This is a genomic window from Holophagales bacterium, assembly GCA_016699405.1.
GTDB lineage: Bacteria > Acidobacteriota > Thermoanaerobaculia > Multivoradales > JAGPDF01 > JAAYLR01.
The window spans coordinates 4,501,375-4,961,615 of the sequence record CP064972.1 but is presented as its reverse complement, the minus strand read 5'-3'; the positions used below and the strand labels follow the sequence as shown (position 1 = coordinate 4,961,615).

Annotated in this window: 387 protein-coding genes, 8 tRNA genes, 1 other RNA gene and 3 pseudogenes (3 of these 399 cut by a window edge); 220 read left to right on the top strand and 179 right to left on the bottom strand. The window is 69.9% G+C overall.

Annotation, left to right across the window (positions count from 1 at the left end):
- A protein-coding gene (locus IPJ17_20555; GenBank protein ID QQR73828.1) for an oligopeptide transporter, OPT family crosses the window boundary here: on the top strand, window positions 1-3 show its final stretch. The gene continues 2,070 nt to the left of window position 1, outside the view; only the last 3 of its 2,073 coding nucleotides appear in the window; its start codon lies off the left edge, out of view; the stop codon is at window positions 1-3.
- Here IPJ17_20555 and IPJ17_20550 read toward each other — a convergent pair.
- The 5 genes and pseudogenes from IPJ17_20550 to IPJ17_20530 all read right to left on the bottom strand — a co-directional run.
- Window positions 1-218 carry the 5' portion of a hypothetical protein gene (locus tag IPJ17_20550; protein QQR73827.1) on the bottom strand. The gene continues 37 nt to the left of window position 1, outside the view, so only the first 218 of its 255 coding nucleotides appear in the window; the start codon lies at window positions 216-218; its stop codon lies off the left edge, out of view. The two genes, IPJ17_20555 and IPJ17_20550, sit on opposite strands and share 40 nt — an antisense overlap.
- A 67-nt stretch (window positions 219-285) precedes the next feature.
- Window positions 286-645 (bottom strand): annotated as a pseudogene (locus IPJ17_20545) (hypothetical protein).
- Between the two features lie 3 nt (window positions 646-648).
- On the bottom strand, window positions 649-1,215 hold the full coding sequence (locus tag IPJ17_20540) for a PAS domain S-box protein (GenBank protein ID QQR73826.1): 567 nt from the start codon (window positions 1,213-1,215) through the stop codon (window positions 649-651).
- 255 nt (window positions 1,216-1,470) lie between these two features.
- Complete coding sequence (locus IPJ17_20535; GenBank protein ID QQR73825.1) at window positions 1,471-2,298, bottom strand: hypothetical protein; 828 nt, start codon at window positions 2,296-2,298, stop codon at window positions 1,471-1,473.
- Window positions 2,299-2,338: 40 nt separating this feature from the next.
- Window positions 2,339-2,938 carry a TetR/AcrR family transcriptional regulator gene (locus IPJ17_20530; GenBank protein ID QQR73824.1) on the bottom strand — a complete coding sequence of 200 codons (600 nt, stop codon included), beginning with the start codon at window positions 2,936-2,938 and terminating at the stop codon, window positions 2,339-2,341.
- A gap of 104 nt (window positions 2,939-3,042) precedes the next feature.
- Here IPJ17_20530 and IPJ17_20525 point away from each other — a divergent pair, with 104 nt between their 5' ends.
- The gene (locus tag IPJ17_20525; protein ID QQR73823.1) at window positions 3,043-5,010 is read left to right on the top strand and encodes a tetratricopeptide repeat protein; all 1,968 of its coding nucleotides are present in this window, start codon (window positions 3,043-3,045) and stop codon (window positions 5,008-5,010) included.
- A gap of 95 nt (window positions 5,011-5,105) precedes the next feature.
- Window positions 5,106-7,319 carry a S46 family peptidase gene (locus IPJ17_20520; protein QQR73822.1) on the top strand — a complete coding sequence of 738 codons (2,214 nt, stop codon included), beginning with the start codon at window positions 5,106-5,108 and terminating at the stop codon, window positions 7,317-7,319.
- Window positions 7,320-7,349: 30 nt separating this feature from the next.
- Here the strand turns inward: IPJ17_20520 and IPJ17_20515 are convergent, their stop codons facing one another.
- From IPJ17_20515 to IPJ17_20500, 4 genes and pseudogenes are all read right to left on the bottom strand, one after another.
- Complete coding sequence (locus IPJ17_20515; protein ID QQR73821.1) at window positions 7,350-8,213, bottom strand: patatin-like phospholipase family protein; 864 nt, start codon at window positions 8,211-8,213, stop codon at window positions 7,350-7,352.
- Entirely contained in the window at window positions 8,210-9,247 is a 1,038-nt protein-coding gene (locus IPJ17_20510) for a hypothetical protein (protein ID QQR73820.1), read from the bottom strand. The genes IPJ17_20515 and IPJ17_20510 overlap by 4 nt, the downstream gene beginning before the upstream one ends.
- A gap of 79 nt (window positions 9,248-9,326) precedes the next feature.
- Window positions 9,327-12,840, bottom strand: a pseudogene (gene metH, locus IPJ17_20505) (methionine synthase).
- 540 nt (window positions 12,841-13,380) lie between these two features.
- A complete protein-coding gene (locus tag IPJ17_20500) occupies window positions 13,381-14,343 on the bottom strand; it encodes a methylenetetrahydrofolate reductase (protein QQR73819.1) in 963 nt (320 codons plus the stop codon).
- 167 nt (window positions 14,344-14,510) lie between these two features.
- Here IPJ17_20500 and IPJ17_20495 point away from each other — a divergent pair, with 167 nt between their 5' ends.
- A complete protein-coding gene (locus IPJ17_20495; protein ID QQR73818.1) occupies window positions 14,511-15,920 on the top strand; it encodes a sugar transferase in 1,410 nt (469 codons plus the stop codon).
- Between the two features lie 6 nt (window positions 15,921-15,926).
- Here IPJ17_20495 and IPJ17_20490 read toward each other — a convergent pair whose 3' ends face one another.
- Window positions 15,927-17,600, bottom strand: a complete 1,674-nt coding sequence (locus IPJ17_20490; GenBank protein ID QQR73817.1) for an O-antigen ligase family protein — start codon at window positions 17,598-17,600, stop codon at window positions 15,927-15,929.
- A 339-nt stretch (window positions 17,601-17,939) separates the two neighbouring features.
- Here IPJ17_20490 and IPJ17_20485 point away from each other — a divergent pair, with 339 nt between their 5' ends.
- Complete coding sequence (locus IPJ17_20485) at window positions 17,940-22,601, top strand: hypothetical protein (protein QQR73816.1); 4,662 nt, start codon at window positions 17,940-17,942, stop codon at window positions 22,599-22,601.
- Window positions 22,602-22,832: 231 nt separating this feature from the next.
- On the opposite strand, the gene IPJ17_20480 is transcribed toward IPJ17_20485, so the two are convergent.
- Genes IPJ17_20480 through IPJ17_20465 form a run of 4 tightly spaced genes read right to left on the bottom strand, consistent with a single transcriptional unit; the run spans window position 22,833 to window position 25,601 of the window.
- Window positions 22,833-23,915, bottom strand: a complete 1,083-nt coding sequence (locus IPJ17_20480) for a radical SAM protein (protein ID QQR73815.1) — start codon at window positions 23,913-23,915, stop codon at window positions 22,833-22,835.
- Complete coding sequence (locus IPJ17_20475; GenBank protein ID QQR73814.1) at window positions 23,912-24,244, bottom strand: PqqD family protein; 333 nt, start codon at window positions 24,242-24,244, stop codon at window positions 23,912-23,914. The genes IPJ17_20480 and IPJ17_20475 overlap by 4 nt, the downstream gene beginning before the upstream one ends.
- Window positions 24,241-25,146: a hypothetical protein gene (locus tag IPJ17_20470; protein QQR73813.1), complete on the bottom strand. Its 906-nt coding sequence runs from the start codon at window positions 25,144-25,146 to the stop codon at window positions 24,241-24,243. The genes IPJ17_20475 and IPJ17_20470 overlap by 4 nt, the downstream gene beginning before the upstream one ends.
- Window positions 25,143-25,601 carry a S24/S26 family peptidase gene (locus IPJ17_20465; protein QQR73812.1) on the bottom strand — a complete coding sequence of 153 codons (459 nt, stop codon included), beginning with the start codon at window positions 25,599-25,601 and terminating at the stop codon, window positions 25,143-25,145. The genes IPJ17_20470 and IPJ17_20465 overlap by 4 nt, the downstream gene beginning before the upstream one ends.
- A 105-nt stretch (window positions 25,602-25,706) precedes the next feature.
- On the opposite strand from IPJ17_20465, the gene IPJ17_20460 reads away from it, so the two are divergent.
- Entirely contained in the window at window positions 25,707-26,483 is a 777-nt protein-coding gene (locus IPJ17_20460; protein ID QQR73811.1) for an ABC transporter permease, read from the top strand.
- Between the two features lie 4 nt (window positions 26,484-26,487).
- Window positions 26,488-27,261, top strand: a complete 774-nt coding sequence (locus IPJ17_20455) for an ABC transporter ATP-binding protein (GenBank protein ID QQR73810.1) — start codon at window positions 26,488-26,490, stop codon at window positions 27,259-27,261.
- A 9-nt stretch (window positions 27,262-27,270) separates the two neighbouring features.
- On the opposite strand, the gene IPJ17_20450 is transcribed toward IPJ17_20455, so the two are convergent.
- From IPJ17_20450 to IPJ17_20395, 12 genes are all read right to left on the bottom strand, one after another.
- Window positions 27,271-27,768: a hydrogenase maturation protease gene (locus IPJ17_20450; protein QQR73809.1), complete on the bottom strand. Its 498-nt coding sequence runs from the start codon at window positions 27,766-27,768 to the stop codon at window positions 27,271-27,273.
- Window positions 27,765-29,198 (bottom strand): Ni/Fe hydrogenase subunit alpha, encoded by a 1,434-nt coding sequence (locus tag IPJ17_20445; GenBank protein QQR73808.1) that lies wholly within the window; start codon window positions 29,196-29,198, stop codon window positions 27,765-27,767. Before IPJ17_20445 ends, IPJ17_20450 begins: the two co-directional genes overlap by 4 nt.
- Complete coding sequence (locus tag IPJ17_20440; GenBank protein QQR73807.1) at window positions 29,182-29,967, bottom strand: oxidoreductase; 786 nt, start codon at window positions 29,965-29,967, stop codon at window positions 29,182-29,184. The genes IPJ17_20445 and IPJ17_20440 overlap by 17 nt, the downstream gene beginning before the upstream one ends.
- Window positions 29,967-30,830, bottom strand: coding sequence for an FAD/NAD(P)-binding protein (locus IPJ17_20435; GenBank protein ID QQR73806.1), 864 nt, complete (start codon window positions 30,828-30,830; stop codon window positions 29,967-29,969). Before IPJ17_20435 ends, IPJ17_20440 begins: the two co-directional genes overlap by 1 nt.
- Window positions 30,805-31,281, bottom strand: coding sequence for a cyclic nucleotide-binding domain-containing protein (locus IPJ17_20430; GenBank protein ID QQR73805.1), 477 nt, complete (start codon window positions 31,279-31,281; stop codon window positions 30,805-30,807). The genes IPJ17_20435 and IPJ17_20430 overlap by 26 nt, the downstream gene beginning before the upstream one ends.
- Window positions 31,278-32,429: a 4Fe-4S dicluster domain-containing protein gene (locus tag IPJ17_20425; protein QQR73804.1), complete on the bottom strand. Its 1,152-nt coding sequence runs from the start codon at window positions 32,427-32,429 to the stop codon at window positions 31,278-31,280. Before IPJ17_20425 ends, IPJ17_20430 begins: the two co-directional genes overlap by 4 nt.
- Window positions 32,430-32,575: 146 nt before the next feature.
- A complete protein-coding gene (locus IPJ17_20420) occupies window positions 32,576-37,942 on the bottom strand; it encodes an ExeM/NucH family extracellular endonuclease (GenBank protein ID QQR73803.1) in 5,367 nt (1,788 codons plus the stop codon).
- Window positions 37,943-38,109: 167 nt separating this feature from the next.
- The gene (locus IPJ17_20415) at window positions 38,110-42,714 is read right to left on the bottom strand and encodes an IPTL-CTERM sorting domain-containing protein (protein ID QQR73802.1); all 4,605 of its coding nucleotides are present in this window, start codon (window positions 42,712-42,714) and stop codon (window positions 38,110-38,112) included.
- Window positions 42,715-42,874: 160 nt separating this feature from the next.
- Window positions 42,875-44,380, bottom strand: coding sequence for an SLC13 family permease (locus IPJ17_20410; GenBank protein ID QQR73801.1), 1,506 nt, complete (start codon window positions 44,378-44,380; stop codon window positions 42,875-42,877).
- Between the two features lie 41 nt (window positions 44,381-44,421).
- Window positions 44,422-44,931: a hypothetical protein gene (locus IPJ17_20405; protein ID QQR73800.1), complete on the bottom strand. Its 510-nt coding sequence runs from the start codon at window positions 44,929-44,931 to the stop codon at window positions 44,422-44,424.
- Window positions 44,928-45,461: a zinc ribbon domain-containing protein gene (locus IPJ17_20400; protein ID QQR73799.1), complete on the bottom strand. Its 534-nt coding sequence runs from the start codon at window positions 45,459-45,461 to the stop codon at window positions 44,928-44,930. The genes IPJ17_20405 and IPJ17_20400 overlap by 4 nt, the downstream gene beginning before the upstream one ends.
- Window positions 45,462-45,569: 108 nt before the next feature.
- Window positions 45,570-47,138, bottom strand: coding sequence for a thiol oxidoreductase (locus IPJ17_20395; GenBank protein QQR73798.1), 1,569 nt, complete (start codon window positions 47,136-47,138; stop codon window positions 45,570-45,572).
- Between the two features lie 134 nt (window positions 47,139-47,272).
- Here IPJ17_20395 and IPJ17_20390 point away from each other — a divergent pair, with 134 nt between their 5' ends.
- The 5 genes from IPJ17_20390 to IPJ17_20370 all read left to right on the top strand — a co-directional run bounded on the left by IPJ17_20390 (window position 47,273) and on the right by IPJ17_20370 (window position 52,983).
- A complete protein-coding gene (locus IPJ17_20390; protein QQR73797.1) occupies window positions 47,273-48,382 on the top strand; it encodes a ribulose 1,5-bisphosphate carboxylase in 1,110 nt (369 codons plus the stop codon).
- Window positions 48,379-48,789: a cupin domain-containing protein gene (locus IPJ17_20385; GenBank protein ID QQR73796.1), complete on the top strand. Its 411-nt coding sequence runs from the start codon at window positions 48,379-48,381 to the stop codon at window positions 48,787-48,789. The genes IPJ17_20390 and IPJ17_20385 overlap by 4 nt, the downstream gene beginning before the upstream one ends.
- Window positions 48,790-49,064: 275 nt before the next feature.
- Window positions 49,065-50,393 carry an O-acetylhomoserine aminocarboxypropyltransferase/cysteine synthase gene (locus IPJ17_20380; GenBank protein ID QQR73795.1) on the top strand — a complete coding sequence of 443 codons (1,329 nt, stop codon included), beginning with the start codon at window positions 49,065-49,067 and terminating at the stop codon, window positions 50,391-50,393.
- A gap of 38 nt (window positions 50,394-50,431) precedes the next feature.
- On the top strand, window positions 50,432-51,631 hold the full coding sequence (gene metX / locus IPJ17_20375; protein ID QQR76239.1) for a homoserine O-acetyltransferase: 1,200 nt from the start codon (window positions 50,432-50,434) through the stop codon (window positions 51,629-51,631).
- Window positions 51,628-52,983: an aspartate kinase gene (locus IPJ17_20370; protein ID QQR73794.1), complete on the top strand. Its 1,356-nt coding sequence runs from the start codon at window positions 51,628-51,630 to the stop codon at window positions 52,981-52,983. Before metX ends, IPJ17_20370 begins: the two co-directional genes overlap by 4 nt.
- Window positions 52,984-53,041: 58 nt before the next feature.
- Here the strand turns inward: IPJ17_20370 and IPJ17_20365 are convergent, their stop codons facing one another.
- Both IPJ17_20365 and IPJ17_20360 read right to left on the bottom strand, forming a co-directional pair.
- Window positions 53,042-54,388, bottom strand: a complete 1,347-nt coding sequence (locus IPJ17_20365; GenBank protein ID QQR73793.1) for a DUF1501 domain-containing protein — start codon at window positions 54,386-54,388, stop codon at window positions 53,042-53,044.
- A gap of 39 nt (window positions 54,389-54,427) precedes the next feature.
- The gene (locus IPJ17_20360; protein QQR73792.1) at window positions 54,428-56,095 is read right to left on the bottom strand and encodes a DUF1800 domain-containing protein; all 1,668 of its coding nucleotides are present in this window, start codon (window positions 56,093-56,095) and stop codon (window positions 54,428-54,430) included.
- Window positions 56,096-56,341: 246 nt separating this feature from the next.
- On the opposite strand from IPJ17_20360, the gene IPJ17_20355 reads away from it, so the two are divergent.
- Window positions 56,342-58,438: a GGDEF and EAL domain-containing protein gene (locus IPJ17_20355; protein QQR73791.1), complete on the top strand. Its 2,097-nt coding sequence runs from the start codon at window positions 56,342-56,344 to the stop codon at window positions 58,436-58,438.
- Window positions 58,439-58,516: 78 nt separating this feature from the next.
- Here the strand turns inward: IPJ17_20355 and IPJ17_20350 are convergent, their stop codons facing one another.
- From IPJ17_20350 to trxA, 3 genes are read right to left on the bottom strand one after another with little or no spacing between them, the layout of a single operon-like run.
- A complete protein-coding gene (locus IPJ17_20350) occupies window positions 58,517-59,419 on the bottom strand; it encodes an AEC family transporter (protein ID QQR73790.1) in 903 nt (300 codons plus the stop codon).
- A gap of 15 nt (window positions 59,420-59,434) precedes the next feature.
- Entirely contained in the window at window positions 59,435-60,259 is an 825-nt protein-coding gene (locus tag IPJ17_20345; GenBank protein ID QQR73789.1) for a sigma-70 family RNA polymerase sigma factor, read from the bottom strand.
- Between the two features lie 45 nt (window positions 60,260-60,304).
- On the bottom strand, window positions 60,305-60,640 hold the full coding sequence (trxA, locus tag IPJ17_20340; GenBank protein ID QQR73788.1) for a thioredoxin: 336 nt from the start codon (window positions 60,638-60,640) through the stop codon (window positions 60,305-60,307).
- Window positions 60,641-60,794: 154 nt separating this feature from the next.
- On the opposite strand from trxA, the gene IPJ17_20335 reads away from it, so the two are divergent.
- Together IPJ17_20335 and IPJ17_20330 are read left to right on the top strand one after the other, a co-directional pair.
- A complete protein-coding gene (locus IPJ17_20335; GenBank protein QQR73787.1) occupies window positions 60,795-62,951 on the top strand; it encodes an amidohydrolase family protein in 2,157 nt (718 codons plus the stop codon).
- Window positions 62,952-62,974: 23 nt separating this feature from the next.
- Window positions 62,975-63,463 carry a hypothetical protein gene (locus IPJ17_20330; protein QQR73786.1) on the top strand — a complete coding sequence of 163 codons (489 nt, stop codon included), beginning with the start codon at window positions 62,975-62,977 and terminating at the stop codon, window positions 63,461-63,463.
- A 16-nt stretch (window positions 63,464-63,479) separates the two neighbouring features.
- Here IPJ17_20330 and IPJ17_20325 read toward each other — a convergent pair whose 3' ends face one another.
- From IPJ17_20325 to IPJ17_20315, 3 genes are all read right to left on the bottom strand, one after another.
- A complete protein-coding gene (locus tag IPJ17_20325; protein ID QQR73785.1) occupies window positions 63,480-63,854 on the bottom strand; it encodes a VOC family protein in 375 nt (124 codons plus the stop codon).
- A gap of 36 nt (window positions 63,855-63,890) precedes the next feature.
- Window positions 63,891-65,828: an ABC-F family ATP-binding cassette domain-containing protein gene (locus IPJ17_20320; protein ID QQR73784.1), complete on the bottom strand. Its 1,938-nt coding sequence runs from the start codon at window positions 65,826-65,828 to the stop codon at window positions 63,891-63,893.
- Window positions 65,829-65,929: 101 nt separating this feature from the next.
- Entirely contained in the window at window positions 65,930-66,253 is a 324-nt protein-coding gene (locus tag IPJ17_20315) for a hypothetical protein (protein QQR73783.1), read from the bottom strand.
- Between the two features lie 104 nt (window positions 66,254-66,357).
- Between IPJ17_20315 and IPJ17_20310 the strand changes: the two genes are divergently transcribed.
- The 8 genes from IPJ17_20310 to IPJ17_20275 all read left to right on the top strand — a co-directional run bounded on the left by IPJ17_20310 (window position 66,358) and on the right by IPJ17_20275 (window position 77,218).
- A complete protein-coding gene (locus IPJ17_20310) occupies window positions 66,358-67,323 on the top strand; it encodes a tRNA glutamyl-Q(34) synthetase GluQRS (protein ID QQR73782.1) in 966 nt (321 codons plus the stop codon).
- A gap of 9 nt (window positions 67,324-67,332) precedes the next feature.
- Window positions 67,333-69,744 (top strand): PBP1A family penicillin-binding protein, encoded by a 2,412-nt coding sequence (locus IPJ17_20305; protein ID QQR73781.1) that lies wholly within the window; start codon window positions 67,333-67,335, stop codon window positions 69,742-69,744.
- A 100-nt stretch (window positions 69,745-69,844) separates the two neighbouring features.
- Window positions 69,845-72,757, top strand: coding sequence for an excinuclease ABC subunit UvrA (uvrA, locus tag IPJ17_20300; protein QQR73780.1), 2,913 nt, complete (start codon window positions 69,845-69,847; stop codon window positions 72,755-72,757).
- Window positions 72,754-73,983: an RDD family protein gene (locus tag IPJ17_20295; GenBank protein ID QQR73779.1), complete on the top strand. Its 1,230-nt coding sequence runs from the start codon at window positions 72,754-72,756 to the stop codon at window positions 73,981-73,983. The genes uvrA and IPJ17_20295 overlap by 4 nt, the downstream gene beginning before the upstream one ends.
- A 16-nt stretch (window positions 73,984-73,999) precedes the next feature.
- On the top strand, window positions 74,000-75,007 hold the full coding sequence (locus tag IPJ17_20290) for a hypothetical protein (GenBank protein QQR73778.1): 1,008 nt from the start codon (window positions 74,000-74,002) through the stop codon (window positions 75,005-75,007).
- Window positions 75,004-75,825, top strand: coding sequence for a thioredoxin family protein (locus tag IPJ17_20285; GenBank protein QQR73777.1), 822 nt, complete (start codon window positions 75,004-75,006; stop codon window positions 75,823-75,825). Before IPJ17_20290 ends, IPJ17_20285 begins: the two co-directional genes overlap by 4 nt.
- A gap of 11 nt (window positions 75,826-75,836) precedes the next feature.
- Window positions 75,837-76,856 carry a hypothetical protein gene (locus IPJ17_20280; protein ID QQR73776.1) on the top strand — a complete coding sequence of 340 codons (1,020 nt, stop codon included), beginning with the start codon at window positions 75,837-75,839 and terminating at the stop codon, window positions 76,854-76,856.
- A complete protein-coding gene (locus IPJ17_20275) occupies window positions 76,844-77,218 on the top strand; it encodes a hypothetical protein (GenBank protein ID QQR73775.1) in 375 nt (124 codons plus the stop codon). Before IPJ17_20280 ends, IPJ17_20275 begins: the two co-directional genes overlap by 13 nt.
- A gap of 17 nt (window positions 77,219-77,235) precedes the next feature.
- On the opposite strand, the gene IPJ17_20270 is transcribed toward IPJ17_20275, so the two are convergent.
- Window positions 77,236-78,543 carry a hypothetical protein gene (locus IPJ17_20270; GenBank protein QQR73774.1) on the bottom strand — a complete coding sequence of 436 codons (1,308 nt, stop codon included), beginning with the start codon at window positions 78,541-78,543 and terminating at the stop codon, window positions 77,236-77,238.
- Here IPJ17_20270 and IPJ17_20265 point away from each other — a divergent pair.
- Window positions 78,523-78,939, top strand: a complete 417-nt coding sequence (locus IPJ17_20265; GenBank protein ID QQR73773.1) for a VOC family protein — start codon at window positions 78,523-78,525, stop codon at window positions 78,937-78,939. The two genes, IPJ17_20270 and IPJ17_20265, sit on opposite strands and share 21 nt — an antisense overlap.
- Here the strand turns inward: IPJ17_20265 and IPJ17_20260 are convergent.
- Window positions 78,929-80,293, bottom strand: a complete 1,365-nt coding sequence (locus IPJ17_20260; GenBank protein ID QQR73772.1) for an FHA domain-containing protein — start codon at window positions 80,291-80,293, stop codon at window positions 78,929-78,931. The genes IPJ17_20265 and IPJ17_20260 overlap by 11 nt on opposite strands.
- A 21-nt stretch (window positions 80,294-80,314) precedes the next feature.
- A complete protein-coding gene (locus IPJ17_20255; protein ID QQR73771.1) occupies window positions 80,315-81,460 on the bottom strand; it encodes a hypothetical protein in 1,146 nt (381 codons plus the stop codon).
- A 156-nt stretch (window positions 81,461-81,616) separates the two neighbouring features.
- Here IPJ17_20255 and IPJ17_20250 point away from each other — a divergent pair, with 156 nt between their 5' ends.
- The 7 genes from IPJ17_20250 to corA all read left to right on the top strand — a co-directional run bounded on the left by IPJ17_20250 (window position 81,617) and on the right by corA (window position 88,045).
- Window positions 81,617-81,928, top strand: coding sequence for a hypothetical protein (locus tag IPJ17_20250; GenBank protein ID QQR76238.1), 312 nt, complete (start codon window positions 81,617-81,619; stop codon window positions 81,926-81,928).
- A gap of 21 nt (window positions 81,929-81,949) precedes the next feature.
- Window positions 81,950-82,633 carry a methylamine utilization protein gene (locus IPJ17_20245; GenBank protein ID QQR73770.1) on the top strand — a complete coding sequence of 228 codons (684 nt, stop codon included), beginning with the start codon at window positions 81,950-81,952 and terminating at the stop codon, window positions 82,631-82,633.
- Window positions 82,626-85,283 (top strand): protein kinase, encoded by a 2,658-nt coding sequence (locus IPJ17_20240; GenBank protein QQR73769.1) that lies wholly within the window; start codon window positions 82,626-82,628, stop codon window positions 85,281-85,283. Before IPJ17_20245 ends, IPJ17_20240 begins: the two co-directional genes overlap by 8 nt.
- A 51-nt stretch (window positions 85,284-85,334) precedes the next feature.
- Window positions 85,335-85,949 carry a sigma-70 family RNA polymerase sigma factor gene (locus IPJ17_20235; protein ID QQR73768.1) on the top strand — a complete coding sequence of 205 codons (615 nt, stop codon included), beginning with the start codon at window positions 85,335-85,337 and terminating at the stop codon, window positions 85,947-85,949.
- Window positions 85,946-86,440, top strand: a complete 495-nt coding sequence (locus IPJ17_20230; GenBank protein QQR73767.1) for a hypothetical protein — start codon at window positions 85,946-85,948, stop codon at window positions 86,438-86,440. Before IPJ17_20235 ends, IPJ17_20230 begins: the two co-directional genes overlap by 4 nt.
- Window positions 86,437-87,018 carry a periplasmic heavy metal sensor gene (locus IPJ17_20225; GenBank protein QQR73766.1) on the top strand — a complete coding sequence of 194 codons (582 nt, stop codon included), beginning with the start codon at window positions 86,437-86,439 and terminating at the stop codon, window positions 87,016-87,018. The genes IPJ17_20230 and IPJ17_20225 overlap by 4 nt, the downstream gene beginning before the upstream one ends.
- Window positions 87,019-87,085: 67 nt before the next feature.
- Window positions 87,086-88,045, top strand: coding sequence for a magnesium/cobalt transporter CorA (gene corA / locus IPJ17_20220; GenBank protein ID QQR73765.1), 960 nt, complete (start codon window positions 87,086-87,088; stop codon window positions 88,043-88,045).
- 154 nt (window positions 88,046-88,199) lie between these two features.
- Here the strand turns inward: corA and IPJ17_20215 are convergent, their stop codons facing one another.
- The 10 genes from IPJ17_20215 to IPJ17_20170 all read right to left on the bottom strand — a co-directional run bounded on the left by IPJ17_20215 (window position 88,200) and on the right by IPJ17_20170 (window position 100,072).
- Window positions 88,200-89,954 carry a PAS domain S-box protein gene (locus IPJ17_20215; protein QQR73764.1) on the bottom strand — a complete coding sequence of 585 codons (1,755 nt, stop codon included), beginning with the start codon at window positions 89,952-89,954 and terminating at the stop codon, window positions 88,200-88,202.
- 43 nt (window positions 89,955-89,997) lie between these two features.
- A complete protein-coding gene (locus IPJ17_20210) occupies window positions 89,998-90,747 on the bottom strand; it encodes a PhnD/SsuA/transferrin family substrate-binding protein (GenBank protein ID QQR73763.1) in 750 nt (249 codons plus the stop codon).
- Between the two features lie 16 nt (window positions 90,748-90,763).
- The gene (locus IPJ17_20205) at window positions 90,764-91,243 is read right to left on the bottom strand and encodes a PAS domain-containing protein (GenBank protein QQR73762.1); all 480 of its coding nucleotides are present in this window, start codon (window positions 91,241-91,243) and stop codon (window positions 90,764-90,766) included.
- A gap of 16 nt (window positions 91,244-91,259) precedes the next feature.
- Window positions 91,260-91,529: a hypothetical protein gene (locus IPJ17_20200; GenBank protein ID QQR73761.1), complete on the bottom strand. Its 270-nt coding sequence runs from the start codon at window positions 91,527-91,529 to the stop codon at window positions 91,260-91,262.
- Window positions 91,526-91,894, bottom strand: a complete 369-nt coding sequence (locus tag IPJ17_20195; protein ID QQR73760.1) for a roadblock/LC7 domain-containing protein — start codon at window positions 91,892-91,894, stop codon at window positions 91,526-91,528. Before IPJ17_20195 ends, IPJ17_20200 begins: the two co-directional genes overlap by 4 nt.
- Window positions 91,895-91,928: 34 nt before the next feature.
- Complete coding sequence (locus IPJ17_20190; GenBank protein QQR73759.1) at window positions 91,929-92,402, bottom strand: hypothetical protein; 474 nt, start codon at window positions 92,400-92,402, stop codon at window positions 91,929-91,931.
- Window positions 92,399-93,535 carry a DUF4388 domain-containing protein gene (locus IPJ17_20185; protein QQR73758.1) on the bottom strand — a complete coding sequence of 379 codons (1,137 nt, stop codon included), beginning with the start codon at window positions 93,533-93,535 and terminating at the stop codon, window positions 92,399-92,401. The genes IPJ17_20190 and IPJ17_20185 overlap by 4 nt, the downstream gene beginning before the upstream one ends.
- A gap of 159 nt (window positions 93,536-93,694) precedes the next feature.
- Entirely contained in the window at window positions 93,695-94,345 is a 651-nt protein-coding gene (locus IPJ17_20180) for a response regulator transcription factor (protein QQR73757.1), read from the bottom strand.
- Window positions 94,342-97,518, bottom strand: coding sequence for a hypothetical protein (locus IPJ17_20175; GenBank protein ID QQR73756.1), 3,177 nt, complete (start codon window positions 97,516-97,518; stop codon window positions 94,342-94,344). Before IPJ17_20175 ends, IPJ17_20180 begins: the two co-directional genes overlap by 4 nt.
- A gap of 94 nt (window positions 97,519-97,612) precedes the next feature.
- Complete coding sequence (locus IPJ17_20170; protein ID QQR73755.1) at window positions 97,613-100,072, bottom strand: DEAD/DEAH box helicase; 2,460 nt, start codon at window positions 100,070-100,072, stop codon at window positions 97,613-97,615.
- Window positions 100,073-100,172: 100 nt separating this feature from the next.
- On the opposite strand from IPJ17_20170, the gene IPJ17_20165 reads away from it, so the two are divergent.
- Window positions 100,173-100,457: an XdhC family protein gene (locus IPJ17_20165; GenBank protein ID QQR73754.1), complete on the top strand. Its 285-nt coding sequence runs from the start codon at window positions 100,173-100,175 to the stop codon at window positions 100,455-100,457.
- Between the two features lie 32 nt (window positions 100,458-100,489).
- Window positions 100,490-102,673, top strand: coding sequence for a S46 family peptidase (locus IPJ17_20160; GenBank protein ID QQR73753.1), 2,184 nt, complete (start codon window positions 100,490-100,492; stop codon window positions 102,671-102,673).
- 64 nt (window positions 102,674-102,737) lie between these two features.
- Here IPJ17_20160 and IPJ17_20155 read toward each other — a convergent pair whose 3' ends face one another.
- From IPJ17_20155 to IPJ17_20145, 3 genes are read right to left on the bottom strand one after another with little or no spacing between them, the layout of a single operon-like run.
- Window positions 102,738-104,792: a hypothetical protein gene (locus IPJ17_20155; protein QQR73752.1), complete on the bottom strand. Its 2,055-nt coding sequence runs from the start codon at window positions 104,790-104,792 to the stop codon at window positions 102,738-102,740.
- Between the two features lie 25 nt (window positions 104,793-104,817).
- On the bottom strand, window positions 104,818-106,986 hold the full coding sequence (locus IPJ17_20150; protein ID QQR73751.1) for a S9 family peptidase: 2,169 nt from the start codon (window positions 106,984-106,986) through the stop codon (window positions 104,818-104,820).
- Window positions 106,987-107,016: 30 nt separating this feature from the next.
- Complete coding sequence (locus tag IPJ17_20145) at window positions 107,017-107,559, bottom strand: DUF4442 domain-containing protein (GenBank protein ID QQR73750.1); 543 nt, start codon at window positions 107,557-107,559, stop codon at window positions 107,017-107,019.
- 111 nt (window positions 107,560-107,670) lie between these two features.
- Here IPJ17_20145 and IPJ17_20140 point away from each other — a divergent pair, with 111 nt between their 5' ends.
- From IPJ17_20140 to IPJ17_20130, 3 genes are all read left to right on the top strand, one after another.
- Window positions 107,671-109,803 carry a DUF1800 family protein gene (locus tag IPJ17_20140; protein ID QQR73749.1) on the top strand — a complete coding sequence of 711 codons (2,133 nt, stop codon included), beginning with the start codon at window positions 107,671-107,673 and terminating at the stop codon, window positions 109,801-109,803.
- A 71-nt stretch (window positions 109,804-109,874) separates the two neighbouring features.
- Window positions 109,875-111,095, top strand: a complete 1,221-nt coding sequence (locus IPJ17_20135) for a DUF1501 domain-containing protein (GenBank protein ID QQR76237.1) — start codon at window positions 109,875-109,877, stop codon at window positions 111,093-111,095.
- Window positions 111,096-111,190: 95 nt separating this feature from the next.
- Entirely contained in the window at window positions 111,191-111,727 is a 537-nt protein-coding gene (locus IPJ17_20130) for a tetratricopeptide repeat protein (GenBank protein QQR73748.1), read from the top strand.
- Between the two features lie 64 nt (window positions 111,728-111,791).
- On the opposite strand, the gene IPJ17_20125 is transcribed toward IPJ17_20130, so the two are convergent.
- On the bottom strand, window positions 111,792-112,709 hold the full coding sequence (locus IPJ17_20125; protein ID QQR73747.1) for an MBL fold metallo-hydrolase: 918 nt from the start codon (window positions 112,707-112,709) through the stop codon (window positions 111,792-111,794).
- An 82-nt stretch (window positions 112,710-112,791) separates the two neighbouring features.
- Window positions 112,792-113,433 carry a hypothetical protein gene (locus IPJ17_20120; GenBank protein QQR73746.1) on the bottom strand — a complete coding sequence of 214 codons (642 nt, stop codon included), beginning with the start codon at window positions 113,431-113,433 and terminating at the stop codon, window positions 112,792-112,794.
- A 66-nt stretch (window positions 113,434-113,499) separates the two neighbouring features.
- Here IPJ17_20120 and IPJ17_20115 point away from each other — a divergent pair, with 66 nt between their 5' ends.
- A complete protein-coding gene (locus IPJ17_20115) occupies window positions 113,500-114,213 on the top strand; it encodes a YdcF family protein (protein ID QQR73745.1) in 714 nt (237 codons plus the stop codon).
- Window positions 114,214-114,290: 77 nt separating this feature from the next.
- Window positions 114,291-114,390 (top strand) — tRNA-Sec (locus IPJ17_20110).
- 317 nt (window positions 114,391-114,707) lie between these two features.
- Here the strand turns inward: IPJ17_20110 and IPJ17_20105 are convergent.
- The 4 genes from IPJ17_20105 to IPJ17_20090 all read right to left on the bottom strand — a co-directional run bounded on the left by IPJ17_20105 (window position 114,708) and on the right by IPJ17_20090 (window position 123,477).
- Entirely contained in the window at window positions 114,708-116,123 is a 1,416-nt protein-coding gene (locus IPJ17_20105) for an IS1380 family transposase (protein ID QQR73744.1), read from the bottom strand.
- 85 nt (window positions 116,124-116,208) lie between these two features.
- The gene (locus IPJ17_20100) at window positions 116,209-117,438 is read right to left on the bottom strand and encodes an IS256 family transposase (GenBank protein ID QQR73743.1); all 1,230 of its coding nucleotides are present in this window, start codon (window positions 117,436-117,438) and stop codon (window positions 116,209-116,211) included.
- A gap of 1,364 nt (window positions 117,439-118,802) precedes the next feature.
- Entirely contained in the window at window positions 118,803-122,201 is a 3,399-nt protein-coding gene (locus tag IPJ17_20095; protein QQR73742.1) for a TonB-dependent receptor, read from the bottom strand.
- A gap of 58 nt (window positions 122,202-122,259) precedes the next feature.
- On the bottom strand, window positions 122,260-123,477 hold the full coding sequence (locus IPJ17_20090) for a molybdopterin molybdotransferase MoeA (GenBank protein QQR73741.1): 1,218 nt from the start codon (window positions 123,475-123,477) through the stop codon (window positions 122,260-122,262).
- 85 nt (window positions 123,478-123,562) lie between these two features.
- Between IPJ17_20090 and IPJ17_20085 the strand changes: the two genes are divergently transcribed.
- Both IPJ17_20085 and IPJ17_20080 read left to right on the top strand, forming a co-directional pair.
- Window positions 123,563-124,330 (top strand): DUF4388 domain-containing protein, encoded by a 768-nt coding sequence (locus IPJ17_20085; GenBank protein ID QQR73740.1) that lies wholly within the window; start codon window positions 123,563-123,565, stop codon window positions 124,328-124,330.
- Window positions 124,331-124,337: 7 nt separating this feature from the next.
- Complete coding sequence (locus IPJ17_20080) at window positions 124,338-124,667, top strand: zinc ribbon domain-containing protein (GenBank protein QQR73739.1); 330 nt, start codon at window positions 124,338-124,340, stop codon at window positions 124,665-124,667.
- Window positions 124,668-124,674: 7 nt separating this feature from the next.
- Here the strand turns inward: IPJ17_20080 and IPJ17_20075 are convergent, their stop codons facing one another.
- The 6 genes from IPJ17_20075 to IPJ17_20050 all read right to left on the bottom strand — a co-directional run bounded on the left by IPJ17_20075 (window position 124,675) and on the right by IPJ17_20050 (window position 132,661).
- Window positions 124,675-125,976, bottom strand: coding sequence for a class I SAM-dependent methyltransferase (locus tag IPJ17_20075; protein ID QQR73738.1), 1,302 nt, complete (start codon window positions 125,974-125,976; stop codon window positions 124,675-124,677).
- Complete coding sequence (locus IPJ17_20070; protein ID QQR73737.1) at window positions 125,973-127,277, bottom strand: hypothetical protein; 1,305 nt, start codon at window positions 127,275-127,277, stop codon at window positions 125,973-125,975. The genes IPJ17_20075 and IPJ17_20070 overlap by 4 nt, the downstream gene beginning before the upstream one ends.
- The gene (locus IPJ17_20065) at window positions 127,274-127,726 is read right to left on the bottom strand and encodes a hypothetical protein (GenBank protein QQR73736.1); all 453 of its coding nucleotides are present in this window, start codon (window positions 127,724-127,726) and stop codon (window positions 127,274-127,276) included. The genes IPJ17_20070 and IPJ17_20065 overlap by 4 nt, the downstream gene beginning before the upstream one ends.
- Window positions 127,710-130,058: a YfhO family protein gene (locus tag IPJ17_20060; GenBank protein QQR73735.1), complete on the bottom strand. Its 2,349-nt coding sequence runs from the start codon at window positions 130,056-130,058 to the stop codon at window positions 127,710-127,712. The genes IPJ17_20065 and IPJ17_20060 overlap by 17 nt, the downstream gene beginning before the upstream one ends.
- 1,937 nt (window positions 130,059-131,995) lie before the next feature.
- Window positions 131,996-132,304: a hypothetical protein gene (locus tag IPJ17_20055; GenBank protein ID QQR73734.1), complete on the bottom strand. Its 309-nt coding sequence runs from the start codon at window positions 132,302-132,304 to the stop codon at window positions 131,996-131,998.
- Window positions 132,305-132,433: 129 nt separating this feature from the next.
- Window positions 132,434-132,661, bottom strand: a complete 228-nt coding sequence (locus IPJ17_20050; protein ID QQR73733.1) for a hypothetical protein — start codon at window positions 132,659-132,661, stop codon at window positions 132,434-132,436.
- 657 nt (window positions 132,662-133,318) lie between these two features.
- Between IPJ17_20050 and IPJ17_20045 the strand changes: the two genes are divergently transcribed.
- The gene (locus tag IPJ17_20045; protein ID QQR73732.1) at window positions 133,319-135,610 is read left to right on the top strand and encodes a hypothetical protein; all 2,292 of its coding nucleotides are present in this window, start codon (window positions 133,319-133,321) and stop codon (window positions 135,608-135,610) included.
- 6 nt (window positions 135,611-135,616) lie between these two features.
- Here the strand turns inward: IPJ17_20045 and IPJ17_20040 are convergent, their stop codons facing one another.
- The 9 genes from IPJ17_20040 to IPJ17_20000 all read right to left on the bottom strand — a co-directional run bounded on the left by IPJ17_20040 (window position 135,617) and on the right by IPJ17_20000 (window position 150,807).
- Window positions 135,617-137,161, bottom strand: a complete 1,545-nt coding sequence (locus IPJ17_20040) for a trypsin-like serine protease (GenBank protein ID QQR73731.1) — start codon at window positions 137,159-137,161, stop codon at window positions 135,617-135,619.
- Window positions 137,152-138,987: a trypsin-like peptidase domain-containing protein gene (locus tag IPJ17_20035; protein ID QQR73730.1), complete on the bottom strand. Its 1,836-nt coding sequence runs from the start codon at window positions 138,985-138,987 to the stop codon at window positions 137,152-137,154. Before IPJ17_20035 ends, IPJ17_20040 begins: the two co-directional genes overlap by 10 nt.
- 84 nt (window positions 138,988-139,071) lie before the next feature.
- A complete protein-coding gene (locus IPJ17_20030) occupies window positions 139,072-140,868 on the bottom strand; it encodes a S8 family serine peptidase (protein QQR73729.1) in 1,797 nt (598 codons plus the stop codon).
- A 93-nt stretch (window positions 140,869-140,961) separates the two neighbouring features.
- Window positions 140,962-144,150, bottom strand: coding sequence for a diguanylate cyclase (locus tag IPJ17_20025; GenBank protein QQR73728.1), 3,189 nt, complete (start codon window positions 144,148-144,150; stop codon window positions 140,962-140,964).
- A 58-nt stretch (window positions 144,151-144,208) separates the two neighbouring features.
- Window positions 144,209-145,297, bottom strand: coding sequence for a ribosome small subunit-dependent GTPase A (rsgA, locus tag IPJ17_20020; protein ID QQR73727.1), 1,089 nt, complete (start codon window positions 145,295-145,297; stop codon window positions 144,209-144,211).
- Between the two features lie 32 nt (window positions 145,298-145,329).
- On the bottom strand, window positions 145,330-146,739 hold the full coding sequence (locus IPJ17_20015) for a sigma-54-dependent Fis family transcriptional regulator (protein QQR73726.1): 1,410 nt from the start codon (window positions 146,737-146,739) through the stop codon (window positions 145,330-145,332).
- The gene (locus IPJ17_20010) at window positions 146,736-148,427 is read right to left on the bottom strand and encodes a PAS domain S-box protein (GenBank protein QQR73725.1); all 1,692 of its coding nucleotides are present in this window, start codon (window positions 148,425-148,427) and stop codon (window positions 146,736-146,738) included. Before IPJ17_20010 ends, IPJ17_20015 begins: the two co-directional genes overlap by 4 nt.
- A gap of 43 nt (window positions 148,428-148,470) precedes the next feature.
- Window positions 148,471-149,676 (bottom strand): type II secretion system F family protein, encoded by a 1,206-nt coding sequence (locus tag IPJ17_20005; GenBank protein QQR73724.1) that lies wholly within the window; start codon window positions 149,674-149,676, stop codon window positions 148,471-148,473.
- A 3-nt stretch (window positions 149,677-149,679) separates the two neighbouring features.
- Complete coding sequence (locus IPJ17_20000) at window positions 149,680-150,807, bottom strand: type IV pilus twitching motility protein PilT (GenBank protein QQR73723.1); 1,128 nt, start codon at window positions 150,805-150,807, stop codon at window positions 149,680-149,682.
- A 188-nt stretch (window positions 150,808-150,995) separates the two neighbouring features.
- Here IPJ17_20000 and IPJ17_19995 point away from each other — a divergent pair, with 188 nt between their 5' ends.
- Complete coding sequence (locus IPJ17_19995) at window positions 150,996-152,789, top strand: ABC transporter ATP-binding protein (GenBank protein ID QQR76236.1); 1,794 nt, start codon at window positions 150,996-150,998, stop codon at window positions 152,787-152,789.
- A gap of 410 nt (window positions 152,790-153,199) precedes the next feature.
- Window positions 153,200-153,790: a hypothetical protein gene (locus IPJ17_19990; protein QQR73722.1), complete on the top strand. Its 591-nt coding sequence runs from the start codon at window positions 153,200-153,202 to the stop codon at window positions 153,788-153,790.
- A 685-nt stretch (window positions 153,791-154,475) separates the two neighbouring features.
- Here IPJ17_19990 and IPJ17_19985 read toward each other — a convergent pair.
- From IPJ17_19985 to rfbB, 9 genes are all read right to left on the bottom strand, one after another.
- Window positions 154,476-154,817, bottom strand: coding sequence for a DUF86 domain-containing protein (locus IPJ17_19985; GenBank protein QQR73721.1), 342 nt, complete (start codon window positions 154,815-154,817; stop codon window positions 154,476-154,478).
- Complete coding sequence (locus IPJ17_19980) at window positions 154,807-155,091, bottom strand: nucleotidyltransferase domain-containing protein (protein QQR73720.1); 285 nt, start codon at window positions 155,089-155,091, stop codon at window positions 154,807-154,809. Before IPJ17_19980 ends, IPJ17_19985 begins: the two co-directional genes overlap by 11 nt.
- A gap of 737 nt (window positions 155,092-155,828) precedes the next feature.
- Window positions 155,829-157,604, bottom strand: a complete 1,776-nt coding sequence (gene ggt / locus IPJ17_19975; GenBank protein ID QQR73719.1) for a gamma-glutamyltransferase — start codon at window positions 157,602-157,604, stop codon at window positions 155,829-155,831.
- A gap of 150 nt (window positions 157,605-157,754) precedes the next feature.
- Window positions 157,755-159,662 (bottom strand): CBS domain-containing protein, encoded by a 1,908-nt coding sequence (locus IPJ17_19970; protein ID QQR73718.1) that lies wholly within the window; start codon window positions 159,660-159,662, stop codon window positions 157,755-157,757.
- A 63-nt stretch (window positions 159,663-159,725) separates the two neighbouring features.
- Window positions 159,726-160,877 carry a Re/Si-specific NAD(P)(+) transhydrogenase subunit alpha gene (locus IPJ17_19965; protein QQR73717.1) on the bottom strand — a complete coding sequence of 384 codons (1,152 nt, stop codon included), beginning with the start codon at window positions 160,875-160,877 and terminating at the stop codon, window positions 159,726-159,728.
- 22 nt (window positions 160,878-160,899) lie between these two features.
- Window positions 160,900-162,480 carry a DUF4301 family protein gene (locus IPJ17_19960; GenBank protein ID QQR73716.1) on the bottom strand — a complete coding sequence of 527 codons (1,581 nt, stop codon included), beginning with the start codon at window positions 162,478-162,480 and terminating at the stop codon, window positions 160,900-160,902.
- Window positions 162,477-163,058, bottom strand: coding sequence for a dTDP-4-dehydrorhamnose 3,5-epimerase (rfbC, locus tag IPJ17_19955; GenBank protein ID QQR73715.1), 582 nt, complete (start codon window positions 163,056-163,058; stop codon window positions 162,477-162,479). The genes IPJ17_19960 and rfbC overlap by 4 nt, the downstream gene beginning before the upstream one ends.
- A complete protein-coding gene (gene rfbA, locus IPJ17_19950; GenBank protein QQR73714.1) occupies window positions 163,055-163,933 on the bottom strand; it encodes a glucose-1-phosphate thymidylyltransferase RfbA in 879 nt (292 codons plus the stop codon). Before rfbA ends, rfbC begins: the two co-directional genes overlap by 4 nt.
- Entirely contained in the window at window positions 163,930-165,063 is a 1,134-nt protein-coding gene (gene rfbB, locus IPJ17_19945; GenBank protein ID QQR73713.1) for a dTDP-glucose 4,6-dehydratase, read from the bottom strand. Before rfbB ends, rfbA begins: the two co-directional genes overlap by 4 nt.
- Window positions 165,064-165,271: 208 nt before the next feature.
- On the opposite strand from rfbB, the gene IPJ17_19940 reads away from it, so the two are divergent.
- A complete protein-coding gene (locus tag IPJ17_19940) occupies window positions 165,272-166,084 on the top strand; it encodes an undecaprenyl-diphosphate phosphatase (GenBank protein ID QQR73712.1) in 813 nt (270 codons plus the stop codon).
- Between the two features lie 11 nt (window positions 166,085-166,095).
- Here IPJ17_19940 and IPJ17_19935 read toward each other — a convergent pair whose 3' ends face one another.
- Window positions 166,096-167,022 carry a TerC family protein gene (locus tag IPJ17_19935; protein ID QQR73711.1) on the bottom strand — a complete coding sequence of 309 codons (927 nt, stop codon included), beginning with the start codon at window positions 167,020-167,022 and terminating at the stop codon, window positions 166,096-166,098.
- Between the two features lie 102 nt (window positions 167,023-167,124).
- Here IPJ17_19935 and IPJ17_19930 point away from each other — a divergent pair, with 102 nt between their 5' ends.
- The 4 genes from IPJ17_19930 to IPJ17_19915 all read left to right on the top strand — a co-directional run bounded on the left by IPJ17_19930 (window position 167,125) and on the right by IPJ17_19915 (window position 174,022).
- Window positions 167,125-169,257: a S9 family peptidase gene (locus tag IPJ17_19930; GenBank protein QQR73710.1), complete on the top strand. Its 2,133-nt coding sequence runs from the start codon at window positions 167,125-167,127 to the stop codon at window positions 169,255-169,257.
- Between the two features lie 39 nt (window positions 169,258-169,296).
- Entirely contained in the window at window positions 169,297-170,205 is a 909-nt protein-coding gene (locus IPJ17_19925; protein ID QQR73709.1) for a polyphosphate kinase 2 family protein, read from the top strand.
- Between the two features lie 10 nt (window positions 170,206-170,215).
- Window positions 170,216-171,373: an AI-2E family transporter gene (locus tag IPJ17_19920; protein QQR73708.1), complete on the top strand. Its 1,158-nt coding sequence runs from the start codon at window positions 170,216-170,218 to the stop codon at window positions 171,371-171,373.
- 174 nt (window positions 171,374-171,547) lie between these two features.
- Entirely contained in the window at window positions 171,548-174,022 is a 2,475-nt protein-coding gene (locus IPJ17_19915; GenBank protein ID QQR73707.1) for a GGDEF domain-containing protein, read from the top strand.
- 84 nt (window positions 174,023-174,106) lie between these two features.
- Here the strand turns inward: IPJ17_19915 and IPJ17_19910 are convergent, their stop codons facing one another.
- From IPJ17_19910 to IPJ17_19900, 3 genes are all read right to left on the bottom strand, one after another.
- On the bottom strand, window positions 174,107-174,682 hold the full coding sequence (locus IPJ17_19910) for a diheme cytochrome c-553 (GenBank protein QQR73706.1): 576 nt from the start codon (window positions 174,680-174,682) through the stop codon (window positions 174,107-174,109).
- A gap of 176 nt (window positions 174,683-174,858) precedes the next feature.
- Window positions 174,859-176,094, bottom strand: coding sequence for a pyridoxal phosphate-dependent aminotransferase family protein (locus IPJ17_19905; protein ID QQR73705.1), 1,236 nt, complete (start codon window positions 176,092-176,094; stop codon window positions 174,859-174,861).
- 13 nt (window positions 176,095-176,107) lie between these two features.
- Window positions 176,108-177,064, bottom strand: a complete 957-nt coding sequence (locus IPJ17_19900; GenBank protein QQR73704.1) for an L-threonine 3-dehydrogenase — start codon at window positions 177,062-177,064, stop codon at window positions 176,108-176,110.
- A gap of 209 nt (window positions 177,065-177,273) precedes the next feature.
- Between IPJ17_19900 and IPJ17_19895 the strand changes: the two genes are divergently transcribed.
- A complete protein-coding gene (locus IPJ17_19895; GenBank protein ID QQR73703.1) occupies window positions 177,274-178,176 on the top strand; it encodes a sensor domain-containing diguanylate cyclase in 903 nt (300 codons plus the stop codon).
- On the top strand, window positions 178,173-179,441 hold the full coding sequence (locus IPJ17_19890) for a S1 RNA-binding domain-containing protein (GenBank protein ID QQR73702.1): 1,269 nt from the start codon (window positions 178,173-178,175) through the stop codon (window positions 179,439-179,441). The genes IPJ17_19895 and IPJ17_19890 overlap by 4 nt, the downstream gene beginning before the upstream one ends.
- Window positions 179,442-179,469: 28 nt before the next feature.
- Here the strand turns inward: IPJ17_19890 and IPJ17_19885 are convergent, their stop codons facing one another.
- The 3 genes from IPJ17_19885 to sufT form a co-directional block, all read right to left on the bottom strand.
- Window positions 179,470-181,275: a DUF1570 domain-containing protein gene (locus tag IPJ17_19885; protein ID QQR73701.1), complete on the bottom strand. Its 1,806-nt coding sequence runs from the start codon at window positions 181,273-181,275 to the stop codon at window positions 179,470-179,472.
- Window positions 181,276-181,333: 58 nt separating this feature from the next.
- Window positions 181,334-181,966 carry a zinc ribbon domain-containing protein gene (locus IPJ17_19880; protein ID QQR73700.1) on the bottom strand — a complete coding sequence of 211 codons (633 nt, stop codon included), beginning with the start codon at window positions 181,964-181,966 and terminating at the stop codon, window positions 181,334-181,336.
- A 75-nt stretch (window positions 181,967-182,041) separates the two neighbouring features.
- Window positions 182,042-182,584 (bottom strand): putative Fe-S cluster assembly protein SufT, encoded by a 543-nt coding sequence (gene sufT, locus IPJ17_19875; protein ID QQR73699.1) that lies wholly within the window; start codon window positions 182,582-182,584, stop codon window positions 182,042-182,044.
- A gap of 147 nt (window positions 182,585-182,731) precedes the next feature.
- On the opposite strand from sufT, the gene IPJ17_19870 reads away from it, so the two are divergent.
- The gene (locus IPJ17_19870; protein ID QQR73698.1) at window positions 182,732-184,936 is read left to right on the top strand and encodes a S9 family peptidase; all 2,205 of its coding nucleotides are present in this window, start codon (window positions 182,732-182,734) and stop codon (window positions 184,934-184,936) included.
- Between the two features lie 114 nt (window positions 184,937-185,050).
- On the opposite strand, the gene IPJ17_19865 is transcribed toward IPJ17_19870, so the two are convergent.
- From IPJ17_19865 to IPJ17_19855, 3 genes are all read right to left on the bottom strand, one after another.
- A complete protein-coding gene (locus IPJ17_19865) occupies window positions 185,051-187,024 on the bottom strand; it encodes a glycosyltransferase family 39 protein (GenBank protein QQR73697.1) in 1,974 nt (657 codons plus the stop codon).
- Window positions 187,025-187,032: 8 nt separating this feature from the next.
- Window positions 187,033-188,730, bottom strand: coding sequence for a sulfatase (locus tag IPJ17_19860; protein QQR73696.1), 1,698 nt, complete (start codon window positions 188,728-188,730; stop codon window positions 187,033-187,035).
- A 79-nt stretch (window positions 188,731-188,809) separates the two neighbouring features.
- Window positions 188,810-190,966: a hypothetical protein gene (locus IPJ17_19855; GenBank protein ID QQR73695.1), complete on the bottom strand. Its 2,157-nt coding sequence runs from the start codon at window positions 190,964-190,966 to the stop codon at window positions 188,810-188,812.
- Window positions 190,967-191,152: 186 nt separating this feature from the next.
- Here IPJ17_19855 and IPJ17_19850 point away from each other — a divergent pair, with 186 nt between their 5' ends.
- The 6 genes from IPJ17_19850 (at window position 191,153) to IPJ17_19825 (ending at window position 197,576) form a co-directional block, all read left to right on the top strand.
- Entirely contained in the window at window positions 191,153-191,617 is a 465-nt protein-coding gene (locus tag IPJ17_19850) for a MerR family transcriptional regulator (GenBank protein ID QQR73694.1), read from the top strand.
- A gap of 78 nt (window positions 191,618-191,695) precedes the next feature.
- A complete protein-coding gene (locus IPJ17_19845; GenBank protein QQR73693.1) occupies window positions 191,696-192,163 on the top strand; it encodes a hypothetical protein in 468 nt (155 codons plus the stop codon).
- 112 nt (window positions 192,164-192,275) lie between these two features.
- On the top strand, window positions 192,276-193,379 hold the full coding sequence (locus IPJ17_19840) for a hypothetical protein (GenBank protein QQR73692.1): 1,104 nt from the start codon (window positions 192,276-192,278) through the stop codon (window positions 193,377-193,379).
- 104 nt (window positions 193,380-193,483) lie between these two features.
- On the top strand, window positions 193,484-195,670 hold the full coding sequence (locus tag IPJ17_19835) for a hypothetical protein (protein ID QQR73691.1): 2,187 nt from the start codon (window positions 193,484-193,486) through the stop codon (window positions 195,668-195,670).
- A gap of 71 nt (window positions 195,671-195,741) precedes the next feature.
- Complete coding sequence (locus IPJ17_19830) at window positions 195,742-196,785, top strand: SDR family oxidoreductase (GenBank protein ID QQR73690.1); 1,044 nt, start codon at window positions 195,742-195,744, stop codon at window positions 196,783-196,785.
- Window positions 196,782-197,576, top strand: a complete 795-nt coding sequence (locus IPJ17_19825; GenBank protein ID QQR73689.1) for an MBL fold metallo-hydrolase — start codon at window positions 196,782-196,784, stop codon at window positions 197,574-197,576. Before IPJ17_19830 ends, IPJ17_19825 begins: the two co-directional genes overlap by 4 nt.
- On the opposite strand, the gene IPJ17_19820 is transcribed toward IPJ17_19825, so the two are convergent.
- Window positions 197,558-198,367: a hypothetical protein gene (locus tag IPJ17_19820; GenBank protein ID QQR73688.1), complete on the bottom strand. Its 810-nt coding sequence runs from the start codon at window positions 198,365-198,367 to the stop codon at window positions 197,558-197,560. The two genes, IPJ17_19825 and IPJ17_19820, sit on opposite strands and share 19 nt — an antisense overlap.
- Before the next feature lie 124 nt (window positions 198,368-198,491).
- On the opposite strand from IPJ17_19820, the gene IPJ17_19815 reads away from it, so the two are divergent.
- Window positions 198,492-199,124: a DUF47 domain-containing protein gene (locus tag IPJ17_19815; protein ID QQR73687.1), complete on the top strand. Its 633-nt coding sequence runs from the start codon at window positions 198,492-198,494 to the stop codon at window positions 199,122-199,124.
- 65 nt (window positions 199,125-199,189) lie between these two features.
- A complete protein-coding gene (locus IPJ17_19810; protein ID QQR76235.1) occupies window positions 199,190-200,188 on the top strand; it encodes an inorganic phosphate transporter in 999 nt (332 codons plus the stop codon).
- Between the two features lie 210 nt (window positions 200,189-200,398).
- On the opposite strand, the gene IPJ17_19805 is transcribed toward IPJ17_19810, so the two are convergent.
- The 6 genes from IPJ17_19805 to IPJ17_19780 form a co-directional block, all read right to left on the bottom strand.
- Entirely contained in the window at window positions 200,399-201,175 is a 777-nt protein-coding gene (locus tag IPJ17_19805) for an enoyl-CoA hydratase/isomerase family protein (protein ID QQR73686.1), read from the bottom strand.
- A complete protein-coding gene (locus tag IPJ17_19800) occupies window positions 201,172-202,116 on the bottom strand; it encodes a hypothetical protein (protein QQR73685.1) in 945 nt (314 codons plus the stop codon). The genes IPJ17_19805 and IPJ17_19800 overlap by 4 nt, the downstream gene beginning before the upstream one ends.
- A gap of 12 nt (window positions 202,117-202,128) precedes the next feature.
- Window positions 202,129-202,896: an enoyl-CoA hydratase/isomerase family protein gene (locus IPJ17_19795; GenBank protein ID QQR73684.1), complete on the bottom strand. Its 768-nt coding sequence runs from the start codon at window positions 202,894-202,896 to the stop codon at window positions 202,129-202,131.
- Window positions 202,893-203,651, bottom strand: coding sequence for a gamma-glutamyl-gamma-aminobutyrate hydrolase family protein (locus tag IPJ17_19790; GenBank protein ID QQR73683.1), 759 nt, complete (start codon window positions 203,649-203,651; stop codon window positions 202,893-202,895). The genes IPJ17_19795 and IPJ17_19790 overlap by 4 nt, the downstream gene beginning before the upstream one ends.
- A 28-nt stretch (window positions 203,652-203,679) precedes the next feature.
- Window positions 203,680-204,861: a thiolase family protein gene (locus IPJ17_19785; GenBank protein QQR73682.1), complete on the bottom strand. Its 1,182-nt coding sequence runs from the start codon at window positions 204,859-204,861 to the stop codon at window positions 203,680-203,682.
- A gap of 72 nt (window positions 204,862-204,933) precedes the next feature.
- A complete protein-coding gene (locus IPJ17_19780; protein ID QQR73681.1) occupies window positions 204,934-205,746 on the bottom strand; it encodes an enoyl-CoA hydratase/isomerase family protein in 813 nt (270 codons plus the stop codon).
- Between the two features lie 181 nt (window positions 205,747-205,927).
- On the opposite strand from IPJ17_19780, the gene IPJ17_19775 reads away from it, so the two are divergent.
- The 10 genes from IPJ17_19775 to IPJ17_19730 all read left to right on the top strand — a co-directional run bounded on the left by IPJ17_19775 (window position 205,928) and on the right by IPJ17_19730 (window position 215,767).
- Complete coding sequence (locus tag IPJ17_19775) at window positions 205,928-206,608, top strand: hypothetical protein (protein ID QQR73680.1); 681 nt, start codon at window positions 205,928-205,930, stop codon at window positions 206,606-206,608.
- A gap of 83 nt (window positions 206,609-206,691) precedes the next feature.
- Window positions 206,692-206,767: transfer RNA gene (locus IPJ17_19770), tRNA-Lys, on the top strand.
- Between the two features lie 50 nt (window positions 206,768-206,817).
- Window positions 206,818-206,906 (top strand) — tRNA-Leu (locus tag IPJ17_19765).
- Window positions 206,907-206,963: 57 nt separating this feature from the next.
- A complete protein-coding gene (gene tig, locus IPJ17_19760) occupies window positions 206,964-208,262 on the top strand; it encodes a trigger factor (protein QQR73679.1) in 1,299 nt (432 codons plus the stop codon).
- Between the two features lie 13 nt (window positions 208,263-208,275).
- Complete coding sequence (locus IPJ17_19755; protein ID QQR73678.1) at window positions 208,276-208,863, top strand: ATP-dependent Clp protease proteolytic subunit; 588 nt, start codon at window positions 208,276-208,278, stop codon at window positions 208,861-208,863.
- A 165-nt stretch (window positions 208,864-209,028) separates the two neighbouring features.
- Complete coding sequence (gene clpX / locus IPJ17_19750; GenBank protein ID QQR73677.1) at window positions 209,029-210,267, top strand: ATP-dependent Clp protease ATP-binding subunit ClpX; 1,239 nt, start codon at window positions 209,029-209,031, stop codon at window positions 210,265-210,267.
- Between the two features lie 36 nt (window positions 210,268-210,303).
- On the top strand, window positions 210,304-212,721 hold the full coding sequence (gene lon, locus IPJ17_19745; GenBank protein ID QQR73676.1) for an endopeptidase La: 2,418 nt from the start codon (window positions 210,304-210,306) through the stop codon (window positions 212,719-212,721).
- A 137-nt stretch (window positions 212,722-212,858) separates the two neighbouring features.
- A complete protein-coding gene (locus tag IPJ17_19740) occupies window positions 212,859-213,485 on the top strand; it encodes a YihA family ribosome biogenesis GTP-binding protein (protein ID QQR73675.1) in 627 nt (208 codons plus the stop codon).
- A 58-nt stretch (window positions 213,486-213,543) separates the two neighbouring features.
- Window positions 213,544-214,818, top strand: coding sequence for a transcription termination factor Rho (gene rho, locus IPJ17_19735; GenBank protein ID QQR76234.1), 1,275 nt, complete (start codon window positions 213,544-213,546; stop codon window positions 214,816-214,818).
- A 109-nt stretch (window positions 214,819-214,927) separates the two neighbouring features.
- On the top strand, window positions 214,928-215,767 hold the full coding sequence (locus IPJ17_19730; GenBank protein ID QQR73674.1) for a menaquinone biosynthesis protein: 840 nt from the start codon (window positions 214,928-214,930) through the stop codon (window positions 215,765-215,767).
- 29 nt (window positions 215,768-215,796) lie between these two features.
- Here the strand turns inward: IPJ17_19730 and IPJ17_19725 are convergent, their stop codons facing one another.
- Entirely contained in the window at window positions 215,797-217,371 is a 1,575-nt protein-coding gene (locus IPJ17_19725) for a hypothetical protein (GenBank protein ID QQR73673.1), read from the bottom strand.
- 90 nt (window positions 217,372-217,461) lie between these two features.
- Between IPJ17_19725 and IPJ17_19720 the strand changes: the two genes are divergently transcribed.
- The 7 genes from IPJ17_19720 to IPJ17_19690 all read left to right on the top strand — a co-directional run bounded on the left by IPJ17_19720 (window position 217,462) and on the right by IPJ17_19690 (window position 227,112).
- Entirely contained in the window at window positions 217,462-219,000 is a 1,539-nt protein-coding gene (locus tag IPJ17_19720; GenBank protein QQR73672.1) for a zinc carboxypeptidase, read from the top strand.
- Between the two features lie 74 nt (window positions 219,001-219,074).
- Window positions 219,075-220,226 (top strand): HD domain-containing protein, encoded by a 1,152-nt coding sequence (locus tag IPJ17_19715; protein QQR73671.1) that lies wholly within the window; start codon window positions 219,075-219,077, stop codon window positions 220,224-220,226.
- A gap of 92 nt (window positions 220,227-220,318) precedes the next feature.
- Window positions 220,319-221,506, top strand: coding sequence for a dehypoxanthine futalosine cyclase (mqnC, locus tag IPJ17_19710; protein QQR73670.1), 1,188 nt, complete (start codon window positions 220,319-220,321; stop codon window positions 221,504-221,506).
- Window positions 221,507-221,555: 49 nt separating this feature from the next.
- A complete protein-coding gene (locus IPJ17_19705; protein ID QQR73669.1) occupies window positions 221,556-222,884 on the top strand; it encodes an AarF/ABC1/UbiB kinase family protein in 1,329 nt (442 codons plus the stop codon).
- A 101-nt stretch (window positions 222,885-222,985) separates the two neighbouring features.
- Entirely contained in the window at window positions 222,986-223,219 is a 234-nt protein-coding gene (locus IPJ17_19700; GenBank protein QQR73668.1) for a hypothetical protein, read from the top strand.
- A 112-nt stretch (window positions 223,220-223,331) separates the two neighbouring features.
- Window positions 223,332-226,631 (top strand): hypothetical protein, encoded by a 3,300-nt coding sequence (locus IPJ17_19695; protein ID QQR73667.1) that lies wholly within the window; start codon window positions 223,332-223,334, stop codon window positions 226,629-226,631.
- Window positions 226,632-226,902: 271 nt separating this feature from the next.
- Window positions 226,903-227,112 carry a cold-shock protein gene (locus IPJ17_19690; GenBank protein ID QQR73666.1) on the top strand — a complete coding sequence of 70 codons (210 nt, stop codon included), beginning with the start codon at window positions 226,903-226,905 and terminating at the stop codon, window positions 227,110-227,112.
- A 99-nt stretch (window positions 227,113-227,211) separates the two neighbouring features.
- On the opposite strand, the gene IPJ17_19685 is transcribed toward IPJ17_19690, so the two are convergent.
- Window positions 227,212-228,063 (bottom strand): M23 family metallopeptidase, encoded by an 852-nt coding sequence (locus tag IPJ17_19685; GenBank protein ID QQR73665.1) that lies wholly within the window; start codon window positions 228,061-228,063, stop codon window positions 227,212-227,214.
- Between the two features lie 76 nt (window positions 228,064-228,139).
- Between IPJ17_19685 and IPJ17_19680 the strand changes: the two genes are divergently transcribed.
- The 5 genes from IPJ17_19680 (at window position 228,140) to IPJ17_19660 (ending at window position 235,879) form a co-directional block, all read left to right on the top strand.
- A complete protein-coding gene (locus IPJ17_19680; protein QQR73664.1) occupies window positions 228,140-229,420 on the top strand; it encodes a DUF362 domain-containing protein in 1,281 nt (426 codons plus the stop codon).
- Window positions 229,421-229,514: 94 nt separating this feature from the next.
- Entirely contained in the window at window positions 229,515-231,284 is a 1,770-nt protein-coding gene (locus tag IPJ17_19675) for a carboxypeptidase regulatory-like domain-containing protein (GenBank protein QQR73663.1), read from the top strand.
- A 56-nt stretch (window positions 231,285-231,340) separates the two neighbouring features.
- On the top strand, window positions 231,341-233,092 hold the full coding sequence (locus IPJ17_19670) for a 4Fe-4S binding protein (GenBank protein QQR73662.1): 1,752 nt from the start codon (window positions 231,341-231,343) through the stop codon (window positions 233,090-233,092).
- A gap of 66 nt (window positions 233,093-233,158) precedes the next feature.
- Window positions 233,159-234,457, top strand: a complete 1,299-nt coding sequence (locus IPJ17_19665) for a hypothetical protein (protein ID QQR73661.1) — start codon at window positions 233,159-233,161, stop codon at window positions 234,455-234,457.
- A 72-nt stretch (window positions 234,458-234,529) separates the two neighbouring features.
- Window positions 234,530-235,879, top strand: coding sequence for an MATE family efflux transporter (locus tag IPJ17_19660; protein QQR73660.1), 1,350 nt, complete (start codon window positions 234,530-234,532; stop codon window positions 235,877-235,879).
- A gap of 16 nt (window positions 235,880-235,895) precedes the next feature.
- Here the strand turns inward: IPJ17_19660 and IPJ17_19655 are convergent, their stop codons facing one another.
- Together IPJ17_19655 and IPJ17_19650 are read right to left on the bottom strand one after the other, a co-directional pair.
- Window positions 235,896-236,561, bottom strand: a complete 666-nt coding sequence (locus IPJ17_19655; protein QQR73659.1) for a carbohydrate-binding family 9-like protein — start codon at window positions 236,559-236,561, stop codon at window positions 235,896-235,898.
- Window positions 236,558-236,881 (bottom strand): (2Fe-2S) ferredoxin domain-containing protein, encoded by a 324-nt coding sequence (locus IPJ17_19650; GenBank protein ID QQR73658.1) that lies wholly within the window; start codon window positions 236,879-236,881, stop codon window positions 236,558-236,560. Before IPJ17_19650 ends, IPJ17_19655 begins: the two co-directional genes overlap by 4 nt.
- A gap of 141 nt (window positions 236,882-237,022) precedes the next feature.
- Here IPJ17_19650 and IPJ17_19645 point away from each other — a divergent pair, with 141 nt between their 5' ends.
- From IPJ17_19645 to IPJ17_19635, 3 genes are all read left to right on the top strand, one after another.
- Entirely contained in the window at window positions 237,023-237,394 is a 372-nt protein-coding gene (locus IPJ17_19645; protein QQR73657.1) for a hypothetical protein, read from the top strand.
- The gene (locus tag IPJ17_19640) at window positions 237,381-238,895 is read left to right on the top strand and encodes a hypothetical protein (GenBank protein QQR73656.1); all 1,515 of its coding nucleotides are present in this window, start codon (window positions 237,381-237,383) and stop codon (window positions 238,893-238,895) included. Before IPJ17_19645 ends, IPJ17_19640 begins: the two co-directional genes overlap by 14 nt.
- A gap of 126 nt (window positions 238,896-239,021) precedes the next feature.
- Window positions 239,022-242,138 (top strand): TonB-dependent receptor, encoded by a 3,117-nt coding sequence (locus IPJ17_19635; GenBank protein QQR73655.1) that lies wholly within the window; start codon window positions 239,022-239,024, stop codon window positions 242,136-242,138.
- Window positions 242,139-242,198: 60 nt separating this feature from the next.
- Here the strand turns inward: IPJ17_19635 and IPJ17_19630 are convergent, their stop codons facing one another.
- The 3 genes from IPJ17_19630 to IPJ17_19620 are packed head-to-tail and all read right to left on the bottom strand — an operon-like array spanning window position 242,199 to window position 243,878.
- Window positions 242,199-242,570 carry a hypothetical protein gene (locus tag IPJ17_19630; GenBank protein QQR73654.1) on the bottom strand — a complete coding sequence of 124 codons (372 nt, stop codon included), beginning with the start codon at window positions 242,568-242,570 and terminating at the stop codon, window positions 242,199-242,201.
- Entirely contained in the window at window positions 242,567-243,076 is a 510-nt protein-coding gene (locus IPJ17_19625) for a GNAT family N-acetyltransferase (protein QQR76233.1), read from the bottom strand. Before IPJ17_19625 ends, IPJ17_19630 begins: the two co-directional genes overlap by 4 nt.
- Before the next feature lie 34 nt (window positions 243,077-243,110).
- The gene (locus IPJ17_19620; GenBank protein ID QQR73653.1) at window positions 243,111-243,878 is read right to left on the bottom strand and encodes a hypothetical protein; all 768 of its coding nucleotides are present in this window, start codon (window positions 243,876-243,878) and stop codon (window positions 243,111-243,113) included.
- Window positions 243,879-244,004: 126 nt separating this feature from the next.
- Between IPJ17_19620 and IPJ17_19615 the strand changes: the two genes are divergently transcribed.
- Window positions 244,005-244,307, top strand: a complete 303-nt coding sequence (locus IPJ17_19615; GenBank protein QQR73652.1) for a hypothetical protein — start codon at window positions 244,005-244,007, stop codon at window positions 244,305-244,307.
- A 57-nt stretch (window positions 244,308-244,364) separates the two neighbouring features.
- Here the strand turns inward: IPJ17_19615 and IPJ17_19610 are convergent, their stop codons facing one another.
- From IPJ17_19610 to IPJ17_19565, 10 genes are all read right to left on the bottom strand, one after another.
- Entirely contained in the window at window positions 244,365-244,886 is a 522-nt protein-coding gene (locus IPJ17_19610) for a phage tail protein (protein ID QQR73651.1), read from the bottom strand.
- 8 nt (window positions 244,887-244,894) lie between these two features.
- Window positions 244,895-245,398, bottom strand: a complete 504-nt coding sequence (locus IPJ17_19605; protein QQR73650.1) for a phage tail protein — start codon at window positions 245,396-245,398, stop codon at window positions 244,895-244,897.
- 10 nt (window positions 245,399-245,408) lie between these two features.
- Window positions 245,409-245,906 (bottom strand): phage tail protein, encoded by a 498-nt coding sequence (locus IPJ17_19600; GenBank protein QQR73649.1) that lies wholly within the window; start codon window positions 245,904-245,906, stop codon window positions 245,409-245,411.
- 42 nt (window positions 245,907-245,948) lie between these two features.
- A complete protein-coding gene (locus tag IPJ17_19595; protein QQR73648.1) occupies window positions 245,949-253,220 on the bottom strand; it encodes a tandem-95 repeat protein in 7,272 nt (2,423 codons plus the stop codon).
- 13 nt (window positions 253,221-253,233) lie between these two features.
- Window positions 253,234-256,167, bottom strand: coding sequence for a DUF11 domain-containing protein (locus IPJ17_19590; GenBank protein ID QQR73647.1), 2,934 nt, complete (start codon window positions 256,165-256,167; stop codon window positions 253,234-253,236).
- A 181-nt stretch (window positions 256,168-256,348) separates the two neighbouring features.
- Window positions 256,349-256,942 (bottom strand): HDIG domain-containing protein, encoded by a 594-nt coding sequence (locus IPJ17_19585; GenBank protein QQR73646.1) that lies wholly within the window; start codon window positions 256,940-256,942, stop codon window positions 256,349-256,351.
- 57 nt (window positions 256,943-256,999) lie between these two features.
- Entirely contained in the window at window positions 257,000-257,728 is a 729-nt protein-coding gene (locus IPJ17_19580) for a hypothetical protein (protein ID QQR73645.1), read from the bottom strand.
- A 19-nt stretch (window positions 257,729-257,747) separates the two neighbouring features.
- The gene (locus IPJ17_19575; GenBank protein ID QQR73644.1) at window positions 257,748-258,728 is read right to left on the bottom strand and encodes a GTPase-activating protein; all 981 of its coding nucleotides are present in this window, start codon (window positions 258,726-258,728) and stop codon (window positions 257,748-257,750) included.
- A 187-nt stretch (window positions 258,729-258,915) separates the two neighbouring features.
- A complete protein-coding gene (locus IPJ17_19570; protein ID QQR73643.1) occupies window positions 258,916-259,998 on the bottom strand; it encodes a hypothetical protein in 1,083 nt (360 codons plus the stop codon).
- 56 nt (window positions 259,999-260,054) lie between these two features.
- Window positions 260,055-261,590 carry an aldehyde dehydrogenase family protein gene (locus IPJ17_19565; GenBank protein ID QQR73642.1) on the bottom strand — a complete coding sequence of 512 codons (1,536 nt, stop codon included), beginning with the start codon at window positions 261,588-261,590 and terminating at the stop codon, window positions 260,055-260,057.
- 116 nt (window positions 261,591-261,706) lie between these two features.
- Here IPJ17_19565 and IPJ17_19560 point away from each other — a divergent pair, with 116 nt between their 5' ends.
- On the top strand, window positions 261,707-263,644 hold the full coding sequence (locus IPJ17_19560) for an O-antigen ligase family protein (protein ID QQR73641.1): 1,938 nt from the start codon (window positions 261,707-261,709) through the stop codon (window positions 263,642-263,644).
- A 13-nt stretch (window positions 263,645-263,657) separates the two neighbouring features.
- Here the strand turns inward: IPJ17_19560 and IPJ17_19555 are convergent, their stop codons facing one another.
- From IPJ17_19555 to IPJ17_19495, 13 genes are all read right to left on the bottom strand, one after another.
- Entirely contained in the window at window positions 263,658-264,395 is a 738-nt protein-coding gene (locus IPJ17_19555) for a response regulator transcription factor (protein ID QQR73640.1), read from the bottom strand.
- Window positions 264,396-264,404: 9 nt separating this feature from the next.
- Window positions 264,405-265,472 (bottom strand): histidine kinase, encoded by a 1,068-nt coding sequence (locus IPJ17_19550; GenBank protein QQR73639.1) that lies wholly within the window; start codon window positions 265,470-265,472, stop codon window positions 264,405-264,407.
- Entirely contained in the window at window positions 265,472-266,170 is a 699-nt protein-coding gene (locus tag IPJ17_19545; protein ID QQR73638.1) for a hypothetical protein, read from the bottom strand. Before IPJ17_19545 ends, IPJ17_19550 begins: the two co-directional genes overlap by 1 nt.
- Window positions 266,160-266,648: a hypothetical protein gene (locus IPJ17_19540; GenBank protein ID QQR73637.1), complete on the bottom strand. Its 489-nt coding sequence runs from the start codon at window positions 266,646-266,648 to the stop codon at window positions 266,160-266,162. The genes IPJ17_19545 and IPJ17_19540 overlap by 11 nt, the downstream gene beginning before the upstream one ends.
- Before the next feature lie 111 nt (window positions 266,649-266,759).
- Window positions 266,760-268,103, bottom strand: a complete 1,344-nt coding sequence (locus tag IPJ17_19535; GenBank protein ID QQR73636.1) for an L-lysine 6-transaminase — start codon at window positions 268,101-268,103, stop codon at window positions 266,760-266,762.
- A 115-nt stretch (window positions 268,104-268,218) separates the two neighbouring features.
- Complete coding sequence (locus IPJ17_19530; protein QQR73635.1) at window positions 268,219-269,367, bottom strand: sensor domain-containing diguanylate cyclase; 1,149 nt, start codon at window positions 269,365-269,367, stop codon at window positions 268,219-268,221.
- Between the two features lie 68 nt (window positions 269,368-269,435).
- Window positions 269,436-271,244: a protein BatD gene (locus tag IPJ17_19525; GenBank protein QQR73634.1), complete on the bottom strand. Its 1,809-nt coding sequence runs from the start codon at window positions 271,242-271,244 to the stop codon at window positions 269,436-269,438.
- Window positions 271,241-272,035: a hypothetical protein gene (locus IPJ17_19520; GenBank protein QQR73633.1), complete on the bottom strand. Its 795-nt coding sequence runs from the start codon at window positions 272,033-272,035 to the stop codon at window positions 271,241-271,243. The genes IPJ17_19525 and IPJ17_19520 overlap by 4 nt, the downstream gene beginning before the upstream one ends.
- Window positions 272,032-273,048 carry a VWA domain-containing protein gene (locus IPJ17_19515; protein ID QQR73632.1) on the bottom strand — a complete coding sequence of 339 codons (1,017 nt, stop codon included), beginning with the start codon at window positions 273,046-273,048 and terminating at the stop codon, window positions 272,032-272,034. The genes IPJ17_19520 and IPJ17_19515 overlap by 4 nt, the downstream gene beginning before the upstream one ends.
- Entirely contained in the window at window positions 273,045-274,043 is a 999-nt protein-coding gene (locus IPJ17_19510) for a VWA domain-containing protein (protein QQR73631.1), read from the bottom strand. The genes IPJ17_19515 and IPJ17_19510 overlap by 4 nt, the downstream gene beginning before the upstream one ends.
- Entirely contained in the window at window positions 274,043-274,996 is a 954-nt protein-coding gene (locus tag IPJ17_19505) for a hypothetical protein (GenBank protein ID QQR73630.1), read from the bottom strand. The genes IPJ17_19510 and IPJ17_19505 overlap by 1 nt, the downstream gene beginning before the upstream one ends.
- Complete coding sequence (locus tag IPJ17_19500) at window positions 274,993-275,922, bottom strand: DUF58 domain-containing protein (protein ID QQR73629.1); 930 nt, start codon at window positions 275,920-275,922, stop codon at window positions 274,993-274,995. Before IPJ17_19500 ends, IPJ17_19505 begins: the two co-directional genes overlap by 4 nt.
- Window positions 275,923-275,932: 10 nt before the next feature.
- Window positions 275,933-276,922, bottom strand: coding sequence for an AAA family ATPase (locus IPJ17_19495; protein QQR73628.1), 990 nt, complete (start codon window positions 276,920-276,922; stop codon window positions 275,933-275,935).
- Between the two features lie 185 nt (window positions 276,923-277,107).
- Here IPJ17_19495 and rsmA point away from each other — a divergent pair, with 185 nt between their 5' ends.
- From rsmA to IPJ17_19470, 5 genes are all read left to right on the top strand, one after another.
- Entirely contained in the window at window positions 277,108-277,914 is an 807-nt protein-coding gene (rsmA, locus tag IPJ17_19490) for a ribosomal RNA small subunit methyltransferase A (protein ID QQR73627.1), read from the top strand.
- A 394-nt stretch (window positions 277,915-278,308) separates the two neighbouring features.
- Window positions 278,309-279,253 (top strand): hypothetical protein, encoded by a 945-nt coding sequence (locus IPJ17_19485; protein QQR73626.1) that lies wholly within the window; start codon window positions 278,309-278,311, stop codon window positions 279,251-279,253.
- 82 nt (window positions 279,254-279,335) lie between these two features.
- Complete coding sequence (locus IPJ17_19480) at window positions 279,336-279,854, top strand: hypothetical protein (protein QQR73625.1); 519 nt, start codon at window positions 279,336-279,338, stop codon at window positions 279,852-279,854.
- Between the two features lie 167 nt (window positions 279,855-280,021).
- A complete protein-coding gene (locus tag IPJ17_19475; protein QQR73624.1) occupies window positions 280,022-280,387 on the top strand; it encodes a transposase in 366 nt (121 codons plus the stop codon).
- A 127-nt stretch (window positions 280,388-280,514) separates the two neighbouring features.
- Window positions 280,515-280,871, top strand: coding sequence for a hypothetical protein (locus tag IPJ17_19470; GenBank protein QQR73623.1), 357 nt, complete (start codon window positions 280,515-280,517; stop codon window positions 280,869-280,871).
- A 188-nt stretch (window positions 280,872-281,059) separates the two neighbouring features.
- On the opposite strand, the pseudogene IPJ17_19465 reads toward IPJ17_19470, so the two are convergent.
- Window positions 281,060-281,359 (bottom strand): annotated as a pseudogene (locus IPJ17_19465) (SEC-C domain-containing protein).
- Between the two features lie 223 nt (window positions 281,360-281,582).
- Between IPJ17_19465 and IPJ17_19460 the strand changes: the two are divergent.
- Window positions 281,583-282,437 carry a hypothetical protein gene (locus tag IPJ17_19460; GenBank protein QQR73622.1) on the top strand — a complete coding sequence of 285 codons (855 nt, stop codon included), beginning with the start codon at window positions 281,583-281,585 and terminating at the stop codon, window positions 282,435-282,437.
- Between the two features lie 1,460 nt (window positions 282,438-283,897).
- Here the strand turns inward: IPJ17_19460 and IPJ17_19455 are convergent.
- Window positions 283,898-284,353, bottom strand: coding sequence for a transposase (locus IPJ17_19455; protein ID QQR73621.1), 456 nt, complete (start codon window positions 284,351-284,353; stop codon window positions 283,898-283,900).
- Window positions 284,354-284,659: 306 nt separating this feature from the next.
- Here IPJ17_19455 and IPJ17_19450 point away from each other — a divergent pair, with 306 nt between their 5' ends.
- Window positions 284,660-285,073 (top strand): PH domain-containing protein, encoded by a 414-nt coding sequence (locus IPJ17_19450; GenBank protein QQR73620.1) that lies wholly within the window; start codon window positions 284,660-284,662, stop codon window positions 285,071-285,073.
- A gap of 654 nt (window positions 285,074-285,727) precedes the next feature.
- Entirely contained in the window at window positions 285,728-286,849 is a 1,122-nt protein-coding gene (locus IPJ17_19445; protein ID QQR76232.1) for a beta-lactamase family protein, read from the top strand.
- Window positions 286,850-287,162: 313 nt separating this feature from the next.
- Here IPJ17_19445 and IPJ17_19440 read toward each other — a convergent pair whose 3' ends face one another.
- On the bottom strand, window positions 287,163-288,095 hold the full coding sequence (locus tag IPJ17_19440) for a transposase (GenBank protein ID QQR73619.1): 933 nt from the start codon (window positions 288,093-288,095) through the stop codon (window positions 287,163-287,165).
- A gap of 210 nt (window positions 288,096-288,305) precedes the next feature.
- On the opposite strand from IPJ17_19440, the gene IPJ17_19435 reads away from it, so the two are divergent.
- The 6 genes from IPJ17_19435 to IPJ17_19410 all read left to right on the top strand — a co-directional run bounded on the left by IPJ17_19435 (window position 288,306) and on the right by IPJ17_19410 (window position 294,182).
- The gene (locus IPJ17_19435) at window positions 288,306-288,521 is read left to right on the top strand and encodes a type II toxin-antitoxin system HicB family antitoxin (GenBank protein QQR76231.1); all 216 of its coding nucleotides are present in this window, start codon (window positions 288,306-288,308) and stop codon (window positions 288,519-288,521) included.
- Complete coding sequence (locus IPJ17_19430) at window positions 288,446-288,745, top strand: type II toxin-antitoxin system HicA family toxin (GenBank protein QQR76230.1); 300 nt, start codon at window positions 288,446-288,448, stop codon at window positions 288,743-288,745. Before IPJ17_19435 ends, IPJ17_19430 begins: the two co-directional genes overlap by 76 nt.
- Window positions 288,746-288,969: 224 nt before the next feature.
- Window positions 288,970-291,417, top strand: a complete 2,448-nt coding sequence (locus IPJ17_19425) for a DNA translocase FtsK (GenBank protein ID QQR73618.1) — start codon at window positions 288,970-288,972, stop codon at window positions 291,415-291,417.
- 32 nt (window positions 291,418-291,449) lie between these two features.
- On the top strand, window positions 291,450-292,400 hold the full coding sequence (locus IPJ17_19420; GenBank protein QQR73617.1) for a methionyl-tRNA formyltransferase: 951 nt from the start codon (window positions 291,450-291,452) through the stop codon (window positions 292,398-292,400).
- Window positions 292,397-293,797 carry a 16S rRNA (cytosine(967)-C(5))-methyltransferase RsmB gene (locus tag IPJ17_19415; protein ID QQR73616.1) on the top strand — a complete coding sequence of 467 codons (1,401 nt, stop codon included), beginning with the start codon at window positions 292,397-292,399 and terminating at the stop codon, window positions 293,795-293,797. The genes IPJ17_19420 and IPJ17_19415 overlap by 4 nt, the downstream gene beginning before the upstream one ends.
- Window positions 293,798-293,891: 94 nt before the next feature.
- Window positions 293,892-294,182: an HU family DNA-binding protein gene (locus IPJ17_19410; GenBank protein ID QQR73615.1), complete on the top strand. Its 291-nt coding sequence runs from the start codon at window positions 293,892-293,894 to the stop codon at window positions 294,180-294,182.
- Window positions 294,183-294,271: 89 nt separating this feature from the next.
- Here the strand turns inward: IPJ17_19410 and IPJ17_19405 are convergent, their stop codons facing one another.
- Window positions 294,272-294,949 (bottom strand): TIGR04283 family arsenosugar biosynthesis glycosyltransferase, encoded by a 678-nt coding sequence (locus IPJ17_19405; protein ID QQR73614.1) that lies wholly within the window; start codon window positions 294,947-294,949, stop codon window positions 294,272-294,274.
- A gap of 88 nt (window positions 294,950-295,037) precedes the next feature.
- On the opposite strand from IPJ17_19405, the gene IPJ17_19400 reads away from it, so the two are divergent.
- Together IPJ17_19400 and IPJ17_19395 are read left to right on the top strand one after the other, a co-directional pair.
- On the top strand, window positions 295,038-296,225 hold the full coding sequence (locus IPJ17_19400; protein QQR73613.1) for a DUF1343 domain-containing protein: 1,188 nt from the start codon (window positions 295,038-295,040) through the stop codon (window positions 296,223-296,225).
- A complete protein-coding gene (locus IPJ17_19395) occupies window positions 296,222-296,635 on the top strand; it encodes a hypothetical protein (GenBank protein ID QQR73612.1) in 414 nt (137 codons plus the stop codon). Before IPJ17_19400 ends, IPJ17_19395 begins: the two co-directional genes overlap by 4 nt.
- 105 nt (window positions 296,636-296,740) lie before the next feature.
- On the opposite strand, the gene IPJ17_19390 is transcribed toward IPJ17_19395, so the two are convergent.
- Both IPJ17_19390 and IPJ17_19385 read right to left on the bottom strand, forming a co-directional pair.
- The gene (locus IPJ17_19390; protein ID QQR73611.1) at window positions 296,741-297,391 is read right to left on the bottom strand and encodes a septal ring lytic transglycosylase RlpA family protein; all 651 of its coding nucleotides are present in this window, start codon (window positions 297,389-297,391) and stop codon (window positions 296,741-296,743) included.
- 76 nt (window positions 297,392-297,467) lie between these two features.
- Entirely contained in the window at window positions 297,468-298,892 is a 1,425-nt protein-coding gene (locus IPJ17_19385) for an adenylosuccinate lyase (GenBank protein ID QQR73610.1), read from the bottom strand.
- 262 nt (window positions 298,893-299,154) lie between these two features.
- Here IPJ17_19385 and IPJ17_19380 point away from each other — a divergent pair, with 262 nt between their 5' ends.
- Window positions 299,155-300,810: an FHA domain-containing protein gene (locus IPJ17_19380; GenBank protein QQR73609.1), complete on the top strand. Its 1,656-nt coding sequence runs from the start codon at window positions 299,155-299,157 to the stop codon at window positions 300,808-300,810.
- A 7-nt stretch (window positions 300,811-300,817) separates the two neighbouring features.
- The gene (locus IPJ17_19375) at window positions 300,818-301,390 is read left to right on the top strand and encodes a non-canonical purine NTP pyrophosphatase (GenBank protein QQR73608.1); all 573 of its coding nucleotides are present in this window, start codon (window positions 300,818-300,820) and stop codon (window positions 301,388-301,390) included.
- Window positions 301,391-301,406: 16 nt separating this feature from the next.
- Here the strand turns inward: IPJ17_19375 and IPJ17_19370 are convergent, their stop codons facing one another.
- The 3 genes from IPJ17_19370 to IPJ17_19360 are packed head-to-tail and all read right to left on the bottom strand — an operon-like array spanning window position 301,407 to window position 303,638.
- Window positions 301,407-302,021 (bottom strand): dephospho-CoA kinase, encoded by a 615-nt coding sequence (locus tag IPJ17_19370; GenBank protein ID QQR73607.1) that lies wholly within the window; start codon window positions 302,019-302,021, stop codon window positions 301,407-301,409.
- A 15-nt stretch (window positions 302,022-302,036) separates the two neighbouring features.
- Window positions 302,037-302,972: a bifunctional 5,10-methylenetetrahydrofolate dehydrogenase/5,10-methenyltetrahydrofolate cyclohydrolase gene (locus IPJ17_19365; GenBank protein QQR73606.1), complete on the bottom strand. Its 936-nt coding sequence runs from the start codon at window positions 302,970-302,972 to the stop codon at window positions 302,037-302,039.
- A gap of 3 nt (window positions 302,973-302,975) precedes the next feature.
- Complete coding sequence (locus tag IPJ17_19360; GenBank protein QQR73605.1) at window positions 302,976-303,638, bottom strand: ubiquinone/menaquinone biosynthesis methyltransferase; 663 nt, start codon at window positions 303,636-303,638, stop codon at window positions 302,976-302,978.
- 207 nt (window positions 303,639-303,845) lie between these two features.
- Here IPJ17_19360 and rplM point away from each other — a divergent pair, with 207 nt between their 5' ends.
- The 58 genes from rplM to rplQ all read left to right on the top strand — a co-directional run bounded on the left by rplM (window position 303,846) and on the right by rplQ (window position 343,126).
- A complete protein-coding gene (gene rplM, locus IPJ17_19355) occupies window positions 303,846-304,289 on the top strand; it encodes a 50S ribosomal protein L13 (protein QQR76229.1) in 444 nt (147 codons plus the stop codon).
- A 14-nt stretch (window positions 304,290-304,303) separates the two neighbouring features.
- Complete coding sequence (rpsI, locus tag IPJ17_19350; GenBank protein QQR73604.1) at window positions 304,304-304,696, top strand: 30S ribosomal protein S9; 393 nt, start codon at window positions 304,304-304,306, stop codon at window positions 304,694-304,696.
- 12 nt (window positions 304,697-304,708) lie between these two features.
- Window positions 304,709-305,485 (top strand): 30S ribosomal protein S2, encoded by a 777-nt coding sequence (gene rpsB / locus IPJ17_19345; protein QQR73603.1) that lies wholly within the window; start codon window positions 304,709-304,711, stop codon window positions 305,483-305,485.
- Between the two features lie 89 nt (window positions 305,486-305,574).
- Window positions 305,575-306,228, top strand: a complete 654-nt coding sequence (gene tsf, locus IPJ17_19340; protein ID QQR73602.1) for a translation elongation factor Ts — start codon at window positions 305,575-305,577, stop codon at window positions 306,226-306,228.
- Between the two features lie 49 nt (window positions 306,229-306,277).
- The gene (locus tag IPJ17_19335) at window positions 306,278-307,012 is read left to right on the top strand and encodes a UMP kinase (protein ID QQR73601.1); all 735 of its coding nucleotides are present in this window, start codon (window positions 306,278-306,280) and stop codon (window positions 307,010-307,012) included.
- Between the two features lie 35 nt (window positions 307,013-307,047).
- On the top strand, window positions 307,048-307,602 hold the full coding sequence (gene frr / locus IPJ17_19330) for a ribosome recycling factor (protein ID QQR73600.1): 555 nt from the start codon (window positions 307,048-307,050) through the stop codon (window positions 307,600-307,602).
- Between the two features lie 22 nt (window positions 307,603-307,624).
- The gene (gene ispD, locus IPJ17_19325; protein QQR73599.1) at window positions 307,625-308,305 is read left to right on the top strand and encodes a 2-C-methyl-D-erythritol 4-phosphate cytidylyltransferase; all 681 of its coding nucleotides are present in this window, start codon (window positions 307,625-307,627) and stop codon (window positions 308,303-308,305) included.
- Between the two features lie 64 nt (window positions 308,306-308,369).
- Window positions 308,370-308,858, top strand: coding sequence for a 2-C-methyl-D-erythritol 2,4-cyclodiphosphate synthase (locus tag IPJ17_19320; protein QQR76228.1), 489 nt, complete (start codon window positions 308,370-308,372; stop codon window positions 308,856-308,858).
- A complete protein-coding gene (locus tag IPJ17_19315) occupies window positions 308,855-309,631 on the top strand; it encodes an RNA methyltransferase (protein QQR73598.1) in 777 nt (258 codons plus the stop codon). Before IPJ17_19320 ends, IPJ17_19315 begins: the two co-directional genes overlap by 4 nt.
- Before the next feature lie 51 nt (window positions 309,632-309,682).
- A tRNA-Thr gene (locus tag IPJ17_19310) sits at window positions 309,683-309,757 on the top strand.
- Between the two features lie 15 nt (window positions 309,758-309,772).
- A tRNA-Tyr gene (locus tag IPJ17_19305) sits at window positions 309,773-309,860 on the top strand.
- 10 nt (window positions 309,861-309,870) lie between these two features.
- Window positions 309,871-309,945, top strand: a tRNA-Gly gene (locus IPJ17_19300).
- A gap of 124 nt (window positions 309,946-310,069) precedes the next feature.
- Window positions 310,070-310,144, top strand: a tRNA-Thr gene (locus IPJ17_19295).
- Window positions 310,145-310,221: 77 nt separating this feature from the next.
- Complete coding sequence (gene tuf, locus IPJ17_19290; protein QQR73597.1) at window positions 310,222-311,427, top strand: elongation factor Tu; 1,206 nt, start codon at window positions 310,222-310,224, stop codon at window positions 311,425-311,427.
- A 24-nt stretch (window positions 311,428-311,451) separates the two neighbouring features.
- A tRNA-Trp gene (locus IPJ17_19285) sits at window positions 311,452-311,528 on the top strand.
- Between the two features lie 22 nt (window positions 311,529-311,550).
- Window positions 311,551-311,763 carry a preprotein translocase subunit SecE gene (gene secE, locus IPJ17_19280; protein ID QQR73596.1) on the top strand — a complete coding sequence of 71 codons (213 nt, stop codon included), beginning with the start codon at window positions 311,551-311,553 and terminating at the stop codon, window positions 311,761-311,763.
- Entirely contained in the window at window positions 311,760-312,323 is a 564-nt protein-coding gene (gene nusG, locus IPJ17_19275; GenBank protein QQR73595.1) for a transcription termination/antitermination protein NusG, read from the top strand. The genes secE and nusG overlap by 4 nt, the downstream gene beginning before the upstream one ends.
- Window positions 312,324-312,344: 21 nt before the next feature.
- Window positions 312,345-312,770 carry a 50S ribosomal protein L11 gene (gene rplK, locus IPJ17_19270; protein QQR73594.1) on the top strand — a complete coding sequence of 142 codons (426 nt, stop codon included), beginning with the start codon at window positions 312,345-312,347 and terminating at the stop codon, window positions 312,768-312,770.
- 21 nt (window positions 312,771-312,791) lie between these two features.
- Window positions 312,792-313,493, top strand: a complete 702-nt coding sequence (locus IPJ17_19265; protein QQR73593.1) for a 50S ribosomal protein L1 — start codon at window positions 312,792-312,794, stop codon at window positions 313,491-313,493.
- Between the two features lie 11 nt (window positions 313,494-313,504).
- The gene (locus tag IPJ17_19260; GenBank protein QQR73592.1) at window positions 313,505-314,035 is read left to right on the top strand and encodes a 50S ribosomal protein L10; all 531 of its coding nucleotides are present in this window, start codon (window positions 313,505-313,507) and stop codon (window positions 314,033-314,035) included.
- A 71-nt stretch (window positions 314,036-314,106) separates the two neighbouring features.
- Entirely contained in the window at window positions 314,107-314,481 is a 375-nt protein-coding gene (gene rplL, locus IPJ17_19255) for a 50S ribosomal protein L7/L12 (protein QQR76227.1), read from the top strand.
- A 217-nt stretch (window positions 314,482-314,698) separates the two neighbouring features.
- Window positions 314,699-318,952: a DNA-directed RNA polymerase subunit beta gene (gene rpoB / locus IPJ17_19250; protein ID QQR73591.1), complete on the top strand. Its 4,254-nt coding sequence runs from the start codon at window positions 314,699-314,701 to the stop codon at window positions 318,950-318,952.
- A 39-nt stretch (window positions 318,953-318,991) separates the two neighbouring features.
- Entirely contained in the window at window positions 318,992-323,194 is a 4,203-nt protein-coding gene (gene rpoC / locus IPJ17_19245; protein QQR73590.1) for a DNA-directed RNA polymerase subunit beta', read from the top strand.
- 194 nt (window positions 323,195-323,388) lie between these two features.
- Entirely contained in the window at window positions 323,389-323,763 is a 375-nt protein-coding gene (locus IPJ17_19240) for a 30S ribosomal protein S12 (GenBank protein ID QQR73589.1), read from the top strand.
- Between the two features lie 14 nt (window positions 323,764-323,777).
- Window positions 323,778-324,248 (top strand): 30S ribosomal protein S7, encoded by a 471-nt coding sequence (rpsG, locus tag IPJ17_19235; protein QQR73588.1) that lies wholly within the window; start codon window positions 323,778-323,780, stop codon window positions 324,246-324,248.
- 93 nt (window positions 324,249-324,341) lie between these two features.
- Complete coding sequence (gene fusA / locus IPJ17_19230; protein ID QQR73587.1) at window positions 324,342-326,417, top strand: elongation factor G; 2,076 nt, start codon at window positions 324,342-324,344, stop codon at window positions 326,415-326,417.
- 45 nt (window positions 326,418-326,462) lie between these two features.
- Window positions 326,463-327,668, top strand: a complete 1,206-nt coding sequence (gene tuf / locus IPJ17_19225; protein ID QQR73586.1) for an elongation factor Tu — start codon at window positions 326,463-326,465, stop codon at window positions 327,666-327,668.
- A 35-nt stretch (window positions 327,669-327,703) separates the two neighbouring features.
- Complete coding sequence (gene rpsJ / locus IPJ17_19220) at window positions 327,704-328,021, top strand: 30S ribosomal protein S10 (protein QQR73585.1); 318 nt, start codon at window positions 327,704-327,706, stop codon at window positions 328,019-328,021.
- A gap of 9 nt (window positions 328,022-328,030) precedes the next feature.
- Entirely contained in the window at window positions 328,031-328,663 is a 633-nt protein-coding gene (gene rplC / locus IPJ17_19215) for a 50S ribosomal protein L3 (GenBank protein QQR76226.1), read from the top strand.
- Between the two features lie 16 nt (window positions 328,664-328,679).
- Window positions 328,680-329,303: a 50S ribosomal protein L4 gene (gene rplD / locus IPJ17_19210; GenBank protein QQR73584.1), complete on the top strand. Its 624-nt coding sequence runs from the start codon at window positions 328,680-328,682 to the stop codon at window positions 329,301-329,303.
- Complete coding sequence (locus IPJ17_19205) at window positions 329,300-329,590, top strand: 50S ribosomal protein L23 (GenBank protein ID QQR73583.1); 291 nt, start codon at window positions 329,300-329,302, stop codon at window positions 329,588-329,590. The genes rplD and IPJ17_19205 overlap by 4 nt, the downstream gene beginning before the upstream one ends.
- A gap of 20 nt (window positions 329,591-329,610) precedes the next feature.
- Window positions 329,611-330,438, top strand: coding sequence for a 50S ribosomal protein L2 (gene rplB, locus IPJ17_19200; GenBank protein QQR73582.1), 828 nt, complete (start codon window positions 329,611-329,613; stop codon window positions 330,436-330,438).
- Between the two features lie 15 nt (window positions 330,439-330,453).
- Window positions 330,454-330,747: a 30S ribosomal protein S19 gene (gene rpsS, locus IPJ17_19195; protein ID QQR73581.1), complete on the top strand. Its 294-nt coding sequence runs from the start codon at window positions 330,454-330,456 to the stop codon at window positions 330,745-330,747.
- Window positions 330,748-330,760: 13 nt separating this feature from the next.
- Window positions 330,761-331,102 (top strand): 50S ribosomal protein L22, encoded by a 342-nt coding sequence (gene rplV, locus IPJ17_19190; protein ID QQR73580.1) that lies wholly within the window; start codon window positions 330,761-330,763, stop codon window positions 331,100-331,102.
- Window positions 331,103-331,128: 26 nt separating this feature from the next.
- A complete protein-coding gene (gene rpsC / locus IPJ17_19185; protein ID QQR73579.1) occupies window positions 331,129-331,782 on the top strand; it encodes a 30S ribosomal protein S3 in 654 nt (217 codons plus the stop codon).
- Window positions 331,783-331,800: 18 nt separating this feature from the next.
- Window positions 331,801-332,220 carry a 50S ribosomal protein L16 gene (gene rplP / locus IPJ17_19180; GenBank protein ID QQR73578.1) on the top strand — a complete coding sequence of 140 codons (420 nt, stop codon included), beginning with the start codon at window positions 331,801-331,803 and terminating at the stop codon, window positions 332,218-332,220.
- A 10-nt stretch (window positions 332,221-332,230) separates the two neighbouring features.
- The gene (gene rpmC / locus IPJ17_19175) at window positions 332,231-332,416 is read left to right on the top strand and encodes a 50S ribosomal protein L29 (protein QQR73577.1); all 186 of its coding nucleotides are present in this window, start codon (window positions 332,231-332,233) and stop codon (window positions 332,414-332,416) included.
- 26 nt (window positions 332,417-332,442) lie between these two features.
- On the top strand, window positions 332,443-332,721 hold the full coding sequence (gene rpsQ / locus IPJ17_19170; protein QQR76225.1) for a 30S ribosomal protein S17: 279 nt from the start codon (window positions 332,443-332,445) through the stop codon (window positions 332,719-332,721).
- 3 nt (window positions 332,722-332,724) lie between these two features.
- Window positions 332,725-333,093, top strand: a complete 369-nt coding sequence (gene rplN / locus IPJ17_19165; protein QQR73576.1) for a 50S ribosomal protein L14 — start codon at window positions 332,725-332,727, stop codon at window positions 333,091-333,093.
- A 34-nt stretch (window positions 333,094-333,127) separates the two neighbouring features.
- Entirely contained in the window at window positions 333,128-333,451 is a 324-nt protein-coding gene (locus tag IPJ17_19160) for a 50S ribosomal protein L24 (protein QQR73575.1), read from the top strand.
- Between the two features lie 10 nt (window positions 333,452-333,461).
- Window positions 333,462-334,058, top strand: coding sequence for a 50S ribosomal protein L5 (gene rplE / locus IPJ17_19155; GenBank protein QQR73574.1), 597 nt, complete (start codon window positions 333,462-333,464; stop codon window positions 334,056-334,058).
- A 27-nt stretch (window positions 334,059-334,085) separates the two neighbouring features.
- Complete coding sequence (locus tag IPJ17_19150; protein ID QQR73573.1) at window positions 334,086-334,271, top strand: type Z 30S ribosomal protein S14; 186 nt, start codon at window positions 334,086-334,088, stop codon at window positions 334,269-334,271.
- Window positions 334,272-334,299: 28 nt separating this feature from the next.
- Window positions 334,300-334,698, top strand: coding sequence for a 30S ribosomal protein S8 (rpsH, locus tag IPJ17_19145; GenBank protein QQR73572.1), 399 nt, complete (start codon window positions 334,300-334,302; stop codon window positions 334,696-334,698).
- Between the two features lie 18 nt (window positions 334,699-334,716).
- Window positions 334,717-335,256 (top strand): 50S ribosomal protein L6, encoded by a 540-nt coding sequence (gene rplF, locus IPJ17_19140; protein ID QQR73571.1) that lies wholly within the window; start codon window positions 334,717-334,719, stop codon window positions 335,254-335,256.
- Between the two features lie 18 nt (window positions 335,257-335,274).
- Window positions 335,275-335,664 carry a 50S ribosomal protein L18 gene (locus tag IPJ17_19135; protein ID QQR73570.1) on the top strand — a complete coding sequence of 130 codons (390 nt, stop codon included), beginning with the start codon at window positions 335,275-335,277 and terminating at the stop codon, window positions 335,662-335,664.
- Window positions 335,665-335,679: 15 nt separating this feature from the next.
- On the top strand, window positions 335,680-336,189 hold the full coding sequence (gene rpsE / locus IPJ17_19130; GenBank protein QQR73569.1) for a 30S ribosomal protein S5: 510 nt from the start codon (window positions 335,680-335,682) through the stop codon (window positions 336,187-336,189).
- 22 nt (window positions 336,190-336,211) lie between these two features.
- The gene (rpmD, locus tag IPJ17_19125) at window positions 336,212-336,409 is read left to right on the top strand and encodes a 50S ribosomal protein L30 (protein QQR73568.1); all 198 of its coding nucleotides are present in this window, start codon (window positions 336,212-336,214) and stop codon (window positions 336,407-336,409) included.
- Window positions 336,406-336,843, top strand: coding sequence for a 50S ribosomal protein L15 (gene rplO, locus IPJ17_19120; GenBank protein QQR73567.1), 438 nt, complete (start codon window positions 336,406-336,408; stop codon window positions 336,841-336,843). The genes rpmD and rplO overlap by 4 nt, the downstream gene beginning before the upstream one ends.
- Window positions 336,840-338,225 (top strand): preprotein translocase subunit SecY, encoded by a 1,386-nt coding sequence (gene secY, locus IPJ17_19115; GenBank protein ID QQR73566.1) that lies wholly within the window; start codon window positions 336,840-336,842, stop codon window positions 338,223-338,225. The genes rplO and secY overlap by 4 nt, the downstream gene beginning before the upstream one ends.
- Window positions 338,209-338,799 carry an adenylate kinase gene (locus tag IPJ17_19110; GenBank protein QQR73565.1) on the top strand — a complete coding sequence of 197 codons (591 nt, stop codon included), beginning with the start codon at window positions 338,209-338,211 and terminating at the stop codon, window positions 338,797-338,799. The genes secY and IPJ17_19110 overlap by 17 nt, the downstream gene beginning before the upstream one ends.
- A complete protein-coding gene (gene map / locus IPJ17_19105) occupies window positions 338,796-339,551 on the top strand; it encodes a type I methionyl aminopeptidase (protein ID QQR73564.1) in 756 nt (251 codons plus the stop codon). The genes IPJ17_19110 and map overlap by 4 nt, the downstream gene beginning before the upstream one ends.
- Before the next feature lie 26 nt (window positions 339,552-339,577).
- Window positions 339,578-339,796, top strand: coding sequence for a translation initiation factor IF-1 (infA, locus tag IPJ17_19100; GenBank protein QQR73563.1), 219 nt, complete (start codon window positions 339,578-339,580; stop codon window positions 339,794-339,796).
- Window positions 339,797-339,815: 19 nt separating this feature from the next.
- On the top strand, window positions 339,816-339,929 hold the full coding sequence (gene rpmJ, locus IPJ17_19095) for a 50S ribosomal protein L36 (GenBank protein QQR73562.1): 114 nt from the start codon (window positions 339,816-339,818) through the stop codon (window positions 339,927-339,929).
- 10 nt (window positions 339,930-339,939) lie between these two features.
- Window positions 339,940-340,323 carry a 30S ribosomal protein S13 gene (rpsM, locus tag IPJ17_19090; protein QQR73561.1) on the top strand — a complete coding sequence of 128 codons (384 nt, stop codon included), beginning with the start codon at window positions 339,940-339,942 and terminating at the stop codon, window positions 340,321-340,323.
- Window positions 340,324-340,337: 14 nt separating this feature from the next.
- Window positions 340,338-340,754, top strand: a complete 417-nt coding sequence (gene rpsK, locus IPJ17_19085) for a 30S ribosomal protein S11 (GenBank protein ID QQR73560.1) — start codon at window positions 340,338-340,340, stop codon at window positions 340,752-340,754.
- A 154-nt stretch (window positions 340,755-340,908) separates the two neighbouring features.
- On the top strand, window positions 340,909-341,541 hold the full coding sequence (gene rpsD, locus IPJ17_19080) for a 30S ribosomal protein S4 (protein QQR73559.1): 633 nt from the start codon (window positions 340,909-340,911) through the stop codon (window positions 341,539-341,541).
- Window positions 341,542-341,575: 34 nt separating this feature from the next.
- Window positions 341,576-342,532, top strand: a complete 957-nt coding sequence (locus IPJ17_19075; protein ID QQR73558.1) for a DNA-directed RNA polymerase subunit alpha — start codon at window positions 341,576-341,578, stop codon at window positions 342,530-342,532.
- A 24-nt stretch (window positions 342,533-342,556) separates the two neighbouring features.
- Entirely contained in the window at window positions 342,557-343,126 is a 570-nt protein-coding gene (gene rplQ, locus IPJ17_19070; GenBank protein QQR73557.1) for a 50S ribosomal protein L17, read from the top strand.
- A gap of 168 nt (window positions 343,127-343,294) precedes the next feature.
- Here the strand turns inward: rplQ and efp are convergent, their stop codons facing one another.
- On the bottom strand, window positions 343,295-343,852 hold the full coding sequence (efp, locus tag IPJ17_19065; GenBank protein QQR73556.1) for an elongation factor P: 558 nt from the start codon (window positions 343,850-343,852) through the stop codon (window positions 343,295-343,297).
- A gap of 31 nt (window positions 343,853-343,883) precedes the next feature.
- Complete coding sequence (locus IPJ17_19060) at window positions 343,884-346,148, bottom strand: elongation factor G (GenBank protein ID QQR73555.1); 2,265 nt, start codon at window positions 346,146-346,148, stop codon at window positions 343,884-343,886.
- On the opposite strand from IPJ17_19060, the gene IPJ17_19055 reads away from it, so the two are divergent.
- The 3 genes from IPJ17_19055 to IPJ17_19045 all read left to right on the top strand — a co-directional run bounded on the left by IPJ17_19055 (window position 346,147) and on the right by IPJ17_19045 (window position 350,211).
- The gene (locus IPJ17_19055; protein ID QQR73554.1) at window positions 346,147-347,967 is read left to right on the top strand and encodes a serine/threonine protein kinase; all 1,821 of its coding nucleotides are present in this window, start codon (window positions 346,147-346,149) and stop codon (window positions 347,965-347,967) included. The genes IPJ17_19060 and IPJ17_19055 overlap by 2 nt on opposite strands.
- A 111-nt stretch (window positions 347,968-348,078) precedes the next feature.
- Window positions 348,079-348,699, top strand: coding sequence for a transcriptional repressor LexA (gene lexA / locus IPJ17_19050; GenBank protein ID QQR73553.1), 621 nt, complete (start codon window positions 348,079-348,081; stop codon window positions 348,697-348,699).
- 66 nt (window positions 348,700-348,765) lie between these two features.
- The gene (locus tag IPJ17_19045) at window positions 348,766-350,211 is read left to right on the top strand and encodes a PilT/PilU family type 4a pilus ATPase (protein QQR73552.1); all 1,446 of its coding nucleotides are present in this window, start codon (window positions 348,766-348,768) and stop codon (window positions 350,209-350,211) included.
- Window positions 350,212-350,228: 17 nt separating this feature from the next.
- Here the strand turns inward: IPJ17_19045 and IPJ17_19040 are convergent, their stop codons facing one another.
- On the bottom strand, window positions 350,229-351,545 hold the full coding sequence (locus IPJ17_19040) for a hypothetical protein (GenBank protein ID QQR73551.1): 1,317 nt from the start codon (window positions 351,543-351,545) through the stop codon (window positions 350,229-350,231).
- Window positions 351,546-351,769: 224 nt separating this feature from the next.
- On the opposite strand from IPJ17_19040, the gene IPJ17_19035 reads away from it, so the two are divergent.
- Entirely contained in the window at window positions 351,770-353,704 is a 1,935-nt protein-coding gene (locus tag IPJ17_19035; GenBank protein QQR73550.1) for an N-acetylmuramoyl-L-alanine amidase, read from the top strand.
- Window positions 353,705-353,737: 33 nt separating this feature from the next.
- Here IPJ17_19035 and IPJ17_19030 read toward each other — a convergent pair whose 3' ends face one another.
- Window positions 353,738-355,816 carry a GreA/GreB family elongation factor gene (locus IPJ17_19030; GenBank protein ID QQR73549.1) on the bottom strand — a complete coding sequence of 693 codons (2,079 nt, stop codon included), beginning with the start codon at window positions 355,814-355,816 and terminating at the stop codon, window positions 353,738-353,740.
- Window positions 355,817-355,861: 45 nt separating this feature from the next.
- Between IPJ17_19030 and IPJ17_19025 the strand changes: the two genes are divergently transcribed.
- The 5 genes from IPJ17_19025 to IPJ17_19005 all read left to right on the top strand — a co-directional run bounded on the left by IPJ17_19025 (window position 355,862) and on the right by IPJ17_19005 (window position 360,084).
- Complete coding sequence (locus IPJ17_19025; GenBank protein QQR73548.1) at window positions 355,862-356,629, top strand: hypothetical protein; 768 nt, start codon at window positions 355,862-355,864, stop codon at window positions 356,627-356,629.
- A gap of 70 nt (window positions 356,630-356,699) precedes the next feature.
- Window positions 356,700-357,635, top strand: coding sequence for a helix-turn-helix domain-containing protein (locus IPJ17_19020; GenBank protein QQR73547.1), 936 nt, complete (start codon window positions 356,700-356,702; stop codon window positions 357,633-357,635).
- Window positions 357,636-357,700: 65 nt separating this feature from the next.
- On the top strand, window positions 357,701-358,651 hold the full coding sequence (locus IPJ17_19015; GenBank protein ID QQR73546.1) for a hypothetical protein: 951 nt from the start codon (window positions 357,701-357,703) through the stop codon (window positions 358,649-358,651).
- Window positions 358,652-358,660: 9 nt separating this feature from the next.
- Window positions 358,661-359,308 carry a DnaJ domain-containing protein gene (locus IPJ17_19010; GenBank protein ID QQR73545.1) on the top strand — a complete coding sequence of 216 codons (648 nt, stop codon included), beginning with the start codon at window positions 358,661-358,663 and terminating at the stop codon, window positions 359,306-359,308.
- Complete coding sequence (locus IPJ17_19005) at window positions 359,308-360,084, top strand: Stp1/IreP family PP2C-type Ser/Thr phosphatase (GenBank protein ID QQR73544.1); 777 nt, start codon at window positions 359,308-359,310, stop codon at window positions 360,082-360,084. The genes IPJ17_19010 and IPJ17_19005 overlap by 1 nt, the downstream gene beginning before the upstream one ends.
- Window positions 360,085-360,111: 27 nt before the next feature.
- On the opposite strand, the gene IPJ17_19000 is transcribed toward IPJ17_19005, so the two are convergent.
- The 3 genes from IPJ17_19000 to IPJ17_18990 form a co-directional block, all read right to left on the bottom strand.
- Window positions 360,112-361,203, bottom strand: coding sequence for a VWA domain-containing protein (locus tag IPJ17_19000; protein QQR73543.1), 1,092 nt, complete (start codon window positions 361,201-361,203; stop codon window positions 360,112-360,114).
- A gap of 71 nt (window positions 361,204-361,274) precedes the next feature.
- Window positions 361,275-363,407 carry an enoyl-CoA hydratase/isomerase family protein gene (locus IPJ17_18995; GenBank protein QQR73542.1) on the bottom strand — a complete coding sequence of 711 codons (2,133 nt, stop codon included), beginning with the start codon at window positions 363,405-363,407 and terminating at the stop codon, window positions 361,275-361,277.
- Between the two features lie 22 nt (window positions 363,408-363,429).
- The gene (locus IPJ17_18990; protein QQR73541.1) at window positions 363,430-365,211 is read right to left on the bottom strand and encodes a long-chain fatty acid--CoA ligase; all 1,782 of its coding nucleotides are present in this window, start codon (window positions 365,209-365,211) and stop codon (window positions 363,430-363,432) included.
- Between the two features lie 169 nt (window positions 365,212-365,380).
- Between IPJ17_18990 and IPJ17_18985 the strand changes: the two genes are divergently transcribed.
- The 5 genes from IPJ17_18985 (at window position 365,381) to IPJ17_18965 (ending at window position 369,276) form a co-directional block, all read left to right on the top strand.
- Window positions 365,381-365,671, top strand: a complete 291-nt coding sequence (locus IPJ17_18985; GenBank protein QQR73540.1) for a cell division protein ZapA — start codon at window positions 365,381-365,383, stop codon at window positions 365,669-365,671.
- A 59-nt stretch (window positions 365,672-365,730) separates the two neighbouring features.
- A non-coding RNA gene (ssrS, locus tag IPJ17_18980) (6S RNA) lies at window positions 365,731-365,917 on the top strand.
- Window positions 365,918-365,980: 63 nt separating this feature from the next.
- Complete coding sequence (gene rny / locus IPJ17_18975; GenBank protein ID QQR73539.1) at window positions 365,981-367,537, top strand: ribonuclease Y; 1,557 nt, start codon at window positions 365,981-365,983, stop codon at window positions 367,535-367,537.
- A gap of 88 nt (window positions 367,538-367,625) precedes the next feature.
- Window positions 367,626-368,414, top strand: coding sequence for a TIGR00282 family metallophosphoesterase (locus IPJ17_18970; GenBank protein QQR73538.1), 789 nt, complete (start codon window positions 367,626-367,628; stop codon window positions 368,412-368,414).
- Window positions 368,401-369,276, top strand: a complete 876-nt coding sequence (locus IPJ17_18965; protein ID QQR73537.1) for a glycosyltransferase family 2 protein — start codon at window positions 368,401-368,403, stop codon at window positions 369,274-369,276. The genes IPJ17_18970 and IPJ17_18965 overlap by 14 nt, the downstream gene beginning before the upstream one ends.
- Window positions 369,277-369,349: 73 nt before the next feature.
- Here IPJ17_18965 and IPJ17_18960 read toward each other — a convergent pair whose 3' ends face one another.
- From IPJ17_18960 to IPJ17_18930, 7 genes are all read right to left on the bottom strand, one after another.
- Window positions 369,350-370,501, bottom strand: coding sequence for a saccharopine dehydrogenase NADP-binding domain-containing protein (locus IPJ17_18960; GenBank protein ID QQR73536.1), 1,152 nt, complete (start codon window positions 370,499-370,501; stop codon window positions 369,350-369,352).
- Complete coding sequence (locus IPJ17_18955) at window positions 370,498-372,177, bottom strand: glycosyltransferase family 39 protein (GenBank protein QQR73535.1); 1,680 nt, start codon at window positions 372,175-372,177, stop codon at window positions 370,498-370,500. The genes IPJ17_18960 and IPJ17_18955 overlap by 4 nt, the downstream gene beginning before the upstream one ends.
- Window positions 372,174-372,929: a glycosyltransferase family 2 protein gene (locus IPJ17_18950; protein ID QQR76224.1), complete on the bottom strand. Its 756-nt coding sequence runs from the start codon at window positions 372,927-372,929 to the stop codon at window positions 372,174-372,176. The genes IPJ17_18955 and IPJ17_18950 overlap by 4 nt, the downstream gene beginning before the upstream one ends.
- Window positions 372,930-373,040: 111 nt before the next feature.
- Window positions 373,041-373,823 carry a glucose-1-phosphate cytidylyltransferase gene (gene rfbF / locus IPJ17_18945; GenBank protein QQR76223.1) on the bottom strand — a complete coding sequence of 261 codons (783 nt, stop codon included), beginning with the start codon at window positions 373,821-373,823 and terminating at the stop codon, window positions 373,041-373,043.
- A gap of 26 nt (window positions 373,824-373,849) precedes the next feature.
- On the bottom strand, window positions 373,850-374,788 hold the full coding sequence (locus IPJ17_18940) for an NAD-dependent epimerase/dehydratase family protein (protein ID QQR73534.1): 939 nt from the start codon (window positions 374,786-374,788) through the stop codon (window positions 373,850-373,852).
- Window positions 374,785-375,555, bottom strand: a complete 771-nt coding sequence (locus IPJ17_18935; GenBank protein QQR73533.1) for a PIG-L family deacetylase — start codon at window positions 375,553-375,555, stop codon at window positions 374,785-374,787. The genes IPJ17_18940 and IPJ17_18935 overlap by 4 nt, the downstream gene beginning before the upstream one ends.
- Complete coding sequence (locus IPJ17_18930; GenBank protein QQR73532.1) at window positions 375,552-376,760, bottom strand: glycosyltransferase; 1,209 nt, start codon at window positions 376,758-376,760, stop codon at window positions 375,552-375,554. The genes IPJ17_18935 and IPJ17_18930 overlap by 4 nt, the downstream gene beginning before the upstream one ends.
- A gap of 59 nt (window positions 376,761-376,819) precedes the next feature.
- Between IPJ17_18930 and IPJ17_18925 the strand changes: the two genes are divergently transcribed.
- Complete coding sequence (locus IPJ17_18925) at window positions 376,820-377,767, top strand: NAD(P)-dependent oxidoreductase (GenBank protein ID QQR73531.1); 948 nt, start codon at window positions 376,820-376,822, stop codon at window positions 377,765-377,767.
- An 8-nt stretch (window positions 377,768-377,775) separates the two neighbouring features.
- Window positions 377,776-378,717, top strand: coding sequence for a class I SAM-dependent methyltransferase (locus IPJ17_18920; protein QQR73530.1), 942 nt, complete (start codon window positions 377,776-377,778; stop codon window positions 378,715-378,717).
- Here the strand turns inward: IPJ17_18920 and IPJ17_18915 are convergent.
- Window positions 378,711-380,144, bottom strand: a complete 1,434-nt coding sequence (locus IPJ17_18915) for an oligosaccharide flippase family protein (protein QQR73529.1) — start codon at window positions 380,142-380,144, stop codon at window positions 378,711-378,713. The genes IPJ17_18920 and IPJ17_18915 overlap by 7 nt on opposite strands.
- 98 nt (window positions 380,145-380,242) lie before the next feature.
- Between IPJ17_18915 and IPJ17_18910 the strand changes: the two genes are divergently transcribed.
- From IPJ17_18910 to IPJ17_18895, 4 genes are read left to right on the top strand one after another with little or no spacing between them, the layout of a single operon-like run.
- Window positions 380,243-382,375 carry a hypothetical protein gene (locus tag IPJ17_18910; GenBank protein QQR73528.1) on the top strand — a complete coding sequence of 711 codons (2,133 nt, stop codon included), beginning with the start codon at window positions 380,243-380,245 and terminating at the stop codon, window positions 382,373-382,375.
- Between the two features lie 9 nt (window positions 382,376-382,384).
- Window positions 382,385-383,842, top strand: coding sequence for an MBOAT family protein (locus tag IPJ17_18905; GenBank protein QQR73527.1), 1,458 nt, complete (start codon window positions 382,385-382,387; stop codon window positions 383,840-383,842).
- Window positions 383,843-383,895: 53 nt separating this feature from the next.
- Complete coding sequence (locus tag IPJ17_18900; GenBank protein ID QQR73526.1) at window positions 383,896-385,434, top strand: hypothetical protein; 1,539 nt, start codon at window positions 383,896-383,898, stop codon at window positions 385,432-385,434.
- A complete protein-coding gene (locus IPJ17_18895; GenBank protein QQR73525.1) occupies window positions 385,431-386,489 on the top strand; it encodes a hypothetical protein in 1,059 nt (352 codons plus the stop codon). Before IPJ17_18900 ends, IPJ17_18895 begins: the two co-directional genes overlap by 4 nt.
- A 3-nt stretch (window positions 386,490-386,492) precedes the next feature.
- Here the strand turns inward: IPJ17_18895 and IPJ17_18890 are convergent, their stop codons facing one another.
- From IPJ17_18890 to IPJ17_18870, 5 genes are all read right to left on the bottom strand, one after another.
- Window positions 386,493-388,154: a tetratricopeptide repeat protein gene (locus IPJ17_18890; protein ID QQR73524.1), complete on the bottom strand. Its 1,662-nt coding sequence runs from the start codon at window positions 388,152-388,154 to the stop codon at window positions 386,493-386,495.
- Between the two features lie 10 nt (window positions 388,155-388,164).
- Window positions 388,165-388,929, bottom strand: a complete 765-nt coding sequence (locus IPJ17_18885; GenBank protein QQR73523.1) for an outer membrane lipoprotein-sorting protein — start codon at window positions 388,927-388,929, stop codon at window positions 388,165-388,167.
- Window positions 388,930-389,173: 244 nt separating this feature from the next.
- Window positions 389,174-390,418, bottom strand: coding sequence for an ABC transporter permease (locus IPJ17_18880; GenBank protein QQR73522.1), 1,245 nt, complete (start codon window positions 390,416-390,418; stop codon window positions 389,174-389,176).
- Complete coding sequence (locus IPJ17_18875) at window positions 390,418-391,116, bottom strand: ABC transporter ATP-binding protein (protein ID QQR73521.1); 699 nt, start codon at window positions 391,114-391,116, stop codon at window positions 390,418-390,420. The genes IPJ17_18880 and IPJ17_18875 overlap by 1 nt, the downstream gene beginning before the upstream one ends.
- Window positions 391,113-391,643, bottom strand: coding sequence for a hypothetical protein (locus IPJ17_18870; protein ID QQR73520.1), 531 nt, complete (start codon window positions 391,641-391,643; stop codon window positions 391,113-391,115). The genes IPJ17_18875 and IPJ17_18870 overlap by 4 nt, the downstream gene beginning before the upstream one ends.
- A 79-nt stretch (window positions 391,644-391,722) precedes the next feature.
- Here IPJ17_18870 and IPJ17_18865 point away from each other — a divergent pair, with 79 nt between their 5' ends.
- The 5 genes from IPJ17_18865 (at window position 391,723) to IPJ17_18845 (ending at window position 396,477) form a co-directional block, all read left to right on the top strand.
- A complete protein-coding gene (locus IPJ17_18865) occupies window positions 391,723-392,880 on the top strand; it encodes an AAA family ATPase (GenBank protein ID QQR73519.1) in 1,158 nt (385 codons plus the stop codon).
- Between the two features lie 73 nt (window positions 392,881-392,953).
- Window positions 392,954-394,654 (top strand): DUF3592 domain-containing protein, encoded by a 1,701-nt coding sequence (locus tag IPJ17_18860; GenBank protein QQR73518.1) that lies wholly within the window; start codon window positions 392,954-392,956, stop codon window positions 394,652-394,654.
- Window positions 394,651-395,037 carry a hypothetical protein gene (locus IPJ17_18855; protein ID QQR73517.1) on the top strand — a complete coding sequence of 129 codons (387 nt, stop codon included), beginning with the start codon at window positions 394,651-394,653 and terminating at the stop codon, window positions 395,035-395,037. The genes IPJ17_18860 and IPJ17_18855 overlap by 4 nt, the downstream gene beginning before the upstream one ends.
- Before the next feature lie 68 nt (window positions 395,038-395,105).
- The gene (locus IPJ17_18850; protein ID QQR73516.1) at window positions 395,106-395,870 is read left to right on the top strand and encodes an energy transducer TonB; all 765 of its coding nucleotides are present in this window, start codon (window positions 395,106-395,108) and stop codon (window positions 395,868-395,870) included.
- Between the two features lie 13 nt (window positions 395,871-395,883).
- On the top strand, window positions 395,884-396,477 hold the full coding sequence (locus IPJ17_18845; GenBank protein ID QQR73515.1) for a hypothetical protein: 594 nt from the start codon (window positions 395,884-395,886) through the stop codon (window positions 396,475-396,477).
- On the opposite strand, the gene IPJ17_18840 is transcribed toward IPJ17_18845, so the two are convergent.
- The 3 genes from IPJ17_18840 to IPJ17_18830 all read right to left on the bottom strand — a co-directional run bounded on the left by IPJ17_18840 (window position 396,474) and on the right by IPJ17_18830 (window position 399,211).
- A complete protein-coding gene (locus tag IPJ17_18840) occupies window positions 396,474-397,271 on the bottom strand; it encodes a hypothetical protein (protein ID QQR73514.1) in 798 nt (265 codons plus the stop codon). The genes IPJ17_18845 and IPJ17_18840 overlap by 4 nt on opposite strands.
- Complete coding sequence (locus IPJ17_18835) at window positions 397,268-398,080, bottom strand: AAA family ATPase (protein QQR73513.1); 813 nt, start codon at window positions 398,078-398,080, stop codon at window positions 397,268-397,270. The genes IPJ17_18840 and IPJ17_18835 overlap by 4 nt, the downstream gene beginning before the upstream one ends.
- A gap of 675 nt (window positions 398,081-398,755) precedes the next feature.
- Window positions 398,756-399,211: a hypothetical protein gene (locus tag IPJ17_18830; GenBank protein QQR73512.1), complete on the bottom strand. Its 456-nt coding sequence runs from the start codon at window positions 399,209-399,211 to the stop codon at window positions 398,756-398,758.
- Between IPJ17_18830 and pepE the strand changes: the two genes are divergently transcribed.
- The 6 genes from pepE (at window position 399,186) to IPJ17_18800 (ending at window position 404,416) form a co-directional block, all read left to right on the top strand.
- Window positions 399,186-399,890 (top strand): dipeptidase PepE, encoded by a 705-nt coding sequence (gene pepE / locus IPJ17_18825; GenBank protein ID QQR73511.1) that lies wholly within the window; start codon window positions 399,186-399,188, stop codon window positions 399,888-399,890. The two genes, IPJ17_18830 and pepE, sit on opposite strands and share 26 nt — an antisense overlap.
- A 17-nt stretch (window positions 399,891-399,907) precedes the next feature.
- Window positions 399,908-400,300 (top strand): OsmC family protein, encoded by a 393-nt coding sequence (locus IPJ17_18820; protein QQR73510.1) that lies wholly within the window; start codon window positions 399,908-399,910, stop codon window positions 400,298-400,300.
- A gap of 13 nt (window positions 400,301-400,313) precedes the next feature.
- Window positions 400,314-400,823, top strand: coding sequence for a hypothetical protein (locus tag IPJ17_18815; protein ID QQR73509.1), 510 nt, complete (start codon window positions 400,314-400,316; stop codon window positions 400,821-400,823).
- A 110-nt stretch (window positions 400,824-400,933) separates the two neighbouring features.
- Window positions 400,934-401,854, top strand: a complete 921-nt coding sequence (locus IPJ17_18810; GenBank protein QQR73508.1) for a sulfide/dihydroorotate dehydrogenase-like FAD/NAD-binding protein — start codon at window positions 400,934-400,936, stop codon at window positions 401,852-401,854.
- The gene (gltA, locus tag IPJ17_18805) at window positions 401,851-403,293 is read left to right on the top strand and encodes an NADPH-dependent glutamate synthase (GenBank protein QQR73507.1); all 1,443 of its coding nucleotides are present in this window, start codon (window positions 401,851-401,853) and stop codon (window positions 403,291-403,293) included. Before IPJ17_18810 ends, gltA begins: the two co-directional genes overlap by 4 nt.
- 523 nt (window positions 403,294-403,816) lie before the next feature.
- Entirely contained in the window at window positions 403,817-404,416 is a 600-nt protein-coding gene (locus tag IPJ17_18800; GenBank protein QQR73506.1) for a hypothetical protein, read from the top strand.
- A gap of 16 nt (window positions 404,417-404,432) precedes the next feature.
- Here the strand turns inward: IPJ17_18800 and IPJ17_18795 are convergent, their stop codons facing one another.
- Window positions 404,433-406,724 carry a patatin-like phospholipase family protein gene (locus tag IPJ17_18795; GenBank protein ID QQR73505.1) on the bottom strand — a complete coding sequence of 764 codons (2,292 nt, stop codon included), beginning with the start codon at window positions 406,722-406,724 and terminating at the stop codon, window positions 404,433-404,435.
- 138 nt (window positions 406,725-406,862) lie between these two features.
- Here IPJ17_18795 and IPJ17_18790 point away from each other — a divergent pair, with 138 nt between their 5' ends.
- From IPJ17_18790 to IPJ17_18750, 9 genes are all read left to right on the top strand, one after another.
- On the top strand, window positions 406,863-407,159 hold the full coding sequence (locus IPJ17_18790; protein QQR73504.1) for a hypothetical protein: 297 nt from the start codon (window positions 406,863-406,865) through the stop codon (window positions 407,157-407,159).
- A gap of 165 nt (window positions 407,160-407,324) precedes the next feature.
- Entirely contained in the window at window positions 407,325-407,621 is a 297-nt protein-coding gene (locus tag IPJ17_18785; GenBank protein QQR73503.1) for a hypothetical protein, read from the top strand.
- Window positions 407,622-407,635: 14 nt separating this feature from the next.
- Window positions 407,636-407,980, top strand: coding sequence for a hypothetical protein (locus IPJ17_18780; GenBank protein QQR73502.1), 345 nt, complete (start codon window positions 407,636-407,638; stop codon window positions 407,978-407,980).
- A 421-nt stretch (window positions 407,981-408,401) separates the two neighbouring features.
- Entirely contained in the window at window positions 408,402-409,001 is a 600-nt protein-coding gene (locus tag IPJ17_18775) for a hypothetical protein (GenBank protein QQR73501.1), read from the top strand.
- A gap of 473 nt (window positions 409,002-409,474) precedes the next feature.
- Window positions 409,475-411,358: a malate synthase gene (locus IPJ17_18770; protein ID QQR73500.1), complete on the top strand. Its 1,884-nt coding sequence runs from the start codon at window positions 409,475-409,477 to the stop codon at window positions 411,356-411,358.
- Between the two features lie 16 nt (window positions 411,359-411,374).
- Window positions 411,375-413,645, top strand: coding sequence for an isocitrate lyase family protein (locus tag IPJ17_18765; protein QQR73499.1), 2,271 nt, complete (start codon window positions 411,375-411,377; stop codon window positions 413,643-413,645).
- 1 nt (window position 413,646) lies between these two features.
- Complete coding sequence (locus tag IPJ17_18760) at window positions 413,647-414,558, top strand: PD40 domain-containing protein (GenBank protein ID QQR73498.1); 912 nt, start codon at window positions 413,647-413,649, stop codon at window positions 414,556-414,558.
- A 124-nt stretch (window positions 414,559-414,682) separates the two neighbouring features.
- Complete coding sequence (locus IPJ17_18755; protein QQR73497.1) at window positions 414,683-415,054, top strand: hypothetical protein; 372 nt, start codon at window positions 414,683-414,685, stop codon at window positions 415,052-415,054.
- A 99-nt stretch (window positions 415,055-415,153) separates the two neighbouring features.
- Window positions 415,154-415,879, top strand: coding sequence for a glycosyltransferase (locus IPJ17_18750; protein ID QQR73496.1), 726 nt, complete (start codon window positions 415,154-415,156; stop codon window positions 415,877-415,879).
- Window positions 415,880-416,740: 861 nt separating this feature from the next.
- Here IPJ17_18750 and IPJ17_18745 read toward each other — a convergent pair.
- A complete protein-coding gene (locus tag IPJ17_18745) occupies window positions 416,741-417,700 on the bottom strand; it encodes a transporter (GenBank protein QQR73495.1) in 960 nt (319 codons plus the stop codon).
- Window positions 417,701-418,189: 489 nt separating this feature from the next.
- Here IPJ17_18745 and ccoN point away from each other — a divergent pair, with 489 nt between their 5' ends.
- From ccoN to IPJ17_18670, 15 genes are read left to right on the top strand one after another with little or no spacing between them, the layout of a single operon-like run.
- On the top strand, window positions 418,190-420,442 hold the full coding sequence (ccoN, locus tag IPJ17_18740) for a cytochrome-c oxidase, cbb3-type subunit I (GenBank protein QQR73494.1): 2,253 nt from the start codon (window positions 418,190-418,192) through the stop codon (window positions 420,440-420,442).
- A 2-nt stretch (window positions 420,443-420,444) separates the two neighbouring features.
- The gene (locus IPJ17_18735) at window positions 420,445-420,648 is read left to right on the top strand and encodes a hypothetical protein (protein QQR73493.1); all 204 of its coding nucleotides are present in this window, start codon (window positions 420,445-420,447) and stop codon (window positions 420,646-420,648) included.
- A 12-nt stretch (window positions 420,649-420,660) separates the two neighbouring features.
- Window positions 420,661-421,248: a c-type cytochrome gene (locus IPJ17_18730; protein QQR73492.1), complete on the top strand. Its 588-nt coding sequence runs from the start codon at window positions 420,661-420,663 to the stop codon at window positions 421,246-421,248.
- A 10-nt stretch (window positions 421,249-421,258) separates the two neighbouring features.
- Window positions 421,259-422,758, top strand: a complete 1,500-nt coding sequence (gene ccoG, locus IPJ17_18725; GenBank protein ID QQR73491.1) for a cytochrome c oxidase accessory protein CcoG — start codon at window positions 421,259-421,261, stop codon at window positions 422,756-422,758.
- The gene (locus tag IPJ17_18720) at window positions 422,755-423,291 is read left to right on the top strand and encodes a FixH family protein (GenBank protein ID QQR73490.1); all 537 of its coding nucleotides are present in this window, start codon (window positions 422,755-422,757) and stop codon (window positions 423,289-423,291) included. Before ccoG ends, IPJ17_18720 begins: the two co-directional genes overlap by 4 nt.
- Entirely contained in the window at window positions 423,288-425,813 is a 2,526-nt protein-coding gene (locus IPJ17_18715) for a heavy metal translocating P-type ATPase metal-binding domain-containing protein (protein ID QQR73489.1), read from the top strand. The genes IPJ17_18720 and IPJ17_18715 overlap by 4 nt, the downstream gene beginning before the upstream one ends.
- Window position 425,814: 1 nt before the next feature.
- Entirely contained in the window at window positions 425,815-426,075 is a 261-nt protein-coding gene (gene ccoS, locus IPJ17_18710) for a cbb3-type cytochrome oxidase assembly protein CcoS (GenBank protein ID QQR73488.1), read from the top strand.
- Window positions 426,072-426,695: a cytochrome c3 family protein gene (locus IPJ17_18705; protein QQR73487.1), complete on the top strand. Its 624-nt coding sequence runs from the start codon at window positions 426,072-426,074 to the stop codon at window positions 426,693-426,695. The genes ccoS and IPJ17_18705 overlap by 4 nt, the downstream gene beginning before the upstream one ends.
- 11 nt (window positions 426,696-426,706) lie before the next feature.
- Window positions 426,707-429,838: a 4Fe-4S dicluster domain-containing protein gene (locus tag IPJ17_18700; protein QQR73486.1), complete on the top strand. Its 3,132-nt coding sequence runs from the start codon at window positions 426,707-426,709 to the stop codon at window positions 429,836-429,838.
- A 22-nt stretch (window positions 429,839-429,860) separates the two neighbouring features.
- Window positions 429,861-431,318 (top strand): polysulfide reductase NrfD, encoded by a 1,458-nt coding sequence (nrfD, locus tag IPJ17_18695; protein QQR76222.1) that lies wholly within the window; start codon window positions 429,861-429,863, stop codon window positions 431,316-431,318.
- A gap of 3 nt (window positions 431,319-431,321) precedes the next feature.
- Window positions 431,322-431,873, top strand: coding sequence for a DUF3341 domain-containing protein (locus IPJ17_18690; protein QQR73485.1), 552 nt, complete (start codon window positions 431,322-431,324; stop codon window positions 431,871-431,873).
- Window positions 431,866-432,489: a cytochrome c gene (locus tag IPJ17_18685; GenBank protein QQR73484.1), complete on the top strand. Its 624-nt coding sequence runs from the start codon at window positions 431,866-431,868 to the stop codon at window positions 432,487-432,489. Before IPJ17_18690 ends, IPJ17_18685 begins: the two co-directional genes overlap by 8 nt.
- Entirely contained in the window at window positions 432,486-433,700 is a 1,215-nt protein-coding gene (locus IPJ17_18680) for a hypothetical protein (GenBank protein ID QQR73483.1), read from the top strand. Before IPJ17_18685 ends, IPJ17_18680 begins: the two co-directional genes overlap by 4 nt.
- Before the next feature lie 7 nt (window positions 433,701-433,707).
- A complete protein-coding gene (locus tag IPJ17_18675; protein QQR73482.1) occupies window positions 433,708-434,202 on the top strand; it encodes a hypothetical protein in 495 nt (164 codons plus the stop codon).
- Complete coding sequence (locus IPJ17_18670; protein ID QQR73481.1) at window positions 434,199-434,858, top strand: sulfite exporter TauE/SafE family protein; 660 nt, start codon at window positions 434,199-434,201, stop codon at window positions 434,856-434,858. The genes IPJ17_18675 and IPJ17_18670 overlap by 4 nt, the downstream gene beginning before the upstream one ends.
- A gap of 25 nt (window positions 434,859-434,883) precedes the next feature.
- Here IPJ17_18670 and IPJ17_18665 read toward each other — a convergent pair whose 3' ends face one another.
- From IPJ17_18665 to IPJ17_18590, 16 genes are all read right to left on the bottom strand, one after another.
- Window positions 434,884-435,696 carry a hypothetical protein gene (locus tag IPJ17_18665; GenBank protein ID QQR76221.1) on the bottom strand — a complete coding sequence of 271 codons (813 nt, stop codon included), beginning with the start codon at window positions 435,694-435,696 and terminating at the stop codon, window positions 434,884-434,886.
- A gap of 214 nt (window positions 435,697-435,910) precedes the next feature.
- The gene (locus tag IPJ17_18660) at window positions 435,911-436,762 is read right to left on the bottom strand and encodes a PIG-L family deacetylase (GenBank protein QQR73480.1); all 852 of its coding nucleotides are present in this window, start codon (window positions 436,760-436,762) and stop codon (window positions 435,911-435,913) included.
- A gap of 18 nt (window positions 436,763-436,780) precedes the next feature.
- Window positions 436,781-438,793: a 9-O-acetylesterase gene (locus tag IPJ17_18655; GenBank protein ID QQR73479.1), complete on the bottom strand. Its 2,013-nt coding sequence runs from the start codon at window positions 438,791-438,793 to the stop codon at window positions 436,781-436,783.
- Window positions 438,794-438,827: 34 nt separating this feature from the next.
- The gene (locus IPJ17_18650) at window positions 438,828-441,989 is read right to left on the bottom strand and encodes a hypothetical protein (protein QQR73478.1); all 3,162 of its coding nucleotides are present in this window, start codon (window positions 441,987-441,989) and stop codon (window positions 438,828-438,830) included.
- Window positions 441,990-442,155: 166 nt separating this feature from the next.
- Window positions 442,156-444,759 carry a DegV family EDD domain-containing protein gene (locus IPJ17_18645; GenBank protein ID QQR73477.1) on the bottom strand — a complete coding sequence of 868 codons (2,604 nt, stop codon included), beginning with the start codon at window positions 444,757-444,759 and terminating at the stop codon, window positions 442,156-442,158.
- A gap of 145 nt (window positions 444,760-444,904) precedes the next feature.
- Window positions 444,905-446,410, bottom strand: a complete 1,506-nt coding sequence (locus tag IPJ17_18640) for an MFS transporter (GenBank protein QQR73476.1) — start codon at window positions 446,408-446,410, stop codon at window positions 444,905-444,907.
- 88 nt (window positions 446,411-446,498) lie between these two features.
- The gene (locus IPJ17_18635) at window positions 446,499-446,894 is read right to left on the bottom strand and encodes a hypothetical protein (protein QQR73475.1); all 396 of its coding nucleotides are present in this window, start codon (window positions 446,892-446,894) and stop codon (window positions 446,499-446,501) included.
- Between the two features lie 41 nt (window positions 446,895-446,935).
- Entirely contained in the window at window positions 446,936-447,487 is a 552-nt protein-coding gene (locus IPJ17_18630) for a CPBP family intramembrane metalloprotease (GenBank protein ID QQR73474.1), read from the bottom strand.
- A 56-nt stretch (window positions 447,488-447,543) separates the two neighbouring features.
- Window positions 447,544-448,827: an MFS transporter gene (locus IPJ17_18625; GenBank protein QQR73473.1), complete on the bottom strand. Its 1,284-nt coding sequence runs from the start codon at window positions 448,825-448,827 to the stop codon at window positions 447,544-447,546.
- An 85-nt stretch (window positions 448,828-448,912) separates the two neighbouring features.
- Window positions 448,913-449,125 carry a PspC domain-containing protein gene (locus IPJ17_18620; protein QQR73472.1) on the bottom strand — a complete coding sequence of 71 codons (213 nt, stop codon included), beginning with the start codon at window positions 449,123-449,125 and terminating at the stop codon, window positions 448,913-448,915.
- 104 nt (window positions 449,126-449,229) lie between these two features.
- On the bottom strand, window positions 449,230-450,678 hold the full coding sequence (locus tag IPJ17_18615) for a sigma-54-dependent Fis family transcriptional regulator (GenBank protein QQR73471.1): 1,449 nt from the start codon (window positions 450,676-450,678) through the stop codon (window positions 449,230-449,232).
- A 319-nt stretch (window positions 450,679-450,997) separates the two neighbouring features.
- Window positions 450,998-451,921, bottom strand: a complete 924-nt coding sequence (locus IPJ17_18610; protein QQR73470.1) for a transposase — start codon at window positions 451,919-451,921, stop codon at window positions 450,998-451,000.
- Between the two features lie 54 nt (window positions 451,922-451,975).
- Window positions 451,976-453,814, bottom strand: a complete 1,839-nt coding sequence (locus tag IPJ17_18605; protein ID QQR73469.1) for a GAF domain-containing protein — start codon at window positions 453,812-453,814, stop codon at window positions 451,976-451,978.
- Window positions 453,815-453,824: 10 nt separating this feature from the next.
- On the bottom strand, window positions 453,825-454,229 hold the full coding sequence (locus tag IPJ17_18600) for a hypothetical protein (GenBank protein ID QQR73468.1): 405 nt from the start codon (window positions 454,227-454,229) through the stop codon (window positions 453,825-453,827).
- Window positions 454,226-454,774: a prepilin-type N-terminal cleavage/methylation domain-containing protein gene (locus tag IPJ17_18595; GenBank protein ID QQR73467.1), complete on the bottom strand. Its 549-nt coding sequence runs from the start codon at window positions 454,772-454,774 to the stop codon at window positions 454,226-454,228. The genes IPJ17_18600 and IPJ17_18595 overlap by 4 nt, the downstream gene beginning before the upstream one ends.
- Window positions 454,771-455,178: a prepilin-type N-terminal cleavage/methylation domain-containing protein gene (locus tag IPJ17_18590; protein QQR73466.1), complete on the bottom strand. Its 408-nt coding sequence runs from the start codon at window positions 455,176-455,178 to the stop codon at window positions 454,771-454,773. Before IPJ17_18590 ends, IPJ17_18595 begins: the two co-directional genes overlap by 4 nt.
- An 81-nt stretch (window positions 455,179-455,259) precedes the next feature.
- Here IPJ17_18590 and IPJ17_18585 point away from each other — a divergent pair, with 81 nt between their 5' ends.
- Complete coding sequence (locus IPJ17_18585) at window positions 455,260-456,768, top strand: hypothetical protein (protein ID QQR73465.1); 1,509 nt, start codon at window positions 455,260-455,262, stop codon at window positions 456,766-456,768.
- A 96-nt stretch (window positions 456,769-456,864) separates the two neighbouring features.
- On the opposite strand, the gene IPJ17_18580 is transcribed toward IPJ17_18585, so the two are convergent.
- Complete coding sequence (locus IPJ17_18580) at window positions 456,865-457,809, bottom strand: hypothetical protein (protein QQR73464.1); 945 nt, start codon at window positions 457,807-457,809, stop codon at window positions 456,865-456,867.
- Between the two features lie 51 nt (window positions 457,810-457,860).
- Here IPJ17_18580 and IPJ17_18575 point away from each other — a divergent pair, with 51 nt between their 5' ends.
- The gene (locus tag IPJ17_18575) at window positions 457,861-458,853 is read left to right on the top strand and encodes a hypothetical protein (GenBank protein QQR73463.1); all 993 of its coding nucleotides are present in this window, start codon (window positions 457,861-457,863) and stop codon (window positions 458,851-458,853) included.
- 22 nt (window positions 458,854-458,875) lie between these two features.
- Here the strand turns inward: IPJ17_18575 and IPJ17_18570 are convergent, their stop codons facing one another.
- Window positions 458,876-459,994: a N(4)-(beta-N-acetylglucosaminyl)-L-asparaginase gene (locus tag IPJ17_18570; GenBank protein QQR73462.1), complete on the bottom strand. Its 1,119-nt coding sequence runs from the start codon at window positions 459,992-459,994 to the stop codon at window positions 458,876-458,878.
- A 159-nt stretch (window positions 459,995-460,153) separates the two neighbouring features.
- On the opposite strand from IPJ17_18570, the gene IPJ17_18565 reads away from it, so the two are divergent.
- On the top strand, window positions 460,154-460,241 hold the 5' end (the start) of the coding sequence (locus tag IPJ17_18565) for a C69 family dipeptidase (protein QQR73461.1). 1,550 nt of this gene lie beyond the right edge of the window; 88 of the gene's 1,638 nt are visible here — the first part of the coding sequence; it begins with the start codon at window positions 460,154-460,156; its stop codon lies off the right edge, out of view.

The window sequence follows — 460,241 nt, the reverse complement described above, 5'->3', positions numbered from 1 at the left end:
TGATCCGCCGTCGGCGACGCGGTCCCGCGCCGCCCGGGCGCGCGTGCGAGCGCCGCGGAGCCGAAGCGGATCGCCGCCTCCGGCTTGTGTCCGTTGTACTTCCGGGCATTGTCGAGCCGGTTGGCGACGACGACCTCGAGCATTCGTTCGTCGCCGATCGCCAGCAGGCCCGGCTCGATGTCGCAACGAACGCTCCGCCTGGGTTCGGCGCGACGCAACTCGGCAAGGCGCCGCTCGGCGATGGCCGAGAGGTCGACGAGCGCCTGGCGTGAACACGCTGCGGGTGTTCCGCGAAAGCGCCAGCAGACCGTCGATCAGCTCGCCCATGTGGCGACTGGCGACGCGAATCCGCTCCAGGTGGCCCCGAGCGTTCGCACCGACGGCCGGCCCCAGGTCCTCCTCGAGGGCCTGGGCGAATCCGCTCATCGCTCGCAGCGTCGCGCGCAGGTCGTGCGAGACGGCGTAGGCGAAGGTGTCGAGCTCCTCGTTTGCGGCGGTCAGCTCGGCGGTCCGACGTTCGACCCGGTGCTCGAGGTCGGTATTGAGCCGGCGAATCTCCTCTTCGGCCTGCCGCTGCACGGTGATGTCCTCGGAGAAGATAACGATCCCTCCCACCGTTCCGTCGGCAGCCTGCCAGGGGCGCACTTCTCAGCGAATCCACTGGATCGTGGCGTCGGTGCGCTCGAAGCGGTCGGCGTCGCCACGAGAGACCTCCCCGACAAGGCCTCGTCGGTGAATCTCGCGCAGCCCGTCGGAGATCTCGGGAAAGACGTCGTCGTGCGACCGGCCGGTGAGCGGGGCCTCGCCGAGCGAGTCGTCGATGCGCCAGGGTCGACTCGCGGCGAGAGCGCGCATCTCCCGGTCGAAGATGGCGAGGGCTGCCGGCGCGTGCTCGATGAAGAGCGCGAGCCGCTCCTCGCTCTCGCGCCGGGCGGCGAGGGCCGCCTCGGCCCGGGCCCGCGCCGCATCGGCGACCCGCATCTCGTCGAGGGCGGCCGCATGGGCTCGACGTTGCTCGGCGATCACGGCGGCCTGTGCTTCGCACAACTCACGCTCGACGCGCTGGCGCTCGGTCAGGTCGAGCACGAAGGCGCTGCGGCCGGTGGTACGGCCGGAGCTGTCGCGAATCGCGGTGAGGTCGAACAGCACCGGGAAGCGGCGGCCGTCGCGGGTGACCTGTGCGGATTCGAAGGTGCCGTGACCGGTCTCGTTCACCTCGACGATGTGGCGGCGGAGCTCGTCGAAGAGTCGTCGGAAGAGGGCCTCGCTCGAGACGAGCCGGAAGGTGGCGCGCCTCGATTGGCGTGTTCAGAAGGTAGGCGACGCGGCCATCGCGGAGAACCGGCACGGTGATCGCGACCATCGGCGCCTTCGCCACCGGTCCGACGAAGCGGTCGCCGACCGCCGGTTGCCCGGTCGCTGCGGCGAGCCGTGCGGAGACACGCCCGCATCGAACGCCGGGACGGGCGATCAGTGCGGGTGGGTGCGCAAGCTGCGAAAGGCATCTCCCGCCAGATCGATGCCGAGCGACAGATAGCTTGCGCGGGTGCCGAAGTCGTTGAGGCTCCAGCGGAGCGAGACGCCCCGCCAGGCGAGGCCGAGCTCGGCGGTGGCGGCGGCCCGAGCGACGCGGTCCCCCAGCAGCTCTCCGTCCGTCTGATCGAGGCGAGCACCGACGCCGGCTCGCATGGCGAGCCCACCGGCGAGCTCGCGCTCGGCGACGACCGCGAGCTTCTGCCAACTGCGGAAGGCTGGTGCGAGGTGAACCTCGCCTTCGACCTCGAGAGACCACGGGGCGGCGACCGGCAGGGCCCGCCCTCCGCGCAGGGTGGCACTCCCGACCCAGCGGTCGGAGTCGAGGTAGGGCAACGAGACTCGTTCGGCGCCGACGACGCGGTGGACCTCGTTCTGCACGCCCTCTCCGAGCAGGCCGCGCCCGAGGTGGATCACGCCGCCCGAGATCTCGCCGAACCATCCTCCCGCGGTCGCCGAGGGCGGGCCGAGCGACCTTGCCAACTCGAGGTAGGTCTCGTCGAAACGGAAGGCCCGCCGGCGGTCGGTGAACATGCGTTCGCCGAAGCGCCATCGCAGGTCGTTGCCCTGTACCTCGAGAGCGAGAGCGGCGGTGTAGAGGTCGTCTCCCTGCGCCTCGCCGGCGATCAGGTCGTTCGAAGTGGTGAAGAGGATCCGCGGCGCGTCGGCGCGGGCGGTCGTCGTGGTCGGCCCCGTCAGGAGCAGGGCGGAGAAAACGAAGAGTGCGAGTGTCTTAATATGACCAGTCGTCTTAATTCGAGTCATGGGGTCGGGTCGATCGAGGTTCTTCATGCCACTCTACGGATCAGCGAGCGGCGGGGATGGGTGGGGCGAGGAGCCTGGCGAAGGTGATGGCGTGGAACTCTTCGAGCGGTCGGGCACTGCCGGCGGCTTTGGCACGAAGCATGGCTCCTTGCCAGGCCGAGAGCAGGAAGCCGGCGAGGGTCTCGACATCGGAGACCGCTGCGATCTCTCCTGCGGCTGCCGCCTGCGCCAGGAGGTCGGCGACGAGTCGGCGCTGCTCGCGGAAGATCTTTTCGAGCGGAGCGCGGAAGACCGGCTGTTCGCCGGCGAGCTCCTGGGCCAGTCTCCCGGCGAGGCAGCCGCCGGCAAACCCCGAAGCGACGAGCGTGTCGTCGTGTCGGCGGAAGGCCGCTTTCAGGCGTTCGATCGGCGAGCCCGAGCCGGAGAGCGCCGCCGCCATCTCCTGGCAGGAGCAGGCGCCGTAGCGTTCCACCACCGCCACGCCGAACTCGTCTTTCGAGGCGAAGTAGTTGTAGAACGAGCCTTTCGGGATGCCGCCGGCATCGGCGATCTCTTGGACGCCGGTCCCGGCGAACCCCCGCTGGGCGAAGAGGCGCAGGCCCTCGTCGAGCAGTCGGTCGCGATGTCGTCCGCGGGCCATGACGAAAAGAACGTGACCGGTCGTCTTGGTATTCCCGGCGCGAGGCCGATCCCTTGGCCACCGCTCGGCTTCGGTCCACACAGTAGGATCGTCCTCGTCCCGAAGTGAGCCTGCTCGTGCGCCGACCGTCGCTTGCCGTGCGTCTCCTCTCCGTCCTCGCCGGGTCGGTGGGCGTCGTCCTGCTGGCGGAGCCGCTGCGCGCGGCGGACGACGGACCGACCGGGTTCGTCGCCGACCGCGAATGCACGCCGTGCCACGTCGGCCTCGCGGCGAGCTTCCGTGAGGTCGCGATGTCGCAGGCGCTCGCGGCTCCGCGACCGGACAACGTCGGTGGGCCGCTGGGTGAGGTGTTCGTCCACGAGCCGTCGGGGCAGCGCTATTCGCTCTTCTGGCGGGACGGGAGCCTCGTCTTCCGCAGCTTCGTGCAGGCCGGTGACGCTGCACCGATGCACGAGTTGGAGATCCCGGTCGACTGGGTTCTCGGCTCGGGCCGGCACGCGAAGAGCTACCTCTACCGCACTCCGGGGGGCGAGCTCTATCAGCTGCCGATCGCCTGGTATGCCGAGAGCGGGCGTTGGGGGATGGCGCCCGGGTTCGACCGGCCCGACCACGATGGCGTCACCCGCCGGGTGCGCCGCGAGTGCCTGGCCTGCCACGCGGCGCTGCCGGCCTACGAGAGCGGCGGGGACGCGCGGTGGGCACCGCAACGCTTCCCCGAGGCGCTCGGCGAGGGGATCGGCTGCCAGCGTTGTCACGGGCCCGGCGCCGAGCACGTACGCCGGGCCTGGGCGGGAGGGCGACCGCCGGCGGAGATCCGCGAAGCGATCGTCAATCCGGCACGGCTCCCCAGGGAGCGGCGCGAAGAGGTCTGCTACCAGTGTCACCTCCAGCCCTCGGTGACCCTTCCCGGCATCGCGCGGGAAGGGCAGGGGGACTTTGCGTTCCGCCCCGGCGACCGTCTGGCTGACCGGCGGATCCTGGTCGAGGTGGAGGAAGAAGGCCTCCCAGCGGCCGATCGATTCGAGATCAACCATCACGCCTATCGCCTGCGGCGAAGCCGCTGCTTCACGGCGAGCGGGGGAAGGATCTCCTGTCTCGACTGTCACGACCCGCACCGGCGACCGCCGCCCGCCGAGCTTGCCGCCCGGGTTCGCAGCGTCTGCCTCGGCTGCCATCGAACGCTGTCGACCGCGTCGCCGGCACACGCCGACGTCGCCGCGGACTGTGCCGCCTGCCACCTCCCGAAGCGGCGGGCGCAAGACGTCGTGCACGCGGTCATGACCGATCACGGCATCGTGCGACACCCGCCGGGACGCGATGCGTTGGCGCCTCGCAGCGAACGGGAGCCGGCACTCGTCGGGGTCGAGCTCTACGACCCACCCTCCGGCAGCGATCGAGGTCAGGGCGAGCTCGACCGTGCGCTTGCCGTGGTGCGCCTCGCCGGGGGGGCAAGCCCTGCTGGCGTCGAACGGCTCGAGCGTCTGCTCGCCGCCCGGGCGCCGGCGTCGGCAGAGCCCTGGCTCGATCTCGCCTACGGCGAGCTCGGGAGCCGGCGCTTCGCGGCGGCAGAGCGAGCCGTCGCCGCGGCCCTGCGCCGGGCGCCGGACGAGCCCCAGGCGCGCGAATGGGCCGCGCTCGCCCGCGCCGGACAGGGCGACCGCGAGGGAGCGATCGCGCAGCTTCGCGCTCTTCTGGTCGGCGGACGGGAGCCGCGCCCCGAGGCGGAGTTCAACCTCGGCCGGTTGCTGCTCGACCGGGGTTCGGTCGACGAGGCGATCCTCCACCTCCAGCGCGCGCTCGACGCGCGCCCGAACCTCGCGGCCGCGTCCTTCCATCTCGGGCGCGCCCTGCTCGGACGAGGAGAGACCGAGGCGGGAGTCGCGGCGCTCCGCCGCGCCCTGGCCTGGGATCCGCGGCACGCGGACGCGACCGTTGCGCTCGCCGATTTCCTGGCCGCGCGTGGAGCGCGCACCGAAGCGCTGAGCCTGCTTCGCTACGGGACTTCCCACGCCCGATCCCCGGAGCGCCTGAGGCGGCGTCTCGCCGAGCTCGAAGGAAGCGGAAACCGCTAGACAGCCGGCGGGTCCCGAGAAAACGGGTGGTGCGAATCGCCGCTCAAAGGGGGATGATCGCCGGACATGCCGCTGCCCGACAGGCGGCGGTTCCGATGCGGACGCACCGTCCCGAAGGAGGACTTGCTTTGCGAATCACCTCGTTCGTCGCCGCTCTTGCGGCCCTGTTCCTCTGCGCCATGCCCGTCGTCGCCGACGAAGGGATGTGGATGCCGCAGCAGATCCCCGACCTCGCGCCACGACTCCAGGAGCTGGGCTTCGCTGCCGACCCGAAGATCTGGGCCGACCTGACCGGCTTCCCGATGGGAGCGATCGTCTCGCTCGGCGGCTGCAGCGCCTCGTTCGTCTCTCCGGACGGGCTCATCGCCACCAACCATCACTGTGTCCAGGGGTCGCTGCAGTACAACGCGACGCCCGAGCACAACCTCATCGTCGACGGGTTCCTCGCCGCGACGCGCGCCGACGAGCTCTGGAACGGTCCAGGGTCGCGCGTCTTCGTCACGGTGAAGGTGACCGAAGTCACCGAGGCGATCACCGGCAAGCTCGACCCGAAGGCGACCGATCGCCAGCGTTTCGACATCGTCGAGAAGCGGATCAAAGAGCGCACGGCGGCCTGTGAAAAGGACGGCCTGCGCTGCCGGATCGCCTCGTTCTTCGAAGGGTTGCGCTACTTCGAGATCGCACAGCTCGAGCTCAACGACATCCGCCTCGTCTACGCTCCACCTGCCGGAATCGGCAACTTCGGCGGAGAGACGGACAACTGGCAGTGGCCCCGCCACACCGGCGACTTCTCCTTCTACCGGGCCTACGTCGCGCCGGACGGCAAGCCGGCCGCCTACGCCAAGGAGAACGTTCCCTATCATCCGCAGCACTACCTCAAGGTGTCGCCGGCGGGTGCGAGCCCGGGCGAGCTGATCTTCGTCGCCGGCTATCCAGGCCGCACGCAGCGCCACGAGACCTACGGCGAGGTCAAGGACCGCACCGAATGGACCCTGCCGCGTTCGATCCGCCGCGCCAAGGAGCAGCTCGCGCTGCTCGAGCAGGCGGTGGCGGGGATTCCCGAGCTGGCGATCAAGGCCGAGCCGCGCAAGCGCGGCCTCAACAACGGCCTGACGAAGAACGTCGGCGTGCTCGCCGGGCTCGAGCGCGGCGGCATCCTCGCCCGGAAGGAGGCGCAGCAGAAGGCGTTGGAAGCCTGGATCGCCGCCGATCCGCAGCGGCAGAAGGAGTTCGGCTCGATCCTCCCGGCGCTCGAAGCGATGCGCGTCGAGAGCCTGACGACTCGGGAGCGCGACGCCGTCTTCGGCGGCCTGTACGGCGGCTCGGTGCTGCTCGGTACGGCGAACCAGATCTACCGCCAGTCGCTCGAGCGGGTGAAGCCCGATCTCGACCGGGACCCGGCATTCCAGGAGCGCAACTGGGGTCGGATGCGCGAGGGGCTCGACCGGATGCAGCGCTCCTACGACGCGCGGCTCGATCGGCCGTTCTTCCGCTACACCTTGCTCGAGGCGGCCGCGCTCCCGGCGGGTCAGCGGATCGAGGCGCTCGACCAGGTGATCGGCCTCGCCGCCGGCATGGCGCGCGAAGCGTCGGAGAAGGCGATCGACCTCTACCTCGACCGCTACTACGCGGGAACGAAGCTCGGCGAGAAGGAGGTCCGACTGGCCCTCTTCGACAAGTCGACCTCCGAGCTGCTCGCCGCCAAGGACCCGGCCATCGAGCTCGCCGTGGCCCTCCACTCGCTCGACCAGGCGATTCGCGACAAGGAAAAGGCTGACGACGGCAAACGCACCCGCCTGCGCCCGGTCTACATGCGCGCGCTCCTCGCCCAGCGCGGCGGTCTGGTGGCACCGGATGCCAACTCGACTCTCCGCGTCACCTTCGGACGCGTCCAGGGTGTCTCGCCGCGGGACGGCCTCGCCTATCTGCCGCAGACGACGCTCCAGGGCGTCGTCGAGAAGCACACCGGCAAGGGCGAGTTCAACGCGCCGGAGCGCCTCCTCGCGGCGATTCGCGCTCTGCGCGCCGGCAAGAGCACGCCTTACCTCGACGCCAAGCTCGGGGACGTGCCGATCGACTTCCTCTCCGACGTCGACACCACGGGCGGCAACTCCGGCTCGGCGGTGCTCAACGGCAAGGGCGAGCTCGTCGGGCTGCTCTTCGACGGCACCTTCGACACCGTGGCGTCGGACTTCCTCTTCGACACGGAGAAGACGCGCTCGATCCAGGTCGACACCCGCTACCTGCTCTGGACCTGGAGCGAGGTGGAAGGTGCCAAGCACCTGCTGCACGAGGTCGGGATCGAGTAGAGGTTCCTCGGCTCGCGCCGGCTGCTCGCGTCAACGAGCGGCCGGCGCCCGCGCGGCGAGCTCGACGAGGAGCGGCAGCGCGGCCTCGGCGGCGACTCGTCCCGCGGTGACGATCTCCGTCGTGCGTTGGCGCCCGAACAGGAGCGTGACGTCGGGCGGCACCGCGGGTCGCAGCACCAGGTCGGGCGGGTCGAGCGCCAGGCGCAGAGCGCCCATCTCGGCGATCATCATCATCGACCGGTGGAGCGCGTCGCGCAGGCCCTGTGGGGAGCGTGCGGCGCGCAGCGGCGTGACGCTCGGCTCCTCCCCGGGTCGATTCGCGCGGAAGAAGGGCAGCACATCGATGGCGACGACCGGGCGATCGCTGAGCGAGCGGGCGACGCCGACCGGCAGGTTGTCCAGCAGTCCGCCGTCGACGAGGCGCATCCTCCCGCGCTCGACCGGCTCGAACACCCCGGGGACCGAGATCGTCGCCCGCACCGCGTCGGCGACCGGGCCGTCGCGCAGGACGACCTCGCGGCCGCTGCTCAGGTCCGAAGCGACCAGAGCCAGAGGGAAAGCGAGCGACGAGAACGGACGGTCGCCGCCGAGCAGCCGGCGCAGGAGGGCATGCACCCGGCGACCGCGCAGGGCGACGCCCCAGCGGCTCACTCGCAGGTCGAGCAGCCCGAGCAAGCGGCGCGTCGCGAGGGTGCCGGCGAGCTCGGCCTGGATCGTGGCGAGCGGCACGCCGGCGGCGAGGAGCGCGCCGACGAATCCGCCCATGCTGGTTCCGGCGATGGCCCGCACCGCCAACCCCTCGCGTTCGAGGACTTCGAGAACGCCGAGATGCGCGAGCCCGCGCAGGCCGCCGCCGGAGAGGGCCAGCGCGAGCCCGTCGGACACGGCGCTCAACCGCCTCGCCGGCGCTGGAGGTCGGCGAGCAGTCGTCCCACGACGACCGCCTGTGGGTTGAGCCGCGCCAGCTCGACGAGCGCAGCGTGGCAGTCGTCGAGCGCGCCGAGCTCGGCATAGAGCACGGCACTGACGAGCGACGAGTCGCGCGCGGCGCGGATCTCGCGATCGAGCCAGGCGAGGTCCTCGGCCGACACGAGGGCGAAGCGCCCTTCGACGACCGAGGGCTCGGTCTCGCCGCGCCGCACCCGCGTGACGAGGCGCCAGGCGAGCGGCCGGCCGCGCGGCAGCGGCCGAGGAGGCTCCCAGGCGAGCGCTCGCAGGCGCGGGCTGGTGAAGAGCGGATTGCCGAGCCGGTCGACGATCGTTACCTCGTAGTCGACCGCCGCGGGGTGCTCGCTCCACGAGAAGCGGGGCTGATCGGTGAGCAGCCGCACGCCGACCGGAGCGATCGGCCGGGCGACGCCGACCTCGGTGGGCGCGGGCGAGCGCAGCTTGGCCAGCGCCGCGGCGAGCTCGGGATTGTCGGGGAGCCGCCCGTCGCGCAGCGTCTCGACGACGGCACGACGGACGTTCGGTGCGACGGCGTCGAGGCCCTCGAGGCGACCGTCGGCGTAGAGGGTGATCACGCCATCGCGATCGCGCAGTCGCTCGGTCGCCGCCGCCGGGGTCGCTCGCGGTCCGGCGGCGGGAGCGGCGGGCACGGGCGAATCCCCGGGTGAGCCGACGACAGCGACCAGCAACCAGACGAGGGCGGCGAGGGCAGCTCCCGCGGCCGCGCCCCCGAGGAGCCAGGGCGACAGGTGAGTGCGCCCCCGACTCCCGGCGGCGCCGGGCGGGGGCTCGACGGCGGTCGGCGAAGCACTCGCCGAACGCGCGCCTCCGGGGCTGCGAATCGGTGGCGGCGTGCCGGGACCGACACTCGCCGTCGGCACGGTGCCGGCCGGGCTGCCGACGAGCGCTTCCGGGGGAAGCTGCTGCGTGTCGTCGAGGTCCTGGGCGACCGGATGGGTGGGCTCGTCGCGCTCGTCCATTCCGCTGGCTCCCTCTCGCAGAGCACGAGGTTATCGCCAAGCGGGCGATCGTGCAGCGACGAGCTTCACCCGGCAGCGCTCATGCCCCGAAGTACCGGGCCTCGGCGTGGTGGATCACCAGAGCCGACACGCTCGCCTCGGGCTCCATCATGTCGCCCTCGGTCAGCCGGACGCCGATCTCCTCCGGGGCGAGCGCGGCGAAGAGCTGGCGCTGGCCGGCGAGGTCGGGGCAGGCGGGGTAGCCGAAGCTGTAGCGCTTGCCGCGATAGCGCGCCTGGAGCCGGTCCTGGGTGCTGAGCTCGGGCGGGTCGGGGAATCCCCAGAGCGTGCGCAGGCGGCGATGCAGATGCTCCGCCGCGGCCTCGGCGGTTTCGAGCGCCAGGGCGGCGTAGGCGTGGCTGCGCAGGTACTCGCCGGAGCGTTTCCAGTCTTCGACCACGTCGCGCACACCGCCGCCCGCGGTCGTGACGAAGAGGGCGACATGGTCGTCGTCGAGCACGTAGTCGGCAAGACAGAGGCCGTCGGGTCCGGACTGCCGTGGGAACTCCCACGTCGCGGCGACGGTGCCGCTCGCCGGGTCGAAGAGCGTCAGCGTCTCGCCGGCAGCCCGCGCCGGGAAGAAGCGCCACACGGCTCGGGCCTGCATCGCGCCCGGTTTCGCGCCGCCGCGAGCGAACGCCTTGAGCTCGTCGACGAGTGCGGTCAGGCGCGAGAGCTTCTCGTCCCCCGCTTCGGCGAGTCGGCTCACCGCGCCGCGCAGGCCGAGGTGCTTGCCGTAGAGCATCTGCGGGTTGAGCTCGGCCCAGACCGCGTCGAGGTCGAGCGTCTCGACATGGCGCTCGAGATCCGGCGGAGCCGCCACGGCGAGATCGCGACGCACCGCAGACCGTCGCGGGCTCGTGGTGGGGAAGGCCGCCTCGGCGCGCTCCGGGGTCACCGCACGGTCCTCCTCGGAGAGCCTTGCCACCTCGCCTTCGAGCGCCTCGCGCCGCGACGGGTCGAGCAGCCGCTCGACCAGGGAAAGACCGTGCATCGCGTCCTTGGCGTAGGTGCAGAGGGCCCCGTACGCCGGCGCGATCTTCTGGTGGGTGAAGCGGCGGGTCAGGGCAGCGCCGCCGACGAGCAGCGGCACGTCGATGCCCTCGGCGCGCAGGTCGCCGGCGGTGACCACCATCTGCTGGGCGCTCTTGACCAGCAGGCCGGAGAGCCCGATCACGTCCGGAGCATGCTGGCGCGCTGCCTGGATGAGCTTTTCGGAAGGCACCTTGATGCCGAGGTTGATCACCTCGAAGCCGTTGTTCGACAGGACGATGTCGACGAGGTTCTTGCCGATGTCGTGGACGTCGCCCTTCACCGTGGCGAGGAGCACCTTGCCGCGCGTGGCGGAGCTCCCGGCGGTGCGTTCCATGTGCGGTTCGAGGAAGGAGACCGCGGCCTTCATCACCTCGGCCGACTGCAGCACCTCGGCGACGATCAACTGGTTGGCGTTGAACAGCCGGCCGACCTCGGCCATGCCGCTCATCAGCGGACCGTTGATGATGGCGAGCGGCGTCGGCCACGCCGGATCGGCGAGTGCGGCGGCGAGGTCCTGCTCCAGGCCGACCTTGCTCCCTTCGACGATCGCGCGCGCCAGGCGTTCGGCGAGCGGCAGCTCGGCGCGCGGCGCCGTCGCCGCCGCTTGGCGCCCGCGGAAGTGGGCGGTGAACTCGGCCACCGCCCCTTCGCCAGCGGCCTTGTCGCCGAGCCGGAGGAAGAGGAGTCGTTCGGCGAGCCGGCGCTCCTCGGCGGGGATCTCGGCGTAGCGCGCCAGGCGCTCGGTGTTGACGATCGCCGCGTCGAGCCCTGCCTGCGTGGCGTGGTACAGGAAGACGGAGTTCAGCACTTCGCGACCGGCGAGCGGCAGACCGAAGGAGACGTTCGAGACGCCGAGCACCGTGCGGACGAAGGGGAGCTCCGCCTTGATCGCGCGCACCGCCTCGATCGTCTCGGCCGCCGAGCCGAGGTACGCCTCGTCGCCGGTGCCGCAGGGGAAGACCAGGGCATCGAACCAGAGGTCTTCCGGAGCGAGCCCCATCTCTTCGACGAGGATCCGATAGCTGCGCCGAGCGACCTCGAGCTTGCGCTCGACGCTGACCGCCATCCCCTGCTCGTCGATCAGCCCGACGACGAGCGCCGCGCCGAAGCGCCGGGCGAGGGGCACGACGCGGTCGAAGCGTTCGCGGCCGTCTTCGAGGTTGACCGAGTTGAGCACCGACTTGCCCTGGCACCAGGCGAGCGCGCGCTCCATCACCCGGGCGTCGGTCGAGTCGATCATCAGCGGCGCCTTGACGACGCGCACCAGTCGCTCGAGGAAGCCGTCCATGTCGGCGAGCTCGTCGCGGTCCGGGTCCTGGAGGCAGAGGTCGAGCACCTGGGCGCCGGCCCGGACCTGGGCGCGTCCGACCTCGGCGGCGCCCTCGAAGTCGCGCGCGGCGACGAGCTCCTTGAAGCGCTTGCTGCCGAGCACGTTGGTGCGCTCGCCGACGAGCAGCGGCCGGACCTCCGGCGTGAGCTCGACCGCCTCGAGGCCGGAGACGAGAGCGCGCTGATGGTGCGGCACGGCGCGCGGCCGGCGTCCCGTCACCAGGGCGGCGAGCGCGGCGACGTGGCCGTCGTGCGTGCCGCAGCATCCGCCGACGAGATTGAGCCATCCCTCGTCGAGGAAGCGCGAGAAGACGGTGCGGAAGTGCTCGGGCCCTTCGCGGTACTTGCCCTCTTCGTCGGGCAGTCCGGCGTTCGGCACGCAGGCGACGCGCGTCCGGCAGAGCTCGGAGAGGGTGCGCAGCGGGTCGGCCATCAACTCGGGGCCGGTGGCACAGTTCAGCCCGACATAGAGCAGGTCGGCGTGGAGCAACGAAACGGCAAGGGCCTCGGCGTCCTGGCCGGCGAGCATCGTGCCGGTGGGCTCGATCGTCACCGAGACGGCGACCGGCAGGCGCCAGCCGGCCTCGTCGAAGGCCCGTTCGAGACCGAGGAGACCGGCCTTGATGTTGCGCGTGTCCTGGCAGGTCTCGAGCAACAGGTAGTCGGCTCCACCCTCCATCAGGCCCAGTGCCTGGATCCGGTAGTGCGTCGCGAGCTCCTCGAAGGTGACGCCGCCGGTCACCGAGATCGCCTTGGTCGTCGGCCCGAGGTCGCCACAGACGAAGCGCAACCGCCCCGGGGTGTCGTGGCGTGCGCAGGCCTCGCGGGCGAGGGCGGCGGCGCGTCGGTTGAGGGAAAAGGCGCGGTGGGCGAGACCGTACTCGGCGAGCACCAGAGGCGTCGAGCCGAAGGAGTTTGTCTCGACGATGTCGGCGCCGGCGCGCAGGTAGTGGGTGTGCAGGCCGAGCACGACGTCGGGGCGCACGGCGCAGAGGTTCTCGTTGCAGCCCTCGAGCTCCGGGGCCGCCGAAATCGGCTGCGGTCAGGTTGGCACCCTGGAGCGCCGTGCCCGTGCCGCCGTCGAGCACCAGGATCCGCTCCTCGAGCGTCGCGAGCAGCGCCTGGGTGCGCGCCTCGCGGTCGTCGGGGCAGCGGGGGATGGCGAAACCGTCCTGCTCGGGAATGCTCATGCCGGTCGTTCCTCTCGGGGCGGCCGTGAAGACACGAAGACCCGCCTCCAGTCGTGCATCGGAAGCGGGTCGTCGGGCACCCCGGACACTGGGTTGCCGCGCCGTTGCCGGTCGCGACCGCATCCTCCCTCGCGTCGTGTCGCTGCGAAGGAGAGGGCACCTTGGGGGTCCGTCCCAGGTTGCCGAGCCCGGCGCCGCCGCCGAGCCGCTCCGAATGCGTGCGAGAGCCTACGAGAGGGTCGAAGGGCTGTCAACGCTTCGGGTCCCCGTCGCGGTCGTGTCTTGCTCCTCGCCCGGGAGTCTGGGATGGATAGGTTCCGCATCTTCCCCCTCGTCACCCCGAGCGAGAGCGAGGGGCCCGGGTGGGCGGGCGGTGCGGCAGCGGGTCGACCACGGTGGAGGCTCCCTGCCCAGGTCCCTTCCGTAGGTCGGGACGACGAGGGGAGGAGGCGCGGATCGCCGCTTGTCGGAGTATCGAGGTGTTGCGGCGCCAACGCCGCCGGCTGCATCGGACGGAGGGAGCCGTGGGGACGGAGAGGCTCAGCCGCGCGGGCCGAGCGGGAGGCGGGCCATCACCTTCTTGATCGCCGCGCTGCTCTGCATGATGTAGAAGTGCACCGAGGGGACACCGCGCGCCAGCAGCTCCTCGGCCTGCCGCACCGTCCACTCGGCGCCGATGTCGAGCACGCGCTCGGGCGACGCGGCGTGGACCTCGTCGGCGAGGTCGCTCGGGATCTCGACGAAGAAGTTGCGCGGGATGTTCGAGAGCTGCGCCTTGTTGGTCAACACCTTGAGACCGGGGATGATCGGCACCGAGACACCGGCGGCGCGGCACTCGTCGACGAAGCGGAAATAGTGCCGGTTGTCGAAGAACATCTGGGTGACGATGTACTCGGCGCCGGCATCGACCTTGGCCTTGGTGAAGCGCACGTCGGCCTTGAGATTCGGGGCCTCGAAGTGCTTCTCGGGGTAGCCGCCGACGCCGACGCAGAAGCTCGTCGGGTGCGCGTCGAGCAGGTCTTCGGCGAGGTACTTGCCGCGGTTCATCCCGGCGATCTGCGAGACCAGGTCGACGGCGTAGCGGTTCACGCTGCGGCCGTGCTGGAGCGGTTTCTGGTAGCCGCTCTCGTCGCCGCGCACGGCGAGCACGTTGTCGATGCCGAGATAGTGCAGCTCGATGAGGAAGTCCTCGGTCTCTTCGCGCGTGAACCCCTGGCAGAGCACGTGCGGCACCGCGTCGATGCCGTACTTGTTCTGAATCAGTGCGCAGACACCGAGCGTGCCCGGCCGCTTGCGCTTGACGCGCCGCTGCAGCCCGGCCGGCGTCTCCTCGTAGAAGACCTCCGCCGCATGGCTGGTGATGTCGATGAACGGCGGCCGGTACGGCTGCAGGTCGTCGATCAGCGCGAGCAGACTCTGCACATTGCCGCCGCGCAGCGGCGGAATGATCTCGAAGCTGAGCAGCGGCTCGGTGGCGCGGGCGAGGTGGTCGGTGACCTTCACGATGAGGCTCGGGCGGGCGAGCGGAGGGGGTCGTTCCCGTGGCTGCCGCGCCGCGCGGAGCGTAACAAACGCGGCGAAGGCCTCCAAGCGCGAACGCCGCGGTGGCTCCGTCCACGCGCCCCGCGCGAGGCGGACGCCGGGGCACTCCGATAGAGTGAGCCTCATCCATGGGCAAGCCGCACGGTCATCGCTCCTGGCGCCCACTCGTGCTCGCCGGAGACCTGACGCTCGGCGCCGTCGCGCTGGTGGCGGCGTTCTGGCTCCGGATCCGCTTCCCCTTGCCCGGATCGGGATTGACGCTGCCGCCCGAACGCCTCGCGCTCCTCGCGATGATCTGGCCCCTGGCGCTCGCGGCGCAGACGCTGGCGCTCTATCTGGTCGGCTTCTACGATCCGCCGCGCCCGCTGCCGCGTCTCGAGCTCGCCCGCCGTCTCGGATTGGCGGCGCTCCTGCAGGCGCTCGGGCTGTCGACCCTGTTCTTCCTCGGCGGGGCAGTGTTCCCGCGCTCGGTCCTCCTGCTCGAGCTCGGCCTCGCCGGGGTGGCGCTCTACGGTTGGCGTTGGTTGATGCAGCGCACGCCGCATCTCGAGCTGCGTCGTGTGGCCATCGTCGGCTGCGGTCGCGCGGCGCGAGAGCTCGCCGAGGCGATCGATCGCCACCACTGGCATGGGCTGCGGGTGGTCGGGCACGTCGCCGCTCCGGGGGAGGCGGTCGACCGGGGGCCGTCGCGGGATGAACGGGCCGTCGAGCTCGGACCCGACCTCGGGTCGATCGAGGCGCTCGGCGCGATGCTCTCGCGCGGTGAGCTCGACGACCTGATCTTCGCCGCCGACCCGCTCGAGTGGCGAACCGAGTGGTTCGGCCGGTTGGCCTCGTTGCGCCCACCGCAAACCTCGATTCTCCTCCTGCCCGGACCGTTCGAGAGCCTGATCGGACGGATGCGCTACCGCTGGGTCCACGACCTGCCGCTGATCGAGGTGGTGCGCGACCGCGAATGGCCGGCACGCCAGCCGGTCAAGCGGGCGTTCGACCTGCTCGCGGGGGGCGTGCTGCTGCTGCTCGCCAGCCCGCTGCTCGGCCTCTGCATGCTGGCGGTGCGCTGGACCTCTCCGGGGCCTGTGCTCTATCGACAGCGCCGCGTCGGACAGGCGATGCGCCCGTTCGAGCTCTTCAAGCTGCGGACGATGCGCGAAGACGCCGAGCGCGAGAGCGGCGAGGTGCTGGCGCAGCCGGACGACCCGCGTCTCACGCCGGTCGGCGGGCTGCTGCGACGGATGCGGCTCGACGAGATCCCACAGCTCGTCAACGTCCTGCGCGGCGAGATGAGCCTGGTCGGTCCGCGTCCCGAGCGCCCGGGATTCGTCGAGCGCTACCTCGCGGAAGTCCCCGGCTACGTCGAGCGCTTCACCGTGCTGCCCGGGTTGACGGGCCTCGCGCAGGTCAACGGCGACTACCACTCGAGCGCCGGCAACAAGCTGCGCTACGACCTCGCCTACATCGCCAACTGGAGTCTCTGGCTCGACCTGTCGGTTCTCTTCCGCACCGCCAAGACCGTGCTGACCTCGCGCGGCGTCTGAGCGGCGTCAGTTCCCCGAGCCGACTTCGGCGGCGAGGTGCGGGGAGAGGCGCAACGCGACGGCGAGCTCGCGCCCCGCCTCGCTCTCGTGCCCGGCCATCTTGAGGGCGCGCGCCAGGTTGAGGTAGGTCTCGGGTCTCGGCTCGAGCGCCAGAGCCTCTCGATAGGCCGCCGCCGCCGACTCCGCGCGGCCGAGCAGGAGAAACTGGCTGCCGCGCGCGACGAGCACCCCGACCTCCGCCGGATCGCGTCGGCGCGCCTCGTCGAGCAGGACGAGATTCCCTTCGAGCACGGCCTTCCCGCGCGGCGATGTGGCGATGGAGAAGGCCTGCATCGTGCGCGCTTCGGCGGCGCGCAGGAGGCGATTGGCGAGGAAGCGATCGCGCGCCACGCCGAGCTGCAGGACGAGGGCGACGGTGAGGGCCGCCGCGACGGCCAGCCGGGCCGAGCGGGTCGGCTGCTCGTCGCCGGCGTCGCTCGAGGCCTGGTGCAGGAGCCAGGCAAGGAAGACGAGGATCGGGTAGCCAACGATCGCCACGCGGAAGGGGAAGTAGGCGAGGGAGAGCACCGCGATCGCCGCGACTCCGGCGACGGCGAGGGCGCGGTCGGGGCCCTGGCGCTTCTCCTTGACCGCACCGAAGACCTGCCCGAGGGCCCAGACGAGCGCCAGCAGCCCGGCAATGCCGGTCTCGGCGCCGACCTCGAGCAGCTCGTTGTGGGCGTTGGCGAAGACGACCTGTTGCTGCTCGGCGAAGAAGGTTACGCCCGCGTCGAGCAGCTCGAGCTTGACGGGGACGAAGGCGGCCGCGAAGGCGCCCTGGCCGACACCGAGAGCCGGATGCCTGCCGAGCATGCGAAGCGCCGCTCGCCAGCCGTCGAGCCGTCCGGTGAGGACGCGGTTGACGTCGCCGGCGGCAAGCGCTTGCGCCTTCTCGACGACACGCGAGCGCAGCGGCGCGACGAGGCCGACGGCGAGGATCGCCGCGACGACGAGACCCCCAAGCCCCAGCAGCAGGCGGCGCCGGGGCAACCGCATCGCCCAGATGGCGAAGCTGCCGGCACAGAGGGCGAGCAGCGCGGCGATCGTCTGACTGGCACCGATCGCATAGGCGAGGAGCGCGAGCTGGACGCCTCGCCGCCAGCGCTCGCGGTGGGAGGTGGTGGTGGCGAGTGCCGCCTGGGCCACCAGGGCCGGAAGGACCAGGGCGGCGCCGAGATCTCCCACGTTGCCGGCGAGCGACGTGGTCTCGAAGCGCGCGAGCATCGGTCCGGAGAAGCCGAAAGGACGAAAGATCCCGTGAAACTGCAGGATGCCGATCGTCGCGAGAAGCGAAGCGGGCAGGAGCGTCGCGTCGAGCAGCCGTCGCAGTCGCGCCGAGGTGAATCCGTTGCCCCAGCCGACGAGGGTCAGGAGAGCGACGGCGAGCCCCGGAGCGGCACGCAGGACGTGGGCGCGATGCGGCGAGGCGAGCGAGGCGAGAGTCGCCGCGAAGGCGAGCGGCAAGGCGGCGCGCAGAGCGGGCGAGTCGACGAGGCGCCGCGAGACGACGATCCGTCCGGCGAGGGCGAGCGCGACGAGCGAGGCGAGCGCGAGCGAAGCGGCGGCGATCGACTTCGGCAAGCGGAACGACTCGCGTCCTGCCGGATCGAGCACCAGGGCCACGGCCCAGAGACAACTCACCGCGAGGCCATACGCGATGGCCTCCCAGCGCTCGCTGGCCGAGCGTTGTGGAGCGATCACGGTCCTACGGTTGTGGGGACGAGGCATCGTGTCGATGAGGTGCTTCGCGGGCGATTCTACGAAAGGACGCGACTTCGTGCCGAGCGGCAACGCGATGGGGGTGAGTGGGATTGCCCCAAGGGGAGCCCCGGAACCCGAATTTCGCCGCGGGTTCTCGTCGACAGAAGCTTGAAGATCCAATAAGATAGCGGATCAAGTGATCTGCCTGTCGCGCTTGAACGGTCTCCCCGCATCGGGGTCGCGCTGCGCGGCACGTGTCAGCGAGTAGGAGCACTCACGATGGGCGTGCAATCGAAGCAACGACTCCTTGCCGGCCTGGGATGCCTCGGGTTGGCTCTGCTCGCGGCGATTCCGATCTCGGGCGCGACGACCGGGACGACGCAACTCCATATGCAGCAGGGCGCCGACGCGGGAACCCGCGTCGGGGACTACGTCTCCAATACCGCCGGACTGAATACCTACTACTCGCTCTTCATCGAAGTTCCACCGAGCCTTCCGCGGCTGGTTGTGGATATCTTCGACGCCGATTGGGGATTGGGCGGCACCGGTGAAGCGGCTTCGGGCCGCGATCGGGCGCGAACCACGACCTTCAATTCCTCGGCGACCTTCAGTCTTCTCAACCCGAGCGGCACCGCGCAGACCCTCAACTTCACGACCTCCGACAACGCCAACCCGGTGGGTGGCGACAACGCTTGGCTGAACCTCTTCGACACGAACAATATCTTCCCGACCTTCGTGGCCTCGACGGTCGCGACGGCCAACGAGCTCGCGACGTTGACCTTGACGATTCCGGCGGGCACCGCGGTCGGCGACGTGCTCGTCGCGGCGATTGCCCGTGACCTCGACGGGACGACGGGCACGGTCACGCAGCCCGGTGGCTGGACATTGCTCAACGAAGGGGACTGCCCGACGGCAACCTGCACCTTGGCGGTCTACTACCGGGTCCTGGCGGCTGTGCCCGGGTCGCAGACGTTCACCTGGACCGGCAACCAGAAGGCCGCGGGGGCGATGTTCACCTTCCGCGGCATCGACAACACCAACCCGATCGACGTCGCGGCCGCGACCTCCACCGGCACGACGGCGAACCCGGCCTCTCCCGCTGTGACGACGACGACATACGGCACGATGGTGCTGCGCCTCTTCGGCGCGGGACCGAGCCTGGCCTTCACGCCGCCCGCCGGTCCGACCGAGCAATGGGATGCCGGAGTTGCCGGTGGCGCTAACGACACGCAGGTGCGTGGCTACCTGGCCTACCAGACGCAGGGCGCGGCGGGATCGACCGGCACCCCGACCTTCACGGTGGCGACGACGCGCTGGCGCGCCCTGACCGTCGCCTTGCGCCGCGCCTCACCCGTCGTGGCCGGCCACTGGGAGTTGCGCATCGACTCGGGTGCTGGCGACGACATCAACGCGCTGGGAATTCGCGCCCACGACGGCGACTCGACCTCCGGCGGCACCGAGATCCCGGTCTATGCCGACTCGTTTTTCTCTTACGGCGTCAACGCGGAAGAGGGAGCATCCTCGAGTCGTGCGTACACGCAGTACCCCTGGTTTACCGAGGGATGCCGGATCGAGATCAACACGTTCGACTGGGACAGTGGATCGAGCGTTCCCGCGCCACTGACCAACACGGGTTCGGTCAGCTTGGTGAGTCGGACCGGAGCATTCAGCCAGACCGACCAGCCGCTCTCGGTCGACAACAGCTGGGACAACGTCCAGCTCAATGCCTTCACCACCAACGCCAACTCCACCGAGTACGGGATCTGGACCCAGACGACGACGATCAACGAGTACCTTCCCGACGGCAACTCGAACTACGGCGTGACCTACCTGGGCGACGACGGCTTGCCGAACCCGCCGCCGACCGCCCAGCCGGAAGCGGACGCCTTCCGTCTCTACCTGCCGACGGATGCCGGCTCGGCGCCGGTCAAGCCGTATCTCGAGCAGCAGTTGCGTTGGAGCTGCTTCGGCGTCACTCCGCCGTGGGGGCCGAATCCGCCCCAGATCGGGCAGACGAGCTGCTTCACTATCACGGTGCGACTGGTCAATCCGACGAGCCGGGCGATCACCTTCTCGACGCCGACGAACATCGTCACGGCGAACGTGCCGGGTAGCGGGGTCACCTATCGCGGCAATGCCCAGGTCAGCCAGGGAAGCGTGGTCAGCCAGCCAGCCGTCGGCGGCACCGGCAACGTGACCTGGAACCCCGGCTCGGTTGCCGCCGGGGCGACCGCCCTGCTGTCCTATGCGGTCAACGTCGCGCCTGTCGCCGCCGGGACCATCGTCACGACGGCGACCCACGCGTCGGGCACCGGCACGCGGGCGCGTTACGTCGACGAGACCGGCAACACGACGCAGGCGCGCGCCACCTACGAGCTCGGTCCGCTCTGTGAGCTCGCCGCGTCGACCACGGCGGCGACGCCGGCGGTCGTCTTCGGATTCCGCGCGGTGCCGACGAGCGAGGGCGTGTTGGCGAGTTGGGAGACCGCCTCCGAGGTGGGAACGGCCCGCTTCGAGCTGCAGCGTCTGGTCGCCGGCGGCAAGTCGTGGGTGCGTGTCGACGACGGCCGACTCGTCGCCGCCCCGCAGGTCTTCCAGGGAAGCGTCTATCGCACGGTGGATCGCGGCGCCGACCCGCGGTCGGTTCAGTCCTACCGGGTCGTCGAGCGCGACCTCTGGGGTGGCGAGCGGATTCACGGACCGTTCGTCGTCGATCCGAGTCGCGAAGCGTTCGAGCGGGAGAGTGACTTTGCCGCGGTGACACCGCGGCCGCTCGCCGGTCTCGCCGCCAAGGATTCGGTCGTGCCGAGCTCGACGCAACGGAGGCCGAAGGTCGATGCCGCGTCGGGGCTGAAGCTCGGCGTCGGCAAGGCCGGGATCACCCGGGTCGGTGCGACGGAGATCGCGAGCGGTCTCGGCCTCTCGCCGAGCGAGGTCGCCTCTCGCCTGCTCTCCAAGGGCTTCGCCCTGTCGCGCGGCGGTGCGCCGGTGGCCTGGCTGCCGGCGTCCGCAGGCGACGGACTCTTCTTCTACGGCGAACCGGCCGATAGCCCCTACACCGCCGAAGGTGTCTACCTGCTGCGACCCGGGACGGGCGTGAGCATGACGCTCGCCTCGGGCAAACCGCCGGCGATCCAGGCGATGCGATCGTTCACCGCGCATGCGCTCGCGGAGCAGGACCGGATTCCGGCCATGGTGCTCGCGACCGATCCCGAATCGGACTATTGGTTCTGGCAAGGGCTCTTCGCCAGCGACCCGGCCAATGACCACGGCTCGTTCGCCGTGTCGGCACCCGGCGCACTGCCGAGCTCTCCAGCCAATCTTCACCTCGCGCTGTTCGGTGCATCGACTCAAGGGAAGAACGATCACCGGGTGGCGGTGAGCCTCAATGGCGTGCCGCTCGGCGAGGTCGTCTTCTCCGGTCTCAGCCGCTACGAGACCGATCTTGCGGTGCCGGCTGGCGTCGTTCGTGCGGGGGACAACACCGTCGAGCTGTTGGCGACGCTCTCCCCGGGAGCGACGCAAAACGACCTGTTCGTCGATCGCTTCGAGCTCTTCTACACGCGCGACACGACGGCGAGCAACGGGACGCTCGAGGTGGCGACCACCGGTCGCCGCGCGGTCACCGTCGGCGGCTTCCCCGACTCGCGCCTCTGGGTCTTCGACCTCGCCGATCCGCTCGCACCTCGGCTCCTCAAGGAGGCCCAGATCTCCTTCTCCGGCGCCGACTACCTGGTGTCGTTCGGCTCGGGCAGCGAACCCGGACGGTACCTCGTCGCGTCGCAATCGGCCTGGCTGTCGCCGACCTGGATCCGTCCCGATGCGCCGTCGAGCCTCGCGACGTCGGACCGCGGCGCGGAGTACCTCGTCGTCACGGCGCACGATCTCGTGGCCTCGGCTGGGGCGCTTGCCGATCTGCGCGCGGCGGACGGCCTTTCGACGGCCGTCGTCGACATCGAGGACGTCTACGACGAGTTCAACGCCGGCTCGCCGTCGCCGCACGCGCTGCACGATTTCCTCGACTTCGCGCGTACCCACTGGAGCCCGGCTCCACGCTATGTCGTCCTGGCCGGCAACGGCGACTTCGACTACCGCGGCCTGCTCGGCTACGGCGGGAACCTCGTGCCGCCACTCCTCGTGGCGACGAGCTACGGCCTCTTCGCTTCGGATGCCGTGCTCGCCGATCTCGTCGGGAACGACGGGATCCCGGACGTGGCGATCGGACGGCTGCCGGTGCGCAACGCCAGCGAGCTCGATGCCGTCGTGGCGAAGCTCGCGGCGCAGCAGGCGTCACTCGCTCACCCGACCGGCAAGGCGCTCTTGGTCGCCGACGACTCCGAGGGCGGCTTCGACTTCAGCTCCGACCTGGCGCTGTTCCAGGGCTGGTTGCCGCGAGGATTCGCGCCGCAGCAGGTGACGCTGGCTCCCGGCGGGGTCGCCGCGGCGCGCACGCAGCTGTTCTCGGCGCTCGGTTCGGGTGCCGACCTGCTCGTCTACAGTGGGCATGGCGGCTTGGATCGCCTGGCCTCGGAAGGCCTGCTCACCACGAGTGACGTGACCACGCTCCCGGCGACCGGAGAGACGCCGCTGATGGTTGCCCTGACCTGCGTGCTGAACCGCTTCGAGCTGCCGATGCTCACGCCGCTCGGGGCCGCCCTGGTCGTTCGACCCGGGGCCGGCGCGGTCGCCGTCTGGTCGGCGACCGGGATCTCGACTCACCCGGCCGCGCCGCAGCTCGGCCGCTACTTCCTCGACGAGATGGGGCGCTCTCCAGGAGCCCGTCTCGGAGATTCGATGCTGGCCGCACAGGCCCGCTTTGCCGCAGCAGAGGGCGCCGAGCTGCTGACGCTCTACAACCTACTCGGGGATCCGGCGACTCGGCTGGCGGCCCCTCCACCCGCTCCACCTGCTGGAACGGAGCCCGTGGGAGATCGCGAGTGAAAGAGCTTCGAATGACGCGAGAAGGAAATCCTGGCGACACGGCGGCGCGGTCTTCCGACGGCACGGCGCGGCGCAGCTACGATTCGCCGCGGATCCTCTTCCGTGAGCCGCTCGAGACCTTGGCTGCGGTCTGTCAGCCGGCGCCGCCCTCCAAGGGTAGTCCTGGGGCCTGTCCGATCGGGCCAGTCTCGTCCTGAGGACTCTGGATCGGTGCCGGTGGTCGCCGGCACCTCAAGGCAGAATGCGCAGCGCCTTCGAGCGTCGTGCTGCGTGCAACTCGCCGAGCAGGGCCCGACGCTCTTCCATCGCCGGGTAGACCGCCAGCGGATCGCCGGTCACCGATTCGGCGGTTCCCGGGCAGAATCCGCCGAGGGCGAAGCCGGGGCCGCCCTGGGCGAGCCGCGTCGCCACCGCTGTCGACAGCTCGCGCACCTCGGCGAGGGCCTTCGAACCGGTCCAGATCTCCTGCAACGTCGACTCGTGCAGGTTGCCCGCCGGGCGTCGCCACTGGACGCAGGGGTACACGTTGCCGTAGGGGTCGATCGTCAGTCCCGACGAGCCGGCCCCGCAGTGCTTGCCTCCGCCGACGGCCGGAACGACACCGTCACCTTGCGGAGCAATCTCCACCGCCTCTCCCCCGACCGGATCGCCGGCCATCTGGAGCTCGTAGAGACGCCGCATCCCGGCGCGCGACGGGGCGATCGACAGCGGCTCCCGGCTGCCGTCGTCGCGCGGCGTCACCTCGGGATCGAAGGCGAGCGGCAGCCCGAGATCGCTGGCGAGTGCGTACATCTCGGCGATCTCGCCCTCGTTCCAGGCGGTGAGCGTCGCGTTCAGCTTGACCCGCAGGCCGAGGTGACGCATCTCGGCAAGGTTGGCGAGCAGGCGCTCGAAGCTGCCCGGGACACGCGTCTGGCGGTCGTGGGTGGCCGCACAGGCGCCGTGCAGCGAGGTCTCGACGAGGAATGGGTCGACTTCGTCGCGCAGTCGCCGGGCGAGCTCGCCACGCAGGGCGTGCCCGTTCGACTTGACCCGCACGACGAAGCCGAGCTCGCGGGCGGCGCGGCCGAGGCGCAGGAAGTCGGGATGCGCTAGCGGTTCACCGCCGGTGAGCACCAGGTTGAGAACCTGCAGCTCGGCGAGCTCTTCGAAGAGCTGCAGGTAGCGTTCGGTCGAGAGCGGGCGGCCGCGCAGCGCGACGTCGTTGTAACAGAAAAAGCAATCGAGATTGCAGCGGTAGGTCAGCTCCAGCATCACGGAGAGCAGATGATTGCCGCGCCAGGCGGCAAGGACCCGCTCGCTGAAACCGCTCACGGCGTGACGGCGACCGGCGCCGCCTCGGAGGCCAGGGGCTCGCTCGGCTCGACGATGCCGGCGGCGGCCAACTCGGCACCGAAGGCGAGCACTTCGTCGGTCAGGCGGGCAGGCTCGACTTCGTACTCGCTGACGAGCTGTTCGACGGCGCTCCGCAGCGAGGTGCGGCCGTCGAGCAGCGTCAGCACGCGGCTGCCGACGCCGTTCAAGCCGAGCACCTCGGCGCTGCCCTGGATGACGACGACGGCTTCGCCGTCGAGCAGGCGATAGCGGACATCGCGGCGCAGGCGCAGCACGCTGTCGAGGTCGAGCCGGGGCGGTGCGCTCACGAAATCAGCATATCCCAGGGGGCGCGCCCGAGCTCGAAGGCCAATGCCTCCGGACGAGCCGCTCGGGCGAGACGCTCGAGGTTGTCCCAGAGGGCCGTCGTGCGGAACGGGTCGACGTTCACCACCGGAGAACAGGCGGCGAGGGCGGCGACGCTGCGGGCGAAGGAGAGCGGCCGCCTGGCCGCCGGGCCCTTCTCGAGCGCGAAGATCCCGCCGAGCGGGAAGCGCGAGCGCGGCCGACAGTGCTGGCCGAAGTCGCCGGCGAAGGGGAGCGATTCGACGATCACGCCCTCGGGCGTGGGCCAGAGGAGATTGAGCTCGTCGGAGAGGACGTCGTGACCCTCGACGGCCGAGAGGGCGGAGAAGGTCGTCTTGCCCGCGCCGGAATGGCCGAAGAACACGTAGGCCTTTCCGCCCGCGAGGATACCGGCACTGTGCAGCAGGACGCCGCCCGCCGCGAGCAGACGATAGGCGGTCAACACGCGTAGCAGATTCTCGAAGGCGCCGAGGAAGTGCGGGGCGTCACCGGAAGAGGTCCAGAGCGCCGCGCCGCCGAGCGGCAGAGGCGAGAGGCGTCCCATCAGGTCGAGCCCGGCGAGTCGCAAGCCGTCCGCGGAGAAATCGAAGTCGAGCTGGTACTCCCAGCCGGCCGTCTCGATCTTCCGGAAGTCGGACGCGGCGACGCGGAAGACGTCGATGTCGGTCGCCTGGGACCCGACCGGGTCGCCGACGAGCGGTGCGAAACGCGCGGTCACCGCTGCGGCGAGCTCGGCCGAGAGGCCGGCGACGACGTAGGGCCCGCCGGCAATGTCGAGCGACAACCGCTGATCGCCCCAACGCTCGCCGCTGGCGCGCAGCGGGAAGAGATCGGGGTACTGGAGGAACCGCTCGCCGAAGCTCACCGATCGCCTCCGGCGAGCAGGCGGGAAGCGCACCACTTCACCCACAAGGCGCTGGCGCGCAACCGGTCGGCGAGCGGGACCGCGATGGCGCGCGGTGGCGCCTCGCCACCGCAGACCCGGCCGAGGACCCGATCGGCGTCGATCACGGCGTCCCGCCGCGAAGCGTTGTCGGCCTGGCTCAGCAACAGCAGCCGCCCCTTCCAGGCGTAGCCGAGGAAGCGGTGCACGAAGAGTCCGTCGCCGGCGGCGAAGGCGATCAGGTCGCCGGGGAAGTAGACGCGGCGGGCGCGAACCTCGATTCGCATTCCGTCGGTCAGCAGCGGCGCCATGCAACTGCCGACGACGCGCGCCGAGAGCGGCGCCTCGAAGGCGAGCGCGCGCAGCGGTTCGAGCCGCCGGAGCGCCGCATGGCGGCCTGGCGGCGAGGGTGGGCGCGGTGTCGTTGGTGGGTTCATGGGCGAGGCATGCGGAGCTCTCACAGTCTATTCGCTGGCCGCGGGGACGGCGAGAGGCGCGACACTGCGGAGCAGGCCGGCGGCGGGATACAATGCCGGCGCCTTATGCGACCGCGACTGCTGGGAGTGCTCGACTATCGCGACCTGGTCGTCGAGCTGGTCAAACGCGAGCTCAAGGTGCGCTATCGCCGTTCGGCGATGGGTTTCGTCTGGACGATGCTGCAGCCGCTGATGATGATGGCGGTGCTGCACATCGCCTTCTCCACCGCCTTTCGCTTCAACGTCGCCAACTATCCGGTCTACGTCCTCTCCGGGGTGCTCTTCTGGAACTTCTTCTCCCAGGGGATCGTCACCTCGATGAACAGCCTGCGTGGCAACGCGGGGCTGATCCAGAAGCTCCCGGTGCCGATCGCCGTCTTCCCCCTCGCCACCGTGATCGCCGGACTGGTGAATCTGGTGTTCGCCCTCGTCCCCTTGCTCGGTGTGCTCGTGGTGACCGGGCACCCGCTGCACGCCTCGCTCCTTTTCCTGCCGGTCGCCATCCTCATCGCGGGAGTCTTCACCCTCGGAGCGGGGTTGCTCCTCGCGCCGCTCTCGGTGTTCTTCTACGACGTCGTCGAGATGGTCGGCGTGGTGATGACCGCGCTCATGTTCCTCACGCCGGTCATGTACCCGATGCAGATCGTGCCCGAGAAGTGGCGCTGGGTGGTGCGCTACAACCCCGTGCGGTCGATCCTCGAGATCTTCCGCGACCCGCTCTTCTACGGCAAGGTCCCGCCGATCGAGCACATCACCGTCGCGGTTGGCGTCTCGCTGATCGCCTTCGTCGTCGGCGTGCTCGCCTTCCGTCGCGCCCGTCACCGGATCAACTACTTCGTTTGACCCGATGAGCTCCCCCGCAATTCGTCTGGACGGCGTTTCGGTCTGCTACCGCCTGGCGCGGCAGCGGATCCCCTCGCTCAAGGAGTATGCGATCCACTGGATGCGCGGTGCGCTCAAGTACGAGCCGCTGTGGGCACTGCGCGACGTCTCCTTCGAGGTGGAGGCCGGCGATGCCGTGGGGGTGGTCGGGAGGAACGGCGCGGGGAAGAGCACGCTGCTCAAGGTCATCTCGCGAGTTCTCGAGCCGACCTCCGGACATGCCGAGACGCGCGGCGCGGTGTCTCCGATCCTCGAGCTCGGCAGCGGCTTCGACCGCGAGCTGACCGGCTTCGAGAACATCTTCCTCAACGCCCTGCTGCTCGGCCGGCGGCGCCGGGAGATCGTCGAGCGACTGGATGCGATCGTCGATTTCGCCGAGATCGGCGACTTCATCCATTCGCCGCTGCGCAACTTCTCGAGCGGCATGATGGCGCGGCTGGGGTTCGCCATCGCCACCGCCTGGCGTCCCGACGTGCTGGTGCTCGACGAGGTCTTCGCCGTGGGCGACGCCGGCTTTGCCAAGAAATGCGAGGCTCGCATGGCCGAGCTGCGGGCCTCCGGCACCACCTTCCTGCTGGTCTCCCACGCCCCCGAGTTCGTGGCCCGCAACTGCACGCGTGCCATCTGGATCGACAAGGGCATGGTGCGGGGCGACGGGGCGACCGACGAGGTACTCGCCGCCTACACCGCCGCCGCGATCCAGGGCACGGCACCGGCTCCGCCGGTCGTTCCCGCCTGAACGAAACCGCTACTCGTCGAGCACCGCGAGCGTGAGCTCGGCGGCGCGATGGCATGCTCGTTCGACCGCCGGGCTGAGTCCTGACCCTTGCCCGAAGACCGCGCCCTCGACGGCGACGACCGTGATCCGCGGCAAGGTCTGCCGGAGACGGGCCGCGAGCGCCAGAGCCTCGGCAAGGCCGAGCCCGTGACTCGACAGGCCGGCGAGCTCGGCGGGGAGCGGTCCGTCGGCAAGATCGTGGCGGTGCAGGGTGCCGGCAGGTGCGCCGGAGCTCGCCGCGTCGATCGCCACCAGCCGCGGAGCGACGGCGAGAGCGTCGAGCACCTCGGCGAGCTCCCCTCGTGCCCGGCGGAGGACGACGCCGGCGGGCAGGCGGCCGGCAGGCGAGCGATCGAGCAGGTCGGCGACGAAAAGTCCGGCGCCGTCGTCCTGGCGCCACTCGTTGCCGAGGGCCAGGACGACGGCGCGCGGTGCAGCGGTGGGGGAGCGAGAGGAGGAGGCAGTCACTCCCGCGCGATCCGCAGCTTCAGGAAGTGCGTGGCGCACGAGATGCAGGGATCGTAGTTGCGGATCGCCTGCTCGAGCACCCAGGTGAGCTTCTCGTCGGAGAGGTCGAGGTGGGCCTCGGCGAAAGCGACGAGGTCGGCCTCGATCTGCTTCTGGTTCTGCGAGGTCGGCGGCACGATCTTGGCTTCGAGGATGTCGCCCTTCGCGTCGATCTTGTAGCGGTGGAAGCAGATGCCACGCGGCGCCTCGGTGCAGCCGTAGCCGACGCCCTCTCGCGGTTCGACGGGGACGAACGAGGTCTCCGGTTCCTCGTAGGCGGCGATGATGCGCAGCGCCTCCTCGCAGGCGAAGGCCAGCTCGACGGCGCGCACCGCGATGCTCTTGAACGGATTGCGTTCGACCTGGCCGAGTCCGGCGAGCGCGGCGGCTTCGCGGGCCGCCGGGCCGAGCCGGTCGAAGTTCAGGTTGTATCGGGCGAGTGGGCCGACGTGGTAGGGCCCCTTGCCGGAGTGCACTCCCTGCAGGGCGTTGGAGTGCGCGACGTGCTCCTCGGCGAAGTGCTTTTCGTAGTCCTCGAGCGGAATGTCGAGACCGCGGCTGGTGGCGAGACGCCCCTCGTTGAGCGGGTATTCGTCAGGATGGCGGAGCGCCATGAACTCGTAGTCCATGGTGAACTCCGGGAACGGCAGGGTCGAGGTGAGCTTCGCCGTGGCGAGCGAGAGCTCGAGCGCCCGCTCGAGCCGCGGCACCATGGCGGTGAGCTCCGTACGGGACGGCGCACGGTAGAAGCCGCCCACCCGGACGTTGACCGGGTGCACGGAGCGACCGCCGACGACGTCCATCAGGTCGTTGCCGACCTTCTTGAGCTCGAGCCCCTGCTGCACCAGTTCGACATGATCGGCGGCCATGTGGATGGCGCTCTGGTAGCCGAGGAAGTCGGGTGCGTGCAGCAGGTAGACGTGGAGCGCGTGGCTTTCGATCCATTCGCCGCAGTAGATGAGCCGGCGCAGGGCGCGCAACTGACCGCCGACGGTCACGCCGCAGATCTGCTCCATCGCATGGCAGGAGCTCATCTGGTAGGCGATCGGGCAGATGCCGCAGATGCGAGCGGTGATGTCCGGCGCTTCGGTGAACTTGCGACCGCGCAGGAACGCCTCGAAGAAGCGGGGCGGCTCGTAGATGCGTAGCCTCGCCTCGGTGACCTTGTCACCGCGCACGCGGAGGTCGAGGGCTCCCTCGCCCTCCACCCGCGCCAGGGCTTCGACAGTGATCTTCCGCGACTTCTTGGGTGGCGCCGCCTTCGGGCTCGCCTTGGCCTGCTGCTTGACCGGAGCCTTGGCGACGGTCGCGGGCTTGGCCGCCACGGCGGGTTTGGCGGTGCGACCGCTGCCCTTGCGGGCTTCGGGGGTGGACTTACGGGTGGCGCTCATGAGCTTCGCTTTCCTGGCGGAACGGTTCGGAGAAGGCGTTGAAGCCGCGGAAGACCCGCACGATGTCGCGCTCCTCGGTCCCCATCGCCAGCCAGCGTTCGGCGATCGAGCCGGTGTTTGGGGTTTCCTTGGGCCCGAAGCAGCCGTAGCAGCCGCGGTGGAAGGAGGGGCAGAGGGCGCCGCAGCCGGCCTGGGTTACCGGTCCGAGGCAGGGTGTGTCGTGGCCGACCATGACGCAAACGGTGCCGCGCCGCTTGCATTCCATGCAGACGCTGTGCGGCGGCGTGTTGGGTTTGCGGCCGTGCAGGTAGGCGCTCACCACCTCGAGCAACTGCGACTTGCTGATCGGGCAGCCGCGCAACTCGTAGTCGACCCGGACGTGGTCGGCGATCGGCGTCGACTTGCCGAGCGTGTCGATGTACGAAGGGTTGGCGTAGACCGCGGTGATGAACTGCTTGACGTTCTTGAAATTGCGCAGGGCCTGGATGCCGCCGGCGGTGGCGCAGGCGCCGATGGTGACGAGGAACTTCGACATCCGGCGCACCTTGTGGATGCGTTCGGCGTCGTGGGGCGTGGTGATCGAGCCTTCGACGAGGGAGAGGTCGTAGGGTCCTTCGACGACTTCGCGGGAGGCCTCGAGGAAGTTGGCGACGTGGACGGCGCCGACGACGTCGAGCAGCTCCTCCTCGCAGTTGAGCAGCGAGAGCTGGCAGCCGTCGCAAGAAGCGAACTTCCAGACGGCGAGCTTGGGACGCTTGTCCTTGGCCATCAGACCTCCCAGAGCCCGAACAGCGTCTCGACGCGTGGATAGGCGAAGACCGGTCCGTCCTTGCAGACGAAGTCGGACCCGAACTGACAGTGGCCGCAGAAGCCGACGGCGCACTTCATGTTGCGTTCGAGCGAGACGAAGACCTGTTCGTCGGGCACGCCGCGGCCGAGCAGCTCGCGGACGGCGAAGCGGATCATGATCTCCGGGCCGCAGGTCATCGCGATCGTGTCGGGCGGATAGAAACCGGCGCGCCGGACGAGCTGGGTGACGACGCCGACCTGTCCCTGCCAGTCGGTCGACGCGCGGTCGAGCGTCACCTGGACTTCGATGTCGAGCCGGCTGCGCCAGCGCTCGAGCTCCTTCTTGAAGAGCATGTCCTGGGTGCTGCGGGCGCCGTAGAGGATGGTGATGCGACCGTACTGGGCGCGGTTGGCGAGCAGGTGGTAGATCGCCGGCCGCAGCGGCGCGAGGCCGATGCCTCCGGCTACCAGGACCACGTCGCGCCCGCGGGCCTCGGCCATCGGCCAGGCGGTGCCGAACGGGCCGCGGATTCCCACCGTGGCGCCGGTGCGGAGAGCGCAGAGACCGCGGGTCACCGTGCCGACGGCGCGCAGCGTATGGACCAGGCTGGTCGGTCGGGCGGGATCGCCGCTGATCGAGATCGGCACCTCGCCGCTGCCGAAGAGGTAGAGCATGTTGAACTGGCCCGGTTGGAAAACCAGCGGCGGGCTGGCGAGCGGCCGCATCTCGAGCGTGGCGGTGTCGTAGGTCTCCGAGCGCACCCCCTCGACCCGGTAGGGCACCGGGAGCATCGGGTCAGCGGCCGGAGCGAGTCGTTCAGCGACTGGCGGGTTGGTCTGCATAGAGGTCGAGCAGTTGCAGTTGGGTGGCCTCGAGCCGGTCGACGATGAGGCGAGCGAACCGCTTCATCAACTCGTGGCCGAGTGCCGGGTTGTCCTCGGTCTTGCGTCGGAGGCAAGCGCCGTCGAAGGAGACGGCGCGGACGAGGTCGGTGGCCTTGGCGTCGAAGTGCCAGCGGTACGGCGGGAAGAGCCAGGACCAGCCGACGATGTCGCCCTGACTGAACGTGGCGACGGTCAGGGACCCCTTGCCCGGGGCGTAGACCTGGATCGCCACCTGGCCGTAGCGCAGCAGGAAGAAGTGGTTGGCTTCGCCGCCGTCGTGGAAGAGGTACTCGCCGGCGTCGAACTTCACGTTCTCGGCGCAGCCGGCGATGAACTTGATGTCGGCGTCCGGCAGCCCGGCGAAGACGGCGTGCTCGGCGAGCAGGGTGTCGATGCCCTTCTGGCTCATGCGCTTTCTCCTCCCAGCGCCCGCGGCCGCCGCTTGGCGTCGGCCGTCTGGAGCGCGCGCGCTTCCTCGGTGATGTCGATCGCTGCCGGACACCAGGTGATGCACCGTCCGCACCCGACGCAGCCGGAGGTGCCGAACTGGTCGAACCAGGTTCCGAGCTTGTGGACGAGCCACTGGCGGTAGCGCGACTCCGGGCTGAAGCGGACCGCGCCGCCGTGGAGATAGGAGAAATCGGTGGTGAAGCAGGAATCCCAGCGCCGCCAGCGTTCAGCGGTGGCGCCGGCCAGATCGGTCGTGTCCTCGACGTTGGCGCAGAAGCAGGTCGGGCAGACCATCGTGCAGTTGGCGCAGGAGAGGCAGCGCTTGGCCACCTCCGCCCAGCGCGGGCTCTCGTAGCTGCGTTCGAGAACCTCCTTGAGTCCGTCGGTGGCGAGCGACCGGCCCATCCGCTCGGACGCCCGCGACACCTCGTCTTCGGCACGCGCGCAGAGCTCGGCGCTCGCTTCGGCGGGCGAGAGCTCGGCGAGCAGCTCGGCGCCGCGGTCGCTGCCGGGCTCGGCGAGATAGGTCGGCTCCCGGCCGTCGGAAAGCAGTTCGGTCAGCGCGATGTCGAAACCGCCGCCGGCTCGGGGACCGGTGCCCATCGAGGCGCAGAAGCAGGAGCCCTTCGGCTCCGTGCAGTGGACCGCGACGACGAAGAGGCCTTCCCGGTTGCCGCGGTAGGTGGGTTCGACGAACGGGCCGCCGAGGAAGACGCGGTCCTGCCGCGCGATCGCCGCGATCTCACAAGGGCGGACGCCGAAGAAGGCGAAACGCCGCGGCGTGCGCTCCTCGCCCTCGAAGACCGTTCCGCGGTCGCCGCGGTCACTGCGCTTGGCGCGCCAGAGCCGCAGTGCCGGCGGATGCAGGAAGCGCTTCCAGGAGTGCGGCCCGACGACGTAGCCGAAGAGCGCGCGGTTGGAGCCGTGAGCGAGTCGATACCGGCCGGCGCTCTGCTCGTCGGTCCAGCCTTCGGGCAGGTCGCGAGTCGACTCGATCTCGTCATAGACGACGGCGCGATCGCGGACCGTGGGTCCCACCACGGCGTATCCGCGCTGGCGCAAGAGAGTCAGAAGGGTGTCGAGGTCGGAGCGGGAGAGCTGGAACATGGCTCTCCAAGGGTACGCTCCCAGCGAAATGACAGGCCCACCCTCGAGGGTGGCAGCCGCATGCCCGGGTGGGGAGGGGGTGGTGTCGAAAAAAACAACGGCCCGGGACTTCCGGGCCGTTGTCGTTGTCGGGTGGTACGACCGTCTCAGGCGGGCCGGCGGCGGAGTCTCCAGGCACCGAGCGCCGCGAGCAGCAGGGCGAGCAGCCCGAGCCCACGCAGGTCGAGGGTTGGAATCTCGAGGATGCCGGGGACCGCGAAGATGGTCACATCTGCGGATCCGGGGAGCCCTGGATCGTCCGTGGTGGCCGTTGCTTCGTTGCTGCCGTTGCCGTCGCCGTCGTAGGCGATGGCAGCCTGGTTGGCAACCGTCTGCCCGATCGCCGTCGGGAGAATCGTGGCGGTGATTGTGATGGTCACCGTTCCCCCGGCCGCCAGGCCGCCGTTCCAGGTCACCGTGTTGGTGCCCAGATCCGCCACCGCCGTTCCGCTCGTTGCACTGGCGGCGACGAGCGCCAGCGTCGCAGGGAGCGCGTCGGTCAGCTCGTTGCCCGGATTGTCGGTCTGGGTACCCGGTCCGGCGTTGGTCAGGTCGACAGTGTAGGTGACCGTGCCGCCGACCGCGTAGGTGCCGGTCACGGTCTTGGTGCCCGCGATGGAGATTGTCGGCGGCGGCAGCAGAGTGTCGCTGTCGGTGGCGCTGTTGTTGCCGGGGGTCGGATCGGTCACGCCGGCCGGCGCGGCGACGGTGGCGGTGTTGGACAGCGTGCCGGTGGCCGCGGCCGAGATGGTGCAGCTCGCGGTGTAGGTAACGCTGCCACCGCTCGGGAGATTTACGGTGTCGTTGATGTTGCCCGAGCCGGAGGCGGTGCAGGTGCCGCCGCCCGCGCCGACGCAGGTCCAGGTGCAGGTGAGCGAGGCCGGGAAGGTGTCGGCCACCGTCGCGCCCGAGGCGTTGCTCGGGCCGGTGTTGCTCGCGGTGATCGTGTAGGTGACGCTGCCGCCGGCGGTTGCGGTCGTCACGCCGTCGGTCTTGGTGATCGACAGATCCGCCGACGCGGCGAGCGTGTCGCTGTCGGTGGCGCTGTTGTTGCCGGGCGTCGGATCGGTGACGCCGGCCGGCGCGGCGACGGTGGCGGTGTTGGACAGCGTGCCGGTGGCCGCGGCCGAGATGGTGCAGCTCGCGGTGTAGGTGACGCTGCCACCGCTCGGGAGATTTACGGTGTCGTTGATGTTGCCCGAGCCGGAAGCGGTGCAGGTGCCGCCGCCCGCGCCGACGCAGGTCCAGGTGCAGGTGAGCGAGGCCGGGAAGGTGTCGGCCACCGTCGCGCCGGAGGCGTTGCTCGGGCCGGCGTTGCTCGCGGTGATCGTGTAGGTGACGCTGCCGCCGGCGGTTGCGGTCGTCACGCCGTCGGTCTTGGTGATCGCGAGGTCGGCCGACGCGGCGAGCGTGTCGCTGTCGGTGGCGCTGTTGTTGCCGGGGGTCGGGTCGGTGACGCCGGCCGGTGCGGCGACGGTGGCGGTGTTCGACAGCGTGCCGGTGGCCGCGGCCGAGATCGTGCAGCTCGCGGTGTAGGTGACGCTGCCACCGCTCGGGAGATTCACCGTGTTGTTGATGTTGCCCGAGCCGGAGGCGGTGCAGGTGCCGCCGCCCGCGCCGACGCAGGTCCAGGTGCAGGTCAGCGAGGCCGGGAAGGTGTCGGCCACCGTCGCGCCCGAGGCATTGCTCGGACCGGCGTTGCTCGCCGTGATCGTGTAGGTCGTCGACCCACCCGCCGTCGCGCTGGTCACGCCGTCGGTCTTGGTGATCGCGAGGTTGGCCTGTGGCGTCAACGTGTCGGTGTCAGTGGCGCTGTTGTTGGCCGCGTTCGGGTCGGAGGTCGAGCCACCGGAGACGGTCGCGGTGTTCGAGAGCGTGCCGGTGGCGCCGGCGGAGATCGAGCAGCTCGCCGTGAAGGTGACGCTGCCGCCCGCGGGCAGGCCGACGGTGTTGTTGAGGTTGCCCGAGCCGGCGGCGGAACAGGTGCCGCCGCCCGCGCCGACGCAGGTCCAGGTGCAGGTCAACGTCGCCGGGAAGGTGTCGGCGACCGTGGCGCCCGCGTCGGCATCGGGGCCGGCGTTCGAGGCGGTGATCGTGTAGGTCACCGAGCCGCCCGGCGTCGCCGTCGCGACCCCGTCCGTCTTGGTAATCGAGAGATCCGCGATCGGGAACAGGCCGACGACCACCGGGTCGTGGTCCGAAGCGCGATACGGCGAGGCCGGCTGGAAGACGACACGCGGTGGCACCAGGGCCGAGCCGTCGGGCTTCTCCTCGAAAGTCGACTCGCCGGGGGAGTCGCGGATCTCGTCGTTGTAGTCGAAGAGGTCGACCTCGTCGGCGTTGATGTGCCAGGCGTCGGCGCCGGTCACCTGCGACAGGAGCGACGCGTTCGCCAGGGCGTAGTCGAGATGCCCCAACTGGCCGTCGAAGAGATAGGAGTAGGCGTTGGCACCGTGGAAGACGGTCTCGAGGTCGCTGAATCCGCCGCTCGCCAAGGCGGTGATCGGATCTTCCTTGGCGTAGGCGTTGAAATCGCCGAGCAGGAGAACGTCGGGATCGCCCGCGGCAGGAACCACCGTCGAGCTGATCCAGGTGAGAAGGCGATTGGCCTGCGCCACCCGCGTCGCGTTCGAGAAGCCCTGTCCGTCGCCGATGTCGGCATCGCCCGGCAGGCCGGCGCTCGAGCCCTTGGACTTGAAGTGATTGATGATCACCGTGAAGCGCTTGCCGAACGCCGGGTTCGTGGCGTCGACGACGTCGAAGGTCTGGGCGGTCGGCGGCCGATTGTGGATCGGGTCGAGATCGACGAGTGGCGAGCCGACCGGCGAGACGATGCCGGTGCGGTAGATCTGCTGCACGCGGATGGCGTCGGTGCCGAGCGTCCCGCCGGTGTTGACGAAGGCGTACGGGTGGGCGCCGCCGCAGCGGGCGTTGACCGCCCCGAGCAGGTCGGTGATCGAGGCGCTCGCCGTGGTGTTCTCGAGCTCGGCGAAGCCGAAGACGTCGGCATTGAGCGTGCAGATGACGATCGACGCCCGTTCGCGTTGGCGATTGAGCTCGGCGACGCTGTCGGCGCCGCGGCAGTCGACCGTTCCGCTCGGGCCGCAGGGGCCGGTGCTGTTGCTGGCGGTGGTGTCGATGGTGGTGAAGTAGTTGAGCAGGTTCATCCCCACCGCGCGAATCGCGCCGCCCACCGCCGGGGGTGTCGCCGGGCGCGGATTGGCGACGGTGAAGGTGGCCGGGTTGGCGCTGGTGGGGCGAATGCGCCACGCGTCGGTCCCGGTCTGGCCGGCGAACGACCAGTGCAGGACGCCGGTCAACCCGTTGACCAGGTCGCCGCCGCGGAAGAAGTCGGTTCCCTGGGTGCCGACCGAGAAGCCGCCGTTGGCACGCGGGTAGTAGACGAACTGCAGGCCGTCGGCCGGGCCGGCCGGGCTCGAGGTGGTCAGGTACCACTCCTGCGCGTTGTTGTCGTCGTCGAGGATGACGCGGTGGCGCAGAAGGGTGTCGGCCCAGGCCGTGTTGCCCGCCACGCTCGGAAGGTTGGCTTCCGTGAACTGGCGTGGACGCCCACCTTCGTAGAGGATGATCTGGCCGTAGCGCCCCAGCTCGAAGTACTCCGAGACTGTCAGCGTATCGACGAAGGTCACCTTCATCCCCTCGCGGGCCTCGTAGTAGTCGTCGACGACGCCGGCGATCGGCAGATCGATCGGCGACGGTGTCACCTCGGCGAGATGGTTCCCGGCATCGGCGACGACGACCGAGCCGGCCGTGCTGGCAGTGATCTCGGTCAGGTTGCTGAACTCGGAGACGACGCCGGTGGCCCTCACCCGCTGCCCTTCGGCGACAGGGGTCGGGCAGGTGTTGCAGAAGATGAAGACCCCCTCCGAGGTCGCCGGATCGGCGTCGGCGTCGGCATCCTCCTCCTGCAGGAAGAAGCCGGAGAGCTTCCCGGTGCCCTGGAAGTTGGCAACGACGACGCCCTGGACGGTCACGGTGCTGCCCGGAATCGGCGTCGCGGCGCCGTTGCCCTGCACGTCGTGGATGAGCGTGATGTCGTCGTTGACGATCGTCCCCTGGCCCTGGCCGTCGGTGACGATCGCGTTGGTGGCGTTGGTGACGTTGACGAAGAAGCTCTCGTCGGTCTCCGGCGTCGTGTCGCCGTTGACCAGCACGTCGAAGGTGTAGGTCGAGCTGCCGGCGGGGATCGTCTGGCTGGTGAGCGTCTTCTGCGTGTAGTCGCCCGGCTGGACGGCGGTGTTGTCGGCCGTGGCGATGTCGAACGTCGTGCCACCTGTCGGAGCGGGCGCCGAGAGGCTCACCGTGAAGGTGAACGTCGTCGTGCCGGCGTTCCCCTCGTTGAGTGAGACGTCATTGATCGTGAGGTTGGGCGCGACGTCGTCGTTGACGATCGTCCCCTGGCCCTGGCCGTCGGTGACGGTGGCTCCGGTGACGTTGGTGACGTTGACGAAGAAGGTCTCGTTGGTCTCCGGCGTGGTATCGCCGTTGACCAGGACGGTGAAGCTGTAGGTCGAGCTGCCGGCGGGAATCGTCTGGCTGGTAAGTGTCTTCTGCGTGTAGTCGACCGGCTGGGTCGCCGTGCCGTTGGCGGTTGCGATGTCGAAGGTCACGCCGCCAGCGCCCGCCGGTGCCGAAAGGCTCACCGTGAAGGTGAAGCTGGTGGTGCCGGCATTGCCTTCGTTGAGCGAGACGTCGTTGATCGTCAGATTGGGCACCACGACCGCTTGCGGCGTCAGCGAGAAGTCGTCGACCGCCAGACCGTCGTCGGCGCCGCTGGCGTCGGTGTCGTTCCAGCGGATCCAGAACGTCGCGCCGTTGGGGATGGTGAGCGAGGAGATGGTCGAGGAGAGCGCCGTGCGATCCGCGGCCGCGTTGCCGTTCTTGGCACCGGTGGTCGCGGTGTCCGGAGTGACGAAGTTGAGCGCTGCGACATTGGTCCAAGTCCCCGTCACCAGGTCCGTGGCGTTCAAGCTGTATTCGAAGTTGACTTGGTCGGTGCGCGCCGCGGTCCCCAGACGCCATTCCTCGCCGTTGTAGGCGATCGCGAGGCTGGTGATCGTCGCGCCGGTGTTGTTGGTGAAGCAGGCGCCGAAGAGCGGGATCAGGGTGCCGCTGCGCAGTTGGCCGAGCGCGCGCTCGGTGCTCGCCGCCGCGCCGTAGCTGTAGGTGTCGCCGGTGGTGCTGGCCCCGGTGTCGACGGCGTACTGCTCGTTGTCGCGCGCACCGCCGCCGGACTCGGTCATGAACCAGCCGGTGATCGTCAGGTTGTTCGTCGTGCTGCCCGCCGTGTTGGAGAGGGTGTCGAAGTTCTGGGTGGCGGCGGAGCCCAACGTCGTCAGGCTGACGCACTGCCCGGCGGCCGGTGCGGCGGCGACCGCGGCGAAGAGCGCAGCGATGGCGAGGCGAGTCGCGACGGCACACGGGGCCAGGGTGCGGAATCGGCAGAGCTTCATCGGGTGGGTCCTCTCGCGGGCTGATCGGGAAGTGCGCATGATACCGCCCCCGGGGGCGGTTGTGGGCGGGCGGAAGCCGAGTGGAGACGCCCCGAAATGCGTGCGGCCCGGGTTCCCCCGGGCCGCATCACTCAACGAGACCTCTCCCGTCTCAACTCATCGGCGGCTCACGCGGGCCGGCGCCGCAGAGCCACGGCGCCAGCCAGAGCCAGCAGCAGAGCCAGCAGGGCGAGCCCGGCCGCGTCGAGGGTCGGGATCTCGATCACCGACTGGGCCGTCGCGACGGTGAAGGACGTCGGGTCGCCGCCCGCCGCCGTCCCCGGGTCGTCGCTGACGCCGGTCGCTTCGTTCGAGGCCCCGTCCCCGTCGCCGTCCCAGGCGATCGTCGCCTGGTTGGAGATGCTGGTGCCGGTGCTGGCGAGGATCCGCGCGGTGATGGTCACCGTCACCGTGCCGCCCGCCGGGATCGTTCCGTTCCAGGTCACGAGGTTGCTGGCGGTCACGGCCACCGCGGTCCCTGCATCGGCGGAGGCCGAGACGAGGTCGAGCGAGGCCGGCAGGGTGTCGCTGAGCTCGTCGCCGGGCAGGTCGAGGAGCGCGCCCGGTCCGGCGTTGGTGACGACGAGGGTGTAGGTGATGAAGCCGCCGGCGGTGAAGTCACCGGCGACGCTCTTCGTGGCGGCAAGGCTCGCCGGCGCCCGCACGCCGGTGGCCTCGTCGTCCGTGGCCACGACCGGGCGACCGCTGTCGTCGACGGCAAGCGACGCGGTGGCGTTGATCGTGGCGCCGGCGGCCCACGAGGTGGCGACTTGGGTCGTCGCCTGGAAGGTCGTCAGCCCGACGCTGAGGCTGGCTGCCGAGCAGGAGATCGTGCCGCCTGCTCCGACCGCCGGCGTGGTGCAGCTCCACCCTCCGGGGGCGACCAGCGAGGTGAATCCGAGCCCGGCCGGGAGCGGGAAGGTGAGGGTCGGCGTGGTGGCCGAGGGCAGGGCGTTGGTGACGTCGATCGTGTAGGTCAGGCTCTGACCGATGGTCACCGGATCGGTGGTGTCGGCGAGGACGAGCGCGAGCTCGGGGGCGCCGACGCCGACGGTCGTTACCGAGGTGTCGCTTTCGCTGCCGACATGGGGATCCGGCGTCGCCGAGGTGACGGTGGCGACGTTGGTCAGCAGCGACCCGGAGACGGCGCCGGCGCTCACCTGCACGGTGAGCGTGAAGACGGCGCTGCCGGCCGGGAAGCTGCCGATCGAGCAGCTCACCGTCCCGGCGGCACCGACCGCGGGGGTCGTGCAACTCCAACCCCCGGGTACGCCGAGCGAGACGAACGTGGTGTTGGCAGGCAGCGGGTCGGTCATCGCGACCGTCGCCGCGCTGCTCGGTCCCTCGTTGCTCACCGTGATCGTGTAGACCAGGTTCTGGCCAGCATTGACCGGGTCGGGAGCGTCGGTCTTGGTCAGCGAGAGGTCGGCGAAGCCGGCGACGGTCGTCGTCGCCGTGGCGCTGTTGTTGGCCGCCTGCGGGTCCGCGGTGGCCGACGTGGCCGCCGCCGTATTCGAGAGGACGGTGCCGGCAGCGACGCCTGGATCGACCGCCGCGACGAGCGTGAAGACGTCGGAAGCCAGGCCGAAGGAGGCGCGCGTGCAGGTCACCGTGCCACCGCTGCCGACGGCCGGCGTGGTGCAGCTCCAGCCCGCCGCCGACGCCAGGGAGACGAAGGTGGTGCCGGCGGGGAGCGTGTCGCTCCAGGCAGCGCTCGTGGCCGTGTCCGGGCCGAGGTTCTGCACCGTCACGGTGTAGGTGAGATTGGCTCCGGCGGTGACCGGGTCCGGAGAATCGGTCTTGGTCACCCCGAGGTCGGCGGACGCAAATCCGGCGACCTGGAAGTAGGCGACGACCGGGTCGTGATCCGAGAGGCGGGTCGCGCTCGCCGCGTTGTTGCGGTCGGTCTCCGGGAAGTCGGCGTCGAGGCGCGGATGCTCTTCGCGGTAGGCGACGACGCTCGACGCCACCTGGCCGTTGATCAGGATGTGGTCGATCGTCTGCGCGTTGCCGTCGAAGCTGTAGGAGTAGCGCTCCGCGGCGGGCGGAGTCGAGAAGAGGTTGATGAGATCGGGGTTGACCAGGTCGACGCCGTCGCCCGGCACCGCCGTCTGGTTGTCGGGCACCGGCGTGCCGGCGATCACGTCCATCGTGTCGGCGAGGCCGTCGTTGACTTCGAAGGCGTTGAAGTCGCCGATGACGACGATGCGCTCGGTCGGCGTGGCGACCTGGCGGGCCTGGATCAGCCCGGCGAGGTCGACCGCCTGCGCCAGCCGCTTGGCGCGCACGCGGGCGCCGACCGTCGACCAGCCGTTCGTGCCGGCGGACTCGTCGTTGACGCCGTTGAGCGAGCGCAAGTGATTGACCAGGACCGTGACGGCGAAGCTCGCGCCGTTGGCGTGGTCGACCGTCCCGGTCAGGCGCAGGGTCGGCCGGTCGTTCAGCAGCTCAGTCGAGCTGTCGGGATTGACGAACAGGGTGCTCGCGAGCTCCTGTACGACGGCGCCCACGGTCACGTGACGATTGAGGCTGCTCGCGGGAGCGTTCTTGACCAGGAAGCCGACGTCGATGCCGCCGACGTCGTTGCCCTCGACGAGGTAGGCGACGTACTGCGGGTCCGGCTGCGACGCGGCGAGAGCGTCGACGCTGATGCGATTCGCCAACGCCTGCAGCGTCGTCAGGTTCTCGACCTCGATGACGCCGAGGATGTCCGGCATGCGCAGATAGTTGCGGATCGCCAGCGAGGCCTTGGTCAACCGATTGTTGAACGCCGTCGCGGTCAGCACCGGGTCGCCGACCCCCGGGTCGTCAACGGTGTCGAAGAAGCGCTCGAGGTTGAACGAGGCGACGGTGAATTCGAGGCTGATCGGGTTGGTCACCGCCGTGGCCGTCGGACCGCCGGTGACGACCGGATTCGCGCTCGGGTCGGGCAGGATGGTGTAGGTGCGGAAGGTGTAGTCGAGCGGCCCGACGAGGCCGGTGATCACCGCGCCGGTGCCGACGTTGAGCGCCGTCGTGCCGGTGAGCGCGTCGCTGTCGACGCGGATCCGTTCGGGGTTGGAGTCGAAGCGCGGGATCGGCGGGATGCTGCCGCCGGCCGGCGCCGGATCGGGAGCCTGGATTCCTGCCTCGCGGAACGGACGGGCGACGCCGGTGACGACACCGTAGAAGACGCCGTTGCTCGTCGAAGTCGCATTGGCTTCGTTGACCGTGCCCTGAGTCGGTGCGACGACGGTAAGCGAGGCGACGGAGGTGCGCATCCCCTCGAGCCGCTCGAGCTGGTCGTGCACGCCGGTCGGGTCGGGGAAGGTCGAGGTCAGCGGGATCGCGGCCGGCAACGGGTTGCCGGTGCTGAGCTGGGAGACGGTGGGCGAGCTCAGCTCCGTCAGCGGCGGCTGGAGCGCGTCGGCGGACGGGACGAACTCCACGACCGTGGCGCTCACCTGGACCAGGGCACCGACGACCGCGGCTGCCGGGGGTGCGCTCGAGGTGAAGACGAAGACGCCTTCGGAGGTCGCCGGGTCGGCATCGACGCTGGCGTCGGGCTCCTGAAGGAAGAAGCCGTTGCTCTTCACGCCGGTGACGATGCCGCGCGTGGTCACCGAGGCGCCGACGATCGGCGAGCTCGCGCCCGGGCCCTGGATATTGTGGATCGGCGTCAGCGTCACGTCGTCGTTGTTGATCGTGCCGGTGCCCTGGCCGTCGGTGACGGTGGCGCCCGTCACGTTGGTCACGTTGACGAAGAAGGTCTCGTTCGGTTCCGGCGTCAGGTCGCCGTTGACGGTGACGTTGAAGCTGTAGGTGGAGTTGCCGGCCGCGATGGTCTGGCCGGTCAGGGAGCTCGTGACGTAATCGTTGTTGGCAGTCGTCGCCGTGTTGTCGGCGGTGCCGATGTCGAAAGCGACGCCGCCGGCGCCGGCCGGGGAGGAGAGGCTCACCGTGAAGGTGAACGTCGTGGTGCCGGCGTTGCCTTCGGCGAGGGTGACGTCGTTGATCGAGAGGTTGGGTGTGCCCGGGCCGCCACCTGGGTTCGGGGTCAGCGAGAAGTCGTCGACGGCGAGCCCGTCGTCCGCACCGGAGGCATTGGTGTCCGTCCAGCGGATCCAGAAGGTCGCGCCGTTGGCGATGGAAAGAGCCGGGATCGTCGACGAGAGAGCCGTGCGGTTCGCAGCCAGGTTGCCGTCTTTGGCACCGGCGGTCGCGGTGACGGGGGTGACGAAGTTGAGCGCCGCCACGCCGGTCCACGTGCCGGTCACCAAGTCGGTGGCGGTGGTGCTGTATTCGAAGTTGATCTGATCGGTGCGGGCAGCCGTGCCCAGCCGCCATTCTTCGCCGGTGTAGTCGATCTGCAGGCTGGTGATCGTGCTGCCCGAGTTGTTGGTGAAGCATGCGCCGACGATCGGGATGAGCGTGCCACTCTGCAAGCCGCCAAGGGCGCGGTCGGTCGCCGCGGCAGCGCCGTAGCTGTAAGTGTCGCCGGTGTTGCTGGCGCCGGTGTCGACGCCGTACTGCTCGTTGTCGCGGGCTCCGCCGCCGCTCTCGGTCAGGAACCAGCCGGTGATCGTGAGGTTATTGGTCGTGCTGCCGGCGGTGTTGGAGAGGGTGTCGAAGTTCTGGGACGATGCCGAGCCGAGGGTGGTGAGGCTGACGCACTGAGCGTGCAGCGGTGCGGACACGGCGGCGAGCAAGAGGACGAGGCGGAATGTCCGAGTGGCGAAGTGGCGAAGCGTCATCGAAGGGCCCCTCTCGAAGGGATGTCAAGCGGACGAGGGCGCGGCTCGGTGTCGGCGGGCCGGCGGCGGTTCGGTCCAGCAATTCTACGCCTGCGGTGCGGTCGGCCGGGTCACGGCCGCGTGTCGGAGAGCTCCCCACTCTTTCGGGTGGGGAGGTGCGTCAGAAGCCGAGCACGGCGGGGACAGCGAAGTAGCACCACACCGCCGCGAGCAGCGCGGCGACGAGGTCGAGCAGGACGCCGGTGCGGGCCATCACCGGGATCCGCACGTAGCCGCTGCCGAAGACGATGGCGTTGGGCGGCGTGCCGGCGGGCAAGGCGAAGTCGCAGGAGGCGGCGATCGTCGAGGCGAAGAGGACGCTCGGCAGGATCGCCGGCGCCGCGGCGTCACGCAGCACGACGAGCATCACGGCGACCGTTGCCGTGTTCGAGGCCACGGCCGAAAGCGCCACGGTCATCAGGCTGGCGAGCAGCACTTGCGAGAACGGCGGCATCGTCGAGACGATGCGCAACTGTCCGCCGAGCCAGCCGGAGAGGCCGCTCTGCTGCACGCCGGCGGCGAGCGCGAAGCCGCCGCCGAGCAGGAGCAGGCTCTCCCACGGGACGGTAGCGAGGGCGCGCCGCGAGAGCACCGGCTCACTCCGGTGGCGAAGGAGCACCAGGGCCAACGCGGCGAGCATGGCGATCCCGCCTTCGAGGTGCGCCGAGCCGATCTTGGCGCCGCCGAAGAGGGCCGAGAGGCGTGGTGCGAAGATCTCGGTCAACTGTTTGCTGGCGATCCATCCGGCGGCGGCGAGGGCGAAGACGACGAGCACGAGCCTCTCGGGGCGCGCCATCGGCCCGAGCTCGGCGAGCTCGCGGGCGATGACCTCGCGCGCGCCGACCTGCCCGAGCTCGTCGCGGCGGCCGATGCGCCAGAGCATCCACCACGCGATCGGCAGCAGCATCACGACGAACGGCAATCCGATGGCGAGGAACTGGAGAAAGCCGACCTCGGTGCCCATGCGCCCCAGGAAACCGGCGAGCTGGAGATTCGGTGCGGTGCCGATCTTCGTGCCGATGCCGCCGATGTTCGAGCCGTAGGCGACGGCGAGCATCAACGCCATGCCGAAGGAGGCGAGTCGCCGTCCGCCGACCTGGCTCTCGAGCTGGACGACGAGGGCGAGGGCGATCGGCAGCATCATCGCCGCCGTCGCCGTGTTGCTGATCCAGAGCGAGACGAACGCCGTCGCGCAGAGCGTGCCGGCGAGCAGATGGCGCGGGTCGGTGCCGATCGCCCGCATCACCGTCAGGGCGATTCGTCGATGGAGATCCCAGCGCTGCATCGCCGCGGCGATCCCCATGCCGCCGGCGAAGAGGAAGAGGTACGGATCGAGATAGGCCATCGCCGTGCCACGCAGATTGACCGCCAGGCTGGGGCCGAGGATCGAGAGCGCGGGGAAAGCGAGCAGCGGCACACAGGCCGTCCAGTGGATCGGCAACGCCTCGGTGAGCCACCAGAAGGCCATCGTCGCCGCGACCCCCGCCGCCAGCGCCGGCCGCAGCCCCGTCGCCGCCCGCAGCTCGGCATCGCCGAGCGCCAGCGCCAATCCGGCGGCCAGGCCCGCCAGCAGACCGAGGGCGAGCGGCCACGGCCGGATGGGGTTGCGCCAGCTCTCCGAGGACATGCCGGGAGTCTAGGCGATCCACGCCCGCCGCGAGCCGCCGGTCAGGGCCTTTCGGGAGGTGGCGGAACGGCGAGCAGGCGCAGTGCGTGCTCGAGCTCCCGGGGGCGCTGCGAGCCGACGAGGACGGTCGCGTCGCGGCCGTCGCGAAGGTAGGCGATCTGCACGCCCTCGTTGCCGCGCATGTTGAGGGCGCGGCGGGTGCCGAAGCCGCGGATGCCCCAGCCGCCGAATTCGCCGAGCGGGCGGTAGCGGCGGGCGAGCGCCGAGCGGAGGTTCTCTTTCGGGAAGTCGAAGCGGATCCAGCCGAAGAGGCCGAAGCTCACGTGGAGGCCTCGCGCGTCGACGCGGGTCTGCATCGTGCCGAGCAGGAGCAGGACGCCGAGGTCGATGCCGACGACGGCGAGGGCGATGGCGAACGTGACGGTCGCCGGGGCGACGAAGAGAGTCGGCAGGAGTGCCGGCAGGGGTGCCCCGAGCATCAGGCCGAGCGCCCATGCCGCCAGCCACTGGCGTTCGTCGAACAGCAGCGGTCCCGCGCCGATCTCGCTCACAGGAAGTGAAGGGTGTCGTCGATCCGCGGCTTGCCGCCGCGCTTGCCGCCCGCGGCGCGCTTCGTCTTGAACATCTCGGCGAAGGCCGCCGCGTCGTCGCCTTCGTCGCCGCCGAGCTCGTCGTCGAACGAATCCGGGTCGGCGCCGTTCTCGAGCTGGTGCAGCATCTCCTCGAGCTTCGGTCCCGGCTCGAGGCCCGAGACTTCGCCGAAGCGCCGCATGAAGCGGGCGAGCTGGCGCGGGTCGGGGCTCTCGTCGCCCTCCATGCCGCCCAGCCCTTCCATCTCGCCGGCGAGCTGCTCCATCGCCTGCTCCATCCGCGACTCGTCGAGGCCGGGGATCGGCGACTCACCCTCGGTCTCCTCGCTGCCCGAGCCGAGACGCGACACCGTGGCAAAGCGCGACGGGCGCCGCCCGAGCTCGGGTCGCCCGCACTGCGGACAGGCCGGGCGCGCCGCGATGTCGATGCGGGCCGAGAAAAAGCTGAAGACGGTGTGGCAGTCGGGGCAGTAGAACTCGTAGATCGGCATGGCAGTTCGGCGGATCCTCGCTCGACGAGTCTAATTCAGGCGAGGCGCCGGGCGAGGAGCGGAGAGGCCGCGGCGCCGCGCCGGCGGCCTCTCTCCCGGGTGCGCGGGCTAGTTCGCCGCCCACTCCGGGGGCCATTCACGGGCCAGGCCCTTCTCGTCGAGCACCAGGCCCGAAGCGTTCTCGGGCAGCACGCGGAGCGTCTTGAGGAATTCGATGACGGCGTCCTGCTCGGCTGCGGCGAGCGCCCGGAACCCTGCCGCGGAGGACGCGGCCTCGCCGGCGTGAGCCAGGATCGCCTCGCGCATCGTCGTGTACTTGCCGTGGTGGAAGTACGGCGGCTCGTTGGCGGCGCCCCAGAGCTTCTTGGTGAGGAACTTGCCGTTGCCGGCGAAGAACGGGTCCGAGCCGGCCGCCTGATGCATGTCGAGCGGCTCGCGGTTCGGGTCGTCCGGACCGCTCGTGATGTCGTGCAGCTTGAAGTCGGTGAAGGCGGCGACCTGGGTGACGCCGTGGTCGGCGTGCAGCCGCGGTCCGGGCAAGAACTCGCTGTTGAGGTTCACCTTGAGCTCGGGCGCATCGCCCGGACGGAGGTTCCCCGGCGGGTTGTACGGGTTCGGTTCGACGAAGAACCAGCCCCAGTCGTCGAGCGGCAGCGACGGGACGTGGCAACCCGCGCAGCCGATCGCCGCGAACTTCCGCTCGCCGAGCAGCACCGCCTCTTCGAGTGGGCGATAGCGCGCGATCACCCGTCCGGGCGGCGGCAGGGTCGCCTGCCAGAGCGTCACGGCGGTGACGTCCGCCCGCGTCATCTCGTCGACGAAGCCGTCGCCGTCGGCGTCGACGCCGCGACCGAAGCGCTCCTCGGTCTGGATGCCGTGGTGGTGATTGAAGGCGTTGTTGGTGAACTCGCGCAGCGAGACCACGGCGCCGGCCTGGTGGAACGGACGAACGACGAGGCTGGGCGGATTCGCCGGACCGCTGGTGGCCAGGCTCGCTGCACCGAGCCCCTCGACGCCCGAGACCTCCCATCTCCCGTCGACGCGCCGGGCGAGGGTGCCGAACGAAATCCCCTTGGCGATGAGCGGCGTGGCGCCGCCGGCGGGCGTCGCGTCACGCAGGCGCTGCAGATCGCGGGTGATCTGGCGCGCCAGCATTTCGATGTAGCCGGAGCCGAACATGCCAAGGGTCAAGCGGCTGTTGGCGATCTCGTCGAGCCGGGCGAACTGCCCACGCTCGTCGTGCGAGGCGCCGGTCGGCGTGGCGTCGTTCGGATCGAAGGTGACGTGGTCGAAGCGCTGACCGAGCACGAAGACGTTGGCGACGATGTCGCCGCCGCCGCCCGAGCGGGGCAGGTTGTGGCAGCCAACACAGGAGTTCGCGTCGGGTGCCGAGATGCGATTGAAGTTGCGCGGGAAGGTCAGCGGATCGCCCGGTGCGGTGAGCGGCTTGCCGGTGCCCTTGGTCAGCGGCCGCCCGGCGCCCTCCTGGTTGGTCCACATTGCCTCGAAGAGCAGTTGCCCGTGGTTGAGCAACTGCGTGCGGTCCATCGTCAGCTCTTCGCCGTCGGCGAGGTGGCGCGGGACCGCCACCTCCTTGCCGAATTCGCCGCCGCCGGCCAGCGCGGCGACGCCGAGCGCCAGACCCAGCCCGAACGCTGCGACCATGTTCGTCCGCATGACACACCTCCCCATCGGTCGATCGGTTTCTATCGCGGACTGCGGGAAAGGACAAGGAATTCGCGGGTCCGATTCGGGGCCGATCCGGCATCGTCGACGGCGCTCGCGGCAGCGCGGATAGGATCGCGCTCGCCATGAGCGCCGCCCGCCTCCGGATCGACTATGCGCTGCGCCCCGCCGCGGGAGAGGACGCCACCGCCAAGGCCGAGGGGATCGCACGGGAGCAGACCGTCGAGCTCGACCTCGCCCTGGTTTCGCGATCGGTGCGCGAAGCCGTGGTCGGGCGGGTCGAGGCCGTCGAGATCACGGGCCCGCGTCGCGCGCGAGCGACCCTGTCGTTCCCGCTGGCCGCGGTCGGCGACGACCTGCCGCAACTGCTCAACCTGCTCTTCGGCAACATTTCGATGCAGCAGGGCGTGCGGATCGAAGCGGTCGGCTGGCCGGAGGAGCTCCTCGCCGGTTTCGTCGGCCCGCGCTTCGGGATCGCCGGCTTGCGCGCGCTCTCGGGCGTGCCGGCGCGTCCTCTTCTCTGCGCGGCGCTCAAGCCGCTCGGGCTCTCGGCGCAAGAGCTTGCGGCGCTTGCCGGCCGGCTCGCCCGCGGCGGGATCGACCTGATCAAGGACGACCACTCCCTCGTCGACCAGCCGTGGGCGCCGTTTGCCGAGCGACTCGAGCGCTGCCAGGAGGCGGTCGAGCGGGCCAACGCGGCGAGCGGCGGTCGGACGCTCTACCTGCCGAACCTGACCGGCAACGTCGAGCGACTGGACGAACGGGCGGCGCGCGCTCGCGCCGCCGGCTGTCGCGCCGCGCTCGTCGCCCCGCTGCTCGTCGGGTTCGACGCGGTGCGGGGGCTCGCGGCCTCGAGTGGCCTCGCGCTGCTCGGCCATCCGAGCTTCACCGGGGGGTTGCTCGGGCGAGCCCACGGGATCGCGCCGGCGCTGCTCTGGGGCGACCTGTTCCGTCTCGCCGGATGCGACGGGACGATCTACCCGAATGCCGGCGGGCGCTTCCCCTACTCGCTCGGCGAGTGCGTGGCGGTGGCGGAGCATCTGCGGCGTCCGTGGGGAGCGCTGGCCCCTGCCTTCCCGGTGCTCGGCGGCGGCATGGACGCGGCGAAGATCCGCCGCTGGCGCCGCGTCTACGGCGAGGACACGATCTTCCTCCTCGGCGGAAGTCTTCTCGGACAGGCCGATCTCGAGGCGGGAGCGCGCACGCTGCGTGCGCAGATGGAGGAGGCGAGATGAGCGAGTCGGGCTCGCGCGTCGTGCACTGGGCGCCGGAGCTCTGGCCGGAGCTCGCGGTGCGCGAATACAAGTCCAGCGGCGAGGGGCACTGCGGTGTCACCCGGCGCCTGCTGGTCGGCGAAGGGGACGCGGGGCTGGCGAGCGAGCTGCGCTTCTTCGAGGTCGAGGCCGGCGGCCGCACGAGCTTCGAGCGGCACGAGCATGCCCACGCCGTCGTCGTCCTCGCCGGTCGAGGGCACGTGCGCCTCGGCGAGCGGCGCGAAGCGATCGCGCCGTTCGATCTCGTCTACGTCGCGCCGCGCACGCCGCATCGCTTCCTCGCCGACGCGGGCGAGCGACTCGGTTTCCTCTGCCTCGTCGATCGCCGGCGCGATCGCCCCGAGCCGGTCCCCGAAGACGGCGCTTGACAACACCGGACGATTCGTTCTAGAAATCCGCCCCAATGAAGCGCGCCACCTGCTCCGCTCCCGCCCCGACTTCCATGTCGACCTCGATGTGCATGTGCAACATGCACGTCTGCGGGAGAGGAGCGCACGTGCCGAGACCCTAGGTTCCAACCAGGTCCGGCGTCCTCCGAGGCCCGCGGCGAAGAGCCGGCGGGCCTCGTCGTTTTCTGGCGCCCTCGTCCTCCTCGCTGCGCGTTCTCCGGGGCCCCGGCCACCGACGCGAAACGAGGACGACGATGAGCACCGAGACGAATCGCCCCTACCGCTACGAGACGCTGCAGGTCCACGCCGGACAGGAGCCCGCGCCGGGGACGCACGCCCGCGCGGTGCCGATCTACCAGACGACCTCCTACACCTTCGACGACGCGGCGCACGGAGCGCGTCTCTTCGCACTGCAGCAGTTCGGCAACATCTACACGCGGATCATGAACCCGACGACCGACGTCTTCGAGAAGCGCATCGCCGCGCTCGAGGGCGGCGTCGCGGCGGTGGCCACGGCGTCGGGACAGGCGGCACAGTTCCTCGCGCTGGCGACGTTGGCCCAGGCGGGCGACAACCTCGTCTCGACGTCGTTCCTCTACGGCGGGACGTTCAACCAGTTCAAGGTGACGCTGCCGCGGCTCGGCATCGACGTGCGCTTCGTCGACGGCGACTCGCCCGAGGCGTTCGCGTCGGCGATCGACGAGCGCACCAAGGCGATCTATGTCGAGACGATCGGCAACCCGCGCTTCAACGTGCCGGATCTCGCGGCGCTCGCCGCGCTGGCGCACGCCCACGGGATTCCGCTGGTGGTCGACAACACCTTCGGGGCGGCGGGCTATCTCGCGCGTCCGATCGACCACGGCGCCGATGTCGTCGTGGCGTCGGCCACGAAGTGGATCGGCGGGCACGGAACCTCGGTCGGCGGTGTCATCGTCGATTCCGGTCGTTTCGACTGGGGCAACGGCAGGTTCCCCCTCTTCACCGAGCCCGCGGCCGGCTATCACGGGCTCTCGTTCTGGGAGGTTTTCGGGCCGAGCGGGCCGTTCGGCAACATCGCCTTCGCCATTCGCGCCCGCGTCGAAGGGCTGCGCGACCTCGGCCCGTGTCTGTCGCCGTTCAACTCGTTCCTCCTGCTGCAGGGGCTCGAAACGCTCTCGCTGCGCGTGCAGCGGCACGTCGACAACGCCCTGGCGCTTGCCGAGTGGCTCGAACGGCATCCGGCAGTCGCCTGGGTCTCCTACCCGGGTCTGCCCTCCCATCCGTACCACGAGCGCGCCAAGCGCGTGCTGCGCCACGGTTTCGGCGGCGTGCTCTCCTTCGGGATCCGCGGGGGAGCGGAGGCCGGAAGCCGCTTCATCGAATCGGTCGAGCTGGCGAGCCATCTCGCCAACGTCGGCGACGCCAAGACCCTGGTCATCCATCCGGCGTCGACGACGCATCAGCAGCTCTCCGAGGAGGAGCAGCGGGCGAGCGGGGTGACGCCCGACCTGGTGCGCGTCTCCGTCGGGATCGAGCACCTCGAGGACATTCGCGAGGACTTCGAACAGGCGTTCGCCAAGGCGGCGGTCGAGGTTGCGGCGTGAGCGCGCGGAGCGTTGCCGCGTCGAGTGGCATAGCGGCGGTGGGGCTTGCCGCCGCCGGTGCTCTCGGCCCGCTCGAGGCCGCGGGCCCGGTTGCCAGTCGGCGGCCAGGAGAGCGGGGTCGGCGCCCGGGTCCTTCGCCGGAGACGCGCCACTTCGCCCTGTCGGCATTCACGCTCGAAAGCGGGGTGGTGCTCGAACAGGTGGCGATCGCCTACCGGACCTGGGGGGAGCTCGCCCCGTCGCGCGACAACGCGGTGGTCGTCTGCCACGCGCTCACCGGCTCGGCAGACGTCGACTCGTGGTGGGGCGATCTGCTCGGCGCCGGCCGCGCGCTCGACCCGTCACGCGACTTCGTCGTGGCGAGCAACGTGCTCGGCTCCTGCTACGGCACGACCGGACCGGCCTCGCTGCGGCGGGAGGGCGGCGAGCGCTGGGGGGCGGACTTCCCGGCGGTGACGATCCGCGACCTCGTGCGCCTGCAGGGCGAGCTGCTCGCCGCGCTGGGGGTCGAGCGGATCCGCCTGGTCGTCGGCGGCTCGCTCGGTGGAATGCAGGCGCTCGAGTGGGCGCTGCTCTTTCCCGAGCGGGTCGAGACGGTGGCGGCCCTCGCCACGAACGCCGCCCATTCGGCCTGGCAGGTGGCGTGGAGCGAAGCGCAGCGGCTGGCGATCGCCGCCGACCCGAGGTTCCGCGGCGGCGCCTATCCCGTGGACGATCCGCCGACCGGCGGCCTGGCCGCGGCGCGGGCGATGGCGATGGTCTCCTACCGCGCGCGGGCGGGCTTCGAGGAGCGGTTCGCGCGCCGGCGCGAGGCCGACGGGCGGTTCGCCGTCGCGCGCTGGCTCGCCCGGCATGGCGAACGGCTGGTCGATCGCTTCGACGCGAACTGCTACCTGACGCTGACTCGGGCGATGGACACGCACGACCTCGCCCGCGGGCGCGGCGCGCTCGCCAGCGTGCTCGGGTCGGTGCGGACACCGGTGCTCGTCGGCACGATTCCGAGCGACGTGCTCTATCCGCCGGACGAGCAACTGGCCCTGGCGCGGCTCCTGCGCCACGGCGAGCTGGCGACGATCGCCTCGCCGCACGGGCACGATGCCTTCCTCATCGAGTCGGCGCAGGTCGACACGGCGCTGCGCCGCTTCCGCGTGCGCACCGGAACCGCCGGCGAACGGCCGGCCGTGTCGCGCCGCCGCGCTTCGTCGGCTCTCCGGCCGCTCGCGGGAGGTCGGCCATGAGACCGTGTGTGCTGAAGTTCGGCGGCACCTCGCTCGCCACGCCGGAGCGCATCCGCGCGGTCGTCGCGATCCTGCGGGAAGCGGCGGCCGAGCGTCCGGTGGTGGCGGTGGCGTCGGCGCTCGCCGGCGTCACCGACGGTCTGCTGGTGATCGCCGAGCGCGCCCGGCGCTGTGACAAGGCAGCGAGGCGAGACCTCGCCAGCCTGGCCGAGCGACATCGCGCGGCGCTCGTGGCGTTGGCCCCGGGCGACCGAGCGGCCTCCCGAGCCGTGGAGCGGGAGCTCGGCGAGCTGGCGGCGGCGCTCGAGGGTGTCACCTTGCTGCGTGAGCTTCCCGCCGGGGTGCGCGATCGTCTGGCGAGCGCCGGCGAGCGGCTCTCCGTCGCGCTGCTTGCGGCGGCCCTGCGTGCCGCCGGACTCTCCGCCTCGGCGTTCGACGCGGCGGATCTGGTGGCGACCGATGCGACGTTCGGCGAAGCGGAGGTCGACCTCGAGCGGACACGACGGTCGGTCGACGGGCGACTCGTGCCTCGGCTCGGCCGCGAGATCCCGGTGGTCCCGGGCTTCTACGGCGCGGCTGCGGACGGGCGGGTCCGGCTGCTCGGCCGCGGCGCCTCGGATCTCACCGCGACGATCCTCGGCGCCTGCCTGCAGGCGGAGCGGGTCGAGATCTGGACCGACGTCGACGGCGTGCTTTCGGCGGACCCGCGCCTGGTCCCGGAGGCGTTCACGCTCGCACGCCTCACCCCCGCGCTGGCCGGCGAGCTCGCCCACTTCGGCGCCAAGGTGCTCCATCCGCGCGCGGTCTGGCCGGCCGCGTTGGCGGGCGTGCCGATCGTCGTCGCCAACACCGGTCACCCGGGTCGGGGGCGCAGCGAGATCGTCTCCGCGGCGGACGACCGGGCGGTTCGCGCCATCGCGACGCGAGCGGGGGTCGCGCTGTTGCGGATCGCCGCCGGCGCACGATCGCTCGGCGAGCTGGCGACGTCGGCGCTCTCCGTCCTCGTGGCGGCGCGGCTGCCGGTGCTGTTGGTGCAGCAGGCCGGCTCGGGCGCGGAGCTCCTCGTCGCGGTCGACGGGACGGCGGGCGAGCCGGGGCGCGCGGTGCTGGCCGGGATGGGCCTGTCGTCCGAGGTCGAAGAGCGGCTCGCACTGGTGGCGATCGTCGGGCGGGAGCTCGCGGCGCCGGCACGCCAGCTGCTCTCGTCGGCCGGAGTGTCGCCGCGGCTGTGGAGCGAGCATGGAACGCGCGGTGCGGTCGCCGCCGTCGCTGCGGAAGCGCTCGCGGCGACGGCGCGCCGGTTGCACGCCGAGCTGGTGGTGCCGGGTGCGCCCGACCGCAAGGCCGCCTGAGCGAGCGCGGTCTCGGCGGCAATCGCTCGGGGCGAACCTTACGGGCTGACGCGCCGGACTAGCCGAGGCGAGCCGGCCACCGGCTCATCGAGCCGTCCTCGAAGCCGTCCTTGAAGAGCGGCGCCGAGTAGTCCGGGGGCAGGTCGGTCCCCGAGACGATGCCGAGCGGTCCGGGGTAGACGTAGCCCGGGAACACCGACCCGAGGAAGGGGTTGCCGAGCCGCCGGATGAGGATCTCGGAGAGGACTCGACGGTAGTCGGTGGTCACCGCCAGATCGGCGCCCTCGAAGAGCTGGTCGTCCCGCAGTCCCGGCCAGGTGCCGTGGAATCCGGGCGTGGCGTGACCCGAGAGGACCAGCATCAGGTTGCCGTGGCCGTGGTCGGTGCCGTCGTCGTCGTTCTGTCGCACCCGTCGCCCGAACTCGCTCTGCACCAGGACGGTGAGTCGCTGCGTGTACCCGCTGTCGAGATCGAGGTAGAGGGCGTGCAGGCCGTCGGCGAGGTCGCCGGCCATGTCGCCGAAGTAGCCGGTGCCGCCGTTGCCCTGGTAGGTGTGAGTGTCCCAGCCGCCGAGGTCGAGCGTGGCGACGCGCAGGCCGAGGCCGAGCTTGATCATCTGCGCCACCACCTTCAGCTGGTCGCCGAACGATCCGCTCGGATAGACCGCGCCGTTGGCGGGCGTGTAGGTGCCGCTGGCGTTGAGCTCGATGATGTCGACCGCGTCGAGCGTCTGCCGCCCGGTGCGGTGGACGATCGACTCGCCCTGGTAGAGCTCGCGCAGCGCCTGGCGCTGCATCGAGCGCCAGTTCCACGGCCCGGTGTCGAGGCTGAAGTCGCCGACGCTCTCCATGTTGATCGTCTCGCGACTGCCGAGCAGCGAGGTGGTCTGCGTGCCGCCGATGGCGATCGACGGCATCGTCACCGCGGGCGGCAGGTCGGCGGTGGCGAGGTGGCGGGTGAGCCAGCCGGTGGTCGTTCCGTCGTTGCCCGGTGTGCCGAGCTCGAGGTAGTCCATCGCCTCGAAGTGGCTGCGTGTCGCCCCCTCCGGCCCGGTGATGCCGGCGGCGTGGACGATCGCCAGGTGCCCCGCCTGGTAGAGGTCGCGCAGGCGCGCCGCACCGGGGTGGACGCCGAATCCGGAGGCGAGGGCGAGGGCGGCGCTGGTGCCGCTCGTCGGGACCTGGATGTCGGGCCGGGCGGCTTCGTAGTAGCCGCGGTCGGGATGGCCGGCGATCGGCATGACGAGGCTCAGCCCGTCCATGCCGCCGCGCAGGAAGATCACCACCATGACCTCGTCGGTCGAGCTGGGGGAGCCGAAGGCGAGGGAGTTGAAGCGTGCGCCGGCGAGGCTGGCGATCGCCGAGGAGCAGCCCACGAGGAATCCGCGTCGGGTGGTCTGGCACATGGTGGTGTCTCCGGGCCGGAGGGCGGGTCGACTGCCCGCTCAGCGCCAGACGAAGTCCGGCATGTTGAAGATCAGGGCGACGAGCGAGCGGAGGCGATCCTGCGTGTCTTCGTCGGCGTCGAGCGGCAGGTTGAAGGTCGGGTTGTAGCCGGCGGCCATGAACTCGACGAGCACCTCGCGGTCGCCTGGATCGAGGGAGCGGCCGAAGACGCGCCCGATCCAGTGGTCGACGATGCGCTCGGCGGAGCGCTGTCCCACCGGGATGGCGGCGAGCGTCTTGCCGATCGCGTCAAGCCGGAAGTGGCCGAGGTCGTCGGTGACCTCGACCAGCCAGTTGGCCATGCGCCAGCAGTGGAGGCGGGGCTCGGTCGAGAGCCAATCGGCCATCAGGTCCGAGTAGCCGTCCGGCGGCCGCCAGGCGAACGGCGTGTGCCCGGTCTGGCCGTAGCGCCAGAGGAACGTGTCCGTGTCGCCGTCGCCGACTTTGAAGGGGAACTCCATCTCGCTCGCCCGCATCGCGGCGACGACGAGGTCGAACGGCCGCCGGACCTTCTGCCCCCAGCTCGCGGCGAACTCCGGCGACAGCAGGATGGTGCGCACCACCTGGCGCAACTGATCGGGCGCCTGCCAGAGCGCGGTGAACTGCGCCGCGACCTGATCGACCAGAGCGGTCGGCGGCTGATCGGAGACCAGATGCCGGCAGAGCTTGCGGGCCAGGTAGCGCCCGGTCCCTGGATGGGACGCGAGGGCATCGAGCACGTCGAGGCCGTCCTTCTGTGCCGGCTGATAGGCGTTCAGGTCGAGCCCGAGCACCCGCTTGGGGTACGGGTCGTGCCAGGCCTCGTGGTACCAGAACTCGCCGGTATCGGGAATCTGTTGCCAGCTGTCGTCGTAGCCGTAGGTCCAGCCGGTGAAGCAGCGCGTCGCCTCGTAGATGTCGGCGTCGACGTAGCCGAGTGGGCGTCCCTGGTCGTCGCGCGGCACCTGCGACTGCGGGATCACGCCCCAGTAGTTCTCCGCGCCGAGCGTGTGCAGCTCGAAGAGCTCGCGCGAGAAGTTCTCGTTCGGTCCGCCGCGGCTGCTCGTGTAGTTGTCGAGGTAGTAGAGCATCGGCGTGCTCTTCGCCACCGCTTCGAGCATCTGGCGGAAGTTGCCGAAGGCGTGCTGGCGCAGGACGTTGTCGAGCGCCGGGAAGAGGCTCTCCGAGGTGTACTCGTAGGCGTAGACGTTGAAGTGATCGTGCCAGAAGCCACTCATCACTTCCCAGAGTTGCCACTTGCTGTGGACGGCGCGCAGGAAGGTGACGAGCAGCACCTCGCGCGACGGCCGGATCCGCTCCTCCCAGGTGGCGGCGTTGAAGTTGGTCTGCCAGAGCTGAGACGAGGTGCGCCACAGGGTGTTGTAGCCGGCGGCGACCAGGCGCGGCAAGTAGAGCGGGTCGTCGTTGACGTTGGGGAAGAGCTGCAGGTCGACCCATGCGGCGAGACGCTGCGCGTCGGTGGCGCCGAGCGCCTGGAAGGCAGCGATGTCGCCCGGCCGCGCACCGAACCCGGCGCGTCCGAGCGCCAGGACGGCGAGCGACGGCACGGGCGCCGTGCGCGTCCGCACGGTGCGGGCGCCCGGGCGCCGCATCTGCGGCGAGGGCTGAGTGGCCAGCAGGTCCCGCCGAGTTCTGGCGCGGGGCGGAGCGGGAAGCGGTTCCGTCATCTCGTCCTCCTGGAGCGGAGCTGAGGGAGAACCCTAGGTGATTCGGTTCCCTTCCTCAGCGGTCCGTAGCACCGCGCGGTCAGGGCTTCGTGCACAACGTTCGAGCGGCTCGGATGGCTGCGCCGGTGTGGGACACGCCGTGGCGCGGTCGCCGATTGCGTGCTATCAGTGCGAGGCCGTCTTCGCGGTACGAACGATCGGTTGGCTGCGGGGCGGATCGACGGCGCTGGAGTGACTCGGGCGGTGGTGGAGCGAAGCGCGGAACCGACAGTGTTGTGGGTCGAGGGCGGGCTCGCCGGAGAGCGTCGTCTCTTCGCCGAGCTGGCGAGCGTACGGCCGACCGAGGACCGGGTGGAGCGATGCGCGGACCTCGACGGCGCGCTGGCGCGACTGGCGAGAGGTGGCTTCGACGCCGTCGTGCTGGCCTGGCCGGGCGACGCCGAGGGCGGCGCCGCGGCGGTCCGGCGCCTGCGGCACGAGCACCCGCAACTGACCGTTCTCGGCCTGATGTTCCCCGGGGCGCCGGTGCTCGGGCGCGACCTCCTGGCCGCCGGTGCCGACGATTGCCTGATCGCCGCGGAGGTCGACGCCCGGATGCTCTCGGCGGCGCTGCGCCATGCGTGCGAGCGCCGACGGCTCGCCGTCGAGCTGGCGTCGAGCGAGGCGCGCCTGGCCCTGGTCCGCCGCGGGTCGAACGACGGGCTCTGGCATTGGGACCTGGCGACGGGCCGCGTGCACCTCTCGCTGCGCTGGAAGCAGATCGTCGGCTGCGGCGGCGACGAGATCGGCGACCGCCTGGTCGATTGGCTCGACTGGGTCGTCGACGACGATCGCGGCTTCGTCCGGGAGGCGCTCTCGTCGCACGTGGCGCAAGGCGACGGGGTGCTGGCGCTCGAACATCGCATGCGCCACCGCGACGGCGGGGAGCGCTGGGTGCTGCTGCGCGGGGCCCTGTCGCGCGATCCGTCGGGTCGGGCGGCGTGCATGGCAGGCTCGCTCACCGATCTCTCGGCACGGAAGCGGGCCGAGCAACAGAGCCTGCACGACGCGCTGCACGATCCGCTGACCGGCCTGCCGAACCGGGCACTCTTCCTCGATCGGCTGACGCTGGCGCTCTCGGCGGCTCGCGGGGCGCCGGAGGCCGCCGTCGCGCTGCTCTTCCTCGACGTCGACCGCCTGCAGGCGATCAACGACAGTCTGGGTCACGCCTGCGGCGACCGCCTGCTGGTCGAGGTCGCCGCGCGCTTGCGCCGTGTGGTACGGCCGAGCGACACGGTCGCACGCCTGGGTGGCGACGAGTTCGCGTTGCTGGCGACCGGGCTCCGGGACGTCGCCGCGGCCGTTCATCTCGCCGAGAAGGTCCAGCAGGAGATCGCCCTCCCGTTCTTCGAAAAGGGGGAGGAGATCCAGGTCGAGGCCAGTCTGGGCATCGCCCTGCCGGGCAGCGCCGAGACCTCCGCCGAGGGCCTCCTGCGCGACGCCGATCTGGCGATGGTGCGCGCCAAGGCCGGGGGGCGGGGGCGCATCGAGGTCTACGACCACGAGCGGCACGCCGCCGCGGTCGAGCTGCTGCGCATGGAGCGTGAGCTGCGCCGCGCGGTGGCGATGGGCGATTTCGTGATGCACTACCAGCCGATCGTCTCGCTCGACAGTGGGGCCATCGTCGGCTTCGAAGCGTTGACCCGCTGGCGGCATCCCGAACGCGGCCTGGTGGCGCCCGCCCAGTTCATCGCCGTCGCCGAGGAGACCGGGTTGATCGTGCCGCTCGGTTGGCGCGTGCTCGAGTGGGCCTGTGCCCAGGCCGAGGAGTGGCAACGGCGGTTCCCCGCCGACCCGCCCTACTTCATGAGCGTCAACGTCTCCGGGAAGCTCTTCACGCAGGAGTCGGCCGTCGCTCAGGTGCTGCGCATTCTGGAGGTTTCCCGGCTGGCGCCGGAGAGCCTGCGGCTCGAGGTCACGGAGAGCGTGGCGCTCGACCACGGCGAGCCGGTGATGGCCCGGCTGCGGGCACTGCAGACGCTCGGCGTGCAACTGTCGATCGACGACTTCGGTACCGGCTACTCGTCGCTCAGCTACCTGCAGCGGTTCCGCTACGACTCGCTGAAGATCGACCGCTCCTTCGTGCGCGACCTCGAGGTTCAGGACTCGCGAGTGATCGTCGAGACGATCCTGGCACTGGCGAGCCATCTCGGCATCGGCGTCGTCGCCGAAGGGGTCGAGACCGGCGAGCAGCTCGCCCGCTTGCGCACGCTCGGCTGTCCGTTGGCGCAGGGATACTGGTTCGCCCGGCCGCTCGACGTGCCCGACGCCGAGGCGCTGCTGGCGACGCAAGCCGTCTGGTGACCCGGCCGGTTGCGCCGGGGAGAGGTCGTGCGGCGGTTCGCGCGGTGATCTCGCTGGAGCGGGATGGCTCCGGCCGGCTCAGAACAGCAGCCGCCAGAGTGGCACGCTGAGCAGGGCGAGCACGACGCCGTAGCCGGCGAGCGCCGCGGCCAGGCCGGGCGCCAGCCGGTGCGAGATGGCGAGCGCGCTCGCGGTGATCATCGGCGGCATCGCGCTTTCGAGCACGGCGGCCTGTGCCGGAAGCCCGTCCATCTGCAGCAGGTGGACGAGCCCCCAGGCGGCGGCGGGCATCGCGACGAGCTTGAGCCCGAGGCCGCCGGCGAGCGGCGCGAGCTCGCGCCGCGGCAGCCGCAGCTTGATCTCGAGTCCGACCGCGAAGGCGACGATCGGCAACAGCGCGTCGGCGAGGCGGCGCAGGACCGCGTCGACCGCGACGGGCGGCGTCGCGGGCACCAGGGTCAGCGCCGCGACGAGGGCGAGAAAGGGTGGAAAACGGATCATGCGCGCAGCGACCGCGCCGAGGGTCGGCGGGCGGTCGCCGCCGTAGCGCGCCAGCACCCAGAGCCCCCAGGTCGAGAGGATGACGAACGAGCCGAACTGGTCGTAGATGACCGCGAACGGCAGCGCCCGCTCGCCGCAGAGCGCCTCGATCAGCGGGTAGCCGAGGAACGAGGTGTTGCCGAGCGGCACGCAGAGCAACAGGACCGCCCGCTCTTCGTCGCTCAGCCGGAGGAGCCGCGACAGGCCGAGGACGGCGACGGCGCTGGCGAGGAGCAGGATCCAGGGGACGGCGGCGAGCGCCAGCAGCCGCGGCTCGAAATGGAGTCGCGACGCGTGACGGAGCACCGCGGCGGGCAGGCAGACCGTGAGCACGAAGCGGTTCAGCGTCTCGGCGGCGCCGGGCGGGAAGAGCCCGAGCCGGGCGCTCAGCTTGCCGCAGGCGAGCAGCGCCAGCACGAGGAAGAAGGCGTCGAAAGCCATGGACGTCGCGGCCGATCAGCTCGCTCGGGTGCCGGATGCGAGCTCAGCGTCGAGGAGCGTGCGCAAGCGGTCCGGAAGGGTCGCCCGGCCGAGCAGCCGGCAGGAGTCGCGCCCGAGGTCGAGCGACGCGAACAGCGACTGGCAGCGATCGCAGAGGGCCTGCTCGGAGTAGGGGAACGGCGCGCCGCGATCGAGCGCCTCCTGCTTGGCCCGCAGCAGATCGAGGCAGACGGTGCGGGGGTGATCGGCGGCGAGAGGTCGACCTCGCGCCCCCGCGACGAGCGCCTGGCGCAACCGCAGCCGGGCGCGGTGAACGCGCGTCTTGACCGTCGCCTCCTTGAGACCGAGCACCGCGGCGGTCTCGGCAATCGACAGCTCGGCGATGTCGAGCAGGACCAGCGGCAGGCGGTAGGCGAAGGGCAGCTCGGCGAGACCGCGTTCGACCCGAGCGGCCGCCTCGGCGCGCTCCGCCGTGCGCGAGGGGTCGGCGAGCTCGCTGAGGTCGGGCATCGGCTCGTGGGCCGCCGGCAGCAGCGAGGATTCGTCGCCGAGCCCCTCGAAGCTCGCCGGCTCACCGGCGCGACGCCGGCGTCGGCGGAAGCACGCGTGCTTGGCGATGGTGAAGAGCCAGGTGGTCGCTTCGGCGCGGGCGGCGAAGCCGTCCCAACCGCGCAAGGCGGCAAGCAGGGTCTCCTGCATCAGCTCCTCGGCCTCGTCGGGCCGACCGCAGAGCCGGAGCGCCGTCGCGTAGAGGCGCTCGCCGTGCGTCGCGAAGATCTCGGCGACGGCGGCGCGGGCGGCGTCGGAGGGCGGGCGTGGAGAAGCGGAGCGTCGGGCCACGGCGGCATGCTATCGCCGCGGCCCGACGCGCGCGGAGCGCCCGGTTCAGCTGGCCTGGGTGGCGCCCTGGATCCAGCGGGCGAGCTGGGCCTTCGGCGCCGCGCCGACCATGCGATCGACCTCGCGTCCGTTCTTGAAGAGGATCATCGTCGGGATCCCCTGGACGCGGAACTTGGCGGCGTGCTGCTGGTGGTCGTCGACGTTGACCTTGGCGACCGCCACCTGACCGGCGAGCTCACCGGCCAGCTCTTCGAGCGCCGGGGCGATCATCTTGCAGGGACCGCACCACGGGGCCCAGAAGTCGACGAGAACCGGCGTCGGCGACTCGAGGACGTCCTTCTGGAACGAGGCATCGGTGACGTGGATGGGAGAGCTGCTCATGGGGACCGGCCTCCTCGGGAAAGGCTGCCGGGGCTTCGACCCGGTCAGCGAGGTTCAATGGATGAGAGTCACGGCGACCCCGTCCGGTTTCAGCGGCACCTTGATAGCCTCCCGAGAAACGAATCCGGCGACCGGTCGACCCGGGAGGGACGCGATGCCTGAGCGGAGAATCTGGATCAGCGGGGTGGCGCTTGCGCTCGCCGGCACGCTTGCGGCCTGTGCGGCGGGAGTCCCCGGAAGCAGCGCGACGCCACCCGCCACCCCCGCGACAACGGACGCGACCCCGGCGACTGCCGACCTGGTGTTGCGTGGCGGGCGGGTCGTGACGATGGACGCCGGTCGGCCCGAAGCCCGGGCGGTGGCGGTGCGGGGCGACCGGATCGCCGCCGTCGGCAGCGAAGAGGAGGTCGCCCGCTGGATCGGCCCGCGCACCGAAGTCGTCGACCTCGGAGGCCGTCTGCTGATTCCGGCCTTCATCGAAGGGCACGGGCACTTCCTCGGGCTCGGCCAGTCGCGCACGCGCCTCGATCTGACGAAGGCCAGGAGCTTCGACGAGATCGTCGCCCAGGTCGCGGCGGCGGCCCGCCAGGCGCGACCCGGGCAGTGGATCCTCGGCCGTGGCTGGCACCAGGACAAGTGGAACCGCGTGCCGCAGCCGAACGTCGAAGGGGTGCCGTTGCATGCCGCGCTTTCGCGGGTGAGCCCGGAGAATCCCGTCGTGCTCGAGCACGCGAGCGGGCACGCCGCACTGGTCAACGCGCGGGCGTTGGCGGCGGCGGGGATCGGTCGCGCGACTCCCGATCCCGAGGGCGGTGAGATCGTCCACGACGCCCAGGGCGAGCCGAGCGGGCTGCTGCGCGAGTCGGCGCAGGATCTGGTCGATCGCGCGATGGCGGCCGATCTCGCCCGTCGCGACGCGCGCGCGGTCGAGGCCGAGCGACGCACCTGGGTCCGACTGGCGGCCGAGGAGGCGCTCGCCCACGGCATCGCCACCTTCCACGACGCCGGCGTCCCGTTTTCGACGGTCGACTTCTATCGCCAGCTCGCTCACGGCGGCGAGCTCCCGTTGCGGCTCTACGTGATGGTCGCCGGAACCCCTGCGGAGCTCGACGAGAAACTGGCGCGCTACCGCAGCGTCGGCGGCGAGGGCGGGTTCGTCACCGTGCGAGCGATCAAGGCGGTGATGGACGGAGCACTCGGTTCCCACGGCGCCTGGCTGCTCGAGCCGTACGCCGACCTGCCGGAGAGCCGCGGGCTGGCGCTGATGTCGATTCCGGACCTGCGTCGCACCGCCGAGCTCGCCCTGCGCGACGGCTATCAACTCGGCGTGCACGCGATCGGCGACCGCGCCAACCGCGAAGTCCTCGACGTCTATGCCGCGGCCTTCGCGGCGCACCCGGAGGCGCGCGATCTGCGCTGGCGGATCGAGCACGCACAGCACCTCGATCCGGCCGACCTGCCGCGCTTCGCCAAGCTCGGGGTGATCGCCTCGATGCAGTCGGTCCACTGCACCTCCGACGGTCCGTGGGTGCCGCGTCGCCTCGGCGAGGAGCGAGCCCGTCGCACCTCCTACCGCTGGCGCGAATTGCTCGATTCGGGAGCGGTCGTCGCCAACGGGACGGACGTCCCGGTCGAGTCGCTCGACCCGATCGCCAATTTCTACGCCGCGGTGACGCGGAAGATGGCCAATGGCGAGCGCTTCGTCGCCGAGCAGCGGATGACGCGGGAGGAGGCGCTGCGGTCCTACACGACGGCCAACGCCTTCATGGGCTTCGAGGAAGCGGACAAGGGATCGATTGCACCGGGAAAGCTCGCCGACCTGACGGTGCTCTCGCGCGACCTCCTCGCCGTGCCGGAGGAGGAGATCCTCGAGGCGCGGGTCGACCTGACGATGGTGGGCGGTCGCGTCGCCTACCGCCGGTCGTCGGCGACGCCGCCGCGGCTCCCGGAGTCGGGAGCGGCGGCACTGCCGCCGGGCGAGTGGATGCTGGCCGCGTTCGCCGCCGGTGAGCCGGTGCCTGCCGGAGTGGCGATCACCGCACGCCTCGACGGCACCCGGCTCGCCGGCTCCGCCGGCTGCAACCGCTACTTCGCCGAGGTCGTGTCGCGCGACGGCAGGTTGAGCGTCTCGCCGGTCGGCGCGACGCGGATGGCTTGTCCCGGTCCGGGCACGGAAGCCGAAGCGAAGTTCCTCGCGCGGCTCGGCGCGGTGGTTCGCGCCGAAGCGTCCGGCGACGAGCTACGACTCGACTACGAGCTGGCGGGAACGCGCGGCACGCTGCGCTTCGTGCGGGCGCCGGTGCGCGACTGAGCGAGACGAAGGAGGAGAGGACGATGAGCGAGCCCGGGACGACCGACGTCGAGTTCCTGCGCCACACGGTGGCGGTGGTGGCCTACCGCGGCGGCAAGGCGCTGCGCGGTGCGCCGGAGACCTTCGCGTCGTTTCGTGTCGCCGCCGACAGCCGCAGCGCCGGCGAGATCCTCGCCCACGTCGGCGATCTGTTCGACTGGGCGCTCTCGATCGCCGACGGGAGGCAGAGCTGGAACGACTCGCCGGTCCTGCCCTGGGCCGAGGGCAGCGCGCGATTCTTCGCCGTGCTCGCCGCATTCGACGCGCGGCTCGCCGAGCCGCGACCGCTCTCCGCCTCGGCGGAGAAGCTCTTCCAGGGGCCGATCGCCGACGCGCTGACCCACATCGGCCAGATCGCCTTGCTGCGCCGCCTGGCGAGCGCGCCGGTCCGCGGGGAGAACTACTACAAGGCCGAGATCACCGCCGGTCGTGTCGGCCCCGAGCAGGCCGCGCCGCGGCGCGAGTTCGACTGAGCCGCCGAGCCGCCGCTCAGTCGACGAGGTGCCCGACGCGGATCATGTTGCCGTCGGGGTCGACGAGGGCGAACTCGCGCATCCCCCACGGGCGGTCGTCGATCGGTCCGAGTCGCGGCAGGCCCTCGTCGGGGACGCCGGCGGCCCGCCAGTGGGCGTGCAGCGCGTCGGCATCAGGGACGCGCAGGTAGCAGGCGCCGTGCAGGCCGGCCCGCGCCGGGTCGGCGATGCCGGCGAAGTGGAGCTCGGCGCCGCCGAGAGTCAGGATCGCGTAGGGCGCCGGCTCGTTCTCTTCGAACTCCAGGGTGAACCCGAGCAGACCGTAGAACGCCAGCGTTGCGTCGAGCTGCCGGCAGGGGAGGATCGGAATGGCGCGGGCGTCGTCGCTCATCCGGCGATGCTAGCGCGAGGGCCGGCGTGGCGTCGCTCAGCCGACCGGCGTGCCGGCGTTGAGCTCTTCGAGCTCGCTCTCGGCGGTCTCCCATTCGGGCAGGAGCTCTTCGAGCCGCGTGTTGAGCTGCTTCTGCTCGCCCTCGAGCTTCTTGATCTCGGCCGGCGGGGTCTTGTCGAAGAAGCCGGGGTTGCAGAAGAGGTCGTTGATCGCGTGGATGCGCGCCTCGGCCTTCTCGATCGCGGCGGCGGCCTTGTCGCGTTTGGCGGTGAGCTCCTTGACGCGCTGGCGGCGCTTCGCGTCGCTCTCTGCCGGGCGTGACTTCGCCTCCTTGGCCTGGCGCTTCTCCTGCCGCGCCTTGAGCGCCACGGTGTCGGCGTCGAGGTGGTCGTCGCCGCAGCGGGCGATGTACTCGTCGTAGCTGCCCTCGAAGTCGCGGATGCCGGTCGGGTTGATCTCGAGGATGCGCGACGCCAGGCGGCTGACGAACCAGCGGTCGTGCGAGACGAAGAGCAGCGTGCCGTCGTAGGCGCGCAGGCCTTCGACGAGCGCCTCGATCGCCTCGAGGTCGAGATGGTTGGTCGGCTCGTCGAGCACCAGGACGTTCGGCTTCTCGACCGAGAGGCGACAGAAGACGAGGCGTGCCGCCTCGCCGCCGGAGAGCGCGCGGATCGGCTTGTGGACGTCGTCGCCGGAGAAGAGCACCTCGGCGAGCTTGCCGCGCACGAAGCCGATCGGCTCGCCCGGGCAGCACTCCCAGAGCCACGCCTCGACCGTCTGGTCGGAGGCGCCCAGCAGCTCCTTGTGGTCCTGGGCGAAGTAGCCGGGCCAGGTCTCGTATCCCCACTCGCACCGGCCGGCATCGGCCGCGAGCGCGCCGACGGCGATCTTGAGCAGCGTCGACTTGCCGATGCCGTTCGGGCCGATCACCGCCAGCCGGTCACCTCGCCGCAGCGTCAGGTCGACGCCGGCGAGCACCTTCTTCTCGCCGTAGGACTTGGCCAGCCCTTCGATCTCCAGCACCTGTCGCCCGCTCGGCCGCCGCTGGGCGAGCTTGAAGGTCGGGTAGCGGCGCGACGAGGTCGGCAGCTTGTCGATGACGATCTTCTCGATCAGCTTGATCTTCGACTGCGCCTGGCGCGCCTTGGTGGCCTTGGCGCGGAAGCGGTCGACGAACTCCCGGTGTCGCGCGATCTCCGACTCGCGCTTCTCGATCTCCGACTCCTTGCGGTCGCGCTCGGCGACCTTCTGCTCTTCGAAGGCCGTGTAGTTGCCGTGGTAGAGCAGGATCGTCTCGTAGTCGACGTCGAGGATGTGGGTGGAGATGTTGTCGAGGAAGCGGTGATCGTGCGAGATCACCACGGCACAACCCTTGTACGAGGTGAGGAACTTCTCCAGCCAGCGGATCGACAGGATGTCGAGGTGGTTGGTCGGCTCGTCGAGCAACAGGGCGTCGGGATCGCCGGAGAGCACCTGGGCGAGCAGCACCCGCAACTTGAAGCCGCCGGAAAGCGTGCCCAGCCCCTGCTGGTGGACCGCGGCAGGAATGCCGAGCCCTTCGAGCACCTCGGCGGCGCGCGACTCGAGCGCATAGCCGTCCTGGTGGAGGATGTAGTCCTCGAGCTCGGCGTAGCGCTCGTGGTCGAAGTCGCCGTCGGGCTGGGCGAGCAGCCGTTCGCGCTCGGTGAGCGCTTCGTAGAGCTCGCGGTGGCCCATCATCGCCACGTCGAGGATGCGCTCCTCTTCGAAACGGAAGTGATCCTGGCGCAGGACGCCGACACGCGCCCGCTTGGGAATGGCGATCGTCCCGTCGCTCGCCGGCTCGTCGCCGGCGAGGATCTTCATGAAGGTGGACTTGCCCGAACCGTTCGCGCCGACCAGTCCGTAGCGCGACCCGGGGTTGAGCTGGAACGAGACCCGCTCGAAGAGCGTGTCCCCGCCATAGGCCTTGGCGAGGTTGGAGACCGAGATCATAGGCGGCGGAGGATATCAACTCGCTCCGGCGAGGGAGGGGACGAGCGGAAGCCTGTCGCCGGCGGACGAGGCTGGAGGCAGGCTTGCGCCGGTCCCTGTGCTCACTCGGGCGGCGGTGGCGGAGCCGGCTCGCCCTGGCCTTCGCGGTTGAGCTGCTGCTGTTTCTCGAGAAGCTCCTGGACGGCGCGTTCCTTGTCGGCGTCGCTTCCCTCCATCTGTTGCGTCTCGCTCCAGCGCTGGTTGATGTCGCGCGCCTGATCCTCCATCCGGCGGGTGCGGTCGGCCTCGCTGCTGGGCTGCTCCCAGGCGGTGGTGGGCTCGGCCGGAGGCTGGCGGGTCGTGCGCTTGGCCCGGGGCGAGGGACAGGCGAGGGTGAGCGAGGCGACGGCGAGCAGGGCGAGCCCGCGGAGGGTCGACGGGGTCATGGCGGTTCCTCTCGGATCGGTGGGATCGTAGCGCGGTTCGCCTCGCGACGAGAGCGGAGCGACCCGTGGAGTCGGCGGGCGGAACTCGTCTAGGCTCGTCGACGATGCCGGAGCCGACGAGAGAGCCGGAGCGCCCGGTCGGCAGCCCGTCCTGGCCGACAGCGCCCTGGCGCACGCGGTTCGCGCCGGCGCCGACCGGTCGACTGCATCTCGGGCACGCCGTCAACGCGATCTTCGTCTGGGGGTTGGCTCGAGCGCTCGGCGGCGAGGTGCTGCTACGCGTCGAAGACCACGACCGCGTGCGCAGCCGTGTCGAGCACGAGCGGGCGCTGCTCGACGACCTCGATTGGCTCGGCTTCGCTCCCGACCCCGACCCGCAGAGCGGCGCGACGTACGTCCGCCAGAGCGAGCGCGGGGCGCTCTACGAAGCGGCGCTCAGTCGTCTCGCGGCGCGCGATCTCGTCTTTCCGTGCGACTGTTCGCGGCGCGCCGTGGCGCAGGCGGTGGGCCCCGACGGCGTCGGCGCGGAGGGCGAGCGGCGTTACCCGGGAACCTGTCGCGGTCGTCGCGTCGAGCCCGGCCGCACGGCGATGCGCCGCGTACGACTCGAACCCGAGTCGATCGCCTTCGACGACCTGCGGCTCGGCCGGCAGATTCAATGCCCCGCCGAGCAGTGCGGCGACGTCCTGGCGCGGGATCGCAGCGGCAACTGGACCTACCAGTTCGCCGTCGTCGTCGACGACCTGGCGCAGGGCGTGGACGTGGTCATCCGCGGCGAGGATCTGCTCGCCTCGACCGGGCGGCAGATCCAGCTCGGGGGGCTCCTCGGGCGCGCCAGGCCGGCGCGCTTCTTCCACCATGCGCTGCTCCTCCATCCCGACGGCAGCAAGCTCAGCAAGTCGCGCGGCGACACCGGGCTTGCCGAGCTGCGGGCGGCAGGGTGGAGCCCGGGTCGACTCCTGGCGGAGGCGGCCAGGCTCGCCGGCCTCGAGCCTCCGGGCACGAGCCTCGCGGCGGCGGATCTCCCGGCGCTCCTTGGCGAGCGCCTGCTCGCACGCCGGGCGCCGTAGAATCGTCGCGTGGCGAAGATCCCCGTCGGCTCCACGACCCTCGTGCGCCGGCGGCGCGATCGCCGCACGCTGCGCTATCTGCTGCTCGCCTTCCTGCTGCTGGCGCTCGCCGGACTCTGGCTGATCTGGCCCTACTGGGAGCTCTCGGGCGGTCTCGACAGGCCGCCGGAGAAGCACCCGAGTCGACTTTACGCGCGAGTCGTGCGGCTCGAGACGGGGCAGGCGATCGCCGCCGAGGAGATCGTTCGGCGGCTCGAAGCGTGCGGGTATCGCGCCGCTCCGCCCGAGGGGCTCTATCCGGGCACCTACCGCGCCGTTCCGGGTCAGGTGGCCGTGCTACAGCGACGGTTCGCCACGGCGCACGGCATGGCGGGGGGCGGTCTGCTCGCCATCGACCTCGACGGCGCGTCGCGCATCGTGCGGCTGCGCGCTGGAGAGCAGAACGTCCGCGCCGCGCTGCTCGAGCCGCGGCTGCTCGCTTCGTTCTACGGACCCGAGCTGCTCGATCTCGACCCGGTTCCGCTCGCCGAGGTGCCGCGCGAGATGGTGCAGTCGCTGCTGGCGGCCGAAGACTCGGGCTTCTTCGAGCATCCGGGGATCTCGGCGACCGGCATCGCGCGCGCGCTGCTCTCGAACCTGCGCGGCGGGGAAGTCCGCCAGGGTGGCTCGACGCTGACCCAGCAACTGGTGAAGAACCGCTTCCTCACGCCGGAGCGGACGGTCAAGCGCAAGCTCCGCGAGGCGCTGCTCGCCCTCTTCGTCGAGGTGCGATACGAGAAGACGCAGATCCTCGAGGCCTACTTCAACGAGATCTTCTGGGGCAAACCCGGCTCGGTGAACCTGATCGGCCTCGGGGCGGCGTCGCGGGCCTACTTCGACAAGCTGCCGATCGAGCTCTCGCTGCCGGAGGCGGCGCTGCTGGCCGGGATCATCCGCTCGCCGGCGGAGCTCTCGCCGTATCGTCACCCCGAGGCGGCGCTCGCCCGGCGCAATCAGGTCCTCGAGCGCCTGGCCGAGCTCAAGTGGGCGACGAGTGAGCGGGTCGCCGCGGCCAAAGCCGCGCCGCTCGGTGTCGTCGCCTCCGGCTACGGCAAGAACCGCGCACCCTACTTCGCCGAGCTGGCGGCGCAGGAGGCCAAGCGGCGATTCGGGGTGACGAACCTCGCCGACGCCGGGTTGACGTTGATCTCGACGCTCGACTCGGAGGATCAGCTCGCCGCCGAGACGGCGGTCGAGTCGGGCCTCGCGGCGCTCGAGGAGCGCATGCGGCAGAAGCGGGGTGGACCGCTCGAGGCGGCGCTGGTCTCGCTCGACCCGAAGAGCGGGGCGATCCGCGCCTACGTCGGTGGACGCGACTTCCGTGTCAGCCAGTTCGACCACGCCGGCCAGGCGCGCCGGCAGGCCGGGAGCGCGTTCAAGCCGGTGGTCTACGCCGCCGCCTTCGCCGCCGGGCACGCCAGTCCGGCGACTTTCCTCGAAGACGCACCGCTCACCCTGAACCTCGCCGGCAAGGAGTGGAGCCCGGACAACGACGACGACTCGTTCCGTGGATGGGTCACCGCCCGCCAGGCAGTGGAGGAGAGCCTGAACCTGCCGACCGTTCGACTGGCGCTCGATCTCGGCCTGCCGCCGATCGTCGAGCTCGCCGGTCGCATGGGGGTCAGCTCGCGGCTCGCCCCGGTGCCGGCGCTGGCGCTCGGAGCCTTCGAGCTCTCGCCTCTGGAGCTGGCGACGGTCTACTCGACGCTCGCCGGCGGGGGCGTGCGCCCGCCGGTCCACGCGCTCGACGCGGTGCTCGACGGCCACGGGCAGGCGCTTGCCGGCGAAGTGTTGCCGGCCCCCGAGCGGGTCCTCTCGCCGGCGGCGACCTACCTCGTGACCTCGATCCTCCAGGGCGTCGTTGCGCACGGTACGGCGGGGCGGACCCGAGAGCTGGGTCTCGACGACCCGCTGGCCGGCAAGACGGGCACCACGAACAGTCGCCGCGACGCCTGGTTCGCCGGCTTCGCTCCGACTCGCGTGGGGCTCGTCTGGGTGGGCTACGACGACAACCGCCCGACGACCTTCTCCGGTTCACGCGCGGCGCTGCCGATCTGGGTCGACTTCATGAAGCGCGTTCGTCCGCCCGACGGCTACCCTGGATTCGTCATGCCCGAAGGGGTGGTGCGCGCCACGATCGACCCGCAGAGCGGCGGATTGGCCCTCGCCTCGTGCCCGACGCAGATGGACGAGGTCTTCCTGGCGGAGCGGGCGCCGACGGTGGCCTGTCCGCTGCACGGTGGCCCCGCGCTCCCCGGCTCGCGCCTCGATCGCGTCGGCGACGATCCCGCTCGGGCGCCGGACGGCAACGCCTTCGTCCGCTGGCTGCGTCGCGTCTTCGGCAAGGACGAGCCGCCTCCCGCACCCACGCCGCGGCACTGACTCCCGTCTCGCACAGTCCGGTTTCACTCCGCGTCGGCCCGGTCCGGCGTTGATAGAGTGAACGCTTATCTCGCGAGCAGGGGTCGCGCGACAGTCGCCCATGGAAGTGCACGAGACGATCGACGCCATCGAGGTGGTCAACGCCCGGACCCACAATCTCCGCGGCGTCGACTGCCGGATCCCGCACGGCCGGGTGACGGTGGTGACCGGCCCGTCCGGCGCCGGAAAGTCGTCGCTCGCCTTCGACACGGTCTACGCCGAGGGGCAGCGTCGCTTCGTCGAGTCGATGTCGACCTACGCGCGCAACTTTCTCGAGCAGCGCGAGCGACCGCCGGTCGACGACGTGCGCCATGTCCTGCCGGCCGTGGCGCTCGAAGCGCGCAACGTGGTGCGCAATGCGCGCTCGACCGTCGGCACCCTGACCGAGCTGCACGACGTCCTGCGGCTACTCTTCGCCAACCTGGGCGACGTCGGCTGCCCGCTGGGCCACGGGCCGGCGCGGCGCACCGAGCCCGCGGTGGCGGCCGACGAGCTGGCCCGTGGAATCGTCGGCGATCCGTTCCTGCTCGTCGTGCGCAAGGAGCGACCGCGCCACGGCGCCGACGCGGCGCTCGCCGAGTTGGTGCGTTTCGGCTTCGCCCGCCGACTGGGCGGCGAGTCGGGAGAGGAGATCGTTCGGCTGGAGCCGGGGGCGACCTGGCCGCCGGAGCTCGATCCGCTGCCGCTGGTGCTCGGCCGCTTCCGCGCCGACGCGGACGGGGCGGCGCGAATCGCCGCGACGCTCGAGGACGGGCTGAAGCTCGCACCGCGCGTCGAGGCGATCGGGCCGCGCGGCCGCCGCTTCGTCGCCGCCGAGCTCGCCTGTGCGAGCTGCGGCACCGCCGTGGCGCCGCCCTCGCCGGCGCTCTTCTCCTTCAACTCGCCGCTCGGCGCCTGTCCCACGTGCCAGGGATTCGGTCGAGTGATCGGCATCGACCCGGAGCGCGTGGTGCCGGATCCCCGCCGTTCGCTCGCCGAGCGGCCGTTTGCGCCATGGAACAGCCCGGCGTACGAGGAGCTCTACGACGGACTCTTCGCCGCCTGCCGGCGGCGCAAGGTGTCGCTGGAAGTTCCCTGGGAGCGCTTGCCGGCGGAGGTGCGCGACTGGATCTGGCACGGCCCCGGGAAGTTCTGCACGCTCGACGGGTTCTTTGCCTGGCTCGAGCAGCGGACCTACAAGGTGCACGTCCGGGTGCTGCTCGCCCGCTATCGCTCCTACACCTCCTGTGCGACGTGCGGTGGCGCCCGGCTCCGCCCCGAGGCGCTGGCGGTGACGCTGCACGGCGAGTCCCTGCCGCAGCTGACCGGCCGCGACGTCGCGGGTCTCGGCCGCTGGCTCGCCGCCCGGACGTTCACGCCACAGGAAAGGGCGCGCGCCGGCCACCTGCTCGACGAGCTCGGCGAACGACTCGCCGTGCTGTCGCGGGTCGGTCTCGACTACCTGGCGCTCGACCGGCAGGCGCGCACCCTCTCGGGCGGCGAGGCCCAGCGGATCCACCTGGCGACCGCTCTCGGCTCGGGCCTGACGCGAACCCTCTACGTGCTCGACGAGCCGACGATCGGCCTCCACCCGAGCGACAGCGCACGGCTGCTCGAGCTGCTGCGCGATCTCGCCGCCCGGGGCAATACCGTGCTGGTCGTCGAGCACGACGCGACGATCATCCGCGGCGCCGACCACATCATCGACCTCGGGCCCGAAGCGGGGGAACGGGGTGGGCAGGTGGTGGCCGAAGGGACGCTCGCCGAGATCCTCGCCGACGCGGCGTCGCCGACCGGCCGGTGCCTGCGCCGGCGCGTCTCGCGCGCGGCGCGCGAGCACCTCGACCGCTTCCATCGCGAGCGCGGCCCGGCGTCGCCGGCGACGCCGGGTGCCGGCGGGCGCGCGGCGCCCGCGCCGCCGTGGGTCGAGATCCTGGGGGCGCGGGCCAACAACCTGCGCGGGATCGACGTGCGATTCCCGCTGCGCAGCCTGGTCGCGGTGACCGGTCTCTCCGGCTCGGGGAAGTCGACGCTGGTCGACAACGTGCTCTATGCGAACTACCAGCGCCGGCGCGGGGCGGTCGAGGTCGAGCCCGGCGCCTGCGACGCTCTGCGCGGGCTCGAGGCGGTGGCCGACCTCACCCTCGTGGACCAGACGCCGGTCGGGCGCTCGACCCGCTCGAATCCGGCGACCTTCACCAAGGCCTACGACGACATCCGGCGACTCTTCGCGTCGACCGAGGAGGCGCGCCGGCGCAAGGTGTCGCCCTCGCACTTCTCCTTCAACGTGGAGGGCGGGCGCTGCCCGGAGTGCCTCGGCACCGGCGTGCAAGAGGTCGACATGCAGTTCATGGCCCCGGTGACCGTGGTCTGCGACGTCTGCCAGGGGCGGCGGTTCCGGCGCGATGTCCTGGCGATCCGCCTCGCCGGTCGCGACATCGCCGAGACGCTGGAGCTGACGATCGACGAGACGCTGACCGCCTTCGCTTCGGAGAAGGGGTTGGTGCGCAAGCTCCGTCCGCTGGTGGACGTCGGCCTCGGCTACCTGCGACTCGGCCAGCCGACGTCGACGCTCTCGGGAGGGGAGGCGCAGCGGCTCAAGCTCGCCAGCTTCCTCGGTCGGCCGGCCAAGGAAGGGCCGCGACTCTTCCTCTTCGACGAGCCGACGACCGGGCTCCACCTCTCGGACGTCGAGGTGCTGGTGCGGACCCTGCGTCGCTTGGTCAAGCGCGGCGACAGCGTGCTCGTCGTCGAGCACCATCTCGATCTCATCGCCCGGGCGGACTGGATCGTCGACCTCGGCCCGGGCGGCGGTCCGCAGGGAGGCGAGCTGCTCTTCTCCGGTCCGGTCGCCGACTTCCTCGAACAGGGCGAAGGGCCGACGGCGATCGAGCTGCGGCGACACCTCGGCTGGCGGCGCCGCGGCGAGCCTTCGGTTACAATCCGCCGACAGTCGACCATGCCCCGGCGAGAGGCGACGCGGAGGTCTTCGTGACGACCCCAAAGATCCGTTACTACATCGACGTCGAAGGCCGTTCGATCGAGCTGCCCGACGGCGAGGCCACGATCGGTCGCAGCCGCAACTGCACGGTTGCGGTCAAGGACGTGACGGTCAGCCGCCACCACGCCACGATCTGGTTCGAGGCCGGCAAGGCGAAGGTCCGTGACATCGGATCGAGCAACGGCACCTACGTGAACGGCCGGCGGGTGCAGGGCGAGTCGGCCCTGGCGAGCGGCGACAAGGTCTCGGTCGGCGAGACCGAGATGCTGGTGCGGATCGTCGCTCCGGCCGAGTCGCCGGAAGCGACGGTGCGCATCGAGTTCGGCGATCTCTTCTGTCCGCGCTGCGGCGCGCCAGTTCCCCGTGGGGCCTCCGCCTGTGTGGCGTGCAGTCAGCTGATCGCCGCCCCGGCGAGCGGGGAGACCGCGCCCGTCGCGCCGGTGCCTTCGGTGCCGCTGCCGCCGCTGACCGCGCCGCCGACCAATCTGCCGCCGAACGCTCCGCCGGTCGCCGCCATCGCCGCACCCGTGGCGACACCGCCGCCGCCTCCGCTGGCGCCGCCACCCCCGCCGATGCCGCCACCGAGCCCGGCGTTCGGACCCCTTCCGTCGGCTCCGGCGTCGCGCCCCTCCGCGCCGCCCCGGGCTCCCGCTCCGCCAGCGATGGCCGGAGGCTCGCCGGGCGTCGCCACGTCGCGTCCCGCGGCTCCCGAGCCGCCGCGCGAGATGCTCTCGTCGATCCGCGAGATCGAGCTCGCCCCGCCACCGGCGATGCCCGCCGCCCCGGCGCGCGCCACCACGCCAGCCGCCTTCGCTCCGGCCGGGTTCTGGGTGCGTTTCGGCGCCTATCTGATCGACGCGGTGGCGATGTCGGTGGTCTACCTGATCGTCGCCGGACCGCTCTTCCTGATGGGGAGCTACACCCTCGGCGCGAACCTCGGCGGGCTGACGATGCTGGCCGCCGGGCTTGCCCTCGCGTTGGTCGGTTGGGGGCGCTACGGGACGACGCCAGGCAAGCACCTCCTCGGCCTCCGTGTCGTGACGATCGACGCGAAGCCGGGGCAGGTCGGGATCGGCACGACGAAGGCCCTGATCCGCTGGCTCGGCTACATGGTGAGCGGCATGGTGCTCGGCATCGGCTTTCTGCTGATCGCTTTCCGCGCCGACAAGCGCGGCCTGCACGACCTGCTCGCCGGCACCGCCGTCGGTCGCCGGCGCTGACGCTGCGCTGCCAGTCATGCAGCAGGAGACGCCGCAGGTTCCTTCCCCTGCCACCCGACCCGGCCCCTGGCGGGCTCGCCTGGGGTGGGCGGGCGGAGCGCTGCTGGGCCTCGTCCTGCTCGTCGCGGTCTTCTTCAAGGCGATCGATCCGGGGGCCTTCGCCGAGCAGGTCCGGGCGGAAGGCCTCGACTTCCTGCTCTCGGCCCAGGTGATCGTGTGGGTCGCGTTGGCGATCGAAGCGGGTCTCGGCGCGGCGCTCCTGCTCGGGCTGCGGCACCGTTCGGTGCTCTGGGCCTCCGCTGCGCTCGTGGCGTTCTTTCTGTTCCTCACCGGCCGAGCGGCCTGGCGAGCCCATGCGGGGATCGCCGACCCGGCGGCGGGCTGCGGTTGTTTCGGCAACCTCGTCGATCGCAGCCCGACCGAGGCGTTTCTCCAGGATCTGCTGATGATGGTCCCGGCGCTCGCGCTCGCCTGGTGGGGAGCTGCGGTGCCGCGGCGGGCTCGAGCGGTCGCCGTCGCGGCGGTCGCCACCGCCGGTCTCGCCGTCGCGACCGCGATCGCCGCGCCACAGCTTCCGCTCGACGACCTGGCGACGCGCCTCTCGCCAGGAGCCGAGCTGACGCGGCTCTGCGTCGGCCGCGGGGTGGAACGCGTCTGTCTCTCGGACCTTGCGCCAGAGCTCACGCAAGGGCGTCATCTGGCCGTGATCGGCGAAGTCGACGACCCGCGGCTCGCCGCGCGCATTCCGGAGCTCAACGCTTACATGGCGCGTCGTGAGGCGACGAACGACGCTCCCCCGGTGACGCTGCTCGCCGATTTCGACCTCGACCGCTCGCGCCGGCTCTTCTTCGAGTGGGCGCCCAGCTTCGCCTTGCAGGCGGCGCCGAAGGCGCTGCTGCGGCCGCTTTACCGCACGCTGCCCCGTTCGTTCCTGGTCGAGGACGGGCGGGTGGTTGCGACCTATTCCGGACTGCCACCGCAGCTGGCGGCGGCGGGTGCGGTTCCCTCAGGAGAACCTCGATGATCTGTCCCCTTCGTTCGCGTCGCCTCTTCGTTGCGGCGCTCGTCCTCGCTTCAGCTCTCGCTCCGGCAGCGTCACGAGCCCAGGGGCCGTCGCGCGGCGGCCGTTTCGAGTTGAGCGGCGACTTTCTCGTCGAGGTCGCCGGCAAGCCCTCGCCGAAGGCGACGCTGTATCAATCGCCGACCCTGCGCTCCTACCTCGTCATCGCCCCGGAGCTCACCTCGCCGGTGCTCATCTCGGCTGCGTCGGGTCAGATCGAACGGCTCGATCTGATGAAGGTGGCGCGCCAGGAGGGATTCGTCGATCTGTTGCCGGAGGCGACGCTCGCCCTCGAGGGGCCGTGGAAGATGGAGGGCGAGAATCTCGTCTTCCAGGTTGGCGGCAAGTCGGTGCGCCTCACCCCGCGCGCCTGGCTGCTCGGTCTCCACACCGGCGCCGATCTGCTCGAGCACGACCCGGGGTACGGCCGCAAGGCCGCGCTGTTCACGCCGATCAGCGATGTCGTGGCGCGGGTCCGCTCGACCAAGGCCGATGTGCGGGTGCTGGCGTTCTTCGGCTCGTGGTGCCCGCACTGCAAGGAGCACCTCCCGGCGCTGCTGAAGGTCGAGCAGGCGCTCAAGGGCTCGACACTGCGCTTCGACTACTACGGGGTGCCCTCGCCGTTCAACAAGGAACCGGAGGCGACGAAATGGGAAGTCAAGGGCGTTCCGACGGCCATCGTCATCATCGGCGGCAAGGAGGCGGGACGGATCGTCGGCACGCAGTGGGGAAGCCCGGAGACGGCGATCTACGATCTGCTCAAGAAGGCCAACGCGCTCTGAGGGGCGGGGCGATGCGGCGTTGGGTCGGATCCTTCCTGCTCGGCCTGACGGCCGTCACCGGGCCGGTCCTGGCGGTCGAGGAGACCCCCGATTCGGCCGCTGCGGCCGCTGCCGACGAGGCGGCGCCGCCGGCGGCCGAGCGCGGGCTGCACTTCCGGCTCGAAGGGAAGGCCGGCTACCGCGACAGCGAGGACCTGCGCGTCGCCAGCCCGTTTCCGTTCACCGCCGATCAGCTGCCGGTCGGCGCCCGGCAGGCGTTTCTCTCCACCGTCGACCCCGGCGAGCACGTCGAGCTTCCGGTGATGACCCTGTTCATCGATGGGTCGTGGGGCGAGTCGATCGCCGTGCGCGCCAAGATCGACGCGATCGACCTGCACGATCGCAACCCGACCTCGAGCGACAAGAAGCTCGACGTCGACGAGCTGTGGATCCGCTTCGGGCGCGATGGCCGCCTGGCCGACTCGACCTCGATCTACGCGAAGGTCGGGAAGTTCGGCAAGTTCGAACGGCAGGAAGACCGCCATCTCGAGAGCTACGGCCTCGCCGCGACCGCCTTCAACCGCTTCGAGGATCAGGGAATCGAGGTCGGGGCCCAGCTCGGCCGTCATCTCTACCTGCGCGGCTCGTACACGCAAGGCAATCCGCTCTTCTTCCGCGATCCGAATGCGTTGGCCGGGGACAACGGGACGCCGGAGATCGAACCGGGGCGGACGAATCCGCAGCCCCGGCTGGGCACCGGTTTCCCGATTCTCTACGACGCCGAAGTCGAAGAGCTCGACTCGAGCGGTGAGCCGGAGCTCGGGGCGGGCCTCGGTCTGCGCTTCGGAGCGGGATCGAGGCGGGATGGCACCTCGACATGCTGGCATGGGGCTATCGCCGCGATCTGGCCGACCGGGTCGACCTCGAGGGGACCTTCTACGGGGGCGACCTCGACCTGCTCAACGGCCCGGCGGATGCCTACTCGCTGCCGATCCACGGGCGCGAGAAGCGCGAGGTCGGCGGCAACCTCGAGCTCGTCGTGGGCGGGCTGAGCTTCTTCGGTCAGGTGGTCGATCAACGACTCGCCGGGATGAAGCGGTTCGGCTACGAGGGCGAGCTCGCCTGGCGGATCGAGCTGCCGCTCGCCTTCGCCGTTGCCGAGCGGCAGCTCTTCCCCTACCTGGCGCCGGCGGTTCGCTATTCCAAGCTCGAGCCGGAGTTCGCCGGAGGCTCGGCGCAGTTTCCTGCGCCGAGCGTGCGCTGGGACTGGGAGAAGCTCGACTACGGCCTGCGCCTGGGCATCGTCGACGGCGTCGACCTGACGGTCGAGTTCTCGGACAACACGCTGACGCTGCTCAACGGCCGCGAGCTCTCCGAGGACGAGTTGCTCGCCACCCTGCGCTGGCGGATGTAGCGCGCCGCGACGCCCACTCAGCCGAGGGCGACGAGTGGGTCGATGCCGCCGTTGGCCCAGGCGGCGTCGACCGACTGCAATTCGCCGGGTTCGGCGAAGCGCGAACATCCCAGCCGTTCGAGCTCCGCCCGGAGCGCCCAGGCGGAAACCCCGGCGAGCGCGACGCCCTGGAGGCGGCCGTTCCAGCACTCCAGCGCCCCGAGGCTGGACGCGAGCTCTCCGACCGGATGGATGCGCACCGTCCGCAGCCCGGGAGACGGGCGGAACGCAAGCCGCGGCTCGACGAGCACGGTGCCAAGGGAGAAGTCGAGCGGCGGAGTTTCCAATCCCCGCAGCGCGGCCTCGTCCCGCGCCTGGCGCACGGCGGCGCGAGCGGTGAGGGATCCCTCCCCTGGCGGCAGCTCCCCGGCGATCCGAGCCAGCTCGCCGGCCAACCGTTCAGCCAGCTCCGACGCCCCGCCGGCGCAGTAGACGGCGTGGACCGACAGGCAGCCGCGCTGGTCGAAGAGCGCGATGTCGCGCGCCAGGCCGCGGGCGCACGTGCGGAGATCGGCCTCCGCGCCGACGAGCGCCAGGCTGGCCTTCGGGCCGTAGCCGAGGACGCGTCCGGGCGCTCGCCGCGTGAGGTCGGCGAGTGCCGGAGCGTCGCCGTAGGCGAGCACCCGATCGACGCCGGCGAGGATCGGCGCTTCGAGCCGCGGATCGCCCCCCCGCCAGCAGAGCGCGGCGATCGCCTCGCCGGCGGCGGGCAAGCGCGTGGCGAGGGCACGGACGAAGGCCGGCAGAAAGAGCGGTTCCGCCGAGGGGCTCTTGAGCAGCAGCGGGCGCCGCAAGGCGAGGGCGGGAAGGAGCGGCTGCAGTCCGAGGGCGGGGAGATTCCCGGCCAGCACCACCAGGGCCGGCGCTGCCTGCTCGAGCGGCACGGCACGGGCGAAGAGCCGGCGGGCGGGCTCTCGGGAGACCCCGGTGAGCACGACCTCGAGCGCCGCGGCAAGGCTGCGCGGGGCGAGACCGGTGCGCCGGACGAGCCCCGGCTCGAGCAGGGTTCGCTCGCTGCCGTGCGGGTCGCGGAAGCGCTCGACGGTGTCGCTCCAGGCGTCGAGGAGCGCGTCGCGGGTCAGGGCGCTCAGCGCGGAGACGCCGGCGGTCGCCAGGTGGGCGACGAGCGCGGCAAGCTGCGGTGGAGTCCAGTCGTCCGCCGCAGCGGCAGGTCCGGGAGGGCGCGTCCAGCCGAAGGGCAGCGCAACGTCCGCACCCGGCGCGAGGGCACCGATGGCCGCATCCTGCGATAGGTTCGGCTCGCGATGCGGGTCACGGTGGGACATTTCGAGGTTCCGGCAAGCGATCTCGGGCGCGCCGAGCGCTTCTTCTGCGAGGCGTTCGGCTGGCAGGCGGTGAGCGCCCCCTGGTCCGGAGGAGACTATCGTCGTCTGCGTCCGCCCGCCGCCTCCGAACCGGGAATCGCCGGCGGTCTGCTCGCCGCTGGCGAGCTGGTGGACGGTCAGCCGTTGCTCGTGCTGCACGTCGAGGACGCGACGCTCGAGGTCTGCCTCGCCCGCATCCGCGAGTGCGGTGGCGTCGTCGAGCTCGCCCCGGTGGCGGTCGGAACGGCCGGTCGATTCGCCCGCTTCCGCGATCCCGAGGGGAACCGCTTCGGGCTCTGGGAGCGTCGAGCCAGCGGCGCCGAAGCCGAAGCGACGCAGGCGCCGGTCATTCCCTGAACGGCCTCAGCCGGGAAACCTCCGCCGAGGCTCTCTCCTGGCGGACCTGCAGCTCGAGCTCGAGCATGCCGGCGCGCAGCCGGTCGCCCGGGCGGATCCGCGCGGCGCGCACCCGCGTCTCGTTGAGGAAGACGCCGTTGGTCGAGTCGAGATCGATCAGGTAGGCGACGCCCTCGTCGAGCGCGATCCGGAAGTGCTGGCCGGAGAGCGTCGGGTCGGGAAACGCCAGGGTGTTGCGCTGGGAATCGCGTCCGATCGAGATCGCGCGATCGGGTGGCAGACGATAGGAGCGCGGCTCGCGGCCCGGCTCGCGGACGGTGAGCACCATCTCCTCGGTGAGGACGAGCGTCTTCTCCGCCGACTCCGAGAACGGCAGCCGCTGGAACGAGGCGGTGTCGTCGAGCGACAGTTGGAGGATCTGCCCCGGCGGTGCCGCGACCCGCGACCGCAACAGGGCGAGCAGCCCGGGATCGATCGGTGCGGACTCCACCGCCGGCACCGCCGGAGGCGGCATTGCCACCCCGGGAGAGGTGCCGAGCTCGGGGTATTCGCCGCGCCCCGTGGCCTGGGAAGCGGCCCGACGGCGGGCCAGCAGATAGCCGACGGTGGCCGCTGCCGCGGCGAGCAGGAGGGCCAAGCCGAGGAAAACGGCGCCCGGTCCGCTCGACGAGGGCTCGGGAGGGGGCGTGGCGATCGGCACTGGCGTCGGAGGCGACGGCGGTGGGGCCAGGCGTGCCTCCTCGGCTCGCCTTTCGGCGACCCGGGCGTCGTGCAGCCGGGTGACCTCGGTGAGGATCCGGTCGGCGTCGGTGGCGCTCCGCATCCCCGCGTAGGTTCCGCCGGTCAGCAGAGCGAGGCGGCGCAACGTGCGCTCGTCGGGTCGGCCGCAACCGACGGCGACGACCCGGACGCCGTGCTCACCGGCCAGTCGCGCCGCGTCCTCGAGCGTGGTGGCCGAGTTCTCGTCGCGGCCGTCGGAGAGGAGCACGACGACGCCGCCGCTCGACAGCGTGCGGACCCCTTCGACCAGGGCATCGTTGAGCACGGTGTAGCGGCCCTTGACCTGCACCTGGCCGGGCGCGCGAGCCGCCGTCGGATCGCCCGGGAAGGCGAGCCAGTGCACCTCGTCGTCGAAGGAGAGCACGGCGGCAGGGACACCCGCCGGCAGCTTGCCGATCAGCTCCTGCGCGATGGCGACGGTGGCTGCGTTCTCGGCGGGGGAGAGCGACCGGCTGGAGTCGATCGCGATCAGCACCGGAATCGCGGCGGAGGAATCGCTCGCAGCCGCGCCGGCGAACGGCACGAGCAGGAGCGAGAGAACGAAAGTGAAGCGAAGGAATGGGGTCGGACGCATCGGTTGACCCTCCTGGTTCGGTCAGTGTAGCGCGTCGCCGCGGGGTGGCGCGGTCTCCCCGGGTCGGGGGCCGGAAAGCTCCTCGGCCAGCAGGGAGCAGCCGCGCAGCTCGGCACCGGCGGCCCGCCCGACGAGGCGGAAGCCACCTTCCTCGGCGATCGCCAGATCCTCCGTCAGGAGGTGGACGGCGGTTCCGAGATTCGCCAGGTCGAACAGGGCGAGCAGACCGGGCTCCCCGCTCGGCGTCGGTTCGAGGCTCTCGGGCGACAGCACGCGGAAGCGCATCCAGGGCGGCACGACGAACAGGTCGCTCCGTCCGCCGAGCTGCGTCGCCGTGTAGGCCTGGCTGGTCAGCTCGGTCATGCCGTATTCGCCGACGATCCCCTCCGGGGCGATGCCGAGCCCGGCGACCAGGGCGGTGGCCAGCTCCCGCGGATCGACCTCGGCACGCCGGCCTTTGAATCCGCCGGTGACGAAGACGGTGCTTCCCGGAGCGAGCCGGAAGCGCAGCCCCATCCGCTCGAGCGCCTCGAGCAGATCCGCCAGCGCGAAGACGGTGGCGAGGAGCAGGACCGGCGTGCCGCTGCGCTGGCGGGCGCCGAGCCAGGAGCGGGCGACTCCCGCCTCGACGCCCCGCGCTCCGAAGGCGTAGGCCGAGGCCGGGCCGCCGAAACGCTCGAGCACGTGGGCGACCATGAAGCCCAGGCTCGAATCGGCGACCAGTTCGCGCGGTGGCACGAGGGCGAGCATCGGCGGCCGGTCTCCCCGCGGCAGGCAGTAGCGCGGGAAGGCGGCGTCGATCGTCGCGCGGTAGAGCTCGGGAAACGGGTGCCGGTGCACGCTGCGATCCGGCCCGTGGGTCCCGCTCGAGCGGAAGATCTCGACCGGTGGGGCCACCGCAAGATCGAGGCTGCGGTAGGCGGAGACCGGGACCATCGGAACCTCGCTCCAGGTCGCCACGGCCTCGGCGCGAACGCCGTGCCGCGAACAGAGCTGGCGCAGCGGGGCCTGGCGCTCGAGCTGGAAGCGGAAGGCGGCGAGTGCGAGCTCGTCGAAACGTGCCGGATCGGGCGCGAGCAGGAAGTCGGCGATCCGGCGGCGGAGCGCCGCCGACGCGACGGCTTCCGCGTCGGGCGCGAGCGGTGCGGGGGACTCGGGCGGCAGCACGGCGCGATTCTGCCACGCGACCGCAGGGTGGGCGAGCGCACTGCCGCGGCGGCGTGGCGCTGCTATCATCCGCCCGTGCCCGCCACCGAGCTCGAACGCTGGCGCCGCCCGGGCGGAACCCCGGGAGGGTGCGGCCGCTTTCTCGTCGGCTTCCTGATGGCCGTGGCCGGCGCCTACCTGTTGACGCAGCAGGTCACCGTGACGAGCGGGGGCTGGATGCTCTGGGGGTTCAACGCCTTCGGACTCTCGCTCCTGCCGCTGCTCGTCGGCATCGCCCTCCTCTTCTTCGACGCTCGCTCGTGGGTGGGCTGGTTGCTCCTGGCTGCCGGCGCGGTGATCGTCCTCGCCGGGATCCTGGTTCACCTCGACATCTACTTCCGGCCGACCAGTCTCTACAACACGCTGGTCATGCTCGGTCTGCTCGCCGGTGGGCTCGGTCTGCTCGCCTCTTCGCTCAAGGAACGTTGATCGTCCGGGCCAGGTGATCGCGTGCGTCCCTTCGCTCGAGCCCTCCGTGTCGCCGGTGCGTGGCTGCTCGTCGCCACGCCCGGCGTGGCCGCCGACCTGCAGGGGACGGTCGAGGTGCGCGCGCCCGGTCGCCAGGAGCGCGACCGCAGCGTCGACGTTCGCCAGGCGGTCGTGACCTTCACTCCGGATCGCCCGCTCGCCGGCGCGCGACCCGCACCGGGTCGCTTCGAGATGGTGACGGTGAAGAAGGAGTTCGAGCCGCGCATTCTCGTCGTGCCGACCGGATCGACGGTGACCTTCCCCAACCAGGACCCGATCCTGCACAACGTCTTCTCGGTCTCCGGCCGCAATGCCTTCGACCTCGGGCTCGTCGGTCGCGGTCCCGGCAAGGCATGGCGGTTCGACTCGCCGGGGTTGGTGCGGGTCTTCTGCAACGTCCATCATTCGATGGTCGCCTACGTCATGGTGGTGGACACGCCGTTTCACGCGCGACCCGCGGCCGACGGGAGCTTCCTCCTGCGAGGGGTTCCCGAGGGTCCGGGCAAGCTTCTCGTCTGGCACGAGCGGGCCGAGGCGCTGACCCTGGCGCTCGCCTCGCCGGCCGCCGCGCCGCCCCGCATCCTGCTCGAGGTGAGCAAGCCGCGGATCCCGCCGCACAGCGACAAGCATGGAAAGGCTTACGGGTCGACTCGTTCCTATGACTAGGCCGCTCTCCCCTTCGCTCGGCACGCGCATCTTCCTGGTCAACGCCGGACTGCTGCTGCTGGCGGTCGGCAGCTCGGTGGCGCTGACCTGGACGCTCGGCAACCGCATCGCCACCAAGGCGGCGCGCGACCGGATCCTGGCGACCAACTCGGTGCAGAGCGCCTTCCAGCAGCAGCGCTACGAGTTGCTGCTCGGCCCGGTCCGCCTGCTCGCCCAGCTCCCGACCTTCAAGGCCTACATCGTCGAGGCGATCGACACCAACAACCCGGCGGCGGTCTTCGACCAGCTCACCGAACGGCAGCGCGATCTCGGTTACGACCTCGCCCTGTTGCTCAATGCCAGTGGCGTGCTCTTCGCGCGCACCGACGACCCGGAAGCACACGGCACCGACCTGTCGCGCAACCCGTTCGTCGCCCAGGCCCGCAAGGGGACGGCGTCGGGCGTCTGGCAAGAGGGCTCGAAGCTCTACTACGCGGTGGCCGAGCCCTTGACCGTCGCGCAGGACCCGGCTCCGCTGCTCTTCGGCTACCTGGTCGCGGGTTTCGCCCTCGACGACCGACTCGCGCTCGACGTGCAACGCATCACCGGCTCGGAGGTGGCCTACCTTGCCGGCGGCCCCGGCGGACCGACGGTGGTGGCGACGACGCTCGAGCCGGCCCTCGAGGAGAAGCTGCTCGCCGCGCTGCGCCTCAAGGGCGACCTGCTCGGACGCGTCATCCAGCGTGGCGACGCCGTCGACCAGCTCGAGCTGGAAGTCGACGGGCGCAACTGGGTGGCGCTGCTCACCCCGCTGCGCGACGCGGCCGGCGCGCCGGTGGGTGCGAGCGTTGCGCTCGCCTCGCTCGATCGTGAGCTGGCGACCTACCGCCGGATCCAGGGGCTGCTGCTCGGCGTCGGTGCGTTCGCGCTGCTCGCCGCGGTCGCCCTGTCCTACGCGCTCTCCCGGCGCACGTTCGCCCCGGTGCGGCGCCTCGCCGAGGCGGCCGAAGCGGCGCGGCAGGGGAGCTACGACGTGCGCCTCGAGGCGGGAGGTTCGCGCGAGGTCGCCCAGCTCGCCCGCTCGTTCAACGATCTGCTCGCCGACCTGCGCGAACGCCGCGACATGCAGGACTACGTCATGGAGCTGTCGCGATCGATGCCGGAAGCGCCGCGACACGCGCCGCCGGCGGCGCCGGAGACCCGCCCGCGGACCTTGATGGCGGTGGAGATGCGGCGCTATGCGCGTCCGCGTGGGGTCCTCGAGCCGCTCGACACGCTCGCCCGGATGGGGCGCGATCTGCGGCGCGTCGCTGCCGCGGTCGGTGCGCGGGGCGGACGTCTCGAGATCGCCGCGGGGCACCGGATCCTCGCCTCCTTCGACGGCGACGGACGCAGTCTGCGCGCGTTGCAGTCGGCCGCGGAGGTTCTCGCGGTGCTGTCGAGCCGCGATCTCGAGCTCGAGCAGGCCGAGCCGCCGTTGCTGGCGCTCGCCGCGGGCGACGCTTTGTCGGGGTCGGTGACCTACGCCGACGAGCCCGAGCGCGTGCTGTTGGGCCCGGCGGTGCAGCAGCTCGAGGTGTTGATGCGCGAGGCGACGCCGGGAGATCTCGTGCTCTCGCCCGCGGTGTACGGCGAGCTGGCGACGGTGTTCTCGCAGGCCGGCGTCGAAGTCCCGGCGCAGCGCAGCCTGCTCTCGCCGCAGCCGATCCACGTGCTCTCGGCCGAGCTTGCGGGGCGCGTCTGCGGCACGCCGCCGTCGGTCACCCAGGCGACGGTAGTGATGGGGGGGGCGCCCGCGCTCGGCGGTGCGGCCGCGCCGGGCGGCCGCTCGACGCTCGCCGACATCGCTCCCGGTTCGCTGCTCGGCGGGCGCTTCGAGATCCTCTCGGTGCTCGGTGCCGGCGGCATGGGTGTGGTCTTCAAGGCGCGCGACCAGGAGCTCGACGACCTCGTCGCGTTGAAGATGCTCAAGCGCGAGGTAGCGGGGGACCGTGACCTGCTCGACCGGTTGAAGAGCGAGCTGAAGCTGGCGCGCCGGATCACCCACCCGAATGTCCTTCGCACCTTCGACTTCGGCGAGCTCGACGGCGTCCCGTTCATCTCGATGGAGTACGTCCGCGGAGTGACGCTGCGCTACCTGCTGGAGGCGAGTGGCCGTCCGCCGTTCTCCGCGGCGCTCCACGTCGGCAAGCAGCTCTGCAACGGCCTCGCGGCGGCGCATGCCCTGGCCATCCTCCACCGCGACATCAAGCCGGAGAACATCATCATCGACCAGAGCGGCAACGCCAAGCTGATGGACTTCGGTCTGGCGCGGCCGGCACAGCGCATGGCGGGTGCTGGGGTGACCGAGGCCGGATTCCTCGTCGGCACGCCGCACTATCTCGCCCCGGAACAGATCCAGGGTCGCGAGCCGAGCTTCGCCACCGACCTCTACGCCGTCGGCGTGGTGCTCTACGAGCTCTTCACCGGCACGCTGCCGTTCGGCGGCGGCACGCCGATGGAGGTCCTGCTCAAGCATCTGTCGGATCCGCCGGTGCCGCCGCGAGAGCGCTGGACCGACATCCCCGAGCGGCTCGAGCGACTTCTCGTGCGCTGCCTCGAGAAAGACCCCGAGCAACGGTTCGCGCGGATCGACGAGCTGCAGCGCGAGCTCGACCAGCTCTCGACCTGAGCTGAAGGCGAGGGCGCAGGGGTTCGCGATCTCGAGGGTTTCACCGGGCAGGTGAGCGAGCCACGCCGCACCGGCGCCGATCCGGATTGGGAGTTGCTCCAGCGCGTCGCCCAGGGCGATGTGGAGGCGTTCGCTCCGCTGGTCGAGCGCCATCAGGCGCGGTTGCTCCGCCTCTGCGAGCGCCTGCTGGGCGATCCGGAGGAGGCGCGCGACGCGGCGCAGGAGGTTTTTCTCCGGGTCTATCGGCGAGCCGGGAGCTTTCGGCCGGACGGGCAGGTCTTCACCTGGATCTACCGGATCGCGGTCAATTTCTGCCTCAATCGCCTGCGCCGCAAGCGGATTCTGCGATTCTTCTCGCTTTCGCCAGACGAGAACGGGGAGAACGAGGGACCCCAGCTCGACCCGATCGACGGGGCCCCCGGCCCGCTGGATCGCCTCGCGGCGCGGGAGCGCTGGGAGGCCACGCGGCAGGCGATCGACGCCCTGCCGGCCAACCAGCGAGCCGTCCTGATCCTGGCGCGTTTCGAGGGACTGGCCTACCGCGAGATCGCCCGCACGCTCGGCATCAGCGAAGGGGCGGTGGAGAGCCGGCTGGTGCGGGCGATGAGACGATTGACCGCGGCGCAGGAATCGGGCCTGCCGCGGGTTTCTCGGAGCGAGGGATGACGATGGACGAACGGAATCGCGAACTGGTGCGGTCGCTCGCCGGCGAGCTTTCGGAGGAAGCCGGTCGAGACCTCGACGCTCGCCTGTCGACCGACCCGAGCGCGGCGCTGCGACGGGAGGCCCTGCGCTCCGTCTGGGAGGGGCTGGAGGAGCCGCCGGAGCGTGGGGTGCCGCCAGGGTTCACCACCGCGGTGATGGCGAAGGTGCGTGCCGAGGCCGCGACGGTGCCGTCGTTCTCCGCTCTGCCGGGGTGGGCCCGGCTCCTCGGTGCGGGGGCCCTCGCCTCGGGGATCGCCATCGGCGCTGTCGTCGGCACCTTGTCGGCTCCGGGAACCTCGCCCGCTCCCGCCTCGAACCCGGTTGCCAGCGAGGAATCGACCGATCTGTGGAGCGATCCGGGGCCGGGCGAGAGCTACTGGTTGGTGGCCGAGCGAGGCACGAGCCTCGACTCCGCCGAGCTGTCGAGCGACCTGGAAGGGACGAGCCGATGAGACGCTGGTGGGTGCTGGCCGCCCTGCTGCTCTCCGTCGGCCTCAATTGTGGACTGCTCGGCGCGTGGTTGGCGCGCCGCGGGCTTCCCGCGGGTCCGGACAAGCCTCCGCTCGGTGGGCCGCCGCGCGGGGCCGTGCTCGAGCTGATCGATCGCCTCGAGCTCACGGCCGAGCAGCGTGAGCGCTTTCTCGAGCGCCATCGCCGGTTCTTCGAGAGCACCCAGGCGGACCGTCAGGCGATGGAAGCGGCGCGGCGCGAACTGCGCCGCGAAGTGGCGCGTCCGCAGCCGGACCGGGCCCGGCTGGAGGCCCTGCTCGACGAGGCGGGGCGACGCAACGCGGCTCTCGAAAGGGCCTTCGTCGACCACGTGCTGGCGACGCGCGAGCTGCTGACGCCGGAGCAGCAGGCACGGTATCTCGCGCTTCTCGCTCGCTTGCGGCCGCCGCGCGAAGTGGGCGCCACCGGCCAGGCGGGACGCGGCTCGCTGCGCGATCGCTGGCTGCGACGTCAGTCGTCGAGGCCTCCGGGCGAGCGACCCGCGCCGACGGCCGACCCGGCCGCTGCGCCGCGGCCCTAGGCTCCGCGGGCCGGGCGCTTCCTGATAGCGTTCGCCGCGGCGGGTGCCGCCCGCCGCCGATCGCGCCATGATCCAGTGCGTTCTCTACTGTCCCGGTCAGCTGCCCCGCTGGGGCGGTCGCGAGCTGCTCGACGCGCCGCTCCCGCCCGGTGCCTGGCTGTGGGCCGACCTCGAAGGGTTCGAGCCCGAGTACGAGCGGTTGCTGCTCGACCTCGGCTATCACCCGCTGGCGGTCGAGGACACCTTCACCCTGCAGCACCAGCCGAAGATGCAGGAGTTCGACGACTGCCTCTTCGCCATCGTGCGCGGGCTCGACTTCAACAAGACCGGGCACCGCCTCGACACCCTGAAGCTCGCCGCCTTTCTCGGCACCGACCGTCTGCTGACCTGCCATCGCGCCCCGATGCGCAGTGTGCGCAAGGTCCAGGAGCGACTGCGCGACGGCGTCGCGGCCCCACCGGGCGGCCCGGCGCGTCTCCTCTACTCGCTCTGCGACGAGGTCATCGACCACTACTTCCCGGTGCTCGACGAGATCGCTCGCGAGATCGAGGAGATCGAAGAGGCGATCTTCCGGCAGGTCGAGAGGGGGCAGCTCGAAGGGATCCTCGAGCTGCGGCGCAGCCTCGGGACGCTCCGGCGCGTGATGCTCCCGCATCGCCAGGTCTTCTCGCACCTCGGCAATCCGACGGCGCGCTTCGTCGACGAGGGGCAGGCGCTCTACTTCCGCGACGTCTACGACAACGTCATGCGACTCGGCGATGCGATCGACCAGCAGCGCGATCAGCTCGGCAGCGTGAAGGACACCTATCTTTCGGCCGTCGGGCAGAAGACCAACGAGATTATGAAGGTGCTCACCCTCTTCTCGGCGATCCTGCTGCCGCTGACCTTTCTCGCCGGGCTCTACGGGATGAACTTCGAGTACATGCCCGAGCTCAAGCAGCCCTGGGCCTATCCGGCGCTGCTCGGGACGATGGTCGCCACCGCGGTGGCGATGGTGGTCTGGTTCCGCCGCCGCGGCTGGTGGTGATCGCGAAAAAAAAGAGCCCCACCGGTCAGGGTGGGGCTGAAGGAGGGTGGAGGTCTGGAGGAGTCTCGTTCTCTCGGTTCGTCTCCTGTCTCCAAACCGGTCTACGGGCCAGCCGCCGGGCGTGTCTAGCGACCCGGCGAGGTGAGCTCACGCCTCAGGGAGCCCCCCGCCGCGCCGGGGCGCTGGCGAGGAGGCTCGAGAGCTCGGTGAGGAGGGCGGCCGGGCCCTCTCCCGAGGCGACGGACGGAGCCGGGTCCGCTCCCGAGGTCGTGAGATAGACGATCGACGGCGCCGGGCCGACCTGGCCCGACGAGGCGCTGAGCCTCGAGGCCGCGTGGGCGACGTCTCCGAGCACCAGGTTGGGGAGCTCGACCCGGCAGACCTCGGCGAGCTCGCTCTGCGAGTGGACGAGGAACGCGGGGATCTGGCTCGCGGCGAGTCGTTCGGCGAGCCAGGGCCAGAGACGCTCGGCGGGGTCGAAGACCGCGACGGCCCAGATCCGGTCGTGAAAATGCTCGAGGCCGAGCGGGATCCGGAAGCGCAAGCTCCGGCCGCCGTCGGCGAGCGGCTCCTCGGCGAACGAGCCGCCATGACAGGCGGCGACTTGATGGGCCAGGTCGAGCGACGCGAGGCTCGGGGCTCCAGTCCAGGAGCGTGCGGGCCGGACGATCGCGTTCGTCTCCGCGCCCTCACTCGTCGTGTCGCCCTGCGGGATCGGCGCGGTGATCTCGACGGCGACCTCCTGGCTGCCATCCTCGAAGGTCGAGTGGCGGACGGTGACCGGCGTGCCGCGGGCCGCGGTGCGCGCCGCGTAGGACACGAGCTCGCGGAGCGCCCGCGCGAGCCCCTTCTCGTCGCCGAAGCAGGGGAGCGAGAGTCCCTCCTCGACCAGATCGAGCCGAACCGCGCGGTGGCGGGCCAGCGAGGCCTGCAGGGCGACCTCGGTGCGGAGGAGCGACCGCAGGCGCATTCTCGCGTCCTCGGCCTTCGCCTCGCCGACCCTGGAGAGGGCCGGAGCCTGCAGCGCGGCGATGAGCTCGTCGAGCCGCCGCGCGGCACGGCGGATCCCCTCGAGGTGGGGCGCGGCCGAATGCCCGTCTTCGGCGGGCAGGCTGCGCTCGGCGAGGTCGAGGTAGCCGACGATCGCCAGCAGCGGCGAGCGGAGCTCGCGCGTCGTCGCGGCAAGCTGCTGCCGCTCCTGCTGCTCGCCGCGGTCGGCGCTTTCGAGCCGCTGGCTCAGCCGTTCCAGCGTCTCGGCCTGGCGCGTCATGTCGCGGGTCAGACCGAGGTAGCCGGCCACGCCGCCGCTGGCGTCGCGGAAGGTCGTGATGGTCTGCCAGACGCGGACGAGGTCGCCGTCCCGCCGCCGATTGACGAGCTCGCCCGACCAGCTGTCGCTCTGGCGATCGCGCAGATCGTGCCAGAGCTGGCGGAAGGTCGACCGCGGGTGCTGGCGCGAGCTGACGAGGCGCGGGTTGCGTGCCAGTACGTCGCCCGATTCGTACCCGTACAGGTCGCGCCAGCGGCGACTGGCGGCGAGGATGGTCCCGGAGACATCGCAGAAGAGCGCGGCGTCGCGACTGCGCGCCAGAGAGGAGTAGACGAAGGCCAGGCGACCGAGGCCGCTCGAATGGGTGCGGGGCTGGGCGATCAGCACGTAGGTTCGCGGCGGGTCGGCGACGACGACCACGTCGAGGGCCGAGCGGTCCGGTCCGACGGTGCGGAAGGCGTCGGCCTCGTCGGGTCCGAGCCGGGCCCGTACCATCGCGGCGCGCAGCAGCCCGTCGCCGCCCAGGTGTTCGCAGAGGAAACGCTCGGCGGAACCGTCCGGTTGCCCGTCGGTATCCTGCCGCGTCGCCCAGCGCAGGTCGTTGTCGGCCTCGCTTCGATAGAGAGTCCAGCTCTTCACGCGGCGCCTCTCGGGGAACGCAAGGAGGGTGGCGATCGGTTCCTCAGCTCTCGAGTGTGTCCATCAGGTCCACCATGAACTCGGCGTCCTCGAGCGTCAGGCGCTCCCAGCCTCGCGGCGCACCGAGACCGAGCAGCAGGTCGGCGACGGTCGGGTCGTCGGCCATCGACTCGAGGGCGCCCAGGATCTGCGGCACGAACCCGGCCAGGCGCTCGCTGGCCAGCAGGCAGTGGCTGACGACGTAGATCTGGCTCGAAATGAGCGGGCGGAGCATGCCACGGGTCAGGTCCGAGAGCTCGTCGAAGGCCTGGCGAAGGAAGAACCCGACCTCGCTCTCTCCGATCGCCACCGACTTGGCGACCAGCACGTAGTTGCGCTTGGCGATCACGTCGATGTCGGCGGCGCCGAGATCGGCGGGCTCGAGAAGGATGCGACAGATCCGCTCCACGTCCGGCGCGTCGGTGGCGGCAGCGCGGATCCGCGAGGGGAGGGCCTCGAGGGCGTGGATCGGCGACGTCGCGGCGACGGCCACCAGCGCCTCGTCGGCGACCTGGCGGGCGCGGGCGAGCGGCGAGAAGCCGTGGCGACGCAGCAGGAGCGCCGTGTCGGCGGCATTGGCATAGACGATGTCGACGTTGCCGCCGGCGATCGCCTCGTGCAGGTCGGCGAAGTCGTCGAAGACGACGGGGTGGATGGCGGTCCCGAGCGCCCGTTGGAGGCGCGTGTTGAGAACGAACCAGTTGGACAGGTCGCGCGCGTGAACGTCCGGGCTCAGGGCGAAGCGGTAGCTCATGGTCTCTCCCGGCCCGTCAGGCGCTGCGCATCGTGGCGTAGAGCAGGCGCGCCTGCTCGACCTTGGTTCGTGACGGCTGGCGGCGGACCGAGGTGAAGCCGACGACCTCGCCGCGACGGACCTTCGGGATGACCGTGGCGTAGACCCAGTAGAAGCCGCCGTCGCGCCGCAGGTTCTTGACGTAGCCGTGCCATCTCCCGCCGCCGCGCACGGTGGTCCAGAGATCGGCGAAGGCCGCGGCCGGCATGTCGGGATGACGCAGGATGTGGTGCGGGGCGCCGACGAGGTCCTCGTGACGGTATCCCGACATGTGCACGAAGGCCTCGTTGCACATGGTGATCGTGCCGGCGAGGTCGGTCTGGGAGACGATCAGCTCGCCGGTGGGGAACGGCGTCTCGATCTCGGTGACGAAGACCTTGCGCGACGTGCCATCGTGATAGGTGAGATCCACCGCGCGGCGGTCGCCGACGATCTCCTCGGGTCGCATGTCTTGCATGGCGGGCTTCCCTGGTTCAGGCGGCGCTGGACGCCGCGAGCGCGGCGAGCGGCGTCGAGTCGAGCGCGAGGTGCAGGTCGCGCGCAGCGTCGAGACGGTGGCGTTCGAAGCCGGGACGGTCGGCGTCGGTCGTCGTGCCGACGCGTTCCCGCAAGGCGGCGGAGGGGGAGGTGGGCGGGAGGCCGTCCTCGTCCCCACGCATCGGGCCGCGCCGAGGGCTCCAGCGCGCCGAGATCTCCGGGAGCTGCCGCTCGAGCAGCAACCCCTGGCGGGGGGGGAGGATCACAGCAGACGCGCCAGCTCTTGGGAGGCGCGCTTCATGTCGAGCAGGACCATGCCCAACTTGGCCGCCGGACCGGCGATCACCTCGAGCACCGCCTCGCTGCCGGCCTGCATGAGGATCACGTAGCCCGAGCTGCCCTTCACGTAGACCTGCTCGAGCGAGCCGCGCTGCAGCTCGTGGGCGGTGCGATCGCCGAGCGACAGAACCGCGGCGGCCATCGCCGCGACGCGGTCTTCGTCGGTTCCCGCCGGCAGCGCCGAGGCGAGCGCCAGGCCGTCGGCGGTGACCATCGCCGCGCCTTCGACGTCGGGGGTATTGAGGACAAGGGTCTTGAGGACCTGTTGGATCAGTTCGGCACGATTGGCCATGGGGATCTCCGAGTTTCCTTCCGACGAGAGGCGTTCAACTGGCGACGAGGCGCCACATCGCGTTCCGCAGCCGTTCGCGGGCCGAAGGATCGCCGAGCAGGTTGCCGACGACGACGTCTCTCGGCGGATCGACCGGGGCCGGGGCGGGGGCGAGGTCGCCGGGACCCCGTCCGCCGTCGCGTTGATTGACGAAGACCAGGTAGGGCAGCGGGCGCGCGATCGATGCCAGCAACTCCGCGGTCAAGGGGTCGGCCTCGCCCGAGGGCGGCCGGACCCACACGGCAGCGCGGCTCATGCCGGTGAGGATCTCGCGGACGGCGGAGAAGCGCTCCTGGCCCGGGACGCCGAGCAGCATCGCTTCGCGGTCGCCGTCGCGGAACATGGCGTGGTCCATGCCCACCGTCCGTCCGCGGTGCTCGAGGTTGACCGCGCCGTCGCCGAGCAGGCGGATGAGGGTGCTCTTCCCGGCCTCGGCAGGGCCGAGGATGACGATGGTCGGACGGCTCACGGGAGCGTCGCCCGCTGGCGCAGCTCGTGGAGGTGACCGAGAAGTCGGCCGGCTCCCTCTTGCGGATCGGTCGCGTGAAGCGCCGTGACGCCGGGCGGGATCAGGCTCATCCACTCCTGGAGCTCCGGTTCGCTCTCGGCGCGCGAGACGAAGAGCGCCACACGCAGGTTGTCGAGCAGCGTCTCGAAGACGAACCGGTTGCGGCGTGCGAGCGGGAGGGTGGTGAGCGAAAGAGAACAGTCGGCCGAGATCTTCATGCGACTGAAGGACGGGCCGGCCGGGTCGAAGAAGTGCGCCGCCATGTCGATCCCAGCCTGCAGGCGCAGGGCGGTGACCAGCTCGAGGCCGAGCTTGGCGTCGTGGGTCGGGAAGGCGATCGCCAACCGGACGATGCGTGTCGGCGCCGCGCCGATCTCGCTGGTGGGGCGGGGTGTCGAGACGACGAGGTCGTGCGCTTCGGGAGCGCCCCGGCCTTCCGCCACCGCGCCCTCTTCGCAGAGCCGGGCGACGGCGTGGGCGATGGTCACCGGGGCGTAGGGGACGAGGTTCTCGAGGGCCAGCCGGTTGAGCGCGGCCGAGCTGCGCAGATGATCGACGATCTCGGGGACGCCGCGTACCGCGAGCACCGGGGCCGCGAGCTCGGCGGCGACCAAGGTGAGCGGAGTGACGCGATCGGGGAGGAGGTCGTCCCGCTCCTCGACCTCGTCGGCGAGTCGGACGCCTTCGAGCAGCAGATCCTGAAGCGAGAGCGTGGCCCCTTCGGCGACGATGGGTCCGGGGCGAAAGCGGAAACGGCCGCGCGACCACCAGAGCGCGGCGAGCACCGCCTCGCGCTCTTCGAGCGAGCCGCAGCGAGCGCCGGCCAGTCCTTCGGTCGACAGCAGGAACGTGGCCGACTCGCTCAGCCGGCGGGCATCGTCGATCGTCAGTTCGAGCGTGCCCGACTTGCGCAGGTAGTGGAGCGACTGCAGCAGCTCGAAGACCGAGAGGCTGGCGAGATCGCCGGCGAACCCCGGGTCCTGCCCGTCGTGGTCGTCGGCTGGGCCACCCTCGCCGCGAATGCGGAGTCCGTCGTGCATGCGCGAGGTGTTCGTTCCCATGGCCATGGTCGAGATTTCGATCCGGCGTCGCATCCTGCAATCGGTTCCAGGTGGTGCCGGAGCGCAATTTAGAGGCGAAAACCGATTCGGCCAATCGCCCTTTGGTGCAATGAGAGCGTGGCTCGGGCGCGGCGGGCGGTGGCCGTGCCGTCGCGCCTCGCGGTCCGGCGAAGCGGAAGTGAAGAATTCTGTCTAGGGTGTGGGTGTGCCGCCGGCGTCGAGGGCACCGAAGCGCTCGACCAACCGGGCGACTTCGGCGACGGACGCCGCTTCCAGCTTGGCCATCGCATTGGCCCGATGGTGCTTGACGGTCCGCTCGGCGAGGCCGAGCCGCGAGGCGACCTGCTTGTTCAGGCGCCCGTCGAGGACCTCGCGCAGCACCGTCCGCTCGCGTTCGGTCAGCCGCGCGACGCGGGAGGTCCAGGCCTCGCGCTCGCGACTCTCGGCGAGGCTCTCGCGGATCGTCTCGAGCCCTTGCCGGACGGCGGCGAGCAGGACGTCGGGCCGGGCGGGCTTCTCGAGGAAGTCGACGGCGCCCTTCTTCATCGCGTTGACGCCGAGCGCGATGTCGCCGAAGGCGGTGAGAAAGACGATGGCGAGTCGGATGCCGCGGCGGGCGGCGAGGTCCTGGAGCTCGGCGCCGCTCAACCCGGGCATGTTCATGTCGAGCACCATGCAAGCTGGATGGTGCGAGTAGGCGCTGGCCAGGAACGCTTCGGCCGACGGGAATCCGACCGCGTGATACCCACTGGCGCGCAGCAGGATTTCGAGGATGCGGCGCGCGTCGTCGTCGTCGTCGACGACGAGAACCGTCTCGCGACCTGCCTCGCTCGTCTCGGTCATTCCGGTCCCCCAGGATTGGCGGCTGGCAGTGTCAGCAGGAAGGACGCGCCGGTCGCCGTGGGCTCGAGTTCGATTTTGCCACCGTGGCGAGCGAGGAGCGTGCGACAGATGGCGAGTCCGATCCCCATGCTCCCCGGCTTGGAGGTGACGAACGAATGAAACAGGCGGCTGGCCACCGAGGGAGGAACGCCGGGGCCGCTGTCGCGAACCCGCAGGTGGACGCCGGCCGGATCGGCGAAACTGGCGATCTCGACCTCGCGTAGGCCGGGGCGCCCGGCAAGGGCGTCGCAGGCGTTGAGGATCAGGTTGACGAGCACCTGCTGGAGGTCGACCGGGTCGGCGACGACCGGCGGGAGATGGCGTGCGAGATCGAGGCGGGACTCGATGCCGCGAGCCACCAGCTCGCGCTTGAGCATCGGGAAGAGCGTCGAGGCGAGCTCGCTCAGATCGAGAGCGGCGCGCTGCGGCTCGTCTCGCGTGAGGAACTCGCGGATGCCCTTGAGCACCGCCGACGCCCGCAGGCTCTGGTTGATCACCTCGCCGAGCAGGGAGTCGACCTCCGCCGCGTGGGAGGGGCCGCTTTTGAGGTAGAGCTGGGCGGCGCCGGCGGCGCTGGTGATCGCCGAGAGCGGCTGCCGGACCTCGTGGGCCAGGGCGGCGGCGAGCTCTCCCGCCACCGAGATGCGCTCGACGTGCTCGATGCGATGGCGCAGGTCGTCGGTCTCGGCTTCCGCGGCCCGTCGCGCCTCGACCTCGGCGATCAGTCGGTTCGCGCGGCGCTCGCCGGCGCGCACCCGCAGGCGGTGGGCGAGGAGCAGCAGGACCACCGCCGCGATCGCGGCGAAGACCCTCAGCGCCGTGCGTCGGGTCCAGGACGGAACGACCTCGACCGGGACGACCAGGGGTTCCGTCGACCAGACGCCGTCCTCGTTGCGGGCGAGCACCTCGAGCCGGTGTCGTCCCGGCGGCAGGTTGGTGTAGTGAGCGCGAGGCGCGAGTGGCTCGACCCAGCCGACGTCGACGTCGCGCATCCGGTAGCGCAGCCGAAGTCGCTCGGGGGCGGTGAAGCTCGGCAGGCGGAAGCGAACCTCGAGTCGCGAGACGGACGGCGGCACGACGATCGAGTCGCCGAGCGCGAGGGGCTCGCCGTCGCCGAGCGCCGTGCGCACCGCTGCCGGGAAGACCCTCTGCCGGAACGGGAACCCTGCGGCGTCGATTCGCACCGGCCCGTCGATGGTGCCGAACCAGAGCCGGTCGGTGGCCGGGTCGGCGAATCCGGCGGGGCTTCCGAAGTTCCCCTCCGGCATTCCGTCCTCGGCGCCGAAGACGACGAAGTCGCCGTGGTTGGCCTCGCCGCGTGCGGTGGTGAGCAGGCGCGAGCGATCGGCGACCGCCAGCCCGGAGTTGGTCAGCGTCCAGATCCATCGCTCCCGGTCGACCAGGACGCGCGAGATCGAATTGTCCGGAAGCCCTTCGGCCGTGGTGATCCAGTGGGCCTGCGAGCCGTTCCAGTAGCCGAGGCCGCGCCCGTAAGTGCCGATCCAGAGGCGATCGGGTCCCTCGAAGAGCAGGTCGCGGACGTCCGCCTGGCGGAGGTCGAGGTCGCCCGGGAGAGGCTCCGCCCGGCCCTGGCGCAGTCGATAGATGGCCCCGCGCGATCCCACCCACAGGTCGCCGTCGGGGGCCAGGCGGAGACAGTAGACCTTGGCCGAGAGCCGGATCTCGTCGCGCACCTCGCCGCGATCGTTCAGGTGGAGGAGCACTCCGTTCTCGCTGCTCGCCCAGATCCCCTGGGCATCCTCCGCCATCGGTCCGGCGCGACCGCCGACGAGCTCGATTCCCGTGCGTTCGATGCGTCGCTGATCGACGTCCATGCGCCAGAGGGAGCGCCCGGCGCCGATCCACGTGCGGCCGAGGCGGTCGCGCAACAGCGAGGTCACACAGCTCTCGGCTGGGCTTTCGATCGGCAAGGGCGGCAGATCGGCGGCGCGCTCCCCGCCGGCGGTGAGCCGCACGAGACCGTCGCAGGCGATGGCCACCAGGGCACCACCGCGTCCGTCGGGCGCCATGGCGACGACGGAGCGCCGGAGATTGCTCGACTGCGGCCGCTCCAGCCGGCTGTGCGAGAACCGGATCAGACCGCCGCCGTCCGTCCCGATCCAGAGATTGCCTTCGTCGTCGAGGGCGAGGTCACGAAGGGCATGACGGTCCTCCAGCGGCACCGACCAGGCGACGCGAAGGCGGAGCGGGGCGGCGGCCGACTCCGGCTCCAGGGCCATCAACTGGGCGTCGACGACGACGAGCAACGGCTGCCCGGCGGCGGCGAGGATCGCTCTCACCGGGCCGCCCAGCGGGGAGGTGACGTCGACCCGCTCGATGCGGCCGTGCGAGACCCTGGCGAGGCCGTCGAAGAGGCCGACCCAGAGCTGACCGTCCAAGGCCGGGGAGATCCAGGAGATCGGCGACGGGCTGGCCAGGCTGGCGAGGAGCGCCCCGGTCCTGCTGTAGCGAGCGAGTCCCCCGGGGAACCGGGCCCAGACCTCGCCGTCGCCGGCGAGCGCCAGGTCGCGCACGATGGCGCCTCCCCATTCCCAGCTCCGCCGGTCGCGCTCCAGGTCGTCGCTCGGGGCGAGACGCTCCCAGCGGCCAGCGACCCAGCGCAGCAGCCCGCCCCGCCGCTCGCGCAGCCAGAAGGCGCCCTCCTGGTCGCGGATCATGCCGACGAGCTCGAGGTTGGCCGCGGGTGGGGCGATCGTCTCGAGAACCGTTCCCTGGTGAAAGTGCATCAGGTGGCCAGCCTGGGTGGCGAGCCAGAGGCCGTCACCACCATCGCCGGAGAGAGCGATGATCCGATTCGAGACCAGCCCGGGCAGCGACGCGATGTCGTAGGTCTGGAAGCTGGTGCCGTCGAAGCTGGTGAGCCCACCGAAGGTCCCCATCCACAGCTGCCGGTCTTGCCCCTGGAGGATCGCGGTTACGCTCATCTGCGGCAGACCCTGGCTGACGGTCCAGTGGCGAACCAACGGTTCGGCGGCCATCCCCGGCGGCTCGGCCGCCGGGCCGCCGAGCGGCCCGCCCTGGGCGTCGGCGGTCAGCGCGAGGGCGAGCGCCCCGCCGATCCGACGCAGCGCGGCCGAGAGGCGCGGGCGGCGGAGGTCGGCGAGCGGGTTCAAGGGGATTCGCGGCAGAGCGAGAGGCTCATCGTACAACCTGGCGCTGGGCGTCGGCGCCGTGTCCAGCGGCGGCTCGGACCCCCAGGCGCTGAGCTCAGCGCGAGGACGTGCCGCCCGTCCGGCCGACGCCGAGACGAAAGAACTCGACGGCTGCCCGTGCCGGGTCGCCGACGAGCGAGGACAGTCCCTCCTCGGGCATCCAATCCGCAGGGAGGCGGTCGCGGTAAGGCCGCTGCAGGAATCGTCGATCGAAGAGAGCGATCACCCCGCGGTCTTCCGGTGAGCGGATCAGACGGCCGGCCGCCTGGACGACCCGCGTCATCCCCGGGACGACGAAGGCGTACTCGAAGCCGCGTTCGAAGCGCTCTTCGTAGTAGCTCTGCAGGAGCCGCGTCTCGACCGTCGGCACGGGCAGGCAGGGGCCGATCACCGCCACCGCGCGCAGCATGTCGCCAGGATAGTCGACCCCTTCGGCGAAGACGCCGCCGGCGACGGCGAGCAGCAGCACGTCGCCGAGCAGGGCGGTGCGCAAGGCGTCGAGCAGGGCCTCGCGCTGCCGCTCGCCGTCTCCACGCTGTTGCAGCAGCACGCGTTTGTGCGCCGGACGAAGGAAGCCGGCGATGTCTTGCAAGTACTGGAAACTCGGAAAGAGGGCGAGGCAGTTGCCGTCCACCGCATCGGCGAACGCGGCGAGCCGTTCGGCGAGCGTGCGCGCCTGGGCGGCGCGATCGCGATAGGCGGTCGAAACCGAGGCGTCGAGCACCACACGGCGGTGCTCGGTGGGGAACGGGCTCGGCAGCGACAAGGTCGCGGTGCGTGCCGCCTCGAAGCCGAGCAGGTCGCGGTAGAACTCCGGCGGCGAGATCGTCGCCGAAAGGCCGATCACCGCGTGAGCGCGCCGCAGCACGCCCCCGAGGTGGCGGCTCGGGTCCTTGCAGAGAACGCGCAGCACGCCGCTGCCCTCTCGCCGCTCGACCAGGTGGGCGAACGCCGGACCGCGCTCGAGCAGGCCGGCGAGGAAGCGCAGCAGCTTGAAGTACAACGCCACGAAGGGGTCTTCGGCGCGGAAGCTGCGCGTCTCGCGCTGGTACTCGAGGTAGTCGACGAACGCGGCGTCGAACTCGGGGCGCCAGGCCCACAGATCGTCCTCGGGCAGCTGTGCCTCGACTGCCGTCATCTCGCCGCCGCCGGCGAGAGCGAGCGCTCCTTCGACCGTGCGGTCGATCAGGTCGGCGAGCTCGGAGCAGAGCCCGGCGAGCCTTCGCGGCAGCTCGCCGCCGGCGAGCGAGAGCGCCTCGGCGGCGGCGCGCGCTTCGACGGAGGCGAGCTCGGGGCTGAGATACCCGCGGCCGCGGTCGACGAGGTTGTGAATCTCGTCGATCACCAGGATCGTGTCGGCAAGACTCGCGTCCTCGGCGAACGACGAGAGCGCGACCCACGGGTCGAAGGCGTAGTTGTAGTCGCAGACCACGACCTCGCAGAGCTGCGCGAGCTCGAGGCTGATCTCGAACGGGCAGACCTCGGTCTCACGCGCGGCGGCGAAGACCTCGTCGGGCAGCAACTCGCCCCAGTCGCCGAGCAGACGCTGGAGGATGCCCGAGCTGATCGCCTTGGCGTAGTAGTCGCGGGCGAACGGACAGTACTCCTCGTGGCAGATCACCTCGCCGTTGGCGCACATGCGGGCCTTGGCGCGGAGTTGCAGCGCATGGAAGGCGCGCTGGCCGTTGAGCAGGCCGAGGACGGTCAGCGCCATCTGCTGTTGCAACGTCTTGGCGGTGAGCACGAAGACCCGGCGGTCGTGGGCGAGCGCGTGCTTGAGGACGGGAAAGAGCGCGGCGACCGTCTTGCCGATGCCGGTGGGTGCCTCGAGCAGCAGCTGCTCGCCGTGTTCGACGGCATGTTCGACAGCGGCGACGATCTCCTCCTGGCCGCGGCGCGCCAGCGGGTAGGGGAAGGCGAGCGAGGTCGCGGCGACCCGCCGGTCGGCGCGCTCGCGCTCCTGACGCTCGAAGCCGTGAAGCAGCGAGGCCAGCCGGCGGTGGATGGCGATCTCGAGGGTCGGCAGGTCGGCGTCGAGACGCTCGCGCTCGACGCCTTCGCCGCCGATCTCGATCAAGACGAGCTCGGGATGGACGGCCGCCGGGCTCCCGTCCGCGACAGGCTCGAGCCGCGAGAGCATCCAGGCGTAGAGCCGCGCCTGTCGCTCGTAGAGGTCGCGGGCCGCCTGCGAGAGCTGCCCGCCGCGGCGGACGGACTTGATCTCCTCGACCACGCGCACGCCGTCGGCCTCGCGGCGCAGGCCGTCGGCACGACCGGTGAGCGTCACCTCCCAGCCGCGGTGGACGAAGCTGAGGCGCAGCGGCACTTCGCGGCGATAGGTCGGGTCGGTGGCGAGCGCCTCTTCCTGATAGCGCGAGTGGATCGCCTGGCCGAGCCACATCCGCTCGAATCCGCCGCGGTTGGCGAACCCGAGGCTGCGCAGCAGGGCAGGCTCGAGCAGGTCGGCGACGGCGAGCTCGACGGTGCGACGCTCGGCGTCGAAGCGCGGCGGCATGGGCGGAGTATAAGCGGCGTGCGGTGAGCGCTCTCCGGTGCCGCGAGCCGGCTCCTCACGGCAGTTGCCGTCCCCGGACGGCGGCGGTACGCTGCGGCCGATGGCCGACCTCGATCGGGTGCTCGCCGACTCGCTCGCCCACGGCGAGGCCGTGGCGCGGGCCACCGTCGTCTCCGGCGTGAACACCGGCCGTCGACTGCTCGTCTGGTCGGCGGGCCAGGTCTTCGGCGATCTCGGCTGGCCGCGCCTCAATCAGAGAGTGGCACTCTTTGCCGAACAGCTCCTGGCGAGCTCGCATCGCGAGGTGGTCAAGCCGTTCGACCTGCCGGACGGCGAAGTGACCGTTCGCGTCGAGCTCCTGCGCCCGCCGGCGCGGCAAGGCTGAACCCTCGGCACGGAGTCGCTAGACTCCGGCCCATGGGAACCCAGACCCGACCCTTCCTCCCCTCGGCGCTCGCCGTCGTCATCGCGCTCGTCTCGTTCGTCTCGTCCACCCCGCCGGCCGTGGCGATCGAAGGCAAGTGGACCCCCGACCAGATGCTTGCCCTCGATCCGGCCTGGCTGCGTGGGCTCGGTCTCGAGATCGCTCCCGCGGCGCTCTGGGGGAGCGACGGCGCCGGGCTGCTCGACGCCACCGTCGAGATCGACGGCTGCTCGGCCGGGTTCGTGTCGAGCGCCGGGCTGATCGTCACCAACCACCACTGCGCGATGAGCGCGATCCAGGAGCACTCGACGCCGCAGCGCGATCTGCTCACCCACGGCTTCCTCGCCGCCACGCGCGCCGAGGAGCTGCCGGCGAAGGGGATGCGGGCGACGGTGCCGTCACGCACCCGCGACGTGACCGCCGAGATCGAGGCGTCCGCGGCCGGGCTCGCCGACGACCTGGCGCGGTTCCGGGCGATCGAGCGCAAGCAGAAGGAGCTCACGGCCGAGTGCGAGCGCCAGCCCGACCGGCGCTGCCAGGTGGCGGCCTTCGACGGCGGCGTGCGCTACGTGCTCTTCGAGAACGTCGAGTACGCCGACGTGCGCCTCGTCTGGGCACCGCCGGGCGCCGTCGGCGACTACGGCGGCGAGGTCGACAACTGGAGCTGGCCGCGTCACACCGGCGACTTCTCGTTGCTGCGCGTCTACGCGGCGCCGGACGGGAGCCCGGCGCGCCCCTCCGAGAAGAACGTCCCGTTGGTGCCGCGGCACTACTACCCCCTCGCCCGGCGCGGTGTCGTCGACGGCGACTTCGTCATGGTCGCCGGCTATCCCGGGACGACCTTCCGGTCTTATCTCGCCGAGGAGATGGCCGAGCGCGCCGAGCTCTTCTATCCGCGGCGGGTCGATCTCTTCGGCGGCTGGCTGCGCACCCTCGAGTCGTTCGCGGCGCGCGACGACGCCTCGCGCATCGCGCTCGCCGAGCGGATCCGCGGGCTCGGCAACAGCGAGAAGAACTCGCGAGGTCAGCTCGCCGGGATCGCCCGGGGCCACCTCGTCGAGAAGAAGCGGACGGCCGATCGCGAAGTCCTCGAGTGGATCGCGTCTCCGCACGGCGCCGCCCATCGCGCGGCCGTCGCGGCTCGCGCCGAGCTCGCCGCGCTGCTCGCCGAGCGGGCCGAGCGGTTCGACCGCGACTTCCTGCTCTCGACGGCGCGTCAGGCGGGACAGCCGCTCGGTCTGGCGCTGACGCTCGCCCGCTGGGCCGAGGAGAAGGCCAAGCCCGACCTCGAACGCGAGCCCGCCTACATGGAGCGCAACCGCCAGCGGATCGCCGACCGACTCGAACAAGCCCAGAGCGAGCTGCACGCCGGTGCCGACGCGGCGTTGCTCGGCGACTGGCTGCGGCGCGCCGCGACGCTGCCGGCGGGCCAACGGATCGCGCCGGTCGACGCGCTGCTCGCCGGCAGCGGCGACCCGGCCGGTCGCGCCACCGCACTGCTCGCCGGGAGCCGCGTGGCCGACGCCGCCGAGCGGAGCAAGATGTTCGACGAAAGCGCCGCGCAGCTCCGGGCGCGCCGGGATCCCCTGCTCGATCTGGCGTTCGCGCTCGACGTCGAGCTCCGGGCGCAGAAGGACCGGGACGACCGCTTCCGCGGCGCCGTGGCGCGACTGCGCCCGGTCTGGATGCGAGCCGTGGCGGCGCACGCCGGCAAGCCGATCGCGCCGGACGCCAACAGCACCCTGCGCGTCAGCTTCGCGCACGTCCAGGGCTACTCGCCGCGCGACGCGGTCTGGATGCGACCGCGCACGACGGTGGCCGGCATGGTGGCGAAGTCGACCGGCGTCGAGCCGTTCGCCGCACCGCAACCGCTGCTCGCGGCGGCGCCGAACGCGCCGGCGAGCCGCTGGGCCGACACGGCGCTCGGCGACGTCCCGGTGGCCTTCCTCGCCGACGCCGACACGACCGGCGGCAACTCCGGAAGTCCGGTGCTCAACGGCAGAGGAGAGCTCGTCGGCGTGAACTTCGACCGTGTCTGGGAGAACGTCGCCAACGACTTCGGGTTCAATCCCGACGTGGCGCGCAACGTGAGCGCCGACGCGCGCTACCTGCTCTGGGTGATGGAGACGGTCCACGGCGAAGCGGCCAAGCCGCTGCTCGCCGAGCTCGGGCAGTAGGCCGGAGACGGCGGCGCCGATCGCCGGCCGGGCGATCGGCGCGCCACCGCCTTGCCGGGTGCCGCTACTTCTTCCCGACCCCCGTCGACTCGGTCTTCAGTGCCGCGCGCGCCGCCGCGAGGAGCGGCTCGGCGGAGAGCGGAGCACCGACCGCGCCGCGCATCCAGGCCTCCGGGGTCAGCCGCCCCTGACGAGCGACCCGCTCGAACTCGCGACCGAAATCCCGTCCGTGGAAATGCTCGGCCACCTGGAAGGCGATCAGGTGGCCGAGAGCGTAGTCGGGCAGGTAGAGGGCGTAGGCGACCATGTGGGAGTAGACGCCGAGCAGCAACGAGTCGCGGGTGCCGATCACCGGGGCGAAGTAGCGGTTCCAGACATCGCGCGCGATCGCCACCGTCGCCTCGCGCAGCTCGGCCGGTGTCGCCTGCGGATGGGCGTAGAGCCAGCGCCAGACCTGCATGTCGACCAGCGAGACGCCAGCGATCTCGTAGGTGGCCCAGACGCCGGCGAGCGCCTCGGCGCGGCGCGAGGCTTCGTCGGGCCGGGCGAGCCCGAGCAGCTCGAGGTCACGCTGCTGGAAGACGAAGGCCAGGGCCTCGGTGAAGGCGTTGTTCGGCACGCCGGAGAGCAGGTTGCGATCGATCGCGTTGAGCGAGAAGACCTGCTCGACGTTGTGACCCAGCTCGTGGATGGCGATGTTGTAGCCCTTGTAGTCCATCCCCGTGGCGGCGATGCGGGTCCGCAGGTGGGCCTTGTCCTCGTGCCGCACCGCTCCCATCGCGTGGCCGGCGCCGCGAGACGGATCGACGACGATGTGTTCGGCGAGCCAGGCGGACCGCTCCGGGGAGAATCCGAGTCCGGTGAGGATGCGCGGCAGGTCGGCCTGGAACGCCGCCACGTTCGGGTAGCGCTGCCGCGTCACGGCGTCGAGCTCGGCCTCGGAGTAGGCGCCGCGCGGCTTGAAACCGGTGTACCAGATATCGAACGGCTCGAGCGGACGTCCGAGCCGGCGGGTGATCTCCGCGGCCACCTGCTTGACCTCGGGGCTCGCCAGCACCGAGACGAGGAGCTTCTCGACTTCGGCCTCGGGGACCTGCCGGTCCCGCTCGAACCGTCGCCGCACGAAAGTCGGTGTCACCGGGTCGTGGGCGTCCTCGGCGGCGACGGCGTGGAAGACCTCGAGGATCTTCGCGTAGCGCGTGTCGGGCTCGCGTGCCGCGAGATCGACGCCGGGAGCCGGTGTGCCGGAGAGTGGCTTGACGACGTTCTCTCCCGGACGCCAGGTCACCTCGGCGTTGTCGATCGCCGCCTGGGGGATCGTCTGGGTGACGATGCGCTCCATCACCTGGGCGATCAGGCGCTGCCGGGCGAGTCCCTGCGGATCGCCGTAGCGTGAGCCGAGCTCGTCGCGCAGCCCCCAGTGGGTGATCAGGCGCAGCCCTTCCGGAAAGAGCCGCTCGCCGCGGGCGTCGAGCAGTCGGTCCATCCGGATGTTGTAGCCGGCGATGTAGTTGTCGGCGGACGCATAGGCACGCGTCATCGCCGACAGGACCTGCGGCGGCGTTCGCCGGGCGAAGCCCTCGGCAAGGCGCGCCCGGGCCCAGGTGTCACGATCCCACGCGGTACCTCCGGCGAGCATCTCGTCGAGCGAACGGATGGGGAAGTTGAGCAGCACCAGGAAGGCGGCCTTGCTGGCGAAGAGGTCGTCCGGCACGTGGGCCGAGAGGTCGATCTCCGAGAGCAGGCGATCCCAGGCCGTGACCGGTCCCGTGTCGAGGTCGAGCGGCGTCGTCAGCTCGCGTCGGACTTCGTGCAGGTGGCCCTGCATCTCTTCGAGGACGAGCTCGAAGCGATCGAGGGCGGCGCGGACCTCCTCCGGCTTGGCGAGGAAGTTCGCCTCGCAGAAGGCGGCGAAGGCCGCCTCGTCGCCGTCCTCCGGCCACCAGCGCTCGGCGACCTGGCGGACGCCGAGACGAATGCGGTCGGCCTGGGAAGGACCGTGGAGTGCCGTCAGGCGGCTCACCGTCGCGTCGACGGTTGCGGGAGCGATCGTCGCCGCGCTCGGCGCCGAGGCGGCGAGCAGGGCGATCAGAGTGGCGATCGGCAGGGTGGCACGCATCGCAGGTTCTCCTGGAAAGAGGGCTTCAGCGTTTCGCCGCCGGAGAGGCGAACGACGGTGGCAGCGTGATCCCGAGGTTGGCGGCGAGGAAGGACCACTCGTCGGCGGATTCCTCGATCTGCTTGGCGACCGGCTTGCCTCCGCCGTGGCCGGCGCGGGTTTCGATGCGGATCAGCACCGGTGCCGGCCCGGCCTGCGCCTCCTGGAGCGCGGCGGCGAACTTGAAGCTGTGACCGGGGACGACCCGGTCGTCGGTATCGGCGGTGGTCACCAGGGTGGCAGGGTACGCCGTCCCCCGGCGCAGGTTGTGGTAGGGCGAATAGGCGTAGAGCGCCTTGAACTCCGCGGGGTCCTCGGCCGAGCCATAGTCGTCGACCCAGAAGCGGCCGGCGGTGAAACGGTGGAAGCGCAACATGTCCATCACGCCGACGGCCGGCAGCGCGGCGCCGAAGAGCTCCGGGCGCTGGGTCATCGCCGCACCGACGAGAAGACCGCCGTTGCTGGCCCCGGAGATGGCGAGCTTGTCGCGCCGGGTAACCCGGTTGGCGACGAGCCACTCGGCGGCCGCGATGAAGTCGTCGAAGACGTTCTGCTTCTGCAGCTTGGTGCCGGCGCGATGCCAGGGCTCGCCGTACTCGCCGCCGCCGCGCAGGTTGGCCTGGGCGTACACTCCGCCCATCTCCAGCCAGACCGCTGTCGGCACCGAGAAGTACGGAGTGAGCGACACGTTGAAGCCGCCGTATCCGTAAAGGAGCGTCGGGTTGCTGCCGTCGAGCTTGAGTCCCTTGCGGTGGACGAGGAACACCGGCACGCGGGTCCCGTCCTTCGAGGGGACGAAGACCTGCCGGACGACGAAGGCCGTCGGGTCGAAGGCCACCTTCGGGGCGAAGAAGACGCGCTTCTCGCCGGTTGCGAGATCGAGCCGATAGACCGTGGCCGGGGTGGTGAAGCTGGTGAAGGTGAAGAACGTCTCGGTGTCGTCGCTGCGCCCGGAAAAGCCGCCGACCGATCCGATGCCGTCGAGGGTGAGCTCGCGCAGCAGCTTGCCGTCACGCGCGTAGCAGCGCACGCGGCTCGCCGCGTCCTCGAGGAAGGTGGCGACGAACATCCGGCCGAGATCGTCGACCGAAGCGAGGGTCGCCGTCTGTTGCGGCAGGATCTCGCGCCAGAGCTCGCGCGCCGGGTGGCGCAGGTCGATGGCGATCAGCCGCCCCCGCGGGGCGTCGAGATCGGTCTTGAAGTAGAGCGTTGGACCGTCGCTCCCGACGAGGGTGTACTCGTGCTCGAAGCCGGAGACGAGCTCGACGGCGCCGGAGAGGGGCTCGGCGAGGTCGCGCACGAAGATGGCGTGACGGGCGTCGGTGCCGATCCAGGTGGTGATCACCAGGTAGCGACCGTCTTCGGTGACGGTGTTGCCGAAGCCCCAGTCCGGGTGATCCGGTCGCTCGAAGACCACGACGTCTTCGCTCTGCGACGAGCCGAGCCGGTGGAAGCAGACCGTCATCTGGGTGTTCAGGCTCTGGAAAGCGGCGCCGGGCTTCGGCTCGGGGTAGCGGCTGTAGAAAAAGCCGCTGCCGTCGCCGGCCCAGGCGGCGTCGGAGAACTTGGTCCAGCGGACCTCGTCGGCGAGCGGCGCGCCGCTGTCGACGTCGAGGACGCGAAACGTGGTCCAGTCCGATCCGGCCTCGGCGACGCCGTAGGCGAGAAAGCGTCCGTCGCGGCTCGGCGCGAAGCCGACGAGCGCCACCGTGCCGTCCTTCGACCAGCTGTTGGGGTCGAGCAGGAGGCGCGGCGGCTCGGCGAGCGACTCCTGCACGAAGAGGACCGACTGGTTCTGCAGCCCGTCGTTTCGCGAGAAGAAGTAGCGGCCCCCGCGCTTGACCGGCGTGGAGACGCGCGCGAAGTCCCAGAGCTCGGCGAGCCGGCGGCGGATCGCCGTTCGTTGCGGCAGCTTCTCGAGGTATCCGAACGTCACGCGGTTCTGGGCCTCGACCCAGCTCGCCACCTCGGGAGCTTCGCGGACGTCCTGTTCGAGCCAGCGGTAGGGATCGGCGACCTCCACGCCGTGCAGGTTGTCCTTCTGGTCGACCTTCCGCGTGGTCGGCGGAACCGGATGGTCGCCGGCGGCGAGAGCGCCGGGCAGGAGAACCGCGGCGAGCAGGAAGAGGGTGAACGGCGAGTCGAGAAGGCGCATGGGAATCCTCGAAGGATGGAAAGGTCGACCTCAGGATGGATCGGCAACCGTCGGTGCCGAGTCGGCGGTGGCGTCGGTGGCGGCGAACCGGCGCCGGTGGCGAACGTGGAGGAGCTTGTCGACCTCGGCGACGACGCGGTCCTGCTCGTCGAGCACCTGGACGGTGAACTGCGGCTCCACCTTCTCGGCAGCGAGCGCCGCGGTGCGGATCTCCTCGATCCGTTCGCGCGGGATGGCGAAGCGGGCACGGACGGTGCCGGTGCCGGGTCGACGGAAACGCACGGCTGCCGCCTTGTCCCAGACGATGAACTCGTGCGGCCCGAGCGCTTCGACGAGGATCAACGCGAAGAACGGGTCGCACAGGCTGTAGAGCGACCCACCGAAGTGCGTGGCGAAGTAGTTGCGGTTCCACCACCGCAACCTCATCGTCGACTCGAAGACCAGCGGGTCGTCGGCAAGGCGGCGGACGCGCACTCCGGCGCCGAGATAGGGAGGAAAGACATTCAGGAGGCTGAGCTTCCAGCGCTGCGTTCGCTGGGGTCCGGGCCTCGGGGGGCGGAGGTCGGCAGACATCGCCCCAAGTATCCCACCGCTGACGAGCGGATTCCCGGTCCCGCAGGCGCAGGAAGGGCGGCGAGCGTGGGTTTCACCTGGGGACCACCTGCGAGCCGCGAGGATCCCGTCATGCGCCGATTCTTCTTCACCCTCCCCGGTCTGATGCTCCTCTTCAGCACTCCGGCGCGAACCGGCGACGGCTCGGTGCCGCTCCGCCTGCCGTGGCGCGAAGCCGGCCTCTCCGAACGCGCCGCCGCAGCCCATCTGCTCGACCGGTTGGCCTATGGGGCGCGGCCCGGCGAGGTCGATCGCGTGGTGTCGATGGGCCTCGAGGCCTGGGTCGAGCGGCAACTCGCAGCGGATCTCCCGGAAGTTGCCCTGGCGGCCGACCTCGCCCGCTACGACACCCTCCGGATGCCGGCACGGCAGATCGCCGAGACCTTCCCGAGCCCGGGGCGCCTGCTCGCGCGGGCACGAGCCGCCGGCGTGGTTTCGGGAGAGCGAGCGCGCCCGAGCGCTCCCTCGGCCGGCGAGTCCGCGGGCGTTGCCGCGCCGGCTTCCGGCACGCCGGCCCCCGACTCGGCGGAGCGCGAGCAGCGGCGGAAGGTCCTCGAGTGGGCGCGAGCGCAGGGCTACCGCTCGCAGCGCGAGCTCGCCGCGCAGTTGCTCGGGCAGCGGGTCTTTCGTGCGGTCGCGGCGGAGAACCAGCTCGCCGAGCGGCTCACCGACTTCTGGTTCAACCATCTGACGGTCTCGATGAGCGACAACGAAGCGAGATCCTGGATTCTCGCCTACGAGCGCGACGCGATCCGGCCGCATGTCTTCGGGAGCTTCCGGGAGCTGCTCGAGGCTTCGGCGAAGCACCCGGCGATGCTGGTCTACCTCGACAACGACCGTTCGGTCGCGGCGGAAGGTCAGCCGACGACGCTCGGACAGGAGCTCGGCGGACGCTTCGTCGCGGGGCGCCTCGGTGGCGACGTCGCACCGCGTGGCGGGAGGAGCGGCGGGGCGTTCGGCGGACGTGGTGGACCGATGGGCCTGCGGGGCGGTGAGTCGAGGAGCGGGCGTATCGGGTTCGGCGCTCCGACTCACGCGGCGAGCCGGGGGCAAGCGGCGGACCGGCCGGGACGGCCGCGGGGGCTCAACGAGAACTACGCTCGCGAGCTGCTCGAGCTGCATACGCTCGGCGTGGATGGTGGCTACGCTCAAGAAGACGTCGTCGAGGTCGCCAGGGCCTTGACCGGTTGGTCGATCGTTCCGCTCGAGCGTGGCGCCGGGGCCGAGCCTCGCCGGTTCGGGGCTCGGACCGGTCAGGCGAACGGACGTGAAGCGCTGGGGCGTGGCCGGTTCGTGGTGGACGGCGACTTCCTCTTCCGCGCCGACTCCCACGACGCGGCCGCCAAGCGCGTTCTCGGTCACACCCTGCCGGCCGGGCGCGGGATCGAAGACGGGGAAGCGGTCCTCGACCTCGTCGCCTTCCACCCGGCGACGGCTCGTCACCTCGCCGCGAAGCTCGCCGTGCGATTCGTCGCCGACGATCCTCCCGCCTCGTTGGTCGACCGGCTGGCGGCGACGTTCACGGCAAGCGGCGGCGATCTGCGGGCGACGGTGCGCGCGCTGGTCGAATCGCCGGAGTTCTGGAGCGCCGCGGCGCGACGGCAGAAGATCAAGTCGCCGCTCGAGGTCGTGGCCTCGGCATTGCGCGCCAGTGGGGCCCGCGTCGAGGATCCGCGCGGTGCCATCGAGTGGATCGCTCGCATGGGGCAGCCGCTCTATGCCAGCCCGGCGCCGACCGGTTTCGGCGACCGCGCCGAGACCTGGGTGGCCAGCGGCTCGCTGCTCGCGCGGATGAACTTCGGCCTGGCGCTCGCTGCCGGACGCGTCGGAGGTGTGCGGCTCGACCTCGCTTCTCTCGCGGGAGGATCCGCCCCGACGTCGGCCGACGGGGCGCTGGCGGCCTATGCGCCGCTCTTCCTGCCGGAACGCGACGTCGCCGAAACGATCGCGCGTCTCACGCCGCTGCTCGAGGATCCGGATCTGCCCGGGAAGCTCGCCGAACGCGCCGCGACCGACGGCGAGTCGGGAGCGGCGAGCGATGGCGAGGTCGCCGCGCTCTTCGGCTTCGCGTCGCGACCCGGACGCCGCTCCGCCGGGGGCGAGTGGCTCGACGCGCCGTCGCGTTCCGCGCCGGTCGCGCCGCCTTCGATCGCCGCGAGCGTCGCGGGGCTGATCCTCGGGTCGCCCGAATTTCAACGTCGTTGAACCCTGACGGCTCACGGAGGAATCCGCTCGTGCTCGATCGACGCGTTCTGCTCAAGTCCGGCGCGCTGGCGATGCTCAGCTTCGGCGCGGGTCCATCGTTCCTGCGGCGGGCGGCGCTGGCGACCGGCACGTCGCCCCGCCGTCGCACGCTGGTGACCCTCTTCCAGCGTGGCGCCATGGATGCGCTGGCCGCCGTGCCGCCGACCGGCGGCGGCGAGCTCGCGGCGCTGCGGCCGTCGCTGGCGATGAGCGCGGCCCGCAGTGCCGGTGCGGGTGCGGTGCTCGATCTCGGCGTGGGCTTCGGCTTCCACCCTGCTCTTGCTCCCTGGTTGCCGTTCTGGCGTGAAGGTCGCCTGGCGGTGGTGCACTGCGTCGGCTCACCCGACCCGACGCGCTCGCACTTCGACGCCCAGGACTACATGGAGAGTGGTACGCCCGGGCGCAAGGGGACCGCCTCGGGCTGGCTCAATCGTGTCTGCGGCACGCTGGGGCACGACGCGACGCCGTTTCGCGCCGTCGCCACGACCTCGGCCCTGCCGCGATCGCTCTCCGGTCCCGAGCCGGCGCTCGCGATCCCCGATCTGAAGGCCTTCGGCGTGCGTCTCCGTGGAGCGGGAGGCGCCGCGGCGGTCGCCGGAGCCGGCTTCGAGTCGCTCTACGACGAGGCGTCGCAGCAGCTTCTGCGCGATGCCGGACGCGAGAGCTTCGACGCGCTCCGCCTCCTTGCCGAGCGTGGCGTCGCGAATTCCCGCCCGGCCTCCGGTGCGAGCTATCCGGCGAGTCCGCTCGGCAGCTCGCTGCGCGAGGTCGCGCAACTCGTCAAGGCGGACGTCGGGCTCGAGGTGGCGTTCGTCGAATCCGGAGGGTGGGATACCCACGTGCAACAGGGCACCGCGCAAGGGACGTTCTCCCGCCGGGCCGACGACCTTGCGCGAGCGGTGGCGGCGTTCTGGACCGACCTCGGGGCGCGACAGGCCGACGTCGTCCTGATGACGATGACCGAGTTCGGACGAACGGTGCGCGAGAACGGTTCCGGTGGTACCGACCACGGTCACGGCTCCTGTCTCTTCGTGCTCGGCGACCGGGTCGACGGCGGCAAGGTCCATGGGCGCTTTCCGGGGCTCGATCTCGATCGGCTCCACGAGGGGCGGGACCTGCCGGTGACGACCGATTTTCGCGCTGTCTTCGCCGGGGTGGCTGCGGCTCACCTCGGCTCGTGCGAGGCGAGCGTGATCTTCCCCGGCTGGTCGGGAGAGCCGCTGCCGCTGCTGCGGCCGGAGCCTGCTGTCTAGCGAGAGGTCTTGCGTTCGGTCTGGCGCTCCGGCGCTTCGACCGACCTGTGAAGGAGATCCTGGACGCGCGGGCCGGGGAGCGCTACCCTCGGGCCGTGAAGTCGCCCGAAGACACGGCCGAGTGGCTGCGCCGAGGAATTCTCGCCTGCCGACGCGAGCGCTGGCACGAAGGCTACGACCTGCTGGCTCGCGCGGCGAGTGCGGTGCCGAAGCAGAGCGATCTGCCGGCGCGGGTCTTCTCGTTTCTCGGCGTGGCGATGGCGCGCTGCGAGGGGCGCCGGAGCGAGGGGCTCGAGCTCTGCCGCTATGCGGTCAAGCGCGAGCCGCGCGAAGCGGAGAACTGGGGGAATCTGGCGGTTCTCTATCTGATGGTCGGCGAGCGTCGCAAGGCGGTTCGCGCGCTCGACAAGGGGCTGTGGCTGGCTGCCGACAACGAGTCGCTGCTGCGGTTGCGCACCGAAGTCGGCTGCCGCCGCCGGCCGCCACTGCCGTTCCTTTCGCGCGAGAACCCGCTCAACGTGGCGGCCGGCCGACTGCGGCACCGCCTGATGACGAACGTCGAACGCCGCCGAGCCGAACGGGCGGCCGACGCCGCGGATCGCTCCGAGCCGGGCGATCGCGTCGAGACCTGACCGCCGCACACCAGGAAGACGCGGAGCGCACCGTGGCACCACGGGTGCGCCGGCGGTTCCCTGGCTAACCTCCGGCGAGCTCGGCGCAGGCGACGCGCAGGCAGTTTCCCAGCGAGAGGAACGGGATCGGGCTCACGTGCTCGGGGAAACCGGCGAGCGACGTCGCCCCGGCGATCTCCTCGACGCTCCTGCCGGCCTTGAGCTCCCTGCCCGCGTGGTCCAGCAGCGCGGTGAAGAAGTCGCGCTGCAGTAGGAGGTCGGCCTTCCCTCCGGTCACCCCGGATTCGCGCTTGCCGTGTCCGTAGATGAAGCGCGTCGACTCGCCGTGCGCGGCGGCGATCTTCTCCAGCACCGTGATCCAGCTCCGGATGCTGGCTCCGGCGCCGCGGTCGATGAAGGGGTAGATGCGGTTGAAGACGAGGTCCCCGAGATGGACGACGTCGGCCTTCTCGAAATGGACGGCGATGTCGCCACCGGTGTGCGCCGGGCCGTAATGCCGTGCGGCAACGGCCTCGCTCCCCAGATCCATCCGCCAGGCGTCGGTGAACGTGGTGTCGGCCACGACCGGGGGCGGCGCCTTCTCCTGCTCGGCCGAGCGACGTTGCAGCGCCGGGACGTTGGCGTGCGCCACGATCGAGCCGACGAAGGGACGGAGGACGCCGTTGCCGCCGGTGTGATCGTCGTGGTGGTGGGTGTTGATCAGCACCGCGGCATGTCGCGCCGTACGGGAGCGGAAACCCTCGAGAAAGACCGGCGCGGTCTCCGGCGACTGGCTGTCGACCACCAGCGCGGCGTCGGGCGTCACCAGCCAACCGATCGTTCCGCCCTGGGCGGTGAAGATGCCGACGCCGCCGCGCAGCTCGGTGAAGGTGCCCTTGGGCGGCGCGGCGACCGGCTGGCCGGCAAGGCGTCGCGGGAGCAACTGCGAGCCGAGGACGGCGACGGAGCCGGTCACCAGGAGCTGACGGCGGGAGAGGGTCATGGCCTGTCTCCGGGAAGAGGGACGGGACAGCAGTGCGGGTGCCGACCGAGGACCGGGAGCGCGCCGATCGGAATCCGCGGCATCAACTGGCAGCGCGGCAGGAGCGCAGCATGGCGAGGAAGTCGGCCTTGGCGGCCTCCATCGTCGCCTCGGGCCCGGTGGCCTTGAAGAACCACGGTCCGTTCGGCCCCTCGATCACTGCCCCGAAGAGGCGGGAGCCGGGCTGTTCGGTGCTCGGTCCGGTGCCCATCGTGCTCGGCAGCAGCGAGCCCTTGACGTCGATCCAGGTCACGGCGAGTCCGTTGACCTCGAAGCGCTCGCGTGCCGGCTGAGTCCCCTGGGCCACCCCGACCTGACCGATCCAACGCTGGAGGTTCGACTCGACGTCGCCGCCGCCGCCCGGTCCGAAGTAGAAGACGGCCAGTGCGCCTGCACCGGCTTTGCCGGGGATCGTCGCCTGGGCGATCCGCATGTTCGAGCTCGGCGCCGACGTGGGCCACGACGCCGGGATGGCGAACGAGAGACCGGCGCTGGCGGAGCCGGTTCCTGCGGCAGGGGCCGGAGCGGCCGCCGGGGTCTCGAGCGACAGGACGGCGGCCGGCCGACTGGCGGCGTTGCCGGAACCGGCGGGAACGGTCGGGGGAGCCGATGCCTTCTCGGCTCCTCCACAGGCGGTTGCTGCCGCGAGCAGGAGCAGGGAGAGGGCGGGAAGGGCTCGGCGCATGCAGGACCTCGTCTCGGGTCTCCGGCACCGCCATCGGCGCGCGGAAAGCCCTATACTCTCCCGCCCATGTCGGGAGCTGTCAACGAGGTGCCGCACAGCGCGCCACCCCGCGCCACGTTCCGCCAGAAGATCGGCGGACCCGGGGGCATTTCGTCCCTGGTGATCGCGCTGGCGGTGGGAGCTCTCGGGTTGGGTCTGCCGGTGCTCTGGAGGATGCGCCGCGTGCTCGCGGCGGCCGCCGGTGAGCCCTCCCGGCCGGCCGAGGCGATCCTCGTCCTCGGTCGACTGCTCGAGAGCGACCGGCCGTCGGCGGTCTTCGTCGCGCGCCTCGAGCACGCCGCGGCACTCTGGCGCGAGGGCCTCGCGCCACGCATCGTGGTGGCTGGAGGTCTCACCGGCAAGGCGAGTCGCACCGAGGCCGAAGCCGGCCGCGAGCACCTGATCGCCACCGGCGTCCCGCCCGAGGCGATCTGGACCGAAGAGCACAGCCAGCACACCTTGGAGAATCTCTTCTACGTCCGGGCGACGCTGCGCGAACGCGGGATGAGCTCGCTGCTTCTCGTCTCCGATCCGCTCCACCTGGCTCGGGCGGCGACGATGGCGCGTGGTCTCGGACTGGCCGTCGCCTGTTCGCCGGCGCCCGGCTGCCCACCACGTCGACGCAGCGCCGGTTGGTGGGTCCGGGCGGGGAAGGAGGCGTTCCTGCTCCACTGGTACCACTGCGGGATCGCCTACAGCCGCCTGATCGGCTCCGAGCGGCAACTGGCCCGCGTGACCTGACGTCGATTGCCGGTTGCCCTCGCCGAGAGCGAGAGCGTCGCGAGACGGGGAAGCCCGTGAGCGGCTAAGATCGCGCCGGAAGCGCTCGGGGGCTGGTGCTCTCTGCGGTCTTCAAAACCGTTGTCCGGCGTCGATTCCGACGGCGGGGGTGGGTTCGATTCCCATGCGCTTCCGCCAACTCGACCAAGCCAGTCCATGCCGCAGCGGTTCATGCTGCGGCACCGGCGGCGAAGAACGGCGAGACGCCGAAGTCCGCCGCCACTCGCTCAGAGTCTGAGACCTAGCCCGGATTTCTCACCCCATTTGGGCGAGGGCCTTGTCGAGGCTCAGTGGGGTCGGATCGTTGGTCGAATCGGGGAGTTCAGGTGGCGAGAGATTGGGTGTGAGCGGTTGAGAGGCCGATTCGGTGCGTTGTGATCGCGCTGGCGGGGCGATCTGCGGACACCTCGACTGCGTTGACTCGTTTGTTGCCGATCGGGGTTCGGATCCGAAGCTCAGGCAGGAGAGGCGCGGAGTCGCCCGAGGGCTTCGAGGAAGACCGACTTCCACGGATAGGCCGAGGAGAGTGCGATCCAGATCCGCCGCACGCTCAGTCGTATCTGGGCGCCGATCTTGAGCAGCTTGAGGCGAATCGTCCCGCACTGGGCTCGTGCCCAGGTCGTCCCCGAGAGCCCGAGGCGACGCAGCTCGGCCAAGAGTGTGTAGGCGAAGGTGGAAAACCACAGCCGCAGCTGGTTGATCTTCAAGTAGTGGGCCGATGTCCGGCCGGCGAAGAGATCGAGCTGCTGCTCCTTGATGCGGTTCTCCATCTCTCCCCGTTGGCAGTAGAGGTCGTAAAGCGGCTCGGCCTCGAGGTCCGCTTTCGCGAGCGAGGTGACGAGGAAGCGCGGATTGGCGCCCTTGGCGAGGACCTCGGCCTTGCCGATGACGCGACGTCGACGACTCCAGGTGCTACGCGTCTGGTAGCGAGAGTCGCGAAAGCACCGCTCCGGCCGGCCCGAGCGGGCGTGTTGCGCGGCCGCCCGCTGGAGGTGCCCGCGAAGCGCTCGCTCCAGGCGTGTGTTGCGGGCCAGGCCGAGCACGTACTCGATGCCATGCTCTTCACACCAGCGCATCAGCTTCTCGCGCGCGAAGCCCGAGTCGGCGCGCACCAGGATCTCGACCTGTGGAAAGCGATCCCGGATCTTCGACACGATCCGCGACAGCGCCGCCACCGATCCCTTCGATGCATCGATATTGGAGGGGCGCAGCTCCGCCCACAGCACGCTGTCTCCGCAGACGATGTAGAGCGGCAGGTAGCAGTAGTGGCCGTAGTAGCCGTGGAAGAAGCGTCCTTCCTGCTCGCCGTGCACCGGGTCGTCGGTGGCATCAAGATCCAGGATGATCCGCTCCGGCGACGTGCCCTGGGTCTCCAGAAACAGGTCGATGAGCAGGTCCTGGACGCCTCTCGGCTGCACCGCGATGCGCTTGTAGCGGTCCGCCGCCGCATCGCTCACCGCACCCCACTCGAAGCGATTCAGCGTGCTCTTGCCTGCCAGCGGTTTGCCTTGATCCCGATCCCGACGCTGCCTGTCGCCCGACGGGTCCGACACGCCGATCAGCGAAGCCAGCAAGGCGTCCGCGCGAAGCTCCTCGTGGTCGACCAGGTCCTCGTAGCCCAGCGCCAGACCCAGCACCCGCTGCGACACCAGCGTCCCGACCCCGTGCTCCACCCACGCCGGCTCGCGATGGTCCTCGAAGCACGCCGACAGGCGACGCAAGATCCCGCGCCGACGCTCCGTCTCCGCCAGCAACACCGCGCCGCCATCCGAGCTCAGCCGGCCGCCCGCGAAGTCCAACCGCACCTCCCGGCGCCGACCCGCTCCCCAGCCTTGAAAGCTCAGCTGCTCCGCCTTACAGTCTGTCGACAAGGGCTGTCTCCTCCGCTGTGGTCGAAAAGCGGCCACGTCCGGTCAAGTGGTGTACGAGGGCGACGGCGCGGACACATGGTGGGCTTCAGGCCGCGGGTAGGAGCTGAGCCTGTTGGCCGTCCGGCGCAGGCTTCAGCTCGGGGTTGAGGTGGGCGACGGATTCGAGCGAGAAATAGCGCCGTCCGATCGCCCACTCGTCGTGTTGCTCGGCGAGGAGAGCGCCGACGAGTCGCACGATGGCGGCGCGGTTGGGGAAGATGCCGACGACGTCGGTGCGTCGCCGGATCTCTTTGTTGAGTCGCTCCTGCGGGTTGTTCGACCAGATCTGGCGCCAGTGCTCCCGCGGGAAGCCGGTGAAGGCCAGGACGTCCTCGAAGGCGCCGGCGAAGACCTTCGCCGCGTCGGGCCAGCGCTGCTCGAGCGCCGTGAGAGTGTGCTCGGCCTGTTGGCGCACCGCGTCGGCATCCTGCTGCAGGAAGATCATGCGGAAGAGCGCGGCGACACCCGGCTGCGCGGCCTTTGGCACCTTGGTCAGCACGTTGGTCGTCAGGTGCGTGCGGCAGCGTTGCCAGCGCGATCCGGTGAAGACCGAGGCAATGGCGGCCTTGAGCCCGGGATGCGCGTCGGATACCACCAGGCGCACACCGGACAGACCTCGGGCCTTCAGACCACGCAGGAATGCCAGCCAAGAGGCCCCATCCTCGCTGGTGAAGACCTCGACGCCGAGGATTTCGCGATGACCTTCGGCGGACACTCCGGTGGCGATGACGACGCTCACACCAACGCCTCCACCCTCCTCGCGGCACTTCATGTCGAGCGCGTCGAGCCAGATGTAGGGGTACGCCAGCGTCAGCGGCCGTTGCCGAAACGCCTCGACCGCGGGATCGAGCTCCGAGCAGATCTCCGAGACCCGGGACTTCGAGATACTCGACAGGCCCAAAGTCTCCAGCAGGCGCTCGACGCGGCGGGTGGAAACGCCGAGCACATAGGCCTCGGCGATGGCGGCCAGGAGGGCCTTCTCCGAGCGCCGGCGCGGCTCGAGGAGCCACTCGGGGAAGTAGCTGCCCTTGCGCAGCTTGGGGATCTGCAGGTCCATGTCGCCGAGGCGCGTCTCCCAGGGGCGGGAGCGGTAGCCGTTGCGGGCATTGATCCGCTCGGCACTGCGCTCGCCGTAGCTGGCGCCGCAGCGGGCGTCGGCCTCAGCACTCATGAGCTGCTCGAGGAAGGACTGCAGCAGGGAGCGCAGCAGATCGGGGCTGGACTGCTCGAGGGCCTTGTGAAAAGCGACGGGAAGGGGCAGGCTCACATCGGTCACGGTAGGGCCTCCTTGGGGCTTCTGGTCCGCAAACCGAAACCTACCAAGTGCCGTGCCGTGACCCTCGACGCTCTCCCCACCCAGCGCCAAAGCGCGGGCTCGAAATGGCCTGTGGACCCTGTGGAAAACGCTGACGCGTTTCCCACAGCGCCCACAGGCCCGACGACGAGGGGGAGAGAGGACTCATACACCACTTACGCGGACGCTACTCGAAAAGCCTCCTAGACAAAGGCACTTCTACCACTGGAGACAGCTCTTCTTCACTTCAGGCGTGAGAGATCCGGGCTAGGCATCTACGATGACGCCATTCGGCATCGCGTCCGCTGGCGAACTTCCGAAGAACGAGGGGTAGCCGCTGAAGTGAGCTACCCGTTGCACGGGCCCCAGCCGCAGTTACCACCGCAGGCTTGGTTGCAATAGCACCATTCCTCCCAAGCCCCATCGAGACAATATTGGCGAAGCGGGTCGTTGTGATAGGTAGCCCAACACCAGTAGTAGGTCACAAGGTACTCCTCGTAGCACCAGTCACAGCAGGTGCGGCCTGGCCCGGGACCGGAGTCGACCGGACGAATCATCTTCGCCGCGTTCGAAATAGCAGATTGTGGGGCCCAAGCATGGCCTGGCGACGAGCCTCGAAGCCCAAGTCCCAGAGCCTGAGTCGTCGGATCGTCGGCGCTACAGACAGGAGGGGCCACCAGCAGCGCTCGAACCAAGGCGAGTTCGTACTTCTCCTTGCAGGTCAGGGCTGAGGCAGTCGAAGCGGTTCCCAGCAACACTGTCACGAGAAGAGCAATGTGCGAGGCCTTCATGGTGCATCCTCCCTTAGAGGCGGCAACCCCCTTGTGACCGAGGTGTGGGCAGAAGGTGCCGCGCGGGTTGTGAAGCTAAGTTGAGCCTCTTCAGTCTATCTTTGAAGGTAGGGCACCACCTCGGACTTGTCAATAACGCACGTCACGCGACTGGTAACTCAGTACTGCGAGTACACGGGGCAGACCAGGGAGGAATCGGTCGAGTGGCCCGTCAGGCTAGGTCTCGATCTTCTGCAAAGGTCGGACGCAATGGCCAGTGTGGCGGGTCGTCTGAGTGAGTCGAAGCTGTTGGTGCTTGCTCAGGTTGACCAATCGAAGTCCGGGGCTGATGCTGAGGACGACGCCCAATGGGCAGGTGCCCAAGATGGGCCTCCACAAGCGGATAGGGCTGGCAAGAGAGGCTCCCTTCGCAACGGCGCTGGCGGAGCTGGGACATCGTTCTCGGGCCGAGCGGGCGTCACCGCGGACATGAGCTCTTGAGGGACCTGCTAAGAAGAAAAAAGCGGGAGCGCCGAAGCGCTCCCGCCAGCCGACACCTTCAGCTGTCGCGCAGGTCTAGAAGGTGAACTTCAGACCGGCGCGGATGGTGCGGCGGGTCTGGAAGACATCGGCCGTAGTCGCTGAGCCCGCAACGCCCGGCTTCAGGTAGTACGGGTTGTTCTGCGTCGGATTCAGGCCGCCGGTCGAAAGCGGCGTGTGGCCGAAGAACCAGTCCTGGCTCCGATCGCAACCGGCGCTCGCATAGGCCGTGCAGAGGTCGCCGTTCGTCAGGTTCGGGTCGATGAGAACGGCCGTGTCCTCGTCGAACAGGTTGAGGACGTTCAGGCTGAGCTCGACCGTGTAGTCCCCGAACTTGAACGGATGGGAGACCATCAGGTCGGTCTGCGTGAGGGCGTCGGTGCGGCCCTTGTCGCCGCGGCCGAAGGCGAAGAACGGCACGCCCGCGTAGTTGACCTGCGTCGAGATCGGCGTGCCCGAGCCGTAGTACTGGTTCAGTCCAACCGACGTGCCCCAGCCGAACTGGTAGATGAACTGCGCGTCGACCTGGTGCGGGCGGTCGGTGTTGAGCTTGCCGTACACGGCCTTGCCGAACCGGTCGTACGAGTTGTGGACGTAGTCGAACAGCCGGTTGGTGTTCGGGCTGGTACGACCGAATTCGTCCGAGGAGGCGAGACCGGGGTAGTTGCCCTTGAGCTCGCTGTAGGTGTAGGCAACGTGCGCCGACCAGTTGTTGGCGAAGCGGCGGTTCCAGGAGAGCTCGATCGCCTGGTACTCGCGCTTGGCTTTCGGCTGGGCCGGGACGACACCCTCCGGATCCTGACCACCGACGCCTTCGCCCGGGTTACCGATGTTGTAACCCTCGATGCAGTTCGTCGGCGAGAAGCAGTAGAAGAAGCCCATGTCCTCGATGGCGTGGAGGACGTTCTTGTTGACGTAGCGGAAGCCGACGACCGAGGTCTTGGTGAGCTGGTAGTCGGCGCCGATCTGGTACTCCTCCTGCTGGAACGGCTTGAGGTCCGGGTCCACGCCGAAGAGCGGATCGTTCGGGTCGGCCGGGTAGCGGAGGTCGAGGGTGGCCGCCGGCGCGCCGAGGCCCGGGCAGGGGTTCACGTTCGCGTCGTTGATCGAGTTGGTGCAGTTGCCAGAGGCGAGGAGTCCCTGCCAATCGAGCGTGTTGACTGGCCAGAGGTACTCGATCCACTGGTCACCGCCAAACGAGCCGCGGATGTTCAGCTTGCTGATATCGTAGTAGTAACCCCAGCTGCCGTAGACCTTCAGCTTCTGGTCCGAGAAGACGTCCCACGCGAAACCGAGCCGCGGGGCGATCTTGTCGCCGAAGCCGAACTCCCAAGCGTTCTTGGCGCCATTCACGGCGGCGCTGTAGTTCGGGACCTCTTCCTTCTCGGATCGGATGCCGATGTTGAGAGTCAGGTTCGGCATGACCGACCAGCTGTCCTGCAGGTAGATGCCGAGGTTCTTGCTGGCTGCGGCGCCGAGGCTGTAGAACCGGCGGACTCCCAGTGATCCCTGGGTGCCTTGGACGCCGGCGCCGAAGCGATCCGGCAGGCCCCAGCGGAACGTGTAGAGGTTCACCTGCTCACCAGTGTCGGCGGTGTTCTTCAGCTTCTCGTACTGCACGCCGCCCTTGATGGCGTGGCTACCGGCCGCCTCGAAGAAGAAGTTGCTGTCGAGCGAAGCCGCCTCGCGCTTGTATTCGTCCGTGATCGCGCCGGTGACCGACGGCACGTTGAGCCAGCCAGCCGGGAAGTTCGTCGGATCCGCCGGATACGCCCGGTTGCGGAAGAGGATCTGGCCGCTGGGGAAGGTCCCCGATGTCTTCTGATCCGTGTCGTAGCTGCCGATGCGGCCCGAGAGATAGAAGCTGTTGCTCGGAATCCAGTCGGCGTAGAACGAATAGCTCGAAGTCGGGAACTTGTCGTCGATGTTGAAGGCGCTCTTGTCTCTCGCAAACGTCGAGCCGTCGCGCGCAGGAAGGATGTTGTCGAGCTTGCGCGGTGCGAAGTTGCCGGACAACTTGTAGAGGAACTGCGAGCCGACGTTGCCCTTGAGGTTGATCAGGTAGTACTCGCGGGTGTCGGACTGGGTGTACGACCTGGACCAGCCGAGCGGGGTGCGAGTCGTCTCGGTCTCGAGGTGGTCGTAGCCGACGTAGAACCAGGCTTTGTCCTTGACGATCGGGCCACCGATACCGAAGTTCGGCTCGGTGCGGGTGATGTCCTCCTCGGGGTAGCTGACATAGAGCTGACTGTCCGAGCAGTTCGGCGGGGAGCCAGCTGGGGCCGCCGGGCAGGTGTTGCGAACCGTCTTGCGTTCCTTGCCGTCCCAGCCGCGGTCGCCGTAGTAGAGACCGACGAAGCCCTTGAAGTCGTTCGAGCCGCTCTTGGTCACGGCGTTGATGACGCCGCCGACCGAACCGCCGAACTCGGCCGCGTAACCGGCCGACTTGACCTGAACCTCTTCGACGAAGTCGGTGATCAGGTTCTGGCCCGAGGTGCCGTCGAAGCCGTCGGTGGTGTCGACGCCGTCGATGACGAAGCGGTTCTCGGAGCCCGAAGCGCCGTCGATCGAGAGACCGCCGGCGAAGCCTTCCTGGCTCACGCCTGCCGCCAGGGTGGCGACCGAGGTGAAGTCACGCCCCTTGGGCAGCATCTCGATGTCTTCGGAGGTGATCGAGGCCGACGTCGAGGAGCCCTTGACGTCGATCTGTCCCGCCTCGCCGACCACGCTGATCGTCTCCGAGACCACGCCGACGCCGAGCGTGAAGCTCAGGGTGGCGGCCTGTCCGAGGGTGACGACCACGTTCTGCGGCTCGGCCGGGCTCAGGCCCTCGAGCTTGGCGCTGACGGTGTAGCGGCCCGGAGGCACGCGGGGGAAGCGGAACTCGCCGTTCGGCCCGGTGATCGCGGTCAGCTTGGCACCGCCGGCCTGCGTGGCCTCGACGGTCGCGCCAGGAAGCGCCTCGTTCGCCGAGTCGAGGACCTTGCCGGCGATCGAGCCGACCTGCTCCTGCGCGCTCGCCGGAGCCGCCAACGCAAACGCCACCAGGGCGATCGCGAAGACGGAGAGTCCGACTCTCCACAACGCTCTCTTGTCCATCAGTACTCCTCCCTTCGGTTGGATGGAACGCGCCTCCGAAACGACTTCGGTGGGCGCAACGACAAACCAGAACGACAGGCCCGCGATGCTATGACCGTTTCGATTCGACTGCCACTGTTGCCTCCGGTCGGACACCACGGCCATCGGGCGGGACCGGAATACGAGAGAACGGAATGGCGAGCGCTGCGAGATCCATGCCAGAGAAGGCGTTTGGGATGCTCCGGGAGCGGCGATCGAAGTAGCTGACGTGACTAGGTTTAATGCTGCGGCTTTGGGCTCGGTAAGTGGCGAGGAGCGACGGGAGGCGGCGGGATCCGGGCTGTTGATTCTCCACATCCAGGGGAATGAATCGCCGACTGCCCGAGTCGCCAATTCGGGCGGCGCTCCGGTGCTCTCACCGGTCCCGGCCGGACTCGGCGCCCGGGAGCGGCAGGATGTCGCAGATCCCGCCGACCGGGGTGGCGTCGACGCCCGGAGCGATCCGCAGCAGCGCTTCGGCGGCCGCGTAGGAGGGGAGGTCGTGCGAGCCACGGGACGGGACGAGGGTGGCAACCAGACCCCCGTCGGTTCGCCGCAGCCGGGCGGGCAAGAACCGGTCGCGGTTCTTGCCCCGGGGGATCGGTTCGCCGGCTATGGCGGCGAGTGACCCGGACCAGAAGCGGTCCGCGTGGCCGAGCAGGCGGCGAAGCGCCGGGCGGACGAAGAGCCACCAGGCGACCATCGCCGAGCCGGGATTGCCGGGCAGTCCAAAAGCCAGGCCCCGGGCGTGGCGCGCCACGACGAGGGGCTTGCCGGGCTGCATCGCCAAGCCGTCGAAGATCGTCTCGCAACCGGCACGCTCGAGCGCCTGTCCGACGAGGTCCAGCTCGCCGGCCGAGACGCCGCCGCAGAGCAGCAGCAGATCGTGCTCGAGACCGTTGGCGACCCGTGCCGCGAGCTCCTCGGGGTCGTCGCGCGAGATGCCGAGCGAAACCGCCGGGACGCCGAGGGCGTCGAGCACCGCCAGCAGGAAGTCACTGTGCGAGTCGCGCAGCTGGCCCGGGGCGGGAACGGCTTCGGGAGCGACGACCTCGTCGCCCGTGGCGAGGATCGCGACCGAGGGTCGCCGAGGAGCGGGCACCCGTTCGTATCCCTGGGACGCGAGGAGCGAGAGCACGCCGGGGGTCAGCACCTGACCGGCGGCGAGGAGCGGCTCGCCGGCCCGACAGACCTCGGCCTGACGCCGGATCGATTCGCCTCGCGGCACCGCGCGAGCGAAGCGCACCGTCTCGCGTCCGCGGTCGGTCCACTCGAACGGGGCGATGCGGTCGGCGTCGAGCGGTACCGGGGCGCCGGTCATGATGCGCAGCGCTCCGCCCTCGGCGAGGAGCTGCCCCGGCCGGTCCCCCGCCGCGACGCGCCCGTCGACGCGGCGTTCGTCGCCGGCGACGACCTCGCCGGCGAAGGCGTAGCCGTCCATCGCCGAGACGTCGGTGGGCGGCAGGTCGGTGAGCGTGGCGAGCGGCGCGGCGAGCACCAGGCCGCGTGCCGCTCGGCGCGGGACCCATTCGGCCGGGAGCGGTGCGAGATGCGACTCGAGCCGTCGCCAGCCTTCCTCGGGAGTCAGCAGCATGCCGCGATCCTCCGTCCTATAATCCAGCAGCCTACCCGACGCGCGAGCCCAGCTCGCCTGACGACGAACGCGACCCCGGCCTCCGATGGAACGCACCTACCAATACCGTGGCGACCTGAAGGAGACGGCGCTGCCGGAGATGCTCCACACGATCTACCGGACGCGCATCGCCGGCGTGATCGAAGCGAGTCGGGGCGAGATCGTCAAGCGGGTCTGGATCAAGGACGGCGACGTCGTTCACGCCGCGTCGTCCGATCGCGAGGATTCGCTCGGCTCGTTCCTGCGGCGCTCCGGACGCGTCCCGCCGGAGGACCTCGAGGCCGCCTCGCGCCAGCGCGGCGCCACCGCCCGGCGACTCGGCGAGCTGCTGGTCGAGCGCGGCGTCCTTTCCCCCGCGGCGGTCTACCGGGCGATCCGCGAGCAGGCCGAGGCGATCGTCTGGAGCCTCTTCTCCTGGGAGGAGGGGGTGGTGGCGTTCAGCATCGGCGAGGCAGCACCGCACGAGGCCGTGCGGATCCTCGTGCCGATGCGCCAGGTGATCGTCCAGGGGATCCGCCGCGCGCCGAACGCCAAGACGCTGATCGCCAAGCTCGGGCGCAAGGAGACGCTGTTCTCGCCCTGCTATCGCGTCGAGGACCTGGTGGAGATCGCGCTCGACGAGCGCGAGTTCCAGTTGCTGTCGATGGTCAACGGCCGGCGCAGCGTCTTCGAGCTCTGCACGCAGGGACCGCTTTCGCCGGCGGAAAACGGCAAGCTGCTCTACGCCTACTCGGTCCTCAACCTCGTCCGGCGCAGCGAGGGGGAGGAGGGGGGCGTCATCAAGATCCGAATGCGAATGGAAAGGGAAGGTTGAATCCGCCATGCCGATCTACGAGTACCAGTGCGAGTCCTGCGGCGAACGCAGCGAGCTGATCCAGCGGTTCGACGACCCGCCGGCGACGCTCTGCCCGCGGTGCGGCGGATCGCTCCGCAAGCTCCTGTCGGCGCCTTCCTTCCAGTTCAAGGGCTCGGGTTGGTACGTCACCGACTACGCGGGCAAGAATGCCGGGAACCGTCCGTCGGGCGAGGGTGCGGAGAAGAAGGAGTCGGCAGCCGCCGAGTCGAAGGGTGAGAGCTCCGCCGCGACGCCGGCGAGCGAATCGAAGTCCGAGAGCTCCGCGCCGAAGAGCGACACGAAGCCCGCGAGCTGAAGGTCGGTCAGGGCTCGTCGCTGAGCCCGGTGGCCCGTTTCATCGCGAACCAGGCGTCTCGCAGCTTCCAGAAACGGCTGGCATGAGCCGCTGCCAGGCGGTTCTGCGCCACCTCGAGCTCCCAGCCGAGGCGTCCGACTTCGAAGCCGGTGGCCGCGAGGCAGTCGGAGAGATGCTGTGCACGCAGGCGCTCGAAGCGCAGCGCGGCGCTGCCGAGCGAACCGGCGTGCAGCACGGTCGCCGCTCCGCCGCGATTGCAGGCGACGAGCAGCAGCGGCTCGCGGGCGGGGTCGTCCACGCCGGCCAGCGGAAGCTCGACCTCCCATCCGTGAACCTCCGGCGTGTCGACGCGGCGCAGGAAGCGCCGGTGCACGAGCGGCTCGCGGTCGCCGAGGCGGATCTCCAGCCTCTCCGGGGCCTCGCCGTCGCGACCGTCGACGCACCAGCCGCCGAGCCGGAGTTGCGGCCCTTTCTCGACGACGCAGCGATCGAGTTGGGCGCGCGGCCCCGGGTCGAAGGCCAGCGAGGTGAAGTCGACCTGACGATCGCGCACGACGAGGTAGAGGTCCTGGTAGTGCCCGTGGGCACGCGGCAGTCGATGACAGGAGAGTCCCTGGCCGGCCCCTTCGACGGCGCGCCGGACGAACGCCTCGCTCACCCAGCTCGTGCCGTAGAGCTCCCCTTCGAGCGAACGACTCTCGCTTTCGGGGGCGAAGGCGATCCCCATCGGATCGAGAGCGGCCCCGGTGGGCAGCAGCGAGGCATCGTGCACGGTGAAGGCGAGGAGACCGCCGGGCTCGAGCCGCGCGGCGAGCCGCTCCAGCCACGACTCGAAGCTGCCGGCCGGCAGATGAGAGAAGAGCGAGCTGACGAGAATGAAGTCGAAGCGCTCGTCGCAGCGGAAGTCCGCCGGCGCTGCTCCCGAGGCGATGGCGTGGACGCCGAGTCGTTCCGCCTGGAAGCGCACGGCGTCGGCGTAGATGTCGGAGGCCCAGATTCGTTCCGGCGGGAGGTCGTGCAGCAGCAGGCGCGTCACCCGGCCGAACCCACAGGCGAAGTCGAGGAAGCGCCCGACGTTGGCCAGGGAGCCGAAACGCCAGGCGGCGAGTTGACGGACCTCGTCGAGCACCGCGAGGCCGGTGGCGAAGTACTCGCCGTGCGCCGCCAGCGCGTCGCCGGCGTGGAGCTCGAGGGCGAAGAGCAGCATCTCGTCCTCGCCGTGGATCGAGCGACTGACCCGCCCAGGGGATGTGAGCCGGTCACCGAGAAGACGATCGATCAGCCGATCGCGAGCTGATGTCGACGTCATGGCTCGTGCCGAATGGCAGTTGTCCGCGCTTCGAGCCGCTCGCTAAGGAAAGCCACGAGGCCGATCAGGGCGAGCGGGATCAGGTTGACGAGGAGCCGTGGCAAGGTCGAGAGGATGTAGTAGGTCGGGTCGGTCTTCGCTGCGAAGTAGACGAGAGCATAGAACGCAAGCTGGGCGACGAGAACCCAGCCGAGGCGGCGGCTCCGGCGCGACAGCAGAATCCACGGCAGACCGAGAAGAACGAGCGGCATCCCCTGCCAGGAGCCCAGGCTGGCCACGAACAGTGAGGTCCGGAGGATCGCCGGCCCCCGGGCGAGCTCTGGCGCGCCGAAGGTCGTCATGCCGCGGAGCGCGAAGTGGTGGTTGAGGAGTAGCCAGGCGAGCGTCGAGAACGCCGCCGGCACGGCGGCGAGGGACCAACCTCGGAGGCGGTCATTCCAGGGGCGACGAACGTCGCCGGCAAGGTAGACGACCACCAAAAGCGCCGCCACGACGACTCCCTCGACTTTCGCCGCAGCGGCGAGTGCGGCTCCGGCCCCTAGACGCAGGTCGTTCGATCGATCCGGCGCACTGGCCAGCAGTGCGGGCGCCGCGATGAGCGACCCGAGCACGACGAACCAATCGGCAGCACCCGCCATCTGCTGACGGATGGCGAAGCCCGCGAGGCTGGCACCGAGGAGCGCCACAAGCGCCTGAAATCGCGCCCCGCGGGCCCCGGCAGCGGTAAGAGCGACCCTGCCGGCGACGACGGTGAGCGCGAGAAGCGTCGGCCCCCACAGCAAGAGCGGACCCTCCTCGAGGCTCTGCTGCAGGCGCATCGTGAGGGCCAGCACTTCGTTCCAAAGAGTCGGATAGTCCACGTGGATGCGCCAGTTGTCCGGCTGGGACAGGAACGCCCAGTCCACTCCGTCGGTCAGCGCGAACCGCCTGGCCTTCAGCCCCCAGTGGTAGATGAAGTCGGACGTCGTGCTCCAGCCGGCGAGCGCCGTGACGGCGAAGGCACCGATGGCTGCCGCGGCTAGAAGATCGCCGAAGCCGAGACTCCTGGTGAGGGACCTCGGCGCGAGGAGGCGCCGGCGGGCGAGAAGCGGAATCAGCGCGAGGCCGGCCGGCAGAACCGGGGCGAGAGCGCTCCACCCGATGCCGAGCAGCGAGGTCCCGACCATTCCGACATGCAGCAACAGGAGCCCGATGGCGAACGAAAGCGCAGGCTCGTCGGGGAGGTCTGCAATCCCCTGGTGGACGGACCGACCGATCAGAACGAGCAAGAGGGCGAGGCCCGGCGCGACGAGAAGGCTCACGGGCGTCTCCTGTAGAGCCCGCCCGAATCAGTGATCAATACCGGTTCGAATCTGGGGTCGTCGAAAGGGCGGCGCCAGGCGACGAGGAGGTCTCCCGAGCCGGGTTCCAGCGTCGACTCCGTCGTCAGCGTCCAGGAGAAGGTTGGGTAGAGATAGAGCGCCCAAAGCAGGAGGTGTTCCCGGGCTCCACCGAGATCGGATGGCGGCGCCAGCAGCAGTCGTGCGGACGGCGCGCTGCGACGGGTCGCTTCTCCCAGGAGCGCTTCGAAGGCGACGGCGTCGACTCCTCCGAGAATCCACTGGTCGGGCGGCATGGCGTGGGTTCGCGCGTACCGACCGGCATCGCGGACGACGAGGACCTGCCAGCAGACCGCCATCCCTTGAGCCAAGGCGAGCGTCCATAGCAAGGCGGTCGCCGCGGTGCTTGCCCGACTAGCCCGCGTGGACACGGCGACCTCCGCGTCGTCCGAAAGCGATCGCCAGGAGGCAGGCTGCGGCGACCGTCGCGAGCGCAGCTCCCCAGCGGAACCCCGGAGGTTCGAATCGAACCTCGACGCGATCCACGTCGCGGGGCACGACGACTCCGAGGAAGGCGCCGTTGACCGTGACCGTGGCGAGTCGCTGCTCGTTCGCAAAGGCTCGCCAGCCTGCCGCAGCTGGAATGGAGCTGGCGAGCAGGCTCGCCTCTGGCGCGGGCGCGAAGGCGAGCCGGGCGTAGCCCGGCCGTGTCGTCTCGATGTGGACAGGATCTCGGCGCGGATTGAGCTCGATGGGTACCGAGGCGTCGGGTTCCATCGCCACGGTCCACGGATCTCGCATGGCAGTGATCCAACCGAGGATCCTCTGCCGCTCGACACGCTCGACCGCGGCCGGGAAGAACCAGCGGGGGAGCGCGCATGCGTTCCGAAGAAGCACGAAAGGCGGGGACTCGTCGTGGTCGATACGCTCCATGCCGGGGATGGCGGGCAGATAGCGGTTGGTCAGGATCGATCTGACTCCGAGAAAGCAGGCCAGAGGGTGCTCGAGGTGGCGGACCGCACTGAAATAGGCGTTGGAGGTCGGTCGATAGCCGAAGGCCGCGCCCAGGACGTCGAGCTGGTTCTGAGGGGCCAGAGGATTGTGCGGACGAATGTCCTCGACACGATAGACCGAGAGCACCCCCGGGTAGGCGAGGAAGTCGTGACCGACCGCACGCCAGGGGCCGCCGGGCACGGTTTGCTCGGCCTGCAGGCGATCCATGAGAGGGGATCCTGAATAGAACTCTCCTGGACGACCGCGCGGCTGGTTGAACCAGGCGAAACCGACGAGGTCGACGACGGCGACCACAGCGATCCACCCGCGGCTTCCTCGGCCCGGCCGGGTGGTCGCGGCCGCGAGGCCAGCCCAACCCGCCAGGACGAATCCAGGAGGCCCCGCGAGCGTCGACGCCGTCGCGGTAGCTCCGAGCGCGAGAGCGTGTCGCCGGCGGCTCTCCAAGCGAACGACCTGTTGCAGGCCGAAGGCGGAGCAGACCGAGAGGGCCAGCAAGCCGACCGGCACGAATCGACTGTCTTCGACGAGACGCAGCCCGGGGGTCGAGCGAAGCATCGTCTCGAGCGGCGCGAAATCTGCAAGACCCAGCAGGGTGAGCCCACCGAAAGCAAGGAGCGGCCAGAACCGCCGGGGAGGGCGCCGCGTCGCGAGCAGTGAGAGTCCGAAGAGGCCGCTGATGCCGAGGTAGACGGTGGCCGGGTACGACCAGCCGGGGCGAGCTCCAGACAGCGGGTTCGGCGAAACGGCTCCGTCGAGATCCGGGTGGGGATGAAGAAGTCCGGAGAGATACCGTTGATGGTCCCCTTCGAACCATCCCGTCGCCTGCACGGTTTCCTGCCGCTGGTCGTTGGCGCGCTGCGAGCCTTGCGCCGTGGCGACGAGCGGGATCCACTGCACGGAGGCCAGCAGACAGCCGAGAATTCCAGCCAGCGCCGGAGCGGCAAGCGAGCGGAGTAGGCCGCGCCGACGCCGCTGCAGCGAGACGCCGAGAATCGCCGCGAGAGCGACCCCGGAGACCGCGACCTCGGGGTGTCCCCCGAGCATCAGGGCGGCTGTCGCCAGCGCGGTGGCGACGATGGCCGAACGATGCGCTCGGCGCGTCAGGACGACGATTCCTGCGGAGACCCAAGGGGCCCAGACGACTGCGCTCGAGTGAGGGAAGACGACCCACGGCGATACCGCGCCTCCCAACGCGAAGGAGGCCGCGCCGAACAGGCTCCAGGGTCGGCGGATTCCGAGCACCGTCGCCAGGACGATCGCCCCGAGGAAGCCGAGAGTGACCTTCGCCATCTCCTCGGCCAGGAGAAAGTGCTGGATGGGCAAGGGACGTGCGAGCCAGGCGATCGGCGACAGCGTCTGCGCCTGCAGATTCGACCAGAGATCGGACCCTCCTCCGAGCGCGTCCGACCACAACGGCAGGTGCCCTTGTCGAAACGCCCGACGGACCTCGAGCTCCCAGGGGAGGAACTGCAAGACAGCGTCGTTGCGTTGGTGGTCGTGCTGGTCCGCCGCCGTCGATGGCGGAATTCCCGGGAGGATGCTCCCCAAGGAGACCGTCGGGGCGAATAGTCGAAACGAAAGCAAGCAGGGCAACGCAACGAGAAGCGCCAGAAGTATTGCAGGCACCACCTCGCGGGCTCGCAATGTTCGATGGAGAAGCCTGGACAGTGCTCCGGCGATGCTGACCGAGGCCAACAAGACGCACGCGGCGCTGGCGAGAAGACTCATCTCGACGTGAAGAGTTTGCATTCGAAGCAAGAGTATAAGTTGCGGTTTCTGGCATCACTAGCCACGGGCCCCTCGGCAGCTCTCGAGCGCCCGACCTGGCTTCGGGGACTCCCCCGCCGAGAGCTAGACCACAGGCAGGTTGGCTTTTCAGCACGGCGACCTTGACTCCGAAAAGTCGCAGACCTAGTGGCTCGAGATTGGGGAGGAGAGCCCCTTGAATCCAGTTTGCTGGGCTCGTGGCCGAAGAGCGGGAGGTGTCGTTCCAGAGAGCGCGGTTGAGAATCTCGGAGCCGATCGGCGTTCCGGTCTCGTGGGTTCCCGGTCGCCTGAGTGGCCAAGAGGTCTGTCCCTGGTAGCGCCGTTCACTCCTGCCCCCACGTTTGACTGCCTGGCCGCCTATCGGCATGATGAGCGAGTTCGCCCCCTGGTCGACTATCTGAAGCAAGTGCCAGTTTTCGGGCGATCAAGTGAAGCGGTTGGCCGACAAAGGAGATCAAGTAATGAAAAAGGGAACCGTATTGGTTCTTGCCGGACTGGTAGCTATCGCTCAGTCCAGCGTTTCACTCGGGATCGCTGCGGCACAGTGCCCATTCGGGCCGTCGGGATACGAGACCGAGACCGCGGGCGGCCAAGCCATAGTTCGAGGTTCTGGCACTTGTTCGAACGGGCGACCGAAGACTTCCTACTACTCTCCATCTGGTACAAGCAGTCTCAACGGGAGCCAGTACCTTCTTTTCGTGCAGGGGGACGACGACATCTGCCTGCCACAACCGCCGTGGGATCGGATCTTCCTTCTACAACATCCAAATACCTGGGCTGGTCTGACGACGGCATTCGACCTCTCGGCCAAGACCGAGGTACTTCCTGCGGGTACGTCACAAGATCCGAACTACTTCTATGGCGGCCCCAACGTCTTCACAGACGCTGGCACCTACTATATGACCGCGAGCAAGAGCTGTGGCGCCGCCAACTTCAACGAAATCCTAATGGGTTGTTCGACAAACGGGACGACCTGGACTTGGCGCACTCTCTTCAAGACGCTCGCCGGCGTGAATGTCTCGGCTGCGAGCCTTCGCTACTCGATGATCGGTGGCGAGCACTACTGGTGGGGTTTCATCGAACTCTCGCCGGGGCAACATGTTCCGGCTGGCTTCCCTTCTTGCTCGGATTGCCTGAACCTGGGGAACTGCAGAACTGGCTATTCTGGACTCGGCGCCATCCGCGTTCATCTCACGAGCCACGCTACATCAAGCTGCTCGAGTCCCACTTGGGATAGGGTGGACATCTGGAGTTCCGGCCAGTGGAAGTCCGTGTCTGCGAATGGACAGTTCAACTTCGTACCGGACTATGTCAGCTTCCAGGAAGTAAATCCCAAGCTGACAAGTGTTGGAACCGGATGGGAGCTTTGGAGCACCTCGGTGTGCGAGAACAACCCGGGGGCCGGCTGTGGATCATGCAACTCAGGGAATCCGACCAATCCTGGCGCTGGCTTCCGCTATCGATCGGTGACGGCCAGCGCTACGGGCCCCCTCGCTGGCAATCCCCCTGAGCTCTTCTCTACCATTCGGTGCCTTCCTGGGAACTACCCGTCGAGCAGGTGGATGCCATTTCGAGTCGAGTGGACGAATTTGCTCTACTCTGCAACCAAGGACGCCGTCTGTTCGTCAGGAGGAGATGGTCAGTACATCATCGTGACCGGCCTGACGCCCTAGGATGCTGCTGAGAAACCCTGGCGGGACGACAAGCGGATGCCGAAAGAGCAGTTGTGACGGCTGAGATAGCCCAGCCACATCTCGTCCCGCAGAGCAATGCCGCTGGTCTCTCATGTCGTGGGTGGGCACGTGGTAGCCGCCAGATCGCGCTCTCGATCGAGGTCCAGGGCCCCAAGCGCGAACGATAACGCCCATTTGATGCGAGCCTGCCCTCGAACTCTCATCTTTCATTGCCTAGCGACACGCTCAAGCGAGGCCGGCACTCTTCCAAATCTTCGGCCGCGGCACTTCGCTGATTTTGGACCAGACATGCCAAGCCCTTCGCGGGCCGATGGCATTGCGCGCTACGGTGCCAGTCTGCGACCCGTGCGGGTTGACTCTGATCTGCTGCAACGCGGTGACCAGGATCGCCGAGTACTCGCCTTCGTAGGCTCCGAGGATGGAGAATTCGCCACGTTGAATAGGTTCGATCAAAGCGACGGCTGGGGCCCTCTCCGCGTAGCCGAAAGACACTGTCAGGCTCCGGACCACGGCGAGGTCCTTTCGATTCTTCATGACGACGTGCCCGAGGAGGCAGAGCGTCAACTCACGAGGGAAAGTCCGTCGGTAGCGCCGCGAGTCCGGGCCCGCGGTCGTGGTATGCGTCGAGTTCGAGCGCTTCTCGCCGCGGGAGTCGCCATTCGGTCACTCCAGCGGCTTGCCGTGCTTGGGTCGGAAGCACTTGCCCTCAGCGCACGCCTCGATCATCGTGTTGCCGACCGTGAAGCGCTTGTCAGACAGAGGTCTACTTCTCCACGACAGCCCGAGGATTTCGCCCAGGAGTCGCGATGCGATGTCGCCGCTGAGCAGTCGGGCGTAGCCCTTGGCGAGGCCGATCGGTGCCCAGACATTCTGGTCAAGGCCCTTGCCCACGAATCAGCGAATCTGCAGGTCGTGGCTGAACTCCTCAACCAGACGGCGTTCACTGCAAGTTCTGGGGAGCTCCATCAGTGGTGGCGAGCTAGGAATTCGAATCGAAGGAAACACGAACGGTCGATCCAAGAGCAGAACTCTCTGAAGCTCGACCTCAGCTGCTTGAGGCTTTCGTCCACCATGCGGAGAATCGCCCACACCATAGGGCCGGTGGAAATGTGCTGCTTCGACGAAGCGGTACCGAACGTTGCACCCTGACTACTCTCGTCTCCTAACATGTTGCCACAGGGTGCCTTCCTCTCGACCCGGAAAGAAGCCTGCACCGTGTTGCGGGTCTTCAGTGGCCGCCTCGCGACCTTGGCTGCAGGCGGTTCAGGTTATTTCTTGATGCGAAGTTCGTCTATCTGGTGTGCGTTGAACCCGGAGTCCGCAAGGGAGAGTCCAGAACCAGTTCAGGTTGCTTTCGCCGAAACCGAGCCCGGGTATCGCAAGAATGAAAAGCTCGGCGGCGATATTGGGCCGCTCATGGACTAGCTCCTTCTTGAGGTATCTGTGCAGTCACTGCCGCCGTATCTGCTGCTTGCGTTCGCGCTCTTGATGGGTGTGCATCGTGGAGTCACGAGACTGCCGCGAAAGTCGCGCTGCGTCCTACTCCTCTTGCCCCTCCTCTTCACCGGCGGCGCCATGCTGCGGGACACGGCCTACGCGCCGGCCGACATCGGCTGGAACGTCGAGCCGCTCCAGGCGGCGCGCGGCGAGTTCGGCGTGGCGTCCACCGCGCCCGGGATCTTCACCGACATCACCTCGCAGATCGCCCCGTGGCGACACGCCGTGCACCGGGCCTGGCGCGCTGGCGAGTGGCCGTTGTGGAACCCGTCGATGCTCTGTGGCGATCTGCTCGCCGGCACGGCCCAGGCGGCGCCCTTCTACCCGCTCGTGCCGCTGACGGTGTGGCTGCCGTTCCCGGTCTTCCTGACGCTGCAGACGGCGTTCGCCTTCTTCGTCGCGGCGCTCGGGGCCTGGCTCTTCTTCGCCGACCTCGGCCTCGGGGAGAGACCCGCGCTCCTCGGCGCCGCCGGTTGGGCCTTCTCGAGCTTCGTCGCCTTCTGGATCCACTGGCCAATGGGGGTGGCGGTCGGCTGGCTGCCGCTCGTGCTGCTCGGCGGCCGCCGGGTGGTGCGCGCCCCCGGAACGAAGTCGGCCCTGCTGCTCGCGGTTTCGCTCGCCTGTCCGCTGCTCGCCGGCCATCCGGAGACCGGTGTCCATCTCGTGCTCTTCGGCGCGGTGTGGGCGGCGATCGAGTGGCTGGTCGCGCGTCCGGTCCGACCCGGTGCCGTCGCCGTCTCCGGAGTGGCCGGGGGAGCGCTGGCGCTGGCGCTCTCGGCGGTCGCGCTCCTGCCGATCCTCGAAGCGTTGCCGCAGACCTTCGAGCACGCTTGGCGCAAGGCTGCGGCGGGCGTGGTGGCGCGGAGCGTGCCTTGGCCCGATGCGCTCCAGCATCTCGCGGCGAGCGCCGTGCCATTCGCCTTCGGTGTTCCGGGGGAGGTCGAGCCGCCGGTCCCTCCCTCCTGGCGGATGCCGGGGACCTCGTATGTCGGGAGTGTCCTGCTGCCGCTCGCTCTTCTCGGTCTGGCGCGGCGTCGCGAGCCGCGTCGTTTCGCTTTCGCGGCCTTCGCCGTCGTCGGCCTGGCCGCCGGCGTCCAAGCTCCCGGGATCTCCGAGGCGATCGCCAAGGTGCCGCTCTTCGACATCTCGCTCAACGAACGCCTCTTCTTCGTCGGCGGCTTCGGTCTCGTCGGCCTGGCGGCGCTCGGGCTCGCCGAGTGGCTCGAGCGTCCGGACCGGCGGCTCGGTCTGCTCGCCGGTGGATCGGCTCTAGCGCTCGCGCTCGTCGTCGCCACGGTGGGCCCCGCGCTCGTCGCCTCGGGCTTCTCCGCGCGCGGTGCCGCCCTTCGTGGAGCGGTTCTCGTTCTCGCACCGCTCCTGCTCGGTGTCGCCGCCTGGACGAACCGTCGCGGGTCCCGGGCGGGGCACGTCGCTGGACTTGCGTTGGTGCTCCTCGTCAGTCAGCGCCGGATCGAGATCGGGGGTCTCTTCCCGATCCACTCGGCCGACGCCTTCTACCCGCGAGTGGCCCCGCTCGATCGACTCGGCGCCGAGTCCACACCGTACCGGGTGGTCGGGCACGGCTACGGCCTGTTGCCGGCCACGGCCACGCACTACGGCCTCGAGGATCCGCGTGGCTATCAAGCGCTCACGCTGCGCCGGCTGCTCGAGCTCCACCCGCTGTGGAGCGTACCGATCCCCGTCTGGTTCAACCGCGTCGACGACCTCGAGGCGCCGCTGCTCGATCTGCTCAACGTGCGCTACGCGGTGACCTCCGAGAGCTTCGGTGGCGCCGCCGGATGGGAGCTCGTCGCCACCGGCCATGCCTCGCGCCTCTGGCGGAATCGCGAGGCGCTCGAGCGCGCCTTCCTGCCGGCGCGCGTGCGCTACACCCACGATGGTGCGGTGACCGTGCGCGAGATGCGGGAGACGCGGGATTTTTCGGCACTCGCCTGGATCGACGATCCGCGGCGCAGTGTTACACCGGCTTCGGCACTGACTTCGGCACCGGCCGAGGAGCCGAACGGGACCGGCCGGCTGACCCTCCGGGCGGATGGGGCCGGCTACCGGCTCTCGGCGAGCCTGGACCAACCCGCCTGGGCGATCGTCACGCTCGCGGCGTGGAAAGGTTGGCATGCGCGCTCGGCGGGGCGCGACTTGCCGCTCGCCTTCGGCGATCACGCCTTCCTGGCGGTGGAGTTGCCGGCCGGGGCGAGCGAAGTCGAGCTGTTCTACCGGCCGACCGGATTCGTCGTCGGCGGGGCGATCACGGCGACCGCCCTGCTCGGTCTGGCGACGGCCTGGGCGATCGGACGGCGGCGGAAGCGTTCTCCCGCCGCCTGACTCGGCCTACGAACAGGGCAGCGCGTCGACGTCCTGCACCGGCAGCGCCGGGCTGCCGTCGGTGTTGCGGTAGACGCGCGAGATCCCCGTCCTGGTGTCGGTGACGATCACCGCGTACCCCACGTCGGTTCCCGCCGTCATGTAGATCCAGAAGCGGTTGTTCAGCCCGCAGCCGTTGAGCACCTTGACGAGGAGCTCCGGGTTTTCGGCACCGAAGAACCAGAAGAGACCGCCGCGCGTCACGCCGAGGCTGGAGAGGGCGATCGCGTGTCCCTGGCCGGCGAAGCCGCCGTTGCGCGTCGAGAAGTAGTCGACCTGCACCTTGAAGCGCTGGTCGGCCGCGGTGTCGTCGACGCAGAGGGTCTTGTCGCCCGGGGTGCAGGTCGTGGTGACCTTGTTGAAGGTCGTGGCGGTGACCTGATAGTTGCCGGCGCCGGCGTCCCGCGTGAGCAGGAGATTCCACGTGCCGGCGGCCGGCGCGAGGACGTCGCAGGTCTCGAAGACGCTGCCGGCGTTGCTGCGGCAGGCGAAGCTCGAGGTCGTCGGCTGTGTCCCGACCTGGAGGTAGAGGTCGAAGTCGGTCGAGGTCGCCGTGCGCCCGACCTCGTCGCCGTTGACCGCCACGCGCAAACGGGCTGCGCCGGCCGGCACGACGACGCTCGAGCGAACCTCCGGCGTCGTGCCGGAGAGGTCGCCGCTGGCGCTTGCCACGGTCGCGCCGACGGTGCCGACCGGGGCGAGACCGCCGCAGCCGCTCGCACCGAGATCGCTGCCGGCCTGGGCCGCGAGCCATGCCGCGTCCGTCGCGACATCGCTCGCCCAACCTTCGTCCGGCGGCAGGCAACCGGCCGAGGTGCCGCCGGAGACGATTCCGGCGACGGTCGTCGTCCCGGCGGCGTCGACGAGCAGCGGCCCGCCGCCGTCGCCATCGCAGGCGTTCGAGGCGAGGCCCGCAGCGGGCAGCGGGTCGGCGAAGCGCCAGCAGAAGTTCGTGCTGCCGGAGACCGCCGAGCAGGTGGCGAGCGTCGCCCGCCCGGTGCGCTTGAGGCCCCGGTCGTCGACGGCACCGCCGGCGCGGCCGAAGCCGACGAGCGTCGCGGTCGTCCCGGCCGCTGGCGCGGTGCCCGAGCGCAGCGGCAGCGGGGCCACTCCTTCGACCGGTCCGCCGAGGTGGAGGAGGGCGAGGTCGCTGCGGCTGCCGAAGGCGAAGTCCGGTGCGATGTCGATCTTGACGATCGGCAGCTCACCGCCATGCTGGAACCAGAGCGTGCGACCGGTGGGTGAGGTGAGGGCCGGCTGGGCGGCGCACTCGCTCGCCGTCAGCGGCACCCCGGTGCCGGGGTCCTTGCAGAAGCAGTGCGCGGCGGTGAGTGCCGTGCGGCAGCCGACGAGCACGGCGCTGCAGAGCGTGCCGGAGGTGCCGCGCACCGCGCCGACCGCCGGGTGGGCGAAATCGAGCGTGCCGTTGGCGATGCGTCCGTCGACCGCCTCCTCGGCGGCGGCGGGTGCGGTCGCCAGGGCGAGCAGGAGGAGCGTGCGGCTCAGCTGCATGGGAGACCCACGGTCGTGTCCTGCACCGGCACGTGCGGCGTCAGGTCGTTGTTCGTGTAGACCCGGATCGCCCCGGTGACCGTGTCGGTGACCTGGACGGTGAAGCCGACGTTCGTCCCGGCCGTGAGGTAGACCCAGAAGCGGCTGTTGAGGGTGCAGCCGTCGAGGACCTTGATGAGCAGCTCGGGGTTGTCGGCGCCGAAGAACCAGAAGAGACCGCCCTTGGTGACGCCGAGCGAGGTGAGGGCGATCGCCCTGGCGCTGCCGGAGAGGCCGCCGCTCTGCACGGTCGAGAAGGTCACGGTCACCTTGAAACGCTTGTCGCCGCTGGTGCGGTCGATGCAGAGCGTCGTCGCGTCGGGGACGCACGGTCCACTCGCCGAAGGGCTCAGGTACGGCTGCAGCACCGAGTAGGACTGGGCAAAGGCGCCGTCGGCCTCGGCATTGGCGTAATCGCACCCGTTGCTACCGTCGTGACCCTCGGCCGGACACCCTCCGTGGAGCTGGCCGACGATCTTGCCGTCGGACTGCAGCAGCGCCGAGCCGGAGCTGCCGCCGAAGGTGCCGCCGAGATTCGTCATCGAGTAGATGTGGGTCGGTCGCAGTGCGTCGGAGCAGGCCGGGAAGCTCGTCGACACGGTGGTGCGCGAGTACGACTGCGGATAGAGACTGCTGTTGACGTAGGGGTGCGAGATCCGGTGCAGCGTCGTGCCGTCGGCCGGCGCGAGCGTCGTCCAGCCGAGCAGCGTGCGCGTTCCCGGGAAGCTCGCCAGCTGCAGGAGGGTCACGTCGGAGCTCGCCCCCGACACCAGAAGCGTCGCCCCGTTGCTCATCGGGAAGCTCCCCGGGGTGGCTCCGCCGCAGCTCGCCGGACGCACGTCCCACCGGGCCTGGAGGCTCGCCGCCTCGGACGAGGTGTTGATGCAGTGCCGAGCGGTCAGCAGGTAGGGGACGACGGTCGAGGTCACCGTGTCGTTGATCAGCTGGCCGCTGCACACGTACGTGCTGGCCCCCGAGACGAACTGGAGTTGCGCGATGGCGCTGCGCACGCTCTCGATGGCGGGGAAGGTCGCGGCGGTGGTGCAGGTGGCGTCGACGATGCACTCGCCGAGGCGCGGCGTCAGGCTGCCGGCGACCGATCCGTCGGCGTTCAGGGCGAAGCTCTCGGCCACGTCGCGCACGACGAACCCGGGCCTCGCCTCCCGGGCCAGGGACCCGGCAGGAAGGGCGACCTCGAGGAAGAGCTCGGAGCCGGAGACGCTCGGCGTCCACAGATCCCCGTGCTCGTCGCGCAGCTCGAGGCCGAACGCCCGCGCCTCGCCGTCGCTGCCCCACACCCAGAGACGGCTGCCTTCCGGCAGGTTCACCTCGGCAAGGTGCAGGCGGAGCTCCTCGGCCTCGTCGACGCGCACCCAGGTGCCCCAGGCGAGGTCGCCGCGCGGCGTCGGTCCAGCCCAACCGCCGGCGCGTTCGACGGGCTCCTGGCGTGCCAGCAGCGCCGCGTCGAGCGTCACCCGCTCGCTCGCCGGCAGCGGTCGGACGAAGCCGGTGCGCACCGGCAGATGCCCGGCGGCGTTCCACGCACGCAGCGCGGCAAGCTGGTCGATCGCCGCCGATCGCGCCGCCGTCAAGGTGGTGGTCGGGGCGGTGAGCAGGGCATCGGCCAGGCGCATCGGCGGGGCCTCGGCGGCGCGCTGATCGAGCGCCATCGCCGCCGTCTCGCTCGCCACCTCGACGAGCGGCTGGGCGGCGAGGGGCGCGAGCGCCGCCAGGCCGCAGACGGTGACGAAAGCGACAGTCGTCCGGCGGAAGGGGTAGAACGTCATGGTCGAGCCTCCTCGGGTCGGCGCAGGGCGCGGCAGGGCCGCGCCCTCGTCGGATCTTACGTTCGGTGAGCGCGCAGCGCTGGCTCAGGGACAGGGTAGCGCGGCGGTGTCGCCTACCGTCTGCGGGTAGGTGCCGAGCGGGTTGGAGTAGGTCTTGATGGTCCCGGTCTGGGTGTCCCGCACGGTGATGGTGTAGGCCTGGTTCGTCAGCCCGGAGGCGAAGACCCAGTGCTTGCCGAAGGCCGAGCAGGCATCGACCATCTTCACGCCCATCTCGAAGTTCTCGGCGTTGAAGAAGTAGTAGAAAACCGACTGGTCCGACTCGGTGCGCTGGCCGCCGAAGCTCATCACCGTGGCGTCGCCGGTGGCGCTCGCCGTGCGCCAGGTCACCTTGACCTCGTAGCGACCGGCAAGCAGGCAGGCGGTATGGCTGTCGCGCACGCAGGCCGTCGTGTTGCTGAGTTGAACGACGGCGAGCGCACGCTGGCAGTCGAGCAGCGGGAACGAGAGGCCGTTCGTCGAATCGGTCGACTGCGAGGGGCTCGAACGCAAGGCGGCCTCGATCACCGCGGCGGGCGTGCCCGGGTAGGCCTCGCGCAGCAGGGCAGCACAGCCGGCGGCCATCGGCGCCGCCATCGAGGTGCCGTAGTAGGTGATCACTCCGCCGCCGCGCTGGGTCGAGTCGATCGGGGCGCCCGGCGCGACGAGGTCGAGGCTCGCGTCGGTGTTGCTGAAGCAGGCGATCTTGCCGGCCGACGTGGTGGTGTCCGGTCCCGGTCCGTCGGGTGGAGGCAGGCACATCGTCCCCTGGTAGCCGACATTGGCGTCCCAGGTGGCGCCGACGGACAGGACGTCGTGGACGCAAGCCGGTGCCGTCATCAGACTGCCCGAGCCCTGGTTGCCACTGGCGGCGACGACGGCGATCCCCTGGGCTCGCAACTGGGCGACCGCGGCGGAGAAGAGCAGCGTGTAGGCGGTCGCCGAGTCGCAGTCGCCCGGGAACAGGGCGTTGGTGCCGAGGCTCAGGTTCACCGCGTCGACGTCCGGACGGTTGGCCGCGATCCAGTCGAGCGCGGCGACGACGTCGGAGCTGCAGCAGAAGGAGCCGGTGGCGTCGAGCACCTTGACCGCCACCACGCGGGCGCCGGGGGCGACGCCGCGCGGCGCCACGCCGCCGTTGCCGGTGACGATGCCGGCCACGTGGGTGCCGTGGCCGTTGTCGTCGACCGCGCTCCCCGGTCCGCTGCGGGTCTCGCCACCGCCCGGGCAGCAGCCGACGTTGTCGGCGGTGGAGCAGAAGCAGGCTTCGCCGTCGAGCGCGCCGGTCAGGTCGACGTGCGTGGCGTCGATTCCGGTGTCGAGAATCGCCACCGTCGCCCCAGCTCCGGTGATTCCGCTCGCCTGGACGAGGTCGGCGTGCACCAGCGGCACCGCCTGGGCGAGCGCCGCCTTGCCGCCGGCGTCGAGGTCGACGCGCAACACCGCCGGATCGTCGAGCAGGGCCGCCAGGGCGGGTGCGGAGATCTCGAGGGCCACGCCCGGCACCCGCTCGAACTGCCGCCGCACCTCGAATCCCGAGGCCGGCAAGGTGCGCAGGAGCGCGGCCGAGCGCGCCGCGAGGCGTCCGTCGGCGGCGAGCGCCGGGTCGAGGGCGATCAGCACCCGAGCTCGCTCCTGCCGCGTCAACGCGTCGACGACCGGTGTGCCCAGACGCGCGCTGTGACTCTCGGCGGCGAATCGTTCGAGCAGGGCCGCCTCGAGGCGCACCGGCGGCGCGGGTGGGACACCGGCCCGCAGCGGTCCGGAGAAGGCGGCGAGACCGGCGCACCAGGCGAGAGACGTGAGCAGGATGGCTGGAGCGGCAGGGCGTGACACGGACATGTGGAACCTCCTCGGGCGCGGGCGGCCGCAGGGCGACCGGGCGAGGAGTCTACCGTCGCTCCGCCCCGCCCGGGGTGAGGGGCTGCACGCCGATCAGCCGCGCGGAATCGGGATACCGGTCGAGCTCGGGGGCCGGCGCTCGCCGCTCGGCAGCTCCGGCTCGGTCGCCACGCGATTGCGCCCGCGTTGCTTGGCGCGGTAGAGGGCGAGGTCGGCACGGTGCAGCAGCTCGCGCGGGTCGGTCTCGGGCTCGGGCAGGAGCGAGGTGACGCCGCAGCTGATCGTCACCGACGGCCGGACGCTCGAGGCCCGGTGCTCGATTCCCATCTGCTCGACCCGGGCGCGCAGCGCCTCGGCCACTCGCGCCGCGCCGAGCAGGTCGGTGCCGGGGAGGATGACGCCGAACTCCTCGCCGCCGTAGCGACCGACCATGTCGCCGGCGCGGACCAGCCCGTCGGCGAGGGCGGCGGCGACCGAGCGCAGGCAGCTGTCGCCCTTCTGGTGACCGTAGGCGTCGTTGTAGCTCTTGAAGCTGTCGATGTCGATCATCACCAGGGCGAGCGGGGCCTGGGAGCGGACGGCGCGCCGCCACTCGAGCTCGAGGACTTCGTCGAAACGCCGTCGGTTGGCGATCGCGGTCAGGGCGTCGACGTAGGAGAGCTCGATCAACAGATCGTTGGCTTCGCGCAACTGCCGTGTGCGCGCGTCGACCTTGGCCGAGAGGTCGCGCTCGCGCCGGGCGAGGGCACGCAGGCGGGTGCGCACGAGCGCAGCGAGCAGCGCCAGGACGGTGGCCGCGGCGAGCAGGTAGGCCCAGCCGGTCTCCCACGGCGCGGGATCGACGTGCAGCCCGATCTCGCGCGGACCGGTCACGTTGCCGGCGTAGTCACGGCCCCAGACGCGGAAGCGGTAGTCCCCCTTCGGCAGCCGGGTGAATTCGCGGTCGCTGTCGGCGCTCCACGAGCTCGGTGCCGCCTCGAGGCCGACCATCTGCGAGCGATAGCGCGTCTCGCCCTCCCGGAAGAAGGAGAGGAGCGCGAAGTCGAAGATGAGGTGCGCCTCGTCGTGAGCGAGTCGTTCGCCGTCGCGGATGGCCCGGCCGCTTTCCGGCAGCGTGCCGCTGAGCAGCATCGGCTTGCTGGCGCGATCCGGCGCCTCGAGCCGCGGGTCGAGGATGGCGGCGCCGCCGACGGTGCCCACCCAGATCCGGCCCAGCCGGTCGACCAGGCCGGCTCCACGATTGCCCTGGTTGAGCGGCAGCCCGTCCTCGTGGTTGAAGGTCTCGACGTCGAAGCGCAGGTCGTCGTGCGTGGTCGGCGTCGTCGGCGTCAGGCGGGCGACGCCGCGGTTGGTGAGCAGGTAGATCCGCCCGCTGCCGTCCTCGAGGATCTGGTAGATCACCTCGTTGGGCAGGCCGGCGAGGGTGTCGCGATCGAGGCGCTGGAGCGGCGTGTCTTCGACGGCGAGATCGAGCAACGCCACGCCGCCGCCGTCGGTGCCGATCCACAGGTGGTCGCCGCCGGCCGGATGGTGCGAGCGGTGCAGTGCCTGGACCACCGGATTCGGCAGCCCTTCGGCATGTCCCCACCAGCGCCAGCTCCCGGCCTCGAGCCTCCCGAGGCCGCCGGTGGTGCCGACCCACAACACCCGCCGGCCGGTCACCGAACGCGTGGCGAAGAGGGCCTGGACGCGCGGGTCGGCCGGGCCACCGGTGAGCGGCACGTTGGCGAAGGTCTCGCCGCGGCGCCGGGTGAGGCCGCCGCGCGTGCCGATCCAGAGCGCCGTCTCGCCGTCGTCCTCGGTCGTCTCGAGCAGGGCGTGGACGAGGTTGTTGGGCAACGCTCCGGCGGCGACGTCGAAGACCTTCCAGCGGTCGCCCGTGCGCAGCGCGAGACCGCCGTTGCGGGTGCCGACCCAGAGCTCCTCCCGCCCCGCTCGATTCCGCGTGGCGAGGAGGCACTGGACGCTGTCGTTCGGGAGCTGGTCCGGTCGCGCGTCGAAGACGGTCCAGTTGCCGCCGTCGAGGCGATGCAGGCCGTCGCCGTCGGTGCCGAGCCAGTAGACCGGTCGCCCCGCGGGATCGTCGGTCTCGACGATGGCGTTGACCGGCGAGTTGTGGTCGCTGCCGTAGGCGAAGCTGCGCCAGCGGCCCGGGGTCAGGCGGACCAACCCGCCGTTGCGCGTGCCGATCCAGAGTGCGTGAGCGCCCTGGTCGGCGGGAGTCTCGAGGACGGCGTAGACCGCGTCGGAGGAGATCCCGGAAGCCGAGTCGACGCGGTCGAGCACGTGCGCGCCGACGCGTACCGCACCGCCGCCGTCCGTCCCGACCCAGACGGCGCTTGCCGGGCCGTCGCTCTCGAGCGCCGGAGCGAGCGAGGTGACGAAGTCGTTCGGCATCCCCTCGGCGCGCGTGAAGCGACGCCACCCGCCGTCGACCAGGCTGTAGAGTCCGCTGCCGTAGGTCCCGGCCCAGAGCCGACGTCGGCCGTCGGCTTCGGTCGTCTCGAGCAGGCTGTTGACCGACGAGCCGGTGGGAAAGCCGGGTTCGGCGACGAAGCGAGCGGAGCCCGGAGCCATCCGCGCGAGCCCGTCCTCGGTTCCGGCCCAGATGGTGACGGCTCCGGCGGCATCGGTCGTGGCTCCGACCACCCAGACCCTCTCGTTCGGCAGGCCGTCCGCCGTGCCGTAGACCCGCCAGTCGCTCCCGTGACGGCAGGCCAGGCCGCCATGGGTGGCGACCCAGATCTCGGTGCCGCCGCCGGCCGCGGCAACTTCGGCGAGGGCGTTGACTCGCGAGGCGGGCAGCCCGCCGGGGCCGGCCGCGAACGTCTCCCAGCGCCCCTCGATCAGGTGCGCGAGCCCGCCGGCCTGGGTGCCGAACCAGAGGCTTCCGTCGGCGGCCGCGAGGAGCGCGCGGACGTGATTCGTCTCGTGGCGCTGGGGCAGGTCGACCGACGTCCAGCGCCGCCCGTCGTAAGTGGCTGCCCCGTCCTGCGTGCCGACCCAGAGCCGGCCGAGCCGGTCGACGGCGATGGCGTGGACGGTGTTTTGCGGCAGGCCGTCGAGATCGCGGAAGACGCGCAGGGCGGGGGATCCGAGTCGTGCCGCGGAGTGCTCCGGTGGGGAAGAGCGGGGCGCCGACGCCGCGAGCGACGGGGCGAGGACGAGAATCCCGAAGGCGACGAGCGCAGCGCCGATTCCGCGGCGCGGTCGAGCCGGGCGGCCGGACGCCGCGAACTGAGTCGCAGGGACCCGCGGGGCGAACTTCGAGACGCCGATCAAGGTCGCCAGATCCTACCGCAGCGCGACGTCAATCCGATTGCACTTTGGGACAGGCGCTTCAACCCTCGTCGGCGGCGAGCGAGGCGAGGATGCGCGAATAGACGGCGAAGCGTCCGGCCGGGATCTCTCCGGCGGCAACGGCGTCGCGGACCGCACACGACGGCTCGTGGGAGTGGGTGCAGTCGGCGTAGCGGCAGCCCGTCGCGACGGCGGCAAGCTCGGGAAAGAAGGTGGCGAGCTCGCGGGGGGCGACGCGCCACAGCCCGAGCTCGCGAATCCCCGGGGTGTCGATGACGCGCGTCCCGCCGGCGAGCCGGTGGAGTGTCGCCTGGCGCGTCGTGTGCCGCCCGATCGGCCGCCCCGCCGAGACCTCGCCGATCGCCAGCGCCAGCGAGGGGTCGATCGCGTTGAGCAGCGAGCTCTTGCCGACGCCGCTATGCCCGACGAAGGCGCAGGTCTTCCCGGCGAGCCGCGAGCGCAGCTCGGCGATTCCTTCGCCGGTCTCCGCCGAGCAGAGGACGACCGGCAGCTCCAGGGCGGCGTAGTCGGCGAGCACCGCGAGCTCGGGGTCGGCGGCGCGATCGGCATCGGCGAGGTCGACCTTGTTGACCGCCAGCAGCGGCGTCGCGCCGCCGCGGGCGACGGCGACGAGATAGCGGTCGACGAGTCCGGCACGCAGCGGCGGCCGGCGCAGCGAAGCGACCACCACGACCACGTCGATGTTGGCGACCACGACGCGCTCGACCTCGCGGGCGTGCGGGTCGGGCCGCGAGAGAACGCTGCGCCGCGGGACGACGGCGACGGCGAGCGGATTCGCTCCCGGTCGCAGCTCGATCTCGACCTCGTCGCCGGTGGCGATCTCGCTCCGCTGCAGCCCGGCGAGGCGGGGATGCAGGGCGCAGACGACCGCCGCGCCGTCGAGGTCGACCGTGCAGGCGCCGCGCGAGACGGCGATGACCAGCGCGCGGCGGCGGGGGGCCTCGCGCTCGACCGGTCCGGCGAGGCGCTGCAGCCGGTCAACCTCGTGACGCAATCCGGCGGAGCGCCGGCGTCCGTGCCCGGAGTGCTTGGGGATCTGCTCGCTCTCCTCCTCGACCCAGTCGGGTGAAGAGCCGGGAAGCGGCGGATCGACGTCGTCGCGGTGCATTCAGCCGGGGTGGCGCGATGGCGCGCGGGCGGTCACGCGGATTCGTCCGCCGATTCGCTGCCCGGGCGTCCGGTCGCCAGACCGCCCTTCTTGGCGAAGTAGCGGAAGGAGCGGAAGGTCATGCCGAGCAGCTCGGCGGCCTGGGTCTGTCGGCCGCCGGTGCGTTCGAGCGCCTGGCGCATCAGCTCGAGGCGGAGGCGGTCGAGATGGGCCTCGAGGTCGAGCCCCTCCGCCGGCAGGGCCGTCCCGGGCCCCTCCGGACGCGGTGGAGCGAGGATGTGCTGCGGCAAGTCCTCGGTGGTGATCGTCTCGGCGCTCGACAACGCCAGGGCGCGCTCCATCGCGTTCTCCAGCTCGCGGACGTTGCCCGGCCAGGCGTAGGCCTCGAGGCGGCGCATCGCCTCCTGGGAGATGCGCCGGGGCGACAGGGCGAGCTGGCGGCAGTACTTCTGCAGGAAGAAGTCGACGAGCAGCGGCACGTCCTCGCGCCGCTCGCGCAGCGGCGGCAGGGCGATGGGGATGACGTTGATGCGGTAGTAGAGGTCCTCGCGGAACTCGCCGCGGGCGAGCTTCTCGGCGAGGTTCTGGTTGGTGGCGGCGATGATGCGGACGTCGACCGGCTCCTCCTGCGTGCCGCCCACCTTGCGCACCACGCGCTCCTGCAGCGCCCGGAGCAGCTTGACCTGCATCGGTAGCGACATCTCGCCGATCTCGTCGAGGAAGAGGGTGCCGCGGTGTGCCTCCTGGAAGAGGCCCTTCTTCTCCCGCACGGCGCCGGTGAAGGAGCCGCGCTCGTGGCCGAAGAGCTCGCTCTCGAGCAGGTTCTCCGGCAGGGCCCCGCAGTTGAGCGAGAGGAAGCGATGGCCGGAGCGCGGGCTGGCGAAGTGGATGGCCCGGGCGATGAGCTCCTTGCCGGTGCCGCTCTCCCCCGAGACGAGCACGGTCGAGGCGGTCCGCGCCACGCGCTCGATCAGCGCGAAGACGTTCTGCATCGGTCGCGAGCGCCCGATGATGTTCGAGAAGGTGTACTGCCGCGCCAGCTCGCCCTTGAGATAGGCGTTCTCGTCGACGAGCTGCGTCTGCTCGAGGGCTTTCTGCACCAGGAGCTTGAGCTCCTCGACGTCGAACGGCTTCGACACGTAGTCGTAGGCCCCGGCCTTCATCGCGTCGAGGGCGCTCTTGGTCGAGGTGTAGGCGGTCATCATCACCACCGACACCCGCGGGTCGACGGTCTTGATCTCGCGCAGCAGCTCGAGCCCGTTGCCGTCCGGCATCAGGATGTCGCAGAGCACCAGATCCGGTGCGCGGTCGGCGAGGCGACTGCGCGCCTCGGCGAGCGAGCCGGCGGTGGTCACGTCGTACCCCTGACCGACGAAGAGCAGGCTGAGGAACTCGGCGAGACTCGCCTCGTCGTCGACGACCAGGATGCGCGGCTGGCTCACGAGGCGGTCACCTGCTCGGCGGTCAGGGTGGTCGATCGCGGTGTCAACGGCAGCTCGACGACGATCTCGGTGCCGTGGCCGGGCGAGGTGTCGACGTGCACCGCGCCGCCGTGCTCCTGGACGATCCGGTAGACGATCGCCATTCCGAGCCCGGTGCCGCCGTCGAAGAAGGAGTGGAACGGCTGGAAGATGCGGGCCCGCTGGTCGTCGCTCATCCCCTGGCCGTCGTCGCGCACGATGATCCGGTAGCGGTCTGCGGCGAGCTCGCCGCGCATGGTGAGCGCGCCTCCGCCCGGCATCGCGCGCAGGGCGTTGCGCGCCAGGTTCCAGAAGATCTGCGAGACCTGGTCCGGGTCGGCGGCGATCGTCGCCGAACGCGGCTCGAGCTCGAGCCGCAGCTCGTGGCCGGCGGCCTCGGTGGAGTTGCGCAGCAGCTCGAAGCTCTCGGCGAGCAGCGCGCCGACGTCGAAGGCGCGGGTCTCGCGTTCGCGGGGGCGGGCGAAGCGCAGAAAACCCTTGATCGTCCGGTCGAGCCGCAGGCTCTCGCGGGCGATGATGTCGAGCAGCTTGCGCCGGCTCGGGTCGGTGGCCGGATCGGCGGCCAGCAGCTGAACCGAACCGGAGATGGCGGCCAGCGGGTTGCCGAGCTCGTGGGCCAGTCCGGCGGCGAGCTCGCCGGCGGCCGCCATGCGGTCCTTGAGCCGCAGCTCCTGTTGCAGGCGCTGCCAGTCCGACAGGTCCTGGAAGACGAGGAGGAAGCCGCTCTGCGTGCCGTGGGCGTCGGTGAGCCGGCTGATCGAGTAGCCGACCGGCAGGCGGCGCTCGCCGTCGACGAGCTCGGTCTCGGAGCGGGTGCGGCCCCGGCCGCCGGCTCGTGCCGCGGCGCCGAGCCAGCCCTCCGGGGTGAAGAGGCCGGTCGTGGTCACCGGGCGGCCGACCAGATCGCGTTCCGGATGCCCGAGGATCTCCTCGCCCGCCCGGTTGACGCTGGTCACCGATCCGCCGAGGTCGGTGGTCAGCAGGCCGCTCGAGATCGACTGGACGACGTCGCGGTGGGCGATCTGCAGGTCGGCGAAGCTGTCCCGCTGGGCGGCGAGCTCGCGTTCGGCGCGACTCACCGTCTGGGCGAGGAACGAGGTGAGCAGCGCCACGGCGTAGAAGCCGAAGAGGTGGACGGCGAGGTTGTAGACCAGCCGCCAGAGGCGCTCCTCACCCTCGACGACGTGCGACACCTCGGGGATCCAGCCGTTGAACAGCGCCGCGAGGACCCCGGCATAGAGAGCGTAGGCGGCGGTGGCGACCCAGATCCCGGTGCGCTGGCGCAGCATCGCCGCGGCGACGGCGATGTCGATCAGGTAGAGCAGCGAAAACGGGCTGGTGATGCCGCCGAAGGCGTAGACCAGGCCGGTGATGAGCAGCAGGTCGCCGCCGAACTGGATCGCGGCGTTGAGCACCAGGTGCCGGGAGAGGAGGCGCAGCAGGCCGGCGTAGACGAGGCTGGCGAAGTAGGTGGCGCCGGCGAGCAGGAAGAGGATGTCGAAGGTCAGCGGTCGCGCCGGGACGGCGGCGAGCTGGAGCAGGAAGTAGGGGACCGCGACGCTGGTGATGACCAGCAGGCGGACGACGATCAGCCAGCGTAGCTGCCGCGCGAGCGGCGGCGGGGCGGGAGTGGGCCGGAGGTCGGACAAGAGAGGCGGCGGGGGAGGAGGGCCTCCCCCGCGAGGTTCGGGCCTAGCCGATCTTCTGCAGAATCGCGTACATCGGCAGGTACATCGCCGCGACGATCGTGCCGATCACCGTGCCGAGGAAGGCGATCATCAGCGGTTCGAGGAGCTTCATCAGGCCGGCCACCGCGGTGTCGACCTCTTCCTCGTAGAAGTCGGCGATCTTCGACAGCATCTGGTCGAGGGCGCCGGTCTGTTCGCCGACGTTGATCATCTGCACCACCATCGCCGGGAAGACCTTGGTCTCGGCGAGCGGTCCGGAGATCGTCTTGCCCTCTTCCACGCTCTTGCGCACCGCCATGACGGCGTCTTCGATGATCGCGTTGCCGGCGGTCTTGGCGGTGATCTCCAGGCCGTCGAGAATCGGCACGCCCGAGGAGGTCAGGGTGGCGAGGGTGCGGCAGAAGCGCGCCACGGCGATCTTGCGCAGCAGCATGCCGATCGCCGGGATCTTGAGCAGCATGCCGTCGATGACGCGGGCGCCGGCGTAGGTCTTGTGGTACTTGCTCACCGCGAAGTAGATGCCGACGATGCCGGCGATCACGAAGATGAAGTAGCGCCCGAGGAAGTTGCTCGCCCCGACGACCATGCGGGTGAGGAACGGCAGCTCGCTGCCCAGGCCGGCGAAGAGCTGGGCGAACACCGGGATCACCTTCCAGAGGATGATCGCCACCACCAGGCAGGCGACGACGATCAGCGAGACCGGGTACATCAGCGCCGACTTCACCTGCGCGTTGAGCTTGACGACCTTTTCGATGTAGGTCGCCAGGCGCTGCAGGATGATGTCGAGGATACCGCCCGCCTCGCCGGCGGCGATCATGTTGGTGTAGAGGTTGTTGAACGCCGCCGGGTGCTTGCGCATCGCGTCGGCGAGCGAGGAGCCCTGCTCGACGTCGGAGCGGACCTGCTGGATCGCCTCGCGGAAGCGCCGGTTCTCCTCCTGCTCGCCGAGGATCTCCAGGCACTGCACGAGCGGCAGGCCGGCGTCGAGCATCACCGAGAACTGGCGCGTGAAGATGGCGACCCGCTTCGAGTCGATGCGCTGCGGGAAGCGGGGCAGCAGCTTGACCTCGCGCCCCTTCTCGCGGATCGCCGAGACCTGGATGTTCTGCCGCCGCAGGATGGCGAGCGCGGCCTCGCGCGTGTCGGCGAGCAGCACGCCCTCCTGCAGGGCGCCGGCGCGGGTCTTGCCTCTCCAGACGAAATTGGGCATCGGTCAGCTCCTGGTCGCGGCCGGTGCGGGGGCCTCGCCTTGCGGCGCGAGGCCGAGCGCCGCCGGCCCGCGCGCGATCATCTCCTGCAGCTCGTCCGGGTAGGAGGAGCGCGCCAGCGCGGTCTGCAGCGTGATCTGGCGCCGGAAGTAGAGCGCCGCCAGCGACTGGTTGAAGGTCTGCATGCCGTACTTGCCCTGCCCGGTCTGCATCATGCCGTAGATCTGGTGCACCTTGTCTTCGCGGATCAGGTTGCGGATCGCCGCGTTGGGCACCAGGATCTCCATGGCGAGCGCGCGCCCCTTGCCGGTGGCGCGCGGCAGCAGCGACTGGCAGAGGATCCCCTCGAGCACGAACGAGAGCTGGACGCGGATCTGCGACTGCTGGTGGGCCGGGAAGATGTCGACGATGCGGTTGATGGTCTGCGCCGCCGAGTTGGTGTGCAGCGTCGCGAAGGTGAGGTGGCCGGTCTCGGCGATGCGCAGGGCCGACTCCACCGTCTCGAAGTCGCGCATCTCGCCGATCAGCACGACGTCCGGGTCTTCGCGCAGCGCCGAGCGCAGGGCGTTGGCGAAGCTGTGGGTGTCGGCGTGCAGCTCGCGCTGGTTGACCAGGCACTTCTTGTGGCTGTGCAGGTACTCGACCGGGTCCTCGATGGTGACGATGTGCTCGTGCCGCTCGCGGTTGACCTTGTCGAGCATGGCGGCGAGGGTCGTCGACTTGCCCGAGCCGGTCGGTCCGGTGACCAGCACCAGGCCGCGCGGCTTTTCGCAGATCTTCTCCACCACCGCCGGCAGGCCGAGCTCGCGGAAGGAGCGGATCTCGTAGGGGATCTGGCGGAAGGCGCCGGCGATGGCGCCGCGCTGGTGGAAGACGTTGGCGCGGAAGCGCGCCAACCCCTTGATGCCGAAGGAGAAGTCGATCTCGAGGTCCTCCTCCAACCGGTGCTTCTGGTTGTCGGTGAGGATCGAGTAGCACATCTGCTTGGTTTCCACCGGCGTCATCGGGGGAAGGTTGAGCGGTTTGAGCACGCCGTCCACTCTCACCTGGGGAGGCGAGTTGGTGGTGATGTGCAGGTCGGAACCGCCCTGCTCGACCATCGTCTTCAGTAAGGCATTCAACGTCGGAGGCATGCCGTTACCCCTGCCCTTGCCGGAGTTTGACGGCAAGGAGTCTACATCCAAGGGAGCGGGGCGGAAAGCGGAGCGCTCCGCTCTCCCGCGATGCCGCGCCCCGCGCCGGTAGGGTATCGTCCCTGGCGGTGAGCGCCGACGACCCCCTCTCGGAAGCCCAGCTCGGCAAGAGCTACGACAGCGGGCTGATGCGCCGCCTGCTCGGCTACCTGCGGCCGTATCGCCGCGCCACGGCGGCGAGCGTCGGTCTCATCGTCGTCTCCGCCCTCCTGCAACTGGTCGGGCCGCTCGCCACGGCGACGGCGCTCGATCTCTTCGCCGCGCCGCCGGCGGCCGCCGCGCCGCACTCCGGGGTGAGCCGCGCCGTCGCCGCCACCCTCGCCCGGCTCGGGCTCGCGCCGACGCCCCTCCAGGGGATCACCGGAGCGGCGCTGGTCTACCTCGTGGCGCTCGTCGGGGCTTTCGCGGTGGTCTACGCCCAGGGCTATCTCATGCAGGTGATCGGCCAGAAGGTGATGGCGGACCTGCGGGCGGAGCTGTTCGGACACCTGCAACGCCTGGAGGTCGCCACCTTCGACCGCACGCCGGTGGGGCGCCTGGTCACCCGCGTGACCACCGACGTCGACGCGCTCAACGAGCTCTTCACCGCCGGCATCGTCTCGGTCTTCGGCGACCTGATGCTGCTCGCCGGCATCGTCGTCGTGCTCTTCTGGCTCGACCTGCGCCTGGCGCTCGCCACCTTCGCCGTGCTGCCGCTGCTGCTCCTGCTGACCCTCTGGTTCAAGACGCGGGCGCGCGAGAGCTTCCGCGAGGTGCGGGTGAAGATCGCGCGGATCAACGCTTTCCTCCAGGAGCACGTGGCGGGGATGTCGGTCGTCCAGCTCTTCTCGCGCGAGGCGCGGGCGCGCGCCGACTTCCAGACGATCAACCGCGACCACCGCGATGCCAACGTGCGCGGCATCTTCTACTACGCGGTCTACTACCCGGGCATCGAGTTGCTCACCGCCATGGGGCTCGCCCTGGTGCTCTGGGTCGGCGGCGGCGAGGCGGTGCGCGGCACCCTCTCGGTCGGCGCGCTCGTCGCTTTCCTGCAGTACGCCCAGCGCTTCTACCAGCCGCTCGCCGACCTCTCGGAGAAGTACAACGTGCTGCAAGCGGCGATGGCCTCGTCGGAGCGCATCTTCCGCCTGCTCGACACGGCGCCGGCGATCGCCGCCCCGCCGGAGGCGCACGCGCCGGCCCAGATCGCCGGGTCGATCGCCTTCGATCACGTGGTCTTCGGCTACGACCCCGCCGAACCGGTGCTCAAGGGGATGTCGTTCGACGTCGCCGCCGGCGAAATGGTGGCGGTCGTCGGCGCGACCGGAGCCGGCAAGTCGACGCTCGCGAGCCTCCTGCTGCGCTTCTACGACGTGCAGCAGGGGGCGGTCCGACTCGACGGCGTCGACGTGCGCGCGTGGGACCTCGCCGCGCTCCGCCGGGCGGTCGGCGTGGTGCTCCAGGACGTCTTCCTCTTCTCCGGCACTGTGGCGGGCAACCTGCGCCTCGGCGACGAGTCGATCGGCGCCGAGCGGTTGCGCGAGGCCGCCGCCCAGGCCCAGGCGCTCGACTTCATCGAGCGACTCCCGGGTGGCTTCGACGCGGTCGTCCGCGAGCGCGGCGCCGGCCTCTCGGTGGGCCAGAAGCAGCTCCTCGCCTTCGCCCGCGCGCTCGCCTTCGACCCGCGCGTCCTGGTGCTCGACGAGGCCACCGCCTCGGTCGACAGCGAGACCGAGCGGCTCCTGCAGATCGCCCTCGACCGCCTCCTCGTCGGCCGCACCAGCCTGGTCATCGCCCACCGCCTCTCCACCATCCAGCGCGCCGACCGCATCCTCGTCCTCCACAAGGGCGAGCTGCGCGAGCACGGCACCCACCAGGAGCTCCTCGCCCAGCGCGGCATCTACCACCGGCTGTATCAGTTGCAGTATCGGAAGATCGCGTAGGGGCTCGAACGGCCTCGGCGCCGGCGTGTCGTCACCTGCGGCTCGAGAGGCCGATCGACGGTTCCGTGCCGGTGTAGATTCGCCTCATGTCCTGCGATGTGGCGAGGGCGTCGATACGCAGAGGTCGGAGCTGCGGCCATTCGATGGCAGGGCGCACTTCGCCTTGGGTTCTGTTGGCCTGCCTGTTTCTCCTTCCGAGTGCTCTCGTCGCGGGAAGGATCCCTCGTCGGTCCGCTCCGGATGACGGGCGCGACGGGCGGTCGCCGCAGTGGTATTCGCTCGCGGCCGCGAGATCGCCGGCCGGGCTCGACGACCTTCGCCTCCTTCCCGAGGTTGTCCAGTACGAGATCCGGATGTCTGGAGGGGCGAGTCAGGTCGGTGCTTCGGGCGACTGCATCGGGAGCGCGGTCGTGAGGGACGCGGAACCGCCGCTCGGGCCGCTTGGGTGGCCCCAGGCCGTGCTCGATTTCGTCCCGCTCGCGCGCACGATCGTGGTCGGTCGGGTGCGGGAGAAGGAGCCCGGTTTCGTCCGCGGATGGCCTGGCACGGCGTACTGGATCGAGATCGAGAGGCTCATTCGCTGGACGCCGTCCTCGGGCGTGGCGCCGGCGGACCCTCCTTCCGGCTTCGGCGTGACGATCGAGATCGGCGAGTTCGCGTTCGGCGGGCACCGCTTCTGCCGCCGTGATTACCGTTTCAGGATTCTCCCGGAAATCGGGGAACGGGTAGTGCTCCTCTCGAGCTCCGCCTCGCTCGTGCCGGACCTCGTCCCGGTCGAATTGAGCCTCGAATCCACCGCGCTGGTGATCGAGAGGGGGAAGGAGAAAGCGGCCCTTCTTTCGGGGATGGTCGATGCAAGAAGGGACCCCCTCGCCGGGCATTCGCTCGACGAGATCGCCGACGTCGTCGAGCTGGCTGCTGAGAATCCGATCCTCCAGCCCTCGACCTTGCGTCCCGGGCACAACGCCGTCCTGGCGCGGCCGATCTGGGCCGCGTGGTGAGGATCTGTGCCCTCGGGCAGGCGCGCGAGGAGGTCCCTGTGGGCGGGCGCTCGGCAGGGGCGCTAGCCTGAAGTCCTGGTCACCCTCGAGGCGATGGGCAGGAGAAGGAGAGCGACCAGCGGCGTGGGAGCAGGGCGATCGCACGGATCGATCTCGGCGAGCGGGTGCGGGCTCGAGCAGGCGGAACACCCGCGCGGCGAGGCTCTTGAAAACTGAAGAAGGAAGGGACTCCCGAGCGACCGTCTCGGCGCCGCGAGCGCGATGCGGCGCGCGTGGGAGGGGGGATCTGGACAACAAGCGTGCCAAGCTCTCGTGCCATTCTGACGGGGGGTCAATGGGAACGACGGAACCGGCTTGGAATCAACGGGTTGTGGGAAGGAGGCACGCCACGGATGGCAGGAATTGGCAGGAACGGACCCCTCGATTTCAGGGGGTAACTCGAAACGGGGCCGCAAAGGGTCATGGAATCAATGACCTGCAGGGGTGGCCTCGGAATCGACCAGCTACTGACGGTGGGATTGCGACAACTCGGGGATCACGTGCTTGATTGCGCGGTACTTCTGCCTCGGAATCGACCGGTAACTGGCGGTGGGACTACGATGGAGCCCGGTTGTTCAGGGCGGGGGTGAACTGCGCGCGATGGCGCGGGTCGCGGCGGGGACAGGCTGAAGCCTGTCCCCTTTCGTCAGAGGGGCTGAAGGAGCGCGCGCGCCGCGGCGGCCAGCCGCTGCAGGTCCTGCGTGAGGGCCGACCAGACGACCTCTTGGTCGATGATGTCGTAGCCGTGCACCAGCACGTTGCGGAAGTCGACGACTTCGCGACCCTCGGGGAGCTGCGCGAAGAGGGCCGGGTCCTTTCGTGCCACGCGGGCGAGAGCCTCGCCGATGGTGATGAGGTGCCGCTCGGCGATGGCTTGAAGGTCGCCGTCGTTCTCGTAGTCGGGCAGCGAGCGGCCGGCGATGCGATCGTCGAGGAGCGCAGCGAGCTCGACGACCTTCTCGAGAGCGGATCGGCTCTCAGGCAGCATAGAGATCGATCGACGCGCTTTCGAGCGAGTGGCGGAACGCGGGGCCGCGAACGGCTCGGGCGGAGATGAGGTCCACCGGCCTTCCAAACAGATCCTGCAGCGCGAGCTTCAACCCCATGAACTGCTGGAAGCGGCTCATGCCTTCGACCGGCCCCAGCTCGACGAGGAAATCCAGGTCGCTGGTCGCGGGGTCGAATCCGCCCATGGCCGCCGACCCGAAGAGCCGCAGCCTCGCCACGCCGAACCGAGCGCAGAGGGCTCGGAGCTCGGGCATCCTCGAATCGATCAAGGGGCTCTCTCGCATGGGCCGATTCTCGCTCAGGTCCTCCCTTGTCGGAAACGCGCGCTGCCGCAGCCGTTCCGTATCCAAGGGAGAACGGGAGAGCGGGTGGCGGGGACGGGCTGAAGCCTGTCCCCTGTCGAGAGCTTGGCGGCAGGGTTTGACGGGCGCTTCAGGCGAAGCGTACCCTCGTCGCGATGGCGTCGTCAGAGAAGCCGTTCCGAGTGGAGGCTCTCGAGGATCTGGACGATCCCCGCTTCGTGGAGGCGCTTTCTCCCGAGATGCGAGCGTTGTACCCAGGGCTGAAGCCGTTGGTGCGGGCGACGCTCGCGGCGGACGGGCTGCCCGAACGACGCTCTGCACCGCTGCCGGGGGCGGAGCCCCCCTCCGAGGACCGGTAGTCTCTCGCGGGCGAGCGGGATCCGCCTCTCGTTCATGGATCGCCGAGCAACGTCTCGGCTCCACTCTGCTTGGCCTGCGCGCCACCATCGACAAGTCGATCGCTCAGCAACTCGCAGCGGGGTTGGGCGAACGCGGGCGTGGTGTGTCTGCCAGTGCGCCGCTGCTTGCTCGAGGGAGAACGGGAGATTGGATCGATGGCGGGGACAGGCTGAAGCCTGTCCCCTGTCGTCAGCAGGCTGAAGCCTGTCCCCTTTCGTCAGCGGGTCCCCTTTCGTCAGCCGGCCCCTGTCGTTGTTCGGTCGCGAAGCCGATCGCTTCGCTGGGCTGTCTCAGGGCAACGGCCGCACGACGCCGGCGCCGCCGGGGCCGCGGGGGTCGGCGGCGGCGGTGAGGGTGCCGTCGGGGAGGAGGCGGACGGCGTTGACTTTGGCGGTCGAGGTGGCGGGGACGAGGGCGTGGCCGCGGCGTTCGAGGTCGGCGCGGGTTTCGGGGGAGAGGGCGTCGGTCTCCGCTTCGAGGCGGTCGGGGAGCCACTGGTGGTGCAGGCGCGGGCGGTCGACCGCGGCCTGGAGCTCGTCGCCGTCGACGAGGAGCGAGAGCAGCACCTGCGCGGTGGCGGTGGCGATGCGCGAGCCGCCGCGGCCGCCGAGGACGATCGCTTCGCTGCCGTGGAGCGCCAGCGTCGGGCTCATCGACGAGAGCATGCGGTGCCCGGCGGCGACGCGGTTGGCCTCGCCCTGGATGATGCCGTAGGTGTTCGGGCGGCCCGGAGCGGCGGTGAAGTCGTCCATCTCGTTGTTGAGGAACGCTCCGACCTCGGCGACGAAGAGCCCGCAGCCGAAGAGCTCGTTGAGCGTCGTGGTGAGCGCGACGAGGTTGCCGTCGCCGTCGACGACCGAGAGGTGCGTCGTCTCCGTCGGCTCGCGCCCGCTCTCGCTCGCCGGCGCTCCCGGCGCCGGTGCCGTGACCGGTGCGGCTTGGGGGTAGGGCTGGACGAGCGCCGAGGGCGTCGCCCGCTGGCGGTCGACGCCGGCGGCGCGACGGTCGAGCCAGTCGGGAGCGAGCAGCTCGGCGACGTTCGCCCGCGTGCTCGCCGGGTCGCCGAGCAGGAAGCGATCGGCGAAGGCGCGGCGGTAGGCCTCGGCGAAGCGGTGGGCGCGCTCGGCGCCGCCGTGCGGCTCCTGCGTCCAGCCGGTACGTTCGAGCAGCGCGAGCGCCTCGCCGAGGACGATGCCGCCGGAGGAGGGGAGCGGCATGGTGACGAACGACCAGCCGAGCCGCTCGAAGCGCAACGGCTCGCGCCAGGCCGGGCGGTACGCGGCGAGATCGGTCGCGGTGAGGATGCCGCCCTGTCGCGAGGACGCGGCCACGATCGCCGCGGCGCGCGGTCCTTCGGTGAGCGCGACCGCGCCGCGTCGCGCGTAGTCGGCGAGCGTGTCGGCAAGCGCGGGGAGCTGCACGGCGCTCCCCGCGGCGAGCGGCGCGCCGCCCGGCAGCCAGACCTCGCTGGCGCTGGGGAAGCGGGCGAGCAGCTCGCGGCTCCTCTCGAGCGAGCGCGCGGTGCGGCGGCTGAGCGCGAACCCGCCGCGGGCCAGCCGCTCGGCGGGAGCGACCACGGCGCCCCAGGCGAGCTTTCCGAAGCGCCGGTGGAGCTCGGCGAGACCGGTTGGCGTGCCGGGCACCCCCGCGGCGAGCGGCCCGACGGTCGAGGCTCCCGGGCGCGGCTGGCCGCGCGCGTCGAGGTACATCGTCGCCGTGGCCGCCGCGGGGCCGGTCTCGCGGAAGTCGAGCGCCGCGAGCTCGCCGCCGACGCGCACCACCGCGAAGCCGCCACCGAGCAGGTTGCCGGCCTCCGGGTGCACCACCGCGAGCGCCAGGGCGGTCGCCACGGCGGCGTCGACCGCGTTGCCGCCGTCACGCAGGATGGCGAGGCCGACCTCCGTGGCGAGGGGTTCGTCGGAGGCCACCGCGCCGCCGCGACCGTGCGGTGCCGGAGGATCCGCGGCGAGGAGCGTGGAGGCGAGAAGGAGCGGTGCGGCGGCGACGAGGACGCCGGCGACGACGCGGCGGAAGGGGAATCTCGGAGAGGAGGGTCGCGAGCTCACGGGGCGAGCGTGCCAGCTCGCGGGGCGAGGGGCAAGGGGCGCCCGCGGGGGCGGTGCGATGGCGTCGAGAGGAGGCGCGCGCCCGCCGCGGTCGCGGGCTGCCGCGGCCATCGGCAGTGCCTCGCGACGAACCGCGGCGACGACGGCGAATCAGTGGCTCAGCTCGTCCTCGAGCAACTGGCCGGCGACGCCGAGGAAGTCGTTCTCGGTGACGATGCCGACGAGCTTCTCCTCCTGCACCACGGGCAGGCAGCCGACGCGGTGCTGCCGCATCAGCCGGATGGCCTCGAGCGCCGACATCTCGGGCGTCGCTACCTGCACGTCGCGCTTCATCACCTCCTGCACCGGCACGGTGGCCCCCGGTCCCTTGCCGGGCTGCGAGATCAGGCGCAGGAGCTGGCGGTGGGTCACCAGGCCGAGCAGGTGATGGTGCGCGTCCTCGACCGGCACGTAGCGGATGCGCTTCCAGTCCATCACCGCGGCGACGAGGTCGATGACGTCCTCGGGGCCGACGGTGAAGAGGTCGGTGGTCATGAACTGCTCGACGCGCGAGAAGTGCTTCTCCCAGCCGCCCGCCTCTTCCAGACGCGCGACCGGCCAGAGGTGACCCGGATCGCCCTGCTTCTGCCGCGCCACGGCGCCGGCAGTGATGGCCGCCAGCCGCTCGGCCTTGAGCCCCTGGTCCTTCATCGCGGCGAGCGAGTCGAGCTGCCACTGCGAGCCGCTGCGCTTGGTCCGGACCCGCTCCTCGATCACGCCGAGATAGCGGTCGATGTCCTCGCTCGCGATCTCCTTCGTCTTCAGCCCTTCGCGGGCGAGCGGCAGCAGCTCCTCGAGGATGAGGTCGATCGCCGAGACGTTGGCGCGCCCCGGCCAGGTGAGCTGGGCGCGCATCCCCAGCCGTGCCGCCGCCATGAAGTTCTCCTGCGCGGCGTCGAAATCGAGCTCGCGGCGGATGTCGCCGTAGTGGCGGCTGCCGCCGGCGAGCAGACCGAACCAGAAGGCGGCGTTGGCCACCTCGTCGAGGATGCTCGGGCCGGCGGGCAGGATGCGGTTCTCGATCCGCAGGTGCGCCTTGTCGCCGAGGATGCCGTAGCAGGGTCGCGTCCAGCGGTAGATCGTCCCGTTGTGCAGCCGCAGCGCCTTGAGATTGGGGATCTGGTTGGCGCGGATCATGGCGAACGGGTCTTCGTCGATCTCGGCCGAGAGCAGCACGCGGAAGCGGGCGATGTCCTCGCGGAAGATCTCGAGCACCGAGCCGTCGACCCAGTGCCGGCCGAAGGAGACGCGCGGCGCCTGCTCGCGCAGGTGCGGGGTTGCCGCCCGGTGGTCGACCGACTGCTGGAAGAGGGCGATGCGGGTCTCGCGCCAGAGCCGCTTGCCGAAGAGGAGCGGCGAGTTGCAGGCGCCGGCGAGCACCGGGGCGGCGAGCGCCTGGGTGAGGTTGTAGAGCTCGACGAACTCGTCCGGGCCGACCTGGTAGTGCGCCTGGAAGCTGGTGTTGCAGGCCTCGACCATCACCGAGTCGTGGCTGACGATCAGCTCGTCGAGGCCCTTGATGTAGAACTCGTAGTCGCTGCCGCGCAGCCGCTTCATCGCGTCGTTGAGCGCGAAGTAGCGCGGCTTCGGCGTCATGTTGGCGAGCGAGAGGTCGGACTTCTCGAGCGTCGGCAGGATGCCGATCATCGCCAGCTCGATGCCCAGGGCGTCGGCTGCCTCGCGCCCCTTGGCGAGGAGCTCGTTCATCTGGCGTTCCATGCGGCGCAGACAGTCGCCGCCGAACGTCATCGGGTCGGTGTTGAACTCGAGGTTGAAGCGGGCGAGCTCGGTCGTGTAGTGGTCGTCGCCGATCTGCTCCATCATCTCGACGGCGAGCGGCGCCGGGCGCCACCGCTTGTCGACCAGGAAGAGCTCCTGCTCGGCGCCGATGCGGCGCACGCCCTTCTCGATGAACCCGTGTTCGAGCAGCAGCTCGAGGGCGCGCAGATCGGCGAGCAGTCGGCGCGTGAAATCGCGCAGCCGCTCGGCGTCGAGCTCGCGGACGTCGTGTTCGCCCATGGCAGCCTCCGGCGATGCCGCGCGAGCATAGCCGGAGGCGGGAAGAAGAAGAAAGGGGCGGGGCTAGCCGGCCTGCACGCGTGCCAGGACGGCCGGGTTGACGACCTGGCCCTGGTGGGTGAGCAGCGCCTCGCGCAGGATCTCGTCGGCGACGTCGATCCGCAGCTCGCCTTCCTTGACGAAGTGGAGCAGCAGGCTGACGACGTTGCGGGCGAAGAGAATGCTGGCGTCGGTGGCCATGCCGGCGGCGAGGTTGGTCGGCCCGAGCACCAGGACGCCGCGGTGGACGACCTCCTCGTCGGCGCGGGTCACTTCGCAGTTGCCGCCGCGCTCGGCGGCGAGGTCGACCAGCACCGCGCCCGGCTTCATCGCCTCGAGCATCGCCTTGGTGATGAGGATCGGCGCGGACTTGCCGGGCACCTGGGCGGTGGTGATGACGACGTCGGCCTGCGCCAGGTGGCGGGTGAGGATCTCGCGCTGCTGGGCCAGGGCGTCGGCCGAAAGCTCCTTGGCGTAGCCGCCGGCGCCTTCGCCGGACTCGCCGATCGTCAGGTCGATGAAGCGGCCGCCGAGCGACTCGACCTGCTCCTTGACCGCCGGACGGACGTCCGAGACCTCGACCACCGAGCCGAGCCGCTTGGCGGTCGCGATGGCCTGCAACCCGGCGACGCCGGCGCCGAGCACGACGACGCGCGCCGGCGGGATGGTGCCGGCGGCGGTCGTCATCAACGGGAAGTACTTGCCGACCCGGGTGGCAGCGAGCAGCACGGCGCGGTAGCCGGCGATCGAGGCCTGCGACGAGAGCGCGTCCATCTCCTGGGCGCGGGTGATGCGCGGGATCAGCTCCATCGAGAGCGTCGTCGTGCGGCGCTCGGTGTAGCGGCGCACCACGGCCAGGTTGAACGGGTCGAGGAAGCCGATCAGCACGGCTCCCGGCTTGAGCGCCTCGATCTCGTTGATCCCCAGGGCGTGGTTGGCGCCGAGCGGGGCGACCTTCAGCACCACGTCGGCGCTGCGCCACATCTCTCCCGGATCGGCGGCGATGCGGGCACCGACCTTGACGAAGGCCTCGTCGAGCAGGCCGGCGGCGTCGCCGGCACCGGATTCGAGATGGACGGCCAACCCGGCCTTGACCATCCGCTTGACGCTGTCGGGGGAGGCGGCGACGCGGCGCTCGCCAGGGCGGCTTTCCTTGGGGACGAAGACGTTGAGCATGGCCGGTCCGGGGAGAAGGAGGTTAGGAGTCCGAGCGATCGTAGCCCCGGCCTCCGGGGCTTGCAACCGGCCCGACGGATGGGACGGGAAGGACGCGATGCTCGGGACGCGCCAGGTCGAGGAGCGTCTTGACCGGGGCGAACGTCGCCACGGGTACTTCGACGAAGACGGTGTGCCAGTGGGCCATCGCACCGTTCCAGAGGCCGGGGCGCTCGAGCGCCACGAGCTCGCGCCCGCCCTCGCTCTTGCGGGCGAGGAAGACGGCTGCGGGATCGACGAAGCGGTCGAGGTCGTAGCGGCGCCCGGCCGGGTCGTCGAGCGCACAGACGAGCTGCACCGGGTTGAAATGGGTGGCCGAGCGCCAGAGCGCCGACTGCTCGGCATCGGCGAGGTCGACCTGCGCCGATTCGACGAGCTGGCGGCTCGCCGAGCCGTCGGACGCGGCGACCCAGAACGGTCCGCCCCCGGGCTCCCCGGTGTTGGCGACGACACCGCAGAGGCGCAGCGGACGGTCGAGCCGGGCGCGGAGCGCGGCGGCGTCCGGCAGGTCGCGGTCGGAAACGGCCGCGTCGGGGTGGCCGAGCTCGGCGAGCAGGGCGACCGCCTCGCGGCGGGCGGCGTCACTGGCCGCGTCGTCGCCCAGCCGGTGGAAGAGCTCGTCGCGGCGCGCGGTGAGCAAGGCGGCGAGCCCGACGAGCAGCCGCTGCCAGTGGATCACCTCGGCCTGCGCCCGTTCGGGCAGGACGTTGTCGATGTTCTTCACCACGACGAGCTCGCCGCGCGTGCGCGCCAGGTTGCCGAGCAACGCGCCATGCCCTCCCGGGCGGCGCAGCAGGGCGCCGTCGGCGTCCCGGAACGGCTGGCCGTCGCGATCGAGCGCGAGCGTGTCGGTCGCCGGCTCCTGGTGCGAGAGGTCGACCTCGAAGGTGATGCCGAGCCGCGCCCCGAGCGTGCGAGCGGCCTCGGCCAACTCGGCGGAAAAGGCCTCGTCGCTGCCCGGCGAGACGGTGAAGTGCAGGCGGCACCGGCCCTGGCGATCGGCAAGGTAGGCGGCGCCCTCGACGAGATGCTCGACGAAGGCGGTGCGTGGCCCTTCCGGGTAGAGGTGGAACGGCAGCAACCCCTTGGGCCGGGCGGCGAGGCCGAGCCCCGGGCGGGAGACCAGGGTGGAGACCAGCGTCGCTAGGTCGCCGTCGGCGAGCACCTGGTCGAGGCCCTTGCCGGTCTCGGTCAGGGCCGAGGCGAGCAGCGGGCGCAGAGCGAGCTCGTCGAGCCGTGCCGCGACGCTCGCCGCCGCGCTCTGCGGCCGCTCGGCGGTCGGGTCGATGAGAAAGGCGAGCAGGTCGGCGAACATCCGGCTGGCGGCGCCGGAGGCCGGGACGAATTTCGCCAGCCGACCGGCGGCCGCGGCCTCGGCGGCGGCGGCAAGCAGCGGCTCGGCCGCCGCGGCGTCGAGCCGCAGGATGCCGTCGCCGACCCGGCACGGCCGGAGCAGGCGCGCCGGCGGCGGGGGCGAGGCGAGCAGGGCGAGCTGGCGCTCGGCCTCCGCGCGGGAGATCCCGACGGCGGCGAGGGTGGCGAGGTCCCGGGAGGTCAGGCTCATGACGCCGTCTCCGGCACGCCGACCGCCGGGAAGACCGGCAGCCGGTCGAGGATCTCGTCGAGACGGGGTGCTGCGGCGTCACGCGGCGACAGGAGCGGGGCGGCGATCGGCCAGTCGATGCCGATCCGCGGGTCGTTCCAGGCGATCCCGATCTCGCCGCCCGGATCGTAGAACTCGGTCACCTTGTACTGCACCTCGGCCGCCTCGGAGAGCACGCAGAAGCCGTGAGCGAAGCCCTCGGGGACCCAGAGCAGGCGGAAGTTGTCCTCGGAGAGGATCGCCCCGGCCCACCGCCCGAAGGTCGGCGAGCCGCGCCGGATGTCGACGCCGACGTCGAAGATCTCGCCGCGTGTGCAGCGCACGAGCTTGCCCTGCGGCCGGCGAAGCTGGGCGTGGAGCCCGCGCAGCGTGCCGGCGCGCGAGCGCGAGTGGTTGTCCTGGACGAGACGAAGCGTCAGCCCCGCCTCGGCGGCCCAGCGCCGCTCGTGGAAGACCTCGAGGAAGAAGCCGCGCTCGTCGCGGAAGACGTCGGGCTCGACGAGGACGATCTCCGGCACCTCGGTGGGCGTGAACTTCACGCGGCGCCCTCTTCGGCGAGGAGGCGGAGCAGGTACTGGCCGTACTCGCTCTTGCCGAGCGCGCGGGCCTCGCGAGCGAGCGCCTCGGCGTCGATCCAGCCGCGGCGGTAGGCGATCTCCTCGAGGCAGGCCACCTTGAGTCCCTGCCGCTCCTCGATCGCCTGGATGAAGTTCGAGGCCTGCAACAGCGACTCGTGCGTGCCGGTGTCGAGCCAGGCGATGCCGCGACCGAGCACCTCGACGTGGAGCTCGCCGAGCGCGAGGTAGGCGCGGTTGACGTCGGTGATCTCGAGCTCGCCGCGGGGCGAGGGCTCGAGGTCGGCGGCGATGTCGAGCACGCGATTGTCGTAGAAGTAGAGGCCGGTCACCGCGAGGTGCGAGCGCGGCTTGGCCGGCTTCTCCTCGAGCGAGACGGGGCGCCCGTCCGCGTCGAGCACCACGACGCCGTAGCGCTCCGGGTCGCGCACGCGGTAGGCGAAGACGGTCGCGCCGCGCTCGGTGGCCGCGGCGGCGGCCAGGCTCTCCGGGAATCCGTGGCCGTAGAAGATGTTGTCGCCGAGCGCCAACGCCACGCGATCGGCGCCGACGAACGCGCGGCCGATGTGGAACGCCTGGGCGAGCCCCTCGGGCTTCGGCTGCACGGCGTAGTCGAGGTGTGCCCCGAAGCGCGAGCCGTCGCCGAGCAGCCGCACGAACGAGTCGCGGTCCTCCGGCGTGGTGATCACCAGGATGTCGCGGATGCCGGCGAGCATCAGGCTCGACAGCGGGTGGTAGACCATCGGCTTGTCGTAGACCGCCAGCAACTGCTTGCTGACGCCGCGGGTGACCGGGTGGAGGCGGGTGCCGGCGCCGCCGGCGAGCAGGATCCCCTTCATCGCGTTCCTCCCGTCGGCGAGCCGGCGGACGCCGTCCCGAGGCCGAGGCGCTCGCGGCCGTAGCGGCCGGAGGAGACCTCGGCGCACCAGCCGGGGTGCTCGAGGTACCAGGCGACGGTGGCGGCGATCCCGCTCTCGAAGTCGTGCTCCGGACTCCAGCCGAGCTCGGCGCGCGCCCTCGTGGCGTCGATCGCATAGCGACGATCGTGGCCCGGTCGATCGGCGACGAAGGTGCGCAGCTCGCTGTAGCTCGTCACCCCGGCGGCGGCGAGGGCCGGGTTGTGGCTCGCCGGCACCAGCCGTTCCAGGGCGGCGCAGATCGACTCGATCACCGCGAGGTTGGTGCGCTCGTTGCCGCCGCCGAGGTTGTACTTCTCGCCGGCGCGACCGCGGGAGAGGGCGAGCTCGATGCCGGCGCAGTGGTCGCCGACGTAGATCCAGTCGCGCACGTTGCCGCCGTCGCCGTAGACCGGCAGCGGCTTGCCCTCGAGTGCGTTGAGCACCATGAGCGGGATGAGCTTCTCGGGGAACTGGTACGGGCCGTAGTTGTTCGAGCAGTTGGTGACGATCGCCGGCAGTCCGTAGGTGTGCACGTAGGCGCGGACCAGATGGTCGGCCGCGGCCTTCGAGGCGGCGTAGGGCGAGTTCGGGGCGTAGGCCGTCTCCTCGGAGAAGAGCCCCTCGTCACCGAGCGAGCCGTAGACCTCGTCGGTCGAGACGTGGAGGAAGCGGAAGCGCTCCCGCGTCGCGACGTCGAGCGCGGCGTGATGGTGCCGGGCCGCTTCGAGCAGTTCGAAGGTGCCGTTCACGTTGGTGCGCACGAACTCGCCCGGGCCGTCGATCGAGCGGTCGACATGGCTCTCGGCGGCGAAGTTGACCACCGCGTCCGGTCGCACCGCGGCGAAGAGGGCGCGCACGGCGTCGCGGTCGGCGATGTCGCCGCGCACGAAGCGGACGCGCTCGCCGTCGATCAGGCCGTCGAGCGAGGCCAGGCTTCCGGCGTAGGTGAGCTTGTCGAAGACGACGACGCGCGGACCGTTCGCGCCCCGAGCGGCGAGCCGGCGCACGAAATTCGAGCCGATGAAGCCGGCGCCGCCGGTGACGATCCAGGTCTCGTCGGGATGGAACATGCTGCGCTCCTCACGGTCGGGAGGGTTCTAGCGTGGAAGCTCGCGCGGACCGCCGCCGTGCCAGCGCTCGGCGCGAGCGCTGCGACACCCGGCGAGACGCCACGACGGCCGGGAGCCCGGCCGCCCGCGGAGCCTCTCGGCGAGCGCCGGCGTAGTATACGCGTCCGCCCCTCGGGGCGCCTCCCCGGGACGGTCGGAGACCCCGCACATGACCCCGATTCAGATCGTCGTCCTCGCCCTCGTTCAGGCGATCACCGAGTTCCTGCCGATCAGCTCCTCGGGGCACCTCATCCTCATCCCCCGGCTGCTCGGTTGGCCCGATCAGGGGTTGTCGTTCGACATCGCCACGAACACCGGGACCCTGCTCGCCGTGCTCCTCTACTTCCGCCGCGACCTCGCGGCGGTGGTGCGCGACGTCCTGGGGTCCCCGGCGGTGTGGCGGCCGGAGGCCCCCGAGGGCGCACGCCTCGGCTGGCACCTCGCCCTCGGGACTCTCCCGGCCGCGGTGGTCGGACTCGCGGCGCACCACTGGATCTCGACCGCCGGCCGCAGTCCCGTGCTCATCGCGATCGACCTGATCGTCTACGGCCTGTTGCTCGGTCTGGCCGACCGGATCGCCCGCGAGCGCCGCGACGAGCTCTCGCTCACCGCCACCGAGGCGCTCCTGGTCGGCACGGCTCAGGCCCTCGCCCTCGTCCCCGGAACCTCCCGGTCCGGCATCACGATGACGGCGCTGCTCCTGCTCGGCCTGACCCGGCCGGCTGCGGCGCGCTTCTCCTTCCTGCTCGCCGTGCCGATCGGCATCCTCGCCGAGGGCAAGGACCTGCTCGATCATCTGCTGGGCAACGGCTTCGAGGCCGGTGCGCTCGGCCAGATGGCGCTCGCCGTCGCCGTCTCGGCGGTGGCGGGCTACGGCGTCATCGCCTGGCTGCTCGCCTGGCTGCGCAAGCGCTCGCTGCGCCTCTTCGTCGTCTATCGCGTCGCCTTCGGGATCGCGCTGCTCGTCTGGGCGCTGCGCTGATCGGGCGCGGCTCAGCTCTCGGCCGGCGGGAAGAGGATCGACGCGAGGATCGACAGCGCCAGGAGAGCGCCGATCGTGCCGAGCGAGAGGCCGATCGGGACGTGGATCCACTCCGAGATCAGCATCTTGATGCCGATGAAGGCGAGCACCAGTCCGAGCCCGTACTTGAGGTAGTGGAACTTGTCCATGACGCTCGCCAGCAGGAAGTAGAGCGAGCGCAGGCCGAGGATGGCGAAGATGTTCGAGGTGAAGACGAGGAACGGGTCGCGGGTGACGCCGAAGATGGCGGGGATCGAATCGACCGCGAACACGACGTCGGTGGCCTCGACGACCACCAGCACGAGCAGCAGCGGGGTGGCGTGGAAGCGTCCCGAAAGCCGGACGAAGAAGCGCTGGCCGTGGTACTCCGAGGTGAGCGGCACGAGGCGCCGCAGCAGGTGCACCATCGGGTTCTTCTCGGGGTGGATCTCGGCGTCCTGCTGCAGCAGCAGCTTGATTCCGGTCACCACCAGGAAGGCACCGAAGACGAGGATCGCCCATTGGAATCGGGCGATGAGCGCCGCGCCGGCGAGGATGAACGTGGCGCGCAGCACCAGCGCCCCGAGGATCCCCCAGAAGAGCACCCGATGCTGCAACTCGGCCGGGACGGCGAAGTAGCCGAAGATCACCAGGAAGACGAACAGGTTGTCGACCGAGAGGGCGTACTCGATCAGGTAGCCGGTGAAGAACTCGAGCGCCGGCACGCGGCCGAACCGCCAGGCGATCCAGCTGCCGAAGGCCACGGCCAGGGTGACGCAGAAGAGGGTCCAGAGTGCGGCCTCGCGTGGCTTGACGGCGTGAGCGCGCCGGTTCAAGACCCCGAGGTCGAGCGCCAGGACGGCCCCGACGCCGACGAGGAAGAGGCTCCAGAAGAGCGGGGATCCGATGCTGTGCGGCATGGGCGGGTTGGCGGGTCCGCGATCGAGCCCGGCGCGGTGAGCTTATCGCGGCCCGTCGGGGCGCAGGCGCAGTAGCATCGCGGGCGAAACCGTGAGGTGACCATGTCCACGACCGCCGTCTCGCCCCGTTTGCCCCGTCGATCCTTCCGTCGCCTGCTGCCTCCTGCGCTCGCCACGCTCGCCTTCGGGCTGCCGGCGAGTGCGACGCTGGCGGCGCCGAGCCCGCTGACCCTGGCCGATCTCGTCCGCCTCAAGAGCGTGCGGGAGGCCAAGATCGCTCCGGACGGTGGCCTCGTCGCCTACACGCTGCAGGTCCCGAGACGCCCCTGGGAGGACAAGGACGGACCGGCCTGGGCGGAGCTGCACGTCGTCGACGCGAGCGGAGCCGACCGGACCTTCGTCGGCGGAGAGGTCAACGTCGGCGCCTTCGCCTGGACCGCCGACGGCCGGGCGCTCGCCTTCCTGGCGAAACGCAACGGCGAGGCGACGACCGCGCTCTACACCATCCCGCGCGACGGCGGCGAGGCGCGGCGGCGGCTCACCCACGCGAGCGACCTCGAGGGGTTCGAGCTGGCGCCCGACGGTCGCACCGTCGTCTTCCTGTCGCGCGACAAGAAGGAGAAGGCGAGCGAGGAGCGGATCGAGCACGGCTTCGACCGCGAGGTCGTCGAAGAGGAGGGGCGCCCGGTGCGCGTCTGGGTCGGCGAGCTCGACGCGACGTCGCCGGCGCGGGTTCTCGACCTGCCGGGCTCGGCGAGCGAGCTCCACCTGGCGCCGCAGGGGGACCGCGTCCTCGTGGCGCTCGCGCCGACGCCGGGGATCGACGACGAGTACATGGCCCGGAAGGTCCAGGTCGTGGCGCTCGCCGATGGCCGGGTCCTCGCGCGGCTCGACCACGAGGGCAAGCTCGGACACACCGCCTGGAGCCCGGACGGCAGGCAGGTGGCGATGATCGCCGCCGCCGACCGGCACGATCCGTCGACCAGCCGGCTGGCCGTCTGGTCGGTGGAGGGTGGCGTGGGGCGCGACCTGTTCGCCGGCGAGCCGGTCCACCCGGCCGCGTTCGTGTGGAGCGAGCCGGGAAAGCTGCTGGCGATCGCCGCCCGGGGGGTCGAGACGGACCTGCGCAACCTCGCCTCGACGGGAGGGCCCGGAGCCACGACCCGGCTCGACGAGCCCGCCGTCTGGACCGCGCTCGACCGGGCGGGCGACGGCACCATGGCGCTCGTCGGCGAGAGCCCGACCCACCCGGCCGAGGTGTTCCTCTGGAAGCCCGGGGCGGTGCGACCGCAGCGGCTGACCGATTCCAACCCCTGGCTCGCCGAGCGGCACCTCGGCCGGCAGTCGGTCGTCCGCTTCGCCGCCCGCGACGGCCTGGCGCTCGAGGGGCTGCTGATCGAGCCGGTGGAGCGGCAGGCGGGGGCACGAGTCCCGCTGGTGCTGATCGTCCACGGCGGACCCGAGGCCCATTGGAGCAACGGCTGGCTCTCCCGCTATGCGAACCCCGGCCAGGTGCTCGCCGGCAAGGGCTTCGCCGTCTTTTACCCGAACTACCGCGGCTCGACCGGCCGCGGGCTCGCCTTCTCCAAGACCAGCCAGGGCGACCCGGCGGGCAAGGAGTTCGACGATCTCGTCGATGCGGTCGATGCGCTGGTGGCGAGCGGCCTCGTCGACGCGAAGCGGGTGGGGATCACCGGGGGCTCGTACGGCGGCTACGCCACGGCCTGGGGGTCGACGTTCTACAGCGAGCGGTTCGCCGCCGGCGTGATGTTCGTCGGCATCACCCGGCTGGGCATCAAGGGACTGACCACCGACATTCCGGTCGAGGACATCGACGTCCACATGATGACGCCGCCGTGGAAGCGCGAGGCTGCCGACGCCGAGCGCAGTCCGTTGAGCTACCTCGAGAAGGCCCGGACGCCCTTGCTCATCGCCGTCGGCAAGGACGATCCGCGCGTCCATCCGAGCCAATCGCTGGCGCTCTACCGTGGGCTGAAGCTGCTCGGCCGCGCGCCGGTGCGCCTGGTGGCGTATCCCGGCGAAGGACACGGCAACCGTCGCACCGCCTCCCAGCTCGACTTCGCGGCGCGGCTGGTCCAGTGGTTCGAGCACTACCTGCTCGGCCCCGGCGGCGCCCCGCCGCCGGCCGAGATCGACTATCGGGGGCTGCTCGGGATCGCCGCCGACCCGGCGGGGGGCGCCACCCCGGCTCCCGCCTCGTCCGCTTCGCGGTAGGCTGGCCGGGACGAGCCACGAATTCGCGAGGAGCGGCAGATGAGCAAGCGACCGAAGAAGGTGCGGCGGCTGGCGGAGCGCTATCGCGTCGAGCGCGGGGAGCGGTTCCGCCTCGCCGACATCGATCCGGGCGACACGGCCTGGCTCGCCTCGAAGGAAGGAGCGAGCGAGGCGCTGGCCGCCGGAGTGGCGCGCCTCGCCGAGTTGCAGGAGAGGCTCTATGCCCAGGATCGCTGGGCGCTGTTGCTGGTCTTCCAGGCGATGGACGCGGCGGGCAAGGACTCGACGATCGAGCACGTGATGAGCGGCGTCAATCCGCAAGGGTGCCACGTCGTCTCGTTCAAGGCGCCGTCCGTCGAGGAGCTCGACCACGACTTTCTCTGGCGCTGTGCGCGCCACCTGCCGGAACGCGGTCGCATCGGCATCTTCAACCGGTCGCACTACGAAGAGGTGTTGGCGGTGCGGGTTCACCCCGAGTACCTCGAGCGCCAGCGGCTGCCTCCCGGTGCGAGCGGCAAGCGACTGTGGAAAGAGCGCTTCGAGGACATCGTCGCCTGGGAGCGCTACCTCGTGCACAACGGGGTGGCGATCCGCAAGTTCTTCCTCCACGTGTCGAAGGAGGAGCAGCGCCAGCGTTTCCTCGCCCGCCTCGAACGGCCGGAGAAGAACTGGAAGTTCTCGCTCGCCGACGTCGACGAGCGAGAACGCTTCGACGACTACATGAAGGCCTACGAGTCGGCGATCCGGCACACCGCCACCGCCGAGGCGCCCTGGTACGTCGTGCCGGCGGACAACAAGTGGTTCACCCGGCTGGTGGTGGCCGACGCGGTGGCCGATGCGCTCGAGTCGCTGCGTCCCGAGTTCCCGGTCGTCGACGAGAGCCGCCGCGCCGAGCTCGAGGCGGCACGGGTGCGGCTGGAGATCGAGGGGCTCGCCGCGAGGCGATGAGGAGCGGACGATGCGCGATCGCGAACGACAGGCACGCTGGATCCTGCTGCTGGCGGCCACCGGGCTCGCCCTCTTCCTGACCCTGCGCATGCTCCAGCCGTTCCTCACCGTGCTCATCTGGGCGGCGGTGCTGGTGCTCCTCTTCTTCCCGCTGCAACGGCGATTCGCCCGGCGGATGGGCAACGGTCTGGCGGCATTCTGTTCGCTCGGCGTGGTGCTCGCCACCGTGCTGGTGCCGCTGGCCTTGGTGGCGGCTGCCGTCGGCGCGGAGCTCGCCGGGGTGGCGCGCACCGCGCCGCAGCGCGTGCAGCAGATCCTCGCCGACCCGGCGCTCGGCGGACGCCTGCAGCGTGCTCTCGCGTGGGTGCAGGCGACCACCGGCCAGGAGGACCTGACGATCGCCCCGGAGAAGGTCTCCGAGCTGCTGGGCAACGCCAGCCAGACGCTGCTCAAGGGTACGTTCAACGTCCTCGGCGGCGTCGTCGGCTCGGTGGTGAAGTTCTTCCTCGTCCTCTTCACGACCTTCTTCCTGTTCCGCGATGGCGAGAAGGTGGCCGCCGCGCTCCCCGCGATGCTGCCGATGAGCCGGCGCGCCGCCGATCGCCTGCTCGCGCACACCGGCGACATCATCCACGCCAGCGTCAACGGCACGCTGGCGATCGCGGCGATCCAGGGCTCGCTCGGCGGCGTGATGTTCTGGATCCTCGGCCTGCCGTCGCCCCTCGTCTGGGGCGTCGTGATGACGCTCGCCTCGCTGCTGCCGGTCGGCGGAGCGTTCCTGGTCTGGGGGCCGGCGGCGATGATTCTGGTGGCGACCGGACACCTCGGCAAGGCGATTGCGTTGGCCGTCTGGGGGGCGGTGTTGATGGGCGGGATCGACAACGTCTTGCGACCGAAGCTGGTCGGCGAGCGGGCGCATATGCACGAGCTGACGATCTTCTTCTCCGTTCTCGGGGGCATCCAGCTCTTCGGCATGCTCGGCTTTCTGGTTGGTCCGGTGCTGGTGGCGATCACCCTGTCGCTGTTCGAGGCGTTCGTCGGCGGGGGCGCCGAGGAGGAGCCGGCAGAGGCCGGCGGGGCGGCGGCGGTGGCCGAGTCGCCGGCCGGAACGCCGCCGCGGGCGACGGCCACCCCCGAGCCGATGGCCCCGCCGGGCGCCGAAGCCTGACGGTTCGCTCGGCCCGTCGAGGGTTGACTCGCGCCCTCGCGGTTCTATGATCGCGGTCGTCCGCAGGAGGGTGGGTATCCGATCGTTTGGGCGTCTCGTCGAGGTCGCGTCGCGCGTCGCGTTCCGTTCGTCGACGGTCGCGGCGACGCGCCGGGTGCTCCTGGAGATCTCCAGGTGACGACCCCCTGGGTACCGCAGGAAACGCCCTTCCAGTCGCTCGACCGCGCCTCGGTCGAGTCGGTCGAGGAGCGCAATCGCACGCTCCTGCTGCGCAAGCTGCTCTCGCTCTTCCTCTCGGTGACGCTGGGCGTGGCGGCGATCGGCTTCGGCACCGCGGTGGTCTACCGCGGCGTGATCGCCTCGTTCGGCGCCCTCGGTTTCGGTCTCCTGCTCGCCCTGTTGCCGCGGCTGGGCTCGCGGCGGGCCGGCGTTCTCTGCACCGTCTGGTACTTCGTTCTCACCCTCGGCGCGATCGTTCTCGGGGAGGGGATCCGCGCGGTCGGCATGGTCCTCCTGCCGAGCGGCATCCTCATCGCCGCGTTGATGCTTCCCAAGCGGGTGGTGGCGCCCTGGGTTGCCGCCTCGGTCGCGGCCGTGACCGCCATCGGCGTCGCCAAGTGGTCGCATCTGCTCGCCTCCGCGGGGGAGCCGGCATCGCTCGAGGAGGTGGCGGTCGCCGCCCTGCTCCTGCTGGCGACCGGCGTGTTGATCCGCATCGTCGTCGGCAATCTCGAGTCGATGATCGCCAAGCGGCAGCGCGCCGAGCGGGCCCTGTTGACCTCGCGCGACGAGCTCGCCGCGCGCCACATGGCGTTGCAGCAGGTCAACGAGCTCGCCAGTCGCCTCCACCGCTCGCTCGACGTCGACGAGATCGCGCGGCAGGCGGTCGAGGTGCTGGTTCGCTACAGCGCGCCGTCCCAGGTCGGGTTCTACCTGCTCGAGGAGCCGGGAGACCGGCTGCTGATGACCGCCCATCACGGCTTCGCGGAGGAGATCCGGGCGCTCGGCGAATATTTGCCGGTCGCCGGCAGCCTGAGCGGCGTCGCGGTCCGCGAGCGTCGGCTGGTGTGGAGCGAGGACCTCGCGCGCGACGCCCGCGTGGAGCCCTCCGTCGGGGCCGCGCTGGTGGCGAGCGGGATCACCGCTGCGCTCGTCATCCCGCTCGCCTTCGGCAATCGGGTGCTCGGCACGGTCAATCTGCTCTTCCGCGATCCGCCGACCTGGACCGACGTCGAAATGGACACCTTCCGCGGCATCGGGCAGGCGGTGTCGCTCGCCCTGACGAACGCGCGGCATGTCGCCGGGCTCGAGCATCAGGCGTTCCACGACCCGCTCACCGGGCTGCTGAATCGCGCCGGCTTCCATCGCGAGCTCGCGGCGTTGGTGGGGGCCGCGGGTTCGCCGGCTTCGGGAATGGAGGCCACGGCAAAGCCCGGGGTCGTGCTGATCGACCTGCGGCGCTTCCGCGAGATCAACGACGCCCTCGGCCATCACGTCGGGGACCGGCTACTCGTGGCCCTCGCCGGCCGGTTGGGTCGCCGCGTCGGCAACGACGGGGCACGCCTGTTCCGGCTCGGCGGCGACGAGTTTCTCCTGATGGTCCCGGCGGTCGCCGACGGGGTTGCGGGGCTGGAGCGCGCGCGGGAGCTCCTCTCGGCGCTGTCGCTGCCCTACGAAATCGACGGGATGTCGATCGAGGTGGAGGCGGCGGCGGGCGTGGCGATCTTCCCCGAGCATGGGCGCGACAGCCACGAGTTGCTGCGCTGCGCCGACGTGGCGGTCTACCGCGCCAAGCGTGCGGGAAGCAGCGTGGAGCTTTATTCCCCGTCCTTCGACGAACACACCGCCGAGCGGCTCGCGCTCGCCGGAGAGCTGGGGAAGGCCGTCCGCGAAGGGGGGCTCGAGCTCCACTACCAGCCGAAGGTCGCCCTGGCCGACGGGCGCGTCGTCGGCTTCGAGGCGCTGGTGCGCTGGCGGCATCCGCGGCTCGGCCTGCTGCTCCCGGCAAGCTTCCTGCCGATCGCCGAGGCGAGCGATCTGATCCACCCGCTGACTTACTGGGTGGTGGAGAAGGCGCTCGAGCAACTCCTGCGCTGGCAGCGCGAACACGAAGAGCTCGCGGGCGCGAGGATGGCGGTGAACCTCTCGGTGCGCAACCTGCTCGACGGCAGCTGCGCCGTCCGGATCGAGGAGATCCTGCGGCGCGTCGGCGTCGCGCCGGCGAGCCTGGAGCTCGAGCTGACCGAGACCGCGGTGATGAGCGATCCGGAAGCCGCCGTCGTCATGCTCGGCCGGATCACGGCCACCGGTGCGCGCCTGGCGATCGACGACTTCGGCACCGGCTACTCGTCGCTGGCCTACCTGCGCCGCTTCCCGGTGCAGGCGCTGAAGATCGATCGCTCGTTCGTTGCCGAGCTGGCGGGCGCCGAGAGCCAGCGAAGCCAGGCGATCGTGCGCTCGACCCTCTACCTCGCCCGCAGCCTCGAGCTGACGACGATCGCCGAGGGGGTCGAGACCCCGGACGCGGCGCTGCGCCTGCGCGATCTCGGCTGCGACATCGCCCAGGGCGATCTCTTCGCCCGCCCCGCGGCGGCCGCCGAGCTCGAGCGAAGCCTCGGCGACCGCCACTGGAAGATCCCGCTCGCCTGACCTCCGTGGCTCACGGTCCGGTCGACGCCGCCGAACCCCGGCGATCTGGGGCGGCTCCGGCGGCGTCGAGCGGCGTGGCGAGGATCACTTCGGGGCGGCGGCGACGACCGACTCGGGTGCCGCATTCTGAATCGCCGGCACCGAGCGCAGGTAGGCGAAGATGGCCTTGAGATCGGCGTCGGTCATGTGCGCCAGCCCCTGCCAGGGCATCGGCGGGAGGATCGGGCGTCCGTTTCCGAGGTGCCGGCCGGTGCGCATCGCCGAGATGAACTGTGCCTCGGTCCACGACCCGAGGCCGGTCGCTTCGTCCGGTGTGAGATTCGCGGCGTACGAGACACCCCAAGGGCCAGCGAACGCGGTTCCGCTCGCCGCACCGAACCAGACCCACGGGCCCTGCGGCGCCGGCGGCGGCGGCAGGACGAGCTTGGCCGGATGCCCGGAAAGCAAGCGCGTCGCATCGGGCTCGGGACCCTTCGGGCCCATTCTGAGCGGCGTGTGGCAGTCGTTGCAGCCACCGAGGGTCACGAGGAACGTGCCCCGCTCGACGGCGTTGCCGGGAGCGGCGGGCTCCGCAGCGGCAAGCGAAGCAGGGAACGAGGCAGCGACGGCAGTGACGATGAGCGCGGCGGCGCAGCGGGCCGCCAGGCGACGGTCGGACATGACGATCTCCTTGGATGAGCGCGACCAGAGCCGAGGCCGCGATGCCCGCTCACTACGTAGATCGTGCTGACGGAGTTTCACCCCGTGTGCAGCATTGGAATTCGGATCCGGACGATCGGAGGAGGCGAGCGGCCCGCGGTCTCCCAGGTGAAGAGATCGCGGACCGAATCCCTTGCTCATGCCTTGCCGCGGAACGACTCGAGCGCCGCGAGCACTTGGTCGATGTCGGCCTCGGTGTGGTCGGCCGAGACCTGGAAGCGGATCTCCTCGTCACCGCGCGGAACGACCGGATAGTTCAGCCCGGTGGCGAGCACGCCGTTGGCCCGCAGGTGCTTGACGAGGGCGAGCGTGCGCGGTGTGTCGCGCACCATCAACGGCACGACCGGGTGCGGACCGGGAATGGTCTCGTAGCCCAGCGCGACGAGGCCGTGCTCGAAACGCGCCGTCATCTCCCGCAGGTGCGCCAGCAGCTCGAGGCCGCGCGGCGAGTCGAGCAGGTCGACGGCGGCGAGTGCGGCGGCGGCCTCGGCCGGCGTGATCGGGTTGGAGTAGATGTACATCGGCGCGGTCTCGCGCAGATAGTCGATGAGCGCTCGTCCGCCGACCACGTAGCCGCCGTTGACGCCGAGCGCCTTGCCGAGGGTCGCCACCAGCACGTCGACCGGCTCGGCCCCGGTGTGCTCCTCGGTGCCGCGACCGGTGGCGCCGAAAGCGCCGACGCCGTGCGAATCGTCGACCGCCAGGACGACGTTCTCGGCGAAGGCGCCGTCGTGGCGGCGGCAGATGCGGGCGATCTCGGGCAGCGGCGCGTGGTCGCCGCGCATGCTGAAGATGCCGTCGGTGACCACCACGGCGCGCCGAGCGCCGGAGGCGGCCGCCGCCGTGAGTCTGGCGTCGAGCTCGACGAGGTCGAGATGGCGGTAGACCTGCTTGTCCTTGGGGCGCGCGAGCCGCATCGCGTTGATGATGCAGTTGTGGTTGAGCTCGTCGCTGATCACCGCCGTCTCGGCGCCGATGAGCGGCGTGAGCACGCCCAGGATCGTCATGTAGGCCGCCGAGAAGAGCATCGCCGCCTCGCGCCCGTGGAAGGCGGCGAGCCGCTCCTCGAGGGCGATGTGCGGGGCGTAGGTGCCGCTGATGAACCGGACGGCGCCGGGGCCGACGCCGTAGAGGCCGACGGCGCGCTCTTCGGCGGCGCGCAACTCGGCACGCAAGGCCATGCCGAGGTAGTTGTTCGAGTTCATCTTGAGAAACGGCTTGTCGCCTTCGCCGGCGAGCAGGTAGCGCGGACCGCGGCCGGCGGCCGCGGGGACGACGCCGGTAACGACGCTCTCGTGGCGCTTGGCGCTGCCGCGCGCGTCGATCGCCGCGATCTCGCGGCGCAGGGCTTCGTGGAGTCGATCGGTAGGCACGGAGGGTCTCTCCTCAGGCGAGCTTCAGCTTGGCGCGCAGCTTGGCGATCATGTCGGCGACCATCGCCGGCAGGTCGAATGTCGGCTTCCATCCCCATTCGGCGCGTGCCGCCGAGTCGTCCATCGAATTCGGCCAGGAGTCGGCGATCGCCTGGCGCACCGGGTCGATGTCGTAGTCGATGGTGAAGCCCGGGATGTGCCGGCGGATCTCGGCGGCGAGCTCCTCGGGGGTGAAGTTCATCGCCGTGACGTTGAAGGCGTTGCGATGGGTGAGTCGCGCCGGGTCGGCGGCCATCAGGTCGATGAGCGCGGTGACGGCGTCGGGCATGTACATCATGTCGAGGCGGCTCGCGGGGCCGAGGAAGCAGGTGAAGCGGCCGTGGCGGAGCGCCTCGTAGAAGATCGCCACCGCGTAGTCGGTGGTGCCACCGCCGGGCGGCGCGACGTGCGAGATCAGCCCGGGGAAACGCAGGCCGCGGGTGTCGACGCCGAAGCGGCGGTGGTAGTAGTCGCAGAGCAGCTCGCCGGCGACCTTGGTGACGCCGTACATCGTCGAGGGCCTCTGGATGGTGTCCTGCGGCGTGTCGTCTTTCGGCGTGCCGGGGCCGAAGGCGCCGATCGAGCTGGGGAAGAAGACGGCGCAACCGTGCTGGCGGGCGACCTCGAGGATCTTGTAGAGGCCGCCCATGTTGAGCTCCCAGGCGACGTGCGGCTTCTCTTCCGCCGTCGCCGAGAGCAGCGCCGCCATGTGGTAGACCGTGCCGACGTCGAAGCGGCGGACGAGGTCGTGCACCTGGCGGTAGTTGGTCGAGTCGAGGAACTCGAAGTGGGCGCCGGGGACGGTGGCGCCGGCCGGGGGCATGCGGATGTCGGAGGCGATCACGGCGTCAGGGCCGAATCGCGCGGCAAGGGCCGGGACGAGCTCGGAGCCGATCTGGCCGAGCGCACCGGTCACGAGAATGCGCTTCATGGGGATTCCCTCTCGAGTCGATCTCCGCCGCCTGGACAGTGGGCGGTGGAAGGCAGAGCTCCACGATCCATGGTAGCGGGCGCCTCGCGCCGCGGCAAGGGACGGGAGCTTTCGGATCGGCCGGGGCCGATCAGGGGCTCTGTGGGTAAACTATCGTGTGGCGTGGTAGATCAAGCCGGGTCGAGGATGGGCCCACGAGGGGAAGGTCCATGACCGAGGACGTGTTCTACAAGGACCTCTTGGAGAGTCTCTTCGACGGCGTCTACTACGTCGATCGCGAGCGACGGATTCAGTACTGGAACTCAGCCGCCGAGCGCCTCTCCGGCTTCGTGCGCGACGAAGTGGTCGGTCACCGTTGCATGGACAACATCCTCCGCCACGTCAATTCCAAGGGGCTCGAGCTCTGCCGGGGGCGTTGTCCCTTGCAGCAGACGATGATCGACGGTCGCAGCCGCGAGGCCGAGGTATTCATGCACCACAAGTCGGGTCATCGGGTGCCGGTTCTGGTGCGCGCCGCGCCGATTCGTGATCCCTCCGGGGCAGTGATCGGAGCCGTCGAGGTCTTCAGCGACGCCGGTGGCAAGGCGGCTGAGCGGCAGCGGATCGTCGAGCTCGAGCGGCTGGCCCATCTCGACGGGCTGACAGAGGTGGCAAACCGGCGCTATCTCGACCTCCATCTCGGCTCGAAGCTGATGGACTTCGCGAAGCTTGGCTGGCCGATGGGAATCCTCATGGTGGACATCGACCGCTTCAAGTCGATCAACGACGAGCACGGTCATCAGGTGGGAGACCGAGTGCTGAAAATGGTGGCCAAGACGATGTCGCTTGCCGTCCGGACCTTTGATGTCGTGGGGCGATACGGTGGAGAGGAGTTCCTGGTGGTCTCGGTCAATGTCGACGCCGAACAGTTGAGCATGCAGGCAGAGCGCCTCCGCGCCCTCGTCGAACAATCCTCGCTCGAGGTCGATGGCCGCCCGCTGTCGGTGACCGCGTCCTTCGGCGGAACCGTCGCGAAGGAGGGAGACACGGCGGCGTCCATGCTCTCTCGCGCCGACGGGGCCCTGTACGAGAGCAAGGTTCTGGGCCGGAACCGGTACACTCTGGCGACATGAGCCCAATTCGACCCAAGACCCGCCGCCCCGCCCACCTCGACGCGAACGACGAAGACTCCGATCGGGCGGAGTTCGAGCGCCTGCTGGCCGAGGCCGACAGCGGCCGCGTGGCGGTCGGCCGCCCGACCGAGCCCCAGGTGGGCGAACGGGTCAAGGGCAAGATCGTCGCGGTCGGCGAGTCGACCGTGTTCGTCGACCTCGGTTCGGGTAGCGAAGGGGTGCTCGACCTCGCCGAAGTGCAGCGCGACGACGGCACCGTCGAGGTGGCGGTCGGCGACACGATCGAGGCGGTGATCGCGGCGCGCGACACGGCATCGCGCGGCTACGTCCTGCGCCGGCGCGGCGGCAGTCGCCCGGGCGAGGCGTCGCTCGAGTTGCGTCAGGCACGCGAGCTCGGTCTGCCGGTGGAAGGGATCGTCCGGTCGGTGAACAAGGGCGGCATCGAAGTCGAGGTCGGCGGACAGACCGCCTTCTGCCCGTTCTCGCAGATCGACGTGCGGCCGGTCGGTGACGCGACGGACCTGGTGGGCAAGCGACTGTCGTTCCTGGTGACGCGCATCGAGGAGGGCGGCCGTGGGCGGGGAGTGAGCGTCGTCGTGTCGCGTCGCGAGCTGCTCGAACGCGAGTCGCGCGAGCGGGCGGCGGCGGTGCGCGCCCGGCTCGAGCCCGGCGCCGTGGTGCGCGGCAAGGTCAGCTCGATCGCCTCCTACGGCGCATTCATCGACCTCGGCGGCCTCGACGGCCTGCTGCACGTCTCCGAGCTCGGCCACGGCCGGGTGGAGAACCCGGCCGACGTGCTCGCCGTCGGCGAGGAGGTCGAGGTCCAGGTGCTGCGCATCGATCCGGCCAAGGACGACAAGCGGGGCGAGCGGATCTCGCTCTCGATGAAGGCTCTGCAGCGCGACCCGTGGAAAGAGGCGGCGGCGCGCTTCCCGATTGGCAGCGATCACCCCGGCCGGGTCATGCGGCTGGAAAGCTTCGGCGCGTTCGTGCAGCTCGCTCCCGGGCTCGAAGGGCTCCTGCACGTCAGCGAGATCGGCGCCGGCCGCCGCCTCGCCCACGCCCGCGAAGCGCTGGCACTCGGCCAGGACGTGCGGGTGCGCGTGCTCGACCTCGACCTGGCGAAACGGCGGATCGGCTTGCATCTGCTGAGCGACCGACCGGGCGGCGAGACCGAGTCGGACGACTGGCGCGGTCGCCTCGCCTCCGCCGGCAGCGGCTTCGGCAGCCTGGGCGACGCCCTGCGTCGCGACAAAAAGCCCTGAATTCGCCGCGACCCGCTCGGCGACCCGCTCAGCGTCGGCGCTGCTGCTTCTCGAGGTTGGCGGCGAGGTCGCGGGCCGCATCGCAGACCGGCTCGTCGCCGCAACCGGCGGCGAGCAGTGCGGCAAGCGTCGCGCGAGCTTCGGCGAGGCGACCGCCGTTGGCCAGCTCGATCGCCCGGTTGTAAGCGGCGATGCGGCGATGTGTTTCGAGATTCCGCTCGGCTTCGGCCAGGCGAGCGTCGAGGAAGGCGATCGCCTCCGGGTCGGAGAGACGGGCCCGGACGCGGCGGATCGCCTCGGCCGCGGCGACCGGGTCGCCTGCCGCATAGGCCGCGTTGGCCGCTTCGACGGCGCGGTTGACCTCTTCGGTGGCGAGTCGGGCGTCGAGCTGTCGGCGCGCCTCGGCGGCGAGCTTCGGTCCGCCGACCTGGGCGATCTTCCCCTCGACGAGCGTCTTCGCGGTGGCCAGGTCGCCGGCGGCGAGGTGGGCGAGGAATCGATTGAAGACCAGATCGCCGCGATCGGGCATGCGGCGCTCGGCCTCGGTGAGCGCCCTGATCGCGGTGGCGCTGTCCTGCAGGTTGAGCGCCGCGAGCCCGAGCGTCGCCCAGGCTTCGCCGTACTCGGGGGCGATCGCCAGGGCCGCCTCGGCGGCCTGGCGCGCGGCCCGGTCGTCCGAGTCCTCGATGGCGAAGCGAGCGATGTGCAGCCACGAGGAGGCGCGCCGCGGGTGCGCCGCGGCGGCGCGCCGGAAGAGCCCGCGCGCCGTCGCGAGGTCCTTGCGTTCCTCGGCGAGGTAGCCGGCCAGCGCCAGGGGATCGCCGGCGGCCGCCTCGGTGGGCGACAGCGCCGCCAGGTGTTCGGCCGCACCGGTCGCGTCGCCGGCATGGGCGAGGTGCTCGGCGAGGAGCGTCAGCAACTCGCCGCGGCCGATCTCGACCGGCGCCGGCAGCTCGGGAACCGCAAGATCCGTGATCGCGTAGGTGAGATAGCGGAACGACGGCTTGGCCACGTAGCGTCGCAGGCGCTCCTCGAGCTCGACGAGGCCGACCCCGAGGGCCTGGCGGGCAGCGGCGTCGGGGCCCGGTTCGCGGTCGAGCGCGGCGAGGAAGGCCGGAGCTCGCGCCGCCATCTCGGGCTCGCCGACCAGCAGGTAGTGCACCAGCGCCCAGGACTGGGCGTAGAAGGCGCTGGCGCGTTCCGATTCGACGTACTCCGGACTCTCGTGGCCGACGGCGAAGAGCCGCGAGAGCGGCATCTGCCAACCGTCGCGCAGCCGCAGGACATGCCGTTCCACCGGTCGACCGACTTCGACACCGGCCGCGGTCGTGCGGAAGGTCGAGTAGAGCTCGGCGAGCCCTTCGTTGAGCCAGAGCGGCGTCGCCGGATAGGTGGTGGCGACGAAGTAGTGGACGTACTCGTGGAGCGCCGTCGAGAGCGACGCCTCGATCGCCTGGCCGGCGTCGAGGGCGAGCGAGCTGCCCCAGGCGGAATGGTGGTGGAAGACGCCGCGGATGTTCTTCGTGTCGCTCCGGCCGAGCGCGCGATAGGGCGCGAGCGACCGTTCGCCGTCGCAGGCAAGCACCAGGGTGGGCAGCGGGGCGGGGCGCTTCGTCTCCGGCCGGAGCCGGGCGAGCGCGGCGCGGAAGCGCTCGAGCTCGACGGCGACCTCGCGCAGGCGCCCAGGCGACACGTCGCCGAGCACGGTGAAGCTCGGCGTGTCGAGACGCAGCCAATGGGCCCGCGGCGCGGGCAGGGCGAGCGCCGCCGGCTCGGCACCGAGGGTGGCGGCCAGCAGCCAGGCGATCCCCGGACGGAGCAGGCGGGCGATCATCGCCGTTCCCCGCCGCTTGCGACTCGCATCGGACCTTCGTGTCGTGGGGCGCCGCGGCTCAGACGAGCTTGCGCCCGCACTCGGGACAGAACTTCGGGTTGCCCTCGAGCTCGGCCGAGCAGGCGGGGCAGGTGGCCTTGGCGCCGACGGCGGTGCCGCACTCGGGGCAGAACTTCGCCGTGCCGATCTTGACGCCGCAGGCTCGGCAGGCGGCGGTGACCGGTTCGTCGAGCTTGCGGCCCTTCAGCCAGTCGACCTCGCGCGCCTTGCTCTGGGCCTGCTCGCGCGCCGCCTCGGCCTGCGCCGCGGCGATCTCTTCGTCGAGGTCGGGCGCGCAGCGTTCGCAGAGCCCGGCTCGTTTGTTGAAGCAGACCGGCTCGCAGACCCAGATGCCGCAGCGCGTGCACTGGCGGAAGAGCGGGCGGATCTCCTCGACCGCCGCCGCGAGCGCCGCGTCGTGCTCGGGACCGCCCACGGCGCGCTGGACCTCGTAGGCGCCGCTCGCCACGCGGCCGAAGATGCCGCCGAGCATGTTGCCCGCGGCCTGGGCCATCGACGCGGCGATGCCGATCGCCGAGGCCTTGAACGACGACATGTAGCCGTTGCCGCAGCGCTCGCAGTAGAACTTGAACTGGTAGCCGCGATCGGTCGAGAGGTCCTGGGTGTTGCCGGTGAACTCGACGTGCGCCATGCCCCGGGAGTCTTACACGAAGCGGGCGGGCAGGCGATGAAAGACGGCGCCCGGCCCGGACGGGCCGGAGGTCGTCTAGAAGAACCCGAGCTGAAGCTTCGCCGCGTCGCTCATCATCGCCTGGTTCCACGGCGGATCGAAGACCACTTCGACGCGCGCTTCGCGGATGCCGGGCAGCCCCTCGAGCCGCTTCTTGACGTCCTGGGCGAGCACGTCGCCCATGCCGCAGCCGGGAGCGGTGAGGGTCATCTGGATCACCGCGACCTGCTCTCCATCGGGGTGCGGCTCGAGGCTGCAGCCGTAGATCAGGCCGAGGTCGACGATGTTGACCGGGATCTCCGGGTCGTAGCACTGCTTGAGCTGAGCCCAGACCTTCTCTTCGAGCGGGACGGCGGCGTCGTGCGCGCTGCTGTCGACGAGCGTCTCCTTGCCCAGGGCGTCGGAGTCCTTGGGATCGATCCGATAGAGACCGCCGAGCTCGCCGGCGACGGTGAACGTCCCGCCGAGCGTCTGGGTGATCATGACCTTGAACCCCTTCGGCAACAGCACGGGGTAGCCATCGGGAATCTGAATCGCTTCGCAGTCGCGGGCGAGGACGGCTTCTTCGCGGGAGTGCATGGCGTTTCCGGGCCGCGCAGCGTCTCCGGCGTGGAGGACCGCGGGCGCGGTCAGCATAGCAAGCGCGGAGGGAGAGCGAGCTCTCTGCTATGTTGCGCGGGCGGCCGCTCGGCTGGCTTGCGGCCCCCTGAACCGCAGGAGATTCCGATGCGCAGAATCCCATTTGCTCTCGTCGCCTTCGCCCTCGGCGCCAGCGCCCGGCTCGCTCCCGCCGCCGAGACCGCCGCCGTTCGTCCGCCGGAGAGCCGTGTCGCCCCGGTCCGCGAGGTCGTGCACGGGGTCGAGATCGTCGACCCCTATCGCTGGCTCGAAGGTGACAACAGCGACCCCAAGCAGATGGGGCGCGTCACCCCCGAGGTGGCGGCCTGGACGGATGCCCAGAACGCCTACACGCGCCGGGTGCTCGACTCGCTCCCGGGGCGGGCCGCGCTCGAGGAGCGGCTGCGCCCGCTCATGGAGGTGGGCTCGGTCTCGGCCCCGCGCGTGCGTGCCGGGCGCTACTTCTACACGCAGCGTGAAGGAAGCCAGAGCCAGCCGGTGGTCCTCTGGCGGCAGGGGGTGCGCGGCACGCCGCGAACCCTGCTCGATCCGGCGGCGCTCGACCCGTCGGGGCTGACGACCGTCGCCTGGTTCTCGCCCTCGCCCGACGGCGAGGTCGTCGCCTACGGGACCTATCGGGCCGGCGACGAGAACGCCACCCTCCACCTGATCCGGGTGGCGAGCGGTGAGAAGCTGCCGCTCGAGATCCCGAACAAGGTCGAGGCACCGGAGTGGCTGCCCGACGGCAGCGGCTTCGTCTATCGCAACCTCGAGGACCCGAAGGACCCCTACAGCGGGCGGGTGCGTTTCCACCGCCTCGGCACCGCGCCGACCGCCGACCCGGTGCTCTTTCGGCAGTTCACGGTGGAGGAGAACAAGCAACTGGCGACGACCTGGGGGCCGACCGGCGCACTGTCGCGTGACGGACGCTGGCTGCTTCTCGGCTATTCGACGAGCACGCGCTCGAACGACCTCTGGGTGGCGGACTTTGGCGCGTTCCTGTCGACCGGCAAGGTCGAGAAGCGGGAGATCACGGTCGGGGCCGAGGGTCTCGCCTCCGGTTCGGTGGTGGGCGACACGCTGGTGATGTGGACGACCCAGGGGGCGCCGAACGGCTGTGTGATGACCGTGGACCTGCGCCATCCGGAGAAGTCGGCCTGGAAGTCGCTGGTGCCGGAACGTTCGGACGCCGTCATCCAGCGCGTCGCCGTCGGCAAGGGCGTCGTCGCGGTCAACTATCTGCAAAAAGCGGCGAGCCGGGTCGAGCTGTTCGACCTCGCCGGGGCGCGCCTCGGCGAGCTCAAGCTGCCCGGTCTCGGTTCGGCGGATCTCGCCGCGGAGCTCGAGAGCACCGAAGCGTTCCTCTCCTTCCGCAGCTTCAACTACCCGGCCACGGTCTTTCGCGTCGACCTGACAAAGCCGGCTGCCGAGCCGGAGCTCTGGGAGCGGCCGGCGGTGCCGGTGGACCCGGCGACGGTCGACGTCGAGCAGGTCAGCTATCCGTCGAAGGACGGAACGCCGGTGACGATGTTCCTCGCCCACCGCAAAGGGCTCGTGCGCAACGGCGACAATCCGACGATCCTCTCCGGCTACGGCGGCTTCAACATCTCCCAGACGCCGGCCTTCTCGGCGCCGCTCTTCCAGTGGTTCGAGGCGGGCGGGGTGTTGGCGCTGCCCAACCTGCGCGGCGGTGGCGAGTACGGCGACGCGTGGCACCAGGCCGGCATGCTGGAAAAGAAGCAGAACGTCTTCGACGACTTCATCGCGGCCGCCGAGTGGCTGATCGCCCAGAAGATCACCCGTCCGGCGCGCTTGGCGATCTCTGGAGGCTCGAACGGGGGCCTGCTCACCGGAGCGATGGTCGTGCAGCGCCCCGACCTCTTCCGTGCCGCGATCGTCGCCGTGCCGCTGCTCGACATGCTGCGCTACCAGGACTTCCTGATGGCCCGCTACTGGGTCCCCGAGTATGGCTCGGCGGAGGATCCGAAACAGTTCGAGGCGCTGCGCGCCTATTCGCCGTATCACCACGTCCAGGAGGGCGTCGCCTATCCGGCCGTGCTGCTCACCGCCGGGGAGAACGACACGCGCGTCCACGCGCTGCACGCTCGCAAGATGACCGCGCGCCTGCAGGCGGCGACCGCCTCGAACGCGGCCGAGAAGCCGGTCCTTCTGTGGGTCGACCGCGAGGCCGGCCACGGGCAGGGCAAGCCGCTCGCCCTGCGCGTCCGCGACGCCGCCGACCAGCGGATCTTCGTGATGTGGCAGTTGGGAATGCTCGCGGCGCCCCCGGCGGCGGGCGTGACTTCCCGCTGATCGTCCCCGGCCGGCGGGCCGGCTGCCCCTCGGCAGCCGGAAGCCCGCCGCAGTACGCTCCCTGACATGACGACGCAGCCGCGGGGCGCTGCGTCGTCGCGGATCCGCCTGGCGTCAGTGACGGCCGAGGTGTTGGGTCGCGGCGGCGGGGCGCCACCCCCGCCAGCGGTAGATGGCGGTGGCCCAGTGCACCCCCGGGCGGCGGGACGGAAGCTCCAGGCGCAGCGCCGGCGCGGCCTCCGCGGAGCGCCACCGTTCGGACGACCAGATCGTCCCGCGATTGACCTGGCTGCCGCCGTGGAGCACCAGCGGCTGCTGGTCGCTCCAGGCCGACGGTGGGTCGGACTCGTCGTGTTCCTGTGTGCCGAGCCAGACGACGAGCTGGAGCGTGTCGCCCGGCTCGACGGCGTCCGGCAGCGGCAGCCGGATCGTCGAACCCTGTTGCGCCTCGCGCGGCAGGCTCTGCGAGTCGAAGCCCGTCAGCTCGTCGGTCGCCGGCCAGGGGCGGAAACGCCCTTCGAGCGCCGGGCCGCGCACGCGCAGGAATCGCGGGAGGGCGTGGAGCACCAGCCCATCGGCTGCCGTGGCAGCCCCCTGCGGAGATCGGTCGGCGAGCGTCACCTCGCCATCGGCGTGCAGTCGCCGCTCGGGTGCGAGGGCGGCCACCGAAGGGACGAGCACGGCCACCGAGTGCTGTCCGGGCACGCCTTTCTCGAGCTCGTAGCGGATGCGCCCCGGGTCGAGCCACTCGGTGAAGACGACCGAGTCGACGAGCAACAGGCCGCGCCGATCGGCCTCCGCCATCAGGACGTCGAAGGTCGTCGGCGTGACGCTGCGGTAGACGTAGTCGACGGCAACGCTGCCGCGCGCTCCGACCAGGGCGAGGAGCGCGAGCGCCGGCAGCGGGCGGGCGCTGCGCGGCGAGATCCGCCTGGCGATCGCGCCGGAGGCTCGGGCGGTCACCAGGGCGCCGCCGATGGCAAGCGACTGGAGGACCGGCAGGAAGTTGTTCTCCTTGAAATGCGCCGTCAGCGCCAGGTAGAACCCGACGTAGGTCAGCGGAACGGCCAGGGCGGCGACACGCGGCCACGCCAGGGGCTCCCGGCGGCGCAGCCCGCGGAGGGCGAGCAGGGCCCAGAACGCGAGTCCGGCGAGCGCCAGCACCCCGAGCACCTGACCGAACGATCCCCAGTCGAGCAGCCAGTGGCCGATCTCCCCCAGGGCGGTCAGCCGGGTCTCTCCGGTTTGCTGCTCGCGCTTGGCGTAGAAGCGGACGATCGTCTCGAGGTCGTCGAGCAGGAAGAGCAGGGGGAAGTTGAGCAGTGCGAGTAACCCGCCACCGGCGGCGGCAGCGAGTGGCAGGTGACGGCGCAGAACCTCGGGCTCCCGCACCTGGGCGAGGACGACGACCAGGGCGGGCAGGGCGAGGGCGAGCCCGGTCTGTTTGGCACTGGCCGCCAGGGCGACCGCCAGGGCCATGGCCAGGTAGCGCTTGCGGCTCGGTCCGCGCGCCGCTTCGGCGATGGCAAGCGCGGCGAGCGCCGAGGCGAGAGCGAGCGGGGCGTCAGGCTTGAACATCGCCGAAGAGTTGAGGTGCCACGGACAGAACCCGAGCAGTGCCACGGCCCCGAGGCCGGTCCACGGATCGAAGAGCCGGGCCGCGAGGAGGAAAACGACGAACAGCGTGGCAGCACCGGTGAGGACGGCGGTGAGGCGACAGAAGCGCAGCGCGTTCGGGGTCAATTGCCGGCCGTCCCAGGGCCGGAGCGACTGGCCGAACCAAGGCGCGAGGCGCTCGGCCACCGCGAGCGCTCCGGCCTGCGGTGCCCACGTCAGGGGCGGGTAGTAGCCGTTGAATTGGGCGAGCGGATCGTCGCTGAGTGCGGCGACGACGTTGCGGGCGTTGTACCGCTCGTCCCAGAAGCGGAGCTCGGAGGGCCAGAAGAAGGCGAACCAGCTGTCGAGCCCGGCCGAGAGCAGGATCAGCGAGAGCAGCGCGGCTCGTCCCGTCCGCCCGAGCTGGCGCCATGCGGAGAGGGGCCCATCGCCGGGCGGAGGAATCGAAGGGTGGTCGCGGGTCAGTTCCATCGTGCGAATCAGCGAAGATATCCGAGGGTGCGCAGTGCCCGCTCGTGTTCCTTCTCGAGCGTGCCGTTCTGGGCCGGCGAGCGGAGGGTATGGACGACCTTGTGCAGGGTCGCGAGCATCGTCCGGGTGTCGTCGGCCCGCAGGCGAGAAAGATCGAGGATCCCACGTCGATCGGCGGTCAGATCGAAGAGCTCGACGCGATCGCCCTCCGTACCACGCAGCTTGAACGAGAGGCAGCGCGGATCGCTGCCCTGCCCGAGCTCCTGAGGCGACTGGCAGGCGGCGGCGCGGAGCGAGATCCGCCGGACGGCCGGCGGACCGAGATCGAGGGTAAGACTCCTCCACTCGGTGTCGAGCGTGAGCGGCGGCCTGGCGACGCCGTCGATCGACAGCTCCACCTGACGGGCCTCGGCGAAGCTCACGGCTTCGAGATCGAGGCGGCTGGCCTCGGTGTCGAAGCGCAACTCGCGCGAGACCCAGGAGCCGTCCGGCTCGGCCAGTGGCCGCGTGTGGACGAGCTGAAGCAGCTCGCGACCGGCCGTGCGATAGAGCGCACGCCCGATGCCGCCGTACCACGACTCGCCCTCCGCGAAGGCCTCGGAGCGCAAGGGCGTGGCCGGGTTCTGCAGCGCCGCAGCGTAGCTCCGGCCGGACATCGGCGGGGCGGGCAGGCCGGCGAGCTCGAGCAGCGTGGGGGCGAGGTCGATGCTCTCGACGAGGGACTCGACCCGCTGACCCGTCTTCTGTCCGGGGCGGAGCACCAGGAGCGGGACGTGCAACGTCTCCTCGTAGGTCTCTACGTGCGAGAGGTGGCCATGCTCCAGGAACTCCTCTCCGTGGTCGGAGGTGACGACGAGCGTCGTCGTGGCGAGCAATCCGGAGCGCTCGAGGTCGCCGACGAAGGCGGCGAGCTGGTCGTCGGTGTAGCGAAGCGAGGCGTCGTAGAGCGCCGAGAGCCAGGCCACGACCGGCTCTGACGGCACCGGACCGCGCTCGTTGACCCGAGCGAGCTCGGGGCCCGTCGGAGGAAAGGCCCCGGGCGGGGGTGGCCCCTGCCAGAACATCCGCCGGTAGCGGACGGGTGGCGTGTACGGGTCGTGGAGCGCGTAGGTGTGGAGAAAGAGGAAGAAGCGCTCTCCCGGCTCGAGGCGACGCAGGAAGTCCCGGCCGGCGGCCAGTGTCCGCTCGAGGTCGGTCGCTGCGACATGGTCCGGGTCGTCCCACTCGTCGAAGCCGCGCGAGAATCCGTAGTAGCCCTTGACGAAGCCGCCTTCGGAGTGACCGGCGGTGCGGTAGCCGGCGGCATGGAAGAGCTCCGGCAGCGTCGGAATGTCTGCCGAGAGCCGGAGCGCCGGCGGGAAGACGGCGTGCTCCCGCGGGTAGAGGCCGGTGAACATCGACATGTGCGACTGCAATGTCCCGGGGTACTGGACGATGGCGCGTTCGAAGAGCGTCGCGCGTGCGGCGAGCCGGTCGAGAAAGGGTGTCGTCGGCCGGTCGTAGCCGTAGGCGCCGAGTCGGTCGGCACGCAGGGTATCGAGCGAGATGACGATGAATCCCGTCGGCGTCGATGCGCTGCTGCGCGCCGCTGCGGTCTGGACCGTGGGGGGGTGTTGGGCCGCGGCGCTACTGCGACGGCAGGCGGTCGAGTCGAGGAGCAGGAGAAGAGTCGCGACGACGAGCGAAGGTCGGCCGAGGCATCGCACGGGCCGATCATACAACGTTGGTTGTAAAACGGTGGTTGTAAGTGGAAGGTTGTAATCGTGGCCCGGATGCGCGGGGTCGCTACGGTGGGGGGGCCAGGGTCACCGGGCCGGCGAGCAGCGGGCGACTCCCGTCGCCGCCGAACCAGGCGTAATCCTCGCGCAGCAGGTCGACCGTCGCCGTCACGGTTCCGGCGTACGCCGGCCATTCGACGGCCAGTTCCTGGTCGAGGATCTCGCCGGGGGAAACGGGACGGGCGAGCGTCGAGCGCCCTTCGGCGAGCGTCCGGCCGTCGGCGTCCGTGACCCGGTAACCGAAGAGCGTGGGCAGGGCGGCGTTGCTTGCCCAGGTGGTCTCCCCGGTGTTCTTCACGCGCAGCTGGAGGATCGACTGCCGGGAGGCCAGCGCGGTGGCGGGGAGCGCCCCTCCGAGCAGCTCCGCCGCGGCCCGCCGCGTGGCCTCGCGCCCGAGGTAGCGGAAGGTGACCCTCGCGGGTTCGCTGCCGAGGGCCGTGACCGCCAGGCGCAGCGTCCGAACGCCGTAGATCTCTCCCGGGGGTCCCCACCAGTACGAGTGGCGCCGCCATGGCGGCGCCACTTTCGGCGTCACGACGCCCCGTCCTACCCCGTCGATCGGCCGGGGAAGCGCCGTACGGTGGACGCCGCGCCAGTCCGTGACCGCGAGCTTCGCCGGTCCGCCCTCGACGATCGCCAGGAACGAAGGTCGCTCGCGGTCCCAATAGCTGGCGACCACCACCTCGGCCGCGGGCTCGCCGCTGCGCAGGGTGAAGGTCCATTCACCGACCTCGGCATAGGGGTCGGTGAAGCGCAGGAAATCGCCCGACCAGTAGCGATCGACACGTCCGCCGATCGGGGCGCCGGTGGTCTCGTAGGGGAGCAGGCGGAAGAGCCCGGCGTGGGCATGGCTCTGCGTCGACGCGTCGAGTCGAGCCGTGCGCTGAAGCGAAATGTAGGCCGAAGCGCCGACAGCGATGGCGAGCGTCCAGGCGATCGCAAGCCCCAGGCGGCCGGGTAGCCGGCGCGGCGCGACGAGAAAGAGCGGCAAGGCGGCCAGGTAGTACCGGTTGGAGAGAAACGCCTCGCCGCCGAAGTAGTTCGTCGGCATCCAGACGACGTAGAAGAGCGCCAGTGCGGCGGCGGCGCCGAGCAACAGGATGGCGAGGCGGTCCGGCCGTCGCAGAGCGGCGGCGAGGAAGGCGAGCACCGCCGGGTAATAGACGAAGAGGCCGGTGTGGCGACCGAGGAGGAAGGTGACCGCGGCGGCGAAGCTGCGCCGAGGCTCGAGCTCGGGACGCAGCTCGAGCGTCTGGGTCGCCTGATGCTCGGAGAAGTAGGGGTGAGGGGGGCCGAGGTCGTCGGGATAGCCGCTGGCGGCGTCGAAGCTCGAGCGGACCGCGCGATAAGGGTTCGAGGCGCCGCACAGCGCGACCGTGAGGGCGAGCGCCGCCCCGAAGGCAAGCGCCGCGATCAACCCGAGGGCGATCGCCCGCCTGAAACGGCCGGCGAGCAGCGCCGCGGCGGCGGGCAGCCCGGCGAGGAGGAGGTTCGGGTCGCGCAGCGAGGCGAAGAGCCCGAGCAGGGCGGCGCCGATCCAGGGCGCGGCGCGATGATCGAGCCAGCCGGCGATGCGGCCGGGCTCCGGCTCGCTGCATTCCCGCGCCGTGCCGAACGACAGCGTCAGCCCGGCGAGCGCGAGCGCGACCTGCAGGCTCTCGGTCATCCGCCAGGCGACCTGAGCGGCCAACGCTCCGGCACCGGCGAAGGTGACGAGGAGCAGCAGCGCGCGGCCCGGAGGCTCACGCCGTCGCAGGAAGGCGAAAGCGAGGACGAGGGACAGGGCGAGCGCGGTGAAGTTCGCGGCGACCAGTCCGTCGGAGCCGAGCAGGCGAACGAACGGTGCGCCCCAGAAGGCGTAAAGGACCGGCTTGGAGTAGGCGATGCCGTCGCCGGTCCGCTGCAGGATGAGCGTCGGCGGCCCCTCGGGGTAGCTCTCCGCCCACTTCCGATCCGCCGCGGTGAAGCGCAGGTCGCCGTCGCGGGCGAGACTGGTGGCCATGGCGACGAACGTTCCCTCGTCGCCGTCCAGCCGGGTGAGCGGGTGGCGGATCCGCGCCAGGGAGAAGAAGAGCGCGGTCGCGGCGAGGGCGAGGAGGATCGCCGCCACGAAGGCGCGGCGGTCTCGTCGGGCCCAGCTGGTTTCGGGGGTCGAGGGGCGCATCCGCGGCTCCGCGCGGAGCATTCTCTCAGAGCCGGCGACCGGCACGACGCGGCCTGCCCGGTGGCGAGATGGCGGTGGCGGGGCGAGCGAGCATGACCGATCGCCGACGCTCCTTGTAGAATCGTGGAAACGACGTCGGGAGCTCCCACCTGAGGGCACCGGGCCGCGAGGAGAGATCTCACGACCATGTTCGAGAATGGCTATACATCCCGCGAGGCGGCGCGCATCAGCGGCGTGCCGTTCTTCACGGTGGACTACTGGGATCGCTCGCGGTTTCTCAAACCGTCGATCGCCCGCTCGGCCGGAAGGGGGCGAGGCCGAGGGCGGCTCTATTCCTACGCCGACATTCTGCGCCTGCGGATCGCCCGCGAGCTGCGGGAGCAGCACGTCTCGCTGCAGACGCTGCGCCACGTCGTGATGCGGCTCGGCCAATGCGCAGCCGGACTGGCGGCGGCGCGCTACGTCGTCGTCGGGCGCAAGGTCGAGCTGGCGGCGGATTTCGACGGGTTGGTGACGCTGCTCGCCGCCGATCGGCGGACCTTCGGCTTTCTCCTCGACCTCTCGTCGATCCAGAAGGGGGTCGCGGAGCGGGCGGAACGCCTTCAGCGACCGGGGCGAGCGCCCGCCGGAACGAAACTGGCGCACGACTGAGCTGCGCCGTCGTGACCGCGGTAGGATCGCGGCCCGCTTGACGTCGGCCCTGCGCCGTCTCAGCCCTCTGGAGGTGTCATGAGCCGTTCCTTTGCTTGCCGCGCGATCGTCACCGCCGTCCTCTGCCTGGCGTTCTGCTCTTCCGCCCCGGCGGGAGCGACCTCGTGCGTCCCCGACGCCACGACGCTCTGTGTCGACGATCAGCCGGGCGACCGGCGGTTTGCCGTGCGCGTCGACTTCCAGACGACGCTCGGCGGCGGTTTCGTCGGCTCGGGCCGGGCGCTGGCCCTCTCCAACCTCGGCGTGACCCGTGGCGGCCTCTTCTGGTTCTTCGGCCAGGACAACCCCGAGATCATGGTCAAGGTGCTCAACGGCTGCGGGGTCAACAACCGCTTCTGGGTCTATCTTTCCTCGGGGACGAGCGTCGGATTCAACCTGACGGTGACCGACACCACGCTGGCTCACGCGAAGAGCTACCAGAACCCCGACCGGATTCTCGCCACGTCGGTCAACGACACGGCGGCTCTCACCTGCAGCGCGCCGTAGCGCCTGTCCGGCGGACGCCGACGACACGGTCGTTCCGCCTCGTGTAGGATCCCGGGCGCCGTCGGCGCCTCCGGCCTCCGGGTCGAGGCGCTCGATCGACTTCGGAGATCCTATGCGCCCTGTCTCGCTTCCGTTGGCCAGCGTCGTCTTCGCCGCGCTGGCGCTCGCCTCGTCCCTCCCGGTCCACGCCACCGGACCGTGCGTCCCCACTGTCAACACGCTTTGCCTGGACGACGTGGCGGGCGACAAGCGGTTCGCCGTCAAGGTCGACTACTCGACCACGCAGGGCGGCGGCTTCGTCGGCTCGGGCAAGGCGGTGCCGCTCAACGCCCTGGGGGTCGTACGCGGCGGGCTCTTCTACTTCTTCAACGCCGACAATCCGGAAATCCTGGTCAAGATCGTCAACGGTTGCGCCCTCAACAACCGCTTCTGGGTCTATCTCTCCGCGGGCACGAACGTCGGGTTCAACCTCACGGTCACCGACACGACGTACGACAAGTCGAAGAGCTATCAGAACCCCGACCTGCTGGCCGCCCAGTCGGTGAACGACACCGCCTCCGTGACCTGCGACGGCTCGACGCCGCCGACAGAGCCACCGCCGACGGAGCCTCCACCGGGCGACCCGCGCTGGATCCTCACCACCCGCCCCGGGACGTTCTTCACGGCGACCGCCCAGACGCCGGTCTTCCAGGTCGATATCCCGGTCTCGCCGGCGATCGCCTTCTATCGCGTGGTGGTCGAGGTCGAGGTCGATCTCAACGGTTGGTACGAAGCACGGCCGACCGGCAAGCACAACGTCTTCAAGGTCTGGCGCGGCTCGTCGCTCGACGGCAATCTGTTCGGCGACGTCGGCATTCTCGGGCCTTCGCGCAACGAGCTCGAGCTGGTCTCGAACGCCGACCTGCCGTCGGGTCAGTACGAGGTCCAGTCGGACAGCCTCGAGCTCGACCCGAACGGAACCTACTCGTTCCTCTACATCTACACCTCCTCGACGGGAGATACCGAGACGGCGGTCTACGAGGGGAGTGTCGTCGGGCAGAACCGGATCTTCCGCATGTTCGGGAGCGCGACGGCACACAACCCCATCCACGGCACCGGTCAGGGCTTCTCCGTGTCGTTCGGCTATCCGGATCAGGGGGCTGGGAACACGGACGTGCCGAGCCTCGGGTGGACCTACAAGAACATGAAGGCCTATCTGGAGTACCCGGTCCCTTGACCTGTCGAGCGGTGCGCTGGCCGCCTGTCCGGGCGAGCGGGCGCACCGCAATTGTCAAGCGATCGGCTTGCACCGCCCGGGGCGCTCGACTAGGCTGACAAATCGTGCTTTCCCGCTCCGCCCGGCTCTCCCTCCTCTGTCTCGCCGTTGCTCTGGCGATCGTGCCGCTTGCGGTGCACAAGCCCGGGCTGCCCTCCGGCTTGCGCTCCGACGAGCCGGCGTACTACCTCATGGGTCTCTCGCTGGCGCACGATTTCGACCTGCGCTGCGAGGCGAAGGACCTGGCACGGCTGTTCGAGGAGTTCCCGTACGACGCGGCGCGCAACGTCATCCTGATGACGGACGACGGTTGGCATACCGTCTACTACGGCAAGCCGTTCGTCTATCCGCTGGTGGCCGCGCCGTTCGCCCGGCTCTTCGGCGCCAACGGCTTCGTGGCGCTCAACATGCTGCTGGTCGCCGGGATGATCGCCCTCGGCACCCGCTACCTCGCGCGCTACAACGCCGAGCCGGTCGCCCTGCTCTTCTCGGCCGGGTTCTTCCTGCTCTCGACCGCGCCGGTGTACGCGTTCTGGATCCACCCCGAGGTCTTCAACATGGCGGCGATCTGCGCCTGCCTCTACCTCGGGCTCACGCCGGCGCCGGTCGCCCGACCGGGGGAGCGCGCGATCGATCGACTGCGGTCGCTGCTCGTCTCGCCGATGGCGCGTTTCGTCGCCTCGGGGGCGGTCGTGGCGCTCGCCGGCTACGGCAAGCCGATCTACGCCGCACTCGGAATGCCGGTCCTCGTGCCGCTGGTGCGCGAACGGCGCTGGCGCGAGGTCGTCGCGTGGGGAGGTGGCCTCGTCGGAACGCTCCTGCTGCTCGGTGGGATTTCCACGGCGATGACCGGCCACCCGTCCGCCTACCTCGGCGTCGAGCGTGCCGGGGTGAGAGTCGAGGCCCCGGGCAAGCTGGTCGACGTCGCGGTGCGGGACGTGGCGCCCGAGGCGCCGAAGGTGACGACGAACTCCTGGTCGTGGATCGTCTACCTGCCGACGGACGGTCTGCGGAAGCTGCCGGAAAGCACGCTCTACTTCCTCGTCGGCCGCCACACCGGGCTCTTCCCGTACCTGCCGTTCTCGGCGCTCTGCCTGGTGCTCTTCCTGCTCCATGCTCGCCGGTCGCTCGAACGCTGGGCGATCCTCGCCTCCCTCGCCGGGGTCGCGCTCTTCTTCCTCCTCTTCATCGACTTCAATTGGCATGGCGGGGGTGGGTTCGTCGGCAACCGCTATTTCGTCAGCGCCTATCCGGGGTTCCTCTTCCTGGTCACGCGGATCGCGCCGACGGCGTTGGTGCCCCTCGGCTGGGCGATCGCGGCGCTGCTCACCGGGCCGCTGCAACTCGCTCCGTTCGGTGCCCCGGTGGTGCATCCGACCCTGCAATGGCACGTCCGCAACGCGCCGTTCGGCCTCTTCCCGCTCGAGCTCTCGCTGCAGCGCCAGATCCCCGGCTATCGCGGCGACGCGGTCGCCGGTGCCTGGATCTACTCGCGCAAGGACGTCTTCCTGCCCTGGGGCGACGAGATGCTGGTGCGGGCTCGGGGGACCGTCGAGCTCTGGTTGATGAGCGACTGGCCGCTGTCGAGTGCGGTTTTCGAGGTGACCAGCCTGGCAGCCGACAACCGGATCGCCCTGGCGCTCGGCGGCGAGCGTCGCGAGCTGCATTTCGCCTCGGCGGACGACGCGCCGCAACACCTGGTTTTCCCGCTTCACGGGCCGACGAGGATCACCGACCCTGACGGGGCGCCGATCTACGGGTATCGCATGGAGGTCGAGGCGGAGCGCGGTTCGCCGTTCCCCGGCGCGGCGAGCGACGACGCCGAGTTCCTCGCCGGGGCACGCCTCGTCTACTTCGGCTCGCAGCAGGATCTCGAAGCGGACCTCTATCGGGTCGAGTGGACGCGCGTCGAGGCGCCGGCGGCGACGACGGCCGGCCGTCGCTTCTCGGTCCCGGTGACGGTGCGCAACGGCAGCGGTGGAAGCTGGTGGGCCCAGGGCGGAGCGCATGTGGCGCTGGCCTACCATTGGCGGCAGGCCGACGGCTCGACGACGGATTTCGAGGGAGTGCGCACCCGGCTGCCGGAAGACGTCGCTGGCGGCGCCAGCGCGACGGCGGTGATGACCGTCGAGGCTCCGGCGGCGCCCGGGGAGTACGAGCTGGTCCTCGACCTCGTACGCGAGGGCGTCACCTGGTTCGGCGATCGGCGCGAGAGCAACCTCTGGCGGCGCTACGTCACCGTGACGCCGTAGCCAGGTCGGCCCCGGACTCCGGGCTAGAATCGCCGGGCAGTCGACGGTTCACTCACGAAAGGCTCATCTCCATGCGCGTTCTCGTCACCGGACATCACGGTTACATCGGCTCCGTGCTGGTACCGCTCTTCGAGCGGGCCGGTCACCAGGTCGTCGGGCTCGACGCCGGCTTCTTCGAGGCCTGCCGTTTCGGCGCGGCGGAACCGCACGACGACGTCCGCCGGCGCGATCTGCGCGAGGTCGAGCGGACCGACCTCGAGGGCTTCGATGCCATCGTCCATCTCGGGGCGCTGTCGAACGACCCGCTCGGCGACCTCGACGCCGAGCTGACCTACGACATCAATCTCCACGGTTCGTTGCGGCTCGCGCGGCTGGCCAAGGAGGCCGGTGTGCCGCGCTTTCTCTTCGCCTCGTCGTGCTCGAACTACGGTGCCTCGGGGGGCGACGCGAAGCTCGACGAGCAGGCAACGCTGGCGCCGATCACCCCCTACGCGATCTCCAAGGTCAAGCTCGAGGCGGCCCTCCTCGAGCTTGCCGACGCCACCTTCTCGCCGGTGATGCTGCGCAACGCCACGGCCTACGGCGTCTCGCCGCGCCTGCGGGTCGACATCGTGCTCAACAACCTGGTGGCCTGGGCGGTGACCACCGGGCGGATCGTCCTGCAGAGCGACGGCACCCCGTGGCGTCCCCTGGTGCACGTCGAAGACATCGGCCGGGCCTTCCTCCTGCTCGCCGGCGCGCCTCGCGAGGCCGTCCACGCCGAAGCCTTCAACATCGGCGGGAGCGAGGAGAACTACCGGATCCGCGAGCTCGCAGAGATCGTCGGCGAGACGGTGCCGGGTTGCGAGATCCGACTCGCCGAAGGCGCGGGTCCCGATCCGCGCAACTACCGCGTGAGCTGCGCCAAGCTCGAGTCGCGCTTCCCCGAGTTCCGCCTCAAGTGGGACGCGCGGAGCGGTGCCGCCGAGCTCGCCGCGGCCTATCGCGAGCGCGGGCTCGATTTCGCGGCTTTCGACGGACCCCGCTACAAGCGGCTGTCGCGCATTCGCGAGCTCATCGCGGGTGGCGAGATCGGGAGCGACCTGCGTTGGAGAGGCTCGACGGAGCGACAGTGAGCTGGCGCCTGGTCCCCCTCGGCACGAACGGCTTCATCCCGGCCGGCGGCCGGCAGACGATGTGCTTCCTGCTGCTCGCCGAGACGACGGCGCTGCTGCTCGACGCCGGGACCGGCGTCGGCCGCTTGCTGGACCCGGCGCTCCAGGCGCTGCTCGCGCCGTACCCGCGGCTCGAGATCCTGCTCACGCACTACCACCTCGACCACGTCGTCGGTCTCTCGTACTTGCCGGGTGTCTGGCGTGACCGGCCGGTGCGCCTCTTCGCGCCGCGTCCGCCGCTGACCGAAGGCGATCCGACGACGGCGCTCGGTCGCCTGATCGCGCCGCCTCTTTTCCCCTTCGGCCTGGCGGCGATGCCCTTGCCGATCGAGGTGGTGCCGTACGACGCCGGAGCCCTGGGGATCGGCGAGCTGGCCCTGACCGTTCGCGCCCAGCGCCATCCCGGCGGGTCGGCCGGCGTCCGGGTGGGCGACCGGCTCGCCTACTGCACCGACACGATGGCCGACCCGGCGACGGTCGAGCTCGCTCGGGGTGTCGCGGTCCTGCTGCACGAGGTCTGGGCGACCGACGAGGAGGCGCGCCACGACGATCCGGCACGCGGGGGACACTCGGCCGCGGGGCAGGTGGCAGACCTGGCGCGACAGGCGGCGGTCGGGCGGCTGTTGCCGGTGCATCACCACCCGCGGCGCAGCAGCGCCGATCTCGCGGTGATCGCCCGGTCGCTCGGCGAAAGGTCGGGTCTCCCGGTCGAGGTCCCGGTCGAGGGCGAGCTCTACCTCCTCGGCGACTGAGGGTCGAGGTTCCGGGTCCAACCCCCTTCGCTCGCTCGCCGCAGACTCTCCGGCGTTCCGAGATCGAGCATGCGACCGTCGTCGCATTCCACGAACCCGACGTGCAGACCGCGATCGATCGCGGCGTTGAAGACGTCACCGACGTGGATCTCGCGGCCGTCGTCCAGCTCGGGACGCTGACGGTGGCTGTCGACGAAGTCGGCGAAGAAGTCGGTGAAGCGAGGCGACCAGATCGCCAACGCCCAGGTCACCCCGGATCGGGCGTCGCGCGGCTTGATGGCGAGCCGCGTCACGCGTCCCGTGGCGTCGGTCGCGACGAGGTCGCTCGCCCACGGGCGATCGCAAGGTACCAGCGCCAGCGAGCAGTCGGCCTCGCCGGCGTCGTGGTGGGCGCGCAGACGCAGCAGCAGGTCGTGGGGGTGGAGCAGGATGTCCGGGAAGCCGAGTGCGACATCGGCGCCTTGCACGAACGGAAATCCAGCGGCGAGGGTGAAGGGAACTCCCGGAGTCGGGGAGAGCACCCGATAGGCCAGGTGGAGGCCGTGCTCCGCGCCGTCGCCGAGTCGTCCCGGGATGTCCCACTTGCCCTCGCGCAGCAGGACGAAGGCTCGGGCCACTCCGGCACGCGCGAAGGTGGCGAGCAGGTCGTGGCAGGCGGGGCGGGAGGGGCCGCCATCCTCGCCCGGGAGGGGCAGGATCTCTTTGCTAGAAGTGATTTCGCCGAGCCGGCTGGCGCGACCGGCGGCCGGCACCAGACCGACGAGCTCTCGGCGTGGGGCGTGGTGGGTCAAGCGGGCCTCCTTTCCCCCCGGACGGGGCCTTTTCCAGTCTAGTCCTGGTGGGGCGGCGCGGGGAGGGTAGAATAGGCCCGTCAGGTTTCCTGTCTTTCTTCGATCGGAGAGAGAGGTCCACGAGATGAGGCTGATTCCCAGGCGGGTCGAGTTCTTCGACCTACTCGAGGAGCTCGCGTCGACGGTGCAGCGCGGCGCCACCCTTCTGTACCAGTGCTTCGAAGCGCGCGGGACGCTCGACGACATCCGGCTCGCCAGCCAGAAGATCCACGATGTCGAGCACGAGGCGGACGAGATCGCCCACAAGATCTTCGCCGAGCTCAACCGTACCTTCATCACGCCGCTCGACCGCGAGGACATCTACGCGCTGACCGTGCGGCTCGACGACGTGCTCGATTTCACCGACGCGGTGGCCAAGCGACTGGTCACCTTCCGCGTCTCGGCGCCGCTCTCCTTCGCCGTCGAGCTCAGCCGCCTGGTGATGAAGGGGTCGGAGGAGGTCACCGCCGGCGTGCGCCTGATGCGCGACCTGCGGCAGACCGAGAAGATCCTCGCCCAGTGTGCGCGTATCAACCAGATCGAGAACGACGCTGACTTCGTGCTGCGGGAGGCGCTCAACGACCTCTTCAACGGCGGCGAGCGGGATCCGATCGACATCATCAAGTGGAAGGACCTCTACGAGCACCTCGAGGTGGCCACCGACAAGTGCGAGGACGTGGCCAACGTGATCGAGACTGTGCTGGTCAAGCACGCCTGAAGCCGTTCGCCGTGGATACTTCCTTCTTCCACACCCTGGCGGCGCTGGCGAGCCAGCCCTGGGTGATGCTGATCTTCATCGCGGCGCTCGCCTTCGACTTCATCAACGGCTTTCACGACGCCGCCAACTCCATCGCCACGATCGTCGGGACCCGGGTCTTGCGTCCCGGCACCGCGGTGGTCTGGGCGGCCTGGTGGAACTTCGCCGCCGCCTGGGGGTTCGGCGTGGCGGTGGCCAACACGGTCGCCAAGTTCGTCCACAAGGAATGGGTGACGCCGGAGGTCATCTTCGCCGGCCTGCTCGGGGCGATCGTCTGGGACCTGATCACCTGGTGGGTGGGGTTGCCGACCTCGAGCTCGCACGCCCTGCTCGGCGGTTTCGGCGGCGCGGCGATCGCTTACGCCGGGCAGTTCACCGGCGTCGTCCATTCCGGCAAGCTCGTCTCGACGATCGCCTTCATCGTCATCGCGCCGCTGCTCGGCTTCGCCCTCGGTCTGGCCTTCGTCGTCCTGGTGATCCGCGTCTTCTGGCGCACGCCGATGGGCAAGATCGACCACCACTTCCGCATCGCCCAGCTCGCTTCGGCGGCTGCTTACAGCCTCGGGCACGGCACCAACGACGCGCAGAAGACGATGGGGATCATCGCCGCGCTCTTCTTCGCCACGATCTGGCGCCACGATCAGGCTGCTTTCGACGCCGGCAAGATCCAGTTCCCGTTCTGGATCGTGCTCGTCTGCCACGCGGCGATCGCTCTGGGCACGATGGCTGGCGGTTGGCGGATCGTCAAGACGATGGGGATGAAGCTCACCCGGCTTCGTCCCTATGGCGGTGCCTGTGCGGAGACCGCGGCGGCGATCTCGCTCTTCGTCTCCTCGAGCCTCGGCGTGCCGGTGTCGACCACCCACACCATCACCGGAGCGATCGTCGGCGTCGGCACGGTGCAGCGCCTCTCGGCGGTGCGCTGGGGCATCGCTGCACGCGTCATCTGGGCGTGGGTGCTGACCATCCCGATGTCGGGGGTGGTGGGTGCGATCTCCTACTACGTGATCGCCTTCCTGCACTAGAGACGGCCGGCTGCGCCGCGATGCTCCGCAGAGGTGCGCGAGTGCCTCGGCGGCGGTCGTCCCGGGCGGCGCGGGGACCCGGGCTCGGGCGACCGCGTTGCGACCCATGCCGCGCCACCCGTCCCCCAGGTCCTCCGCTCACGCTCCGGACGACATCGTGCGGAGCTCTCGGTCCACCGGTCGGGAGCTTTCCGGAGAGCGGGCTCTCCTCTAACGCCCCTTCCAGTTCGCCCCGCGCTTGGCGAGAAACGCCTCGACCCCTTCCTTCTTGTCCTCGGTGGAGAAGCAGAGGCAGAAGAGATCGCGTTCGTAGGTGATCCCTTCCTCGATCGACAACTTCTCCGAGGCGCGGATCGCCTCTTTGGCGACCTTGACGGTCAGCGGGCTGTAGGCGGCGATCCGGGCGGCGAGCTCGAGCGTCTTGGGGCGCAATTCGGCGGCCGGCAGGACCAGGTCGACCAGGCCGATCTCGCGCGCCTCGGCCGCGCCGATCATGTCGCCGGTGAGAATCAGTCGCATCGCCTGACCGAGTCCGACCAGGCGCGGCAAGCGCTGGGTGCCGCCGCCGCCCGGAATGAGCCCGAGCTTGATCTCCGGCTGGCCGAAGCGGGCGCTGTCGGCGGCAATGCGCATGTCGCACGACATCGCCAGCTCGCAGCCGCCGCCGAGGCAGAAGCCGTTGATCATCGCGATGACCGGCTTGGGGAAGGAAGCCATGACGTCGAAGATGCGCGGGCTGCGCATGGCGTGGCGCTGGTCGAACGGCGAGCGGCCGGCGAACTCGGCGATGTCGGCGCCGGCGATGAACGACTTCTCCCCGGCACCGGTGATCACCACGGCGCCGATCTCGGCGTCGTTCTCGAGCGCGTCGAGGTGGACGAGCATGTCCTCGCGGACCTGGTCGTTCAGGGCGTTGAGCTTGTCGGGTCGATTGACGGTGAGGACGGCGACGCGACCCTCACGCTGCAGCAGGACGGTCTCGGTCATGGCTTCTTCTCCTGGTCGGAATGCGGCCCGGGCGGGGCGACAGGCGTCAGCTTGTAGTCGACCTGGTCGACGAGGGTGAGGGTCAGCCCGAGCGATTCGTCGACCCGCAACGGCTGCCGCAGACGATGGACGATCTGCTCCTGGAGCACGGTGAGCGTCGCCGGGTCGATCAGCCGCCAGCCGGCTCCTTCGAGCGTCACATCGGAGGCGATCGGGCGAAGCGCGCGTGGGGTGAAACCGCTGGCGATCCGCGAAACGACCGGCTGCGCCGCGGGCACTTGCCGTCGCGCGTCGGCGACGTAGGCGAGGCTCACCTTGAGCAGCCGCCCGATCGGTGTCTCCACCCAGGGGCCGAGACGGAAGAGAACCTGGTGAGGAACCCATCCGTCGCCGCCGACAGGATAGGCCGACTCGAAGAAGTAGTCGCGATCGAGCTCCAGCGTCTGGCCGGCGAACACCTCGACCCGTTCGTACCAGCTCGCCCGTTCGCTCGTGTCGAGCGGCGCCTTGCCTCGGTCGAGGAGCCGCTCGCGTTCTTCGCCGCTGGCCGCCGCGAGCATGCGGTCGTAGAGGGCGCGGGCGCCTTCGAGATGGTCGAAGCCCCCGTCCGGACGGATCACCTGAATGGCGCGCGAGCCGCGGATGGCGGCGAACATCGGCGAGTCGAGCGTTGCGCCGTCCTTGGTGACGAGAAGCGAGTCGACGTGCAGCCGGATCGCCCAGCGCTGTCCGTCGCGCGCGATCTCCATCGTCGAGCGGCCAGAGATCACCAGGTCCTCGCGCTTGGCGGCGACCTTCGAGGTCTGCTGCGAGATCTCTTCGACGAGATAGCGTCGTCCCGCCGAGGGGGCGAAGGAGAACGTGACCTTCTCTGCGTGGGCCGGCGAGACGGACGGCCAGGCGGCGAGAAGCAGGGCGAGACCGAGACGGCGCGGGGACATGGCGGATCGGCCTCAGCGGTGGCGCCAGACCGGCGAGCGCTTCTCGAGGAAGGCGGCGATGCCTTCGCACATGTCGTCGGTGGGGGCGAGCTCCTCGAGGTAGAGGCGCTCGGCGATCTCCAGCGCCGCCTCGAACGGGTAGTCCCCGCCGGCGAGCACGGCGCGCTTGGTGAGGCGCGCCACCGCGGCGCTGGGGCGCGTGAGCTCGTCGGCGAGCCCGTCGAGGCGCGCGTCGAGCTGATCGTGGGCGACCCGCCAGGTCACGAGCCCGAGCCGCTCGGCCTCCTCGGCGTCCAGCGGACGGCCGGTGAGCAGGAGCTCCATCGTCCGGCCGTGGCCGAGTCGCGAAGGATAGAGCGCGGCGGCCACCGGGGGGTAGCAGCCGAGCCGGATCTCCGGTTGGCCGAAGCGGGCGCGGTCGGTGGCAAGCACGAGGTCGCAGACGAGCGCGAGCTCCATGCCGCCGCCGAGGCAGGCACCGTCGACCACCGCGAGCGTCGTGGCCGGCAGCTTGCGCAGACGACGGATCGCGCCGTGAAAGCCGGCGAGCATCGCTGGGACTTTCTCTCCGACGTGGTCGCCGACCGAGACGCCGGCGGAGAAGGCCTTCTCGCCGGCTCCGCGGAGCACGACGAGCTGGATCTCGTCGTCGCCGGCGAGCTCGAGCAGGCGCGCGTCGAGCGCCGCGATCATCTCGAGATCGAGAATGTTGAGTGGCGGTCGGCCAAGCGTGATGGTGGCGCGACGACCGTCGCGGACGAGGCGTACCGGGTCGCTCACGCCGGGACCTCGATCTCCGGTCGGGCCCCGGTGTGCTGGCGCGCCGCGGCGACGAAATCACGGAAGAGGGCGAGGTGCACGGGATGCGCGGTGAGGTTCTCCGGATGCCACTGGACACTGCGGACCCACCAGTCGTCGGCCGCGTGGAAGCTCGCCTCGACGAGCCCGTCCGGGGAGACGGCGGCGACGCGCATCCCCTGACCGAGCGCCCGCACCGCCTGGTGATGACGGCTGTTGACCGGCAGCGTCCCGCCGGCCTGGAGCGCACGGGTCATCGGGTGGTCGTGCGGCCGGACGCCGACCTCGTGCGCCAGGTGGTCGAGCGCCCAGCCGTCGTCGGCGTAGAAGCGGTGAGCGACGGCGCCCGGCACCTGGACGGCGATGTCCTGGTAGAGCGAGCCACCGAGAAAGACGTGCAGCAGCTGGTGGCCGCGGCAGATGCCGAAGACCGGCAGCCGCCGGTGCTGGGCCTCCGCGAGCAGGTCCCATTCGAGCTGGTCGCGTCCGAGCTGCGGCTCGTCGACTTGCGCTTCGGCCAGGCGCGCCTCGCTGTAGAGGCAGGGTTGGAGGTCGGCACCGCCCGTCAGCAGCAGGGCGCTCGCCTCGGCGAGCGCGGCGCGAGCCGAACGGTCGCCCAGTCGCGCCGGAGACAACGGCAGCAGCTCGTCGCGGCTCGCTCCCGCGGAGCGCAGCGCCTCGAGGTAGGGGGCAACGCGGTCCTCGCGGAAGAAGGCGACGGCGATCGAGGTGGACATGCGGAATCTCCAGTGGCGCCTTGTCGGCTCAGGCGCGTTCGACGAGAGCGGCAAGCCCCATGCCGCCCGAGACGCAGAGAGTGGCGATCCCCAGCGACCCGCCGCTCGCGGCGAGCCCATGGAGGAGTGTGACGAGGATCCGCGTGCCGCTGCAACCGATCGGGTGGCCGAGGGCGATCGCACCGCCGTCGGGGTTGACGCGCTCGCGGTCGAAAGGCAGCTGGGCGAGGCAGGCGAGCACCTGACTGGCGAACGCCTCGTTGAGCTCGATCCGGTCGATCGCGGCGGCGTCGAGGCGGTTGCGCTCGAGCAGGCGCCGGGTCGCGGGGACCGGACCGATCCCCATGATCCGCGGCTCGACGCCGACGACCTCCCAGTCGCACAGCCAGCCGGCCGGCTTCAGGCCGAGACGCGAGACGGCCCTCTCGCTGGCGACGACGATGCTGGCGGCGCCGTCGGTGATCCCCGAGGCGTTGCCCGCGGTCACCGTGCCGCCGGGGCGGAAGACCGGCTCCATCGCGGCGAGCCGCTCGACGGTCACGCCGTCGCGCGGATGCTCGTCGACGGAGACCGTGGTCTCGCGTCCGCGAGCGACCACCGCCACCGGCGCGATCTCCCGCTCGAAGCGCCCCGCGCGGCGTGCGACCGCGCAGCGCTGCTGGGACCGGGCGGCCCAGGCGTCGGCGTCCACCCGGGTGATGCCGCTCTCCGCGGCGAGCTCCTCGGCGGTCTCGCCCATCCGCAGGCCGGAGAGCGGGTCGTCGAAGCCGTCGCGGAACATCGCGTCGACCATCGTGTCGTGGCCCAGCCGGTAGCCCGAGCGGGCTCGGGGCAGCAGGTACGGCGTATTCGACATGCTCTCGGACCCGCCCGCGAGAACCACCTCGGCCTCCCCGAGCGCAATCGCGCGGGCCGCCGCGAGCACGGCCTGGAGACCGGAGCCGCATGCCTGATTGACGGTGAAGGCCGGCCGGTCGACCGGCACGCCAGCGCGGTAGGCGACCTGGCGGGCGCTGTTCGGCCCGCCGCCCGCCTGCCGTGCGTGGCCGAAGACGACCTGGTCGACCGCCGTCGCGGAGAGGCCGGCCCGTTCGAGACAGGCCGTGGCGGCGGCCACGCCGAGGTCGGCGGCCGACAGGGTGGCGAGCGCCCCGCCGAGCTTGCCGATCGGCGTGCGCACCGGGGCGATCAGGGCCAGGCGACGGGACATGGCGGAGAGCGACCAGTCGGCTCGCCACGTGCCGCCCGCCGGTCCGGCCGGCGGCACGTGTGCGCAGGCGGCTCAGCGACCGCTGAAGCCCGGGCGGCGCTTGTTGACGTAGGCGTCGAGCCCTTCCTTGGCGTCGGCGCTCTCGAAGAGCTGCTGCTGCAGCTCGCGCTCGATGGCGAGCGCGCTTTCGAACGGCACCTCCCAGCCCGACTGCACCGAGCGCTTGATCCGGCCGACGGCCTTGGAGGCGCGGTTGGGAGGACAGAACTCGCGAGCGAAGGCGTGGACCTGCTCGAGGAACCCCTCGCCGGCGAAGATGCGGTTGACGATGCCGAGCTCGAGCCCCTGCTCGAAGGTGAGCAGGTCGCCGGTGATCATCAGATCGATCGCCTTGCTCTTGCCGACCAGCCGCGAAAGTCGCTGGGTGCCGCCGGTGCCCGGAAGGACGCCGAGGTTGATCTCCGGCAGGCCGAGCTTGCCGGCGTCCTTCCTGGCGACGCGCAGGTCGGCCGCCATGGCGATCTCGAGGCCGCCGCCGACGGTGTGCCCGTTGAGCGCGGCGATCACCAGCTTCGGCGTCTGTTCGAGACGGTTGAGCGTCTCGTTGGCGTGCAGGCAGAAGTAGTACTTGAAGCGCGGCTCGGCCTGCTGGAGCATCGCGATGTTGGCGCCGGCGCAGAAGAACTTCTCGCCCTGGCCCTTGAGCACGACGACGTGGACGTCGTTGTCCATCCGGGCGCGCAGGACGGCCTCGTCGAGGTGACGCATCATCTCGTAGGTGTAGGTGTTGGCCGGCGGGTCGTCCAACGTGAGGTAGGCGACGCCCTCGCGGGCCTCGTAATGCACCAGGGTGCGCGCGGCCGGTTCGGCGGTGTGCTGCGACATCGTCAGGGTCCTCCTGTCGTTGGATCGGCGGGCCTCCTCGTCGGGGCCCTTCTGGAACGCTCGGGCGGCGATTCTGGCACGAGGCGGACGGCGGTCAAACCGGATCCGGACGGTTCTCCTTGACCCCTTGCGCCGCGCGTCCGTACAATGACGCGATCTTCCGACTCCCTCCGGCGCTTCGATGATCACGGGCTACAACACCGACGTCCGCCACGGGGACGTGGTCCTTCACGTCCAGACCGAGGACAAGGGCCTCGCCAACCCGTTCGTCGAGAGCATCATCTACGTCAGCGGGCAGGTGCTGGCGGCACGCCGCTCGAGCTATGCCGCGCTGGTGGCCGAGGGCAAGGGAGAGCGCGAGATCGCCGGCCTGATGGACCACCAGCACCGGACGATCATCGCGGCGATCCGCTCGGGCCGATTCGACGACAAGATCGCCGCCCGCCTCGGCATCCGTCCCGCGCCACGCGCGAGCGCGACCACCGGTTCGTTCTCGGCGCTCGACAGTCCCGGCGGGCCGACGCTCGACCAGGTCATCCTCGACTACCTGTCGAGCGAGGCGGAGAACGAGCAACTCGTCCTGTCGATCGAAGGCGAGGGCCAGGTGGTGCCCGGCTCTCGCAACGTGGTGAGCGTCCGGGCGACCTCGAGCAAGACCGGGCAGCCGATCGCCGGGGCGCAAGTGATGGTCAAGATCCTCTCGACCGTCGCCGAGCCGCGGACCGTCTCGGCGGGGGAGACCGACGAGGAGGGGGCGCTCGACGTGGTCATCGACATCCCGTCGTTCGACCGCGGCACCGCCGCACTGATCATCTCGGCGATCTCGGACCTCGGTCGGGCCGAGATCAAGAGCCTGCTCTGAGCCCTGGTTTCGGCCCCGAATCGGAAAATCGAGCGAGGGGTTGTTTCCCGCGAGAAGCCGGTGCTATATTCCCGCCTCGCAGTGGGCCGCTAGCTCAATTGGTAGAGCAGCAGACTCTTAATCTGCGGGTTGTAGGTTCAAGTCCTACGCGGCTCACCAACCCGTCCCCTCCCTTCGCCGTACTATTCAGTCAGGGCTAGACCGTCGACGCGAAAGTGGCGGAACTGGTATACGCGCTAGACTTAGGATCTAGTCCCGAGTGATCGGGTTGGGGGTTCGAGTCCCCCCTTTCGCACCATCCACTCGCCCGGAGCTCTCCGGGTTCTCCGACGAGAGAAAGGATCATGAGCCGCCGATGAGCGTCGTGCTGTCTATCGAAGAGGTCGGCCCCTGCCGCAAGAAGCTGCAGGTCGAGGTTCCCGCCGCCGCGGTCGAGGCCGAGTCCTCCCGCGTGCTGCAGGACGTGGCGCGCGAGGCGCGCATCCCCGGGTTCCGCCGCGGCAAGGTGCCGCTCTCGCTGGTGCGTAAGCAGTTCGAGGGTGAGGTCGAGCAGCGTCTGGTCGAGCGTCTGGTGCCGCGGTACTGGAAGCAGGCGGCGGCGGAGAAGGAGCTCGATCCGATGGGCTCCCCGGAGGTCGCCGGCGTGGAGTACAAGTCCGGCGAGCCTTTGCGCTTCACCGCGACGGTCGAGGTCCGGCCGGTCGTCGAGCTGCGCAACCTGGTCGACTTCAACCTGCCCGAGCTGCGCACCGAGCCGACCGACGAGGAGATCGACGGGGCGCTCGCCGAGCTGCGTCACCAGGCCGCCGACTGGGTGCCCGCCGAGCGGCCCGCGGCGCACGGCGACCGGGCCAAGGTGAAGATCACCGAGGACGTCGCGGCCGACGAGCACGCCGGACATCCGCACACGCACACGCAGGACGTCGAGGTCGAGCTCGGCGACAAGGGGGTATGGGAAGAGCTGACCCTCGCCCTGACCGGCGCGCAGCCGGGCCAGGAGCGGTCGTTCGAGCGCACGGAAGGGGAGGGCGACGAGGCCAAGACGCGGCGTTTCCGCGCTGCCGTCGAGGAGGTCAAGCGCCCCGTTCTGCCCGAGCTCGACGACGCCTTCGCCGCCAAGCTCGGTCGCTTCACCAAGCTCGACGAGCTGCGTACCTCGGTCGCCGGAAGTCTGCGCCAGGCGCGCATGCGCGAGCGGCGGCGGCAGCGCGAGCAGGCCCTGCTCTCCCAGCTCATCGAGCGTCATCCGCTCGAGCTGCCGCAGGGTGTCGTGCAGCACGAGAGCGAAGGGATGCTGCGCGAGTACGCCGAGAACCTGGCGTCGCGCGGTGTCGACCTCGAGCGCTCGCCGATCGACTGGCAGGGGATGCTCGGCCAGCTCAAGCCGCAGGCGGAGCGGCGCGTCCACTCGCGCCTGCTGCTCGACGCCATCGCCGGCGAGAAGGGCGTGGCGGTGAGCGAGGAGGAGTTCGAGGCCGCGCTCGCCGGATTCGCCCGCGCCCAGGGTCGGTCGACGCTCGCCGTGCGCCAGAGCCTCGATCAGAACGGCCAGCTCGCCGGGGTGCGCCTGCAATTGCGGCGCGAGAAGACCCTCGACCTGCTGCTCAGCGACGATGCCGCGGCGACCGACGCGCCGCCCGCCGCCAAGCCCTGAACGGAGGAATCCGATGCTCATCCCGATGGTGGTCGAGCAGTCCAGCCGCGGCGAGCGCGCCTACGACATCTATTCGCGGCTGCTCAAGGACAACATCATCTTCCTCGGCCGTCCGGTCGACGACGAGGTGGCGAGCCTGGTCATCGCGCAATTGCTCTTCCTCGAGGCGGAGAACCCCGAGCGCGACGTCCACCTCTACATCAACTCGCCGGGCGGCTCGGTGACGGCGGGCCTCGCCATCTACGACACGATGCAGCACATCAAGCCCGAGGTGGCGACCTTCTGCATCGGTCAGGCCGCCTCGATGGCCGCGGTGCTGCTCGCTGCCGGCAGCAAGGGCAAGCGCCGCGTCCTGCCGAACAGCCGGGTACTGATCCACCAGCCGCTGCTCTACGGGCTCGCCGGGCAGCAGACCGAGATCGAGATCCACGCCCGCGAGCTGCTGAAGATGCGGGAGCGCATCGACGAGATCCTCGCCTTCCACACCGGCAAGGACGTCGAGTCGATCCACGCCGACACCGAGCGCGACAAGATCCTCTCGGCCGAGGAGGCCGTCGCCTACGGTCTGGCCGACGAGGTGATGGTCAAGCGCAAGTCGTAGGCGGCGGAAAGTCGTCTAGTATCATGCCGGTGCAAGAGGCGGGGCCCGTACGCCGGGCCTCCCGCCTCCTTCGCCCCGGCGGACCGGAGCGCGGAATAGGCGGTCCGGGGCGGGTGTTCTAGGCAGTGGATACGCCCGCGCGGCGAGCGGTCCGACGGAGGAGAGATGGCCAAACGAGACGCCGGCGAAGACACCCTGCGGTGCTCCTTCTGCAACAAGAGCCAGAGGGAGGTCAAGAAGCTGATCGCCGGCCCGACGGTGTTCATCTGCGACGAGTGCGTCGACATCTGTCTCGACATCATCGCCGAGGACCGTCTCCACGAGCAGCAGGCCGAGACCAAGCTTCCCAAGCCGAAGGAGATCAAGGCGCTGCTCGACGACTACGTCATCGGGCAGGAGACGGCGAAGAAGAAGCTCGCGGTAGCGGTCTACAACCACTACCGGCGCATCGAGTTCGCCGAGCGCTCGCGCCAGGACGTCGAGCTGCAGAAGTCGAACATCCTGCTGATCGGACCGACCGGTACCGGCAAGACCCTGCTCGCCCAGACGCTGGCGCGGCTCCTCTCGGTGCCCTTCACCATCGCCGACGCGACGACGCTGACCGAGGCCGGCTACGTCGGCGAGGACGTCGAGAACATCATCCTCAAGCTCTACCAGGCGTCGGGCAACGACAAGGAAAAGACCCAGCGCGGCATCGTCTACATCGACGAGATCGACAAGATCGCGCGCAAGGGCGAGAACCCGTCGATCACCCGCGACGTGTCGGGCGAAGGCGTGCAGCAGGCGCTGCTCAAGATCCTCGAAGGGACGATCTGCAACGTGCCGCCGCAGGGCGGGCGCAAGCACCCCCACCAGGAGTTCCTGCAGATCGACACCACGAACATCCTGTTCATCTGCGGCGGGGCGTTCGTGGGGCTCGACGAGCACGTCGAGCGCCGGTTGAACCAGAAGAGCCTGGGGTTCGGCGCCGAGATCAAGGGGAAGAAGGAGCGGTCGCTCGCCAAGACGCTCGAGTCGGTGCTGCCTTCGGACCTCATCAAGTTCGGCATGATCCCGGAGTTCGTCGGCCGTTTGCCGGTGGTGGCGACGCTCGAGGCGCTCGACGAAGCCTCGCTGGTGCGCATCCTCAAGGAGCCGAAGAACAGCCTGGTACGGCAGTACCAGACGATGTTCGACTTCGAAGAAGTGCGCCTCACCTTCACCGACGAGGCGCTGGCCGCGGTGGCGCGCGAAGCGCTCAAGCGCAGCGTCGGGGCGCGCGGATTGCGGATCATCCTCGAAGAGCTGATGCTCGACATGATGTACACCATCCCTTCGCAGCGCGAGATCGAGGAGTGCGTCATCACCGACGAGGTGGTGGCCAAGCGCACCACCCCGGTGACGGTGTATCGCAAGGCCGGCTGAAGCGACCCGCGCCCCGACCGAGAAGGCTGAAGAAAGATGAGCTCGAGCTTCGTTGCCAGCCGGCGTGAGCGCCTGCCGCTCGTCCCCCTGCGGGACATGGTGGTCTTCCCGCACATGATGGCCCCGTTCATCGTCGGGCGCGAAGGGTCGGTGCACGCCCTCGAGCGGGCGCTGGCGGACGCCGGGCGCATGATCTTCCTGGTTGCCCAGCGCGATCCCAAGGTCGACGACCCGGCGCGCACCGATCTCTACGACATCGGCGTGCTGGCCCGCGTGGTGCAGAACCTCAAGCTGCCCAACGGCAACGTCAAGGTGATGGTGGAGGGTGTGCGCCGCGCGACGCTCTGCGCCGTCGAGGAGCTCGAAGGGGCGTTCGAGGCCGAGGTCGAGGCGCTCGAGGCGAGCTTCCCGGCGAGCGAGAAGCTCGACGTCTACATGAACAAGGTGCTCGGCATCTTCGAGCAGTACGCCAAGATGTCGCACCACCTGGCCTTCGAGGGGCTCCTGCCGACCCTCAAGCCCGAGGACCCCGACCGCTTCGCCGATACCCTGGCGGCGCACCTGATGGTCTCGACCGCCGACAAGCAGTCGCTCCTCGAGCTGGTCAACCCGTACGAACGCCTGCAGCGCCTGCACGATCTTCTCGACCTCGAGATCGAGAAGATGAACATCGACAAGCGCATCAACGTGCAGGTCAAGAAGCAGATGGAGCGGGCGCAGAAGGAGTACTACCTCAACGAGAAGATCAAGGCGATCCACCAGGAGCTCGGCCGCAAGGACGACCGCTCCGACGAGATCGCCGAGCTCAAGGAGAAGATCGAGAAGGCCGGCATGCCGGAAGCGGCACGCGAACGCGCCGACCAGGAGCTCAAGCGCCTCGAGGCGATGCCGCCGGTCTCGGCCGAGGCGACCGTCTCGCGCAACTACGTCGACTGGCTGGTGGCCGTGCCGTGGAAGAAGGCGAGCAAGGAGGTCAAGGACCTCAAGCGCGCCGAGGAGATCCTCAACGAGGACCACTACGGCCTCGAGAAGGTCAAGGAGCGGATCCTCGAGTTCCTCGCCGTGCGCCAGCTCACCGGCAAGACGCAGGCCTCGATCCTCTGCTTCGCCGGCCCCCCGGGCGTCGGCAAGTCGTCGCTCGCCAGCTCGATCGCCAAGGCCACCGGTCGCAAGTTCGTGCGTCTGTCGCTCGGCGGCGTGCGCGACGAGGCGGAGATCCGCGGGCATCGCCGGACCTACATCGGGGCGTTCCCCGGCCAGATCATCCAGATGATGAAGAAGGCCGGCACCGTCAACCCGGTCTTCCTGCTCGACGAGGTCGAGAAGATGTCGATGGACTTCCGCGGCGACCCGTCGGCGGCGCTGCTCGAAGTGCTCGATCCGGGGCAGAACAACGCCTTCGTCGACCACTACCTCGACGTCGAGTACGACCTCTCGAAGGTCATGTTCATCTGCACCGCCAACGTCGTCCACCCGATCCCGCCGGCGCTGCGCGACCGCATGGAGATCATCCAGCTCTCCGGCTACACGCCGAACGAGAAGCTGGCGATCGCCCGCCAGTTCCTGGTGCCCAAGCAGCTCAAGGCGCACGGCCTCGAAGCCGAGCGGACGACGATGCCGGACGAGACAGTGCGACAGCTGATCGACGGCTACACCCGGGAGGCGGGCGTGCGCAGCCTCGACCGCGAGGTCGCCTCGGTCTGCCGCAAGGTGGCGCGGCGCGTGGTGCGCGAAGGCAAGGCGATCCACGTCGAGGTGACCCCCGAGCTGCTCGGCGAGTTCCTCGGCAAGCCGCGCTATCGCCACTTCCGGCGCAGCGAGCAGTCCGAGATCGGCGTGGCCACCGGCCTTGCCTGGACCGAAGTCGGCGGCGAGCTGCTCGAGGCCGAAGTCGGCCTGATGAAGGGCAAGGGACGACTGACCATCACCGGACAGCTCGGCGACGTGATGCAGGAGTCGGCCCGGGCGGCGGTCTCCTACCTGCGCAGCCGCGCCGAGCTCCTGGGCATCGACCCGGAATTCAGCGAGAAGCTCGATCTGCACATCCACATTCCCGAGGGAGCGATCCCCAAGGACGGGCCGTCGGCCGGCATCACCATGGCGACCGCGCTCGTCTCGGCGGTGGCCAAGGTGGCGGTGCGGCGCGACGTGGCGATGACCGGCGAGATCACCCTGCGCGGCAAGGTGCTGCCGGTGGGCGGGATCAAGGAGAAGGTGCTCGCGGCGTTCCGCGCCGGAGTCACCCAGGTGATCCTGCCGCGTGAGAACGAGAAGGATCTCGAGGAGATCCCCGCGGAGGTGCGGGAATCCCTGCAGTTCGACCTCGTCGAGTCGATGGACGAGGTGCTGAGGCTGGCGCTGGCGGGGGATCTTGCGATTTCCCGCGCGGATGGAGCAGAATTCGACGAGGCTTCCTCCAAGCCGCCGGTCGGGCCGGACTCGCTGGCCCACTGAAACGAATCATCGAGGCCGCCTGGAAGCCCGAGAGCGCTCGGGCGGCCGCTCCTGTTTGGAAATCCGATCATCAATCCGTGGCGGTGCCTGAGCGGCGCCGCGGGGCCCACCGAACGGGCCGGAGAGCACCAGGAAAATTGAGGATCCCGAGGGCCGAGCTTCACCGATCGGTATTCGCCGAAGGCGATCTGCGGGACGAAAGCCGCCCGGAGATCGCCATCGCCGGGCGCTCGAACGTCGGCAAGTCGTCGTTGCTCAATCGGCTGCTCGGCGCCTCGTCGCTCGCCCGGGTGAGCCGCACGCCGGGGAGAACCCGGGCGTTGCACTACTTTCTGGTCGAGGACCGCTTCCTGGTCGTCGACCTGCCGGGATACGGGTATGCCCGTGCCGCTCGCGACGACCGCGAGCAGTGGGGGCGCCTGATCGACGCTTACCTGCGCCGCACGAAGCCGGCGCGGCGCGTGTTGTTGCTGGTCGACGCCGAGGTCGGCGCTACCGCGCTCGACGCCCAGGCGGCGGACTACCTCGAGGATCTCGGGGTCGCGTTCACCGTGGTCGCCACCAAGATCGACAAGCTCTCCCGCGGACGGCGCCAGGCGGCGCTCTCCGGCATCCGGGCGGCCCTCGATCTCGGCGCGGAGACCCCGCTCTTCGCCTTTTCGTCCCACACCGGGGAGGGAGCTCGTGAGCTCTGGAGACACGTCGAAGACATTCTCGCGGTCGCGTGCGCGCCGCATGAGACGAGGAAAGAAGAACATGCCTAAGGTGCCGCAGGACAACGACGGGCTGCCGCAGGACGTCGGCCTTCAGCCGGACATTCCGATGCCGGCCGGCGACGGGAAGCGGATCCTGCTCGACATCCGGGCGCTCAAGGAGATGACCCCGGCGCAGCTCGCCCAGGTGGCGCTCGAGCTCGGGATCGAGGGGGCGGCCGGCCTGCGCAAGCAGGAGCTGATCTTCAAGGTCCTGCAGGCGCAGACCGAGAAGAGCGGTCTCATCTTCGCCGAGGGCGTGCTTGAATGCCTGCCCGACGGCTTCGGCTTCCTGCGCGCGCCGGAGTACAACTACCTGCCGGGTCCGGACGACATCTACGTCTCCCCGTCGCAGATCCGCCGCTTCGACCTGCGCACCGGCGACACCGTCTCCGGCCAGGTGCGGCAGCCCAAGGAGGGCGAGCGCTACTTCGCCCTGATCAAGGTCGAGGCGATCAACTTCGAGGCGCCGGAGATCACCCGCACCAAGGTGTTCTTCGACAACCTGACGCCGCTCTACCCCGAGCAGCGCCTGAACCTCGAGGTTTCCGGCGACATGTCGGCGCGGGTGATGGACCTGGTCACCCCGATGGGCAAGGGCCAGCGCGCCCTGATCGTCGCGCCGCCGCGCACCGGCAAGACGATGCTGCTGCAGTCGCTCGCCCACTCGGTGGCGAAGAACCACCCCGAGGTGGTGCTCATCGTGCTGCTCATCGACGAGCGGCCCGAGGAGGTCACCGACATGCAGCGCTCGGTGCAGGGCGAGGTCATCTCCTCGACCTTCGACGAGCCGGCCACCCGCCACGTGCAGGTCGCCGAGATGGTGATCGAGAAGGCCAAGCGCCTGGTCGAGCACAAGAAGGACGTCGTCATCCTGCTCGACTCGATCACCCGTCTGGCACGCGCCTACAACACCGTGCAGCCGCCTTCGGGCAAGGTCCTCTCCGGTGGTATCGACGCCAACGCCCTGCATCGTCCGAAGCGCTTCTTCGGCGCGGCGCGCAACATCGAAGAGGGCGGCTCGCTGACCATCATCGCCACGGCGCTGGTCGACACCGGCTCGCGCATGGACGACGTCATCTTCGAAGAGTTCAAGGGCACCGGCAACTGCGAGATCCACCTCGACCGCAAGCTGGTCGACAAGCGGACCTTCCCGGCCATCGACATCAACAAGAGCGGCACCCGCAAGGAGGAGCTGCTGATGCCGGAGGACGAGCTGCGTCGCGTCTGGGTGCTGCGCAAGGTGCTCAACCCGCTCTCGACCGTCGAGTCGATGGAGCTGCTGCTCGACAAGCTCGGCAAGCTCAAGACGAACGCCGACTTCCTGGCGGCGATGTCGAAGTGACCGCGGCCCGAAGGGTCGCGGTCATCCCGAGCCGGCGCCATCGGCGAGGGATCCGGGCGGGGGAGTCGCCACATCCCCCCGCCCGGCAGCGTTCCGTCCACCCGCTGCCATGAGCGCCAGCTTTCCTCTCCGCGTCGGCGTCGTCCACTACCTCAACGCCTGGCCGCTCGCCTGGGGGCTCTGGCACCCCGAGCGGCTGCGGGCCGCGGGACGCGCTGCCGGCGAGGTGGCCGCCGAGGATCTCTCCCCGGCGGCGCTAGCCGACCGCCTGCGTGCCGGCACGCTCGACGTCGGCCTGCTGCCGACGATCGAGCTGCAGCGCATCCCCGGTCTCTCGATCGTCCCCGGTCTCGGCATCGCGGCCACCGAGGAGGTGCGCAGCGTGCTGCTCGTCTCGCACTGCGCGCCGCGGGAGATCGGCAGCGTGGCGGTCGACGAGAACAGCCGCACGTCGGTCGCACTGCTGCGCCTCGTGCTCGCCGAGCGCCACGGCGTTTCGCCGCGGTTCTTCCCGGCCGCGCCGCGGGTCGAGGAGATGCTCGACGCGCACGACGCGGCACTGGTGATCGGCGACCCGGCGCTGCACGTCGACCGGGCGCGCTACCGCGTCACCGATCTCGCCGCGGAGTGGAAGGCGCTCACCGGTCTGCCGTTCGTCTTCGCCGTCTGGGCCGTCGCGCCGTCGTGCCGCCATCCCCGGGTGGCCGACCTGCTCACGGCGAGCTACGAGTCCGGTCGCGCCGATCTCGAGCGGATCGTCGTCGAGGCGAGCGACGCGAGCGGCCTGTCTGCCGAGGTGATGCGGACCTACTTCACGGCGAACCTGCGCTACGAGCTCGGCCTCTCCGAGCTCGCCGGCATCGCCGAGTTCCACCGGCGCGCGGCGCGCCACGACCTCACGCCCGGGCTCGCCGAGGTTCCCCTCTGGCGACCGCCGTCGCCGGCCTAGCGACGCTCCCGCGTTCGGGCGAGCTCAGCTCAGGGCTTCGCCACGCCGGCCAGATCGAAGACCAGGTAGTCGCGGTCGCTGAAGGCGATCGTCGCGCCGGGCACGGCGACGAGCTGCCGAGCCAACCGCTCGTAGACCGGTGCCTTCCAGACGCTCACCCAACGTGCGCCGAACTCCTCCCGGATCGCCGTGGCCGGATTCTCGTGGGTCCCCTGGACGATCCGCACGTAGTCGCGGAAGCGCACCGGATCCTTGACGAAGAAGAATGTCGGATCGAGCGCCACGAGCGACTCGAGCTGCGGTGCGTGGTAGAGGAGCGGCGCCGAATCGGCCCACTGCGCGGTGAAGACGCGTTCCTTCTCTTTGCCGGTCTGACCGAGGAAGCGGGCCATGCCGTCCGGAGGGGAGATCTTCCCGGCGGTGGTGTCGGCGGCGATCGAGCGCATGGCGAGCGCGGTGACGAGGACGAAGACCGCCGCGCCGAGCAGGACCGCGAAGCGGCGGGCGAGCGGCCGGGGCGAACGCTCGCTCTGCGCGGCGACGGCGGCAAGGGCGAGCAGCAGGAGCGGTCCGCCGAGCTCGAAGAAGCGCTGCATGACGAGCGTCCCGGCGAGGAGCGCGGCCAGCCCCGGGGCGGCGAACAGCAACACCGCGCGCGAGCGCCGTGCCGCGGGCTCGACGAGCAGAGCGGCAACCAGCGCCGCGGTGAGGAGGAAGACGGGCCATTGATTGCGCAGCAGCGCGGCCGACGGCGGCAACAGCTCGGCACCGAGCTGCGAACGCAGGGCCTCGTCGCCGCCGGCCGACTGGAAGACGACGACGACGTTCTGGATCCAGGCGAGGCGGAAGTTGGCCGGGAAGTTCGGATGCAGGAGCTGCCCGGCGAGCCAGCCGGCGGTCGTCGCGAGCCATGGCCTCCACGTGGCCAGTCGCCGTGGCGGGGCCCCGTCGCGCCAGGCGAGCAGGCAGGCGACGAGCGCCAACGGCACGGCAATCCAGCCGCCCGTGTGAACGAGGCCGAAGAGCGCGGCGAGGACGGCGAGAGCCCACCAGGGTGTCGCCGTCGCCAGGGCGGCCAATGTCACCACGGTGAAGGCGATGAGCCAGATGTGCGGCCGGAGCATCTCGCTGCGGCCGAGCAACTGGGTGCCGAGCCCCGGCAGAGCGGCGAGCCAGAGCCAGGCACGGGGTGCGGCGAGCCGCACGAGGGCGAAGGCCATCGCCGCCACGAGCGCCGCCTGGCCGAGCAGGACGCCGGCAGCGGCAGCACGGGTGAGCGGCCAGGAGGCGAACGGAGCGAGCAGCAGGTGGAAGAGCGGTTCTTTGTCGGCGAATGCGTCGGCGAAGATCGAGAACGGGGTCCACGGGAAGCGGTGGAGCGGGAAGCTGCGGGCCAGAACGAGGTGGTAGTACTCGTCGTAGGACCAGGGTTGCGGCGCCCCGAGCCGGAGCGTGGCCAGCCAGGCGAAGACCGCGATCGCGGTCCCGCCGAGCGAGAGCGCCGGCGCGAACCTTCCCCCGCCGGGCGGCGCGATGGGTGCGGATTCCGGCGTCGCCGGTGCCGGCGGAGCGATTCCTCGTCGAGCTCGCTTCGTGGAAGCCATGGTTGCGGATCCTACCGCCGCCCGGACGGTCGGTCGCGCCCACCCGATAGGGCAGGACGGAGGAAGGGGCAGAGGCCTACACTTTTCGCCATGCGTCGATTGCACCGGTTTCTTCTGGGCTCTGCCCTGGCCCTGCTCTCTCTGTCCGGCACCGGCGCGGCGGAGGATCGGCCGCGCTACTTGCGGGTTCACGGCGTGGAGCGGTCGGGTCTCGCCGCGCTCGCTCGGCTCGCCGATGTCGATGGCGTCGACGACGACGGCACGGTCCGCGTCTACACCACGCCAGAAGGCGTTGCCAAGCTGCTCGCTGCCGGATACGTCGTCGAGGAGCTGCCCGATCCCGGGATCAACCCGGACCCGGGCACGCGCGCCGACGGCCGGGTCGGCGAGGCCTGGGACACCTATCCCTCCTGGTCCGGCTACGTGGCGATGATGAATCAGTTCGAGACCGACTGTGGCACGACCTACCCGGACATCTGCCATCTCGTCGACCTCGGACCGAGCGCCAACACCTCGCGCCCTCACCGGCTCTACGCGATCCGCATCAGCGACAACCCGTCGCTCGACGAAGACGAGCCGGAGGTGCTGCTCACCTCGTCGATCCACGGCGACGAAACCGTGGGGGCGATGCTGCTGCTGCACCTGATCGACGAGCTGTTGCGCAACTACGACCCCGCCTCGGTCGACCCGGTCAAGCAGGAGATCACGGCGCTGGTCAACGGCGTCGAAATCTGGATCAACCCGTTCGCCAACCCGGACGGTACGTACTACACCTCCGATGCGAGCGTCAGCGGGGCGATTCGTTTCGCGACCAATGCCAACGGGACGAGCTCGGGGGTCGACATGAACCGGAATTTCCCGGACGTCGTCGACGGGCTGCATCCCGACGGCTACGCCTGGCGGCTCGAGACGCAGACGATGATGGCGTTCGCCAGCGCTCGGCATTTCAACCTGTCGACGAATTTCCACGGCGGTGCCGAGGTGGTCAACTACCCGTGGGACGTCTGGTGTTCGCCGCACGTCCATCCCGACGACGACTGGTGGCGGGTGGTCGCCCGCGACTACGCCACGCACGCGCAGGCGAACCCGCCCTACGCCGGCTACATGAACGACCTCGACAACGGCATCACCGAGGGCTGCGACTGGTACGTGGTCAACGGCGGCCGGCAGGACTACATGAACTACTGGCAGTACGGTCGCGAGATGACGATCGAGGTGTCGGGGACGAAGAACCCGGCCGGGTCGACCCTGCCCGGCTTCTGGACCGCCAACCGGCAGGCGCTGCTCGACCTGCTCAAGCAGCCGCTCGCCGGCGTCCGCGGACTGGTCCGCAGCAACCCCTCGCTCGCGCCGCTCGCCGGCCACGTCGAGGTCGTCGGTCGGGACAAGGAGCACACGCAGGTCGGCACCGACCCGGCCGTCGGCGACTACCACCGGGCGCTCCTGCCCGGCACCTACACGCTGCGCTTCTACGCTGCCGGGCATCAGACGCTGACCGTCCCGGGCGTGGTCGTCGCCTCGGGACCGGCGACGCGGCTCGACGTCGCCCTCGAGCCGGTGGTGGGAGAGCTCTTCGCCGACGGCTTCGACTTCGGCGGAGCGGTCGGCTGGACGCTGTCGTTCCCTTGACGGCGCCGCGGCGCGGCGATCCCGTCTCGCCGTCGCTCTTGCTCTGGCCCCGGCGACGACGCTAGCGTCCCGCCATGGACGGCGTCAGCTTCCGCTTCGACTCGCTCGCGGCGATCGACCTGCCGGGCACGGTGGCCGAACGGCTCTCGCGTCTCCATCAGGCGCTGCGGCGCCAGGTGCCTGCCGTCGACCGCGTGGCCGTGGCGCTCGTCGAGTCCGACGCCGGGTCGATCCGCACCTTCGTGGCGAGCGATCTGACCGGCCCGCCGCTCGCCCACTACCAGGCCAGCGCCGACAGCGCTCCCGGGCTTCTCCAGTTGCTCGAGCTCGGCCGCCCGCGGCTGGTGCGCGACCTGGCGATCTTCGAGCGCGGCGAGCACGAGCACACGCGCTGGGTGCGCGAGCGCGGTTTCCGTTCGAGCTACACCTGTCCCCGGCCCCTGCGCGGCGGGAGGACCTGTCTCGTCTTCTTCAACTCGCTGCGTGTCGATCCGTTCGACGAGGCGGCGCTCGACACGCTCGACCTGTTCGCCCGCCTCGCGGCGATCCTGGTTGCCGAGGAGATCGAAACCGCACGCACCCTGCTCGCCGCGCTTCGCTCGGCGCATCAGATGGTGCACCGCCGTGACCCGGAGACCGGCTTCCATCTCGAGCGGATGGCGCGCTACGTGCGGCTCATCGGCGTCGAGCTCGGGCGGAGTGGGCGCTACCCGGAGCTCGACGACGCGACCCTCGCGCGGCTCTTCGCGCTCGCGCCGTTGCACGACCTCGGCAAGCTCGCGATTCCCGACGGTCTGCTGCAGAAGCCGGACCGGCTGACCCCCGAGGAGTACGAAGTCGTCAAGGCCCACACGCTGCTCGGCCGCCAGCTCATCGACACGATCGTCGAGCACTACGGCCTCGGCGGCCTGGAGGGCGTCGGGATGCTGCGCCAGATCGCCACCCACCACCACGAGACGCTCGACGGCCTGGGCTATCCCGACGGCCTCGTCGGCGAGCGCATCCCGCTCGCCGCGCGGATCGTCGCCGTGGCGGACATCTTCGACGCGCTCACCAGTCACCGCCCCTACAAGCCCGCCTGGACCAACGACGAGGCGTTCGAGGCGCTCGCCCGCATGGCCGGCGAGAAGCTCGACGCCGACTGCGTCGCGGCGCTCGTCGCCAACCGCAGCGAGGTCGAGCGGATTCAGCAGGAGTACGCCGACCGGGAGGCCGAGGCAGGGTGACGCCGAGGGCAGGAGAGAGGCACCTTCGACGACTCTCGCGCTCGGCATTGCCGACGCGGTGACATCCAGTGCCGCTGATAAGCTCCGCGGCCATGAACGACTACGCTCCCTCCCACCGGCGTGCGCCGGAGATTCTCGAAGACGTCGCCGCCGGGGTGCGGATCTCGGCGGGGGACGCGCATCGCCTGCTCCTCGACGGCGAGCTGCTCGAGCTCGGCGTCGCGGCGCAAGCGGTGCGCGAGCGCAAGAACGGGGCGGCGGTGGCGAGCTACAACATCGACCGCAACATCAACTACACCAACGTCTGCGTCTACAAGTGCCGCTTCTGCGCCTTCTACCGGGCGCCCGGAGATCCCGAGGGCTACCTGATTCCCTTCGAGGAGATCGGCCGGAAGATCGAGGAGACGCTGGCGCTGCGCGGCACCGGGGTGCTGCTCCAGGGCGGTGTTCACCCCGACCTGGGAATCGACTACTACGTCGACCTGCTCACCTTCATGCGCGAGAGCTATCCGACGATCCACCGCCATGCCTTCTCGCCGCCCGAGATCAAGTTCGTGGCGAAGAAGGAGCGGATGAGCTTCTACGACGTGATCGCCCGCCTCAAGGACGCGGGGCTCATGTCGATCCCGGGCGGCGGCGCCGAGATCCTCTCCGACCGCATCCGCAAGGAAGTGCTGGCCTATCCCAAGGCTTCGCCCGAAGAGTGGATCGACGTCATGCGGCAGGCGCATCGCAACGGCCTGCAGACGACGGCGACGATGATGTTCGGCATGGGCGAGGACCTCGCGGCGCGCGTCGAGCATCTGCAGCGGGTGCGCGACTTGCAGGACGAGACCGGCGGCTTCACCGCCTTCATCGCCTGGACCTTCCAGCACGAGCACACCGACATGCCCGAGTTGCCGGAGACCTACGCCCACGAGTACCTCAAGACGCTCGCCGTGGCGCGGCTCTTCCTCGACAACGTCCAGCATCTGCAGGCGAGCTGGGTGACGCAAGGCAAGAAGATCGGCCAGCTCGGCCTCGCCTTCGGCGCCGACGACATGGGCTCGATCATGATCGAAGAGAACGTCGTCGCCGCCGCCGGGGCGCACTACAAGATGAGTCAGGACGAGATGGAGCACCTGATCCGCGCCGCCGGCTACGAGCCGAAACAGCGCACCAACCTCTACGAGCGCTTCGTCACGCCAGCGGAGACCGAAGAGCTGGCGCGGCGGTATCGCCACGCCTTGACCGCCGAGAAGCGTGAGCTCGCCGGCGGCCTGCTCCCGGTCGTCGCCTGAGCGGGCGACGCGGCGGGGTGCGGCGGGAGCGGGGCTGGCGAGGCTTGCGATGAGCGATCGCGGTCTGCTCGCCTCGCCGGTGGCCCGCCTGCTCAAGCTCGGCGGCTTGGTGGGACGCGTCGGGGCCTCGTTCGCGGCGCGCGAGCTCGCCGGGCTCGGCGGCCCGGCGGCCGAGCGTGAGGCGCGGCGACGCGAAACGCTGGCGCGCAACGCCGCGCGCATCGTCGAGACCCTCGGCGAGCTCAAGGGCGCAGCGATGAAAGTCGGGCAGATGCTCTCGTTGCACGAAGGGCTGCTGCCGCCCGAGGTCTCGAACGCGCTGCGCACCCTGCAACGCAAGGCGCCGCCGATCCCATTCGAGGTCGTCGGCTACGAGCTCGACACCGCGTTGCCCGGCTGGCGCGATCGCTTCGCCGAGCTCGAGCCGACCGCTTTCGCCGCGGCGTCGATCGGGCAGGTGCACCGCGGGCGGCTGCGCGACGGACGACGGGTGGCGGTGAAGGTCCAGTACCCGCTGATCGACCAGGTGCTCGAGGCGGATCTGGACAATCTCAAGCTGCTGCTCGAGACGCTCTTCGCCCTGCTCTCCTCGGCGGATTTCGAGCCGATCTGGCAGGAGGTGCGCGATCGCCTGCGCGAGGAGGTCGACTACCGTCGCGAGGCGGCGACGCTGCGCCGGATGGCGGAGTTGCACGCCCCGTGTCGCGAGATCGTCGTCCCGCGGCTCGTCGACGAGGAGAGCGCGCGCAACGTGCTCACCACCGAGCTCGAAGAGGGTCTGTCGCCGGAAGAGGCCTGCGGCGAGGGCGTCGATCGCGCGTTGCGCGACCGCTGGGGGCTCGCCCTCTTCGACTTCACGATGCGCGGGCTCTTCACCCACCGCCTGCTGCACGCCGATCCCAACCTCGCCAACTTCTCGTTCCGGGCGGACGGCCGCGTCGTCGTCTTCGACTTCGGGTGCGTCAAGGAGGTCCCGCCGTCGATCGCCGCCGGTTACGCCGAGATCGCGCGACTCGGCGTGGCCGGCGAGGCGGGCGAGATCGCCGAGGTGCTGCGGCGGCTCGGCGTCGCCAAGGGCGACGGGCGGGCTCTTCCGGTGCAGGTTCTCGAGCCCTACGTGGCGCTGGTGGGCGAGATGTTCCGCGCCGCGCCGCCCTACCGTTTCGGCGAGGACGAGGACGTCTACCGGCGGCTCGCCGAGCTCGGCGCGCAGAGCATGGGCGAGGCCAGCGATCTGACGATTCCGCGCGACATCGTCTTCATCGACCGGACGATCGGCGGGCTCTTCGGCAACCTCGTCCGCCTGCGTGCCGAAGGGCCGTGGCGGGAGCGTCTGCTCGCCGCCGCGGCGACGGCGCCGCCCTTGCTCCGCGGCTGATCCGGCGGCCCCGTCCGGGGGCGTTGGTCTCCCCTCGGCTCCTCTTCCAACGCACCGCCAACGCGCCTCGGCGATCCTCGGAGCGTCCGAGGAGACGTGCCATGGGCACCGAGTGCCGAAACGAGAGCGAGTACCGGTTCTTCCTCCTGCGATTGTGGAGCGAGGGCGACGGCGCGACCGCCGTCTGGCGCTGCAGCCTGGAGGATCCCGCCACGAGGGCACGGCGCGGCTTCGACGGGATCGAAACGCTCGGCAGCTACCTCGCTGCGCTCTGCCGGGGCGACGAGGGCGGATCCGGGTCTCGTCCGCCATCGGAGCCGGGGGGCACGGACTGAGGGCGCAGGGCGGGGGATATCATCGAGCGCGAGCCGCACGCGTCGGCTGCCATCCGGGGGCGCGGGTCGTCGGATCCCGGGCCGATCGCGGCGGCGTGGCGGTGCGAACGGCATGTCCTCCCCTCGACTGAAGCTGCGCTTTCTCGGCGCCTGCGACATCGCGAGTCGGCGTGGGCCGGTCCATCTCGAATCGAGCAAGACGACGGCCCTGCTCGCCGTGCTCGCTCTGTCGCCGGGCCCGCAAGCGCGGGCCCGGCTGATGGGCCTCCTGTGGCCCGAGCTAGGGGAGGAGCGGGCCTCCGGCAACCTCCGGCGGGCGGTCTGGGACCTGCGACGCAAGCTCGGAGACGGGGGGGAGCCACCCCTGCGTGCCTCGCGGCTCGAGCTCGAGCTGGTACACGACGGGGCGATCGACCTCGACGTCGCGAGGTTCGAGTGGGCGGCACGGCGCCTGCGCGGTGCCGCCCGCGAGCGCGACGCCGAGCTCTCGGGACAGGAGCTCGGCGACGTCGAAGAGGCCGTCGAGCTCTATCGCGGCGATCTGCTCGCCGGCCTGGCGGTCCCCGACGCGCTCGAGTTCGAGGAGTGGCTGGCCGGAGAGCGGGAGCGCCTGCGCCGGGCCGCCGAGCAGGCGCTGACTCGGCTCGTCACCGTCCGCCGGGCCCACGGCGATCTCGGCGCCGCGATCGCCCACGCCCGGCGGCTGCTGGCCCTCGATCCCTGGCGCGAGGAGGTCCACCGCTCGATCATGGAGCTGCTCCTGGCGACCGGTGAGCCGGCTGCCGCCCTGGCGCAGTTCGAGTCCTGCCGCCGCCTGCTCGCCGAGCAGCTCCAGGCGGCGCCGAGCGCCGAGACCGTTCGCCTGGCCGACAGCATCCGGCGAAGCTCCCCGGCGGCTCTCGTCGAGCACCAGACCGGCTCGTCGGCGCGCCTGTCCCTGCCGCCGATGCACAACCTGCCCGTTCCGAGCACGCCGTTCGTCGGTCGCGAGAGCGAGCTGGCGCTCGTCCTTGCCGAGCTCGATCGCTCCGCCTGTCGCCTGCTGTCGCTCGTCGGCCCGGGGGGAATCGGCAAGACCCGTCTGGCGCTGCGCCTCGGCCAGGCGATGATCGCGGTCCGCGACCGGCCTTCGCCCTTCCCCGATGGGGTGCTCTTCGTCGGCCCGCGGGAGAGCGGCGGGCGCGGCGCGTTGGCCATGGCGCTCGCCGAGGCGCTCGGCGTCGCGCCGCGCGAAGCGCTGGAGGGCGCCGGCGACCTCGAGGCGACGCTGCTCGCGGCGTTGCGCGGACGGCGCGTGCTGTTGCTGCTCGATGGCCTCGAGCACCGGCGCGAGGAGGCCGGCTGGCTCAGCACCCTTTTGGCGCTCGCGCCCGAGGTCAAGATCGTCGCCACGACACGCGAGCGACTCCAGTTGCCTGAGGAGTGGGTCTGCGAGCTGCGTGGGCTCGATCTGCCGCGCGACCGCCGGGTCGAGCCGGCGGCGGAGGGCGCCGGAGGGGAGCGAGACGAGTCCGCGGCGGTTCAGCTCTTCGTGCAGACGGCGCGCCGCGCCCGCTTGGGCTGGCGGCCGGAGGCTGCCGACGTGCCGCTCATCGGCGAAATCTGCCGGCGGCTCGAAGGCCTGCCGCTCGGCATCGAGCTCGCCGCCGGCTGGGTCGGCGCGCTTTCGGTGGGAGAGATCGCCAGCGAGATTGCCCGCGATGTCGCCGGGCTCGACCCGCCGCTCGAGGGAGAGGGGCGACCGCGTCGAGGCCTGCGAAGCGTCTTCGAGTCGTCGTGGGCGCGCCTTTCGGCTGACGAGCGCGGGGCGTTGGCGGCCCTCTCGTGCTTCGTCGGCGGGTTCACCCGTTCCGCGGCCGAGCAGGTGGCGGGAGCGCGACTGGCGACGCTCCGCGCGCTCGTCGACCGCTCGTTGCTGCGCTACGACCCGGCCGGTCGCTACGGCCTGCACGAGGTCCTGCGACACTTCGCCGCCGAGCGGTTGGCCGGCAGTCCGGCGACGCGGGAGGCGATCGCGGAGCGGCATGCGGGCTGGTTTGCCGATCGCCTGGCGGAGATCGTCCCGCGCCCGGCCTTCGGCGCCTCCCGGGCCGTGTTGGGCGAGATCGCCGCAGAGCTCGAAAACGTCCGGGCAGCGTGGGGATGGGGGATCGGTGCCGGTCGATTCGCCATCGTCGCCGGCGGCCTCGATGCGGTGGCGGCGTTCGCCTCGTCGAGCGGCTGGCTGGGCGCCGGCGAAGAGATGCTGTCCGCCGCGCTCGATGCCCTCCCGCCGCGTGCGGGTGGCCCGGCCGACCTCGCACACCAGCTCCTTGCCGGGAGGCTCCGGGCGGCCCGCGGGGCGCTGCGCAATCGTGCCGGCGACACGCGTCATGCGCGTGCCGACCTGGTCGTCGGTCGGCGGGCGCTGCGTCGCGCCGGGGCCCGGCCTGCGGCGGCCGCCGCCCTGTTCCATCTGGGGGAGTGCGACTACCTCGAGGGGCGATATCGGAAGAGCTTCCTCCGGCTTTCGGCGGCGCTCGCCGAGATCCGCGACGGCGGCTCGCTCGAGCTCGAAGCCGACGTCCTCGGGCGGATCGGTCGGGTGGCGCTCGAGCTCGGTCGCCACGGCGAGGCCGAAGCGGCGTTCGGCGAGAGCCTGGTCTCGGCCCGCCGCGCCGGGGTCGAGAATGCCGAGCTCTTCGCGCTCAACCAGCTCGGCTACGTGGCCTACTTCGAGCGACGTCCGGCCGACGCGGAGACGCGTTTCGTCGAGGCGCTGGCGCGGGCGCGCGAGATCGGCGACCGGGCTGCGGCCGGCTCGGCCTCGACGGGCCTCGCCTATGTGGCCGAAGACGCCGGAGAGTTCGCCCGGGCGCGTCAGGCCTACGAGACGAGTGTGCAACTCGCGCGCGAGATCGGCGACCGCCGGGGCGAAGCCTACGGGCTGATGCTGATCGGCGAGTGCGAGCGCCGGCAGCGGGCCTGGCGCGAAGCGCGGGAGTACTACGGGCGGGCCCGCGAGATCGCGGCCGCGATCGGCAGTCAGTACCTTCTCGGTCTGCTCGCTGGCAACCTCGCCTACCTCGCCGCCGCAACGGGCGAGACCGCCGAGGCGAGACGACGGATCGCCGAGACCCTGGCGATCTACCGCGCCACTGGCGCGTCGAGCGTCGGCCTCCCGGCGTTCGTGGCCGCGGCGGAGGTGGAGATCGATGCCGGGCGCGTCGGCAACGGCCTGAGGCTTCTCGGTGCGGTGCTGCGGCATCCGGCGAATCGGCAGGATCACCAGCTCGAGGTCGATCGGGTGCTCGCCACGGTCCGCGACCGTCTGGCCGCCTCCGAGGTCGACGCGGGCCTCGCCGCCGGGGGGCAGCGGACCTGGGAGGAGGCGCTCCTGGAGCTCGCGTCCTGGTTCGATTCGGCCCCTTGAGTCCAGGGGCTGGACTTTTCTCGGAAACTCGGTAGGATGTGCGTGCGCTTTCGCGTGGCCACGCCACGCGCAGTTACCGGGGAGACCAGGGGCTGGTGCGATGTCTGCGCCGGCCTTTGTTGCGAACGGGGAGTTGCGTGAGTCGGCGGCGGGTGCCGCAGGCCGCGGAAAGCCAGCCCATCGTGAGGGTTTCGATCACGAAGAACTCGTAGTCGGTGAGCACGGCCAGGTCCGGACTCCGATTACGCCAGAACAATGGAGCAGGACAGCTATGCGCACCACCGGTATCGTCAAGTGGTTCAACAACGAGAAGGGCTTCGGCTTCATCACCCCGGAGGGCGGGCAGAAGGATTGCTTCGTCCACCACTCGGCCATTCGCGCCGAGGGCTTCAAGAGCCTCACCGAAGGTGAGCGCGTCGAGTTCGACATCGTCCAGGGCCAGAAGGGCCCGGCGGCTGAGAACGTCGTCAAGCTCGGGTAAGTCGAAGCCGGACTCTCGAGTCCGGGCCTAGACCGAGGCCGGTACGCCGTGAGGCGACCGGCCTCGTTTCTTTTCCGGGCGACCGGGATCGTCCGGGAGTCAGTCGCCGGCGAGGTCCGGAATCGCGGCCGGCGGCCCGAGCAGCAGTGCCGGGTCGACGCGCGCCCCCCGCCAGCGGACGGCGAAGTGCAGGTGTGGTCCGGTGACCCGCCCGGTCGCGCCGACCTCGCCGATCGGCTGGCCCCGGGCGACTTCGTCGCCGGCCTTCACGCGCAGGCGCGAGAGGTGGAAGGCCATCGAGATCAGTCCGTCGCCGTGGTCGAGAAACAGGGCGTTGCCGGCGAAGAACTGCGGCTCGGCGAGCACCACACGACCGTCCGCGGGAGCCAGCACCACCGTGCCTGGCGTCGCGGCGAAATCGGCGCCGCCATGGGGGCTGCGCGGCTCGCCGTTGAAGACCCTCCGGGCGCCGAAGCGCCCACCCGCGGGGAGCTTCTCGAGCGGAGCTCCGAGCGGCAGCGAGAACCGGCCGGGGGTGCGCAACGCGAAGGCGCGTCCGGCGCGTTCCTGGTCGCGGCGGATCCGCTCGAGCTCGGCCTTCGACGGAGCGACGTACTTGTCGTCGACGCCTTCGATCGACTGGGTCGGGTACGGGTAGTCGTCGACCCGGACATCGCGCCGCTCCCAGGTCGCTCCGTGGCGCCGGGCGAGCCCGACCGTCCCGTCGGCGGCGAGGTCGATCGGGAAATAGCAGGTGCCGGCAAGAGGAGCGAACCGACGCCCCTGTTGCTCGCACTCGTCGGCGCCGCTCCAGCGCAGGATGCCGCCCGGCACGACGTGCGAGAGTCGCGTGGCCGGCTCGGTTCGACCCGCTCCGAGCGCGGGTGCGGCAAGCGACAGGAGGGCGACGAGAGATCCGCCGACGAGCTGTCGATCTGCCAAGCTCACCACCCCAGTCTAACCTTCCCGCTCCGAGAGCCTTGATAGGCTGCGGCCTCCGGAGCCCGAGATCCGTCGAAGGAGCCCCATGTCGAAGAGCCGAGTCGCCGTCGTCCGCACCGCGCCCGCCTCCGTGCTCGCGGATGTTCACCGGGTGATGAGCCTCGCCGGGTACCAGGAGGTGCTCGACAAGCGCGCCGACACCGCGCTCAAGGTCAACATCTCGTGGCACTTCTTCTACCCGGCCGCCTCCACGACGCCCTGGCAGCTCGACGGGGTGATCCGCACCCTCGAGAAGGACGGCTTCGACCCCGCGCTGATCCATGCCTGCCACAACCGGACCGTGGTGATCGACGCGCGGCTCGGCGAACGGGAAAACAAGCAGGTCCAGGTGGTCGAGGCGCACGGCTTGCGCAACGTCCACCTCTACGAGGAGGGAGAGGAGTGGATCCACGTGCGCGATGCCGTGGGCGACCTCGCCGATCGCTTCCTCTGCCTCAACGACGTCTACCCGGACGGGTTCATGATCCCCAAGCGCTTCATCGGCGAGAACATCATCCACTTGCCGACGGTCAAGACCCACGTCTTCACCACGACCACGGGCGCGATGAAAAACGCCTTCGGCGGCCTGCTCAACGAGCGCCGACACTGGACGCACCCGGTGATCCACGAGACGCTCGTCGACCTGCTGATGATCCAGCAGAAGATCCATCGCGGCGTCTTCGCGGTCATGGACGGGACCTTCGCCGGTGACGGTCCGGGTCCGCGCTGCATGGTGCCGCACGTCAAGAACGTCATGCTGGCCTCGGCCGACCAGGTGGCGATCGACGCGGTCGCGGCGAAGCTCATGGGCATCGACCCGTTGTCGATCAAGTTCATCCGACTGGCCCACGAACGGGGCCTCGGCTGCGGCGATCCGCGGGAGATCGAGATCGTCGGCGACCTCGACGCGGCGGCCGAGAACTGGCACTTCGTCGGGCCCTTCAAGAAGATGACCTTCGCCTCGCGCATGCAGCACCAGATCTACTGGGGGCCGCTGAAGAAGCCGATCGAGTGGTCGCTCAAGACGGTGCTCGCCCCCTGGGCCTACCTGGCGAGCGTGCTCTACCACGACAGCTTCTGGTACCCGGTGATCGCCAAGGCGAAGATGAAGCTCTGTCTGGCCAGTCCCTGGGGAAGGCTCTTCCGCGGTTGGGAGAGCGCCCGTCCGGACGAGCGCGGCTTCCCGTCGGTGGGAGAGACGCCGGCCGAGCTCAAGCGGACGGGGCTCGCGGCGTTCTGGACCTCGCTCGGAATCCTCTGGACCTGCATCCGCGAGGCGCCCGAGTTTGCCGCCCGACGCCGCCGGGCCGTGGCGCGGAAGGCCTGAATCGGATCACGAGCAGCCTGCTAGGATCGCCAACATTCCAATCGAAGGTTCGCTCGGCGATCGCGCGGTGAGCGAACGAGGGGGAGGGACGCCGATGCGCAGCAATCCGTCGCTGCACCTGTTTCGCGCCGTGACCCGGACGTTGATCGGTACTCTCGCCCTCGTGAGCCTGGCTGGTTCGCCGGCGGGCGCGGCGATCTCCGGTCATGTCCGCGAGGACCTCTCGGGCAACCCGGTCGGCGGTGCGCGGGTTCACGTCCGCGCCGATCCGGCTTCACCCGTGGCGATCACCGCCGCCGACGGGAGCTTCACCCTGGCGATCTCGCCGGCGGGAACGGTCAACCTCACGGCGGCGGTGCCATACGACCACAATGCGGCGGCCAACTGGCAGATCGGCGGCAACACCGCGGTCAACGGCCAGACCAACGTCGAGATCCTCATCCCGCGGATCTCCTCGGGGTCGGCCGTCAACTACACGCCCCCGAACGCGCTCCAGGGGTGTTCGGCCTGCCACTTCACGCAGTTCCTCGAGTGGAGCACCAGCAGCCACGGCCTGGCCGCACGCGACGAGTGGGTGGCGGACGTTCACTCCGGCACCGGCACTCCCGGCGGCGGGGCGGGCTACGTCTACCTCAACACGCACGACCCGGGCGAGACGGGTTTCTGTGCCACCTGCCATGCAGCGCTGGAAGATGTCCGCACCCCGGGCCAGCTTCAGCTCAACGAGGTGTCGACCGAGGCCGGCATCGACGGCGTCACCTGTCTGACTTGTCACCAGATCGACTCGATCGACGGCGACGTGAACGCGCTCCATCACCTCGGACAGTCGACCTATCGCTTTCCGGTGGGCGACCAGTTCCCGACCGAGCTGCAGGTCTGGGGGCCCCTCGACGACGTGGACTTCGACCAGATGCGTCCCTCGCACGCCGCGTTCCAGAGGGACTCGCGGTTCTGCGCTTCCTGCCACCAGTACAACAACCCGTCCAACGGCGCGGCAGGACAACACACCTACACCGAGTGGCTGGCGTCACGCTTCGCCGTTCCGGGCCCCGGCTATCGCACCTGCCAGAGTTGCCACATGGAGGAGCGCGCCGAGGCGGGACCGATCTGCGATGCGTTTCCGGTCGAGCGTCCGGCCTCGCAGCGGCACGAGCACAAGTTCGATGGGGCGACGCCGGAGAGGCTGAGCGCCGCGATCCTGTTGCGTGCCGCCGCCACGGAGCAGCCAGGGATGGTCGCTTTGCATGCCGAAGTGGAGAACGCCGGGGCTGGTCACTCGTTCCCGACCGGGGTGTCGATTCGCAACGCGATGCTCGTCGTCTCGGCCAGCCTCCATGGTGTTCCGCTCGTCCGGCGCTCTGGGCCGACCGTTCCCTGGTGGGCCGACGACGAGGTGCCGGGCCAGCAGCCGGGGGATTTTTCTGGCCTTCCGGGCAAGGGCTTCGCGAAGATCATGGAAGGTCGCATCAACGGCCAGGGGCCCGTCGTACGTCCGGTACTGTTCATCGACGCCGAAGGGGTGAACGAGGATTCCACGATCTCTTCCGGTGCCGTCGACTCCTCGGATTTTCTCTTCGAGCTGCCCGACAGCGCCCTTCCCGGCGACGTCGTCGACGTCGAGGCGCGACTGATCTACCGCCGTGCCTTCCGTTCACTGGCGGTGGTGAAGGGCTGGACGCAGACGCCACAAGGCGGTCCGATCGAGATCGAGGTCGCGCGGCAGAGCCAGCAGCTCACGCTGACACCGCAGGGGGCTGGTGGGATCGTCGCGGTGCCGGCCGTCGGTCGGCTCGGTCTGGCCCTCCTCGCCGGGCTGCTCGCGGCGAGCGCGCTCTTCGCTCTGCGAGCCTCCCGGCGCGGCTGAGCGCTCGCACGTAGCCTGACCCGGAACCGCGATCGCGACCTCGGACGAGCATCGACATGACTCGACTCGCCAACGCGCACCGCATCTCCTTGCCTGTCGTCGGCCAGCCCGGAGGAATCCGCCGCTCTCGGGCCGGGCGATGGCGCGCCGGCGTGCTCATCGGCGTGCACGTGCTGATCCTCGCGCACGTCGCGCACTGGCTGGTGACGGGCTCGACGCTTACCCCCGTGGAGCCGTCCGAGGCGATGGAGCTGGGGCGACGCGGGGTGGTCAACGCCGGGTTGGTGTTCTTCGCTGTCGCCGGACTCTCGACCCTCGTCGTCGGGCGCTTCGCCTGCGGCTGGTCCTGTCACCTCGTCGCGTTGCAGGACTTCTGCCAGTGGCTTCTGCGAAAGGTCGGGATCCGCCCGATGCCGCTTCGCTCGCGCCTCCTCGCCTGGGTGCCGACGCTCGCCTTCGCGTACATGTTCCTCTGGCCGGCGACCTATCGTCTGCTGCGCGGGCTCGGTTTCCCGGCCCTGCAGAACGACTTCGTGACGTCGGAGTTCTGGGCGACGTTCCCGGGCTGGGCGGTGGCACTGGCCTCGATCGCCATCTGTGGCTTCGCGATCGTCTATCTGCTCGGCGCCAAGGGCTTCTGCACCTATGCCTGCCCTTATGGTGCGCTCTTCGCCGGTGCAGACCGTTTCGCCCCCTGGCGAATCCGGGTGAGCGACGCGTGCGACGGTTGCGCGCACTGCACGGCCGTCTGCACGTCGAACGTCCGGGTGCACGAGGAGGTGCGCACGCATCGCATGGTGGTGGACGCGGGATGCATGAAGTGCCTGGACTGCGTCAGCGTCTGTCCGCGTGGCGCACTGTCGCTGTCCTTCGGGCGGCCCGCTTTCTTCGCGCGTGCGGCGCGCTGGCGGTCGGGGGCGCTTGCCTGGAGCGAGGAGCTGGTCCTGGCGATCTCCTTCGCGCTCTGCTTCTTCTCCGTTCGTGGGCTCTACGAGGCCTTTCCGTTCCTCTTCTCGCTCGGCCTGGCGGCGTGCTTCGCGTTCTTCAGTCTGGTGGCCTGGCGCCTTCTGGGCGAAGGCAACGTCGCCGTGCGCCGGCTGCAATTGCTGCGGGCCGGACGCCTCCAGCCGGCGGGTCGAGTGTTTCTCTTGTTCTTCGCGATGGCGGTCGCCTTCGTGGCGCACTCGGGAGCGGTGCAGTACTGGGCCCGGATCGGCTCCTGGCACGCGGGGAAGGTCGAAGGTCTGTGGCGCGTGGCGCTCGCCGAAGCGTCGCGACCGGCGCTCGGGGTCGGCGATCGCCAGCGCGTCGAGCTCGCCTACGAGCATCTCGATCGCGCGCGCCGCTGGGGCCTCGCGCCGCAGCCTCGCCTCGCCTTTCCACTCGCCTGGCTCGCCTTCCTGTCGGATCGCCCGGAGGCTCTCGCCGCGCGAGCCGCTGAAGCTGCCCCGGACCGCGATGCGGCGCTCGCCTGGCGGCTGGTGGCGCACGATGCACGGTGGCGGGGGCGCGTGGAGGTGGCCGAGCAGGCCTACCGGCGCGCCCTGGATCTCGGCGTCGACGAGGCAACGTATCTCGATCTTGGAAGTCTTCTTTCTCTCGCGGGGCGGTACGAGGAAGCGGCGACAGTCTTTTCTCGCGGGCGCGCCCTCCTGCCCAAATCGGCCGCACTTGCCTATAATGCCGCCCTCAATCGGGCGCTCGAGGGGAAGACCGGGGAGGCGATCGCCGAATGCCGTGAGGCGCTCGCGCTCGACCCGGGACTGCTTCCGGCGACGCAACTGCTCGCCGATCTCGAATCTCGGTAAGCCCGCGGAAGTCCAGAAACCCCGCCCGAAACTCCGGGCTTCGACGAGCAGGAGAGAGTGCTGCCCATGCAGAAGTCCAAGAATCCGCACCATCGTCGCCGACGTCTCGCGCTGGTTCTCGGCTCGCCGCTTCTCGCCCTGATCGGCTTTGCGGTTTGGAGCGACGTCGCGGACGCCCACACCGCTCAGGGTCCAGACGTCACCGTCATCAGCCTCGGCAGCACGAGCAACTACGGCGGATCGGGTGGGCTGCGCGGCTACGCCGTCGGCACGACCTCGTGCAACGTGGGCAACCAGCCGGTCTGGTGGTGCGACGCGACTCAGTCCTACTGCAATGCCGGCCAGCACCCGGTCATCGCGCAGAACATGTATCGGCTGAAGGACGGCCGCTTCATCCAGCTCGGCCAGAGCTGGCTGAAGCACGGCTTCCTCTCGACCAACACCCCCGACTCCAACTGCGGCGCGGGTCAGTCGCCGCCGCACGGAGGCGATCAGCTCGGCGTGGGTCTCACCGATACCTACGGCTCGACGCTCAACGGCGGTCGTCCGCTCGGCAAGCGCTCCGAGGTGAATCCGACGAGCGGCGCCTTCCCGTTCCCTTACACCCAGGTGTCTCCGGTCGCCAACCAGGACCAGCGCCTCGTCGTGACCGAGAGCGAAATCGACCCGGCTCTCAACGCCGGCGCGAAGTTCTGGGTCGAGGGCCACTACATCACCGCCGACGACGCGGCGGCTGGCAATGGAGCGAACAACGCCTCCTACCGCGAGGTGACGGTCGGACCGAGTCCGTTCAACCTGACGCTGCAAGGGAGCACGATCCGCGAGCGGCCGGCGATCGTCGCCTGGAAGAAGGCCGATGCCGAGGTCATCTTCTCGGCGATCGACACGCCGACGTTCCCGCCGGAGCGCTTCCACGCCGCGCTCAAGGTCACGCAGCCGACGGCCGGCATCTGGCACTACGAGATCGCTCTGCACAACATGGACTCGGATCGGGCGGCGCAAGCGTTCTCGGTGTCGTTCCACACCGCGGCGACGATCGGTGGTGCCGGCTTCCACGATGTCGACTCGCACTCCGGCGAGCCGTACAGCACGACAGATTGGGCGATCAACACGGATGGGCCGAATGGCACCATCACCTGGTCGACCGACACGTACGCGTCGAACCAGAATGCCAACGCGCTGCGCTGGGGAACGATGTACAACTTCTGGTTCGATGCCGACCTGCCGCCGAACGGGGCGAGCGCGACGATCACGCTGTTCAAGCCGGGTGTCCCGGACACGCTGGACCTCGACCTCTTCCAGTCGTTCTTCAAGGACGGTTTCGAGACGGGCGACCGGACGTTCTGGAGCTCGACCCAGAACTGAGGTCTCGGCCGCTTGACGGGGAGCTCGACGGATCGTCGGGCTCCCCGTGACGATCGCGCCGGGAGACCCCCCGTGCCGCCCGAGCCGTACCGTCGCGAGCTCGCCCGTCTCACCGCGCTCTCGGCGCCGGTGGCGGCGACGCAGCTTTCGACGATCTCCCTCTGGACGATCGACCTGCTGATGGTCGGCCGCCTCGGCGTCGAGGCGCTCAACGCGGTGTCGCTCGGCAGGCTCTGGGCGATGGGCACCAGCATCGTCGCGATGGGGTTCCTCTTCGGGCTCGATCCGTTCGCCAGCCAGGCTCACGGTGCGCGCGACAGCGCGCGCCTCGGCCGCGTTCTCGCCCACGGCTCGGCGCTCGCGCTACTCGTCTGCGTGCCCCTCGGTCTCCTCTGGCTCTTCGCCGGCCCGCTGCTCGTCGCCTTCGGACAGGACCCGGCGATCGCCGCCGAGGCCCATCGCTACGTTCTCGTCCAGCTTCCCAGCCTGCCGTTCTTCCTCCTCTTCGTCGTCTGGAAGCAGTTCCTCCAGTCGCGGGGAGTCGTGCGGCCGGCGATGTGGATCGCCCTGGCGGCGAACGCGATGAACGCCGGCCTGAACTGGGTGCTGATCTACGGCAACCTCGGCGCGCCGCGGCTCGGGGTGGTGGGCTCGGGCGTGTCGACGGCCCTCACGCAGGTGGCGATGTTGCTGGCTCTCCTGGCGGTCGTCCGGCACCGACGGTTGCTCGACGGAGTCGACGTGGTGTTCCGTCGGACCGCCTTGCGGCTCGCGGAGTTGCGGGCGATCGCCGTTCTCGGCTCGCCGGTGGCGATCCAACTCGCCCTCGAGTACTGGGCCTTCGCGGTGGCGACGCTGTGGGCCGGCCGGTTGGGAACGGTCGAGCTGGCAAGCCACACGATCGCGCTCAACCTCGCGTCGGTCTCCTACATGCTGCCGCTCGGTGTCTCCTTCGGTGCGGCGGCGCGCGTCGGTCAGTTGATCGGTGCCGGCGACGGGCCCGGGGCACGGGTCGCGGCGTGGAGCTCGCTCGGGCTGGGCGCCGCCCTGATGTCCGCCGGGGCGGTGCTCTTCGTCGCCGCACGTTTCTGGCTGCCGACCTTCTACAGCGACGATGCGACGACGATCGCCATGGCGGCAGCGCTGCTGCCGATCGCCGCGGCGTTTCAGCTCTTCGACGGGCTTCAGGCCGTCGGTGGCGGAGTGCTGCGGGGGATGGGGATGCCGCGCCCCGCGGCGTTCGCCAATCTGCTCGGCTACTACGTCGTCGCGCTGCCGCTCGGCTGGCTCTTCGCCTTCCGGCTCGGGCTGGGAGTGATCGGACTCTGGGTCGGGTTGGCGCTCGGCCTGGCGAGCGTCGCCCTCCTGCTGGTGATCTGGCTGCTGCGAAACCCGCCGGATCGCGTGCGAGCGCTCGTCTGACCGCCGGCGACGCGCTCTAGTCGCCAAGGATCAGCGTGCCGAAGCGGCGAGGTCGATGGAAGTCGGCCGGAACGATCCGCGTCGGCGACCAGGCGCTGTGCTCGGGCGGCCCGTCGTGCGGTCGGTCGATGCGGAAGAGGTTGGCCCGCAGGCGGACGCCCGCGCGAGCCGGAACGACCGCGCCCGGCAGGCCGTGCCAGGGCAGAGCGAGCGCGGCCCACCAGCCACGCGGCTGGCGAAGCGCTTCGGCCTTCCAGCGGATCTCCGGCCAGTCGAACGCCAAGTTCGCCGAGAGCGCGGCGCGTTCGAGCCCGGGGTTCGCGATGAGCGCGTCGAAGAGCGCCCCGAGCGGATTGACCTCGAGCTCGACGTAGGTCGCGGGATCGGTCTCGCCGGCGGCGAGGAAAAGCTCGACGACCTCCTCCTGCCAGAGCGGTTCGTCACGACCCGCGAGCGTCGCCCACGGTTCGAGGTCGACGCAGTCGAAGCGGACGAGCAGCAACTCGGGAGTCCAGCCGAGACGGACGACGGTCGGCTGACGAGGGCGGCCGCCGTCCTCGACGCGCACCAGCTCGGTTCGCGCTGCCCGGTGCCAGGCGACCTGCTCGAGGTCGAGGACGCCGGAGGGCACCTCCGCCAGCCGCGGGAGGCGGAGTGCGAGCGGCGACGCGTCGTCGCTCATTCCCACGGCCCGGGCGGCATCTCGAGGTGCGCCGGAGTCTCGCCTCGCAGGGCGGCCTCGAGCAAGACCTCGGCATCCGGCTCGCCGACCTGGCCACACCAGAGGTTCCCGGGCCAGATCGCGACGACGGGTCCGCGACTGCAGTGGCGCAGGCAGCCGGTGCGGGTGACGAGAACCCGGTCCTTGAGCCCGCGTTCGCGGACGAGGTCTTTCAGTCTCTGGTAAAGGACGAGGCCGCCGCTCGGGGAGCAACTCGGTCGGGGGCCAGCGATCGGCCGCTCGTTGGTGCAGACGAGGAGGTGAAGCTCGGGCTTGGGCATGGGGGGATTCTAGCCAGAGTGCTCCGGCTCCTCGGGCTATGATCCGGCCGCTTGGACCCCACACGTCGATCCGCTACCAACGGGCGATCGGTCGCGCCCGAACCCGACGAGCCTGCGCCCTCCCGTGGGCTCCTCGCCGGGTTGGCCGTCGCCGTGGCCACGGCGGTCCTCGGCCTCGTACCCGCGCTTCCAGGGGCTCGCTGGCTCTTCGCTCTCGGGTCGACCCTGCTCGTCCCGCTGTTGCTCCTCCTCGGAGAGCGCCGGAGAGGCTCCCGTCGTTCGTCGGCCATCGTCGCCGGGCTCGGCGCGCTGCTGCTCGCGGCCGCGGCGCTCGTGCTGGCCGGTTCTTCGCGGCGCTGGTTCGGCTGGCCGGTTTCCGCCTGGGCGGCCCTCGTCGGCTTCTGGGTCCTTCCCTGGCTGCTGTCGGCTGGTGCCGGGACGGCGAACGAGGCGGAAGGCGGCGAGCCGGCGCGCGACAGGTCACCCGGAAGGGCCGACGATGCCGCTCGCTGAACGACCGCTCGTTCCGCTGGTGGCGGTCGTCTACCTCCTGGGAGTCGTCTGCATCGGACTCTGGGCCCGTCGGCGGACCCGAACGACGGCCGACTTCTTCGTCGCCGGGAAGCGACCTGGGCTCGCGGTCATCGCACTCGCGACGATGGCGACCGCCTTCAGCGGCTTCGTCTTTCTCGGCGGCCCCGGCCTGACCTACCGTCTCGGCTTCGGCGCCTTTTTCATCTTCCTCTCCGTCGGCTACACCCCGACGCTGCTGACCCGAGTCGCCGGACGACCGCTGCGAGCGCTTGCCGAGCGGGGGGAGATCTACACGCTCTCCGACGCGCTGGCGGCGCGGTTCGACAGCCGTCGGCTGGGCGGCGTGGTCGCGGTGGCCGTGCTGCTTGGAAGCGTGGCCTACGTCGGCACCCAGCTCAAGGCGCTCGGTGTCCTTCTCGCGTCGGTGCTCGGATGGGACGGCGGCGGACCGCTCGGACCGACCGCGGCGACCCTCCTCGGTCTCGCCGTGGTGCTCCTTTACAGCGTCGGCGGTGGCATGCTCGGCGGTCTCTACGCCGACGTCTTCCAGGGCCTGCTGATGATGCTCGCGGCGGTTGCCGTGTTCGTCCATGCCATCACCGCGACAGGCGGCCCTGCGGCGGCCGCTGCCGCGCTCGCCGCGGACGGACGGTTCGGCGGGAGCTTCCTCGATCCGCTCGGTCGAATTCCGGCGGCGACCGCCTTCGGCTGGCTGCTGGTCTTCGGCGTCGGCGTGCTCGGCCAGCCGCAGATGCTCCACAAGTTCTTCATGATCCGCGAGCCGCGGCAGCTCGAGCGTCTGCCGTTCGTTCTCGGCACAGCGCAGGGCGTCTGCCTGCTGGTCTGGATCGGTCTCGGCGTCGCGGTGCCGGCGTTGGTGGCCCAGGGGCATCTGGCCCCGCTGGGGGCACCGGACGAAGCGGCGCCGGCCTACCTCCTCGCGGTGGCCCCCGACTGGCTGGCCGGGCTCGTCCTGGCCGGGGCGCTCGCGGCGATCATGTCGACGGCCAATTCGTTCCTGGTGCTGGCGGCCGGGGCGCTCGCGCGCGACCTGCCGCGCGGGCTCGGACGCCGTGGCGCCTCCTCGCTCGCGGCCCCCCGCCTGGCGACGGTCGGCGTGGCCCTCGCCGCAGCGCTTCTTGCCGAACGCTGGAACGACCTCATCGCTCTCTTGGGGTCGTTCTCCTTCGGTCTCCTGGCGGCGTCGCTCACACCCGTCGTCGCCCTCGGCCTTCACTGGAGGCGGATCGGCGCTCGCGCGGCCGAGGCGTCGATCTGGACCGGTCTCGCCGTCGATCTCGGACTGGAGGCCGCCAGTCGTCTTTCCGCGTTCCCTTCGGGGCTTCTGAGCGCCGGGGTCCCGGCACCGGCCGTCGCGCTCCTCGCGTCGTTCGCGGTCCTGCTGGCGCTCGCCGCGGCGGGCACGGATCGTGCGCGGCCCGGAGGGGCCCTGGGACCTTGGTCCCGGCCCGCGGCTTAGGTAGAATCCACAGGCGCGGAGGTCCGTCACTTTCGCGTCACCTCCAATTGCCAAAATCCTGCCAGCAGGTTCCTCCGGTCTGACGCAGACCGTCCAGGCTGTCTATCCAACGAAGGAGGAGTATCGATGAGAAGTATGAACAGTAGCTTCGGGCGCTGGGCCGTCGGCCTCGCGTTCGTGCTCGGCGTTCTCGGGCTGGTCGGCCCGGTGGCCGCGCAGGTCACCACCGGTGCGATCACGGGCACGGTGATGGCGCAGAGCGACAAGAGCCCACTGCCGGGCGTCTCCATCGAGGCGATCCACCAGCCCACGGGCACTCGCTACAACACCGTCACGAACGACAACGGCCGCTTCGGCATCCAGAACGTCCGCGTCGGCGGCCCGTACGTGGTCACCGCGACGATCGCCGGCTTCAAGCCGAGCGGTGCGGAGAACGTGTCGGTGGCTCTCGGCGACAACACCAACCTCACCTTCGAGATGGTGCTCGAGGCGGTCGAGGAGACGATCGAAGTGGTGAGCAGTGCCGACACGATGATCTCCCCGGATCGCACGGGCTCGACGTCGTCGGTGTCGCTCGAGTCGATCGAGGCGCTGCCCAGCGTGCGGCGCCAGATCCAGGACTTCGCCCGCCTCAACCCGTACTTCACCAGCGACCCGTCCGACGGCAACGGCACGCGTCTCTCGGTGGCCGGAAAGAACAACCGCTACAACACGATCCAGATCGACGGCGCGGTGAACAACGACCTGTTCGGTCTCGCCGACACCGGCACGCCCGGCGGTCAGGCCGATGCGCAGCCGATCAGCCTCGACTCGATCCAGGAGCTGCAGCTCGTGGTTTCGCCCTATGACGTGCGGCAGGGCGGCTTCACCGGCGGCGGCATCAACGCGATCACCCGCAGCGGCGCCAACAAGTTCACCGGCTCGCTCTACGGCTCGCAGCGCGACCAGGACATGGTCGGCGACGGCCCGCTCAAGCGGCCGCTCGCGGAGTTCAGCGAGGATCAGTACGGCGCCCGCCTCGGCGGCCCGATCGTCAAGGACAAGCTCTTCTTCTTCGCCAGCGGCGAGATGAACCGCCGCGAGGCGCCGACCGGCGTCTCGGCCGACGGCACGACGGCGACGCAGTTCAACAACCCGGCTGACGCGCAGCGCTTCAAGGACCTCCTGATCAGCCGCTACGGCTACGATCCGGGTTCGCTCGGCGACTTCTCGCCGGCCACCGACAGCGACATGGCGTTCCTGCGCCTCGACTTCAACCTCGGCAGCTCGAACCAGTTGACCCTGCGTCACAACTACGTCGACGCCGGCCGCGACGTGGTGTCGGACCGCTCTTCCTCTCGCTTCCGTTTCGCCAGCTCGATCTACACCTTCGCCTCCGAGACCAACTCGTCGGTGGCGCAGCTCAACAGCATCTTCGGCCCGAGCGCCTTCAACGAGGCGCGCATCGGCCTGCAGGCGATCCGCGAGGCGCGCACCACGCCGGTCACCTTCCCGTCGATCGAGATCGGCACGGTGTCGCAGAACCCGAACCTCGCGGCCGGCACCGAGCGTTTCTCGGGCGCCAACGCGCTCGACCAGGACATCCTGTCGATCACCGATGACTTCACGCTGATCCACGGGAACCACACCTTCACGATGGGCACCAGCAACGAGATCTTCGAGTTCAAGAACACCTTCCTCTCGGAGTTCTACGGCTTCTACCGCTTCAACACCGTCGCCGACTTCGCGGCGGACAACGCGGTCGAGTACCGCATCAGCTTCGCCAACGGCGCCGATCCGAAGCGCCCGGCGCAGTTCAAGGTGGGGCAGTACAGCATCTACGCCGGCGACCAGTGGCGGCTCTCCGACCGCTTCACCCTGGTGTTCGGCCTCCGCGCCGACATGCTGGACATGGTCGACAAGCCGTCTTTCAACTCGACGGTCAACAGCACCTTCGGCGTCAACACCAGCAAGACCCCGGGCGGCGACGTGGTGCTCTCGCCCCGCATCGGCTTCAACTGGTCGCCGGAGTCCGACACCAAGCAGCAGGTGCGCGGTGGCGTCGGCATCTTCTCGGGCCGCACGCCGTACGTCTGGGTGTCGAACGCCTATGCCAACACCGGGATCGAGTCGACGGCGCTCTCCTGCGTCCGTCCGTCCTGCGTCCCGCCGGCGTTCAATGCCGACCCGAACAACCAGCCGCGGAACCTCGGTTCGGCGGGCACGGTCAGCGTCGACGTCGTCGACCCGAACTTCGAAGTGCCGCGCGTCCTCCGGGCGACCCTCGGTTACGACCGCGTGCTGCCGTGGGACATCCACGGCACGTTCGAGGCGATGTACACGAAGACGCAGAAGGACGTGTACTACCAGAACATCAACTACGCCGACACCGGCGCCAAGACCTTCGACGGCCGCCCGGTGTATGCCCGCAGGTCGACGGCGTTCCTCGACGTGGTCAAGCTGACGAACACCTCGAAGGGCGACCAGCTCAACGCCTCGCTGCGCCTCAACAAGCGTTTCGGCTTCGGTCTCAACGTCGACGCCAGCTACGCCTGGATGGACGCCAAGTCGGCCTTCGACTCGACCTCGAGCCGGGCGATCTCCAGCTGGCGCTTCATGCCGGTGCGCGGTGACATCTACAACCCGGAGATGGCAACCACCAACTGGGAAGTCGAGCACCGCTTCACGGCGTCGGTGATCTACAACTTCAAGCTCGGCCCGGTCGGCAACACGGTGGCCCTCTACTGGAACGCCCAGTCGGGTCTCCCGTACTCGATCTCGCAGAGCGGCACGAACATCAACGGCGACGGCTACAACAGCAACGACCTGCTGTGGGTCGCTTCCTCGCCGGACCAGATCATCCTGCGCAACACGACCTGGGCGGAGTACGACGCCTGGGTGAAGTCGATCGGCTCGGTCAACGCCGCCCGCGGCGGGATCGTCAAGCGGAACTCCGAGACGGCGCGCTGGAACCGCTCGCTCGACTTCCACTACGACATCGAGGTCCCGATCAGCGTCGTCCGCACGCAGATCACGTTCGACGTGCTCAACCTCATCAACCTGATCGACAGCGACAAGGGTCTGGTGCAGTACGTGACCAACCAGAACTTCACGCCGCTTTCGTACCAGGGCATCGACGCGGCCACCGGCAAGCCGATCTATCAGCCCGCCTTCACCGGTGCGCTGACCCCCGGCTCGCAGTACTCCGCCAACGACCTGCGCTCGCGCTGGCAGATGAAGCTCGGCCTGCGCCTGTCGTTCTGATCCCACGCCCGTTCCGGGCTCGGGACGAGAGGGGCCGCTTCGGCGGCCCCTTTTCCTTTTCTAGCGGTAGAAGATCCAGAAGCCGCCGGCAAGGGCGAGCAGGCCGAGAACGAGCGCCACGGCATTGAAGAAGAGCGCCAGGCGTGAGGCGCCGCGGATCGCCGGCCGTCGGGTGCCGGCGAGCGCCAGCAGGCAGCCGAGCGTCGAGGCGGTCAGGACGATCGCCAGCGGGAACAGGAAGCGGTAGCGCGTCGCCGGCAGTAGAGGCGCGAGGAAGCGCGCCACCGGTCGTGCCGCCAGCGAGAGAGCGAAGCAGGCGAGGGAGGCGAGATGCCAGGCGTCCGGCGCCTCCACTGCGGCGTAGGCGCCGTCGCCTTCGATCGGTGGTCGCCGGGCAGCCCGCTGCTCGTCGCTGTCCGCGGGCTCGTTCACGGAGCGGGAGGCGTCCGAGAAGACTCGCCCGGCGTGCGCTCGAGGAAGAGATAGACGCCTTTGTCTTCGGCGAGACGGAAGCCGAGTCGCTCGTACAGTCGGAGGGCCGGGTTCTGCCGTTCGACGTGGATGCTCGTCTTGCGTCCGCTGGCGTCGGCCTCGGCGATGAGGCGTGAGATCAGCTGCGTCCCGACGCCGCGGCCGCAGAAGGCGGGAAGCAGCGCGATGTCGACGATCCGGATCTCGTCGCGCCAGCGGCCGACGTAGAGGCGGCCGGCGGGGATTCCGTCGACCAGTACGACGTCGTAGCTCGTGTCGTGGTAGTACGTCCGGTAATGGGCGTCCTGCGCCTCGAACTGCTGACGGAGGAACTGCATTCTGATCTCCGCCGGCCAGTCGACCAGGCCGAGCTCGGCTTCGCGCGTGCTGGCGTAGACCTGGAGAAGGAACTCCTGGTCCGAAGGTTCGGCTGGGCGCAGCGAGCAGCGGACGTCCGGCGGCTGCAGGGTCGGAGAGCCTCCCTCCACCGCGTCCCTCGGCTCAGCGGTCGAACGGGCTGATCATCGGGTCGACGGCGATCACGACCGAAACGCGGTCGGCGCGCTGCGGCTGGTCGGCCGGAGGCAGCAGGAGCGCCTGCTCCCACATTCCCCATTGCGTGGCGAGCAAGTACAGCCCTCGACGCAGGCGAGGAACGCCCTTCTCGTTCGTGGAGGTGAAGCGCGTGCCGTAGAGACGCGTCGAGCTGCTGGCTTTCCCGGAGGCGACCTTCTTGCCGCCGCTCGGTGCGGCAACCTCGAGCAGCAACTCGAGACCGCCTCCCTGCGCGTTCAGCGGAACGTCGAAGGCGGTGGGCGGGGAGACCTCGCGCACGCTTCCCCGACGCACGCTCCAGGGGTAGAACGGAACGGAGCCGCGATCGGTCGGCATGAGAACCGTCATCGTCAGGGCGAGGCTGCCCAACGCTGTGGGATTCGGGTAGACGCCGGCCACCCGCACGTGCGCGGTGACGAACGAGCCGTTGTCGGCATCGGCCGCGACGGCCGGGACGACTTCGATCTGTCCGTCCAGAGCGCGCCCGGCGCTTTCCCAGGAGACGTGGGGGAAACCGTCGATCTGGTCGCTGCCGACGATGAAACCGACGGACATCGGTTCGACCTGTACCGTTGGGCCGACGGGAAGCGCGGCACTCGCGAGGGTCGACGTGGCGAGCGATCCGACAGCCGCGGCGGAGCTCCAGGCGAGGATCTCGCGTCGCGTGATGCCGTCAGCCGGGAAGGAAGTGGCTTCGAGATAGTCGAGGTTCACGGGCGCGCTCTCCAAGAAGGCCGTGCGGTGTACAGGAGAAGAGACGAAGAAACGATAACACGAGCCGTGGTGTGCCGTGCCCTGGAAGCGCCTCCGATACAATAAGAGTTTCCCCAGGAGGGTGCCATGTCCGCCGATCTTCGGATCGAGACGTTCCAGAATCTGCAGGGCGACGTGTTCCGGCTTTCCGCGCCGGGCGATGGCGAGCTCGAGCTGCGGCTGACCGGAGTGGCCCCCCTTTCCGCGGCATCCGCCGCTCCGGGGAGCCCGCGGACCCCGTTCGCGCTCTACTTTCACGGCCCACTGTCGCCGTGGGCTCGTCAGGCAACCTATCGTCTCGAGCACGCCCTGCTCGGAGCGAACGAGATGTTCATCGTTCCGCTCGGTCCCGACGAACGTGGGATGCGCTACGAGGCGATCTTCACCTGAAAAGAGAAGGGCGGCTCGACGAGCCGCCCCGACGAATCCCCTTCGACTCCCGCTCGCCTAGGTGCGCGGCGGGTAGACCCCTTGCAGCGCGATATTGAAGTAGAAGGTCAGGTACGGCTGCATGTTGTTGTGCGGCTGGTCGCCGCCGGCTGGAGCAAGCGCGGAGTCCGCCGTCATCTGCAGGCCGTTGACACTGTTCTGATAGAGGAACCCATTCGTCGACCGGCCGAGGACGCGCGTGCTGGTCGGAGCCTTGAGGTCCCCGTCGTCCGACGCGCAGCGCTGGGTATGGCTGTGAGATGGGATCTCGCTTTCGAGCAGCGACACCGTCTCACTGCCGCCGGTTTCTCCGAGGTCGTGGAGCGAGAGCCCCGGGCCCTGTCCCGGGTGCATCGGCGCGCGTCCCTGGAGGTCCGGGAGCGCGAAATTGGACTTGCCGTTCCCCCCATAGGTGGTGCCGAGGAGGGAGAAGAGCGCGGTGTTCTGCGAGAGCGGGAGCAGCTGCCCGTCGCACCACGCCCATCCTCTGGGTGCGAAGTTGAACGGGAAGATGCGAATTTCGGCGACGAATGGGTCCATGGCTCACCTCAGGTCGGGCTGGGGAAGATGCCGAACAGCGAAATGATGAAATCGACGCACAGATACGGTTGAAAGTTGGTGTGCGGCTGGCTGCCGCCGACGGAGGAGATCGCCGCCGGGTTCATGTTGCTGTTCGTCACGTCCTGGATGTAGGGATTGAGAGACACCGACTCGGCGAGGAGGTTGTTGACCGGGGTCGCCACCGTCCCGCTTGCCGAGGTGGCGAGCAGCGGATGCGAGTGGGCGGGGATCTGTTGCACGGTCAAGGTGATCTCCTCGGCGCCGCCGGTTTCCGCCAGGACGAAGCCGTTGCCCTGGTGGATCGGAAGCCTGCCGCGGAGATCCGGCAGGGCGAAGGTGCTCTGACCATCGCCCCCGTAGGTGGTACCGATCAGATTGAAGAGCGTTTCGTATTCGGAGATCGGGAGCAGCTGCCCCTCGCAGAACATCCAGCCGGCAGGCGCGAAGTTGCCTGCGAACATGCGGATTTCGCCGACGTAGGGTTGGGCCATGAAGAGCTCCTCAGGTCGGGCTCGGGAAGATGCCTTGCAGCGCGATACAGAAGCTCAGCGTCAGGAACGGCTGCATGTTGAGGTGGGCCTGCGAGCCGCCGGTATTGGCGATCGACGTCGGGCCGAGAGCGACCAGGGACGTCGCGGGGCCATAGGCGTTGTTGGCGGCGGCAAGGACATTCCCCACCCCTGGGGCGACACTGGCGTTCGTCGGCGACCCGGAAAGGACGTGTGTGTGCGTCGGGATTTCGGAGATCGAGAGGGTGTGCGCCTGCTCGCCGCCGCGTTCTCCCAGGGTGTGCGAGCTCCCCACGTGGATCGGCGTCCGACCGCGCAAGTCCGGCAGGCCGAAGTTCACCCTCCCGTCGCCCCCGAGGGTCGTGCCGAGCAGCGAGAACAGCCCCTGGTTCTGGTTGATCGGCAGGAGCTGGCCGTTGCAGAGCGCCCAGCCCTTCGGCGGAAAGACGAAGCTCATCATGCGGATTTCCGCTAAGAACGGCTCAGCCATCGAGTTCCTCCCTCCTCATTCGTTTCTTGCCTCCGAGGCATGTCATGGCGGTGTCGGGCAGCTCGCGCCACCCACGAAACCACCGCCCGGCGGTGAGTTGACCGTCGCCGAGCCGGTCGTCGACGTGTTGTTGCCATTGACGAAGGTGACGACCGCGGCGGTGTCCGTGGTGGCGCCAGCGTAGCCGGGCAGGCGAATCGTGGAGCTGAAGCGTTGCCGCAGCCGGAAGTCGTCGGGTGCGCCCGGTCCATGGGTCAGCGTGTTCTTGAGAGCGGGGCTCGTGCTTCCCAAGCTCAGACAGACCGTGTGTGCATCCGGCACGCCGAAGATATTGGGATCGGTCGAGCCGTTGTTGAGGAAGAAGCCCTCGCGGCTGTTGATCCCGTCGGAGTGACTCAGGTTGTTGCCGGTGACGGTCATGTTGAGCACGCCGCCCCCGTCGTTGGCCAGCACGTTGATGCCGCGGTCGAAGGTCTGACGCACGGTGTTGTTGGTGATCGAGGTCGTGTGCGTGCCGTTGCCGTGAGCGTCGATCGCGATGCCCGAGGCCTGGGTCGAGCCGGACTGGAACGAGGCGACCGTCCCGATCGTGTTGCCACTGATCGTCCCGCGCATTCTCGCGCCGGCGGCCGACGTTCCGAGGTTCACCGTGATGGCGCTCAAGATGGAACCGTTGATGCTGTTGTTGTCGATGTTGTAGTCGACCGTTCCGGAGTAGCCCGGCACGGCGGTGGCGGCACTGATCGTGACCCCCTGGCCGAGCGCCGTGGGGTGACCGCCGGTCAGGGTGTTGTTGGAGAAGACGACGTCGAGAATGCCCGAGTTGGCCGCCGCGGCCTGGAAGTGGTCGCCGCGGTTGGCGGAGAAGGTGCTTCCGGTGACGCTCACCGTCATCGACGCCGATCCCGAGGCGTCGACGAGGAAGCCGTCGTTGCCGATCGAGGAGTTGCTGGAGAAATTGCCTCCGGTCACCGTGAGCCCGTTGAGGGTACCGCTCGAGTTGCGGATGACGACGTTGTCCTCGGCCGAGCCGGTCACCGTGACGTTCGACCAGGTCGAGCTGCCGAAGAGGCCCGCGAGGTCGATGCCGGCCTCGCCTGCCGCATTGCCGTTGGACGTGACCTGGACGCCCGTGAGCGAAAGCCCGGTGACCGAGGATCCGCGGATGCCGTCGTCGGTGCCGCCGGTGACGTTCAGGTAGCTCAGATTCACTGCGGAGGTCGAGGTCAGCGAGATCCCGGGGCCGCTCGACTTCTGAATGGTTCCTCCGGTCCCGGAGCTGCCGGAGCCGGAGACGGTTAGACCGCCGCTCGAACCGGTGCTGTTGAGGATGATGCCGCTCGTCGGGCCCGAAGCTCCGGTGCCGGCGGTAATGCTGCGGAACTTCAGACCGCCACTGCCGATCGTCGTGTTGGCGACGTTGAGCGCGGTCCCGGTCGTGGTGGTCAGAGTGCTCGCCGTGTCGGTGGCCGTCACCGTGCCGCCGCCGGTGGCGGTGAACGCCGCTGCGGTGCCCGAGCTGATCGTGAGCGTCCCGCCGAAGGAGATCGCCGACCCGGTGTTCGTCGTGAGCTCGACTCCCTTGCCGATCGTCGTCGTCAACGTTCCGGCATAAGAAATCGTCGCACTGCTGTTGTTGACCAGGAATCCGGTTCCGCCGGCGCTGATGAGCCCTGAAATGCTGCTGCCGCTGCCGGCCGAGAACGTGCCCAGAACGGCCGCGAGCGAAACGCCGGTCGTCGAGCTGTTGGTGCTCTTGAGGGACGAGAGCTGGAGATCGAGCGAGACGCTCGTCGCGTCGACGGCTGGTCCCCCGGTGGCTTCGATGATGGCGACCGAGGGAGAGACTCCGAACTGCATCCCGGCGCCGGTTCCCGAGACGCCGAGTCCGCCGCCCGCCGAGGCGAAAATGTCGAGATCGGTGAAGAAGAGATTCCCTTGCACCGCGGCGAGGCTCATGCCGCCGCCGCCGACGCCGTCGCCGGAGGCACCGATCGCCGTCGTCCCGCCGGCGACCTGCTGGAACCCGGCGGTGCCGAGATCAGCGTCGAACGTGGCGTTCGCCACCTGGATCCCGCTGCCGACCGCGTTCTGGTGCACGCTGTTGTTGGCAAAGCCGGTGATGGTCGTGCTCAGACCGCCCGAGCCGCTGACGAAGAGAGCGACCGACCCGGCGCCGGTGGAATAGATGCCGGGGTTGTTGCTGACGTCGAGACGGAGATTCGCCCCGGCGGCGGCGTTGCGAATGTCGACGGCGTTGCCGGCGTGGGTACCCGTGAGGTCCCAGCTGTTGTTCGTGAACGCGAGCGTCAGAGTCCCGGTGGTCCCGGCATTGAGGTTGACGTCGACGCCCTCGGCGCCGGCGCCGCGGAACAGGTTGTTCGAGATGGCGAGGGAGCTCGAGCCGGTGAGGGCGGCCGCCGAGGTCAGATCGATCGCATTGCTCGTCGTGCTCGCGAGGCTCAGGCCGCGCACCTCGACGGGAATCGCGGTCGTGATCCTCACCGTGTCGCCGCTCGCGTTGGTGAGCTGCGGCTTCGTTCCGGCAGCGACGAGCAGGGTCGGGGAGCTGTTGCCGTTGAGCCCGACCGGGATCGACAGCGCGACCCCTTGGCCGATGAGGTGCTGATTCGCCTCGAGCTCGATCGATCCGGCGAGGGTGCCGCTGTAAAGGTAGATCCAGTCGCCGCCGAGGTCGGAATCGCCTGACCCTCCGGCGCCATTGAGCGTCGTGAAGCTGTTGAACGGTGCGAGCGAAGTGCCATTGCCGCCGGCCCCGGCGGCGGGATCGACGTACCAGATCCGCTCGAAGCGGGTCAGGGTGACCGTCGCCGTGGTGCTCGCGGGAGCCGGCGTGCCGTTGTCGGTCACCGTGTACTGGAAGGTCTCCGAGGCGCTGGTGTCGCCGGGAGCGGGCTCGAAGCTGAAGCGCCCGTTGGTCTGCATGTGGACGGTGCCGATGGCCGGATCGGTGCAGTCGAACGGTGCGCTGTTGTCCGTGCAAGCGCCGACGGTGATGGCGGAGACGGCGATCGCGTCGCCCTCGACCGGATCGCTGTCGCCGTCGAGGACGCCGAAGGTGGTTCCGGTGGTGGCGAGCACGTGCGGCGTGACGGCAGCACTGAGATCGACGCGCAGCTCGGTATTGCCGAGGAAATCGAAGGTGTCGTTGTCGGCCACCGGTGGATCGTTGACGCAGGTGACGGTGACGGTGACGCTCGTCGAGCTGCCGCCCGGCGAGAGCGTGTAGGTGAACGTCGAGAGGGTCGTGCCCGGCGGGTTGTTGCAGTAGTTGGCGTTCGGTGCGTAGGTCAGACCAGTACCGCCGCCGGTGATGACGACGGCGCCGTTGGCCGGCTGGGTGACCGCGGAGATGCTCTTCGGTCCACCATCGATGTCGGTGTCGTTGGCGAGCACCGGGAGAGCGTTGGCGCCCGAGTCTTCGACGACCGTGGCCGCATCGGCGACCGCGACGGGCGGATCGTCGACGCAAGTCACGGTGACCGTCACGGTCGTCGACGAGCTGCCGGGCGTGAGCGTGTACGTGAACGTCTCGAGTGTGGTGCCCGGCGGGTTGTTGCAGTAGTTGGCGTTCGGTGCGTAGGTGAGACCGGTGCCGCCGCCGGTGATGACGACGGCGCCGTTGGCCGGCTGGGTGACCGAGGCGATGCTCTTCGGCCCGCCGTCGACGTCGGTGTCGTTCGCCAGCACGTTGACGGCGTTGGCTCCCGAATCCTCGGTCACGGTGGCGGCGTCGGCGACGGCGACCGGATTGTCGTCGACGCAGGTCACCGTCATGGTCACCGTCGTCGAGCTGCCACCCGGTGCGAGGGTGTAGGTGAAGGTGTCGAGCGTGGTGCCCGGCGGCTGGTTGCAGTAGTTGGCGTTCGGCGCGTAGGTGAGACCGGTGCCGCCGCCGGTGATGACCACGGTGCCGTTGGCCGGCTGGGTGACCGAGGCGATGCTCTTCGGCCCGCCGTCGACGTCGGTGTCGTTGGCCAGCACGTTGACCGCAGTGGCTCCCGAATCCTCGGTCACGGTCGCCGCGTCGGCGACGGCGACCGGGTTGTCATCGACGCAGGTCACGGTGACCGTCACCGTGGTGCTCGAGCTGCCCGGGGTCAGCGTGTAGGTGAAGGTGTCGAGCGTGGTGCCCGGCGGATTGTTGCAGTAGTTGGCGTTTGGTGCGTAGGTGAGCCCGGTGCCGCCGCCGGTGATGACGACGGCGCCGTTGGCGGGCTGGGTAACCGAGGCGATGCTCTTCGGCCCGCCGTCGATGTCGGTGTCGTTGGCGAGAACGTTGATCGCATTGGCGCCGGAATCCTCGTTCACCGTCGCCGTGTCGGCGACCGCGACCGGCGGATCGTCGACGCAGGTGACGGTCATGGAGACCGTCGTCGAGCTGCCACCCGGGGTAAGGGTGTAGGTGAAGGTGTCGAGCGTGGTGCCCGGCGGATTGTTGCAGTAGTTGGCGTTCGGTGCGTAGGTGAGTCCGGTGCCGCCGCCGGTGATGACGACGGCGCCGTTGGCCGGCTGGGTGACCGAGGCGATGCTCTTCGGCCCGCCGTCGACGTCGGTGTCGTTCGCCAGCACGTCGACGGCGTTGGCGCCGGAGCCCTCGACGACGGTGGCGGCGTCGGCGACCGCAACCGGGTTGTCGTCGACGCAGGTCACCGTCACAGAGACCGTCGTCGAGCTGCTGCCGGGAGTCAGCGTGTAGGTGAAGGTGCTCAGGGTGGTGCCCGGCGGGTTGTTGCAGTAGTTGGCGTTCGGTGCGTAGGTGAGTCCGGTGCCGCCGCCGGTGATGACGACGGTGCCGTTGGCCGGCTGGGTAACCGAGGCGATGCTCTTCGGCCCGCCGTCGACGTCGGTGTCGTTGGCCAGCACGTCGATCGCGTTGGCACCCGAATCCTCGGTCACGGTGGCGGCGTCGGCGACGGCGACCGGCGCATCGTCGGTCGGGACGACGTTGACCGTGCTCGTCGACGCGCTGCCGGGGCCGAAGGGATCGCTGGCGATCCAGTCGAGTGACCGGGTCGTCGAGCTCGGAGTCTGCGAGCTGTTCGAGTAGGTGACGGTGCGCAGCACCTGCTGGTAGTTGGCGACGGTGTCCGAGCCGCTGAGCGTCAACGTCGGCGCGACGTAGCTGGCGGTGATCGCGGTGGCGCCGGTGGTCGCGGCGAGCGTCTCGGCGCCGCTGTCGAGCAGGTTGGTGATCGTCACGGTCGCCGACGACAGTGTCGGGCTGTCGGGGGCCGAGACGACGAGGGTCGCCGCGGCGACGACCGGGGGACCGTCCTCGGTGAAGGTGACCGGGCCGCCCGGGGTCAGGGACGGGGCGATGCGCTCGACGACGACGGTCGCCGTCGCGGCGACCGGGGCGAGCGGCGTTCCCGAGGTATCGGCGGTCGGATCGCCGGCCGTGCTCTGCAGCGTGTAGGTGAAAGAGTCGGGGCCGGTGAAGCCGGCCGGCGGGGTGTAGACGAAGTGGCCGTTGGTGCCGATCGTCACCGAGCCACCCTGCAGCGTCCCCTGGCTGGCCGCAGCGATCGCGGCGAGCGCGTTGCCGTCGGCGTCGCTGTCGTTGGCGAGCAGGCTCGGGCGGCCGGCGGCCGACGAATCGAGGGTGGTGTTCGGTAGCGTCTTGTAGGCGTCGGGGCGGGCCACCGGCGTGGTCCGGACCGAGCCGCCGACAAGCGCCAGGTTGCCGTTGAGCGTGTCGGCGAGATTGACGCTCTGGGCGGTGGCACCCGAGTTGGTGATGGTGACGCGATAGCGCACGGTGTCGCCCGGTGCGGCGTTGGCCAGCGGTGCACCGGCGGGCGAGAGGTCGACCTTCAGCGCGGCGACCGCGGGCAGCGCGGTTTCGAAGCGCGTGGCGGCGAACGCCGAAGCCACCGTGCCTTCGATCGCCGCGTCGCTGCCGGTGATGCGCAGGGTCACGGCGCCGACGGACGAGAAGTTGGCGCCCGCGCCGGAGTCCACCGTGAAGGCGTTGAAGTCGAAGAAGAAGTCGCGTGGCAGGGTGGTCTCGGGCAGGGCGCGGGAGATGCGGGAGATGTCGGCACCCGCGTTGGAGTAGACACGGATCTCGACTTCGGTGCCGGCGCGCGCCGAGGTGACGGCGAGCCGGAAGGAGCTGCGTCCACCGGTCGTCAGATTGATCGTCCCGAGCCCTCCGGGAGCGACGGTGTTGGCGTTCCCATCGGTTCCATCCCAGGCCACGAGCAGCCGTCCACGGGTCCCCGTCTGGGATGAGAACGTCAGGCCGGAACCGGTGACGGTGGCGGTCACCGTGCCGCTGCCAGTCGCCCGCGACACGAGCAGGTCGCGCTCGCCGCCGAGCATCCCGGCTCCGGCGGCCGTCGCTGCCGGGGTTCCAGGAAGGATGACCGAGCCGCCGGTGGTCGCGAAGTCGTCGACCAGCACCTGCGCCGACACGTTCGACGCGGCGGCGATCGCGGCCAGGAGCGTCAGCATCGCCGTCGGGATGGCTCGACGACGTCGCAGCAGGGCAACGGCGGCGAGGGCGAGGAGGAGACCGAGCGCTGCGAGGCCGAGCGGACCGAGTGCGGGGATCTCGACCACGCTCGGCAGCGTGCCGAAACCGCGGATCATGAAGTTGCCAGGGAGACCGAAGTCGTCGGTCCGGGTGAGGAGCGTGTCGGGTGGCAGCGTCGGCGAGACGGGCGGATCGCCCGCCCAGATGGCGATCCACGAGCGGCCCTGGCTCGCCGTGGTGTCGAGCGCAGCCGAGGCGGTCGGTGGCGTGGCTCCGGAGGCGACGAAGCGGTCGACCACGCCGATGAGGACGTCGCCGGAGCCCGAGATCGACAGCGGAGGAATCGAGTAGACCGAGAAGGTGTTGCCGTCGGCCGCGAAGACCGTCGCCGAGTAGGAGCCGAGAAGGTTGGCGCCATTGGCCGGATTGCCGTCGGGATCGAGGAAGACGACGAGCTGGATCGCTCCGCCGGCGGCGATGCCCGGGGTGGCCGGGAAGAGCACCCAGATCTGCTCGAGCGAGAAGAGATCAACGCCGGGCGGTCGGGTGAAGCGGTTGAACCAGAGGAACTGATGGGCCGAATTGCCGACGGTGACGCCGATCGCGCCCTCGGCAGTGTCGTCGTCCAGCATCAACTGGACCGGGAACGCTGCCGGCGGTGGGGCCGGAGGAACCGCATTCGGAGCGGGCGCGAGCGAGGTGAGCTCGATTCTCGGTGATTCGGCGAGGACGGCTCCGCCGCCGACGAGGCCGTCGAGCGCCAGAGCCGTCGCGAGGGCCGCAGCCGTCCGCATGATTCGCGTGTCGCGCATCCCTGGATCCTCCTCAGTTCCCGAAAGACCGCGACCACGCCGAGAGGCTTCCAGACTCGAAGCCGTCGTCGAAGAGCGCGGAGAAACGGACCAGGCGGAGCCGGTCCAGGTTGGCGTCGAAGACGCTGCCGTTGGGAGTCGTGAGCGTGAAGCCGCAGATCGCCGATGCGGCACCCGCCGGCGACGAGAAGCTCTGGCTGAAAGTCGCCCAGGCGCCGGCCGTGTCGGCGACCGGACCGCCCTGGCCGCTGGTACCGACCGGAGACCCGCCGCAGCCCGGCGCGCCGTAGAACTCGCAAGCCCGGGTGACGCCGATGAAGACGAACGGCGCGGCGGTGAGCTTCACCTTGCCCGAGAGGTCGTAGCGCTGGCTGGCCACGATCGGCACGCACTGCCCGACCCCGGCATGTTCCGCCGTGGCGGTGGCCGCGGCGATGCCGGCCCGCGCCGAGCCCGACTGGGGCGAGGCGTCGCTGTCGGTCGGCGAGTGGGCGAGGGTGCTGCCGCTACTGGTGGAGCTCGTCCAGGCGCCGAGGTCGCAGTCGAAGTGGCCGTTGTGGAAGAGGTTGCCGACGTCGACGCGGAACAGGCGGGCGAAGTCGTCGCCCCCGGTGCCGTTGCCGTCGCCATCCAGCGGGTTGCCGGCGAGGTCGCGGATCGACGTTGAGCCGCAGACCAGGAGTCGCACTTGCGAGCTGGCGAGCGGCTCGGCGAGGTCGAGGGTCGCCGTGAAGCTGGCGCTCTGGTACGTCACCGCCGTCACGGCGACCGTGGTGTCGTCTCCGGTCGGTCCGGTGCAGGAGGTGGTTTCGAAGGCGAGGTTCCCGCCCGGCAGGACCACGCGGTAGTTGGCCGGGTTGGTCACGTCGTCGGGGTCGGAATCGCCCGAAGGATCGCGCACCGCCTCGTCGAAGGTCACGACCAGTTGCTGCAGGGCGGTATCGATTTGCTCGCAGGAGGTGATCTCCCCGTCGCCGGTCGACGGCACCGAATCGACGAGGGCGACCTGCGGCGGCACGATGTCGAGGTTGACCACCTTCGTGCTGCTGTTGTTCGCCGGGGTGGGGTCGACGCCGTTGGCGCCGTCGTCGGCGATCGTGGCGGTGTTGATGACCGAGGTCACGCCGACCGCGAGCGGATCGTCGAGCTGGACGGCGAAGCTGACCGTGCCGTTCGCCCCGCCGCCGGCGACAGCGCCGAGGGAGAGGGTGCACGGCGTGCCCGCCGGACTGTTGTCGGCGCAGCTCCAACCGAGGCTGGACGCCGCGCTGTCAAAGGTGGTGTTCGCCGGAACCGTCTCCGAGATCACCACCGCCGTCGCCCCCTGGTTGCCGACGTTGGCGTAGGCGAGCGTGAAGGTGAAGACGTCGCCCGGGAACGGCGTGGCCCCGGTGAAGTCCTTGGTGATCGAAAGATCCGGTGCCGCGTCGACCGGCGTCGTGTCGCTCGCCGAGTTGTTGGCGGGCGTCGGGTCGGCCCCGTTGGCGCCGTCGTCGGCGATCGAGGCGGTGTTGGCGAGCTGGGTAACTCCGGCAGCGACCGGATTGACCGCGGTGACGGCGAAGGTGGCCGTCCCGCTCGCTCCGCCGCCGTTCAGGGCGCCGACCGCGAGCGTGCAGGTGCTTCCGGCGTTGCCGTTCGGCGAGCAGCTCCAACCGGCGGTGCTGGCCCCGGCGTTGAAGGTGCTGTTGGCCGGGACGGTTTCGGTGAGGACGATGCCCGTCGCGCCCTGGTTGCCGGCGTTGGCGTAGCCCAAGGTGTAGGCGACCGTCCCGCCCGGCACGACCGAGGCGCCGCCGTCGCTCTTGGTGAGCGTCAGGTCGGGCGTCGCGTTGACCGGCGTCGTGTCGCTCGCCGAGTTGTTGCCGGGCGTCGGATCGGTGCCGTTGGCGCCGTCGTCGGCGATCGAGGCGGTGTTGGCGAGCTGGGTGACCCCGGCGGGGACCGGATTGACCGCGGTGACGGCGAAGGTGGCCGTCCCGTTCGCTCCGCCGCCGTTCAGGGTGCCGACTGCGAGCGTGCAGGTGCTTCCGGCGTTGCCGTTCGGCGAGCAGCTCCAACCGGCGGTGCTGGCCCCGGCGTTGAAGGTGCTGTTGGCCGGGACGGTTTCGGTGAGGACGATGCCCGTCGCGCCCTGGTTGCCGGCGTTGGCGTAGCCCAGGGTGTAGGCGACCGTTCCGCCCGGCACGACCGAGGCGCCGCCGTCGCTCTTGGTGAGCGTCAGGTCGGGCGTCGCGTTGACCGGCGTCGTGTCGCTCGCCGAGTTGTTGCCGGGCGTCGGATCGGTGCCGTTGGCGCCGTCGTCGGCGATCGAGGCGGTGTTGGCGAGCTGGGTGACCCCGGCGGGGACCGGATTGACCGCGGTGACGGCGAAGGTGGCCGTCCCGTTCGCTCCGCCGCCGTTCAGGGTGCCGACTGCGAGCGTGCAGGTGCTTCCGGCGTTGCCGTTCGGCGAGCAGCTCCAACCGGCGGTGCTGGCCCCGGCGTTGAAGGTGCTGTTGGCCGGGACGGTTTCGGTGAGGACGATGCCCGTCGCGCCCTGGTTGCCGGCGTTGGCGTAGCCCAGGGTGTAGGCGACCGTTCCGCCCGGCAGGACCGAGGCGCCGCCGTCGCTCTTGGTGAGCGTCAGGTCGGGTGTGGCGACGATCGGGGTGATCGTGGCGTCTCCCGGCGTCCCGGTGGCCGGGTCGTCCGTCGGGGTCGCTGGGATGTTCGTCCCCGTGACCGATCCCTGGTTGCTCACCTGGACCACGGCGGCCGGGACCGGATTGTTGACGGTGACCAGGAGCTCGACGGTGATCGAGGCTCCGGGCGGCAGATCGGCGATCGGGACGTTGACCTGCGCGCTGGCAGCGAGCGGGGCGACCGCGACGCCGAGCGCGAGCAGGCCGGCGGGCAGCCATTGGCGGCTGTTGCCGGCGATGCGGGACGAAGGGTTGACGGACATCCGGCGGGCTCCTCCGCGACGTCGAAAAGGAATCTGCGCTCGTTCCGCCCGCCAACGGGCGGACGGTGGGTCGATTTGAAATCGAGAGTGTCGAGGTAAGTCGTCCCGGCCACTCTACTCTCTTGAATAGAACACGAACAACCGGGGCAATCCGGGCGAAGAAGACTGACGCGGTCGCGTTTCAGCCGGCGAGACGCCCGTCGAGCTCGAGCGCCGCGGCAGCATCCTGCATCGCCGCGAGGACGTTGCCGACGTGGGTCCAGAGGTCGAGCCCTCCGGCAAAGCAGGCGCGGGAGAAGTCGGCGGTCACGCTCTCGACGTGCGGCCGATCGACTCCGGCGGCGAACGCCTTCTCCTTCCAGCGCTTCTGGATCGACTTGAGCTCGACGTCACGGACGTTCTTGCTCGGTCGGACGAGAGCGGCGGCGATCACCAACCCGGTGACTTCGTCGCAGGCGAGCAGGGCGAAGTCGATCGGACGGGAGCGCTCGATGCCGGTGCCCTCGGTGTTGTGCGAGAGGATCGCCGTCAGGATGTTCTCGTCGACGCCGCGCTGGCGCAGGAGCGGAATGCCGTCCTTCGGATGGGACTCGAGCGTCGGGTGGATCTCCCAGTCCCAGTCGTGGAGCAGGCCGGCGAGCCCCCAGCTCTCGACGTCCTCGCCGAGCTTTCCGGCGTAGAACCGCATCGCCGACTCGACGGCGACCATGTGGCGGCGCAGGCCGACGGCCTGCACGTGCTCTTCGACGAGTTTCCAGGCGGCCGAACGGTCCATCGCGGTTCTCCTTCGTGCGGTTCCTGCGGGAACAGCACGAAGGATACCAGCGCGGACTCAACGGAGCAGGCGAGCGAGATAGGCGAAGGTGGTGGCGACCGAGCCGCTGGCCACGAGCCCGCCCCAGCGATGGACGATCTCGGAGAAGGCGACGCGCGCCAGGCTCGCAGGGGCGACGTGCCCCCCGGTTGCGGCAACGACGCTCGCCCACTCGGTGTCCCAGCCGAAGACCTGAAGGTAGAGCTCCGAGCCGCGCCAGAGGAAGACCAGGGCGAAGACGATCCCGAAAGCCACGAAGCCGCGCGCCACCGGCGTTCCCTTGACCTCGCCGTGGATTTTCCGCAGCAGGTCGAGGTTGATGAGGGTGAGGAAGACCCAGTTGACGTTGCCGACCAGTCGGATGTTCCGCACGGTCGCCGCCTCGGGCTCCGGATTGATGACGAGAAAGACGAACGAGGCCGCGATCACACCGAGCGTGATGAGATAGACGGCGGCCTTCGATCCGCCGGTCTCGAGCGTGCGGGAGAAGACGTAGTACTCCTGGAAGCCGTGCGTGAGCACGAGGATGGCGATGGTTCCGATGATGGCGTGCAGCGACTCGAGTCGCGGGTCCCGCGCCCACGGCGTCACGCGATAGCCCTCGCTCACCAGGATGAGGAAGAAGCCGGTGGAGATGCTGGTCCAGATGCGGGCATTGCCGAGGCTGAAATAGAGGGCAGTGGCGCCGGCGAAGAACCAGAGGACGAGCTGGACGAGGTCGAGCGGCTGGATCGGCGAGTCGGGCATGGCGACCTCCGGAAGACGGTCAGGAGAGCGGGGTCGGCGGACGCGGTACGAGGGTCGACTGGCGTTCGGCGAGCAGCGTCGCGACGTCGGCCCGGAGCGCTGCGGCGCGCGAGCTGCCGACGAGGAGCTTGGCGGCCTTCTCGACGGTGGAGAGCAGCGGCTCGACGATCTCGGGATCGGCGAGCGCAACGACGCCTTGGCGTGCGGCGAGGATGCGATCGACGAGGTCGCCCGCCTTCGCTCCGAGGGGTCCGGCGAGGAGCGACCGCAGGTCGCGGTCGAGCTCGGCGATCACCTGCCCCCGTCGCCGCCGTTCGGCCTCTTCCTGCGCCGCCGACTCGGCGGCGCGGCGCTCCGCATGGTGGGCACGGGTCGTCGCCCAGAGTCGTGGCGTGTCGATCACCTCGAGAAGGTCGAGAGCGGGGCTGCCGTCGGCGAAGGCATGCAGGTCGACCTTGGTGCCGGGCAACGAAGCGATCTTCTGGTATTCGTTGGCCGAGGTGCTGATCGACTCCGACCCGTCGTGGAAGAAGCCGAGCGGGTTGCCGGAGAGGAAGAAGATCAGACCCGAGCGATCGGCGGTGTAGACCCGCAGCGCGCCGGTCAGCCGGTCGCTCTTCACCTTGGCGAGGAGCGAGCGCACGTCGATCAGCGCGAGGTTCTGCCCCTCGAACAGCGCTTCGCCGTGGAAGAGCCCGTGCAGAGAGCGCGCGAGATCGGGAGCGACGCGGTAGGCATCCATCCGCCCGGGGACCGACAGGCTGAGGTCGAAGGTGCGGGAGATCGCCGGCAGATCGACGCGACGCTCGCCGTCCTCTTCGCAGACGGCGTCGACGAAGCGCCCCTCGATGAACAGGAAGTACGCCTGAGAGCTGGGGAAGTGCAGGTGGGCATAGCCGGTCACGGCGTCACTGCGGAAGCGGCCGAGCAGTTTCGGCAGCTCCACCGACGCCAAGTCCAGCGCCTCGATGAACGCGACTCCCTTGGGAAGGACCCACATCGACTGGCCTCGTCTTCGTGGCACGGCTTGGCGGAAGCGCCCCTGGGCACCCTCCGGCCCCCCGTCCGCGCAATCTCGCCGTCAGGCTTCGCTCGGTCGGGCGGGAGCGAGCGAGACGGCGACGCTGCGGCAAGGTAGCACGCGGTCGCACCGTGCGCACCGCCCGAAAGGAGGGCGGTGCCCCGGCTCAGGGCGCGAAGCTCCAGCGCACGCGGTAGATCTCGGCGGGCTCGAGTTGGTGGGCGAGGGCGTCACGCAGCTCGTGTTCGTCGGGAGCGGGAGCGCTGTCGGCGAGCGACGCGACGAAGGCGTCGACGTCGACCTCCGGTTCCGCCTCGCCCTCTTTCGGCTCCTCGAGAGCATGCAGGAACGGGGCGAGCGCCGGCCACCGCTCGGCGAGACGCGCCAGGGCGCTCCAGAGGTTCAGTCCGGGAACGGCGACGGTGCCGTCCTCGCGCCGCTCGAACCCTTCGACCTCGAGGATCGAGCCGCGGACGACGACGATCAGCGGGGCCGGGAAGGGGTCGAAGACCCGTCGCGTGCGCTCGTCGAGCGTCTCGGCCTCACCCTCGGCGACGGAGAGCGACTCGGCGATCGCGCTCGTCGATTCGTCGAGCCGATCGAGGATCGTCTGTTCCTCCGCTTGTGGCGGCGGGAGCTCCTCGTGACCGGGGCTGTCGAAGAACTGGGCGAAGAGCTCGCGCTCACGGACGCCGCTGCCACCGGCAGCGCGGCGAAGCGCCTCGACGTCGCGCAGGTAGGCCGACACGTTGCGACTCCAGGCGGCGATCTGGCGCTCGACCTCGCGCTGCTCGGAGCGACTCGCGCGAGAACCGGCTCCCGGCAGGAAGGTGAGCTCGCCGATCCCCGGTTCGCGGTGGAAGCTCATCGTCACCGGCGAGTCGGCGAAGAGCCGTTCGAGCGACGAGAGGTCGTCGAGCAGCGCCGTCCGCTCGGCCGCGATCAGCGTGCCACGGCGTCGCTCCCAGGTGAGGCGCTCTTGCTCGGCGTCGAGCTCGGCGAAGCGTCGTGACCAGGGATCGACCCCGGCAGCGATGTCGTCGCGCCAGGTGCGCAGGCGCTCGGCGACGCGCGGGTTGCGCGCCTCGTCGGCGGCGAGTTCGACGTGCGACGAGACCCGGGCGCGACCGCCGGGCAGGAGCTCGAGGTCGAGCCGTTCGACGACCGGCGGGCCGAAGCAGGAGCTCGCGCCGAGCAGAAAGACAGCGAGGGCGGCGAGGCCCGACCGTTGGATTCGGAGGTGCCACACCGCCCTCGAGCTCATGCGGGAACCTTATCGCGGCTCGCCGGTCCTGCGATCCTGGATCAGAGGTCGAACTTCACCCCTTGGGCGAGCGGCAGGTCGGTGCCGTAGTTGATCGTGCAGGTCTGCCGCCGCATGTAGACCTTCCAGGAGTCCGAACCGGCCTCCCTCCCGCCACCGGTTTCCTTCTCTCCACCAAACGCCCCGCCGATCTCGGCGCCCGAGGTGCCGATGTTGACGTTGGCGATGCCGCAGTCGGAGCCGTCGGGCGAGAGGAAGCGCTCGGCCGAGCGCACGTTGAGGGTGAAGATCGCCGAGGAAAGACCCTGCGGCACGGCGTTGTGCATCTCGATCGCTTCCTCGAGCTGGTCGAACTCGAAGAGGTAGAGGATCGGTGCGAAGGTCTCCTCGCAGGTGATCGGCATGTGCGGCACCGCTTCGACGAGCGTCGGCTCGACGAAGAAGCCCGGACGGTCGAGCACCTTGCCGCCGGCGAGGATGCGGCCGCCCTGGCTCTGGGCGATCTCCAGCGCCTTCTTGAAGTCGGCCACAGCATTGGCGTGGATGAGCGGCCCCATCACGGTCGACGGATCGGCGGCATCGCCGACGCGGATCGTGCCGTAGGCCTTCACCAGCCGCTGCTTCATCTCCGCCGCGATCCCCTTCTGCAGGAAGAGGCGACGCGTCGTCGTGCAGCGCTGCCCGGCGGTGCCGACGGCGGCGAAGAGCACGGCGCGCAGGGCGAGGTCGAGGTCGGCGTCGTCGGTGACGATGATGCCGTTGTTGCCGCCGAGCTCGAGAATCGAGCGACCCAGCCGGTCGGCGAGGTCGCGCGCGATCTGCTTGCCCATGCCGACCGAGCCGGTCGCCGAGATCAGCGGAATCCTCGTGTCCTTGACCATCGGCACGCCGACCGCCTTGCGGTCGCCGAAGACGAGGTTGAAGATCGCCGGGGCATTGGCGGCTTTGAGGACGCGCTCGGCGATCTTGGTCACCGCGAGCGCGGTCAACGGCGTGTGCTGCGACGGCTTCCAGAGGTTGGCGTCGCCGCAGACGGCGGCGAGCATCGCATTCCACGCCCAGACGGCGACGGGGAAGTTGAAGGCCGAGATGGTGCCGACGACGCCGAGCGGGTGCCACTGCTCGTACATCCGGTGCTTCGGGCGCTCCGAGTGCATCGACAGGCCGTAGAGCTGGCGCGACAGGCCGACGCAGAAGTCGGCCATGTCGATCATCTCCTGCACCTCGCCGAGCCCTTCGGTGGGAACCTTGCCGACTTCGAGGGTCACCAGGCGACCGAGGTCTTCCTTGTGCTTGCGCAGCTCTTCGCCGAGCAGGCGGACGACCTCGCCGCGCTTCGGTGCCGGCCAGCGCTTCCACTCGTCGAATGCCTTGACGCTCGCCGCCGCGACGCGATCGTAGTCGGCGGCCGAGCAGGTGCGGACCGAGGCGATCGGCTCGCCGGTCGAGGGGTTGAGCGACACGATGGCCGGGCCTTGGGTATCGATCCAGGTGCCGTCGAAAGCGCCGGGGTTGTTGTCCGAAAGTCCGAGCCGGGCGAGAAGCTCGGCGGCAGAAGAAGTGGTGGTGACCGTCATGGGAATCTCCTCGTCGTCGGGAGTGGGTACGGCAGGACCTCGAAGGATAGCGCAGCGGCGTGCGGGAGCCGCCGCGCCGATGGGTGGGGTGCCAGAGTCGATAAGATCGACCTCCGGTGATCGCTCTCCTCCCTGCGGCTCTCGCGGCGCTCTTTGCCTTCGCTTGCGGCTCGCTGTGGGGCGGGGCGGGGTCGGCCGGCGCGGTGCTCGGTCAGGGGGCGCTGCTCGCCTTCGCCCTGGTCGGGGCGCGGGAGGCGGCCGACCCGTGGCGGCTCGGCAAGCGCCTCGCCTGGTTGCCTTGGGCCGTCTGCGCGGCAGTTGCCGTGAGCGTCGCGTGCTCGCCCGTGCCGCGTGCCGGCCGCGTCGTCCTGTGTCTGGCGCCGGCCTTCGTCCTCGCCGTCCCGGCCACCGCGCGCTGCTTCGCCTCGGAACGCGGCCGCGAGCAGGGAACGCTCGCCTTGATCTTGATGGCGAACGCCGTGGCGATCACCGGGCTCTTCGATCTCGTCCAGGGGGGAGGTCGGGCCGCCCGGCCGCTCGGTCATCACCAGCTGCTCGCCGCCTTCCTCGTCGCCTTTCTGCCGCTCGTGCTGCTCCTGCTCGGGAGACGCCAGCCCTGGCGCGCCCTGGCGATCGTCTCGACGCTCGCCGTCGGCGGAGCGATCGTCGCCTCCGGCTCCTTGCTCGGGCTGCTCGCCATGGCCGTGGCGGCGGCACTGGTCGCCGTCGCGTCGCGACGCGCCTGGCGCCTGGTGCTCGGCTTCGCGCTGCTCGCCGGCGCCGCGGCCATGCCCCGGCTCGAGCAGGTCTGGAGCGGCCAGGACCCCTCGACGCTCGCCCGCGGCGGCTATCTCGCAGCGGGATGGCGAGGGATCCTCGAACGGCCGATCGTCGGTTGGGGACCCGGGTCGACGCCGTGGACCGTGGCGCGCCACTTGCGACCGGCGCCGTCGTTGCGGCCCGCGGGAGAGTTGGTCGGCGACCTGCACTCGGCGCCGGCGGAGCTCCTCTACGAGCTCGGGGTGACCGGCACGACGCTGTTCGTCGCCACGCTGGCTGCCTTCGCATGGCGCCGCTCGCGTCGCGGCGCGACGGATCGCTACCTCCGGCGTGCCGCGGGGGCCGGCCTCGTCGGTCTCGGCGGAGTGGCGCTCGGCAACGGTGCCCTGGCCGTGACCGCCGTCCCGCTCGCGGCCGCCCTGTTGGCGGGGGTCGCGATGGCCGCGGAGGGAGCGCCATCCCCGCCGACCGGGTCCGGACGCCGGGTCGCCTGGGTGGCTCGCCTCGGGCTGCTGGCGGCGGCCTGCGCTCTGGCGCCCCTCGGCCTCGCCGAGCGGGCCTACGAACGGGCGGCGGCTGCGGCGAGCGCGGACGAGGCGCGCGTCGCGCTCGATCGTGCGGTCGAACTCGATCCGCAGTTTCCGCTCTACCGGGCGCGTCGTGCCTGGCTCGATCGGCGAAGCGATCCGACGGCCGCCGCCGAAGCGGCGCGAGCGGCGGCGGTCGATGCCTCGGACGTCGCTCCGCTCTGGCTCGCCGCAGGTGTCGCCGGTCGCGAAGCGGGGGCCACCTGGGCGCTTGCGGCGCTGGCGACGGCGTGCGAGCTCGATCCGATGGGTCCGATCGCTCCCTTCCAACTGGCGATGGCCGCGCCCGACCATGCCCGGGCCGCGGAATGGATGGCGCGTGCGATCGCCTCCGAGCCGGGCCTGCTCGCGGCGGTCTTCTGGGAGAGCCACGAGCCGCTGCTGGACAAGAGCCTGCGGCGGATCGAGAGCGATCGCCGGCTCGACCTCGGATACCGCGCCGAGCTGCTGGAGCGGGCGCGCCAGGTCGGGCGAGGTCAAGGGGGGCTCGCCGAGCTCGGCGTGACCTACGACGGGCGCGGCGAGACCGCCGGCTCGCTCTACCTCTTCCGGCGCCGCCCCTGGCGCACCCAGATCGGCGGCATCGAAGTGCGCAAGGGGCAGATCGGCAAACTGGCGCTGCCATCGGCCTCGCAGCTACCGACCACGGCGGCCGAGTTCTTCGCTCCTGCCGGTTGTCGTCCTTAACCGAGAAGCCGCTTCACAAGGCGCCGCGCAGCCGGTCGTGTCCGGCGCGGCTCACCGGGAGCTTGGTGCCGTCGGCCAGGCGGGCGATCCAGCTGTCCTTGGCGTACAGATCGAGCCCCACCAGCCGGTCGAGATTGAGCACGAACGAGCGGTGGATGCGCACGAAGGCTCGCGGGTCGAGGCGCTTCTCGAGGTCGCCGAGTGTCTGCTGCTTGCGGAAGGTGGTCTTGCCGCAATGGAAGACGAGGTAGTCGTCGCGCGCCTCGACGAAGTCCACCCGCGCCACCGGGAGCACGTGGACGTGCCCCTCCTCGCGGATCAGGATGCGTTCGAGCAGGCCGCTGCCGCGCGCCTCGTCGGCGAGCCGCTCGGGTGACGCGACCGGGCCGGCCCCCCGGGCCACACGGTCGCGGGCGCGCGAGAGGGCCTCGGCGAGCCGTTCCGGGTCGATCGGCTTGAGCAGGTAGTCGACCGCGTGCACCTCGAAGGCACGCAGCGCATGCTCGTCGTGCGCCGTGCAGAAGACCACCGCCGGGGCCCGGTCGCCGAGCAACTCGAGCACCTCGAAGCCGTCGAGCTTGGGCATCTGGATGTCGAGCAGCACGAGGTCGGGTGCGAGCTCGCCGGCCAGGCGCACCGCCTCGAATCCGTTGGTGGCCTCGCCGGCGACCGTGACGTCGGGGTGGACGGCCAGCATCTCGCGCAACACGGCACGGGCGGGCGCTTCGTCGTCGACGAGCAGGAGACGCACGGTCGAATGCTAGCTCGTCGGCGCCGGGCGTGCCGGCAGGCTGAGCTGGACGCGGTAGCGGTCGGGCGACGGCGTCGCGAGGACCGTCGCCTCGCGGCCGAAGATCGCCTCGAGACGGGCCCGGACGTTGGCCAGGCCGACGCCGGCGCCGCGCGACGGCGGGCGGTCGGGGTCGCAGCGGTTCTCGACCTCGAGCTCGAGCCGACTGCCGCGCCGCCGCGCCGCGAGGCGCACCTCACCCCCTTCGAGAAGGTGCGCCACGCCATGGTGCACGGCGTTCTCGACCAGCGGCTGGAGGACGAGCGGCGGCACGGCCAGCGCAAGGGTGTCCTCGGCGATGTCGGTGACGACGCGCAACCGCTCGCCGAAGCGCACCTCTTCGATGGCGAGATAGGTCTCGGCGAGATAGAGCTCTTCGCCGAGCGGGATCTCGCGCGTCCGCCCGAGCTTGAGGCTCTTGCGGAAGAAGCCGGCGAGCAGCAAGCACATGCGGCGTGCGGCGGCCGGGTCCGAACCGGTCAGTGCCGAGACCGAATTGAGGCTGTTGAAAAGGAAGTGCGGATCGAGCTGCGCCTTGAGCGCGCGGAGCTCGGCCTCTCCCGCCAGCACCTGGGCCTCGAGCGTGCGGCGTTCCGACTCGCGTGAGCGCTCGAAGGCCATCATCAGGTGGTGGAGCAGCAGGGCGAGCGCGTAGAGCAGCGTGCCGCAGGCGAAGAAGAGCGCCGCGGCGCCGCGGAATCGCGTCGCGGCGCCGGCGAAGCGCGGCAGCACCGCCAGCAGCTCGCTCCAGCCGACGCCGGCTGCCAGCCAGCCGAGGGCCGAGATCGCCGCGGCGGTGGCCCCGGTGGCCAGCGGTCGCCCGAGCGACTCGCCCGTCGCCGGCACGGCGCGGACGACGTACCAGGCGGTCAGGCAGTGAAAGCCGTAGACCAGGGCGAGCGGCAGCGCGACGGCCAGCGACTCGCTCCAGGGGCCCGGCTGCGTCAGCCCGAAGGTGCCGGCCAGCAGCAGCCCGAGCGGGACCCAGAGGGCCAGGTAGATGGCCAGTTGGCGCGGATGGGCGAGCAGTGGGTGCATCAGTTCGTCACGTCGACGCCGCCCATCACCGCGAAACCGCGGATGGTGAGCTCGCCACCGGCCTCCCCGGGCACGGGGTGGGTCTTGTCTTCATAGGCACCGAGCAGCGGCACGACACGGCCGTTGACTCTCCAGTCCGGCGGCACGGCGATTTCGATACCTCCCCAGAAGGCTAGAACGTCGAGAACAGCTCCCGGTTTCACCGTGCGGGCCTGGCGGAGGTCGATCTTGCACCCGCCCATGAAGGCCGCGGCATTCCCGCCGCGGAACTCCTGGGAGGCGCTCTTGACCTCGTTGCCGGCCAGGGCGGCGAAGGTGTCGACCGTGGAACCGCTGTCGACGACCCCGTCCGAGAGGGAGGAACGGCCGAGGGAGCGCCGCACCAGCACGACACCGAGGAGGATCAGGATGGCCGGGCCGAGGAGCCGGCCGACGTGCAGGTCGATCTCCGCGCCGAGCCGGTTGGCGACCAGCAGGGCCCCGACGACTCCCCAGACGAGTGCCCAGCCGATGCAGCGGCGGCCCTGGAGGAGACAACTCGCGGAGAGGGCGAGCACGGCGACCGGCAGGAGCCAGTCGAGGTAGAGCCGGCCCTCGACCAGATTCAGGTTGTCGAGCAGCAGGATCGCGCCGAAGGCGAGAATCGCCAGCCCGACGACCAGGCGCGGCGAGAGGATGGAACGGTGGTCAGCGTCCATGATCGTCCCCCTGGAGGTGGGTGTGCGGGTCGAGCCGTGCCTCGAGGATCCGCCGCTCGGCGTCGCCGGCCTGTCGTTCGGCCGCGAAGGCTCGGTTCTCTGCGTCGCGCGAGCGTTCGTAGTCGGCACCCGGCTGCTGCCCGTCGCGGTCGAAGACGGCGCGCAGCGCCATGAGTCCGCCGACCCCGATCAGCAGGATCGGCCACGAGTTGTGCCACGACAGGCCGAGCCATCCGAAGGTGCTGCAGAGCGCCCAGCCGCCGACGACGAGCAGCCAGGCGCCACCCCAGCGCTCGCCGCGCTCGCGCGGGAAGAGGAGCTTGACCGTGCCGAGGCCGAGCAGCAGGAGTGGCCAGAGGCGCCACACCAGCCGGGAGTCGAGTAGATCGAGCTTGCCGGCCAGCGAGAGGGCGCCGACGAGGATGAGGAAGATCCCGAAGACCAGTCGGGACGGGTGGAACCTGGAACGGTCGATCATGGTCGCTCACCTCCTGCCGCCCCGGGATGCGGCGGCAGGAGAGAGCGTAGCGAGCGGGTAGCCACCGGTCTTCGGCCTGCCGGCGAATGGCGGTCGGCAGCCGGCGAGCGCTCAGCCGAGCACGACGGAGAGCGCCTTCTCGACCCGGCGCAGGGCTTCGTCCGCCTCGGCGGTGCTGAGACTGACCGGCGGGCGGAAGCGGACCGCGTGGTCGCCGGAGGCGAGGCCGAGCACGTCGGCCTCGTTGAGCGCCTTGAGCGTGCGGTTGCGGATCTCGTTCGAGGGCAGGTCGACCGCCAGGAACATGCCGCGTCCGCGAGCGTTGGTCACCCGACCGGGGAAGTGCTCCTCGAGCCGCTGCAACCCGGCCAGCAGATAGGCGCCGACGCGCGCCGCGTTCTCGACCAGGCCGTCCTCTTCGATGATCTCGGTGTACCGCTGGCCGCGCACCATGTCGACCAGGTTGCCGCCCCAGGTCGAGTTGATGCGGCTCGAGACCTTGAACACCGAGTCGACCTCGTCGACCCGGTGACTGGCAGCGATCCCGCACACCTGGGTCTTCTTGGCGAAGGCGAAGACGTCGGGCTCGACGCCGAAGTGCTCGAAGCACCACCAGCGGCCGGTCGTGGCGTAGCCGGTCTGGACCTCGTCGAAGATGAGCAGGAACTCGGCCTCGTCGGCGAGATGGCGCAGCGCCTGGAGGAACTCGCGACGGAAGTGGTTGTCACCGCCCTCGCCCTGGATCGGCTCGATGATCAACGCGGCGATCTCGTCGGGATGGTCGACGAGCGCCTGCTTGATCTCGCCGATCGCCCGCCGTTCCGCCGCCTCGACGTCGGCGATCACCTGCTCGGTGAGCGGGAAGCGCAGCTTCGGGTTGATCACTCGCGGCCAGGAGAACTTCGGGAAGTACTGCGTCTTGCGCGGGTCGGCAGTATTGGTCAGCGAGAGCGTGTAGCCGCTGCGGCCGTGGAACGCCTGCTGGAAGTGGATGATCTGCGAGCCCTTCTCCCCTTTGCCGCGCGCCAGGTTCTTGCGCACCTTCCAGTCGAAGGCGACTTTGAGGGCGTTCTCCACCGCCGCCGCGCCGCCCTCGATGAAGAAGAGGTGGTCGCGGAAGCTGGGCGGCACGGTGCGCGAGAAGGTCTCGACGAACTCGGCGAGCTCCGGGGTGTAGATGTCGGAGTTGGCCGGTTTGTTGAGCGCCGACGGCAGGATGCGCTCGCGGAACTCGGGGGTGTCGACCTTCGGGTGGTTGTAACCCACCGGGCAGGTGGAGAAGCTGCCGAAGAAGTCCAGCACTTCGCGACCCCGCACCAGGTCGTAGAGGAAGGAGCCATGCGACCGTCTCAGGTCGAGAACGAGATGGTAGCCGTCGACCAGGATGTGGCGCGACAGGACGGCATGAACATCCTCGGGCGCGACGTGGACCGAGGGAAGCGTCGTCGTGGACATAGGAGCCTCTCGGGAACCTCTTGCGAGCTGGGTCCGGGTGGGTGCCCGGAGCAGACAGGACGCCAGAGCTCGGCGTCGGATGGTCCCGTGAGGGTACCACCGGCCCCGGGGACGGTCAACGCGCGGAGGCTTCGGAATGAAGGCGCCGGCGCACCGGCTCGCCGGCAACGGCGGTGCGATTCCTGCCGGTCTCTTTGGCCACGTACATGGCCGCGTCGGAGAGTCGCAGCAGCGTGCTCTTGGCCATGGCCAGGTCGTGCTCGTCGGCGCAGTGACGCAGCAGCGTGGCGACGCCGATCGAGGCGGTCAGGCCGGAGAGATGCAACGGCTCGTGCTGGATCTCGCCCGCCGCGTCGCAGAAGGTCGTGGCGACGATCTCGCTGCGCACCTCTTCGGCGACGGCCACGGCGTCCTGGAGCTCGAGACCGGGTAGCGCGAGCACGAACTCGTCGCCGCCGTAGCGGGCGAGCTGGGCCTCCGGGTCGCAGACGACGCGCCGCAGCAGGTGGCCGACTTCGCGCAGCACCTGGCTGCCGGCCAGGTGGCCGTGCTGGTCGTTGACGCGTTTGAAGTAGTCGAGATCGAGGAAGACAAGCGCGAGGTCGCGGCCGCTCTCGCGCGACTCGAGGATGGCGCGCTCGAGCGCGAGGTGGAGGAAGCGGTCGTTGTAGAGGCCGGTGAGGTTGTCGCGCCGCGCGATCTCCTGCGCCAGGCGACCGTCGAGGACGTTCTGGATGGCGATCGAGATGTAGCCGGCGAAGATGTCGAGCAGATTGCGGTCCTGCTCGCTGAAGCCGTCGCTGCCTCGCCGGTTGACCAGCTCGAGCACGCCGCAGACGTCGTTACCGATGCGGATCGGGATCGCCACGAGCGACTGCGAGCGGTACTCCGTCGCCTTGTCGACCGCGCCGTAGAAGAACGCGTCGCGACCGAGGTCGCTCGTGTGGTACGGCTTGCCGGAGAGGTAGACGTGCCCTGCGACCCCCTTGGCGGCGGGAATGCGCTGACCGACCAGCAGATCCGCCTTCTCGCCGAAGGCGGCGATGAAGGTGAGGAAGTTGAGATTCCGCTCGGGGACCTTCTCGCGCGGGTTGTCGAGCAGGATCGACCCCGCGTCGGAGGGGACGAACTCGTTGGCCTTGCGCAGCACCTCGACCAGGTTGCCCGCCAGGCTCATCTCCGCCTGGGGCGACGCGCGGCGTCGCTCGAGGAACTGCTCGAGAGCGTCGCCGTCGAGGATCTGCACGTCCACCATGAGGGTCACTCCAACATAGCAGAACCCCTCTCCCCGTCCAAGGAAGCGGGAGCTCGCGCGGGTGCGCCGGAGCGGTGTCAGTGCAGCTCGCGGGCGAGCTGGCGGGAGCGCTCGGCGAGGTCGGCGGCGAGCGACTCGGTGGCCGAGAGCTCGGGAGCGAAGCGCAGCAGGTGGAGGTCGCCAAGGAAGGCGACGAGCCGGTCGGCCGTTTCCCGTCCGACGCCCTGAGTCGAGAGCAGCTCTCCCCACTGGCCGATCGGACTGTCGGCCGGCAGGTGCCACCGCTCGGAGAGATAGTCGCGCCAAGCGTCTTCGATCGCCCCCGCCGCCTGGCGCGGCCGATTCTCGCGACGTGCCTCGTCGAGGCGGGCGAGGAGCCGGCGGCGAGACTGCGCACGCGGAGAGCGGCTGCGGCGCCATCCCATCACGGCTCCGACCCCGCCGAGGGCGGTGAGCGCCCCGCCGCCCGCCCAGACGGCGGCGAGCAGCCAGGTCGGCAGAGTGGACGCTGCTGGGGAGACCGGCCCCTCGGGTGCGGACGGCGTCGGCTCGTCCCTCGCCTCGGGTCGCGCAGCGGCCACGTCGGACTCGCCGGGGCGGGCGCGCGCCTCGAGGCTCAGGGGCTGGCTCGCCGCGGTCTTGAACTGCCCCGCCTTCGGGTCGAAGTAGGTGAGCGAGAACGGGGGCAGAGCGAAACTGCCGGAGCGCTCCGGCACGAGGACGTAGGACCAGGTCCGCGCGCTCTTCAGCCGGTCGCCGGCGAGCTCCTCGCTGCTGCGGCTCTGCGGCGGGAAGCGGCGGATCCCGCTCGGCGTGGCGGGCTCCGGGTCGGGCAGGCTCCGCAGGTTGCCCGGTCCGGAGACCGAGAGCGTCAGCGTCGCCGCTTCTCCGGCCGTCACGGACGCGGGCTCGATCCGAGCCTGCACCGCGAGCGTGCCGACCGCCCCGGCGAAGCCCTCCGGAGCGCTGGGGAGCGGCCGGACGTTGATCGTCATCCGCTCGGTGGCCCGGCGCACTTCGGCCGGTCGGCCGAGCGGAGTCCCCCAGGGCGTCAGCTCGGTGACCTCGACGATGGAATCGACCGTGACCGGCGGAATCTCGAACTTCCCGGCGGAGAGCGGGAAGAGCGCACGCCGCAGCAGCGGGACGCGACCGTACCGCTCGCCGTCGACCTCGACCCATTCCGGACGAGGCCGATCAGGGAGCTGGATTTCGCGCACCCAGAAGCCGCGAAACTCCGGGAGGTCGCGCGGACTGACCCGGTGGACGTCCGCCTGGGTGAGCAGATAGAGCGTGAACACCGCCTGCTGACCGACGTAAGGATCCGGCGGATCGAGCGCGACGGCGAGCCGCACCTTCGGCGCTCGCGCGGCCGCCCGCGGCGCCTGGCGCTGGGAGAAGAGCTCGGGGAAGAGCTGGGCGAACGGGTCGGCCGGCGCGCTCGGCGCTCGCGCGGCGCGGCCCGGCGGGGCGGCGGTCTCGACGCGGGCGTCGAGATCGGCGAGCTTGTGCTGGGCGTCGCCGAGTGCGACGACGAGGTTGCGCACCTTCGCCGCCCCGACGGCGAGTGGGCGCAACTGCCATTGGAAGGAGACGCTGCGCGCCGTCTCGCCGTTGACGAAACGGAAGTTCTCGGCGCGCGAGGGACCGGCGGCGATCTCGAAGTTCTCGAGGTCGAAGGTCGGCCGGGGAGCGAGCGAGGCGAAGCCGCTCGCCCCGACCTCGATCGTCAGCACCGCGGCTTCGTCGAGACCGATCACTTCGGGCTCGAGCCGCGCGGTGATCCTCGGCTCGTCGGCGCCCCACGCCGGCGCCGCGAGCGCCGCGGCGACGAGGGTGAGCGCCAGCAGGGCGACGAAGCGAGGCGAATCGACGCGACCGCTCACCAGTCGATCTCCACCTTGGCCCGGGCCGCGGCACGGCGCTGCGCCTCGCGCCGTCGCTGGTCGCGTTCGAGGTTCTCGACCGCGGCGAGCAGCGCGGCGGCTTGCTGGGCGTTCATGTCGGGCTGGTCCTCGAACTTCGGTTCCGGTTTGCCGCCATCGGTCTTGGGTTGCTCCTGCGGCGGCTTCGACGGGTCGTCCTTCGGTGGGTCCTGCGAGCGGTTCTGCTTGCCGTTCTTGTCGTCCTGCTTCGGGTCGGGCTGCTTCTGCTGCTGTCCCTGGTTGTTCTGCTGCGGGTTCTTCTGCTGCTGCTCGAGGCGACGCAGGGCGAGCTCGAGGTTGTGCTTGGCATCGGCCGACGCCGGATCACGCAACAGCGACTCGCGGTAGGCGGCGACGGCGCCCCGGGCGTCTCCGCCGGCGAGCCGGGCGTTGCCGAGATTGTAGTAGGCAAGCGGCGCGAGCATCGGCGAGGCGTCCTGCGCGGCCGACTCGAGCAGCTCGGCGGCGCCGCTCGCACCGGCGCGCAGCCGGCCGGTTCCGGCGTTGAAGCGGGCCTCCGGCAGCTCGGGACGAAGGCGGAGGGCCTGGTCGAGCGCTGCGGCGGCCGACGGCGCGTCGTTGGCGGCGTAGGCCTTGCGGCCAGCGGCCGTGCGCTCACCCGAGTTGTGCAGCCAGCGTTCGGCGCGCGCCGGCGGCTCGGTCTCGGCCGAGCTCGGAGCGGCCGGCGCCTGAGCGGCACCCGCCAGCCCCGTCACGAACAGCAGCGCGGCGCCGATCGCATGGCGGCTCAAGACTCCTCCTCCCGGCGCCGCGGCGGCGCGGCGGTGAACGGTGAGAGCGTCGCGGCGAGCCCGAGGGCCAGCAAGGCGAGCGCCAGCGGCCACTGGAACCTCTCGCCGAGCGACGTCACGGTCTGCGAGTCGATCGCCCGGGTCTCCATCCGGCGGATCTGCGCGACGATCGGGCCCGGATCCGAGTTGGCGTTGCGTGCCTCGATCAGGGTGCCGCCGCTCGCCTTGACCAGCGCGGCGAGGCTGTCTTCCTCGAGGCGGCTGACGACCACCTTGCCCTCCCGGTCGCGCTTGTACCCGGCGGTCGCGTCGCCGGTCGGCACCGGTCCGCCGGCCGTCGTGCCGACCGCCACGGCGTGGACGGTGATGCCGGCCTCCTTGAGCTTGCCCGCGATGCCGGCGAGCGATTCGCCGTGGACCTCGCCGTCGGAGAGCACGACGAGGGCGCGGAACTGGTGGCCGCCTTCCGGGAAAAGCTTCAGGGCGCGCTCGAGCGCCGGCTCGAGACGCGTGCCGGGGATCGGCGCCGAGCCGGCTTCGACCCCATCGAGCAACAGGTCGAGCACCGCCGTGTCGGTGGTGAGCGGGGAGAGCACGACACCGGTCCCCTCGGCCTGGACCAGGGCGACGCGGTGTCCGGGCAGTGCCGCGGCGAAGCGTCGGATCATCGACTGGGCGACCCAGAGGCGGGTCGGGGCCACGTCGGCCACCGCCATCGAACGCGACGTGTCGAGGACGAAGACGATGTCGACCCCCTGCCGCTCGACCGTTTGCGTCGTCTCACCCCAGCGCGGGCGGGCGAGCGCCGAGACGAGAAGCGCCACGGCGAGCGCGGGCAGGCCGACGTTCAAGGCGAGGGGCCGCATCTGGCCGCGGCGCAGGCGACCCCAGAGGGCGCGTGCCACCCAGGCCGCCTCGGCGGTCGCGCGGCGGCGCCAGATCCAGGCCGCCAGCGCCGCCAGCGCCGGGGCGAGCAGCAGGAGCCAGAGAAGCTGCGGCTGGCCGAAGCTCATGGCTCCACCGTCCAGCCGGCGAGGGCGACGAGCGGTACCAGCGCCAGGAGCGCCAGGGCTCCCCAGGCGAACGGCATGAAAGCCTCCTGGTAGCGCACGTAGCGCTTCACCTTGAGTGGCGTCTTCTCCAGCCGGTCGATCTCGGCGAACACCCCGCGCAGCGCGTCGGGATCGGTCGCCTGGAAGAACTTGCCGCCGGTCCGCCGGGCGATCTCGGCGAGCAGCTTCTCGTCGACCTCGACGTTCATCAGCATGCGCCGCGTCCGCACCTGGCCGGTCAGCGGATCCTGCTCCTGCACCGGGACCGGCACCGGTCCGGCGCGTCCCACCCCGATGGTGTAGACGCGCAGGCCGAGGCCCTGGCAGAGCGCCGCGGCCGACACCGGGTCGATCTCGCCGGCGTTGTTCATGCCGTCGGTGACCAGCACCACCACCCGGCTCTTGGCGCCGCTCGCCTGGAGGCGGCGCGCCGCGTTGGCGAGCGCGACGCCGATCGCCGTGCCGTCCTGGGCCTCGTTGAGCTCGATCGCAGCGAGCAGCTCGTCGAGCATCGCGCGATCGCTGGTCAGCGGAGCGCGGGTCATCGCGGTGCCGCCGAAGATCGTCAGGCCGAGCCGGTCGCCGGTCCGCGCCGCGACGAATTCGCGCATCACCCGCTTGGCGACGGCCAGCCGGTTCTTCGGTTGGAAGTCCTCGGCGCCCATCGAGCCGGAGGTGTCGAGGACGAGCTGGATGTCGATCCCCTCGGTGAGGCTCTCTTCCCAGGCGTAGCCGAGCTGCGGCCGGGCAAGCGCCACCACCGTCAGGGCGAGCGCGGTCAACCGGAGATAGAACGGCAGATGGAGACGCCAGACCGTCCCGGCGGCGACCGGCAGACGGCTCGCGAGGAGCGCGCCGTGCCGCGGGCGCCGGTGGTGCCACCAGGCGAGCAACGGCAGGGCGGCAAGGGCGATCAGCCACCAGGGCGAGGCGAAGCTCGGCGTCGGCATCGGCATCACGCGGCCGCTCCGCGGGAGGTGGGAGTCGCGACCGCTTCGGCCGGCGGCTGCAACTGCCCTTCGATCGTCTCGGCGAGCTCGCGCGCCGTCGCCAGGCGAGCGGCGAGATCTTCGGCGCGCGCCGGGCGCCGGGCGAATTTCACGCCGTCGCAGTCGCGCAGCAGTTGCACCGTGCTCTTGACCGTGGCGGTCGCGATCCGCCGCGAGCCGAGCTCGCGCTGGATCTCGCTCGTCGTGCTCTCGGCGGCGTGGAAGCCGAACGACCGGCCGAGGTAGCGGCGCAGGGCGAGCGACAACACGGCGTGGCCGGGCTCGGGTGGCGTCGTCGGTCCGAGCTCGCCGAGGGCGTGGAGAAGCTCCTCGAGCGGCGGAATCTGGCGCGTCGGCCGCCCGACGGCGCGGCGCCGGCGTTCGAGCTCGACGAGCCAGCCGCCGGCGGCGAGCGTCAGACCGGCGAGCAGCGCGAGCAGCCACCAGAAGCGCATCTCGCGCGGCAGCTCGACCGGCGCCGCGGCGGGCTTCGGCTCGACCTTGGCGGGCTCGGCGGGAAGAAGCGAACGCACCTGGAGTCGAATCGGCGCCGCTGGTTTCGCCTCGCCTCCACCCGGGAGCCTCACCGTCACGGACGGAAGCTCGATCTCGCCGGTGCGGAAGGCGGCGACGACGATCCGGCGCTGCCAGGTGCTTCCGGCGGTGTGGGTCGGCGGCGCGGCCTCGACGACGGTGACGTCTCCCCACTGCTTGCCCGGGTCCGGGAACTGCGGCTCTCCCGCCGGCGAGTCGACGCTCAGCGTGACGGTGACGCGATCGCCGACGGTCGATTCGGCCGGGGCGATGGTGACCGCCACCGGACGCCCGCCGGCCTGGGCGACGAGCGAGAACGGCGCGCCCAGGGCGAGCAGGAGAACGACGCCGCCGAGCGGTCCCCGGCGAGCCGCTGGAGTCCTCATCGCGAGAGCCTCCGCCGGCGGGCGGCGAAGAAGGAGACGAGCGCCGGCAGGTAGGGGCGGTCGGTGCGCAACTCGAGATGGTCGACGCCGAGCTGCCGGGTCAGGCGCCGCAGCGCTTCGCGCCGTGCCGTCTCGCGCACGGCGAGCGCGCGACCGGCGCGGCGCGGCGAAACCACGGCAAGGCCGCCGGTCTCGGCGTCCTCGAGCAAGACGGGACCGCTCGCCGGCATCGCGAGGTCGCGCGGGTCGACGACCTCGACCACCACCAGGTCGTGTCGCGAGGCGGCGAGCTTCATCGCGCCGCTCGGCAGCGGAGCGATGAAGTCGGAGACGAGGAAGACGACGGCGCGCTGCCGCAGGTTGGCGAGCGCGGCGCGCAGGCCGAGGTCGAGGTCGGTGCCGCCGTGCGCCGGGCGACCGAGCACGTCGCGCACCAGCCGCAGGACCTGATTGCGACGGCGCGCCGGACGGAGATAGAGCTCGAGGCGGTCCGACATCAGCGCCGCGCCGACGCGATCGTGATTCGCCAGGGCGGCGAAGGCGAGCAGCGCCGACACCTCGGCGGCGAGCTCGCGCTTGAGGATCGCCCGCGAGCCGAAGCCGAGGCTGCCCGAGACGTCGAGGGCGAGGAAGACCGTCAGGTCGCGCTCCTCGACGAACTGCTTGACGTAGGGCTGCCCCATGCGTGCGGTGACGTTCCAGTCGATGTCGCGCACGTCGTCGCCGGGCTGGTACGGGCGGACCTCGGAGAACTCCATCCCGCGTCCGCGGAAGACCGAGTGGTAGTCCCCGGCCACGCCCTGGTCGATCAGGCGTCGGGTGGAGATCTCGATCCGCCGCACGCGGCGGAGCAGGTCGGCGGGCAGGAGCGTGCCGCCCGGGGGCGGCGGCGGCTCCGGCGCCCGGCGCCAGAGGCGATCGAGCACGGGCGTCGCCTCAGGGCACTTCGACGCGGTCGAGGAGCCGGCGGACCAGGTCGTCGGTCGAGACGTTCTCGGCCTCGGCCTCGTAGGTCGGGACGATGCGGTGCCGCAGCACGTCGAGCGCCAGCTCCTTGACGTCTTCCGGCGTGACGAAGCCGCGTCCGCGCAGGAACGCCATCGCCTTGGCGGCGCGAGCCAGGTAGAGCGTGGCGCGCGGCGAAGCGCCGAAGCCGATCAGCTCGGCGAGGTCCTTGGCGCCGTGCGCCTTCGGGTCGCGCGAGGCGGCGACGAGGTCGAGCAGGTAGTTGCGCAGCTTCGGGTCGAGGTAGATCGCGTCGGCGGTCTCGCGCAGGGCGAGCAGCCGCGTGCGATCGAGCGCCGGGGCGACCTCGATCTCGTGCTCGACGAGCATCCGGTCGAGGATCTCGCCCTCTTCCTGGCGCGTCGGGTAGGTCAGCGAGAGCTTCAACATGAAGCGGTCGACCTGGGCCTCGGCGAGCGGGTAGGTGCCCTCCTGCTCGATCGGGTTCTGGGTCGCCAGGACCATGAACGGCTCCTCGAGCCGGTAGGTCGTGTCGCCGAGCGTGACCTGCTTCTCCTCCATCGACTCGAGCAGCGCCGACTGCACCTTGGCGGGCGCCCGGTTGATCTCGTCGGCGAGCAGGAGCTGGGTGAAGATCGGGCCCTGGCGCGGCACGAAGTCGCCGCGCCGCTGGTCGTAGATCAGCGTGCCGAGCAGGTCGGCCGGCAGCAGGTCGGGGGTGAACTGGACGCGGCGGAAGCCGAGATCGAGCGAGCGGGCGAGGGTCTTGACGGCGAGCGTCTTGGCGAGCCCGGGCACGCCTTCGATCAGCACGTGGCCGCGCGCGAGCAGTGCGACGAGCAGGCGGTCGACCAGGTAGTCCTGGCCGACGATGACTTTGCGGATCTCCTGCTCCACCTGGCGGAGCGCGAGGGCGTCGCGCTCGACGCGTTGGGAGAGTGAGGCGAGATCGACGGTCATGGCATTCCTCCGCGGCCGTAGTCGGCCGCGTAGGCGAGGTGCAAGCCGGGTGCCAGCCCGATTCCGCCGGGATCCCTGCCGCGCGCCCGTCGAGCGGCCCGAATGGCCGCTTCTCGCGGCATGCCGGGCTCGGCGGCGACAGGGGGTGAGCCGGATCGGCGGGCGTCGCATGCCAAAATGGCCTCGTGAAGCCCGTTTCCAGGTCCGGCACCGCCGGCCGACCGGCCCGCCGCAAGGCGCTCGGCCAGCACCATCTCCGTTCGGGGTCGCTCTGCGAGCCGCTCGTCGAGTTCCTCGAGCCGGCGGGCCACAGGATCGTCGAGATCGGCCCCGGCGGCGGCGTGCTCACGCGCGAGCTGCTCGCGAACGGCGCCCGCGTCTCGGCCTGGGAGCTCGATCTGGCCTGGGCCGCTCATACGTCGAGGCTGCTCGGTCGCGACGCCGTGCAGATGGTCGTCGGCGACGCGCTCGATCTCCCCTGGGAGGGCCTGCCGGCAGGGACGCGGGTCTGCGGCAATCTTCCCTACGCGGTGGGCACGGCGATCGTCAGCGCGATGCTTGCCCGCGCCACCGCGGTCGATCGCGCCGCGTTCCTCCTCCAGCTCGAGGTCGTCGAGCGTCTCGCCGCCGCGCCGGGCAGCAAGGCCTACGGTGCGCTCTCGGTGCTCACCGCCGCACGCGCGGAGGTCTCGATTCTCGGCCGCCTCGGCCCGAAGGCCTTCGTGCCGCCGCCGAAGGTCGACAGCGCCTTCGTCGGTCTCCGCCGTCGCCCGGCCCCGCTCCCCGAGCCCGAGATGGCCGGCCTGACCGACGTCGTCTTCGCCGCCTTCGCCCAGCGCCGCAAGACCCTCCGCAACTCCCTCTCCGCCAAGTGGGGCCGCGACGTCGCCGAGTCCGCCCTCGCCGCCGCGCACATCTCTCCCGAGCTGCGGGCCGAACGCCTTGGTCTCGCGGAGTTCGTGGAGCTGGCAATCGCGCTCGGGAAGCGGTGACCATCGCCGTTCCCGAGCGGTGATTGACGGACCGGGGACCGTTCGCCCCGAAGCTGCAGGCCGTCGAGCGGGCCTCGAGGCCCGAGACTGAATCCGACCTTCGAACGGTGCACGAGCTGAAGCAGCACCGCGGGTGAAGACCGCTCGAGTCCGAGTCCAGTTCCTCGATCCCGGTGCCCTCGGTGCGCACAGCCGGACCAACTCCGCCCCGGTATTGGTTGGTAATCTAGTACCCGTCACCAGAATTGCTAGTGGCCGCGAGTACGTTTACACTGCGCCTCAATACAGAAATCAAGGCGCCTCGGGGCACCGATGATCCGACTTCCCACCTCTTGCTTGTGCGACGCTGTCATGCAGGACGCGAGTTTCGTGGCGGTCGACGAGGCGTAGTTGGGTGCCCGTGGACTGTCCACACGGAGGCTCTATTTCGCTCGAATGGGGAGCCCTGATCGGAGAGTACGCAAGCGACGACGGCGCCTTCATTATCAAAGGGCGCGCGGTCGAGTACGAGGGTAAGCCCTCTCCTCCCATCGGTAGCTTCCTGCGCAATCAGTGGCTCTCTCGTGGTACCGTCGAGGCCACGCTCCATTTCAGCGCGGTCGAGGCTGTCTCAGCAGCAGCCCTCATCCTGAATTACAACCTCGCTTCGAAGGCCTTCCTCGCAGCAGGGCTCGGAGGCCCAGGCCTTTTCGCCATTCGGAGCTTCGCAGGGCAGTGGAACATCCACGATGCGACGGGCGAAATCTCGAATCTGCGTCCGGAACGCGACTATCGCCTCGTGGCCACCCTCGCCGGATCCAGCGTCGCTCTTAGCGTGAATGGCGTTCAGGTACTAGCTACCCAGATAACGTCACCGCTCCAACGAAGCCAAGTGGGGCTCTTCTTCCTCTCGCACCACGACGTTCGCGTTTCTGACTTCCTCGTCCGTGACGAGAAGCCGACGGCATTCGTCGTCATGCAGTTCTCGTCCCCGTACAACGAGGTGTACTCCGACGTCATTCAAGGCGTCTGCAAGGCCCTTGGCGTGCATCCCCAAAAGACCGACGAGGCCTTTGGACCGGGTGTCATCATCGCGGACATCGCGCGGCAGATCGTCGAGAGCCATCTTGTTATCGCAGAGCTCTCGCCATCGAATCCGAACGTGTATTACGAGGTTGGATTCGCCCACGCCCTACGGAAGCCGACCATACTCATCGCGGAGAAGGGCACGCAGCTGCCGTTCGACGTCTCACCGTTCCGCGTTCTCTTCTATGAGAACTCCATCCCCGGCAAGACCCGCTTCGAAGAAGGTCTTCGCCGCCATGTGGAGGCGATCATCGGCCCACGCTCGGGCACCTGACCGGGCGCTCAAGCGGACTCGATAGCACTCGCCGGTTAGCGCCATTCATTGTGTGACTTGGATTCCCTGGGAGGAGGCCAGATTGAGAACCCTTCGTGTCGCCTGCTCACTACTTGGCCCAGCCATTCTTCTTGGATCCTGGTTGACGCAACAGTTTGTGCTCGACCGATGGAGAGACCAGCTGGGAAGGCTTGCTTCCGCGGAGTCATCTTGGGATATCTATCGCTCAAGCAATCTCTTGTTCAATGGTCTGAACGGTGTCAGGAACATCGATTCCGACACGCTCAAGCGGTGGCAGCTGAAGACGCTCGAGGTCGGCCTTGGGAAGATGGAAGCGGCGCTTGATGAGGAGATTTTGCGGCAGGAGTACTCGGCAGTTCTCGAGTCAGAAGACGGCGGATCCGGAGATGCGTTTGGCGCGATGGAACTGAGGTTCAAGGCCAGCATGAAAGCGATCGAGCGCCAGCGAGCCGGCTTGAGAGAGCGAAAGAACCGAGCTCAGTTTCAGTTCTGGATCGCATATCTCGGTGGCTCCTCCGTCGTTCTCTTAGGTGCGACGCTGAAAGCAGCTGAGGAGCTCCGCAGTGCGCAAGTCGCCTAAGAGGTTGCTGCAAAACCTGCGCGAGGTCGCTCGTTTCGCATAGGGTCGCTTGCAAGACCCCGGGAGGCATGATGCGCGGAGAAGAGAGCGGTCAGGGCGCTGCGTTCAGCTACGTTTCGGCAGAGGAGCGCGTTCCTGCCGACCATCCGTTGCGTGCGATCCGCCGCATGGCTGACGAGGCGTTGGCTGGGATGCAGGCGGACTTCGACGAGCTCTACTCGTGGACCGGCCGCCCTTCGATACCTCCGGAGCGTCTTCTGCGTGCCCTCCTGTTGCAAGCGCTCTACACGGTTCGCAGCGAGCGCCTCTTGATGGAGCAAGTCAACCACAACCTGCTCTTCCGCAGGTTCGTGGGCATGGACCTCGACGAGAAGGTCTTAACGCCGACCGTGTCCTCGAATTACCGCGACTGTCTGCTCACCGGCGACGTAGCGTCGCGGTCCTTGAACGAAGTGGTCCGGTTGGCCCGCGAAAAACGCCCGAAGAGGTGCCACCCGATACTCCGGTCGGCTGGCCCACAACGGGCCGCGTAGGCGCCCGCCCGCTGGCGGACAGAGACGTGAGGTGCTTTGCATGACGTCGAGCCGACCGCTATGGAAGCAGCTTCTAAGGTGGGTTGCCGTGCTCCCTTGTGGCCTCGCGGCGTCAGCAGCTGTTCGCTTGCTCATCCGCAACTGGAGCACGGTCGAGGGCGGCGCGCCGCCAGTTGACGATGGGCTGCTCGCCGCATTGTTGATTGACTTCACTACGGTCGCGAGTGCGGCGGCCCTCGTCGTCGGAGGCGCACTCATCGCACCAGCCGGGCGTGTAATAGTAGCCACTGTTCTCGGGACACTGAACGCCGGCTCTTGGTGGATGCTTCTGTTTCTCGAGCTGTCACTCAACCGGGTACTCGTTACCGGAAAGCGCCCTGGCGCACTGTGGGTACTCATCGGGTCGGTTCTGGGTGTCGTATTCGTCCATAGGCAGGAAGGCGCCCGGATGTCGAGTGATGTTGAGCGAAGACCAATCGAGTGAATTCGAATTCGGGGACCGCTGAGGAGAATGAGGTGCCACCCGAATTCTCGACCGGCGTCCTCGTTGTGTTCGGTCTTCGGGGGCCGGCCGTTCGACAGGACGGCGACCAGGCGCAAAGTGGTGACCCCTGGCGCGTGGTTTCAGCGGACGTCAGGTCAGGCCTTCGGCCAGCCCTGGCCCCGCTGAGCTCAAGAGCGATCAGGCCGCGCAGGAGAGCTGAGGGGCAACCCCGGCCGGTTTCGCCGAAGTTGCCCCGAGATCTCATCTGCTGTAGGAATCGCGATCTGAGCCGTCATAGAAAGCCCGAGCGCATGCAACAGTTCTTGAAACCTCCGGCCAGAGCTGCAGGGGCAGAGGTCGTTGCGCCCGAGCTTCTCCACGAGCTCCTTCTCTCCGCCGACCACGCGGAGCCCGAGCTTGACACGCGTCTCGGAAGGGAATCCCTTCCTTCGCTTGCTACTGGGCTCGAAAGGAAGGGAGGTCGTCGAGCTGGTTCTTCCTTGCCATCTCGCACCTCCTTGGGCTGCGGCGCTGCATCGCGCCTCGCAGAGTTGCGCTTTCTAACACGGCCGGTCCGGCATTCACAAGTTGGTGGTGTGGCGTCGAGCCATGCGCTTCAGCCGCCCCGCCCCTTGCGCCGCGGCTCAGTTCGCTCGGTGGCCGCTGCGGGGCGCGCGGCTGAGCACAGAACGCGATAGGCACCACCTGCGCATGCGCTCACGGCTCGCCGCCTTGCTCGTCGTCGGGTTGACGACTCTCGCGTCGTGCGACGCCCATGCCGAGACGTCCGTTGCGAGCGTCTCTTCGTTGGAGAGCGGCATCCGCGAACAGATGCGCGCGCTGTCCTCAGCGCCTGGTCCGCGTCTCAGCTTTGAGCGGCTCTCGCACACGCATGGTCTCCCAGCTTCGGCCTATGCCGACTTCGTCGTGGTGCGCACCCTGTTCGAGGCCACTCGCGACGCCGGCTTCTGGAATCTCGGCTGGACCATCACGAACCGTGAGCCCGCTTCAGACGCCATCTGGAGTCAGTGGGCGAAGGTCACGCAGCCGTCGACCCTGCGTCCTACCGCCTACGCAGAATGCGACGAGCTCTCAGCGCTCTTTGCCCTGCTCGTGAGGCGCCTTGGTGTGCGAGGTGTGGGGCTCTTCTGGCCCGCTTCCAATCACACGGTGGCCGTGTGGAGCACACCCGGCATCCAGCGCCCGGTTCGTCTCGTAGTGCCCACGACCCAGATCCTCCTCAGCTCAGCGGACATGCTTGGCACCGTGCAGTTCGACCCCTGGCGGCAGAAAGCGATCTACGAGTACTCCCGTTCCGACATCGCGCCGAGCTCTCCTCTTCCCGACAGCCTCGTGGGCTTCTTCTTGCGCCAGATGCAGCACTACGCTTCGGCCACCGACGAAACGCTCCAGTACATCCGGTATCTCAGGGACGGGGTCTTCAACGCGCAATTCAGAGCAGGTCAGGCGGCCCTTCTCGCCCGTCAGCGGTCCAAGCAGGTCGTCGGCGAAGTCGATCGGCTCGCTCTCGAGCAGTTCGCAAAGGACATGGAAGCAAGACCCTGAACGACGGTGCGCCGACCGTACCGTTGCAGCCGAGGGTCACTCGTCCGCCAGTTCAGGCCCACCAGAATGAGGTGCCACCCAGAATGAGGTGCCACCCGATTCCCCAATCGCCGCGACGGCCCAGAGTCGTCTCGGAATCTTGGACCGATGGGATGAGGTGCCACCCGATTCTCCGCTGCCCTGCCGCGCGCCGGGGCGAGGCGACGCGCTCGCCCCAAGCTCCTGGCCGCCGAGCGGGCCTTGGAGAGTTCGCCACCTGCCCCAGGCTCCGGCCCGCCTTGTCCGCAACGTGCAGGAGCTGCTCGACCACCGCGACGCCGCCACCACGATGATCTACACCCACGTCCTCCACCGCGGCGTCCGCCGCCCCGCCTTCGACCTCTCAGCCTCCGGTGATATGTGGCGCTACACGCCGCGTTTGACACTCACCACCCGGCTGCCTAGACTGCCCGCAAGTCAACCAGCGATGCGACTTCTCGCCCCGCCCCCCGCTCCAACCCCGCCGGTGTTACACGGCAAGAAGTGCCGTGTTCGCCGGTTCGCGTGGGAGGTGGGGTGGGGTCGAAGGTAGAGTCAGGCGACCCGTGAGACCGGTAGCGCTCGCAGTGCTTCTACCGATTCTGCTGTCTTGCACAGCTGGATTTCGCCGCCCATCTCCTGGGGTGACCGAATCGCGGCAGGAATTGATCTCGCGGCCCGCGCCAGAGAGCTGGAATCCGGGTTCCATTTGGGTCTTCGTGCTTCTCGATGCCCACGGCGAGATCGTGCGGTCGCTGACTTTTCGCATTACTGATCGACCCGCCGACTCTTGCTTGGCAGGCGACTGGAGAGTCCTTGAGACGCTGGCCGAGCGACCTCCTCGAGACCCGATGTTTCAAGGCAAACCGGCGTACGAGATAAGTGGCTCTGCGATTCAGATCGACTTAGCAGCCAATCTGTGTGACAACTCCTACCCTCTCAGAGGCAAGCTCAGCGAGCGAGGTGTCGGCGGCGAGCACGGGACCGAGACCATGTGGGGAGGCGAGACTATTGGCACGTTCTACGGTGCGCCGGTGGTGCAGTAGTGGCCGGTTCGCCTCACAATTCGCATCTTGACTCCTCCCGCAAGCACCTATGCACGAGTCGATAACGTTGGTCGGGACTGCAGTCGTATCTTCGGCCCCTGAGGGGAGCGTATTGGGCTCCGGGCCAGGATGAAATCCGCGCGCGGGGAGCCAGTCGCTTGCACCGGCCCCGGAGGCCAGAATGGCTATTGGCTCGTTCCCCGCGTCGGTCGTACCCGAATCGTCATCGATGTCGTGCGCCGCGCAGCTCGCGGCGGGTTGACGGTGTCAGGCAGCCATCCGTCTCACCTCGAAGTGGGTGTCGCGCGTGGCCACTGCCCAGGCGTGCCGCGCCAGTCGATTCGCCAAGGCAACCGCGGCCTTGTTGTGCCCGAGGCGAGCGGAGGTGGCGAGCGCTCAGGCGCGGACCGCTTCCGGCTCGCGCTGCTGGTGGGCCGCGGCGAGGACGGCTCGTGCGCGGTGGAGGGGGGCGAGCTCCTGCTGCGCGAGAGTCTTGACGGGCACCGGGCGGATCTCGTCGTTGCGGAAGGCCTCGAGGAGCGCTTTCGCATCGGCGCGATCGGTCTTGTTGCCGATCCGGTAGCGGCGGACATGCTGAGCCGGAAGGAGTCGCACCTGGTGGCCGAGTCGCTCGAGCTCGCGCGCCCAGAAGTGCGCGGTGCCGCAGGCCTCGAGGAGAACCATCGCCGCCGGCTGCTGCGCGATGAGCTCGAGCAATGCCGGGCGCGTCAAGCGTCGTCGCAGTCGCACCTGCCCCGGCCGCGTGGAAACGGCCACTTCGAAGACGCTCTTTGCCAGGTCCACGGCGATGACGGTACGCCCGATGTCCCGGGCTGTCGTAGTCTCACTCACGGACTCCTCCTTTCCAGGGAGCATGCGCTCATGACTCCGACGACTGTGGCGCTCCAGATGCCGACCGAGTCGAGGGAGGAGTCCATCTCATCATTGCAACCGACGCGCCACTTGCGCCTCGGCTCGCTTCGCTCGGTAGCTGATGTGGGGCGCGCGGCTGAACTCCGGATCCGCTTGGCACCGCACTAGAAGTCAACGTGAGCAAGGCGTCGTGAGAAGCGAAGCAGTCGCACAGCTCAGACCGCTCGAGCGGAACTGCGTGTTCATTTCGGTGACGCTCGCCACCTCCAACGCCGGTGGGCGCAAATGACCTACCGTGGCTCCTGGCGACACACACGCGGGCTCGGCCTCGTTGCGTTCCTCCTCGCCGTGGCCTCCGCCGCTGCAGCCTGGGTGTCGGCGCCGGTTCTCTGGCTTGTGCCCTTCTGCATCGTCGCTTGGATGGCGGGTCTCAGTCTTCTCTGGATTCGGCTCGATGCCGACGGCATGACCTACCGTGGCTGGCTTCGCAGGCACGACGTCCAGTGGCAACGGGTGATCGCTATCACCAGAACCGAGGACCTTCCCTACCCGCGGTGCCGTCTCTATGGGCCGGCCAGCTACGAGATCCGCACCGCCGATGGTGCCTTCGTCATCAACCTTCTCTATTTCTCAACCGACCTGGTCAGGTCGTTCCAGAGCCGTACGGCTGCCCGCGAGCGCCAGTGCCGCGGTGCTTAACACGTCGTATCTGGACTCCTCCCGCAAGTACCTATGCACGAGCCGATGACGTAGGGCACGACTGCAGTCGTATCGTCGGCCTCTGAGCGGAGCGTGTGGGGCTCCGGGCCAGGATGAAATCCGCGCGCGGGGAGAGAAACGCTTGCACCGACCCCGCAGGCCAGAATAGCTATTGGCTCATTCCCCGCGTCGGTCGTACCCGAATCGTCATCGATGTCGTGCGCAGCGCAGCTTGCGGCGGGTCGATGGTGTCAGGCAGCCATCCGTCTCATCTCGAGGCGGGTGTCGCGCGCCGCAGTTGCATTTTCCCCGGCCGCGTCGAGGCCGCCACCTCGAAGACGTTCTTTGCCAGGTCGATGAAGTTCTCGTAGTCTCGTCCCCGGAATCATCCTTTCCAGGGGGTATGGGCTCATGACTCCGACGACCGTGGCACTTCAGATGCCGGGCGAGTCGAAGGAGGAGTCCATCTCATCATTCGAGCGGACAAGCGGACCTCGCGCGTTCGCCGCTCAACTCATGATCCGGTAGGCAGCACTCAAGTTGCCCAGAGGCTTGATGGATCCTGTTCAACTCGGCACCAACGTAGTACCCGACGGCGCCCGCGGGGCGTCAAGGTCGTTGCTCCGCGTGTGTTTCCGTGCGTTCCTCGCGCTGATGGCGCTCGGCGGCTGCGCGATGCGTCCGCCTGCCAAGGCTCTGCCGGACGCCGCCACGATCGACAGCACGGCCCGTGCCCTGATGCAGCGTGAGCACGTCCAGGGACTGGCGCTCGCCGTCATCGACGGCGGCGTCGTGGTCCACGTGGCTGCCTACGGGGTCCGCAACGCCGCGGGCGCCCCACTCACCACCCAGACGATCCTGTATGGCGCGTCGCTGACGAAGGCCGCCTTCACGTATCTGGTGATGCAACTCAGGGAAGAAGGCCGGCTGGATCTCGATGCCTCGATCGCGACGCTCCTCCCCCGCCCGCTGCCGGAGTACGACGACTATCGGGATCTCGCGGGCGACGAGCGGTGGAAGAAACTGACGTTGCGGACCCTGCTGACACACACGTCGGGTTTCGCCAACTTCCGCTGGCTCGAGAATGACGGGAAGCTCCGCTTCCACCACGATCCCGGGACTCGCTATGGGTACTCCGGGGAAGGCTTCTATGTCGCCCAACTGGTGCTCGAGGAGGCCCTGGGCCTCGATGTCGGGCGCGAGATGCAGACCCGACTGTTCGACCGGTTCGGCATGACCCGGACGAGCATGCAGTGGCGACAGGACTTCCGCGCGAATCTGGCGGACGGTTTTCGGATCGACGGGACCCCCGAGCCGCACGACGAGCGCTCGAGCGTGAGTGCGGCCGGCTCCATGGACACCGACATCGACGATCAGTCTCGGCTCTGGGCGGGCATCGTGCGAGGCGACGGGCTGACCGCCGCCTCCCGTGCCGAGATGGTCCGGCCGCAGGTGCCGATCACCTCCGCCCACCAATTCCCGACGCTCGCGCCCGAAACCAATTCCGCCAACGCGACCATCGGGCTCGCGGCCGGCCTGGGGTTGGTCACCTTCCAGGGCGCCCGCGGGAGAGTGTGGTTCAAGGGCGGGCACAACGAGTGGACCGCGAATATGGTCGTCTGCATCGAGGGCCAGAAGCGCTGCCTGGTCCTGCTCTCGAACGACGTGCGAGCCGAGCGAATCTACCCCGAGCTCACGGGAGCCATCCTTGGTCAGACGGGAATGCCGTGGACTTGGGAGTACGAGTGGTTCCCACCGGTTGCCGGCAGGCCGTGAGCGTTGGCGCCCACCGATCGTCTGGCGGACGGTTCCCCGTGAGCCAGAGAACGAGGTGCCACCCGAATTCCCAGTCGCCGCGACGGCCCAGAGTCGTCTTGGAGACTCGATCATGAGTCAGGCTTCTCCGCGGGGGAAGATCGCGCCCTCTTCTAGGGTCGTCGTGAGCTCGCCGAGCCGAGAACGAGACTGAGCCTTCGGGCGGCGCCCGTCGAAGGGCACGAGAGGGCTCTCTTGCGCAGCCTTCGGCCCCAGCAGGCATTGGCAGTGCCTCAGATCCAGTCCTCGGAATCGAGCGCGCCTGCGCTGAGACTCAGCCGCTCCGAGCGGCAACACGGAAGGGAAGCGCCGGCGGAAACGCGCCTTCCGGGAAGACGACCGTTCGCACGCCGGCGCGGAGCAGCCGCGCGGCGTGCTGGTAGGCCTCCCGAAAGGCGAAGTAGGCCTTGCGCAGCGCTCGTCGGACCTCGGGTGCCACGGCATGGACGAGCGGTGCGGGTGCCTTCTTGATTCGGTTCGGCTCGTGGTGTGGGCTCTGGCGACAGACGGCTTCCCGACCGAGTGGGGGCTTGCCGGTCTCTTCCTCGCGCTGCTCTCCCCAGGTCTCGATCTCCGCGATCAGGTCCTGAATGCGTGCTCGATAGGCCTCGGGGTCGAGCGACCGCCAGCAGGGGAGTGGGGACAGCGTCAGCTCCTCCTCGACGACGTAGTCCTTCGAGTCCAACAGGATGCCCTTCCTCCGCGCCTTCGACTCGAGCGTCCTGTCGTGCCAGTGCCCGACGACCGGCGTACCTTCGACCAAATGCCGCGCGCAGTGAGCTCCCGGCCAGTCGAGCGGCGAGGCGACGAGACCCTCCTTGACGCCATGCGCCAGGAGATAGGCGAGCCGATCCACCTGGGCCTCCTCCTCGTCCGAGACCGGGATCGCCTGATAGCGCCGCCCCCAGAACTTCTCGCGCCATTGGGCGAGCCGGCCGGCCTCCCGGGCGAGGTTGGAGTCGAGGTAGTTCATGAAGGCGGCGAGTTGGAGCGCGTCGAGGACGGAGAGCAGCAGGTGAAAGTGATTGGAGAGGAAGACGAAGCCGACGACCTCGATGGCGTAGAGCCGCGCGGCGCGGGCAAGGACCCCAGCCACGGTGTCGTTGAGAAGGGCCGAGGGTCGGAGCAGAAGGCGGCCCTGCAGGGTGCGGCAGGTGACCTCGACCAGCCCGCCGCCCGGGGGGATGTAGCGCAATCTTCTCGCCATGCCTCCCTAAGACGAGAAGCGGGGCGGCGATCTTGCGGGAAGCGGGGCGGCGTGCTGGGTGCGCGAGACCCACTGGCGCGCTGCAGGTTCACCAGAAGGGTCTTGAAAATCGGGTGGCACCTCCTCTGGGCACCTCCTCTGGGGAAAATCGGGGAAAATCGGGTGGCACCTCCTCTGGGTGGAAAATCGGGTGGCACCTCCTCCCTGCGGATGACCGGAGTTTTCGATGTGGTCGTGGAACGCGACGAGGAAGGCATCTATGTTGCGTCCGTGCCTGCGCTTCCTGGATGCCATACGCAGGCGGAGTCGCTGGACCAACTCATGGAGCGGATCAAAGAAGCGATCGCGCTCTGCTTCGAGGTCGAGGGCGACGAGGCCTCGAATCTCGACTTTGTAGGCGTTCAGCGCGTCTCGGTTCCGGCGTAAGCCGCCTTCCTGCCGTTACCGGAAAGCAGCGGATCTCGGCGCTCGAGCGCGCAGGCTTCGTCGATCTGCGTGTGAAAGGAAGCCATCATTTCCTCCGGCACGAGGACGGTCGGACAACCGTCGTCGCCGCTCATGCTGGCGAAGCTCTCGGTCCGGGCTTGCTGTCGAAGATCCTGAGGGACTGCAAGCTCACGCGCGACGGCCTGGCCGATCTGGTCCGATAGTTACGGGGACTCCGAGCTGCTGGGCACCGGCCCGAACCCTCTCCTCGCGGCCACTCCCGCAAGGTCCTTCGCGCGAGGCGACGACCTTGCAAACCCCCGGCCCGCCGCGGCCGCGGTGCTAAGATCCAGCGCGACCGCGACAGCGGAGCCCGCGTCCCAGGGGCCTCGGAAAAGAGAGGGCGGCGCAGGGCTCGCGCGCCGCGAGCGAGAGCGAGGCGAACGCGATGGCGACCACCGAACCGCGGCCGACACCGGCCCGGGTAGAGATCTCTCCGGCCAAGGGGCGGGAGATCGTCGGTATCGTCCTCGGAGCCCTGGGGCTCCTCCTCGCCGGCAGCTTCCTTTCCCATGTTCCGACCGACCCGAGCCTCCTCTTCGCCGGCGGCAGCGACCGCACGCGGAATCTGATCGGCGCGGTCGGCGCGAACCTCTCGGCGACCGGGTTCGGCTTCTTCGGTATCGCCTGCCTGCTGTTCCCGGTCCTGCTGCTCGCTGCCGCCTGGCAGCGCGTGCGGCCGACGCTCCGGCCGCGGGTCGTCGGGCGCGGCGTCGGCGGTGCGCTGCTGCTCGCCAGCCTGCCGGCCCTGCTGCACCTGCTCCAGCCCTCGATGCCGTGGCGCGAAGGGCGAGTGCCGAGCGGCGGCGCCTTCGGCCAGCTCCTCGGCGAGACCCTCGAGTCGCGCTTCAACCTGCCCGGGGCGCTCCTGGTGCTCTCCTCGGTGGCGGCGGTGGGGCTCGTCCTGCTCGTCCAGACCAGCCTCGGCGAGCTGATCGCCGCCTGGCGGGCTCGGCTCGCCCAGGCCTGGCAGAACCATCAACTGGCCAAGGCGCGTCGCCAGGAGCGGCGATCGAAGGAGAAGGCCCGTCGCCGGGTCATCGTCAAGCACCTCCAGCGGGTAGCCGAGGAGAAGCGCCAGGCCACGTCGGCGGCGGCCGACGACGACTCGGACGAGTCCGATGGCGACCGTGCCCCCGATCCCGACCTTCCGATCGACCGCCCGGCGCCGCCGCCGCTGCGAGTGACGACCCGCACCGGCGAGCGCGAGTTCGCGGTGCGTCGCGTCCCGCCGCCGGTCGCTCCGGCTCCCGAGTCCGCCCCGGCGCCTCCGCGGAGGGAGTCGGGGGGGCTGGTGGCACCGCCCGCCGCGGCTCCGGCGCAGCGCGCCTTGCCGTTTCCCGCCGAGCCGCCGGCCGCGGTCCTGCCGCCGCTCAACCTGCTGCAGATCGACGAAGCGAAGCCGACCGTCGACGAGGACGAGCTGGTCCGGCTCGGCGAGGCGATCCGCTCGCGCTGCGCCGAATTCGGCGTCGAGGGAACGATCGAGGGAATCACCCCCGGGCCGGTGATCACTGTCTACGAGTTCCAGCCGGCGCCGGGCGTCAAGGTGAGCCAGATCGTCAATCTGCAGGACGATCTCGCGCTCGCGCTGCGCGCCGAGTCGGTGCGCATCGATCGCATCCCCGGGCGCTCGACCCTGGGGATCGACGTGCCGAATCGGCAGCGCGCGATGATCCGGCTCGGTTCGATGCTCTCGCAGGAGGCGTTCCGCCGGTCGCCGTCGATCCTCACCATGGCGATCGGCGTCACCATTCAGGGGGAGCCCTACTTCGCCGATCTGGCGACGATGCCCCACCTGCTGGTCGCCGGCGCGACCGGGTCGGGCAAGAGCGTCGGGCTGCAGGGCCTGATCACCTCGCTGCTCTATCGTGCGACCCGGGATCAGGTGCAGTTCATCTTCATCGACCCGAAGCGGATCGAGCTCGGGGCCTACGCCGACATCCCGCACCTGAAGGCCGAGGTGGTGGTCGAACCGAAGAAGGCGGCCAACGCGCTGCGCTGGGCGGTCGCCGAGATGGAGCGGCGCTACCGGCTCCTCGCCGAGGTGCACGTCCGCTCGATCGACTTCTACAACCGCGCCATCCGCGACCCGGAGGTGCGCAACCGCCTCTCGCTCTCCGAGGGCGAAGCGGTGTCGACCGAGGACTTGAAGCCGCTGCCGTACTACGTCATCGTCATCGACGAGCTCGCCGACCTGATGATGGTCGCCTCGGCGGAGGTCGAGACGGCGATCGCGCGCATCGCCCAGATGGCGCGGGCGGTCGGCATCCATCTCATCGTCGCGACCCAGCGGCCCTCGGTGGACATCCTGACCGGCACGATCAAGGCCAACTTCCCGTGCCGCATCGCCTTCGCCACCGCCAGCCGGCACGACTCGCGCACGATCCTCGACCAGGTCGGCTCGGAAAAACTGCTCGGCAAGGGGGACATGCTCTTCATGCCGCCGGGGACGTCGCGGACCATCCGCCTCCACGGCGCCTACATCAGCGAGCAGGAGACGGCGGCGCTGGTGCGCTGGCTGAAAAAGCAGGGCGCGCCGCAGCTCGATCCCACGGTGCTCGAAGGGCCGGCGGACACCGGCTCCGACGGCGAGGTCAACGAGATCGACGACGAGCTCTTCGACGAAGCGGCACGGCTGGTGGTCGCCGAGCGGCAGGCCTCGGCGAGCTTCCTGCAGCGCCGCATGCGGATCGGTTTCTCCCGTGCCGCGCGCCTGATCGACATCATGGAGCGCGAGGGGTTGCTCGGTCCGCAGCAGGGCTCGAAACCACGCGACGTGCTCGTCAAGCCCGACTACTTCACCGAGCTCGACTCGACCCGAGGAGACCGCTGAAGCGCACGCCGCTCTCCGCGACGAACTGCCGCATGCCTCGCATCGAGAAGATCGTCTTCTTCGGGACCCCCGACTTCGCCGTGCCGACGCTCGCCGCGCTGGGCGAGGCCGGCCTCGCTCCGTGCCTCGTGGTCAGCCAACCGGATCGTCCGGCCGGGCGCGGGCAGACGTTGACCGCACCGCCCGTCGCGCGGTTCGCCCGGGAGCACGGACTGCCGCTGCGGCAGGTCGAGCGCGTGCGCGATCCCGCGTTCCTGGCCGACCTCGCCGAGCTCGCTCCGGACCTGGCGATCGTCGTGGCGTTCGGCCAGATCTTCCCGCAGGCGCTTCTCGACCTGCCGCAGCTCGGCTGCGTGAACCTCCACGCCTCGCTGCTGCCGCGGTGGCGCGGTGCGGCGCCGATTCAGGCGGCCATCGCCGCGGGAGACGAGCGGACCGGGGTGACCACGATGCAGATGGAGGCCGGGCTCGACAGCGGCCCGATCCTGCTGCAGCGCGAGGCCGCCATCGGCCCGGAGGAGACCGCCGGCGAGCTCTTCGTTCGCCTCGCCGACCTCGGAGCGGCGGTCATGGTCGAGACGGTTCGCGCCCTCGGTGCCGGCGAGCTTGCCCCCCGGCCGCAGCCCGCCGACGGGGTGACCTTCGCCGGCAAGCTGAAGCGGGAACAGGGCCGGGTCGACTGGACCCGTCCAGCCGAGGAGCTGGCTCGCCTGCTGCGCGCGGCCACCCCTTGGCCCGGGCTCGCGGCCGAGCTCGGCGCGGCGCCGGTGCGGCTGGTGGCGGCGCGGGCGCTCGCGGAGCGTGCGCCAAGCCGAGCCGCGGCGGGCGAGGTGCTCGGGCTGCGCGGCGATGCGCTGGCGGTCGCGGCGGGCGACGGCTCGGTCCTCGCGCTCGACCGCGTGCAGCGACCGGGTCGGCGTGCTGTTCTCGGGCGCGAGTTCGCCAACGGCGAGCGCCTCGAGCCTGGAGCGAGGTTTCAATGAGCCGGCGCCTGGAGTCGACCCCGCGGCGGCCCGAATCGGTCGCCGGCCGTCGCGTCACGCCGCGACGCTCACCGCAGGACGACGTGCGAGCGGTGGCCGCCTGGGTCGTCGACCGGACCCTGGCCTCGCTTTCGCCGGTTGACGCCTTCCTCGACGGCGCACTGACTCGCCTCGACGAGCGCGATCGGCCGCTGCTGCGAGAGCTCGCCCTGGGGACGCTCCGCTGGCTGCGCCGACTCGACCACGTGATCGCCGCGGCGAGCCATCGCGAGTTCGCGTCGATCGCCCCGGAGCTGCGGTCGATCCTGCGGGTCGCGACCTATCAGATCCTCTTCCTCGATCGGGTCCCGGCGCATGCGGCGGTCGACGAGGCGGTGAATCAGGCGCACGCACGGAGCCACAGCGGCGGGGCGAGCTTCGTCAACGCGGTGCTCCGGCGGATCGCGCGGACCCCGACCCTCGAAGCCTGGCCTGTCGTAGAGGCGGATCCGGTGCGGCGACTCGCTCTCGAGACGAGTCACCCCGACTTTCTCGTGCGGCGCTGGCTCGATCGCTTCGGCGCGGCGGCGGCGCGCGGTCTCCTCGATGCGGACAATCGGAGCAAACCGTTGCACCTGCTGGCTTTTCGCGATCGCGGTGGGCGTGAGCTGGCGGCCGAGGCGCTGATCGAAGCGGGCATCGAGGTGGTGCCGAGTGCCCTGGCTCCTCTCGGTCTGACGGTGCGAGAGGGTCTGCCCTGGACGACCGCGCCGTTTCGCGACGGGCAGCTCTACGTCCAGGACGAGGCGAGCCAGGTCGCGGCCCTCGTGCCGCCGCCAGTGGCGGGCGAGCGGATCCTCGACTGCGCGGCTGCGCCCGGGGGCAAGGCCTTCTCGCTCCTGGCGTTCGAGCCCGGGGTGCGGTTGGTCGCCGCCGACGTGGACGTCGAGCGCGTGGCGCTGATGCGACGGAACGCCGGGCGCCTGGGGCGTGCGATGCCCATTCTGGTCGCGGATGCGGGCCGGCTCCCCTCCACGGCGGCCTTCGACCGGGTCGTCGTCGACCTGCCGTGCTCCGGGACGGGGACGCTGCGCAAGCATCCCGAGCTGAAGTGGCGGCTCTCCGAGGGCGAGATCGCCCGATTGGCGTCTCTCGGCGGTCGGCTTCTGTCCGGCGCCGCGCGCACGGTCCTCCCCGGCGGTCTCCTGGTGGCCATCACTTGCTCCCTGGAGATGGAGGAGAACGAGGAGACGGTCGCCTCCTTCCTCGCCTGCGAGCCACAGTTCCGGCTCCTGCCTCTTGCCGAGCGGCTCGCTCCGCCGATCGACCGGTACGTCGTCGGCCCGGGGCTCTGGCGTCTGCCGACTGCCGACGGTCACGACGGCTTCACGGTCTCGGTGCTGCAACGCGTGAAATAGCGTCGCGCGCTGCGGAAGCCCGTGTTGACAGGGGTTTGAGATCGTCGTAACGTCCCAGTCACCCCGAATCACAACCACTCTCAAGGAGGAGTAGATGGCTGGCAAGGCTGACATCGTGGAGTACGTTGCGGACAAGGTCGAGGGACTCACCAAGAAGCAGGCCGCCGAGGCGTTCGAGGCCGTCGTCGGCGCGGTGGTCGCCCACCTGAAGAAGGCCGATCGCGTGCAGCTTCCGGGCTTCGGCAGCTTCGCGGTGAGCGCCCGCAAGGCGCGCAAGGGTCGCAACCCCGCCACCGGCGCGACCATCACCATCAAGGCCAGCAAGAACGTCCGCTTCAAGGCTGGCAAGGAGCTGAAGGACGCCCTCAACAAGGGCAAGAAGTAACCTCCAGCGCGGCTTCGGCCCCTTGACGTCGGCCCCGTGGCTCCTCCGAGCTGCGGGGCTTTCGTTTTTCTTCGCGGTCGTTTCCTCGGTCAGCGAACCTGGCGATAGAGGAGCGCGAGACGATGCGGCGAGACGCCGCAGAGGAAGAGCGACCAGATCAGCCAGTCGACCGCGACGGTGCGCCAGGTGCCGCGCACCAGGAATCGTCGGGAGGACACGACCGCCGGCCCGGGGAGGATCACCATTCCCGGAATCCGGCGGAGCCGCAGCGTGAGGTCGAGGTCTTCGAGGATCGGCCAGTCGGGGAATCCGCCGATGCGCTTGAACAGATCGCGCCGCACGAACTGCGCCTGGTCGCCGAGCGGGACGAGGAATCGTCGCGTTCGCCAGTTCACCAGCCGCTCGCCCAGTCGGAGCAACGGCGTGGAAGGCTCGAAGCGCAGCGCGAACGCGCCGCTCACCGCTCCGGCGTCGACCGCCGCGCGGATCGCCTCGCCGGAACCGGCCGGGAGACGAACGTCCGCATGCAGGAAGAGAAGGATGTCCCCGGTGGCGGCGGCGGCGCCGCGCCGGAGCTGTCCCCCACGCCCCGGCGGGCCCTCGACGATCCGGGCTCCCGCCGCGCGGGCGAGCGCGACCGTGTCGTCCCGGCTGCCGCCGTCGGAGACGACGAGCTCGTCGCCCAGCGCGAGCAGGTCGCCGAATCTCTGGCGCAGGGTCGGCGCTTCGTCGACGGCGGGAACAACGACCGAGAGACGGCGTGGCATCGCGGGGAGCGGATGCTAGCATCGCAGCCAACCGGGGACGGGGAGGGCGAGTGCGGATGACGACCGTGCCGATGGAGCGCTTCGAACGATGATCGCCACCGGTCTCGATCGGCTGCTTTCCGACCCGGGGAGCCTGCGCGGTCGCCGCTACGCGCTGCTCGCGCACGGCGCCGCGGTCAGCGCGTCGCTCGAGCCGGCACACCTCGCGCTCGCCCGTGTCGCCCGTCCGACCCTGCTACTTGCTCCGGAGCACGGCTACTACGGCGTCGAGCAGGACATGATCGCGGCGCGCGAACGCCTCGACCCGTGGACAGGGGTGCCGATCCACTCGCTCTATGGCGACTCGCTCGCCACCTTGCGACCGTCCCCCGAAGTCTTCTCCGGGATCGACCTCCTCCTGGTCGATCTGCAGGACGTCGGGGCGCGCTATTACACCTACGTCGCGACGGCGATCTGGGCCGCCGAGGTCGCCGCCCGAAGTGGCTGCGAGGTCTGGTTCCTCGATCGTCCGAATCCGCTCGGCGGCGAGGTCGTCGAGGGACCCTGGCGCAGCCCGGGGTTCGAGTCGTTCGTCGGGGCCTTCGAGCTCCCCGTCCGCCACGGCCTGACGCCTGGGGAGATCGCGATCCGCGAAGCGTCGCACGGCGGTTGGCGCGATGCGCTCCGGGTCGTGACCGTCGAGGGCTGGCACCGTCGGGCCCTCTGGCCCGAATGGGGGCGGCCGTGGATCGCTCCGTCTCCGAACATGCCGAGTCATGCGACCGCGACGCTCTATCCCGGTCTCTGCCTGCTCGAGGCGACGGAGCTTTCGGAGGGACGCGGGACCACCCGACCTTTCCATCTGGTCGGCGGGCCGGGGATCGAGCCATGTGAGCTCGCGGGGGCGATCGGTGCCCTGGCTCCGCCGGGCCTCCGGGCCGTGCCGACCTACTTCCGCCCGCAGTTTCAGAAGCACGCCGGTGAGGTGTGCGGTGGGGTGGAGCTCGTCGTCACCGACGCGGCCGCGGTGCGCTCCTTTGCCTTCGGTGTCCGGCTGATCGCCCTGCTCGCCCGGCGGTGGCCCGAGCCGTTCGCCTGGCGGAAGGACCCGTACGAATTCGTCATCGACCGCCCGGCCATCGACCTCCTCGTCGGATCGACGCGCTTGCGCGACATTCTCGCGCTGGAGTCCGGTGTGGACGAGGCGCTGGAAGGGTGGATCGCGAGCTTCAGTGCGGACGAGGCTCGGTTTCGCGAGCTGCGGCAACCCTGGCTGTTGTACCCGGAGCAACCATGAGGCTTCCGCACCTGTTCGCGGTCGACGAGGAACCCCAGGCTTTTGCGCCGCTCTGGGCCGCCGCGGCGGCGGCCGGACTGCGGCTCGGCTGGCTCGAGCTCGGCGAGCCCGACCCGGTATCGGCTCGCCTCGAGGCGGCGGCCGAGGCGGGCGCCATGCGCGCCGTCCGGGCGGGAAACCGCCGCGTTGCCACCGTCAAGCCCATGCGGGGCGCGCCGGTGCTCCGCGACCTCCTGCGCGAGCACTTCGCCGGCTGCGCCGGCGTCCTGATCTGCGGGTCGGACCTTTCTCCGCGACTCGCTCCGTGCGGCGAGAGCTGGAGCCTCCGGAGCTCGGCTGCCTCCGCCGCCCGGGAGGTCAGCGCCGACGGATTCGTCGCCCTGCTGCGCCGTCCTCGTCCGGAGTCCTGAGCCGCCCGAGCGGGATCGCTCGCCGATCCCGCCGGGCGTCCGGGCACAGGAGGTCCTTCCGACGGCCGGCCGGCCGCCCCGCGCGTCTGCTGCAGCGACGGGATCTCAGGGCAGAGCGACGACCAGCGCGGCGATTCCCTGGCTGACCAGTTGCCGCTGGAGCTCTTCGGCGAGCTCGCGGGCGGCGAAGCGGCCGATCTGGACCCGGTGCCACGGCCCCTCGGACCGGACTTCGGCGCCGGGTTGTCGCTCGCAGAGCTCCTTGGCCAGTTGGTCGGCCCGCTCCCTTTCCTGGAAGGCGGCGACCTGGACCGTGAACCGGGGGAACTCGGGGGCGGTCAGGCCGAGCGGGACCAGCTCGACCCGTGCCGTGCCGTTGGCCACCATGTCGAGCTCGTTGGCGGCGGCGAAGGAGAGATCGATGATGCGGCGCTTCTTGAAAGGCCCGCGATCGTTGATGCGGACGCGAATCGTGCGTCCGTTGTCGAGGTTTCGGACCTCGACCAGCGTGTCGAATGGCAGTGAAGGGTGGGCGGCGGTGAGCGCGTGCATGTCGTAGCGCTCGCCGTTGGCCGTCCGGCGCCCGTGGAAGTCGGGACCGTACCAGGAGGCCACGCCGCGCTCGACGCTACCCCCGGGGGCAAGTCGTGCCGACGGACGCGCGCAGGAGATCCCTGCAAGCGCGATCGCCACGAGTGGAAGCCACCGGTGGGCGCCCATTCCTCTCCCTGCCGGGAGGAGTCGAACGTCGTCCATCCAACCGATTGTACCATGCCGCACTGCGGCACTCAAAATTCTGCATTCCGAAGCCCGGAATGTGCCCCCCCGAGCGCTAGATCCGGGGCGACTCGAGCGGGGCGGCGTCGAGCTCGTCGAGCAGCGGACCGACGACGCCGTCGAGGAACTCGTCGACCTGGGCCGAGGAGCGGCCGGTGAACGCGGCCGGATCGATCCAGCGGGCGACTTCGTCGCGCTGCAGGCGGAAGTCGGGATCGCCGACGATCCGGTCGATCAGCGGATTGTCGCCGCCCTCGGCCACCCGTTCCTGGGCTTCGAGGCTGTAACGGCGGATGCGCTCGTGCAGCACCTGGCGGTCGCCGCCTCGAAGCGCGGCTTCCATGAGGAGCGTCTCCGTCGCCATGAACGGCAGCTCGCGGCTTACCCGAGCCCGGATCGTCCCCTCCCGAACCTGGATGCCGGAGGCCACGTGACCGGCCAGGGAGAGGATGGCGTCGCAGGTCAGGAAGGCGTCGGGAAGCACCAACCGCCGGTTCGCCGAGTCGTCGAGGCTCCGCTCCAGCCACTGGGTCGCGGCGTTGAGTGGGCCGTTCAGGCTGTCGGTGATCAGCCGGCGCGAGAGGGAACAGATCCGCTCGGCCCGGACCGGATTGCGTTTGTAGGCCATCGCCGACGAGCCGACCTGGTCGGCGTCGAAAGGCTCGGCGAGCTCGCCGAGTCCCTGGAGCAAGCGCAGGTCGGTTGCCATCTTGTGGCTGCTCTCGGCGACGCCGGCCAGCGTGGCGAGCAACTGACTGTCCTGCTTGCGCGGGTAGGTCTGCCCCGTGACCGGGAAGCTGCCGGCGAATCCGAACCGCTCGGCCAGGCGCCGATCGAGCAGGCGGACCTTGACCGGGTCGCCGTGGAACAGCGTCATGAAGCTCGCCTGGGTCCCCGTGGTGCCCTTGACCCCGCGACAGCGGAGCTTGGCGCGCCGCGCTCGGACCTCCTCGATGTCGAGGACGAAGTCCTGCAGCCAGAGGCAGGCCCGCTTGCCGACGGTGGTGAGCTGGGCGGGCTGGAAATGGGTGTACGCCAGCGTCGCGATGTCCTTGGTCCGGCGGGCGAAGGTGGCCAGCTCGCGGACGACCGTGGCGAGCCGCCGTTCGAGGAGCTCCAGCCCCTCCTTGGCGAGGAGCAGGTCGGCGTTGTCGGTCACGAAGGCCGAAGTCGCTCCCAGGTGCAGGATTCCCCCGGCCTCGCCGGCCTGCTCGGCGAAATGTCGCAGATGGGCCACCACGTCGTGGCGGGTCTGCCGCTCGAGCTCGGCGACCCGGGCGAGGTCGAGCTTCGGCGCAGCCTCCCGCAGGGCGGCAAGCTGGGTGCGACTGATCGGCAGGCCGAGCTCGGCCTGGCACTCGGCCAAGGCGATCCAGAGATGGCGCCAGGCGGCATATCGATGATCGGCGGAGAAGATCCGCGCCATCTCGCGCGAGGCGTAGCGATCATGCAGGGGGTTCTGGGGGTTGCTCGCGGGCATGTCCGGAGTGTATCGCCGCCGGCGGCGAGGAGTCCGTCCGAGACGGTCGGGCCGGCAGCGAGGGCACTGCTAGAATCGCGCTCTCGAGCTGGGGTGAGGAGATAGCCGCCGGCGGCGCGTGCGCGGGAGCGGATGCGCCAGGCGGACCGGGAAGGCCCGATCGATGCGTCGCACGAGCGGCGCGGTGCGAAGATGCCGGACGGCGGGGAATCGCTGACGATTCGCTCGCCCGGGAACACGACACGGGAGGGGGAACCAAGCGGTGCGGCTGCGCTGGACCGTCGACGGACGTGAGCAGTTTCGCATGCTCTCGAGCGAAGAGCTGCTCCTGGGGCGCGGCTCGGACAACGAGATCGTGCTGCCGGACTTCTCGGTGTCGCGCCGCCACGCGTCGATCGTGCGGGAGGGTGGCCGCTGGGTGGTTCAGGACCTCGGCAGCACCAACGGCGTCCTGCTCAACCGCGTCGCGGTGAAGAAGGCGCCGCTCGCCCCGGGCGATCGCGTGAAGGTCGGGATCTTCGAGTTCCTGGTCGAGGGGGAGCCCGAGGAACGACCCCAGCCGCCGCCCCCGCCCTCCCCGCCGCCTCCTCCGCCGCCGACGGAGAAGACCACCGCCAGCGGCTCGGGCAGCGTCGCCAATGCGACGATCGTCCGCAAGCTCTCGGACTTCGTCGCCGACTACGGCCTCGGCGCCCGCTCGGAGAAGCGGCGCGACCTCGAGCACGCCTACTCGAGCAAGATCTTCGGCTTCATGACCCGTCTCGCTCAGCTCCTGCTGCGAGCCGACTCGGTCGACGAGGTGCTGACCCAGGTTCTCGACGTGGCGTTCGAGGCTCTGCCGGTCGATCGCGGTTTCATCCTGCTGCGACCGGACGACGGCAGCGAAGCGGTCTGCGAGATCGGACGGATCAAGGACCGGGTCGAGATGCGGCCGCAGCGTGCGCCGATCTCCCGCACGATGCTCGAGGAGGTCATGCGTGAACGGATCGCGCTGCTGACCTACGACGCGCTTTCCGATCAGCGCCTGGCGGGAGGGGAGTCGATTCGCATCCACCAGATTCGCGCTGCGATGTGCGCGCCGCTCTGGTCGGGCGAGCGGATCATCGGCGTCATCCAGGTCGACACGCCGTTCCATTCCGGGACCTTCAACGAACAGGACGTGGACCTGCTCACGGCGTTGGCCAACTATGCCGCCGTGGCGGTCGAACGCCTGCGCTATGCGCGGAAGGCGGAGTTCGAGCGCCAGGTGCGCAACCGGCTGGAGCGCTACCACTCGCCGGCGGTGATCGAGGAGATCGTCAAGGAGGACCCGAAGGCGGGTGAGTCGGTCGTCGGCCGGATGAAGGTGGCCGAGGTCTCGGTGATGTTCGCCGACCTCGTCGGGTTCACGGCCCTGTCGGAGCGGATCGACCCTTCCGACGTCGCCGAGATCCTCGAGGGCTACTTCACCCACGCGACCGAGGCGATCTTCGCGGCCGGCGGCACGCTCGACAAGTTCATCGGCGACTGCGTGATGGCGTTCTTCGGCGCGCCGATCGCCCAGGCCGATCATGCGCTGCGAGCCGTCCAGGCGGCGGTGGCGATCCAGGACGCCATGGAGCAGTGGAGCATCGAGCGCGAGGCGAGAGGGCAGAGCCCGGTGCGGGCGCGCATCGCCGTGAACTCCGGCCCGGTGGTCGTCGGCGACGTCGGCAGCGCTCGGCGCGTCGACTACACGGTGCTCGGCAACACGGTCAACGTCGCCGCTCGACTCGAAAGCTCGGTGGCGACGCCGGGGGAGATCGCCATCGGAGGCGAGACCCACCGCCTGCTCGCCGGCGCCATCCCGACCGAGGCGTTGGGCGAGCGTCAACTCAAGGGGTTGCAGCAGAAGATCGTGGCTTTCCGCGTCCTGCGTGGCGCGGCGGCGCGCGGCTAGACGCGTCGTGCGACCTCTCCCGCCCTTCGCACTCGTCACCGGCAACCGCGGCAAGCTCGCGGAGGCCCGTCGCCTGCTCGCCGCCGGATTCCCCGGCGTCGAGGTCGAAGGCGTCGAGATCGACCTGCCCGAAATCCAGTCCGGAGAGATCGACGAGGTCCTGCGCGCCAAGGCCGACGAGGCCTGGCGGCGGCTGGGCCGACCGCTCGTGGTGGAGGAGACAGGCCTGTATCTCTCGGCGATGAACGGCTTCCCTGGCCCACTGGTCAAGTGGATGCTCGAGGCGGTGGGGCCCGCGGGGATCGCCCGCACCGCTCAGGCGCTTGGCGACGACCGGGTGGAAGCGCGTTGCCGGTTGCTCTTCAAGGACGGCGCGCGGGAGGTCGTCGCCCAAGGATCGACGCGCGGGCGCCTCGTGCTCCCGGGACGCGGTTCGGGTGGATTCGGCTGGGACCCGGTCTTCCTTCCCGACGGAGAGACGGGGACCTACGGCGAGCTCTCGGCTGCCGACAAGGACCGGATCGGCCATCGTGGCCGGGCTTGGCGGGACCTGGCCGCCCGCCTGGCCGAGACGGGCTGACCGGCAGCCGGAACGATCAGGATGGTTCTCGCGGGCTCCCCTCGAGTCGCTCGAGATCGCTGAGCAGCTCGTCGACCTGCCTTCGGAGCGACGCAAGGTCTCCCGAGCTGTCGAGGATCCGGTCGGCAACACGCCGCCGGACGGCACCGTCGCCCTGTGCGGCGAGGCGCTCACGGGCCGAGCCTTCCGAGAGCCCCCGGGCGATGGCGCGCTGCAGTCGCATCTCGGCGGGAGCTTCGACGGAGACGATCAGGTCGAACAGGTCGGCGTAGCCGGCTTCGACGAGGCGCGTCGCCTCGAGGACGGCGAGGCCGGCGTGGGCATCGGCGAGCTCTCGGAAGCGCTCCCGGACGAGCGGGTGGATGGCCGCTTCGAGCGCCTGGCGGGCGTGGTCGTCCGAGAAGATCCGCTTCGCCATCCGTTCCTTGTCGACACCCCCGGCCGGATCGAGAGCCTCCCGGCCGAAGAGGTCGGCAACGGCCGCGGCGCCCGAGCCGCCTGGCGCATAGAGCTCGGCGACGAGCCGATCGGCGTCGACGACGAGTAGCCCCGGCGCCTCCCGCAACCAGCCGGCGACCGTCGACTTGCCGCTGGCGAGTCCGCCGGTCAGGCCCACACGGAGCGTCGCCACCGATCGATGTCCGGCTCAGGTCGGTGAGATGAGTGTCGCGGAGCGCCGTTCCGCGGCCCGGACGGTGTTGAGCAGGAGCATTCCGACCGTCAGCAGGCCCACGCCCCCGGGAACCGGGGTGATGGCGCCGGCCTTCGGCTGGACCCGGGCGAAGTCCACGTCGCCGACGATGGAGTAACCCTTCGTGGCGAGCTGGGCTCGGCGAGCCTCGTCACCCGGGAAAAGGCGTTCGAGCAGCGCCGGGTCGTCGATGCGGTTGATCCCGACGTCGATGACCACCGCTCCGTCGCGAACATGTTGCGGTCCGAGGAATCCAGGGCGGCCGAGCGCGGCGACGAGGATGTCGGCCTGACGGCAGATGGCCTCGAGATCGTGCGTTCGCGAATGACAGAGCGTCACCGTGCAGTGCTCTCGAAGGAGCAGGCCGGCCATCGGCTTGCCGACGATATTGCTCCGGCCCACGACGACCGCATGCTGGCCGGCGAGCGGCACCCCGTCCCGGCGCAGCATCTCGACGATGCCGGCAGGAGTGGCCGGAGCGAAGCCCTCTTCGCCGCTCCAGAGCCGTCCGACGCTGACCGGATGGAAGCCGTCCACGTCCTTGTCGGGGTCGATGCGCTCGAGCACCGGGCCGGCTGCCATCGTCGGTGGCAGCGGGAGTTGCACGAGGATCCCGTCCACCCGATCGTCGGAATTGAGCCGGTCGATGGTGGCCAGCAGCTGGGCGGTGGTCACGTCGGCCGGCAGCTTCAGGGTCTCGCCGTGGATGCCGACCTCGGCGCAGGCCTTCGCCTTGGAGGCGACATAGACCTGGGAGGCGGGGTCGTCGCCGACGAGGATCGCGACCAGGCCGGGGGGAGCGCCGCGCCGCTCGGCGACCCTGCTGGCTCGCTGCGCGGCCTCGTTGCGCAGCGCCTCGGCGATCGGTTTGCCAGCAAGCAGTCGGCGCACGACTCAGCTCCTTTCGCCCCGGTAGAGGCAGAGGATCCCGCCGGTCAGGTCGCGGAAGGACGTCGACCGGAATCCCGCCCCGGCGAGGTGGGCGAGAAACTCCTCACGCTGGGGAAAGCTCGAGACCGAGGCCGGGAGGTAGGTGTAGGCCGAGGCGTCGCTCGACACCCAGCGGCCCAGCAGCGGGAGCAACCGGTTGAAATAGAAGAGATAGAGCGCCCGCAACGGGGGGAGGGACGGGAGAGCGAATTCCAGGATCGCCAGCTGGCCCCCGGGCCGGAGCACGCGGCCCAGCTCGGCCAGCGCTCGATCGAGATCGGCGACGTTGCGCAGTCCGAAGGACACCGTTGCAGCGTCGAAACAGCCGTCCCGGTAGGGGAGGGCGAGCGCGTCGGCACAGAACGGTCGCGGCTGCGGCGGAGCCTGGCGCGTGAACTTGCGGCGTGAAATCGCGAGCATCGGGAGGCAGAAGTCGGCGGCGACGACCACGGCGCCCCGCCGGCGCAGCGCCACCGCCTGGTCCCCGGTGCCGCAGCAAAGATCGAGCACCCGGTCTCCGGGGCTCAGGGCCAGGGACCGGGCGGAGTGCCTTCTCCAAACCCGATCGAGCGAGGCGGAAAGCAGGTGATTGAGCAGGTCGTAGCGCCGGGCGACCCGTCCGAACATGCTCCGGATCGTCTCGCCGCGCTTGTCGATTCCCGTAGAAGCCGTGGTCACGCGGGGGGACTCTATCGCGACCGACTCCCGGTCCGCCGGGGTCCTCTCTTGACAGGCTCGGGGTCGCTACGTAGCATCGGAGGTCCTTTGCGACGCAAGGGGCGGTGCTCGTCTGCCGTGTGCGGATGCCGTGCCTGCCCCCTCCCGGAGAAGATGATGACGAAAACGTTCAGTCCCAAGCCCGACCAGATCGAGCGCCGCTGGTATGTGGTGGACGCCGCGGGGGTTCCGGTCGGCCGCATCTCGACCACCATCGCCCGCCTGCTGTCCGGCAAGCACAAGGCGATCTACGCCCCTCACGTCGACTGCGGCGATTTCGTGATCGTCGTCAACGCGGAGAAGGTCGTCCTCACCGGCAACAAAGAGAACGAGAAGTTCTACTACCGCCACAGCGGGCAGCCGGGCGGGCTGAAAGCGGTCGCCGCCGGCGACATGCGACGGCAGTTCCCGGCCCGCATCATCGAGAGCGCGGTCTACGGCATGCTGCCGAAGAGCAAGCTCGGCAAGAAGCTTCGGCGCAAGCTGAAGGTCTATGCCGGTCCCGAGCACCCCCATCACGCCCAGAAGCCCGAGGCGTTCGCGCTGGCCGCGGCCTCTTGATCAAGGAGAAGAGCTTGAGCGAAGAGACGTTCTACGGCACCGGCCGCCGCAAGACGGCAACCGCTCGGGTGTACCTGCGGCCCGGTGCGGGTGCGCTGGTGGTCAACGACCGGCCCCTCGAGGGCTACTTCCCGAGCGAGACCCTGCGCATGGTGATCCGTCAGCCCCTCGTGCTGACCGAGAGCGGCGAGCGATTCGACATCTCGGTCAACGTCGAGGGCGGCGGCATGGCCGGTCAGGCCGGAGCGATCCGGCACGGCATCAGCCGAGCGCTGCTCGTGTTCAATCCTGAGCTCCGTGAGCGGCTGAAGTCGGCCGGATTCCTCACTCGCGACCCGCGCCGCAAGGAGCGGAAGAAGTACGGTCAGAAGGGCGCACGCGCCCGCTTCCAGTTCAGCAAGCGCTAAGGAGGAGTCGTCGTGGTCGACATCGGCATGAAGGAGCTCCTCGAGGCGGGTGTCCACTTCGGACACCAGACGCGGCGCTGGAACCCGAAGATGAAGCCCTACATCTTCGGCAAGCGCAACGGCATCTACATCATCGATCTGGCGAAAACGCTGCGGCTCTTCCGCGAGGCGGCCGAGTTCGTCCGCCAGCTCGGGGCCGACGGCCGGCGGATCCTCTTCGTCGGTACGAAGCGGCAGGCGCAGGAAGCAGTCGCCGAAGAGGCGGCGCGCTGCGGCCAGTTCTACATGACCCATCGCTGGCTGGGTGGCACGTTGACGAACTTCGTGACGCTGCGCACGTCGATCGAGCGCCTCAAGGAGATCGAGGCCAAGCTCGCCGACGAGCACGGTGCGACGACGAAGAAGGAGCGGCTGCGCATGGATCGCGAGCGCCAGCGGATGCAGAAGAACCTCGCCGGCATCCGCGAGCTCGAGCAGTTGCCGGACGCGCTCTTCATCGTCGATCCGAAGAAGGAAGACATCGCCGTCGCCGAGGCGAACAAGCTCGGCATCCCGGTCATCGGCATCGTCGACACCAACTGCGACCCGGAGCTCGTCGACTACGTCATCCCGGGCAACGACGACGCCATCCGGACGATCCGCCTGTTCACCTCGCGCATCGCCGATGCCTATCTCGAGGGGCGCTCGCGCCTCGAGCAGCAGGCGCAGATCGAGGCCAAGGACGCTGACCTGGCGGCGCCGGAATCCGGGGCGGCTGGCGACAGCCCATCCGCCGCCCCCGCGAACTGACGGAGACCGGGGGCCTGAGCCCCCGTCTCTGATGTGCCGGCCGGACGCTCCTCGTCGAGAGTCCGGCTGGCGTTTCACAGGAGAACCTCATGCAAGTCAGTGCCCAGATGGTCAAAGAGCTCCGGGAGCGCACCAGTGCCCCGATGATGGATTGCAAGGCCGCTCTCGCCGAGTCCGACGGCGACATGGAGAAGGCGATCGACTTTCTGCGCAAGAAGGGGCTCGCCTCGGCTGCCAAGAAGGCGGGTCGGATCGCTTCCGAAGGTGTCGTCGGCTCGTACATTCACGGCGGCGGCAAGCTTGGCGTGCTCGTCGAGGTCAATTGCGAGACCGACTTCGTGGCTCGCACGGAGGAGTTCCTGGCGCTGGTGCACGACATCGCGATGCACATCGCCGCGGCCGACCCGCGCTTCGCCGCGCGCGAAGAAGTGACCGCCGACGTGCTGGAGCGTGAGAAGGCGATCTATCGGGAGCAGGCGCTCGCCTCGGGCAAGCCGCCTGCGGTCATCGAGAAGATGATCGAGGGCAAGCTCGAGAAGTTCTACGGCGAGGCCGTGTTGACCGAGCAGGCGTTCGTCAAGAACCCGGACCAGACGGTCGGGCAGCTGATCGCCGAGAAGGTCGGGAAGATCGGCGAGAACATCAAGATCCGGCGCTTCGTCCGCTTCAAGCTGGGTGAGGGGCTCGAGAAGCGCTCGACCGACCTCGCCCAGGAAGTGGCGCAGGCTGTCGCCGGCAAGTAGTCTCCCTACCTCCGCGACCTCGAAGTGCTCGGTCGACGAAAGGTCCCACATGGCTGACGTCCCGGTGTACTCGCGGATTCTCCTGAAGCTGTCGGGCGAGGCCCTGATGGGCTCGCAGAGCTTCGGGATCGACGAAGCGATCGTCGTCGCAGTTGCCAGCGAGATCGCGGAGGTCCATCGTCTCGGCGTGCAGGTTGCCGTCGTCATCGGTGGCGGTAACATCATTCGGGGAGTGGCCGCGAGCCACCGCGGCCTCGACCGAGTCACCGGCGACTACATGGGGATGCTCGGAACGGTGATCAATGCCTTGGCGGTGCAGGACGCCCTCGAGAAGAGAGGCGTTCCGACGCGAGTGCAGACGGCCATCGACATCCGGGCTGTGGCCGAGCCGTTCATCCGCAGGCGGGCGATCCGGCACCTCGAGAAGGGGCGGGCGGTGATCTTCGCCGCCGGAACCGGGAACCCGTTCTTCACCACCGACACCGCGGCGGCCCTGCGCGCCAACGAGATCCACGCCATGGCGCTGCTCAAGGGGACGCGAGTCGACGGTGTCTATACCGCGGATCCGCGGCTCGATCCCGGAGCAATCCTGCTGCGCGAGCTCACCCACCAGTCGGTTCTGGAGAAGAACCTGCGGGTGATGGACTCGTCCGCCGTGAGCCTGTGTCGCGACAACGGTCTGCCGATCGCCATCTTCAACATGACAGTGCCGGGCAACATCCGCCGAGTGGTTTGCGGTGAGGCGGTCGGGTCGCTGGTGCGAACCCCGGCCGAGTCGGCGTAGCTCGAGCGAACCCGGCGAGCACGGGAGGAAGGGCCATGAAGGAGATCTTCGCCGAGGTCGAGCTTCACATGAAGCAGGCGCTGGACCACTTCCACCATGAGCTCAAGCACATCCGGACGGGCCGGGCCTCGCTTCAGCTCCTCGACGGCCTGATGGTCGACTACTTCGGGACGCCGACGCCGCTCAAGCAGGTGGCGACGCTTTCGGTCGCGGATGCCTCGATGCTGCTGGCGCAGCCGTGGGACGCGAGCCAGATTCCGGCGATCGAGCGGGCCATTCGCAAGTCCGATCTCGGGCTGAATCCTGCCAGCGACGGGAAGGTCGTTCGCATTCCGGTGCCCTCGCTGACCGAGGATCGCCGCAAGGAGCTCGTCAAGAAGGCGCACGACCTCGCCGAGACGGCGCGCAACGGCGTACGCCAGTCACGTCGTGACGGCAACGAGCGTTTGAAGAAGATGGAGCGCGAGCATCAGCTCGGTCAGGATGACGAGCGGCGCGGGCTCGACGAGATCCAGAAGCTCCACGACCGCTACATCGCCGAGATCCAGCACACTCTGGAACACAAGGAAAAGGACATTCTCGCCGTCTGACGGCGGCGGAAGTCCCTGGGCTGTGGGCAGTCTGGTCGTCCTGGTTCCCGCCGGCGGTCGGGGCGAGCGATTCGGTGCTGCCCAGCCGAAGCAACTCCTGTCGGTCGGCGACCGACCGGTGCTGCAGTGGACGCTGGAGCGGCTCCTCGAGCTCGGGCCGGCCTGGTTGACCGTGGCGCTCCCTGCGGGGGTCGAGTTGCCGGTGCAGGCCTGGAATCTCCCGGCCGAGCGCGTGACTCGCGTCGACGGCGGCGCCACCCGCCAGCAGTCGGTTGTCGCCTGCTTGGCGGCGACTCCCGGTTCCGAGGACGACCTCGTGATCGTTCACGACGGAGCTCGACCGGCGACGGCTCGGGAAGACCTCGCGGCGGTGATCGCGGCGGCCCGCGAATCCGGTGCGGCGGTGCTTGGCCGGGCGATCTCCGATACCGTCAAGCGCCTCGAGGCGGAGCGGATCGTCGCGACCGTCGATCGTCGGGCGCTCTTTCGTGCCGAGACGCCCCAGGTCTTTCGCCGCGATCTGCTGACGCGAGCCTTCGCCGCAGCGCTGCAGGAGGGTCGAGACGAGACCGACGAGTCGGCGGCTGTGGAGCGTCTCGGTGGCATCGAAATCCGGGCGGTCTATGCGCGCTACGCCAATCCGAAGCTAACTTTCCCGGCTGACCTGGCACGAATGACGGCACTCCTTGGAGATCGCGCATGACGCACCGCGTGGCCGGTTCTTGTCGTGACAAGAGTTGGAGCTCCAGGTGAGCGGCGAAACGGCTCTGCAGCAGGTCCGCGTGGGGCTCGGCTACGATGTGCACCGCCTCGTCGCGGGGAGACGACTGGTCCTTGGAGGGGTCGAGATCCCGCACGATCGCGGCCTCGACGGGCACAGCGACGCTGACGTGCTTCTTCACGCCCTCTGCGATGCGTTGCTCGGTGCCGCCGGTCTTGGGGATCTCGGGGATCACTTTCCTCCGGGAGATCGACGCTGGAAGGATGCCGACAGCGTCGATCTGTTGCGTCTGGTGATGGAGAAGGTCGGTCAGGCCGGCTTCAGCCTGGTCAACTGCGACCTCACGCTCATCGCCGAGGCTCCCCGCATCGCCCCGCATCGCCAGGCGATGCGCGAACGCATCGCGGCAGCGACGGGCCTTTCGGTTGCCGAGGTCGGAGTCAAGGCGACCACCAACGAGCGACTCGGCGCGGTGGGCCGGGAAGAGGGGATGGCAGCGATGGCGGTCGTCTTGCTGGCGGGTCGTCGACCGTGACAGCGCCGCTCTTCGGGTTTCATCCCGTTCGCGAGGCACTCAGGCGGCGTGCCGCCGATGTCGTCGAGGTCCGGATCGCGCGTGGCCGTTCGGGTGCGCGGCGCCAGGAGATCGAGGCGCTCTGTCGGGAGGCGGGAATCCCGGTGCGGATCGTGTCCGACGAAGAGCTCCATGCGGAGAGTCGTGGGGTCGACAACGGGTTCCTGCTCCGATTGCGAGGGACGGCCGAACGGCGTCGGGGCGGAGACCCGGACCTCCAGGTGTTGCTCGAAGATGTCCAGGATCCGCGCAACCTCGGCGCGATCCTGCGCGTGTGCGAGGGTGCAGGCGTCGGTGAAGTGCTGATCCGCGATCGCGGCTCGGCACCTCTCTCGGCCGTGGCCGTGAAGGCGTCGGCTGGCGCGAGCGAGTGGCTACCCCTCAGTCGAGTGCCGAATGCCGCCAGTGCCATCGCCGAGCACAAGCGCGCAGGGTTCTGGGTCTACGGATTGGCTGCCGGAGGGGTGGCACCCTGGGAGGTGGATCTGACCGGAAAGGTCCTGCTCTGCCTCGGTGGAGAAGGGAGCGGGCTGCGATCGCTGACCCAGCGATCGTGCGATGCGCTGGTCGGCTTGCCGATGCTCGGTCGGGTCGAATCGTTGAACGTCGCCACGGCCGCCGCTGCCGCACTGTACGAGGCAGTGCGCCAGCGTCGGGCGGGGCGGCGAGGGAAGCGACCTGCACCCGAAGAGTCGCCGGCCAGGGTCTTGCGGGACGACGAGCGCTCAGGGTAGACTAAAAGACCCTCGCCCCGGACGGGATTCCTGGAATTCCGTGGGGTGTCGGCCGGCATAGCTCAGGGGCAGAGCAACTGTCTTGTAAACAGTAGGTCCTCGGTTCGATTCCGAGTGCCGGCTCCAGGGGATGGGATTCAGGGAGGTGTGGCCGAGCGGTCAATGGCAGCAGACTGTAAATCTGCCGGGCTTAAGCCCTACGGTGGTTCAAATCCATCCGCCTCCACCAGTTTTCTTCTGCGGGAGTAACTCAGGGGTAGAGTCACAGCCTTCCAAGCTGTTGGTCGCGGGTTCGAATCCCGTCTCCCGCTCCAAGTCGTCCCCGTCGGGTACCCGGGTCATGGCTCCGGGCTTCGGCGATTCGGGTCTTTACAGCGCCCGGATGGCCGAATAGGATTGTAAGGTTTGGCGGGGCTGGAGGTTTCACCCTCGCTTCGTGCCCACGTGGCTCAGCGGTAGAGCACCTCCTTGGTAAGGAGGGGGTCATCGGTTCGATTCCGATCGTGGGCTCCATAGTTTGATTCACAGGGTTCGCCCGACCGCAACGCCCGCAGGCAGAGCGGCCAGCTCGAGGAGGCACTGCAAGCGCCATGGGCAAGGAGAAGTTCGATCGCACGAAGCCGCACGTGAACGTTGGGACGATCGGTCACGTGGATCATGGCAAGACGACGCTGACGGCGGCGTTGACGAAGGTGGCTGCGGATCGTGGCTGGGCGAAGTTCGTGTCGTACGACGAGGTGGCGAAGGCGTCGGAGTCTCAGGGTCGTCGCGATCCTTCGAAGATTCTGACGATCGCGACGTCGCACGTGGAGTATTCGACGAAGGGTCGCCACTACGCACACGTGGATTGCCCGGGACACGCCGACTACGTGAAGAACATGATCACGGGCGCGGCGCAGATGGACGGGGCGATCCTGGTGGTGTCGGCGGCGGACGGTCCGATGCCGCAGACGCGGGAGCACATCCTGCTGGCGCGTCAGGTGGGCGTGCCGTACATCGTGGTGTTCCTGAACAAGGTGGACGTGGTGGACGATCCGGAGCTTCTGGATCTGGTGGAGCTGGAGGTTCGGGAGCTGCTGAAGCAGTACGAGTTCCCGGGCGACGACATTCCGGTGATTCGCGGTGCGGCGGTGAAGGCGATGCAGGGGGAGAAGGGGGAGTTCGCCGACGAGGCGATCGTCCGCCTGTTCGACGCCCTGGACAGCTACATTCCGATGCCTGAGCGGTTGGTCGACAAGCCGTTCCTGATGCCGATCGAGGACATCTTCTCGATTTCCGGGCGCGGGACGGTGGTGACGGGGCGCGTGGAGCGCGGCATCGTGAAGGTCGGCGAGGAAGTGGAGATCGTCGGGATCCGGCCGACGCAGAAGACGATCGTGACGGGCGTGGAGATGTTCCGCAAGCTTCTGGATCAGGGTCAGGCGGGCGACAACATCGGCGTACTGCTGCGCGGGACGAAGCGGGACGACGTGGAGCGTGGCCAGGTGCTGTCGAAGCCGGGCTCGATCACGCCGCACACGAAGTTCAAGGGCGAGGTGTACGTGCTGAGCAAGGAGGAGGGCGGCCGTCATACGCCGTTCTTCAACGGCTACCGGCCGCAGTTCTACTTCCGGACGACGGACGTGACGGGAGTGGCGACGTTGCCGGAGGGTGCCGAGATGGTGATGCCCGGCGACAACGTGAACCTGGCCATCGAGCTGATCGCGCCGATCGCGATGGAGAAGGGTGTCCGCTTCGCGATTCGCGAGGGCGGTCGCACCGTCGGCGCCGGCACTGTCACCGACATCGTCGCGTAAGCGCGAGGGAGAGCCTCGAAATCAAGGCCAGTAGCTCGAATTGGTAGAGCGCCGGTCTCCAAAACCGGATGTTGGGGGTTCGAATCCCTCCTGGCCTGCCAAGCCTTATCGGAAGTGAGAAATATGAACGTGTTGGCGAAGGTGAAGGACTTTTTCGGCGGGATAGGGCAGTTCTTCGTCGATGTCAAGTCCGAGATGAAGAAGGTCTCCTATCCTTCTCGCGACGAAGTGACGGGCACCACGATCGTCGTCTTGATCGCGAGCGTCATCTTCGCCGTGTATCTCTGGCTGGCCGACGTGGTGATCGTCCAGCTCTTCAAGAGCATCGGTTCATGACCGTCACCGAAACCGAAGCGGCGCCGGCAGTCGAGCGACGCTGGTACATCGTCCACACCTACTCCGGCTTCGAGGAGCGGGTGAAGGAGACGTTGCTCCAGCGCGCCGACGCGCTCGCAATGCGCCATGCCTTCGGTGAAGTTCGGATTCCGATGGAGACGGTCGTCGAGCTGCGCGGCGGCAAGAAGCGCGAGACGCAGCGCAAGTTCTTCCCTGGCTACATCCTCGTCGAGATGGAGATGTCCGACGCGGCGTGGCATGTGGTGCGCAACACCCCGAAGGTGACGGGTTTCGTCGGCACGGGCAAGAAGCCGACTCCGTTGTCGCAGACCGAGGTTGACCAGATCCTGAGTCAGGTGGTCAGCGCGCGCGAGAAGCCGAAGCCCAAGTACGTATTCGAGAAGGGCGAGCAGGTCAAGATCATCGACGGTCCCTTCAGCAACTTCACCGGCGTGGTCGAGGACATCAACCTGGACCGCAACACCTTGAAGGTGATGGTGACGATCTTCGGTCGGCACACGCCGGTCGAGCTCGATTTCCTGCAGGTCCAGAAGTTCTAGCCGCTCGCGAGCGAGGCGATCATGGCCAAGAAAGTTGTGGGGCAGGTCAAGCTCCAGATTCCTGCCGGCAAGGCGACGCCGGCGCCGCCCGTCGGGCCGGCGCTGGGTCAGGCCGGTGTCAACATCATGGATTTCTGCAAGACCTTCAATGCCCGCACCCAGGGGCAGGAGGGCTTGATCATCCCGGTGGTGGTCACGGTCTACTCCGACCGCAGCTACACCTTCATCACCAAGACGCCGCCTGCGGCGATCTTGCTGCTGCGGGCGTCCGGGGTACAAAAGGGCTCTGGGCAGCCGAACCGCAACAAGGTCGGCAAGGTCACCCAATCCCAGGTGGAGGAGATCGCGCGCACCAAGATGCCGGACCTCAACGCGGGCAGCGTCGAGGCGGCCGTGCGCATCATCGAAGGAACCGCCCGCTCGATGGGCATCGAAGTCCAGGGTTAAGGGCGGCGAGGAGAGATTGCCGTGAGCAGCCACGGAAAGAACTACCGAAAAGCGGCCGACAAGGTCGAGAGGCGTTCGTACGCACTGGCCGACGCCGTCCGCATCGCGGGCGAGACGGCCTACGCCAAGTTCGACGAGACGGTCGAGATCGCCATGCGCCTCGGCGTCGACCCGAAGCATGCCGACCAGATGGTTCGCGGCACGGTCGTGTTGCCGCATGGAACCGGCAAGAAGATGCGGGTGCTGGTGTTCGCCAGCGGCGAGAAGATCAAAGAAGCCGAGGATGCTGGTGCCGAGTACGTCGGCGGCGACGAATTCGCCAAGAAGATCGAGGGTGGCTGGCTCGATTTCGAGGCGGTGGTCGCGGCCCCGGACATGATGAAGGTCGTCGGCCGGCTCGGCAAGGTCCTCGGACCGCGGGGTCTCATGCCGAACCCGAAGACCGGAACGGTTACCGCAGACGTCGCCAAGGCGGTCCAGGACATCAAGGCGGGCAAGGTCGAGTTCCGCGTCGACAAGACGGGGATCGTCCACGCTCCCTTCGGCAAGCGGTCGTTCGGCACGGAGAAGCTCCTCGCCAACGCCCAGGCGTTGGTGGCGGCCATCGTCAAGGCTCGTCCGGCAGCTGCCAAGGGCAAGTTCATCCGCACCGTGACGGTCTCGACGACCATGGGGCCCGGCATCCGGGTTGACGAGTCGGCGCTGGTCGCCGCGGAAGCGTAGGGAGTCTCTCAATGCCCCTCACACGTCAAGACAAGGACCAGATGCTGGCGGACTACGCGGGAGGTCTCGCGGACACCCAGCATGCGTTCCTCCTGGGCTTCCAGGGAATCTCGGTTCCCCAGGTGACCGCTCTGCGGGCTCGTATCCGGGCTCAGGGTGGCCGCTACATCGTGGTCAAGAACACGCTGGCGCTGCGAGCCATCGGTGGCAAGCCGCTCGACCAGTTGCGCTCGCAGTTCACCGGCGCGACGGCGGTCGCTTACACCGACAAGGACCCGGTCGCGCTCGCCAAGGCGTTGACGGAGTTCGCCAAGGACGCCCCGTCGATTCAGTTCAAGGGCGCCTTGCTCGAGGGGCGGGCCGTCGAAGCCTCCGCGGTGAAGGAGATCGCTTCGCTGCCCAGCCGCGAGGAGTTGATCGCCAAGATCCTCTTCCTGCTGCAGGCGCCCATCGTCCGGCTCGCTCGCGTGCTTGCCGCGGTACCCCAGTCGTTCGTGGCAGTGCTCGACCAGATCCGAATTCAGAAGGATCCGCAGGGCTGACGCAGCCCTTGAGAAATTCAGGCAGGCGGCCGGGCTGAAGTGCCCGGCGGGCAAGGAGACAGGGAATGGCTATCGCGATTCAGGAGTTCATCCAGCAGATCGACGGAATGTCGGTCCTCGAGCTCAACAACCTCGTCAAGGCGCTCGAGGAGCATTACGGCGTCTCGGCAGCCGCCGCGGCTGTTCCGGTCGCTGCCGCGGGTGCCGCTGCTGCCGCCGCGCCGGTCGAGGAGCAGACCGAGTTCGACGTCATCCTCACGGCGGTCGGCGACAAGAAGATCAACGTGATCAAGGTGGTTCGCGAAGTGACGAGCCTGGGCCTCAAGGAGGCCAAGGACCTGGTCGAGGGGGCTCCTTCGAAGATCAAGGAAGCGGTCTCCAAGGCCGAGGCCGAGAAGATCAAGAAGCTGTTCGAGGAGGCGGGGGCTCAGGCCCAGATCAAGTAGGTGCGCCACGAGGCTCGCGGACACTGAGCTTTGCGCTCCGTTCCTCCCGGGGGCGGAGCGCGATCGTTGCGGGGCACCACGCCCGAAGCTAGCGCCGACGACGGCGCGGCGGGCGTGGTGTCGCCTCTTGCGGGAAGGAAGTGGCGGGTCGCGCCGCCGAGCGCCCCTTCCCGGTCCATGCAGCCCCCCTTGAGGGGGAGAGAGAGAACGTCGGCCCATGACCATCGCCAAGAGTTCGCGCAAGCGCGAGCGCCGCAACTTCTCGCGTATCAAGACCTCGCTGCCGATTCCCAATCTCATCGACGTCCAGAAGCGGTCGTACGACCGGTTTCTGCAGATGAACCTCCTCCCCGAGGAGCGGGCAAATCACGGGTTGCAGGCTGTCTTCACCGGCATCTTCCCGTTCTCCGACTTCCGCGAGACCTGTTCGCTCGATTTCGTGAAGTACTCGATCGGCGATTGGCAGTGCAAGTGCAGCGAGCTCAAGGGGCTCGAGTACCTGCGCATGACCTGCTCGAACTGCGGCTCCAAGATCATGACCGAGCACCCGCACGAGGAGACCGTGACCTGCGGTCAGTGCGGAGCGGTGAACAAGAACCGCGTGACGAAGTGCGACATCTGCGGCAACCCGGTCGACCTGCAACTGCCGTACTCGATTCCGGACTGCCAGGAGCGTGGTCTGACCTTTGCCGTGCCGCTCAAGGTGACGTTCCGGCTCTTCGTCTACGACAAGGACCCGGAGACCGGCGCGCGAATGATGCGGGATGCCAAGGAGGAAGAGGTCTATTTCGGCGAGATCCCGCTGATGACCGATCACGGCACCTTCATCATCAACGGGACGGAGCGAGTGATCGTCAGTCAGCTCCACCGCAGCCCGGGCGTCTTCTTCACCAAGGAGGGTCCGCGCACCTTCCTGGCCAAGGTCATTCCCTACCGCGGCTCGTGGGTCGAGTTCGAGTACGACCAGAAGGAGATCCTCTCGGTTCGGATCGACCGCAAGCGGAAGTTCCACGGCACGGTCTTCCTTCGCGCCCTCGGTCTGGAAACCAACGAGTCGATCCTGCGCCAGTTCTACGCCGCCATTCCGATGACCCTGTCCGGCAGTGGCGCCGCCCGGCTGACGCTGGGACCCCAGGTCCTCGAAAGAGAACGGCTCCGCGATCGCCAGGTGAGAGGGCGGCGCGAGGCCTTCCCGATCTTCGCCGGCATGACGCTGTCGAAGGAGATGGTGGCGCAGCTTGACAAGGGAACGGCCGTCGGTGCCGAAGTCCGCCTGTCGGAGCTCGAGCGGGCGCTCTTCATCGCTGACGTCGTGGACCTCGAGACCGGCGAAGTCGTCTTCGAGGCGAACGACCTGGTACCCGCCGACATCGAGGAGCGCCTGCACGGACGCAACCACACCAGCCTCGAGATCTTCTTCCCGGACTGGGACCTTTGCGGCTCGGTGCTCGCGAACACGCTGGCCAAGGACACGACGAAGAACGCCAAGGAGGCGCTGCTCGAGATCTACCGCCGGATGCGCCCGGGTGACCCCCCGACGCTGGAGAGCGCTCGTTCGCTGTTCTACGGCATGTTCTTCGATCCGAAACGGTACGACTTCTCCCGCGTCGGGCGGTTCAAGTTCAACATCAAGCTCGACACCGAGGTCCCGGTCGAGCAGAAGACGCTCTCGGACAAGGACTTCTTCCGCGTCATCGAGTACCTGCTGCGCCTGCACCGCGACGTGGGGCGCGTCGACGACATCGACAACCTCGGCAACCGCCGCGTGCGCGCGGTCGGCGAGCTGCTGGAGAACCAGTTCCGCATCGGCCTCGTGCGGATGGAGCGGGCGATCAAGGAGAAGATGTCGGTCCATCAGGACATCGACTCGGCGATGCCGCACGACCTGATCAACTCGAAGCCGGTCATCGCGGCCATCAAGGAGTTCTTCGGGTCGTCGCAGCTTTCGCAGTTCATGGACCAGACCAACCCGCTTTCCGAAGTTACACACAAGCGGCGGCTCTCCGCCCTTGGGCCGGGCGGGCTCTCTCGCGAGCGAGCCGGGTTCGAGGTGCGCGACGTCCACGCCACGCACTACGGTCGAATCTGCCCGATCGAGACACCGGAAGGTCCGAACATCGGCCTCATCTCGTCGCTCGCCACCTATGCGCGGATCAACGAGTACGGCTTCATCGAGAGCCCGTACAAGAAGGTCGAGAACGGTCGCGTTCTCAGCCATTTCCGCGTCACCAAGGTCGGCGACGGCAAGTTCAAGCTCGGTCAGATCATCACCGGGGACGACCTCGCTGCCGAGAATGCACGCCTCGCCAAGGGCGCGAAGCGCGAGATCGAAGTCGAGCCGTATGCCTTCTACCTGACGGCATGGGAAGAGGAGAAGTACATCGTCGCGCAGGCCAACGCTCGCGTCGACGAGGCTGGGAACTTCCTCGACGACCGCGTCATCTCGCGCGCCGGTGGCGACTTCGTGACGGTCGAGCGCGACCGGCTCGACTACATGGACGTCAGCCCGAAGCAGCTCGTGTCGGTGGCGGCCGCGCTGGTGCCCTTCCTCGAGCACGACGACGCGAACCGCGCCCTCATGGGATCGAACATGCAGCGCCAGGCCGTACCGCTGCTGCGAACCGAATCGCCGATCGTCGGCACCGGTCTCGAGGGCAGCGTGGCGCGCGACTCGGGCGCCGTGGTGCTCTGCAAGCGCGGTGGCGTCGTGGACGTGGTCGACGGCGAACGGATCATCGTCCGCGTCGAGGGCGAAGACATCGAAACGGGCGAGCAGAAGGAGTTCGGCGCCGACATCTACCAGCTCACCAAGTTCCGGCGGTCGAACCAGAACACCTGCATCAACCAGAAGCCGCTGGCGAAACAGGGCCAGCGGGTGCGGAAGGGAGATGTGCTCGCCGACGGCCCGTCGACGGACAAGGGTGAGCTGGCGCTCGGCAGGAACGTGCTGGTTGCCTTCATGCCGTGGCGAGGCTACAACTTCGAAGACGCCATCCTGGTCTCGGAGAAGCTGGTCCGCGAGGACTACTTCACCTCGATCCACATCGAGGAGTTCGAGATCGAGGCGCGCGACACCAAGCTCGGTCCTGAAGAGATCACGCGAGACATCCCGAACGTCTCGGAATCGGCGCTCAAGGACCTCGACGAGAGCGGCATTATCCGCATCGGCGCCACGGTCAAGGCGGGCGACATCCTGGTCGGCAAGGTCACGCCGAAGGGCGAGACCCAGCTGACGCCGGAGGAGAAGCTGCTGCGCGCGATCTTCGGCGAGAAGGCCGGGGACGTGCGTGATGCCAGCCTGAAGGTCCCCCCGGGAATCGAGGGGACGATCGTCGACGTGAAGATCTTCGCGCGCAAGGGCGTCGAGAAGGACCTGCGCCAGCGCGAAATCGAGACCGACGTCGTGGCCCGCCTCGAGAAGGACATGAAGGACGAGATCCGGATCTTCACCGAGGAGCGCAACAAGAAGATCAGCGACCTGCTCATCGGCCAGACGGTCACCGCGCAGGTCAAGAGCCGCACCGGCGAGAAGCTCGCCGACAAGGGAGAGGCGCTGACGCGCGAGGCCCTCGAGCGACTCACGCGACAGGAGATGCTCCGTCTGCCGCTGGCTGACAAGCGCCTCCTCGACACGGTGGAGATCGTCTATCGGCGGACCGACTCCCACATCGAGGTCCTCCACCGGGTCAAGGACCAGCGGATCGAGCAGCTGTCGAAGGGGGACGAGCTCCCGCCGGGAGTTATCAAGCTGGTGAAGGTCTTCGTGGCGATGAAGCGGAAGCTGCAGGTGGGCGACAAGATGGCCGGCCGCCACGGGAACAAGGGCGTCATCTCTCGGGTGTTGCCGGAAGAGGACATGCCGTACCTGCCGGACGGCACGCCGGTCGAGATCGTGCTCAATCCCCTGGGCGTTCCGAGTCGAATGAACGTCGGGCAGATCCTCGAGACCCACCTCGGGTGGGCAGGCCGGGTCCTGGAAGAGAACTACGCCACGCCGGTGTTCGATGGCGCGACGGAGGAGGATCTCAACGATCGGCTGACGACGGCCGGTCTGCCCCTTTCGGGCAAGACCGCCTTGTTCGACGGCCTGACCGGAGAGGCCTTCGAACAAAAGGTGACGGTCGGAACGATCTACATGCTCAAGCTCTCGCACCTGGTCGACGACAAGATCCACGCGCGGTCGATCGGGCCGTACTCGCTGATCACTCAGCAGCCGCTGGGCGGCAAGGCGCAGTTCGGCGGCCAGCGTTTCGGCGAAATGGAAGTCTGGGCGCTGGAGGCCTACGGAGCGGCCTACACCCTGCAGGAGCTCCTCACGGTCAAGAGCGATGACGTCGAAGGCCGCAGCCGGGTCTACGAGGCGATCGTCAAGGGGGAGGTCCCGGAGGATCCGGGCCTGCCGGAGTCCTTCAACGTTCTGGTGCGCGAGCTCCAGAGCCTGTGCCTCGACATGGAACTCCTGAAGGTCTAAGTGACGCGGAACGACTGGGAAGCGTAAGGAGAAGCCCCCGTGCAACCGCTTCGAAGCTACGACAAGCCGCGCGCGCTGAAGGACTTCAACGCGATCAAGATTTCCATCGCCTCGCCCGAGAAGATCCGCGCCTGGAGCCATGGCGAGGTCACCAAGGCCGAGACGATCAACTATCGGACGTTCAAGCCGGAACGGGACGGACTCTTCTGCGCGAAGATTTTCGGGCCGATCACCGACTGGGAGTGCCTCTGCGGCAAGTACAAGCGCATGAAGCACCGTGGCGTCGTGTGCGACAAGTGCGGCGTCGAAGTGACCCGCTCGCGTGTCCGCCGTGAGCGGATGGGGCACATCGAGCTGGCGAGTCCGGTGTCCCACGTCTGGTTCTTCAAGGGCCTGCCGAGCCGCATCGGCCACCTACTCGACATCTCGCTCCGCGACCTCGAGCGCATTCTGTACTTCGAGAACTACGTGGTGATCGATCCGGGCGAGACCGGCCTGCGCGAGAAGGAACTGGTCTCGGAGGAGCGGTTCCGGGAGCTGCGCGACGAGTTCGGTGACGACGCGTTCGTCGCGAAGATGGGTGCCGAAGCGATCAAGGAGCTGCTCCAGCGCATCGATCCGGAGGACCTCTCCGAGGAGCTCCGGGTGATCATGAGGACCGAGACCAGCCAGATCCGGCGGCTCAAGGCGGCCAAGCGTCTCAAGGTCGTCGATGCCTTCCGCAAGAGCGGACACAAGCCGGAGTGGATGATCCTCGACGTGATTCCGGTCATTCCGCCGGAGCTGCGTCCGCTCGTTCCCCTCGACGGCGGACGGTTCGCGACGAGCGACCTCAACGACCTCTACCGCCGGGTGATCAATCGCAACAACCGGCTCAAGAAGCTCCTCGAGCTCCGCGCTCCCGAGGTGATCGTTCGCAACGAGAAGCGGATGCTGCAGGAGGCCGTCGATGCCCTGTTCGACAACGGCCGCCGTGGCCGCGTGTTGAAGGGGACGAACAATCGCCCGCTCAAGTCGCTCTCCGACACGCTCAAGGGCAAGCAGGGGCGTTTCCGCCAGAACCTGCTCGGCAAGCGCGTTGACTACTCGGGCCGTTCGGTCATCGTCGTCGGGCCGGAGCTCAAGCTGAGCGAGTGCGGCCTGCCGAAGAAGATGGCTCTCGAGCTGTTCAAGCCGTTCATCTACAACCGGCTCGAGGAGAAGGGCTTCGTCTCGACGATCAAGGCCGCCAAGGAGATGGTGGAGCGCGAGGAGGACGCGGTCTGGGATGCTCTCGAAGAGGTGATTCGAGACCACCCGGTGATGCTCAACCGCGCGCCGACCCTGCACCGGCTCGGAATCCAGGCGTTCCAGCCCAAGCTGATCGAAGGCAAGGCGATCCAGATCCACCCGCTCGTCTGCGCGGCCTTCAACGCCGACTTCGACGGCGACCAGATGGCGGTTCACGTGCCGCTGTCGCCGAAGGCGCAGATCGAGGGGCAGGTCCTGATGCTGTCGGCGCGCAACATCCTCTCGCCGGCCCATGGTCGCCCGCTCACGGTCCCCAGCCAGGACCTCGTTCTCGGCGGCTACTACCTGACGATGGCCAAGCAGGGTGCCAAGGGCGAGGGCAAGGTCTTCGGCGACTTCGAGTCGGTGCTCCTGGCGCACCACGAGGGAGCCGTCGAGACGCACACGCCGATCCGCGTCCGCTACTCGGGCGAGTTGATCAACCTCGAGACGCAGGGTGACTCCCAGAGCGTGGTGCATGCCGAGCTCGAGACCTGCGAGCGCACGCTGATCGAGACCACTGTCGGTCGGGTGATTCTCAACCTCAACCTGCCGAAGGCGATGCCGTTCGTCAACGGGCTCCTCAAGAAGCGGGGCCTGCAGGATCTCGTCCAGTACGCCTTCATCCGGTTCGGCAACGACGCCACCGTGAAGATGCTCGACGACCTCAAGGAAGTGGCGTTCACCTACGCCACCAAGGCGGGCATCTCGATCGGCATGGAGGACATGGTCGTGCCGAGCCGCAAGCGCGAGATGATCGACGACGCGCGCGGCGAAGTGCTCGAGATCGAGCGCCAGCGTGCCGCCGGCGTCATCACGCACGGCGAGCGTCACAACAAGATCATCGACATCTGGCATCGAGTGACGGAGCGCGTCTCGGAGGAGATGTTCCGCGAGATGAAGGCGGTCGAGCTGGAGCGCTCGGAGTTCAATCCGATCAACATGATGGCCGACTCCGGTGCGCGAGGCTCGCGCGAGCAGGTGCGCCAGCTCGCCGGCATGCGCGGACTGATGTCCAAGCCGTCGGGCGAGGTCATCGAGACGCCGATCACGGCGAACTTCCGCGAAGGCCTCTCGGTGGTGCAGTACTTCATCTCCACGCACGGCGCCCGCAAGGGTTTGGCCGACACCGCCTTGAAGACGGCCGACTCGGGTTACCTCACCCGTCGACTGGTCGACGTGGCGCAGGACGTCATCGTCAACGAGGTCGACTGCGGCACGATCGACGGCATCTACGTCGGCGCGATCATGGAAGGCGGAGAGATCCTCGAGCCGCTTCGCGACCGCGTCGTCGGACGCGTCAGCCAGGAAGACATCTACGACCCGATGACCGGCGAGCAGCTGGTCGAAGTCGGCCAGGAGATCACGGAAGACGTCGCCAATTCGTTGCAGGCGGCGGGTGTCGAACGCGTCAAGATCCGGTCGGGTCTGACCTGCGAGGCTCGTCGCGGCGTGTGTGTCGCCTGCTACGGCCGCAACCTGGCTACCGGGAGACGGGTCGAGATCGGTGAGGCCGTGGGTGTCATCGCTGCCCAGTCGATCGGCGAGCCCGGCACCCAGCTGACGATGCGGACGTTCCACTACGGGGGAACGGCGAGTCGCGTGTCGGAGCAGTCGAAGCATGCGGCCCGCAATGCCGGAAAGGTGCGCTTCCTCAACGTCGCGACGGTGGAGAGCAAGCGTGGCGACCTGGTGGTGGTGAACCGCAGCGGCAAGCTGGTGATCGTCGATCCGAAGGGGCGCGAGCGCGAGCGCTATGCCCTCGCCTACGGGAGCCGGTTGCAGGTGCGTGACGGGCAGGAGATCGACGCCGGCGCCGAGCTCGTCGAATGGGACCCGTTCACCTCGGCAGTGCTCTCGGAGATCGCCGGCAAGGTCGAGTTCCGCGACATCGTCGAGGGCGAGAACTTGCGAGAAGAGACCGACAAGGTCACCGGGCTCTCGCAGCGGATCATCGTCGAGGCCTCGGCGAACGAGAAGCGGATTCCGGCGATCGTCGTCCGTGACGAGTCAGGAAGTCAGCCGATCGAGCGCCGGTACATCCTGCCGTCAGGCTCGCATCTCGTCGTCCAGGACGGACAGCAGGTCTTCCCGGGAGACATCCTGGTCAAGATCCCGCGCGAGACGACGAAGACGAAGGACATCACCGGTGGCCTCCCGCGCGTCGTCGAGCTCTTCGAGGCGCGAGCTCCGAAGGAGCCCGCGATCATCTCCGAGATCGACGGCACGGTGCGGCTGGGCGAGGTCCACAAGGGCATGCGCAAGGTCACCGTCGAATCGGAGGCGGGAGAGGCGCGGGAGTATCTCGTTCCGCGGTCGGTCCACGTCAACGTCCAGGAAGGCGAGCGCGTCCGCGCTGGCGACCCGCTGATCGACGGACCGATCAACCCGCACGACATCCTTCAGGTTCTCGGAGACAAGGAGCTGCAGCGCTACCTGGTCGACAAGATCCAGGAGGTCTACCGTTCGCAGAGCGTCGCCATCAACGACAAGCACATCGAGGTGATCGTTCGCCAGATGATGCGCTCGGTGAAGATCGAAGAGGTCGGGGACACCGAGTTCCTGGTCGACGAGCAGGTGGATCGTTGGCGCTTCCAGGAGGAGAACGACCGTGTCGTTGCCGCGGGTGGTCGAGCGGCGATCGGACGTCCGTTGCTCCTCGGCATCACCAAGGCATCGCTCTCGACCGACAGCTTCATCTCGGCGGCCAGCTTCCAGGAGACGACACGGGTGCTGACGGAGGCGGCCATTGCCGGCAAGGTCGACTCCCTTCGTGGTCTGAAGGAGAACGTCATCGTCGGAAGGCTGATTCCGGCCGGTACGGGGATGGCCTACTACCACGACTTCCACATCGCCGAGGAAGTTCCGGTGGCCACGGCCGAGGAGCAGGAGGAGTTCTATCTCGAATTCGGAGATGCCGAAGACGATCTCAGAACCTTCCCGCAAGAGGTCCTGGAGGCAGATAGCGAATAGGAGTGGGCTTCCCCTCGCTTGCTTGACGAGCGGGGGGGGGCTCTGTTACTTTCACCGGGTTCCGCGATGAGGCCCTCCTCGAGGGCCGCTCCGCTGGCCGACATCACACGTCCCGAGGTGTTCTTCCCCGGGGACGCTTCCCGCTGCGGTGGCTAGAGGCCGGCCGATAGCGGCGGGTGAAGGAGATTTTTCGAATGCCGACGATCCACCAGCTGGTGCGTCGCAGCCGGCAACGGCAGGTGTCGAAGACGAAGAGCCCGGCTCTGCAGGGGGCTCCGCAACGACGCGGTGTATGTGTCCGTGTGTATACCCAGACGCCGAAGAAGCCGAACTCCGCGCTTCGCAAGGTCGCGCGAGTGCGCTTGACCAACGGCATCGAGGTCACGACCTACATCCCGGGTGTGGGCCACAACCTCCAGGAGCACTCGATCGTGCTGATCCGCGGCGGTCGTGTGAAGGACCTGCCGGGCGTCCGTTACCACGTGATTCGGGGCACCCTGGACTCGGTCGGCGTCCAGAATCGGCGGCAGGGACGCTCCAAGTACGGCGCTAAGCGCCCGAAGTCGTAAGGCGGGAGTGAGCCATGCCGAGGCGTAGAGAGGTTCCGAAGCGCGAAGTTCTGCCGGACCCGATTTTCGGGTCGCAGTTGGTGACCAAGTTCATCAACGTGGTCATGCGGGAAGGCAAGAAGACGACCGCCGAGCGCATCTTCTACGATGCGATGGAGGCGATTCGTCAGCGCACGCAGGATGACCCGATCAAGGTCTTCAAGCGGGCGGTCGAGAACGTGAAGCCGGCGGTCGAGGTGAAGTCGCGCCGCGTCGGCGGATCGACCTACCAGGTGCCGATCGAAGTGCATCCGACCCGCAAGCTCGCGCTCTCCATCCGCTGGCTGATCGCCAGCGCGCAGAGTCGCGGCGAGAAGACGATGCGGCTCAAGCTGGCCGGCGAGTTCATGGATGCCGCCGAGAGCCGTGGCGGGGCTATCAAGAAGAAGGAAGACACCCATCGGATGGCTGAGGCCAACAAGGCCTTCGCCCACTACCGCTGGTAACCCCGAAGGCGGCGCGGCGCCACCCCTTGGCGCTACTTATGCCGCCTGCTGACGAGATAGGTCACTGGAGCGCCTCCGTGGCGCGTTGAACGTATGGCACGTCAAGTTCCCCTGGCGCTAACGCGCAATATCGGCATCATGGCTCACATCGATGCCGGAAAGACGACGACCACCGAGCGGATCCTCTTCTACACGGGGGTCAACTACAAGATCGGTGAGGTCCATGACGGGACCGCGACCATGGATTGGATGCCCCAGGAGCAGGAACGGGGTATCACGATCACGGCGGCCGCGACGACCTGTGCCTGGAACAAGCATCGGATCAACATCATCGACACGCCTGGGCACGTCGACTTCACCGTCGAGGTGGAGCGGTCGTTGCGCGTGCTCGACGGTGCCGTCGCGGTGTTCGACGCGGTGGCGGGAGTCGAGCCGCAGTCCGAGACGGTATGGCGGCAGGCGGATCGCTATCGGGTTCCGCGCATCGCCTTCGTCAACAAGATGGATCGTGTCGGCGCTGACTTCGACCGCTGCGTCTCGATGATGCGGTCTCGGTTGAATGCCGCCCCGGTCGTCATCCAGATTCCCTGGGGGCGTGAAGACACCTTCCGCGGCTGCATCGATCTGCTGAACATGCAGGGCCTGCTCTACCGCGACGAGTCGAAGGGTGCGGACTACGATCGCGTCGAGATCCCCGAGGAGTATCGGGAGAAGGCCGTCGAGCTGCGGGAGAAGGCCGTCGAGGCGATCGCCGAGACGGACGACGTGCTCCTCGAGAAGTACCTCTCGGGAGACGAGATCTCCGTCGGCGAGCTGATGGCGGCGCTCCGGCGTGCCACGGTGGGCAATCGCCTGCAGCCGGTTCTTTGCGGCAGCGCCTTCAAGAACAAGGGTGTGCAGCCGCTGCTGGACGCGGTGGTGGACTACCTGCCTTCTCCGGAGGACATTCCTCCGGTGCACGGGTTGGAGCCCGGCACCGATCGGCCGCTCGAGCGGCGCGCTGACGACAGCGAGCCGTTCTCCGCTCTGGTCTTCAAGATCATGAGCGATCCGTTCGTCGGGCAGCTCGCCTACTTCCGGGTCTACTCCGGGAAGATTTCGTCGGGAACCGGCGTGATCAACTCGTCGAAGGACAACAAGGAGCGGATCGGTCGCCTCCTTCGCATGCACGCGAACAAGCGCGAGGAAATTGCCGAAGTGATGGCGGGTGACATCGCGGCGGCGGTGGGCCTCAAGGGCGTCACCACCGGCGACACAATCTGCGATCCGGCGCACCCCGTCGTGCTCGAGGCGATGAGCTTCCCGGAGCCGGTGATCACCGTCTCCATCGAGCCGAAGACCAAGGCCGACCAGGAGAAGCTGGCGGTCGCGCTCGGCAAGCTCATGCAGGAAGATCCGACCTTCAAGGTGCACACCGACCCGGATACCGGGCAGACGTTGATCGCCGGCATGGGCGAGCTGCATCTCGAGATCATCACCGATCGCCTGGTTCGGGAGTTCAATGTCGGCGCGAACGTGGGGCGCCCGCAGGTTGCCTACAAGGAGTGCATCACCTCCGAGGCGAACGGCGAAGGGCGTTTCATCCGGCAGACGGGCGGCCGCGGGCAGTACGGACACTGCAAGATCAAGCTGCGTCCGACCACCGAGGCGGATTTCGTCTTCAACAACGAGATCGTCGGCGGCACCATCCCGCGCGAGTTCATCAAGCCGATCGAGCAGGGGATCCGCGAGGCGATGGAGACCGGTCCGTTGGCCGGCTTCCCGTTGTCCGGCATCGAAGTGGACCTCTACGACGGCAGCTTCCACGATGTCGACTCCTCGGAGATCGCCTTCAAGATCGCCGGTTCCATGGCCTTCCAGGATGCGTCGAAGAAGGCTCGTCCGGCGCTGCTCGAGCCGGTCATGTCCGTCGAGGTGGTGACACCGGACGAGTACATGGGCGAGATCATCGGCGACCTGACCTCGCGACGTGGTCGTGTCCAGCACATGGAGCCGCGCGGCTCCGTCCAGGTCATCAGCGCCAAGGTTCCGCTTTCGGAGATGTTCGGCTACGCCACCGACGTGCGCTCGCTCTCGCAGGGGCGTGCGAGCTACACCATGCAATTCTCGGCCTACGAGCAGGCGCCGAAGAGCGTCAGCGAAGAGGTCGTGGCGAAGGCTGCCGGCTGACAACCCTTCTGCCAAACGAATAGGCAAGTACTCGGGAGACGAGAGATGGGCAAGGAGAAGTTCGATCGCACGAAGCCGCACGTGAACGTTGGGACGATCGGTCACGTGGATCATGGCAAGACGACGCTGACGGCGGCGTTGACGAAGGTGGCTGCGGATCGTGGCTGGGCGAAGTTCGTGTCGTACGACGAGGTGGCGAAGGCGTCGGAGTCTCAGGGTCGTCGCGATCCTTCGAAGATTCTGACGATCGCGACGTCGCACGTGGAGTATTCGACGAAGGGTCGCCACTACGCACACGTGGATTGCCCGGGACACGCCGACTACGTGAAGAACATGATCACGGGCGCGGCGCAGATGGACGGGGCGATCCTGGTGGTGTCGGCGGCGGACGGTCCGATGCCGCAGACGCGGGAGCACATCCTGCTGGCGCGTCAGGTGGGCGTGCCGTACATCGTGGTGTTCCTGAACAAGGTGGACGTGGTGGACGATCCGGAGCTTCTGGATCTGGTGGAGCTGGAGGTTCGGGAGCTGCTGAAGCAGTACGAGTTCCCGGGCGACGACATTCCGGTGATTCGCGGTGCGGCGGTGAAGGCGATGCAGGGGGAGAAGGGGGAGTTCGCCGACGAGGCGATCGTCCGCCTGTTCGACGCCCTGGACAGCTACATTCCGATGCCTGAGCGGTTGGTCGACAAGCCGTTCCTGATGCCGATCGAGGACATCTTCTCGATTTCCGGGCGCGGGACGGTGGTGACGGGGCGCGTGGAGCGCGGCATCGTGAAGGTCGGCGAGGAAGTGGAGATCGTCGGGATCCGGCCGACGCAGAAGACGATCGTGACGGGCGTGGAGATGTTCCGCAAGCTTCTGGATCAGGGTCAGGCGGGCGACAACATCGGCGTACTGCTGCGCGGGACGAAGCGGGACGACGTGGAGCGTGGCCAGGTGCTGTCGAAGCCGGGCTCGATCACGCCGCACACGAAGTTCAAGGGCGAGGTGTACGTGCTGAGCAAGGAGGAGGGCGGCCGTCATACGCCGTTCTTCAACGGCTACCGGCCGCAGTTCTACTTCCGGACGACGGACGTGACGGGAGTGGCGACGTTGCCGGAGGGTGCCGAGATGGTGATGCCCGGCGACAACGTGAACCTGGCCATCGAGCTGATCGCGCCGATCGCGATGGAGAAGGGTGTCCGCTTCGCGATTCGCGAGGGCGGTCGCACCGTCGGCGCCGGCACTGTCACCGACATCGTCGCGTAAGCGCCTACCGCAACGCAGAGGCAAGGGATCGACCCATGGTCAACGAGAAAATTCGGATCCGACTGAAGGCCTACGACCACCGCATTCTCGACTCCTCAACCCACGAGATCCTCGACACCGCGAGGAGGACGGGGGCGAGAGTGGTCGGGCCGATTCCCTTGCCCACGCACATTTCGCGCTACACCGTGAACCGCTCGCCGCACGTCGACAAGAAGTCGCGCGAGCAGTTCGAGATCCGCACTCACAAGCGGCTGCTCGACATCTTCGAGCCGACGAGCAACACCGTGGACGCGCTCATGAAGCTCGAGCTGCCGGCCGGTGTGGACGTCGAAATCAAGGCCTTCGGGAAGTAGGACGGGCGCATCATGGAAGGGATTCTCGGACGCAAGCTGGGCATGACCCAGATCTTCCAGCCGGACGGCACGGCTGTTCCGGTAACGGTGATCGCCGCCGGCCCGTGCGTGGTGGTGCAGCGCCGCACGGCGGCTCGCGACGGCTACGAAGCCGTGCAGATCGGCCTTGTCGAGGCGCGGCCGCCGCGCCAGGTGAGCCGGCCGGAGCTGGGACACTTCAAGAAGGCTGGTGTGCCCCCGACCCGCCACGTCGCGGAGTTCTCCGTCGAGACGGCGGAAGAGTGGAAAGAGGGCGATCAGGTCAAGGCCTCGATCTTCCAGGAGAAGGAATTCGTCGACGTCGTCGGCCAGAGCAAAGGCAAGGGGTTCCAGGGCGTCGTCAAGCGCCATGGGTTCCGCGGCGGGCGGTCGAGCCACGGCTCGATGTTCCACCGGGCGCCGGGCTCGATCGGTGGCTCGTCCTATCCGTCGCGTGTCTTCCCGGGAATGCGCTCCTCCGGTCGCATGGGTGGGGAGAAGGTGACCACCAAGAATCTCCTGGTGGTGAAGATCGACGAAGAGCGCAACCTCATCTACGTGCGCGGCGCTGTGCCGGGTGCGCGCAACGCCTACGTGGCGGTACGGCGCGCCAAGCGCGGCTGAGGGGAGAGACCAGGCCATGAAGGTTGCCATCAAGAATCTGAAGAACGAACGGGTGGGCGAGATCGAATTGCCCGAGTCCGTTTTCGGCTGCATCTATCGCGAGCACCTGATCCACCTGGCGGTCAAGGCTTACCTCGCGGGCCTTCGCAGCGGGACGCACAAGACGAAGGTGCGCAGTGAGGTCAGCGGGTCCGGCAAGAAGCTCTGGAAGCAGAAGGGGACCGGTCGTGCCCGCATGGGCAGCGCCCGCAGCCCGATCTGGCGCAAGGGCGGCACGGTTCACGGGCCGGTTCCGCGCAGCTACGCCATGGATCTTTCCGTCCGGGAGAAGAAGAACGCACTGCGCTCCGCCCTCTCGCGCAAAGCCGCCGAGGAGAAGCTCGTCGTCGTCGATCGTCTCGATCTCGAGACGCCGAAGACGAAGGCGCTGGCGCAGGCCCTCTCCGGCCTGGGCATCGACGGCAAGACCTTGCTGGTGGATCGCTGGGACAACGAAGAGCTTCAGCTCGCGTCGCGCAATCATCCGCAGCTCAAGACGGTCGACGCTCTGGGCGTGAACGTCTACGACGTCGTCGATCGGCGCTACCTGGTCTTCTCCGAGGGCGCGCTCAAGCGGCTGGTGGAGGTACTCGGCTCATGAGGATTCAGGAAGTCATCCGGCGGCCGCTGCTGACCGAGAAGTCGGAGCAGCAGCGCGAAGGGGCCGGTACCGTAACGCTCGAGGTCGATGCCCGGGCGAGCAAGATCGAGATCGCGCGCGCCGTACAGGCGCAGTTCAAAGTGAAGGTCGCCGAGGTGCGAGTGGCACGGGTGCACGGCAAGCTCCGGCGGCAGGGTCGTTTCTTCGGCCACCGTCCCGACTGGAAGAAGGCCTACGTCCGGTTGGCACCTGGCGAAAAGACGATCGACTTCCTCGAGATCGTGTAGGCGGCAGGAGCGGAGAGACCATGGGCATCAAGCAGATCAGGCCGATCAACTCCTCGAGCCGGTTTCAGTCCTACTCGACGTTCGAGGAGATCACCGCGTCGAGGCCGCTCAAGAGCCTGACGGAGGGCAAGCCGTCGTCCGGCGGGCGCAACAACCGTGGACAGCTCACCTCGTGGTTCAGGGGCGGCGGTCACAAGCGGCGCTATCGCACGATCGATTTTCGTCGTGACAAGCGGGGCATCCCGGGTACCGTCGCGGCGATCGAGTACGACCCGAACCGTTCGGCGAACCTCGCCCGGATCCACTATGCAGACGGGGAGAAGCGCTACATTCTCTGCCCGCAGGGCTTGGTGGTCGGCGCGCAGGTGATGGCCGGCGAGCAGGCCGAGATCAACGTCGGGAACGCTTTGCCGTTGAAGCAGATCCCCCTCGGCACGGTCGTTCACAATCTCGAGCTGAAGCTCGGCAAGGGCGGACAGCTGGTCCGCGCGGCCGGTGCGGGTGCGCAGCTCATGGCAAAAGAAGGGGCCTACGCCCAGGTGAAACTGCCGTCGGGCGAAGTCCGGAAGATCAACATCGACTGCTACGCCACCGTCGGACAGGTCGGCAACCTCGAGCACGAGAACCTGTCGTACGGCAAGGCCGGCCGTTCCCGCTGGCTTGGTCGCCGGCCGCACAACCGGGGCGTGTCGATGAATCCGGTCGACCATCCGATGGGCGGAGGCGAAGGCAAGACCTCGGGAGGGCGGCACCCTTGCACTCCCTGGGGCGTCCCGACCAAGGGCTTCAAGACCCGTAACAACAAGCGCACGGAGGCGATGATCGTGCGCCGGCGCAACCAGAAGTAAGGACGGAGAGACAAGATGTCCCGTTCGCTCAAGAAGGGCTTCTTCATCGACGCTCACCTGCAGGAGAAAGTCGTCGCCATGAACTCCAGCGGCGACAAGCGGGTGATCAAGACCTGGTCACGCCGATCCACCGTCATCCCCGAGATGGTCGGCCACACCGTCGCGGTGCACAACGGGATGAAGTTCATCCCCGTGTACGTCAGCGAGAACATGGTGGGCCACAAGCTCGGAGAGTTCGCGATGACCCGCACTTTCCGCGGACACAGCGGGAAGAAGGCGGAGAAGACCGCGGCTCCGAAGAAGGCTTGATAGGAAACCGACAATGATCTCGACTGCTCATCTGCGTCACCTGCAGGCGTCACCGCAGAAGGTTCGGCTCGTGGTCGACCTGATCCGCGGCAAGAACGTCGAGGAGGCTGTCGGCATCCTCCACCTGACGAGGAAGTCCGCCGCCCGTCCACTCGAGAAGCTCCTGAAGTCGGCGATCGCCAACGCCGAGAACCGACAGGAGGCGGTCGACGTCGGGCGCCTCTACGTCAAGGAAGCATTCGTCGACGGCGGACCGATGCTCAAGCGCATCCAGCCCGCGACCATGGGGCGTGCCTTCCGGGTGCAGAAGCGGCAGAGCCACGTGACGATCAAGCTCGACACACGCAAGGGCTGAAGGCAAAGGCGCGAGGAAACAAGATCGTGGGCCAGAAAACTCATCCGTACGGCTTCCGCCTGATCTACAACAAGACTTGGCATTCGCGCTGGTACGCCGAGGGCGACTACGCCAAGCTCCTCCACTCCGACCTTGCCCTGCGTGAGTCGCTCAAGAAGCGTCTCGGACACGCCGGCGTCAGCGAGATCGACATCGAGCGCGCAGCGGACAAGCTGCGAGTCACGATCTACACCTCGCGTCCCGGAGTGATCATCGGCAAGCGCGGCGTCGAGGTCGACAAGCTGCGTGACGACCTGGCTAAGCAGACCGGTCGCGAAGTCCACATCAACATCCAGGAGATCCAGCGGCCCGAGCTCGATGCGCAGCTGATCTCCGAGTGGATCGCCGGCCAGCTCGAGCGCCGGGTCTCCTTCCGCAAGGCGATGAAGAAGGCGATGGAGAACGCCTTCCGGTTCGGCGCCAAGGGAGTGAAGATCATGGTCGCCGGCCGGCTCGGCGGCGCCGAGATCGCTCGGACCGAGTGGTACCAGGAGGGGCGGCTGCCGCTCCACACGCTGAAGGCGGACATCGATTTCGGCTTCGGTCAGGCGCGGACGACCTATGGTGTGATCGGCGTCAAGGTGTGGGTTTACAAGGGTGACCTGCTGCGCGAGCGCGGCCGGCGAGCGGCGACGGCGTAAGCGGAGGACGATGTCATCATGTTGATGCCGAAGAAGGTCAAGTTCCGCAAGGAGCATCGCGGGAGGCGGACCGGGAACGCCAAGGGAGGCGACTACATCGCCTTCGGCGACTACGCGCTGCAAGCGCTCGAGCCGGCCTGGGTGACCGCCCGGCAGATCGAAGCGAGTCGTATCGCGATCACCCGCCACGTGAAGCGTGGCGGCAAGATGTGGATCCGCGTCTTCCCGAGCAAGCCGATCACCAAGAAGCCGCTCGAAACCCGCATGGGCAAGGGCAAGGGCAACCCGGAGGAATGGGTGGCCGTGGTGAAGCCCGGCCGGGTGCTGTTCGAGCTCGAAGGGGTCGAGCAGGCGGTGGCCGAGGAGGCCATGAAGCTGGCCTCCCACAAGCTGGGAATCAAGACGCGCTTCCTCTCGCGCCACAGCGAGCTGAAGTAGGAGAATGGCGATGAAGGCTAGCGAGCTGCGCGACAAGACCGTCGGCGATCTGCAGCAGAGAGAGAAGGAACTGGCGGAGCAGCTCTTCGCGCTGCGCCTGCAGAATGCGACGCGACGGCTGGAGAAGCCCTCGAAGATCCGGGAGACGAGGCGCGAGCTTGCCCGCGTCCTGACGGTCCTGCGGGAGAAGCGGTGATGAGCGTGGAGACGGGAAAGGCCGTGATGAGCGATAGCGCAGCACCGGCTCGCGGCCGGCGCCAGACGAAAGTCGGCACGGTGGTGAGCGACAAGATGGACAAGACGGTGGTGGTTGCGGTGAAGAAGGTGATCACTCACCCGCTCTACCACCGCTTTGCGAAGCGCACCTCGAAGTTCTATGCCCACGACGAGAAGAACCAGTGCAAGGTGGGCGACGAGGTGATCATCGCGTCGGACCGGCCGTTGTCGCGCCTCAAGCGGTGGCGTGTCGAGCGGATCGTCAAGCAGGGCGACGAGAGGTAGACCATGATCCAGATGGGAACGATTCTCGAAGTCGCCGACAACTCCGGCGCCAAGAAGGTGGCTTGCATCCATCTCAAGGGTGGATCCCTCGGCCAGTACGGCAGGCTCGGGGACATCATCACTGCCTCGGTTAAGGAGGCGACGCCCGACGGGACCGTCAAGAAGGGTGCGGTGGTCAAGGCAGTGATCGTGCGTACGGTCAATGCCGAGCGGCGGCGCGACGGCAGCTACATCCGTTTCGACACGAACGCGGCGGTGCTGATCGACAACAACAAGGAGCCGGTCGGAACCCGTGTGTTCGGCCCGGTGGCCCGCGAGCTGCGCGAGCGGCGGTTCATGAAGATCATCTCGCTCGCGCCCGAGGTCATTTGAGCGGCCGCCTCGGCGGACGCCTTGAGGAAGTACGATGAGCAAGCCGAAGATCAAGCGGAACGACCAGGTGCTGGTCATCGCCGGCAAGGATCGTGGGGCGCGTGGCCGCGTTCTGCGAGTCCTGCCGACCGAGGGCAAGGCGATCGTTGAGCGGGTGAACCTCGTCAAGCGGCACACGAAGGGCAACCCGCAGCGCCAGGTGCAGGGCGGCATCCTCGAGAAGGAAGCGCCCATCGAGATCTCGAACCTCATGCTGATCTGCCCCGAGACGGGCAAGCCGACCCGTGTCGGCCGCAAGCGTCTCGAGGACGGCACGGCTGTCCGCGTCGCGAAGCGTAGCGGAGCGACTTTCAACTAGGAGCCGGGACATGGCGAAGAAGACAGGTCCAACCGCCGAGGCGTCCGAAGCTCCCCGGGAGCACTACGCGCCGCGACTGCGGGAGCGCTACCGCCAGGAAGTTCAGGCGAAGCTGAAGAAGGAATTCGGCATCGAGAACGACATGGCGGTGCCCCGCCTCGACAAGATCGTGATCAACATGGGTCTGGGCGAGGCGATTCAGAACATCAAGATCCTCGACGACGGCGTCGAGGAGTTGGCGGCGATCGCCGGCCAGCGGCCGACGGTAACCCGTGCGCGGAAGTCGATCGCGGCGTTCAAGTTGCGCGAGGACATGCCGATCGGTTGTCGCGTGACCCTGCGGGGCGATCGCATGTGGGACTTCCTCGACCGGCTGATCAGCATCGCCCTGCCGCGTGTCCGCGACTTTAAGGGAGTTCCCAGCCGGAGCTTCGACGGACGCGGCAATTACACTCTGGGAATCCGGGATCATCTGATCTTCCAGGAGATCGACCTCAACAAGGTCGATCGGCCGAAGGGGATGAACATCACCCTGGTGACCACGGCTGGCAACGACGAGCGTGCGCTGCACCTGCTGCGCGAGCTCGGCATGCCATTCGCGCGCTAGCGGAAAGAAGCGAGGAGGAGTCGCAACGTGGCAACCCAGGCGAAGATGGCGAAGACCCGGCAAGCGCCGAAGTTCGGTATCCGTCAGCGCAATCGCTGCCAGCGGTGCGGTCGGCCGCGGAGCTTCATGCGGAAGTTCGCGCTGTGCCGTATCTGCTTTCGGAATCTTGCTCGCGAAGGGTACCTGCCCGGCGTGATCAAGGCGAGCTGGTGACGACCGGAAGGGGCGGCGAGGAGAGATCATGAGCATGAATGACCCGCTGGCGGATCTGCTGACGCGAATCCGCAATGCGCACCAGGCCAAGCACGATCGAGTCGACGTGCCGGCTTCGAAGCTGAAGACGGAGGTCTGTCGCCTCCTCAAGGACGAGGGATTCGTCCGCAACATCCGAGTGATCCCCGGCGAGCCGGTGTCGACGCTTCGCATCTTCCTCCGCTATAGCGAGATGGGCGAGCCGGCGATTTCGCACGTGTCGCGGGTGAGCCGGCCCGGACGCCGGGTCTATCGCAAGGCCGAGCAGATCAAGCCGGTGCGCAATGGCCTCGGTCTCGGAGTGGTTTCCACCTCCAAGGGCGTGGTCTCCGATCGCCAGGCGCGCGAGCAGGGCGTCGGCGGCGAGATCCTCTGCGAGATCTGGTAGGAAGGCAGGAGAAGCGTCATGTCGCGAGTTGGCAGAAAGCCCATTCCGGTTCCTTCGGGAGTCCGGGTGAACGTGCAGGGAGACAGCTTCGTCGCCGAGGGGCCGAAGGGACGCATCGAGCAGCGCCTGTTGCCGGGCTTTCCGGTCGCGGTCGAGGACGGCAAGGTGACGGTCAGCCGGTCGGGTGAGTCCGGTCCGGAGCGCGCCAAGCACGGCCTCCTGCGGTCGCTGCTCGCCAACGCCGTCCAGGGCGTGAGCGCCGGGTTCACCCGCGGACTCGAGATCAACGGCGTCGGCTACAAGGCGGAGCTCAAGGGCGAGGACATTCACTTCGCCCTCGGCTACTCGCACCCGGTCGTCTACCGCGTGCCCGCCGGAATCAAGGTCGAGGTCGAGAAGAACACGAAGCTCACGGTCAGCGGGGCCGACCGCCAGATGGTCGGACAGGTCGCGGCCGAGATCCGCCGGCTCAAGCCGCCGGACCCCTACAAGGCCAAGGGGATCAAGTACGTCGACGAGGTGCTGCGCCGCAAGGTCGGCAAGGCCGGCGCCAAGTAAGGGGTCGGGAGAAAGGCCATGAGCACGGGCTACAAGAGCAAGAAGACCATCGTCAAGCAGGCTCGCCGGCAGCGAGCGCACCAGCGCCTCCGCCAGCGCGTCGAAGGGACCCCTGCACGGCCCCGCTTCTCGGTGTTCAAGAGCGAGCGTTACCTCTATGCGCAGGTGATCAACGACCTCGCCGGACAGACTCTGGTGGCGGCCAGCACCCTCGAGCCGTCATTGCGGGAGGAGCTGGGCAAGGCGACCTGCAACCTGAAGGCGGCGAAAAGGCTCGGCGAGATGCTCGCCGAGCGCGCCAAGGAGAAGGGGATCACCGCGGTGGTGTTCGACCGCGGCGGATACCGGTACCACGGCCGCGTCAAGGAAATCGCCGAAGCCGCGCGGGCCAAGGGCCTGCAGTTCTGAGGGGGAAGGTGCGCGATGGCCGAAAGGAGAAAGCCGTTGGCTAGGGATTTCGAGCAGAAGAGCGAGTTCTTCGAGCAGGTCGTCCACATCAACCGCGTCACGAAGGTGGTGAAGGGCGGAAAGAACTTCTCCTTCTCGGCCCTGGTGGTGATCGGAGACGGGCAAGGGCGTGTCGGCTATGGCGCCGGCAAGGCCAAGGAAGTTCCGATGGCGATCCGCAAGGGAATCGAGATCGCCAAGAAGAACCTCATCTCGATTCCGGTGAGCGGATCCACCGTCCCGCACGAGTCCCTGGGCCACTACGGTGCGGGTCTGGTGCTGGTGAAGCCGGCCTCGCCTGGCACAGGTGTGATCGCCGGCGGACCGGTCCGTGCGGTGATCGAGGCGGCTGGTATTCAGGACATCCTGACCAAGTCCCTCGGTTCGACCAACCCGCACAACGTGGTGAAGGCGACCTTCGCGGCGTTGCTGCAGTTGCGCAACCTGAGCTCTCGCGTCGCCCCGGTGGCGACCGAGGCGGTCTAGGCGGCGAACGGGAGAACTTGCGATGGCGACCGCCAAGCCGATGATTCGAATCCGCCAAGTCCGTAGCTCGATCGGGCGGCCCGAGCCGCAGCGCGATGCCCTGCGGGGACTCGGACTCCGCCGTATCCGTCACGAAGTTCTGCGGGCCGATTCGCCGACGGTCCGTGGCCTGATTGCTCAGATCCCTCATCTCGTCGAGGTGGTCGAGGAGACCCGATGAACCTTCACGACCTTTCTCCCGCGCCGGGCTCGACCAAGCCGAAGCGTCGCGTCGGCCGCGGCATCGGCTCGGGAAACCCGAAGACCGCCGGTCGCGGTCACAAGGGCGGGCAGTCGCGCGCCGGCTACACGCTGCGTCCCGGATTCGAGGGCGGACAGATGCCGCTCGTTCGGCGCATGCCGAAGCGCGGATTCAACAACGTCTTTCGCGTCGAGTACAGCGTGGTGAACGTCGAGGCGCTGGCTGACTTCGTCGGCGAGGTGACGCCGGACATGCTGCTGGCCAAGGGCCTCGTGCACCGCGGTCAGCCGGTCAAGGTCCTCGGACAGGGCGAGATCACCAAGGCCCTGCGCGTGCAGGCGCACAAGTTCTCGGCCACGGCGAAGGCCAAGATCGAGGCCGCTGGCGGCAGCTGCGAGGAGTTGTCCTCGTGATCGAGAGTCTGCGCAACATCTTCGCGATTCCGGATCTCCGGAAGCGGCTCCTGTTCACCTTCGGGCTGCTCGCGGTCTATCGCGTCGGTTGCCACATTCCGACTCCGGGTATCGATTCCCAGGCCCTCATCGAGTTCATGAAGGAGGCCGAGAACACCTTTCTCGGCTTCGTCAACACGTTCACCGGTGGCAGCCTGAAGCGGGTTGCGGTCTTCGCCATGGGCATCATGCCCTACATCACGGCGTCGATCGTCCTCCAGCTACTCACCGTCGTCTGGCCCTATCTCGAGAAGCTCTCCAAGGAAGGCGAGATGGGCCGCAAGAAGATCACCCAGTACACCCGCTACGGCACGGTGGTGATCTCGATCGTCCAGTCGACGGGCATTGCCTTGTGGCTCGAGAACCTGCGCACCCCGGGCGGTGCCATGCTGGTGCCCAATCCCGGCTGGGGGTTCCGCTTGATGACGGTGCTGACCCTCACCACGGGATGCGCCTTCATCATGTGGCTCGGCGAGCAGATCAGCGAGCGCGGCGTCGGCAACGGCATTTCGTTGATCATCTTCGCCGGCATCGTGGTGGGTCTGCCCCACGCGGTCGCCGACACCCTCGGGAAGATGCGTGCGGGCGAGCTCTCGATCATCAAGATCCTCCTGCTCGCCGTCTTCATGGTGGCGGTCGTGGCGTTCATCGTCTTCATGGAGCGGGCGCAACGGCGGATTCCGGTGCAGTACGCCAAGCGGATGGTCGGGCGCAAGATCTATGGCGGCCAGAGCACCTACCTGCCGCTGCGGGTCAATACGGGCGGCGTGATCCCGGTCATCTTCGCGAGCTCCGTGATCACGGTTCCCAGCACGTTCGCCCAGATGTTCAAGAACGCGGAATGGCTGCAGAAGCTGGCCGACCAACTGCAGTGGGGCCAGCCGGCCTACTACCTGCTGTCGATCACCGGAATCATCTTCTTCAGCTATTTCTACGTGTCGATCATCTTCAATCCGGCCGACCTTGCCGAGAACATGCGCAAGTACGGGAGCTTCATTCCCGGAATCCGGTCGGGAAAGCGGACGGCCGAGTACATCGACCGCATCCTGACCCGGATCACTCTCGTCGGAGCGCTCTATCTCGCCGCGGTCTCGGTGCTGCCGGAGTTCCTGCTGAGCGGCGTCAAGCTGCAGAACCTCCCCTGGATCGGACCTTCGCTCGATGCGCTGATGCCACGTTGGATCACCGAGGGAATGGGCATCGGGTTCTTCTTCGGTGGCACGTCGTTGCTGATCGTCGTGGGTGTCGCGATGGACACCCTGCAGCAGATCGAGAGCCAGCTGGTGATGCGGAACTACGAGGGATTCCTCAAGCGCGGACGAATCCGTGGACGACGAGGCTGAGAGGGAAGTTCGCTCATCGAGAAGGGTGGTGCTGCTCGGCGCCCCCGGATGCGGGAAGGGCACGCAGGCGTGTTTTCTCGCCGGCGAAATGAGGGTGCCGGCGATCTCGACCGGCGAGATGCTGCGAAGTGCAGTCGACGAGGGCAGCGAGCTGGGCCGGCAAGTGGCCGGCGTGATGGCGGCCGGCGGCCTGGTGAATGACGAGTTGATGGCTGACGTGGTGCGAGACCGGTTGTCGCGCCCGGATGCCGCGGCGGGCTTCGTGCTCGACGGCTATCCGCGCACGGCAGGTCAGTGCGAGACCCTGGAGGCAATTCTGTCGGAGCTGGGCGTGCGGGTCGATGGCGCGGTGCTGCTCGAAGTCCCGGAAGGTGTCCTGGTCGAACGGGCACTGGGGCGCGGTCGCGCCGACGATCGCGAGGAAGTGATCCGCGAGCGGCTGCGGGTCTACGGCGAGAAGACCGCCCCGGTGATCGATTTCTACCGCGATCGCGGACTCCTGGCGGTGGTGAACGGGAATGTCCCGGTGGCCGACGTCACGGCAGCGGTGCTCGCGGTCCTCGGGGAGCATTGATGGTCCTCAAGACCAAGGGCGAGATCGACCTCATGGACGAGGCGAACCGGGTCGTCCACGATGTCCTGGACGGCATCGCCGGCTTCCTGGCGCCGGGCGTGACGCCGCGCGAGCTCGATCGCTTCGCCGAGTCGTTGATCCGGAGAGCAGGCGGCGTTCCGGCCTTCCTCAACTACCGCGGATATCCGGCGACCCTCTGCACGTCGGTCAACGACGTCATCATCCACGGAATCCCGAATGACGTCCCCTTGCGAGAGGGCGACATCGTCGGGGTAGACTGCGGGGTCGTCTTCAAGGGATACTATGGGGATGCGGCGCGGACATACGCCGTCGGGAAGGTGGATCCCGCTGCAGAAAACCTCCTGACGGTCACCCGCCACGCCCTGGATCTCGCGATCGAGCAGGTTTGGCCCGGTCGACGGCTCTCCGATATCGGCCATGCGGTGCAACGCCATGTCGAAGAGCATGGCTACTCCGTGGTCAGGGAGTTCGTCGGCCATGGGATCGGGACTTCTTTGCACGAAGACCCGCAGATCCCGAACTACGGTGCCCCCGGGCGGGGACCGCGACTCAAGCCCGGCCTGGTCTTGGCCATCGAGCCGATGGTCAACGCCGGGCGCCCGGAGGTCACGATGGACGCGGATGGTTGGACCGCGCGGACGCGCGACGGGTCCCTGTCCGCTCATTTCGAGTACTCAGTTGCCGTCACCGATGACGGGCCACGGGTACTCGGGCGTCAGGTGGCAGCATGAAGCGTCGAAGGCAGCAAGAAGAAGTCGTGTCGAAGGAAGAGGCGATCGAGGTCGAGGCCACGGTGGTCGAGCCGCTCCCGAATGCGATGTTCCGGGTGCAGCTCGAGAACAAGCACCAGGTGCTCGCCCACATCTCCGGCAAGATGCGGAAGCACTTCATTCGCATCCTTCCGGGTGATCGGGTGACCGTCGAGCTCTCGCCGTACGACCTCACCCGTGGCCGGATCACGTACCGGCTGAAGTGACCAGGAAGAAGGTGCGTCGATGAAGGTTCGATCGTCCGTAAGGCGGATTTGTCCCAAGTGCAAGGTCGTCCGCCGCGCCGGGGTGGTTCGCGTGATCTGCGACAACCCGAAGCACAAGCAGCGACAGGGATAGGGGCAAGGCCATGGCACGCATCGCAGGCGTCGACCTGCCGCAGAACAAGCAGGTCTGGATCGGTCTCACGTACATTCATGGGATCGGGCGTACGCGCTCGGTCCGCATCCTCGGGGCCGCCGGAGTAGAGCCCGTGACGAAGGTCAAGGAGCTCTCCGAGGACGAGGCCCAGCGGATCCGCAAGGTGATCCAGGAGGAGGGCCTGGTGGAGGGTGACCTGCGCAAGGAGGTCACCGGCAACATCAAGCGCCTCATGGAGATCGGCAGCTATCGGGGAGTACGCCACCGCCGCGGGTTGCCGGTTCGGGGCCAGCGGACGAACACCAACGCCCGCACCCGTAAGGGCCCGCGTCGTGCGACGGTGTCCACCAAGAAGAAGCTGACCAAGAAGTAAGGACGGATCCGAACATGGCTAAAGCTGCGGCGGCCGCGACCGCCAAGAAAGACAAGAAGGGCGCCAAGAAGAAGGAGCGTCGCCTGGTGCCGCACGGTGTGGCCCACATCCAGGCCTCCTTCAACAACACGATCATCACGATCGCGGATCCGGAAGGGGCCGTCGTCGCGTGGTCCTCGGCCGGTCGCATCGGCTTCAAGGGCTCGCGCAAGGGAACCCCGTTTGCCGCCCAGGTCGCCGCGCAGAGCGCCGGCAACCAGGTGCGCGACATCGGGATGCGGACGGTGGACGTCGAGGTCAAGGGGCCGGGAGCCGGGCGTGAATCGGCCATCCGGGCCCTCCAGTCCTCGGGCGTCGAGGTGAAGGCGATTCGCGACGTGACCCCGATTCCCCACAACGGCTGTCGGCCGCGCAAGCGGCGGCGGGTCTGATCGGGAGTCGTGATGTCGGGCGGCGTGAGCGCGCCGCCGGGATGTTCTCAGGACCTCGGCGAATCGACGGGTGTGCCGCCGCTCGCAGGGCGTCTTGCTTGAGTTGAAGTCCTCGTAGCATCGAGGACAAGGCGAACCCGAAGGGAGATACCTAGTGGCACGCTATACCGGTCCAGTCTGCCGGCTCTGTCGTCGCGAGAGGATGAAGCTCTTCCTCAAAGGCGACCGTTGCTTCAAGGAGAAGTGCGCGATCGAGCGGCGCGGCGAGAACCCGCCGGGCCAGCACGGTGCGCGACGTGGCCGCCGTATCGTCGGCTACGGACTGCAGCTGCGCGAGAAGCAGAAGGTCAAGCGGATCTACGGCGTTCTCGAGCGGCAGTTCCGTCTGTATTTCCAGGAGGCGGATCGTCAGAAGGGGATCACGGGCCATAACCTGCTGATCTCGCTCGAACGCCGCCTCGACAATGTCGTCTACAGCCTCGGCTTCGCCGCTTCCCGCGCCCAGGCGCGGCAGGTGGTGCGCCACGGGCATGTGCTGGTCGACGGCAAGAAGGTGTCGATCCCCTCGTTCCAGGTGCGGGCCGGCCAGAGCGTGGCGGTCAAGGAGCCGAGCCGGGCGAACTCGCAGATCCGGGTGAGCGTCGACACGGCGCGCGGGCGCGGGATTCCCAACTGGCTCGAGCTCGACGCCGAGAATTTCACGGGCAAGGTCGTCACGCTGCCGACTCGCGAGGACATCAAGATCCCCGTGCAGGAGCAGCTGATTGTCGAGCTCTACAGCCGTTAGCGCCGGGCTGTCCAGCGACAGGAGAGAAGCAGCCATGCTTTGGAAGGACTTCCAGCGCCCCAAGCGCGTCGAGATCGACGCCGACAGCCTTACGCCGACCTACGGTCGTTTTGTTGCCCAGCCGTTCGAGCGTGGATTCGCCACGACGGTGGGCAACGCGATGCGGCGGAGCCTGCTCTCCTCGATCGAGGGTGCGGCGATCACGTCGGTCCAGATCGAGGGCGTCAGCCACGAGTTCTCCTCGATTCCGGGTGTCGTCGAAGACGTCACCGATATCATCTTGAACCTCAAGCAGATTCCGGTCCGGCTCCACGGCGGAGAGGCCCGCATCCTCTCGTTGGACGTCGCCGGTCCGTCGGTGGCCTGCGGACGGGATCTCGTGGGCGACGCGCAGATCGAGATCTGCGAGCCCGACCTCCCCATCGCGACCCTGAGCGAAGAGGGACGGCTGAAGATCCAGGCCAAGGTCCAGCTCGGCCGCGGGTACGTGTCGGCCGAGAAGAACCAGGACGACACGATGGGAATCGGTTGGGTTCCCGTGGACTCTGCCCATTCGCCGGTTCGTCGCGTGAACTACCGGGTCGAGGCGGCACGCCTGGGTCGGATGACCGACTACGAGAAGCTCATTCTCGAGGTCTGGACGAACGGGACCATCACCCCCGAGCGTGCGGTTTCGTTGGCCGCGACCCTGCTCGCCGATCATCTCGACATCTTCCGTGCGGCGGAGGAGGGAGAGGTCGCGACCGGTGGCGGATCGGATCAGGAGGTCCTCGGCGTCCTGCTCGACCGCAGCATCGACGACTTCGACCTCTCGGTGCGCTCGACGAATTGCCTCAAGAACGCCAACATTCACACGCTGCGGGATCTCGTCTCGCGCAGCGAGAAGGAGATGCTCGAGACGAAGGGTCTCGGCGCCAAGTCCCTCGAGGAGCTGCAGGCACTGCTCGAGCGCTTCGGACTCTCCTTCGGCATGCAGCAGCCGGCCAGCTAGGCCCGAAGGGCGGAGGAAGGACCCATGCGCCACAACGCATCCGGACGCAAGCTCGGTCGGACGACATCCCACCGGCTGGCGCTATTCCGCAACCAGCTCGCCTCGCTCATGGCGGCCGAGCGCATCGTGACCACTCTTCCGAAGGCCAAGGAGCTTCGTCCCCTGGCCGAACGGTTGGTAACCCAGGGCAAGCGCGGCACCGTGCACGCCCGCCGCATGGTCGGTCGCTGGATTCCCAACCGCGAGCTGATCAAGAAGGTCTTCGATCAGATCGCCCCGCGCTTCCAGGAGCGTCCGGGCGGATACCTGCGGATCGTCAAGCTCGGCTCGCGACAGGGTGATGGCGCGGAGCTGGCGGTGCTCGAGTTCGTCGACTTCGAGTTGAAGAAGGCGGCGAAGGCGCCGGCGAGCGGGGAGAAGGCCGACAAGGGCAAGAAGACCGAGAAGGCTGCCGAGGCCGCCGCGACCGAAGAGAAGCCGAAGCGCGCTCCGCGCAAGAAGGCGGAGGCGGCACCGCGAGCCAAGGCCGACGCCAAGTCGAAGGCCCTGCCGGTGAAGAAGACGGCGACCGCGAAGAAGATCGGCGGCTCCTGATCGCGCGAGACGAGCGGCCCTCGGCCGCTCATGACGTTGAACCGTTGCGGCGTCCGGGCTCCCGGGCGCCGCTTTCGCGTTCAGCGGTCCTCTCGCGAAGATCGTCCGAAACGAAAACACCCCCGGGCGTTCGGCCCGGGGGTGTCGGTCCTTCGGACTGGGAACGCGTCAAACGCGACGCAGGTACTTGTTCTCGCGCGTGTCGATTTCGATCTTCGTGCCGCTCTCGATGAAGGGCGGGATCTGGACGACCAGCCCCGTCTCCATCTTCGCCGGCTTGTAGGAGGAGGAGGCCGTCGCTCCCTTCATGCCGGGCTCCGTCTCGACCACCTCGAGGACGACGGTATTGGGCAGCTCGAGGCCGACCGGCGTCCCCTCGTGGAAGTCGACCTTGAGCACCGTGTTGGGGAGCATATAGAGCAGCGAGTCGCCGAGAACCTCGTCGGAAAGCGACACCTGCTCGTAGGTCTCCTGGCTCATGAAGTGATGACCATCGCCGTCCGAGTAGAGGTACTCCATCGGCACCGTGTCGAGCATGGCGCGCTCAACGCCCTCGGTCGAGCTGAACCGGTGTTCGAAGCTGTTGCCGGTCCGCAGGTTCCGCATCCGCACCTGGACGAAGGCGCGCAGGTTGCCGGGAGTGCGATGGGTGACGGTCATCAGGCGGCAGAGATCCCCTTCGTGCAGGATGCACATCCCGGGGCGGAGTGAGCTGGCCTGGATCAAGCGAATTCCTCCTTCGACAGGCGAGTCAGGATCATGCCTCCTGCTCTTCCTTGGCGTTCTTCTTGGCGTCGGCGATGATCTTGTCCTGCACGTGCCGGGGGGCCTCCTCGTAGTGCGAGAAGGCCATGTGGAAGCTCGAACGGCCCTGTGTCATCGCGCGCAGCGCCGCGGCGTAGTTGAGCATCTCCGACATCGGGACGAGCGCCTTGACCACCTGCTGGTTGTTGCGGGCGTCCATTCCCTGCGGCCGGCCGCGACGCTGGGAGAGATCGCTCATGATGTCGCCCATGAACTCCTCGGTGGTCGTGACCTCGACCTCCATGATCGGCTCGAGGATCGTCGGGCTCGCCTTGGCCATGGCGTCCTTGTAGGCGAGCGACCCGGCGATCTTGAACGCCAGCTCGGAGGAGTCGACGTCGTGGTACTGCCCGTCGAGGAGTCGGACGCGGAAGTCTCCCATCGGGTAGCCGGCGAGGAACCCGCGGACACGCGCCTCCTGGATACCCTTCTCGACCGCCGGCCGGTAGTTCTGCGGGATCGCGCCGCCGAAGATCTCGTCGACGTACTCGAAGTCCTTGCCGCGCTCGATCGGCTCGATCTTGATCTTGCAGTCGGCGAACTGGCCGCGACCGCCGGTCTGCTTCTTGTGCCGTCCATGGCCCTCGGCGGGCCGGAGGATGGTCTCGCGGTACGGCACCCGCGGCGGGTGGAGGATCACTTCGACGTTCGAGCGCCGCTTCAGCCGCGCCACGGCGATCTCCACGTGCAGCTGCCCGGTGCCGGAGAGGAGGAACTCGCCAGTCTGCGGATCCCGGCCGACGTGCAGGCTCGGGTCCTCCTCGATCAGTCGGCCGAGCGCGTCGCCGATCTTCTCCTCGTCGCCCTTGGCCTTCGGCTCGATGGCGAACGACATCGCCGCTTCGGTCGGCGGCGGCCAGGCGAGGCGTACCGGGCGCTCCTTGCCCACCAGCGTGTCGCCGGTGCGGGTGGAACGGAGCTTCGGGATCGCTCCGATGTCGCCGGCCACCAGCGTCGGGGTCGCGGAACCCTGCTTGCCCTGAAGGAGGAGAAGACCGTTGATCTTCTCGGCCTCCTCGCTGCGAGCGTTGAAGAGGGAAGCCTCGCCCCCGAGCGTGCCGGCGGCAACGCGGACCACCGAGATCTTGCCGGTGAAGGGATCGTTGAGGGTCTTGAAGATCAGCGCCGCGGTCGGGGCCGCCGGGTCGCAATCGATCGCGATCGACGAGCCGTCGCGCTGCGTGCCGGGGAACGGCCGGTCGGCCGGTGAGGGCAGCAGGTCGACGGCCAGGTCGAGCAGTGCCGAGGCGCCGATGCCATGGCCGTGGGCCGACAACGCCACCGGAAAGAGCGCCCGGCGGGCGATGGCGGTGCGCAGTCCGGTCCGCAACTCGTCACCGGAGAGCGTGCCCTCTTCGAAGAACTTCTCGAGCAGGGCCTCGTCGGCCTCAGCGACCGCTTCGATGAGGCGACCGCGCCACAGGGCGACCTCCTCGGCCATCTCGGGAGGGACCGGGCCGCTCGTGCCCTTGCCGTTGCCGTCGCGCTCGAAGCGGATCGCCTTCTCCTCGACGAGGTCGATCACCCCGGAGAAGGAATGCTCGCTGCCGATCGGCAGTTGAATCGGGATCACCTGTCGCCCGAGGCTCTTCTGCAGCGAGGCGAGGGCGCGCTCGAGGTCGGCGCGCTCGCGGTCCATCTTCGTCAGCTGCACGACGACCGGCAGCTCGTATTCGGCGGCGATCTCCCAGGCCTTCTCGGTGTTGACCTCGACGCCGGAGACCGCATTGACGCAGAGCACGGCGGCGTCGGCGGCTCGCAGGCCGGCACGCATCTCGGAAGCGAAGATGCCGTATCCGGGGGTGTCGATCACGTTGATCTTGTGCCCGCGCCAGGGCGCGAAGCAGACACCGATCCCCAGAGAAATTCCGCGGGCGACCTCCTCGGCGTCGAAGTCTGTGACGGCGTTGCCGTCCTCGACTCGCCCGAGTCGGTTCACGACCCCCGAAGCGAAAAGCAGCGAGCTTGCCAGGGTCGTCTTGCCGGTATCGTTGTGTCCGGCCAGGGCCAGATTGCGGATCTTCTGGGGGCTGTCGACATGCATGGAAGGGCTCTCCTCTCGGAGCGAAAGGTCCAGCGGCGGGCGTCGAAGTCTAGCATAGGGATGCTGGTGAAACCGCCCGCAGTCGAGGCCCGTCGAGGCCCGTGAACCGGGTCGTTGGGCGTCTTCGTGCCCCTTGCTACAATGACGCCCCGGTCTCTGGATTCTGACGCCCATGCCCCCCCTCTCCCTCTCCAAGCTCGGTCGCTACGAGATCGTCGAAGAGCTCGGCAAAGGGGCGATGGGCGTGGTCTATCTGGCCAAGGATCCGCTCATCGGCCGCCTGGTGGCGCTCAAGACCTTCCGCGTGGGTTTCTCCGCTCAGGACGAAGAGCTGCAGCAGTTCCGCAGCCGGTTCGTGCGCGAGGCGCAGAGCGCCGGAATCCTCTCCCACCCCAATATCGTGACCATCCACGACGTGGTCGACGAGGCCGATTCGGGCGTCTGCTTCATCGCCATGGAGTACGTCCGTGGCTCGAATCTGAAGACGATCCTCCAGCAGCCCGAACCGCTGCCGTTCGAGTTCGTGGTGAGCATCATTTCGCAGGTCGGCGACGCGCTCGATTTCGCGCACTCGCGGGGGGTGATCCACCGCGACGTTAAGCCGGCCAACATCCTCATCACCGCCGACAACAAGGTCAAGATCACCGACTTCGGAATCGCGCGGCTGGGCAGCTCGAATCTCACCATGGAAGGTCAGCTGCTCGGGACGCCGAACTACATGGCTCCGGAGCAGATCCAGGGCAAGGAGGTCGATCACCGGGCGGACATCTTCTCCCTCGGCGTGGTGCTCTACGAGATGCTCACCCGCCGCAAGCCGTTCCAGGGAGAGAACCTGACGGTGGTGACCCACCGGATCGTCCACGAGCCGTTCGCCTCGCCGGACGAGCACATCGGCTCGCTGCCTCCCGGGATCAAGGCGGTCATCGCGCGGGCCCTGGAGAAGGACCCCGCCAAGCGCTACGGCAGCGCATCGCAGCTGGCCGCCGATCTGCAGAAGTTGCTCCAGCGCCCAGTGCCGGCGGCCCCGGAGCTGGACGACACCTCGGCGACCCAGGAGGTCCCGCGCGTCAGCGCGCCGGCTCCGCCGCCGGCCAAGTCGCGCCGCACGCTGCTGATCGCCGGCGGCGCCGCGGCCCTGCTCCTCCTTCTCGCTGGCGGTCTCTGGCTCGCGCGTTCTCCGGGGCCGCCGCCTCCGCCACCGACGCCGACCCGCGACGCGGTTTCCGAAGAGATCGGCAACCGCCTGGCCGAAGGGCGCGAGCTCCTGTCGCAGGGCGATACGAACGGCGCGCTCGCGCGGGTCGTGGCGGCGGAGCACCTGCGTCCCGACGACCCGCGAGTCGGTGCGCTGCGCCGTGAGATCGAACAGACGGTGCGCGACCGACAGAATGCCGCCACCGTGGCGACGCGCGTGGCCAGTGGACTGATGGCCGCGCGCGAGGCGCTGGACCGCCGGCGCTACGACGAGGCGAAGGTCTCCGCCCAGGGCGTCCTCGAGCTCGTGCCGGGACAGCCCGAGGCTCTCGACATCGTCCGGCGAGCAGAAGAGGCGATCGCGCGCCAACGCGATCGGCCGCGCAACCTGCCGACTGCCGTCGCGGTCGGCACCTCGTCGCCGACGGCGGTGCCTGTGGCCTCGTCGGTGCCCCCGACGGCGACGGTCGTCGTCTCTCGCGAAGGGACGTTGGCGGTCGATTTCCACACCGAGGTGTCCGAGGGTGTCCTGACGATCTATGCCGACGACCGGCAGATCGTCCGTGAGCCGTTCCGCTTCTCGAAGAAGTCGGGCCTCTTCCGGGTCGAGAAACAGTCCGGCGGCTTCCAGCGCGAACGGACGCTCGCTTCCGGCGCCTACACCTTCCGGATCTACGTGGCGCTCGAAGGCCGTCCCACGAAGGCGGTGACGGTCGACGGGGAGCTTTCCGGAGGCAGCCGGCGGACCTTGGTCGTCCGCATCGGCGCGCAAGGCGAGGCCACCGCGCGTCTCGACTGAGCGGCACCCGGTCGCTCCAGGGTCGCGCTCCGATCCTCAACCCGCAGCTCCTCTTCGCCGAGTGCCACGTCCTCGGTTGACTTACGCCCCACTTCCGCCTAGTCTTCGGCCGTGGCGCGATTCCTCACCCCGAAGCAGAAGGCCATCCTCGAGTTCATCGCCGAGTTCCAGGCCGACCGTGGCGTCGCGCCGACCCATCGCGAGATTTGCGAGCGGTTCGGGTTCAACTCCTATGGCACGGCCTACAAGCACCTTCGGTTGCTGGCCGACAAGGGCTACCTGCGCCGCGAGTCCCACCAGCGGCGTGGCATGGAGTTGCTCCCGCCCAAGGACGGTGAGGGTTCGTCCTCCTCGTCGGCCGTGCCGTTCCTGGGGCGGATCGCCGCCGGCCAGCCGATCGAGGCGATCGCCGAGGCCGAGACGCTCTCGGTGCCGCAGTGGCTGCTGGGGAGCCGTCCGCGAGGTCACTACGTGCTGCGGGTGACCGGCAACTCGATGATCGGCGAAGGGATCCACGACGGGGACTGGGTCGTAGTCGAGCGACGCGAACAGGCCCAGCCGGGAGAGACCGTCGTCGCGCTGGTGGGAGAAGAGGTCACGCTCAAGCGGTTCTACCCCGAGGGTGACCAGATTCGGCTCCAGCCGGCGAACCCGACCATGACAGCCATCCGTGTCCCGGCGAGCTCCGTCCAGGTTCAGGGTGTCGTCGTCGGCCTGATGCGCCGTTTCTGAGCAGAACAGCGGGCACCGTGGAGGATTCCCTGCGCGACTGCCCCAGGTATCGCTAGAATCGACGCGATGGCCTCCGCCGAGCTCGATCAACTCCTTCGACAGATGACGGAGAGCGGGGCTTCGGACCTTCACCTGAAGCCGACGCGCCCGCCGCTGATCCGCGTCCACGGCCGCCTCCTGCCTCTGGGCGAGGTGCCCCTCAAGCCCGAGGACATCGGGGCGATGGTCGGCTCGATCCTGCAGCCCCACCAGAAGCGCAAGCTCGAGGAGCGGATGTCGGTCGACCTCGGCTACGGCGTCCACGGCCTGGCGCGGTTCCGCGGCAACATCTACATGCAGCGCGGGACCCTGGCCGCCTGCTTCCGCCGCATCCCGTATCAGATCAAGACGCTCGAGGATCTCGACCTGCCGCCGGTGCTGCTCGAATTCTGCGAGCTGCCGATGGGCCTGATCCTGGTCACCGGTCCGACGGGCAGCGGCAAGTCGACGACGCTCGCTGCGCTCGTCAAGTACATCACCAACCGCCGGCCGGTCCACGTCGTCACGATCGAGGACCCGATGGAGTTCCTCTTCACCGACGGCGTCGCGTCGATCTCGCAGCGCGAGGTCGGCACCGACACGCCGGCCTTCGCCGAAGCGCTGCGCAACGTGATGCGTCAGGATCCCGACGTCATCATGGTCGGCGAGATGCGCGACCCGGAGACGGTCTCGACGGTGATCACGGCCGCCGAGACCGGTCACCTGGTCTTCTCGACCCTGCACACCAATAGCGCGACGCAGACGGTCGACCGCATCCTCGATACCTTCCCGGTCGACCAGCAGAACCAGGTTCGCCTCCAGCTCGCCCAGGTGCTCAAGGGCGTCGTCTCGATGCAGCTTGTCGAGCGGCTCGACGGCACCGGGTTGATCGCCTCGCTCGAAGTGCTGAAGTCCTCGCCGAAGATCTCCAAGATGATCGAGAAGGGCGAGACCAGCCAGCTGCTCGAAGAGGTCGAGTCCTCGGTGGCCTACTATCGGATGCAGTCGATGAACCAGTCGCTGCTCTCGCTGCTCGTGCACGGGACGATCTCGTACGCCGAGGCGATGCGGCAGTCGCACGATCCGGAGGACCTGTCCCTCAAGCTCCGGAGGATGTTCCCCAAGATCGAAGAACGCGGAGGAGAGATGAGCCCGTCGACCGCCGACTTCTCCGAGATCCTCATGCTCCAGCAGTATCGGAAGCTCTACGAGGAGCAGGAAGAAAAGATCAAGATCCGCCTCGCCGAGAAGGACGAACGCCTCGGCGAGCTCGAGGCGACGATCGCCGCGCGTGACCAGATGGTGAAGGACTTCGAGCGGCGCCTGCAGGAGGCCTCGCACGAGAGCGAGCGGCTGCGTGGCGACTACAACCGGCTGCGCCAAGAGGCGCAGGAGAAGATCGACAAGCTGATGGATCGCATCCGGGAGCTCAACCAGCGCCTGATCGGCGGCGGCGGCGAGGCGACCGACAAGAAGTCCGGCATCTTCCGCTGAGCCGACGGCGGCGCGGCTCACTCGTCCGCGTTGTCCGCTCGGTGCTCTCCGACGGTTCGCACCGTCGCATTCCCTCCCGCCATCCGTCCCTGTTCGCGCAGCCAGGCGAGTGCTTCCTCGCGCGAGCCGACCGTCCCGTCGATCTGCGCCGATCGGAGCTCGCCGACGAGTGCGCCGAGGGCGGGTCCGTCGGCGAGGCCGGCGAGCGAGGCGAGCTCCTGGCCGCGCAGGAGCGGGCGAGGCGAGCGGACCTCGTCGCCGACGGCTCGGTCGACCCGGATCAGCGTGCGAACGGCCTCGAGCTCGATCGAGCCACTCGCCAGCCGCAGTGCGAGACCGGCCTGCCAGAGCGGGCCGGCGGCGTGAAGAAAGCGCCGGGCGGAGCGTTCGTCGCCATCGAGGGCGGGGAGCGCGAGCAGCCGCGTGGCTTGGCGTGCATTGCCGCGAGTCAGGCGGCCGGCGGCGGCGAGTTGCTCGAGAAAGCGTTCGGCATCGCGGCCGGCCGCCGCTCGGGCGAGGCCGGCGAGGCGCGCCTGCCGGCGCTCCTCGTGCCGGAGCGTCAGACCGAGCGTCTGCAGCGTCGCCATCGCCCCATCGAGCGCGGCCACGGCGAGCGCGCCGGCTGCGGCGCGACCGGCCCCGGCGAAGAGCGCCCATCCGCCGCCGACGGCTTCGAGCGTTTCGAGAGCGAGCGGGGCGTACGGTGCGTCGAGGAGCCGTTCGAGCTCGTCGCGCAGGCGCTCGGCGGCGACTGCCGTCAGGCCGACGGCGGCGGCACGAGCCAGAGCGAGCGTCGCGTTCTCGACGGCGAAGCCGGCCAGCTCGCCGCGCAGGCGGCAGAGGCGGAGCACGCGCAGCGGGTCGGCCTGGAACGCCTCGGGAGTCGTCGCGCGCAGTCTCCGAGCGCGCAGATCGTCGAGGCCGCCGAGCGGATCGACGAGCTCGAGCGGACCGCTCGCCGGGAGCGCCATCGCGTCGAGGGTCAGGTCGCGCCGGGCCAGGTCGGTTGCGAGGGCCGCCCCTTCGCGATCCCAGAGATCGATCCAGCGGTCGCCGAGCACCAGCCGGAAGGAGGAGAAGCGCTGCCCGCCGAGGTGGACGAAACGGGCCGCGAGTCGGCTGGCGAGCGCGCGGGCGAGCCGCTCTCCGCCAGCGGAGACGACGAGATCGAGGTCGTGCGGATCGCGGCCGAGCAGGGCGTCGCGGACCGCACCTCCGACGAGATGGACGTCGACGCCTTCCGCGAGAGCCAGAAACCGATCGGCGTCGAGCCGGGCGCGCAGCGAGGCGAGCGCGACGATCTCGTCGGTGTGGAGCGCGGCGTCGGTCGACATGACTCGGTGTGGCGTGGCCGCGGTCGAGCGGCTAGTATCCTCCCGGACCCTAGCATCGTGGCCGATTCCTGCGCACACCCCCGTCGCCCTCGGATTCGCCGGGCCGAGACGCCGTGGAACCGGGATCCGGCGGTCGACACCCCCGGCGTCGCGCCGCGGAGGGCGCTCGCGGGGTTCGCCGCGCGGCGGGCGGATCGTGCCCGGTCCGGCTGGATGCGCCGGGCATGAGGCCGGCTTTCGATCGCCAGTGGCCTGCCTTCGCTCGGCTCCTTCGCGTGGCGGTTGCCGCGCTGATTTGCCTCGTCGCTGCGGCGACGACACCGAGCCTGGCCGCGACGACCCGGGCCCCGCTCGAGCCCGGTCTCGTCGCCGTGCTCTCCGACGCCGGTGACCTCTACTTGCAGGCCCTTCCGGAGCGCGGCGAGGCTCGCCAGCACTTCACGCGGCGGCTCTCGGATTCGCCGACCGCGTGGGAGGAGATCGCCCGGGCCAATCGCGGGGCGTCCCGGCTGCTCGCCGGCGTGCGGTACCTCGTGCCTTTCCGCGTGCTGCGCGGCGAGCTCCAATTGCGCGTGGTGCGCGAGCTCTTTCCGCACGACCGGGCAGAGGCTTCCGGGTGGAGACACGTCGTCGCGCGCCTCGGCAAGGGGCGAGCGCCGAAGCTCGAGAAGATCGCCGAGTGGTTCACCGGCGACGCCGATCATGCGCGCAAGCTGCGCGAGGTCAACCACCTGGACAGGCGCGAGCCGCGAGCCGGCAGCGAGCTCGTCGTTCCCGCCGAGCTGCTGAGCGCGCCGTTCCGCGGCCTGCTTCCCGAGGCGAAGGTGGCAGGTGCTCCGCGCGCTCCGGAGGCGCCGGCGACCGCGGCAGCGAACCCGGCGACTCCGGTGGCCACGGCGTCGCCGGTGGCGTCATCCGGCGCCGTGGCGACACCGGCGTCCCCGGAGTCGACCTGGCCGGCACCCGTCGAGGGCGGACCGCTGCTCGAATACGGTCAGGACGAGAAGGGCGCCTACGCCGTCTACCGGCTGCGCGCGAAGGAGGCGCTCTACTCGGCCGTGGTCGTTCGCTTCACCGGGCAGTTACAGGCCGAGGACGTCATCGCCCTGGCCGGCGAGATCGCCCAGAGGAGCGGCATCGCCGACGTCACCGACATCCCCATCGGCTACCCGGTGAAGATCCCGCGCGAGCTGCTGCTGCCGGAGTATCTGCCGTCCGACGACCCGGAACGCAAGCGCTACGAGGCCGACCTCACCGAGACCGCGCGGTACCGCAACCAGGTCACCGCGAAGGTGCTCGAAGGGATCACGGTCATCCTCGACGCCGGTCACGGTGGCGCCGACGTCGGCGCCTCGATGGACGGGACGTGGGAGAGCCTGTACGTCTACGACATCGTCCTGCGGATCAAGGCGCTGCTCGAGAAGCGGACCCTGGCAAAGGTCTACGCCACGACGAGCGACGGCGAGGGGGACGCGCCGCCGGACGTCGACATCCTGCCCGCGCGACGCTCCCACCGCGTGCTGACGACCCCGCCGTACCGCATCGAGGATTCGGTGGTCGGCGTCCATCTGCGCTGGTATCTCGCCAACAACCTCTATCGCAAGGCGGTGGCGGCGAGCGGGGGAGCGGGCGATCTCAAGTCCGAGGAACGCGTCGTCTTCCTCTCGGTTCACGCGGATTCGCTGCACCCCTCGCTGCGTGGGGCGACGGTCTACATTCCCGCGGCGGAGCGAACCGGTGGCAGTTTCCAGAAGGGCGGTCCGGTGTTCAGCAGCCGCCTCGAGGTGCGCGATCAACCGGCCGTCGAGTTCTCGCGCCGCGATCGTGTACGCAGCGAAGGACTTTCGCGCCAGGTGGGCGGCCGGCTGGTCGACGCGTTTCGCGCTGCGAACCTCGCGGTCCACCCCTACAAGCCGGTGCGCGATCGGATCATCCGCAACCGCCGGGCCTGGGTTCCCGCCGTGCTGCGCTACAACGCGATCCCGGCGAAGGTTCTGCTCGAGGTGTGCAATCTCGCCAACAGCGAGGACCGGCGGCTTCTGAGGACCCGCGCCTTCCGCCAGCAGGTGGCCGAATCGGTCGCCTCGGCGCTCCTCGCCTACTACGGCGAGACCCAGGCAGCGCTGGCGCCGGCGGCGGATCCGCGACCGGGGAGCTGAGCTGGCGCGTTCCCGCCGGGCGGTGGGAGCCGATCAGCGGAACGCCGCGATCGCGGCGATCTTGTAGAGCGTCTCGCCGACCTGGACCTCTTCGCCGATGCGACGCCCGAGGATCCCCTTGGCCAGCTCCGACTCATAGGAGATCACGCCGTCTTCAGGCCGGCTCTCCCAGGGGCCGAGGATGGTCAACTGCCGCGAAGCGCCCGCCGGGCCCTCGAGCGCGATGCGCGTGCCGATCCGGACCTCGCCGGTGTCGATCGTCTTCGCGTCGATCGGACGGGCGCGGGCGAGGTCGCGGTGCAGGCCGGCCACGCGGGCATTGAGGTATTCGTGGCGCTCGCGGGCCGACTTGTACTCGAAGTTCTCTCGCAGGTCGCCCATCGCCCGCGCCTCTTCGATCGCCTTGCGGTTGGCCGGGATCTCGGACTGGACGAGGCGACGCAGCTCCTCGCGCTTGCCCTCCAGCGACTCGGGGGTGGTGTAGAGCACGTCCGAACCGCTCTCGCGCAGCGCGGGAAAGCGCAGGTGGAGAGCGTTGGTCAGCGGTGAGCGCTGGTAGTCCTCGAGGCCGGGGGCGCGTTCGAGCAGCGAAGCCGCCTGCGCCGCCTGCTCTTCCGTCAAGTGACTCATCAGGCGCGGAACGGTGCCGCCCGAGTCGACCAGCGCGAGCAATCGCGTGCGGAAAGCCGAGAAGGTGTCGTCCTGCAACGCCGAGAGGATCTGCTGCAGGAGGCGCAGCGGATTGCGCTCGCGCAGCGAGACGTCGTCGATCGCCCGCTCGGCGAGCCAGACGAAGGCGCCGGGAGCGCGTCGCGGCATCGACTGTACTTCCTCGATCAGCTTGTCGCGCTCCGCCGGTGCGCCGGAGCGCAGCCCCTCGAAGAGCAGGTTGAGAACCCGCGAGTCCGATTCGCGCGTCGCGGCGTCGCGATACACGCCGACCCAGTCGTCGCGCCGCTCGCGGACCATGACGAGCGCCCGCTCCCGCAGCAGGCGGTCTTCGAGCGTCGACACGAGGCGGCGCGGGTCGATCGTCGGCGCGAGAAGGTCGTCGACCGACCAGCCGATGTCGGCCGGCAGGAGGCCGGCCCGTTCGAGGGCGAACCAGATCTCGAAGGCGAGCGCCGGTTCCGCGGCGCGGGACTCGGTGGCGATCGCGGCGAGATCTGCGGCCATGGCGCGAGCGAACTCCGGATCGCGGTCGCCGTGCCGGCGGAAGAACTCGATCTTCGCGCCGTCCTTGGCGGCCGCGAACGCGGCACGCACCGAGTCGAGCGCGTGATCCGAGGAGGCCGCCCAGTGATAGGACTGCCGTCCGCCGCCGCTCGCCACGACCTGCGGGTGCTTGCGCGCCGACGCCCACCACGAGGTCCAGCGTTTTTCGTCGACCAGGCTGGCGAGCGTCTCTTTGATCTCGCCGGCGGTCAGCGGCTTGCCGGCACTCTGCAGCAGGGCCCGCAGGAGCTGCGGCGGATCCGCCTCGCCGAGCGCGCGCAACTCGTCGGGAGCTTCGAGCTTGCGGCGCAGGAAGTGGTCGACCGGGAGCGGTCTGAGCAGGCGTGATGCCGCGCGGAAGCCGACGACCAGCCCCTTCTGCCGCTCCAGGTCGATCCGCAGGCTCTCGAGCGCCAGATTGACGTCGACGACCCGGCCGACGCCTTTGCCCTCCATCTCCACCACCGCTCCGACATCGAAGCCGAGCAGCATGTCGAGCCGGTCCACCTTCTCCCAGGTCTTGCTGGTCTCCTCGAGACCACGGTGCAGGCCGACCTTCTCGGCGAACGGTTCGAAGCTCGGTCGGCCGGCGTGGAGATGCCGGAGCGTCTCGAAGATCCGCCGGTGCAGGGCTTCGCCCGTCGCCACGATCCGTCCGACGTCGCGCAGCAGGGCGAGTCGCTGCGGCCAGAGCCGCTTTTCTTTGAGCTGGTCGTCGAGGATATCGAGCAGCTCGGCGGCGAGCTTCTCTTTTCCGGCTTCGGCGGTCGCTCGGGCGACCCTGCCGAAGCGAACGACGTCTGCGGGCGACTCGGCGACCGCTTCGACCCACTCGTCCTCGAGACGAGACCAGTCGGCAGCCAACAGGAGGAGAAGGAGGGGATCGGCATCGGACATGGGCGTCCGAGGATAGCAAATCGCCTCCCGGGCTAGAGTTTGGCCATGGAACCGGAGACGACCGGCGAGGATCTCGAGCGGATTCTGCGCGAAGCGGCCGGTGACGAGCTCGTCCGCACGGTGGAGGCTCATGCCTCCCGGATCGATGCGCGGCAGGCGCGACTGGTGCTGAAGAACCCCTACGTCAGCGGTCCGCTGATCGCTCTCCTCGCCGAGCAGCGACAGCTTGCCTCGGCCTATGACGTCCGCCGCGACGTGGTCCTGCATCCGCTGGCACCGCGGGTGCTGGCGCTCGACTGGATCGGCGGTCTCTTCTGGCCCGATCTCGTCCGCGCAGGTCGCGATCCACGGCTGCATCCGACGGTGCGGCGCGCTGCCGAGCTGCGGCTGATCGAGCGGCTCGTCGCCCTTTCGCTCGGCGAGAAGACCGCGATCGCGCGGAGCGCCAGCGCCGGCGTTCTCGCGAGCCTGCGCCACGATCCGAGCCCGCGGGTCGTCGCCGCGCTGCTGGAGAACCCCCTGCTCACCGAGCCCCTCCTGCTGCCGCTCCTGGCCAGCGAGAGCGCATCGCCGCGGGCGCTCGCCACGGTGGCGGCGAGTTCTCGCTGGTCGAGCCGCTATGCGATTCGGCTTGCCCTGGTGCGCAACCCCCGGACGCCGCTCGCCGCCTCGTTGCCTTTGGTTGCCGCGCTCAAGAAGCGGGACCTGGCGGCTCTCGCCACCGATCCTCGGCTGGACGGGGCTCTGCGGCAACGCGGACGTCTGCTCTCCGGAGTGGATGCCGGCCGTGCCCGGGAGGGTGCAAGTGGTTGACCGGTCGGCATCCTGCCGATAGATTGCGAGCGACGGCGCGTCGCTCACGAGATGGCGCACCCGAGCTCCGATGACCAAGCCGAAACTGCCGGAAGGACGAGGGAAGCTCAGGGAAGGACCGAACGGGGAAGAGGTCCCCTTCGGTACCTGGCTGCGACGGCAGCGCGAGGCGCGCGGTGTCAGCTTGCGGGAGATCGCCGACAGCACGCGGATCAGCCTGCGCTATCTCGAGGCGCTGGAAACGGACCGCTTCGACGCGCTCCCGGCTCCCGTCTTCGCCAAGGGGTTCCTGCGGGAGTACGCGCGTGTCGTCGGGCTGGATCCCGACGAGGTGGTCAACCTCTTCCTCGTCGCGGCCCGGTCCGGGCAGGCACCCGAGGACGAAGTCCCGCCGGCCGCCGCCCGCACCCGCCGCGTCGGCAACCCGTGGGGATACGGCCTCCTGCTCGGGCTCGCGATGGTGCTGCTGCTGGCGATCGCGGTGGCTCTCTCGTTCTGGGCCGAGCGCCGAAGCCGCGGGGCCGCGCCGGCGGTCGCTTCCGTGGTGCCGCCCCTGGCCGCCGACGAGGCCGTCGCCGCCGTGCCGCGCCATGACGAAGGAGCGCCGCGCCCGGTCGGCGCCGGCGGTTCCGGCGAGCCGGTCGAGCCCAGCCGGGCGGCCGCGCCGGGTCCGGTCTCGATGCCCAGCGGAGCGGCTCCGACGGCCGTGCCGACCGCCCCGGCGTCCTCGGCACCACTCGTCGTGACCCTGGCCTTCAGCGGCGACTGCTGGGTCGAGGCCTTGGTCGACGGACGTCGCCGCCCCGGTGAGCTCAAGATCTCCGGCGAGTCCCTGATGCTCGAAGGCTCGGAGTCGGTCACCCTCACCCTCGGCAACCGGGCCGGTGTCACGGTGACCGCCAATGGCCAGCCGATTGCCCTGCCGCCCTCGAGCAGCAACGTGGTGCGCGGGTTGCGCATCGAGCGCACGAACCTCTCGTCGCCCGCCGAGGCAGCGCCACGCTGAACGTTTTCGAGCTGGACGAGCCGCTCGTCCAGCAGGTACTCTCCGGCGCGAGCCCGGAGCTGGCGGTGCTCGCCGCCGACGGGCTCCTGCCGATTCCCGGCGACCAGCTTCTCGCACTCCAGCTCCACCTTGTCGACGGTGAGGATGCCTCGCTTGCCGAGAGGGCCCGGCAGAGCCTGCGGATGGCGTCGCCGCGGCTGGTGGTCGATTTCGTCGAGAACGCAGCCGGGCCGGCGGAACTGCGCTTCTTCGCCGTCCACCGAACGGATTCGGCGGTTCTGGAAGCCGTTCTCCGGCGTCGCGACGTGCCGCGCGACCTGCTCGTCGACCTGGCGGATCGGCTTCCGGCGGCGCTGCAGGAGATCCTCATCCTGCGGCAAGACGCGATCGTCGAAGCGCCGGAGATTCTCGACGCGCTGGAAACCAACCCGGTGCTGGTGGCGGATGTGCGCCGGCGCATCGGCGAGTACCGCCAGCACCTCGTGTCGGCGCGTGCCGCCGAGACCTCGTCCGCGGCCTTCGAAGAGGTCGAGCTCACCGCCGAGGATTTCGCGGCGATCGACGCCGTCCGCACGCTGCCGCCCGAGGGGGAGGTCGACGACCACTCCGGGCTGTCGGAGGGGCAGATCCGGGCGCTTCCGGTTCCGGTGCGCATCAAACTGGCGCGCCGTGCCTCGAAGACCCTGCGAGCGATCCTGATCCGCGACCTCAACCAGCAGGTGGCCGTGGCGGTGCTCAACGGCAACCCGCTGTCCGACGACGAGGTGGAGCAGATCGCCTCGAACCGCTCGGTTCTCGAGGAGGTTCTGGTCGAGATTGGCCGTCGCCGTCAGTGGGTGGCCAAGTACCGGATCGCCCTGGCGCTCGCCAAGAACCCGAAGACGCAACTCGCCGCGGCGGTGAAGCTGGTGTCGCGGCTGAGCGTTCGGGACCTCAAGCTGCTCGCCACGGATCGCAATGTGCAGGATCCGGTGCGCGCGACCGCCTCCCGGTTGTATAAGATCAAGTCCAGATAGGGACGAATCGTGCCCAAGGACTACTACCTGATCCTGGGCGTGCCTCGCAACGCGACGACGGAACAGATCCGTGACCGCTTCCGCGAGCTCGCGCGAACGAGGCATCCGGACCGCTTCCAGGGAGATGCTCGCGCGCGAGCGGAGAAAGAGTTCCAGGACCTCACCGAGGCATTCAACATCCTGGCCAACGCCGAGAAGCGGCGGCAGCACGATCAAGACTCGGTCCGTCCGGAAGCGAGCTCGCCGGCAGCCGACGCCCAGCGCCTCTCGCGATTCCACGTGCAGACGGGAGTCAAGCTCTACCGGGAGCGCAACTACGTGCAAGCGGCGGAGAGCTTCCAGCGGGCGACGGAAGCCGATCCAGCCAATCACCAGGCTTGGCACCACTTCGCCCAGGCCTGCAGCCACCATCGCCGCTACATGAATCAGGCGCTGCCGGCGATCGCCCGAGCCTGTGACCTTCAACCGATGAATCCTACGTATCTCAAGCTGGCTGGCCGGCTGCACGCCCAGGTCGGTCTGGTTGAGCGCGCAGATTGGTACTACAATCAAGCGATTACGTGGGGTGGTGAAGACGAGGCGGTGCGACAGGCCCTCGAGGATCTGAGGAAGTCCTCGAAAAAGGCGGGGTGGGGCCTTTTCGGAAAGGTTGGCTGATGCTGCGAGCCAAGGCGGTCGGGCTCTCCGACGTCGGAATGATGCGGAGCCACAACGAGGACTGCTTCGACATCGACCCGCAGTTGCAGATGTTCGTGGTCGCCGACGGCATGGGCGGTCACAGTCACGGCGAGATCGCGTCGCGAATCGCCGTCGAGGCCATCCGCGACTTCGTCCGGTCGACCGCCGATCAGGACAAGACCTGGCCCTTCGTCTACGACGCACGACTCCATCGCCATTCGAATCGGCTGAAAGCGGCGATCCGCATCGCCCACGATCGGGTGCTCCGCGCCATTCGCCAGGATGGGTCGCTCCACGGGATGGGGACGACCGTCGTCGGCATCCTGGTCGAAGACGGTGTCGCGGCGGTCGCGCACGTCGGCGACAGCCGCGCCTACCGGTTGCGCGGCGGGCGGCTCGAGCTCTTGACCCAGGACCACACCTGGGTCAACGAGCAGGTCGTCGCGGGCTACCTGTCGGAAGAGCAGGCACGCAGTCACCCGCTGAAGAACGTGGTCACGCGGGCCCTGGGCGGCGACACCGAGGTGGCGGTCGACGTCCGCGAATGGGAGGTGCAGCCTGGTGACCTCTTCCTGCTCTGCTCGGACGGACTGACCACCATGCTCGCCGACGGCGAGATCCTCGACCAGCTTTCGTCCGAGGCCGACCTCGACCTCGCCTGCCGGTCGCTGGTGCGCTCGGCCAACGCGCGGGGCGGGTTCGACAACGTCACGGTGCTTCTCGCCCGCGTGGTCGAGCCGGCCGACGAAGCCTGACCTGGCCTCGCCGGACGGCGAGCCGCCCTACTTTCCCGTCATCCGGAACCCCTGGCGCCCGGTGCAGCGCAGCTCGGGATTGCGACACCGCACCTTCGCTTCGACATAGCTGCCGGGAGCGGCGTCGTCCGGGGTCGGGACCGCCAGCAAGTAATAGCCGTTCGTCGCGGCGGCGATCTGTTCGAGCGGGGTGGTGAAGCTCACGAAGATGCGGTAGAGCGCCCCGCCGGTGTCGGAAGCGAGCTCGCTCACTCCGTCGAGGATCGCGAGCCCCGGTTCCGGTCCCGTATTGACGCCGTAGACCGCCACGTTGGCGGCGTTGAGCGTCTCCTGGGTCTTCGTGTAGTAGCGGGGGTCCTTCCGGTACTCGCCGAAGGCGCCGAGCTCGCCGATGCCGCGCGAGAAGAGGATGAGGTTCTTGCGTCCTCGCACGGGGGCGAGGGCGTCCGCCACGAGCTGCAGCGCATCGTAGATGCGCGGTGTGCGGTCACGCAGCGCATCGCCCGCCGGGAGGCGAGCGGCGAGCTCGGAGGCTCCGGGAGACCCGCTTGCTCGGCGCGAGGGCCAGTCGGCTGCCTTCGTGCGGCCGGTGACAGCGGCCAGCACGGCCTCGCGCAGCGCCACGCGATCGTCGGTCAGGTCGGCGTAGAGACGCAGCCGCGAGTCGAAGCCGACGACGGCCGCACGATCTCCCGGCAGGAGACCCGTCGCCACCCACTCCGCGGCGCGCCGGCCTGCTTCGAGCTGCTGACCGACGAAGGAGAAACGATCGGACTCGAGCTGCTTCTGATCGTGGAAGAAGAGGACGAAGATCCTGCCCTCGCTGGCCTCGCGGTCAGCGATTCCGGCGGCCTGCGCGGTGGCCGCGTCACCGAGGAACCGGCGGTTGCTGTAGAAGGTCGCAGCGATCGGCGCTGCTTCGCGGCCGGCGACCTCGACGCGGAAGTCGTCCGGGCCGAGGCCGAGCACCGTGCGGTCATCGCGCCCGGTGACCACCACGTCGAGCAGGGCCTCGGAGACCGAGACCTGCTCGGCGACCGTCGGCGGAACCGCTCCCGGCGTCGGGGAGACGGACGAGAGAGCGGCGAACAAGGCGAGCGTGGCGAGTGTCGAGACCATCGAGGACCTCCGGGGACCGCGAGAGGCGGCCGCACGAATGGTGTTGCAAGGCCTGCGCCAGCGTCAGGCACTCAAACGGCGGGCCGCGAGGGCTCGGCGTGGAACCCGCCTCGTGCGGCGAGCTCGAGGAGTGCTGCCGACGGCTCGAACCGCGGACCGTGGGCTCCGGCGAGCGCCCGCAGACGCTCGACGAGCGCATCCAGCCCCTGCTCGTCGGCCCAGCGGGCGAGCCCGCCGCGAAACGGCGGGAAGCCCGAGCCCAGGACGAGGGCGAGGTCGAGATCCCCGGCCGAGCCGACCACCCCTTCCTCGAGACAGCGCGCCGCTTCGTTGACCAGCGGCAGGAGCATCCGTTCGAGGAGCCTCGACCGGTCCATCGGCCGGGTTCCCGGAACGACGCCGATCAGATCGTAGACCGAGGGGTCGGGGCGCGGTTCCCGGCCGGTCTCGTGCTGGTACAGACCGCGACCGCTGCGGACCCCCAGCCGTCCGTTGTCGGGAATCCGGTCGAGCCAGGCGGGAACGAAGAACCGTTCGGGGAAGGCCTCGCGCAGCAGGTGCGTCATCCTGGCCAAGGTCTCGAGGCCGCCCTCGTCGGCAAGCCGGAGCGGCCCCATCGGCATGCCCCAGTCGTGCATGGCGCCATCGATGGCCTCGATCGGCGCGCCCTCGTCGAGCAGCCAGAGCGCCTCGGCCGAATAGAAGCCCAGCAGGCGGTGGACCAGGAATCCCGGCGAATCGGTGACGACGATCGGGGTCTTGCCGAGACGGGCGACGAAGCGTGCGGCCGCCTCAACCGCCGATTCCGCCGTCGAGCTCGCGGCCACCACCTCGACGACCCCTCCCCGGTCGACGGGAGGGAGGAAGTGGAGCCCGACGAGACGCTGGCGACCGGGCAGTCCGGCGCCGATCGCCGCGACCGAAAGGGACGAGGTGGTCGTGGCGAGGAGGGCCGTCGGCGGGACCTGAGCGTCGAGCTCGGCGACCACGCGCTGTTTGGACGCGAGCTCGTCGCTTCCGGCTTCGATCGCCAGATCGGCCCGGGCAAGGCCACTCGCGTCGGTCGTCGGCCGGAGCAGGGCGAGCCGCCGCGAGAGCTCCGGCAGCGAGATCTCTTGCCCGTCGACCTGCCGACGGAATCGTGCCGCGGCCTGGCCCATCGCGGCCCCGAGCGCCTCGGGTCGCGAGTCGCGGAGGCGCACCGGAACCGCGGCCCGATCGACGACGAGCCGAGCGAGGCCGGCACCCAGCGTTCCGGCCCCGATCACCGCCACCTGGTCGATCGACAGTGCGTCGGGCGTCGTGAGCGCGCGGCGCCGGGCTTCGCGGAGGCGGAAGAGGTGCAGGAGGTTCCTGGCCACCGCCGAGGTGGCGAGCTCGCCGAGGGCTCGCGCCTCGGCGTCGAAACCCGCGGCGCGGCCGCGGTCGAGCCCCGTGCGGATCACGGCAAGAGCGCGCAGTGGCGCCGGTTCGTGACCGCGAGTTTCCCGCAGGACACGGCGGCGTGCCTGCTCGATGAGGAGCGCTCGGCCGATCCGGTTGCCCTCGAGCAGGAGCGTGAGCGGACCCGAACGCCGCGGGCGCGGGCGATCGGCGACGGCGGCGGCAAAGCGCCGCACCTCGGTGGCAAAAGTGGCGGCTGGCAGCACCGCGTCGGCAAGACCGAGTCGAAGCGAACGGCGGGCGTCGATGGGCTGCGCCGAGAGGATGAGATCGAGCGCCGCGGAGAGCCCGACGAGCCGAGGCAGGCGAACGCACCCGCCCCATCCCGGGACGAGGCCCAACGCGACCTCGGGCATTCCGATGCGGAGATCGTCGCGATCGGCAACCACCCGGTAGGTCGAAGCGAGAGCGAGGTCGGTGCCCCCGCCGAGACAGGTCCCCTCGATGGCGGCGATCGTGGGGAACGGCAGCGACTCCCAGGCCGAGAAGATCCGATGGCCGAATCGAGAGCCGGCCTCGGCCTCGACCGGGTCGACGACCTCGGCGATCGCCGCCAGGTCGGCTCCGGCGACGAAGCTCCCCGGCTTGGACGAGCAGAGGACGAGACAACCGATTTCGCGCCGCAACGCGAGATCGGCGACGAGTTGGTCGAGCTCTTCGAGGCCGTCGCGGTCGAGGAGGTTGACCTTCCGGCCCGGAAGATCGAAGGTCAGCGTCGCCAGACGGTCGACACCGACCGCCAGGTGGAAGGCCCTCGGCACGCGTTGCCCCTCGGGCGGTGCCTCAGGCCTCCACGCCGGCGTAGAGCCGCTCGATCAGGTCGCCGTACTTGGTGTTGATCACCCGGCGCTTCACCTTGAGGGTGGGGGTGATCTCGCCGCTCTCGATCGTGAACTCGGCCGGCAGCAGCTCCCAGGCGCGGATCTGCTCGTAGCGCGCCAGGCCGGCGTTGACCGAATCGACCTCGTGCTGGACGAGCTCACGGACCTTCGGATGGGCGATCTGCTCGGCCGGCCCGCCCGCGACGCCCTGCTTGGCGGCCCACGAAGCGAGCGCCTCGAAGTCGGGCACCAAGAGTGCGCAGAGGTACTGCCGCCGATCGCCGATGACGACGGCCTGCGAGAGGTAGCGGCTCGCCTTGAGCGCGTTCTCGATCGGCGCCGGGGCGATGTTCTTGCCGTAGGCGTTGACGATCAGCTCCTTCTTGCGGTCGGTGATCGCCAGGAACCCCTCGGCGTCGACCTGGCCGATGTCGCCGGTGTGGAACCAGCCCTGTGTGTCGATGACCTCCGCGGTCGCCTCCGGCTTGCCGAAGTAGCCGCGCATGATGTTCGGGCCGCGGGCGAGGATCTCGCCGTCCTCGGCGATCCGGACCTCGATGCCGGCCATCGGCCGGCCGACCGAGCCGAGCTTGGCGGCTCGGAAGGCGTTGACGGTGATTACGGGCGAAGTTTCGGTCAGTCCGTAGCCTTCGAAGATGCGGATGCCGGCGCCCCAGAAGAACTCGGCGGTGTCGCGCGAGAGGGGCGCCCCGCCGGAGATGGCGAACACCAGCCGGCCGCCGAGCCGTTCGCGCAGCTTGCTGAAGACCAGCCGGTCGGCCAGGGCCAGCTCGACGCCGAGCATCCCCGGAGGCGTCTCCTCGCGCATGCGATAGCTCACCGCCTGCTTGCCGACGCCGATGGCCCAATTGAAGATGCGCTGCTTGAGCGCGGAGCCCTGGCTCGCCGTCTCCACCACCTTGGCCTGGACCTTCTCGTACACGCGCGGCACCGCGACGAACAGATGCGGCTTCACTTCGGCGATGTTCTGCGCCACCGTCTGGATCGACTCGGCGTAGGCGATCGAACAGCCGCAGTAGAAGTAGCAGTAGTCGACGGTCCGCTCGAAGGAGTGCGAGAGCGGGAGGAACGAGAGGGCCACGTACTCGGGCTTGAGCTCGAGGATCTGCGTGCCGGTGACGACGTTCGACACGATGTTGCCGTGGGTGAGCATCACGCCCTTGGGGTCGCCGGTGGTGCCGGAGGTGTAGATCAGCGTGGCGAGGTCTTCGGGTTTGGCCAGCTTCAGGCCGGCGTCGAACTCGGCCGGATCGGCGTCGCGGCCCAACTCGTAGAGTGCTTCGAGCGTGGTGAATTCGCTCCCCGGGGCGCTCGCGTCGATCGAGACGATGAGCTCGACGCTCGGCATCTCGGCGCGCTTGGCGAGCAGTCCCTCGAGCCGTTCGCGACCCTGGACGAAGAGCATCCGCGCGCCACTGTCGCGCACGATGTACGCCGCCTGGTCCGGCAGGAGCGTCGGATAGATCGGCACCAGCACGCCAGCCTTGGCGATCGTGGCGAAGTCGATGGTCGGCCAGTGCGGACCGTTCTCGGCCATCAGGGCCACACGGTCGCCGGGGGCGATTCCCGAGTCGGCGAGCGCCTTGCTCAGGCGGAGAATCCGGGTGAGGAACTCCGCAGTTGAGATGGGCTCGTATCGCCCGCCGACCTTCTGCAACAGTGCGTCCGGCTTGTGGCGGCTGGCGATCACCGAGATCAGGTCGGCGAGCGTGCGAATGGACATGGCAATTCCCCCTCGATGGACTCCGGCATTGTAGCGCGACGCGCGCGTGGTCGGGACCGGCGAGATCGATGTAAGTCTCTCCCTTCAGGCAGTTTGGCCTGTGGTATATTGCCCCGAGAAGCGCCCGCCACGGTGACTCGCGAGAGCCACCGTATGGCGGGAGACCAGGATGAGCGACGAAACCGCGCACGCCGCGAAGGTGGAGATCTTCGGAGTCGTCTACTCCCTCAAGGGGGCCGAGGACCCGGACCGACTCGTGCGTGCTGGGGCGGTCGTCGACGAGAAGATGCGAGAGGCGGCGGCGCACGGAGCCGGCGCGGATCGCGGCGGGCTCGCGATCCTCGCGGCGCTCAACCTGGCAGACGAGTTGATTCGGTCCCGTGAGGAGGTCGAGCGGGATCGTGGCGAGAGCGCGGAGAGGATCGCGCGATTGTCCGGGAGGCTCGCCGGCGCGCTTTGATGGCGTGACGACGGGTTCAGACGGCGCCAGCAGACGACGGAAGACGGCTCTGGAAACGACATTCCCTGGGTGGTTCGTGATGGATCGACGCACGGTAGAACCAACATTTCTCCCCCGGGAGTCCTACATTCGCGAAGCCCGTGCCTGCCCCGCATCGACGGGGACGCTGAAGGCTCCTCGTGCGGACACCCACCTGACGCGTTTCAGGTTCTAGACGCAGCGTCCACACGGCCACCCGGGGGATGTCTCTGTCCCCCGGCCCTTCGCAGTCCTTCCCGCTCTCCCTGACGTGAGCCCGGGGGTGGGTCCGTGTCCATGATGATCGCGGAAGTCGTCCTCGCCGCCCTGTTGGTGCTCGGGATCGGGGCGCTCGTCGTTCGGCGAGCCGCCCGCCAGATCCTCGAGCAGGCCCGACGGGATGCCGAGCGAGTCGGCGAGGAGGCGCGGCGTGATGCCGAGGCCAAGGTGCGCGAGGCCGAGCTCGCCGCCAAGGAGAAGCTGTTGCAGGCACGCACCGAGTTCGAGTCGGCGTCGCGCAAGCGTCGCGGCGAGCTCGAGGCGGTCGAGCGTCGTCTCACCCAGAAGGAAGACAGCCTCGACAAGCGGCTCGAGCAGCTCGACCAGCGGGACCGCGATCTCGGGGCGCGCGACAAGGCCCTCGCCGGCCGCGAACGCGCCGTCGGCACCAAGGAAGAGGAGCTCGAGCGTCTCACCGCCGAGCAGAAGACCCGCCTCGAACAGGTCGCCGGTCTGACGGCCACCCAGGCCAAGGAAGAGCTCGTCCGTTCGATCGAGAACGAGGCGCGGCTCGAAGCCGCCCAGCTCTCCCGCCGCATCGAGGACGAGGCCAAGGAGCAGGCCGGGCGCCAGGCGCAGCGGATCATCGGCATGGCGGTGCAGCGCGCCGCCTCGGACTACGTCTCGGAGACCACCGTTTCCGTGGTGGTGCTGCCGAGCGACGAGATGAAGGGGCGGATCATCGGCCGCGAGGGTCGCAACATCCGCGCCCTCGAGATGGCCACCGGCGTCGACCTGATCGTCGACGACACGCCGGAGGCGGTCATCCTCTCGGGGTTCGATCCGTTCCGCCGGGAGATCGCGCGTGCCGCTCTCGAACGGCTGATCACCGATGGCCGGATCCACCCGGCGCGGATCGAAGAGGTCGTCGAGAAGGTCAAGGCGGAGTTCGAGCAGCGGATCCAGCAGGAGGGCGAGTCCGCCCTGCTCGAGCTGAAGATCCCCAGCATGCACCCCGAGCTGCTCAAGCTCCTCGGTCGGCTGCGCTATCGCTACTCCTACGGCCAGAACGTCCTGCAGCACAGCAAGGAGGTGGCGTTCCTAGCCGCGACGATGGCCGCCGAGCTGCGCGGCAATGTCCCGGTCGCCAAGCGGGCCGGCCTGCTGCACGACATCGGCAAGGCGATCGACCGCGAGGTGGAGGGCACCCACCTGCAGCTCGGCATGGAGTTGCTGCGCAAGTACGGCGAGAGCGAAGAGGTGGTCCACGGCATGGCCTGCCACCATGGCGACTACGAGCCGCAGACGCTCGAGGCGGTGCTGGTCACCGCCGCGGACGCTCTCTCGGCGGCGCGTCCGGGTGCCCGGCGCGAGATCCTCGAGACCTACGTCAAGCGGCTCGAGAAGCTCGAGGAGATCGCCAACGGTTTCAAGGGCGTGCAGAAGAGCTTCGCCATCCAGGCGGGGCGCGAGATCCGCGTCGTCGTCGACAGCGGCAAGATCGCCGACGACCACGCCTTCCTGCTGTCGAAGGACATCGCGCGGAAGATCGAGTCCGAGCTGACCTACCCCGGGCAGATCAAGGTGACGGTGATCCGCGAGACCCGCGCCATCGAGTACGCCAAGTGATGTCCGGCCGCCAGCGGCCGGGCGTCATCCCGAGCGCAGCGAGGGATCCCTCGGTCACCGCTGGGGCGGTCGCGAGGAGAGCCGCGGCATGATCCTCCTCTTCGTCGGCGACGTGATCGGCAAGCCGGGCCGTCGAGCCGTGCAGCGGCTGCTGCCGCGCCTGGTCGACACCCATCGCGTCGACTACGTCGTCGTCAACGTCGAGAACGCCGCCGGCGGTTTCGGCGTCAACGCCGAGGTGCTTGCCGAGCTCGCCGACCTGCCGATCCACTGCTTCACTACCGGCAATCACATCTGGGACAAGAAGGAGGGGCTTCCGCTCCTCGACAGCGAGCCCCGGCTGTTGCGACCGGCCAACTATCCCGACGGCAATCCGGGACGCGGCATCCACCTCGGCGAGACGGCGGCGGGGCTCCGCGTGGCGACGATCAACCTCGAGGGGCAGGTGTTCATGAAGCAGGTGGACTCGCCCTTCCGCGTCGCCGACCGCCTCCTCGCCACGCTGCCGCCGGACGTCCACGTCGTCCTGGTCGACTTCCACGCCGAGGCCACCAGCGAAAAGCAGGCCCTCGGCTTCTACCTCGACGGAAGGGTGTCGGCCGTGCTCGGCACCCATACCCATGTTCCCACCGCCGACGCGCGCGTGCTGCCGGGAGGCACCGGCTTGCAGACCGACGTCGGCATGACCGGGCCGTACGAGTCGGTCATCGGCTTCCGTTCCGACAAGGTGCTGCAGCGCTTCCTGCTGCAGACCCCCTCCTCCTTCGAGGTCGCCAAGCACGACGTGCGCCTGGCGGCGACGCTGCTCGAGGTGGACGAGTCGAGCGGCCGCTGCCGGCGGATCGAGGGCCTGCTGGTGCGAGATGCGATCGACTGAGACCCCTACCCTCGAGGCGCTCAAGGCGGCGCCGGGCCGACAGAAGGTGTCGGTCATCGTCACCACCTACAACGAGGAGGTCAACATCGCCGACTGTCTGCGCTCGGTGGGTTGGGCCGACGAGGTGCTGCTCGTCGATTCCTTCTCGACCGACCGCACGATCGAGATCGCCCGCGAGTTCCCGGTGACCATCCTGCAGCGCGAGTACTTCGGCTCGGCGGCGCAGAAGAACTGGTCGCTCGATCGCGTCGCCCACGGCTGGGTGCTGATCATCGACGCCGACGAGCGCGTGCCGGAGGCGCTGGCGCGCGAGATCCTCGGCATGCTCTGTGGCGATCCGCCGGCCAACGGCTACTACATCCGGCGCGAGAACATCTTCATCGACAAGGTGATCCGCCACTCGGGGTGGTCGACCGACAAGGTGGTGCGCCTGTTCCGGCGCGACAAGGGGCGCTATCCGAACCGCCGCGTGCACGCCGACCTGGAGATCGAAGGCGAGGTCCCGGTCCTTCGCAACCCCTTCATCCACTTCACCTTCCGCTCCTTCGACCAGTACTTTCCGAAGTTCCTCAACTACGCCGAGTGGGGAGCTGCCCAGGCGTTTCGCGACCGGCGCAAGGCGGGGATGACGGAGCTCGTCGGCCGGCCGCTCTGGCGTTTCATCCGCACCTACCTCCTGCAGGGCGGGATCCTCGACGGCGTGCACGGCCTCGTGCTCTGCTCGTTGCAGGCCTTCGGCGTCTTCCTGAAGTACGCCCGACTGTGGGAGCACAACATCCGCGCCTCTCGCGGCGAGCCGGTGGACCTGCCGGCGTTCGACGACGACGAACGGACCTGGAAGCGACCGGGCGAAACGGACTGAGCCGGGAGGGCTCCGTTCGTTTCGTCTCGACGCGACGACGCGCTCGATGGAGCGTCGCCGCTGGTGCCGTCCCTCAGCTCGTCGCCGCTTCGCGGTGTGAGGTGACCCGAACCCCGCGCGCGGCGAGCTCGGCGAGCAGGAACGCCGCCGCTCCCGGCTCGCGCCCGGGCAGCAGCTCGGGCGGGAATAGGCCGCGATGGGGGAAGTGCCCGCCGGCGACGAGCCGGACCGCCGCGGTGCAGGTGTAACCGGTCGTCCGAGCCATCGAGAGCGTGCCGGTCGCCAGCTCGGCGCGATCGAAGAGGTCGTGCACCAGCCGCACCCGCTCGCCGCCGCTCTCGCCTTCGATTTCGACCCGGAAGACCGTCACGTCCTCCTCGCCCGGCGCGAAGCGCCAGTGGCGGAAGAGCAGACGCGCGGCGACGTCGAGCGGCCGCACCGCGACGCCGTCGAGGCGGATCGGGTCGGTGGAGAAGAAGCCGCTCTCGCGCAGCACGCGGATCTTCTCGATGTGTCCGGGGTAGCGCAGCGTCATCTCGCGCATCGCCGGGACCTGCGGGAAGGTGAAGAGGATCGAGCGCAGACCGTCGGTGTTGAAAGCCTCGAGCGTGCCGACCTCCGGGAAATCGCGCAGCTCGGGCTCGGAAAGCGCCGGCCGCACGACGATGCGACCGTTCTCGACGTAGCGCGCCGGGCGGGTGTACTCCTCGAGCACGTCGATCGGCGAGAACGGCGCCTTGTACTCCCAGGGCCAGGTGCGGACGACCGGCAGGCCGCCGACGAAGCAGAGGAAGCGATCGACCCGGTCGAGTGTCCGGGCGGCCTCGCCGAGCAGCAGGTTCGACAGCCCGGGTGCGACACCGCAGTCGACGATCGCCGTCACACCGCGTTCGGCGGCGAGCGGACCGAGGGTGAGCGCGTCCTCCGGAAAGAACGAGATGTCCACCAGGTCGTGTCCCGACTCGATGACGGTGCGGGCCGTCGAATAGCCCATGAAGCCCGGCACGGCCCCGACGACGAGATCGGCGTCGGCGATCGCCGCCCGCACGGCCGCGGCGTCGCCGAGATCGGCGGTCCGCAGGGCAAGCCCGCGTCCGCCGAGCGGGGCAAGCGCCTTCTCGTCGCGATCGACCGCGGTGACGGCGAATTCGTTCGCCAGGTCGAGCGCCATCGCGGCGCCGACGCGACCGCAACCCAGGACAACGACGCGCTTCTTGTCGCTCATTTCACGGGCTCCTCGTGCGCGGACCTCCGCGCTTCGGGTCGATTGGTCAGCAGCAGGTAGCCGCCCGGTCCGACCTCGGCGTCGTGCGCCACCTCGAACAGGGCGAGGGGAGGTGCGAGCTTGGCGAGCGCGCCGCGCTCGGCGAGCAGCCAGACGCGGCCGGGCCGGTGAGTGAAGGCGACGAGGTCGGCCTCGTCGCGCAACTCGACGGCGAACCGCCGGGTGTAGAAGACGAAGGGAGCGTCGAACCGCGGCCAGATCGCGTACGGCTCGTCCGGTGCGACCCGCGCGAGGATCTCCGCGGAGAGGCCGCGCGCCGACTTCACCGCATCGAAGCGCGGCAGGACGGTCAGGACCGCGACCAGCGCTCCGGCCGCGAAGGCGAGCGCCAGCCGCTCGGCGGCGAGGTGCAGCCTTCCCGTGCGGGCGGCGAGCAGCGCCCAGGTGGCCAGCGCTCCGACGCCGACGGCGATGGCGGCGAGGCGCCACGGCAGGTCGGTGCCGAGCGGCGCGAGCTCGGCGCCCTGGCGAGAGACCACGAACGGCAACGCCACCGCGCCGACGAACGGCAGCGCGGCGAGGAGGGTCAGCGGGGCGAGCACAAAGGCGCGTCGCTGCGGCCATCCCCGTGCGAGCTCGGCGAGACCGGCGCCGACGAGCAGGGCGAGCCCGGGGTACATCGTCAGCACGTAGACCGAACGCTTGCCCGGCGAGAGGCTGAAGAAGACGACGGTCCCGACCACCCAGCAGAGCGCTAGCCGGAACGCATCGCGCCGTTCGCCTCGCAACGTCGCCAGACCGGCGACGACCGCCCCGGGCAGCAGCAGCGACCAGGGCAGGAAGTCTCCGGCGACGACGCCGAGGTAGTAGTACCAGGGCTGGAAGTGGTGCCAGGGATCGGCGAAGCGCTGCACGCTCTGGCGCAGGACCATCGTGCGCAGGTAGTCCGTGCCGGCCACCGCTGTCGCCGGGCCGATCCAGGCGAGAACCGGCAGCGCCCAGAGGACGAGGCCGCGGCCGATGCGCATCTCGCGCAACCGCGGCGTCTGCCGTGTCCAGACGAGGAAGGCGATGATCGAGAGCAGCGGCGGCAGCAATCCGACCGGCCCCTTGGCCACCGTGGCGACGCCGGTGACGAAGAAGAAGAGCGCATAGAAACCGGGTCGGCGCTCGAGCCAGCCGCGCGTCCAGAAGTACATGGCGAGCATGACCAGCGCCGTGAGCAGCATGTCGATCTGACCGACGCGGCCCTGCCAGAGGATCTTCGAGCCGGTGAGGAAGGCGAGCGCGGCGAGCCAGGCGACCTCGCGGTCGAAGAGCCGCCGGCCGGTGGCGAAGAGCAGGAGCGTCGCGGCGGTGACGCTCGCCACCGCCGGCAGGCGCGCCGAGCGCTCGTCGAGTCCGCCGGTGAAAAGCGAGGCGAACGCCATCGACCAGAACTGCAGCGGCGGCTTCTCGGAGTAGAGCCGGCCGTTGAGCTGTGGCACGAAGTACTGCCCCGAAGCGACCATCTCGCGGGCCACCTCGGCATAACGCGGCTCGTCCGGATTCCACAGGTCGCGTGACGCCAGCCCGGGGAGGAAGAGCGCCAGGGCGAGCGCCGCCAGGAGCAGCAACTCGTGCCGCCGCAGGCGTTCACCGAGCGAGGCGAGCGAGGCGAGTGAGGGGAGGCTCACGAGCGGTCCGACGAGGCGACGCCCGGCGGAGGCGCCTCCGTCGCGTTGCGTCGATCGATCCATCGCGTGCGCATCCAGCGCACCGCCATGAGATCGGCGATGGTCTTCGCCAGGCGGTTGCCGATCCCGTACTTGGCGACACCGAAACGACGTGGACGATGGTTGACCGGAATCTCGCTGACGCGAGCGCCGTTCCACCGCACCAGCGTGGGCAGGAAGCGGTGCATGCCGGTAAACAACGGCAGGTGTTCGAGGAACTCGCGCCGGTAGGCCTTGAGCGAGCAGCCGACGTCGGCGATCGACTCGTCGGTCGCCCAGTTGCGCACGCCGTTGGCGATGCGCGAGGAGATGCGGCGCACCAGGCTGTCGCGGCGGCTCTGGCGCACGCCCGACACGCAGTCGCTGCGGTCGAGCGCGGCGAGCAGACGCGGGATGTCGGCGGGATCGTTCTGCAGGTCGGCGTCGAGCGTGACGACGATCGCGCCCCGCGCGGCGCGGAAGCCGCTCGCCAGCGCGGCCGTCTGCCCGGCGTTGCGCGCATGACGCACGATCCGCAGGTGCGAGTCGGACCCGGCGAGTCGCTGCATCACGGCGAGCGACCCATCGGTCGACGCGTCGTCGACGAGCAGCAGCTCCCAGCTCCGGTCGAGCGGCGCGAGCGCCGCGCCGATCTCGCCGACGAGGATCGGGAGGTTCTCCTCCTCGTTGAAGACCGGGACGACGAGCGAGAGGTCGGGAGCGAGGTGGGGCATGCGAATGGACGGCGGCGTCGCCGGCGGGAGCGCGGTCGGGAAGGTCGACCGCGAGGCGTTCATCCTAGCGCAGCGCGGTGCCCGGCGGCTCTCCCGGCGAGCCGGAGACCCTCAGTCGCCCCAGACCTTCCACGGCGCTTCACCGGATTTCCACAAACCGTTGAGGTGAAGGTAATCGCGGTAGGTGTCCATCGGGTGCCAGAACCCTTCGTGGACGTAGACCGAAAGCTGTCCGTCGCGCGCCAGGCGCTGCAGCGGCGCGAGCTCGAAGAAGAGCCCGGGATCGTCGTCGAGGTAGTCGAAGACCTCGCGCTGGAGCACGAAGAAGCCGCCCGAGACGACGCCGTCGGCCACCGTCGGCTTCTCGTTGAACTCGACGACCTGCCCGTCGCGCACCTTCATTTCGCCGTAGCGCGAGGTCGGGTGAACGCCGGTCACCGTGGCGAGACGGCCCTGACGGTAGTGGAAGTCGAGCAGGGCGTCGATGTCGACCGTGCCCACCGCGTCGCCGTAGGTGAAGCAGAAGGTGTCGGCGTCGACGTAGCGCCGGACACGGCGGAGACGGGCACCGGTGCCGGATTCGGCGCCGGTCTCGGCGCAGGTCACCCGCCAGCTCTCCTCGCCGACGTTGTTGTGGAAGACCGGATGCGGGTCACCGTTCATCGACACGGTGAAGTCGCGCTGCATCTCGTGCAGGCGGAGGAAGTACTGCTTGATCACCCAGGCCTTGTAGCCGAGGCAGAGGACGAAGCGCTCGAGGCCGTGGTGGCCATAGAGCTTCATGATGTGCCAGAGGATCGGGTAGTCGCCGATCTCGACCATCGGCTTCGGCTTGGCCTCGGTCTCCTCGCGCAGACGCGTGCCCTGGCCGCCGCAGAGGATGACGACCGGCATCTCGGACTTCGGGGTGCGTGGACGGCTCATCGCGAGCTCCCTTGCAGAGGATGTTGGAACCAGTCGGCGGTCCGGCCGATCCCGGTGGCGAGGTCGACGCGGGCGCGCCAGCCGAGCGCCTCGGCCGCGCGCTGCGCCGAGAGCGCGGAGCGACGCGGCTCTCCAGGGCGCGCCGGCCCGTGCGCCGGTCGCGCCCCCGGAGCGAGGGCGGCAGCGAGGCGCTCGAAGACGGTGACGACGTCGGATTCGACGGCGGTGCCGATGTTGAGCTCGCCGATCGCCGGGCTGCGAGCGGCTGCCAGCGCCGCGTCGACGACGTCGCCGACGAAGACGAAGTCGCGCGTCTGACGGCCGTCGCCGTGGATGGTCGCCGCGGCGCCGGCGAGCAGCCGATGGGCGAAAACCGCGACCACACCGGCTTCGCCGGTGGCATCCTGGCGCGGGCCGTAGACGTTGGCGAATCGCAGCGCCACGCTAGGAAGGCGGTGAACCTCGCGGTAGAACGCGAGATAGCCCTCGACCGCCAGTTTGGCGATGCCGTACGGGCTCTGCGGGCGTTTCGGGGCGTCCTCGTCGAGCGGCACGGTGGACGGCTCGCCGTAGACCGCGGCGCTACTGGCGAAAACCACCTTGCCGACGCGCTGCCGCCGGCAGCGCTCGAGCAGCTCGAGGCTCTCGAGCACGTTGACGCGAGCGTCGTCGACGGGATGGTCGACGCTCCAGGCGGCATCGACCTGTGCGGCGAGGTGGAAGAGCGCGTCGACCGGTTGACGCGCCAGGACCTCCTCGACCTCCGGTGAACCGGCGGCGACCGGCACGAGCTCGACCCCCTGCGGCAGGCGCGACGCGTCGCCGCGCGACAGGTCGTCGATCACCGTGACAGCCCAGCCGTCGGCGACCAGCGCGTCGACCAGGTGCGAGCCGATGAAGCCGGCTCCGCCGGTGACCACGGCGCGGCGGCTCATCGCTTCACCCCTTCGGGCTGGCGGATCCAGAAGCGCTCTCCGCCGACGCGCCGGACGTAGCGGCGGACGCGCCGCTCCATCGGCGCTTCGCCGCCGAACATCGGCTCGAGCTGCGAGCGGTAACGGGCGATCGCTCGGCAGCGCATCGTCAGATCCTCTTCGGCGAGCGGCGCGGTCTCGGTGCGCCACCGGCGGCGCGGCCGGGTGACCCGCCAGACGGCGAGTCGCTTCCAGGCCGCATAGGGGAACTCCTCGTAGTGGCGCAGTGCCAATCCCCATCTCGAGGTCGCGGCCTGCCGGACGAGCTGGTGGTCGACATGCCCGCCGACACCGAGCGGGGCGAGGACCTCGAGCGGCTCGGGAAGCGAGGCAAAGCGCTCGCCGAGCGTCGCGACGAACGCCTCCTCGGCCGGGTCGACCCGCCGGAAGAGCGCAGCGAGCGTGGTGTAGAGCAGGCGGCCGTCACGCGGATCGCGGCGGTAGGGGGCCTCGAGCTCGTTCCACTGTTCGACGTCGGCTCCGAGCACCTCGCCCGCTGCACGGTCTTCGGCGCGGCGGGCGCGCATCACCGAGCCCGGTGCGAGGCCCCACCAGCGGGCGAGGTTGGCGGCGAGCGGCGAGGGCGGCTCGGCCGGCTCGTCGCCGGCGAAGATCGTGAGCACCCGCACACGCTGTCCGAGCCGCGTGCGCTGGGCGATCAGACCGCCGCAGGACAGCGCCGCGTCGTCGAGATGCGGCGAGAGCACGAGCAGGTCGATCTCGGTCATCGGCATTCGGGGCGGAGGGCGATCGCCGGACGGAAGCGGGAGAGGATCTCGCGCATCGCCGACTCCCAACCCTGGCGGAAGCTCGCCCGGGTGTTGCGCCGCCGTGCCGTCTCCCAGGACCGGCGAGCGAGCGCAGCGAGCTCGTGCGGCGGCCGAGACGAGAGCTCGACGACGGTCCGACGCAGGGTCTCCGGGTGGCAGTCGGCGAGCAGGATGCCGCAGGAAGGGTCGACGTCGACGCCGGTCGGCCGCGAGACGACCGGGATCAGGCCGGCGTGCATGCAGGTGACCGTGCCGCCGTTCATTCCCTCCGAGCAGGACGGGTAGAGCAAGCCCAGCGAGTCCCGGGCGATGGCAAGGAACTCGGAGCTGGCGATGTCGACCCAGCCGACGGTGCGGATGTTCGGCGTCTCGTAGAGCTCGCGATGGTAGAGGCGGGCGAAATCGCGCTCCCGGTCGACCGGACCGCAGACCGTGAGGTGGTAGTCGGGCAGCCCGGCGAATAGCTCGAGCACGAGGTCGAGCCCCTTGTGCACCAGTCCCCCGGAGCCGAACCAGAGGTAGCGTCGCGCGCACGCGGCGAAGTCCTTCCCGTCCGGAAAGGGGTAGAGCAGCGGCTGCGAGATCGGTACCGGCCACATCGGCTTGCCGGCGAAGGCATAGGTGGCGAGTGTCGCCTGATTGCCGATGACGATCGCCGCGTCGGCGATTTCGATCGCCCGGTTCTCCTCGAGCATCTTCTGGGGTGCCAGCCGCACGCCACGGCGTGCGGCGAGCTCGTCGAGCCGGCGCTGTTGTTCCGGGTTGTGGAAAGAGCGGTGGGAGGTCTCTGCGTGCATGACGCGCAGACAGGACGGTCCGAGCCGCGGTGCGAGGCGTTCGAGGTTCAGCCGCACGTCGACGAGCAGGTCGTAAGGTGCCGCCGGCACGAAGCTCGCGTTGGTCCAGTGGATCGCGTCGACGGCGAAGCCGAGGTCGACGAGGATCCGTCCCATCTCGCGCGACTCCCAGAAGTGGGTATGGCTGCGCGGCAGCTCGGCGTCGAGCGGCAGGAGGAATCCGTCGATGATGTAGGAGAGAAGGGCTCGTCCCGCCGGTTCGCCGCCGGGGTGCAACGCGACGACGCGAGAGTCGAGGCGCCGGAGCCGCCGCAGCCACCGGGAGAGCGCCCGCTCTACCCGTCCAGGCAAGCCGCTGGCGCGCATGACGAGCGGAAGGCTATCATGCCGATTCCGGCGTGCCCGAAGGTCGCCGATCCCCGCTCATGCCCGAGACCGTCGCTCTCGACCGCGAGGTTGCCGCTCCCCTGCAGGGGGCGCGCGTGCTGGTCACCGGCGCTTCCGGCTTCATCGGCTCCCACCTCGTCGCGGCCTTGACCGGCGCCGGAGCGGAGGTCCACGCCGTGAGCCGCCGCGAGCAGGTCGCGTCCCCGGGTGTCGCCTGGCATCGCACCGATCTCGCCGAGCGCGGCGCCGCCGCGCAGCTGCTGGCGGCGGCGTCCCCGCAAGTCGTCTTCCACCTGGCGAGCGCGGTGACCGGCGGACGAGAGCTCTCGCTGGTGCTCCCGACGTTCGAGGCCAACCTCGCGGCGACGGTGCGACTGTTGGCGGCGGCAAGCGAGCAGGCGGTCCCGCGAGTCGTCCTCGCCGGGTCGCTCGAGGAGCCCGATGCGGCGAGCGGCAACCTTCCCGGCTCGCCCTATGCCGCGGCGAAGTGGGCCGCCTCCGGCTATGCGCGGATGTTCCACGCGCTCTATGCCGCACCGCTCGTCACCGCCCGCCTCTACATGGTCTACGGGCCGGCGCAGCGCGACCTGCGCAAGCTCGTGCCGTACGTCTCGCTCGCACTGCTTCGCGGCGAGCCGCCGGCGCTCTCGAGCGGCATCCGGCCGGTCGATTGGATCGCGGTCGACGACGTGGTCGACGGACTGCTCGTCTGCGCGACGCGGGCCGGGCTGGAGGGGGCGACTGTCGAGCTCGGCAGCGGTCGACTGGTAACCGTGCGCGAGGTCGTCGAGCGGCTGCATTCCCTGATCGGCGGACCGCCGCCTCGCTTCGGGGCGATCGCCGACCGCCCCTTCGAGCGCGTCCGGGCCGCGAACCTCGCGGCGACCGAAGCCACGACCGGCTGGCGCCCGCGGCTCTCGCTCGACGACGGGCTCGCCCGGACGGTCGACTGGTATCGCACTCATCGCGGTGAGCTCGAAAGGTAGGGGTCGCGATGGGTGTTCCGATCCAGGTGGCCCGGCTGTTGCTCGAGGAGAGCAAGGCGCGCCCGTTCGCGGGCTCGTTGCTGACCCTTGGACGGACTTCGGTCTACGTCACCGAAGCGGAGCTGCGGCGCTTCGCCCGTCGTCACGGGGTCCGACTCGCCGACGACGGCGGACCGATCGGCCTGTCGCACAATCCGGAGCTCGCCGCCTGCGGCTGTCTCGGCGACCGGAGCTTCTTCCGCCTCCTCGGCTTCTCGGAGGTGACCTCGGTCGACGCGTCGAACTGGGAGGGCGCCGACCGCATCGCCGACCTCAACCGGCCGTTGCCGGAAGAGCTGCGCGGGCGCTTCGACGCCGTGTTCGAGGCGGGAACGATCCAGCACGTCTTCCACCTGCCGAACGTCTTCGCCAATTTGCACGCGGTGCTCAAGCCCGGCGGCCGTGCGATCCACGGCATGGCCCCGTCGCACAACCACGTCGATCACGGCTTCCACCAGTTCTCGCCCACGCTCTTTCACGACTACTACGCGGCGAACGGCTGGCGGCTGGAGAGCGAGTTGCTCTGCGAGTTCACCTCGCTCTGGCTGGGATCGCGCTTTCGTCCCGCGGGGTTCACGGTTCGGAGATACCGCCCCGGCTGCCTCGACGAGCTCGCGTACGGCGGCTTCCGCGCTCGCCAACTCGCCCTCTTCGTGGTGGCGAGCAAGGTCGAACACGCCACTGCCGACGTCGCGCCGCAGCAGGGCTACTACCGCAGCTTCTGGAGCGACGTCAGCGAACGCGAACGCACGGCGGGGAGGGGCAGCGGTCCGTCGCGCCGCCGGTCGTTCGATCGGCTGACGGCGCGGTGGCCGTGGATCGAACCGCCGCTGCTCGGCTGGAAGCGGTTGCGGCGGTTGGTCGGGCGGCTCCGTCCTCGCCGCCTGCCGCCGGTCACGGCGCGTTACTGACGCGCCCCGGCCATCGCGCCGAAGCGGAAGAAGGTCTGGAAGCTCGAGCCGAATCGCCGCCACGACCAGGCGAGGCAGACGAGCGCCGCCGCGGCTGAGACGAGCAGCCGTAGCCAACTGCCGGCCGGGGTCAGCCACCAGGTCGCGGCGAAGAGCGGTAGCGGCACGAGGTAGACCTCGACGAGGTCACGCGCCAGCCGACGGAACCCGGCCGGATCGAACGACCAGACACCCCAGGCCACCACCGGCGCTCCGAGCACGAGATAGCGGGCCCACGCCATGCCGCCCGGGCCTGCGGACGACGTGAGCGCCCATCCGGCGGCGCCGACCGACAAGAGGCTGGCGGCCAGGGAGACGACGCGCAGGCGGTCGCGGTGCAGGGCGATGAGCAGCTCGCCGCCGAACCGTCCGAACGGGTCGATGAGCGGCGCGAAGGCGAGGATCCTCAGGTACCCCGGAGCCTCGACCCACTGCTGGCCACCCACCAGCGAGAGCAGCAGCTCGGGGTTGACGAACATCACGCAGGCGGCCGGCACCTCGAGGGCGGCGAGCAGGAGCGTCCCGAGTCGGTACGCCTCGACCTTGCGCGCCGGATCGCTACGCAGGGCGACGAAGGCCGGATAGAGCGCGCGCGCCACCGGTTGCTGCATGACGCGCGTGGCAAGCGAGCCGAAGAAGTAGGCGAAGAGGTACTCCGCGACGCGGGCGCTGGCAAACCGCGCGCCGAGGATCCACGGGTCGAGATAGGTGATGCCGAGCTGCAGCAACCAGACGCTGCCGAGCGGCAGGCTCCCCCGGAGCAGCTCGACGAGGCGGTGGCTGCTGCGGGTCAGCGGCATCGACCGCGCGGCGATCCCCCAGAGCACCGCGGTGTAGGCGGCCGCGGCGACGAGCTGCGCGATCACCAGGCTCCACACCCCACGTCCGGCCACGGCGAGCGCCACGGCGGTGCCGGTGTAGGCAAGGCTACGCACCAGCTCGGGCAGGAGGGTGCGCTGGATCCGCAGCTCGCGCTCGAGGTAGGTGAGCGGCACGGAGGCCAGGCCCTCGAGCAGCATGAAGACGGTCATCGCGCGGAGGACCGGGACCACCGTCGGGACCGGGTCGTGAAACAGCAGCGCGAGCGACGGGGCGGCGAACGCGACGCCGACGGCGAGCAGGATTCCCCATCCGAGCTGGAAGCGGACGAGCGTGCCGTACGGCGGCGGGTCGAGCCGCACGACGTGGCTGGGCAGCCCGAGGTCGCGCAGTGCGGCGAGCACCAGGAAGACGGTCTCCACCCATCCCCAGACGCCCCAGTCTTCGCGCGGCAGCAGGCGCCGCAGGAAGATGTTGGTGGCCAGCATCAGGCCCATGCGCCAGAACTGGGCGAGCGTCGCGGCGCTGGAAGAGCGGAGGAGCCCGCGGGCTGGATCGTGCGTGCTCAAGGGAAGGGGGCTCGCTGACGCTGGAGAGGGAGAATATCAGCGCTGCCGATGGCCAACGCCGGAGTTGCCTCGCCCGTAGGAAGAACGGGAGAGAATGCATGCCCGCTGACGATATGCCGATGATCCCGAACCGCCGACGGTCGATCCTCGTCGGGCCAGCGCTCGTCCTCGCGCTCGCCGCGGCGAGCCCGCCGATTTCGGCGATCGGCGACGAGCCGCTTCCCGCCGCGACCCTGGGCGACGGTCTGGTGGTGTGGGAATCGAATCGTCAAGGCGAGTTTCGCCTCGTCGCTCGCGACCTGCGGTCGCGCGACGCGCGCCTGCTCACGGGCGACGAACCCGGCCGCGACCACTGTTGCGCCGCCATCTCTCCGGACGGCCGCACGGTCGCCTACCTGAGCTTGCCGGCAGGGCGAGGCGGCTACTTCGACGGCAAGCTCACCGGCGAGGTGAGGCTTCACCTCCTCGACGGAGGGGCTGAGCGCCGGCTGGTCTCGGCTGCCCGGACCTATGGCGAGCACCGGGCGTTCGTCTGGCTGAGCGAACGCGATCTGGTCTTCATCGACGGGTCCGGCACCACCCAGCGGCTCGATGTCGTTTCGGGTCGTCATCGGCCGATGCTCGCCGGCGCTCGCACCGATTTTGGCTGGCTGGTCGACCCGACGGGACGCTGGGCGACGACCGGTGATCCGACCTTTTCGCGAATCGAAGCAAAGGGAAGCGTCGTTCCCGCGCCGCGCCTCGGCGGATGCCAGCCGGTCTTCTCCGGCGATGGCCGGTTCGGCGTCTGGTCTGCCGGTGCGGGTGGGCCGATCGCGCGTCTCGACCTCTCCAGCCGGCGGATCAGCACGCTGCTCCGGCGCAACGACCCGCGGGTCCCGGAGGGCTTCGGCTACCTCTACTTCCCGAACCTCGAGCGTCGCGGCGCGGCGTTGGCGTTCGCCGCCTCGCGTGGCGAGCACGATCACTTCACGGCCGACTACGAGGTGTTCGTGGTGTCCACCGATCCGGTGACGCTCGCGCCGCGCGGACAAGCCCTCCGCATCTCGGCGCACCCCGGGGTCGACCGGTTTCCCGACGTCTGGCTGGCTCCCGGTGAGCGCCTCGGCCTGGCCGCGAGCGAAAGCGAGACCTCGGACATCGAGACGGTCCCCGCGGAGCCCTCCAGGTCCTCGTGGCCCGCGACGCTGGCGGGTCTGGCCTTGCTCTGGCCGGACGGCGATCGCTTCGGTGCGGTGCTCAATCAGGGAAAGGTCGTCGAGCGGGGTGACCTCCTTGTCGCCGAAGGGTTCGCTTGGCTCGATCGACGAGGTCGGATGTCGCTGGGTGGGGGGCGGTTCTTCCTGCCTCCCGAGCTCGCCGCGCAGGTCAACGACGCGCTCCGTGACAGCAACGAGCTCACCCTCGAGCTCGAAGTCGAACCCTGGAGTGTGGCTGCCGCGACGCGCGGACCCGTCGTCGCTCTTGCCAACGCCCCCGGTTCGCGGAGCTTCGCCATTCACCAGGAAGGCGAGCGTCTGTTGCTCGTGCTGCGGACCTCCGACACCGGGCGGGCCGGTGGCGAGCCCGTGGAAATCGGTCGGCTGGTGCGCGGGAAAGCGAGCCATCTCGTCATCGCCTTCACTCCCGGGCGATTGAGCGCCTGGGTCGATGGCACGGCGACCGTCGAGGATCGCCTGCTGCCGGGCGACTTCTTCCACTGGAACGCGGTTCACCTGAGCTTCGGCGGCGAAGAGCGGGGGCAGGATCGTTGGCGAGGCTGGCTGGCCGGAGTACGGATCGCCGCCGTTGCGGCCAGTGCAGACGAAGCCAAGGCCAGCAGTGAGGGCTGGCGGCGTGAGCGAGCGATGTCGGCGCCCGTCGAACAGCGGAGGGTGATTGGCCGGGTGGTCGGGCGCTCTGCCGTGCCGGGACTGGAGTCCATCGCTCCCTATCGGGAGGCGCTGGTCGTCCAGGAGATCGAGGTCGCTGGCTCGTCGGGCGGCTCTCCCGCAAGGCTGCGGGTGGCTCGTTGGGGACTGGTCGACGGTGCCGCGACCTCCGCTTCTCGAGCGGCGGCGGGCGACGCGATCGACCTGCTGGTCGAGCCGATCGCCGGAAACGCACGAGCCGAGAGCCTCTACCTGGCCGACACGCTGACGATCGACCCGGAGTCTTCCCTGTGGCTCGATGTCGGTCTCGACGTCTCCAGTGCCGTCGAGGAGAGCCTGGCTGTTCCGCGGGGGCCGTGAGGGCGGACGATGGTCTTCAGCTCCCACCTCTTCGTCTTCGGTTTCCTTCCGCTTGCGCTGGCGGTCTACTACCTGTTGCCGCGACGCGGGCGCCACCTCGCCCTCACCCTGCTCTCCTACCTCTTCTACGGCTGGACGAGCCCGGCATTCTGCCTGCTGCTGCTCGTCTCGACGCTGATCGATTATGTCTGTGGCCTGCTGATCGCCGGCGACGTGCCGTTCGCCGGGGGCGGCGAGCCGCCGATGCTCGATCGCGCGACGCCGCGAACGCGCGCTCAGAAGACGGCCCTGCTCGCGTCGATCGTGTCGAATCTCTCGCTGCTCGCGTTCTTCAAGTACTTCGATTTCGCGGTCGAGAACTGGAATGCACTCGCTTCGGCGACCGGCGTGCCGGAGGCAGCGCTGGCCCGGACGCTCGAGGTCACGCTGCCGCTGGGCATCAGCTTCTACACCTTCCAGTCGATGAGCTACACGCTCGACGTCTACCGCGGGGAGGCGCGAGCGCTGCGCAGCGCGATCGACTTCGCTTGCTATGTGTCGATGTTCCCGCAACTCGTGGCCGGGCCGATCATCCGCTTCGCCGAGGTTGCCGACCAGATGAGGTCGCGTACCCACACGGTGGCCAAGTTCTCTCGCGGCGTCGCCTTTCTCGCGGTCGGGCTCGGCAAGAAGGTCCTCCTCGCCAATCCCTGCGGCAAGGTCGCCGACACCGTGTTCGGTGCGGCTTCCGCCTCGGCGGTGGAGGCCTGGAGCGGGCTCGTCGCTTACGCCTTTCAGATCTACTTCGACTTCTCCGGCTATTCCGACATGGCCATCGGACTCGGTCTGATGCTGGGCTTCGTGTTCGCCCGCAACTTCGACTCACCCTATCGGGCCGAGTCGATCACCGACTTCTGGCGGCGTTGGCACATCTCTCTCTCGACCTGGCTGCGGGACTACCTCTACGTCCCTCTCGGTGGCAACCGGAAAGGTGAGCGGCGGACTTACGTCAACCTTGCCTTGGTGATGTTGCTTGGCGGGCTCTGGCACGGCGCTTCCTGGAACTTCGTGCTCTGGGGCGGGTGGCACGGCCTGTGGCTTGCGGCCGAGCGCGCGGCGGGAAAGCGGTCGCTGCTGCCGGGTCTTCCTCGAACGGGGAGGATCGCGGCGACCTTCCTCGTCGTGCTGCTCTCCTGGGTACCGTTTCGTGCCGTCGACTTGGCGAGCGCCGGGCGGTATTTCTCCTGGCTCGTCGGGTTCGGCGAGGCTCCTGGTGGTGCCGGACTCCTGGCCGGCGTCGTCTTTCAGCCGTATTACCTGGCTGTCCTGGCGATCTCCGCGCTGATCATCTGGAGGGCACCGCAGGCGTGGAGCTTCACGCGCACCCTGACTTGGCCGCGCGCGGCCGCGTGCGCGGGACTGTTGGTCGCGGCCCTGACGGCATTGGCGGCGCAGGAGTTCAACCCATTCATCTACTTCATCTTCTGAACGCGATGCGCGAGCCCGAGCTACCCACCCGCGAACAGGAGGCCATCGCCGAGATGGCGGCGACAAGCCTGTCCCGCGGCGTTGGGGTGGCGCTCGCCGGGGTCTATTTCGTCCTGGTTCTCCTCTGGTGGGGCGCCGAGCTTCTCGTCGGCGGAATCGAGTGGCGAGCGCTCGGCGTTTCGGCGGCGTCTCGCGGCAAGGCTGGTTCGAGCCTGCTGGCACTCAATCGGACCCTCGGAGCGGCAGCCGCTCAGATCGAGCACGCCTTCGATCGAGAGTCGGCGTTCACGCGGACCGTGCGAGGGCCTGTGCAGGCGCTGCTGACCGGGCTGCTCGGCGCCGGCAACGAGCAGGCGTACCCGGGCCGCGACGGCTGGGTGATCTTTCGTGAGGACTTCGACTACCTGACCGGCCCCGGCTTTCTCGAGCCACGACGGCTCGCCCGACCCGGCGCGGACCCGAGGAAAGCGATCGTCGCCATGCAGCGCGAGCTTGCCGATCGAGGAATCATGCTGCTGCTGCTCCCGGTGTCGGTCAAGCCGGCGATCCACCCCGAGGTGCTGGGCCAGGACCGCCGGTCTGCGCCGCTGCGCAATCGATCCGAGATCGCCCTGCTCGGTGAGCTCGACCGGGCCGGTGTCGTGGTCCTCGACCTCGGCCCGGAGCTGGCGGCCCGCGCGCGTGGCGGCGAATCGCAGTTCCTTCGCGGAGACAGTCATTGGCGGCCGGAGGCGGTGGAGCACACGGCGCGGCTCCTCGCCGTGCGACTGCGAAAGCTGGCACCGCTGCCGCCGCCGTCCAGTGCGTGCGTTCGCACGGAGGCGCGGGTGTCTGCCGCAGGGGACAGCATTCAGCTTCTCGGGCTCCCTCGGGGGTCCCGGCTCTTCGTCGACGAGGAGGTGACGCTTCGTCAGGTCGGCAGCCTCGAGGGGGACCCCTGGCGCCCGACCCGGGGCGCGCCGGTGCTGCTGCTCGGCGATAGCTTCAGCAACATCTACTCGAATCCCGAGCTCGGCTGGGGCCAGGGCGCGGGGCTCGCCGAGCAGCTCTCCTGCGAGCTCGGGTTGCCGGTCGACCGGATCGCTCGCAACGCCGGCGGTGCGCGAGGGGCGCGAGAGGAGCTGGCCAGCGAGCTTGCCCGCGGCGTCGACCGTCTGTCGGGAGTCCGCGCGGTGGTCTGGCAGTTCGCCGCTCGCGAGCTCGCCACCGGGGATTGGACGCCGATCGAGCTCCGACTTGGGCGAGAGTCTCCGCACGCCCCGATCGACTCCGACCGGGCCGAGGTGCTGCGCGGCGTGGCTCGGGCTGTGGCTGCGCTTCCCGACGCTCGCCGGGCGCCGTACCGCGAAGCGCTCGGTGCCGTCGAGCTTGTCCTGGACGAGGGCGGGTCCGCGCTCGTCTATCTCTGGGCGCTGCGCGACGGTTCGCCGGGCGAGCTGGCGAAGGTTCGCCCGGGTCAGCGGCTCGAGCTCGTCGTGGTTCCCTGGAGCGCTCAGGAGGCGGAGCTCGGTAGCCTGCAGAGAATGGAGCTGCCGGGCGAGAGCTGGTGGGGGTGGCCGGTCTACGTGACGCGAGATCAGGAGGGCCGATGAGGGGGAGAGCGATGGAAGCGGTCGAGCGCTGCCGGCCCGGACGGAGTCTCGCGGTCGCGGCCCTGTCGTTTGTCCTGCTCACGGGAGTCGCCGCCCACGACGCGGGAGGGGCAGTCGGAGAGGGAGCTCGAGCGACGGTGGATCGCCTGCTCGCCGAGGATCCACCGGTGCTCGTCGGCCGAGAGGGGTGGCTCTACCTCACCCAGGAGCTTCGGGCGCTGGTCGCTCCCGCTTGGAGACAGCGCGAAGGCCTGCCGGCCGAGCGCGATCCGCTCCCGGCGATCGTCGACTTCCGCGATCAGCTCCGCGGCGCGGGCATCGAGCTCGTCGTCGTGCTCGTGCCGCCGAAAGTGCTCGTCGTGCCGGAGCCTCTCTTCGGCGAACGCTCGGCGGCGGTCGCCGAGAGCCTCGGTCAGGAGCTCGCGGCCCTTCAGGGCGAGCTCGCCCGGCAGGGTGTGACGACTCTCGACCTGCTCGCGCCCTTTGCGCGATCACGCAGCGAGCCGGCGCGAGAGCTCTTCTGCCGGACCGACAGTCACTGGTCGCCCCGCGGGATTGCGCTGGCGGCACGGCTCATCGGTGAACGTCTCGGGACGCCTTCCTGGATTGCCGGAGTGCCGCGTCGGGAGCTCGCCGTCGAGCGCCGGGAGGTCGCCATCGATGGCGACCTCGGGCGCCTTCGACGCGGCGAACGTTCGCCGCGCGAGGTCGTCGAGGTGGAGGAGGTGCTCGAACGGCGTGCGGGAGCTCTCGTCCCTCTCGTGCCCTGGCGCGAGAGCCCGGTCCTGCTGCTTGGCGACAGTCACGTGCTCGTCTTTCATGCCGGAGGGGACCTTCACACCCGGGGCGCCGGTCTGCCCGAGCACTTGGCGCTTGCCCTCGGTTTCCCGGTGGATGTCGTCGGGGTGCGTGGCTCGGGTGGTACGCCCTCGCGAGTCAACCTGATGCGACGGGGCGACGCGCTGGCCGGCAAGCGCGTCGTGATCTGGGTTCTGGCGGCCCGGGAGCTCCTGGCCGGTTCCGATTGGAGAAGGGTCCCCGTGGTGCGCCGCTGAGCGTCACGGCCTCGGCGGCAGCTCAGCGAGCCGGGCGCGGATCTCGGCGAGCCCTTGGCGCGCAGCGCCGTAGCCGGGGTCGAGTGCCAGAGCCGCCTCGAGCGCCGCCGCGGCTTCCTCCAGCCGCCCGAGGCGTTCGAGCGCCTGGGCGAGCGAGAGCCGCTTGCGCGGATCGGTCGGGTCGCGCTCGATCGCCCGCTCGAACTGCTCGCGCGCCTCGTCGGCGCGACCGAGGGTGAGCAGCAGGCTGCCGAGGGCGGCGCGGCTCTGTCCGTACGCCGGGCGCAGCGCGACGGCAGCGCGCAAGTGGAGGAGCGCGTCGGTCGACCTTCCGCTGCGGGCCAGTGCCAGCCCGAGGTTGTGATGAGCGAAGAAGCTCGGCCCCGAGACCTCCAGGGTGTGCGACCAGAGGGTCTCGCTGTCGTGCCAGCGCCGGGCCTGCGCCGAGGTGGCGACGCCGAGCAGGATCGCGAGGCCCGCGGCGGCGACGGCGAGGGCACGCGTCATCGACGTGCGCGTCGCGAGGCCGGCGGTGCCCCACACGATCGCGACGGCGAGGCCGATCGACGGCAGGTAGGTGTAGCGGTCGGCGCTGGCCTGATTGCCGACCTGCACGAGGCCGAGCACCGGCACGAGCATGCCGAGGAAGGCGAGCCAGCCCACGGGAATCGCCGGTTGGGACCTCCCGGCCGCGACGGCCGCGGCGGTGAGCAGGGTGAGCAGGACCAGGGCCGCCGCCGCTTGCGGCCAGGGGATCGCTGCCGGCAGGGGATAGAACGGCGCGAGCCGGAACGGCCAGAGGGTGTGGACGAGGTAGTCGACGACGGCGAGTGGCGCGTTGGCGAGGCGCAGTCCGAGCGGTACGCCGGTGAGGTCGGCCACCGCCGCCCCTTGGGCGTGCCAGGTCAGGACCGACGCGCCGCCGGCAAGGAGAGCGAGCGGGAGCTTTTCGACGAGACGCCGGCGCAACTCGCGCGGCCAGCCGGGGAGGTCGATGCGAAGGCGGCGGAGCGGCCAGAGATCGACGAGCAGCGCCACCGCCGGGAGAGTCACCGCCATCGGCTTGGCGGCGAGCGCGGCGGCGAAGGCCGTGAGCAGCAGGGCCAGACGACCGGGGCCGGGACGGGCGGTCCATCTCCCGTAGGCGCCCAGGGCAAGCAGGAAGAGGAGGCCGCAGAGGACGTCCTTGCGCTCGGCGACCCAGACGACCGATTCGACGCGCAGCGGGTGCAGGGCGAAGAGCGTCGTGGCAGCGAAAGCGCGGCCGGTGGCCCCGGTCGCCGCCTGAAGGAGGAGGAAGAGGATCGCGGCCGTCGCCGCATGCAGCAACACGCTCGTCAGGTGATGTCCGCGCGGATCGAGGCCGAAGAGCGTGACGTCGAGCTGGTGCGAGAGCAGGGTGAGCGGATGCCAGTTGCCGGCGACGATCGCCGTCGCCGCCCATCGCAGGCCAGGCCAGCCGAGGCCGGCGCGGACGGCCGGGTTGTCGGTAACGTACAGATTGTCGTCGACGAGCTCGAAGCCGGCCTCGAGCGCCGGACGGAACACGACGAGGACCAGGCCGGCGAGCGCCACGGCGAGCAGCCCGGGGCTGAGCGGAGGCGCGGGGCCCCCGGCTCGCGGCAGCACGCTCACCCGGCGACTCTGGTCGCTCGCCACAGGCACTCCGCGCGCCTCAGGGCTTGGCCGGCGGCACGAGCAGTGCGTTGCGGGCCGTCGGGTCGGCGAGGTCGAAGAGTGCCGCCGGGATGGCCCGCGCTTCGATCTCGCGCAGCTCGACCTCGAGCGGCGGCCCGCCACGCAGGACGTCCTTGAGCACGATGCGGCGCGGTACCAGGGGGCGGGTCGAACGGAACTCGGGGAACTCGACGACGCGTGCGGTGCGGCCGTCGGCAAGCAGCAGGTCGGCACGCAGTGGCAGGCGCCGCTCGCGGTCGACCACCCAGCGCGCGGCGGCCGTCCCACTCGCCGCAGCGGCTTCGGGCTTGGCCTTGAGGTGGTAGGTCACGACCTTCCCGGCGGTCTCGACGTGCTCGACGTCGTAAGCGCGCTCGATGTCGATGCCGAGCAGCTCCTCGAAGGAGAGGCCGCCCTGCATCTTGAAGCCGGCGCCGAGCTTGACCGGCTGCTTGGCGCCCGGGGAGATCAGGTAACGGTCGGCGCCGGACTGGAGCAGGAACTTGCCGATCTGCTTCGGATCGAGCGGGCGGACGAGCAGCTTGTCCCGGCCGCCGCGCCAGATCTCCAACTCGATCTTGCTGTCGGAGCCGAGGCTGTTGATCGCCAGGCGGGCGCGGAACTGTTGCGGGGCGGTGGCGAAGAGGTTGGTGTCGGCGAGGAGGCGCTTCTCCTCGGCGGTCACCTCGGCGGCGGTGCGCTGGGCGAGGCCGGCGAGGAGCGCGATCGTCACGGCGAGGAGTCGGCGGGTCGTGCGGGTCATCCGCTCACTCTACTTGAGCGGTCGCCGTCTCCCCCGCCGCGGGTCCTGTCCGGCCCGCTTCCCATGGCCGTCCTCGGACGCGGTGGCTTGCGGGATGCTGGCGACGGACCGGAGCGCGTCCTGCGAGGCGGCCATGGGAGCCCTCGGTCCGGCCACCCACGGCCCTCCGCCTGCGAGGTGAAGCGTTGCCCAGGTCTCCCTGCCCAGACGCCTTCTTCTTCTTGGCTCGAAGCGGGGTGAGCGATCAGATGTGCCCGAGAGCCTCGACGATCTTGAGCCTCGCCACGCGCACGATGGGGCCGATGGCGGCGAGAGCGAGGACGACGAGCATCAGCACGACGGCGCCGAGGAAGGCCTCGGGGACGTAGGCGAGCTTGAGGTCGATCGGGTTGACGGCGCCGGGCGGCGGCGGCATCCGGATGTCGAGAGCGTTGATCGTCCAGATCAGCGCGCCGCCGAGCAGGTCGCCGACGAGCGAGCCGAGGAGACCGAGCCAGAGCGCCTCGGCGAGCACCAGCCCAGCGAGCTGTGGCACGGAGGTCCCGAGGGCACGCATCGTCCCGAGCTCGCGGACCCGCTCCATCACCGCCATCGCCAGGGTGTTCGAGGTCGACAGGACGACAAGCACGAAGACGATCGAGCCGAGGAACCAGAAGATGCCGAGGTAGAGATTGCGCACCTGCGTGTAGAAGGGCGCCCGTTGCTGCCAGGCGACGACGGCGAGCTTCGGCTCGCGGGCGGCGAAGCGCTCGACGAGCGCGGCGCGGGTCGCCTCGGTGCGTTCCGTCTCGGCGAGGGTGACCACCAGGTTCGAGACGCGCGAGGTGGCGAGCAGGCGCTGGGCGCTCGCCAGATGCAGTCGCAGGTAGCGGGTGTCGAGCTCCTGGACGCCGGTGGTGACGATGCCGGCGACGGTGACGTCGAGCGCGTTGAGCATGCCGCCCGGATCGACGGCGAGGAGGGTGAGGCGGCCGCCGGGCTCGAGGCCGAGCGACTCGGCGAGCCCGGTCGCGAGGAGCACGCGGTCCTCGCCGATCGCCGGAGCGTCGTCGGCAAGGTCCTCGCCGCGGCGGAGGCGCACTTCGAAGCCCATGCGGCGCTCCCGCGCCGGGTCGCCGGCGACCCCGAGATAGGCCGTCGAGCGGCCGTCGGCGGTCGAGGCGACGCCCGCGACGTGCAGCGTCGGCGACGCCGCGAGGACGCCGGGAACGGTCTCGATCTCGGCCTGTAGCGCCGCCCAGTCCTCGAGGCCGTCGGCGAGCGAGCGTTCGAGCGTCGCCTGGTGATTCTCGACGGCGCTGGCTCGCGCGACTTCGAGATGCCCGAGCCCACCGTGGATCATCGCCTCGGAAAGGCCGGCGAAGGAGAAGGTGACGAAGCCGGCGGTCAGCAGCAGGGCGATCGTGCCGGCCGCCACGACCGCGAGCGAGATCGCGGTGCGGCGGCGGTTGCGCGTCAGGTTGCGCAGGGCGAAGAGCAGCAGGCGCATCAGGCTGCCCCCCGTTCGTCGGCGACGATCCGTCCGTCGCGCAGTCGCAGACAGCGTGGCGCGCGGGCGATGAGCGCCGGATCGTGGCTCGAGAGCACGAAGGTCGTGCCGTGCCCTTCGTTCAGGGCGAGCAGCAGGTCGAGCACCTCGGTGGCGGTGGTCGAGTCGAGGTTGCCGGTCGGCTCGTCGGCGAGCACGGCGAGCGGGCGTGCCACGAGCGCCCGGGCGATCGCGACGCGCTGGCGCTCGCCGCCCGAGAGCTGGTCCGGCCGATGCTCGCCGCGGCGCGCGAGCCCCACCTCGGCGAGCAGCTCCCGCGCCCGTTCCCGTCGCTCGCGACTGCCGACGCCGGCAAGCCAGAGCGGCAGCTCGACGTTCTCGATCGCCGTAAGCACCGGCAACAGGTTGAAGCTCTGGAAGACGAAGCCGAGCCGGCTCCGCCGCAGCCGAGTCCGTTCGCCGTCACCAAGGGCGGCGACCGGCCGGCCGCCGATCACCAGTTGCCCGGCGTCGGGCTCGTCGAGCGTGCCGAGGAGATGAAGCAGGGTGCTCTTGCCGCTGCCCGACGGACCGGCGACGACCAGCACCTCACCCGGGGCCACCTCGAGGTCGACACCACGCAGCGCCTCGACGACGGTGTCGCCGAGGCGGTAGCGCTTGGTCAGGCCGCGGGCGGAGAAGACGGGGACGGGTTTCATCGGGTCGGTTCGGACGGGCGCCTGGCGCGCAGGCTAGCAGAGGGCGGCAGGAGCTGTCGGGCAAGGTCCGATTCGCGCTGGAAGAAGCCCTCGGTGTGGAAGGTCTCGGGGAGCTTCAGCCACTCGTAGTCGAGGTGATGGAGCAACTCGTGGAAGAGCGTGCGCAGGAAGGTGCGCGGAGCGACGACCTGGCGCCGTTCGGCGGTGCGCATCCACAGCGTGATCCGCGCCGGCGGCGGCTCGGGCTCGTAGAGGCCGTGGAGCTCGCCCCAGGAGTGGCTCGGCCGGGCGGTGAGCACGCTCACCGCCACGGCGGGCACGGCGAGCTGGCGGCAGAGGCCGTCGGCGAGCGCCTGGGACGCCCCCTCGACGCCTCGGCGTTCTCCGTCGGCGAGCGCGCGCTCGGTCGCCGCAGCGAGCGGTGCGAGCGCCGCGGCGTCGGGGAGCGGCACGGCGGTCACCGCGGCGCTCCGGAGATAGACCCGCTGGCGGGCTCGCGAGAGGCGCGAGAAGTAGGCGAACGGCACCCGGCGATCCTATCGTCGGGTGCCGAGGTGACGGTTGGCACGTCTCCTGCGTATAAGCTAGCCCGACGAGGAGGATGGCATGACGGCCGAGCTTTCCGCAGCACCCGCCGCGACGGCGGAAGATGTCGAGCAGCAGATCGCGCGCATCACGCCGAAGGACCTGTTCGGCGAGTTGCGCCGGGGCGTCCTCGGCCAGGACCGGGCGCTGCGCTTCGTCGCGGTGGCCATCTACAAGCACACCACCGGCAAGGTCTCCGGCAACATCCTGCTGATCGGCAACTCCGGTACCGGCAAGACGACGGTGATGAACAACATCCAGCGCGTCTACGACAGCGTGCCGGCGTTCCGCGCCTTCCGTTCGATGACCATCCTCAACGCCAACCTGCTCGTCGATTCGGAGCGCACCGAGTTCCGGCCCGACCGGATGTTCGCCGCCATCGATCAGCGGGCCCGCACCCTGCTCGGGGAGCGGCCGAGCGCCGCGGCGCTCAAGGAGGCGATGGAACGGGCGACGGTGTGCATCGACGAGATCGACAAGATGACCACCGTCGTCGCCGGCAAGCCGAACCCGATCGGCGTGGTGCTGCAGCAGGGGCTGCTCACCCTGATGGAAGGCGAGCGGGTGCCGTTCCGCACCCACGTCTGGGAGGGCGACCGCGAGCGCGAGGTCCACCTCGAGATCGACACCGGCCGGATGATGTTCGTCTGCGGCGGCGCCTTCGAGGGGCTCTACGACCAGGTCTACAACCGGGTCTCGCGGGCCGGCTCGGGTGAGCGGGTCAAGTCCGAAGCGATCAAGACCGCCGACGGCGGGGTGCGCATCGAATCGCGCTTCGCCCTGGCAGACTTCTTGAAGATGAAGGACCTTTTCGAGTACGGCATGATCCCGCAGTTCATGGCGCGCTTCGACAAGGTGATCGTGATGAACGACCTCTCGCCGGCGGTGCTCAAGGAGATCCTGTTGCACTCCTACGACTCGCCGTTCCACCGCTCGCGGCGCTACTTCGAAAGCCTCGGCATCGACCTCGAGCTCGAGGACCTGGCGGCGGGCCTGGTGGCCGAGCAGGCGGCCAAGGAGAACCGCACCGGCGCGCGCGCCCTGCGCGACGTTTTCTCCGAGATCGTCAACCCGCTCGAATTCGAGCCCTGGGGGCCGGATGCAGCGGTCAAGCCGGCCGACGGTTCCCGCGCCCGCCTGGTGCTCGACGCGGCGCGGGTGCGCGAGAGCTTCCGCTGAGCGGCGCCCGCCAGGGTGAGGGCGGGTCTTTCGCTAGTCCGCAGTCGACTGGGGTACGACGGAGGGTCCGTCGATGCAGTTCGAGATTCGTGGTGCGGGGGCTTCGAGCGGGCAGCGCGGCTGCGCCGGCCGGTTGGGCATTTCCCTCTTCTTCCTCGTCTTCCTCGGCTTCGGCGTCGTCTTCGGCGTGCTCATGGGGCGGAGCTTCCTCGCCTCGTTGGCGATGCGAAGCTGGACGAAGGTTCCCTGCACCATCGAGGCGAGCCACGCCGAGCACGGGAGCGGCGCGAGCGACCACCGGGCGGTGGTGCGCTACACCTACTCCTGGAACGGGCGGCCCTACGCCGGCGACCGGCTGCGCCCCGGCTACAGCGGCGGCGACGACGCGAGCGAGGCCGAGCGACTCGTCTCCCGCTACGCGGCCGGAACGACGGTCGACTGCCTGGTCGATCCCGATCGCCCGGAAGAGTCGGCGCTCGAGCCCGGCTCGCTGCTCGAGGGGCTGATGCTCCTCCTCCCGCTGGTCTTCGCGGCGGTCGGGCTGGGTGGCCTGTATTTCACCTGGCGCTACGGAGAGGGGACGACGAGCGATCGCGTCAAGCAGTCGATCTCCCAGGAGGCGACGCGACGCTTCTCCTCCCGCGGCTGCCTGATCCCGTTCTTTCTTCTGTTCGTCGCCGTCGGCCTCGGTCTCGGCTACTTCCTGCTCTACCGCCCGCTCGCCCGGCTGGTCGTCGCCCGCTCCTGGACGGCGCTTGCGTGCGTCGTCGAGTCGAGCACCGTGCGCTCGCACGAGGGCGACGATTCGACGACCTACAGCGTCGACATCGTTTACCGCTACGAGGTCGGCGGCCGGACCTATCGCGGCAACCGCTACGACTTCCTTGGCGGTTCGAGCAGCGGCTACGAGGCCAAGCAGCGGGTCGTCGACGCGCACCCGGTGGGAGCGACAGTGACCTGCTTCGTCGATCCGCGGGATCCGGCCTCGTCGGTGCTACAGCGCGGCTGGAGCGCCAAGTACCTGCTCGGGCTTCTCGCCCTGCCGTTCTTTGCCGGCGGGCTCTTCGGCCTGTGGTGGAACCTCGGCCCGGGGCGCCGCCAGGCGGAGCTGCCGAGCCACCGCGCGGCGCTGAAAGGGCAGGCCGTCGTCGCCGCTTCCTCCCCGGTGCAGCTCAAGCCGGCGGCCGGTCCGCTGGTCCGCACGCTCGGCACCCTCTTCGTGGCTCTCTTCTGGAACGGCATCACCTCGGTCTTCGTCGTCCAGGTCGTCGCCGGGTGGCGCAGCGGCCACGGCGACGTGATGCTGACGCTCTTCATGACGCCGTTCGTGCTGATCGGCCTGGCCCTGCTCGTCGCCGTGCCGCACCAGATTCTCGCTGCGACCAATCCGCGTCCGCGCCTCGAGCTCGCGAGCGGGCGGCCGCGGCTCGGCGAGATTGAGCGGCTCGACTGGTCGTTCCGCGGCAGCGTGCGGCGGATGACGAGCCTGCGGCTGGAGCTCGAAGGGCGCGAGGAGGCGACCTACCGGCGCGGCACCTCGAGTGCCACCGACCGGCACGTCTTCCATAGCGAGGTGCTCTTCACCTCGACGGTCGCTGCCGAGATGGAGCGGGGCAGTCTCACCTTCCGCGTGCCGGCGACCTCGATGCACTCCTTCGCGGCCGATCACAACAAGATCGTCTGGACGCTGAAGCTCGCCGGCGAGATCCCACGCTGGCCCGACATCGCCGAAGAGTTCACCCTCGAAGTGCAGCCGCAGGAGGAGGTCGGATGAGCGAGCTGAGGATCGACCTCGACGGCGGCCGCAACGCGTTCGCTCCGGGCGAGACGCTCGCCGTGCGCGTCGCCTGGCACCTCGCCTCGCCGCCGCAGCGGCTCGAGCTGCGCCTCTTCTGGTACACCGAGGGCAAGGGAACGCAGGATGTCGAGATCGTCGAGCGCCATCCGCTCGAGGGAGGCGCGTTCGGCGAGCAGCGGGTCAGCCTGCGAGCGCCGAGTGGGCCCTACAGCTTCTCGGGTCGGTTGATCTCGCTGATCTGGGCGCTCGAAGCCGTCGCCGAGCCCGGCGGGGAGGTGGCGCGTCGCGAGATCGTGCTCTCGCCGAGCGGCGAGGAAGTCCGACTCGACGCCCAGGGCGCCGCCGGCGATCCCGTGTAACATTTCACGCGATGCGCCCCCGGGCCGACGCGGCCGGAGAGGCGCCGATTCCACGCAAGGAGACGAACATGAGCTCATCCGTTCTGCGTCGCGTCGCCCTGACGGCGTTCGCCGGCGCCTTGATCGTTGCCGTATCCGCTCGCCCGGCGCTCGCTGCCACCCAGGCGGAGAAGCGCAAGGCCGACTACGAAGCCGTCGAGAAGGACCTGCGTGCCGGCAACTGGGCAGCGGCCGAGAAGGGCGCGGCGACCCAGTTCAAGAACACCATGGACCAGTACGCCGCCGAGGGTGCGGCCGACCGCGACCTGATCCTCTACACCATGGTGCGAGCGATCGCCGAGAAGGGGCTGGGGCGCGATGCCGACGCGAATTGGCACTGGCACATGGCCGCCGGCCTGCTGCCGATCCTCAATGACGCCGATCTCTCCCCCTACGGCGCACCGGCCAAGGCGCTCCAGAAGGAGGGGCTGCGAGTGCGGGCGACGCCGAAGGGCACGCGCTACACCAAGGACGGTCCGGTGGGCGACCTCCCGGGGCTGGTGGCGCCGAAGCCCGACAAGGATCCCTCGCCGCGCATGCCGCTGCGCCTCAAGGACGAAGGGGGCTTCTACATCGTCGAGCTGGTGGTCGAGGCCGACGGCAAGGTGAGCCGGCCGCTGGTGCTGTCGCGGCGCGGGCCCGCCTCCCTCGAATTGCTGGCGCTCGACAAGCTGCGCGAGTGGGTCTTCAAGCCGGCGACGCGCGACGGCGCGGCGGTCGAGGTCCCCTATCTGCTCGGCGTCGCCGTCGGCCATCGCCCGGCGGAGATCGGCTTCGAGAACGCGATGGACTGACGGGCGCGGCGCATTGCGCGCGCGCGACAATCCGTTCGCCTCGCACCGCCTCGAGCGGCTGGCCTACCGCTTTCTCACCGGATCGTGGCTCGAGCTGAGGGACCGCCTGGCATCGCTGGGCGGTCGCGGGGCGATCGTCGGGCCGGACGGGAGCGGCAAGACGACGCTGCTCGAGCAGCTCGCACGGCGCCTGGCGGCGGACGGGATCCCGGTCGCCCTCGTCGGCGCCGAACCGGAGCGCGGGCCGCGGCGCGACGTCCTGGGGGCAGCGCTCCGATCGGCCGGCCCGGAGACGCACCTTCTCGTCGACGGCGCCGATGCGCTCGCCCCCGGCGAGTGGCGACGACTCGAACGCGACAGCCGACGGCTCGCCGCCCTGGTCGTCACCTCGCATCGCGACGGGCTGCTGCCGGCACTCCATCGCACGACGACGAGCGCCGGCCTGCTCGCCGAGCTGGTGGCCGAGCTGACCGAGGAGAGCGTGGCGGCTCGGATCGACGCGGCAGCGATCTACCGGCAGCACGACGGCGACCTGCGCGCGGCGCTGCGGGCGCTCTACGATCGTTGCGCCGTTGGGGCGATCGAGGTCGGCGACGGCCCGTGCTAGCGGCGCAGGCTGAGGATCACGCGCTCGCCGTCCCGCGTCAGCTCGACCTGCTTGGGCTCGATGCGCGTGACCTGCCAGCCGTCGACGCTCTCGCCGATGCCCACCGCGCGGCGGTTGACCAGCGCCACGGGTACCCCTTCCCCGGCCGCGATCCCGTTGAGCACCAGCTCCCGACCGTCGGCGAGCCGGACCCGGTAGGGCGGGAGCTCGGTCGCGGTGGGCGGAGGAGCGGCCGCCGTCGGCGCCACGGATGGCGAGGCGTCCCCGGGTGCCGGCTCCGGCGCCGCCCCCGCTCCGTCCTTCGCTGCAGCAGCGGCGGGGCGCGGTGTCGGCGTGGGGCGGACCCTCTCGGTCGGGCCGGACGCCGGGAGGTGGATCGGCTCGCTCGAGAGGACGGCGGGAAGGGTCACCTCGGCCAATGTCGCCGTCGAGCCGGCCGGCGGCACGATGCTGACCGGCGTGGCCGACGAGGGGACGCCGGGAGCGGGAGCGGTCGTGTCGGCAGTGCGCGGGCGCGAGACGGCGGCCACCGGGGTGGCGGCGGAACGGGTCGCTCCCCCGCCCGCCGCGCTCTCCGCCGGAGCGTTGGCGGGACGCAACCACCAGAGCAGCGCGGCGGTCACCAGGGCGGCGCCGGCGAATCCGCCGAGCAGTGCCGGGACCCAGGCCCGCGGCGGGTCGCGGCGGATCGGCATGTGACGAGGCAGCGCCGGCGGCGCGCCGTCGATCCGGCCGGCGTCGTGCCGTGCCGCGTCCTGCCGGGCCTTCTTGAGCGCATCACTGATCAGGCTCATCGCCTCTTTCCCTCGAGCTCGCGGATGGCGCGCCGGACATGGCGCAGCCGCAGGTCGTCGGTGCCCTCGACGTAGCCGCAGAGCAGCGCCGTGTCGCAGACCGCGTTGATCAGCCGCGGCACCCCCCGCGCATAGCGGTGCAGGCGCCAGAGTGCCCACGAGCTGAAGGTCGGTCGTCCGTTGCTGCCGGCCACCTGGAGCCGGTAGCGGATGTAGTGCTCGGACTCCAGGCGCGAGAGCGACGACAGATGGTAGCGCACCGTGATGCGCTGGCGCAGCTGCCGGAGCCCCGGGTCGTCCAGCATGTCGCGCAGCTCGGGCTGGCCGACGAGCACGATCTGCAGCAGCTTGCGCTGGTCGGTCTCGAGATTCGACAGCAGACGAACCTGCTCGAGCAGCTCGGGCGAGAGGTCCTGCGCCTCGTCGATCAGCAGCACCACGTCGTGGCCGACGGCGACGCGCTCGAGCAGGAAGCGATTGAGCAGCTCGAGGCAGGCGGCGCGATCGGCGCGCCCCGGGTCGAGCCCCAGCTCGCGCAGCACGGTGCGCAGCAGTTGCGGTGCGGTCAGCACCGGGTTGAGAACGAGGGCGGTGTGCACCGTCTCGCCCAGTCGTTCGAGCGCCGCGCGACAGAGTGTCGTCTTGCCGGCTCCCACCTCGCCGGTGATCTGGATGAACCCCTTGCGCTCGCGGATGCCGAAGAGCAGCGCATCGAGCGCCTCGCGGTGACGATCCGAGAGGAAGAGGAAGCGCGGATCGGGCGTGAGGTTGAAGGGTGGCTCGCGGAAGCCGTAGAACTCGAGGTACATCCGGGGTAGGACTCTCTCACACGTCCCCGTCGCGGGCGCCGCCGGCCGGTCTCGACGACGCGCGAGTAGATGGTGAGCAGCATCGGGTCGCGCTCGAAGAGACCGGGAATCACCTCGACGACCGGTTTGCCGACCACGTCGGAGAGGCCGGTGACTCGACCGAAGGTGTCGTTCACCGCCAGGTAGACCCAGTCGACCGGCCGGCCGTCGCGGTAGACGAGCCGGCAGTACGAGAGGCCGTTGAGCATGTTCGGGAAGAGCGAGCGGTAGAGGTTCTCGCTTTCGCGCAGCGCCTGCTCGGCGGCCCGGCGGTGGCGACGTTGGCCAACGGGAGCAACAGGCACGGCACCTCCGCCTCGGCGCCCCCCTCGGATCCCGACTCGGCGGCACCGAACGACGGGCTGTGCCGCTCCGGGGAGAGGTGTGCGGTCCCGGCTTCGCTGGCCCGCAAGAGCAGGCAGTCGGCCGAGCGGCTGGCGAAGGGCCACTCGGCGAGGCGCGGGAAGAGCCAGGTGTTCGGGTCCACCTTCAGAACGACGGCTCCGATCGTCCCTTCCGGCGACGTCACCGGCGCGACGACGCTGAGCGCGGGCGATTCGCCGGGCCGAGCGCGGATCTCGATGTCGCACGATCCCGCGTCGCGGCAGTGATGGGCGGCGGCGAGCTCGCTCTCGGTCAGCGCCTGGCCGGGAACCGCCGCGACGAGTGGCGGACCGTCGGCGGCAGCACGCCGATGGCGAGCGCCTGGGAGATGGCGCGGGAGCCGTTCAGGACCTGCTGGAGGTGCGCCAGGTCGTAGAAGCCGCGGTCGGATTCCGCTCGGGCCTGGCGGCAGAAGGCCGTCACGGACGGGAAGGCGGCGAGCGCGTTCGCTTCGCCCACCACGTCGGAGAGCCAGCGATCGATTCCGGCACGTCGCTCCTCGGCCATCGTCGCCAGGCGATGCTGCCAGAGGCGAATCGTGTCCTGGCGCGGGACGTCGGTGGTGAGGACGAGCAGGCCGAGCCATGAGCAGCCGACTGCGGCGAGGACCGCGAGCGGAGCCGCAGAACCGCTGCCGGGCTGAGCTAGACTGCGCGAACCGTTCGCGGGTGGACCTCCGGCGATGCGACGTCTCCTGCTGCTCAGCAACTCCACCAGCTTCGGCCGCGGTCTCCTCGACCATGCGGCCGAGGAGCTCGCCGACTTTCTCGCGCCGTGCCGACGCGTCGCCTTCGTGCCCTTCGCCCTCGCCGATCGCGACGGCTACGCCGAGCGCATCCGCGCCCGTCTCGCGGCCCTCGATCTGGCGGTCGATGCCGTGGCAGACGGAGCCGAAGGGCACCGGACGCTGCTCGAGGCCGAGGCGGTCTTCGTCGGCGGTGGCAACACCTTCCGCCTGCTCTCGACACTCCAGCGCCGCGGGCTCCTGCCGCTGCTCGCCGAGCGAGCCCGGGCCGGGATGCCGTACGTCGGCTCCTCGGCCGGCACCAACCTCGCCGGTCCGACCATCCGCACCACGAACGACATGCCGATCGTCGAGCCGACGAGCCTCGACGCGCTCGGCCTCGTGCCGTTCCAGATCAACCCGCACTATCTCGATCCCGATCCGGCGTCGACCCACATGGGCGAGACCCGCGAGCAGCGCCTGCGCGAATTCCACGAGGAGAACGCCACCCCGGTGCTCGCGCTGCGCGAAGGAGCCTGGCTGCGGGTGGAGGGCGGTCGAGCCCGCCTCGGGGGCTTGCGCGGTGCGCGCCTGTTCCGGCGCGGCGCTGCCCCCGAAGAGCTCTTGCCGGGAGCCGCGCTCGACCGACTCCTCGAGGGATAGAACCAGGAGGTCCTGTCATGGAGATCACCGTCTCGTTTCCCGGCGGCGTCGCGGTGGCCGCGCAACTGCCGGCCCACGTCGTGCTCACCGACCAGCCGGCACCGCTCGGCGAGGGGAGCGCGCCGTCGCCGTTCGACCTCTTCCTCGCCTCGCTTGCCACGTGCGCCGGCTTCTACGCGCTGCGCTTCTGCCAGCAGCGCGAGATCCCGACGGACGGGATGAGGCTTTCGCTCGCCACCGAGCGCGACCCGACGAGCAAGCGACTGGCGAAGATCGGCATCGTGCTCGATCTGCCGGCGGGATTCCCGGAGCGCTATCGCGAGGCGGTGATCCGGGCGATGGACCAGTGCGCGGTCAAGAAGGCGATCGTCGATCCTCCGGCGTTCGACGTCGTCGCGCGACCGGCGTAGAGCGGAGCGCGCCTTGTCCTGGCTTGCCTTGCCGCTGCTGGCCGTTCTGGCCGCGCCGCCGGCCGCGCCCGCAACGGCTCCGGTGGCCGCGGTCGCCGGGAAGGTCGAAGCCCTCGGCTGGCTCGCCGGCTGCTGGGCCGTCGTCGACGCCGAATCGGGAACCGGTGAGGTCTGGATGCCGCCGGCGGCGGGCACTCTCGTCGGGGTCAGCCGGACGGTGCGCGGCGGTCGCACCGTCGGCTGGGAGCTCATGCGGATCCACGAGACCGCGGCGGGCGGCCTCGAGCTCGTCGCCCAGCCGTCGCAGCAGGAGGGCGGCGCCTTCCCGCTCGTCCGGCTCGGAGAGCAGGAAGCGATCTTCGAGAATCCGCGGCACGACTTCCCGCAGCGCATTCTCTACCGGCTGGGCGAAGACGGGCTGCTGCGGGCGCGCATCGAAGGCCGGATCGACGGCAAGGAGCTCGCCGTCGACTTCCCGATGCGACGAGCGAGCTGCGAGCTGCCCGCCGCGACACGACCCTGAGGTTCGGCGATCCGTCCCCACCCGCGAGGGTGGGTCGGGGGGGCGACCGCGGGTGGCGCGCGGCAGGCGCTCCCTGCCTAGACTGCGGCGCCAACGACCGAGGGCCCCGCATGTTCCCCATCGTCGAAACCCGCCAGCTCGCCCCTGACGTCCGCCTGTTCCGGATCCTCGCGCCGCGCATCGCCCGCAAGCGCGAGCCCGGGCAGTTCGTCATCGTCCGCCTGCACACCGACGGCGAACGGATCCCGCTCACCCTCGCCGACTCCGATCGCGAGGCCGGCACGATCACGTTGATCGTCCAGGGGATCGGCAAGACCACGAAGCTGATGAACTCGCTCGGCGCGGGCGACGCGATTCTCGACGTCGCCGGGCCGCTCGGGCGCGCCTCCGAGGTGGAGAAGTTCGGCACCGTCGCCGTGCTCGGCGGCGGCGTGGGAACGGCGATCGCCTATCCCACCGCGGTGGCCTTCAAGCAGGCCGGCAACGAAGTGCTCACGGTGCTCGCCGGCCGCACGCGCGAGCTGGTGATCCTCGAGGACGAGCTGCGCGCCGTCTCCGACGAGCTGGTGGTGACGACCGACGACGGCTCGTACGGCCGCAAGGGTCTGGTCGTCGATCCGCTCGCCGAGTGGCTCGCCGCCGGGCGCAAGATCGACCGCGTGCTCGCCATCGGCCCGGTGCCGATGATGCGCGCCGTGGCCGAGACGACGCGGCCCTACGGCGTGCCGACCATCGTCTCGCTCAACTCGATCATGGTCGACGGCACCGGCATGTGCGGCGGCTGTCGCGTGGTGATCGACGGCAAGAGCCAGTTCGCCTGCGTCGACGGGCCGGAGTTCGACGCCCACCGGGTCGACTTCGCCGTGCTCTCGCAGCGCAACGCCATGTACCGTGACGCCGAGCGTGCCTCGCTCGGCACCTTCCTCGCGGATCCGGAAGCCGAGCTCGAGAAGGTCCGGCACTCGTGCCACCTGCTCGAAGCGGCAGACCGTCTCCCGCGAGATTCCGACCGTGCCGAGGTGACGCGATGAACCCCGAACGTCCGAAGCTCAAGGACCGCATCAAGCTGCCGCGCCTGCCGATGCCGGAGCGGCCGGCGGAGGTGCGGGCGCACGACTTCGCCGAGGTCAACCTCGGCTACGACCCGCAGCTCGCCTACGGCGAGGCGGTGCGCTGTCTCGAGTGCGCCAGCCCCAAGTGCGTCGCCGGCTGTCCGGTCGGGGTGAAGATCCACGAGTTCGTCGAGCTGATCTGTCAGGGCGACTATCTCGCCGCGGCGGCCAAGCTGCGCGAGGACAACGCGCTGCCGGCGATCACCGGCCGCGTCTGTCCGCAGGAGGACCAGTGCGAGGGCGTCTGCCTGCTCGGCAAGCGGGGAGCGCCGCTGGCGATCGGCAACCTCGAACGTTTCGTCGCCGACTACGAGCGGCAGATGGGCAAGCTCGGCCTGCCGCCCAATGCGCCGCCCACCGGCAAGAAGGTGGCGATCGTCGGCAGCGGCCCGGCGGGGCTCTCGTGCGCCGGCGACCTGGTCCAGCGCGGCCACGAGGTGCGCGTCTTCGAGGCGCTGCACGAGCTCGGCGGCGTGCTGGTCTACGGCATTCCGGAATTCCGTCTGCCGAAGGAGATCGTGCGCCAGGACGTCGACTCGCTGCGCGCCATGGGCGTGCAGTTCGAGACCAACGTCGTCGTCGGCCGCACGGTCACGGTCGACGAGCTGATGCAGGAGGAGGGGTACGACGCGATCTTCCTCGCCACCGGCGCCGGGTTGCCGCGTTTCCTCGGCGTGCCGGGCGAGCACCTGAACGGCGTCTACTCGGCCAACGAGTTCCTCACCCGCGTCAACCTGATGAAGGCCTACAAGTTCCCCGAGGCCGACGAGCCGCTCTACGACTGCCGCGGCAAGGACGTGGCGGTGGTGGGCGGTGGCAACACGGCGCTCGACTCGATCCGTACCGCGCTGCGGCTCGGCGCCAAGCATGGCTACATGCTCTACCGCCGCTCGCAGAAGGAGATGCCCGGGCGCGCCGAGGAGATCCACCACGCCGAGCAGGAGGGGGTGGAGTTCCAGTTCCTGGTCAACCCGGTCGAGTTCCTCGGCGACGAGAAGGGCAACCTGGTCGCCGCGCGCTGCCAGCGCATGGAGCTCGGCGAGCCGGACGATTCCGGTCGCCGCAGCCCGGTGCCGATCCCCGGCTCGGAGTTCGACCTGCCGCTCTCGGTGGCGATCATCGCGGTGGGGACCACGGCCAATCCGATCGTGCAGTCGACGACGCCCGACCTCGCGACGACGCGCAAGGGCTACATCACCGCCGACCCGGAGACCCTGCGCACCAGCAAGCCCGGCGTCTTCGCCGGCGGCGACATCGTCACCGGCGCCGCGACGGTGATCCTCGCCATGGGCGCCGGCCGCAAGGCCGCTGCCGGCATCCACGCCTACCTCAGCGATCCCGAAGCCTCCTGGGGCTGAGAGCGAAGGCCGGCCGCCGGTCCGCCGGGGCGCACCACGAAGCGCCCCGGCCACGTCGGCCGGTCGACGAGCCCCCTTCCCAACCAGTCAAACCTCGTCGTCCCGAGCGACGCGAGGGACCTGGGTGGGGTGTCTCCGCGCGCCGGGGCGCCGAGACGTGTCACCCAGCGGACTTCACGGTCCGTGCAACACGGCGGGCGCCGCAGTGCCCGAAGGGTCGAACCCATGCCGGGCGAAGCTAGCCCTTGGCGAGGTGTGCCGAGGAGAGCGGCGAGGAGTCGCCGCCGGCTTCCCGTGTGACCTCGACGTGCGCGGCGAGGCCGGTGGACCGATCCGGCCGTTGACGGTGCTGCATCGGCTCGAGGTGCGGCTCGAACCGACAAGGGACGCCGTCCTCGAGGGAGGGCAACGACGCGGTGCCGTGTTGACGCGCGCGATGCGGACGGCTCAGGATCGGGCCTGGAAGAGTGAACCAGGTCGAGCTGTCCGGTCCCCGTTGGCATTGCCTTGGAAAGGAGCTTCCATGGGTCGGATCGTCGCTAGAGTGGTCCGGATCGCGGTCGGCGCTCTGCTCTCGGTGTCGTCGGCCAACGCCGTGACGTTGGTCTCGAATCTCGCCGGGACGACGGCGGGAAACGCGTCGCCGCAGAGCACGTTCTGGATGGCGCAGGCCTTCACCACGGACAACAACGCCTACACCCTCTCCTCGGTGAGCTTCCGCGGTGCGCGCAACGCGGCGCAGACGATCTCGGTCTGGGTCTACGCCCACGATGCCGGCAACGACCGGCCGGTCGCCGGCGCTACCGGCTTCGGTCAGCTCGACGCGAGCGGCGTGACGGCGGTCGTCGGGGTGCAGGTACTGCCGGCCATCGGCACGATCAACCTCGCGGCGAACACGACCTACTGGATCGTCCTCCAGCCGAGCGACATCAACACCGCGCTGTGGACCCAGACCACCAACCTCGGCAACCTCGCGGGCGCCGGTGCGATACCGAATCGCCGGGCCTTCAGCAGCAATGCCGGGGCGAGCTGGTCCGGCCAGACGAACGGGACGGACAACCTGATGATCGCCGTCGACGTCGCGGTTCTCCCCGTCGAGCTGACCGGGTTCTCGGTCGACTGATGAAGGCCGGGCCGCCTCAGAACGTCCGGCCGAGGTAGAGGTAGAACGAGTCGTTCCCCTTGGCGGTTCGCCCGTGGGCGAGGTAGAGCGGGCCGAGGACGGTGTCGGCGCCGAAGACGACCGACCACGCCGTTCGCAGATCGTCGAACCGCGCGGAGCGGGAGCGTTCCCAGGCGTTGCCCGCTTCGAACGAGAGGCCGGCGTAGATCCCTTCGCCGAAGCTCGGCAGGCGGCCGAGGCGATAGAGGTAGATGAGCGAGGCGACACCGCCGTAGTTGCCCGCGACGTCGCCGGCCGGCATTCCCGAGAGGTTGAAGAGGCCGCCGAGGTAGACCCGCTCGGAGCTCGGGAGGGTCGTGCCGAGCGCCGAAGTTGCGTGGACGATGCCGACGACCGTGTGCCGTCCGGTCGTCCAGGCGGCGAGCGATTGGAGGTCGAGCCGCCGGTACTCCTCGTCGCTGCCGAGCGACGGATCGGCGTCGTGGAGCTCGGCGACCGCGAGCACGCCGCGACGCGGGAAGTTCAGCCGGTCGATCTGATCGAACACCAGGTTCGCCCGGTAGCCGACGTCGGCCCGGTAGTCGTGGGGTGCGCCGCTCGAGTGTTCGCCGAAGGGGCGACTGCTCGTGCTGTCGTGGCGGAGACCGAGGCGTGCCTCGCCGTAGCGGCCGAGGGCGAGGCCGAGATCGAAACCGACGTGCTGTTGCCAGACCCGCACCTGGACGAGGTGGTCGTCGAACGGCAGGCGCACCTTCGACTCGCCGCCGCTCACCGTGAGCGAGGCGAAGGGGATGCGCGACGAGGCGAGCGGCTGGTAGAGCTCGGCGGCGAGGATCGGCGACTGGCCGATCTGCGCCGTCGTGCGGAGCTCCGCGCCGAGTCGGTTCAGCCGGGTCACGGTGAGCGCGCCGAGCATGTTGAAGCTGCTCGTCCCCTCGAGGTCGGAGGTGATCGACAGGCCGGTGCGCAGCAGTCCGGGACCCAGGGCCTTGCGCTCGCCGGTGATGCGCAGCTCCCACCGGCCGGGATCGGCGGGGCTCAGCGCGGCGGTGACCCGCTCGAACTCGCCGAGCTCCCAGAGGCGGTTGAGGTCGGATTCGAGCTCGGCCGGGTCGAGCGCCCGGCCCGGGCGGCTGTGGACCGCCCTGGCCACCGCCGCCCGAGGCAGCCCGGGACCCGGGTCGATGACCACCGTCTGCAGCGGCACGACCGGCATCGCGCGGCGCTGGCGAGCGAGATAGCGCTGCCAGGTCGCCTCGTCGACGGCGAAGCGGCGGAGCGCCTCGGCCTGAGCGTTCGTGGCCTCCGCTCCGCGGCGCACCAGCTCGGGGCCGGCATCGAAGTCGAGGAGGCCCCACTCGTCCACCTCGGGGCGCACCAGCAGGTCGACGTCGGCGAGCGCGCGCTCCACGTCGCGACGGCTGACGAAGTCGAGCGTGCGCGTCACGATGCCGGCGATCGAGTCGGGCCGGCTCTGCGTTGCCAGCGGCTTGCCCAGGTCGACGGCGATGACCACGTCGGCGCCGAGCGCTCGCGCGGCGTCGACCGGAAGGTTCGACGCGACGCCGCCGTCGACCAGCAGGCGGCCGTCGAGCTCGACCGGCGTGAAGAGCGCCGGGACCGCCATGCTGGCGCGCAGGGCGCGGGCGAGATCGCCGCGAGCGAGGACGATCGCCTCGCCGGTCGTCGCATCGGTGGCGATGGCGCGGAAGGGCAGCGCGAGGCGGTCGAAGTCGTCGGTCCCGAGGGCGCGCAGGCAGAGCCGTTCGAGCGTCGCTCCGAGTCGATGGCCGGCGACCAGCCCCGACGGCAGCCGGAAGCCGCGGCGCGAGACGCCGAGCTCCCAGCGGGTGAGGTAGTTGTAATCGTCGACCTTGCGGCGGTAGGGGAGGTGCCGGCGGTCCGGGCGGTCGTCGACCAGGGCGTGCCAGTCGAGACCGTGAACGAGCGCCTCGAGCTCGGCCGGCGAGGTGCCGGCGGCGTAGAGGCCGCCGACGATCGCGCCCATGCTCGTGCCGGTGACCAGGTCGACGGGGACGTGCATCGCCTCGAGCGCCTGCAGGACCCCGACGTGGGCGAGCCCGCGGGCTCCGCCGCCGGAGAGGACGAGCGCGACGCGCGGGCGCCGAGGCTCGTCGCTCGCGGCAGCGACCCCGGGGGCCGGGCCGGCTGCCGGCTTCTCGTCGGGCACGGCCGCTCGGACGTCGACTCTCGACTGAGCGCGAAGGGGAGGCGCGGCGGCGAGGCCGCAGGCCAGGGCGAGGCCGAGGACGGGGACCAGCGGCAGGCGGAGGGCAGGTCGGCGCATGGGCGGTATTAGCGCAGATCGAGCGGCCTCCGGCCAACCCCGGGGGTGCGGCGGGTGCGGAGACGCGGGTCGCGCGCTGCCAGGGTTTCGCGGGGTACCGCGGCGGTGGCACAATGCCCTGGGGAGGGGGGGAGCACGATGAACGCCACCGAGGTCACGCGTCGAGTGCGACGATTCGCGACGATCTCCTGGCTGACGGCGCTCGCCGTCGTGCTGCTCGCGGCGCGGGGTGGGTTCCTGCCGACGAGCCCCTGGCTGCCCTTCCTCGCGCTCGCCCTCGGCGGCGTGCCGATCGCCTGGTTCGTGATGCGCCACCGGCCCGTCTGCCGCGCGTGCGGCGCCCGGATGCGAGTGTCCCAGGGCTTCCCCGAGATCGTCTACCGCTGCCGGAGCTGTGCCGGCGAGGAGCGCACCGGGGTCCACCCCGACTTCTGAAACGGTCTCGATGGGCTCGTCGCGAGAGGCTGTCGGCGGGCGAGGTGAGGAGCGGCGCCCGGCCTCCGACCGGGCCCGGGCCGTTCCCGTTCGGTGTAGCGCTCGGGCAACGTTTCCTCTCCTGGACGGAACGCGCCGACGAGACCCCGGCGACAGGAGGAGAGAGTGGATTCGAAGCAACGCGAAGTGAAGCTGGAGTTCAAGAGTCGGCGGGCCAAGGAGCTCGCGATGACGGTGCCCTTCGTGGTGGGCATGTGGCCGGTGGTCCAGGCGGTGCGGTCGCCCGGACGGAGCACGCTCGGCCTCGACTGGCGGCTCGAAGCGCTCGCCGGGGCCGTCCTCGTGATCGCCTGCGTCGTCTTCCACCTCGTCAACTGGCGCTGTCCGGCCTGCCGCGGACGTCTTCCCGGAGGCCTCTCGGTGGCGATCTGCCGGCGCTGCGGCGCCCTGCTCGGTGAATGAATCGGGGAGGCGCGATGGAACCGACACGTGAGGAGCGCGCCGAGTCTGCCGTGCGTGCCGAGCTTGCCCGCTACCGCAGCGCCTTCGCGCTGCGCCTGTTGCGCGCCCTGTCGCTGGCGGTGGTGGGCGCCTTGATGGCCTTCTTCCTGCCGGTCGGGCCGACCGCTTTCGCCTCGGGGAGCTGGCTCGTCGCCAAGCTCGGGCCCGCCGGTGCCAGCCTGGCGTTGCGCGGGCTCGGGGTCGCCGTCCTCGTCGCCGCGCTTCTCTGGGGGCTCTCGATCGTCCGCGCCCTCACCCACGGCCGGCGCCGGTTCGAGGCCGAGCTGCGCCGGCAGGTGAGCGGCGGAAGCGACGGATGATCGGTGGGTCGCTCCCCTCGCGAGAAGGGTGCCCGCGAGCAAGGTGCCGAGCAAGGTGCCAGGCGCTTCTCGAGCGGCTCCGGAGCCGCGAGGACGGAGGTGGAGGATCGAACCCCTGGCGTCGGGTCGGGCGCCATCGCATGTCCAGACGCGAGAGCGGCGGCCAGGAAGAGGAAGGTGAAGCCGGCGGCGGTCTGGCGGGTCCGCGAGGACGCAGGTGCGTGCTTGCCGAGATTCGACCCCGAGTCGGTCGGCGTGCCCTGTGGGAGGGGCGGCGGCGGCAGGAGAAGTCGAGCTCTCGCCCTGCGCGGGCGAGCGGCAGCGCTCGTTGCGCCTTGACGATCCGGGGACGAACGCCCAGGATTCCCGAAAGGAACGAAGGAACCACGCCGAAGTCGAACCGAAGTCCGGGGGGACTGGCATGTGCAGAAGCGGAATCGTCTTTCTGTTACTCGCCGTCGGCGCTCTGGCGACGGTCGGCGCGGCGAACGGCGTCGTCGTGGTCTCCAATCTCGCCGGCACCGCCGCCGGCAACGCCTCGCCGCAGAGCACGTTCTGGATGGCCCAGGCGTTCACCACCGACAACAATCCGTACACCGTCACGTCGGTGAGCATTCGCGGCGCCCGCAACGCCGCGCAGTCGCTCGTCGTCCGCATCTACGCCCACGACGCCGGCAACAACGTGCCGGTCGCGGGCGCCACGGGATTCGGCCAGTTCGACGCCACCGGCGTGACCACGACGGTAGGCGTACAGACCATGCCGCCGATCGGCACCATCAACCTCGCGGCGAACACGACCTACTGGATCGTCCTGCAGCCGAGCACCATCGACACCTCGCTGTGGACGCAGTCGACGAGTCTCGGCAATCTCTCCGGCGCCGGAACCATTCCCAATCGGCGTGCCTTCAGCAGCAACAGCGGCACCAGTTGGAGCGGTCAGACCAACGGCACCGACAATCTGATGATCGAGGTCAACGTCACCACGCTCCCGGTGGAGCTCATGGGGTTCTCGGTCGAATAGGCAGCGGCCTGGGGGGAAGCAGGCGCTGAACGCCGCGCAGGTCACACCGCGGCCGCGTCGCTTCGCAACCTGGAATGGGTTGGGTGCTCTCGTCCTCGTGCTCCTCGCGGCGCGCGCCGGCTGGTTGCCGAGGAGCTCGTGGCTACTGTTCCTGGCGCTCGTCCTCGGCGGCATTCCGATCGCTGTTCACATGCTGGCGCGCCGGCCGATTTGCCCATCGAGTGGGAGCGCGACACGGGTCTCGCGCGGGTTCCCGGAGATCGGCTGGTGGTGCCTGGCCTGTGGGCGCGAGGAGCGTACGGGTACCCACCGCGACGACTAGCCTTCGGAGGCGTGCGCCCGACGCCGTTCGTTTGCCACTCGGCGTCGACCGACGAAACGCCTGTTGGCGCGGACCGAGCCGTGACATAGGATCTATGCCGCAGTGCGACAATCGGCGGCCGCAGATGGCCGCCTGCCACCGGAGACCCGCGATGACCCGAACCCTCGAGCTCCGCGCCCCCCTGCTTCAGGCCTATCCCGACGTCTACACGCCCGAGGCGCTCGCCGCGCTCGAGGCCCTCGCGCCGTTCGACCGCGAGCGCCTGGCGGCGATGGAGGTGCGCATCGTCCGGCGGCGGGAGCGGGCGCGGCAGGGGCGGAGGATCGAGTTCCTCGACCCGGAGTCGCTCATCCCCGGGACGACGATCCGCGTCGCCGACGCCCGCGCCGGCAACTTCGACGGCAGCGAAATCCCTCGCGACCTCGAACGGCAGTGGATCCAGGGGACCGGCCCCGGCACCAAGCCGCACGCCACCGTCGAGGCCGGTCTGCGCAACGTCGCCTATGCGCTGCTCTCCGGCGCCGACGGCTGGATGTTCGACGGCGAGGACGCGCTCGGACAGGTCGAGACGATGTCGCTCGACAACCTGCGCAACCTCAAGCTCGCCTTCTCCCGGTCGCCGGTCTTCCTGCGCGTCGCCGAGCACGTGGCCGCCGAGATGAACGCCTGGGGCAAGGGGTTCTTCGGGCGCGAGATCATCGCCGACTGGCGGGGCCAACTCGACTTCACCACCCGCATCTTCCGCGCGCGCGGCCTGCATCTCGACGACCGCCACGTCCGCTGGTCCGACGGGCCCGGATTCTCGGCCTCGATCGTCGACCTCGTGCTCTACGTCGTCAACAACTACCAGCAGCTGCGCAGCGAGGGGCGCTCGCTCGTCCTCTACCTGCCGAAGATCCAGACCGCCGGCGAGGCCGCCGTGTGGAACCGGATGCTCTCGGCGCTCGAACGGCACCTCGCTCTCCCCGACGGGACGATCAAGGTCTACGTGCTCATCGAGCAGATCGAGGCGAGCTTCCAGCTGATGGAGATCCGCGCCGCGCTCTCGCCGCATTTCGTCGGCTTCAATACCGGGCGCTGGGACTACATCAACAGCGTCGCCGACGCGCTCGCCTGGGACGGCTCGTTCGTCAACCCGAACATCGACGCCATCACGATGACCTACGGCTACATGCGCACCTACGAGGACCGGGTGCGCCGCGCCGTCAACACCCCCGACCGCAACGGCCGCTTCGCGCTCTGGCAGGGCGGCATGGAGCCGAACATTCCGGTCGGCTCGGAGGCCGGCGTCACCGCCGGGATGAAGCGGGCGGTCGCCGGCGGCGAGCGCGAGCAGCGCGAAGGGGCGAGCGGCAAGTGGGTGGCGCACTGGAAGATGGTGCACATCGTGCGGCCGGTCTGGGAGAAGGCGGGGGAGGCCAACCAACTCGGCCGGAAGTTCCCGTCGCTCACCTATTCCGCCGAGGACGCCGCCGGCCTCGCACTCCTCGAGCCGGCGCCGCGCACCGTGCGCGGGGCGCGTGACCTGCTCTCGGTCGCTCTGCAGTACGGCAACGCCTTCGGCCAGGGCTTCCAGGCGGCAGCGCTGAAGCCGGCCGATTTCTTCGGCAACGACGACGTGCTCTACCTCATGGAGGACATGGCGACCGGCGAGATCCGCCTGTCGATCCTCTGGGAGTGGATGCACAAGGGGGCGCGGCTCACCGAGGACGACCCGGGCACCGGCTCGAAGGCCGGCGATCTCTTCGGTCTCGAGCTCTTCGGCCGCCTGGTCGAGGAGGAGTACGCCAAGCTCCTCGCTGCGCGCAACAAGGACGTGCACGACGACTCCAAGCCGACGACGCTGCCGATCGCCCGCGCGATCGTCGAGGCCTACGTCAAGGAGCCGGTCAAGGCGCCCTGGTACATCGACCTGCTCAACCTCAACCTGAACAACCACGACCTCGGCATCGCCAAGCAGCGCATCCGCAGCTACCTCGACGCGTTCGAGAAGGACGGCACGCGTCTGACCGCCAACCTCGACTTCGGCGCCTAGAAAGCAGGAGCGGCCCATGACCCCGACCGGCAATCCGTTCGATCAGGAAGTCCTCGAGACCCAGCAGTGGTTCGACAGCCCGCGCTTCGCCGGCATCGTGCGCCTCTACTCGGCGCGCCAGGTCGTCGAGCAGCGCGGCACGATCCGCAACGACCACACGGTGGCGCGCGAGGCGGCGACGGCGTTCCACGCCCGCCTGCGCGAGCTCTTCGCCGAGAAGAAGAGCATCACCACCTTCGGCCCGTACTCGCCGGGGCAGGCGGTGGCGATGAAGCGGCTCGGCATCGAGGGGATCTACCTCGGCGGCTGGGCGACCTCGGCCAAGGGCTCGACCACCGAGGACCCGGGTCCCGATCTGGCGAGTTACCCGCTCTCCCAGGTCCCCGACGAGGCGGCGGTGCTGGTGCGCGCCCTGCTCACCGCCGACCGCAATCAGCAGTACCTGCGATCGCGGATGACCGAGAAGCAGCGCGCCGCGACGCCGGTCTACGACTATCGCCCGTTCATCATCGCCGACGCCGACACCGGTCACGGCGGCGACCCGCACGTGCGCAACCTCGTCCGCCGGTTCGTCGAGGTGGGCGTCACCGGCTACCACATCGAGGACCAGCGGCCCGGCACGAAGAAGTGCGGCCACCAGGGCGGCAAGGTGCTGGTCGCCTCCGACGAGCAGATCAAACGCCTCAACGCGGCGCGTTTCCAGCTCGACGTGATGAAGGTCTCCGGCATCATCGTGGCGCGCACCGACGCCGAGGCGGCGAACCTCCTCGACGGCCGCGGCGACGAGCGCGATCATCCCTTCATCCTCGGCGCCACGAACGTCGCCCTGCCCTCGTACAAGGTCTGCATCCTGGCGCTGATGAAGCGTTTCCACGAGCTCGGGGTGACGGCGATCAACGGCCACCGGCTCTACGCCATCTCGGCCGAGGAGTACCGCGGCGCCGAGTCGTGGCTCGAGCGCACCGGGCTCGCCGCGATGGCGGCGGCGGGTGCGGCCGCCGCCAAGGCGGGCGGCGAGCTCACCGCCGATGTCGAGCTCGACAAGGCGGCGTCGAAGCTCGTCGAGCTGTGGGAGGCCGAGGCCGGCCTCGAGACCTTCGGCGAGGCGGTGGCGGAGGTGCTCGAGTTCCGCATCTCGGAGGGCGAGAGCTTCGCCATGAGCGTGGCGGAGTGGCGCCGCTTCGCGCATCGCGCCTCGCTCTGGGCGGCACGCGAGAAGGCCAAGTCGCTCGGCATCCACATCATCTGGGACTGCGAGCACGCCAAGACCCCGGAGGGCTACTACCAGGTGCGAGGCGGGCTGGAGTACGCGATCGCCAAGTCGCTCGCTGCTGCGCCGTTCGCCGACATTCTCTGGATGGAGACCGCCTCGGCCAACCTGCACGAGGCGCGCGAGTTCGCCGAGGCGATCCACGCCGAGTACCCGGACAAGATGCTCGCCTACAACCTTTCTCCGTCGTTCAACTGGGACTCGACGGGGATGAGCGAGGACGAGATGCGCTGCTTCCCGGAAGAGCTGGGGAAGATGGGCTTCGTCTTCAACTTCATCACTTACGGCGGTCACCAGGTCGACGGTGTCGCCTCGGAGGAGTTCGCCACGGCGCTGCGGCAGGACGGCATGCTGGCGCTCGCCCGACTGCAGCGCAAGATCCGTCTCGTCGAATCGCCCTACAAGACGCCGCAAACCCTGGTCGGCGGTCCGCGTCTCGACGCGGCGCTGCTCGCCTCCTCGGGTCGCACGGCGACGACCAAGGCGATGGGGAAGGGGTCGACGCAGCACCAGCACCTGATCCAGACCGAGGTGCCGAAGAAGCTGCTCGAGGAGTGGCTGGCCGCCTGGTCCGAGCACAACGGGATCACCACGCCGATGCGCGTGCAGCTTCTGCCGCACCGCGCCGGATCCGAGCTGCTGGAGCTGGCGATCGTCGGCCCCGGGGAGGAGAAGCTCGCCAACGTCGTCTTCGCCTCGATCCACGACCGGCGTGGACGCAGCATCCTCTCGGTGCGCGACCAGAACACCTTCGCCGACGCGCTGCGCAAGAAGCGGCTGATGACGCTCCTGCATCTCTTCCTGATCCATCGCTACAAGGTCGATTCCGTGCACTACGTGAGCCCGACCGAGGACAACGAGTACCAGACGCGGAAGATGCGGGAGCAGGGGATCTACACCGAAGTGGAGACCGAGGTGGGGCAGATCATCGTCGCCGACGTCAACGCGACGCGCATCGCCGAGCTGCTCGAAGCCGATCGCGCGGCGCTCGGGCGGTTGATCCGCAAGGAGGGGTGACGTGAAGGCGACGAGCGTCACGGGTCGGCTGGGCCGCAACGCGGCGCTCGTCCTCCTGTCCCTGGTCGTCGTGGCGCCGCTGGCGGCGCAGCGGCTCGAGCTCGGGGCCCGGCCGGAGCTGCTCCTGCCGGGCCTGGTCTCCACCGAGGCCTCCGAGGTCCGGATCACCTGGAGCCCCGACGGGTCCCGGATGCTCTGGGGTTCGATCAATCGTCCCGGCGGGCCGGGGGGCTGGGAGATCTGGGAAAGCGTGCGGGAGAAGGACGGCTGGAGCACCCCTCATCCGGCGAGCTTCGACTCGCCGGAGAACGACTTCGATCCGTCGTTCGCCCCGGACGGGCGCGGCCTCTTCTTCTTCTCGAACCGTCCCGGTGGGCTCGGTGGTGACGACCTCTGGTATGTGCCGTTCGATCCGGCGACCGGGCAGTACGGCGTCGCCGTCAATCTCGGCGCCGGCGTCAATTCGAAGGGCGACGAATGGGCCCCGGTGGCGGCCGCCGGCGGGACGCGCCTGCTCTTCGCCAGCGACGGCCGCGGCGGGCGCGGCCGCCACGACCTCTTCGTCAGCGCGTTGCGAGAGGGGCGCTGGAGCGACGCCGAGCCGGTCGCCGGCGAGCTCAACAGCGCCGAGGACGACTTCGATGCGACCTACCTCGACGACGGCGAAACGCTGGTGTTCACCCGGCGCGTCGGCGAGCAGGACGGCGCCGACCTCTACGTGGCTTTCGCCCACGACGGGCGCTACGGCGCGGCGCAACGGCTCGATGCACGCGTCAATGCCCCGGGAAGCTGGAACCTCGGGCCCTCTCTGCGACCCGGCGAGCGGGGGTTTCTCTATTTCACCTCGCACCGCGACGGCGAGTCGGCGGGTCGGCTCGACCTCTACCGCGTGAGCTGCGAGGTCCGCCGCTAGCGAAGCTGTCGGGTTCCGGCGGCGCCGACCCTCCGGTCCGTCGTCGCCGGCCCGCCCACCGGGGCGGCTCGCGCCGGGTCGCGCTCGTGTAACCTTCGAGCGGACCGTCGGAGGCCGCCGTTTCATGCCGTGGACCCTCTCGCTTCTTCAGCCGGAAAGGATTGTCCTCACCGAGTACCTGGCTCCGATGACGGGCGGGGAGGTCATGGCGGCGACGCGTGAGACCGTCGCCTTCGCCCGCGAGCACGAGGTGTGCCGTTTTCTCTCCGACTGCACGCGCTTCGCGCAGGTCGGCACGCCCTTCGAAGTGTTCGAGCTCATCCGTCTCTACGAAGTCCTGCAGCTCCCCCCGGGGATGAGAGACGCCGTCCTCCTGCCCGAGTCGGACCAGGCACGCGAGGACATGCGCTTCTACGAAACGGCGTCGCGCAATCGCGGCTACGATGTTCGCCTGTTCGTCGACCGCCAGGCGGCGATCGACTGGTTGATCCGGTAGAGCGGCGCGAGGGCGGCGTCGGCTGGCTCGCTCGGCCGTCTGGCATTCGAGGACGTCGAGCGAGCGATCGGCCCGCGCTCGGAGCCGACGGCGAAACCGATGAGTCCGCGCTTCTCGCTGATCGTCCCTGCCTACAACGAGGCGCTCCTGCTGCCGCGCCTGCTCGATTCGCTCGAGGTGGCGCGCGCCGCCTTCGGACCGCCGGAGGCGGTCGAGCTGATCGTCGCCGACAACGGGTCGACCGACGAGACGGCGGCGATCGCCACCGCGCGCGGCTGCCGGGTGGTGCCGGTCGCGAAGCGGGTGATCGCCGCCGCGCGCAACGGCGGCGCCGGTGTGGCAACCGGCGAGGTCGTCGCCTTCGTCGATGCCGACTCGCGAGTCCACCCGCGGACCTTCGTCGAGATCGATCGGGTGCTCTCCGGCGGCGGCGTAGTCGGCGGCGCGACCGGCGTCCGGCTCGAGCGCTGGTCGCTCGGCATCGTCTGCACCTGGATGCTGATCGTGCCGCTGGTGGTCGCCATGCGGATGGACACCGGTGTGGTGTTCTGCCGCCGCGAGGATTTCGTGTCCATCGGCGGCTACGACGAGCGCCGCCTGGTCGGCGAGGACGTCGCCTTCCTCCTGGCGCTGCGCCGGCTCGGCCGCACCCGCGGGGAGCACCTCGTCCGCGTGCGCCGCGCCAAGGCGATCGCCTCGACCCGCAAGTTCGACGAATTCGGCGACTGGCACTACTTCCCCCTCATCGTCGAAGGCCTCCGCCATCTCCTCGGCGGCAAGCCGACCGAATTCACCGATCGGTACTGGTACAAGCCGAAGCGGTGACGGGGGCGGTGTGGTGCGCTGCTGCATGCTCGGGATCCGCCAGCGGCGTCGTCCCTCCGAGCACGTCGTGCACGAGGATCTCCAGCATCCGCCCCGGCTCCTCGAAGAGGGGACGGTGGGCGGAGTTGGGGAAGGTATAGAAGCCCTCTCGGGGGGCGACCAGCCGGTCGATATCGGTGCGGGAGCGGTCGCGATTGACGGTAAGGCGCGTAGGCGCCGCTCAGGAAGTAGACGGGAAGCTCGAGGCACGGAACCTCTGCGGGGAAGTCGAACGCGAACTGCTCGTCGTGCAGCCGGAAGGTACTCGGCGACCTCCAGCGCATCGGACGTCAACGGGTCGAGCGTCATGCTCGCCGGCGTGACCGCCGGACCGTACGAGAGCCCGCTGCCGCGTTCCTTCCGGCAAAAGACTTCGACGCGGTCCTCGAGCCCGTTCGGGAACTCCTCGCTCGTGATGTACGTCGGGAAGCACGGTCCGCCGTGGAGGAGGAGCAGCATGGAGTTGGCCGAGTCGCGCCCGCGCAGGAACATCCCCTGGCGCACGCCGCCGATGGTGACGAGGGCCTTCTCGCAGGTGCCGCGTGGCGGCGGTGTGCCGTGCGCGTCGGCGAGCGGGGCGGGTCGCCCCGAACTGCAGGCCAGAAGAGCGTCGACCACGAGCAGCACGAGAACCAGCGCACCGAGCGCCACGCTTGCGAGCAGAATCCACCGCCTTCCGGCCCGGACGATCTCCGGCTGCCGAGGGAGCCCTGGCCGTCAGCGCCACGAGGGTCGCATCCATGCCAAGGCAACCGGCGGCGTTTCGCTGGCGGATGCTCGCGAGGTGGGGAGCTGCGTTGCCGAGGGCCCCTCGCCAGTGCTTCAGAGCCGCTCGATCGCGCTCAGCTTGCCGACGTCGATGCGCACGCGACCGTCCTCGGCGCCGGGCGGGTCGTAGAGGCTGACGAAGCGGGCGTTCCAGACGATCTCGGAGGCGAGGTAGGAGGAGCGCGTGTGGACCACCTGCGAGGAGCTCTCGTCGGTGCCGGAGAGCAGGATGAGGAGCTCGGCGTGCGCCGCTTCGAGCTCCTCGGCACGCAGGCGGTAGAGCGGGCTCGTGGCGTCGATCGGGTGGACGACCGTCCAGGAGAGCGGGAAGAAGAGGACGCTGTCGCGCTCGAGGGCGAGTGGCAGGAACTCGCGGTCGCCGGACGCCTTGCGCCGGGCGAGGAGCACGCGGGCCTGAACGTCGGTCAGCTCGCTAGTGCGCGCGTTGGCGATCCGGAACTCGAGCGCGGTGACGTCGCGATACGGCGCGACGACGGCGAAGCGGCTGAAGAGGATCTGCGCCCGCGGTCGGGCGAAGCGGGCGAAGGAGATGCCGGTGCCGAGCGCGACGAGCAGCAGGCCGGTCATCGATTCGAGCACGACGATCACGTTGGCCGCGAGACCTGCCGGGGCGAGCGCGCCGTAGCCGATCGTCGCCAGGGTCTGCACCGAGAAAAAGAACCCGCCGAGGAATCGTCCGGCTTCGTCGCCGCTCTCGAGCCCGGCGAGCGCGCCGGGACCGCAGAGGAAGTAGGCAAACGAGAAGATCAGGTTCACCGCGAGAAAGCCCGCCGAGAGCACGAGCAGGAAGCGTGGCCAGGTGAGCTCGATCAGCCAGTGGTAGAGCGAGAGCGAACGCAGGAAGCCGAGGCCACCGCGTTGCACGTTGAAGCTGCCGTCGCGGTTGAGCAGCCGGTCGCGGCTCTGCCGCGAAACGACCGAGCCGAAGCCCAGATCGTTGCGGTCGACCGGCGGGGTTGCGGCACGCTCGAGCTTCGAGGGGCTCCTGTCCACGGTGCCGGGAGTCTAGCGCGGCTGTTCCGGGGAGCTCGTCGGCGCCGCCGTTCAGGCGCGGCACATGTCGCGGGTCGAGTCAACCACCCGAAGGAGAGGTGGCGGGCCACCCGGCCGGACTGGGCCCTTTCGAAATGCCTACCCTTCCCCCCCCTTCCGGGTGGTTGCACTTCGAAATGCGTCCGCCAACATGCCTTCCGGGCCGAGGGCCTCACGGCAACGTCGACACCCGGCCACGGAACACGACAAGCGAGCCATCACGATGAGATCCGCGGCGCCCTGCAGGCGCCGAGACGAGCCGAAGAAGCGCAAGGAAATCCGAGTGAAAATGCCGTCTTCCCGCGATTTCGACGATGCTCCCGATCGTCCGGGGCGCCCGCCGGGCGCGCCGGGCACGACCGTCTATTTCGCTTCCGCCCCTGCCTTCCCGACCGGGAGCGGCGCCTTCAGCGCCCCCCGGGGAACGCATCGACACAGGATGGGTGACCGATGAACGACACCGTGCGCTTCGATGATCGAACTCCGCGGCTCTTTTTCATGGCCGCAGTGGTCTGGGCCGTGGTCGGCATGCTCGTGGGGGTCCTGATCGCGGCCATGCTCTTCCTGCCCGGCCTGAACCTGGCCCCGTTCCTCACCTTCGGCAGATTGCGGCCGCTACACACGAACGCGGTCATCTTCGCCTTCTGCGGCAACATCATCTTCGGCGGCACCTACCACTCGATCCAGCGCCTGCTGAAGACGCGACTGTTCAGCGACGTGCTGTCGAAGATCCACTTCTGGGGCTGGCAGCTGCTGATCGTCGGAGCGGCGCTGGCGCTGGTCACGGGAACCACCCAGGGCAAGGAGTACGCCGAGCTGCCCTGGGTGCTCGACATCGTGATCGCGCTCCTCTGGGTGACCTTCGCGGTGAACTTCTTCGGCACCATCGCCATCCGCCGCGAGAAGCACCTGTACGTCGCCATCTGGTTCTACATCGCCACCATCGTCGCGGTGGCGATCCTGCACATCGGCAACAGCATGGCGATGCCCTACTCGCTGCTCGGCAGCTACTCGGCCTATTCCGGGGTCAAGGACGCGCTGATGCAGTGGTGGTACGGGCACAACGCCGTGGCCTTCTTCCTCACCACGCCGTTCCTCGGCCTGATGTACTACTACCTGCCGAAGGCGGCCGAACGGCCGGTGTTCAGCTACCGGCTGTCGATCATGCACTTCTGGTCGCTGGTCTTCGTCTACATCTGGGCCGGCCCGCACCACCTGCACTACTCGGCAGTGCCCGAATGGGCCTCGACGCTCGGCATGCTCTTCTCGCTGATCCTCTGGATGCCCTCCTGGGGCGGCATGGTGAACGGGTTCTTCACTCTGCGCGGGGCATGGCACAAGCTGCGCGAGGACCCGATCCTCAAGTTCATGGTGGTGGCGGTCACCTACTACGGCATGTCGACCTTCGAAGGGCCGATGATGTCGATCAAGTCGGTCAATGCCGTCTCCCACTTCACCGACTGGACGATCGGACACGTGCACGCCGGAGCGCTCGGCTGGAACGCCTTCCTGTCGTTCGGCATCCTCTACTGGGTGGTGCCGCGGTTGTGGAAGACCGAGCTCTACTCGAAGCGTCTCGCCACCTGGCACTTCTGGATCGCCACCGTCGGTCTGATCACCTACCAGATCTCGATGTGGGTGGCGGGCATCACGCAGTGGGCGATGTGGCGCGCCTTCGAGCCGGACGGCCGCCTGGTCTACCCGGACTTCATCGAGACGGTGATCCGCATCGTCCCGCTCTACCAGGTCCGCCTGGTCGCCGCGTTGCTCTTCTTCGCCGGGCTGCTGATCTTCGCCTGGAACATCTTCAAGACGGTGCGCAGCGCCCCGGCCGGCTTCGCCGAGGAGCCCGAGGTCGTCGCTCCGCCGCGGGTCAAGGAGATGGTGGCCCCGGGCGCGACGACTCCGCCGAACACCTACGACCACGCGCTCTACCGCCTGCAGCACTCGCTGCGTCACGGCTTCCACCGCATGCTCGAGGCGCGCACGGTCTCCTTCACGGTGCTCGTCGCCCTGTCGCTCGCGGTCGGCTCGCTGGTCGAGGCGATCCCGATGTTCTTCGACAAGGCGAACGTCAAGGAGATCGCCAGCGTCCATCCCTACACGCCGCTCGAGGTGGTCGGTCGCGACATCTATCTCCGCGAGGGCTGCTACAACTGCCATTCGCAGCTCGTCCGTCCGTTCCGCTACGAGACCGAACGCTACGGCGAGTACTCGAAGGCGGGCGAGTACGTCTACGACCATCCGTTCCAGTGGGGCTCGAAGCGCACCGGACCGGACCTCCATCGGGTCGGCGGCAAGTACCCGTCGCTCTGGCACGTGCGTCACATGGCACGCCCCGACTCGACGACCCCGGGCTCGGTCATGCCGCGCTATCCGCACCTGCTCACCAACCCGTACGACACCAGCCTGATCGGCGCCAAGCTGCGGGCATTGCGCAAGGTCGGCGTGCCATACAGCGACGGCGAGATCGACACCGCGATCGCCTCCATGGCGGCGCAGGCCAAGGGGATCGCCGCCGAGGTCGAGGCGCAGCAGGGTCCGAAGGGGCTGGCGGACAAGGAGATCATCGCCCTGACCGCCTACCTGCAGCGTCTGGGCACCGACATCAAGTGGAAGCGCCCGCAGGCGCAAGTCCCGCTTGCCGCCGCGACGGCGGCTCCGGCTCCGGCGGCAGGCGCCGGTGCGGCGGGCGGGAGGTAGGCATGCTGCAGGAGCTTGCCGCGCACACCTCGACGACCGCCTGGTCGGTCGCCTCGATGCTGTTCTTCTTCGGGATCTGGGCGGGAATCGCCTACTGGGTCCTCCGTTCGCGGCCCGAGGAGCTCGATGCCCGGGCCCGCCTGGTGTTCGAGAGCGACGAATCGAGCCCGTCCGCGAGCGGACCGGGCGCCGGTACGAAGGCCTGAAGAGAGGGGAACATGGCACAGTACGAAGACAAGGTTCTCCACGAGCTGGACGGCATCAAGGAGTACGACAACCCGATGCCCGGCTGGCTCATGGCCATCTGGTGGGGTTCGCTGATCTTCTCGGCGGCCTATCTGATCTTCTACGCGCTCTCCTTCGGCGAGGGCACCATGGAGGCCGAATACCGGGGGGAGGCGCAGGCCGCCTCGTCCCAGATCCAGGCCTACTTCGATGCCCACCCGCTGGTGCCGCCGGCGCCGGCGGACCTGCTCGCCGGGGCCGCCGATCCGGCGGTGCTCGAAATGGGAGGGGCGCGCTTCACCCGCTCTTGCGTCCCCTGCCACGGCGAGGGGGGGCGCGGGCTCATCGGGCCGAACCTCACGGACGACCGGTGGATCCATGGCGGGACCGTCGAGCAGATCTTCCAGACCGTCGCCAAAGGTTGGCCGGCCAAGGGCATGCCGCCGTGGGGCCGCGCGATGAAGCCCGAGGAGCTCTCGGCCGTCGTCTCCTACGTGCGCAGCCTCCACGGCACCAATCCGCCGAACGCCAAGGCGCCCGAGGGCGACCCGGTCGTCGCCGAGCCCATTCCTGGAAGGTGACGTGCAGCCGATGAGCACCGATCGCCAGAGCACCTCCGCGGCCCCAGCCGTCTCGGCCCCTTCGCGGGTCTTCGAGGTGGCGCCTCAGGATGAGCTGCTCTACAGCATGTCGGCCGACGGGAAGCGCAAGCTGATCCACCCGATCGTCCGCCAGGGGCGCTTCTGGCAGATCCGGCGCGCGATGGCCTATGGGCTCTTCGTGCTGTTCTTCGCGCTGCCCTGGATTCCGGTCGGCGGCAACCCGGCGATCTTCTTCGACATCGCGTCGCGACGATTCCATCTCTTCGGCGCCACCTTCCTGCCGAGCGACAACCTGCTGCTCGCGGCCTTCGGCTTCGGCATCGTGGTCACCGTCTTCTTCGTCGGCTCGACGTTCGGCCGCATGTGGTGCGGCTACGCCTGCCCGCAGACGGTCTACCTCGAGTTCCTCTTCCGGCCGATCGAAGCGTTCCTGGAAGGCGGTCCGGTCAATCAGCGCAAGCTCAACGCGGCGCCTTGGAGCGGGCGGAAGCTGGCGATCAAGGCGGCGAAGTGGGTGAGCTGGGCGCTCGTCGCCCTCGCCATGGCGCTGACTTTCACCGCCTACTTCAACGGTTGGGCGGCGCAGCTCCGCGGCCTCGCCACCGACCCGTTCGCGATGAAGGGCACGCTCTTCGCCGTCGGGCTGCTGACCACCGCGATCGTCTTCGATTTCGGCTGGTTCCGCGATCAGATGTGCACCATCGCCTGCCCCTACGGCCGGTTGCAGAACGTGCTGGCCGACAAGGACACGCTGCTGGTGGCCTACGACGTCCAGCGCGGGGACCCGAAAGTCAGGGTTCGGGATCGGACGGTTCCGGGGATCGTCGCCGGCGACTGCATCGACTGCAGCGCCTGCGTCAGCTCGTGCCCGACCGGCACGGACATCCGGCGCGGCCTGCAGTCGGAGTGCATCGGCACCGCCCAGTGCGTCGACGCCTGCGAGACGGTGATGATCGGCCAGGGCAAGCCGATCGGTCTGATCAAGTACACCTCCGAGCGCGAGCAGAAGGGCGGCGAGCGGCGCCTCTGGCGGCCGCGCAACCTCGCCTACCTGGCGATCCTCTCGCTCGCCTGGGGGACGCTCGGCTTCCTCCTCTTCACCCGCGCCGACGCCCTCTTCGAGATCGTGCGCGGTGGCCGCGAGCCGTATCGCCTGCTGCCCAACGGCGGCGTCGCCAACCAGCAGCGCTTGAAGATCACCAATCAGATCTCCGAGCCGCAGCGCTTCACGATCGAGCTGGTGAGCCCGGCCGGAGCGAGCCTGGTGCTGAGCGACTCGCCGGTCACCGTCGAGCCGCAGAAGCTCGCCCAGGTCAACGCGGTCGTCACCGCCCCGCCGAGCGTGTTCGACGACGGCATGGCGAAGGGCCGCTACCTGGTGACCTCCGATCGCGGCTTCCGCCAAGAGGTCGAGTTCGTCCTGCTCGGACCGTACGACGACGACCAGGATCACAAGCACGACCGGGACGACCACAGGGGGAAGGATTGAGCTTCCGTCGGCTCCTCTCCGACTACCGCTGGCCGATCTATCTCGGCGGTCTGCTGACGATGTCGATCGTCGCCTGCGGCATCCTGGTGTACGTCGCCACCCGTCCGGACGCGCCGCGTCCGATCCCCGGCTACTACGAGGCCGCGCGCGCCTGGGATGCCGACGAGGCGGTCGAGGCGGCGAGTCGGCAGCTCGGTTGGACGGTCCGTTACGAGCTGCCGGCCGGCGTGCCGCACGTCCCGGGGATGCCGCGGCCGGTCGACGTGCAGGTGAGCGACCGTGACGGCCGCCCGGTCGGCGACCTCGCCGGAAGCCTCTTCGCCATGCGGGCGGCGGACACGCGACTCAATCAGGTCGGCGACCTCGTCGCCCTGCCGCAGCAGCCCGGCAGCTACCGCACCCTCGTGCGGCTCGACCGGCCCGGCCTCTGGGAGCTGCGGCTCGACGTGAGACGGGAGTCCCTGCGGTTCGTCCACGCGGCGCGCTTCGAGGTTCCGGCCGCCGATCCGGCGGTGGAAGGAGCCGCGCGTTGACCGTGGTGCGTGAACGGCCGGCGAGCGCCGCCCCGGTGCTCTGTGCCCACTGCGGGCTCGCGGTGCCGGCGAGCCTCGTCCGCGACGGCGAGGCCGAGCAGTTCTGCTGCTCGGGCTGTCGCCAGGTGTACACGCTGGTCCGTGAGTGGGGCTTCGACCAGTACTACCGGCTGGTCGAGCGCCAGGGCGCGCGAGTCGAGCCGGCGCAGGTGAGCGGCCGGAGCTTCGCCGACTTCGACGACCTCCGCGAGCAGCAGGCGGCGAGCGAGAGCCTCGGCGCCGAACGCTGCCGCACGCGCCTCTACCTCGAGGGCGTTCATTGCGCGGCCTGCGTCTGGCTGGTGGAGAAGCTCCCGGCGGTCCTGCACGGCGTCGAAGAGGTGCGACTCAACCTCGGCAGCGGGGTCGCCGAAATCACCTGGCGTCCCGGCGACATCCGGCTCTCGGCCGTCGGGCGGGCCCTCGACCGGCTCGGATACACCCCACACGTCCATCGCGCCGCCCGCTCCCAGGACGCGCGGCGGGCCGAGGACCGCAGGGCGCTCGCCCGGCTCGGCGTGGCGACGGCCTGTGCGATGAACCTCATGTTCCTTCACGGCGCCCTTTATGCGGGCGACGCCTCGGGGATGGCGGCGAGCTACGAGGCCTTCTTCCGCTGGTGCTCGCTGGTGGTGGCGACCCCGGTGCTGCTATTTGCCGCCCGGCCGTTCTTCGTGACGGCGATCGCCGGATTGCGCGCGCGGCTCGTCCACATCGACCTGCCGATCGCTCTGGCGCTCGCGGTGGCTTTCGTGGCGAGCTCCTGGAACGTGGTGCGCGGCAGCGGACCGCTCTGGTTCGATTCGCTCGCCATGCTGACCGCCGCCCTCCTCGGTGCGCGGCAACTGCAGCGCGGAGCCCAGCGTGCCGCCCTCGAGCGGGCCGACAGCCTGCGCGGCGTTGCCTTCCTCGAATTCGCACGCCGGCTCGAGGGCGACGGGATCGACGCGCCGGCGGTCGAAGTTCCACTCGCCGTCCTGGCGCCGGGAGACCGCGTCGAGGTGCGTTCTGGCGAGCTGGTGCCGGTCGACGGCGTCGTCCTCGGCGGGCGCTCCGCGCTCGACAACGCGGTGCTGACCGGCGAATCGGCAGCGGTCGCGGTGCGCGAGGGCGACTTCGTCAACGCCGGCGCGACGAACCTCGGCGCGCGCCTGGTGGTGCGGGTCGAGGCCGCCGGCGAGCGCACCCGGGTCGGCGCGTTGCTCACCCTGGTCGACGAGGCGCTGTCGCGCAAGCCGAAGCTGCTGCAGATCACCGATCGACTGGCCCGCCGCTTCGTCATGGTGCTCCTCGCGGCCTCGGTGGCGACCGGGATCGGCTGGTGGGCGCTCGGTCCCGAGATCGCCCTCGAGCGGGTCGTCGCCCTGCTCGTCGTCGCCTGTCCCTGTGCGCTCGGACTTTCGGTGCCGCTCGCCGTGTCCGTCGCGCTGTTGCGGGCGGCGCGCGCCGGGATCTTCGTCAAGAACCCCGATGCCCTCGAGCGGCTGCGCGAGGTCGGTACGGTGCTGCTCGACAAGACCGGCACGCTCACCGAAGGGCGGGCGACCGTGGCTCGCTGGTCCGGGGACGACGTGGTGCTCGAGCTGGCGCGCGCCCTCGAGAACGAGTCCTCGCACGCCGTGGCGCGTGCCTTCCGTGGTGCCGCGGCACGACCGCTGCGCGCCGTCCGGGCGGTCGCCGACGTGGTCGAGGCGCCGGGGAAGGGGATCTCGGGGAGCGTCGACGCGCACCGGGTCGCCGTCGGCAGCCGCACGCACATGGACGAGGTCGGAGCCATCGTTCCGGCGACGGCGGTGGCCGCCGCCGACGGGATGGTGGCCGAGCGACTCAGCCCGGTGTTCGTCGCGGTGGACGGGGTCGTCGGCGGCGTCGCCGGGATCGGCGACGCGCTGCGCGCCGATGCGCGAACGACGGTCGATGCCCTGCGCGCACGCGGGATTCGCGTGCGGATCCTCTCGGGCGACCACGCCGAGGTCGTGGCGCGCGTCGGTGCCGAGCTCGGTCTCGCGCCTGCGGACGCGCTCGGCGGCCTCACGCCGGAGGTCAAGCGCGACCTCGTCGCGGCGCAGGTCGCCGAGAGCCGGGGACGTGGCCACGTGGTGATGGTCGGCGACGGAGTCAACGACGCGGCGGCGCTGGCGCTCGCCGACGTCGGCGTCGCGGTGCACGGCGGCACCGGTGCCACCCTCGTCGCCGCCGACGTGGTGCTGACCCGCGAAGGGGTCGCGCCGGTGCTCGACCTGCTCGACGGCGCACGCCGTGTCCGTCGCGTGGTGCGCCGCAATCTCGGTTTCTCGCTCGTCTACAACGCCGGCGCTTCGGCGCTGGCGATCGCCGGCATGGTCGGTCCGCTGCTCGCGGCCGTCCTCATGCCGATCTCCTCGCTTGCCGTCGTTCTCTCCTCGGCCTTCGGTCGCTCGTTCGCGATCCGCAGCCGAGGGCAGGCCGCGCGCCTCGTGCCGCCGGCCGGAGCGGAGGCCTGACGTGGAGACGATCTTCGTCCTGCTACCGCTGGCGCTGCTCATCGCGGCGATCGCCGTCGGATTCTTCATCTGGGCGGCGCGCAGCGGACAGTTCGACGACCTCGACACCCCCGCGGTGCGGATCCTCTTCGACGACGAGGAGCCGCACCGCCCGGCCACGGTCGCCAGCTCCGCGAGTGCGCGTCGACCGGCGGGCGAGGGGCGCGAGGCATCCGGAGCTGCGATGACGCCAGCCGATCCGACAAGGAGGGTTCCCGAATGAACGGAAGGAGCAAGCCCGTCCGCATCGTCGCGCTGCTCGTGGCGCTGGCCGCGACGGGCGCCCTCGCGTACGCGTTGAGCAACGCGCGCCAGGGCTACGAGCCACGCCAGCCGATCCTTTTCCGGCACACGCGCATGGCGGGTCCCCCCGTCTGGCAGACCGATGCGAAGGGCGAGAAGGTCAACGTCGGCGGCTTCGGCATCCCCTGCCTGTACTGCCACACCATGCCGTACAAGGGCCGCCACGCCACCGTCCCCTCGACGGCGGTGTGCATGAACTGCCACTCGACAGTCGGCCTGAGCCGGGAGTGGGTGCTGAAGCTGCGGGCGTACTGGGACCGCGGCGAGCCGATCCCGTGGGTCAAGGTCCACGACCTGCCCGACTTCGTCTACTACGACCATTCGGCGCACCTCAACGCCCGGGACGAGAGCGGCAAGCTCAAGCTCCCGACGATCGATGCCGAGGGGCGGCCGATCAACGTCTGCGAGAACTGCCACGGCAAGGTCGAGCAGGAGGAGATCGTCCGCGTGCAGACCCCCTTCAACATGCAGTGGTGCCTCGACTGTCACCGGAAGCCGGAGATGAAGGCACCCACGACCTGCGTCACGTGCCACCGGTGAGGGAGACCACGATGAATCCGAACGAGACCAGCGAGCGGCCGGAAGCCTCCGCCCTGGACCGCCGCGAGTTCCTCCGGTTGGGTGGCCTGGCCACCGCCGCCGGGGCGCTCGCGAGCGCCGGCTGCCAGCCGCCGCAGGAAGCGACCATCCCGTTCCACGACATGCCGGAGAGCCTGGTCGACGGCCTCGGGCCGGCGCGGTTCTTCCACACCGTGCTCGACGGCACTCCCGTCCTCGTCAAGACCCGCGAGGGTCGGCCGATCCTGGTCGCGCCCAGTCCGAGCGATCCCAGCGGACGAGGCCTGGCGCTGCGGCATCACGCCGCGATCATGGACATCTACGACCCGGACCGCGCCCGCGGCCCGCTGTCGATCCGGCGCGGCAAGGGACCGGCGGTGGCGTCGAGCTGGAGCGCCATCGGCCCCGACGTCGTCGCACGCCTGAAGTCCGCCGGCACCAAGGCGGTGCTGCTCACCGGTCCGGTGGCGAGCCCGGCGCTGGCCACGGCGATCGCCGCGCTCGCGGCGCGCACCGGGCTCCGTCACATCGCCTGGGCACCGGTCGTCGCCGAAGCGCTGCCCCTCGCCTGGGAGAAGGCGTTCGGCGACGCGCGGGTACCGAGACCGCGACTCGACAAGGCGGACTTCGTCCTCGGTCTCGGTGCCGAGTTCGTCGATCGGCCGGAGGACGGCCTCGAGCGCGACTTCGCCGCTCGCCGCACCCCGGAAGGGGCAAACGGCACGCGGATGAATCGCTTCGTTCAGCTCGAAGGGCGCCTCACGTTGACCGGATCCAACGCCGATCAACGGATTCGCGTCCGCGACTCGAGCCTCGCGGCGGTGGCGTCGGCGTTGGCCCACGAGCTGGTGGTGGTGCGGCGCTTCGGTCCGCTGGCCGGGGACCCGGCGGTGGCGGCTGCGCTGGCGCCCTTCGCCGTCGACACCGTGGCGTCGCAGGCCGGGGTCGATCCGGCGCTCCTGCGTGCGCTGGCCGGCGAGTTGGCGGCAGCGGCCGGCCGGGCGGTCGTGCTCGGCGGCGGTTCGGCCTCGGGAGCGGCGGCCGGTCCGGCCCTGGAGCTCGCGGCGATCCTGCTGAACCTGACGGTCGGAGCGTTCGATGCGGGGCTCTTCGAGGACGCCGCGGCGGTCCGCCCGGTTTCCGGGACCGGCGCTGCTCTCGCCGCGCTCGCCGCCGACATGTCGGCGGGTCGCGTCGAGGTGCTTCTCGTCGCCGGGGCGAACCCGGTCTACGACGCGCCGGCCGCGCTCGGCTTCGCCGAGGCGATGGGCAAGGTGCCGTTCGTGCTCTCGCTCGGCGATCGCGTCGACGAGACCGCCGCGCACGCCGATCTGCTGGCGCCGACCAGCCACCCGTTCGAGTGCTGGAGCGACGCCGAGTTGCCGCGCGGCCTCTTTGCGGTGCAACAGCCGGTCATCCAGCCGCTCTTCGACAGCCGCGGCTTGCTCGACCTGGTCGTCGACTGGGCGGCGGCAGCGGGCGACCCGGTCGCCGGTGCGGCCGCCAGCACCGCGGCAGCGGCCCTCGCCAAGCCGGCGACGCCGGCGGCGGCGGTCGCGGCCCCCAGCCCGAGCCTGGCGTATCACTACCTGCGCGCGGCCTGGGCCGCCCGGCTCGGTCTCTCCGGCCCGGCGTTCGAGGACGCGTGGAACGAGACGCTGCGTCTCGGCAGCTGGCAGGGAAGCGCTCCGGCGCCGGTGGCTCGTCGGCTCGCCTCCGGGGCGCTCGCGGCGCTCGCCGGAGTGCCGGCCGCGGCGGCCGGGCTCGAGCTCCAGCTCTACCCGCACCTCGCCGTGAACGACGGACGGTCGGCCAACAACGGGTGGCTCCACGAGCTCCCGGATCCGGTGACTCGGATCTCCTGGGGCGGTGCGCTGTCGATCGCACCACGGCGCTTCGACGAGATGGGACTGGCCAACGGCGATCTCGTCGAGGTCGACGCCGGTCACGTCAAGCTCGTCGCGCCGGCCTACCGCCACGCCGGGATGCACCTCGATCAGGTCGCGCTGCCGCTCGGCCTCGGCCGTGAGGCCTGTGGAGCGATCGGCGGCGGGATCGGCGCCAACGCCTATCCGCTCCGCCAGCTCGTTGACGGGCGCCTCGTCTCGGCGGGGTTGCCGGTCACGCTGCGCAAGGCGGGTGGTCACGAGGAGCTCGCCCTCGGCCAGGGCTCGGACGTCATCGATCGCGACCGCCGGGCACTCGTTCCGGTGACCACGCTCACCGCCTTCGAGAAGAACCCGAAGGCGGGAACCGAGCAGCCGGAGGCCGGTCGGTCGATCTGGCCGGAGCACGAGTACCCGAACGCGCGCTGGGCGATGACCATCGACCTGAGCAAGTGCAACGGTTGCGGCAAGTGCGTGATCGGCTGCCAGGCCGAGAACAACGTGCCGATGGTCGGGCGGCGCGGCATGCTCGACGGCCGCGAGATGTCGTGGATGCGCATCGATCGCTACTACGACGCGCCGGAGAAGGACGGTCGCTGGGGCGCCGAGGTGTGGGACGGGCCGCTGGCGGTGGTCGAGGAGCCGAAGGTGCTCTTCGAGCCGATGCTCTGCCAGCACTGCGAGAACGCGCCCTGCGAGACGGTTTGCCCGTTCGTCGCCACGATGCACAGCGACGACGGCCTGAACCAGCAGATCTACAACCGCTGCGTCGGCACCCGGTACTGCGCCAACAACTGCCCGTTCAAGGTGCGGCGCTTCAACTACTGGGAGTACAGCAAGGAGCAGGAGAGCAGCTTCATGCGCTGGCTCCAGCCCCGCATCGCGCGCCATGCCGAGCTCAACACGCGCAGCCCGATGCAGATGAAGAACAACCCCGAAGTCACGGTACGCAGCCGGGGCGTGATGGAGAAGTGCTCCTTCTGCGTGCAGCGGATCCAGGCGGCCAAGGCGGAAGCGACCCGCTCGGGCAAGCCGAAGAACCACTTCCCGGACGGAGCGGTGGTGCCCGCCTGCATGGAGGCCTGCCCGACCGGTGCCATCCGCTTCGGCGATCTCAACGCCCCCGGCGCGCAGGTGGCGACTCTCGCCAAGAGCCCGCGTGCCATGAGGCTCCTCGACGCCCTCGGCGTCAAGCCGTCCATCTCCTACCTGACGAAGGTGCGCAATGACAAGGCATGACGAGAGTCCCTACGCCACGGTGATGGACGAGGGGCAGCTCACCGGCCGCCCGATCGTCCGCGCGGGGGCCGGCCCCTACGGGGGCGACCTCGAAGTCGCCGAGCCGCTCGTCACCGGCGGGAAGAAGTGGGTCGACGTCGACCGCGACATCTGCATGCACGCCGAGCGCTTCCCCACGAAGAAGTGGTGGCTGGCGTTCTCGGTGGCGCTGGCGATGCTCGGCGTGCTCGTCTTCTCGCTGATCCTCCTGACGTACGCCGGCATGGGCATCGCCGGTGTGAACCAGCCGGTGGGCTGGGGATCGTTCATCATCAATTTCGTCTTCTGGATCGGCATCGGCCATGCGGGCACGCTGATCTCGGCGGTGCTCTTCCTCTTCCGCCAGCGTTGGCGGACCGGGATCAACCGAGCCGCCGAGGCGATGACCCTCTTCGCGGTCGCCTGCGCCGGCATCTTCCCGATCATCCACCTCGGGCGCTCCTGGTTCGCCTACTGGCTGGTGCCGTACCCGAACGCGCGCGGTCCGCTGTGGGTGAACTTCAACTCGCCGCTCGCCTGGGACATCTTCGCCATCTCGACCTACGGGCTGGTCTCGCTGGCCTTCTGGTACCTCGGTCTGCTTCCCGACCTCGCGACGGTGCGTGACCGGGCGACCCACCCCTGGCGCAAGCGGTTCTACAACGCGCTGTCGTTCGGCTGGAACGGCTCGCACCGCGCCTGGCGGCACTACGAGTCGGCGTACATGGTCCTCGCCGGCCTGGCGACGCCGCTGGTCTTCTCGGTGCACACGATCGTGTCGTTCGACTTCGCGACCTCGGTGATGCCGGGGTGGCACACCACGATCTTCCCGCCCTACTTCGTCATCGGCGCGATCTTCTCCGGCTTCGCCATGGTGATCACGCTGATGACCTTCATGCGCGGCTACTTCGGCATGAAGGACTACATCACGGTCAATCACATGGAGGCGATGGCCAAGATCCTCATGTTCACCGGCATGATGGTCGGCTTCGCTTACTCGACCGAGTTCTTCATGGCCTGGTACTCGGGCAGCGAGTGGGAGGGGTTCGTCTTCAAGAACCGCGCCTTCGGACCGTACGGCTGGGCCTACGCGATCATGTTCACCTGCAACGCGATCGTGCCGCAGCTCTTCTGGTGGAAGAAGATGCGACGCCACACCTGGGTCCTCTTCACGGTTTCGATCCTGGTCAACATCGGCATGTGGTTCGAGCGCTACGTGATCGTCGTCACCTCGCTGCACCGCGACTTCATGCCGTCGGCCTGGGGCATGTACTCGTTGACCCGCTGGGACTACGCGATCCTCATCGGCTCCTTCGGTCTCTTCTTCACCCTCTTCCTCCTTTTCGTCCGCATCTTCCCGGTGGTGGCGATCTCGGAGGTCAAGGGTGTGATGGATCCGAAGGTCGCCCGGAGCGTCCCGACCGATGCCGGCGCCACCCAAGCGGCGCCGCAGGGAGCCTGAGCCATGACGCCCATCTCGACCCGAGGCATCCTCGGCCACTTCTTCGAGCCGGACGAGGCGCTCGCCGCCGCGGCGAAGGTCCGCGACGCGGGCTACAAGCATTTCGACTTCCTCACCCCGTTCCCGATCCATGGAATGGAAGAGGCGATGGGGCAGAAGCGCTCCTGGATCCCCTGGGCGACCTTCGCCCTGGCGATCGGCGGCATCCTCTTCGCCCAGGGCCTGCAGAACTACGTGATGGTCTACGACTGGCCGATGAACTTCGGCGGCAAGCCGTTCGCCGCCTGGCCGGCGTTCATCCCCATCACCTTCGAGGCGATGGTCTTCTGGGCGGCGCTCGGCAGCGCGCTGATCGCGGTCATCGCGGGCAAGAAGGACACCGTCCCACAACCGCCGCCAATGAGCGTCGCGACCGGCGCGACGGTGGACAAGTTCGTGCTCTGGATCTCCGCCACCGATCCGCGGTGGAACCCCGCCGAGGCGGAGAGATTCGTCCGCTCGTTGGGTGCCCACGGCGTCAGGCTGATCGACGCCGAAGGAGGCCAGGATGCGTAACGCCGCCCGCCTGCTCGCATTCGCGGCGCTTGCCGCGTCCCTCTCCGCCTGCGACCTCGGCCTGCCGGCCGGACGCACGCCGCATCGCGAAGGCAATCGCCTCGACATGGGCGACCAGCCGAAGCTCAAGCCGCAGCGCGCCGACCTCTCCGGGGCTCGACCGACCGGCTTGATGGAGCCGCAGACCGGGACGGTGGCCGTCGACGAGCATCCGTATCCCTTTGCCCAGAACGAGGCGGACAAGGCCGGAGCGGAGCTCAAGAACCCGCTCGCCCCGACGCCCGAGAACATCGCGCACGGCAAGTTCGTGTTCGAGCGCGTCTGCATCACCTGTCACGGTCCGCGCGGCGCCGGCGACGGCGTCGTCACGGCGCTCTTCCCCAAGCCGCCGAGCCTGATGACGCAGAAGGTGCGAGACTGGCCGGACGGTCAGCTCTTCCACCGCCCGATGCGCGGCCAGGGCTCGATGCCGAGCCACGCGCGGCAGGTCGACCAGCGCGACGCCTGGGCCGCGGTCCTCTACATTCGCGAGCTGCAGAAGGTCGAGCCGGTCGCGCCGCCGCCGCCGGCCGCCCAGGCGGCTTCGCCGACGACTCCCACCGGAGGGAAGCCATGAGCCACGATTCGACCCACGCCTTCCCGCTGCCGCCGGGCCGGCTCGCACTTGCCGGGTCGGTGCGCGGCCTCGCCGTCGCCTTCGTTCTCGCCGGCGCCGGCGCGCTCGGCTGGGCCTTCTCCCAGGGCGATGCCCAGCTCGCCTGGAGCTCTTTCCTCATCGGCGCCTTCTTCACGCTCGGCCTCGGCGTCTTCGGGGCGATCTGGCTGTCGATCCTCTATCTCTCGCGTGGCATCTGGTCGGTGACGATGCGGCGCGTCCCCGAAGCGATGACCGCCTGGCTCCTGCCGGGCGGTGCGCTGACCCTGGCCGTCGCCCTCGGAGCGCACTCGCTCTACCACTGGTCGCACACCGAGCTGGTGGCGGGTGATGCGCTGCTCCAGCACAAGGCGCCGTTCCTCAACATGACGATGTTCACGCTGCTCGTCGGCGGCAGCCTCGCCGTGTGGGTGATCTTCGCGTCGCTCCTCGTGGGCACCTCCCGGCGACAGGATCGCGAGGGCGGCATCTCCCCGTCGCTGCGCAGCCGGACGCTCTCGGCGCTCTTCGCCGTGCTCTTCGCGCTGACCTTCAGCGTCGTCAGCTTCTACCTGCTGCTGTCGCTCGACGCGCACTGGTTCTCGACCATGTTCGCCGTCTTGGCGTTCACCGACGTGATGCAGACCGGCACCGCCTTCGTGGCGATCGTCGCCGGGCTCTTCGTGATGTCCGGCACGCTCAAGGGATTCCTCAACGAGAACCACCTGCACGCGATCGGCAAGATGGTCTTCGCCTGGACCGGTTTCTGGGCGTACATCTACTTCTGCCAGTTCATGCTGATCTGGTACGCCAACATTCCGGAGGAGACGGTCTACTTCCTGCGCCGCAGCGAGAACGGGTGGATGCCGTACCTGTTGTTGCTGCCGCTGCTCAAGTTCGTCGTGCCCTTCTTCCTGCTGCTGTCGCGCGAGGCCAAGCGGAACCCGCGCCGGCTGGTGCCCGTGGCGATCCTGGTGATGCTGGCGCAGTTCGTCGAGTTGTACGTGATGGTCGCTCCGGCGATGGGTCACGGCGACGCGGCGGCGCACGGCCATCTGCCGGCCGTCGAGCTCGCGGCGACGCTCGGCTTCTTCGGCCTCTTCCTGCTCGTCTTCGGCTGGGCGATCGGACGGCAGGAGGCGGTGCCGCTCAAGGATCCGGCGATCGGCGACTGCCTCGCCTACCACTCCTGAGGTGTCCTTGCGACTCCGGGAGACCCTGCTCGGCCTGGCCGTCCTCGGCCTCGTGCTGGGCGGGGTCTTCTGGTCTCGTGGCCGATCCGCCCCCCTGGCGGCGTCGAGCGGGTCGGCTGGCGCGGGTGAGGAGCTCCGCGACGTCACGCGCGACGACGCGACGGTCGAGATCGGCGAAGCGACCGTCGTCCTCTCCGTCGCGCCTCGTCCTCCGGTGGCCTTCGCGGCACATCGCTGGCGTGTGCGCGCCGTCATCCACGGCGAGCCGCAGGCGATCGAGCGCGGACGGCTCTCCTTCGAGATGGTGATGCCGATGGGTGACCATCGTTACCAGCTCGTGCCGGCACCCGGCGGCTGGTGGGAAGCCGAGGTCGTGCTGCCCTCCTGTCCGAGCGGCAAGCGACGCTGGTTCGCGACCTTCGACGGCGTCGTGGCCGGGGTCCCGCGCCGCGCCCGCGTCCGCGTCGACCTGGCCGCGTCGACGACGCAGCCCCCGCAGTGATCGAAACCGTCAGCCTCGCCGGCTTTCTGACGCTCGGCCTGCTCGGCGGCTTCGGCCACTGCGTCGGCATGTGCTCGCCGTTCGTGCTCTTCGTGTCGCGTCGCTACGTCCCCGCGGAGGGCGGTCGCAGCGCGGCCTTGGCGGCGCAACTGTGGTACGCCGGCGGGCGAGTCACGACCTATGCGCTGCTCGGCGCCGTGGCCGGAGCCTTGGGCGGAGTGGTGGAGCTTGCGGGGTCGCTGCTCGGTCTGCAGCGGGCGGCGGCGGTGGTGGCCGGTGCGGTGCTGGTGCTCTGGGCATTGGTCGCCCTCTCCGACCTGGTGCCGGGGCTCGCTCGCGGCGGGGCCCTCTTCTCGCGCCTGGTCGGCCGACTTTCGGGGCGCGTTCCGGGGCACCCGTTCCTGCTCGGGCTCCTGCTCGGTCTGTTGCCCTGCGGCCTGCTCTACTCGGCGGTCATCGCGGCGGTGGCACGCGGCGGTGCGCTTCAGGGCGCCGTCGCGCTCGCGCTCTTCGGTGCCGGCACCCTGCCGGCACTGCTCGGGCTCTCGCTCGCCGACGAGCTGTTGGCCCGTCGCCGGGCGGCGCTCAACCGACTCTCCCAGCTCTTCCTGTTGTCGATGGGTCTCTGGTTCCTCTGGACCGGCCTCGCCGGCTGAGCCCTTCGCTCTCCTCCGGCCGAGCTCAGCCCGAAGCTGCGGGGGACCTGGCCTCGCGCCGGCGCCGACCGAGACGAGCCTGGACGAGGAGGAAGGAGAGCGTCGCCACGACGCCGGCGACCATCACATAGGCCTCGACGCCGGGTCCGCGAACGCCGCGTGGCGAGAGCAGCAGGGCGACCGCGAGCGGGGCCACGAACTGGTTGGCGAAGAGTGCGCCGAAAGCCAGACGATTGCCCCAGCCGCCGCCGAGGAAACGCCAGAGGAAGAGGCGGGTGTTGGTGAGCAGCGCGACGAGCGCGTAGAGCCCCATGAAGCCCATCTCGAGCGGAGAGATGCCGACCCGCGGGTCGCGATGGATGCTGAGGTAGGTCGGGTTGCCGAGCAGGTAGCCGAGCAGGCTGAGGGCGCCGGGGACCAGCGCGAGGTGGATCAACAGGTCGTCGACCAGCAGCGCGGAATCGGGTGTCTCGCGCAGCGCGATGACAAAGTCGTAGCAACAGAAGAGCGAGAGGCCGACCGACGTCATCATCGACGTGAGCACGAGATCGGGGAAGCTCGCCCAGAGCTCGGGGGGGGAGATCCAGAGCATGAGGATCGACGAGACGTTGCCGCCGAGGACAAGGCCGGTCATCGCGAGGCTGAGCGCCATCGGCCAGGTGTCGAAGTGGAGGCGGGCCTGGCGGGTCGCCACCATCAGCAGCAGCGAGAAGGCGGTGAAGGCCGACATGACCGGGGCGCTCTCGGAGTAGAGAAGCGGATGCCCGGCGATCCAGGCGACGAATACCGCGGCGGCGCCGATGCCGAGGAGCGCGTCGAGCGCCGTGCCGAGGCGCAGCCGTGCGGTGCCGAGGATGCCGGAGGCGCTGCCGGTCGGGGCTTGCGACATCTGCGAACCTCCTGGCTCGTCGAAGCTGCTCGCTGCGTTCGCGATCGGCGGATTCTAGCCCGCATCGCGCGGCCGATGCCGGCCGCGGTGCGGCAAGTGCGAGCTACGGTCCTCGTGCGGTCGGCGGGTGTCGGCGGGTGCGTCGGTCGTGTTCGCAGCGCACTTACCTTGGCGCAGACGGTTCGCGCAGGGCCGGAAGCAGGCGAGAGGCAGGCTCGGTGCGTCCGCCGAGGCCGGAGGAGCTCCGTGCCTTCGCGTAGGCCTCGGCAGAAGAGACGTCGGCATCCCAGCCGCGTACCCGCGCCAGGGTGACGTACATCTCCATCCACTCGGCAGCATTCTGCGAACGGTGCCGCGATGCCGCCTCGACCTTCTTCTTCGACACTTCGGAGATGTCGACGAAGTCGGTGGGTGTGAAGGAGAAGCTCTTCGTGTGCGGCGAGTTGGTCGTCTCGTAGAAGTAGAGCTCGAAGGCGAGGCGCCGATCCTGGAAGACGCGCCACGCAAGCAGTCCCGTGGCCTGGTGATCGGCATGGACGTCGAGGGGCCACGGCGCGAGCACCAGGGCCGGGTGAAGGCGCACGAGGGTATCGGCGAGCCGCTCGAGAGTCGGGGCATCGACGGCGAGCGATCCGTCGACGGCACCGAACATCTCGGCCCGAGCGCCGAGCAGGGCCGCGGCCTCGCGCGCCTCGCGCGTACGGAGAGCCCGAGCCTCCTGCGGCCCCATTCCGGGTACGCCGAGCTCTCCTCCGGTCATCGTCAGCACCACGACCTCGTGTCCCGCCGCGGTCGCATTGGCGATCAACCCGCCGCACGAAGCCTCGCCATCGTCGGGGTGGGGAGCCAGGACGACGAGGGTGGCGGAGGTCGCGGGCGCGGTCGCCGCGACGACGAGGAAAGCGGCGAGCGTCGCTGGCGTGAGGGTCGAGCGACACCATGCCGGGCGCCGCGGAGCGACCGGTCGAAGCGCAGCGGTGAGCAGACCGAACGTCGAGATAGTTGGGTACCTCATGGGCACGATCCCTCCACGTCACTTCATTCCGGCGGTGATCCCCGGCCAGCGGTCGGTGCGAAACGGCGGAGCAGGGAGGCCGGCGCCGTTGCCGAGGTTGGCGTCCGGGTTGGTCGCCCAGGCGTAGCGCACCGCCACGGGGCGTGGCACCCGGGCGCTGCGCACGACCACCGAGGCACCGTCGATGCGCGCCTCGGCCCAGTGGAAGACGCGATCCTCGCCGGCGAGGGCGAAGCCGCGCAGCTCGCCGCCGCCGCGCGCGGCGAGGCCGCCCTCGGCGTGCGCGAAGTGCAGGCGGACCGCATCGCCATCGATCGCCGTGGCGCTCAGGGTCGGTCCGCTCGCCACCACCGGCAGCCGGTAGGCGGTGCGGAAGGCCGCGAGCGCCAGGCGCCGTCCCACCTCCTGCTTGTTGCGCGGGTGGATGTCGTCGACCTCGCCGAGGTCGATCGCCGTCGCCATCGCCGTGTCGGGCAGGGCGAGCGCCATCGCCTGCGCTTCGCGCAGTTCGGCCCAGTCGCTTTCGCCCGGCTGCGGCTCGACCGCGCGCCAGTTGGCGAGTTGGACGAAGAGGAAGGGGAAGTGACGCTGCCCCCAGAGTCGCCGCCAGTCCTCGATCAGCAGCGGGAAGAGTCTGCGGTATTGCTCGGCGCGCGCGGCGTTGGCCTCGCCCTGGTACCAGATGGCGCCGCGAATGGCGAACGGCACGAGCGGCGCGATCATCCCGTTGAAGAGGACCGTCGGGCGGCCGGGATCGTCGGGGTCGAGCGGGCGCGGCGGGAGCTCGCGCACGTCGAGGCCGATGCGGTACGCCCAGTCGCCGGCGAGCGGGATCGAATGCTGCTCGTCGAGCGCCAGCTGCAACGCTGCCGGCTCGCCCCAGAGCCCACCGCCACCGATCCAGTCGAGCACGCGGATGGCGATCGTGTGGCGCCCGGGAGTGACCAGCTCGACCGGAATGCGGTAGACCCGCGGCAGGTCGTGCTTGCCCTCGCTGCCCACCACCACGCCGTCGAACCAGGTCACGTCGGCGTCGTCGATCGGGCCGAGGCGCAGCGTCAAGGACTGGCCCGCCCAGGCGGCTGGCACCTCGACGCTCCGGCGAAACCAGACGACGCCGTCGAGGTCCGGGAGGCCCGCGTTCTCCCAGGCGTGGGGCAGCGCCATCGACTTCCACTCGCGCGTCTCGAGCTCGCGCGCTGACCACGGCGGCGCGGCGGCTCCGCCGCGGTCGTGCTGCGGCAGCGCGGCGATCCAGGCGGCGAAGTCGCGGCGGAAGGTCTCGCGCTGCGCCGCCGGGTCGCCGGACGCCTCTTGTGCCGCGAGCTGCGCGAGGCGATCGCGGAAGTCGTCGACGCGAGCGAGGGACCCGCGCGAGGTCCAGGCCTCGATCGGCGTGCCGCCCCAGGTCGACTGGACGAGGCCGACCGGCACGCCGAGCCGCCGTTCGAGCTCGCGGCCGAAGAAGTAGGCCGCGGCGGAGAAGGCGCGCACGCTCTGCGGAGTGCAGACCTGCCAGCCCGCCGTCGTGAGGTTGGCACGCGGTGCGTGCGCGACCGCATGCTCGACGCGCAGCAGGCGGAGACGTGGATGGTCGGCGGCGGCGGCCTCCGCTTCGGCGTTGGTCACCTTCGCCCAGCCGTCGATCGGCATCTCCATGTTCGACTGCCCCGAGGCGAGCCACACCTCGCCGACCAGGACGTCGCGAAAGACGAGCGTCTCGCCGCCGTGCACTTCGAGCTGGTAGGGCCCGCCGGCCGGCAGCGCCGGCAACTCGACCTGCCAATGGCCGGAGGCGTCGGCGTGGGCCTGCCGCTCCCGGCCGGCGAGCTCGACGCGCAGCACGCCACCCGGAGCGGCCGTGCCCCAGACGAGCACCGGGCGGTCGCGCTGCAGGACCATGTGGTCGCCGAAGAGGGCGGGGAGGGCGATCTGCGTCGCCGGAGGGCCCAGGGCGGCGGTGGGAGTGGACACGCTCGCCACGGCCAGCCAGGCGCCGGCTGCCAGGAGGGAGGGGAGGTGCGGTCGCATCGGGCTTCCTTTCGAGGGTGGCGTCGCCGCGGGCTCAGGGAGTCACGCCGAGGCGGAGGCGGTCGAGAAGCGCGGCGCCGGCGGGCGTGGCGGCGATCGAGGCGGGGAGGAGCACGATCTCGCCGCCGGTGGCCGTGTTCACCAGTCGCGCGGCGCACGGGTAGCGCTCGCCGTGATCGGGGATCAGGAGATGTCGGTCGGTCTCGGTGAAGGCGAGCGGCTCGAAGCGCCACGGCCGGCTCACCGCGAAGTCGGTGAACGCCTCGTGGACGGCGATGTCGAGATCGGCGAGGCCGGCGAGCGGGCCGGTGAAGGAGACCCCGCGACCGTCGATGGCGAAGCCGAAAGCGCCGCGGGACGTCTCCCACGAGTTGAAGAAGGCGCCGCCCGGACCCCACGAGACGACGGCGTGGCGGATCGGCTGGTCGGCGACGTCGCCGGTCATCGGGTCGATCGGTTGCCAGGTGAGGTCGGCGGTCTCGAAACCGACGCGCGGCGTGTCGATCGTCATGCCGCCGGCGCCGCCATGGTCGAGGACGCGCACCGCAACGAGGTTCTCGCCGCCGAAGACCAGCGTGGCGTAGGCCGGCTCGCCGGGTTGGATGCGGTAGCGCCGGATCGTCCGCCAGTGTCGGCGCGCACCGACCGGCTGGCCGTTGACCCAGGTCCAGTCCTCGTCGTCGATGCGGCCGAGGTTGAGCACGACGACGCGACCGCGCGCCTCCGCCGGGAGGGAGAAGTGCGCCCGGTACCAGGCCCAGCCGTCGAGCTCGTGGCCCAGCTCCTGCTCCCACGCGGCGGGCACGGCGATCTTCCGCCAGCCCTCGTCGCTGCCGCCTCCCGACCCTGGCAGGTGCCAGCCACTTCTCCGGCCGGTTTCGGCCTCGGGAGGGGTGGCGGGCCCGTCCGGGGAGGGGTGGAGCTCCCAGCCGTCGATCGGTGTGTCGCGCACGGCCGGTTGCCGCTCGAACCAGTCGATGACCCCGCCGTACTCGCCCATCGTGCCCCGCGGCCGCATGGTGGCGCCGAAGAAGACGAGAGCGCCGCCGCGATCGAGGTAGCGGGCGAGAGCGGCCTGGACGTCGGCGCCCTCCTCGGTGCGGCGCGGCAGTGCGTTGCCCGGCACGACGATCGCGCCGACCGTGGCGGGATCGACATCGGTCAGGTCTCGCGGGGCGAGACGAGCGGCCGGCAGACCGGGAGCGAGCGGCCCGGTCAGACCGTCGGTCACCAGCACGGCGGCGCAGCGCGGCTGCGGCGGGGGAAGGCTCGGCAAGCCGGTCATTTCCCCTCCCGCGAGGCTCGGCTCGCCGAGCGGTGTGACGGCCACGTGCCGCGCTCCTTCGACGATCGCGTCGGGCGGTGCCTCGACGACCTGGACCCGCGGGTCCGTCACGCGGATTCTCAGTCTGCCGCTGGTGGCGGAGAGCGCGATGCCGCCCTCGGGAAGCGGTACCTCGGCGTGCCAGTCGTGCCAATCGCCTGGCACCTGCGGAGCGACGCGGAGGCGGGCGCAGCCGGGCTCGAGGATCTCGATGCCGAGCAGCCCTTCGACCACCGCGTCGAGATAGGCCCCGGCGGCGGTCAGGAAAGCGCTGCCCCCCTCGCTCACGCCCTCCGGTGAGGTGAGCTCTTCCATCATGCCGGGAAAGTGCTCGTCCTCGAGCGTCCGCGCGCCGCTCTCGAGCAGGTGGACCCCTCCGGCGGCGTCGCCGGTGCGGAAGCGGGCGCGTGCCTCGACGGCGTTCCACCACGGCCACATCTTGTAGTTGTGGTCGTTCGACTCCGGCACGTGGCGCATCGGCGGGACGATGGTGGTCGAGCCGGCGGCGCGCCACGAGCGCGCCTTCACCGTGGCGAGCGCTCGCACGGCGCGGGCGCGCGGCGCCACGCCGGCAAGCACGGCGAGAGCGTTCTCGGCGGCGGCGACGCGCTCGTCGCGGCGTCCCCAGAGCTCGAGGTTGTCGTAGGCGCCCAGCGCCTCGTCCCACAGCCCGTGGTTGATGCCGCGCACGAAGCGATCGCCGATCGCCTCGTAGCGCCGGGCCGCCGCTGCGTCGCCGAGGGCGCGCTCGACCTTGCCGAAGGTGTGGAGCAGCTCGGCGAAGAGGACGGTCGAGTAGAGGACGCGTGCGCCGTCGGGAAGGAGGAAGAAGCGCGAGTGGTCCATCCACTCCGAGACGTCGACGAGCAGGCCGCGCTCGTCCGGGTCGCGGTCGATCCACGCCTCGACCCAGGGGCGCAGCGTGCGCTCGGCGTCGGCGAGCGCAGCCCGGTCGCCGGTGAGCAGGAAGTCGCGCCAGACCGCGCGCGTGAGCCAGGCGGTGCCCTCGGCGGTGCCGCCCTGCGAGGGGTCCTCGGTCACCTTGAGGCCGCGCGGGTCGGCGCTCGCATAGCGGCGCAGGTCGTAGGCGAGGGTGGTGCGTGCCGCGGCGAAACGACCGCTCGCCATCGCCCCGGGGACGAGACCCGAGCCGAGGTCGCGCGACCAGACGTCGCGCCAGCGGAAGAGCTCGCAGACGTGGAGCTTGCCGTCGAAGCCGAGGTCGAGCAGGGCGCGCGAGAACGGCACGGCGCGGTCGATCTGCGGGGACGGCGTGCCGAGCAGCAACCCCTCGCGATCGGGCGCCTCGATTCGCCGCCGCAGCTCCTCCCAGCTGCCGGCGGGGCGCGGCCCACCGGCTGCGAGGACGAGCTCGCCGGCTCCGCGCTCGAGCGGGATGGACAGGTCGCCGCTCGGCTCGAGGGTCGGCGCTCCGGTCGCTTCGACCTCGAGGCCGACCGGCTCCGAGGCGCCGGTGACGCGAAAGGCGACGAGGTAGGGCACCTGCGGGAGCGCGCCGTGCAGGATCTCGATCCGAGCTCCGGCGAGCGCGAGGCGATAGACGACGCCACCGGGAAAGAAGCTGGCACCTCCCGGCCGGCCGCCGAGCTCGGAGACGACTCCACCGAGGCGCAGGCGGAAGCGGGCGCTGGCGTCGCCTCCACTGTGGAACGAGAAGCCGTCCGGTCGGACGCGGACGACGCTCCTGCCGTTGCCGACCAGGCCCTCGGGGGTTCGCTGCGCGTCGTCGATTCGAGAGGGCTCGCGAGGTGGCGCGGCCGGGGTGGCAGCGGTGGCGGCGCCGGCGATCGAGCAGGTGGCGCCGGCGAGCAGCGTCGCAAGCGATTTCGACAGAAGATGAGCTGGCGGCACGCGGAATGCCTCCGGAGCAGAAGTCGGTGCCGGGAGTCTACTCGTCCCCGCATGAGCGGGCTGTGGGGAGATGGCGATTGACCGTGCGGGAAGGGTCACCCTACGATGACGCGAAGGCGTTCGCGGACCTGGTGCTGCAGGCCGCGCGCTCGGCGGCCGGTCGACGTCACCAGGAGGTCGCAGCACGATGAGCCCGGATCCCCCGCTGTCGCCGTCGCTCCCCCCGATCGAGATCGCGCCGCATCGTCCGGCCGGCTTCAACCGGCTGGTGCGGCGCGAAGCGGACGCCGGCAAACCCGGTTGTGCGCTCCTGCTCGCGCTGCCGACCGGGATCGTCGGCTTCGGTGCGCTCTGGCTCTACTTTTCCGGCCACGCCGACGACGGCGAAGGCCCGGGGTGGATCGTGCCGGTGGTCGGCTTCGCCTTCGCGGCGGTGGCGCTCCTGCTGCTCTACGCCGGGCTGCGGGGGATGCGCGGCCGGTCGATCCCGCTGCCGGAGGTCTCGCTCGAGAAGGGGATCGTGCTGCGGCCGGGAGCGCGAGGGGTCGTGCGGGTGCGACAGCCCGGGCCGGCGCGGTTCGCCAAGCTCACCGTCAAGGCGGTCTGCGAGCGGCGCTACCGGCGCCCGGTGGGCAAGGACGGCGAGAGCTCGGTCGAGGACATCGAACCGCTCTGGTCGACGACGCTCTTCGAGATCGTCGACCAGCCGATCGCTCGAGGCTTGGCGGTCGAGCGCGACCTCGAGCTGCGACTGCCGCACGACGCGCGACCGACCGGCCCGGCGCAGCCGGAGGGCGAGGTTCGCTGGGCGATCGAAGTCTGGGGCGAAGGGGGCTTCCTGCGCGCGACGTATCACCCGTTCGTGCTGACCGTGCAGGGGCGCAGCGACACGCCGGCCTGACGCGGTCCGGCGCCTCAGCCTTCGAGCGGCGAGAGCAGCGCCAGCTCTTCGTCGTCGACCGGCTGGTAGATCGCCGCGCCGACGGTGCCGGGGCCGGTGTGGGTGCCGACGACCGGGCCCATCTCGGCCATGAAGAGGCTCGGTCATCTTGAGGTCCTTCATCAGGAGCCCGCGCAAGCGGTCGGCCCACATCGGGGCGTTGGCGTGCGCCACGCCGCCGACGACCGGGCGCTGCGGGTCGATGCGCTCGCGCAGCAGCTCGAGGATCCTCGGATGTGCCTTGCGCCCGCCACGGACCTTGTCGATCGAGGTGACTTCGCCCCCGACGACACCGAGGATCGGCTTGATGCCGAGCAGTCCGCCGAGGAGCGCACGGGCGTGGCCGATCCGGCCTCCGCGCGCCAGGTACTCGAGCGTGTCGACGACGAAGAGGATGTGGATTCGCTCACGGACCGACGCCAATCGCTCGACGATGAGCTGGGCCGGCACTCCGCGTGCCGCCATCCGGGCGGCGAAGATCGCCTGCAGCCCGAGCCCGAGGGAGATCGACTTGCTGTCCACCACCTCGATGCGCGGCGGAGTCGAAGTGCGGCGCAGGGCGGCGAGGGCCATCACGCCCCCTTCGAGCGCCTTGCTCGCCTCCGCCGAGGTGAGCGACATCTTGCTCGAGAGATGGATCGACACGATGTCGGCGTTGGCGATCAGCCCCTTGTAAGCGTCGAGGAACTCCTCGGGCGGTGGCGGCGAGGTGCGCGGGTGCACCGACTTCTCGCGCTCGAGCATCCGGTAGAAGGAACCCGGCGTCACGTCGACGCCATCGCGCAGCACCTTCTCTCCGAAGTAGACGCGCAGCGGGACGATGACGATGCCGTGGGCGCTCGCCGCCTCCTGGGTGAGGTCGGCCGTCGAATCGGTGACCACGCGGACGCGTGCCTGCGGCTCGACGAGATCGACGACCTCGCTCTCGCGCAGGGCAAGGAGCGCCGACTCGATCCGTCCGTCGCGGAAGGGCAGACGGTCGAGCAGGGCGGCGACGGTGAGCTCGACGCCTTCGGCGTGCGCGAGGTCGACCGCCGAGAGAATGGCGCGCGCGACCTCGTCGGCCTGCCGCGGAGCGCCGGTGCGGCGGATGCGCAGGCGGCCCGCCGGGGCCTCGGGGATGCGGTCCTCGAGCGCTTCGATGACCAGTGCGGTGAGGTCGCCGTCGATCGCCGCGAGGCCGGCACGCTCGTCGCCGTCGACCGGTCCGAGGCTCACGCGGAATGGTCCCCCTTGGCGCCGTGCGAGGCGACAGAACGCCTTCATGCCGAGCGCCGATCCGACCTTCGCCGCGACCAGGGCACCGTGATCGAGCAGCAATGTCGCGCCGTGTCCGAGGTCGATGCGGCAAGAGACACCGAGGCGGGCGAGCGAACGCACCAGCTCGAGCGTCGGCAGATGCGAGAGGTCACCGACGAGGTCGACGAGCTCCGGGTCCGGTGCCGCGCCGATCTCGTGGCCGATGAGGACCAGTTGCACGCGCCGCACCAGCTCGTCGGTGGAGATCCCGCCGATGGCGAGGTAGAGGACGTCCTCCGGCAGCTCGTCGCCGTCGGCGGCGGTTTCGCCGAAGAGCAGCACGGTCCGCGCTTCGCCGCCGAGGCTTCGCAGCTCGTCGAGAAGCCCACCCTCGGCCTGCACCGCGAGAGCGGCCGGCGCGACAACGACCGCCGGTCCGAGGGCCGCGGCGAAACGCCGGCCCTGCTCGGCGTCTACCGTGGGGACGGCCTCGTAGCCCTGCTCGGCGAAGCCGACCGCCAGCGCGTGGCGGCGGCCCTCGTCAGGGTCGACGACGAGCAGCGCCGGGCGGACGGGAGCCTGAGCGTTCATCCATGAGCCTCCGCGAAAACCGGTGCCGGGGCTCGTCGGGGGTACCCGCCGGGCCGCCGGAAGGGTCGCAGTATAGCGGCACGAGCGCTCCCCGGTGCCGGCGACCGAGTGGGCCGACGGCGGCCTGCGGCGCCGTCGACGGACCTCATGCCGCCGGTCGGTCGGCGCGCGAACGACCCCGGTGGTTCATCGTCAGGCCGCCGGCTCCCAGCAGCAGGAAGATCGTGGCCTGGACGACCTTGCGCCACTGGACCGGCTCGGCGGCGAGACCCTGGTAGAGGAAGAAGGCGCCGAGCGCTCCGATCAGTCCGTAGACGAAGACCATCGCCTTCTGGGCCGCCGCGCGGGTCGCGGTGGTGTCGGCGCCGAAGCGGCGGGAGTAGAGGATCAAGCCGGCCATGGCCAGCAGGTCGAGTACCGCGAAGAGGAACCAGAAGAGGCTGGTGCGGCCCTCCCCGCCGCTCACCCCGACCCACGGCTTGAGCATCCACTCGTAGAGCGCCCCGCCGAGGCTCGAGCCGAGCAGCGAGCCGAAGACCCCGTAGAGGAAGGCGTAGCCCATGTACACCGCCTTGCGTTCGGGCGGAGCGACCAGGCCGACGAAGCTGTAGTACTTCGGGTGGGCGGTCATCTCGCCGAGCGAGAAGACGGCGACGCCGAGGATCAGCATCCAGGCGTTGCGCGAAGCGGCGAGGCAGAGGAACCCGACCGCACCGAGCGCCATGCCGGTGACCATGGTGGCGAGTGCCGGCCGCTCCTTGACGAGGCGACTGACCAGCACCTGCAACAGGATGATGATGCCGGCGTTGATCACCGTCACGTGCTCGGCGTCGAAGCGGAACTTCCAGGTCAGGCCGAGGGCGGCGAGCAGCGAGTTGACCGCCGCGTCGACCGGCGCCGTGTCGACGAAGTCGCGCAGGTACCAGAGCACCGAGCCGAAGTTCTGGAAGTAGAGCACCCAGAAGCCGGAGTAGACGACGATCATCAACATGAAGCGCGCGTCGCCGAGCACCTCGGCGGCGCCCATCAGGGTGTCGCGCAGCGACTTGGTGCTCTGCGGCCGCGGCGGGTCGCGGAAGACGAAGAGCGTCGGCAGCAGCATGAGCCCGGTGTAGGCCGCCGAGGCGGTGAAGACGTACTGCCAGGAGAATCCCTTGAGCAGGCTGACGACGAGCGGCGCGGCGAAGGCGCCGACGTTGATCATCCAGTAGTAGACGCCGAAGCCGAACGCCGAGGTGCGCTCGTCGGTGGTGCGCGCGATGGTGCCGCTGATGATCGGCTTGAACAGGCCCGAGCCGGTCGCCATCACCAGCAGCGAAAGAAAGACCAGCGCGTAGCTCGAGCAGTAACCGGCGGCGAAGTAGCCGGTGGCGAGCAGCGAGAAGGCGACGAGCAGCATCCGCCGGTAACCATAGCGGTCGGCGAGCGCTCCACCGAGGATCGGCAGCACGTAGGTCGCCGCGTAGACGATGCTCTGCAGGAAACCGACCGCCTGTTCGCCGAAGCCGAGGCCACCCTCGGCGACCGACCTCGTCAAGTAGATCGCCAGCACCGAGTTGAGGCCGTAGTAGGCGCCCCGCTCGAACAGCTCCATGACGTTGGCGACCCAGAAGGTCTTGGGGAAGTCGCGGAACAGGCGAATGTCGGCCATCAGGTCCTCCGGGTCGGCGCGGTCACGGTTGCTGCCTCGGGCGCGGCGAGCCGCGGCCTCGGCAGATTGTAACGGTCGAACGTCGCGGCTAGGTGCGATCGGGCACCGGGCGGAACTCGATCAGCTCGACCGGCGCGCCGTCGGCGAGGATCATCGCGGAGCGCACGCCGTTCGACGGCGAGCCCGGCGGCATGAGGATCTCGAACCCGGCGAGCTCGGCGTCGAGATCGTCGACCTCGAAGGCCAGATGCGGGATCGTGCGCACGATCTCGGGGACCGGGCTGTCTTCGTCCCAGCGCATCCACTCGATGCCGAACGGGCTCGTCGGGAAGCCCGAGACGTGCAAGCCGTAGGCCGGCAGGTGGACCTCGTCGGGCCGTGGAACGGCCGTCGGCAAGCCGAGATGGTGGTAGCGCCAGCCGCGCTCGCCGACCACGGGCGGGGGCTCGTGGTCACGCCGGTGGAGCGTTGAGCTCGTGCGCATCGTTCCTCTCCCGGGGGCCGCTCGGCGCCGCTCGGCGTCGCTCACCAGAGGCCAAGGGACTGGCCGATCGAGAACAGGTTGCCGAGCACATGCATGCCGATCGGCACCCAGAGCGAGCCGGTGCGATGGCGCGCGATGCCGAGGAGGATCCCGTCGGCCGCGATCAGCGCCAGCGTCCCGGGTCCGTAGCTCCAGTGCAGCAGTGCCCAGAAGACGGCGACCACGCCGATCGCCCCGGCCGCTCCGAGAGCGGTACGCCGCAGGCGGTCGAGCACCAGGCCGCGCATGACGAGCTCCTCGGCCACCGGGCCGACCAGGCCGATCGCGAGGATCCGCAGCCCGACGACGAGCGGCGGATATTCCGGCCAGGCCTTCGCCTGATCGAGGTCGAGGGCGCGGATGAGCAGCTCGCCGGCGGCGATCCAGCCGGCCCAGATCGCCAGCCAGCCGAGAGTCGCCCTGGCCGACGGGATCCGGAACCCCAGATTCTCACGCCAGGAGATCCCTCGCAGGCGTGAAACCACGAGCGCGATCGCGATCGCCGCGGCGGGCACGGCGAGCTTGAGCAAGGTGGTGCGGAGGAGCGAGTCCACGGACGATGCCTCCTTCCCGATCGCATGTTCGCACGAACCCGAGGCGTCGGCGCCGCCTACCGTTCCTGCTGCGCGAAGCCACCCGCCAGGCGCTGGAAGAGCCAGAGCGCGACGAAGGAGAGCAGCATGTGCCCGCAGAGCACGTACCAGACGTGCCCTGGGTGGCCGGCGTCGGCGAAGCGGCCGTAGAGCGGCGTGTAGAGGACGCCGGAGAACGAGCCGATGCCGACGGCGAGGAAGTTCGAGCCCATGTAGAGCCCCGCCTTCTCTCGCGGGGCGATGCGGCCGATGTACTCCTGGATGCGTGGCGAGGCGATCATCTCGCCGACCGCGAAGAGGACGATGCCGAGGAAGACGAGCGGTGTGGCGACCGAGGCGGCGAGGCCGAGGACGACGAAGCTCGCGGCCATCACCAGTAGACCGAAAAGGAAGGAAGGGATCGGCCGGAAGCGCTCGCTGGCCTTCGAGACGGCGATCTGCAACACCATGATGACGAAGCCGGTGTGCGAGATGGTCTCGCCGAGGATGCGTCGCGTGCCATGGTCGTCGCGCGACAGGAATCCGGCAATCCCTTCGCCGAGCAGGCCGCGCAGCTCCTGGTAGAGGCGGGCGGTGTCGAGATTGCTGTCGACGTAGAGCGCCAGCAGGTTGAAGAAGCCCCAGAAGGGGATCCAGAAGCCGACGCCGAGCAGGACGAGGAAGAGCACGAACTTGCGGTCCGCGAGCGCCGTGCCGATCTCGCGCAGCTTCTCCCCAAGTGTGCCCGTGGCCGGGGCGCGCTCGGGCTCCTTGTAGAAGAGCAGGGTGATCGCCAGCATGCAGCCGATCGAGACCGCTGCGGCGTAGAAGGCGTAGTCCCAGGAGATGGCGCGCAGGTTGCCCATCACCACCGGGCCGAGCGAGGCGCCGGTGTTGACCATCGCGTAGAAGATGCCGAAGCCGAGCGTGTTGTTGGTCGAGTCGGTGACCGCGCGCACCGTGCCCGAGACCAGCGGCTTGAACATCCCGGCGGCGAGGCCGATCGACAGCATGGTGAGAGCGATCCCGGAGAAGGAGCGGGTCAGGATGAGCAGCAGGATCGACGGCAGGTAGGCAAGGTAGGAGACGACGAGCATCCGCTTGAAGCCGTAGCGGTCGGCGAGCGCGCCGGAGAAGAGCGGCACGCAATAGGAGAGCAGGAGGAAGATGGTCTGCACGCCGCCGAGCTGGGCGCGCGAGTAGCCCAGCGAGGTCATGTAGATGCCGAAGCTGAAGTAGATGCCGTAGTAGGCGAAGCGCTCCAGCACCTCGACGAGGTTGGCGACCCAGAAGACTCGGGGAAACGGACTGCGTTCGGCCATGAGGCCTCCGAAGGGCGGATGGCGGCGGAGAGTCTACTCGCGCCGCCAACCGGAGGGTCTCAGGTCGAGTTGCCGGGGACGATTCTCATCCGGCGACGGGCTCGTCGAGCGGCATGACGAGCCAGAGGAGCAGGTAGACGAGGATCCCGGGAAAGGCGGCGGAGAGGATCGAGCCGATCACGTAGACGACGCGGAGCGTGGTCGGATCGAGTCCGAAGAAGGCGGCGAGACCGCCGATGACTCCGGCGATCATGCGGTGGTTGCGGGAACGGCGCAGGGGGCGAGGGGTGGTGCTCATCGTCGAACCTCCTGGGGTTCCAATACGTGAGAACGGGGCTCCGGTTCCACGAAGCGCCGGGGCAACGATCCGGCCGACGAGGCGGGTCGCGAGAGCCGCGGGATTCAGGGGTTGGGCGACGAAGTGGAGGGGGCCGACAGCCCGTGCCGCTGGAGTCGGCGGTAGAAGGACTGGCGGCTGAGACCGAGGGACTCGGCTGCACGGGAGACGATGCCGCCGTGGCGAGCGAGGGCCTCTTCGAGTCGCCGACGCTCCTCCCCCTCCTCGTAAGGTGCCAGGCGATTCTCGTGTGTGGCCGCTGGCTCCGCTCGGAGAGGTGCCCGGAGAGGTGCCAGGCGATTCTCGCCGTCGTGGGTGAGCTTTGCCGGTGCCATCAAGCCGAACGCTGCGGCGGTCAGGTTGGGGGACTCTGAGATCTCCCCCGCCCGCATCACAGCCTGCTTCAGTCCGCGGCTACCGTCCGGCCAGCGGGCGTGTGCCAAGGCCCGCTCCGCCCCCTCGTCGAGGCTCCACGCCGCGCCATGTCGGGCCGGCAGATCGGCGAGGAAGCTGCGCGCCAGCGCCACGGTGTCGGCAGGACGTTCGCTGAGCGGCGGGACCACGAGCTCGATTTCGGCCAGCTGCCGGTGGAGCGCCCGCGAGAAGGTCGCGCTGCGCACCGCTAGTTGCAGGTTCTCGGAGGCGGTCGCGATCAGGCGCACATCGACGTCCGGGTCGATTCCGCGTTCTCCACGGGCCGCATCGCCCCCCCGCAGGAAGTCCAGAAGCGCCGCCTGGGCAGCCGGTGTGAGCTCGTGGACATTTTCGACGAGCACCGTGCCGCCGCCCCGGGGGGGATCGGCGCGATCGACCGCTGGCGCTCCTCGAACGGGGCGCTCGCTGCGACGCCAGCCAGCGATCTGATCGACCGTGAGGGTGGCGCCCTCGATGCGCAGAAAGGGCAGTCCACGCCGCGGCGAGTTTGCCTGGACGATCCGGGCGAGGTGGCTGCGCCCGCTGCCGCGCGCCCCGGTGATCAGCACCGGGGTATGGAATGGGGCGGCTCGCACGGCGGACAGCACGAGTTGGTGAAAGCTCGGGGTTCCGTAGGCGGCGCCGCAGAGGTCGACACGGGCGGCGAGGTCCGCGCGGGCGGCAGCCAGGGGGCTGCGGTCGAGCGCAAGGAGGAGCCGGAGAGCGGTCGACGCGAGACGATCTTCGTTGCAGGGCATCGACAGGTAGTCGACGGCGCCCTCGCCGAGCAGTTGAGCCGCGAGGTCGTTGGCACTCCAGGAGGCGAGCAGGAGGATCGGCAATTGAGGGCGAATCCGGCGAATGGCGCGAAACAGCTCGATTCGCCCGTTGGCCGAGTGACCGGCCGTCAGCCGGCCGAGATCCTGAACGACCAGGGCGAACGGTTCGCGAGCAAGCGTCGCAAGGACCCCGACGGCGTCGTCCGCGAGGCGGAGGAAGATGCCCTGGTCCGAGAAGGCTCGGGCGAAGCTCCGGGCAGCCGAAGGGTCGGCCTCGACCAGCAGGATCGGTGGTGCATCGTGGGCGCGGGCGGCGGTCATGGGCGGAATCGGGGCTCTCGCCTGTTGTACTCCTCGAGCGACCTCCGGGTTTCGCCCGTCCGCCCCGAGGTGCCCGCCCCAAGGTGCCAGGCGCTTCTCCTCACCGAGGGAGATCGGAGTGATCGAAGCCGCATCGGGAGCGAATGACGGCGCTCGGTTGCGGTCGATCGGAGGGTGTTCCCAGCACCGAAACTCCTCACGGAGGGGGCTTTTCTGGTCTCAGCCGGCGACTTACCGAGGAGGATCGGGAAATCCTCCGGAAGGACGGCTTTTCGAGAGCTGTCGTGCCCCCGGATCAGTTGTGGCCGATTCCGACGGCTCAGCCGGTTGCCGCAGGGACGAAAGGATGGGCGGGAGGGAAACAGCCGGAGGGAAATGTCCAGGCGGTGGGGTCTGAGCGCAACGCCGCGGAAGCACCGCGGTAGGCGGCCACGAAGCAGCCGAAGGCCCGGCGAAAGGCAAGGAACGCATCGCGGCTCGCCGTGTGCACCAGAGGTGCCGGCGATCGGGTGCTGCTCGCTGCGACCTGGTGCGGATTCAGCCGAAGCACGGTGGCGACGCCGAGGGGCGGACGGCGGCTCGCTTTCGCTCGGGCTGTCGTGTCGGCCCGAATGGCGTCGACCAAGTCGCGGATCCGTTGCCGGTAGGCCGCCTCGGGCACCTCGCTCCAGGCGGGCAGTGGATGAAGGACGACTCGCTCCTGCTGAGGGAACGTCCTCCGATGGCTACGATCTCGATTCGCTCTCCACTCGGCGGTGCGGTCGAACCAGGTACCGGTCAGCTGGCCACCGTCGAGCATCGCGGGGACACTGGTGGCGCCGGGCCAATCGCGCGGATCGCCGATCAGCCCCTCTTTGCAGCCCTGCTGGAGCAAGTAGTGCAGTCGCCCGACCTGGGCTTCCTCCTCGTTGCTGACGACGATCGCCTCGTATCGTCGGCCCCAGAGTCGTTCAGGCCAATGGTGGAGCCGGCCGACCTCGCGCGCGAGGTTGGAGTTCAAGTAGCCGACGAAGCGGGCAAGTTGCCGGGCATCGTCGACGGTCAGTAGCAGGTGGTAGTGGGTCGAAAGGAACACGAACCCGTGGAGGGTCACCGGGTAGAGGCGCTGGGCACGCCCGAGAATGCCGAGCGTGAGCTCCCGCAGAAGGGGAGATGGACGCAGCAGGTACCGTGAGTGGATCGCGCGGCTGGTCACCTCGACCATGGCGCCGCCTGGGGGAATGTAACGGAGTCGTCGTCCCATGCCTCCTAGGACGACTTTCGCCGCTGCGATCTTGCGAGAAGTGGCTGGCACCTCTCAGGCGAGGAGCTTCAGCGCCAGCACCGTGCGGTCGTCCGAGGCCTCGGCCGGGCCGGTGTGGCGGCGACCGAGGTCGAGGACGGCGTGGGCGATGTCCCGTGCGCCGGCGGCGGCGAGTGCGGCGAGCTCGGTCGCGACGCGGTCGCCGCCGAGCTCGCGTCCCTTGGCGTCGTGGCTCTCCTCGATGCCGTCGGTGGCCAGCACGACGACATCGCCGACCTCGAGCCGCAGCTCGAGCTCCTCGTAGCGCCGGCCGGCGAGCAGGCCGAGCGGCGTGCCGACGGTCGCCAGTCGCGTCACCACGCCGCCGCGCACCAGGTAGGGGAGCGGCAGGCCGGAATTGGCGAGCACCAGCCGCTTGCTCACCGACTCGTAGACGGCGTAGATCATCGCCAGGAAGCGGTTGTCGATGCCGAGCAGGCGCAGCTTGTCGTTGAGCCCCGTGAGCATGCGGCCGGGGCTCGGCCGCAGCTGCGCGTAGTGCTCGCGCAGCAGCCCGACGGCGAAGGAGCCGTAGAGCGCCGCGGCGGTCGCCTTGCCCGAGACGTCGCCGACGGCGAAGGCGACGGCACCGTCGCCGGTGTCGAGGAAGTCGTAGAAGTCGCCGCCGAGGTCGCGCGCCGGCTCGAACGCCACGCCGATCTGCAGCCCGGGCACCCAGGGCGTCGTCTTCGGCAGGAGCTGGCGCTGAATCTGCCGGGCGGTGGCGAGGTCCTCGCGGATTCGCCGCTCCTCTTCCTGCAACTGCTCGTAGAGCCGGGCGTTCTCGAGCGACACGGCGAGCGCTCCGGCGAGCGTCGCGAGGAGCTGCTCGTGCTGCGCCGTGAAGGCGTCGTAGGCGAGGCTCTCGAGGTCGAGCACGCCGAGCAGCCGGTCTTTGTAGACCAGCGGCACCACGAGCTCGGAGCGCACGTCGAAGCCGGCGGCACCGCGCACGTAGCGCGGGTCGACGTGAACGTTGGCCACGCGCAGCGGCTGGCGCAACGCCGCTGCCGTGCCGCAGAGGCCGACGCCGAGCGCCACCGACGGCAGCTCGACGGTGGCGCCGTCCTCGCGCGCCACCGAGAGCCAGGGCTCGAGGATCCGGCGCTGTTCGTTCCACAGGAGCACCGAGAAGAGGTCGTAGTCGATCAGCCGGCGGATCGCCACGCCGACCCGCTCGAGGAGCTGGCGGCGGTCGAGCAGCGAGTTGAGCTCGCGGCTGATCTCGTGCAGGAGAGAGAGGGTGCGTGCCTGCTCGCGTGTGTTCTGGTAGAGCTGGGCCGTCTCGATGGCGCTGGCCAAGTGTCCGGCGAGGAAAGAGAGCAGCCGTTCGTGCGCGGCGGAGAAGGCGCCGGCCTCCTCGCTGCCGAGCGTCAGGACGCCGACGGTGCGTCCCTTGGCGACGAGCGGCAGCGCCAGCTCGGCGACGATCTTCTCGCCGGCGTCGATATAGCGCGGGTCGGTCCGCACGTCGTCGACCCGGACCGGTCGGCCGCTGGCCGCGGCCGTGCCGATCACCCCCTGTCCCAGCCCGAACCGCCAATGCTCGACGACTTCGGGCGGATAGCCGATCGCCACGGCGAAGCGCAGCTCGCGGCCGAGCTCGTCGAGCAGCAGCACACCGAGGCTCTTGTAGCGGACGTAGCGGGCGACGATCTCGGCGACGCGGCGCAGCCCCGAGGTCAGGTCGTCGGCGGCGTTGAGCTCCTGCGTCGCGGCGAGCAGGCAGGTGACCGGGTCCTGCGGATCGCACAGGTCGGCGAGACCGAGGGGCGCCGGCCTCCCGACTTCGGAGTGAACGCCGGATCCCGTGTCAGGCCCGACCGGGGGGCTCGGCGAACGCTTCGCGGACATGATGCGGCGATCATATCGCCGGGGCCACACCGAGCGGTTTCCAGGCGACGACACGGGGTGCGCCGCCCGCGACATCGACGACGAGCTCGACGCGTCGTTCGCCGTCGCCGAGGCGTGCCTCCACGGTGATGCGACGCTGATGCTCGTCGACCCATTCGACGGAGCTGGCGATCGTCCCGCCGCCGAAATCGGTGGGCTCGAGCCCGGCGGCGTCGGGGTCGACCGCCAGGCGGGCGAGTGTCGCGTCGGCGGCGGAATCGGCGAGCGCCAGCAGGCGCAGGCGACGCACCGTGTCGAGATGGAGTGCGGTCGCCCGCGTGTGGGCCACCGCGAGCAGCAGCGCCGCCGATTCGACGACCACCAGGACGACGAGCACGACCACGAGGGCGAAGCCGTCGCGCCGCCGCGCGTTCATCCGTCCCTCCGCTGGGATACGACGACCTCGATCGCCTCGAGCCCGAAGCCGCTGCGATACCAGCCGGGCGTCGTCAGGTGTGCGGCGGTGAGCGGCGCCGGCGTCCGGCGGACGAGGCGCACGACGACCGTGCGTTCCGGGAGGGCCTGCCACTGGAAAAGGAGAACGCCGTCGAGGATGAGGCGTCCCTCGGCGGGGGGCGAGCCGGGCGGGGTCGCGCTGCGACGCAGCCGGTTGCCGTCGAGCTCCCAGACGACCTCGAGTCCGTCGCGTTCGAGCATCAGAGCGTCGCTCGGCAGTCCGCCCCCGGCCAGCGGAGCGCCGGCGGCAAGATCGGCGCGCAGCAGCCGCTCGGCGAGCTCCGGCTCGCCGCCCCGCAGGCTCGCCGGAGCGAGCGCGAAGAGGCGTCCGGCGGCGACGAGCGCGCCGGTGGCGACGGCGAGCGCGAGCAGCATCAAGGCGCTCGCCACGGTCAGCTCGAGCAGCGTGAAGCCGCGCTCACGGCGGCGAGCGCTTCGGCGAGTGCGTGGCGTCGGCGGGTTCATGGCCGGTAGAGGAGCGCTTCGAGCGTGCGCCGGGACGGCACGCCGTCGGCGTCGTAGATCGCGACGAGGTCGAGGCGATAGAGGGCGGGCTGGGGCTCGGCGGTGACTTCGAGCGCGAGGGTCCCGGTGAAACCGAGCGTCGGCGCCACCAGCTCTCCGCTCGCCAGTGGCACCAGGCCGCCACGCAGCGATTCGTAGGCATTGGCGAGCGCCCGCTCGGCGGCGATGTGGGCGACGCGCCGGCGGGCCGCTCGCCGTTCGGCGCCCTGGATCGCCAGTCCGCCGAGCAGCAGGACGGAGGCGAGCAGCAGGGCGACGAGTGCCTCGACGAGGGTGAACCCGGCGCGGCCGCGGGCCCTCGGCGTCCGCTGCCCGGCAGTCCCGACTCTCGATGCGCGGTCCACGATGCTCGGCTCCACTCTCTCCGACGGACGCTACTACGATCGGGCCGGCGGCCATGCAGGGGGCTGCTAGAGTCTCCCGCGATGTCGACCTCGGAGTCGCGCGGAGGCGGGTGGGCCGAGCTCCTGCTGGCTTTGCTCGTCGCCGGCACGGTCCTGCTCCCGGCCGACCTGCCGATGGTCGACTGGCCGCAGCACGCCGCGCAGGTGGCCGGCCTGCACGACCTGGCGCTCGGCCGCTGCGAGTACGGCGCGATCTACCGCGTCAACTGGCTCACCCCGTATTGGCTCGGCTATCTGCCGGCGACGCTCTTGGCCTTCGTCCTGCCGGTGGAGCTGGCGTTGCGACTGGTGCTGCTCGTCGGGTTGCTGACCCTGCCGCTCGCTCTGCGCTTGTTGCTGCGCGAGCTCGGTCGCGACGAGCGCTGGAGCGTCGTCTCGTTCGCGGCCGTCTTCGGCGCCAACTTCGACTGGGGCTTCTTCACCTTCCTGGTGGCCGCTCCCTTGGCCCTGCTGCTCGGCTGGCTCGCGGTGCGCCAATTGCGACGGCCGTCGATCGCGCTCGCGGCGGGGCTCGCAGCGGTCGGGCTCGTGACCTTCGCCGGGCATGCCGTCGCGGCAGGGTGCGGGTTCTTCCTCGCCGGCGCGCTCGGCCTGCTCGTCGTGCCGGAGATCGGCTTCGCCGCCGCGGTGCGGCGGCTCGCGCCGCTCCTCGTGCCGGCTGGCCTCGCGGCGGGCTGGCTCACGGTGTTGCAGCGCTGGGAGCCAGCGACGCGCGACGGGCTCAAGTACGGCGCGCCGGTGGCGCGGCGGTTCGCCGAGCTCCCGCGCCTGCTCACCGGCCTGGCCGACAGCGCGCTGGCGATCGCCTTCGTCCTCCTGCTTGCCCTCGCCTTCCGGCTCGCCGGGGCGAAGCTCGCTCGCGCTCCCGAGCGCTGGGCGCCGCTCGGCGCGACGCTCGCCGTCTACGCGTTCACGCCGAACTACCTGATGGGGACGGCCAATCTCTACATGCGGATGCTGATCCTGCTGATCCCATGCCTGCTGATCGCCGTGGCGCCGGCGCCGGGGGAGGGATCGCGAGGGTGGCGCCGTGCCGCCCTGCCGATCGCCGTCGCCCTGCTGCTCCTCGCCAACGCGATGCGCATCGCCGCCTTCGCTTCCGAGAGTGCCGGCCTCGACGAGGTGCTCGCCGCAGCGCCGCAGCGCGAGCGCCTGCTCTACCTGCCGCTCGATCGCGACAGCGCGCAGTCGATCGCGCCCGTCTACCTGCACTCGGGGGCGCGCTACACCGTCGGGCGGTGTGGCGTGAGCGCCGTGTCGTTCGCCTCGGCGTTCACCACCGCGCTGCGCTTTCGTCCCGAGACGGAGCCGCGGCTGCCGGCGGGATTCGAGTGGCAGGCCGCGCGCCTGCGCTGGGAAGGCGTGCGTGGCCAGTTCGGACTCTTCCTGGTGCACGCCGGCGAGCCGATCCTGCCGCGCGCGCTCTTCGGCGCCGACGGGCGCGTCGAGCAGCTCGCGCAGCGGGGTTCCTGGTCGCTCTATCGTGCCCTGCCGGCAGAGCGGGTGCCACCGCCGGGGGCCGGTTCGTAGCGCGACCCTTGCCGGCGCCCTCGTCCGAGCTCCGCCGGCGGCGGGGTGGAGGGTGCGGGCAGAGCCGCTCTGCCGCGCCGCCGCCCGAACGGCGGGTCAGCTCGAGCGCACCGGCATCGGCCGTCGGTCGTGCACCTCGGCGTCCAGCCAGTCGAGCAGCTCGCGACTGATCGTCGCGTCGAAGCGGCGCGCGAAGTCGTAGCACCCGTTCGTCAGCTGGGGTGCGTCGGCCATCTCGAGGAAGCGCGCGTGGCCGCCCGGGCGCTCGTGCGTGTCGGCGAAGCGTCGCGAGTCGTCCTGCAGGCGGAAGGCGCCGGAGTTGACGAGAACGGTCTGCACCAGGGCTTCGTCGGGCACCAGGGTGTGACGGAAGTACTCGAGGATCGGCTGGCCGGGCCGGGTGGCCTCGACCAGCGCTTCGACGGCCGCGCGCCTCAGGTTGTGCCACTGGTAGCCGCCGTAGCAGGCGAACCCCTTGGCGAACAGGGATGGACGCGCCGGAGTGCCGAGGTGCACTCCGTAGACGAACGACAGCTCGAATCCGGCGAGACGGAGCAGCGGCTTGAGGAGCTTGAGCGGCCAGCGCCAGCCGGAGGAGAGGCTGCGGTAGCGATAGAAGTAGCGTCGTCGACCTCGCCGCAGCCCCCAGGGGCTGGCACCTGACAGGACGTCCCAGCTACGAATGGCACCATCGCAGGGTGAGGCGGCAAGGTCGCGCTCGATGGCCCAGACCGGTCGCACCGGGTAGTCCCGGCCGGAGAGGTAGACCAACCAGTCGAAGTCGATCCGCTCGTCGACGAGCCAGCGGCAGGCGTCGAGGTAGGGCGTGAGACACGAAAGCTCTCCCCGTCGAACCGGTTGGGTCCCCAGGCGGGTCACGATGTCGGCGCCGCGCGGAAGGTCGGAAGGAGCAACGGTTCGTCGCGAGGCGTCCCAGGCGATTATGATGAGGTTGCCGGAATGGGGAGCTCGCAGCCTTTCCACCAGACGTCCGAGCAACTCGGGAGCGTCATGGCTCTGGATGAAGTAGACGGTCCGCATGAGTTCCCCGAGCCATTCCCGAGAGGCGGAGCTGCCGTCGGGCGAGGCGCAGTGACGGGCTCGGTCGCATTCTACCTGCCCGGTGAGAGCGACCTCGCGCGGTTGCGGGGCCTCGATCCGGATGCCGAGCCGCAGGAGTTTCAGGTCGGCGAGCGAGCCTGGATCCTGCAAACCTACCTGCGGCTCGCTCGGGCCGGGTTGCCGGTGGAGCTGACGGGCACCCTCCCCACCTCCGGCGCGATCGTCTTCCACGCCAAGCACAAACGCCGGCTCTTCGCCGAGCGCCATGCCCTGGCGAGGGCCCATCTCGTCGTCGTGCGCGGGGATCTGAGACCGGCGCTCTTCGCCGATTTCGAGATCCTGCAGAACGGACGTTTCGCTGCCGACGGATGGCGTTTCCCCGTTCCGCACTGGCCGCAACCCGGGCTGGTGAAGCGCGACCCGGCACGCGGCGACCGCCTCGAGAGCGTCGCCTACAAGGGATTCGCCGCCAACCTCGATGCGTCCTTCCGGGGCGAGGCCTGGCCCGCCCGGCTGGCCGAGCTCGGCATCGGATGGTCGCTCGACGCCGTCGACTTCGACCGCTCCCGCCACCGTTGCACGATGCTCGGCTGGCCGAGGTTCGACGACGTCGACGTGCTGCTCGCCATCCGTCCGCGGGATCGCCGCCTCCACACCGCGAAGCCGGCGACGAAGCTGATCAACGCCTGGTTGGCGGGCGTGCCGGCGATTCTCGGGGCCGAGTGGGCCTGCCGGGAGTTGCGGCGCAGCGAGCTCGACTACTTCGAGGCATCGACGCTCGAAGAGGCCTTCGGCGCGGTCCGCCGTCTCCGCGACGAACCAGGGCTCTTCCGGGCAATGGTCGAGCACGGTCGCGAGCGGGCGCGGGAGTTCGCCAGCGACCGCCTCGTCGAGATCTGGCGTCGCCTGCTCTTCGAGGAGATCCCGGCGGCGGCCGGCCGCCGCCGATCGCGGCACTCCCTCGCGGTGCGTCTCGTCCTCGGACGGCTCCGCCGACTCTGGCGGCTGGAGCCCGCCCGCTGAGCGCGCAGCCGGCCGTTCGCCATCAGCCCGGCGCCATCGCCTCGAAGAGCGCCTCGGTCTCCCGCAACTCGGCGCCGTGTTCGTTGCAGACTGCCCACTGGGCGACGCCGGAGCCGACCTGGTGGAACATCGTCGCGCCGGCGGTGCGCCCGCTGCGGTCGACGACGTAGAAGCTGACGTTGAACTTCGGTTGCCCCTTGGCGTCGAGCAGCCGCTTCTCGATCGTCGCGGCGCGAATGCGAGAGAGCGCGGCGAGCGCGGCGTCCTTGGGGTGTCTGCCGCGCCGCATTTCCTCGACGATGAAGAACGAGCTCAGGTTGTAGAGGTTGGCCTCGCCGCGCCCGGTCGAGCCGGCCGAGCCGACCTCGTTGTCGAGGTAGAGGCCGGCGCCGAGAATCGGCGAATCGCCCACGCGGCCCGGGATCTTCCAGGCGAGCCCCGAAGTGGTCGTCACGCAGCCGAGGTCGCCCTGCGGCGAGAGCGCGGAGAGGTGAATGGTGCCGAAGGCGTGGTCGGGGTCGACCCTGCCCTCGGCAATCATCGCCGCGCGCGCCGCCTCCGCCGCCGCTTCGCGGCGCGCCGGGTCGAGCCAGTGCTCGGGGTCGATCTTGCGCTTCCACTCGATCCACTTGCGGCGCGAGCTCTCGGTCGTCAGCTCGGGCTCGACGAGCATGCCGATCTGGCGGGCGAAGCGCTGTGCCCCTTCGCCGACGAGCAGGTGGTGGTCGGTCTCGCGCAGCACGGCGAGCGCCACCGCCGCCGGCGTGCGCACCCCTTCGAGCGCTGCCACGCCGCCGGCGCGTTTGCGCTTGCCGTCCATGCAGGCCGAGTCGAGCTGCACCACGCCGTCGGCGTTCGGCAGGCCGCCGAAGCCGACGCTTTCGTCGGTCGGGTCGAGCTCGTTGATCCGCACCCCCGCCACCGCCGCCTGCACCGGATCCTCGCCGGCGAGGAGCTGCGCGAACGCCTCCTCGACGGCGGTTCGCGGCCCGCCGTTGCGGAACTTGTGGCCGTTCGCCGAGGCGACCACCACCGGACCCGGCTTCGGCACCACGACCGCCGGGGCCTCGCCGGCGAGCGGCCGGGCGGCCGCCAGGGCCGCCGTGCCCACCAGCAGCTCGCGTCGATTGATCGGGCTCATCGCATCCTCCGTGAGGAAAGTGGGGACTGGCCCTCATTCTCGGGGAAAAGAGGTGCCGCGCACCAGTTTCGACGCCAGGTGGTGCCTGTCCCGGGATTTCCCGGTAGCATTCTCCGGGCGCCGCGGGTCGCGGCCCCCGCTCCACTTCAGGGAGGACGCATGCTCCGACGCGCTTCGAACGCCCTCGCCGTGCCCGCTGCGGCCCTGCTGGCCGCCCTGCTCGCGGCGCCGGCTCCGGCTTGCACGA

Excerpts from the sequence above, each read along its gene's own strand:
- IPJ17_19550 (QQR73639.1), bottom strand. The coding sequence starts at position 265,472 with ATGCACCCACTGCTCGCCCATCCGCGCCAACTGGCCATCTACCTGGCC.
- IPJ17_20455 (QQR73810.1), top strand. The coding sequence starts at position 26,488 with ATGAGCTCCCCCGCAATTCGTCTGGACGGCGTTTCGGTCTGCTACCGC.
- IPJ17_19980 (QQR73720.1), bottom strand. The coding sequence starts at position 155,091 with ATGCCCGAGCTCCGAGCCCTCTGCGCTCGGTTCGGCGTGGCGAGGCTG.
- IPJ17_18770 (QQR73500.1), top strand. The coding sequence starts at position 409,475 with ATGACCCGAACCCTCGAGCTCCGCGCCCCCCTGCTTCAGGCCTATCCC.
- IPJ17_20280 (QQR73776.1), top strand. The coding sequence starts at position 75,837 with ATGCGGCGTTGGGTCGGATCCTTCCTGCTCGGCCTGACGGCCGTCACC.
- IPJ17_20135 (QQR76237.1), top strand. The coding sequence starts at position 109,875 with ATGCTCAGCTTCGGCGCGGGTCCATCGTTCCTGCGGCGGGCGGCGCTG.
- IPJ17_19040 (QQR73551.1), bottom strand. The coding sequence starts at position 351,545 with ATGTCGACCGACGCCGCGCTCCACACCGACGAGATCGTCGCGCTCGCC.
- IPJ17_20310 (QQR73782.1), top strand. The coding sequence starts at position 66,358 with ATGCCGGAGCCGACGAGAGAGCCGGAGCGCCCGGTCGGCAGCCCGTCC.
- IPJ17_20535 (QQR73825.1), bottom strand. The coding sequence starts at position 2,298 with ATGACTCGAATTAAGACGACTGGTCATATTAAGACACTCGCACTCTTC.
- IPJ17_19005 (QQR73544.1), top strand. The coding sequence starts at position 359,308 with ATGCTGCGAGCCAAGGCGGTCGGGCTCTCCGACGTCGGAATGATGCGG.
- rplK (QQR73594.1), top strand. The coding sequence starts at position 312,345 with ATGGCCAAGAAAGTTGTGGGGCAGGTCAAGCTCCAGATTCCTGCCGGC.
- IPJ17_18705 (QQR73487.1), top strand. The coding sequence starts at position 426,072 with ATGAACGGAAGGAGCAAGCCCGTCCGCATCGTCGCGCTGCTCGTGGCG.
- IPJ17_19240 (QQR73589.1), top strand. The coding sequence starts at position 323,389 with ATGCCGACGATCCACCAGCTGGTGCGTCGCAGCCGGCAACGGCAGGTG.
- frr (QQR73600.1), top strand. The coding sequence starts at position 307,048 with ATGAAGGAGATCTTCGCCGAGGTCGAGCTTCACATGAAGCAGGCGCTG.
- clpX (QQR73677.1), top strand. The coding sequence starts at position 209,029 with ATGGCCAAACGAGACGCCGGCGAAGACACCCTGCGGTGCTCCTTCTGC.
- IPJ17_20370 (QQR73794.1), top strand. The coding sequence starts at position 51,628 with ATGAGACCGTGTGTGCTGAAGTTCGGCGGCACCTCGCTCGCCACGCCG.
- IPJ17_20085 (QQR73740.1), top strand. The coding sequence starts at position 123,563 with ATGGAACGCACCTACCAATACCGTGGCGACCTGAAGGAGACGGCGCTG.
- IPJ17_19545 (QQR73638.1), bottom strand. The coding sequence starts at position 266,170 with ATGGACGCTGACCACCGTTCCATCCTCTCGCCGCGCCTGGTCGTCGGG.
- rpmD (QQR73568.1), top strand. The coding sequence starts at position 336,212 with ATGGCGACCGCCAAGCCGATGATTCGAATCCGCCAAGTCCGTAGCTCG.
- IPJ17_19775 (QQR73680.1), top strand. The coding sequence starts at position 205,928 with ATGATCACGGGCTACAACACCGACGTCCGCCACGGGGACGTGGTCCTT.
- IPJ17_18875 (QQR73521.1), bottom strand. The coding sequence starts at position 391,116 with ATGAAACCCGTCCCCGTCTTCTCCGCCCGCGGCCTGACCAAGCGCTAC.
- IPJ17_20030 (QQR73729.1), bottom strand. The coding sequence starts at position 140,868 with ATGTCCGTGTCACGCCCTGCCGCTCCAGCCATCCTGCTCACGTCTCTC.
- IPJ17_20430 (QQR73805.1), bottom strand. The coding sequence starts at position 31,281 with ATGAGCCAGAAGGGCATCGACACCCTGCTCGCCGAGCACGCCGTCTTC.
- IPJ17_19965 (QQR73717.1), bottom strand. The coding sequence starts at position 160,877 with ATGCTCAACGTCTTCGTCCCCAAGGAAAGCCGCCCTGGCGAGCGCCGC.
- rplP (QQR73578.1), top strand. The coding sequence starts at position 331,801 with ATGTTGATGCCGAAGAAGGTCAAGTTCCGCAAGGAGCATCGCGGGAGG.
- rplV (QQR73580.1), top strand. The coding sequence starts at position 330,761 with ATGATCTCGACTGCTCATCTGCGTCACCTGCAGGCGTCACCGCAGAAG.
- IPJ17_19705 (QQR73669.1), top strand. The coding sequence starts at position 221,556 with ATGAGCGATCGCGGTCTGCTCGCCTCGCCGGTGGCCCGCCTGCTCAAG.
- IPJ17_19715 (QQR73671.1), top strand. The coding sequence starts at position 219,075 with ATGGACGGCGTCAGCTTCCGCTTCGACTCGCTCGCGGCGATCGACCTG.
- IPJ17_19055 (QQR73554.1), top strand. The coding sequence starts at position 346,147 with ATGCCCCCCCTCTCCCTCTCCAAGCTCGGTCGCTACGAGATCGTCGAA.
- IPJ17_18640 (QQR73476.1), bottom strand. The coding sequence starts at position 446,410 with ATGGCCGACATTCGCCTGTTCCGCGACTTCCCCAAGACCTTCTGGGTC.
- IPJ17_19920 (QQR73708.1), top strand. The coding sequence starts at position 170,216 with ATGCGCGATCGCGAACGACAGGCACGCTGGATCCTGCTGCTGGCGGCC.
- IPJ17_20230 (QQR73767.1), top strand. The coding sequence starts at position 85,946 with ATGACGATGGACGAACGGAATCGCGAACTGGTGCGGTCGCTCGCCGGC.
- IPJ17_19720 (QQR73672.1), top strand. The coding sequence starts at position 217,462 with ATGCGTCGATTGCACCGGTTTCTTCTGGGCTCTGCCCTGGCCCTGCTC.
- IPJ17_19600 (QQR73649.1), bottom strand. The coding sequence starts at position 245,906 with ATGGCTGAGCCGTTCTTAGCGGAAATCCGCATGATGAGCTTCGTCTTT.
- IPJ17_19580 (QQR73645.1), bottom strand. The coding sequence starts at position 257,728 with ATGCCCGACTCGCCGATCCAGCCGCTCGACCTCGTCCAGCTCGTCCTC.
- IPJ17_19855 (QQR73695.1), bottom strand. The coding sequence starts at position 190,966 with ATGCGCCCCTCGACCCCCGAAACCAGCTGGGCCCGACGAGACCGCCGC.
- IPJ17_18610 (QQR73470.1), bottom strand. The coding sequence starts at position 451,921 with ATGGGACGACGACTCCGTTACATTCCCCCAGGCGGCGCCATGGTCGAG.
- IPJ17_19850 (QQR73694.1), top strand. The coding sequence starts at position 191,153 with ATGTTCGAGAATGGCTATACATCCCGCGAGGCGGCGCGCATCAGCGGC.
- IPJ17_18780 (QQR73502.1), top strand. The coding sequence starts at position 407,636 with ATGGAACCGACACGTGAGGAGCGCGCCGAGTCTGCCGTGCGTGCCGAG.
- IPJ17_19675 (QQR73663.1), top strand. The coding sequence starts at position 229,515 with ATGCGCAGCAATCCGTCGCTGCACCTGTTTCGCGCCGTGACCCGGACG.
- uvrA (QQR73780.1), top strand. The coding sequence starts at position 69,845 with ATGGAAGTGCACGAGACGATCGACGCCATCGAGGTGGTCAACGCCCGG.
- IPJ17_20225 (QQR73766.1), top strand. The coding sequence starts at position 86,437 with ATGAGACGCTGGTGGGTGCTGGCCGCCCTGCTGCTCTCCGTCGGCCTC.
- IPJ17_19800 (QQR73685.1), bottom strand. The coding sequence starts at position 202,116 with ATGTCCCCGCGCCGTCTCGGTCTCGCCCTGCTTCTCGCCGCCTGGCCG.
- IPJ17_18865 (QQR73519.1), top strand. The coding sequence starts at position 391,723 with ATGACGGCCGAGCTTTCCGCAGCACCCGCCGCGACGGCGGAAGATGTC.
- rsgA (QQR73727.1), bottom strand. The coding sequence starts at position 145,297 with ATGCACCGCGACGACGTCGATCCGCCGCTTCCCGGCTCTTCACCCGAC.
- IPJ17_20425 (QQR73804.1), bottom strand. The coding sequence starts at position 32,429 with ATGTTCCAGCTCTCCCGCTCCGACCTCGACACCCTTCTGACTCTCTTG.
- IPJ17_18585 (QQR73465.1), top strand. The coding sequence starts at position 455,260 with ATGTCGACCTCGGAGTCGCGCGGAGGCGGGTGGGCCGAGCTCCTGCTG.
- IPJ17_19445 (QQR76232.1), top strand. The coding sequence starts at position 285,728 with ATGGCGCTCGGCGGCTGCGCGATGCGTCCGCCTGCCAAGGCTCTGCCG.
- IPJ17_19405 (QQR73614.1), bottom strand. The coding sequence starts at position 294,949 with ATGCCACGCCGTCTCTCGGTCGTTGTTCCCGCCGTCGACGAAGCGCCG.
- IPJ17_20510 (QQR73820.1), bottom strand. The coding sequence starts at position 9,247 with ATGGACGAGCGCGACGAGCCCACCCATCCGGTCGCCCAGGACCTCGAC.
- nrfD (QQR76222.1), top strand. The coding sequence starts at position 429,861 with ATGGACGAGGGGCAGCTCACCGGCCGCCCGATCGTCCGCGCGGGGGCC.
- IPJ17_19695 (QQR73667.1), top strand. The coding sequence starts at position 223,332 with ATGTCCTCCCCTCGACTGAAGCTGCGCTTTCTCGGCGCCTGCGACATC.
- IPJ17_18755 (QQR73497.1), top strand. The coding sequence starts at position 414,683 with ATGCCGTGGACCCTCTCGCTTCTTCAGCCGGAAAGGATTGTCCTCACC.
- IPJ17_18850 (QQR73516.1), top strand. The coding sequence starts at position 395,106 with ATGAGCTCATCCGTTCTGCGTCGCGTCGCCCTGACGGCGTTCGCCGGC.
- IPJ17_20160 (QQR73753.1), top strand. The coding sequence starts at position 100,490 with ATGGGAACCCAGACCCGACCCTTCCTCCCCTCGGCGCTCGCCGTCGTC.
- IPJ17_18905 (QQR73527.1), top strand. The coding sequence starts at position 382,385 with ATGGTCTTCAGCTCCCACCTCTTCGTCTTCGGTTTCCTTCCGCTTGCG.
- IPJ17_19805 (QQR73686.1), bottom strand. The coding sequence starts at position 201,175 with ATGACCGAGACCGTCCTGCTGCAGCGTGAGGGTCGCGTCGCCGTCCTC.
- IPJ17_18880 (QQR73522.1), bottom strand. The coding sequence starts at position 390,418 with ATGCGCCTGCTGCTCTTCGCCCTGCGCAACCTGACGCGCAACCGCCGC.
- IPJ17_20035 (QQR73730.1), bottom strand. The coding sequence starts at position 138,987 with ATGACGTTCTACCCCTTCCGCCGGACGACTGTCGCTTTCGTCACCGTC.
- IPJ17_19575 (QQR73644.1), bottom strand. The coding sequence starts at position 258,728 with ATGTGGGTCCTTCCCAAGGGAGTCGCGTTCATCGAGGCGCTGGACTTG.
- IPJ17_20055 (QQR73734.1), bottom strand. The coding sequence starts at position 132,304 with ATGAAGAATCGAAAGGACCTCGCCGTGGTCCGGAGCCTGACAGTGTCT.
- IPJ17_19985 (QQR73721.1), bottom strand. The coding sequence starts at position 154,817 with ATGCTGCCTGAGAGCCGATCCGCTCTCGAGAAGGTCGTCGAGCTCGCT.
- IPJ17_18985 (QQR73540.1), top strand. The coding sequence starts at position 365,381 with ATGAGCGACGAAACCGCGCACGCCGCGAAGGTGGAGATCTTCGGAGTC.
- IPJ17_18625 (QQR73473.1), bottom strand. The coding sequence starts at position 448,827 with ATGGCCGAACGCAGTCCGTTTCCCCGAGTCTTCTGGGTCGCCAACCTC.
- IPJ17_19535 (QQR73636.1), bottom strand. The coding sequence starts at position 268,103 with ATGTCCACGACGACGCTTCCCTCGGTCCACGTCGCGCCCGAGGATGTT.
- IPJ17_19565 (QQR73642.1), bottom strand. The coding sequence starts at position 261,590 with ATGACGGTCACCACCACTTCTTCTGCCGCCGAGCTTCTCGCCCGGCTC.
- IPJ17_19700 (QQR73668.1), top strand. The coding sequence starts at position 222,986 with ATGGGCACCGAGTGCCGAAACGAGAGCGAGTACCGGTTCTTCCTCCTG.
- IPJ17_20330 (QQR73786.1), top strand. The coding sequence starts at position 62,975 with ATGAGCGAGCCCGGGACGACCGACGTCGAGTTCCTGCGCCACACGGTG.
- IPJ17_18860 (QQR73518.1), top strand. The coding sequence starts at position 392,954 with ATGCAGTTCGAGATTCGTGGTGCGGGGGCTTCGAGCGGGCAGCGCGGC.
- IPJ17_18620 (QQR73472.1), bottom strand. The coding sequence starts at position 449,125 with ATGAGCACCACCCCTCGCCCCCTGCGCCGTTCCCGCAACCACCGCATG.
- IPJ17_20325 (QQR73785.1), bottom strand. The coding sequence starts at position 63,854 with ATGAGCGACGACGCCCGCGCCATTCCGATCCTCCCCTGCCGGCAGCTC.
- IPJ17_19510 (QQR73631.1), bottom strand. The coding sequence starts at position 274,043 with ATGCCGATGCCGACGCCGAGCTTCGCCTCGCCCTGGTGGCTGATCGCC.
- IPJ17_19830 (QQR73690.1), top strand. The coding sequence starts at position 195,742 with ATGCGCGTTCTCGTCACCGGACATCACGGTTACATCGGCTCCGTGCTG.
- IPJ17_19610 (QQR73651.1), bottom strand. The coding sequence starts at position 244,886 with ATGGACCCATTCGTCGCCGAAATTCGCATCTTCCCGTTCAACTTCGCA.
- IPJ17_20435 (QQR73806.1), bottom strand. The coding sequence starts at position 30,830 with ATGCAGACCAACCCGCCAGTCGCTGAACGACTCGCTCCGGCCGCTGAC.
- rpsS (QQR73581.1), top strand. The coding sequence starts at position 330,454 with ATGTCCCGTTCGCTCAAGAAGGGCTTCTTCATCGACGCTCACCTGCAG.
- IPJ17_20350 (QQR73790.1), bottom strand. The coding sequence starts at position 59,419 with ATGGCTTTCGACGCCTTCTTCCTCGTGCTGGCGCTGCTCGCCTGCGGC.
- trxA (QQR73788.1), bottom strand. The coding sequence starts at position 60,640 with ATGAGCAGCTCTCCCATCCACGTCACCGATGCCTCGTTCCAGAAGGAC.
- IPJ17_19585 (QQR73646.1), bottom strand. The coding sequence starts at position 256,942 with ATGGACCGTTCGGCCGCCTGGAAACTCGTCGAAGAGCACGTGCAGGCC.
- IPJ17_19000 (QQR73543.1), bottom strand. The coding sequence starts at position 361,203 with ATGGTCTCGACACTCGCCACGCTCGCCTTGTTCGCCGCTCTCTCGTCC.
- rho (QQR76234.1), top strand. The coding sequence starts at position 213,544 with ATGCCGGCCGGCGACGGGAAGCGGATCCTGCTCGACATCCGGGCGCTC.
- rfbB (QQR73713.1), bottom strand. The coding sequence starts at position 165,063 with ATGTTCCATCCCGACGAGACCTGGATCGTCACCGGCGGCGCCGGCTTC.
- IPJ17_20170 (QQR73755.1), bottom strand. The coding sequence starts at position 100,072 with ATGCCGCCGCGCTTCGACGCCGAGCGTCGCACCGTCGAGCTCGCCGTC.
- IPJ17_20250 (QQR76238.1), top strand. The coding sequence starts at position 81,617 with ATGGCCGTGGCCGGCGCCTACCTGTTGACGCAGCAGGTCACCGTGACG.
- IPJ17_20095 (QQR73742.1), bottom strand. The coding sequence starts at position 122,201 with ATGTGGAGAATCAACAGCCCGGATCCCGCCGCCTCCCGTCGCTCCTCG.
- IPJ17_20335 (QQR73787.1), top strand. The coding sequence starts at position 60,795 with ATGCCTGAGCGGAGAATCTGGATCAGCGGGGTGGCGCTTGCGCTCGCC.
- rfbA (QQR73714.1), bottom strand. The coding sequence starts at position 163,933 with ATGAAGGGGATCCTGCTCGCCGGCGGCGCCGGCACCCGCCTCCACCCG.
- IPJ17_18795 (QQR73505.1), bottom strand. The coding sequence starts at position 406,724 with ATGCGCCGACCTGCCCTCCGCCTGCCGCTGGTCCCCGTCCTCGGCCTC.
- IPJ17_20040 (QQR73731.1), bottom strand. The coding sequence starts at position 137,161 with ATGCAGCTGAGCCGCACGCTCCTCCTGCTCGCCCTGGCGACCGCACCC.
- IPJ17_19665 (QQR73661.1), top strand. The coding sequence starts at position 233,159 with ATGCAGAAGTCCAAGAATCCGCACCATCGTCGCCGACGTCTCGCGCTG.
- IPJ17_19260 (QQR73592.1), top strand. The coding sequence starts at position 313,505 with ATGCCCCTCACACGTCAAGACAAGGACCAGATGCTGGCGGACTACGCG.
- IPJ17_19690 (QQR73666.1), top strand. The coding sequence starts at position 226,903 with ATGCGCACCACCGGTATCGTCAAGTGGTTCAACAACGAGAAGGGCTTC.
- IPJ17_19160 (QQR73575.1), top strand. The coding sequence starts at position 333,128 with ATGAGCAAGCCGAAGATCAAGCGGAACGACCAGGTGCTGGTCATCGCC.
- IPJ17_18570 (QQR73462.1), bottom strand. The coding sequence starts at position 459,994 with ATGAGCCCGATCAATCGACGCGAGCTGCTGGTGGGCACGGCGGCCCTG.
- IPJ17_19755 (QQR73678.1), top strand. The coding sequence starts at position 208,276 with ATGCTCATCCCGATGGTGGTCGAGCAGTCCAGCCGCGGCGAGCGCGCC.
- IPJ17_18910 (QQR73528.1), top strand. The coding sequence starts at position 380,243 with ATGCCCGCTGACGATATGCCGATGATCCCGAACCGCCGACGGTCGATC.
- IPJ17_20360 (QQR73792.1), bottom strand. The coding sequence starts at position 56,095 with ATGACGGAACCGCTTCCCGCTCCGCCCCGCGCCAGAACTCGGCGGGAC.
- IPJ17_20075 (QQR73738.1), bottom strand. The coding sequence starts at position 125,976 with ATGACGTCGACATCAGCTCGCGATCGGCTGATCGATCGTCTTCTCGGT.
- IPJ17_19635 (QQR73655.1), top strand. The coding sequence starts at position 239,022 with ATGAGAAGTATGAACAGTAGCTTCGGGCGCTGGGCCGTCGGCCTCGCG.
- IPJ17_19930 (QQR73710.1), top strand. The coding sequence starts at position 167,125 with ATGTCCACGACCGCCGTCTCGCCCCGTTTGCCCCGTCGATCCTTCCGT.
- IPJ17_20115 (QQR73745.1), top strand. The coding sequence starts at position 113,500 with ATGTCGGGAGCTGTCAACGAGGTGCCGCACAGCGCGCCACCCCGCGCC.
- rplM (QQR76229.1), top strand. The coding sequence starts at position 303,846 with ATGACGAAAACGTTCAGTCCCAAGCCCGACCAGATCGAGCGCCGCTGG.
- IPJ17_19865 (QQR73697.1), bottom strand. The coding sequence starts at position 187,024 with ATGGAACTGACCCGCGACCACCCTTCGATTCCTCCGCCCGGCGATGGG.
- IPJ17_19880 (QQR73700.1), bottom strand. The coding sequence starts at position 181,966 with ATGGCGCACGTCGAGTTCACCGGCAACACCCAGGACCTCTCGACCGAT.
- IPJ17_20320 (QQR73784.1), bottom strand. The coding sequence starts at position 65,828 with ATGATCTCGGTCTCCAACCTCGCCAAGGCCTATGGCGGGGACACGCTC.
- IPJ17_19435 (QQR76231.1), top strand. The coding sequence starts at position 288,306 with ATGACCGGAGTTTTCGATGTGGTCGTGGAACGCGACGAGGAAGGCATC.
- IPJ17_19450 (QQR73620.1), top strand. The coding sequence starts at position 284,660 with ATGACCTACCGTGGCTCCTGGCGACACACACGCGGGCTCGGCCTCGTT.
- IPJ17_19840 (QQR73692.1), top strand. The coding sequence starts at position 192,276 with ATGCGCCCTGTCTCGCTTCCGTTGGCCAGCGTCGTCTTCGCCGCGCTG.
- IPJ17_20080 (QQR73739.1), top strand. The coding sequence starts at position 124,338 with ATGCCGATCTACGAGTACCAGTGCGAGTCCTGCGGCGAACGCAGCGAG.
- IPJ17_18800 (QQR73506.1), top strand. The coding sequence starts at position 403,817 with ATGGGTCGGATCGTCGCTAGAGTGGTCCGGATCGCGGTCGGCGCTCTG.
- rplD (QQR73584.1), top strand. The coding sequence starts at position 328,680 with ATGAAGGTTGCCATCAAGAATCTGAAGAACGAACGGGTGGGCGAGATC.
- IPJ17_19605 (QQR73650.1), bottom strand. The coding sequence starts at position 245,398 with ATGGCCCAACCCTACGTCGGCGAAATCCGCATGTTCGCAGGCAACTTC.
- rpsG (QQR73588.1), top strand. The coding sequence starts at position 323,778 with ATGCCGAGGCGTAGAGAGGTTCCGAAGCGCGAAGTTCTGCCGGACCCG.
- lon (QQR73676.1), top strand. The coding sequence starts at position 210,304 with ATGAGCTCGAGCTTCGTTGCCAGCCGGCGTGAGCGCCTGCCGCTCGTC.
- IPJ17_18885 (QQR73523.1), bottom strand. The coding sequence starts at position 388,929 with ATGACCCGCACGACCCGCCGACTCCTCGCCGTGACGATCGCGCTCCTC.
- IPJ17_18935 (QQR73533.1), bottom strand. The coding sequence starts at position 375,555 with ATGACCGAGATCGACCTGCTCGTGCTCTCGCCGCATCTCGACGACGCG.
- IPJ17_18635 (QQR73475.1), bottom strand. The coding sequence starts at position 446,894 with ATGCGCACGAGCTCAACGCTCCACCGGCGTGACCACGAGCCCCCGCCC.
- IPJ17_18970 (QQR73538.1), top strand. The coding sequence starts at position 367,626 with ATGATCCTCCTCTTCGTCGGCGACGTGATCGGCAAGCCGGGCCGTCGA.
- IPJ17_18750 (QQR73496.1), top strand. The coding sequence starts at position 415,154 with ATGAGTCCGCGCTTCTCGCTGATCGTCCCTGCCTACAACGAGGCGCTC.
- rpsE (QQR73569.1), top strand. The coding sequence starts at position 335,680 with ATGGCCGAAAGGAGAAAGCCGTTGGCTAGGGATTTCGAGCAGAAGAGC.
- IPJ17_20530 (QQR73824.1), bottom strand. The coding sequence starts at position 2,938 with ATGGCCCGCGGACGACATCGCGACCGACTGCTCGACGAGGGCCTGCGC.
- IPJ17_19425 (QQR73618.1), top strand. The coding sequence starts at position 288,970 with ATGGCGACCACCGAACCGCGGCCGACACCGGCCCGGGTAGAGATCTCT.
- IPJ17_20270 (QQR73774.1), bottom strand. The coding sequence starts at position 78,543 with ATGTCCCACCGTGACCCGCATCGCGAGCCGAACCTATCGCAGGATGCG.
- rpsQ (QQR76225.1), top strand. The coding sequence starts at position 332,443 with ATGAGCGATAGCGCAGCACCGGCTCGCGGCCGGCGCCAGACGAAAGTC.
- IPJ17_20090 (QQR73741.1), bottom strand. The coding sequence starts at position 123,477 with ATGCTGCTGACTCCCGAGGAAGGCTGGCGACGGCTCGAGTCGCATCTC.
- IPJ17_19940 (QQR73712.1), top strand. The coding sequence starts at position 165,272 with ATGACCCCGATTCAGATCGTCGTCCTCGCCCTCGTTCAGGCGATCACC.
- IPJ17_18855 (QQR73517.1), top strand. The coding sequence starts at position 394,651 with ATGAGCGAGCTGAGGATCGACCTCGACGGCGGCCGCAACGCGTTCGCT.
- IPJ17_20465 (QQR73812.1), bottom strand. The coding sequence starts at position 25,601 with ATGAACCCACCAACGACACCGCGCCCACCCTCGCCGCCAGGCCGCCAT.
- IPJ17_19420 (QQR73617.1), top strand. The coding sequence starts at position 291,450 with ATGCCTCGCATCGAGAAGATCGTCTTCTTCGGGACCCCCGACTTCGCC.
- IPJ17_18930 (QQR73532.1), bottom strand. The coding sequence starts at position 376,760 with ATGCGCGCCAGCGGCTTGCCTGGACGGGTAGAGCGGGCGCTCTCCCGG.
- IPJ17_20445 (QQR73808.1), bottom strand. The coding sequence starts at position 29,198 with ATGAGCGCCACCCGTAAGTCCACCCCCGAAGCCCGCAAGGGCAGCGGT.
- IPJ17_19075 (QQR73558.1), top strand. The coding sequence starts at position 341,576 with ATGCTTTGGAAGGACTTCCAGCGCCCCAAGCGCGTCGAGATCGACGCC.
- tig (QQR73679.1), top strand. The coding sequence starts at position 206,964 with ATGAGCGTCGTGCTGTCTATCGAAGAGGTCGGCCCCTGCCGCAAGAAG.
- rpsH (QQR73572.1), top strand. The coding sequence starts at position 334,300 with ATGAGCATGAATGACCCGCTGGCGGATCTGCTGACGCGAATCCGCAAT.
- IPJ17_20290 (QQR73778.1), top strand. The coding sequence starts at position 74,000 with ATGCAGCAGGAGACGCCGCAGGTTCCTTCCCCTGCCACCCGACCCGGC.
- IPJ17_20415 (QQR73802.1), bottom strand. The coding sequence starts at position 42,714 with ATGACGCTTCGCCACTTCGCCACTCGGACATTCCGCCTCGTCCTCTTG.
- IPJ17_19845 (QQR73693.1), top strand. The coding sequence starts at position 191,696 with ATGAGCCGTTCCTTTGCTTGCCGCGCGATCGTCACCGCCGTCCTCTGC.
- IPJ17_20395 (QQR73798.1), bottom strand. The coding sequence starts at position 47,138 with ATGCGGACGAACATGGTCGCAGCGTTCGGGCTGGGTCTGGCGCTCGGC.
- IPJ17_19385 (QQR73610.1), bottom strand. The coding sequence starts at position 298,892 with ATGCCCGCGAGCAACCCCCAGAACCCCCTGCATGATCGCTACGCCTCG.
- IPJ17_18580 (QQR73464.1), bottom strand. The coding sequence starts at position 457,809 with ATGCGGACCGTCTACTTCATCCAGAGCCATGACGCTCCCGAGTTGCTC.
- IPJ17_19995 (QQR76236.1), top strand. The coding sequence starts at position 150,996 with ATGCGCCGCCTGCTCGGCTACCTGCGGCCGTATCGCCGCGCCACGGCG.
- IPJ17_20400 (QQR73799.1), bottom strand. The coding sequence starts at position 45,461 with ATGCCGATCTACGAGTTCTACTGCCCCGACTGCCACACCGTCTTCAGC.
- IPJ17_19970 (QQR73718.1), bottom strand. The coding sequence starts at position 159,662 with ATGGGCGAACACGACGTCCGCGAGCTCGACGCCGAGCGGCTGCGCGAT.
- IPJ17_20315 (QQR73783.1), bottom strand. The coding sequence starts at position 66,253 with ATGACCCCGTCGACCCTCCGCGGGCTCGCCCTGCTCGCCGTCGCCTCG.
- IPJ17_19495 (QQR73628.1), bottom strand. The coding sequence starts at position 276,922 with ATGACCGTCGATCTCGCCTCACTCTCCCAACGCGTCGAGCGCGACGCC.
- IPJ17_18615 (QQR73471.1), bottom strand. The coding sequence starts at position 450,678 with ATGACCGCCGCCCGCGCCCACGATGCACCACCGATCCTGCTGGTCGAG.
- IPJ17_20125 (QQR73747.1), bottom strand. The coding sequence starts at position 112,709 with ATGACCCTCTCCCGCCGTCAGCTCCTGGTGACCGGCTCCGTCGCCGTC.
- IPJ17_20240 (QQR73769.1), top strand. The coding sequence starts at position 82,626 with ATGACTAGGCCGCTCTCCCCTTCGCTCGGCACGCGCATCTTCCTGGTC.
- IPJ17_20155 (QQR73752.1), bottom strand. The coding sequence starts at position 104,792 with ATGCGTGCCACCCTGCCGATCGCCACTCTGATCGCCCTGCTCGCCGCC.
- rpmC (QQR73577.1), top strand. The coding sequence starts at position 332,231 with ATGAAGGCTAGCGAGCTGCGCGACAAGACCGTCGGCGATCTGCAGCAG.
- IPJ17_18810 (QQR73508.1), top strand. The coding sequence starts at position 400,934 with ATGTTCCCCATCGTCGAAACCCGCCAGCTCGCCCCTGACGTCCGCCTG.
- IPJ17_18765 (QQR73499.1), top strand. The coding sequence starts at position 411,375 with ATGACCCCGACCGGCAATCCGTTCGATCAGGAAGTCCTCGAGACCCAG.
- IPJ17_20495 (QQR73818.1), top strand. The coding sequence starts at position 14,511 with ATGGGCAAGCCGCACGGTCATCGCTCCTGGCGCCCACTCGTGCTCGCC.
- IPJ17_19505 (QQR73630.1), bottom strand. The coding sequence starts at position 274,996 with ATGAGGACTCCAGCGGCTCGCCGGGGACCGCTCGGCGGCGTCGTTCTC.
- IPJ17_19335 (QQR73601.1), top strand. The coding sequence starts at position 306,278 with ATGGCTGACGTCCCGGTGTACTCGCGGATTCTCCTGAAGCTGTCGGGC.
- IPJ17_19460 (QQR73622.1), top strand. The coding sequence starts at position 281,583 with ATGCGCTCACGGCTCGCCGCCTTGCTCGTCGTCGGGTTGACGACTCTC.
- rpsK (QQR73560.1), top strand. The coding sequence starts at position 340,338 with ATGGCTAAAGCTGCGGCGGCCGCGACCGCCAAGAAAGACAAGAAGGGC.
- IPJ17_19410 (QQR73615.1), top strand. The coding sequence starts at position 293,892 with ATGGCTGGCAAGGCTGACATCGTGGAGTACGTTGCGGACAAGGTCGAG.
- ccoN (QQR73494.1), top strand. The coding sequence starts at position 418,190 with ATGAACGACACCGTGCGCTTCGATGATCGAACTCCGCGGCTCTTTTTC.
- IPJ17_20180 (QQR73757.1), bottom strand. The coding sequence starts at position 94,345 with ATGACCGAGACGAGCGAGGCAGGTCGCGAGACGGTTCTCGTCGTCGAC.
- rpsJ (QQR73585.1), top strand. The coding sequence starts at position 327,704 with ATGGTCAACGAGAAAATTCGGATCCGACTGAAGGCCTACGACCACCGC.
- IPJ17_20420 (QQR73803.1), bottom strand. The coding sequence starts at position 37,942 with ATGAAGCTCTGCCGATTCCGCACCCTGGCCCCGTGTGCCGTCGCGACT.
- IPJ17_20285 (QQR73777.1), top strand. The coding sequence starts at position 75,004 with ATGATCTGTCCCCTTCGTTCGCGTCGCCTCTTCGTTGCGGCGCTCGTC.
- IPJ17_19135 (QQR73570.1), top strand. The coding sequence starts at position 335,275 with ATGAGCACGGGCTACAAGAGCAAGAAGACCATCGTCAAGCAGGCTCGC.
- IPJ17_19025 (QQR73548.1), top strand. The coding sequence starts at position 355,862 with ATGGAACCGGAGACGACCGGCGAGGATCTCGAGCGGATTCTGCGCGAA.
- IPJ17_19415 (QQR73616.1), top strand. The coding sequence starts at position 292,397 with ATGAGCCGGCGCCTGGAGTCGACCCCGCGGCGGCCCGAATCGGTCGCC.
- IPJ17_18700 (QQR73486.1), top strand. The coding sequence starts at position 426,707 with ATGAATCCGAACGAGACCAGCGAGCGGCCGGAAGCCTCCGCCCTGGAC.
- IPJ17_19810 (QQR76235.1), top strand. The coding sequence starts at position 199,190 with ATGCTGATCTTCATCGCGGCGCTCGCCTTCGACTTCATCAACGGCTTT.
- IPJ17_18600 (QQR73468.1), bottom strand. The coding sequence starts at position 454,229 with ATGAACGCGCGGCGGCGCGACGGCTTCGCCCTCGTGGTCGTGCTCGTC.
- IPJ17_18820 (QQR73510.1), top strand. The coding sequence starts at position 399,908 with ATGGAGATCACCGTCTCGTTTCCCGGCGGCGTCGCGGTGGCCGCGCAA.
- IPJ17_19890 (QQR73702.1), top strand. The coding sequence starts at position 178,173 with ATGAGCCCAATTCGACCCAAGACCCGCCGCCCCGCCCACCTCGACGCG.
- IPJ17_20260 (QQR73772.1), bottom strand. The coding sequence starts at position 80,293 with ATGCGTCCGACCCCATTCCTTCGCTTCACTTTCGTTCTCTCGCTCCTG.
- IPJ17_19590 (QQR73647.1), bottom strand. The coding sequence starts at position 256,167 with ATGTCCGTCAACCCTTCGTCCCGCATCGCCGGCAACAGCCGCCAATGG.
- IPJ17_19960 (QQR73716.1), bottom strand. The coding sequence starts at position 162,480 with ATGAGCCTGACCTCCCGGGACCTCGCCACCCTCGCCGCCGTCGGGATC.
- fusA (QQR73587.1), top strand. The coding sequence starts at position 324,342 with ATGGCACGTCAAGTTCCCCTGGCGCTAACGCGCAATATCGGCATCATG.
- mqnC (QQR73670.1), top strand. The coding sequence starts at position 220,319 with ATGAACGACTACGCTCCCTCCCACCGGCGTGCGCCGGAGATTCTCGAA.
- IPJ17_20520 (QQR73822.1), top strand. The coding sequence starts at position 5,106 with ATGCGGACGCACCGTCCCGAAGGAGGACTTGCTTTGCGAATCACCTCG.
- IPJ17_20120 (QQR73746.1), bottom strand. The coding sequence starts at position 113,433 with ATGCGCCGAGCCCTTCCCGCCCTCTCCCTGCTCCTGCTCGCGGCAGCA.
- IPJ17_18895 (QQR73525.1), top strand. The coding sequence starts at position 385,431 with ATGAGGGGGAGAGCGATGGAAGCGGTCGAGCGCTGCCGGCCCGGACGG.
- IPJ17_19060 (QQR73555.1), bottom strand. The coding sequence starts at position 346,148 with ATGGGCGTCAGAATCCAGAGACCGGGGCGTCATTGTAGCAAGGGGCAC.
- IPJ17_18680 (QQR73483.1), top strand. The coding sequence starts at position 432,486 with ATGAGCCACGATTCGACCCACGCCTTCCCGCTGCCGCCGGGCCGGCTC.
- IPJ17_19045 (QQR73552.1), top strand. The coding sequence starts at position 348,766 with ATGGCCTCCGCCGAGCTCGATCAACTCCTTCGACAGATGACGGAGAGC.
- IPJ17_20060 (QQR73735.1), bottom strand. The coding sequence starts at position 130,058 with ATGCAAACTCTTCACGTCGAGATGAGTCTTCTCGCCAGCGCCGCGTGC.
- tuf (QQR73597.1), top strand. The coding sequence starts at position 310,222 with ATGGGCAAGGAGAAGTTCGATCGCACGAAGCCGCACGTGAACGTTGGG.
- IPJ17_20185 (QQR73758.1), bottom strand. The coding sequence starts at position 93,535 with ATGCGACGCCGGATCGAAATCTCGACCATGGCCATGGGAACGAACACC.
- IPJ17_18730 (QQR73492.1), top strand. The coding sequence starts at position 420,661 with ATGGCACAGTACGAAGACAAGGTTCTCCACGAGCTGGACGGCATCAAG.
- IPJ17_19790 (QQR73683.1), bottom strand. The coding sequence starts at position 203,651 with ATGTCCACCTCGATCGCCGTCGCCTTCTTCCGCGAGGACCGCGTTGCC.
- nusG (QQR73595.1), top strand. The coding sequence starts at position 311,760 with ATGACCGTCACCGAAACCGAAGCGGCGCCGGCAGTCGAGCGACGCTGG.
- IPJ17_20460 (QQR73811.1), top strand. The coding sequence starts at position 25,707 with ATGCGACCGCGACTGCTGGGAGTGCTCGACTATCGCGACCTGGTCGTC.
- IPJ17_20485 (QQR73816.1), top strand. The coding sequence starts at position 17,940 with ATGGGCGTGCAATCGAAGCAACGACTCCTTGCCGGCCTGGGATGCCTC.
- sufT (QQR73699.1), bottom strand. The coding sequence starts at position 182,584 with ATGCACTCCCGCGAAGAAGCCGTCCTCGCCCGCGACTGCGAAGCGATT.
- IPJ17_20380 (QQR73795.1), top strand. The coding sequence starts at position 49,065 with ATGAGCACCGAGACGAATCGCCCCTACCGCTACGAGACGCTGCAGGTC.
- IPJ17_20390 (QQR73797.1), top strand. The coding sequence starts at position 47,273 with ATGAGCGCCGCCCGCCTCCGGATCGACTATGCGCTGCGCCCCGCCGCG.
- rplO (QQR73567.1), top strand. The coding sequence starts at position 336,406 with ATGAACCTTCACGACCTTTCTCCCGCGCCGGGCTCGACCAAGCCGAAG.
- IPJ17_20265 (QQR73773.1), top strand. The coding sequence starts at position 78,523 with ATGCGGGTCACGGTGGGACATTTCGAGGTTCCGGCAAGCGATCTCGGG.
- IPJ17_20205 (QQR73762.1), bottom strand. The coding sequence starts at position 91,243 with ATGCAAGACATGCGACCCGAGGAGATCGTCGGCGACCGCCGCGCGGTG.
- IPJ17_20005 (QQR73724.1), bottom strand. The coding sequence starts at position 149,676 with ATGCCCAATTTCGTCTGGAGAGGCAAGACCCGCGCCGGCGCCCTGCAG.
- IPJ17_20365 (QQR73793.1), bottom strand. The coding sequence starts at position 54,388 with ATGTGCCAGACCACCCGACGCGGATTCCTCGTGGGCTGCTCCTCGGCG.
- IPJ17_19400 (QQR73613.1), top strand. The coding sequence starts at position 295,038 with ATGATCGCCACCGGTCTCGATCGGCTGCTTTCCGACCCGGGGAGCCTG.
- IPJ17_18685 (QQR73484.1), top strand. The coding sequence starts at position 431,866 with ATGCGTAACGCCGCCCGCCTGCTCGCATTCGCGGCGCTTGCCGCGTCC.
- IPJ17_18735 (QQR73493.1), top strand. The coding sequence starts at position 420,445 with ATGCTGCAGGAGCTTGCCGCGCACACCTCGACGACCGCCTGGTCGGTC.
- rplB (QQR73582.1), top strand. The coding sequence starts at position 329,611 with ATGGGCATCAAGCAGATCAGGCCGATCAACTCCTCGAGCCGGTTTCAG.
- IPJ17_20385 (QQR73796.1), top strand. The coding sequence starts at position 48,379 with ATGAGCGAGTCGGGCTCGCGCGTCGTGCACTGGGCGCCGGAGCTCTGG.
- IPJ17_19815 (QQR73687.1), top strand. The coding sequence starts at position 198,492 with ATGAGGCTGATTCCCAGGCGGGTCGAGTTCTTCGACCTACTCGAGGAG.
- IPJ17_19475 (QQR73624.1), top strand. The coding sequence starts at position 280,022 with ATGGCTGACGAGGCGTTGGCTGGGATGCAGGCGGACTTCGACGAGCTC.
- pepE (QQR73511.1), top strand. The coding sequence starts at position 399,186 with ATGCGACGTCTCCTGCTGCTCAGCAACTCCACCAGCTTCGGCCGCGGT.
- IPJ17_18925 (QQR73531.1), top strand. The coding sequence starts at position 376,820 with ATGCCCGAGACCGTCGCTCTCGACCGCGAGGTTGCCGCTCCCCTGCAG.
- IPJ17_18940 (QQR73534.1), bottom strand. The coding sequence starts at position 374,788 with ATGAGCCGCCGCGCCGTGGTCACCGGCGGAGCCGGCTTCATCGGCTCG.
- rpmJ (QQR73562.1), top strand. The coding sequence starts at position 339,816 with ATGAAGGTTCGATCGTCCGTAAGGCGGATTTGTCCCAAGTGCAAGGTC.
- IPJ17_19885 (QQR73701.1), bottom strand. The coding sequence starts at position 181,275 with ATGATCGCCCGCCTGCTCCGTCCGGGGATCGCCTGGCTGCTGGCCGCC.
- IPJ17_19730 (QQR73674.1), top strand. The coding sequence starts at position 214,928 with ATGAGCGCCAGCTTTCCTCTCCGCGTCGGCGTCGTCCACTACCTCAAC.
- IPJ17_19595 (QQR73648.1), bottom strand. The coding sequence starts at position 253,220 with ATGCGCGACACGCGAATCATGCGGACGGCTGCGGCCCTCGCGACGGCT.
- IPJ17_18840 (QQR73514.1), bottom strand. The coding sequence starts at position 397,271 with ATGAGCCTGATCAGTGATGCGCTCAAGAAGGCCCGGCAGGACGCGGCA.
- IPJ17_20150 (QQR73751.1), bottom strand. The coding sequence starts at position 106,986 with ATGCGCCTTCTCGACTCGCCGTTCACCCTCTTCCTGCTCGCCGCGGTT.
- IPJ17_19655 (QQR73659.1), bottom strand. The coding sequence starts at position 236,561 with ATGAGCGACGACGCGTCGCCGCTCGCACTCCGCCTCCCGCGGCTGGCG.
- IPJ17_18645 (QQR73477.1), bottom strand. The coding sequence starts at position 444,759 with ATGAACGCTCAGGCTCCCGTCCGCCCGGCGCTGCTCGTCGTCGACCCT.
- IPJ17_18655 (QQR73479.1), bottom strand. The coding sequence starts at position 438,793 with ATGCGACCGCACCTCCCCTCCCTCCTGGCAGCCGGCGCCTGGCTGGCC.
- IPJ17_19925 (QQR73709.1), top strand. The coding sequence starts at position 169,297 with ATGAGCAAGCGACCGAAGAAGGTGCGGCGGCTGGCGGAGCGCTATCGC.
- IPJ17_20165 (QQR73754.1), top strand. The coding sequence starts at position 100,173 with ATGGCCGACCTCGATCGGGTGCTCGCCGACTCGCTCGCCCACGGCGAG.
- IPJ17_19780 (QQR73681.1), bottom strand. The coding sequence starts at position 205,746 with ATGTCGCAGCACACCGCCGAACCGGCCGCGCGCACCCTGGTGCATTAC.
- IPJ17_19670 (QQR73662.1), top strand. The coding sequence starts at position 231,341 with ATGACTCGACTCGCCAACGCGCACCGCATCTCCTTGCCTGTCGTCGGC.
- IPJ17_18595 (QQR73467.1), bottom strand. The coding sequence starts at position 454,774 with ATGAACCCGCCGACGCCACGCACTCGCCGAAGCGCTCGCCGCCGTGAG.
- rplN (QQR73576.1), top strand. The coding sequence starts at position 332,725 with ATGATCCAGATGGGAACGATTCTCGAAGTCGCCGACAACTCCGGCGCC.
- IPJ17_19030 (QQR73549.1), bottom strand. The coding sequence starts at position 355,816 with ATGTCCGATGCCGATCCCCTCCTTCTCCTCCTGTTGGCTGCCGACTGG.
- tuf (QQR73586.1), top strand. The coding sequence starts at position 326,463 with ATGGGCAAGGAGAAGTTCGATCGCACGAAGCCGCACGTGAACGTTGGG.
- rplQ (QQR73557.1), top strand. The coding sequence starts at position 342,557 with ATGCGCCACAACGCATCCGGACGCAAGCTCGGTCGGACGACATCCCAC.
- IPJ17_19390 (QQR73611.1), bottom strand. The coding sequence starts at position 297,391 with ATGGACGACGTTCGACTCCTCCCGGCAGGGAGAGGAATGGGCGCCCAC.
- IPJ17_19910 (QQR73706.1), bottom strand. The coding sequence starts at position 174,682 with ATGTCCGACCGTCGCCTGGCGGCCCGCTGCGCCGCCGCGCTCATCGTC.
- IPJ17_18690 (QQR73485.1), top strand. The coding sequence starts at position 431,322 with ATGACGCCCATCTCGACCCGAGGCATCCTCGGCCACTTCTTCGAGCCG.
- IPJ17_18920 (QQR73530.1), top strand. The coding sequence starts at position 377,776 with ATGGGTGTTCCGATCCAGGTGGCCCGGCTGTTGCTCGAGGAGAGCAAG.
- IPJ17_19650 (QQR73658.1), bottom strand. The coding sequence starts at position 236,881 with ATGCCCAAGCCCGAGCTTCACCTCCTCGTCTGCACCAACGAGCGGCCG.
- IPJ17_19440 (QQR73619.1), bottom strand. The coding sequence starts at position 288,095 with ATGGCGAGAAGATTGCGCTACATCCCCCCGGGCGGCGGGCTGGTCGAG.
- IPJ17_19515 (QQR73632.1), bottom strand. The coding sequence starts at position 273,048 with ATGAGCTTCGGCCAGCCGCAGCTTCTCTGGCTCCTGCTGCTCGCCCCG.
- IPJ17_18990 (QQR73541.1), bottom strand. The coding sequence starts at position 365,211 with ATGTCCATTCGCACGCTCGCCGACCTGATCTCGGTGATCGCCAGCCGC.
- rpoB (QQR73591.1), top strand. The coding sequence starts at position 314,699 with ATGACCATCGCCAAGAGTTCGCGCAAGCGCGAGCGCCGCAACTTCTCG.
- IPJ17_19870 (QQR73698.1), top strand. The coding sequence starts at position 182,732 with ATGCGCAGAATCCCATTTGCTCTCGTCGCCTTCGCCCTCGGCGCCAGC.
- IPJ17_18950 (QQR76224.1), bottom strand. The coding sequence starts at position 372,929 with ATGCCCCACCTCGCTCCCGACCTCTCGCTCGTCGTCCCGGTCTTCAAC.
- IPJ17_20000 (QQR73723.1), bottom strand. The coding sequence starts at position 150,807 with ATGCCTCCGACGTTGAATGCCTTACTGAAGACGATGGTCGAGCAGGGC.
- IPJ17_20210 (QQR73763.1), bottom strand. The coding sequence starts at position 90,747 with ATGAGCTACCGCTTCGCCCTGAGCCCGGACGTTCACGCGCGCGACCTG.
- ccoG (QQR73491.1), top strand. The coding sequence starts at position 421,259 with ATGAGCACCGATCGCCAGAGCACCTCCGCGGCCCCAGCCGTCTCGGCC.
- IPJ17_19395 (QQR73612.1), top strand. The coding sequence starts at position 296,222 with ATGAGGCTTCCGCACCTGTTCGCGGTCGACGAGGAACCCCAGGCTTTT.
- IPJ17_18775 (QQR73501.1), top strand. The coding sequence starts at position 408,402 with ATGTGCAGAAGCGGAATCGTCTTTCTGTTACTCGCCGTCGGCGCTCTG.
- IPJ17_18965 (QQR73537.1), top strand. The coding sequence starts at position 368,401 with ATGCGATCGACTGAGACCCCTACCCTCGAGGCGCTCAAGGCGGCGCCG.
- IPJ17_20440 (QQR73807.1), bottom strand. The coding sequence starts at position 29,967 with ATGGCCAAGGACAAGCGTCCCAAGCTCGCCGTCTGGAAGTTCGCTTCT.
- IPJ17_19640 (QQR73656.1), top strand. The coding sequence starts at position 237,381 with ATGCCGCTCGCTGAACGACCGCTCGTTCCGCTGGTGGCGGTCGTCTAC.
- IPJ17_20140 (QQR73749.1), top strand. The coding sequence starts at position 107,671 with ATGCGCCGATTCTTCTTCACCCTCCCCGGTCTGATGCTCCTCTTCAGC.
- IPJ17_19680 (QQR73664.1), top strand. The coding sequence starts at position 228,140 with ATGTCGAAGAGCCGAGTCGCCGTCGTCCGCACCGCGCCCGCCTCCGTG.
- IPJ17_19935 (QQR73711.1), bottom strand. The coding sequence starts at position 167,022 with ATGCCGCACAGCATCGGATCCCCGCTCTTCTGGAGCCTCTTCCTCGTC.
- IPJ17_18605 (QQR73469.1), bottom strand. The coding sequence starts at position 453,814 with ATGTCCGCGAAGCGTTCGCCGAGCCCCCCGGTCGGGCCTGACACGGGA.
- rpsM (QQR73561.1), top strand. The coding sequence starts at position 339,940 with ATGGCACGCATCGCAGGCGTCGACCTGCCGCAGAACAAGCAGGTCTGG.
- IPJ17_18900 (QQR73526.1), top strand. The coding sequence starts at position 383,896 with ATGGCGGCGACAAGCCTGTCCCGCGGCGTTGGGGTGGCGCTCGCCGGG.
- IPJ17_19900 (QQR73704.1), bottom strand. The coding sequence starts at position 177,064 with ATGAAGCGCATTCTCGTGACCGGTGCGCTCGGCCAGATCGGCTCCGAG.
- IPJ17_19540 (QQR73637.1), bottom strand. The coding sequence starts at position 266,648 with ATGATCGACCGTTCCAGGTTCCACCCGTCCCGACTGGTCTTCGGGATC.
- rfbF (QQR76223.1), bottom strand. The coding sequence starts at position 373,823 with ATGCCGGTCGTCATCCTCTGCGGCGGCCAGGGCACGCGTCTGCGCGAG.
- rplE (QQR73574.1), top strand. The coding sequence starts at position 333,462 with ATGGCGAAGAAGACAGGTCCAACCGCCGAGGCGTCCGAAGCTCCCCGG.
- IPJ17_19895 (QQR73703.1), top strand. The coding sequence starts at position 177,274 with ATGACCGAGGACGTGTTCTACAAGGACCTCTTGGAGAGTCTCTTCGAC.
- corA (QQR73765.1), top strand. The coding sequence starts at position 87,086 with ATGATCCAGTGCGTTCTCTACTGTCCCGGTCAGCTGCCCCGCTGGGGC.
- IPJ17_19205 (QQR73583.1), top strand. The coding sequence starts at position 329,300 with ATGAGGATTCAGGAAGTCATCCGGCGGCCGCTGCTGACCGAGAAGTCG.
- IPJ17_18835 (QQR73513.1), bottom strand. The coding sequence starts at position 398,080 with ATGTACCTCGAGTTCTACGGCTTCCGCGAGCCACCCTTCAACCTCACG.
- IPJ17_19360 (QQR73605.1), bottom strand. The coding sequence starts at position 303,638 with ATGTTCGGACGGGTCGCCCGGCGCTACGACCTGCTCAATCACCTGCTT.
- IPJ17_20195 (QQR73760.1), bottom strand. The coding sequence starts at position 91,894 with ATGGCCAATCGTGCCGAACTGATCCAACAGGTCCTCAAGACCCTTGTC.
- IPJ17_19725 (QQR73673.1), bottom strand. The coding sequence starts at position 217,371 with ATGGCTTCCACGAAGCGAGCTCGACGAGGAATCGCTCCGCCGGCACCG.
- IPJ17_19785 (QQR73682.1), bottom strand. The coding sequence starts at position 204,861 with ATGTCCCGTCGCCTGGCCCTGATCGCCCCGGTGCGCACGCCGATCGGC.
- IPJ17_18660 (QQR73480.1), bottom strand. The coding sequence starts at position 436,762 with ATGAGGTACCCAACTATCTCGACGTTCGGTCTGCTCACCGCTGCGCTT.
- tsf (QQR73602.1), top strand. The coding sequence starts at position 305,575 with ATGCAAGTCAGTGCCCAGATGGTCAAAGAGCTCCGGGAGCGCACCAGT.
- IPJ17_18960 (QQR73536.1), bottom strand. The coding sequence starts at position 370,501 with ATGAGCGACAAGAAGCGCGTCGTTGTCCTGGGTTGCGGTCGCGTCGGC.
- secE (QQR73596.1), top strand. The coding sequence starts at position 311,551 with ATGAACGTGTTGGCGAAGGTGAAGGACTTTTTCGGCGGGATAGGGCAG.
- IPJ17_20145 (QQR73750.1), bottom strand. The coding sequence starts at position 107,559 with ATGTCTGCCGACCTCCGCCCCCCGAGGCCCGGACCCCAGCGAACGCAG.
- gltA (QQR73507.1), top strand. The coding sequence starts at position 401,851 with ATGAACCCCGAACGTCCGAAGCTCAAGGACCGCATCAAGCTGCCGCGC.
- IPJ17_18790 (QQR73504.1), top strand. The coding sequence starts at position 406,863 with ATGAACGCCACCGAGGTCACGCGTCGAGTGCGACGATTCGCGACGATC.
- IPJ17_19615 (QQR73652.1), top strand. The coding sequence starts at position 244,005 with ATGTCCGCCGATCTTCGGATCGAGACGTTCCAGAATCTGCAGGGCGAC.
- rplF (QQR73571.1), top strand. The coding sequence starts at position 334,717 with ATGTCGCGAGTTGGCAGAAAGCCCATTCCGGTTCCTTCGGGAGTCCGG.
- IPJ17_20410 (QQR73801.1), bottom strand. The coding sequence starts at position 44,380 with ATGTCCTCGGAGAGCTGGCGCAACCCCATCCGGCCGTGGCCGCTCGCC.
- IPJ17_19020 (QQR73547.1), top strand. The coding sequence starts at position 356,700 with ATGACCAAGCCGAAACTGCCGGAAGGACGAGGGAAGCTCAGGGAAGGA.
- IPJ17_19035 (QQR73550.1), top strand. The coding sequence starts at position 351,770 with ATGAGGCCGGCTTTCGATCGCCAGTGGCCTGCCTTCGCTCGGCTCCTT.